Raw genomic sequence first — 461,373 nt, forward strand, 5'->3', positions numbered from 1 at the left:
GGCGCTCATCTGGGCCGAGTAGCCGCGCAGCGCGTGCTGGTAGACGTAGCCGACCGTCGCGCCGTTCGCGCGGGCGTGCGTGGCGGCGACGGACGGCGAGTCGGCGTCCGCGCGGAGGACGACGATGTAGCCGCTGGTCGCGTCAGCGGGGGCTGCGGTGGCGCCCGTCGCTGCGGCGGAGGCGACGACGATGCCGGTGAGCATCGCGACGCCGAGCGTTCTGCGCATGGGGGTTCCTCTCCAGGTGTGGCAGGGGGCGGTTGGCCCACCGGCAGCCTGCACGGGGATGCGCGGCCCCGACCAGAAGGAAGCACCATTCGTTACTATAAATATACAAGTAGGTACAAATGACGCATAATGACGGCCCCGACGTCGTGGACATCGGGTCGCGAACGCTCCTTCCGGGATAGCGGCGGGTGATCCGTCCGCGTTTCACCACGGGCTCCTGGTGTCGAGCGGGCAGGCGGATACCGTCGAGCCAGTGGGACCGAGAGGGGTCCGTGAATGGACGGAGACACCGAATCCCGCACTCGTACGTCAGGCCGCTGAGGGGATCCTGCGGCGATAGCGCGGGTCATGACCCTGATCAGGCCGATCGCGGTGGGCTACAGCCTGGCGCATCCCGGACGCACCCGACCCCACCCCGGGTCCGGAGGTACGTGCTCTCACCGCCGACCTGGCTGCCCACCTGGCCGGGCTGCTGGCCCAGCTGCCGACAACCCACCAGGAAATCCTCGTGCTGCGGCTGGCGGTCGGCATGACGGCCGACGAGGTCGATACGGTCTGGGCATGAGCGCAGCCGCGGTGCGCCTGGCACAGCGCCGTGCGCTCACCCGGCTCCGTACACTCGCCGGCGAAACCCTCGCCGAGGTGATCCCGTGACCTTCGACGGGCCCACTACACCGGACCCCGTCGAGCGGGACGACCGGCTGCTCGACGCGATCAGCCGCGGTGAGCCACTGGGCGACCACCCGGCCGACGACCCGCTCGCCGCGCTGTTAACCGGCTGGCACGCCAACGTGCTGGCGCGATCGCAGGACCTGGAATCGACCCTCGGTCTCGCGCCGGTGGGGCCAGCAGACCAGGACCCACCCGCACCACTACCAACGGCCCCCGCCGCACCCGGTCACGGCGCCGCCCGGCCCGCCCGGTCAGAGCGCACCCCCGGCCTCGCCGCCCTCACCCAGAAACCGAGGTGGCGACCGAGACACAAGGCATAGGCCGGTGCGACGCTGGCCATGGTCGCCATCATCAGCGGTGTCTGGCTAGGCGCCGCCCGCGCCCAACCGGGCAAGCTGAGTGGCCAGTCAGCGGTCAGTACGCCGACGCCCGCTACCACCTGGAGCGCGCCGTAGCCCTGCCGGACGGCATCAACGACCACGAGACCGCCGTGCGGCTGCGAAACGACATCGAGCAACCTAGCCAACAGCTGCCACCCCCCACCCCGGCGGTGCCGAAGAGTCCTTCGGCCCCCGATGCCCACGTCCCGACCGGCCGACCGGCACCCTCCCTCACGGCACCACCCACCGCCGCCCGTCAGCCCTGCATGCCGCCGGCTCCAGGGGTTGCCGCCGTGCAGGTGCTTCCGGCGTAGCGGAAGAGGGAATCGGTGACGTCGTTCCGGATCGACCGGCGCCGGGTCAGTGAGTACGTGCTGACCACCGGTTCCGCGGCCAGCGGGTCCGGTCGGACCGGGCAGGCGTCGAGGCGGTCCAGCAGCCACACCCGTTCGCCGCTCGGGCCGGTGCCGGTGCTGAACGACAGGGTCAGCGCCGTGGTGCCGACGTACCGGGGCGGCGGGGCCGACTCAAGGGTGGGCTGGGTCAGGCAGGCCGGCGTCGTGTCGACCACCCGGGCCGTGATGCCGACGTGCCCGGCCGACTCCTCGGTCACCCGTACCGACGGGGGCTGCGGGGCGACCTCGATGCGCTGCCAGTCGTCCCAGAAGTTTCCGGTCGGGCGGGGTGTCGCCGGTGGCGGGGTGCCGGTCGGCAGGAGTATGTCGCACCGCCGGGCGTTGCGGTGCAGTTCGTTGAGGGCGGTGCTGTAGGCGCCGTCGCGGTGCAGCGCGTCGAGGTACGGCGTGACGTCACTCGGGATCCGCGCGTCCAGCAACGTGAAGAGCCGGTCCAGATAGGAGTCCAGGAGTTCCGGTCCCGGATCGACCTCGTCCGCCGGTATCGACAACAGGTGACGCAGGCCCGTCGGGCAGGTGCTGGCCAGCGACGGGGTGTTCATGACGAGCGCGGCGGCCCGGACGGGATCGTTGCAGACCTCGACGAACGCGGCCCGGTCCCGCGCCTCCTGCTCGGCGTCCAACGACGCGGTCCGGTGGTCGATGTACCAGGTGGCGACCGAGGCGAGCGCGATGAACGCGGCACCGAGCGTGGCGCCGACCGATCGGGGACGGCGTCCACCGTCGCCGCCGCGCCCCGGTTCCGGCTCCGCCGGCTCGGTGGGTTGGTCGCCGCCTGACCGCTCCGCCATGACCGACCCCTTTCTTGATCGTCCAGGCTCCACGGTAGTTAACCGCGACAAGGTCCCCGTCGGCCGACGCGCCCGCCATGTATGTCCGCGCCCGCGTATGTGTCCACCCAGGGTTGGTACGCATCGACTACAAACAAGCAAGCGCGCGTACGGGAAGGAAACATGGGAGACGTTGCCACGGTCGAATCGACGATGCTGGCACCCGGGTCACTGGTCGTAGCGATCGCGGCCTTCCGGGGACAGCGTCGGCGTGCCGATCGCCTGGGCGCTCGCGACCCCGAAGATCGACGAGCGGCAGGTCCTGACCGCCATTCTCGGACATGACCCCGACCTCGTCACCGATCGGCCGGGGCGGACAGGACGGCCCGGTCCGGCCAGGACAGCCGCGGCCGGCACCGGACGTGCCGCCGCAGCACCGCAACTTCATGCCTTGGTGGTGCGTGGCGAGAGCGGGAGGCTATCCCGCCCGGTACCGGGCAATCGCAGCGGCGGCGGCCTCCCCGTCCTCGTAGTAGCGCATGAAGCGCTCGACGGAGCCGCCGGCCTCCAGCACGTTCAGCGCGATGGCCCGGACCTCCCGTGCCATGTCGGGGTCGCCCGATCCGCCTGCGCCGTCCGGAATGTCGAGGATGGCTGCCATCACCGGTGTGACCACTGGACCGTGCTGGCCGGAGACTGCCCGCACCAGGTGGGCACGTTGCGGCCAGGTGTCCAGCGAGGGGTACGCGTCGACCAGAGCCTTGAGCAGCTTTTCTCCGAACGGTTGGCGTAGCTTCTCGATCGCGTCGCGGTCGCCGGCCCGAATCGCCGTCAGCAGGGCGCGCAGCAGACCGGCGTCGCTGATGTCGTACTGCCGGGCTCGGACATCCTCCACCCGGTGCTCCCCGTTCACGACGGTCACCACGGCGGCAAGTTCGAAGTACCACAGGCGGTCGGCGTACATCTCCCGTTCGATCGCCCCGGCGAGGCCGTTCTGCCCATGCTCGCGGAGCCGGTCGACGCTGTAGCGGAGATAGTCGCGGGTGCCGCCGATCACCGTCGTCCCGTACGGGAGACGCCGTCGCGGCAGCGCGTACTCGCCGGCCAGTGCGGTGACCACGAGTAGCCGCTCGCCGTCGTCGTCCGGCATCCGCCACACCGCGTCGAGTTCGTCGGGTTCGGTCGGCTCGCTGTCCGTGCCCCAGAGGCGTACCGCTTCGGGAAACACCTGTTGCACGTAGCTCGTGGCGCACAGCCGGGCGATCATCCGGTCCGCTTCCCACACCGCGCGGCTCGTCGCTTCGTGATTCATCCGGCCTCCAAGCTTCGCCGCCGATCCGGCGTCAGCCCGACAGGTTACCCATGGGAAGGGACCGGCGCCTCGGCGATACATGGGACAGTTTCGTGCACAGACTCGACGCCGCGACGGCGTCCGCACCCACGTCGTCGGGGAGCAGGTCGGCTAGGAAATGGGTGCCACCTCCCGTAGGTGGTTCGTCTCACCCGGAGTAACCAGCAATTCGTCCTGCTTTGTTCGTACGTCGAGGTAGGCGAACGTCTGAGGGCTCTGCGGCTGTCCTACGAGGTGGGTCTTCGACCGTCCACCCTCGAGGGTGGGGCTGAGTCGCCGCGTCGGATGAGGTTGGGCGCGAGATAGTCCCCGTGCCGCCCGATCAGCGGGTAATGGGATGAGCAGGCTCATGCCGAAGAAGCGCACACCTCGCCAACGACGCGTCGCTCAGAAGCAGTCCCGTCTGCAGCAACGGCTGCAGCCGTGCGGCGGCTGCGCCGCTGGCGGTGACACCCAGCGGCATCGATCATCCGGTAGGGTCGCCACGTGAGAAGCGCCTCTCGGTGCCGGCTGCCTTCTGGCTCCGACATCCGAATTCTCCCAGCTCAGAGGTGTGCCGGTGGGTCCATGTGCGACCTGTTGCATCGAGTTCGTGAACGTCGGGGCACGGGGTCGGGGCCTCATGCGCCGAGCGCCGCACCAGGACCCCAACGGAGGATCCGATGACCATGAGGCCTTCGCCTCCGCAGCTTCCTCCGGCTCGCGACCCGATGGCGGCGCAACCGGTGACCGTCCACCGGCGGTGCGCGCTTCCCGAGTCGACAGGGGAAGCGCTGCGGGCGGTCTCCACCCGGCTCGGGGTGTCACCGGTCGCCCTGTTCGTTCAGGCATTCGCGGACGTGCTCGGCCTGTGGAGCACCGAGCCGTGCTTCGTGCTGGACCTGATCGGACCCCTCGGCCCTCATCAGGGCCGGGAGATCCACGTCGACACCGGTTCGACGGCGCCCTTCGAGGTTCGGGTCAAGGGCCTCGACCGGCAGATCCAGGGGGGCCACGGCAGCCACCCGGTGTCCGACGTGGCCACCCGGCCCGGCCCGTCGGGCGGGGAGCCGGGCCTGCGTCGGGTGACGGTGCGCTGCGGGTTCGACGGTGGTGTCGCCGACCGGGCGGGGGACCGCGCACCGTTTCACGGAAGCGAACCGGACCCCGGGCTCGCGTGTGGCGTCCGGGACGACGGTGGAAGCCTGGTCATCGCCTGGGACTGTCTCGATGCGCTGTTCGCCCCGAACCTCGCTGAGGACATGCTCGCGAGCTTCGTCGACCTGCTCACCCGGCTGGCTGGGGTGACCGGCCGGGTTGCCCGGACCGGGGGCCGTGGACTGGGCGCGGAGGTCGCGCTGCCTGAGGGGCAGGCGGCGGTCCGTCGTCGGGTCAACGCCACCGCGAAGCCGATTTCGGACCAACTTCTGCACGACATGTTCTGGGACCAGGCGCGACGAGCACCCGAACGGTTGGCGGTGATCGCCAACGACCGCACCCTCACCTATGGCGCGCTCCAGACGGCGGCGGCCAATCTGGCCGATCGACTCCAGGCGGCCGGTGCCAGGCCGAACGAGCTGGTGGCCATCGTCATGGAGAAGGGTTGGCAACAGCCGGTCGCGGCCTTTGGGATCCTCGAATCCGGCGCGGCCTACGTGCCGATCGAGCCGAACCTGCCCGAAGAACGTTTTCACCATTTGTTGCGACATGCCCGCATCTCCGTCGCGGTCACCCAGGCGGAGCTGGCCACCAGCCTGCCCTGGCCGGCTGACGTTCAGCTGGTGATCGTTGACGAGGCGATGCTGGTCGGGGAGGTCAGGCCGGCGTCACGGCGGGCACAACGCGTAGGTGATCTCGCCTACGTCATCTACACCTCGGGTTCGACGGGCCAGCCCAAGGGCGTGATGATCGACCACCGGGGCGCGGTGAACACGGTGCTGGACGTCAACGACCGGTTCGGAGTGGGGCCGACCGACCGGGTCCTGGCGCTGACACCGCTGAGCTTCGACCTGTCGGTGTATGACCTGTTCGGGCCGCTCGGAGTCGGCGGAGCGCTCGTGATTCCCGACGCGGGATCGGGCCGGGCGCCCTGGCAGTGGGCCGACCTGCTCCAGCGTCATGGTGTGACGGTGTGGAACACCGTTCCCGCGCTGATGGAGATGCTGGTCGGATACCTTGTGGCCAGCCGTGGCCAGCTGTCGGCGTCGGTGCGTCTGGTGATGATGAGCGGCGACTGGATTCCGGTCACCCTGCCCGACCGCATTCGGGCCCTGACGGCGACCCCGGTCGAGCTGGTGAGCCTCGGCGGCGCGACCGAGGCGTCCATCTGGTCGATCTGGCACCCCATCGGCGCGGTGGACGCGTCGCTGCCCAGCATTCCGTACGGGAAGCCGTTGGCGAATCAGTGGTTCGAGGTTCTGGACGGCGCCTTGCGGCAGCGGCCGGACTGGGTGCCGGGCGAGCTCTACGTCGGCGGAACCGGGGTGGCGATGGGGTACTGGCGGGACGAGGAGAAGACACGCCAGGCCTTCGTCGCGCACCCCCGCACCGGGGCGCGGATGTACCGGCTGGGCGACCTCGCCCGATACCTGCCCGACGGCACCCTGGAGTTCCTAGGCCGCGAGGATTTCCAGGTGAAGATCCACGGATATCGGATCGAACTGGGCGAGATCGAAGCGGCGCTGCTCGCGCACAGCGATGTCACCGCGGCCGTCGCCGTTGCCCAGGGCACCACCGGGGGCGGAAAGCGTCTGGTGGCCTACGCGGCGACCGCGGCGCCGGACCGCCTCTCCGACCAGCAGCTCCGGGACCACCTGGCCGGCAAACTGCCGCCGCACATGGTTCCCGCCCACATCGTGGTGCTGGATGCGCTTCCGCTGACCCCGAACGGCAAGGTGGACCGGCGGGCTCTGCCGTCTCCTGATCTGCGCCGGCGGGCCACCACCGCCTGAGCGCGGCGTCGGCCGCCCCTGCCGGCGGTACGCGCAGCCGCCTCAGCGACGGCCCAATTCCGCGACGGCCACCGCGGCGCGGCGGATGTGCTCTCCGCGCAGCACGCCGAAGTGGTCGCTGTCCACCCGGTACGTCCGGGCAGCGGGTCGTAGCCGCGGCGTCCACCCGTCGACCTCAGCGGAGGTGAGTTCGGCGTGGAACAGGACGGCTGCCGTGGACACGACGGCGTCGCTGACATAGGCCGCCCCGGCGCTCGACTGCCTCAGATAGGTGTCCCAGCGACCGAGCAGAGCCTCCGAGGTGACGGCATGGCCTTCCGCGCGGAGGCGGGCGGCGAGCGCGCGCAGCACCCAGGTCACGTCCTGGCCGGACACCCGGGGGATGGCGCCGCCGGCCGGGGCGTCGAGCGACGAACACACCATCGTGGTGAACGCCTCCAACTCGCGGGCGGTGCGGGTGGCGCCCACCGGTTCGCCGGTCGGCGGGGGTGAGTCGAGCAGGAGCAGCGCGGGGGCCGCGTCGCCCCACTGGACGGCGACCTCGTAGCCGACGAGTCCACCGACCGACCACCCGCAGAGCACGTCGGGACGCAGCCCGGCGGCCTCCAGATCCTTCCGGTACCGCCGCGCCATCTCGGGCACGGTGGCGAGCGGCTCTCGCTCCTGCGACCAGGTGACGCGCCAGTCGGACGGCAGCGCGTCGACGAGTTCGCGGAAGTCGTTCGGGGTGCCACCGGCGCCGCCGACCAGGTGCAGGTGGTGACCGCTCCCCTCGGCGACCGTCAGGAGCGTGCTCGACGACCGCTCGCGCTGTTCGGGCTCAGTGCCGACGAGCTGACGGATGATCTGCCCCGGGGTGGGCGTCGCCAACCAGGCCGCGAGGTCGAGGCTCGTGTCGGTTCGTTCGGCGAGCGCGGACACGAAGAGAACGGCGTTGAGCGAGTGACCGCCGCTCGCGAAGAAGTCCGCCTCCATGTCCACCGGGGGATGGTCGAGCAGTTCGGTCCAGACCTCCGACACCAGGGCGGCCGCCCCCGACTGCGACAGCTCGGACGGGAGCTGCCGGTCGGCGTCGACGTCCACACCCGGGCGACACGTCGTTGCTCGGGTGACCAGGCGCAGCGACCCGAGAGCGGCCGGTTCCTCGCCGTCTGCGGCCGACAGCACCGCGTCGAGGTCCGCCAGGAGAGCCGAGACGGTGGACTCGTCGTAGCGCGACGTGCTGTATTCGACCTCGGCGGCGAAAACCCCGGCACCGTCCCAGTAGGTGAGTGCGAGATCGCTGCGACTCGATCGACCGGGGCTCGGGCGCAGGCTCAGGCCGACCGGCCCCAGTCGGAGTTCGGCCACCGGTCCGAGATAGTTGAGTAGAACGGGGGCCGTGCCGCCGAGGTCGGTCTGCAGCGACTCCGGCAACGCCGCGAACACGGCCGGATACGGCGCCGCCTGGTGGCGCAACAACTCCCACAGGCCGTCGCGAGCGCGTCCGACGACCTCGTCGAACGTGTCGTCGGCCGTGACGAGGGCGCGTGCGACGCACATGTTCGCCAGGTAGCCGACGAGCCCCTGATCGCGTCGGCTCATCCGATTGGCGGTCACCACACCCACCACGACGTCCGGACCGGCGCCTCCGCCACGCGCAAGCACCACCTCGAGCGCGGCCAGCATCACCGCGAAGGGGGTGGTGCCGGCACGCCGCGCCGCCGCAGTGATGCCACGAGCCGCCCGGGCGCTGAACTCGTACTGTCTGGTGGCCCCCTCGGCGCCCACGCCGGCGTGCCGGTCGCGGTCCGGCGATACGGTCACCGCGACCGCCCCGTCCAGGGTCTTGCGCCAGTATTCGAGGCTGGCGCTCCACCGCTTCTCGGCCTGCGCCCGGGCCTGGCCCTCGGCGTATTCCCGGAACTGCGGCGCCGGTTCCGGGAACTCGTGGACACCGCCGGCGACGCGGGCGCCGTACGCCCGGGAGAGCTCGTCCAGGAGCACGTTCAGCGCCCATCCGTCCACCGCCGCGTGGTGAGCGACGACGAGCAGCTCGAAGCGGGTGGCGATCCGCACGACGACGAGGCTGACCAGCGGCAGACGGTTCAGCGGGATCGGCTGTGCGTGCACCTCGTCGGCGATCTCCCGGAACAGGGCGTCGGACGGAGCATCGCCGGCGTCATCGACCTCGATCAACCTGACCGCCGCCTCGGCCCGTGGGGCGAACCGGAGCTCCAGTCCGTCGTCGTGCCGGTGGATCGACATGCGCAGCGCGTCGTGCCGGTCGACGAGCTGTTGGTACGCGGCCCGCAGCGCTGCCACGTCAATGGGTCGGTCGGCCGCGAGGCGCCAGGTGAGGTTGTAGACCGACGGCTCCTTGGCGCGCTGCCCGATCCACCACAGGGCCTCCTGAAGGAGGGTCGGGCGTACGGACGGCAGTTCGCGGGTCATTCCGCTGTTCTCCCTTTGAGCAGGCCGGAGATACCGGGTCACAGGTCGGCGGACGCGAACTCGGCCGCCAGCCGGTTGCGGTCGACCTTGCCCACCGGTGTCACGGGGATCGATTCACGATGGCGGATCCGCTGCGGACGCATGTAGCCGGGCAGCGTCGCGAGCAGGGCGGTGAACTCAGTGTCCGGCACCTGCTCGCCGGTGTAGGCGGCGTGCAGCTCGATCTGGCCGTCGACGGCGGTGAGCGCGACGACGACGGCGGTGACGACGTCGGGATGTCGGCGGAGCACCGATTCGATCTCGCCGAGTTCGATGCGATGGCCTCGGATCTTGACCTGGTTGTCGATGCGTCCGAGGTGGACCAGCATGCCGTTCTCGACTCTGCAGCGGTCGCCGGTTCGGTAGAAGTCGGTTGCGGCGAGGGGGCGCGACCCGTCGTGGAGGTGTCCTCGGCGATCAGTGACAGACACGAATCGCCGCGTGTTCTGGCCGGGGTCGAGGTATCCCGGGAAGCGTTGAACGCCGCGTACGCACAGTTCGCCGTCGTCGGCCGACGGATGCAGCTGCTCGTCGAGCAGGATCCAGTCCATGCCGGGAAAGACCTCGCCGATCGGGATCGAACGGTTCGAGGTCTCCGGCCAGTCCGCGGTGTCGACGGGTAGTCGGTAGTCGGCCATGAAGACGGTGAGTTCCGTCGGCCCGTAGCAATTGTGCAGCACCGCGTTCGGCGCCGCCGCCGACCAGGCCGCGGCCTGCTCGACCGTCAGGGTCTCACCGCCGAACACCGACCGCCGCAGCGTCGGCATGCTGCCCGGGGTGAGCCCCCGCAGTTGCCTCGCGAACGAGACGACCGACGGTACCGACATCCAGTGGGTCAGCCGCTTGGCGTTGACATAGCGCACCGGCGTGAAGACCTCCGCCTCGGACGGAACGCACAAGGTGGCACCAGACGCCCAGCTGCCGAAGATCTCCATGATCGAGGCATCAAAGCACATCTCGAACATCTGGCTCACCCGACAGCCCGGCCCGAGGCCGTACCGGTCGACGATGTCGGAGAGGTAAGCGTCGATGCTCTCGTTGGTGATGGGGACACCCTTCGGCTTTCCCGTGGTGCCACTGGTAAAGATGGTGTAGGCGATGTCGTCGCCGCCGCCCGTCACGACCGGGGGCCGCTCGGCAGGGCAGCGAGCCGGGGCGCAGGCGTCGTATCCGCTCACGTCCAGCACCTGGAGATCCGGACTGTTGCGGTAGTCGTCCGCCGCGTCTCCGGAGGTCTCGTCGATGACGGTGAGGTCGATGCCCGCCTCGGCCGCGATGTCGAGATTGCGGCCCGCCGGTGCGAGCGGGTTCTGTGGCACGACGATGGCGCCGAGCCGGAGGGCGGCAAGATAGGAGACATAGCTGGCTGGTCTTCGCGTGGTGAGCAGACCGACCCGCGTCGGTGTGCCGCCCACCGCGCCACGCATGCGTTCGGCCATGTGGGCGGCGGCCCGATCGAGCTGCGCGTAGGTCAGCGCGACGTCGCCGACCTCGAGTGCCAGGTGGTCGGGGAACGAGGCGACGGTGGCCGCGAACCGACCGTAGAGCGTGCGGGCTGTCAAAGCACCTCCCGTGCGGGCAAGCCAGTGGTGACAGAAGGGTGACGACCGGTCACCGGTCGGCCGGTGAGTTGTGCGCTTCGGCGCGGATGGATTCGGCCAGTGCGGCGACGGTCGGGTTGCGGAAGAAGTCCGCGATGTCGACCGACCATCCGAAACGCTGCTCGATCTCCGCGACGGCGGCGAAGACCTTGAGCGAGTGGGCGCCGAGTTCCACCAGGGACGCTTCGGGAGAGACGGTGCTGATCTCCAGGATGTCGGCCCACAGGTCGGCCAGCGCGCGTTCGGTGTCGTCCAGATAGCGGGGGGCGGCGGTCGTCGGCGTGGCGGCCACCGCGGCCGCGATCTGGATGTCGGCCTGGGCGGCGAGGGCGGTCCGGTCGGTCTTGCCGGTCGCCGACGTCGGAACCCGGGCGAGGTCGAAGATCCAGGCGGGGGACATGTACGCGGGAAGCGCGGCCGCTATGTGGGTACGCACCGCAGCGTGGTCCACCTGCCGGTCTTCCTCCGGGCGGACGAACAGCACGAGTTCGAGGTCGCTGCCGGCACGCCGTGCGATCGCCACCGCCTCGCGCACTCCGGCGACCCGGTTCGCCACGGTCTCGATCTCACCGAGCTCGACGCGGTGGCCGCGAATCTTGACCTGGTTGTCGCGGCGCCCGAGGTAGACGAGAAGCCCGTCCTCGTCCCGCGCCACGAGGTCTCCGGTCCGGTACATTCGGGCGCCAGGGTCAGCGCCGAAGCGGTCGGGCAGGAAGGCAGCGGCGGTCCGCTCCGGTGCGTTGAGATAGCCGTCGGCCAGGCACTCGCCGCCCAGAAAGAGTTCACCGGGCACGCCGGGCGGAGCGAGGTGGCCGGCCTGGTCGACCACATATGGCACGACGCCGGGCATCGGTCGGCCGATCGGGACGTGGGCGGGCCACCGCCGTGTATCGCCGGCCAGCTCGTGTGCCGTGACGGCGTTCGTCTCGGTCGGCCCGTAGAGGTTGACCAGTGTGCAGTCCGCCAGCTCGGCGAAGAACCGCCGGATGTTGTCGTCCACCACGAGCTGCTCCCCCGACACGCACACCTGGCGAAGATCAGGAAGAGCGGTGCCCGCGCGCAGGGCGGACACGACGAAGGGGCGCAGCGCCGCTGCCGGCAGGAACAGATGGGTGACCCGGGTCTTCGCCACGCGTCGTACCAGTGCCGGAAAGTCACGTCGGTCGACCGGCTGGCGCGCGACCACGGTTCCCCCGGCCATCAGCGGTGGCAGCATCTCCTGGTAGAAGACGTCGAACGTCAGGGGGGCGTACTGGAAGAAGCGGGTGCGCGCGTCGTGTCGCAGATGCACGATCTGCCAGGCTGCCAGATTCATCAGCGGACGCTGACCCATCAGCACGCCCTTCGGCACTCCGGTCGAACCCGAAGTGAACATCGCATACACGGGGAGCGGCGGGGGACTGCTCGTCGTGGCCGACCCTTCGCCGCCGACCAGTGAACCGGGCGCGACCGTGCGGAGCCCGGGAAGCTCGATCGTCTCGCCGACGGCCAGGCGGCACTCGGCGAGACGGGCCATCGTCGCGAGCCTCTCGACCGGCAACACCGGGTCGAGTGGGACGAACGTGGCGCCACACCGGAGCACGCCCATGATGACGCTGATCGTGTCGCCGAGCTGTTCGGTCGCGACGGCGACGGTGTCGCCGGGGTTGACCCCGAGGCAGACGAGTCCGCCGGCGATGCGTTCCGCCGCCGCCATCAGCTCGCGGTAGGTCAGCTGGCGGTCGTCCTCCTCGACCGCCACCGCATCGGGCGTCCGCCTCGCCGCGGCCTCCACCGAGTCGTAGACGGTGCGGTACCGGAGCGGGTAGGCCGGCTGTGGCGCGACAGGATGGTCGACGAAGAGATCGGCCACCGAGCGGGCCTGGTCCTCCAGGGCGCCGCACAGCGCGGTGCGCAGTGAACCCAGAATTCCGTCGCCCACTGTCGCCGAAATGATCGCCACGTCGTACTCGAGTTCGATGAGCCACGTCCCGCCGGTGCGCGTCGCGCCGAGCCAGAGGTCGAACTTCGCCCCACCGTTCGCGGGTTCCGAGACCCCCGTGACCGTTGCGTCGAACTGGCCGTCGTGGGTGTCCTGCATCGCGAGTACGCACGAGAAGAGCGGATTGCGACTGTCGATCCGGTCGGGCTGGACCACGGCGACGAGCTGGTTGAAGGAGACATCGGCCGAGGCCCGGCAGAAGTCGACGGCGGACCGCACCGACTCGGTCAGATAGCGGTCGACGCGGCTCTCCCACGCGACGTCGACGGTGATCGGCAGGGTGTTGACGAAGAACCCGCACAGGTCGAACGCGCCTACCGTGCGGCGCGCGCCGATCGGACTGCCGACCAGCACCGTGGATACACCGCCGTGTCGGGCGACCACCGCGCCGAATATCCCGGTGAACAGGACGAACGGGGTGATGGCCAGGGCCCGGCAGGTGTCGTCGAGCATGGTGGCCGTGCGGTCGTCGAGCAGCCAGGTGCTCCGGCCCCCTCTCCACCCTGGGGGCGAGGGCGCGTGCGGACGGTGCGCGAGATCCAATGGTGGCACGAGCCTCAGCCGCTCGGCCCACGGCTTGACGCGCTCGGCCACCCGCTCCGGCGCGCCGGCCCGGACCTGAGCCGACAGCTCCCGACCGAACGCCTCCTCTCGTGCCGCTCGCCGTGCGCCGATGTCCACGCCGCTGAGGGCCGCGTCGAGGTCTCGGGCCAACGGCCCGAGAGACATCCCGTCGAAGACGACGTGATGCAGGCACATCACTATTCTCGCGGCCGTGACGCCGTCGGTGGTGCGTACGTGTCCGAAGCGGTACGCCGGCCCGACGGCGAGGTCGATCGGCCGCTCTGCCAGTCGTTGCACGAGCGCTGCCGTCGCGCTCTCGAACTCGGCCGCGGAAACCTCGACCCGTTCGACGTCCAGCGAGGCCGGTGTCGGCGGCTCCGCCAGCCACACCGCCATCTCCGGTGTGAGCCGAAAGACCTGTCGGAGCGCCGGCTGCGCCGTGACCAGCGCCGACAGGGCCCGCTTCGCCTCTTCGTACGACGTCGTGGGAACGACGTCGAGTTGGACCATCTGGTTGTAGACCTCGGGGCGCGGTAGCCACCTGTCCGTGATCAGGAGGCCCTTCTGCGATTCGCTGACCGGTAGCAGAGAACCGTGGATCCCATCGGGCATGACGTCACTCCATGGAGGTGGCGCGTGTTCCGGCTCGGCCGGTGCGGGTGCGTCGGCGGTGATTGTCCGTGGTTGTGCGTCAGGGCAGGTCCTCGTCTGTCGCTGCCTCGGCGAGGTCGCGCAGCCAGAACTTGACGTCTCCGACGGTGCGGAGCGTCACGAGTTGGCTGGCGTCGATTTCGGTGTCGCTGGCGGCGGCTGATTCGACAGCCAGGCGTAGCAGGGCCAGTGAGTCGATGCCGGCCTGCGGTAGCGGGGTGCTGTCATCGAATGAACCGGTTGCGTATCGGGCGATCCTGGCGTCGAAGTCGTGCAGCGTGGATGACATCGCTGGCGCCCTTCAGTCATGTGACGGGAGGAACGCCACGACTGCGATCTGTACCCGAGTCATCAGCCGGATGGCGGACGGCGGTTGTCGACCACCGGGAGCGACGTCGGTCGCGCACGCCACGTGCGAGGCTGGATGAGGGTGCCTACCGCGTGTCCGTCTCCACCAGAGATCCCCCGTCAAGGTTCATAGCCGATCTTGATTTTTACGCGGAGGGCCAGAACAGTCAAGGACCCGGCCTGATCTCGTCGGGCCTGGGGCACGGATCGACGGCGGTGCCCACGGCTCACCGCGGCCGCTGGCCTCGCCGGGGCGTCGCGCAGACGCGATCCATAGTAGAGTTCCGCCTTGATCCGCTGAGCCCCGAGCGCGGCGCGCGCCCCCGTGGGCCCTCCACCCGTAGCCGGAGAACGACCGCTACGACGCGTTCGTGGGCCCGGCCCCGACTCACCGCGGCGACCGCATCGGCCTCTACCACGCGCATGCCCGCGCCCACCTCTGAGCAGAGGAGTTCCCGTGCAGACCACGCATGAGCCGGCAAACCTCAAGGCTGCTTATGGCGAGAGCGGCTGGTACGCCGTGCCCGATCGGCTGCCGGCGGAGGCCGTGGAGAAGCTGCGGCAGGCCGTGGACCGGATCGGCGGGCAGGAGCGCCCCGAGATCGTCTATGAGGCCGAACAGTCGGTGGTCCGTGCCCTGCACGGCTGCCATCGGTTCGACGAGGTCTGCGCGCGGGTCGTGCGGCTGCCGCTCTTCGTCGACCTGGCCGAGACGCTGCTCGGTGGGCCGGTCTACGTCTATCAGTTCAAGGTCAACATGAAGCAGCCCTTTGAGGGCGCGGCCTGGCCGTGGCACCAGGACTTTATCTTCTGGCATCGGGAGGATGGCATGGCGGCTCCGGACGCGGTCAACGTCGCGGTGTTCCTCGACGACGTCTCCGCCGACAATGGACCGCTGAGGGTGATCCCCGGCAGCCATGAGCTGGGGATCATCGACGGGGCGGCCGCGGCCGCCGAACCGAGCCACGACTGGCGCAGACACGTCGCCGCGTCACTGGAATACACGGTCCCCGACGATGTGGCCGAATCCCTGGCAGCCGCCTCCGGGACGGAGTCGCTGACCGGCCCGGCCGGCACGGTTGTCGCCTTCCATCCGAACATCGTCCACTGCTCGTCGAACAACACCTCCGCCCGGCGCAGGGCCGTTCTGTTGATCACCTACAACCTGGTGTCCAACGCGCCGGCCGCACCGACTCGACCTGAGTTCCTGGTCAGCCGGGACAGCACGCCGGTCACCAGGGTCGACAGTAACGCCCTGTAGGGCGTCCGATCGGTTCGCAGGACCCCGCCGGGAGAGGAAAGGCCGAACGATGAGCGTGCCACTGTCCTTCGGGCAGCTGTCCGTCTTTCGGGCGATGCAGGTGATGCCGCTCGATCGTTGGTCGGAGACCTACCTGACCAACGTCATACCACTGCCTTCCGGCTGTACGGCAGGTGATGTCACCGCGGCGCTGGAAGGTCTGGCCCAGCGGCACGAGTCGCTTCGGACCAGCTTCTTCGACACACCCCACGGGCCGCGTCAGACCGTTTCCACCGTCGGGCGTGTCGAGCTGCGCAGCGTTGACCTCCCGGGTTGCGCCGTCGACGAGGTTTGGACGTTGAGCCGGGACTGGTGCCGGCCACGGTTCGACTGGGAGGCGGGGTCCTGCTGGCGGGCCGTCATCGTCACCGACCACGGCACACCCGCGTTCCTGACGTACGTGGGCGATCACATCGTCTCCGACGGGTGGGGGTTGCACCGCCTCGCCGCGGAGGTGCGGGCGATGTTGGGAGCCGGCAGCGAGGCCGACCACGAGTCGCTCGCCGAGGCACCGGTCCGACCACGGGACCTGGCCGTGGATCAACGGTCCGATCTCTGGCAGCCGAGACGGATGACCACCGGGAGATACTGGGAGGGGTTGCTGCGTGACCTCCCCTCGGATGTGTTTCCCTGGCCCGTGCCCGCACCCGATGACGCCGGGCGGATCGGGGCCGTGTTGCGCTCCGGTCGCGGCAGGTGGGCCCTCGGTCGAGCCGCCCATCGAATCGGGGCGTCACCCCACAGCGTTCTGCTCGCCCTCTACGCCGTCGCAGCCCGGCAGGTGCTCGGCGTCGACGACCTGGCATTGACCCTGCAGTCGGGCAACCGGAGGGAACTGCCGTGGCGGAACGTGGTGAGTTCGATGAACCAGTACGCCCCGCTGCCCCTGGTCGGGGCGCCCGTCACCGGTGAGTTCGCCGTCATGGCGAGATGGATGCACCAGGCCAGCCGCACCGCGTACTCGCACGGCATGTACGACGTCGACGTCGCTCGTGACCTGGTCGAGCGCGAACGAGGTGTCGAGCTGACCTTCGACTGCTTCTTCAACTACCTGGCCCGGGACATCCGCCCACAGGACGACGGCGCCGGCCAGCCGGGCGACCTGGCAGCGGCTGTCGTGGAACGGGTTCACCCGAACCGGCAGGTGGGGCCCCGCCTCGACATGATGGTCCGGGGCGGCGCGGCCCTGGAGGTCACCGTCCGGGTCGATCCCACCCTCCTGCCCGGGGAGCAACTCGACCGCCTGATGCTCTGGATCGACGACGAACTTTGGGCGCTGGCGACGTCCGAGCAGTCCAGTCTGGACGCGGTCGCCCAGCGCTGTGTCGAGGTTCAGGCGCAGCGGTGACGCGCCCTTGGACGTGGCCCGGCACCGCCGGTTGAGCGGGTTCGGAAGACCGTGGCGGTCGACTGGCTCATGGTGCCGGCCCGACGGGCTGTGCGCCGACGTCAGGCCCGTGGATTCGCCCGTCGTGGCCGTGCGGCGGATCCGTCCAGGATGCCGCACACCTCGTCCGGTGTGTACCCGCCGCGGAACGGTTCCGGCGGGCCGGAGGGACCCTTGGACAGCCGGGCGATGTAACCCTGCATCGGCACGCCGCCGACGTCGATCAGGTTCCCCCGAGCGACGACGTGCTCGTCGACGACGAGCTCGGTCGGCGCCAGGATCGGCGCCGCGGCGGCATCGGCCGCTTCCATCGCCCGCAGTACCTCGGCGAGCGGCCGGGCGCCCGTCCAGGCGGCGATCGCGGCGTCGACCTCCTCGCGGTTCGCCACCCGGCCGGAGTTCGTCCGGAAGCGCGGGTCGTCGCCGAGCCCGATGAGGTCCATGATCCGCAGCGCGACGCCGTTGCTCGACCCCGATATGGCGACCCACCTGCCGTCGCCGGTGCGCCAGATGCCACGCGGGACCGAGAACGAGGCCCTCGATCCGAACCGTTCGTGGTTCTTGCCGAGCAGCGCCGCGGCCGGGATGGCCGGCCCCATGATGGCCAGCATCGACTGGAGCAGGTCGGCGTCGACGACCTGCCCGCCGCCGCCGCGCAGCGCCAGCAGGGTGGTGGCGAACGCGACGAGCGCGGTCACCTCGTCGGTCACCGCGACCGGTGGGAGCAGCGGCGGGGCGTCCGGCTCGCCATTGAGGTAGGCGAAACCGGACATCGCCTCGGCGAGAGTGGCGAAACCGGGGCGGCCTGCGTAGGGGCCGGTCTGGCCGAACGCACTGATCCTGGTCAGCACCAGTTCCGGCCGCACGGAGAAAAGGACGTCCGGTCCGAGCCCGAGCCGCTCGAGCACACCTGGACGCAGGTTCTCGACGACCACGTCGGCTCGTTCCACCAGTTTGAGGAACTGCTCGCGGCCTTCCGCGGACTTCAGGTCGATGGTGGTGCCGAGTTTGCCCCGGTTGTGGAGTTTGAAGAACAGGGCCAGGTCATCGCGCGGATCGAGTTCTGCCGACTTGCGGAGGTTGTCGAGGCCGTGCGGGTTCTCGATTTTGACGACCGTGGCGCCGAAGTCGGCGAAGTACCGCGCGCAGGCCGGGCCGGCGATGATCGTGGCCAGGTCGAGTACCACGACGTCCGCGAGTGGCCCGCCGCTCCTCTTGTCAGGCGGCGACTGTGACAAGTCCATCGTGGTCCGTTCCTGATGTGGGATCAGCCCTGGGCCGGCAGCGGCCTTGCGGCTTCCGGCCGGCCATTCGAGCCGCCGGACGATCATTACCCGCTGAATGTAACGGGCACCCGGCGCCCGGTGTGACCCTAGACGGCTCGGGCGTAACGCGGTACGTCGATGCCCCTGGCCCGGACGTCGGGGCTGATCTGCGGCAACCACCGCCCGCAGACGGGGCAGCCGACGAGCGCCGCGCCCCCTATTCTGATGAGGACGGTCGGACGCGACCGGTGCCGTCGCGGAGTCGAACTGACGGATCGGTTCGAGGTAGCGGGGGAGCGCAGCATCCACCCAGAGGATGCCCGCCGCCACCCCGTGCCGCCGCCAGAGCTGCGAGACCGGGAGTCGCCGCGAATGCACACCTACCGGGAGTTGTTCCGCGTGCCCGAGTTCGGGCCGCTCTTCTCGTCGGTCTCCCTGGTGACCGCCGCGCGCACCGTCATGGGGCTGGCGCTCGGCACCCTGGTGTACGAGGCCACCGGGTCACCGCTGCTCGCCGCGCTCAGCCTCTTCGGGTCGTACTTCGCCCACGTTTTCGGCGCGGTGACCCTGCTCAGTGTGGCGGACCGGGTGCCACCCCGGGCCGCCATGGTCGCGATCGGCCTGCTCTTCGGGCTGAGCACCCTCGCGTTGGCCGTTCCGGGCATGCCGGTCTGGGGCGTCTTCTGCATAATCGGTTTCCAGGGCCTGCTCGGCTCGGTGGCCGGCGGCGTCCGCTGGGGGCTGCTCGGGGAGATCCTGCCGGGCAGCGGTTATGTTCTCGGCCGGTCGGTCTTCAACATGTCGCTCGGGGTCACCCAGATCGCCGGGTTCGCCCTCGGCGGGCTGCTGGTCGCCCTGACGTCGCCCCGCCAGGTGTTGGTCATCGCCGCCGCGCTCTCGCTGGCCGGCGCCCTCACGTCCGGGCTGGGCCTCTCCAGGCGTCCGCCCCGGTCCGCCGGCCGCCCGTCGGTGCGACAGACCTGGCGGGTGAACGCGCAGCTCTGGTCGATGCCGGCTCGCCGGTACACGTACCTGGCGATGTGGGTGCCGAACGGTCTCGTCGTCGGATGCGAGGCGATCTTCATTCCGTACGCGCCCGGTGCGGCCAGCGTGCTCTTCGTGGCGGGAGCGGCGGGCATGCTCGCCGGCGACGTACTGCTGGGCAGGTTCCTTCCGGTCCGGTGGCGGGCCTGGGCGGTCACGCCCTTGCAGGTGCTGCTCGGGGTGCCGTACCTGCTCTTCGCCCTGTCGCTGCCGCTGCCCGTCGCGGCGGTCGCGGTCGCTGCCGCGTCGTTCGGCTTCGGCGGCGGGCTGCTGCTGCAGGAGCGCCTGATCGAGTTGACCCCGGCGGAGCTGATGGGACAGGCGCTCGGCCTGCACTCGGCCGGCATGCTGACCTTTCAGGCGGTCGCGGCGTCGATCGCCGGCGTCGTCGCGGGGTGGCTGTCTCCCGGCATGGCGATGGCGGTGATGGGTGCGCTGTCGTTGCTGGTGACGCTCTACCTCACGCCCCGGCTCCGCCGTAGGGGCGGCCAGGTTCCCGACGCGGAGTTGGTCGAGGCGGGATCCCAGCCGTAACGGTCAGCCGCCGGCTCTCCGTCGGCTGCTCCTCCCCAGCCATGTCGCGTCACTCATCCGAGGATGTCGCGGGCTCCCTGGCGCAGCAGGGCCGCGGCGACGGAGGTGCCGAGGGTGACCGGGTCGGTGGCCCATTCGTGGACGTCGAGGACGGTTTTGGCGTCCAGGCTGATCACACGGGCGCGCAGGCTGATCCGGCCATCGGGCTCGGTGCGGGCGTAGCCGGCGATGGGGGAGTGGCAGTTGCCCTGCAGGATGTGCAACAACGTGCGTTCGGCCACAGTCTCCCGCCAGGCGGTCGGGTCGCCGATGCTCATGGCGAGGTCACGGGTGGCGGTGTCGTCGTCGCGGCACTGCAGGACCAGGGTGCCAGAGCCGACGGCGGGCACGAAGGCGTCGACGCCGATCGCCTGGGTGATGCGGTCGGTGGCGCCGATGCGTTGCAGGCCGCAGACGGCGAGCAGCAGTGCGTCGTACTCGTCGCCCGCGTCGAGTTTGGCTAGGCGGGAGTTGGCGTTGCCGCGGATCGCCACCGGGCGCAGGTGGGGCCAGTGCAGGGCGAGCTGGGCGATACGGCGCACCGCGGACGTGCCGATGCGGGTGTCGGCCGGCAGTTCGTCGAGGGTGAGGCCGTCGGGATGCACGAGGCAGTCGCGCACGTCGTCGCGGGTGAGGTAGGCGGCCATGACCGTGCCCGCCGGCGCGGGCCGGTCTCCGGGTACGTCCTTGACGCAGTGCACGACCAGGTCGACCCGTCGGTCGAGCAGCGCCTGATCGACCTCCTTGGTGAAGGTGCCCTTACCGCCGAGGGCGGCGAGGGAGCCCTGCCACCGGTCGCCGCTGGTCGACATCGCCACCACCTCCACCGCGATGTCGGGTCGGGCGGCGGCGAGCATGCGTCGGACCCGCTCGACCTGGGCGAGGGCCATCGGGGACGAGCGGGTTCCGATGCGCACGGTGCGCGAGGCTGTCATGTTGCTGAGGGTAGTCGTCAGGTTCGGGCGGCGACGACGAGCCCCGACGCCCAACTCATCACGACCGGTCGAAGCCGCCGCTGGTGCGGGAGGTGGTCGAGGAACGCGTCCACGCGTGCCTGGTGGTCCTCAGGCCAGGTCGGCTGGAGCAGCAGGTCGTCGCCGAGGTAGAGCGCACCCGGATTGAGCAGGTCGATCAGCTGGTCGAGGTGGGTGAACTTGCCCGGACGGCAGTCCACGTAGGCGAGGTCGAAGCCGGGACCGTCGTAGGTGGTGAGCCAGTCGGCCGCGTCTCGCTCCACCAGTTTCAGGCGCGGATCGGCGCCCAGCCGGGCGAGGGCGACGGCCTGCACGGTCGGGTCCAGCTCGACGGAGGTGAGGGTCGCGTCATCGGTCATGCCGTCGAGCAGCCACGCCGTCCCGGCACCGACACCGGTGCCCAGCTCAAGGATGCGACCGCCGGGTTTGCTCGCGGCAAGGACGGCCAGCAGCGCGCCGGTGCGGTTCTCGCAGGACATCTTGAATCGGAGCCGGGCGGCCTCGCCGAGGATCGCGTCGAGCGCCACCGGTCGACGCCACGGGTAGTCGATCAGAACGGCGGGGCTCATGACGCTGCTCCCTGCAGGATCCGGGCGACCTGTTCCGCCGCGTAGGTGAGGACTAGATCGGCACCGGCTCGGACGAGCCCGGCGTGGTACTCCACCAGCCCGTCCCCGCCGAGCGCGGTCAGGGCGGCGTACTCACCGGAGGTCGAGTAGGCGATCACTGGGACCTGGACATGCGCGCGAACCCGCACGAGCAGGTCCACGCAGGTCATGACCGGCTGCATGGTGAGAGAGTCGGCACCTTCGGCGAGCCACCGGTCGGTCTGGCTGATGATGTCGCGCTCGGCGCGGCCGGGTTCGAGTTGGAAGCCGCGGCGGTGCCCGCGGGCGGGGTTGGTGCCCATCAGCCGCTTGAACGGCCCGTACAGGCTGGTGTGGACGGCCAGGTTCGGGCACACGCCGACCTCCGGCCATCCGTCGTCGGTGAGGGCGTCGCGGACCACCCGCACCGAGCCGTCGATCATCGCGGTGGGCGACACCACCTCGGCGCCCTCCCGGGCGTGGGCTACGGCCATGCTGGCCATCAGCGCGTAGGTCGCCTCGAGATCGAGCGCTCCGGCGGCGTTGAGCAGGACGCACTCGCCGTGGTCGGTCCAGGAGCAGCCGCACACCTCGGTCGTGACCACCATCTGCGGTTCGGCCGCCTTGACGGCGGCGATCGCGGCCAGCATCCGATTGCCCGGCCGCAGAGCCGCCGAGGCCTTGGCATCCCGGTGGTCCCCGTAGGCGAAGATCTTCACCGAGCGGATGCCGAGTGCCGCCCACCGCCTGACCGTCTCACCGACGGCGGAGAGCGGGACCGCACCGGGCAGCCCGGCCGCGTCGAGGTTCTCCGGGAGCACCAGCAGCGGCGCGGTCAGGTCCCGCACGTCCAGGCGGGTCCGTTCCATCAGGGCGCGAACCGACGGCCGCGCCCGTGATGGGTTTATCCCGTCGACCGATGTGAGTGGCCGACTGTCTGAGGTGGTCTCGGTTGGAGCTGTCATCGTCCTGCTTCCCCGCGGCTGGCCATCGATCGTCGTGCCAATGATCGTAGGCTATGTGGATCAACTGCGGTGGGGCAGCCGACGCTGGGACGGGCGGCTCGCCGGAAGGCGTCCGCGGTGCGGGGTGACCGGCGCGCCCGCCCTACTCGGCGCCCGCGCCGCGAATCCCGGTGAGCGTCTCCAGCACCGCGCGGTCCCGCTCGATCCAGCCGTTGGCCGCTGCGGCTTCGACAATCGCGTACTCGCCGGAGGTCTGGTATGCGGCCACGGGCACGTTCGCGATCTCCATGACCGCCCGGACGATGTCCAGATACGCCATGGCTGGCTTCACCATGACCATGTCGGCGCCCTCGTCCAGGTTCAGCCTGGCCTCCAGCAGCGCTTCCCGTGCATTGGCCGGATTCTGCTGGTAGGTCTTACGGTCGCCGATGAGCTGTGAGTCGACCGCCGCACGGAACGGTCCATAGTAGGAAAGTTCGGCGGATCTAGACACCTTGAGGCGGAGGTGGTTCTGATTCATCGTCTCGAACCTGTCGGAATTCAGCAGCAGCGATACAACGTTCGCCGGCGGAGAACTACGCTCTGTCGGGCACCGCTTCGCGTCGCCTTCACGCGCCCCCACCGTCTCCAGGCGAGGTCCGCATGACCGCCTCCGGCATTTCCGACTTCTCGCTTGTCGTGTCCGCCGAGGACGGTGCAGGCCCGGACGGCGTCGACGAGTTGGCCGGCATGCTGCGGCTCGCACTGATCGACGCGGGCGCGACTCGGATCGACGAGGCGCCGACCGGTACCGCGCCCGACGGCACCCGTGGGATCGAGCTGCTCGGCGTAATCGCGTTCATCGTCGCCGCTGTGCAGACCGCAGAGGCCCTGACCAAGGTGGTGGAGGCGATCCGCAGCTGCCTCGCCCGCGTCGCCGGCCGCCGACACCGGGTGCGGCTGACCGTAGCCGGGGTCGACGTGGAGGTCGCCGCCGACAGCGACGTCGCGCCGATCGTGGCCGCGCTGCTGGCCCAACCCGGCCGGCCCGTGACCGGGCTGCGGCGGGCGCTCGTGGTCGCGAACGCCCGGTACGACGACCCGGCGCTCGCCGCCCTGCGCGCCCCGACCCACGACGCGGACGCGCTCGCCCGGGTGCTCGGCGACCCGGCGATCGGCGGCTTCGACGTCGAGCTGCTGATGGACGCCGACGAGCGCACAGTCCGGCGGCGCGTCGCGGGATTCTTCGCCGACCGCGACCGCGACGACCTGCTGCTGCTGCATTTCTCCTGCCACGGCGTCAAGGACCCGCACGGCCGGCTCTACCTGGCCGCGCGCGATACCGACATGACGTCGCTGGGCGCCACCGGGGTTGCCGCCGCGTTCGTCAACGATCAGCTGGGGCAGACCCAGTCCAAGCGCGTGATCCTGGTGCTGGACTGCTGCTACAGCGGTGCCTTCAGCCGAGGTGTGGCGGCCCGCGCCGACCGGAGCGTCCACATCGGCGACGAGTTCAACACCGGTACCGGCCGGATCGTGCTCACTGCGTCCAGTGCGACCGAGTACGCGTTCGAGGGCGGCGACCTGACCCGCGCCGAGGCCGGAACGTCGGTTTTCACCACGGCGCTGGTCAACGGGCTGGCCACCGGCGAGGCGGACCTTGGCGGCGACGGCGAGATCTCGGTCGACGAACTCTATGACTACACCTACCGGCAGGTCCGTGAGCGGACGCCGGGTCAGACGCCGATGAAGTGGACGTTCGGTGTCGAGGGCAGCCTGACCGTCGCCCGCAGCGTCCGGCCTGCAGCTCTGCCCGCGGCGGTGCTGGCCGACCTGGCCAGCGAGCGGGTAGCCCTGCGTCTGGAGGCCGTCACCGCGCTGCGTCGGCTTCGCCGCGGACCGAACGCGAACCTCGCCGAGCGTGCCGCGACCGAGCTGCGCCGTCTGCGCGATGAGGACGACAGCGCGCGCGTGCGAGCGGCTGCGACGGGCGCACTGGACGGCACGGCCAAGCCCGCCCCGCCGATCGTCCCGGCCCCCGCCCCCACGGCATCCATCCCCACACCACGACCGGCACCCACGAAGGAGCCCGCGCCGAAGCCAGCGGCAGCCGCGCCGCGCGTACCCGATGAGGCGTCGGCGACGGCGGCCCCGGCGGCTGGGCGGTGGCCCACGACGATGGCGCATCCGACGTTGTTCGCCATTCTCGTGGCCGTCGGGCTGATAGCGATCATTCAAGCCGTCGAGATGGTGATCGTCGGCCACGACGTCCGCAACTTCTCCGGCATCAACGTGCTTGCCGTCGTCCCGGTCGTCGCGGTGATCGCCCTGGTCACGGCGGTGCAGGCGCAGGAGTGGCGCTGGGTGGCGGGGATGGCGGCGGTCCTGGCTCTCACGCTGGGCCAGGCACTTCTCACGCTGTTCAGCGACACCGTCTACGACCACGGTGTGGTGCGCAGCGGCGTCCTGTGGTTCGACGGCAACGCCAGCGCCGAAGGTCCCACCGGATTCCTGCTCCGGCTGGCGGTCAGCGTGCCGCCGTTGCTCTGGTTCGCGCTGTTCGGCCCGGCGCGGCCGCCCCGGCGGCGGGCGTGGCGCGGGCTGCGCCATCCCGGTCTGCTGTCGACCGTCGTCGTCGCCCTCGCCGTGTCGTTGACCGGAGCAGCAATACTCGATCCCGTATCCGACGGCAGCGCAAGCGCATTCGGCCTCATCCGGCCGCAGCACAGCGCTTCCTACGGGCCGACCGCCGTCGTCGGCCTGGGCAACGTGGCATCGACGTACGCCCACGCCGGCCACAACTGGGCGACCGCCCTGTGGTGCGCCGGTTGGCTGGCGCTGATGGTCACCGCGGCACTCACGCTCGTGACGCTGATCCGCGGGCGGCGGACCCGCTGGGCGGTCGTCATCGGCGTCGCGGTCCTCGCCTCAATCGCCGTCGGGCTCGTCGCGGGCGGTCGCTACGGACCCTCGGCGCAGTACCTCCTCGCCCGGTACCTGGCGGTCATGACCGCCAGCGCGGGCGTTGGTGTGCTTGCGTACGCGCTGTTCGGCACCCTGCGGGAACACCCGGCGAACCTCGTCCGCGGGAAGTAGCCCCCGTCACATTCGAAGCAGCTGAGCTGCCTCGTCGCGGTAGTGGGCGGGAATGGCGAAGGGACTCCGGCCCGCGGTCAGCTCCCAGATCAGCGCCCGCCATACCGCCAGGGCCTCACCGTCGTTGTTGTTGACCGCGTGGCGGCTCCACGTCGGCGAGGGCGTTCGGCACCCACAGGTGGGGCACTACCGGAAGAACACTCCGGCCCAGGGCGCCAACGCCCTGGGCCGGAGTGGTGCCGCAGCTGTCGGTCTTGCCGATCAGGTGACGTTGATGTCGCTGCACCACATGTAGGTCTGGTCCATGTGTGACGCCTTCCAGACCACGAACAGGATGTGGTTTCCGGTGCGTCCAGAGACCGAGACGTTGAACGAGATGTTCTGCGCTGGCGCGTAGCGCCCGGTCGTCGTGATCAGGTCGAGGTTGCCCCACCCGAGCTGCTGGGTGGTCGGGTTGAACCCCTGCTTGGTGACGTAGACCCGGAAGTAGTCAGCACCGTGGCTGGCCTGGTCGTACATCTGGACCGTGAAGTTGGGGCTGACCGTGGTCGCCTTCCATGCTCCGGGCTGGTTCACTGTGTCGTTTCTGGAGAGGGCGTTGCTGCACAGTTGTCCGTCCGGGGTGCGGGCTTGGAACTGGCCGGCGAGACCGTCCCGCAGTTGGCTCATCCAGTTCCACATGGTGTCGGGGTTGGCTTGGAACGCCCGCCAGCACATGGGGTCTTGTTGCTGCATGGCTGGGTTCGTGTGTTGGTTGCCCCAGGTCTTCCAACACTGGTAGGCGCGACTCGCCGGGTTGATGACGGTGCCGTGGGCCTGGGCTGCGCCGGTCCAGGGCAGCATAGCGGCCACCATGGCGAGCAGCGGGACGAGCACTCGGAGGGACTGACGGACGGTTGACCGGGATCGTCCGCCGGATTGATCGGACGTGTGTGAACGCACTGTTCATCCTCCGTTCTTTGGTACTAGAGATCAGAATGGGAACGCTCCCAAACCAACTGTTACATCTATGGACCTAAATATCAACCCTGATCTATTTAAAGCCGGATGTGGATCGAGCTGTCCGGGATCGCCGAAGTGCACGGATCGATCACAGCTACCAGAGGGCCCGCTGAAGGAGATGTCCCGCGTCTGGTTCGCAGGTTCGGATCCGGCGGCCGGGTGGGTACGGGTACGACCGCCCCGCCCGGCCGCCGGGCACGGTCAAAGCCCGGCTGCGGCGTCGTACCGGCGGCGCTGGTCGGCCATTTCCGAGTCGGCCAGCGCCTCCTTGAGCGCCAACTCCGCGTACTTGGCCGGGAACATCTCCCGCAGCCGGTCAGTGAACATGACGTCGGCGGTCGCCTCGACCACCTGGATGCCCGGAGGCTCGGTGGACATATCCATGATCACAGGGCCGGCCAGCTTGACTGCCACGTCCCACGGGCGCTTCTGCTCGGCGACCCCGCAGAGGTGGAAGCCGTAGACCGTCCGCACGTCGGCGAGCGCGGTGACCTCGGCCGGCTCGTAGCCGTAGACGCGGACCCCGCAGATCACTGGCGGCTTCTCCTCCTTGGTGGCCACCTGCTGGGCACTGTGTCCGGCGTGGTTGTGCTGCCCCGGGTCCGCCTGTTCGAGCGTGGTACGCATCCGGGCCATGATCTGTGCTTGCAGATCCGCCGGCTCCGCCTCCGGGTCGGCCCGGTTGAGCAGTACGACCGTGCCGGCCGACACCGCCAGCAGGATCACCGCCACCCACACCAGGCGGTTTCGGTACCACCCCGCGAAACTCTCTCGGGAAATCATGATTGCTCTTCACCTCGTCGCCGGTTCTGGTGCGCTGGCAGACCGAATCGGACGCCCCCGGCGTGTCAGGGGTCGAGCGGGTCGGCCGTCGAGGCCACGCACCGGGGGATACGTACGGCGGGCGAGGATGCCTGCCCGGCAAAATGCCCGTCGTCATGGAGGTGGCCCGGCGATGCGGCATGCGAGCGTCTGCCAAAGCGGCGCGCTGCCGGCACTGCGATGCTCCCGTGCTGGCCGTTCTCAGCACGGTTGCCCCCGCGCTGCGGCGATGTGAGCCATTCCAACACGCCCGGATCCGCTCTGGCAACATCGACGAGCCTCAGCGTGGATCCGGCCCGGCCACCCTCTCGGCGCCGGTAGGGGTAGCTCCGCCGAGCGGGACCACGCACCTTGCCGGGCGGTCTGGTCAGTCGGTCGAGGAGGCCGCCGGTCACGCGTCGCGCAGACCACGCGCGGGCCTTGACACGCAAACGCGGCCGCTGCCTCAACGACGAGTCTTCACATCTTGGCAGCGGCGCGCGCCTCCGCTACCGTCCATGGGAACGCTCCCATAAACTTAGAAACATCTATGTGATCAGGAGGCAACACGTCGTGGCTACCCTCTCCTCGCTGCGCCGCAGATCGGCGGCCATCAGCGTGGCGGCCGTCGCGGGCGCCACCGCCGTCGGCGTCTGCCTCGCGGTCGGCAGCGCCTCCGCCGGCACGCTGTCCGGATCGCTCTACCGCGACCCGAGTTCGGCCGTCGTCCGGTGGGTCGCCGCCAACCCCGGCGACTCGCGTACCGCCGTCATCCGCGACAAGATCGCTAGTCAGCCGCAGGCCCGCTGGTTCGCCAACTTCAATCCGTCGACCGTGCAGTCCGAGGTCTCCGGGTTCATCGGCGCCGCCAACGCGGCGCAGCAGATCCCGGTGCTGGCGGTGTACGAGATCACCAACCGGGACTGCGGCGGGGCCAGCGGGGGTGGGGCGCCGGACCTCAACCAGTACCAGACGTGGGTGTCCAACTTCGCCAGAGGGCTGGGCAACCAGACCGTCATCATCATCCTGGAAACCGACGCGCTCGCTCTGCAGACGTGTCTGAGCGGCGCTGAGATCAGCGCGCGCAACGAGGCGATCACGACGGCCACCCGGACCATCAAGTCGGCCAACCCCAACGCCAAGGTGTACCTCGACGGCGGCCACTCCACCTGGAACAGTGCGGGCGAGCAGGCCAACCGACTCCGGGCGGCCGGCGTGCAGTACGCCGACGGCTTCTTCACCAACGTGTCGAACTTCAACTCCACCTCCAGCGAGGTGAACTTCGGCCGGGCGATCATCTCCGCTCTCGCTGGCATGGGCATCCCGGGCAAGCGCCAGGTCATCGACACCAGCCGCAACGGGGGTGCCAGCGGGGACTGGTGCGCCGACGACAACACCGACCGGCGCATCGGGCCGTACCCGACGACCAATACCGGCGACGGCAACATCGACGCGTACCTCTGGGTGAAGCCGCCGGGGGAGGCGGACGGCTGCCGCTACACGGCCGGTTCGTTCCAGCCCGACCTGGCCTACAGCCTGGCCAACGGCGCGCCCAATCCGCCCACCACCGCGCCGCCGACGACCACGCCGCCGACCACCGCGCCCCCGACCACGACCCCGCCGACGACCGCGCCGCCGACCACGGCTCCCCCCACCACCACGCCGCCGACCGGTAACGGCTGCGTCGCGTCGGTGGCGGTCAACCAGTGGTCCGGCGGCTTCACCGCGAGCGTGACGGTCACCGCCGGCTCTGCGGACATCAACGGCTGGACCGTGACCATCACGCTGCCCGGCGGCGCCGCGGTCACCAGCGCCTGGAACGCCCAGGCCAGCGGCACCAGCGGAACCGTCCGGTTCACCAACGTGAGCTACAACGGACACGTCGGCGCCCGGCAGTCGACCAACTTCGGCTTCCAGGGCACCGGCACCGGCCCGGGCGCGACGGCCACCTGCGCGGCCGGCTGACCCCACCCGATGCCGCGGCCCGGCGCGGAGGACCACTCTCCGCGCCGGGCCCGTCCCCGTCCTGCGGTACGGGCCGGACCGGCCGGCCCCGGAATGACCGGGGTGAGGGAGCCTGAGGCGAGTCCGGCGTTGACGAACGCGACGGCGCGGCGTAGGCGCTCCGGATTCATGGTGGTCTCGAAGAGGGTGTAGGTGCTGCTGTTCAGTGCCGGGTAGGACTGTGCGTTGGGTAGCGGGGTGCGGCGCGGGTCGAGGGCTCCGTAGACCACCAGGAAGCCGTCGGCGGCGATGCCCTGCGCGAGCGTCTCGACGCCGGGGCCGGCGATCGGGTCGAAGGCCAGGCGGACGCCTTCGCCGCCGGTGATGTCCATGACCCGGGCAGGGAGGTCCCTGGTGGCCCCTCTGCACTGCCTCGATCACCTGGGGGCACTGATCCTCCTGGTCGCCGCGGCCGCAACTGCCATCGGCGGCGCACAGCGTGCGTTCCCCAAGAACGCCTGATGTCGCAGTACGCCCGCTCGGCAGCCTGCTCCTCAGCGATGGTGTGTACCTCCGCGTCCGTGGTCTGGCCTAAGTGGACCGGGCACGATGGAACACGGAACCCGGCGATCGCCGGCAGTGGCGGCAACCACGAGTACGGTCTCGGTGCGACAGGCACAGGCATCGGCGGCATCTCACCGGGGCGGGAGCGGCCAGCCCGGTGACGCGGACCGTGGGAGGGAGCGAGGGTGGCGCAGCGCAGAGCATTGGTGGTTCGGGGCGGATGGGAGGGGCACCAGCCGGTCAAGGCGACGGAGTTGTTCATTCCCTTCCTCGAAGGTAGCGGCTATGCCGTACGGGTTGAGGAGTCGACGGATATCTACGCCGATGCCGCCGAGATGGCTGACACCGACCTCGTCGTGCAGTGCGTGACGATGTCGCAGATCACCTCGGAGCAGTCGGCCGGCCTCAGCGCGGCGGTCATCGCCGGTACGGGTTTCACCGGCTGGCACGGCGGTATCGTGGACTCGTTCCGTGCGTCATCGGAGTACCTGCATCTGGTGGGTGGCCAGTTCGCGACCCATCCGGGTCGGGAGCCGTGCGAGCGTCGCGGTGGTGCGGAGGACAACTTTCTGCCGCACACGGTACGCATCACCGACCTCGGCCGGGAGCATCCGATCACTGCGGGCATCGAGGACTTCGACCTGGTCACCGAGCAGTATTGGGTGCTGCACGACGACCTGATCGACGTACTGGCCGTCACCACCCACCCAACGCAGGCGTGGCATCCATGGCACCGGCCGGTCACCTCGCCGGCGATCTGGACCCGACTCTGGGGTGCCGGGCGCATTGTCGTGACGACCCCGGGACACAGCCTTGACGTGCTGGAGCAGGCAGGCGTCCGTACCGTCATCGAGAGGGGGATGGTGTGGGCGACCCGCACCGCGTCGGCGTCGTAGGTCTCGGGGTCATCTCCCGCGCGTACCTGGACACACTCGCGAACCACCCTGCGGTGAGCATCGCCGCACTGGCCGACCTCGACACCTCCCGGTCGGCTGCGGTCGCAGCCATGATTCCCGGCGCCGAGGCGATGAGCGTCGAGCGCCTGCTCGCCCGCCCAGACGTGCAGACGGTGCTCAACCTCACGATCCCTGCGGCGCACGCCGATATCTCGCTCGGCGCGATCGACGCGGGCAAGAACGTTTATGTCGAGAAGCCGCTCGCCGTGGCGTTCCCGGACGGCCGCTCGATCATCAAACGGGCCGCATCGGCTGGCGTTTGCGTTGGGTGCGCGCCGGACACCGTCCTGGGTACGGGTACGCAGACGGCGCGGGCGGCGATCGACGGCGGGCTCATCGGACGCCCGATATCCGCGTCGGCCGTCATGGTCACGCCAGGGCACGAGCGCTGGCATCCCAACCCCGACTTCTACTACGCCCCGGGCGGCGGCCCGTTGCTGGACATGGGGCCGTACTACATCTCGGCGCTCATCCACCTGCTCGGGCCGGTTCGCGCGGTGAGCGGAGCCGTCAGCCGCCTGCGCGCCGAGCGCGTCATCGGCTCGGGCCCGCGCATCGGCCAGCGAATCCCGGCGGAGGTGGACACCCACGTGACCGGCGTGCTCGAGCACGCAAACGGTGCTCTCTCCACCATCACAACGAGCTTCGACGGCGTCGCGACGACGGCCGCACCGATCGAGGTCCATGGGGAGACCGGCACGCTCGCCGTACCCGATCCAAACGACTTCGGCGGTGAGGTCCGCCTCTTCGCGCTCGGCGACACCGAATGGCGCGTTCTCGAACCCCGGGCCGGTTACGTCGAGGGTTCCCGAGGCATCGGTCTGATCGACCTTGTCAGGGCCGACGGTCAGCGTCCGCCGCGCGCTGGCGGCGACGTCGCGCTGCACGTACTCGAAACGATGACCACCCTGCTCCACTCGGCAGTCGAAGGCAGGCGGATCGAGCTGGCGACGGTGGTGGAGCGGCCCGCACCAGTTCCGCTCACTCAGGTCGAGGACTGGAAGGCGTACGACGCATACGGACACTGAACGGGGGCCAGGCACGGCCGAGAACAAGCTTTCCTGGAGAGCATTCCAGATCGCCTTCGAAGGCCGGCTCACCCGGGCCAACCATCGACCACCCCAATCACCAAGATCAGCCGTTGACGTGACACTCCCATCCATGGCAAGGCCGTTGCAGAATGAGGCGTACCGCACTGTTCGCCTGACCGACGACTCCGTGTGACGTCTCGGCCAGCTCGATGAACATTCATATATGTCCATGACTGAACATGACCCGCACCACTGCCATCACGACCATGAAACCGGCGACGAGGTGCCGTACGGGCAGGTTGACGTCCCTGCAGGGTTCGGCCGGCGGGCGCTTCTGGCCGGTGCCGGTGGGACGCTGATGCTGGCCGCGCTGCCGACCTCGGCCCGGGCGGCCAACACGACGATGGCCGGCGCCCCGACCGCGGCGACCGGCGCCGGCCGGACATCCCTGATCACCCAGGGCACAATGTTGGTCCACACAGACATGCACAACCACACGGTCATGTCGGACGGCGACGGCAGCGCCGAGGCCGCGTTCGCCTCAATGCGCGAGGCCGGTCTGGATGTTGCCGCGCTGACCGATCATGCCACGCTCTTCTCCGTCGAAGGGCTCAGCTCGTCCGAGTGGCGGACTGCCGGTGACCTGGCCAACGCGGCCAACGACCCGGGTCAGTTCACGGCGATCCGCGGGTTCGAGTGGTCACATCCTCTGCAGGGGCACATCAATGTCTGGAACACGTCCGACTTCGCCGACCTGCTGCGCGCCGGCAGCCCCGGCAGCCTGTACAACTGGCTCACCGGCCGGCCCGGGGGTCTGGCGAGCTTCAATCACCCCGGTCGGGAGGCGGGCCGGTTCAACAACTTCTCCTTCAACGCCTCGGCCCGTGATCAGCTCGTGGGACTGGAGATGTTCAACCGGACTGACGACTACCTCTTCGAGGGCTGGTCATCGGGTGTGACGTCACCGCTGGTGGCCTGCCTGAATGCCGGTTGGCGGCCGGCTCTGACCGGCGTCACCGACGAGCACGGCACCACCTGGGGCTTCCACGAGGGTAAGGGCCGTAGCGGCCTGTGGGTCGCCGAGAATACCCGCGCCGCTGTGTTCGAGGCGATGGCCGCCCGCCGTTCCTTCGCCACGCGCGTCTCGGGACTGCGGGTGGATGCCACGGCCAATGGCGTACGCATGGGTGGCGTACTGAACGTGACCTCCGGCGAGGTCCGGTTCCTGCTGGACCTGGACCGCGGCTCGGTCTGGGACGGCAAGCCCCTGCGGATCCAGGTCCTCCGTCCCGGCACCTCGGCGCCGACCGTCGTCGACGTCATCGACACCGTCAACGGTCAGGTCACCGACTTCACCGTGCCGCTCAACGTCGCCGACGGCGACTGGGTGGTGCTCCGGATCTCGGACCCATCCCTGCCCAACGGCACCCCCGGCCCGGCCGGTCACCCGTGTAACGACTTCGGAGTGGCCTACACCAGCCCCTGGTGGCTCCGGCCCTGACCTCAAGGTGCCGGTCCCGGTACGGCGGGCCAGTCGCAGGCGGCTGTGTCGGTCGTTCCGGGACCGGCATGCGGTTTCGGGAGGTGGTCGCGTCCCGGCGCTGTCGGCGATGATCGGACAGCCGCGCCCATAGCGGCCTCCCCGGCGACCTCAAAGCCGGGCTCGAGGTCAATGATCATCTTGAAGCCCGCGCGAATCGGGTGGTGCCTCCACGACGGTGCTGGTCAACGCCCTGCCCACGAGGCTGGACCGACCGGCCCGACCGCCAGCTCAAGAGGCTCGCGACGGGCAGACGTCTCCAACCACCTGGTGGGGGCCGCATCGATCACGGGAGTTGGAGTTTGGCGCGGACGGTGGCGGCGTCCGGGTGGTTCAGGGCCGTGAAAATGTCCAGCGCTCTGTGCCAGTCGGCCCGGGCGGAGGTGGGGTCGCCGAGGGCGTCGTGGGTGTCGCCGAGCCGGCTGAGCGTGTCCGCCTCGCCCCAGCGGTCGCCGAGATCGCGGGTCAGATCGAGCGTGCGCTCGTAGTACTCCACGGCCTGGCCGTACTGGCCAAGGTGGTGGTGTGCGAAGCCGAGGCTGTCCCAGGTGGCGGCTTCGCCCGCGCGGTCGCCGAGCTGCTGGAGGAGTTCGAGCGCCTGCTCGCAGTACGCCAGGGCCCTGATGTGCTCGCCGAGTTGGGCGTGGCACCAGCCGACCGCGTTGAGTGCGTCGGCCTGGGCCCTGCGGTGGCCGGCGGCCTGGGCCAGGGCGAGGGTCCGCTTCGAGTGGTCGAGGGCCTTCCGTGTCTCGCCCTGCCGGTCCCACAGCGAGGCGAGGTTCTGGTGTGTACGCGCCTCGCCCTCCGTGTCTCCACTGCGGACGTACAGCTCGAGGGCGCGTTCGAGGTGGCCGTGCGCGTCGGCGTATTGGCTGACCACGGTGTGGGCACCGGCGAGGAAGCGGTGTGCGACCGCCTGCGCGACCGGGTCGCCGAGACGCTCGGCGGCGAGCAGGGCCGCCCGGCAGGTCTCGACGCGGTCGTGCCAGTGCCCCTGCCGGTCCAGGAACGTGTCGAGGGCCCGCCCCAGCCGCCACGCGTGTGCGTCGAAGCCGGCGCTGGCGGCCTGGCGGAGCGCGGCGAGCAGGACCGGGTGCTCGGCGGTCAGCCAGGCCATCGCCTCCGCGTGGGTGGTGGGCCGCTCGGGACGCACGCCGGCCGTGGGTGGGGTTAGGAGGTGGTCCGCCGGGTCGCTGTGCGGGCGCAGCAGCTCGTCGGCGGCGTGGGTGGTGTGGGTGTAGTGATCGAGCATCCGGGTCGTGGCGGCGCGGCGGTCCGGCTCGGGATCGGTGCCGGCGCTGAGCTCGGCGGCGTACGCCCGCAGCAGGTCGTGCGCGGTGAACCGGCCAGGCCGGTACTCGGTGAGCAGGTTCGCGCGGGTCAGCTCGGTCAGCAGCCGGTGGACCTCGTCCGCCGGAAGTCCGGCCAGGCTGGCCGCCGCGGGCATCGTGATGTCCGGGCCGGGGTGCAGGCCCAGCAGCCGGAACAGCCCGGCCGTCGTAGCGGTGAGTGCGGTGTACGACCAGGAGAACACCGCCCGCACCTCGCCGACCGCGTCACCGGCGTCCAGGACGCCGAACCGCTGACCGGCCGTCCCCAACTCCGTCGCGAGGGTGGCCAGCGGGAAGCCGGACTGCTGGGCGCGAGCGGCGGCGATGCTCAACGCCAGCGGTAGGCGGGCGCAGGCGGCGACGATCACCTCGGCGGCCTCCGGTTCGGCGGCCACCCGGTCGACACCGAGCCGGTTGGCGAGCAGGCGGCTGGCCGCGTCGCGGGTGAGCAGGCCGAGTGGGAGCGGGTGCGCGCCGTCGAGGCTGACCAGAGACGTGAGCTGGTTGCGGCTCGTCACCAGCACCGCGGCGGCGGATGTGCCGGGGAGCAGCGGACGGACCTGTCCGGCGTCACGGGCGTTGTCCAGCACGACGAGGATCCGCTTGCCTGCCAGCACGCTGCGGTACAGGGCGGCCTGGGCGTCGAGGTCGGCGGGCACCCGCGCGGCCGGCACCCCGAGCGCGTCCAGGAAGCCGCGCAGCGCCTTCGCTGCGCTCAGCGCCTGCCCGCCCGGGTCGAAGCCGCGCAGGTTCACGTAGAGCTGACCGTCGTCGAACCGCTCGGCGACGCGGTGGGCCCAGTGCACGGCCAAGGCGGTCTTGCCCACCCCGGCGGTACCCGAGATCGCGGCGACCACGACGGCGGTGGGCGCGGCGACGAGCTTGTCGAGACCGGCCAGCTCGTCGTCGCGGCCGGCGAAGCTGGCCACGTCGGCGGGCAACTGGCGGGGGACCAGCCGGTCCGGTGCGCGCGGCGCGCGGCGGCGGCTCTCCTCGATCCGGTCCCGGGCGGTGGCCAGCGCACCCTGCTCGGCAGGCGTGGCGCCGAGGAGCCGGACCAGGGCGTCGAGCCGGTCGGTGGGCGGCAGCGTCTTCCCGGTGAGGTATTCCGCGATCGCCGTGTGCGACCAGCCGGTGCGCGCGGCCAGCGCCCGATAGGTCAGCTCACCGCCGCGCTGTTGGCGTGCGTGCCTGCGCCGCAACGCCCGCAACAATCCCGCCAGGTCGTCGGACGTCTGCGCCCCCGCAGCATCCAGCGTCCCGCCCCCCACCGTCGACAATAGACGTTCGTCAGTGTACGGCGGTGTACGGAATTCCGGCCAGAGGCCCCGCCCGATCGGCGATCCTGCTCGCGTGCAAAGCGCACTGATCGAGCCCAGTGGAGGTCATGTGTCCGTACATTTCAAGCGTCTGGTTTTGGTCCTGGCCGTGCTCGCGGCGACGCTCGCCGTCCCGGCGGCGGCCGCGTCGGCGGCGCCCGAAGTGGCCATCTGCGAGCCGAAGGTGGCCTGCGTCGATGGTGACCTGCGCACGGCCTCGTCCGGCAGTTCCGCCCACGCCGTCGGTGCCGTCGGGACCAATGCGGTCCCGGTGCCCCCGCCGGCCGGGTTCCCGCCGGGCACCCCCTGCTATCACGAGGAGGTCTCCGAGGAGGTCTACGAGACCGCCAACTACGCCACCATCTATGAGTTGGGCTTTATGGCGAATGTCTGCCTGTTCCCCAATGAGATCGTGTTGTACGGCCTGGAGACGTCTCTCTCCTTTCCCAACGGCGTGCAGGACCCCCGACTGACCTCGGCGCAGTTCGTCGTCCGCGACAGGATCGTGAACTACCCCAATCCGACCGAGAAGGACGGGTACTCCGAGCTGTGGGTGACCTTCTGCCCCGACCCGGCGCAGCCGAGCACCTGCCAGCGGTACCTGCACCGGCTGGGTCTCATCTTCAACCCCGCCTGGGTCTACCCGTTCTCGGTATTCGAGCGCCTGGGCTGACGAGGCCGGCCCGCGCTGCGGCGTCCCTCTCATGATCAGGGCGTTCCCAAGTAGCTCCAACGACGTGGGGGCGCCCTGATCGCTCCTGTGAGACCATGCCCCAAAAGCCTTCGTTGCGGCAATTCACGGCTAGTACTCCAATAACACTTCGCGATCTAGATGACTGGTAGTCCGAGTCGTCGCTGGTAGTGGGATTGCCGTGCACGGGCTTGGTGGGTGCGGCGCCAGGCAGACCAGTGCAGGGCGTGCCCGACGTCGGACAAGTTCAACGGCGTGCCTTGGCAACCCGAGGGCGGTGTGCCGCGCATTCGCAGCGTCGAGGGCGGCTTGGAGATCGCCGGGTAGAGGATCGGCGGTCCACCCCGCCAGGCAAACGTCGAGCCCAGCCCCGGTGTCCGACACTCACCGCCATGACAGCTTCGACAGCATCGGCTGCGATGCACGGCAGGTGGCGGTCCTGGCGTCGGTGGGCACCGGCCGCAGCGAGCGGATCGGCCTGGTTCTTGATCGTGATGGGCGTCTTCTGGTCCCTCGGCGGCGCCGACTACCCGTTCGGGCTCAACGACCGCACCGGGCCGGACTACTCATCCCTGCTGGCCGGCCTGGAGCGCGGCATGGGTGGCCCGATCATCAGCGTGTTCGGCGTGGTGGTGCTTGCCGTGGCCTGGCAGCTCGACGTACGTCCGCGTCACCGGTTCGAATTCGGCGCTGGTGATTGCCAGCGTCTGCCACGCCCGTCATCGTGTCGTTGCTTCGCGACCGTGCGTCCCGGCTCGATCCGAGCCAGGACGTACGACGCGCGCAGGCTGGGCGCCGGTGGGTTCGGGTTGTTTGCGCCGCTCGGACGGAGGTGTTGAGCTGTAGAGTTCTTCGCTCTTGGTGAGCAGCGGCCCGGCCATCACGGTCGTCACCAGCGCCATGATCACCATCATGGTGAACATGCTGCCGTCCAGGACGCCGAGGCTCACCGCGACGTTGAGGATGATCAGTTCCGTGAGCCCCCGGGTGTTCATCAGCAGGCCGAGCGTGCGCGCCTCCTTCCAGGAGAAGCCGCCCCACCGCGCCGGCAGGGTCGCCCCGGCCAGCTTGCCGGCGCAGGCCACAGCCAGGATCAGCGCCAGTTCGACATAGTTGCGGGCGGTCAGCGCGCCGATGTTCACGCCGAGGCCGGTGACGATGAAGAACACCGGCAGCAACACCAGGGCCAGGTTGTCCATCGGGCGGCGCAGATGCTCGCCCAGGGCGAGGGCGGGCTCCCGCGGCATGACGAATCCGAAGAGGAACGCCCCGAAAATCGCGTGGATGCCAGCCCACGTCGTCACGTACGCGGACAGGAACGCACCGGCCACGACCACCATGATCAGGGCGTTCCAGCGCTCCCGCGCCGCCATCCGGCTGACGATCCGGTCGAGTGCCGGGCGTACCACGTAGAACATGGCCGCCACGTAGACGATGCTGCGGATCCCGACCTGCATCAGATCGCCGTAGTCGCCGTTCGCGGAGACCAGGGCGGACACATACGCGAGCATGCACCAGGCCAGCACGTCGTCGATGGCTGCGGCGGCGAGTGCCAGGGTGCCGACCCGGGTGTCGAGCAGTTTGCGGTCGCTCAGGATCCGGGCTAGAACCGGGAACGCGGTGACCGACATCGCGGCGCCCATGAATGTCGCGAACGCGCTGAACGGAATCTCCTTACCGGCGACCGTCGAATGGTGTGGATAAAGTATGACGGCGGCAGCAACGCCCAGCCCGAAGGCGAGGACGATCGACGATACCGACACGCTGGCAGCCAACCCGACGTGCGGACGGATCAGCTTCTTCTCAAATTCCCAGCCCATGATGAACATGAACAAGATCAGCCCCACCTGCGACACGGCGGAGAGCAATGGTCGTACGTCGGGCGGGAAGAGCCGGTTGGTCAGATCACCCGGCAGGAGGCCGAGCAGGCTCGGACCCAGAGCGATACCGGCAGCGATTTCCCCGATCACCACGGGCTGGCCGAACCGTCGAGCCACACGCCCGAGAAGCATCCCCGCCACCAGCACGATCGCGATTCCGGCGAGCATCGCCGCGATCTTGTTCTCCTGCACGCTTCCCAGACTGTGCATGGCGCTACCTCTCGACTTCCCCCCGTGGACCAAAAAAACGATATGGGTGTCCGAAAGTCAGGGTCAACGGACGTCCATGGATATAGGGGTAGGCAATCAGTCGGTGATAACACCCCTATTTCCCGGATCGCAAGGCTCAAATTGCTTTCATCTCTCGGGTCGGCATGCCGGAGGTAGGGGGAGGGGATCGGCGGGCCGCGCTTGCGGCGAAGCATTCGACGCATCGACTAGTGCGGTGTCCACTAACGTTCAACGGGTGTTCCGGTGGGGTGTTGTGGATCCTCGCCGTGGAGGGCGAGCGACTCCCCACTGGGTGGTGGGGCGGGCCCCCGCGGGCCAACTGATCCTCGCGCCGCCCGTGGGCGGCGGGGGTCACGCCGGGACCGGCCGGCACCGGGAAGGTGCCGTCCGGCTCGACGGTGCGTGAGCACCCCAGGCAGCACAGGAACGGCTGTTGTGGGGGTGGTGGGTCCGCCGCCCGGGGTGCGGGTGGCGATGCTGGCCGCCGCGACGAGATCGCGGTGCCCGGAGAATCGGCAGTGGGGGCAGGACAAGGTGCGCCCACGGGGTTTCGGTACCCGCCGCCGGCAGGCGGGGCAGGTCGAGGAGGTGCCGCGTTCGTCGACGAGCCGCACAGTGATCCCGGCGAGGATGGCCTTGTCAGTGAGGACCTGCAAGAGCCGGCCGATCTGCCACTGCCGCAGCCGCAGGTTGTGCCGCCGCCCCGCCGCAATGTCGAGCACGCCGCGGGGGTCGCCGACGTGCAGCACCCCAACCCGCTGACCCACCGCCCAGGACACGACAGTGCGGGCGGCCTCATGCTGGGCCTGGCGGACCCGCCGTCCATGCCGGCCCTCCACCATACGGGCGCGGCGCCGATACGTGCGCCACCGCCGCAAACCCCGCTGACCCGGCTTCGGCGCCCGCCGGGCGACCGCCCGGCGGCGGGCTTTCGTGTCAGCCAGATGCATGCGGTGCTCCGCCCGGATCGCCCGCCCCGACACCAGCAACCCCGCACCGTCCGGGCCCGCCACCGCATACGGGTGGATGATCCCCAGGTCCACCCCGGCGATCCGGCCCGGGTCCGGTCCAGCGCCGGCCGGATAGGTCGCGACCGGAATCTCGGCACTCACGTCCAAGAACAGCCGGCCGCCCTCACACAGCAGCGTGATCGAGCGGACCTGCTCCACCGGGTACGGCAGATCCCGGGCCAGGCGAAGCCACACCGGTGAGGTGCCTCTCGCGCTGGGGATGCGGACCCGCCACCCGTCAACCGTGAATGTGCCGTGATACCAGCGCACCGGCACCAACCCCCGCCGGCGACGCGGAAACCGCGCCGAGTCGTCACCGGCCTTACGGCGCTTCGCCGCCGCGAACCAGGCATCGGAGAACCGGCGCAACACCGACCGGGCCCCCGTACTGTCCAGCTCACCAAACGTGCCCGGCCCCGACGCCGCCAACACCCGACACAGCTCCTGATAGCCAACCAACGGCGCATCCCCACGGCGACGCCGCCACGCATTGACCTCCAACACACACGCCCACACATCACCACCCGAACGCAGCAACCCGAAACACCGCCGCCGCTGCCCTGGCGTCACCCGCAACCCAACCCGAGCCGTGCGATACACGACCCGCGGCGCAGCGGAATCCCGACGGCGAGGCACAAACCGAACCCAACACCACCGGTACGACAACTTCCCAACCACTCATCAACCCGGCGAACGCTAGTGGCCACCGCACTAGCCTGCGGTGATGCGACCCCGGCGTCGTGCTCGGAAGCGGCGGTGACGGCGGATCGCACCCGTCCGCATCGCCTGCTCCTGCGACGCGGCGCGGTGCCGGGTGACCGCGCTCGTGGAGATCCGATCGTGCCGGTCGGCACGGTGCCGCCACACCTCGACCACCCCGTTGCCGTCGACGGTGTGGCACGTCACCGCTTCCGGACCATCGGAGCGGGGCAGCAGGCGCGGGGCGCGGGGCGCCTTCAATGCGGCCGGATTCATCGCCACCATTCCGTTCGGCGAGTCACCCGGGTGCCCGCAGGAGCCCGGGCCATGGCCGGGAAAGTCGGCGTGGATGTCCTTGCCGAGCCGGTCGGGTTCCGAGGTGAACGTTCGTTCACCGGGTCATCTACATGCCGTCGCCGGAGTTACCGGCGAACCGAATGACGACCCGATCGAGCCGCTCGGCACGCGGGCCGGCGTTCACCGGCTTCACCCTTCGATGTTGCTCTCAGGCCAGCGCGGTCCGCAGCTCATTCAGCACCTCGTCGGAATGGTCGAGCAGAAAGAAGTGGCCTCCGGTGAATGTCCTGACCCGGCCCGGGTCGGTGCCGTACGACAGCCAGCCCTCGGCTTCGTCGGCGGTTACGTGTGGGTCGCTGTCGCCGGTTAGGACCGTCACCGGGCAGCGCAGCACGGCACCCGGTGACATCCGGTAGGTCTCGATCGCCCGGTAGTCGGAGCGCAGCGCGGGAAGGATCATCCGGAGTACGTCCGGGTCCTCTAGCAGCCGGTCGTCGGTGCCGCTCAGCCGGCGCAGCTCGGCCACGATGTCCGCGTCCGGCAATCGGTGCAACCACGGCCCCCGGATCCGATCAGGAGCGCGCCGGCCGGACACCACCAGGTGAGTTGGAGGCCGGTCGTGGACGCGTTCCAGCCGGTGCGCCACTTCGAACGCGACGGCCGCACCCATGCTGTGCCCGAACAGGACCGTGGGGCGCTGTGGTGCGGCGGCCAGTACCGTGGCGATGTCGTCGGCCAGCCGGTGCACCGACGGGACTGCGGGCTCGGACCGGCGCTCCTGCCGCCCCGGATACTGCACCGCGCACACCTCGGCGACCAGTGACAGCGCCCGGGAGACCGGGAAGAAGAAAGACGCCGATCCGCCGGCGTGCGGGAAACAGACCAGCCGTGGCCGGTCTGCGGGGCCCTGGTGGTAGCGCCGGATCCAGGAATCCGGGCGCACTGTCGCTGTGGTCAAGACGTTTCACCGTCCGGCTGCCGAGGGGTGTGTCGCTCGTACGTTAGAACGGCGGAGCGGGTCCGACGTACCCCAAACAACGGTCCGGAGTAGGGGTGCCTACGGGTCGCCCGGACGCCCATGCATTACCGATGATGGATGGAGTGTTCTGCACTCGGAGGCACGCCTGGAGAAGGGGAGAAGATTTTCGATGACCACAATCCCAGAAGGCGATCTTGACAAGACCGTAACGGTCATTCTCGTCGGTGGCCCCACTGAGTTGCCGGAGGCGGCGCGGGTGCAGCGCATGAGCCTCGACCAGTACAAGGTCAAGGTGCCGCACCGCGGCGGGTACGAGCATTTCGAGCTGCCCGACGCCGAGCCTGATGCAACTGCGCCGCTGCGGCTGTACTGGACGACCCGGACGCGCGTGGCGGAATAGACGGGCGCGCGTGACAGCGCTCTGTGCGCGGTCTGCCAGCGCCGCCCGAGATGCTGGGGCGCTGCGGCAACCGACATCAACATCGGGGGAGAGCGGTGATTGCGCGAGGGTTCCTGGTTCCGGCCGGGATGTGTAGTGTCGTTAGTCATGAAGGCCGACACGCTGCGAGGAAACCTGGAAGGCATGCTTCTGTCTGTCCTCGAGTCGGGCAGGCTGCACGGCTACGCGGTCATCGAGGAATTGCGGCGGCGCAGCGGGGATGCCATCAACCTGCCCACCGGCACGATCTATCCCGCCATGCACCGGCTGGAGGCGGCCGGCCTCATCGGCAGCGAGTGGGAGAGGGCCAACGGCCGCAAGCGGCGCAACTACTTCCTCACGGCGGCCGGGCGGCGGGCGTTGGCCGACAAGCGGGAGGATTGGCAGCGGGTCTCATCGGTGATCTCCGTGGTGCTGGGCGCGGGCACCGCGCCGGGTGCCGGGGCTGAGGCGTGATGGAGACCGCGACGCTGCAGCGCTACACCGACCACCTGGCCCGGCATCTGGTCGGGCCGACGTCGCGGCGCACCGAGATTCTCGACGAGGTGATGGACGGCCTCCAGTGCGCCGCCGAGGACAACCTCGATACCTACCCCGACCAGGAGGAAGCGGCCCGACTGGCCGTACTCGCCTGGGGCGCGCCCGGTGAGGTGGCCCGCGCCTACAACGACGCCACCCTGCGCCTGAGTGCCAACCGGCTTTCGCTCCAGACCGTGTGCGTACTGCCGGTGCTGGTGGTGAGCTGGGCCTTCGCGCTGTTGGCCAGCCCGGACGCGCCGTGGCCGCAGCATCCTCCGCTGCTGCTGTTCGGCCTGTCGGTCGCCGGTCTTGGCGGCACCCTGTGCCTGCTCGGCGCGGTCACCGGCCTGCGCCGGGGCACCGGCATGCGAGCCATGCTGAGCCCCGACCCTGACGCCGCGGCCGCCGCCGCGCTGGCCGCGCTCACTGGCCTGATCTGTGTCCTGTCCGCACCGGTGATCCTGCTGCTCAACCGGGGTATCACTCACCCTGAGTCGCTGAACTGGCACCTGGTGCCGTTCCCGGCCGCGCTGACGCTGGTGGTCGGCGCCTACTTCGTTACCTCGCTCAGGCGGTTCCTGTTCGTCGTCCGCGAGGTCGCCCGCCCGGTCTGACCCGGTCGGTTCTCCCGTTCGAGCGCCTGCGGGGCGCGGCAAGTTCCCTGTCGCAGCCCGGCAGGCGATGTGCGTTTGCCATCCGAACTCTTCGTAACCGATCGAGCACGAAATCGTCTTGTGCCCCGGGTGCCCGACTGCTACCTTCATGCAATAGCTTGCGTAACTACACAATAGCGGTGCTACAGGAGGTTTTTCGTGGAGCGGATGACGCGGTGGGTCCTTGCCCACCGGCTGCCGGTCGTCCTTGTCTGGGTGGCCCTCACCCTGGCGGGTGGCGCACTGGCAGGCGGCACGGTCGACAGGCTCACCTACGAGACTCGCCTCCCCGACCGGCCGGGGCAGGAGGCGAACGACGCGATCGCGCAGCGCTTCGCCGGGACCGGTGGGCGGAACGCTCCGCTGCTGCTGGTTGTGACCGTGCCGCCGAGCACCACGGTGGACAACCCGCAGACCCTCCAGGAGTGGGGCACGCTGGTCCAGCGCCTCACCCCGCAGGGCGGCCGCAGTGTCTACTACCGCGGCTCCGGCGACGAGTCGTTGCTGTCCGCCGACAAGCGCACCACCGTCGCGATGCTCTACCCACGCGGCAACCCGTCGAATGCCCCCTACGAGCAGTCACTACCGGCGATCGAGACCGCGGTCAAGTCGGCCACCGTCGCCGGAGCCCCGGTCGAACTCACCGGCCAGCCGGTGCTGTCCGGCCGGAACAGCGGGGCTCAGCCCAGCCCGGTCTACGAGACCGCCCTCGGCGCCCTTGGCGCGCTGATCGTGCTCGCCCTGGTCTTCGGCAGCTTCCTCGCGTTCGTGCCGGTGCTGATGGCCGTCGTCGCCATCCCCACCACGTTCCTGCTGGTTCGCGGGGTCACCGGGGTCACCGATGTCTCCTTCATCGTGCAGTTCCTGGTAGCCCTGATCGGTCTGGGCGTGGCGATCGACTACGCGCTGCTGGTGGTCACCCGCTGGCGCGAGGAACGCACCAAGCCCGGCGGCAGCGGGCCCGACCCCGACGCCCGCCGGACTGCCGTGATGCGGTCGCTGGCCAGTGCCGGCCGGGCGGTCGCGCTCAGCGGTGCCACCGTGGCCATCTCGCTCGCCGCACTGGTCGTGCTCCCTGTGCCCTTCCTGCGCAGCGTCGGCTATGCCGGGCTGCTCATCCCGCTGGTCAGCACGGCCGTCGCGCTCACCCTGCTACCCGTCCTGCTCTACTCGTGGGGCGACAAGCTGGACCGGCCACGGCGCAAGCACAAGGCCGACAGCCCCATGTGGGGTGCCATCGCCCGGATCACCACCCGTCACCCGGCCATTACCGCTCTCCTCAGTGGCGCAGTCCTGGTCGCGCTCGCCGCGCCGGTGCTGTCGCTGCAGCTGGGTCAGCCGGCCACGGCGACCCTCGCGCAGGGCGGCCAGCCCGCCGCGGCGTTCGCGAAACTGCTCGATGCCGGCTTCGGTGAGGGCATCGCCCGCCCGGTCGAGGTGCTCGTCTCGGCCGACTCCGCTGACACGGTCATTACCCAACTGCGTGGCATCGAGGGCGTCTCCGGTGGCATCGCCCCAACTGACTGGAGCCGCGACGGCACCAGGATCGTCGACGTGTGGACCACCGAGGACCCGTCCAGCAACGACGGGCGGGCGGTCGTGTCCGATGTCCTCGATACTGCCCGCCAGACCGACGGCGCCCTCGCCGGCGGAGCCCCGGCTACCGACGTCGACTTCATCGAGGCGGTTTACGGGTCGCTCGAGTGGATCCTCATCTTCGTCGCGCTGTTGACGTTCATCGTGCTGGCCCGGACCCTGCGTTCGGTTGTTCTGCCGATCAAGGCGCTGATCCTCAACCTGTTGTCCACGTGCGCGGCGTACGGCGTCGTGGTGCTGATCTGGCAGGAGGGTTACGGCAGCGAACTGCTGTTCGACACGCCGGCGATCGGCGCGATCACCATCTGGATCCCGATGGCGGTGTTCGCGTTCCTGTTCGGACTGTCCATGGATTATGAGGTGTTCATCCTGCACCGGATCCGGGAGACCCACCTCGACCTGCTCGCCGCGGGCGAACGCGACACCACCATACCGTCGGTGGTGATGGGCATCAGTCGTACCGGCCGCCTGGTCACCTCCGCTGCGCTGATCCTGTTCCTCGCGTTCACCGCCCTGTCGAACGTGCCACTCACCGACGTGCGGGTCTTCGCCACCGCCCTGGCCGCCGGCATCATCATCGACGCCACTGTGGTCCGTGGCCTGCTCACCCCGGCCCTGGTCACGCTGCTCGGCCGGTCTAACTGGTGGTTCCCGAACTCCTTGGGCCGGTTGCTTGCTTCCCCCGGGCAGGCCACCGGTCCAAGGTTAAGCCCGGTCTCCGTGGGGGACAGCCCCGCTGCCGAGCAGGCGAACCCTGCGTCCGTCGACTTCGGCGCCTCGCCGGGGAGGACGCGGCAGTAGCCGGCCGGTGTTCGCCGCACATAAGCCACCGCCCCTCGGGCGGTGGCTTATGTGTATTTTTCCGCCGCTTCATCAAGGTTCGGCAGAGTGGAGACGGGCGTGGAGCGTACGGCACCCGTCCGAGACTCGATGATTGCGGAAGGGAACCCACAGTGACCAAGCGGACATCGACCTACGACGTGGTGATCCTCGGATCGGGCATCGCCGGTTCGACCCTGGGCGCCGTCCTGGCCCGCCAGGGAGTCAAGGTGCTACTCGCCGACGCGGCCAACCATCCGAGGTTCGCGGTGGGGGAGTCGATGATCCCTCAGTTCGTGGCTTGGCTTCAGGTCATCTCCGAACGTTACGACGTGCCGGAGCTCCAAGCACTCACCGACGCCAACACGATCAACCAGGAGATCAGCAACACGTTCGGGCGCAAGCAGCATTTCGGCTTCATGCTGCACCACCCCGGTGCCGAGCCCGACCCCAGCGAGGCGCACCAGTTCGTCATCCCCGACAACCTGGCGTCGGCCAGCCACCTCTATCGACAGGACAGCGACGCCTACCTGTTCCGCACCGCCGTCAAGTACGGCTGTGACACCCGCCAACAATGGCGGGTAGCGACGGTGGACATTGGCGACGATCAGGTCACGCTGACCGGCGCGGACGGCGCCGAGGTCACCGCCCGCTACCTCGTCGACGCCAGTGGATACCGCTCACCGTTGGCTGACCAGCTCGGCCTGCGGCAGCAACCGGCCCGTTTCCGGCACCACTCCCGGTCGCTGTTCACGCACATGATTGGTGTCCCGCCGTACGACGGGATCGTGCACGACGACGACACCACCCGGCCGCCGGTGCCGTGGCATAACGGCACCATGCACCACCTGTTCGAGCGGGGTTGGTTCTGGATCATCCCGTTCGACAACCACGAGATGTCGCGTAACCCGGTGTGCAGCGTCGGCGTCACCCTCGACCCGCGGCTCTACCCCAAGCCCGACGACCTCACCCCGGAGCAGGAGTTCAACCAACTGGCGGCCCGGTTTCCGGCGGTCGCCCGGCAGCTCGACGGCGCCCGCAAGGTGCGCGAATGGGTCTCCACCGGCCGCCTGCAGTACTCGTCCACCAAGACCGTCGGCGCCCGCTGGTGTCTGATGTCGCACGCCGCCGGGTTTCTCGACCCGCTGTATTCCCGCGGGATGTCGAACACCTTCGAGGTCATCGCGTCGCTGGTGCCTCGGCTGCTCACCGCGCTGGCCGAGGACGACTTTTCCGAGGAGCGGTTCAAATTCGTCGAGGAGCTCGAACAGGGCCTGCTGGACTTTAACGACACACTGGTCAACTGCTCGTTCATCGCGTTCGACCACCACCGCCTGTACGACGCCGTGTTCCGGATCTGGGGAAGCGGCACCACACCCGGAACCCTTCGCATCAACAATGCGCTGCGGGCGTTCCGCGAGCAACGAGACCCAGCCGTCTTCGATGACCTGGAGAAGGTGAAGCACAACGGCCTGTGGTGGCCGGACAGTGACGTCTACCGGGAACTCATCGACCGGATGGAGCGGGCGTGCCTGCGCTATGAGGCCGGCGAGATCGACGGCGACGCCGCCGCCGACGAGGTCTTCGCCCTGATCGACGAGTCTGACGTCATCTTCCCGGGCTTCGGCTGGAAGGACCCCACGCACAAGTTTATCTACCCGACCCCGCGGGAGGTCCGTGACCTGCTCGTGTGGGCCACCGACTCCCCGCTGCCCGAGCTGAGCACCCTGGGCAAGGCCGGCTTGGACGCCCTGCGCAAGGCCGGCATGGCACCGACGGCCGCCCGATGACCGCGGCCCCGCGGGTTCCCGCTGCCGTCGCCGGACCGATCCCGGTCGGCGGCGGCAGCGAACCGGAGCGGAACAAGGCACTAGCGCGTCTCTGGTTCGAGGAAGGCTGGAACCGCGGCAATCTCGAGGTGGCCGATCGGATTTTTTCGGCCGACTTCATGATGGGCGGGCGGACGGTCGGCCCGGACGGCCCCCGTGACAGCGTCCGGCGCCGGCACGCCGCATTCGCCGACCTGACCGTCGAGATCGGCGTTCAGGTGGCCGAGGGGCCGTGGGTGGCGACGTGGTTCACCACCAGGGCGCGGCACATCGGGCCGTTTGCCGGAGTGGCGCCCACCGGCCGTACCGTCACCTCCGAGGGCATGCAGCTGTGGCGCGTGCACAACGGCATCGCCGTCGAGGATCACAACGTTTTCGACCTGTGGCGGGTGGTCCATCAGTTGCGGGCATAGACGATGTTCTTCTCGTAGGCGAAGATGACCGCGTGGACCCGGTTCCGCAACCCCAGTTTTTCCATTATTTTCTGTACGTGCGATTTGACCGTGCTCTGGCTGAGATCCAACTCCGCGCAGATCTCTGCATTGCTGTAACCGCGAGTCATCAACCGGAACACGTCGACCTCCCGGTCGGTCAGAAGCCCCAGCGGGGAATCCCCACGGCTGGCCGGCCGGGCGGTCGGCACCAGTAGCGACTGCCCGGTCGCGATGACCCGCACCGCAGCCGCGATCTCCTGCGAATCGCTGTCGCTGGACAGCAGGCCCTTCCCGCCAGCGTCGAGCACCTGCCGCGCGGCCGTCGCCGCGTCGCGGATCAGCACGAGCACCTTCGGCGCCACGAGCGGCGGCTGCGGCCGCGACAGCAGATGCACACTGCGAACCGCCTCACCGGCGTCGCTGTGCGCGGCCACGATGACCACATCCGGCCGTGCCGTGGCGAACCGGGCCCTGGCCACCTCGCAGTCCGCCGCCGCGCCGACCACCTGAAGGTCGGCGTGGTCGTCGAGAATCGTCCGCAAGCCGGCCAGCGAGATGGGGCGGGAATCGACCAGGAAAACGCGTGTGCGGTCCGTGCGGAGCATCACCACCCCCAGCGTGCGTGGGCAATCACCGGCAGTCAAGGATAGAACGACAACGGCCTCTGGTATTCGCCCGGACCCTTATCCCATATTGGGGAAATCGCGCGGGCGCACGTCGGGGGTGTTCCGGTCCCGCCCACCAGCGAAGTCCCGCGTGTGTCACCCGCGCCGCGACACCGCGCCTGGTCGGCACGGTGTCACGCCACGAGCGCCGGGAGTGGCCGGGCGGATCAGACCTTGCGGGCGATGACCGCGGTGCTGGAGGCCGGCAGCGCGAACGTTTGCTCCACGGTGAACCCCGCCTCGGTCAACCACGACTCTGCCTCGGCGGGCGAGAAGCCGGTCGCCTCCGCCGACTGCACCATCATGATCAGGCTGAGGATCAGGTTCTCCGCCCGAGCACGCTGGTCGTCGAGCATCGTGTCGTAGACGATGACCGCGCCGCCGTCGTGCACCGCCGCAAACGCCCTGCGCAGCAGCAGCCGGCGCCGGTCGACCGGCCAGTCGTGCAGCACGCCGCCGAGCACCAGGACGTCGGCGCGGGGAAGGTCGTCGACAAAGAAGTCGCCCCCGACGTAATTCAGCCGGTCCGTCAGGCCCCGTCCGCTGACCAACTCGTCAAAGAACGGGCGGATCCCCGGCTTGTCCAGCACCGTCCCGGTCAGCCCGGGGTAGGCAGCGGCGACGTGAGCGGCGAGGTTCCCGCGCGCGCCGCCGATGTCGCTGAACGTGGCGTAGCGGCCGAAGTCGAAGACCCGGATGAGTTCGGTGGCCACCGCGCTGCTGAAGCTGTCCATGGCGGCGAGGAACTGCCGCAGCCGGCCGGGATCGTGGAAGATCCGGGTGAAGGGCACCTCGCCGGCCGTATTCTGCCCGCGGGCGTGGCCGGTGCGCAGCAGATTGCTGAGCGTGTCCCGGTCGCTGTCGGCCAGCTCGGTGGTCATCCGTAGGAACCCACCGACGAACGTTTCCGTCCCTGGGATCAGGTAGCGGGCCGCAGCGGGACTGTTGCGGTACTGGTCGCCGCAGCGCAGTAGCAGGCCCAGGGCGGCGAGGGCGTCCAGGAAGTCCTGGGCGGCGCGCGGATGCAGGCCCAGTTCAGCCCGCAGTTGCCCGGAGGGCAGGGCACGGTCGCCCAGCGTGGTGAAGACGCCCAGCTCCATGGCGGTGGCCAGCAGTCGGCTGCGCAGGAACGACCAGCCCACGTGCATGACGTCGAAGGGGTCGTCGAGCGGGACGAGCAGCCTGTCCTCGACGGTTTCGGTCATCGGACACCGGCCTTCGGCTGGCGCCCGATGCGTGCCCGCAGCCACAGTTCCACCGGGCGTTCGTACAGCTGGTAGAGCAACGCGCAGAGCCCGGTCGTCGCTACCAGCGCGAACAGCGCCCACCCGGCGTTGGACCAACTCGCCTCCACCGGACGGCGGTAGAACTCCAGCACGGTGTTCTTGTCGTAGACGCGTGATGCGATCTCGAACAGCACGGTGAAGTGGAGGAGATAGAACGCGTACGACCACTCGCCCAGCTTCACCAGTGGACGGCTACCCAGCCACGACCGGTGCCCGGACAGGTCACGGCTGGCGACCGCGATCACGACCAGCGCGTACAGCGGCGCGGTGACCTGCGGTAGTACGTCGAACGGCACGGCGACCCGGAACGTCTCGTCGCGCAGCAGCCACAGCACCGCGAGGCCGGCGGTCAGCACCGCGACCGCTGCCGAGACGGACAGCCGGGGCCTCCAGCCCTTGCGCATCGCTGCGGCGGCCACCACACCGAGCAGGAACTCCCACAGCCGCGCGATCGGCGAGTACACCCCGAGGACCAGACCCTCCATCCCCACCATGTTCGGCCGAGGCGTGGGCGGATAGGCCTCCCAGAGCCACACCCGCAGCCCCCAACCGATCAGGATCAGGACCACCGCTGCCCCGGCGAGCCAGACGAGCGATCGGCGCAGCACCGGCTTGGCCAGGAACGGGAAGAGTGCGTAGAAGAACGCCTCCACCGCCAGCGACCAGGTGACCGGGCTGGCCCCGCCGAGGATGTGGTCGGGCACCCAGGCCTGATAGAGCAGGATGGCCGAGATGGACGCCCACACCATGGTCTCGCGCATTGGCTCGGGCACCTGCGGAAGCTGCAGGGCCAAGGGCACCAGGACGCCGATCGCCAGCAGCGGCCAGATCCGGGCGAACCGGCGCCCGTAGAACGGTCCGGCCCGGTCCCGGGCGGTCCAGGTCCAGGTGAGTACGAACCCGGAGAGCACGAAGAAGAACGTGACCCCGGAACTGCCCAGTGACAGCGCCGAGTCCAGTCCGGATGACGGTAACGGCAGCAGGGTGCTCACATGCGCTAGGAAGACGGCCAGAGCGGCGAACCAGCGCAGCCCGGTCAGCGAGTCCAGCCGTTCGCCCCGCCGGTCCAGATCGGCCTGCGGGGCTGCGGTCAATGTTTCACGGCTTTGTGCGGAAAAGGCCATGACAGGACACCAGCCATTCGACGTGATGGGATTAAGGCCACGCCGGACGATTTCATCAACCGTTCGCAAATCGGCTCTAAATCAGCGATAAAATGGGCCCAGGCGTGGCCCGGCGTGCCATTGCGCGGCTAAATTCACAGGCATGCCGACTTTCCCTTACCACAGCGCGTTGGTCACCGGCGCGTCCAGCGGCATCGGCGAGGCGTTCGCTCGCCGGCTCGCTGAGCGCAATGTCGCGCTTGTACTCGTCGCCCGCCGCAGTGACCTGCTGGAGAAGCTCGCCACCGAGCTCGAGTCGGCGTACCGGGTGACGGTCGAGGTGCTACCGGCGGACCTCACCGACGAGTCCCGGCTGGCCGCGGTCGCCGCGCGGCTGTCCGACCCGGAGCGGCCAGTCGACCTGCTGGTGAACAACGCCGGGTCCAGCGGAACCGGTGAGTTCGCCGCCCTGCCACTGGAAGTCGAGCTGCGGACGGCCGCCCTGAACGTCCTGGTACCGCTGCGTCTCACCCACGCCTGCCTGCCCGGGATGATCAGCCGAGGTGCCGGCGGGGTCGTGAACGTGTCGTCGATGTCGGCGATGCTGCCCAGGCCCGGCTCGGCCACCTACGCCGCCACCAAGGCGTTCCTGTCCGCGCACGGCGAGAGCCTGGGCATGGAGGTCGCCCGGCACGGTGTGCATGTGACCACCGTGCACACCGGACTGACGCGGTCGGGGTTTCACGAGGCGGCGGGCGTGGACACCGCGACCCTGCCCAGGATCGGCTGGCTGAACCCGGAGGAGGTGGCCGATGCTGCCCTGGCCGCCGTAGCGGCGGGGCGGCCGTCGGTGGTGCCGGGGCGTGCCTACCGGGTCCGGATGCCGCTGCTGCGTGTCCTGCCGCGCGCGGCCCTGCGTGCCATCGTCCGCCGCTCCCACCGCCCTTGAGCCCAGACGGGCGGCCGAAGAGCAACTTCGGCGAGGCGGGACCGAGGTACGGCAGGGATACTGAGGATTTGCCGATCGCCGTCGGGAGAGTGCGACATGGCCGTCATCACACCGCGCAACCGCGTCCGCAACCGGATCGTCATCGCCCTGCACCGGATCGGCCTGCCGATCGGCCCGATGGCCCTGCTGACCGTCGCGGGCCGCCGCAGCGGCCGGCCGCGTACCACGCCGGTGGCGCCCGTCGTGATCGCTGGGAGCCGCTACCTGGTCGAGGCATACCCGGGATCGGACTGGGTGCGCAACGCCCGCGCTGCCGGACGAGGGACGCTCACCCGCGGCCGGCAGCGCCAAGAGGTGGACCTCACCGAGGTGCCGTCGGCTGATCGCGGTCCGATCCTGCGCGAGTTCCCGACGCAGAACCCGCGCGGTGCCGGGGCGTTCGTGCGAAACGGCATCGTCGAGTCACCCACGCCGGAGGCGTTCGCGCAGGCCGCCTCGCGTTGCCCGGTATTCCGGGCCACGCCGCGCAGGGCGGACCCGGCCTGACGGCGGATCCACCGGGCGGACGCGACCGGTCGGGCGGGGCGGACGCGTCCTGCCGGTGTCGTATCGGCGCGAAGAAGTGCCGTCCGGGCGGGCCGCCCGTGGTTGTCAGGTCGGCATGACCATCGCGTCGTCGACTGCGGCCGGCAGCGGCCGCCCCCGCACATCGACGCCGGTCGTCAGGTAGCGGAGCTCGTCCGGGCCCTCGTGGCGCAACCAGTGTGCCATCCGGCGCAGATCGGCCGGTTGCGGATAAATGAACCGGCAGCCCGGGTCCCGCAGGCCCAGGTGCTCCAGCACGACCGGCGAGTTCTGCACCGCCGTCATCAGCTCCTTGCCGGCGTCAGCAGCGCTGCGCTCGCCACGGTCGACCGCCTCGCACAGCCGCACCATCTCGACGAACAGCGACTGATAGCCGGGGGAGCCGGGCACCGGCGAGCCGGGATACGCGGCCTGTTCCATGGCACGCAGCACCCCGTCGTCGCCGGACTCGACGTACCGCTCGGTGAACCGGTCGAAACGCAGGTTGATCGGCACCTCGGCGGCGCACCAGACGCGGTACACCGCGTTCCACAGGCTGTGGTCGGAGAACGATACGAACGAACAGTTGACCAGCTCGTCGTTGTACTTGATCAGGCCCTGCTGGAGGTCCTCGACGTACTGGAAGCGGGTGGTGTCGAAGTCGTCCTCGGCCAGCGCCTCCAGCAGCCGCCAGGCCAGCGAGTTGATCACCTCACCGGTGTTGGTGAGGCCACGGGAGTAGAGCGGGTCGATGAAGCCGGCTGCGTGCGACATCAGGCACCAGCGGTATCCCACGGTCCGCTCCGAGGTGTACTGGATGCGGTTGGCCGACACCCATGGCCGGACGGTACGGGCCGGCCGGAACATCCGGTCGACCACCGGGAAACGAGCCGCGAACTGCCGGAACTCCTCCTCGGGGCTGACGTCGTCCGGTTTCGGGTACCGGCGCTCGTCGAACGTCAGACCCACGCTCACCAATGGGTTCCTGGAGTCGGCAGTGTTGTTGAACGGGATCGACCAGAACCAGCCCCGCTCGAAGGTGTGGTGCATGGTGCCCTCGACCCACGGGATCGGCGGGCGGTCCCCGGCATCCACCCGCAGACACTCGTCGGTCGGTAGCACGCCGATCATGTGGGTGAACATCGACCGCGAGTGGTGCTTGAGTGCACTGCCGGGCTTGCGCAGGTTCAGCATCGCGGCGAGTGGGGAGCGGAAGCCGCTGGCGTCGACCAGGTAGCGGCCCTCATACCGGTCGCCGTCGCGGCCGATCAGCGCGACGTGGTCGTCGGCCAGTTCCACGTCCTGCACGGCGAACCCCTGGCGCACGTCGCAGCCGTGGCGGATCGCGGTGTGGAAGAGATAGGCGTCGGTGTCCTGGCGGAACAGGTGACTTGTCTGGAGCACCTTCGACGGCGGGCTGAACTGGTTGAACTCAGCCGGGTCGGGCTCCTTGCCCTCCTCGTGCCGAATGAACCCGAAGTGCCGCTTGGTGCCGCTGGTCGGCCCAATCTGATCCCGGCACCCCGAGTACGAGGTGAGCGGCTCCAGTTCGGGTACCTGGTATCGGCGGGCCAGCAGCCGGAAGACCTTCAGCGTGTACAGCGTGGTGGACTCGCCGACGGCGAACCGCGGATGCACGGCGCCGTCCAACAGCAGCACCGAGACGCCTTGGCGGGCGAGGATCGCGCCCAGGGTCGCGCCGGCGATACCGGAGCCCAGGATGAGTACGTCATGGCGACGGGACATCGGTCCTCCAACCTCGATCGGCGGACGGCCGGGGGCATCCCTGCTCCCGGCCGTCCCTGGTGGTTTAGTCCTGTGAGGCCGGCATGGCGAACTCGTGCTTGCCGCGCGGTACGGTGAAGCCGCGCATGTTGTGCTTGCTGGCGAGTTCCTGCATCTGCTGCCAGTCCGGCTTGCCACCAGCGACCAACTCGGCCAGCCCGATGAAGAAGTTCTCCACCCCACCGGGTGTGGCGATCACCAAGAGCTGGCCGGGCTCGTCGCCGATGTTGAGGAAGCGGTGCGGTACGCCGCGCGGGCCGTAGATCACAGTCCCGGCGGAAATCACCTCGGTGACCCCGCCGACCTCGAACTCGTAGGTGCCCTTGTTGACGAAGAACGCCTCGTCGGAGCTCTCGTGCACGTGCAACGGCGGACCGCTCTTTGGCGCCGTGGTGATCTGGTAGAAGCTGTACAGGCCACCGGTGTCCTCCTTGCGCAGCAGGAAGCGGCCCTCCTCCCCGAACCAGCAGACTGGTTCCACGTCATCGCGGTTGACAACTTTTCGCTCGGGCTTTGACACGGTGTTCCCTTTCTCAACGGGCGAAGGGCCGGGCTGTAGTCAACCGGCCGGCGGTTAGGGGCCGATAAAGGACGGTTCACGCGAACGTGGTTCCGCCGTCGGCAAGGACACACGCACCGGTTAGGTAGGACGAACGCGGCGAGGCCAGGAACGCGATGGTCTCGGCCACGTCCCGTGGGGTGCCGTTGCGGCGCACCGCCGCTCGGGCGGCTACCGCACGGCGCTGCTCCTGCGGAATGAGGTCCGCGAGCTCGGTGAGGATCAGGTTGGGCTCCACCGCGTTGACCCGGACGCCGTGCGGGCCGGCCTCCAGGGCCAGGGTCCGCACCGCGGCCTGTACGCCGGCCTTGGCCACCGCCAGCGGCAGGAATCCGGGCGCCGGACGCCGGGCCAGTGCGGCGCCCACCGCGACCACCGCACCCTCGCGGCGGGCGATCATCGCCGGCAGCACCGCCCGCGTGGTCAGGAACAGGGCCTTTAGCTGCCGGGTTACCACTCGCTCCAGGTCGTCCCAGGTCAGCTCGGTGGCCAACGCCACCCGGGCGTCGTGCGCGCCCAACCCGGCCGCGTTCAGCACCAGCACGTCGACCGCGCCGAGCTCGGAGCCGGTCGCGGTGACCAGGTCGTCCACCTGGTCCGGGTCGGTCACGTCAGCGCGGATGGCGACCGCGTCGCCGCCCCGCTTGCGGATCAGGTCGACCACCTCCTGGGCCCGGTCGGCGTCCTGCCGGTAGTTCACCGCCACCCGGGCGCCCCGGGCGGCCAGCAGTTGGGCGGTGGCTGCGCCGATGCCGGCGCCTGCGCCGGTCACCAGTGCCACCCGGCCCTCGAAGTCCGGCGGCTCTGGGCCGTCCGGGAAGATGTCCACGCTGCCCACTCGAATCTCCTCACCATGTCGTGTCGATCAGACCCAGGCCAGCCAGCAGCCGCCGAGCCCAGCGCCGAAGGCCAGCACCGCCGCCACGGTGCGCCAGCGGTTGGCCCGCGCCCACCGGCCGCGCAGCGCCCGCCACCCGTCCGGGATCTCGCCCGCCTCCGCCCACGCGCCGATTCGCCGGTTCATCCGGACGTTGCGCAGTTCGGAGATCAACGCGACCCCGGCCACCGCGGCCAGCGCCGTGCCGAAGACCACCCGGGCGGCGGCGTTGGGTGCCAGGAAGCACAGCGCCAGCCCGCAGGCCAGCGCCACCTTGTTGACCGTCGGCATCAGCGGGTCGAATCCGGGATCGAGCAGGCGGTGCACCTGCGACCAGGTCTGCCGAGGCAGGCTCAGCAGCATCGGCACCACCGCGCGATCCACCGCCACGAGCGCACCGGCCAGCGTCCCGGTGCACAGCACGAACACCACGGCCAGCGCGGCGGCCACCACCTCGCTCACGTCGGTGGCCGGGCCGCCACCGGCAGCACCGGGCCGCGTTCCAGCCGGTCATCCATCATCAGGGCGTACGACTGCGACCGGGCCACGCTATCGAAGAAGGCGACCATGAACAGGTCGCGCAGCCGGCACAGCACCCTGTTGTGCGCCAACCCCAGGGTGCCGATCCGCCACGAGGTGGTGACCATGTCGGCTGTCCGGGCTCGGCGGGACTCCTCGAAGGCCCGCAGCGTCCTTGGCAGATCGTCGGTGTCCGCGCGCCCGAGCACCGCGGCCAGCGCTACCGCGCTCTCGATCGCCTGCCCGGCGCCCTGGCTGAGGTTCAGCGTCATCGGGTGTGCGGCGTCGCCGATCAGCACCATCCGTCCCCGCGACCAGCCGCCGGCTGGCGGCCGGTCGAAGATGTTCACCGGTAGGACCGCAGCCTCTTCGGTGGACCGGATGATCTGGCCGACCGGTTCCGGCCAGTCCCGGTACGCCTCGGCCAGCGCTGCGGTCCTGTCCCGGTTCACTGTGTCGATGGCGGCCGCGGCCCGGTCACTGGTTATCGCGTCCCAATAGACCTCCTCGGCATTCAGTCGGCAATACAGGAACCGCAGCCCGCCCCGGCCCCACAGGTTGAAGAACGTCCCGGTCGGTACGACGTCCTCGCCGGGCAGCCGGGTGATCGCCTGCCAGGCGGTGTACCCGGCGTAGCGTGGGGGTGTCTCGAACCCGTGCCTCAGCGTGCCGCGGACCACCGAACGCAACCCATCCGCGCCGATCAGCACGTCACCATGCGCTGTGGAGCCGTCCGCGAAGTGCGCGGTCACCCCGTCCGCGTCCTCGGTGTACCCGGTGCAGCGGGCACCGAGCCGGACTCGGTCGGCCCCCACCGCGTCGGTGAGGACCCGATGCAGATGCGAGCGCCGCAATGCGCACGCCGGCGCGCCGATCCGCTCGGTCGGCCCGTCCAGGTGCCAACGGGCGAGTCGCCGGCCGGTGTCCGAGCGGAACTCGTGGTACCGCATGTGCACTGAGCCGGCCGCCACCGCCTCGTCCAGGCCGATCCGGCGCAACGCCAACACGGCGTTGTGCCAGAGCATGAACCCGCCGCCGCTGAGCAGCCGGTCCGGGTTCGGGCGGGCCTCGTACACCTCGGTGTCGATGCCCTGTCGCAGTAGACCGGCTGCGGCGGTCAGACCACCGATCCCAGCACCGATCACCAGGGCCTTGCGCAGCGTGGCCATCGCCGGCTCAGGTGTGCGACGGCACGCTGTCGAGCCGGGCGCGCAGGTCGAAGATCCGCCGCTCGATGCCGCCGCCGCTCCAGTAGGGGAACATTGGCGCCGCCACCTCCCGGTGTGACGGTGCGTCCTCCCAGGCGCGGAACGCCCCTTCGCTCTCCCACTCGGCCAGCAGGATGTACCGGCCGGCCTCCTCGGCGTCGCGCAGCAGCTCGTCCCGGATGTGCCCGGGGGTGCCCCGGACCACCGCGGCGACCTGGCGGTAGGCGTCCTCGAACGCCTCCCGATGCTCGTCGGCGATACGGGCAGACACCATGATGCGTACGGGCATGACATTCACCTCTCGACAGGGGGTTGGGCGGGCACGTGCTCGACGGTCTCGAGCACACGTTTGCGGGCGCCGTCGCGGAACTGCTCCAGACGCGCACTCAGCTCGGCACGTTCCGGGCTGCGCTGGAACGCATCCAGGGCGTCCGGACCGGACCAGTCGGCCATGATCACGTGATCGGCGGGGCGGTCCGGGTCCCGCAGCAGGGTCTGGGCGACGCTGCCGGGCAGCCGGGCCGCCCGCCGTGCGGTCTCCAGCCAGGCTGCCCGGAACGCGTCCTCGGCGCCGGGCCGGACGGTCATCTCCAGCACCGTGCGCAGCATCAGATGCCGCCGTCCACGTCGAGCGTGGCACCGGTGACGTACCGGGCGGCGTCGGAGATCAGGAACAGCACAACGTCGGCGATCTCCTCCGGCCGGCCCAGCCGGTGCAGGGAGATCATTTGTTCGTACCGGGCTCGGCCTTCCGGGGTCACCGCATCCATCTGGTCGGTCTCCACCAGGCCGGAGGCGACGCAGTTGACCCGGATGCCGCGGCCGCCGAATTCCTTGGCGAGCGCCCGGGTCAGTCCCATCACACCGGCCTTGGACGCCACGTAGTGCGCCGCGCCCGGCATCCCGTGGTGGGCGACCGCCGAGCTGATATTGACGACGGAGCCGGTTGCCGCGAAGTGCGGCAGCGCGGCCCGCGTCAGGTGGTACGCCCCGGTCAGGTTGGTGTCCAGGATCCGCCGCCACTCGTCCGGGTCGAGGTCGGCCAGCGGCAGGTGGCTGATCACGCCGGCGTTGTTCACCACCGCATCGATCGGTCCGTGTGCGTCCACCGCGTCCGCGCAGAACCGCTCGGCCTGGTCGTACGCCCGGATGTCGCACCGCAGCAGTGTGCCGGTCGCGCCGCGGGCCTTGAGTTCCCGGCGCAGCGACTCGACCTGCTCGCTCTCGTTGACGTAGCAGGCGGTCACCGCCGCGCCCTGGCCGGCCAGAGCCAACACGGTGGCCCGGCCGATGCCCCGGGATCCGCCGGTGACCAGCACGTGCCGCCCGGCGAGCGCGAAGTTCAGGGCGCTCACCTGGGCACCGCCGCGTCACTGCGGCGGGCCGCGGCCGCCTCCACCCGCTCTTTGATCAGCTTGAGCTGGACAGCCGAGTTGGTGTTGATCCGCTCGGTCATGACGGCGTCGTCCACCGGCGCCTGCGGGCGCATGTGGAACTCCTGCCTCCAGCGCATCTCGATGCCTTCCGGAGTGGGGCGGTACGTCCAGTGGATGTTCATGAACTCGAACGGTCCGGTCTCCACCCGATGTGCCCATACGCTCAGTGCGGCGCGGTCCGCCATCCGCTCGGACACCCAGCTCCACACCGTGCCGTCCGGGTCGGGGTGCATGGTCAGCCGAAACCGCACGGTGTTGCCGGCGCGGTGCAGGATCTCCACGCTCGCGTACTCGCTGAACAGGTCCGGCCAGTTCTCGACGTCGTTGGTCAGCTCCCAGACCAGGTCCAGTGGCGCATCGATCACGATGCTGTTCTCGGTGTGTGCTACCGGCGGACGCAGCCGTTCGTTGATCAGGCCGAGGATCTCCGGCAGGCGGGTCACCCCGTCGGCGTCGAGCCGTATGTCGTACCGGTTCTCCACCTCGGTGATCACGTTGAGCAGGGCCAGCGAGTCCACCCCGAGGTCCTCGAGGGTGATCGCCGGGTCGCCGGTGTCGAGTACCTGCGACGGGACGCCGGTACAACGCTCCACAATGGTCAGAAACTCCGGATAACTCAGTGACGTCGCGGTCATCGGATGTGGGTCCTCTCCTGAAGATGTACTCAACCGGGCCGTCACGCACTGACCGCGCGTACGACGACCGCGGAGTTGAAACCGCCGTAGCCCCGGGCGATCACCAGCGCGGTACGCAGGTCGGCCGCGCGGGGATCGCCGACCAGGTCGATGCGGTGCTCGGGGTCGACGGTGACCGCGCCGCCGGTCGGCGGGATGATCTGGTGACGCAGGGCCAGCAGGGCGGTGACCACGTCCAGCGGTGCGCCGCCGGCGTACAGCCGCCCGTATCCCGCCTTGGGCGCGGTGACCGGAACGCCGTACGGGCCGAACACCTCACTCAGGCACGCCGCCTCGGCGCGGTCGAGCTCCCGTGTGCCGGCCGCGTCCGCGAGGACCACGTCCACGTCGGCCGGGGTCAGGCCCGCGTCGGCCAGCGCCAGTTCGATCGCGCGACGCAGCGGCGACGGTCCGGGAGCGGCCGGGACGCCGGGCGGGGGGTCGAACGTGGCGGCATGACCGGCGATCTCGCCGTACGGCGTGCCAGCGCCACGGTCGGCTGCGCCGTCCGACGACTCCAGCACCAGGATCGCACCGCCCTCGCCGGGGACGTGTCCGGCGGCACCGGCGTCGAACGGCAGGTAGGCCCGGCCTGGGTCGGTGCCGGTGCTCAGCCGGCCGGACGTCAGCTGGCAGGTCAGCGCGTACGGGCTCAGCGGCGCCTCGGTGCCGCCGGTCAGCACCGCCCGGGCGTCGCCGCGCAGCACCGCCGAGCGAGCAAGCCCGATCGCATCCAGGCCACCAGCCTGCTCGGCCACGGCGACTCCGCACGGCCCCTGCATGCCGTGCCGGATAGAAAGCTGCCCGGTCGTGGCGGCATAGAACCAGGCGATCGACTGGTACGGACCGACGTACCGCGGCCCCTTGGACCACAATGCCTGGATCTCACGTTGCCCGAACGCGTTGCCCCCGGACGAGGAGGCGGTGATAACACCCAGGTCGTACGGGTTGAAGTCGGTTGGGTCGAGATTGGCATCCCGCAGCGCCTCGTCGGCCGCTCGCAGCGCGAACTGGCTCCACCGGTCGGTTTGTAGCACGAGCCTGGGATCCACCCCCGGCACCACCTCGGGGCCCTGCACCTCCCCGACCACGGGCACCGGAAAGTCGTCCGCGGCGAACCGGGTGATCGGACCCAGCCCGTTGCGGGCGGCCAGTACGGCCTCCCAGAAATCGTTGGCGCCGGACGCGCTCGGCGCGATGGCGGAGATGCCGGTGACCACCGCGCGCCGGGTGGCCGGCACGTCTCCCGCTGCCGCGGTGCCGGTCGTCGCGGTGTCGCCAGTCATGTTGTCAGTCATCGCGGACCGCCGCTCCCGGCGCGGTCAGCAGCATCGCCGTCTGGAAGCCGCCGAAGCCGCTGCCCACGCTCAGTACCGTGCGGGTCCGGTGTTGGCGTGCGGTCAGCGGCACATAGTCCAAGCCCAGCTCGGGATCGGGATGGTGCAGGTTCGCCGTGGGCGGCACTGTGTCGGTCTCGATGGCCAGTGCGCAGGCGACGAGTTCCAGTGCGCCGATCGCACCCAGCGAGTGCCCCACCATCGACTTGATCGAGCTCACCGGTACGTGGTGTGCGTGCTCCCCGAGCGCCGACCTGAACGCGGCGGTTTCGTGCCTGTCGTTCTGCCGGGTGCCCGACCCGTGCGCGTTGACGTAGTCGACCGCCTCGGCGGGCAGCCCGGCGCGCTCGAGTGACACCCGGATCGCCTCGGCCATCTCCCGCCCGTCCGGGCGCAGGCCGGTCATGTGGAACGCGTTGCTGCGCTGTGCGTACGCCGCGACGCCGCAGTAGATCCGGGCGCCGCGTCGGCGGGCCGCCGACTCCTCCTCCAGCACCAGAACGGCCGCGCCCTCGCCCAGCACGAACCCGTCACGGTCCCGATCGAATGGCCGGGATGCGTGCTCCGGATCGTCGTTGTTGGCGGAGGTCGCCTTGATCGCGTCGAAGCAGGCCACCGAGATGGGCGAGATCGGCGCGTCGGTGGCGCCGGCCAACACCAGGTCGGCCGTACCGTTTTCGATGTACTGCGCGCCCTGGATCACGGAGTCCAGGCCCGAGGTGCACCCGGTGGACACCACCCGCACCGGGCCCTGCGCGCCGGCGGTCCAGGCGACCTCGGCGGCCAGTGCGCTCGGCACCAAGGCGTCGTACAGGTGCGGATACGGGTCGTTGGCGCGGACCACCCACCGGCTGCCGTGGTCGCTGACCCGTACGTACTGCCGCTCCAGGGTGACCGTCGAACCCACCGCGCTGCCGATCGAGACGCCGACCCGGTGCGGCGGCAGGTCGCCGGTCTCCGCGCCGCTGTCCGCGAGTGCCTCCCGGGCGGCCACCACGGCGAACTGTGCGGCGCGGTCCATCCGGCCGATCTCGGCCGGGCTCAGCCCCGAGGCAGCCGGGTCGAAGTCGCACTCGGCGGCGATTCGGGACCGGTATCCCGAGGCGTCGAAATGGCTGATCGCCCGGGTCGCGGTGCGTCCTTCGGTGAGCAGGTTCCAGAAGGCCTTGGCGCCTACCCCACCGGGGGCCACCACGCCGATCCCGGTCACCACAGCCCGGCGCGGCATCATGTCCCCGCCTGATCCGGTAGCTGTTCGGTATCCACGTGACCGAGTTCCGGGCGCGGCGCCAACGGACCCAGCTGAAAGACCAGGAAGGCCTCCGTATCAGCGGTGTTCTCCAGCCGGTGCCGCACGTTGGGTTGCAGGTGCAACGCCTCGCCAGCGGCCAGCGGGACCCGTTCGCCGTCGATCCGGGCGGTGATCGCCCCGGAGACGAGGTAGAGGAACTCTTCCGAGTATGGGTGGTAGTGCTCGGTCACCACCTCACCGGGCGCCAGCGTGAGCACCCCCATGAAACCCGATGTCGTGCCAGCCGTCGCCGGGCTCAGCAAGGTCCGCAGGTCGCCGCCGCGACGTCGGTTCGGCAGCACGTCAGCCGCCGCGATCTTGGTCATTCGGTCGCTGGTCATCCCAGTCCTCCCCTATCCGTCGGGCCGGTCAGCGGTCCGCCCGCCACGTGTAGAACTCCTTCGCCATCGCGTCCTCCGGGCCACGCCAGTTCTCCGGGTCGTACGCCGTGATGTGCGGGCGTAGCTGCTCGCTGACGTTCTGGAACAAATCGCCGTCACGAACTTTCGCGATGGCCGGCCGCGCGTCGGTGCCGGACAGGAAGAAGTGCATGTAGAGGTCGCCGAAGCGGTACAGCCGACGCTCTCGAACACCGATCACATGCGGCAGTTCGCCGGCGTCCGACTCGGCGAAGATTCGCTTGACGTCGGCCTCGGCTCCAGGTTTCATGCGGGCCACGATCAGGGTGCTGCGCATTTGCTCGGTCCTCCCCTTCCGCGATGCCGCTCGGCACGCGGCACACGCAGATTCCCGTGCCGCACTAAAGCGTCGATGAGGGCCGGGAAAAATTTCCGCCGCAGGTCGTGGCCCTGTACGGGACCCTCCAGAATTGCTTTGTCTGGGCGCATTCCCGGGTCCGCAGGATAGTGATCATCGGTCTGACCTGCGGATACTTCATCCCGGACGGCAAAAGTAGGTACGTCCTCCTCCTTTGGTACGTAGGCGGGCCCCGCGTTCGTCGTTACGCTCGCCGCACTTGCCGCGACGCACCGTATTGCCGGTCCGCGTGCGCTTCTCTGGGGGTAAAATGGACATCCTTACCGTTCCGCAATCAGAGGAACCGCCACCCGCTCCGATTAACGGACGGATGCTGCGCGAAGTCTGCGGGCGATTCCTGACCGGAGTCGCGGTGATCACCTGCCGGGGCGACGACAGCGAGCCGATCGGGCTCACCGTCAATTCCTTCACCTCGGTGTCGCTTGAACCGCCGCTGGTGCTGTTCTGCGTGCACCGTGACTCCCGGGCCCTGGCCGCGGTCCGCGCCGCCGGCACCTTCGCAGTCAACATCCTGGCCTCCGACCAGGTGGCGCTCTGCCGGGCCTTCGCCGCACGCGCCACCGCCGGGTTCGGCGGGCTCGCCCATCACCCGGCCTCCACCGGTTCACCGGTCCTCGGCGACTCCCTGGCCTATCTGGACTGCCGCCTGCATGCGGTGTTTTCCGGCGGCGACCACGAGATCGTGGTCGGGCGGGTGGTCGACCTGGGCCTGCTCCGCGAGGAACGCCCGCTCGCGTTCTTCCGCAGCGCCCACCCTCGTTTCGAGGAGGTTCCCGCGTGACCACCCTGCTGACGCTGCCCGCGCCCGGGGAAGCGGTGGACCGGGACAGCCGGCCCGTCGCCCTCCGGCTGCTCGGCCCGCTCGAGATCGTGGTCGACGGCGAGGAAGTGCCACTGCCGCAGCGCAAGCTCCGCCAGTTGCTCGCCGCTCTGCTGATCCGGGCCAACACCACGGCCTCCAACGAACTGCTCATCCGTGAGCTGTGGGGCGACCGGCCACCGCCAACCGCGCTGGCGGCCCTGCGTGTCTACGTCTCCCAGCTGCGCAAGTTCCTGGTCCGACACAGCCTCGAAGGACGCTGCACGCTGGGCACCCGTGCGCCCGGCTATCGGATGCAGGTCGCCGACGGCATCCTTGATGTGGCGCTCTTCGAGCAGCAGTGCGCCCGCGCGCTGGCCTCCGCCGAGGCCGGCCATCTGGAACTCGCCTCGCAGACCTACCACGAGGCGCTCGCCCTGCGTCGCGGTCCGGCCTTGGAGGACCTGCGGGACAGCCCGGTCCTGGCCGGCGCCGCCCTGCAGCACGACGAGGCCTGGGCCACGGCGCTGAAGCGCCGGATTGATCTCGACCTGATGCTCGGCCGGCACCTCGAACTCGTCGGCGAACTGCGTCGGCTGGTTGTCGAGGACCCGCTCAACGAAGTCTTCTGCGCCCGGCTCATGGTAGCCCTGTACCGCAGCGGCCGCAGCGGTGACGCACTTGCCTTCTACCGCCGTACCCGGGCGAAGTTGATTGAGGAACTGGGCATCGAGCCCGGCCTCGATCTCCGCCTCGCTCACCAGGCCGTGCTCACCGACGACGCCGGCTTCCAACTGCGCCCGCGGATCCCGGCATGAGCTGTCGCCGCTGGTGGCGACGGCTGAGGTGGGCCGTCTGGGACGGCATGGTCGCCTACGGCAGATTCACTTTGGGAGTGCCGGAAATCCTTGACGGCCCATCTCCTGGGCACCCGGAACGGTGCTGCCCGGAGCAGCCCCTCACCGACACCGAACGGGCGCTCGCCCGCCAGCTCAGCCGGCGCTACCGGTAGCCGATGCGAGGAGATCCCATGTCGACCGAGGTCCGTAACCCCGAGGTCCCGCCCGCCGCGGGCACGGCCCACCCGGGGCTGGCCCTGCTCGTCCTCGTCACCGCCGAACTCATGGTGGTGCTCGACGCGACCATCGTGAACATCGCGCTGCCCAGCATCCGGACCGACCTCGGCATGTCGGTCGGCGCGTTGTCCTGGATCGTCACCGCGTACGCCCTGGCGTTCGGCGGTCTGATGCTGCTCGGCGGCCGTGCCGGCGATCTCTTCGGCCGCCGCCGCGTGTTCCGCCTCGGCATCGTCGTCTTCGTGCTGGCCTCACTGCTCGGTGGTCTGGCCCCGACCGCGGCGCTGTTGATCGGCGCCCGGATCCTGCAGGGCGTCGGCGCCGCCATCACCGCGCCCACCGCCCTGTCGCTGATCACCACCACGTTCGCGGAGGGCAGGCTCCGCAACCGTGCGATGGGTGCCTGGGCGGCGATGGCCGGCATCGGTTCCACCATCGGCCTGCTCCTCGGCGGTGTCATCACGCAATACCTGGACTGGCGGTGGGTGCTGCTGCTGAACATCCCGATCGGCATCGCGGTGCTGGCCGGAACCGTCGTGCTGCGCGAACCAGACCGGGATCGCGGGGGTCTGGGCCTGCTCGGCGCGCTCACCGGCACCGGTGGCCTGCTGGCCCTGGTCTACGCGATCAGCCGCGGGGGAGAGCCGGCGTGGTACGCCGGCGCCGCGGGGCTGCTCGTCGCGTTCGCGGTGATCCAGGCCCGCAGCCGGAACCCAATGCTGCCGGCACGGGTCTTGCGGGACCGCACCCGGGCCGGGTCGTACGCCACTATGTTCTTCGTCGGCATGGGCATGTTCGCCACGTTCTACTTCCTGACCCTCTATGTGCAGCAGGTGCTGGGCTACAGCGCGATCCGCGCCGGGCTGGCCTACCTGCCGTTCAACGTGGGGGTCGGCATCATGGCGGCGGTCAGTTCCCGGTTGGTGGCCAGGGTGCCGCCCCGCGTGGTCAGCGCGCCCGGCCTGGTCGTCGCAGCCGGGGGAATGGCGTGGCTCAGCACTCTCACGCCGCACTCGTCCTACTGGACCACCCTGATGCCGGCGATGTTCCTGGTCGCCCTCGGGCTCGGAGCCACGTTCGTGCCGATGACGCTGTGCTCTGTCCGCGGGGTGGCCGACAGCGACTCGGGCATCGCGGCCGCCGTCCTCAACACTGCCCAGCAGATCGGCGGAGCCGTCGGGCTGGCCGTGCTTGCGGCGATCTCCCAGGCGTACGCGCACGACCGTCTCGACGGGGCCGAAACCTATCTGAACGGCAATTCCGCGCTGCTGCCACAGGCGCTTGACGCACTGACGTATGGGTACACCCGGGCGTTCGTGGTCGCCGGGGCGGTGTTCCTGGTCGCGCTGGCCATCGTGGCGACCGTGGTGAACGCCGGTCCGCAGGACCGGGGGACGCGTCCCGCAGGCTGATGGTGGACCGCGAGAGGCCCCGGGTGCCGGACCAACGCGTCCGATCGATACCCGGGGCCTGTCGCGCAGTATCGGCTCGCGATCGACGGAGACATGTCGCGACCGACAACTTCGAGGTAGGGCTAACCGCCGTGGGCGCTGTGGTCACCGCTGTGGAACGAGTCGGTGATCCCCGCGTACCCGAGATGAATGGCCATGCCCTGCTCCTGGTGCGGCAGGTTGTGGCAGTGGTTCATCCAGAGCCCCGGGTTGTTGGCCCGGAAACCGATCTCCCACACCTCGCCCGGCCGCACATCGAACGAGTCGAGCCGCAGCGGGCTCCCGGTCGGCACCTCGCCGTCACGGGCCAGCACCACGACGGTGTGGCCGTGTAGGTGCCACGGGTGAATCTCCGCACTGCGGTTGACGATCCGCATCCGAACCAGGTCGCCCTCCTCGACGACCTGGGTGGGCGTCGACGGGTGCGCGCGGCCGTTGATGGTCTGCGCGTAGCGGGGGAGGGAACCGGCAAGCGCGAGGTTCCGTCCAAGCACCATGGTGAAGTCGCGGTTGAACGCGGCGGACCGGTCGATGGGCATCGGCGCGGGCTCGCCATAGGACAGCAGGTCCAGGTCGGGCCAGCGGCGGGTGTCCGCCTCGGGTGTTGCCGCGACCGTGCCGGGCGGGACCAGCCGCACCCCGCGGCCCGGATCGTCGCCCACGACGAGCTGAACCGGGCCGGCCGGCATGGTGAACGACACGTCGTACCGGCCGCCGGCGGGCAGCACCAGGCCGGTGTCCGTGAGCTCGCCAGGCCCGTTCAGGTCCCGGCCGTCCACCGCGGACAGGCGAAAGGGTGTGCCGACCAGGGCGAACCGACGGGGGTCGCTGTCGGTGTTGATCAGCCGCAGGCGCACCGGCCGACCTGATGGCACCGTCTCGTCGTACACGTCGTCGTGGGTGCCCAACGCCGTCACGCCGCCGAACTTGTGCACCGGCAGCGTCAGGTCGGTGGCATCCGGTGGAGTTCCCTTCGGACGGACGATGAGTGTGCCGTAGAGACCCATCCGTACACCGATGTCGGAGACCTGATGGGTGTGGTACCAGTACGTGCCGACCTGCCGTGCGGCGAACCGGTAGACGTACTCCTGGCCCGGCATGACCGCGTCCTGGGTGACACCGGGCGCACCGTCCTCCGCCGCGGGTACGTCGTAACCGTGCCAGTGCACCGTCACACCACGTTCGATGTCCTTGTTGCGGAGCGTCACCTCGATGAGGTCACCCTCCTCGGCGGTGAGGGACGGGCCAGGCACCTGGCCGTTGTACGTCCACGCCGACACGGTGCGGCCCGAGGTGAGGGTGACGTTGCCCTTCTGGGCGGTCAGGGTGGTGCGGCGGACGGTGCCGCCCTGAGCCATGTCCCCGGGTGAGCCGCGAAGGGCTGCTACCGGGGTGCCGTGGGCGGGTGGATAAGCGACCGGACGGCCGGCGCCGATGTCGACCGGGTCCTCTGGCAGCACCGCGAGACCGACCCCGGCCAGCCCGATGGCGAGCGCGGCGGCTGCGGCGATCCGCCGGCTACGCGTTCGAGCCGGCGCGGTCACCTGCCAGGTGATCAACGTGGCTGCGGCCACCAGGGCGACCGTGACGAGGGCCGCCGCCAGGGTCGTTGGGTAACCGATCAGAAAGGTGAGGACCAGACCGGCGGCGGCGGCGTACCCCGCGGTCAGCAGCGGGACCACGACGGCCGGCCGGTCGAGCACGTCGCCCGCCGGGTGCGCGGTCCTCGACGCCTCGGCTGCCGGCTCGGTCGTGCTACCCGTCGCGGGCGTGGCAGTGGGTTCCGAGGGCGTCTGCGGTGCCGGATTGGCCGCAGCCTGACCGGTCAGGGCGGCGCGGGCCGTCCGGACCAGGGGCGGACCCGCCAGCACGGCCGCCGCCAGGGCGGCAACCGTGAGCAGCGGAAGGGCGACGGTGACCTTCTCCTGGGCGAACCACCAGCCCTGGCCGGCGAGGACCAGGGCTGGAACGAACCGAAGGACGGTGAGCAGCACCGCCACGCCGGCAAGGGCCGGCGCCAGCCGGGCTTGCCGGGCCGCGGCCGCCGCGCCGGCACCGAGCCATGCGACGGCGACCAGCGCGGCGGCCACCAGATCCAGAGCGATGAGCTGTGCGGTGGGCATACGGTGCGTCAGACCGCGCCGGACCGCGAGGCCTCAACCGGGGCGGGCGCAGCCAGCGAGCCGCGGGCGCGGCGCATCAGGCCACCGGCCAGCATTATGATCGCCAGACCGTTGATCGCGTGCAGTCCGAAAACCAATACGCTCGCCGTCGTGGTGTCGCCGGCGCTGGTGTTGAACGCTTCGGAGATCACCTGGATCGGGCGCTGAAGAATCACCAGCCCCACCGCGAGCAGCGTCAGGCCTATGGTGCGGCCACCCAGCTTCGCCACCGCGGCGGCGATCGTAGCCAGTACGCCGAGCAGCGGAATGACCATCAGGCCGTTGATCCGGTGGGCGGCGAACGAGTCGTCGTCCTGAGGCTTGTCGAACGCGCCGACCGCGGCCAGATAGAACTGCACGGCGATCGCGATCGCGAACAGTCCGAGGAGTGCCACGTACACCTTCCGCACTGGTGAATCCCTTCGTTATGGGGCGGCGTACCGCCCCTGCTTGCCTGTGGAAATGGTTGGAATGTGGCGCCAGGTCAGGCCGCGCGAAGTGCCTCCACACCGGGCAACGCGACCATCAGTGGCGGGCGGATCCAGTCGAGCGGCCGCAGCGTGACGTCGAGGTGCACCTGGGCGCCGGGCATCACCCGCACGTCGTCCGCGGTGGCTACCAGGAGCCGGTGCCCGGCGGGCTCCCGGTCCACCGGTTCGTCGGCCGGGGTGGCGGCGACCAGAAGGTGCCAAGAGCCGGCGGGTACGGCCGGAAGCCGCCACGCCCCGGGCTCGGTGATCGTGGTCGAGACCACCGGACGGCCCTGCGGGATGTTGGTCTCGAAGACGCCGATGAAGATCGGTGACGCGACGTCACCCGCGGCCTGTACGGTGCCGGAGAGGGCGCCGAGCTGGTGCCCGGCCCTCCACGGTCGGCCGCTCTCGGTTTCGTGCTCCGCCATGCCCCGGGACACCCGTCGGTATGTGGTGGGCGGCAGACCCACGCACTCGGTGAACCGGCGGGTGAAGGTGCCGAGGCTGCCGTACCCGACCTGCACCGAGATCTCCGCGACCGTCATCGAGGTAGCGAACAGCAGGTGTTTTGCCTCGTCAATACGTACTGCGGAGAGGAAGCGGATCGGAGTCACCCCGGTCACGTTGCGGAAAGTCCGAAGAAAATGGAACTTACTCATTGTGGCGGTCCGTGCCAGGTCATCGAGGGACAGTGGCTCCTCGTACCGTTCACGGATCGTGCGGATGGCCTGACGCACCAAACTTTCCAGTAGCCTGTCCCCCATGACTATCCCCCGGTCATCGATGTTTAATTTACGATCTTGGATCCTTCCTCGGTTAATGTAACAACTGGTGATCTAGCTGGCTACCCCTACCAGTTCTGGCGGGTCCCCTAGGAGAGGTATCGCACAAAATCTGCCGCTGTTGCCCCGGCTGAACTGGAAAAATAATGACGCAGCTGGATGTTCGTGGCGCCCTTCGCGATCCGGGAGTGTGCTTGTGTTGCGCTGCATCAAGGCGCTGGACTCGGCGTTTTCGCTCAAGTTGGTGCATGCTGCCCAAGTCTGCCGGGTCGAGATGGGTCGGCTGGGGTGCGGGAAGGAAAGCGTCGTCGCGGCACTGCCGACAATCCGTATACCAAAATGGTGTAAACGGTGAAGCGAATTCTCGGCAACTGGTAGCGCTTCTTGTGCCCAGGGTATCTGCCGGGTCGGGTCGAGTTTGTGGCGCAGAACTCGGCGCCACCTGTCCGTCTGCCGACCGCGTAACCGCCCACCATCTGGTATTTGCTGGCCCGCTCCGGCCGCGCGAGAAGCGGCCGGTCGTTTCCGTGCCAGCGATCCGGGCACATCCGCCGGTGCTCCCGGCCATTGACCATGTCACTCCCCGCAACCGTTGTGCCCGAATCACTGCGTACCGCCGGCGGCACTCGGCGGTCGGGCTTTCGCAGTGTCGCGGCCCTGCCGGAACCATGGTTCCGCGATATCGCCGTGGCGCGGGGGACCACAGGGCGCGGCCGGGCCGAGCCGCTGACCACCTGCGGCACCGCCGCGTTGGCCCTGCGGGGAGTGGGCAGTAGGGCGCCTCGCTGTGGGCCGGCCGGCACTGAGCGGTGCGATCCGGCCGTGGGATGTCCCGTCTGGTGGAACTGTGCCACGGTCACCCAACCTGCTCGTCGTGCTTGTGGAACAGCTTGCCGGGCCACCACATGTACCGGCCGATGTCGAAGTTCAGGGCGGTGACCATGATGGACCGGACGATCAGGGTGTCCAACAGGATGCCGAACGCGACCGCGAAGCCCAGCTCGGCGAACTGGGTGAGGGGCAGGGTGGCCAGCACCGCGAACGTACCGGCCAGGACGAGACCCGCCGAGGTGATCACGCCACCGGTGGCGGCCAGGCCGATGTGCGTGGCCGGGCGTGTGCCGTGCCGTACCGCTTCCTCCCGGATGCGGGTCATCAGGAAGATGTTGTAGTCGACACCGAGAGACACCAGGAAGACGAAGACGAACAGCGGAAACGAGCTGTCGGTCCCCTCGAAGCCGAAGATGTGCCGGAACACCAGGGCGCTGACACCCAGGGCGGCGCCGAACGACAGCACCACCGTGGCGGTCAGGATCAGCGGGGCAACCAGTGAGCGCAGCAGCAGCACGAGGATCAGGAAGACGACCACGAAGACGATCGGCAGGATAAGGTTCCGATCGCTCTGCGCCGCCCGCTGCACGTCCAGTTTGATCGCCGTGTTGCCGCCGACCTTGGCGTCCGCGCCGGGTATGGCGTGCACCGAGGCGCGAATTCGGTCGACCGTGTCGTACGCCGCCTTGCTGTCCGCCGGGGCGATCAGCGTGCCCTCCAGGTAGGCGTGGTCGCCGCGGACCACCGGCTCGGTCACCGACGTCGGGTCAACGCCCTCGGCTGCGGCGAACGCGTCGCGCACCTGAGCCATCTGGCCGGGGTTGCTGATCACCACCGTGGGGCTGCCCGCGCCTGCCGCGAAGTGCCGGCCAAGGACCTGATTCCCGACGATCGAGTCGTGCTGGCCGCGGAACGACTCCTCGCTGGTCAGACCAGTCGGGTCGAGCTGGAAGATCCCCAGCGACAGGACGGCCAGCACCAGCGACGTGAGGACCCAGGTGGACCGGGGCCGGCGGGCGACCAGTCGGCCGATCCGTGCCCAGCTGCTGGACGAGGATTCGTCGGCGGTGCCGAACTTCGGCCGGGACGGCCAGAAGATCCATCGGCCGGCGGTGACCAGCAGGGCCGGGAAAAGGGTGAGCATGACCGCCAGGCCCACCACGATGCCGATGGCGAAGACCGGGCCCAGGCCCTTGGTCGAGTTCATGTCGGCGAGCAGCAGGCAGAGGACGCCCGCGGCCACGGTGCCGGCGCTGGCCAGGAGGGCCGGCGCGGATCGGTGCAGGGCGACCGCCATCGCCTCGTGTCGGTCGGCGTGCCGGCGCAGTTCCTCGCGGTATCGGGCGATGAGGAGCAGCGCGTAGTCGGTGCCGGCGCCGAAGACCAGGATGGTGAGGATGGCGGACCCGTCGGCGGTGACGGTCAGGTCGGCGTAACGGGCCAGCACGTAGATCAGGGCCTGCGCCGCGACCAGGGCGACGCCGGCGGACATGATCGGCAGCAGCCAGAGCGTGGGGCTGCGATAGGTCAGCAGCAGGATGATGATGACGACCACCGCGGTGGCCAGCAGCAGCGTGGTGTCGATGCCGGCGATCGCGCGGCTCTGGTCGGCGGTGGCGCCGGCCGGGCCGGTCACATACGCGGACAGGCCGTTCGAGTTCTGTTCGGTCACCGGGGTGAGGGAGTCGACCGCGTCGGTGGCCTTGGAGAAGCTGTCGGTGCCGAGCGCCAGGGGGACCGTGATCTTCGCGGCCTGCCCGTCGTCGCTGAACACCGGGCCGATGACTTGGCCCTCCAGGTCGGGGCGCTGACCGAACACCTGCGCGTCGGAGGTGACCTTGGCGCGGTCGGCGTCGGTGAGCCCCGAGGCCCGCTCGTAGACGATCACCGCCGGCAGGGTTTCGACCTCGACGAACGAATCCTGCAGCAACAGGACCTGGGTCGACTCCGAGTCAGTCGGCAGGGTCGCCTCGGCTCCAGACTTCTGCACGTCGCCCAGCTTTCCGGCGAACAACGCGGACAGCAGCAGCAGACCGAGCCAGATGGCGATCACGACGTACTTCGTCCGACGGCCGGCGATGAGCGAGGCGATCGGCGTACGGATGTGGTGCTCCTCGTCGCGTTCCACGGACGGCCGGAATGACGACACGGACATGATCGGAACATCCTTACTGAGCGCGGAAGTATGTGCTCCCGATGGCGGCGCACGGCGATAGGACGCTATGCGCCGCCACTGGCAGATCACGCACAAAGCGCTGTCATTGTGAAGCCGCAGGTCAGGGTGCGGTGCTGTACCAGTCGATGATCTGCTGGGTGGTGGCCACCGAACCGCGTTCGATGCCGTGGAACGAGACCCCGTGGTGCCCGGTGGAGATGTTGAAGCGTGCCCCGGCCAGCCCGGTGACGATCACCGAGTAGCGACCGGCGATCGACGGGCCGTCGTACTTCGACACCCGCAGGTACTGCTGGCCGATCTCGGGGATCGGAACGACCTCGCGGATGGTCGGAGACACCACGGTGACGTGCCCGTCTGGGGCGACGATCAGGATGCGGGGAAGTTGGGTGGCGGGCAGGGTGTTCTCCGGCGCCTGGTCCGGGAGGAGCAGGGCGAAGGAGAGCGGCATCGTGCCGGGCGAGTCGAACTGGTAGGAGCGGATGGCGCCCGCCTGCGGCAGAGTGCCGTAATAGCTCAGCGGGTCGTTCCCGTCCACGGACAGGGGCGCCAGCCACGGCACCACGTCGGTCTCGTCCAGCACGATGGAGGTGTGCGCCGAGGCGGGCAGCGCGATCGCGAGCACCGCCGCGAGCGTCGTGCCGGCGACGGTCACGGTCCGGCGAAGCGTGCGGGTCAGGGTTGTCCTCATGATTTTCCTTCGGCTTGTCGGGTCGAGTCCGTGAGAGCATTTCAGCTGTGCCGCAATGAGATCCGCTTACAAATTGCTCTCTTGGACGGGAGTGACCAGGGCCGACCCGGACGCGCCCCGCAGGGGTCTGCGGGGGACGGGCGAAACCTGGCAGAGTGACCCCATGCGCGTGCGAATTCTCGGACCGCTCGAGGTGATGGCACAGGACGGTGCGAGCGTCGAGATCGGCGGAGCGCGACTGCGCACGCTGCTCATCCGCCTTGCCCTGGAGGCCGGCCGGGTTGTCGCGGTGGAGTCTCTGGTGGACGCGCTGTGGCCGGACGGCCCGCCCGCCGATCCGGCGAACGCCCTCCAGTCGTTGATCTCCCGGTTGCGGCGGGCGCTCCCCGACGCCGCGGCACTGCGATCGGCGGCCGATGGTTACTGCCTCGACGTGCCCCGCGAGGCGGTCGACGCGCTGGCGTTCGAGCGGCTCGCCCGCGACGGCCGCCGTCTGCTGCGTGACGGCCGCGGCGCGGAGGCGGCCGGCCGACTGAGCGAGGCGTTGACCCTCTGGCGGGGATCCCAGCTGGCCGGCGCAGGCGACGGAGCGTTCGTGGCGGCGGCCGCCGCTCGGCTCGACGAGCTGCGCCTGACCGCCGTCGAGGACCGCATCGACGCCGCGATTGACGCCGGGTCGGAGCCGTCCTATCTGATCGCCGAGCTGGAGGAGCACATAGCTGTTCACCCGTTCCGGGAACGGCTACGCAGCCTGCTGGTGCGGGCGTTGCACGCGGACGGCCGGCAGGCCGAGGCGCTGACCGCGTTCGACCAGTATCGGCGGTTGCTCGCCGACGAGCTCGGCTCCGATCCGGGTCCGGAGCTGCGGGAGGCGCACCTGGCCGTACTGCGCGCCGCGCCCGACCGGTCGGAACGCGCCGGCCCGGCCCGGCCCGGCAATCTGCGGGTGCCGCTGACCAGCTTCGTGGGCCGGGACGAGGAGCAGCGCCGGATCCACAAGCAGCTCGGCGAGGGACGGCTGGTGACGCTGATCGGGCCTGGCGGTGCCGGCAAGACCCGGCTCGCGTCCACCGTCGCGGAGGCGCTGGCGAAGGATTTCGAGGGCGGCGTCTGGCTGGTCGAACTGGCCTCGGTGACTGATCCGCAAGACGTTCCGTACGCCGTCGTTGGCGCTCTCGGCCTGCGCGCCCGCGGCATGATCGACGCGGCGGCGAGCCCGTCCGGCGTGGTGGACCGGCTGGTCGAGGCACTCTCCGCCGCGCCCACCCTGATCATGCTGGACAACTGTGAGCACCTGCTGGACGCGGCTGCCCGGCTGGCCGACGAGCTGCTCGGCCGCTGCCCGCTGCTGCGCGTACTGGCGACCAGCCGGGAGTCACTCGGCATTGTCGGCGAGGCGCTCTGTCCGGTCGCACCGCTCGGCCTGCCCGCGCCGGGCACCCCGGTTGCGCAGGCGGTCGAATTCGCCTCGATACGCTTGTTTGCCGACCGGGTCGCCGCGGTCCAACCTGGGCTCGCGGTGACCGACGAGACAGTCGCCGCGGTGATCGAGATCTGCCGCCGCCTGGATGGGCTGCCGCTTGCCATCGAGCTGGCCGCGGCCCGCCTGCGGTCGCTGCCGCTGACCGTGCTGGCGACCCGGCTGGACGACCGGTTCCGGCTGCTCACCGGAGGCAGCCGCACCGCCGTGCCGCGGCACCGCACGCTGCATGCGGTGGTCGCCTGGAGCTGGGACATGCTCGAGGGCGAGGAACGCCGGATGGCCGAGTGGCTTGCCGTGTTCCCGGGTTTGATCACGGTGCGCAGCGCCGGTCGCCTGGAGGGGCTGGCTCCGCGGGTGCCGGCCGCGGTGCAGGACACCCTCGCCGCGCTGGCCGACAAGTCGTTGCTGCAGGCCGTGGGCAACGATGACCAGCAGTACCGGATGCTCGAGACGATCCGCGAGTACGGCCTGGAGCGCCTGGCCGAGGACGACCGGCTGACCGCGGTCCGAGCCGAGCACGCTGGGTACTTTCTGCGGCTGGTCGAAGCAGCCGGACCGGAACTGCGGGGCCCGGGGCAGCTCGACTGGCTGGCCCGGCTCACCACGGAGCACGAGAACCTGCTGGCAGCCCTGCACCTGGCCATCGACGCGGGGGACACCGCGACCGCGGTGCGGCTGGCAGCCGGGCTCGGACCGCTCTGGACCGTTCAGGGTAACCACACCGAGGCGACGACCTGGTTGCGGCCGGTGGTCGGACTGCGCGGCCCGGCCCCGATGGAGCCCCGCCGTCAGGCCACGGTGTGGTATCTGCTCAACCGGGTGATGACCGGCGGCTATGCCGGTGCCGACACCGGGGTCGACCCGGCGGCGACCGACACCGGCGAGTCGGGCACCGACCACCTGCACCCGGTGTCGGCCCTGCTCGAACCGGTGGCCGCGCTGATCAGCGACGACGTGGTCGCAGGCCGGGCGGTGATCGGGGACCGGCTGCGGCACCCCGACCCGTGGACCAGGTCGATGCTCCGGTTGCTGCGGGCGTTCCTGGGCGCCAACCACGGTGACATGGCCGCGGTCCGCGACGATCTCGACCGCGCCGCGTCCGGCTTCCGTGCGGTCGGTGACCGGTGGGGTCTGGCGGTCGCGCTGACCTGGCTGGCCAACGCGCAGACCATGCAGGGCGAGTTCGCCAACGTGGTGGCCACGCTGGAGGAGTCGGTGGGGTTGCTGCGCGAGCTCGACCCGTCGGACGGTGCAGTGCTGCAACGCGTGTGGCTCGCCGTGACCAGGGCCAAGCAGGGCGACGCCCAGCAGGCCCGGGCCGAACTGCGCGAGCTCATCGACGACCGGCGGGACGTCTCCGCAGCCCGGTTCGTCATCTTCGCCCGGATTTCGCTCGGCGACCTGTCCCGCCACGAGGGCCGGCTGGCCGAGGCTGAGGGCCACTACCGGGAGGCGGCCGACGACCTGCGCCACGCGCCCACCTTCGCGCCGATCTTCCGGGGGATGCTCAACTGCGCGCTGGGCCACCTGGCCCTGGCCGGTGGTGAGACGGCCTCCGCCCGGCGGTACCTGGCCGAGGCGTTCGCGTTGGCCACCGAGAGCGCCGACATGCCGTTCGTGGCCGACATCGGGGTCGCCGTGGCCTGGCTGTGCATGCGGCGCGGCGACCCTACGGCGGCGGCCGCGATGCTCGGTGCCGCCCACGCGCTGCGCGGCTCGGCGGACGCGCTGAACCCCGATGTGGCGCGGCTGGTGCCGCACCTCACCGGGACTCTCGGCCGGCGAGACTACGAGCGGGCGTACGCGGCGACAGCCGGCCTGGACCGCGCGGACGCCCTCGCCGGCATTGCTGCGGAGCTGCGGCCGGAGAGCGATCCGGCAGCCGGTTAGCCGGACTTGCGGGCCAGCCCTGCTTCGATCGCGTCGGCGCCCACCCGCGCGCCTTCGTACGCCTCGAAGGTCTTCTGCATCCGTGCGGCGTTGGCCCGGATCTCGGCGCTGCCGTCCACGTCACGTACCGCGGCGCGCAGGGTCTCCGCGTCCGGCGCCCGCATCCCGAGGCTGCGGCCCAGGCCGAGCTCCTCGACCCGGCGGCCGTTGGTGTCCTGTTCGGGCTGCTGCGGCGCGCCGACGATGGGCACCCCGAAGCTGAGCGCCTCCATCACCCCGTTCATGCCGGCGTGCGAAACGAAGATGCGGGCGTGCCGCAGCACCGCGAGCTGGGGCACGAAGCGGAACACCTCGAAGTTTTCCGGCGTAGGGCCCACCTCGTCGGGGTCGGTCCGCTCACCGATCGCCATCACCACGTGCCATTCGCTGTCCCCGAACGCCTCTACGCAGGTACGGAAGAAGGCGGCGTTCTCGCTCCAGATGGTGCCCAGCGTGATGAGCATGACCGGCTTGCCGTCCGCCGGCGGGGTCCAGTGCTCATTCTCCAACCGGCGGCCCAGTTGCGGGCCGAGGAACACGAACCGGTCGTCGAAGCTTTCCGCCGCGATCTGCAGCTCCTTGGCCACGAGTACCAGGTTCAGCGTGGCAGCGTCGCCGCCGTACGCCTGTGGGGCCAGGTCCAGCCCGTACTCCGCGGCGAACATGCCGATCTTCTTGCCGTACTCCATCAGCTTGGGGTTGTCCGGTGCGAACGAGTCGTGCTTCATCAGGTCCTGCAGGCCGAACTTCTCGTTGCTGGCCAGGTAGGGGATGAGGGAAACGTCGAGCACCCCCAGCTTGTCGGCGAGCATCCGGCCGGGGAACGTGGTCAGGTCGTAGCAGACCGCCGAGGGAACGTCCTGCTCGAAGTGCGCCAGCATGGGCGGGAACGTCTCCCGGACCTCGCGCAGGAACTTCTCCATCATCGGTACGAGGGCGTCCACCGTGAACTCGTCGCCCGACGGTGGCCTGGCTGGCATTCCGGACAGGTTGAGCGGGATGCCCCGGGCCCCGGCCGCCTCGACGATCGGCAGGAATCGTTCTCCGGTGGCGTACGTGATCCGGTAGCCCCGGCTGACGAGTTCCTCTACCAGCGGCAGGCTCGGGTTGACATGACCGAATGCGGGCATGCTGACGAATGCGATGTGCTTGTCCATGTCTCCTCGCGAGAGTGTCGGCGCGGCCGGTACGAAACCGGACGAGCGGGGTGGTCAGGGGTGCAGGGTCACCGGCAGCCGGGCGAACCCACGCAGGCCCAGGCCGGCCCGGCGCTCCGGGGAGGCGTCCAGGGTGACGGCGCGGGTGCGGGCCAGTAGCCGGTCCAGGAAGACCTGGGCCTCCAGTCGGGTCAGGTGGGCGCCGAGGCAGAAGTGCGCCCCGGCGGCGAAGGACAGGTGGGCGTTGTCGGCCCGGCTGATGTCGAAGCGGTCGGGGTCGGGGAAGCGCTCCGGATCGCGGTTCGCCGCACCGAGCACGGTGGTCACGTTCTGCCCTGCGGCGATCTCCACACCGGCGAGGGTGAGCGGCCGCAGTGCGGTCCGGGCGTCAAGGTGGACCGGGGAGTCGAAGCGCAGCATCTCCTCGACGGCCCGGGGCGCGAGCGCCGGATCGGCCCGCAGCCGATCGAACTCGGTCGGATGCGTCAACAGCGTGTGCAGGCCGTTGCCGAGCAGGTTGGCGGTGGTCTCGATACCTGCACCGAACAGCAGCAGCACGTTGGCCACCACTTCGGCGCTGTCCAGGTCGGCCACGGCCAGTCGGCTCAGTAGGTCCTCGGCCGGATCCCGGCGCTTGGCGTCGAGCAGGTCGGTGAAGTAGGCCGCCAGCGCCTGCTGGGCCGTGGTGGCTCGGGCGAAGACGCCGGCGTCCACGATCGGCTCGGCCATGGCGGCGAACTGGGCGAACAGCGGGGTGACGGTGGCCCGGTCGGACTCCGGAAGGCCCAGCAGATCGGCCATGATGGCCACCGGCAGCGGCCGGGCGACCGTGGTCATGAAGTCCCCGCCCGGCGTCGCGGCCAGCTCGTCCAGCAACTGGTCGACCTGGGCGGCGATGCCCACCCGCAGCAGCTCCACGTGCCGGGTGGCGAACGCCGCCCCGACCTGCTGCCGCACCCGCGTGTGCTCCGGTGGGTTGGCGAACGACATGCTCTTCTGGAGCAGCGCCATCGCCTTGGTGAACTCCTCCTCGGCCACCGGAGTGAGCAGGTAGCCCCGCATGTCGTCGGTCTTGCCCAGGTCTCGGTGCCGTAGTGCGGCGTCGCAGTCCGCGTGCCGGGTCAGCACCAGCGTGCCGTCGGGCGTGCGGAGCACCGGCGCACGTTCCTGCAACTTCCGGTAACCGGTGTACGGGTCGTCGTTCATTGGGTCGGACATGATCCCGAAGAACAGCTGAACCGCCTCGAGATCAGTGCTGGCGTCGGGGGCGGTGTCCACGTCGGGCGGGACCTGGCTCATCGGGGTGCTCCTGTCCATGCTGGTCATGACCGGATGTGGGCTCACGGTAGCCGGGGTGCCCGGCTCGTTGTCCTCTCCGAGATTGCGTTGTCGCCGACGCCTTCTCAGGTGCGACGGCGGTAGGCCCAGACGGCCAGCGGCGCAAACACCGCGAGAATCCCGGCCGACCACAGCACGCAGTACAGTGCCTCCTCGGCCACCGGTCCGCCGAGGAGCAGCCCACGGGAGGCGGCGATCGCGTGGGTCACCGGGTTGACGTCCGCCCACGCCCGCAACCACCCGGGCAGGGTCTCGGCCGGGGTGACCATGGTGGTGCCGAAGGCGGGCGGAAACATCAGTAGCAGCACCACGCTCTGCACCCGGGCGGTCTGTCGCACCACGACGCCGACCAGCACGTAGAGCCAGCTGAGGCAGAATCCGAAGAGGATGATCAGGGCGCAGGCAGCGAGGACCTGGCGTCGGGCGGCAGCAGGGTGGCCAGGATGCGGACCATGGTCGTCTTGCCCGCGCCGTTCGGGCCGAGCAGCCCGAGCACCGTGCCCGGACGGGCCGCCAGGTCCACCCCGGCCAGGGCGGTGACCTCGCCGAAGCGTTTCACCAGCCCTTCGGTGACGAAGGCGTATTCCATTTCGGGAGCCTTGCCAGCGGCGCTGTCAGAACGCGCACAGACCACCGTCATCGCGCTTGCCGCACCGAAGGCCATCGGACAGCGTCGCTGGGTAGGGTCGGTGTCCCGGATCTCTCGAGGAGGCGTCTGATGCCGACCGGCCCGGAACCACCCCCTGTGCTGTTCATCAATGGGCTACACCGCAGCGGTACCACGCTGACCGCGGCCGCGGTCACCGAGGCTACGGGCGGCGTCACCACCACCGCCGGCTACCTCGCCCAGCACATCCCGTCGCTGGCCGACTTCCTCGCCGCGGCTCCGGCCTCCGGCGCGACCCGCGGCGTGGACCGGCTCGCCGTCACACCTGACACCGCCGAGGAGTACGGCTTCCTGCTGCGCCGCTTCACCGGCCACAACTCGCTCTATGCCGACCCGGCCGGCGTCGGCGTGCTCCGCCAGGCGATCCGCGAACTCGGCGCACCGGGCACCACGGTGGTCCTGAAGAACCCGTTCGACCTGGGCCACGAGAAACGGTTGCTGACCGACTTCCCGCAGGCGCGGATCCTGCTCATCCGACGCCGTCTCGGCGACGTGCAGGGGAGCACCCGGCAAGCGCTCGCCCGGATCCTGCGCACGCCGAGCGGTTACACCCAGGCGCTCGGTGCGGACGGCATCCGGCCCGGCCGGCTGGCCCGGATTCTCTCGCCCGGCCCGGTCGGCCGCCTGCTCCGGGCGCTGATCAACGGCTGGATGTACGTCCGCGTTCTCCGGCTCATCCGCGGCGTCCGCGGGCTGCCGCCGGACCGGATCGCGTTGGTCTGCTACGACGAACTGCGCGCCGACGCGACGGCCGGCGCCGCCTGGGCCGCGCACCTCCTCGACCGGGAGGCGCTGGCCGACGCCTTCACCCGGCGGGCCTTCGCCCAGCGGGGACCGGCGTATTCGGGCAGCCGCCTGGCCCGATGGCTGGACCGCCGATGGGAGAGGGCGTGGGCGGCGGCCCGTGACGCCCAGATCCGCGCCGGTGTGCTGCCCGTACCGCCACCGGCCGGAGCCAGTGGCGGTACGGGGATGATCTCCGGCGGGCAGCGGTCGGCCGGGCCGGCGACACCACCGGAGTCCCGGGTCAGCGGGCCGGCACCAGAGCGGTGAGGTCCTCGGCGACCTGCCGTGCGCCAGGCGGCCCGTCAACCGGCGCCGGCGCAGGCAGGTCGCGATCACGCCCGGCCACCTCGGCCAGCCCGGCCGCGATCTCGTCCGGCACCGGGCCGGCCACCCGCACACCCGCCGACGACAGACGCCCGCGTTGGTCATCGAGCATCCGAGGCCCGGGCACCGCGACCACCGGTACGCCGTGGTGCCGGATCTCCTGCACGGTGTTGTATCCGCCCTGACAGACCAGCAGATCGGTGTCGCGGTACAGGCTGTGCCGCGGGTCGACGTAACCGGTCACCGTGACCCGGGCGCCCGGCACCGGCGGCAGGGTGAGCCGGCCGGTGAAGAAAGGTCCGGTCACCACCAGCACCGACGCCGGGCGCGACCCCAGGAACGCCGCGACGCCGGCCACCGCGGCGGTGAGGAACTCCTCGGCGTCCGGGTGCCCGCCACCGCCCGCGGTCACCGCGACGCGTAGTCCGGTGTCCTCCGGACCCCACACCGGCCGGTCGTCCAGCGGGCGGCGAATCACGTCGGCGACCTCCCGAACCCGGACGGAGCCCGCCGGCACCGGCGCACCGATCGCGTACACCGTGCCGATGGCCGGCACCTCGGCCGCCACCCACGCCGCCGGGTCCGGTCGGTCGGTGCGCGGCCGGTGCAGGTACGCCTGGGGGGTTTGGCGTCGGGCCGCCGTGGCGTACAGCGCGCCGTGCACCAGCACGTCGTGTAGCACCAGGTCGGCGTGCCCGGCCGCCTCCTCGACGATCAGCTCGGCCAGGCGGCGCCGGTCTCCGGCCGGCGCGTCCAGCAACGCGGCCGCCCGCAGCCGGACCGACTCGTTCATCTGAGCGCCGGCCAGGCGCTGTCGGGCCTCCGCCGCCGCACTGCCGCTCCACGCCTCGCCGATGACACACTCGCGGTACATCGGGAGCACCAGTTGGGGAAAGCCGTGGTCACGCAGCAGCCGGTGCTCCTGGTCGGCGAAGAACAGCGAGTCCCAGCCGAGCGCCCGCAGCTCGGTGTGCACGGCGGCCAGCCTGGAGGCGTGTCCCAGGGCCTGGTTGCCCCAGGCGAAGCTGACCGCCAGCCGGCCGGTCACGCGGCTCGCCCCGGTGCCGCCGGAGCGAGCCAACCCGCCACGCTGCCGGCCACCTCGGTGAAACGGTCCGCGATGGTGAAGTGGTCGCCGATCAGCGGTTGCACCACCAGCGCATGGTTGACCTCCCGCCACGCCGGCACCGGGTCCGGCCGCTCCGTCTCCTCGGTCGCCACGAACAGCAACACCGGCTGCTCGAGGCGCCCCGGCCGGTACGCCGCCATCAGCCCCAGCTCGTGCTCTTGGAGGTGCTTCAGCCGGGCGTACGTGTCCACGCCGATGTCCTCGGGCAGGAGCCCGTGCGCCACGCAGGCGTCGCGCGCCGCCCGGGTGCGGTCATGCTCCGGCGCGCGACGGATTGCCTCGTTCACCGCCTCGGGTACCGGCCCTCGGGCCAGGCCGATGGGGAATGCCAGGTGCCGCTCCAGATCTCCGGTGGGCAGGTGCAGTTCGCGGATCTCGCTGTCGATCATGAAAACCTGGGAGCGGTGCCCGCGGGCCTCGAGCTGCCGGGCGACCTCGTAGGCGAGCAGACCGCCGCTGGACCAGCCGCCCAGCACGTACGGGCCCTCCGGCTGTAGGCGTTGCATTTCCTCCCGGTAGCTGGCCGCCATGGTTTCCAGGTCGGGCGGAAAGGCGCTCTCGTCCGGGTTGATCAGTGCGCGGCTCTGGAAGGCACGGACCGGTCCCGGCCAGGCGTCGGCCAGCGCGCGGTAACGGTCGATCGACCCGCCGACCACGTGGAACAGGAACAGCGGCCGTCCCGGACTGCCGGACAGCTCGACCGAGCAGTCGCTCAGTGCCTTGCCGTCCTGGATGGACGCGGCGAGCAGCCGTACGGTCGGCATTTCGAACACCCTGCCGACCGGTACGTCCGCGCCGAGCTCCGAGCGCAGCCGGTTGACCATCCGCAGAGCTTGCAGTGAGTTGCCGCCGAGTGCGAAGAAGTCGGCGTCCGGGTCCACGTCGGCGAGCTGGAGCAGATCCGCCCAGAGCGCGCGTAGTCGGCCGGTGAGCGGGCTGTCCGGGACCGGGGCGGCCGGCGGCGGATCGAGGGCGTCCACCGCGGCGACCGCGCGATCGGTGTCCACCTTGCCATTCGCGGTCAGTGGCAGCTCGGCTACCACCCCGATGCGGGCCGGGACCAGGTGGGCCGGGAGCCGGCCGCGCAGGTGTGCCAGCAGCTCCTGTTCGCCCGGTTTCTCACCCGGAACCGGGACGACCAGAGCGAGCAGGCGGGGTGTGCCGCCCGCGCCGGCGCCGATGCAGGACACACAGTCCCGGACGGCGGGGTGGCTGCGGATCGCCGCCTCCACCTCGCCCGGCTCCACTCGGAAGCCCTGAATCTTCACCTGCCGGTCCTCGCGCCCGAGGAACTCGATGGTCCCGTCCGGCCAGTAGCGGCCCAGGTCACCGGTCCGGTACAGCCGCTCACCGGTGTGTGGATGGACGACGAACCGGTCCGCGGTGCGTTCGTCGTCGCGCCAGTAGCCGCGCGCCAGCCCGGCGCCGCCGATGAAGATCCGGCCCACCGCCCACGGCTGCCGGATGTCCAGCCGATGGTCGAGCACCCGCATCGTCTGGTTGGTCAGTGGCCGGCCGTACGGGACGCTGCGCCAGGCGGGGTCGACCTCACCCACCTCGAAGATGTTCGACCAGATCGACGCCTCGGTGGCGCCGCCCATCGCGACGATCCGGGCGCCCGGCCAGGCCGCGCGCAGCCGGTCCGGCAGCGCGGTGGGCACCCAGTCACCGCTGAGCAGGAACGCCCGCACGGGCGCTCGGTCCGCCCCGGGCCGGGACTCGGCCACCTCGAGCAGCATCTCGGCCAGTGCGGGCACCGAGTTCCATACGGTCACCCCGTGCCGGGCGGCGTCCGCGGCCCAGGCGATCGGATCCGGCCGCTCGCTCGCCGCGGGCAGTACCAGTGCGGCGCCTGCGGCCAAGGTGCCGAAGACGTCCCAGACGGACAGGTCGAAACTGAGCGACGAGATGCCGAACACCCGGTCCGCCGGGCCCAGGCCGATCCGCCCGTTGATGTCGAGCACGGTGTTCAGGGCGGCCCGGTGCTCGATCGCGACTCCCTTCGGCCGCCCGGTCGACCCGGAGGTGTAGATGACATACGCCAGATCGTCCGGCCTGCCGTCGTCCGGCCCGGCCGGCCCACTGGTCCCGGCCACCTCGTCCACCGCCAGGGTGGGCAGGCCGGAGGCCACCGGGTGCGTCGACTTCGCGAGCACCACCGTGGCACCGGACTCGTCGAGCAGCATGCTGAGTCGGTGCTCCGGGGTGGTCGCATCGATCGGGCAGTAGGCGGCGCCGGCCCGCAGCACGCCGAGTACCGCGATGACCTGCTCCCAGCCCTTGGTCAGCACCACGGGCACCACGTCGCCGCGACGGACCCCGCGCTGGCGCAGCCATGCGGCCACCCCTCGGGAGCGGGCCGCGACCTCGGCGTAGGTCAGCACCCGGTCGGGGGTGATCACCGCCGGTGCGTCCGGATGCGCGGCGGCCTGGGCCAGGAAACCGTCCTCCAGCCGGCCCTCGGGCAACTCGGCGGCGGTGTCGTTGATCCCGGCGATCAGCTCCCGGTGGGCCGGTGGAACCAGGTCGGGCTCGCCGTCGCTACCGTCCGGTCGACCCAGGGTCTCCAGCAGGTGCCGGTAGGTGCCCACCATCAGGTCGGGCAGACCGGGCGGGAACGCCGCCTCGACGAAGTCCAGCATGGACGACACGCCGCCGTCCGGGGCATCCCGGATCTGGTCGTCGATGAGCACCTGTGGCGTGTGCTGGATCCGGTCGACGAGCCGGAAAGCGGGCCGGCTGACCACCGCCGTGTCCCAGCCGGGACCCTGGTTGCTGGTGAACACGAATGGGAAGGTGGCCCGCTGAGTCCAGCCGTGCCGTGCGGCCAATTCCCGGCCGATTCGGACCGCGGTGACGTCACTGTTCGCCATGTCCCGGAACAGCTGCTTCTGCAGACGCTGCGCCCGGGCCCAGAAGTCGCCCTCTCGGTAGTCGACCTCCAGCGGCAGGGTGGCGCTGCGCTGCCCGACGACCTGCTCGGAACCCGCGTGGCGAGTGGCCATGTTCTGGTGCACCACGTTGAGCACGAAGTGCGGGTTCTCGGCCCAGGCGGCGAGCGTCTCGGCGTAGACGTGCAGCAGGCCGGTCGTGGCGAGTACCCGATGCCGGCGGAAGTTGGCTTTGAAGTTCGCCCACTGCGTGCCGGTCAGGAAGCTGCGCCGGCCGGTGAACGACACCTCGCCGATGCTGCCCGGGCTGCGGGCCAGCGGCAGCCGCGGGGCCTCGCGTAGGGAATCGAGGCGAGACTCCCAGTACTCCCACTGCTTGCGGAACGCATCGGTTTTTTCGTACTCGACCAGAGCGAGCTGCCAGTCCCGGAACGTCGTCTTCACCGGGGGGAGCCGGACGTGCGGGTCCCGGTAGAACTCCAGCCACTCCAGGATGCAGCGGCGCAGACTCGGCCCGTCCAGCAGGATCAGGTTCATCCGCAGGTGCACCCGGCAGCGGTGCGGGCGGATCCGGCTGATCTCTACCTCGAACAGCGGCCACGCGGTCGGGTCCAGGCCGCCGCTCTCGCTCATCCGATCCCGGGTGCGCCGCAGCGACTCGTACCGCTCCTCGTCTCCCACTCCGGTCAGGTCGATCACCGGCACTTTCAGCCGGGGCAGGCCGGCCAGATCCAGGACCTCCTGGGCGCCCTCCTCCAGAATCACCGTGCGCAGGTGCTCCTGCCGGTGCACGACGAGGTTGAGTGCCTCCTCCGCGCGCACCGGATCCAGGCCCACCACATCCAGCTCGACGTAGTAGTTCTGCCGGCCGCCGAGCTCGATCAGCCGGCTCTTGCCGACCAGGTAGGCGACCTGCATGTCGGTGAGCGGAAACCGGTTCGTCATCATCATCTCCTTGGGTCGATGTGGGTCAGCGCATCCATCGGGCCATTCGCTCGGCGAGCAGCACGCAGGTCAGGGCGGGCGGGGCGCTGGGCTGGCTGGGGAAGACCGAGGCGTCGGCCACCCGCAGACCGGCCACCTGGTGCACGCGCCCGCGCCCGTCCACCACCGCCGCCGCGTCATCGGCCGGACCCATCCGGGCGGTACCGGCGGCGTGGAACAGCGGCACGGTCCAGCGGGCCAGCGCGCCGCGCAGCAGCCGGTCCTCGGACACCATCCGGTCGGTCCAGACCAGGACCCGTTTGAGGTTCGCGGCGAACTCCGGCGCCCGCACCACCGACCAGGCCAGCCGGACCGCCCGCATCAGTCGTTCCACGTCGGCGGGCGCGGTCGCCAGGCCGAGGACGATCTCCGGACGGTCGGTCGGGTCGGGCGTGCGGATCAACACCGAGCCGCGCGACTCCGGCCGCAGCAGCACCGACGAGATCATCGCGGCGGTCCGGGTGCCCAGCGCGCCGCCCGCCTCGGGCAGTCCGCCGGTGCTGATGTCCGCGGCCAGGAAGACCGCCAGGTCGGGGTCGCCGCCGTCACTCGCGGCCCGGGCCATCACCTGGTACCACGGGCCGCCATCGCGGCAGGCGGCCGGCAGCGGGTGGGTCCAGATCGGCACCGCCGGATGGTCGGTCAACCCGAGGCCCACCCCAGGCAGGTCCACCCGGGGCCGGACGCCCAGCGCGGCGAGCCGGGCGGCCGGGCCGATGCCGGACCGCTGCAGCACAGCCGGGGTGCCGATCCCGCCGGCCGTGAGGGTGACCCGGTCGGCGGGGACGCGGGTCACGCGGCCGTCGCGGATCACCTGGACACCGTTCGCCCGCTCGCCGGACAGCAGCACCCGGTCCACCATGCACCCGGGCCACACCGTGAGGTTTGGCCGGTCGCGAGCTGGGCCGAGGTGGGTGCGCGTGGTGGCGTACCGGCGCCCGTCGCGGCCGTTGCACGGGATCGGCCCGGCGCCGGTGCCCGTGCCGGCGCCGGAATCCGGCAGGACGGGCAGGCCGAGACCGTGACAGGCCCGTAGGAACGCGCCGGCCAGCACCCCGAGTTCGTCTGGCCCGGCCCGGTGGATCGGCACCGGCCCGCCGTCCGCCTCCAGCGCGGTGTACCACGGCCCGGTCTCGGCCCACGACCACTCCGGGTTGCCGGCCGCGGCCCAGGCGTCGAAATCGGCGGGCAGGCCGCGCAGCGCGATCGCCCCGTTGATGGCCGAGGTGCCGCCGAGCAGCCGGCCGAGCGGATACAGCGCCGTCCGCCCGGTCGGTTCCGGGCCCACGTACGCGCGGTAGTCCCAGTTGTGCCCGGACACCACCGGGATGCCCAGGGTGTCGGCCGGCGCGTCCGGGCCGGCCGGATCCGGGCCGGCCTCGATGAGCAGCACGCGCCGGCCCTGGTCTTCGGACAGGCGGGCGGCCAGCACCGCGCCCGCGGTACCGCCGCCGGCCACCACGTCGTCGAAGCCGGATGTCATCACGGTCAGGCACCCGCCCGTTCGCGTAGCAGCCGGGCCAGTTCTGCGACGGTTGGGCTGTCGAACAGCATCTCCAGTCCCTCGTCGGCGCCACTGTCGACCCCGAACTCGGCGCGCAGCCGATCAAGGATCTTCACCGCGTGCAGCGAGTCGCCGCCCAACTCGAAGAAGTTGTCCTCCACTCCGAAGTCGTCGTGCCCCAACGCGTCGCGCCAGATCGCGACCAGCCGCCGCTCCACGTCGTCGCGGGGCGCGACCCGCTCCTCCACGGCGGCGGACTCCCACGGCGACGGCAGCGCGGAGCGGTCCACCTTGCCGTTGGCGGACAGCGGCAACCGGTCCACGACCATCAGGTGCCGGGGGACCATGTAGTCCGGGAGCACCTCCTCCAGGGACTCGCGCAGCCGAACCGGGTCCACGTCGGCTTGGTCCTCCGGGGCGGCGGCGAGCAGCACGTGCTGCTCGTGCGCGTCCACTGCGGCCGGTCCGTCCGGGACCGCCGCGAAGCGCGCAAACCCGGCTGCCGTGACCTGTTCCGCCCATTCCGGCACGGTGAGCAGCGGCAGCTCCCGCTGGCCCTGATGGCTGCCCAACCCTTCGATGAAGCCCACCGAGATCATCTGGACCAGGGAGTTGGCGGTCCCCTCGACCAGCACCAGCACGCCGCCCGGCGCGAGCACCGACCGCAGGTGTCGGAGGCTTCGCCCGAGGTCGCGGGCGTCGTGCAGCACGTTGGCCGCGATCACCACGTCCACCGAGCCGGGCGAGACGCCCTGCCCGCCGGGCGGCTGATCGATGTCGAATACTCCGTAGTCCACGAACGGGTACGAACGGAAGCGCGGCTTGGCCCGCTCCGTGAAGTACGTCGACACATCGGTGAACCGGTAGTGCACCCGAGTCACCGGCAGCCCCCGCAGCACCTGGGTGGTGGTCGCACCGGTGCCCGCGCCGACTTCCAGGATCCGCACCGCCCGGCCCGCCGGCGCCTTGTCCACCAGGGCGCGAACCACCCGGGCGGTGACCCTGTTCTGCAGGTGCGACACGGGATTGCCGGCGTACAACGCGTCGGTGATCCGCGGGTCGCCGCCGGGCAGAAGCAGTTCCAGCGGGCTGACCTCACCGCGGAGCATCTCCACCTGGTTCGCCACGCAGCTCGTCAGGTAGCCGACCAGGGCCTCCTGCCCGTCCGGGCGCAACCCGGCCAGTCCGTGCCGCACCTCCTCGTCGAGCGCCGCGACGTCGGTCTCGCCGAGCCGACCCCGGTCGGCCAGGACCCGTAGCCACTGCGCGAGCAGGCCCCGATATCCGGGCTTGAGGCCGTGCCGCTCGATGATCTCGCCGGCGTCGGTGCGGCCGGCCGCACCAAGCGCGGCCAGGGTGCGGGCCATCACGGCCGGGGCCAGGCCCTCCACCGCGTGCCACAACTTCCGGTACCCGGTCAGCTCGGCGTCCAGGTCGGCCAGGCCGCGGCGCAGTTCCGAGTCACCGCTGTCCCGGACGTGCCGCCAGACGGCCAGTCGGTCCACCGCGGGGCCGCTCGCCGCGGTGTCGCCGCTCGCGGGTACCACGTGGGCGACGAGCTGACGACGGCCGGTCGCCGGGTTCACGTCCACGTCCACCACGGCCTCGGCCACCCCGGGGTCCCGGCGTAGCGCCGCCGTGATCTCACCCAGCTCGATCCGGTACCCGTTGATCTTCACCTGGGAGTCCTGCCTGCCGAGGAACTCGATGTCCCCGCCGGGCAGGTAGCGGCCCATGTCGCCGGTCCGGTACAAACGCTCGCCGGTCCGTGGGTGGACGAGAAACCGTTCCGCCGTCCGCTCCGGGTCGGCCCAGTAGCCGCGCGCCACGCCGGCACCACCGATGTAGATCTCGCCGACCGTCCACACCGGGCAGGGCTCGAGCGTCGCATCGTGCACGTGCATGGTCTGGTTCGCCAGTGGCTTGCCGTAGGGGATGCGAGTCCAATCCGCCGGCACCTCACCGATCGGATAGACGATCGACCAGATGGAGGCCTCGGTCGCTCCTCCCAGGCTGATCACCTCGATGCCGGGGTGCAGCGCGCGCACCCGGCCGGGCAGGCCGACCGGGATCCAATCGCCGCTCAGCAGCGTCAGCCGCAGCCGCGCGCCCGGCACCGGCCCGTCGCCGTGGTGATCGGCCCAGACCTGTTGGAGGGCCGGCACCGAGTTCCACACGGTCACCCGGTGGCGGACGACCAGATCGGTCCAGTGCGCCGGGTCGTGCACACCGTGTGGGTCCGGCATCACCACCGCACCGCCGGCGGCGAGCAGGCCGAACACGTCGTACACGGAGAGGTCGAAGCTGAGTGCGGCGAGGGCGAGAGTCCGGTCGTCCGGGCCGATCCGGAACCGCTGGTTGATGTCCTGGACGGTGTTCGCGGCGGCCCGATGGTCGATCATCACGCCCTTCGGTTCACCGGTCGAGCCGGAGGTGAAGATGACGTACGCCAGATCGTCCGGTGCGGGCCCGTCGGCGAGGGGTGCCTCCGATGCGCCGGTCACCTCCGGGTCGGCCGGCGTGACCACCCGGACGCCGACCGGCCAGGTCAGCTCGTCGCGCAGCTGCGGGCTGGTGACCACCACGCGGACCGCACCCTGGTCCAGCAACCGGTGCCGCCGCGCCTGCGGCCAGTGGGCATCGATCGGTAGGTAGGCTGCGCCGGACAGGGTCACGCCGAGCACCGCGGGCACCTGGTCCAAGCCCTTGTCCAGCACCACCGCGACCAGGGTGTCGCGTGCCGCGCCCAGCTCGCGCAACCGCCGGGCGAGCCGCCGCGCCCGGGCGACCGTCTCGGCATAGCTGATCTCACCGTCCGAGGTGATCACCGCGACTGCGTCCGGCTGGGCCGCGGCCCGTTCCTCGACCAGGTCCGGCAGGGTCCGTACAGGCAGCGGGGTGGTGGTGCGATTGGCGGCGGCGCGTTCCGCGGCCTGCCCTGCTGGCAACTCGGTCAGGTCGGTGCAGTCCCAGGCGGCCGGGTCGGTGGTCAGCCGGTCCAGCATCGCCCGATACGCCGCGAACATGTCGTCGAGCACCCCGGCGGGGAACAGGGCTTCCACCGCGTCCCAGTTCCAGACCAGCTCCCCGGCCTCCTCGGACACCTGGTGGTCGAGCCACACCTGCGGCGTCTGGGTGATCGCGTAAACCTCGTCGCCGAAGAACCTGATGCCCTGCGCCGGATCAGCGCCGGGAGCGCCGAGCACCAGCGCGCTGGTGAACACCACCGGCATGGCCGCGCCCGGCCCGGCGCCCAGCCGGCGGCTGCGTTCACGCAATACCCGTACCCCGCTGTACGACAGGTGTTCCATGTCGCGCAACAGCCGGCTCTGCACGTCCTGGACCCGCCCGGTGAATCCCTCGTCCATCCGTGCGGGTACGGCCAGCAGCGACACCGAGGTGAAGTCGCCGACCACCGAGTTGATCTCCGGGTGCACCGGTGGCCGGTTGAACAGGGTCAGGTTCAAGGTCAGATCGGTCTGCCCGGACCAGCGGCGCAGCACCTCGGCGAACGCGGTCATCAGCACCGCCGACGGGGTGAGGCCGCGCTGCCGCGCACCCGCGGTGAGCGCGGCCCACCGATCCCGGGACAGCCGGGCCGCCCGCCGGGTGAACTCGGTCCGGGTGAGCTGTGCGGGCTGGACGGCCAGGGGCAGCGCCGGGGCCGGGGGCAGCGAGTCCAGCCGGTCCAGCCAGTAGCGTTCGTCCCGGGCGTATGCCTCGCTGCCGCGCGCGGCCTCCTCGTGCAACACGTAGTCGCGGCAGGACAGGCCGATCGGTGCGGGCTGCCAGTCCGGGTCCTCGTAGAACCGCCGCCACTCGCCGAACAGCAGGTAGAGGCTGAACCCGTCGAGGATGAGCACGTCCAGGCTCACGTGCAACCGGATCCGCCCGCCGCCGAGCAGGGAAGCCCGGATGTCGAACAGCGGCCACCGGTCACTGGGCAGCACCTGGTGGTCCATCTCGGTGCGGAGCCGGGCGAGTTCCTTGTCCCGCATCTCGGCCGGCAGATCGGCGAGGTCGGCGACCGCGATCTCGTATTCCGGCACCTCGGCGAGCACCTGCTGGCGGCCGTCCGGGCGGATCGTCATGCGCAGCATGTCGTGGCGCGCGATCACCTTCCGCAGCGCGGTGGTCAGCCGGTCCGGGTCGAGTCCGGTCCGCTCCAGCTCGAAGTAGTAGTGCGAGGACACCCCGCCCAGTTCCACCGCCGATCCCCGGCCCACCCGATAGGCGTGCTGGAGGTCGGTCAGCGGGAAGGGCTCGAATCGGTCCTCCGGGTGGGCGGTCAGCGTCCGGTCGGGGCCGTCGCCCGCGCCGGCGAGCAGGGCGATCAGGTCGTCGCGGTCGGCGCGTAGCCGGTCCCGCAGCCCGGGGGTGAGCGCACCGGCGGGGGCGATCACCTCCAGGCGCCCGTCGGTCAGTCGCAGCCGGATGTCGAGCCGACGCAGTTCGGCAAGCAGTTCCAGGGCCATCGGTGGTCCTCCACTCAGTCCATCAACGCGGCAATGGTGTCGACCGCGCGTCGGTCGATCAGCAGGGTGTGGTGTGTGCCGGGCAGGATCCGGGTGTGGACCGGGCTGCTGCTCAGCTCGGACCACCCCCAGTCGTCGGCGGCCGAGCACGGGTGCCCGGCGAACTCGGTGACCACCTCGGTCGCTGCGCGCACCACCGTGACCCGGGCATCCAGCCGGGTGCCGCGGTAGGAGTTGCAGGCTCGGACCACTTGCCGGAACGTCGCGTACGGTCCGGTGAGGTCGCCGGAGCGCAGGTCGGAACCAGCCCGCTCAAGCCCGGCAGCCAGCCGCTCGTCGGGTGGCAACTCGGCCAGGTCGCGCAGGTCGGCCGCGGACAGTCCGAGGTCGAGGTCCTCCAGGAACCACAGCGGCAGCGTTCCGTCGTCCACCTGCCGCGGCATCAGCGGGGCCGGTGCGTCGATCACCAGCAACCGTTCCACCCGGTGACCGCGGTGCTCCAACTGCCGGGCGATCTCGGCGGCGATGACCGCGCCGGACGACCAGCCGCCCACCCGGTACGGTCCGTGCGGCTGCGTCTCAGTGATGGCCCGGACGTACATCTCGGCGAGGTTCTCCACCGTCGTCACGGTGTCCGGGGCTTGCAGGGCATGTACCGTCGTGCCGGCCTGGTCGGCGAGGGCGCGGTAGCTGACGACGCTGCCACCCGCCGGGTGTACCAGGAACCAGCCGTCCCCGTCCCGCTTGGCCAGCCGCACCAGCGGCGACCAGGTCCCGGCGCGGGCGGTCAGCCAGGCTGCCAGCCCGGCGACGGTACGGTGCTCGAGCAGCACTCCGAGCGGCACCTGCCGGTCCAGCCGCTCCGCGATCAGCCCGCTCACCCGCAACGCCGCGAACGACTGCCCGCCCAGGTCGAAGAAGTCGTCGTGTACCCCGACCGGCCTGGTGTCCAGCACCGACTCCCAGATGTCGATCAGCGCGGCCTCGGTGTCGTCGCGCGGCCCGGTGTACTCGGCCCGGTCCTCGTTCCCGGCTGACCACAGCCCTTCGAGGGCCCGCCGGTCCGTCTTGCCGTTCGGTGTCAGCGGCAGCATGTCCAGCACCTGCACCTGGTGGGGCACCAGATAACCGGGTAGCCGGCCGGCGAGGTCCACGCGCAACGCGTCCGGGTCGACGCCGGGACCGTCCGGGTCGGCCACTACGAACGCGACCAGTTGACGCCCCGCGCCCGACGTGCGGGCCAGCACGGCCGCTCGAGCGGCGCCGGGAAAGTTGGTGATGGCGTGCTCGATCTCGCCCGGCTCCACCCGGTAGCCCTGGATTTTGATCTGGTAGTCGGTTCGGCCGAGAAACTCGATGTCCCCGTCCGGCAGGTAACGGCCCAGGTCGCCGGTGCGATAGAGCCGTTCCCCGGTACGCGGGTGGGTGACGAACGCGGCGGCCGTGCGCTCCGGGTCGTTCCAGTAGCCCAGCGCCACACCCGCGCCGCCGATGTACAACTGGCCGGGCACCCAGGTGGGCGCGTCGCGGCCGAGGTCGTCGAGAATGTGCCAGGTCTGGCCGGCCAGTGGGCGGCCGTACGGGATGCTCGGCCACGCCGGGTCCACCGCACCGACCGGGTAGCAGATCGACCAGATGGACGCCTCGGTCGCGCCGCCCAGACTGACCACCCGGGCGCCCGGCGCGATCCGCCGGACGAGGTCCGGCAGCGTGACCGGTACCCAGTCGCCGCTGAGCAGCACGACGCGCAGGTCCGGATAGACGCGTCCGGCCGCCTCGGCCGCCTCCGCGAACAACTGCATCAGCGCGGGTACGGAGTTCCACACCGTGACCCGCTCGGCGGCGACAAGGTCCAGCCAGGACGCGGGTTCGGTCTCGTGGTCGCCCGGTAGGACCAGGGTGGCACCGGCGGCGAGGGCGCCGAACACGTCGTACACCGACAGGTCGAAGCAGAGTGAGGAGACCCCGAACAGCACGTCGTCCGAGGTGACGCCGAAGCGTTCGTTGATGTCCGTGACGGTGTTCAGCGGACCGCGGTGGTCGAGCACCGCGCCCTTGGGTCGGCCGGTCGAGCCGGAGGTGAAGATGATGTACGCCGGGTCCTCCGGGCGCCGCGGCACCGGTGCGAACGGCGTGTCGCTGCCTTCCACGTCGGTCAACACCGCGGCGGCGCTGGTGTCGGCCACCAGGAGGTCGATCCGGTCGGCTGGCCACCGCGGGTCGACCGGGACGTACACGCCGCCGGCCAGCAGCACACCAAGCACTGCCACCGGCTGGTCCGCGCCCTTGGGGAGCAGCACCGCCACCCGGTCGCCCGCACGGACTCCCTCGTCCCGCAGCCGGCCGGCCAGGCGACTGGCGCGCCGGTGCAGGTCGGCATAGGTCAGGCGGGAGCCGGAGGCGACCACGGCCAGGTGATCCGGTCGGTCGGCGGCGCGCACCGGGAGGGCGTCGTGCAGCAGCCCGGCCGGCACCGGCCGTGCCGAATGGTTCAGCGTGACGCGCTGCTGCCGCTGATCGTCCGGCAGCAGGTCGAACCCGTGCTGCGACCAGGCATCCGGATCGGTGGCCAGCCGGCGCACCAGCCGGGCGTACGCATCCAGCATCGCGCCCGGCACCCCGTCGGGAAACATCGTGTCGATGACGTCCCAGATGACCAGCAGCCGCCCGTCGCGCAGTTCCCAGAACTCGGTGTCCAGCAACGTCTGCGGCGTCTCCAGCATGGCGAAGAACGGCTGTTCGGCCGGGCCCACGAACAGGGCGCTGCCCACCGCGTAGGGGCAGATAGCGCGCCCCGGCGTCTGGCGCACCTGGTTGAGCTTCTGCAGCACTTTGGCACCGCTGTAGTAGGCGTGCGCGACGTCGTCGAGCACCCGGTTCTGCAACCGCCGTGCCCGGTCCCGAAACGCCTCGTCGTGCCGCCAGTCCACCTCAAGTGGATAGAGCGAGGCGAAGTTGCCGAGTACCTCGGCCATCCGGGGGTGCAGCGGCAGCGGACGGTGGCTGATCATGTTGTTCAGCAGGAAATGCCGGGATCCGCTCCAAGACGCCAGCACCTCGGCGTGCGCGGCGAGCAGCGCGTTGCTCGGGGTGATGCCGGACGCCTCGGCCCGCCGCTTCAGCGCGGACCACACGTCGGCCGGGAGGCTGAGCTCCCGCCGGTTCAGCATCGACCGGCCGCGGTGCTCGCTGCCCGCCACCAGCGGCAGGTCCGGCGCATCCGGCCAGGCGGCCATCCGGTCCGTCCAGTACTTCTCCGCGGCGCGCCCGAGCGGGGATTCCTCCAGCTCGGCCAGCGCGAGCACGCAGTCCCGGAAGCTGACGTCCAGCTCGGGCAGATCCAGGTCGGGGTCGTGGTAGGCGCGGATCGCGTCGGAGATCAGCGCGACCCCGCTGGGCGCGTCGGTGAAGATGTTGTTGTTGTTCCAGTGCAGGCGGGCGCGGCCGCTGCCGTACCGGGTGATTTCCGGCTCCAGCCACGGCCAGCTCTCGTGTCGCGGTTCGCGCCGGCAGGTCTCCGCGCGGACCCGCTCGAGGTGGCGGGTGACCTCCTCGTCCGGTCGCCCGCGCAGGTCGGTCACCCGGACGGTGACCGGCTCCGGGTCGCGGACCGTCTGCATCCGCATGTCCGGGCGGGCCACCACCAGGCTGCGCCGGTGCCGCCGCAGTACCCGGTTGAGCGCCGCCTCGAACCGCTCCGGCTCCAGGTCGTCGAACTCGAACTCCATGTACTGGTGGGGCCGTACGTGGTACTCGAAGCCCTCCCGGCTGCCGATCAGGAACGACTGCTGGAGGTCCGACGGTAGGAACGGCTCGTACAGGGCCTCCAGATCGGGCACGATCAGCGGCAGGTTGGCGGCGTCCGGCAGGTCGCCGCGGGCCCGACGCAGCCAGTCGATCAGCGTCGGCTTCTCCCGGCTCACCGCCTCCCGCAGCTCCTGGGTCAGGCTGCCGCGCGGCGCACGGACCTCGATCTGGTCGTCACCGGCCAGCCTCAGCGTGATGCCGAGCCGGGCCAACTCGTGCAGCAGCGAACCGGTCGGGTAAGTATCGATGTCCGTGGCGAGCACTGCGGATACCTCTCTCTCCGGCCGACGTCAGAACGTCAGCACCTCGGTCTGCTCGGGATCGGCGGGTGTGTCGTCGGCGGCCAGCACGCTGCGCACCGAGAGCTGCCGGCAAATCAGCGCTGCCACGTCGGACGCGGTGCCGCCGCCGAACAGGAAGTCGGCCGAAACATCCGCGGCGTAATCGGCCCGGATCCGGTTGCGCAGCCGCAGGGTCAGGAGCGAATCCAGGCCGAGCAGATTGAGCCGGAGGCTGGCGAAGCCGGGGCGTATCTCGGCCCGGTCGGCCGCGGACAGACCGAGCAGCAGCGCGACCCGCTCGAACAGGTCGTCGAGCACCCGGTCGTGGGCCTGATCCGGGTCCTGGACGGCCAGCTCGGCCAACTCGTCCACCGCTGCGGCGGGAACGGGCGGCGTGGTGGCCGGAAGTACGTCGGTGAGCAGCGTGTACGGCTGCCCGCCATCGGTTGCCGTTTGGAAACGGGCCCAGTCGATCCGGGCCACCCCAACCTGTATGCCGTGCGCCGGAAGTGCGTCCAGGGCCTGCGCCGGGGCCATGGGCTCCACGCCGCCCGCCGCGATCCGGCCGGTCAGACCGGTCCGTGCGGCCAGCCCCACCTCGGCCCACGGCCCCCAGTTGACGCTGAGCGCTGGCAGGCCGTGGTGCTGGCGTAGCCCGGCCAGCGCGTCCAGGAACGCGTTCGCCGCCACGTAGTTTCCCTGACCGGCTGAGCCGATCAACGAAGCCAGCGACGAGTAGAGGACGAAGAAGTCCAGCGGCAGCCCGAGGGTCTCCCGGTGCAGGTGCCAGCTGCTGCGGACCTTGGCGTCCAGCACCGCCCGGTAGCGATCGCCGGTGAGTTCGGTGAGCAGGCCGTCGTCGATGACGCCGGCGGCGTGCACCACTCCGCGCAGCGGCGGCATCCCCTCTCCGACGAAGCGGAACAGTCCCGCGACGTCCGCCGGATCGGCGAGGTCCGCGCGGTGCAACTCGACGCGCACGCCGGCGCCGCGCAGGGCAGCCACCTCCGGAGGCTCCCGGTCGGGCACCGTACGACCGGCCAGCACCAGGGTCCGCGCGCCCCGCTCAGCCAGCCACGCTGCGGTTGCCAGCCCGAGGCCACCGAGCCCGCCGGTGATCAAATAGGTGGCGTCCGCGCGGACCCGTGGGCCGCCGGCCGGGGCGGCCGGCGCCTCGGTGAGCCGCTGTTCGAACCAGCACCCTGCGCGGATCGCCAGGTGACCGGATCCCTGCAGGGCGTCCGCCGCGGCCAGCACCTCGGCGATCGGCGGGACCGGTGCTGCCGGGTCCAGGTCGATCTGCACGCAGCGCAGGTAGGGATACTCGCTGATCACCGCGCGGGCGGCGGCGGTGAACGCGGCCTGGGCCGGGTCAGGTGCGGTGCCAAGCCCGGTGGCGGCGCCGGTCGAGCACAGCACCACCCGGGGCCGTTCGGCCGCGTGGTCCGCGAGGAAGTGCTTGAGCCGCTTGAAGACGTACCGGGTGATGCGATAGGCCGCCTCCACCGGGTCCTCGCCGGGCACCGGGGCGGCGTGCAGGATCAGCCCGCCCACACCCTCGGCCGTCCCGGAGCGCCAGGCGGTGGTCTGCGCGTCGTCGGTGCTCGCCACCTGCCACGTGCCGGTCGGCTCCCCGACCGGCGTCGGGTCGAACGGCTGCCAGACCAGCCCGTAACGGCGCGGCCCGGCCGCTGTCGAGGCGACCGACGTGAGTCGCAGCCCGCGGATGGTCACCAGCCGTTCGCCGGCCATGCCGATCAGGTCGAGGTCGAGCACGGTCGAGGTGTCCCCGCCCGGATCGATGCGGCGGGCGTGCACCCGGAAGCGCTCGGGCAGCCGGCTCGACACCTCGATCCGGTCCACCGACACCGGGATCCACCGGATGTCCGGTGACCCGGCGAACGTGCCCGCGACATGCAGGGCGGTGTCCAGCGCGACGGGGTGCAGCAGGTAGGCGTCGCCGTCGCGGGTGACCGCCTCGCTCACCACCTCCGCCACGGCCTCGGTACCGCTGTGGTGCAACCGGGTGAGGCCGCGGAACGTCGGGCCGTACGCCACACCGGCCCGGCGCGACCGCTCGTACAGCTCGGCGACGTCGCGCTCGGTCAGCCGGGCGGTGATCTCCGACAGGTCGGAATGGGACCCCACGGTCGGGTCGGCCGGCGTCACGGAGTCCACCGTCGCGTGCTCGTGCCAGTCGTCCCCGGACCGGCTGAAGCACCGTACCCGGTAGCCGGCCCCGTGCGGCTCGGCGCCGGCCTGCACGGTGGCCGGCTCGCCGGCGGGCAGCGGCAGGAACTCGGTGAACCGGATCCCGGTCAGCACCCACTCGGTCCGCTCGGCCTGGCCGGCGGCCTCCCGGGCGGCGGCCAGCGCCCACTCGACCAGTGCGGTGGCGGGAAGTACCGGGACGTCCATCAGCCGGTGCTCGTCGGTAAACCAGGGCCGCCGGTCGGTCAGTGTCCGGGTGAACCAGGCGGCGCTCGTACCGGCCAGGTCGATCCGGTCGCCGAGCAGCGGGTGAGCGCCGCAGCGGACCGGGCCGGCGGTGCGTGACGGCGCGTCCATCCAGCACCGGCGACGCTGGAACGGATAGGTGGGCAGCGGCACGATCTGGCCGGGGCGCCCGGTCAGCCGGTCCAGCCCGGCCACCCGGTGCCCGGCCAGATGCACCTCGGACAGCGCGGTGAGTAGCGTGCGGACATCCGGCCGGTCCGGGTGCAGGGTCTGCGCGACCACGATGCCGTCGGGTCGACCGCCGAGGGTCTGTTCGGTCAGGGCGGCGAGCGTCCCGTCCGGCCCGAGTTCCAGGAACGTGGTGGCACCCCGTCGCCGGAGCTCCCGCACGGTGTCCATGAACCGCACCGGCCGGCGGATGTGAGCGGTCCAGTGATCCGGTGAACGAAACTCGTCGTCGGTCACGGGGCGGCCGGTCAGGTGCGAGACGATAGGTATCCGCGGGGCCCGGTAGGTCATTCGGGCGGCCGTGGAGTGGAACTCCTTCAGGATGCCGTCGGTGTGTGGCGAGTGGAAGGCCCGGGTCGCCGCGAGCCGGCGACTGCGGTGCCCGTCCACGGCGAGGCGCTCGGCCAGCGCGAGCAGCACATCCCAGTCGCCGGCCAGTACCGTCGCGGTCGGCGCGTTCACCGCCGCCACATCCACCTGGCCGTCCAGACCGGCGAGGTACGGCCGGAGCGTCGCCTCATCCGCCTGGACGGCCAGCATGATCCCGGTGGCTGGCAGGCTCTGCATCAGCCACGCCCGGGCGGACACCAGTAGCGCCGCGTCCGGCAGGTCGAGCACCCCGGCGATGTGCGCCGCGACCAGTTCCCCGATCGAGTGCCCGGCGACCATGTCTGGTTCCAGGCCCAACGAGCCGAGCAGCCGGGCAAGCGCCACCTCGACCGCGAAGATCGCTGGCTGGGTGTACGCGGTCTGGTGCACCAGACCGGCGTTCTGGTCGCCAGGCTCGGCCTCGAGCACCGCGCGCACTTTCGGGTCCAGATGCCCGAGGACGTCGTCCAACGCCTTGGCGAACACCGGGCTGTGCCGGGCGAGGTCGCGGGCCATCCCGGGGTACTGGCTGCCTTGCCCGGTGAACAGCCATGCCAACGCGCCGGGCGGGCCGGCCACCCCGCGTAGCAGATCCGGCGCCTCGTTGCCGGCAGCCAGCGCGTCCAGGGCGGCGAGCCGCGCGTCCCGGCTGGCGGCGAGCACCACCGCGCCGTGCTCGAACGCGGTCCGGCTGGTCAGCAGGCTGGTCGACACGTCGCGTGCCCGCACCTCGGGCTGGTCCCGAGCCAGGCGGGCCAACCGGTCCGCCTGGGCCCGCAACGCCGCTTCGGAGCGCGCCGACAGCACCCAGGGCACCGGCGTCGCGTCATCCACACCGTCCTCGTCGGACTGTGGTTCGGGTGGGGGTTTGGTGGGTTGGGGTTGTTCGAGGATGAGGTGGGCGTTGGTGCCGCTGATGCCGAAGCTGTTGATGGCGGCGCGGCGGGGTGTGGGTGTGGTGGGCCAGGGTGTGGGGGTGGTGGTGAGGTGGATGGTGTTGTTCCAGGTGGTGTGGGGGGTGGGTTGGTCGATGTGGAGGGTGGGTGGGATGTGGGTGTGGTGGAGGGTGTGGGTGGTTTTGATGAGGGCGGCGATGCCGGCGGCGGCTTGGGTGTGGCCGATGTTGGATTTGATGCTGGTGAGGTGTAGGGGGTTGGTGGGGTTGCGGTGGTGGCCGTAGGTGTGGTGGATGGCGGTGGCTTCGATGGGGTCGCCGAGGGGGGTGCCGGTGCCGTGGGCTTCGAGGGTGTGGATGTCGTGGGTGGTGAGGTGGGCGTTGGTGAGGGCTTGGTGGATGACGTGTTCTTGGGCGGGGCCGTGGGGTGCGGTGAGGCCGTTGCTGGTGCCGTCTTGGTTGGTGGCGGTGCCGCGGATGATGGCGTGGATGTGGTGGTTGTTGGCTTGGGCTTGGGTGAGGGTTTCGAGGAGGACGAGTCCGGCGCCTTCGCTCCAGGTGGCGCCGTTGGCGGCGGCGGCGAAGGGTTTGGTGCGTCCGTCGGGGGCGAGGCCACGCTGCCGACTGAACTCGGTGAAGGTGATCGGCGTGGACATGACGGTGGCCCCGCCGGCCAGCGCCATGGTGCACTCGCCGGAGCGCAGCGCCTGCACGGCCAGGTGCACGGCGACCAGGCTGGATGAGCACGCGGTGTCGATGGTGACGGCCGGCCCGTGCAGACCGAGTGTGTAGGCGACCCGGCCGGAGGCGATTCCACCGGAGCTGCCGCTGGACAGGTGGCCGTCGAACCCGGACGGCGCGTGGTGCAGGCGGGAGCCGTAGTCGGTGTACATCAGGCCCGCGTACACACCGGTCGCGGTGCCGCGCAGCGACGCCGGGTCGATGCCGGCCCGCTCGATCGCCTCCCACGCGCACTCCAGCAGCAGGCGGTGCTGCGGGTCGATCGCCGCGGCCTCGTGCGGGGAGATGCCGAAGAACGCGGCGTCGAACTGGTCGGCGTCGTGCAGGAAGCCGCCCTGCCGGACGTACGAGGTTCCGGACCGGTCCGGGTCGTCGTCGAACAGATTCTCCAGGTCCCAGCCGCGGTTCGTGGGGAACCCGGTGATCGCGTCCACCTCGTTGAGGACCAGATCGAACAATTCCTCCGGGGTGGTCACTCCACCAGGAAACCGGCATGCCATGCCGACGATCGCGATCGGCTCGCTCTGCCGGGCCTCGGCCTCGGACAGGCGGCGTTTGGTCTCGTACAGGTCGGCAGTGACCCGCTTGAGGTAGGCGACCAGCTTCTCTTCACTTTCCATGGGACACCTCGCGGTTGAGCTCACTGTCGATGAGCGCGAACATCTCCTCCGCCGTGGCCCCGGCGATCCGGTCGGCTACCTCGCTGGGCTCCGGCCGGCCGCCGTCGAGCAGGCGACTCAGGTCTCGCAGCCGCGCGGCCACCCGGTCCCGCATCGTCTCGGGGATCGCCCGCAGCGTTGCCTCCAACCGGTCCAGGTCGGCCAGCACCGCCGGCGGTTCGTCTCCGGCCCTGGGGAACCGGGTGAGCAGATGCCGGGCCAGCCGCTCGGGGGTCGGGTGGTCGAACACCACGGTGGGCGGCAGTCGCAGCCCGGTGGCCACGCCGAGCCGGTTGCGCAGCTGCAGCGCGGTCAGCGAGTCGAAGCCCTGGTCGGTGAAACTGCGGTCGGCGCGGACCAGTTCCGGTGCCGGATGCCCGAGCACCCACGCGGCATGCCCGCGCACCAGATCGAGCAGGGTCCGCTGGCGCTCCGTGTCACTGCCGGCACCCAACCGTTGCCTCAGGGCGGCTCCCTGATCTGTGGCGGCGCCTGCGGCCGGTGCGCGGACCAGCCGTCGCAGCACCGGGGGAAGGGTCCGTTCGGCCGCCTGGGCGCGCAGCACCGCCGGGTCAATGCGGGCCGGGACGAGCGTCGCCGGTCCGGTGCCGGTCGCTGCGTCGAACAGAGCCAGCGCCGCCGCAGTGGACAGCGGCGCTACCAGGCTCCCGCGGTCCCGCCGGCCGCCGAGATGCCGGGTCATGCCGCTCTCCAACGCCCAGAAGCCCCAGGCCAGGCTCGTCGCGGCGAGCCCGTTCGCGCGCCGGTGGGCGGCCAGCGCGTCCAGGTAGCTGTTCGCCGCGGCGTAGTTGGCCTGACCGGCGGTACCGAGCACGCCGGCGATCGAGGAGAACAGCACGAACGCGGACAGGCCGAGGTGCCGGGTTAGCTCGTGCAGGTTCCGGGCACCGTCCACCTTGGGGCGCAGCACCCGGTCGAGCTGACCTGCGGTGAGGTCGGTCAGCAGGCTGTCGTCGAGCACCCCGGCGGCGTGCACCACGGCGACGAGCGGATGCCGGTCGGGGATCGCGGCCAGCGTCGCGGCGAGGGCGTCGCGGTCGGCCACGTCGCAGGCCGCCACGGTCACCTCGGCGTCCAGGTCCGGTGCCTCGCCACCGCTGCGGCTGACCAGCAGCAGATGGCGGACGCCGTGGCGGGCCACCAGGTGACCGGCGAGCACCCGGCCGAGCGTGCCGGTGCCGCCGGTGACGAGCACGGTGCCGTTCGGGTCGAACACCGGCGGGTCGCCCGGCCTGGCGGGCACCAGTTGGGGTATGAGGCAGCGCCCGTTCCGCACCGCGACCTGCGGCTCGTCGCCGGCCGGTATGGCGTCGCCGGTGTGGGAGTCGATCAACCGGATCCGGCCGGGATGCTCGGTCTGCGCGCTGCGGACCAGCCCCCACACCGCAGCCCCGGCCGGGTCGGAATCCTCGCCGTCGGTCACCGCGACCGCGCCGTGGGTCACCACGGCGAGGACGGTGCCGGTCAACCGCTCGTCGGCGAGCCAGCGCCGGAGCACGTCGAGGACCCCGGCGGTCAGCGCGGTCACGTCCGGGCCGGCCGGGACGGCAAGCACCGCCAGGTCCGGGGCCGGGCCCGCCCCGGCGAGCACTGTCTCGGCCTCCGGGTACGGGCCGGGGCGCAGGTCGGTGGCGGCCGGGAACCAGCGTGGCTCCAGCAGAGCGTCCGGGGTGGCTCCCAGGCTGTCCGTGGTCACCGGGCGGGTGACCAGTGAGTCGGCGGTGAGCACCGGGACACCCTCCGGATCGGTGGCGTGCAGCCGGATGCCGCCGCCGTCCGCCGGGGACAGCCGGACGCGCAACGCGGTGACGGCCGTGCTGCGATGCCGGGTGACGCCGGTCCAGGCGAACGGCAGCTCGACGCCGCCCGGTCCCGCGAGCAGCGCTAGCGGGTGCAGCGCCGCGTCGAGCAGCGCCGGGTGCAGGGCGTATCCGCCAGTTGGGCCGGGCAGGCGCACCTCGGCGTACGTGTCCCCGCCGTGCCGCCAGACCGCCTCCAGGCCCCGGAACATCGGGCCGTAATGGTGGCCTCGGGCGGCCAGATCGTCGTACCCGCCGGTCAGGTCGACAGGCTCGGCGCCGGGCGGGGGCCAGGCGCTGGGTGAGTCCGCCCAGGCGGGCTCACCAGGGGCCAGGACGCCCTCGGCGTGCCGGGTCCAGGACGGACCGCCCGTCCGTGAGCAGATCGTCACCGCCCGACGTCCGGCCGGGTCCGGCTCACCGGTCGCCACCTGCACGTCCACCCCGCCGGTGGGCAGCACCAGTGGAGTGTGCAGGGTCAGCTCGGCCACCCGTGGGCAGCCGGTCAGTTCGCCGGCGTGCAGGGCGAGGTCGAGCAGGGCGGTGCCGGGTAGCAGCGGGGTGCCGTGCACCGCGTGGTCAGCCGGCCAGGAGTGGGACTGCCGGGAGATCCGGCCGGTAAGCAGCAGGGTGTCGGTGCCACCAGGCTCGACCAGGGTGGGCAGCAGCTCGTGGCCGGAGACGCGCAGCCCGGACGCCGTCGCGTCGCCGTGATCGCGGGTGGTGAGCCAGTACCGCTGGCGCTGGAACGCGTAGGTCGGCAGCGCGGCTAGCGGGTGCGGACCGGCCGGCAGCGCCGCGGTCCAGTCCACCGCCCGGCCCCGGATGTGCAGGTCTGCTGCCGCAGCCAGGAACCGGACCGGGCCGGGTTCGTCACGGCGAAGGGTGAAGACACCGTACGCACCGCTGTCCCCGAAGCATTCCTCTACCGGGGTAGCCAGTACCGGGTGCGGACTGACCTCTAGGAACGACCGGTGCTCGGTGTCCAGCAGGCTCCGGACGGCGTCCGCGAACCGGACCGGCTCGCGCAGGTTGCGGTACCAGTACCCGGCGTCCATGTTGACGGTGTCGACACGGCCCCCGGTGACGGTCGAGAAGACCGCCACCTCGGCGGGCCGTGGTGCGATCCCGGCCAGCTGGTGGTGCAGCAGGTCGCGGACCGGCTCGACGCGTGCCGAGTGGGACGCGTAGTCAACCGGGATGCGCCGCGCTCGGATCTCCCGCTCGGCGCACCGGGCGAGCAGGTTGTCCAGCGCGGCGTTATCGCCGGAGACCACGGTGGCCGTAGGGGAGTTCACCGCGGCGACGGCGAGTCGCCCGTCCAGCAGCGCGTCGACCTCCGGAGCGGGTAGCGCCACCGACACCATGCCAGCGCCCGGCGCCAGGGACCGGACGGCTCGGCTGCGGACGGCCACGATCCGGGCGGCGTCCGGCAGGGTGAGCGCGCCAGCCACGTACGCGGCGGCGATCTCACCCTGGGAATGGCCCACTACCGCGTCCGGGTGCACACCGAAGGAGCGCCACAGCGCGGCGAGCGACACCATCACCGCGAACAGCGCCGGCTGCACCACGTCGACCCGGTCCAGCGGTCCGTGTAGCTCGTCGAGCAGCGTCCACTCCACGTGCGGGGCGAGCGCGTCGGCGCAGGCTTCCAGTTCGGCGCGGTACACCGGGAACCGCTCGATCAGGTCCAGGCCCATCCCGGCCCACTGCGACCCCTGGCCTGGGAATACGAATACGGTGCGGCCGGCGATCCGCTCCGGTGGGTCGGCCGGGTCGTGCAGCCCGCTGAGCAGCCCCTGCCGGTCGGCGGCGAGCACCACGGCACGTTCCTCGAAGGACGCCCGGCCGGCGGCCAGGGTGTACGCGATCGAGGCGAGGCGAGGTTCCGGGTCGGCGGCGATCGTGTCGTGCAGGCGGCGGGCCTGGTCACGCAGAGCCTGCCGGGTGCGCGCCGAGATCACGAACGGCAGCACGCCGGGAAGCGGCGGTTCGGGTGGGGGTTTGGTGGGTTGGGGTTGTTCGAGGATGAGGTGGGCGTTGGTGCCGCTGATGCCGAAGCTGTTGATGGCGGCGCGGCGGGGTGTGGGTGTGGTGGGCCAGGGTGTGGGGGTGGTGGTGAGGTGGATGGTGTTGTTCCAGGTGGTGTGGGGGGTGGGTTGGTCGATGTGGAGGGTGGGTGGGATGTGGGTGTGGTGGAGGGTGTGGGTGGTTTTGATGAGGGCGGCGATGCCGGCGGCGGCTTGGGTGTGGCCGATGTTGGATTTGATGCTGGTGAGGTGTAGGGGGTTGGTGGGGTTGCGGTGGTGGCCGTAGGTGTGGTGGATGGCGGTGGCTTCGATGGGGTCGCCGAGGGGGGTGCCGGTGCCGTGGGCTTCGAGGGTGTGGATGTCGTGGGTGGTGAGGTGGGCGTTGGTGAGGGCTTGGTGGATGACGTGTTCTTGGGCGGGGCCGTGGGGTGCGGTGAGGCCGTTGCTGGTGCCGTCTTGGTTGGTGGCGGTGCCGCGGATGATGGCGTGGATGTGGTGGTTGTTGGCTTGGGCTTGGGTGAGGGTTTCGAGGAGGACGAGTCCGGCGCCTTCGCTCCAGGTGGCGCCGTTGGCGGCGGCGGCGAAGGGTTTGGTGCGTCCGTCGGGGGCGAGGCCACGTTGCCGACTGAACTCGGTGAACATCCGAGGGTGCGCCATCACGGTGGCCCCGCCGGCCAGCGCCATGGTGCACTCGCCGGAGCGCAGGGCCTGGGCCGCCAGGTGCACGGCGACCAGGCTGGATGAGCACGCGGTGTCGATGGTGACCGCGGCTCCGCGCAGACCCAGGGCATAGGCGATTCGGCCGGACGCGACGCTGGTCAGGCCGCCGGTCAGCAGGTAACCCTCGGCGGACTCCCCACCGCGCGAGTTGTACTCGTTGTGGCCGACGCCGGCGAACACGCCGGTCGGCGTCCCACGCAGCGACATCGGGTCGATGCCGGCCCGCTCGATCGCCTCCCACGCGCACTCCAGGAGTAGGCGCTGCTGGGGGTCGGTGGCGAGGGCCTCGCGCGGGCTCATTCCGAAGAACTCCGCGTCGAACAGACCGGCGTCGTGCAGGAAGCCGCCCTGCCGAACGTACGAGGTTCCGGACCGGTCCGGGTCGTCGTCGAACAGATTCTCCAGGTCCCAGCCGCGATCGTCCGGGAAGTCACCGATCGCGTCGACCCCGTTGCGGACCAGGTCGAATAGTCCCTCCGGGCTGGTGACCCCGCCGGGGAACCGGCATGCCATGCCGACGATGGCGATCGGCTCGGGAGGCCCGCTCTCCAATTCGGCCAGCCGCTGCCGGGTACGGGTTAGATCCGTCGTCACCCAGCGCAGGTAGTCGGCGAGCTTCTCCTCGTTCGTCATCGATGTTCCCCCCATGCGTTCGCCCGGCCGAGGTGCTGGTCGATGAAGGCGAAGATCTCGTCCTGTCCGGCCGTCGCCAGATTGGTGTCCGCGCCTGGCGCGGGCCGACTCAGCGTGCGCAGCCGGTTCGCGAGGTCGTCTTGTCCGGCAGCTGCGGCGCGTTCGGCCAGCCGGCCCAGGTCGGCGAGGATGGACGGCGTGTCCTCGCCTGTGGCGGCTGGCTCGGCGCACGCCCGCAGGTGATCAGCGAGAGCGGCCGGGGTCGGATGGTCGAAGATCACCGTGGCCGGCAGGTCCGCCCCGGTCGCCGCGTTCAGCCGGTTGCGCAGCTCCATTGCGGTCAGGGAGTCGAAGCCCTGCTCCCGGAACGGCACCTCGGGGTTCACCGTGCCGGGATCCCGGTGGCCGAGAACCGCGGCGACGTGCGTGCGGACGAGCGCCAGCGGATCCAGGTCGCCGGTGGCGGCCGGGGGCTGGAGCATCCGGTCACCTGCCAGGTCCCGCAGCATCGGCGGCAGCAGCCCGGCTGCGGCCCGCTCGCGCAGGGCGCCCGGGTCGGGTCGGACGGCCAGCAGGGCGGCCGTGCCCGAGTCGAGCGCGGCGTCGAACAGGGCCAGCCCTCGCTCGTTGGAGAGGCCGGCGAAGCCGGTGCGCGCGATCCGGGCGTGGTCGGCATGGTCCAGGTCCCGGGCGATGCCGTCGGCCTCGGTCCACAGTCCCCAGGCGATCGACGTGGCCGGGAGCCCGGCCAGGTGGCGCCGTTCGGCGAGGGCGTCCAGGAACGTGTTGGCGGCCGCATAACTCGCCTGGCCCGGGCTGCCCAGCGCCCCGGCGGACGAGGAGAAGGTCAGGAAGGCCGCGAGATCGAGGCCGGCGGTGAGGTCGTGCAGGTGCCATCCACCGTCCACTTTGGGGGCGAGTACGCGGTCGAGTCGGTCTGGGGTGAGGTTGGTGAGTAGGGCGTCGTCGAGGGTTGCGGCGGCGTGGATGACGGCGGTGAGGGGTCGGTTGGTGGGGATGGTGGTGAGGAGTTTTTGGATGTGGGTGGGGTTGGTGATGTCGCAGGTGGCGATGTGGGCGCCGGGGATGTTGGTGGTGGTTGTTGTGGGGGTGCGGTTGGTGAGGATGAGGTGTTTGATGCCGTGGTGGTTGGCGAGGTGGCGGGCGATGAGGGTGCCGAGGGCGCCGGTGCCGCCGGTGATGAGGACGGTGCCGTTGGGGTTGAGTGGTTGGGGGATGGTTAGTACTACTTTGCCGATGTTGGCGCCTTGGCTGAGGTGTCGCATGGCTTGGGGTGCGTGGCGGATGTCCCAGCAGGTCACTGGTGGTGGGTTGAGGGTGCCGTTGGTTGTTAGTCGTATTACTTCGTGGAGCATTTCCGCGATTCGGTCGGGGCCGGCGTCGAGGAGGTCGAAGGTTTGGTAGTTGATTCCGGTGGGGGAGCGGGGGTCGGTTTTGCCCATTTCGATGAATCGGCCGCCGGGTCGTAGTAGTCGTAGTGAGGCGTCGATGAAGTCGCCGGCGAGTGAGTTGAGTACGACGTCGACGCCGTTGGTGAATTGGTGTTCGAATTCGAGGTTGCGGGAGGATGCGAGGTGGTTGGGGGGCAGGTTGAGGGTGGGGTGTTTGTGGGGGCTGGCGGTGGCGTATATCTCGGCGCCTAGGTGGTGGGCGAGTTGGATGGCTGCGTTGCCGACTCCGCCGGCTGCGGCGTGGATGAGTATGGTTTCGCCGGGCTGTAGTCCGGCCAGGTCGACCAGGGCGTAGTACGCGGTCAGGAACGCCACCGGAACGGCCGCACCGGTGCTGAAGGACCAGCCCTCCGGCAGCCGAGCCAACAGCCGGTGGTCGGTGACCGCGACCGGCCCCATCGCCCCGCCCGGGAACACCCCGAGCACCCGGTCGCCCGGCACCAGGCCGCTCACGTCGGCGGCCACCGCACTCACCACGCCGGCCGCCTCGGCACCGATCAGCGGCGATTCACCGGGGTACATGCCCAACGCGGCGAGCACGTCCCGGAAGTTGAGGCCGGCCGCGCGGACCGCGACCCGGACCTCACCCGGGCCGAGCGGGGTATCCGGCGCCGGCCCGGCGGCGACACCGAGACCGTCGAACGAGCCCGGCCGCAGCACCTCCAGCCGTGCGCCGGGCGGCAGGGCGGGCAGCTCGGGCTCGGCGGCCGGCACCACCCGCGGGAGGTGGGCGTGGCCGTCTCGGATCGCCACCTCGGGCTCGCCGAGCGCGACGGCGGCCGGCACCGCCTCGACTGACGCCGGCCGTCCGTCGTGGTCGACCAGCACCACCCGGCCCGGGTGCTCGGCCCGTACCGACCGGATCAGGCCCCATACCGCGGCCGCGGCCGGGTCCGGCACGTCTCGCCCGGCCCGGACCGCGACGGCGTCACGGGTCACCACGACCAGCGGCGGACCGTCCAGCCGTGTTTGGACCTCGGCCAACATCCGCCGCAACACGTCGTGCGTGCGGGCCGGCAGATTGGGGCCGTCTCCGGTGGGGCAGTGCAGATAGGTGACGTCCTCAGCGCCAGCAGCGGGCAGGTCGGCCGGTATCCACGCGGTCTGGAACAGGTCCCGGCTGGGGCCGCCCTCGGCCAGCGGGCGCAACTCGAGGTCGTCGACGGTCAGCACGGTGGCACCGCGCTCGTCGGCCGCGTGCAGGCGGAAGCGGTCGCCGCCCCGAGGGCTCAGCCGGACCCGCCACGTCGCGGCGGGCCGGTGCACGGTGACGCCGCGCCAGGCGTACGGGACGAGCAGACGGTCGGTGTGCCGGGCCAGCACGTGCAGGGCGGCGTCCAGCGTGGCCGGGTGCACGGTGTGCCCGTCCGGGGCCGGGCCGGTCACCTCGGCCAGCAGGTCAGCACCGGCCCGCCAGGCGCGACGAACACCTTGGAACTCCGGCCCGTAGCGCAGTCCCCGGTCGGCCAGGTCGAGGTAGAGATCGTCGGTCGGCACCGGCTCGGCGTCGGGCGGCGGCCACGGTCCAGGGTCCTCGGCAATGGCGGATACCACCGGTTCGAGCCGCCCGGTGGCGTGCCGCTGCCAGGGCGTACCGGCCCGGTCGGCGCGGGCGTGCACGGTCACCTCGCCGGAGGCGGCCCGCACCTGAATCCGTACGGGGGTGTCCGCGGGCACGACCAGTGGGGTCTCCAGGATCAGTTCGGCCACCCGGCCGCCGGCGCACAGCACAAGGTCGAGCAGGGCAGTGCCGGGTACGACCACCTCGCCGCGTACCCGATGCCCGCTCAGCCAGGCCGGGAAGCCGGCGGCGATCCGGCCGGTCCACACCGTCTCCCCGGTGCCGGCCACCTCGATGACCGCGCCGAGCAGGGGATGCCCGGTCGCGTCACGGTGATCGGTGGCGGGTGGCTCGTCCAGCCACAGTCGCTGTCGCTCGAACGGGTAGGTGGGCAGGTCGGCGTGGCCGTGGGCGGGTGGGTTGACGGCGGGCCAGTCCACCGCCGTCCCGCGGGTGTGCAATTCGCCGAGGGCGCGTAGGAACGTCTCCGGCTCGGGGCGGTCGCGCCGCAGCGTGGCCACGCCGCCGTCCGGGATCAGCGGGGCCAGCGCCGCATCCGGGCCTATCTCCAGGAAGGTCCGGATGCCGTCGCCGGTCAGGTGCCGCACCGCGTCGTGGAAACGGACCGGTTCCCGCATGTGCCGCACCCAGTGGTCCGGGCCGGCCTCATCGCCGGTCATCGGCCGCCCGGTGCGAGTGGAGATGAGCGGCACGACCGGGGCGCCGCCCGTGATCCCGGCCGCCACCGCCCGGAACTCGGCCAGCACCGGATCCAGGTGCGCCGAGTGGAACGCATGGCTGACGGCCAGCGGCCGGACCTGCAAACCGGCCGCCCGGGCTTCGACGGCCAGCCGGTTGATGGCCGTCCGATCGCCGGACGCCACCACGGCCGTCGGACCGTTCACCGCGGCGATCTCGCTGCCGGCGGGCAGTAGTCGGCGGACCTCGTCCTCGGCCGCCGCGACCGCCACCATCGCTCCGTCGGGCCGGGCCCGCTGCATCAGCCGGCCCCGGGCGGTGACCAGCAGCGCCGCGTCGGCTGGGGTGAGCACACCGGCCACCCGGGCCGCGGTCAGTTCGCCGATCGAATGCCCGGCCACCGCGGCAGGCACCACGCCGGCCGATTTCAGCAGACAGGTCAGCGCGACCTGCACCGCGTACACGGCCGGCTGGGCGTACTCGGTGCGGGACAGCAGTTCCGCCGACCCGAGCACCGTACGCAGCGGAACGTCCAGGTGCGGGTCGAGTTCCGTCCCCAGCTCCTCGAGGGCGTCCGCGAACACCGGGAACCGGGCGGCCAGCCCGGCGCCCATGCCTGGCCGCTGTCCGCCCTGACCGCTGAACACGAACGCCAGCCCGCCGGTGACCAGCCGGCCGCTCACGCCGCGGCCCTCGGCGAGGGCGGTGAGCTCCGCCTGCAGCCCGTCCCGATCGGCGCCCACCGCGACCGCGCGCTCGTCGAACGCCGTCCGGCCGGTGGACAGGGTGTGCGCGGCAGCCGCAGGGTCCAGCGCGGGGTCGTTACGCAGGCGCTCGAGCAGCCGGGCCGCGGTCACCCGCAACGCGGCGGGGGTGCGCGCCGACAGCGGCCAGGCGAGCGCTTCCCGCGTGGGCCGGTCCCGGCCGGTCGTCGGCTCGTCGGGCGCCTGTTCGAGGACGAGGTGGGCATTGGTGCCGCTGATCCCGAACGAGGAGACCGCGGCCCGGCGCGGGCGGTCGGCAACAGGCCAGGGCTCGTTGGCGGTGAGTAGCCGGATCTCGCCGCCCGACCAGTCCACCTCGGGAGTGGGCCGGTCCACGTGCAGGGTGCGCGGCAGCACGCCGCGCCGCATCGCCTCGACCATCTTGATCACACCGGCCACTCCGGCCGCGGCCTGGGTGTGCCCGAGGTTGCTCTTGATCGAACCGAGCCGCAGTGGCCGGTCGGCCGGGCGCTGCCCGTACGTGGCGATCAGGGCTTGCGCCTCGATCGGGTCGCCCAACCTGGTGCCGGTGCCGTGCGCCTCCACCGCGTCCACGTCGGCCGGGGTCAGCCGCGCGTCGGCCAACGCGTCGCGGATGACCCGCTCCTGGGCGGGCCCGCTCGGCGCGGTCAGCCGGCTGCTGGCACCGTCCTGGGCGACCGCGCTGCCCCGGATCACGGCCAGCACCGGGTGCCCGTGGCGGCGGGCGTCAGCAAGCCGTTCCAGCAGCAGTAAGCCCGCACCCTCGGACCAGGCGGTGCCGTTCGCGGCGGCGGCGAACGACCGGCACCGGCCGTCCGGCGAGAGTGCGCGCTGCCGGCTGAACTCCACGTACGGTCGGGGGGTGGCCATCACTGTCGCGCCGCCGGCCACGGCGAGCGTGCAGTCGCCATGACGCAGAGCCTGCGCTGCCAGGTGAATCGCGACCAGCGACGACGAGCAGGCGGTGTCCACCGTGACGGCCGGGCCCTCCAGCCCGAAGGTGTACGCCACCCGGCCGGACGCGATACTGCCCGCGCTGCCGCTGAGCGTGAAACCCTCCAGCTCCGGCGGCACCCGCCGCAACCGGCCGCCGTAGTCCGCGTGGATCACGCCGAGATAGACACCGGTGCGGCTGCCGCGCAGGGAATCCGGCATGACTCCGGCGCGTTCGAACAGCTCCCATCCGGTCTCCAGCACCAGCCGCTGCTGCGGGTCGGTGGCCAGCGCCTCGCGGGGGCTCATCTGAAAGAACGCCGGGTCGAAGTCACCCGCGTCGTAGAGGAAGCCTCCGCGTCGGGTGTAGGTGGCGCCGGTCGTCGCCGGGTCCGGGTGGTACGGCGCGGTCGCGTCCCAGCCGCGGTCGTCCGGGAAGTCGCCGGTCGCGTCGGTGCCGTTCTCAACCAGTCGCCACAACTCCTCCGGTGACCGCACCCCTCCGGGGAACCGGCAGCTCATCGCCACCACCGCCACCGGTTCGGCGGCACGGTCCAGTTCGGCAAGGCGGTGGCGCGCGTCACGCAGGTCGTTGACCGTCCGCTTCAGGTAGTCGCGCAGCCGTTCCTCGGTGGTCATCGGGTCCGCAGTCATCGGGACAACCCCAGTTCGTCATCGAGAGCCCGGAACAGTTCCTCGTCTGATGCGGACGCCAGATCGGTCCGGTCCGCGCCAGCGCCGCCCCACTTCCATGCCAGGGCCGCGATCCGGGCGGCCACCGCACCGTGCCGGGGGTGGTCCGCCGGCAGTTCGGTCAGCGCCCGATCCAGCCGGTCGAGGCCAGCCAGCACGGCAGCGGCCGGGTCGCTCGCTGCGGCCTGCAGGCCACCGAGATGGGCAGCGAGGGCGGTGATGCTCGGGTGGTCGAACACCACGGTGCTGGACAACCGCAGCCCGGTCGCGGTGATCAGGCGGTTGCGTAGCTCCACTGCGGTGAGCGAGTCGAGGCCCAGGTCGAGCAGCCCGAGCCCGGCCGGAATGGCGGCCGGATCCGGGTGTGCCAGCACCGCCGCTACCTCCCGGCGCACCACGACGGCCAGATCGGCCGGGGTGGCGGGACCGGCCGGGCTGGCGGGACCGGCGGGGCTGGCGGGACCGGCGGGGCTGGTGACTGCGGATGCCTCCGGCGGTGGGCCCGGTGGCGCGGCGAGCCGGGCCGCGACCAGGACCGCGTTGCTGCCACCCAGGGCGGCGTCGAACAGCGCCAACCCTTCGTCCGCGGTGAGTGCCCCGATGCCGCGCCGGGTCATCCGGGCCAGGGTCGGCGCGTCCAACCGGGCGCCCATGCCGTCGTTCCAGCGTCCCCAGGCGAGTGCGGTCGCGGGTCGGCCGGCGGCGCGCAGCTCCCGGGCGTATGCGTCCAGCATGCTGTTGGCGGCCGCATAGGTCGCCTGTCCCGCCGCGCCGAGCACCCCCGCGATGGACGAGAACAGCACGATCGCGGACAGGTCGAGGTCCCGGGTCAGGTCGGCAAGGTGCCGGGCACCGTCCACTTTGGGGGCGAGTACGCGGTCGAGTCGGTCTGGGGTGAGGTTGGTGAGTAGGGCGTCGTCGAGGGTTGCGGCGGCGTGGATGACGGCGGTGAGGGGTCGGTTGGTGGGGATGGTGGTGAGGAGTTTTTGGATGTGGGTGGGGTTGGTGATGTCGCAGGTGGCGATGTGGGCGCCGGGGATGTTGGTGGTGGTTGTTGTGGGGGTGCGGTTGGTGAGGATGAGGTGTTTGATGCCGTGGTGGTTGGCGAGGTGGCGGGCGATGAGGGTGCCGAGGGCGCCGGTGCCGCCGGTGATGAGGACGGTGCCGTTGGGGTTGAGTGGTTGGGGGATGGTTAGTACTACTTTGCCGATGTTGGCGCCTTGGCTGAGGTGTCGCATGGCTTGGGGTGCGTGGCGGATGTCCCAGCAGGTCACTGGTGGTGGGTTGAGGGTGCCGTTGGTTGTTAGTCGTATTACTTCGTGGAGCATTTCCGCGATTCGGTCGGGGCCGGCGTCGAGGAGGTCGAAGGTTTGGTAGTTGATTCCGGTGGGGGAGCGGGGGTCGGTTTTGCCCATTTCGATGAATCGGCCGCCGGGTCGTAGTAGTCGTAGTGAGGCGTCGATGAAGTCGCCGGCGAGTGAGTTGAGTACGACGTCGACGCCGTTGGTGAATTGGTGTTCGAATTCGAGGTTGCGGGAGGATGCGAGGTGGTTGGGGGGCAGGTTGAGGGTGGGGTGTTTGTGGGGGCTGGCGGTGGCGTATATCTCGGCGCCTAGGTGGTGGGCGAGTTGGATGGCTGCGTTGCCGACTCCGCCGGCTGCGGCGTGGATGAGTATGGTTTCGCCGGGCTGTAGTCCGGCCAGGTCGACCAGGGCGTAGTACGCGGTCAGGAACGCCACCGGTGCCGCGGCCGCCTGTGCGAACGACCAGCCCGACGGGACGGGCGCCAGCGACCGGTGATCGGCCACCGCGACCGGACCGAACGCGCCGGGCAGCAATCCCATGACCCGATCACCGGGCGCGAACCGGGTCACGCCCGGACCCACCTCGCGGACTACACCGGCACCCTCCAGTCCTAGCGGTCCGGGTTCACCCGGGTACATGCCGAGGGTGTTCAGCGCGTCCCGGAAGTTCAGGCCGGCCGCGCGGACGTCGACCCGGACCTCGCCGGCCGTGAGCGGCCGCTCCGCCGCCGGGCAGGGGGCCAGCACGAGGTTGCTGACGGTGCCTCGTTCCGGGATTTCCAGGCGCCAGGCCGCAGCGCCGTCCGGTATCACGAGGTCGCCGGTGGCCGGGCGCAGCCGGGGGAGCAGAACGGTGCCGTCGCGCAGGACGACCTCGTCGGCGGCGGCGGCCAGGGCGGCCGGCAGCGCGGCGGCGGAGCGTCCGTCGGTGACGATCACCCGGAACCGGCCTGGGTGCTCGGCCTGCGCGCTGCGGACCAGCCCACACACACCGGCGCCGGCCAGATCGTCGGCGACCACGAAGGTCAGCACGCCCGGGCGGTCGTCGCGCACCCAGCGCCGGGCCAGTTCCAGGGCGCCGTGCGGATCGGCGCTCACCAACACGAGATCCGCGTCCGTCGGCGCGAACGGATCGGCGACGTGCGGCGCGCTCAGGTGGCCGGCCAGGCCGTGCGGGTCGGGACCGGCCACCACGACCGACGGCACCGGAGCATCGGCGACCGGCGTGACCGGCGCGAGGTCCGGCAGGTGCAGCAGATCACCGTCGGCCCGCGGTTCCCGTACCACCAGCCGGTGCACGGACCCCACGGGCGTGCCGGCCGGGCCGGCCAGGATCATCTCGACCGCGTCCGGGCCGAGTGGCCGCAACCGCACCCGCAGCGCGGTCGGTCCGGCGGTGTGCACCGCGACGCCGGTCCAGGTGAATGGCATCCGGGCGCGGCCGCCGTGCGCGAGTGGCAGGTAGACCACCGCCTGCACCGCCGCGTCCAGCAGGGCCGGGTGCAGCACGAACCGGCCGGCCGCTGCCTCGTCCGCCGCGGGCAGCGCGATCTCGGCGTACACGTCGTCGCCGTCCCGCCAGGCGGCGCGCAGGCCGCGGAACGTCGCGCCGTATTCGAGGCCCTGCGCGGCCAGCCGGTCGTACCGGTCGGCCACCTCGATCGGCTGCGCCCCGGCCGGCGGCCACGTGGTCAGCGGCTCGCCCGCGGACGCGGACGCGGACGCGGCGAGCCTACCGTCGGCGTGCCGCCGCCACGGGCCCTCGCCGGTGCGGGAGTGGAGGGTCAGCGACCGGTTGCCGTCCCCATCGGCCTGGGCGACCCGCAGTTGCAGCTCGACCCGGTCGTGCACCGGCAGTTCCAGGGGATGGGTCAGAGTCAGTTCGGCCACCTGCGCGCAGCCCAGGTCCCGGGCCGCGCGCAGGGCCAGGTCGAGGAACGCGGTGCCGGGCAGCAGAGTGCGGCCGGCCACGGTGTGCCCGGCCAGCCAGGGCTCGGTGCGCCGGCTCAGTACACCGGTGATCAGGTGGCCGCCGTCGGCGAGGGGCACGGGCCGGCCGAGCGGTGCGGTGGTGCGCTCCGGCTGCTCCAGCCAGTACCGGCGTCGCTGGAAGGGGTAGGTCGGCAGATCCACGGCACGAGCCCCTCGCCCGGCGTAGACCGCGGGCCAGTCCACGGGCACCCCGGCGCTCCACAGTCGGGCGAGCGCGGTGAGCGTCAGTTCCGCGCCGCCGCCGGCCCGCGAGAGCGCGGCGACCAGCAGAATGGCGTCCGGCGTCTCGAGACAGTCGTGTGCGAGCGCGCCCAGGACGCCGTCCCCGAGATCTAGTCCGGCGGTGACACCGAGCCGCTCCAGCGTGCGGACACCATCGGCGAACCGCACCGTCTCGCGGACCTGCCGCACCCAGTAGCCGGGGTCGCACACCTGCGCCGGGTCGGCGATCCGACCGGTGACGCCGGAGATCAGCGAGATCGACGGGGGGTGGTAGGTCAGTCCCTCGGCGACCCGGCCGAACTCGGCCAGCATCGGCTCCATCCGGGCGGAGTGGAAGGCGTGGCTGACCCGCAACCGCCGGGTCCGTGCCCCGCGCGCCTCGGCAGCGGCGGCCACGGCGGCCACCGTGTCGTCGTCCCCGGAGACCACCGTCGCCCGCGGCCCGTTGACCGCGGCGACCGCCGCGCCCTGCAGGAGTAGCGGCCGGACCTCGTCCTCGGGCAGACCCACCGCCACCATCGCTCCACCGGCCGGCAGCGCCTGCATCAGCCGGGCCCGGGCGGTGACCAGCGTGCAGGCGTCGGCGAGCGTGAACACTCCGGCCACGTGCGCCGCGGCCAGCTCACCGATTGAGTGCCCGATCAGGTGGTCCGGGCGGACACCCCACGATTCGGTCAGCCGGGCCAGTGCCACCTCCACCGCGAACAACGCGGGCTGGGCCACCCCGGTCGGGTCGAGCACGTCCCCAGCGGCCGGAGTGAGCAGACCGGCGCGTACCTCGTCGCCGAAGTGATCGAGGACGTCGTCCAGGGCGGACCGGAACACCGGGAAGGACCGGTACGCGGCCGCCGCCATCCCGGCACGCTGGGCACCCTGACCGGGGAAGAGCAGCGCGACCCGGCCCGAGTTGGCGGCGCGCGTGTACTCGCTCCCGCCGCTCAGCACCGCCCGGTGCTCCAGCGCGGCCCGGGTGGTGGCCAGGGAGAACGCCAGGTCCAGCGGACGGTGCCTAGCGCCGACGGCGCGGACTGCGGCGATCTGGGCCGCGAGCGCCGCCTCGGTGCGGGCGGACACGATCAGTGGTGGCTCGGGACCGTCGTCCACCACGGCGCGCGGTGGGTCCTCGACCGGCGCCTCCTCCAGTACGACGTGGGCGTTGGTGCCGCTGGACCCAAACGACGACACCCCGGCCCGGCGCGGTCGGCCGGTGTCTGGCCATGGGCGGGCCTCGGTGAGCAGGGCGACCCCGCCGGTTGACCAGTCGACGTGGGGGGTGGGCTGGTCCACGTGCAGGGTGCGGGGGAGCATGCCGTGCCGTAGCGCCATGACTGTCTTGATGACGCTGGTGACCCCGGCTGCGGCCTGTGGATGGCCGAGGTTGGATTTGACCGATCCGAGCCAGAGGGGGCGGTCGGCGGGGCGGTCTCGGCCGTAGGTGTCGAGCAGTGCCTGGGCTTCGATCGGGTCGCCGAGGGTGGTGCCGGTGCCGTGTGCCTCGACGGCGTCGACGTCGGTGGTGGTGAGCCCGGCGGCGGCCAGGGCCTGGCGGATCACCCGCTGCTGGGCCGGGCCGCTGGGTGCCGTCAGTCCGTTGCTGGCACCGTCCTGGTTCACCGCGCTGCCCCGAACCACCGCGAGCACCTTGTGCCCGTGGCGTTGCGCGTCGGACAGCCGCTCAACCAGCAGCATCGCGGCACCCTCGGCGAAACCGGTGCCGTCCGCGCCGGCCGCGAACGCCTTGACCCGGCCGTTCGGGGCCAGCCCGCGTAGCCGGCTGAAGTCGAGGAACAGGTCCGGTGTGGCCAGTACGGTGGCACCGCCGACCAGAGCCATCGTGCAGTCGCCCTGCCGCAGCGCCTGAACCGCGAGGTGGAGCGCGACCAGCGAGGACGAGCACTCGGTGTCCACCGTCAGGGCCGGGCCCTCCAGGCCGAGCGCGTAGGCGACCCGGCCGGACGCGATGCCGCCCGCGCTGCCGTTGATCAGATAGCCCTCGAAGCCGTCGGGTGCCTCGGCGAACCGGCTGCCGTAGTCGTGGTAAATCACGCTGGCGTAGACCCCGGTGCGGGTGCCGCGCAGCGACGTCGGGTCGATCCGGGCCCGCTCCACGGCCTCCCACGCCGTCTCGAGCAGCAGTCGTTGTTGCGGGTCGGTGGCGAGCGCCTCACGCGGCGAGATCCGGAACAGGTCAGCGTCGAAACCCGCGGCGTCGTCCAGGAACCCGCCGTACGCGCTGGTGCTCGTGCCCGGATGGTCCGGATCGGGGTGGAACAGATCGTCCAGCGGCCAACCCCGGTCGGACGGGAACGACGTGATCGCGTCCCGCTCCTCGGTGAGCAGCCTCCACAGCAGCTCTGGAGTGTGCGTACCGCCGGGCAGGCGGCATGCCATGCCGATGACCGCGATCGGTTCCGTGGTCAGCGAACGGATCCGGCGGCGGGCGTCCTGCAGGTCGGCGGTCGCCCGGCGCAGGTAGGTGCGTAGTTTGTCGTCGTCTACCACGGGTTGTCACCACCGTCGATCAAGTTGAAGAGTTCGTCGTCGCTGGCCTTGCCCAGGTCCCCGGCCGGGTCCGCGGGCGGATCGAACATGGACACCAGCTCCCGCAGCAGGGACCGGACTTCGGGCTGGGCCGCCGGGTCGAGGCCGGGTAGTGCGTCGCGGATCCGGGCGAGATCGGCCCGCAACGCGGCCAGCGGGTCTGCTGGCGGCGGTCGCAGTGCGATGCTCAGGTGCCCGGCCAGCGCCGACGGGCTGGGATGGTCGAAGACCACGGTGGCCGGCAGCCGCAGGCCGATCTCGGTGGTAAGGCGGTTGCGCAGTTCCACCGCGGTCAGCGAGTCGAACCCGAGGTCGGTGAAGGCGTGGTCGGGGGTGACCGCCTCCACGGAAGAGTGGCCGAGCACCCCGGCGGCGTGCGCGCGGACCAGGTCGAGCAGCCACGCCTCCAGCTCGGCCGGGGGGAGCGCCCGCAACTGCGGCTCGGCGTCGGCCGTAGTGGCCGGGCGGACGGCGCGGGGCAGTTGCCTGGCGCGCAGCAGGCCGCGCAGCAGAGGTGGCACGTCGTCCCGGCGCCGGGCGCCCAGGCGCAGCGGAAGCAGGACCGGCTCGGCCGACTCCCGGGCCGCGTCGAACAGGGCCAGTGCCTGTTCGGTGCGCAGCTCGGCAATGCCCGCCCGAGCCAGCCGGGACCGGTCGACGTCGTCCAGGTGCCCCGACATTGCGCTGCGGGCGGCCCACAGTCCCCACGCGAGCGCGGTCGCCGGACGGCCGCTGCCGCGCAGACGCCGGGCGTACGCGTCGAGGAAGGTGTTGGCCGCCGCGTAATGCGCCTGTCCCGCCGTGCCGAACGTGCCGGCGCCACCGGAGAACAGCACGAACTCGGCCAGGTCCAGGTCCCGGGTCAGCTGGTCCAGGTGCACTGCCGCGTCCACCTTGGGGCGCAGGACGGCGGCCACCCGCTCCGGGGTCAGGGCCGGCACCGTACCGTCGTCGATCACCCCGGCGGCATGGTGGACTGCGGTCAGCGGATGTTCCGCCGGGACCGCGGCGAGCAGTGCGGCGAGGTCTTTCGGGTTGGCAGCGTCGCAGGCGGCCACGGTGACCCGGGCACCCAGCGCCTCCAGCTCGGCGGTCAGGTCGCGGGCGCCCGGCGCGTCCGGCCCGGACCGTCCGGCCAGCAGCAGGTGGCGCACCCCGTGCCGGGTGACCAGGTGCCGGGCGAGCAGGCTGCCGATCGTCCCGGTGCCGCCGGTGATCAGCACCGTCCCGTCCGGGTCGCGGTCACGGGGAACGGTGAGCACCACCTTGCCGACGTGCCGGGCCTGGCTGATGTGTCGGAACGCGTCCCGGACGCCGCGAATGTCCCAGGCGGTCACCGGCAGCGGGCGCAGCGCGTCCCGGGCGAACAGGCCGAGCAGGTCGGTGAGCATCTCCTGGATCCGGTCCGGTCCGGCTTCGGCCAGCTCGAACGACCGGTACCGCACGCCTGGGAAGTCACGGCCGACCGTCTCCGGATCCCGCAGGTCGGTCCGGCCCATCTCGATGAACCGGCCGCCAGGCCGCAGCAGCCGCAGCGACGTGTCGACGAAATCGCCGGACAGCGAGTTCACCACCACGTCCATCCCGCCGGGGAACCGGTGCGCGAACTCCAGATCGCGGGACGACGCGATCCGGTCCGGTTGCAGACCGAGCGACAGCAGCGCTGGCCACTTGCCGGGCGAGGCGGTGGCGTACACGTCGGCGCCCAGGTGCCGCGCCAGTTGCACGCATGCCATGCCGACTCCGCCCGCGCCGGCGTGCACCAGCACGGTGTCGCCCGGTCCGGTGCCGGCCAGGTCGCGTAGGGCGTACCAGGCCGTGAGGAAGGCGACCGGGGTAGCTGCGGCGCGCGGGAACGACCAGCCCTCGGGGACCGGCGCCAGCAGGCGGTGGTCCACAACGGTCACCGGCCCGAACGCGTCCGCTGCCATGCCCAGCACCCGGTCACCCCGGCGCAGTCCGGTGACGTCCGGGGCAACCTCGGTGATCACGCCGGCGATCTCACTGCCCAGCGCCGCCCGGCCCGGGTACATGTCGAGCGCCACCAGCACGTCCCGGAAGTTCACGCCCGCCGCCCGCACCGCGACCCGGACCTGTCCGGCGGTGAGCGGGGCCAACACGTCGGGCCGGGCGGTGGCGACCAGGCCGTCCAGGGTGCCCGAGCCGGTCACGCGGACCGACCAGGGTCCGTCCGGTGGGATGAGCGCGGCGTCGGGGGCGGACCGGGCCAGCCGCGGAGCGTACGCCACACCACCCCGCACCGCGAGCTGCGGTTCGCTGCCGTTGGTGACCACATCAACCAGCCCGTCCACGTCGAGCAGCAGGAGCCGGCCCGGATGCTCGGTCTGCGCCGACCGCACCAGGCCCCACAGCGCTGCCTGCACCGGGTCCGGCGCCGGATCGTCACCGGGCACCGTCACCGCGCCCCGGGTGACGAACACCAGGGCGGAGGCTGCTGTTCGCGGCTCGGCCAGCCAGTCCTGGATCAGCGCGAGCGCGCGCTGCACCGCTGCGTGCGTGGCAGCCGCGAGATCGGGTCCAGCCGGCCCGGACCAACAGGTCAGGACCAACGGGGGTACGTCCGGCACCTGCTTGAGCAGTGCGGCCAGGTCCGGGTAGTGGTCGCCGTCGCCTAGGCCGACCGGGTCCCCGCCGAGCAGGACCGGCCGGTCCGTGGCCGGTGTGCCCGGCACGGTCTCCCAGTCCATGGTGTACAGAGCCGCGTCGCCCGTGTCGGTGGCCGCGTCCACCTGCCGGTCGCTGATCGGACGCAGCGTCAGGGCATCGATCGAGAGGACCGGCCGTCCGGCTGGATCCGCGACGAGTACCGCCACGGTGTCCGGCCCGGCCGGGGACAGGTGTACCCGGACCCGTTCGGCGCCGGACGCGTGGAGGGTGACACCGGTGAACGAGAACGGCATCCGCCGCCGGCCGCCGCCGGTGAGGAAGCTCGGGTGCAGGGCCGCGTCCAGCAGGGCCGGGTGCACTCCGTACGAGTCGGCCGGCGCACCGTCGAGACGCGCCTCGGCGAACACGTGGTCCCCGCGCCTCCAGAGTGCGGTAACGCCCCGGAACACCGGACCGAAGGTGTGGCCGGCGGCGGTCATCGCGTCGTACAGGTCGGTCACGGGCACCGGCTCGGCACCCGGCGGGGGCCAGGCGGTCAGGTTCGCCGGTGCTGGGCCGGCCATGCCCAGGACGCCGTGCGCGTGTCGAGTCCAGGGCTGGTCGTCGCTGGCGCCGTCGGGCCGGGACCGCAGCGTCACCGTGCGGACCCCGACGTCGTCCGGACCAGAGACCGTCAGGTGTAGCCGCACCGCGTTGTCCAGGGGCAGCGGCAGGGGCGCCTCCAGCACGAGTTCGTCGAGGCGGGTGCGGCCCACCTCGGCGCCGGCTCGCAGCGCCATCTCGGCGAACGCGGTACCCGGCAGCAGCGGCCGGCCGGACAGCGCGTGGTCGGCCAGCCAGGGCTGGGTCCGCAGCGACATTCGGCCGGTGAGCAGGAGGCCATCGGTGTCGGGCAGTGGCAGGGCGTACCCGAGCAGAGGGTGCCCGGTCGAGGCGACCCCGGTGTCACCAGCCCCCGCTGCGGCAGGCGTGGCGTCCAGCCAGTAGCGCTCGTGCCGGAACGGATAGGTGGGCAGGTCCATCAGCGGGCCGGGCGGGAACAGCGGCGCCCAGGACACTGGCCCGCCGTGCGCCCACAGCTCGCCCAGGGAGGTACGGAACCGGCCCGTGTCGCCCTCGCCCCGGCGCAGTGTGCCGACCACCACCGCGTCCCGCCCGGCGTCCTCGGCGGACTCCTGAAGGCCAACGGTCAGCACCGGGTGCGGGCTGACCTCCACGAAGAACCGGTGGCCGTGCGCCAGCAGCCGCTCGGTCACCGCAGCGAACCGGACCGTGTCGCGTAGGTTTCGGAACCAGTAGCCGGCGTCCAGGTCCGCGGTGTCCAGCAGGTCACCCGTGACGGTGGAGTGGAACGGGATCTCGCCGGTGTGGGGACGGATCGGCGCGAGCAGGTCGAGCAGCCGCTCGCGGACCGGTTCCACGTGTGCCGAGTGCGAGGCGTAGTCGACCGGTACCCGCCTGGCCCGCAGCCCGGCCACGGCGCACTCGGCGAGCAACTCGTCCAGCGCGTCGTCGTCACCGGAGACAACGGTCGAGCGCGGCCCGTTGACCGTGGCCAGGCCGATCCGCCCGGACCAGCGGGCGATCCGCTTCCCGGCCTCGGCCGCGCCCACCGGCAGCGACACCATCCCACCGCCGGGCGGCAGTGTGGCGAGAACCCGGCTGCGCAGCGCCACCACCCGGGCGGCGTCATCCAGGGTCAGTGCACCGGCCACGTACGCCGCCGCGATCTCACCCTGCGAGTGGCCGACCACCGCGTCCGGGACGACACCGTTTGCTCGCCACAGCGCCGCCAGCGACACCATTACCGCGAACAGCGCGGGTTGCACCACGTCGACTCGATCGAGCGGGCCGTCCAGCTCGTCGAGCAACGGCCGGTCCAGGTACGGGTCCAGTGCAGCCGCACACGCCCGCATGGTCTCGGCGAACACCGGTTCGTCGTCGATCAGCGCGCGGGCCATGCCGGTCCATTGGGCGCCCTGGCCGGGGAAGACGAACACCACCGGCCCGGCCTTTGCCACCCCCCGGGCGCCGGTACCGGCGGACAGCGCGGCCAGACCAGCCCGGAACCCGTCAGCGTCTGCGGCGACCACCACGCCGCGGTGTTCGAATGCCGACCGGCCCGCGAGGGCGCGGCCAACCGCCCCGGCCGGCCCTGAGGCGAATGGGATGAGGGCCTCCGCACGGTCCCGCAACGCGTCCGCGGTACGGGCCGACAGCAGCCACGGCACCGGTCCCGGGCTCGGCGTGGCGGTGGCATCGGGCTCGGCGGGCGCCTGCTCTAAGACTGCGTGCACATTGGTGCCGCTGATTCCGAACGCGGAGATGCCGGCCCGGCGCGGTCGGCCGGTGTCTGGCCATGGGCGGGCCTCGGTGAGCAGGGCGACCCCGCCGGTTGACCAGTCGACGTGGGGGGTGGGCTGGTCCACGTGCAGGGTGCGGGGGAGCATGCCGTGCCGTAGCGCCATGACTGTCTTGATGACGCTGGTGACCCCGGCTGCGGCCTGTGGATGGCCGAGGTTGGATTTGACCGATCCGAGCCAGAGGGGGCGGTCGGCGGGGCGGTCTCGGCCGTAGGTGTCGAGCAGTGCCTGGGCTTCGATCGGGTCGCCGAGGGTGGTGCCGGTGCCGTGTGCCTCGACGGCGTCGACGTCGGTGGTGGTGAGCCCGGCGGCGGCCAGGGCCTGCCGGATCACCCGCTGCTGGGCCGGCCCGTTGGGAGCGCTGAGGCCGTTGCTGGCACCGTCCTGGTTCATCGCCGAGCCGCTGACGATGGCCAGAACCGGGTGGCCGTGGCGTCGGGCGTCGGACAGCCGTTCCAGCACCACCATGCCGACGCCCTCACTCCATGCCGTCCCGTCCGCGGCCGCCGCGAACGCCTTGATCCGGCCGTCCGGGGCCAGCCCGCGCTGCCGGCTGAACTCGGCGAAGATGCCCGGCCCGGCCATCACGGTCACCCCGCCGGCCAGGGCCAGCGAGCATTCGTCGCGACGCAGGGCGGCGGCCGCCAGGTGCACCGTGGCCAGCGACGATGAGCATGCGGTATCGACGGTGATGGCCGGGCCGGACAGACCGAGCACATACGAGATCCGGCCGGAGCCGACGCTCAGCGATCGCCCGGTCAGTAGGTACCCCTCGAGGTCCGCGGGTGCCTGCTCCGGTCGCGGGCCGTATTCCTGCACGGTCATGCCGGCGTAGACCGCGGTGCGGCTGCCACGTAGCGTCAGCGGGTCCACCCCGGCCCGTTCCAGGGCCTCCCACGCCGTCTCCAGGAGCAGGCGTTGTTGGGGATCCATCGCCTGGGCCTCGCGCGGGCTGATCCCGAAGAACGCCGCGTCGAAGCCGGCCGCGTCGACGAGGAAACCACCGCGCCGGGTGTACGACGTGCGCGGCCGGGACAGTGTGGGGTCGTACAGATCGTCGATCCGCCAGCCGCGGTCGGTTGGCATGTCGCCGATCACGTCCCGTTCCGCCACCAGCAGGTCCCACAACTGCTCCGGCGTGCTGATCCCGCCGGGCAGGCGGCACGCCATGCCGACCACGGCGATCGGTTCGTCCATCTGAGACGCGGTCGCCGCTGGCATGGCGGGCGCGGGGGTACCGGTGAGCTCGGCCCGCAGACAGTCGGCCAGCGCGGCGCAGCTCGGATGGTCGAAAACGACGCCGGTGGGCAGGCGCAGGCCGGTGGCGGTGTTGAGCCGGTTGCGCAGTTCCACCGCGGTCAGCGAGTCGAAGCCCAACTGCTTGAACGCGCGGCCGGGGTCGAGCGCGGCGGGGTCGGCCGCACCGAGGACCGCGGCGGCGTGCTCGCGGACCAGGTCGAGCAGGTTCGCCGGAGTCGGAGCCGGAGACGGCTTCGTCGGGCCGCCAGACGCCGCCTCGCGCACCAGATTGGTCAGTAGCGGCGAGGGGGCGACTCGGGCCCAGTCCACGTCGGCGATCACCGGAACGACCTCACCTGCGGCCAGCGCCTCGCCGAGAGCCGCCAGTGCGGCCTCCGGCTCCATGTGCCCGATACCGTGCCGGCGCAGACGCTCGCCGACCTGGCCGCCGCCCATCCCGCCGCCGGCCCAGTGCCCCCAGACCACTGCGGTGGCCGGGCGGCCGGCGGCGTGTCGGTTGCGGGCCAGCGCGGTGAGGTAGGTGTTGCCAGGGGCATAGTTGCCCAGCCCGGCGCCCCCCAGCAGCCCGGTGATTGAGGAGAACAGCACGAACGCGTCCAGATCGCGGTCGCGCGTCAGGTCGTCGAGGTTGCGCGCGGCGGCCGCCTTGGCGCGCAGGGTGGCCTGCAGCCGGTCGGGGGTCAGGTCGGCGAGCAGGCCGTCGTCGAGCAGCCCGGCGGTGTGGAAGACCGCGGTCACCGGCTCCTCAGCGAGCAGCCGTGCGACGGTGTCCCGGTCGGCGGCGTCCCCGGCCACCACGGTCACCCGTGCTCCCAGGTCCTCGAGGGAGGCGCGCAGCCGGTCGGCGCCCGGGGCGTCCGGGCCCCGCCGGCTGAGCAGCAGCAGGTGCTCGGCGCCGTGGCGGGCCAGCCAGGCGGCCAGATGGCCGCCGATGGCGCCGGTGCCGCCGGTGATCAGCACGGTGCCCCGCCAGCGCGGCGGTTCCACCGGGAGGGCTGGCGGCGTCGGTTCGAGACGCGGGGCGAGCACACGGCCGGACCGCAGGGCGGCCTGGTCCTCGGTGCCGGCGAGTAGGCCTGGAAGCGAGGCGAGGTCATCGGTGCCCAGGTCGATGAGGCCGCCCCAGCGCTCCGGGTGCTCTCGAGCGGCGACCAGACCGAGGCCCCACACGAGGCTCTGTGCCGGGTGCGGAACGGTGTCGGCGTCGTCGGCCGCGACGGCGCCCGTGGTCAGGCACCAGAGTCGCGCCGGGTGGCCGTCGAGGGCCCGGATCAGCGCGAGGGTGTCGACGGCGCCGGTCGGGACCGCGTCCAGGCCGGGCATCGCCCGCTCGTCCAGGGCGAGCAGCGAGACCACCCCGGTGGCGTCGCCGACCGTGGCGCCCGCCGGCACTCGGTCCACATCGGCGCCGGCCCGGGCGAGCACCTCGGCGACCGCCCCGGTAACCGCTTCGTGCCCGGCCGGGGCGACCAGCACCCAACGGCCGTGCAACCGAGCCGGCGCGGGGTCGACCAGCGCCCACCTGGTCCGGTAGCGCCACGGGTGTGCGGCGGCCGCTGCGGGGCCGGTGTGCCAGAACCGCTGCCGCTGGAACGGATAGGTAGGCAGGTCGGTGCGGCCGGCCGGGGCGGCACCGGCGAGGATGGTCCGGTCCACCGGGACACCGCGGGTGTACGCCTCGGCGAGCGAGGTGCGAAATCGGACCCGCCCGTCCTCGTCGCGGCGCAGCGTCCCGGTCACCACGACGTCGATGCCGGCCTCCTCGGCAGTCTCCTGCATCGCGGCGGTGAGCAGCGGGTGCGGCCCCACCTCGATCAGCGTCCGGTGACCGTGGTCGAGGAGGGCGCGGGTGGCGTCCGCGAACCGGACGGGCTGCCGCAGGTTGCGATACCAGTACCCGGCGTCGAGCTGCCGGGTGTCCAGTGGCCCGCCAGTAACCGTGGAGAAGAACGGGATCGTGGCGGGCCGGGCGGTGACCGTGCCGAGCGCGTCCCGGAGGGTCTCGCGGACCGCCTCCACGTGCGGCGAGTGTGAGGCGTAGTCCACCGGTACCCGCCGGGCACGGATGTCCGCCTCGACGCATCGTGCGGCGAGTGCGTCCAGAGCGTCGGCGGCACCGGCCACCACCACCGCGCGGGGGCCGTTGACCGCGGCGAGGCTGAGCTCGCCCGCCCAGGGCCGTAGCAGGTCGGTGGCCTCCGCGGCGCTCACCGGGAGCGACATCATGCCGCCCTGCCTGGCCAGGGCGGCGAGTGCGCGGCTGCGGACCGCCACCACCCGGGCGGCGTCCGTCAGCGACAGTGCCCCAGCCACGTACCCGGCGGCGATCTCGCCCTGCGAGTGTCCGGCCACCGCAGCCGGCCGGACGCCCGCCGCCCGCCACAGCTCGGCCAGCGCCACCATCACCGCGAAGAGGGCTGGCTGTACCACGTCGACCCGGTCGAGCGGCCCGCGCAACTCGTCGCGCAGGGACCAGTCCACGTGCGGAGCGAGGGCGGCGGCGGCGTCGTCCAAGGCCGTGGCGAACTCCGGGTAACGGTCAATCAGGTCGACGGCCATCCCGGCCCACTGACCGCCCTGGCCGGGGAAGACGAAGGCGGCCGTGCCCGGGTCGCCGGCGACGCCGCGGACCAGGCCGGGTGCCTGGCGGCCGGTGGCGAGCGCGTCCAGGCCCGCGCGGAAATCCGCCAGATCCCTGGCGATCAGCACCGCGCGGTGGTCGAGCTGAGCCCGGCCGGTGGCCAGCGTGCGGGCGACGGCGTCCGGTCGGGAGTTTGCGGTCACGCGGCCGCCGAGCCGGCCGGCCAGGGCGCGCAATGCCGGCTCACTGTGCGCGGAAATCGGCCAGGCGAGCACCGCAGGCACCGGCCCGGTGGCCGGCGGCGCCGGCTCCACCGGTGGCTCCTCCACGATCAGGTGTGCATTGGTGCCGCTGATGCCGAACGACGACACACCGGCCCGGCGCGGTCGTTCTCCGCGCGGCCAGGCCACGTTCGCGGCGAGCGGAATGACCGGGCTGCCGGTCCAGTTCACGTGTGGGGTCGGGCGGTCCAGGTGCAGCAGCCGGGGCAGGCAGCCGTGGCGCAGCGCCAGCACCATCTTGATCACGCCCGCCACACCTGCGGCCGCCTGGGTGTGCCCGATGTTCGCCTTGACCGAGCCCAGATGCAGCGGTCGGTCGGCGGGGCGGTCTCGGCCGTACGTGGCGATGATTGCCTCCGCCTCGATCGGGTCACCTAGCCGGGTCCCGGTGCCGTGCGCCTCAACCGCGTCCACGTCGGCCGGGGTGAGCGCGGCGTCGGCCAGTGCCCGCCGGATGACCCGCTGCTGCGCCCTGCCGTTCGGGGCGGTCAACCCGTTGCTGGCGCCGTCGGAGACGATCGCGCTGCCGCGGATCAGGGCGAGGACGGGGTGCCCGTTCCGGCGGGCGTCTGCCAGTCGTTCCACCAGCAGCAGTCCGGCGCCCTCGCTCCAGCTCGTGCCGTCCGCGGCGGCCGCAAACGGTTTACAGCGGCCGTCCACCGCCAGGCCCTGCTGGGTGGCGAACTCGGCGAACATGCCGGGAGTGGCCATCACGGTGGCGCCGCCGGCCAGCGCCAGGTCGCACTCGCCGCGGCGCAGCGACTGGGCGGCCAGGTGCAGCGCCACCAGCGACGAGGAGCAGGCGGTGTCGACGGTCAGCGTCGGGCCCTCCCAACCCAGGACGTACGCGATCCGCCCGGACGCGACGCTCGGGGTGGTTCCGGTGAGCAGGTACCCGGCGCTGTCACCGGCCGGTTCGTGCAGGCGCGGCCCATAGTCCTGCGCGGTCACGCCGACGAACACCCCGGCCGTGCCTCCGCGCAGCGTGTCCGGGTCGATGTCGGCCCGCTCCAGCGCCTCCCACGCACACTCCAGCAGGAGCCGCTGCTGCGGGTCCATAGCGGTCGCCTCGCGCGGCGAGACGCCGAAAAATTCGTTGTCGAACCGGTCGGCGTCGTCGAGGAAGCCGCCGGCGCGGGGTGTGCCGGGGGCCAGCCGGGTGGTGTCCCAGCCGCGGTTGGCGGGAAACGCCGAGATCGGGTCTGCCTCCTCGGCCAGCAGCTCCCAGAATCGTTCGGGCGTGTCGGCGTCGCCGGGGAAGCGGCAGGCCATGGCGACGATCGCGATCGGCTCACTGGCGTCCGGCGCCACCGCGAGCCGGTCCGGAGCCGGATCGCCATCTTGCAGGTGCGCGATCAGCGCGGCCGGGGTGGGATGGTCGAAGGTCAACGAGGCGGGCAGCTCCCGGCCGAGAGCGGCCGCCAGCCGGTCGCGGACCTCCACGGCACCGAGCGAGTCGAGGCCGAGCTCCCGGAAGGTGCGTCGAAGGTCCAGAGCTGTCGGTTCCCGGTGGCCCAGTACTGCGGCCACACTCGCCCGGACAGCGGCGGCGGGGTCGCCCGCCGTGACCACCTCCGGTACCTCCGGCCGGTCCAGCCAGTGCGGTACGCGCGCGAAGCCGTATCCGGGAAGCTCGATGGCCCGGCCGGTAGTGGCCGGTAGTGGCCAACGCACCGGGGCTCCGCCCGCGTGCACGGCCGCTACCCCAGCGGTGAACGAGCGCACCTCGGGCCGGCCGGCGCGCAGCACCGGTGTGGCCACCACGTCGCCGGGCAGGCAGTCGCGGACCAGGGCGCTGAGTGCGGTGTCCGGTCCGAGTTCCAGGAACAGCCGGACACCCCGGTCGTGCAGCTCGCGGACGCCGTCGTGAAAGCGCACCGCCTGCCGGGCGTGTAGGGCCCAGTACCCGGGATCCGCGAGGTCCGCCGCGGTCAGTGGTCGGCCGGTCACGTTGGACACCACCGGCAGTAGCGGCGCCGCTACGGAAAGCCCGGCCGCCACCTGGCGCAGTCCGTCCAGCACGGGCTCGAGGTGCGCAGAGTGGAACGCGTGACCGACCCGCAGCCGCCGGGCGCGGCGCCCGGAGGCCTGGTGCCGGGCGGCCAGGTCGAGCACGGCGTCCCGGTCACCGGAGATCACCACCGCCCGCGGTCCGTTCACGGCGGCGATGCCGACCCGCTCGGCCGACCCGGCGATCAGCTCACCGATCTCGTCCTCGGTGCCCTCCAATGCCGCCATCGCGCCGGCCTCGGGCACCGACTGCATCAGCCTCCCTCGCGCGGCGACCAGGGCGGCCGCGTCGGCCAGGCTCAGCGCGCCAGCGGCGTGCACCGCGGTGATCTCGCCTACCGAGTGCCCGAGCAGATGGTCCGGGGTCAGCCCCCAGGACCGGGCAAGCCGGTACAGAGCGGTCTCCACGGCGAACAGCGCGGGCTGGGCGTAGGCAGTGTCCGCCAGCAGGTCGCTGGCCGGTCCGAGCACCACGTCGCGCAGCGGCCGGTCCAGGTGCGGGTCCAGGGCGGCGCAGGCGGCGTCGAAGGCGTCGGCGAACACGCCGCCCGTCCGGTACAGCTCGCCGCCCATGCCGGCGCGCTGGCTGCCCTGACCGCTGAACAGGAACGCCAGGCCGGCCGGTTCACGGGCGACGCCCTCGGCGACGTCAGCGGTTCCCACGCCGTTCACCAGTCCGGTCAGCGCGCTGACCGCTTCGGACCGGTCGGCGGCCAGGATCACCGCGCGGTGGGCGAATGTTGACCGGGTGGTGGCGAGAGAGCGGGCCACCTCGGCCGGTGTCGGCCCCTCGTCCGCGTCCAGGACTTTGCGCAGCCGGCCAGCCTGGGTGCGCAACGCGGCGCGGCTGCGGGCGGAGACGACGAGCGGGACGATCGGCCAGGTGCCGGCCTCGACCTCCGTTTCGGTTCGAGGCCCCGCCAGCGGCCCCGGTACGGGCGGTTCCTCCACGACCAGGTGGCAGTTCGTGCCGCCCATGCCGAAGGAACTGACGCCGGCAAGGCGCGGCCGGTCGCCGACGGGCCAGCCGGCGGGCTCGGCGATCACTCGCAGGCGCAGCGCGTCAAGGTCGATGGCCGGGTTCGGGGTGTGGAAGTGCAGGCTCGGTGGGATCGCGCCGTGCCGCACCACGAGTGCCGCCTTGACCAGGCCGACGATGCCCGCCGCACCCTCCAGGTGGCCGAGGTTGGTCTTGACCGAGCCGACCGGCAGCGGGTTGCCAGCCGGTCGTCCCGCGCCGAGGACGGCACCGAGGGCGGCTGCCTCGATCGGGTCACCGACCCGGGTGCCGGTGCCGTGTAGTTCGACGTAACCGACGTCTGCCGGGCGCACGCCCGCGTCGCGATAGGCCCGCTGCAGCACCTCCTCCTGCGCGCGGCGGCTAGGCACGGTGAGTGCCGCTCCGCCGCCGTCGTTGTTTACCGCGCCGCCGCGGATCACGCAGTGGATCCGGTCGCCATCGGACACCGCCCGGTCCAGCGGTTTGAGCAGGACCACGGCACCGCCCTCGCCGCGGACGTACCCGTCCGCGGCGGCGTCGAAGGTGGCGCAGCGGGCGTGCGGGGAGAGCGCGCCGAACGCGTCCGACGCCGCGCTGCTCTCCGGCGTGATGAGGAGGTTGACGCCACCGGCGAGCGCCAGCTCGGCGTCGCCGCGCCGGAGCCGCTCGACGGCCAGGTGGGTTGCGACCAGGGACGAGGACTGTCCGGCGTCGACCGTGAGGCTGGCGCCGCGCAGCCCGAAGGTGTACGAGACTCGGTTCGCCAGCATGCTGCGGTGCGCACCGGCCATCGCGTACCGGCCCGACTCCGGCGCGGTCGGGTTCAACAGGAGCCGGGCGTAGTCGTCCCAGATCGCTGCCGCGAACACGTCGGTCCGGGTGCCCCGAAGCCGGTCGAGCGGGATCCCGGCGTCGTCCGCCGCCTCCCAGCACAGTTCCAGCATGAGTCGCTGCTGCGGATCCATGGCGTTGGCCTCGCGGGGACCGACACCGAACGACTCGGCGTCGAACAGGTCGATCCGGTCCAGGAAGCCGCCGCGCCGCAGATGGGCAGGGGTGTCGGGGCCGGCCGGAGCCCACCGACCCGGCCGGACCTCCCGGACCGCGTCCCGACCGTCGCAGAGCAGCCGCCAAAAGGCGTCCGGCGTGGACGCGTCTGGCAACCGACAGGCGATGCCGACGACGGCGATCGCCGGTCCGGCAGCACTCAGCGCCTGCTCGGCCATCCTTACCTCACATCCCCGTGGTGGTGTCCGCCGGATCTGCGCGGAACAGCATTGCCGGAACGTCGTCCGGCCACGTCGTCGGCGGGCTTGCGCGCTGGTCGCGGTGCCCCGACGTGACCCCACGGGCCGCGCCGCACCGCCCGAGATCGGCGCCGTCCACTTAGCGTCGTCGGTGCTTTACCAACTGTCTTCGCGCAAATTGCGGTCTTGCGGGTCAAGAAGGGGAGGTGCGCGGCCGGCGGACTCTACTCATCACCGCCGATGGCGCAACCCCTAGTGGGTAAGGGGTTGCCACGTCATTTCGGCCTGCGGTTGGCTGGCGCCGCGGCCGGGGGCCGTGTGTGACCCTCTCGAGAAAGGTCCGGCCATGACCCAGAACATCAGGTCCATTGTGGATGATCTCTACAGCGGCCTGCGACGGATGGACGCTCCTGCGGTTGTCAGCCTGTTCCACCCGGAGGTGGAGATCCGTACACCGCCGTCGCTGCCCTGGTCTACCGGGCACTACACCGGTCTGGACGGGGCTGTCGCCTACTTCACCAGCGCGCTCGACCTGCTCGACGAGAACCTCTTTGACGTGGAGGAGGTCCGGGTGTCCGGCGACGACTGGGTGGCCGCGATCGGGCAGTGGTCCGGCAAGTTCAAGAATGGCGGCGTGTTCGACGTGCGTTTCGTCCACTTCTGGGCGATCCGAGACGGGAAGGTATACCGTGGCGAGGGCATCTCCGACACGGACGGCATCGTCCGGGCGTACGAGAGCGGAAACGTGGCCTGACCAAAGAACCGCCAGCCGCCGGGTGGACGTCCGCCCGGCGGTTCTTTGTTTCCTGAAAGGCCCAATTCTGTTTCCGGTCGGTAACGGGATTCGTGTTGCCGGGGTGATGTCAACTCCATTTGCGAAACGTGGAATGAAATTGCTCCGAGTGGATCGTGTAATCGGCGGTTCGGACCCGTTCGCCCGGCGATTCAGGGGCGCAAAAGCGAGGCTGAGGCTGGTGTTGGTGCTGGTGCCCGTTTTGGGGTCACAGATAAAACATATCCTAATAAATCGCCCCGCCGGAGAGCTGCGGTTGCGTATTGTCGGCCCCCGGTGACGGTCAGCAATTTGGGAGTGGCCATCGTCCAGTGGTCCTGGCAGAGTCCTGTCCGAATGGCGATATACCTGCACCCGTATCGGTTTCGAAGGCAGACCGGGAACGACTTCTCGGAACAGGCGGCGCGGTTACTCCGGAGCAACAACACCGGTTCCATTCGTCGCAGCCGAAACCATGACGGGCCTGGTTGCGCCGGCCGTCCGACCACGGGGGAGGCAAGAAGTGCCGGAGGTGGAGCAAAGGTTCAGGCTGTCGGTTCTGGGGCCCATGCGGGCCTGGCGCCAGGGCCGCGAGATTCCCGTCGGCCCGCCCAAGCAGCGCGCGGTCCTGGGCCTGCTGGCCAGCAGAGTCAACGACGTGGTGGGCTTCGAGGAGATCATCGACGCGGTCTGGGGCAGCTCGGTCCCACCCACCGCGGCCAACGGCGTGCACACCTACATTGCTCGTCTGCGCCGGCTACTGGAGCCCGGCCGAACCCGCCGGGAGGCCGGTGAGGTGCTCGTCTCCACCGGCGGCGGATACGCCCTGTTCATGGAGTCGGATGACCTGGACGTGGCCCGGTTCGACCGGCTGGTGCGGGAGGCCCGGGTCCTGCGCGGTCGCAGTGAGTTCCGGGCCGCCGAGGAGACCCTGGGCAACGCGCTCCGGCTCTGGCGCGGCGAGGCCTACCAGGGTCTGCCGGGCACCTTCGCTGAGGTGGAGCGGGCCCGGCTCAACGAGTCGCGGCTCACCGCGACCGAGGGCCGCGCCCAGTTGCTGCTCGACCTGGGACAACCGGCCGAGGCAGCGGCGGTGTTGTCGGACGCGGTCGCCACGGAACCACTCCGGGAAAGACTGCGCGGGCTGCTCATGCGGGCGCTCTACCGTTCCGGGCGGCAGGCTGACGCACTGTGCCTATACCGGCAGACGCGCAAGATCCTTCGCGACGAGCTGGGCATCGAGCCACACGAGGAGCTGCGACATCTGCAGCACCAGATTCTTTCCGGAAGCGCCGACGCGCCGGCGCCGGCCAGGGCGTCCGCACCGGTCGTCTGGGCTGATGTTCCCCGGCCCGCGCAGCTCCCGCCACGCACCCGCGCGTTCACCGGCCGTCGCGCCGAGCTGGCCCAGCTGCGCAAGCTGATGGGCCACGCGGGCAGCGGGCCCACCGTGATCGCGGTCGTCGAGGGCACCGCTGGCGTCGGCAAGACCGCCCTGGTCGTCGACCTGGCCCACGAGATGCTGCCGCGTTTCCCGGACGGTCAGATCTTCCTCGACATGCGCGGCTCACATCCGGACCGACCGCCCCTGACCGCCGGCGAGGCACTCGGGCTGCTGCTCGGGGGCTTGGGGGTGGACCGCGACCGAATCCCGGCCGATCTGGCCGGCCGGATCGCGCTCTACCGGAGCATGCTGCACGGCCGCCGGATTCTCATCGTGCTCGACGATGGCGCTGACGCCGATCAGCTGCGGCCGCTGATCCCCGCCGGGCCGGCCGGGGTGCTGATTACCTCTCGCCGCAGGCAGAGCGGCCTGGCCGCCCGCGACGGCGCATACCGCATCGCCCTGCGTCCCCTCGACCCGGCCGACTCGGTGCTGCTGCTCTGCCGGCTCGCCGGGCACGACCGCTTCACCGGCCAGCAGCACGACGCCGTCCGGTTGACCGATCTGTGCGGGCACCTGCCGCTCGCGCTGCGCATCGCCGCCGAGTCGCTGGTGGCCGAGCCCGGCCTGCCTGTCGGCGAACTGACCCGCCGGTACGGCCTGCCCGGCCAGCGGCTGAACCGGCTGTCCCTGGCCGGCGACGCCTCGACCGACCTGCGCGCCGGGCTGGCCGCCTCGTACCGCGCCCTGCCGGACGACACCGCGCGCATGTTCCGGCTGCTCGCTCACCATCCGGGCAGCACCATCGACGTCGCCGTCGCGGCCGCCCTCGCCGGCGTCCCGGACAGCTATGCCCTGCGCCAGCTCGACGAGTTGGTCGCACACCACCTGCTGGACGAGTTGGAGGGGCGGCGGTACCGATTCTTCGGGCTGCTCCGCCTGTACGCCTCGGAGCTGTCCGTTGATCCGGATCCCGGGCGCACCGCCTCCGGCGCCTGCCGTACCAACTAAGCCCACCCCCGCGAGGAGAATCTGTGACCAGGATCGGAACTCACGCCGTCGTGATCGGCGGCTCGATCGGTGGCCTGGCGGCCGCCAGCGCCCTTGCCGGCCGGTTCGACCGTGTGACCGTGGTCGACCGCGACACGCTGCCGGTCGACGCCGCTCGCAACCGACGTGCGGTTCCGCAGGGCATGCACGCGCACGCGCTGCTGATCAGCGGCCGGCTCGGCCTCGAGGAACTGTTCCCGGGGCTCACCGACGAGCTGATCGCTGGTGGTGCGGTGCCGTTCGACCCCGGTCAGGACCTGCTCTTCCACATGGGCGGCGCGCTGCGCGTGCGGTTCCCCAGCGGGATGCTCGGGATCAGCCAGAGCCGGCCGTTCCTCGAGTTCACGGTCCGCAAACGGGTCCGCGCACTGCCAACCGTGGAGATCCGCGACCAGGTTTCGGTGAACGGCCTGCTCGGCGACGCCGACGGGGTGACCGGGGTGGAACTGGACGAGGGTGAGACGCTGCACGCCGATCTGGTGGTGGACGCCACCGGGCGTGCGGGCGGCCGTACCGACCGGTGGCTGGAGGCCCTCGGCTTCCCGGCGCCGGAGACCGCCACTGTGCGGATCGACGTGGGATACACCAGCCGGCTGCTCGCCCGCCGACCGGGGGATCTGCCGGATGGTGGGCTGCTGTCACTGATGGCCGCGGTGCCGCCGCACCACAAGCGCGCTGCTGCGGCGTTTCCGATCGAGGGTGACCGGTGGGTGGTCACCGCGGGCGGCTGGCACCGTGAGCACGCGCCCGCCGATCCGGAGGGCTTCGCCGACTTCGCCGCCGGTCTGCCCGCGCCGCACGTGCTGGACCTGGTCAAGAACTGCGAGCCGGTGTCCGACCTGGAGACTCGGCAGTTCCCGGCCAGCCGGCGCCGCTACTTCGAGAAGCTGCGGCGGGTCCCCGCTGGCTTCCTCGCCCTCGGCGACACCATCTGCAGTTTCAATCCGCTCTACGGGCAGGGGATGACCGCCGCGATCCTGGAGTCGCTGGCGCTGGGCCGCATCCTGGACCGGTTCGGCTCGGCCTCGCCGGCGATGGTGACGGCCTACTACCGGGAGGTGAGCGCCATCATCCAGACCCCCTGGATGATGGCCACCGGCGGCGACTTCGCCTATCCGGAGACCAAGGGTCCCAAACCGCCGGGTACGGACATCATCAACTGGTTCGCCAAGCACGCCATGATGGCGGCGCACGTCGACCCGAAGGTGCACCAGGTCCTCATCGACCTGCAGCACTGGCTTGCGCCGCCCTCCGCACTGATGCGACCGGCCACCCTGGTGCGGGCGTTCCGTGGCGCCCGGCGCTCGCCGGCCTGGCCCGGTCGGTAGCCGTGCGCCACACCGCAGGAGTGGCCGCGATGGTGGCCAGTCTGCTGCTGATCGGGTTGGACACGACGATGGCCTACCTGGCGCTGCCGTCGCTGATGGTCGAGCTGCCGATAGGCGACATGGCGGTCCGCCTCGTCCTGATCGCCTACTTCGCGACCTTCGGCGTGCTGTTGCTGCCGCTGAGCGCACTCGGCGATCGGATCGGCCAGCACCGCCTGCTGCTGGCCGGGCTGGTGCTGTTCGGTGCCGGCGCGGCGGTGACCGCGTTCGCCACCACGTCGGTGCCGCTGGTGCTCGCTCGGGTGGTGATGGGCGCGGGCGCCGCCGTGGTGATGCCCACCGCGCTGGCGTTGCTGCCCGGCCTGGTCGATCCGTCGGCTCGGCCGAAGGTGCTGGCCGGGGCGTCGGCGGCGGTGATCCTGGGCGTCTGCCTGGGCCCCCTGCTCGGCGGCTGGTTGCTCGAGCACTTCTGGTGGGGTTCGGTCTTTCTGGTACACGTGCCGGTGGTGCTGCTCGCCCTGGTCACGGTCGCACTGCTGCCGCCGGGCGGCGCCGGCGCGACTCGGGCGGCCCCGGCGCGCGGGTCGTGGACCGGCTGGCCCATCCCGGTGCTCGGCCTCGTCTACGCCCTGCTGATGGGCGTGTTGTTCGTGGTCACGCCCTACTTGCGGGGGGTCGGTGACTCCTCCGGGCTCGGCCTGGGGTTGCGCCTGCTCCCGCTGGTCGCCGGTCTGCTCCTTGGCGTGGCAGTGGGAGAGCGGCTGGGCAGGCGGGTGGGACCGCGCCCGGTGGTGGTGGCCGGCATGGTGGTGCTCGGGGGAGGGCTGCTGGCGCTCACGACGGTAGACGCGGGCACCGGAATCTCTCAGGTCGCCGCGATCCTCGCTGCGGCCGGCGTCGGATCCGGCCTGAGCCTGGCTGCGGGGTTACGGGCGGCCAGCGCCGCAGCACCCGACGACTTCTTTGGCGTTATGCGCCGCACCACCGCCGCCCGCCAGGTCGGGGCCGGCGTGGGTGTCGCGATCCTCGGCATCACCCTGGTCCTGCGCTACCGCGACCGGCTGGACCAGGCGGTGCCGGCCGCGCCCGAAGCGGCCCGGGACCATCTTGGCGGCGCGCTGGCGACTGGAGAACCCGCGCTTCAACTGGCTGCCCGTCTCGCATACGTGGACGGGCTGCACGCCGCCGCCGTGGCGGGCGTCGTGCTGGCGGCGCTGGCCGCCGCTCTTCCGTTCCTGCTCAACGATCGTTCCGCCGAAATACCCACCGCCGTCCCCGCTCCGGAGCAGCCCGCCAGCCGGGGCCGGTGGCGGCGGACGGGCAGCGCCGCCGTCGGCTCTCGCCCCGCCGGTGGGCATTGACCCGCGCGCTGCCGGTGCTCGTGGAGGTCCGCCCGGCCGCGACGTCCAGACGTCGTACAGATCCTTCCTAGACGGATATCGCAAACTTCAAGTCGTACCCACGATCCGCCTCGGCAAACCGAGCGGTGGAGCGGATTCCGGACATCGGTGAACCTGCCCGATGTCGCCAACTGATCCAAGCCTCAGGCCAAGGAGATCCGAATGTCGTCCAACCTGAACGGCGCGACCGGCGAATACGACGTCATCGTCATCGGTGGCGGGCCGGCCGGCGCAACCCTCTCCGCCCTGTTGAGCCAGCGGGGCCGCCGGGTCCTGGTGCTGGAACGGGAGCGGTTCCCCCGTTACCACATCGGCGAGTCCCTCATCCCCGGCTTCATGCGCCCCATGGAGGAACTCGGCCTCGTCGAGACGCTCGAGCGACGCGGCTTCGAGAAGAAGCAGGGCGGCACGCTGCACTGGGGTGCCCAGCGCATCCCGTGGGGCTTCTCGTTCATTGAGGGCGGCCCGTACAGCTACTCGTACCACGTCCGCCGCGCCGACCTGGACTCGATCATCCTGGACCGCGCACGCGAGCTCGGCGTACACGTCGTCGAGGAGGCCACGGTCAAGGAGACCATCGAGGAGGACGGTCGGATCGTCGGCGTGAAGTACGCGATTCGTGGCTCCGAGGTGGACGTGCAGGAGGCTCGCGGCACGATGGTGGTCGACGCCTCGGGTCAGGCTCGGGTCATCGGCCGCAAGATGACCAACGTCAACTGGCACGACGACATGCGCAACGTCGCAGTCTGGACCTACTTCGACAACACCGAGCGGCTCCCCGGCGACGAGGCGTCCAACATCCTCATCGAGGGTCTGCCTGGCGGCTGGTTCTGGGGCATCCCGATCGACACCAAGACGATGAGCGTCGGGTACGTCACGGCCACCGCCGCCGCCTCGGCGTCCGGTGAGTCGCTGGAGGAGTTGTTCCACCGCCAGCTCGGCAACTCCACGCAGCTCAAGGACCTGCTCAAGGACGCGCGTCAGTCGGCCGGCTTCCGGTCTGCCCGCGACTGGTCGTACGAGTGCGACAAGTTCTACGGCCCTGGCTGGGTGCTGGTCGGCGACGCCGCCGCGTTCGTCGATCCCCTGTTCTCCACCGGCGTCGCGCTGGCCACCCTGGCTGGCAGCGCGCTCTCCAAGATCCTCGACGCGGTGCTGGAGCACCCAGAGATCGAGGAGGCCGCCCTGACCCGGTACGCGGACGCCTACCGCTCCTTCTTCGACGAGATCCGTACCTTCGTCGGCAAGTTCTACGACCGCACCAAGGTCAAGGAATTCTACTGGGACCAGGCCCAGACGATCGTCGACCCAAGCCGCCAGAACGACCCGCGCAAGGACTTCGTGACGCTGGTCTCCGGCCTCGGCGGCAAGCACCCGCTGTTCAACATCAAGACCGACGACCTGATCGCAGGGACGGCAGAACCGGCCCTGCTGAACGCCGCTTCCTGACCCGCCCGGGCGGCAGCCGCCCGGCTGCCGCCCGGATCGGTGCCGTACACCCAGCAGAGGGCAGGGAAGATGAACTTTGTCGAACGGGAGCAGGAACTCGCCGAGCTGTCCGAGGTTTTGGTGGCCGGCGCCGCGGGGCGTGGTAACGCCGTGGTGGTCGGTGGCGGCATCGGCTGCGGCAAAACCGAACTGATCGACGCCGTGAAGGAACGCGCGGCCGCGACCGGGTTCCTGGTCCTCGGCGCGGTGGGCTGCTGGGCCGAGCGGGCATCCGACGCGGGGGTGCTCGGCCAACTCCTGCACTATGCCGAGGATCCACTGCGACCGGCACGGATTCGGGAGCTGCTCACCGAACTCGGCCGCGGGGTGCCTGCGGAGGCTGACCCCGATGGTGGCCGCCGGACGCTGAGTCCGGCGACGACCGACGCGCTGCATCAGCTCTGCGCCGAGGTACTACAGGCCAGCGAGAAGACGCCGATCCTGCTGTGCGTCGACGACGTGCAATTCGTCGACACTCTCTCCCAGCACTGGCTGATCCAGCTGCTCGGCCGGATCCGGTCGGCGCGGGTCGTGGTGTTGCTCGCTGAATCCACGCTCTCCCGCTCGGCCAGCCCGCAGCTGCGGGCCGCCCTGCTCCGACTGCCTACCTATCGCCGTATCACACTCAACCTCCTGTCCAGTCGCGGCGTGGAGCAACTGCTCGCAGCGCACCTCGGCGCGGCGGCCGCACGGGCGCTCGCACCGGAATGCGAGCAGATCACCGCAGGCAACCCGCTGCTGGTGCGGGCACTCATCGAGGACCACAGGGACGCGGCTCCGGACACCGTACGACTGACCGTCGGCGATGCCTACGGCGACGCCGTCGTGAGCTGTGCCCTGCGCGGCCGTCCGGTGCTGCTGCGGCTGGCGCAGATCCTCGCCGTGCTCGACGACGAGGGGGATGCTGCCGACCTGCTCGACCGCCTGCTCGACGCCGAGGAATCGGCAACCGTCCAACGCGGACTGCACGCGCTGCAGGTTGCCGGCCTGCTACAAGGGGCGCGATTCCGGCACCCGGTGGCCCGCGCCGCGGTGCTGGCCAGCCTGCCGCCGCAGCGCCGGGCCGCGTTGCACCGCCGGGCGGCTGAACTACTCGACGGCAGCGCGGCGCCGGCCACCCGGGTAGCCCGCTATCTGATCGCCACCGACCAGGCTCCGCCGGCCTGGGCGCTCGGCGTGCTGCGGTCGGCGGCCGAGCAGCACCTGGTCGACAACCGGGCTGCCGAGGCCTACGCGTGCGCCGACGCAGCCCTGCGCCTGTGCACCGACGAGACAGATCAGATGCACCTGCGGGTCCTGCTCGCCGGAGCGGCCTGGCTGCTCAATCCGTCGATCACCGCCCGGCACCTGGGCGAGCTCGCGGTCGCGTTGCGCGACGGCCGGCTCCCCGCCCAGCACGCGGTGCTGCTGGCCAAGTGCCTGCTGTGGTACGGCCGGTACGAGGAGGCCGCCGATGCCATCGACCGGGTCGTCACCCGGGCCGACGGCGCCGAACCGGTGACGGCGGCCGAGAACCGGGCGACCCTGGAAGTGCTGTCCTCGTCGTACCCGTCGCTGGTGCCCGGCCGGAAGCCCGGCCGGCCGGGGCCCGGCGCGGCCCGCGACCCCCGGGTGCGCAGCGCCGCCGCTCTGTCCCATGTACTCGCCCACGGTGCCGACGATGCCGCGGTGGCAGAGGCGGAGGCCGCCATGCGGGCCATGCGCCTTGGCAAGCGTACCCAGGAGGCTCTGCTCTGCGGTGTCGCCGCGCTGCAGTTCGCCGATCGGCTGCCGACCGCTGCAGGCTGGTGCGACCACTGGCTGGAGCAGGCCCGGGCGCGCCGGGTGCCACTGTGGGAGGCCGAGTTCGCCTCCCTGCGGGCTGGCATCGCGTTGCGCCAAGGCAACCCGGTGCTCGCCCGGCAGTTGGCCGAGAACGCCCTCAAACTCGTGCCCGCGGACAGTTGGGGCGTGTGCATCGGCGGCCCGCTGACACACCTGGTGCAGGCTGCGGTGGAGACCGGCGACCACGCCGCGGCCAGCGCATATCTCGATATCCCGGTGCATCCCGGCATGTTCCGCAGCCGGTTCGGACTGCACTACACCCATGCCCGCGGCTGGCATCATCTGGCCGAGGGCCGGCCGCTGGCCGCGCTGGATGACTTCACCGCCTGCGGCACCATGATGGCCGAGTGGGGATTCGACCGGCCCGAGCTGGTGCCGTGGCGCAGCGAGGCGGCCCGTGCTCATCTGGCCCTCGGTGACGTCCCCAAGGCCCGCGCCCTCGCCCAGGAACAGCTCGCCCTGGTGCGCCCGGGCCCGTCCCGGACCCGGGGGCTGTCGCTGCGGGTGCTCGCCGCAGCCGCTCCGGTGCGGGAACGCGCAGTCCTGCTGACAGACGCGATCGAGGTGCTACGTGCGTGCGGCGATCGGTTGCAACTGGCCGGCGCGCTCGCCGATCTGGGCCGGTTCTACCACCGCGCCGGGCGGCCCGCCCGGGCACGGCCGGTGATCGAGGCGGCTGCCCGGCTGGCCCGGGCGTGCGGCGCGACACCGCTGCTGCGCGGGCTGCCGGAGGCCTACACCATCGCGGGCCGGCCGGCCGCCGGCGCCGAGCGCTCGGCCGCGTTGCAGCGGCTCAGCCGGGCCGAGCGCCGGGTCGCCGAGCTGGCCGCGCGCGGTTACACCAACCGAGAGATCGCCAAGCGCCTCTGCGTCACGGTCAGCACGGTCGAGCAGCATCTCACCCGCACATTCCGCAAGCTCGGTGTGAAGGCTCGGCAAGACCTGCCCGAGGAGATGGTGCTGGACGTGATGCGCGGATGAACAACCATCAGTCGGAGGAAGGCTCATGAGCGCGAACAACGAGTATGACGTGGCGATTCTCGGCAGCGGGATCGCGGGCGGGATGCTGGGCGCGGTACTGGCCCGCAACGGCGTCAAGACGCTGCTGCTGGACGCCGGCAGTCATCCGCGTTTCGCCATTGGCGAGTCCACCATCCCGTTCACCTCCGGCATGACCCGGATCATCGCGGACCGGTACGACGTGCCCGAGATCAAGCCGCTGTCCAGCTTCCGCGGGGTGCAGAAGCACGTGTCGCGCAACTGCGGGCGCAAGCAGAACTTCGGGTTCATCTTTCACCGCGAGGGTGAGCGGCAGAACCCGCAGCAGGTCAACCAGTTGGTGGTGCCGGCCATGCTGCGCACCGAGTCGCACCTGTTCCGGCAGGACGTCGACACGTACCTGTTTCAGACCGCGGTGAAGTACGGTGCGGACACCCGGCTGAACACCCGCATCGTCGACGTGGACATCGATCCGGACGCGGGCGTGCTGCTGCGCTCCGACCGCGGTGACGAGTTCCGGGCCAGTTACGTGGTGGACGCCGGGGGCTTCCGGTCGCCGATCGCCGACAAATTCGAGCTGCGTGAGGTGCCGACCAGGGCGCGGACGCACTCGCGCAGCATCTTCACCCATCTCCTCGGGGTGCGCCCCTTCGACAAGTCTCCGGTGGCCGCCGCGCACGGCCAGCCGAACCCCTGGCACAACGGCACCCTGCACCATGTCTTCGACGGCGGCTGGATGTGGGTGATCCCGTTCGACAACCACCCCGACTCGCTCAACCCGCTGGTCAGCGTCGGGCTCACCCTCGATTCCCGGGTGCACCCGAAGACCGACATGCCGCCGGAGGCGGAGTTTCGCCGCTTCCTGCAGCGCTTTCCGGACATCGCCTGGCAGTTCGAGGAGGCCAGGCCGGTGCGGCCCTGGGTGGCAACCGGCCGGCTGCAGTACTCCGCGAAGCAGATCGTCGGCGACCGGTTCTGCCTCACCTCGCACGCCGCCGGTTTCATCGACCCGCTCTACTCCCGAGGCATGACGAACACGCTCGAACTGATCAACATGATGGCGTGGAGGCTGATCGCTGCCGCCCGGGACGGCAATTGGTCAACAGAGCGTTTCGAATACCTGGAAACCGTGCAGCAGGGCCTGTTTGACTTCCACGACGACATCGTCTACAGCTCGTTCGTGGCATTTCGCGACTATGATCTGTGGAACGCGGTCAATCGCACCTGGCAGCTCGGTACCATGCTTGGCAACGTGGTCATCGAGGACGCCTATTACCGCTACTCGAAAAGCGGCGAGGACAAAGTGTTCCTGGATCTGGAACAGAGCCGGTACCCCGGTTCGCCGTTCCCGGTCAGCGACCGGTTCAACGAGCTCGGCACCTTCACCCGGCAGCAGTGCCAGGCGGTGGAGGCGGGCACCACCACGCCAGCGGACGCCGCCTCCCGGATCTTCGGCAAGATCGGCGAGGCCGATTACCTGCCGCCGTCGTTCGGCTTCGCGGACCCGGCCAACCGGTGCTTCAGCGCCTCACCGGACAAGATGGCGCGCAACGCGGTGTGGAGCCGGCGGTCGGCCCCGCCGGAAATCGGCGGCATGATGACCCGGGCGACCAAGGGTCTGGTCCGGATGCGTCTGCGGCCCTGACCGCGATACCCGGATAAATGCGCGCGGGCCGGAGAGCTGATGCTTTCCGGCCCGCGCGCCGTCTCGCCGGATTAGGGGTGTCTCGGGGTTGGTCCGGGTGGTTCGGGGTTCCTTGGAATTCGCCTCGGCCGTAGGTTGGATTGAGCGCCAGGAAACGTTTGATGGCTCCCAACGAGAAGGCAGCGAATGGACTCGAAAGCGCAACACGATCCCGCACACCAGGTTGCCGTCGTCGGCATGGCCGGCCGTTTTCCCGGTGCCGGTGACGCGGCCGAGTTGTGGTCGCTGATGATCAACCGCGGCGACGCCGTCCGCCCGGTGCCGGTCGACCGGTGGGACGCGTCCGCGCCGCTGGACCCGGAACGCGACATCCAGGCGGTCGGTGGCTTCCTCGACGACGTGGACCGCTTCGACGCAGGGTTCTTCGGCATCTCACCGCGCGAGGCCGAGGACATCGATCCGCAGCAGCGTCTGCTGCTGGAGGTCGGCTGGCGGGCGCTGGAGGATGCTGGGATTCCCGCGAGCCGGCTGGCCGGCAGCCGCACCGGCGTGTACGTGGGCGCGTCCTGGCACGACTACGAGACGTTGCGCCGGGAACGTGGGGCGACAGCCAGCCAGCACAGCCTGGTCGGCAACGCGCTCGACGTGATCGCGGCCCGGTTGTCGTACACCTGGAAGTTGCGCGGTCCGAGCCTGACGGTCGAGAGCGGATGCTCGTCGTCGCTGGTCGCCCTGCACCTGGCCGGGCAGGCGCTGCGCGCCGGCGAGATCGACGCCGCGATCGTTGGCGGCGTCAACCTGATTCTCACCCCGGACGTGACCATCGGCCTGACTCACTTTGGGGGCCTGTCCCCGGACGGGCGCTGCGCCGCCTTCGCCCGCGACGCCAACGGTTTCGTTCGCGGCGAGGGGGTGGTCGCACTCGTCGTCAAGCGCCTCGACCGGGCACTGCGCGACGGTGACCGGATCCATGGCGTGATCGCCCGGACCGTCGTGAACAACGACGGTGGCGGTGACAGCCTGGTCACCCCGAGCGCGGCCGGCCAGGTGGAACTGCTGCGTATGGCGTACGGCGACGGCGGCTTCGCCCCGGACGACATCGGTTACATCGAGGCACACGGCACCGGCACGGGTCGCGGTGACCCGGTGGAGGCTGCCGCTATCGGCGAGGTGCTCGGCCGGCACCGGACGAACGGGCCGTTGCCGGTCGGCTCGGTGAAGACCAACATCGGCCACCTGGAAGCCACCGCCGGCCTGGCCGGGCTGTTCAAGGTGCTGCTCGCGCTGCGCCACGGCACGGTGCCGCCGAGCCTGCACTCCGCTGAGTTGAATCCGGAGATCCCGTTCGGCGATCTGAACGTGACGGTTGTCCGCGAGGCGCTGCCGCTGCCCACCGACCGCCAGTTCTACCTCGGCGTGAACTCCTTCGGCTGGGGCGGCACCAACGCACACGTGGTGGTCGCCCCAGCGCCCGCCAACGCGGCCCCGGCCCCGGCCCCGGCCGGACCGGCGACCGGCCTGCCGCACCTGGTGCCGCTGTCCGCCAAGAGCCGGGGCGCGCTGGCTCTGGCAGCCGGCCTGCTGCGCGCCCGTGTGTCGGACATTGAACCGGTGGCCGCCGTGGCCAACACCCTCGCCCACCACCGCGACCACTTCCCGGTACGTGCCGCAGTGCTGGCGGACGACCCGCAGGCCCTGGGTACCGCCCTGAAGGCCCTGGCCGAGCACCGGGACGAGGCGACCAACCTGCCCGACGTGGAAACCGGTCGCGCCGTGCCGCGTGGGCGCACCGCGTTCATCTTCCCCGGACAGGGCTCCCAGTGGCGGGCCATGGGCAAGGCGCTGCACCGGGAGAGCCCGCTGTTCGCCGCCGTGATCGCGCGCTGCGCCGCCGCCCTCGCCCCGCACGTCGACTGGGACCTGACCGCGATCGTCAAGGACGAGGCGGGCGAGGAGTGGATGTCGCGGATAGACATGCTCCAGCCAACCCTCTGGGCGATGTCGCTGGGCCTGGCCGAGTTGTGGCGGGCGGCCGGTGTCGAACCCGACGTCGTCCTCGGCCACAGCCAGGGCGAGATCACGGCGGCCACCCTGGCCGGCATCCTCACCTACGAGGACGCCGCCATGGTCATGGCCCGGCGCAGCACGATTGCCCGCCGCACGTCCGGCCGCGGCCTGATGCTCGCCGTCGACCTGGACGCCGACGGTGCCCGGCGGGCCCTGGAGGGCTTCGAGGATACGGTCACCCTGGCCGTACACAACGGGCCCCGGTCGTGCGTGCTCTCCGGTGACCGCGAGGACGTCCTCACCCTTAAGGAACTGCTGGACGCCGAGGGAACGTTCTGCCGCCTCGTCAACGTCGACTACGCCTCGCACAGCCCACAGATGGACGCTCTGCGCTCTGACCTGGTGACCGCGCTCGCCCCGGCGGCACCCCGCAGCGGCGACATCCGGCTGATGTCCACGGTCCGGGTCGAGCTGCTGGACGGCACCGACATGGATGCCGCCTACTGGGCCGAGAACCTGTGCCGCCCGGTGCTGTTCGCCGACGCCATGCGGCGCCTGTTCGACGATGGCGTCACGCACGTGGTGGAGATCAGCCCACATCCCGTCCTGGTGCCCGCGATCGAGCAGCTCGTCGCCGAGCACACCGGACCGGTCGCCGTGCTGTCCACCCTACGTCGGGACGCCGGCACCCGAAGGGACCTGGGCCTTGCGCTCGCCCGCGGATACGTCGCCGGCCTCGAGCCCTTCGCCGCCACCGCCCCGCAGCCGCCGATCGATCTGCCCGGGCACCCGCTGGAGTCGGAGGCGTACTGGCCCGCGGCACGGGCACCGCGCGGCACCGTCCGGCGCGGCTTCGAGGTCATCCTCGCACCGGCGCCCGGAGTCGCCGACACGTTGCACGGCGCGGTGGAACTCGCTTTGGACGAGCAGACCTGGCTCGCCGACCACCGGGTGCACGACGCGGTGGTGCTGCCCGGCGCCGCTATGCTGGCCCTGGCCGTCCGCACCGCCCAGGCCCGTACCGGGCGCCCGCCCCGCGTCCTGGAGCAGGTCTCCTTCGACCGCGAGGTCACGCTAACCGACGACCCGGCCCGGCTGACCGTCGAGTGGCGCGATGACGTCGCGGACGGAGGCAGCTTCCGCCTGCTGTCGCTGCCGACCGGCGGCACCGCCTGGACCGTCAACGCCCGTGCCCGGGTCGCGTTCCGGGACGCCGACCACCCCGCGATCCCCTTCCCGGACCTGCCAGCACCCGCCGACGTGGCCAGCTTCTACCGTTCCTGCGCGACCCGCGGCCTGCCGTACGGCCCGGGATTCCAGGTGATCCAGTCACTGCACGTCGGGGACGGCGAGGCGGTCGGCGAGGTGGTGCTGGGCGACCGCCTGCGGGCGGCCGGGGACGTCCTGCACCCGGTGCTGTGGGACGGCGCGTTGCAGGTGTCTCTGGCGGTGTTCCCCTCCGCCGAGACCGTGGTGCCGGTCGCCGTCGAGCGCATTCACCTGTTCGGGGATGCGGCCAGACCGGTAACGGCGGTCTGGTCGCACGCGGTGCGCCGTGACGACCTGCGGGTGGACGTCACCGTCTTCACCACCGACCGACGCCCGTTGCTGCGCCTGACCGGCCTGCTGCTGCGCCGCCTGGACATCGGCAGGGACGCCACCGAAGATGCCGAGCGACTGCACCGGCTGCACTGGCTGCCGGCCCGAGACCCAGCCGCGCCCCGGGCCGGCCGCCGTCTGATCTGCGGCCCGGGCGCGTCTGTCGGCCCGCTCGCCGCCGTCCTCGACGACGCCGTCCAGGACGGCCACGACCGCCTGGCGCTGGACCCGGCCGTCGAGGCTGCCGAGGTGGTCTTCGCCGCGCCCGGGCCGGACGTTGGCCTGGCCGGCCAGCGGGCCGGGCTGCTGCGGCTGACCGAGGTGGTCCGGGCCGCCCTGCGCCGCGGGGTACCGCCCGTACTCACCGTGGTCACCGAGAACGCCCAGGCAGTGCTGCCTGATGACCGGCCCGACCCCGGTGGGGCGCTCTACTGGGGATACCTGCGCGTGCTGCGCCGCGAGCACGGGGAACTGTCCCCGCGGCTCATTGACCTCGGATCGGCCAGTGACGCCGCCGCCTGCGCCGCGGAGATCCGTACCGGCGAGGACGACCAGGTGGCACTGCGCGACGGTGCCCGGTTCGCCGGCCGCCTGCTGCGCGGCCCGGCCGGTGACGCCGCAGGCCTACCCGCCCGCCGTACCGCCAACCAGCCCTTCCGGGTTGCCGCGCTGCGCCCCGGGCTCTGGGAGGGCGTGGAGAACATCCCGCTCAGCCGTCGAGAGCCCGGCCCGGGGGAGATCGAGGTCGAGGTGAGCGCGGCCGCCCTGAACTTCATCGACGTACTCAAGGCGGTTGGTGGGTATCCCGACAACTCGGCCGACGCGGACCTGCTCGGCGGCGAGTGTGCAGGCCGGGTCACTGCGGTCGGGCCGGGCGTCACGTCACCGCAGCCCGGCGACCGGGTGGTGGCCTGCGCCTTCGGGTCGCTGGCCAGCCACGTCACCGTCCGCGCCGACCACACCCGTCCGATCCCTGGCGAGCTCTCCGACGTGCAGGCGGCCGGGCTGCCGCTGGTGCTCACCACCGCCTGGTACGCGCTGGCCGACCTCGCCCGCCTGGAACCGGGGGAGACGGTCCTGGTGCACTCCGCGGCCGGTGGCGTGGGTCTGGCCGCCGTGCAGGTGGTCCAGGCCCTGGGCGGCACGGTGATCGCCACTGCCGGAAGCCAGGCGAAACGCGACCATCTGCGCGCACTCGGCGTTGTCGATGTGTTCGACTCCCGCGACTTGTCGTGGGCCGACGGGGTCCGGGCCGCGACCGGCGGCCGTGGCGTCGACGTGGTGCTCAACTCGCTGGCAGGTGCGGCCATCCAGCTCGGCTTGGACTTGCTCGCCGAGGACGGTCGGTTCATCGAGATCGGCAAGAAAGACATCTACGCCGGACGTCCGATCGGGCTGGACGCCTTCCGCAAGGGCATCACCCTCAGCGCGGTCGACCTGGCCGGCATGATGGACCGCCGGCCCGACCGGTTCGCCCGGGTGTTCGCCGCCGCGTGGCGGCTCGTCACCGACGGCACGGTCCGCCAACTGCCGGTCCGCACCCACCCGTTCGCAGCGGCAGGCGAGGCGCTGCGGCAGATGTCGCACGGCGACCACATCGGCAAGTTCGTGGTGCTCGACCCCACCACCACTGACCGGATCGCGCCGGTCCCGATGCCCGGTGGCTCCTTCCGCGCCGATGGCACCTACCTCATCAGCGGCGGCCTGGGCGCTCTCGGCCTCTCCCTGGCCGAGTTCCTCGCCGCCCGGGGCGCCGGGGCGCTGCTGCTGCTGGGCCGCTCCGCGCCCGGCCCGGCCGCGGAGGCCCGGATCGCCGCGCTGCGTGCCGCCGGCACCACCGTGACGGCGCTGTCCTGCGACGTCGCGGACGCGGTCGCGGTCCGCCGCGTGGTCACCGGTGCTCGCACCCACCTGCCGCCGATCCGGGGGGTGGTACATGCCGCTGGCCTGCTGGACGACGCCACCGTCGACACCCTCACCGCCGGGCAGCTTGAGCGGGTCCTGGCACCAAAGGTGAACGGAGCCCGCAACCTGGAGGCGGTCACCGCGGACGACCCCCTCGACCTGTTCGTGCTGTTCTCCTCGGCCGCCGCGCTGGTCGGCAACACCGGTCAAGCCGCGTACGCTGCGGCGAACGCCTACCTGGACACCTTCGCGGAGGCCCGCCGCAGGTCGGGTCTGCCCGCGCTGAGTGTGCAGTGGGGCCCGTTCCGGGACGTCGGACTGGCCGCCGAGGACGAACAGCGGGGTTCCCGGCTCGCCGAGCGGGGGATGGTCGGATTCGACGTGGGCGAGGCATGGCCCGCCCTGGTCCGGATGCTCGACCGCGACGTGCCGGTCACCGGATATGTGCCACTCGACCTACGCCGCTGGTTCGACGCCTACCCGGACACCGCCAGCCTGCCGAGCTGGCAGCTGCTGCACGCGGCCGCCCGCGATGGCGGCGTGGTCGCGGCGAACGGCGGCGAGTTCCTGGACCGGCTCCGGCAGGCGCGTCCGGAGCAACAACGGGAACTCGCCGAGGCCCAGGTTCGCGAGTTGTCCGGCCGGGTACTGCGCCTCGACTCCGACCGGGTCGATCCTGACACCCCGTTCAAGGAACTCGGTCTGGACTCGTTGATGGGCCTGGAGCTGCGCAACCGGCTTGAGGCGGCGTTCGGCATCAAGCTGTCACCGACGCTGCTCTGGACGTACGGCAATGCCCGCGCGTTGGCCGGCGCCCTGTGCGAGCGGCTCGTTCCGGCGGAGGCCCGCAGATGAGCGACTCCCAGCTGGCCCGGGCCATGGCGACCATCCGGTCGCTGCGCAAGCGCCTCGACGAACAACAGGGCAGTCAACCGATCGCGGTCGTCGGCATCGGCCTGCGCCTGCCCGGTGGCATCTCCACCACCGACGACTACTGGAGCGCACTGGCCGGCGGCCGGGATCTGGTGGCGCCGATGCCACCGGCCCGCTTCGGCCCGTACGCCGCCGAATGGGCAAGTCTGCCCCGGCGCGGCGGCTTCCTGGACGACGTGCTCGGCTTCGACGCGGAGTTCTTCGGGATCAGCCCGCGCGAGGCCCGCGCCCTGGACCCCCAGCACCGCCTGCTACTCGAGGTCACCTGGGAGGCGTTGGAGAACGCTGCCCTGCCCGCCGACACGCTGCCGGCCCGCAACGCCGGGTTCTTCGTCGGGGTCACCGGCCAGGACTACCGGGACTGGCTGCCCGGTGAGCCGGACGCGTACTGGGCGACCGGCAACGGCCACTGCTTCGCGGCCGGACGTGTGGCGTACACACTCGGTCTGACCGGTCCGGCGGTGGCGATCGACACCGCATGCTCCTCGTCGCTGGTCGCCGTGCACCTGGCCGGTCAGGCCCTGCGCCGCGGAGAGTGCGACGTGGCGGTGGCCGGTGGGGTGAACCTGATCCTGTCGCCCCGGTCCACCCGGCTGGTGCAGCAGACCGGATCGCTCGCCCCGGACGGGTTGTGCAAGGCGTTCGACGCGCGGGCCAACGGCTTTACCCGCGGCGAGGGCTGCGGAGTGCTGGTGCTCAAGCGCCTTGACTACGCGATCCGCGACGGTGACCGGATCCACGCGGTGATCCGCGGCTCGGCGACCAACCAGGACGGCCGGTCCACCGGGTTCACCGCTCCCAACGTGCTGTCCCAGGTGTCGCTGATCGAGACCGTACTGGCCGGCGCGGGCGTCGAGCCTCGGGACGTCGGGTACGTCGAGGCGCACGGCACCGGCACCGCCCTCGGCGACCCGATCGAGATGGAGGCGCTGGCCACAGCCCTCGGCAGGCGCAACGGCGGCGCCCCGCTGTGGGTGGGCTCGGTGAAGTCGAATCTGGGCCACCTGGAGTCCGCCGCGGGGGTGGCCGGTCTGATCAAGGCGGCGCTCACGATCCGGCACCGGCAGATACCGCCGGTAGTTCACTTCCGCACGCTCAATCCGCGCATCGACCTGTCCGGAACCGCCGTCGAGATACCCGACCGTTTGCTCGACTGGGAGAACAGCGCCGGACGGATGGCCGGGGTCAGTTCGTTTGGTATGAGCGGCACCAACGCCCACATCCTGCTGGAGGCACCGGACGTCGGGACGCCGCAGGTGTCCGCCGAGCCGGTCACCGGGTTCCCGGTGTCCGCCCGCACCGGCGCTGCGCTGCGCGAGCTGGCCTCGTCGTATGCCGACCGGTTGGCCGCACTGCCGCTGGAGGACTTCACCGCTTTCGCCGCGACCGCTGCCACCGGCCGGGTCCGGCACCCGGAGAGCGCCTGGATCGCCGCCACGAATCCCGCCGAGGGCGTGACCGCGCTGCGTGCGCTGGCCGCAGGGGCGCCCGCAGTTCCGGTCACCGCCGAACCCGGCCCGCGCGGGCGGGTCGTCGACCTGCCCGCCTACGCGTGGCAGCGCCGACGGTATGCACCGGAGCCAGCGACCGTACCGGAGCCAGCGACCGTACGGGAGCCAGCGACCGCACCCGGCGACCTGTTCACCCTGGACTGGACGCCGCTGCCCGCCCCGACCGCCGGCGGACTGCCGCTGGTGTTTGCCGGCCCCGACGGGTCCGTTTTCGCTGGCGCGGCCGCCGGGCACCTCGGCCGGGCGGACGAACCGCACACCCTGGTGCTGGCCTTCGCCGAGGCCGACGCCGCGTCCTGCGCCACCGTCGTTCAGGCGCTGACCGACGGTCACCGAGTCGCGGTGGTCACTCGGGGCACCCGCCGGGTCCGGCCGGACGACCGGGTGCCCGGCACTGCGGCCGGGCTGCTGCACGGCCTGGCGCCGGTTCTCGGCCTGGAGTTCGGCTCCTTGTTCGCTGGCATCCTGGATCTGCCCGCCGAGCCGGGCCCGGCCGACCTCACGTCCGCGGTGGCGTTCCTGTCTGCCCCCTCTGGTGCGGTGTTGGAGGACCTGGCCGCGGTCCGGGACGGCACCTTGTTCGGTGCCCGGCTCGTCGAGACCCCGGCCGGGCCCGCCGAGCTGCTGGTCCGCGCGGACGCCACCTACCTTGTGACCGGCGGGCTGGGCGCGGTCGGACGCGAACTGGTCGCCGAGCTGGCCGGCCGCGGTGCGCGTACCCTGCTGCTGATCGGGCGCCGCCCGGAGGACGCCCTCGACCCGGCCGCCACTACCTTCCTGGCCGGGCTGCGCGCTGACGGTGTCACGGTGACCTACCTTGACGGCGGTTGCGACCGGCCGGAGACGCGGCAGCGGGCTGCCGCGGTGCTCACCGGGCTGCCACCGCTGCGTGGTGTGCTGCACGCCGCCGGCACGATCGGCCGTGCAGCGGCGTCCACCCTGGACGTCGCGGCGATCGAAGCCGCTCTGCGGGGCAAGGTGGACGGCGCGTTCTGGCTGCATGAGTTGACCCGCGACCTCGACCTGGACTTCTTCACGCTGGTCTCGTCGGTTTCCGCGCTGTGGGGCACCGAGGGATACGCGGCGTACGCCGCCGCCAACGGAGCCCTGGACGCGCTGGCCGCGCACCGGGCGGGATCGGGCCTGCCAGCGGTGAGCGTCGCGTACGGCCCGTGGGCGATCGACGGCATGGCCGATGCCGCTTCCCGTGACCGGTTTGCCCGAATGGGGGTCGGCGCCCTGCACGCCAGCCGGGGCCGGTTCGCGTTCATCGGCGCGGCACCTGGCCCGGACGGCTATCTGGTTGCCTGCCCGCTCGACCGCGACCGGGTCGCGGCGTTCTTCGCCGGCCTGCGCCCGCGCGGCCTGTTTGGCACCGCGCCAGTCACGACACCTCCCGGAACGCCACCTGCGCCGGCCGCACCGGCGCCCGGACCAGCCGGAGCGGGGGCCCGCCCCTCGGTGCTCGGCGACCTTGCCGCGCTCCCGGCGGCGGACCGGCCGGCCGCCGCACGCGCGTACGTCGCCCGCCTGGTCGCCGCGCACCTCGGGCACGACGATCCGTCCGCGGTCCGTGAGCGGACCGGTTTCTTCGACCTGGGACTCGACTCCATCATGGCGGTCGACCTGGCCCGTGACCTCGGGTACGCCTTCGAGACCCCGGTGCAGGTCGCCGACGTCTTCGACTATCCGAACGTGACCGCGCTCGCCGAGCATCTGCTGGATCGGCCCGCCCTCGCGCCGCCTTCGACACCGGCGGCTGCCGCGTCCGCCGAGCCGGCGGAGACCCCCGACCCGGGCGCGATCGCGGTGGTCGGCATGGCCGGCCGGTTCCCCGGCGCGGACTCCGTCGAGGAATTCTGGGACCTGCTCGTCTCCGGACGCGACGCGGTCACGGGGGTGCCGGCCGGCCGATGGGACCACGGACCGTTGCACGACCGGATCACCACCGATCAGGGCGGCTGGCTGAGCGACATCGACCGCTTCGACGCTGGCTTCTTCGGTATCCCGGCCCGGGAGGCGGAGAACCTCGACCCGCAGCAGCGGCTGCTGCTGGAGAGCACCTGGCACGCCCTCGAGGATGCGGCCATCGACCCGCATTCCCTGCGTGATACGCGGACCGCCGTCTACGTCGGGATCAGCAACGGCGACTACGCGCGGGTGCTCGCCGGCGGCGGTGCGGACGCCGTGGACGCGTACTACGGCACCGGCACCGCGCTGAACGCCGCGGCCGGGCGCCCGGCGTTCGTGCTCGGCCTGGCCGGTCCCGCCGTCGCGGTGGACACCGCCTGCTCGTCGTCGCTGGTCGCGGTACATCTGGCGGTGCGCGCCCTGCGTTCCGGTGAAGCCGACGCCGCGCTGGCTGGCGGGGTGAATGTGATCGCCGATCCGCTCGCTTCGGTAGCGGTCAGCCGCGCCCACATGCTGTCGCCGGACGGCCGCTGCCGTACCTTCGCGGCCGGCGCCAACGGGTTCGTCCGGGCCGAGGGCTGCGGGGTGCTGGTGCTCAAGCGGCTGGCCGACGCGCGACGCGACGGCGACGACGTGCTCGCCGTCATCCGCGGCACCGCGGTGAACCAGGACGGCGGATCGTCCGGCCTGACCGCGCCCAGCGGGCGCGCTCAGCAGGCCGTGATCGCTGACGCGCTGGCCGACGCGGGCGTGGACGGCGCTTCAGTCGGCTTCCTCGAGGCGCACGGCACCGGCACAGCGCTGGGCGACCCGATCGAGATCGGCGCCGCCTGGCGGGCTTTCGGCCCCGGCCGCGACGCCCAGCGGCCGCTACATGTCGGCTCGGTGAAGACCGTCATCGGGCACAGCGAGTCGGCTGCCGGCATGGCGTCGCTGATCAAGACCATCCTGGTGCTGCGGCATGGGCGGATCCCCGGCAACCTGCACTTCGACACGCCCAACCCGCACATCGCCTGGTCCGACATGAACCTGCGGGTGGTCGGCGAAACCGTCGACTGGCCGGCCGGCCCCCGGGTGGCCGGCGTTTCAGGCTTCGGCTTCACCGGCACCAACGCGCACATCGTGCTCGCCGCGGCACCTGACCGCCCGACGGGTGCCCGTCCCGGCGGGCTCGTGCTCCCAGTGTCCGCGCCGGACCCAGACGGCCTGGAACGGCTCACAGCTGCCTGGCGGCGGCGGCACGACGCCACCCCGGAGGAGCTGCGACCCGCGCTTGCCGCGGTGGCCGGTGCCGGCCGGGCGCACTTCCCGCACCGCCGGGTACTGACCGCCCGCGAGGACGGCCCGGCCACGTCCGCCGTCCGGCCGCCCCGGGTCGCGTTCCTCTTCTCGGGCCAGGGCAGCCAGTTCTTCGGCATGGGCCGGGAACTCTACGAGACCGAGCCGGTGTTCCGGGAGACCTTCGACGCCTGCGACCGGGTGCTCGCCCCGGCACTCGGTACCTCCCTGACCGACCTGGTGTTCTCCGGCGCCGACGAGAAGGCGATCCACGAGACGCGAGTGACCCAGCCCGCCCTGGTGAGTCTGGAGATCGCGCTGGCTGAGCTGTGGCGGTCCTGGGGTGTCACACCGGCCGTGGTGATGGGCCACAGCGTCGGCGAGATCGCCGCCGCGGTGGTGGCCGGTGCCCTGGACCGGGACGCCGGTCTGGGTCTGATCGCGTCCCGGGCCCGGCTCATGCAGGCCACCCAGCCCGGGGCGATGCTTGCCGTGGTGGCCGCCGAGGACCGGGTCGCCGAGTGGATCACCGGTGCTGGCCTGGACCTCGCCGCGGTCAACGGCCCCGAGGCGACCGTGGTGTCCGGTCTGCCCGCCGAGGTGGACGCGTTCGCCGCCCGGCTGCGGGCGGACGGCGTCCGGCACCGCGCCCTCACCGTCTCGCACGCCTTCCACTCTCGACTGCTGGACCCGATGGAGGCGGAGTTCACCGCAGCCATCGCGGGTCTGGAGCAGCGTGCTCCGGTCGTACCGGTGATCTCGAACCTCACCGGGGCGCCGATTGACGGGTACGACGCCGACTACTGGTGGCGCCACGCCCGCAACCCGGTGCGGTTCCACGCTGGTGCCTCCCACCTGGCCGCTCTCGACGTCGACATGTGCCTGGAGATCGGGCCGGACCGCACCCTGGTCAACCTGGTCCGCGCCGCAGGGCTCACTCCGGCCGGGGGTGGCGTGGCGTCGTTGCGCCGCGGTGCGGGGGACCGGGACACACTGCTCGCCGCGGTCGCCTCGCTCTACCGGGCCGGGCAGGACCTCGCATGGTCGCGGATCCAACCCCGGTCTGGGCGGGTTCCCGCGCCCCGATACCCGTTCGCCGATACCCGCTACTGGGCACCGGCCCGATCGTCCCCAGCGACGACGGCGGACCGGGGACCCGCCTGGGGCGTTCCGCTCCGTTCGCCGGCGCTGCGGGGCCGGGTGTTCCGCACCGAACGCAGTGCCACCTTCCCGCCGCATCTGACCGACCATCGGCTGTACGGCACGGTGTCGGTGCCTGGTGCCTCGCAGACCGCCACGGTTCTGTCCGCGCTGGCCGTCGACGGCGTAACGCCGGTGCTGGAGGACCTGTGGTTCCCGCGCGCCCTGGTTCTGCACGACGGCGAGCACTACGAGGTGCAGGTCACCGTGGGGGAGGACCGGACGGTCACCGTGCAGAGTCTGGTCGATCCGGAACGGGGCCGGTGGCAGGAGCACCTCTCCGCCCGGGTCGCTGCCGCCGCGCCGCCCGCCCACCCCGCCCCGCCCGATTGGGTGCTGCCCGACCCCGGCCGGTTCCGGGCCGTCGCTGACCGGCACCTGGCCGGCGACGACTTCTACCGGCACTTCTATGGGATGGGCTACCACCTGGGACCGTCGTTCCGCTGGATCCGGGACGTCTGGCTGCGCGGCGACGAGGCCCTGGTCCGCTACGTACGGCCGGACGCGATGAACGAGGACCCGTCCGGGTACGCCGTCCACCCCGGGCTGCTGGACTCCTGCCTGCAGGGCATCGTCACCTTCGACGTCGACCCGACTGCTGTTGGCGCCCCCGCCGAGCAGGACGCACTGGCCATCCCATTCGCCGCGGCCCGGTTGGAGCTGCGCCGCCGCCCCGACCCCGCGGAGGAACTCTGGGGCCACGTGCGGCTGCGGCAGGACGACGTGGCCGACATCCGGATGTTCGACGGCACCGGTGCCCCGGTGCTCCTGGTGGACGCGTTCCGGATCCGCCGGGCCCCGCGCGACCTGCTGGAGCGATCGCTGCGCGAGGCCGGCGCGCACACCTACACGCTGGACTGGGTGCCGGCCCTGAACGTACCGGCGGCCGCGCCCCCGGTTGACCCGGTGATCGACAGCCGGTACGCGGCAACTGCCCCGGACGTGTCCGCAGAGGCGGTACTGGCCGCGGTCGTGGACGTCGCCGCCCGCCTGCGTGCCACGCCGGAGTCCCGCCCGTACGTCGTGGTCTGCGCCGACGGTCCGGCCGCCGCCCCGCTCCGCGAAGCCCTCTGGGGCCTGCTCGCCGCGGTGGAGGCGGAACAACCGGCGCGGCGGGTGATCCGGGTGACCGCCGACCGTGCGGTGGTCCCGGCCGACCTCACGACCGCGGAGAACCGGATTCGGCTCACCGCCGGTGGTGTCGAGGTGGCGCGACTGATCCCGGTCGGGACGCCACCGGAGCCGCTGAGCGGCCCGCCCGGTGCAGTCCTGATCACCGGAGGGCTCGGCGCGCTCGGGCTCAGCCTGGCTACCCACCTGGCCCGGCAGGGAGCTCCGGCGATCACCCTGATGGCCCGCTCCGCACCGGATCCGGCCACTCTCGCTCTGCTGGACGAGCTAAGCGCGGGCGATGCGACCATCCGGGTGGTCACCGGCGACGTCGCTGACCCCGACCACTGCCGCCGGGCTGTCGCGGAGGCCGGTGCGGACGCCCCGCTGAGCACCGTCTGGCACCTTGCCGGGACGACCGCAGACGGTGCTTTCGAGCACCTGACCGACGACGCGTACCGGTCGGTGTTCAGCGGCAAGGCGCATGGCGCGGAGGTGCTGGCCGATGCCGTGCGCGACCTTCCGCTGACTGCGTTCGTGTTGTTCTCCTCGGTGTCCGCGGTGCTCGGCTCGGCCGGGCAGGCCAACTACGCGGCGGCGAACGGCTACCTCGCCGGCCTGGCCGCCCACCTGCGCGCCGCCGGGATGCCGGCGGTCGCGGTCCACTGGGGGCCGTGGACGCCCGCGCTGAAGGGCGGCCTGGCCGACACCGGCGCGGCCCGCGCGGCGAGCGCCCGGCAAGGGGTGCGGGCACTCACCGACGAGGAGGCCGCGCCGATCCTCCGGCACGCCGGGTCGGGCGCCGCCGAGCGGCTGGTCGCGGTGGTGCTCGACGCCGAGCGGTACGCCCCCGGCACACCGCGCGCCGCGCTGGTCGACCGGCTGGTCCAGACCACGAGTACGGCGACTGGCCCGGAGCGAGAGCCGGGCTGGCTCCGGGACCTGCTCGACGGGCTGGTGCCGGAGGCCCGCGCCGACCGGCTGCCGGAGATCGTCGCGGAGCTCACCGCCGAGATCCTCGGTGAGCCCGGCGCGGTGGTCCACGGCACCGGCTTCGCCGAGCTGGGACTGGACTCGATCATGGTGATCGACCTGCGGACCCGGCTCGCACACGCAATCGGCGTCGACCTGCCAGCCACGGTCGCCCTCGACCATCCCACGGTCTCGCAGGTCTCCGCGCACGTCCTGGAGCTGATCTTCCCGGCTGAAACCGCGCCGGGCGGGCCGAACGGGGCCGACGGGCCGGAGAACGACTTCACCGCACTGTCGCTCGAGGAACTCGTCCAGGCCGCGCGAGCGGACCTGGCCGCCGAGGAATGAGGGATCAGACGATGGATGTGCAGCAGCTGCGGCAGGTGATCGAGGAGCAGCTCCAGTTGTCCCGCCGGCAACAGGCGCGGATCCGTGAACTGGAAACGGCGGCGCGTCCACCGCTCGCGGTGGTCGGCATGGGTCTGCGTCTCCCCGGCGATCTGCGTACCCCGGAACGCTACTGGACGTTCCTGCGGGAGGGCGGTAGGGCGTTGAGCCCAATCCCGCAGGACCGGCCCGGGCTGCGCGACGTGCACCGGCCCGGCCCGGTTACCCCCGGCCACTCCTACGTCGACCACGCCGCGTTCCTGAACGGGATCGCCGACTTCGATGCGGACTTCTTCGGGATCTCGCAGCGCGAGGCGGAGTTGCTAGACCCGCAGCAGCGGATGTTGCTGGAGACCGCATGGGAGGCGCTGGAACGGGCCGGCATCGCGGTTCGCCGCTCCGACCGCCTCGACGTTGGCGTCTACCTCGGCATGATGGCCTCCGAGTATGGCGAGCGCCTGGCCGTCCGGACCGACAAGACGCCACTCGACCCGTATTACGCGACCGGCGGCGGTCTCTGCTTCGGTGCCGGTCGGATCAGCTACGTGATGGGTTTCTCCGGACCGGTGGTCAGCGTGGACACCGCCTGCTCGTCCTCGCTCGTGGCGTTCCACCTCGCGGTCCGGGCGCTGCGTGCCGGAGACTGCCGGTACGCCCTGGTCTGCGGCTCCAACCTGCTGCTCTCGGCGAACCTGATGGTGTCGCTCTGTCAAAGTCGGGCGCTGGCACCGGACGGCCGGTCGAAGTCGTTCCTGGCGACCGCCGACGGGTACGGCCGGGGCGAGGGTGTCGGTGTCCTGGTGCTGATGCGGCTTGACCAGGCCGAGCGGGAGGGCCGCCCGATCCACGCGGTGGTCCGCGGCTCGGCGGTCAACCACGATGGTGCCGCTTCCGGCCTGACCGTGCCGAACGGCCCGGCCCAGGAGGAGGTGGTCCGGGCCGCGCTGGCCGACGCCGGGGTCTCCGCCGCCGACCTGGGTTGGGTGGAGGCGCACGGCACCGGCACCCTGCTCGGCGACCCGATCGAGATCGGCGCCCTGGACGCCGCGCTCGGCGCCGCCGTCCGCGAGCGCGGCATCCCGCTGGCCGTGGGCAGCGTCAAGTCCCGGATTGGCCACCTGGAGGCCGCCTCCGGTATCGCGAGCCTGATGAAGACGGTGCTGATGCTGGAGCATGGCGAGATTCCGGCGGCCACCGGCGACGAGGAACTCAACACACACATCCCGTGGGACCGGATCTCGTTCACCGTGCCCCGGGCCAACCAGCCGTGGCCAGTCGGCCTGTCGCGCCGAGTGGCCGGGGTCAATTCGTTCGGCATGAGCGGCACGAACGCCCACGTGGTGCTTGAGGCCTACGCTGCCGAACCGCAGCCGCCCGTCCCGATCGGTCCGGAGCTGCTCACCCTGTCCGCCAGGGATCCCGAGGCCCTCCGGACGCTGGCCACCACCGTAGCGGCCCGCCTGCTCCGGGGTGGCCCCGAGCGGTTCGCGTCGATCTGTCACACCCTCCGCACCGGGCGGGCCCCGTTTGCGTATCGCCTGGCCGTCACGGGCGACGACCCGGCGGAACTCGCCGAGCACCTGCTTGCTGCCGAGGGCGCCGCGAACGCGGTAGTGCGGCGGGTGACGCTGTTCACCGGCCCGGACGACGCGGCGGCACTCGCGGCGCTCGCGCAGATCTGGCCGGTACCGGCCGCCGGCGGGTTCGCCGCCGTGCTCGAGCGGTTCGGGGTGGCGGTCCGAGCCGGCGGGTACGCGCCCGCGGCCCGGCTGGAGTGGGGCGACGGCCGACGCGCGTTTCCGCTGACCGGTGCCGAACCGGCCGGTCTGCTGCTCACCGCGCTGGCCGCCCTCTTCACCGACGGTGCCGACCTGCGGCTGGAAGCATTGCGCCGGCCAGGCGTCACGGTGGCGTCCGACCTGCCGACCTACCCGTTCCGACGGCGGCGGTTCTGGGTGGACGAACCGAAGTCCGCCGGGTCCAGCACCCCGACCGGGCGCCCGGCCATTGCCCGACCCACTGACCGGGATGGGATCGAGGACTACCTGATGGCCGAGCTGCGGGAGGTTCTGCACGCCACGGAGGACCTCGACCCGAATCGCTCGTTCCTGGAAACCGGCGGAGACTCGTTCGTCTCCACCCTCTACATGAGCCGCATCGAGGAGCAGTTCGACGTCGGACTGGCCCCCGAGGACCTGCCCATCGACCGCCCGCTGTCCGACCTGCTCACGACACTGGCCGACCACATCACCGACCGCCTGGTCGTCGCCGCTGACGGGGAGTCGTTGTGAACCCCGCCTTCCTGCGGCCCGCTCCGGTGGCCGACCCGGTGGCCCGGCTGGTGGTCTTCCCACACGCCGGCGGTTCGGGCAGCGCGTACTACCCGCTGGTGCACAAGGTGCCGGCCGACTGGGAGCTTCTGCTGCTCGACCTGCCCGGCCGCGGCCGCCAGCACCGGCTGGCCCCGCTCACCGACATGGCCGCGGTCGTCAAGCGGGCCACCGCGGACGTGCTCGACCACGCCGATGTACCGCTGGCGCTGTTCGGGCACAGCTTCGGTGCGGTGGTGGCAGTGGAGACCGCCCGGGAGTTGCAGGCCCGGGGCGCCCGGGTCGGCTGGGTCGGCGTCTCCGGGCGACCCGCTCCCGGCCACCGGGGCGGGCGGGTGCTGGACCACGACGTGGCCGACATCGACCTGCTGCGGCAGCTGCGCGCGCTGGGTGGCATGCCGGACCAGATCCACCGGGTGCCCGGCTTCCGCGACCAGGTGCTCCGGTTGATCCGCGGCGATCTGCGGGTGCTCGACACGTACGTGCCACCGCGCGGGCGCGCCGGCCTGTCGGCGCCGCTGACCGCGTTCGGCGGCGTCGACGACCCGTGGGCGCCGCCCATCTCGCTGGCTGGCTGGGCCGCCGAGACGAGTGCGGAGTTCCGGCAGCGGCTGTTCCCTGGTGGCCACTTCCACTTTCTGGGCACCGGGTTCCCCGACTTCGCCGGCGCCGTGCTGTCTGAGGCCGTCCACGCGTTCCACCCGAACCTCACCAGGAGGCTGTGATGACCGCGTCGAACGAGCTCGCCCGGATGGACATGCGCCGGCTGATGGCCAGTTTTCCGTCCGGGGTGGTGATCACCACCGCGCTGCACGCGGACGGCAAACCCCGGGGTATGACGTGTACCTCGCTGACCAGCGTGTCGCTCGACCCGCCGGTGCTGCTGGTGTGCCTGCGCTGCGGAAGTCCCACCCTGGAGGCCATCTCGTCCAGTGGCGCGTTCGCGGTGAACCTGCTGCACGACCGGGCCCGGGGCGCCGCCGAACTCTTCGGCTCGGGCGCCCGCGACCGCTTCGACCGGGTGCGCTGGCACACTGACGCCCCAGCCCTCGGCCCGCACCTGATGGACGCCGCCCACACCGTCGCCGACTGCGTCGTGCAGGACATGAGCGTGGTCGGCGACCATGCGGTGGTACTCGGTCGGGTGCAGGCGATCGCCCGGCTGCGTCCGGTGCGTCCCCTGCTCTACGGCCTGCGCCAGTACAGCACCTGGTCGGACGCGGTGGAGGGCGCCTACCTGTCGTCCGACGCCCAAGCCTTCGACTGGTCCTGAACCGCGCTCAGAGCGGGATGTCGCCATGCCTCCCGCGCACCGGCCGGGCGGCCAGCAGCGCCTCGGCCAGTTGCCGGCGGGTCCGCGCGGGCTCGATCACGGCGTCGATCACGCCCAGCGCCAGAGCGCCGCGCACCCCGCCGGACTCCGCCTCGTGGTCGGCGATCAGCCGTTCGCGCACCGCCTCCCGGTCCGCCGCAGGGGTGACGGCCAGCATCTTGCGGTGGATCAGGTCCACCGCCGCAGCCGACCGGCGCTGGACACATCGTGGACGGCGGGCAGCGATTCGATGGTTCAGGCAGCGGGGATGAGTTCGGCGAGGAGCTTCTCCACCCGCTTGCGGATGTCGTCGCGGATGGGACGGACGGAATCGACGCCCTTGCCGGCGGGGTCGTCGAGCTTCCAGTCCTCGTAGCGCTTCCCGGGGAAGACCGGGCAGGCGTCACCGCAGCCCATGGTCACGATGACGTCCGATGACTCCGCGGTGGCGTACTCGAGGAGCTTCGGCGTCTGATCGGTGATGTCGATTCCCACCTCGCGCATGGCCTCGACGGCAGCCGGGTTGACGGTTTCTGCGGGGGCGGAGCCGGCGGAGCGGACCTCGACGGTGTCGCCGGCGAGGTGGCGCAGCCAGCCGGCGGCCATCTGGGAGCGGCCGGCGTTGTGCACGCAGACGAACAGGACGCTGGGCTTGTCGGACATCAGGAGCCTTCCTTGCAGTACGGGGTCGTGGGGCCGGTTGAGCGGCGCCTGGTCAGGAAACCCGGATAGGTGCCGGCGGGGTCGCTGTTGCGGTCGAGTAGCTGGTAGCGGCCGGCGGGATTGGGTGGATTGACCAGGCCCCGGTGTGCTCTGTCGTTCTGCGGCACGGTGTTCACGCGCGAGGGTCGAGCGCCGGATCGCGCTCACCGATCGGGACGACAACCTGGTCGGCGGCCTTCCCGGCGTCGGGATAGAGAGCGATCAGGAGGCAGATGCCGACGGCGAGGCCGACGAGCTGGGCCATGACGAAGCCGGGAACGGAGGCGGGGGCGATGCCAGCGAAGGTGTCGGTGAACGCCCGCCCGATCGTCACGGCCGGGTTCGCGAACGACGTGGACGAGGTGAACCAGTACGCCGCGCCGATGTAGGCGCCGACGGCGGCCGGGGCGACCGACGCGCGACCGGAGCGGGCGAGGGCGAAGATCAGCAGGATCAGTCCGGTGGTCGCGACGACCTCACCGAGCCACAGGTGTCCGGCCGCGCGGTCCTTCCCTGCGAAGTCGACGGCGGTCAGGTCGAACATGAGGTTGGCGAGGATCGACCCGCCGATCGCCCCGAGGATCTGAGCGGCGATGTAACCGGCGAGGTCACGGCTGGTGAGGCCGGTGCCGGCGCGGCGGCCGAGGAACCAGTCCGCGGTGGAGACGACCGGGTTGAAGTGCGCCCCGGAGACCGGCCCGAAGATCAGGATCAGGGCGCCCAGGGCGAACGCGGTGGCGACCGAGTTCTCCAGCAACTGGAGCCCGACATCGTCGGGGGAGAGGGTGGTGGCCATGATGCCGGAGCCGACCACGGCGGTGACCAGCAGAGCGGTGCCGGTGAACTCGGCCAGCAGGCGCCGCCGGAGTGCGATGGTCATCAGTCTGTTCTCTCCCGTTGCGGTGACGTCCCGGCGCCGGGTGTCGGGCCGGGGACGTTCAGGTCGTCGAGCAGGCGGCGGACGCGGCGTTCTATCTCGTCGCGGATCGACCGGACGTCGGCCAGGTCGAGGCCGGCCGGGTCGTCGAGATCCCAGTTTTCGTACCGGGTGCCGGGGAAGACGGGGCAGGCGTCGCCACAGCCCATGGTGACCACCACGTCGGCGGCGCGGACGACCTCGTCGGTCCAGGGCTTGGGAAACTCGTCGGAGATGTCGATGCCGCGCTCGGCCATCGCGGCGACCGCCGCCGGGTTGACCTCGATCCCTGGTTCGCTACCACCGGACCAGGCGACGGCGTTGGCGCCAGCGAGATGGGTGAAGAAGCCGAGCGCCATCTGAGAGCGACCGGCGTTGTGGGTGCACAGGAACAGCGCCACCGGGAGGCCGTCGTGGTGGTGCCCCTCGACGCGGGCAAGAGCCTGCAGGCGTTGGCGGGCGAAGCGCTCGGCCAGCAGGGGCAGGTAGTTGGGGACACTCCCGACGGTGGCGAACTGGTCGTAGCTGGCGTGCAGAAACCGCTCCACAGTTTCGGTGCTGTAGGTGCCGTCGAACTCGGCGGCGAGGCGGGCGGCGGCGGTGCGCAGAGCGAGTTGCTGGTCGATGGAGAGGTCGTCGCGCAGGTACGCGCTGGTGTCAGTCATGGCGGTCTCCCGAACTCATGGCGGGGGTGATGACGGGGGCGACGCGGTCGATGCGGGCGGCGAGGTCGGCGAACGCGGCCTCGAACGCGGCGTCGGTGTCGACGCGGACGGGATCGGGCACCGACCAGTGCAGCCGGGGCCGGACCGGGCCGCTGAGTTCCTCGTGGGCGTTGTCGCAGACGGCGATCAGCAGGTCGTCATCGCGCACAATGTCCGCGACGTGCGCCGTGCCGGTCACGTCCAACTGCAGCCCATGGCGGTGAGCCACGGCGACAGCGCGCGGATGAACCCGCTCTGCGGGCTTCGTTCCGGCGGACGCCGCCGAGGTGTGGGTGCGGTCGGACCAGAGGGCGGCGGCGAGCTGCGAGCGGGCCGAGTTGTGGGTGCAGACGAAGACCACCCGACCCACGCCGGTCAGTGGCGCTGGCGTCAGCGTGGCCAGGGCCTCGGGTCGCAGGCGCAGGTACGTGCGACGGCGGTCTCCCTCGGACCGGCCGCGGACGACCAGGCCGGCTTCGCTGAGGACCTTGACGTGGTGGGCGACCAGGTTCGTCGGCATCCCGAGGTCGTGGGCGATCTCGCCGGGAGAGGCGTCGCCCAGGGTGAGCGCGTCGACGACCGCCAGGCGCGCAGGATCGCCGAGCGCGGCGTGGATCCGGGCGCGCGCTTGCAGGGAAGCAAACTCAGTAGCCATTGACTCAACTATCACTGAGCAATCGCGATGTTGTCAAGTGGCGACGAGTCAGCGGTCGGTGTGGAGCGCTACGGGTGCGCGCGGCTGGCGGAGGTTGGGCCGAGAGGCTGCTTCTCCTGGGCCTGAAGTGGCTGTCAGCAGCAGGTCATGAGGTACGACTGCAGCTCGGCCAGCGCCGCGACGGCCCCGTCGCGGTCGGCGCGGTAGTACACCGTCTTCCCCGCGCGCCGTGAGGTCACGATCCGCCCCCGGCGCAGCAGGGTCAGCTGCTGCGACGCCGTCGCCTGGCTGATGCCGGTGCGCTCGGCGACTTCCCCGACGGACAGCTCGGCGCCTTGCGAGAACAGCATCATGATCCGCTGTCGCGTCGGGCTGCCCAGCGCTTTGAGGAACTCCTGCGTGTCCGGCGCCAGCCCGGTCGGTCCGACGCCGGGCGCGACCGCTGCGGGCTCTGGCTTGTCATCTGGGCGGACGGCACGGACGAGGCGGTCGACGCGGTGCTCTTCGCGACCGGCTACCGCCCGAACCTCGACTACCTCGCCCCGCTCGGAGCGCTGGACAACGGCATGCCCCGCCACGTTGCAGGTGTCTCCACCGCCCACCGGGGACTGGTCTACCTCGGTTTGGAGTTTCAGCGGTCGTTCTCGTCGAACAGTCTGCGCGGCGTTGGCCGCGACGCGACCCACGTCGTCACCGCCCTCGCCCACGCCCTGCTGCGGGGGCTGCCGCGCCGGCCGCGGCCTACGCGGCGGGGGTCGGTTCGACCGTGAGCAGCGCGGCGAGTTGGCGCAGGATGGCCGGGCGGGCGCGGTAGTAGACCCAGGTCCCGCGTCGCTCGGCGTCGACGAGGCCGGCCTCGCGCAGCGTCTTGAGGTGATGGGAGATGGTCGGCCCGGTGAGGTCGAAGGCGGGAGTGAGGTCGCAGACGCACACCTCCCCGGCCTCGGCGGAGGCGATCATCGACATCAGTTGCAGCCGCACCGGATCGCCCAGGGCCTTGAGTGCCGGAGCAAGCGCTGCGGCGGTCTCGGCCGGCACCCGACGCTGGGCCAGGGGAGGGCAGCATGGCGTGTCGGCGGTCAGGTCCACGAGGGCGAGAGGTGCCGCTTGCTTCGACATGTCTCTAGGTTGACATCCTTCTAATCAACGTGCAACTCTCTGCTTAGACGGACGTCAAGACAGGCGTCGTGGGAAGGGGCCTGTCATGTTCTCCAGAGGCCGACACTCAGCGGTGGATCGAGCGGGAGTGCGGTTTTGTGACTCCTGCGCCAAGGTCACCACTGCTGCCCAGCGGGCCCAGCGTCGCTACGACCGCATCCGCACAAGCTCCTACACCCTGATCAGCCCCCGGTATACACTTCCATCGCCGATCGGCGATAAACGATGAAGGGGGTGGTGTGGTGGCCGAGCTGCTCGACCGGACCACCGCGCAGACGTACGCATCCTGGTTCCGGGCCCTGGCCGACCCGACCCGAGTGCAGATCGTCGAATACCTCGCCCGGCACACCCAGCCGATGAGCGTGGGAGAAATCGTCGCTGCCATCGGCCTGGCGCAGTCCACCGTCTCGCAGCACCTGAAGATCCTCACCGAGGTGCGGTTCGTCCTCGTCGAGCGGGTCGGCACCGCCCGGCACTACCGGATCAACGACGCCTGCGTCGACTGCTTCCCCTCCGCCGCAGACGTCGTCATGGGTCGACCCGCCCCCCATCCGAACGGAGCCTGCTGATGGCCGACATCACGGTGCGTCCCCTGCGGGACGACGACGCCGAGCGGGTCCTGGCCATCTACCAGTCCGGACTCGACGCCGGCAACGCCAGCTTCGAGACGACCGCACCCACCTGGTCGGCGTTCGACGCGGCAAAGCTGCCCGCGCACCGCTTCGTGGCGGTCGACGGGAATGACACGGTGGTCGGTTGGATCGCGGTCGCACCCACCTCGGGCCGTGCGGTCTATGCCGGCGTGGTCGAGCACTCGGTCTACGTCGACCGCGCCGCGCAGGGCCGCGGCGTCGCCCGGCTGTTGCTGAATACGCTGATCACCTCCACCGAATCGGCCGGCATCTGGACCATCCAATCCGGAGTGTTCCCCGAGAACACCGCGAGCCTGCTCCTGCACGAGCGGGCCGGGTTCCGGGTCATCGGCGTGCGCGAGCGGGTCGGTCGTCACCACGGCCGCTGGCGTGACGTCGTGCTGCTCGAGCGGCGCAGTCCCGTCGTCACCTGACCAACCCTGGCCCCCTACAAAGCGGGGCCCGTCTACCTCTTTGATTCGACAGTTATCAACACAGAGGAGTTTGTGATGAGCACCCTGAACGAGCTGCCCGTCGTGGTCATCGGCGCCGGCCCGGTAGGCCTGGCCGCCGCCGCGCACCTGCACGAGCGGGGCATCGCCTTCACCGTCCTCGAAGCCGGCGACACCCCGGGTGCCGCCGTGCGGCAGTGGGGGCACGTGCGGGTCTTCTCGCCGTGGCGGTACAACATCGACCCGGCCGCCCGCCGGATCCTGGACGAGGCGGGATGGGTCGCCCCTGCCCTGGAGGCCCTGCCCACCGGAGCGGAGCTGGTCGGCGACTACCTCCAGCCCCTCGCGGAGCTGCCGCAGCTCAAGCCGCACCTGCGCTACGGCGCCCGGGTCGAGGCGATCAGCCGCCTGGGTCTCGACCGGCTGCGCACCGCCGGCCGTGAGTCCGCGCCGTTCCTGCTCCGCCTCGCTGACGGCGAGGAGCTCCTCGCCCGTGCGGTGATCGACGCGTCCGGCACGTGGGGCACCCCGAACGTCCTCGGCGCGTCCGGCCTCCCCGCCCGAGGCGAGTCCACTGCCGCTTCGTTCCTGGAGCACGCGTTGCCCGATGTTCTCGGCGCGGCCCGGGACCGCTTCGCCGGTCGGCACACGCTCGTCGTTGGGGCCGGCCACTCCGCCGCGAACACGCTGCTGGCCCTGGCCGAGCTGGCCGAATCGACGCCGGGCACCGAGGTGACCTGGGCGATCCGGACCGCCTCACCGGCGCGTACGTACGGCGGTGGGGAGGCCGACGCGCTGCCCGCCCGCGGTGCCCTGGGCTCACGGCTGCGCGCGCACGTCGACGCCGGCCGGATCCGGCTGCTCACCGGCTTCTCCGTGCACGCCCTCACCCCGACAGACGGCCGGGTGAATGTGGTGGTGCGGCACGCCGACGGCAGCGAGGAGTCGGTCACCGTGGACCGGATCGTCGCCGCCACCGGCTTCCGCCCCGACCACTCGATCGCCGCCGAGCTGCGTCTGGACCTCGACCCGGTGATGGGTGCCACCCGCGCCCTCGCGCCGCTGATCGACCCCAACGAGCACTCCTGCGGCACCGTGCCCCCGCACGGCGTGAACGAACTCGCCCACCCGGAAACCGGCTACTACGCCGTCGGTATGAAGTCCTACGGTCGGGCGCCGACGTTCCTCATGGCCACCGGCTACGAGCAGGTCCGCTCCGTCGTCGCCGCCCTCGCCGGCGACTGGGCCGCAGCCCGCGACGTCCAGCTCGACCTGCCCGAAACTGGCGTCTGCAACAGCAACCCCGCGGATTCCGCCACCGGCGACAGCTGCTGCGGGCCGGCGCCCACGACCGAGCCAGCAGCGCGTGGACTCGCCACCGGCATCTCCGGGGGACTGCTGTCCGCACCCCTGAACCTGGTCACCCTCGACGCCGCTCCCGCCGGCAGCCAGGCCGGCGGCTGCTGCGGCAGCTGATGCCCACGACCACGACGGTGGTGGCGGGAGGGTGTCGCGGCGCGGGAGTGGCCGTTCCACTGGTGGTCGATGCGCTAATAGGCTTCGGCCATGAGTGGTGTGCTGAGCGGTGCCCGAAACGCGGTGAATCCTCTTCGCCAGCTCACGATCGACCAACTCCGTCAACGGACGAGCCTCAAGTGGCGGGAGTACCCGGACGACGTGCTGCCGCTCTGGGTGGCGGAGATGGACGTGCCGCTGGCCGAGCCGGTCGCGCGGGCGATCACCGACGCCGTCGCGCGCGGCGACACCGGCTACACCGCCGGTACGGCGTACCCGCAGGCGCTGGCGGAGTTCGCCCGGCGTCGGTGGGGTTGGGATGGGCTGGCCGTGGAGCGCACCGCGCTGGTGCCCGACGTGATGCACGGCGTCGTCGAGGCGCTGCGGGTGATCACCGAGCCGGGGGACGCGGTGGTCGTCAACTGCCCGGTCTACCCGCCGTTCTACGAGTTCGTGGCGCACGCCGGTCGCCGGATCGTGGAGGCGCCGCTCGGCGAGGACCTGCGGATTGACCTCGGCGCACTGGAGGACGCGTTCCGGCAGGCTCGGGCCGGTGGGCGGCGCGCGGCGTACCTGCTGTGCAGCCCGCACAACCCGACCGGCGTCATGCACACCGCGGACGAGTTGACCACCGTCGCCAGCCTGGCCGAGCGGCACGGGGTGCGGGTGGTCGCCGACGAGATCCACGCTCCGCTGGTGGTTGGGGGAGCGCGCTTCGTGCCGTACCTCTCGGTGCCCGGCGCGGAGAACGGCCTGTCGCTGATGTCTGCCTCCAAGGGGTGGAACCTGGCCGGCCTGCGCGGTGCACTCCTCATCGCCGGCCCGGCCGCGGCCGGAGACCTCGCCCGCGTTCCGTTCGAGGCCAGCGTCAGCACCAGCCACCTCGGCGTGATCGCCCACACCGCCGCCTTCCGCGACGGCGGCGAGTGGCTCGACGCCGTGTTGACCGGCCTGGATGACAACCGTCGGCTCCTCGCCGCGCTGCTCGCCGAGCACCTGCCGGCCATCCGTTACCACCCCGGTCAGGCCACCTATCTCGCCTGGCTCGACTGCCGCGCCCTGGGCCTCAACGACGACCCGGCCACCGTGTTCCTCGACCGTGGCCGGGTGGCGCTCAACTCCGGTACGGCCTTCGGCACCGGCGGCGGCGGCCACGTCCGGCTGAATCTGGCCACCGCACCGGAGTTGATCACCGAGGCGGTATGCCGGATGGCCACCGCCGTCGCCTGAGAAGCCACTGACCGCGGCGGTGCGCGGCAACGATGGCGACGGGTGAGCCTGGCGGCGACGGCGTTCGGATCGTCGAGCGGTGCAGCCCGTGCACCGAGCGCAGGTCGCCCAGCCACTCGTCGAGCATCTGCGACCGACCGGGGCCGCTGACGATGACGGCTCGTCTGGGCGCGATGGCCGCACCGTGAACGGTCACGGCGGCCGGTTTCCCCTGGACGGAGTCCGGATATGCCGTCCTTAGAGGTTCATTGGCTGGTCGGGGCCGATTCATCTCTGATTCGGTCAAGATCATTAGCGTGGGCTCGATCCCCGGACCGAGCGGGGGCGTAGCGCGGCCTCGTCGCCCGCTGTCTTTTGAGTTGAGGATCCACGTGAGATCAAGAACCTTGAACGTAAGGCGGGTAACGCCGCTGGTCGGAGTGCTCGCCGCGGCCGTCACGCTGGTGGCGTTTCCGGCCATGGCAAGCGCCGATCCGGGCCAGCCGGACGCACCCGTCACCGGCGGACTTCAACTGATCAACACGAATGAGAAGATCGGTCCGGGAATCGGTCTTCAGCACGTGAAGGCGTTGGACCAGAGCGGTTGGTACGACGCGCAGTATCTGACGGTGGACCTGTCGAACAGCGCGGTCAGCACCGACCTGCTGACCTCCGGCCCGGTCGCGTCCGGCGGTCCGCTCAGCGTCTCGGCCAACAAGGCCGGCGCCGTGGCCGGCGTCAACGGCGAGTTCTTCGACATCGGCAACAGCAACGCCGCGCTCGGCGGTGAGATTCAGAACGGCCAACTGGTCAAGACGGCGGACATCGGCGGGCGGCAGCACGTCGGGGTCAGCAAGGACGGCATCGCCCAGCTTGTCGACCTCGCGGTCGACTCGAACGCGAACTTCGCCGGCGCGGACCACAAGGTGTTGTCGATCAACGCTGCGAACGGCGGCGGAGTACCCGCCAACGGCATGGTCGCCTACACCGCGGCGTGGGGAACCTACAGCCGTAACCGCGGTTTCACCGGCGTCGACGCCAGCCAGATCGCCGAGGTCCTCGTCTCGGGTGACAAGGTCGTCTCCGTCGCTCCGACCGGGCCGGCCGGCTCGGGCGCGATCCCGGACGACAGCTTCGTGCTCGTCGGCCGCGACGCCGCGGCGACCGCGCTACGCGCGCTGCAGCCGGGCGACCCGGTCACGCTGAAGTACTCGCTGTCCAACGACGTCGCCAAGACGATGAAGTTCGCGCTCGGCGAGGGCGGAACGATCGTGTCCGGCGGCAAGGTCGTCGGCGGCCTGGACACCTCGATCGCGCCGCGCACCGCCCTCGGCTTCAAGGACGGCGGCCGCACCCTCGTACTCGCCACCTGGGACGGCCCGGGCGGCACCGGCAAGGGCGGCGTCGGCATCGACAAGGAAGCACGCGACCTCGCGGCCCTGGGTGTGGAGACGGCGGTCAACCTCGACGGCGGTGGCTCCACCACGATGGTTGCCCGCGCGCTGGGTGGGACCGACGCGACCGTGCGCAACACGCCGTCCGACGGCCACGAGCGCAACGACCCGAACGGCGTCGGCGTGTTCGTCACCCCGGGCGACGGCAAGCTCCACCAGCTCCTGATCAACCCGGCCCCGGGCGGCGCGTCCAGCGACGCAGGCGTCAAGGTCTTCCCAGGGCTGCACCGCGCACTGCTCGCCCAAGGCGTCGACAACCACGAGACGCCCGTCGCGGTGAAACCACAGTCGATTCGCTGGGACGCCGATGGCGCGTCGGTGAAGTCCGGCCTGCTGCAGGCCTCGTCGCGAGACCACGGCACGGTCAAGGTCACCGCCACCGTCGGCCGCGAGCGTGCCACGACCAAGGTCGACGTGCTCGGCAAGCTCGACAGCGTGCAGCTGTCTGCCGGCCGCCTGTCCATCGCCGACGCGACGCCCGACGGCACGGCCACGGTGAGCGTCACCGGCCGCGACGACCAGGGCTACACCGCCCCGATCGACCCGACCGACCTCAAGCTGGACTACGACCACAGCGTCGTCGACGTCCAGCCCGCCGCCGGCAAACTGCAGATCATCCCGCTGAAGGCCGCCGGCACGATCCTGACCATCTCCGTCGGGGGCAAGTCGGTGCAGCTGCCGATCACGATCGGCGCGCAGAACGTGTCGGTGTACGACTTCAACGACGACGTGCTCGCCCGGTGGCGCAACAACAGCACCGCGGCGACCACGTTCGCGAAGGACCCTGACGGCCTGCGGATCGACTTCGCCGCGATGCGCAACGTCGGCATCGCCTCGACCTCCACCGCCAACCGGGTAACGGTGCCGGGTCAGCCGCTGCGCGTACGGGTGCGGATCAAGTCGAGCATCGCGGTGCCGAGCGGGCTGACGTACCTCGGCTACACCGACGCCAGCGGCAAGGGCACGGGCGTCTACGGAACCGCGCTGGTGGCCAGCGACGACTGGCAGTACGCCACGTTCACCCTGCCGGCCAACACCGTGTTCCCCATCGCGATCTCCGGCTTCCAGGGGATCAACACCAGCGTGCCCCAGCAGCGCGCGGGCACGTTCATCCTCAACCGCATCGAGGCCGACATTCCGACCTCGATCGACCTGCCGGCGCAGGCGGACCTGCAGCCCGACCGGCTCGTGTCGACCGACGGCTCGTCGCTGCACGGCGCGGGCACCTGGACCTTCGCCTCGCTGTCGGACGTGCAGTTCACCGCGGACAACCCGGACCTGGCCCAGGTCGCGACGGCCGCCCTGCAGCGGATTCGTCAGACCAAGCCGGACCTGGTGCTCCTCAACGGCGACATCACCGACCGCGGCCTGCCGCAGGATCTCGCGTTGGCCCGGCAGGTCCTGACCGACGCGGGATGCGACCTGATCCCGGTCGGCCAGGAGCCGGCCGAGAACAGCACGCCGAACCCGAACACCGGCAAGGTGCCCTGCTACTACGTACCGGGCAACCACGAGTCCTACGGCCTCAACAACACCCAGTCGGACCTGTCCAACTTCAAGGCCGAGTTCGGGCAGCCGTACCGGACGTTCGACCACAAGGGCACCCGGTTCATTCTGCTGGCCAGCTCGCTGGGCACGCTGCGCGGCACCGCCTGGGAGCAGCTGCCGATGATGCAGCAGGCGCTCAACGACGCCAAGCGTGACCCGTCGGTACACAACGTTGTCGTGTCCGCCCACCACCCGGTGGACGATCCGGCCGAGACGAAGTCCAGCCAGCTCGGCGATCGCGACGAGGTGGCGCTCATCGAGAAGCTGCTCACGGACTTCCGCGACGAGAGCGGCAAGGGCGTGACCATGTTCGGCTCGCACGCCCAGATCGCCAACGTCCACCGCGTCGAAGGTGTCCCGTACGTCGTGCTGCCCTCGTCGGGCAAGGACCCGTACGGCACGCCGGACCGGGGCGGCTTCAACGGCTGGGTGAACTGGTCGGTGGACAGCCGCCGCGACGCGAGCCAGCAGTGGTTGCAGGCGGACGTGCGGGCCTTCGCGCAGTCGATCACGCTGGACGCGCCGGAGACGCTCGACCTGAACCAGACGGCGCAGCTCGGCGGCAGCATCATCCAGCCTCAGGGGGTGTCCACCGGCTCTCGCGTCGTGCCGCTGCGATACCCGATGTCCGTGCACTGGAGCGGATCGTCGAGCCTCGCGATCGGCAGCGGTACCGAGGCCATCGCCGATGCCCGCCACGACGGTAAGGTCGCGATCCTCGACCCGCAGACGCGGACGCTGACGGCACTGCGCCGTGGTTCGGTCACGGTCTCGGTGACGAACGACTCGATGCGGCAGTACACCGACGCCGCCTCGCTCGCGCCGATCAGCACCTCGAAAACCATCCAGGTCGGACCGCCGGCACCGGCTGGCCCGGCGTTCTCCGCCGAGGCCCCGGTGTTCACCACACAGCCGGTGGGCACGATCGGTCAGGTGCAGAAGGTCACCGTCACCAACACCGGCGACCAGGCGTTGCGGATCTCCTCGACCGACGTTGAGAGCACCAGCCTGGAAGCGCGAGACGCTGTGCGGGTCGACCGTGACCGGGACGTGTTCCGGGTCGACCGTGACCAGTGCTCGGGCCGCACGATCGCCCCGGGCGGCACCTGCGTCGTGTCGGTGCGCTTCACACCGGTGCGGCCGACCGTGACCTCGACGGCGTCGCTGGTCTTCCGGACGAACACCGCCGAGCGCCGCGACACGGTCAAGCTGACCGCAACGAGCACCACGCTCCACTGGAGCTGGGGTGCTGGAGACGGTCCGGCGCAGTACCCGAACCAGACTGGCTTGGTCTGGGCCGAGTAGTCCCATCGCAGGCCATGAGAAGGTCTGCGAGCCGGCATCGGGGTTGGGGTGGGCGCCAGGCGCCCACCCCAACCCCGATGAGCATCTGCTGGCGGCCACTGCGGTAACGGTTACGCGTTGGACCACCGAGGGGCCGGCCCTGCAACTCGGCTTGAGCGCACTGGCCGCGGTCGTCCGATGCGCACTCGCGGCACAGCCCTCTGGGAGTGCACGCCCAGCGGGTCCAGCGGCGTGACCCTCGTCACCCGCGCGCCTGTTCGTCTCCGAACTACGCCTGCCCAAAAGCGGCTGCGCCGGCCTGACTCTTTACAAGGTCATCCGCGAGCTGCAACGGCTCCTCGCGACTTGGGCCAGCGCCTGTCTCGGCTGCCATCAACCCGTGAAACCGTTACGCCGCAACAACTTCACCGAACCTCACAAAGCACTACGGGGAGGCGTCGGCGTGTCGGCGACGTCAGGCCTCGACGCTCTCCGCGGCTGGGTGCTCGATATCGGTGCCCTGTCCACCTACGCGCAGGATGATCCATTTGTTCTCGCGGTTGTGACCGCATGCTGCGGACGGGGGTCAAACGGTCCTGATCCGCGATACGAGTTTCGTCGCCGCGATGAACGCCTCTCCGCGCGAGCAGAGACGGCTGCGGATCCTGCGAGCCCATCCGGGGCTCCGCCTCGAAGGTCAACGAGTTGACCTTCGAGGGGGTCATGGCGGAGTCGATGGGCCTCCTCGCCCCCGTGTTCGCGGCAGGTCGGCGGGGTGGGCGCCGCCCAGTCCCCGACACCGAGGGAATCAGGCGCTTTTTTGCCGAACCATATTTCTGGAATGAGCGAATCATCCAGAGGGCGTGCCGTATGGCGGCCCGGCGTCGGTTCTGACCCAACGACCCGCACGTGAAGATCTGGCTCTGCACAGAAAGGGCCTCACCTTCAGCAACATTGGAATGCAAATGCTGCCTGGATCGCGGCAATGGTCATCTGGGTTAATGGGGCGCTCGGTGACGGAAAACATGCTCTCATCGATGCGCTGAGCCGTCCGTTTCCCGAGCACATCTTCTTCGATCCCGAGCGTGTCGGATTCATTCCGCGCGACCTGGTGTGGCAACCGGAAATCGGCGACGTTCAGGATCTGCCGGCTCCGTCAGCGGAGCGCGCGCCGAACGTCGATCAGCTGCGGACGGTCTGGTGGACGACGTTCCACCAGTGGTGACCGCTGTCACCTGATGTTTCCTAACGGCAACGTCGTACACCAAAAGTTTGCTTTTCAAATTGCTTGATTGGACCCGCCGCGACCGTATGCTCCCCCCGGCCATCGGTTGGTGCGCACGGTGCGGTGCGGACGGAAACATCGACCGCGAACCATAGGGTTGTTGGCTGGGAAGGCGGTTTGGTGATCGTGGTTTCGTGCGTCGGTAGGGCGCAAGAGTCTACTCTGGTCGGTGCTGATGGCACGTGGTCGGTCGCCAACTCGGCGGCCGTGCGGATGCGGGCACTGCACGCCGACCATGCCGAACCGCTCTACCGATTTCTGCTGCGGCTGACCTGGGGCGAGCGGCATGTGGCCGAGGACCTGTTACAGGACACCATGCTGCAGGCGTGGCGTCACGTGGACCGGCTGCCGGACGAGGGCGAGGCGCTGCGGCGCTGGTTGTTCACAGTGGCCCGGAGGATCGCCATCGACGCGGCCCGGGCCCGGAAGGCCCGGCCGACCGAGGTCGGTATGACCGACATGGCGCTGCTCGCGGAGAGCGTCGACGTCACCGACGGTGTGGTCGCCGTGCAGACTGTCCGGCGTGCCCTGCCCAAGCTGACCGCCGCCCATCGAGCCGTGCTGATCGAGCTGTATTTCCTTGGCAGCTCGACCGACGAGGCCGCCGCCCGGCTCGGCATCCCCGAGGGAACGGTCAAGTCGCGGGCACACTACGCGTTACGGGCATTGCGTGCGGCCATCGGGCCGATCGACGCCGTCTGACGCCCGGGCCGCGAAGTCGGTCCGGCCGGATAGTGAACTGTACCCAGGTCCGATGCGTCTTACGGTTGATGCATGTTGCCAGGCCCACTACTGAGCGGACACGATCGTTGGACAGGTCATGCCATCTAGTAGATCTGTCGCGCCGATGAGTGACGACAGCGACGACACCCACGATCGCTGCGCGGACAGCGCACCGTACCTCCTGGGTGCCCTCAAACCTGACGCGGTGTACGCCTTCGAACGACATCTGGCGGGTTGCTCCAGATGCCAGGACGCATGTGACGACCTCGGCCCGGCCGCCAGCGCGTTGGGTGGGTTCTCCCGAGGCGACGTACGCGAGTTGCTCCACGAGCGGGTTCGCGACGACGGCGACCGGCGCGACCCGCTGACGGAACCACCCCCGCCGGCCGCCGGGCTCCTGCCGCGCGGGTCCGGGTCCCGGCAGCCGGTCGGCGCGAACCGGTCCGGTCCGCCCGGCTACGACCGCCCATCGACCCGTTCGACCGTGCCCGGTCACCCACCCATCAGTGGCTCGGGTGAGAGGTCGCCACACCCATGCCTACTGGTTCGGTCCTGGGCCCGGTTGCGTAGGCGGCGACACCGGGCACGACGTGCCTGTGCCCGCCACCACCGCTGGCGTCGGCCCGGATGCGACTGACCGTCTGTCGGCGGTGACCCGGGACGGCCGGGTGCACCCGCTGGCTGAGTGGCCGGGTGGTCCGGCTTCCGCGTGGTCGAACGCGCGCTGCCGGTAACGGCGGATTCGCTGGTCCGCGTGGCGGTCACCGGCACCGAGGGCGCGGCGGTGGAGGTGGCCTGGATGGCGCACGCAGCGGCATCGGCCGAGACTCCGGCCGCCGGCTGCGTCTGACCTGGGACGCGGTAGGCCCACCGCACCGCGCAGCTCGGCCGTACGTGAGGATGGCGTGGTGCGCAACCGGACCGATCAACCGCGGGTTCACGGGTACGACCGGGTCACCCTCATCGGCCGGGGCAACGCGATGCCACCCGAACTCGCGCCCGCCCGCCTGCCCCGTGAGAGGGATCGGCACACGGTCATCGTGGCAGCCGACCCCCCACTGGACCTGCCGACCCTGACCGCGCTGCTCAGTCACCACCTGCCGGTACGGTGCGCGTCGATTCGGCTCGTGCTCTCCGAGGCCGGGCGGGTAGGCATCGCCCAGGTGATCGCCGACGAATTGCGCATCGAGGTGCTCGCCCCGGCCGGACCGGTGATGCTGCTGCCCAGCGGGATGCTGTTCGTCACCGAGGGACAGTGGTGGCGGTTCCGGCCGGGTGAGGCGGGGGAGCGGCAGGGGGCCCGGCAACCGGCACCGGACTGGGAACGGCTGCTTCCGCTGCACCCGCGGGTTCTGCCGCCCGAGGTGCGGGTGACCGCCGTACCGGCCGGGCTGTGGCTGCACGATGCCGAACCACCCGTACCGCCGCTGACCGCGGCGCTGCTGTCCCTGCCCGTGGATCCGGAGCGGCCGACCGTGGTGATCGGCCGCCCGGCGGGTGCGCCGCTACCGCCCGAGCCCGTCTACGCCATGCTGGAGGCGCTGCCCCGGGCGCTGCGGCGCCGGATGGTCCTGGTGCCGTACGGGGCCGAGGGCGGTACCGCCGACACGGTGGGGGAGTGGCTGGCCGCCCGTACCGGAGGCACCATCGACGTGGTCGGTGGGGTGAGCGAGGTCGGTGGCGGTGTCGACGGCGGGTCCCTGCCAGTCGACTCTGACGACCGGCGACGGTGGCGCCCGTTCGCGCAGCGGGTGGTCTACCGTGCTGGGGCTACGCCGCAGGTGACGCAGTGGCGCGACCCGCTGCCGGGCCCACCCGGCACGGCCGGGGTGCAGCGGGTCGATGCGGACTGGGCGGTCGAGGTGATCCGCGCCGGGCTGTGGCTGCGGTCGGCGGACGACGATTCCGAGCAGGATGTGATCCGGCGGCTGCCGATCGACGACCGCCATCCGCTGCTGGTGCTCGGCGCGGCGGCGGTCGCGCGGCCGCACCGGGCGTTGGCGGTACTCGACACCGTGGTGGACCGGTTGCCGGTGGACACCATCACTGTGCTGCGACTGGCGGTGACGCGTCCGCCGGCCGAGGCCGATGTCGCGCTCTGGGGGCCACTGGTCGACCGGTACGGGCCGCTGCTGGCCGTGGTCGGCCCCGGCCACCTGGTCGAGCTACCCAGCCGACCTCTCGCCGAGCCGGAGCCGGAGCCGGAGCCGGAGCCCGAGCCGAAGCTGGAGCCGATCCCGGCACCCGTGGTGAACCCGCTGCCCGGTGCCGAACCTGTGCCCCCGCCCGCATATGCGCCGGGCCCCGAGCTGCCGTCGGGGCTGATACCGGCGCCCGAACCGGCAACTGAGCCTCCATCGAGCTCCGAGGCCGAGCGGCCGGATGATGTGCCTGCCCGGCCCGGCGTCGATGGGGGACGGTACACGGGCGCTGTGTTCGCCGACTGGCGTTTCGAACCGCTGCCGCACTGGGGGCCGGGACAGGAACTGCACCTACCCGAGGCGCTGACCGGCACCACCGCGCCGCGTCCGCCCGAGCGATCGGAGCCCGATGGGCGGGCACCGGCCGGCCCGGTGCTGGTCATCTGGTCGGTCACCGGCCAGCGGGTGACCGACACGGGGGAACAGGTGCGGTTCGCGCCCGGCAGCCGGGTGCGGGTGGTCGAGGTCGATCATCTTGGCCATGACGAGCCGGTGTTGGTTCTGCTGCGCGACACCACACCGGACCCGGCGTACGACGAACCGGAGCCCGGTCACGACGCGGTGCTGGACCGGCGGGTCCGCTCGACGTTGAGGCGGGCGGTCGACGCGGTCCGACGGACGCCCGCGACCAGCGCCTGGCCGTTCAGTCCTGGTCGCGGATACCGAGTGAGTCGATGATCGAGCTGCACGCCATCAGCCAGGCCCGCCGGGTCGGTACGGCCAGTTGGTCGTACTCGATCCGGCCGCCGGACCGGATGAGGCGGTCGTACGGGATGACCACCACGTCCCGAACCACCTGACGGTAGCGTTCGACGATGTCGTCGAGGAGCGCCGTGTCCGGCTTCGGGTCGGCGCAGGAGACGACCGCGACCGCGTTCTCGGCCAGGTCGGCGCGGCCGGTGCGGATCAGGTGGTCGAGCATCCAGAGCCCACTGTCGGCCACGTCCCGCTGCACCGTGGTCGGTACCACCAGACAGTCGGCGACCGCGGTCGCCGACTGCCAGTTCGCCGCGCGGATGTTGTTCCCAGTGTCGATCACGATGAGCCGGTAGAAGCGGCACAGCGCGGTCCAGAGCTTGCGGAACGCCTCGGCGTCGATGATGTCCATGCTGCCCGCCGCGTCGTCCGACGCGAGCACGTCGAACCGGGCGCTCTGCGGGCGCAGGTACGCGGAAAGCTGCCCCACGCTGCCGCTGGTGGCGAGGAAGTCGTCGATCTGGTGCAGCAGGTCGACCACCGTCTGCTGGTGGGTGGACGCCTCCGCGCGCATCCCGAGGGTGCCGCGCGTCTCGTTGTTGTCCCAGGCCAGCGTGTATCCGCCACGGTGGAAGCCGAGCGTCGCCGCGGCGATCAACGCGGTCGGGGTCTTCGCGGCACCGCCTTTCGGGTTCGCCACCACGACCGACATGGTTCGGGTGAACGAGCGCAGCAGCCGTCGCCGCGCCGCCCGGTGGACCAGCTCCTCCCGGGTGGCGGTGAGAGTCAGCGTCCCGCCGGTGAGCCGGTTGGCCCGCCCACGCCAGCCCCACTCCGCGGCCTTCTGCCCCGGGCTGCCCACCGGCTCGTCCGCACCGGGCGGACCGGGCGGTGCCGTCACCGTCGCGCCGTCGCCCCTCGGGCTCGCCGGCTGGCTGGGGAGCTGCCACGCCGAGCCGGCCGAGGGCAGCACGACCGGACCGGGTACGGCCGGCCCGCCGTTGCCGGGTTCCTGCTCTGACGGGGTGGCGGAGGTGCGGGCGGTGGGGGCCGCCGGGTCGGCCTGTTTCTCGGGGTGCGCGGTCATGATGACGGTCTACTCCTGTCGACGAGAGGCTGCCGCCGAGGGGGCCGGGTTTGCAGGGGCGCCGCGTTCGGGTTCACCGGTGCCACTTCTGGTTGGCGGTACCGCCGCAGTCCCACAGTTGCAACCGCGTCCCGCTGCTGGTCTGCTGGTCCACCGCGTCGACGCACTTGTCCGCCCGCCGGTTGACCAGGTCGTGCGCGTTGTTCAGGTTGAACAGCTGGGAGGAGCTGCCTGAGCAGGTGCTCAGGACGATCTTCGCGCTGTTCGCGGTCGATCCGCCCGCCACGGTCATGCACCTGCCGAACGCCCGGACCGTGCCGTCGTTGTAGATCGTCCACTGCTGGTTGGGTCCGCCGTTGCAGGTCCAGATCTGCAACTGCGGGTTGCTCTGGTAGGCGCCGTCGGTCACGTCGATGCAGCGGCTGCTGCCGTACCCGATGATCGGCCCGGCCGCGCCGACCGGCTGCGGCTGCGGGCTCGCCGGCGGTGCCGCGTTGGTCCGACTCGGGGTTGGCGCCGGTGGCGGGGCCGGCTGTCCACCGGGGGCCGGCTGTCCACCGGGTGCGGGTTGTCCGGCGGCCGGCGGTGCCGCGGGCTGGCCGGTGCCGGTACCCGGGCTGGCCGGGCCACCGGGCGATGCGCTGCCGGACGGGGTCGACGGCGAGCGTGGCGTACCGCTGGGGCCAACGGCGGCCAACGGGGTGCCACCCAGACGCGGGTCGTGTTCATACCTGCCGGTATAGCCCTGCACCAGGACGATGAAGTTCCGCATCGCCGACGCGTCCGGCACGCCGCCGGCCCGCTGCACCGCCTCCGGTCCCCACTGGAAGGCGGCGAGCGCCGCCGGGTACGGGTCGCCCTGCCCGTCCCGACCTCGCTCCTCGACCAGCGTGCACATCACGACGCCCAATGCGGCGATCGCCTGCTGCGGGTCCCACGGTGAAGAGGTGCCGGCGTCCGGTGCGTACCGGGCCCAGACCATCGGGTTGAACTGGGCGATGCCCTGGGCGCCGTTCCTGCCGAACAGGTTCGGGTTGAACGCCGAAGACGCCATCAGCTGTGCGGCGATCCGGGCCGGCGGCACCGCCGGGCAGGTCTTTCCGGCAGCCAGGATGGCCGCCAGGTAGTCGGCGGGTACCGGCGCGGCCGGGGTACCTGGGTTCGGTTCCATCCCGCCGACGGGCCCGGGTGACGCGCTCGGGCCGGTGCTGACGAACTCCGGCCGGCGGGCGTACCAGGCCGCGTAGCCAACCACGGTGGAGACGTACCGGTCGGCGTGTGCCGGTACCCGGCCGGCGTCCCGTACGGCGGGCAACCCGGAGTGGTATGCGGCCAATGTCAGCCGCCACTGGTCACCGCCCACTCCGGCCTGCCGTACCTGGCCGGACAGGTCGCACATGTGACGGGCGAGCGCGGCGATGTTGGCCGCCGGGTCGCTGCGCTTCGCGGCCGGGGCCGGCTTCCAGGCGTTCCACACGCTCTCGGTCAGGCCGGCGACGCCCTCGCCGCCGCCCTCCGTCCGGGCGGCCGGGTTGAACCCGGACGCGGTCATCAGCTGTCCGGCGAGCCGGGCCGGGGAGAGGACCGGGCAGGAGAGCGCGGCGGCGGCGATCGTCTGCACCTGGCTGGCCGGGACCGGCAGGCCGGCGCGGACCGCGTCGTCGGCAGTTGCGGTGCCGAATCCGGATGCCGCCACCACACCGGTCGCCGCGATCAGAACCAGCATGACGCCGGCCGCGACCGCCCGCCGCAGTGGGCTGTCGAGCCGGTCCAACCCGCTACGCAGCAACTGCGCGACCCGGCGCAGCAGGGTTGACCTGCGCTGGGCTCGGGCGGACATGTCGACGAGCAGCGCGCGCAGCTTCGACAGACCACCGGTGCCGGACGTGGCTCGCATCCTGGTTGCTCTCCCTCGGGTACGTCTTCGAAGTAGCACGACGGCGCTGGCTGGCCGCCGGTTCACCGCGACGACCGCTTTGTTTGCCCGGTGTGCTTCGTGGCACCGATCGGGCTCGCCGGTTCGCCGGTCGGAAGCCGTCCCGCACACTTCCTCCGCGCCAGTGTCCAGCCAGCCATCTACGCGGTATGTCGGCCCGGCTACGGTCTGGGCCGTGCGGAGAACGAAGGATGGTGCGGCTATGGATGGCTCGGGCAGAGTAACCCCGGGGCGCGGCGAATCCAGCCTCGTGATGCGGAGTGGCGGGGTCGCCTCTCGTGCGTGGCTGCTCGGGGCGGTGCCGCTGCTGATGGTGGCCGTACTCGCGCTGGCGGGGACGCCAGCGCGGGCGGTGCCGCTCGCCGCGCCGAGCCCCAGTACGACCCCCGGCCCCGGAGTGATGCCGAGTTCGACCCCGGGCGGGTCGGGGACTGCGCGGTACTACGTGGTCGGGTCGGGCCGGGAGGGTGAGCGCGAGTACCTCTACCGCATCGCGGTGCAGACGCTCGGGGACGGCAACCGCTTCCGGGAGATTTTCGAGCTGAACCGGGGGCGCATCCAGCCCGATGGCGGTCAGCTGACGGACCCGTTGGCGCTACAGCCGGGGTGGATTCTGGAACTGCCGCGGGATGCGCGTGGCCCGGGGGTGCAGGTCGGGCCACCGCCGTTCCCGTCGCCGTCGTCGTCGGGGGGCGTTGCCGCCGAGCCCGACGATACGAGCGGTACCTCGCCGTACCTGATGTGGGCCGCCGGTCTCGGGGCGATGGCGCTGCTGCTCGCTGTGGCGCTGCGTCTGCTGCGACCCCGGCGCGAACCGCGCCCGTCCGCCTCTGCACCGGCGCTGGCCGGCGCACCCGCCGACATCGAGGACGCGGTCCCGGCTGCGGCCCCGGTCCCCACTCCGGACCTGGCTCAGGGTCCGCGTTCGGCTGCGGAGGCGGGTGCTGGGACAGCGAGGGCTGCGGAGGCGGGTGCTGGGGCAGCGGAGGCTGCGGAGGCGGGTGCTGGGACAGCGGAGGCTGCGGAGGCGGATGCTCGGACAGCGGCAGCAGTCGAGCCGGCGTCGGAACCGCCGGCGCCGGAACCGCCGGCGTTGCCGCGGCGCGGGTGGGTGGTCGTGGCGCTGTCCGCACTGGGCACCGAGCCGGACCACCTCGATGTCCGCCTGCTGGCGCGGGACGCTGGCGGCGCCGACGTCCCGTACGGCTGGCTCGGCGATGGGCCGACGCCGGCCGGGCTGATGCCGGTCGTGCTCGGCCGGCAGGACCGTTGGCGCTTCCATCTCGACCTCGCCGCCACACCGGACCTCTTCACCGTCACCGGCTCGTCCCCGGCGGTCCGGCGAGAGGCGTTGAGCATCGCCCGGCAACTGCTGGCTGTCGGAGTGACCGTGACGGTCGTCGGGAACGCCCTCGGCCCGGACCTGCCGCCCGGCTGCCGCCGGGTCGATGCCTTTCCGACGCTGGAGAGTTTCGGTCCGGCGAGCGGACCTGAGGTGGTCATCAGCGGTCCACCGCATGGGGCCGAGCTGACCGCAGCCCGTAACCTGGCCGCCCGGACCGCGTCCCGGGTGGTGCCGGTGCTGGTCGGCGAGGTGTTGCGGGCCCGCTGGTCGGTCCTGGTGACCGCTGCCGAGGCGGACCCGGCGGCCAGCAACGACCCAGGGCGGTGACGGCGACCCGTCGGCGCCCGCGCCGCGCGGGCGGGTCTCCGATCCCGGGGTAGATCCCGGCGCGGGTCGTCGGTCCCGAATTCACCGTGGGTTTGTCGGACCTGAATTGAACCGGCAGGGGCCGAGGAGCGTCGTCGGAGTGGGCGGGCAGGTCGGTTCCGGCCGGGGCACGCGCGAGCAGTAGCGAGGCGAAGGAGACTGCCGGTGACGGCGAAGGTGCGGGTCTGGTCGAGCCTGTCAGGGGTGGCCCTGTTGGCGGCACTGACCCTGATGAGTGGCGTGGGGCAGGCGTCGGGCGCGTCCGGGCCGGCTCTGGCGACTGCCACACCCTCCGCACCGTCGACGTCGGTCTTCGGCGAGGAGTTCGTCAAGTACTACACGGTTACCCAGACCGATCAGGGTCGGCCGGAGAGCCTGACCGAGATCTCGGGCCGGCTGTTGGGCGCGACCGGTCGGGCAAAGGAGATCTATCACCTCAACACCGGCCGGCAGCAGCCCGACGGCGGGAGGCTGACCGACTCCATGCTGCTGCGGGCCGGCTGGTTCCTGGTGCTCCCGTGGGACGCGGTCGGCGACGGGGTCCGGTACGGGCTGCTTCCGACCGAGGCCGCCGCTGCGTCGTCGACCTCCGCGCAGCCGTCGCAGGTCCCGCCGCCGCCGTCGACCGGGGCACCCGCGCACCCGGTCACCCCGGCATCGCCGGCCAGCTCTGGTCCGGCGGTACCGGCGAAACCCGGTACCGGTCGGCCGCCAGCGGACGCCCCGGTCAATCCGAAGCCTCCGGCGGCCGGCCAGACATCCCCCGCGATCGGTGGCCAGACACCGCCCGCCGTCGGCAACCAGCCGGGCAAGGGCACAAAGCCAGCGGGGCCGGGATCGTGCACCTCGTCGGGGCCGCCCCGGTCGGACTCCCACTGGGCGTACGACCGTATGGCGACTGACCAGGCGTGGGGGCGTACCCAGGGCGAAGGGGTGCTGGTCGCGGTCATCGACTCGGGGGTCGACGCCGCTACGCCGGAGCTGAACGGACGGGTCGCCATCGGTGCCGACATTCCCGCCGGCACCGAGCGTGGGAACACCGACTGCCTCGGCTCGGGTACGGCGATGGCCGGCATCGTGGCCGCCGCGGCGGGCGCACCGGCGGCGGACGGGGACAGCCAGATGAGCGGGCTTGCCCCGGCCGCGACGATCCTGCCGCTGCGGGTGGTGAACGAGACTCTGCGGACCAAGCCGGCCGATGCGGCCACGGCGATCGAGGTGGCAGCCTCCGCGGGCGCCCGTGTGGTGACCCTCGGGGCCTACGTGGACCTCACCGATCCGGCGGTGCTGGGCGCGCTGAAGTCGGCGCTCGCACACGACGTGGTGGTGGTCGCCCCGGCGCCGACCGCACCGGCGGGGGACGCGAACGGGGCGCCTACGCCGAAGCTGGAAGGTCTGCTCCTGGTCGGCGGCGTCGGCCCCGACGGGCAGCCGGCGGCGAACCATCGCCCGGACACTGTCGACGTGATCGCGCCCGGCATCGACGTGGCGAGCCTCGGGGCCAGTGGGTCGGGGATCCGGGCCAGCAGCGGCTCGCAGTACGCGGCCGCCTTCGTGGCCGGTGCGGTGACGCTGGTCCGCTCCGCCTATCCCAACCTGAACGCCGCCCAGGTGGTGAACCGGATCAAGGCCACCGCCGAGCGTGCCGGACAGGACGGCCCGGACGCGATGGTCGGCTGGGGCATGATCAACCCGAATGCGGCGGTGACCATGCAGCTTGCCGCGGAGACACAGGTGATCCGCGCCGGCGGTGGAGGCACCAGCCCAATGTGGGCACTCACCATTGGCCTCGTGGTGGTGACCGGGCTGGCCGCCGTCGCGGTTCTGGCCCGGCGCTCGCCCTCCCGGGTGGCGGAGGCGGCGGCCGGCATATCGGCGACGGCCAAGAACAGGACCAAGCCGGGCAGTGGCGCGGAATCGGCCGGTGCCGCCGCCGGTGGCGTCCCGGGCGTCGGATCGTCGGGGCCGGCTGCCGGACCGATCGGCGCGGTACCGACCAGCTCCGTCACCGGAGACCCCGCGTCGGCCCCCAGCCTGAACGCCGCCGTGCCGGGGGCGCGGCTCGTGGATCCGGACGGCCAGCCAGGCTCGGCCGATCCGCCGGACGCTGGGTCTTCGCCGACCGGTTCCACCACACCGGTACGTCGGTGAGCCGTTCCGCGCTCTCGCCCCGGCGTCGCCTCGGCGGAGCGCGTCGGTTGGCGGGCGCGGGTGCGGCGTTGGCGCTGGCCGCGCTCGCCACGGCGGCGCCGGTCGAGCCGGCCCAGGCCGGGCCGACTGTGCCCGGCTCGGTGTCGGGGGAGCGGCTGGCGCCGGCCCGCTACGCCCCCGCGTTGAGTGCTGAGCCGCCGCCGCTGCCCCAGGTCAAGGACGGCTGTGTCGGCGAGTCGCCGGCGGTGGCCGTCGGTCCGCCATGGCCGGTGCGACGTACCGCGCCGCAGGCGGTGTGGTCGCTGACCCGGGGCGAGGGGGTGCTGGTCGCCGTCGTGGACACCGGAGTGAGCGCCGCGGCCAGTGGCCTGTCCGGTGCGGTGCGGCGCGGTGCCGACGTGGTGAGGCAGGGGCCGGCCGATCAGGACTGCGTCGGCCGGGGCACCGCGCTCGCCGGGATCGTGGCGGCCCGGCCGGTGACCGGCAGCGGGTTCGTCGGGGTGGCGCCGGCCGCCCAGGTGTTACCGGTGCGGATCGTGGACGGCAAGGGCCAGCTGGGCCCGGGGGCGCTGGCGGACGGCATCCGAGCGGCCACCGAGGCGGGCGCGGACGTGATCCTGGTCGGCGTCGGCACCGCCGAGCCCGACGCGGCGCTCCGGGCAGCGGTGACGGCCGCGCTCAAGCGAGACATCGTGCTGGTCGCGTCGGTTTCCGACGCCAAGCCCTCAAGCTCCGGGCAGCGCGCCGCGCCGTGGTACCCGGCCAGCGACGACAACGTGCTCGCGGTCGGTGGCGTCGGGTCGGACGGGGCGCCGACCGAGGCCTCGCCGGCGGAAGCCGGGGTGGACCTGCTCGCGCCCTCCTCCGGCGCGGTGAGCGTCGCGCCGCGCGGCAACGGCCACTACTCGGTGGGGGGACCGGCGGTGGCGGCGGCGTACGTGGCCGGGGCGGCGGCACTGGTCCGCGCGTACCACCCCGAGCTGAGCCAGGCCGAGGTCCGGCACCGGCTGGAGTTGACGGCGGAACATCCGATCGGCGGGCAGCCACAGCCCGGCGTGGGATACGGCACCCTCGACCTGTACGAGGCGGTCGCCGCGTTGGAGATGGGTGAGGAGCGCTTTCCAGCTGGCGGGCCCGCGATGATCACGCTGCCGGAGCCTCCGCCGGCGGACCCGGCGAAGGCGGTCGCCGCGGCGGTCGCTGCCGGCATGGTGGCGACCGCGGCGGCGGCGTACGTGTCGGCGCAGATAGTCAAGCGGGGCCGGCGTCGCCGCTGGCGTCCGTGACCCACCGCGCCGTAAAGATCATCTAGCCAGCCACAGTTTCCCTGCCGGCGATGTCCCGTCTATCGGTTCTGTGCCGCCAGTTGCGACAGTCGAACGCGGAATTGCGGGCCCGGCGTGGTGGCGTGCCGCCACCACGGCCCAAGCCCGGTGGGATCCAGGCCCAGACCCCTGCCGCCAGTCAAGGCTGAACCCGCCGCCCTGGCCGCACGCGGCCGACTTCTGAGGATGGCCTGGAACACTGAACCACGACAAGAGGATCACCGATCAATATGAGCCACCCCGAAGCCTCACACTCCACGATGTCCGGTCTGAGCCGGCGAAGCCTGCTGGCGCTGGGAGGGCTCGGAACAGCTGCCGCAGTTGTTGGCGGTGCGGTCACCAAACCTGTGCGGGCAGCAGCCGGGCCACCCTTTTTCGACCACCCGTTCAGCCTGGGCGTGGCGTCCGGCGATCCCCTGCCCGATGGTGTGGTTCTCTGGACCCGGCTCGCCCCCGACCCACTCGCTCTGGACGGCAGCGGCGGTATGCCTCCGGAGACGTTCGGGGTTCGCTACGAGGTAGCCGAGGACGAGAGGTTCGCCCGGATCGTTCGCCGCGGCGCGGTTGAGGCCACACCGGAGTTCGGTCACTCGGTACACGTCGAGCTTTCCGGGCTGGAACCGGCACGGGAGTACTTCTACCGGTTCCGCTTCGGCCCGACGATCAGCCCAGTGGGCCGGACGAAGACCGCGCCCGCCTTCGACGCGTCCGTCTCGCGGCTGCGGCTTGCCGTGACAAGCTGCCAGAACTACCCGGCCGGTTACTTCATCGGCTACCGCGACATCGCCAGCCAGGACCTGGACCTGGTCGTACACCTGGGCGACTACATCTACCAAGGGCCCTCCGCCGGCAATCCCGCGATCAACCGCCCCCATGTGCCCGACGTCGAGATCATGACCTTGGCCGAGTACCGGATCCGGCACGCGCAGTACAAGACCGACCCGAACCTGCAGGCTGCCCACAGCTCGGTGCCCTTCATAGTCATTCCCGATGACCACGAGGTGACCAACAACTACGCCGACGACGCGGGCGGCGGCGCCGAAGGCGACGTGTTCCTCGCTCGCCGCGCGGCTGCCTACCAGGCGTACTACGAGAACATGCCGCTGCGGCGGTCGTCCCTGCCGAACGGCCCGGACATGCAGCTCTACCGGCGTGTCCGCTTCGGTGACCTTGCCCAGTTCCACCTGCTCGACACCAGGCAGTACCGGTCCCGTCAGGCCAAGTGGAGCGCCGCCCAGGCCGTCAAGGGTTATTCCCCGGCCGCCCTCGACCCGAATCGGACGATCCTGGGCGATGCCCAGGAACAATGGCTCCAGGAAGGTCTGGCGGCTTCGACCAGCCGGTGGAATGTCATCGGAAACCAGACCAAGTTCGCACCGTTCGACCACAAAGCCGGTTCGGGCGTGACCTTCGACTCGGTGGACAGCTGGGGTGAGGGATACGTCGCCGACCGCGACCAACTGCTCCAGTTCATCTCCAGCCATCGACCGTCGAACCCGATCGTCATCACCGGCGACGCGCACCGCAACTGGGTGTTCGACCTCAAGGCCGACTTCAGTGACCCGACCTCGGAGACGCTGGCCACCGAATACCTCGGGACCTCGATCAGCAGCGGAGGGGACGGGCCGATCTCGACCCTCTACGGCCCTACCGCAGACAACCCGCACCTGGTGTTCTCCAACAACCAGCGCGGCTACATGCAGGTCGACGTGACGCCGGAACAGTGGCGGGTCGACTTCCGGGTCTCCGACACCGTGTTGAACCCCGACGCACCGATGTACACCCTCACCACGCTCGTCACCGACGACGGCAAGCCGGGTGCCCGGCGGGTGTGACACCTGCGCGTACGCCCGCGTCGTGGGCCCGGCCATTCCGGCACGGGTCCATGACGCGGGCGGAACACCGGCCTCGTTCTTACGCCGCGAACGCGCCCGCATCCGCAGCGAACGCCAACGACGCTGGGGCCAACCTGCCACCCGCGCAGGCTGACCCCAACACCGTGACAGGGCACTAGTGGCCCGCGTCGGGCACCTCCTCCGGCGGGCTCCACGGGGTCTGGATCAGGCGGGCGCCGCGCCGGGTGCACAGCAGCGCACGCCCGGGCGGCAGATGGCGCGCCTTGGTGTTGCCGAGCAGCGGACCCTCGTTGGGCGGGCAGGAGAGCGCCAGATCCGGGCTGTTCGTCTCCTGTAGCCGCCGGATCAGCGGGTCCATCGACATCCGCATCACGTTCGCCGCACCCCGGGTCAACACCAGGTGGAAGCCGATGTCCGCGCCCTGGGCAAGGTACGGCACCAGCGGCATCAGCGGGCTGTCGTGCCCGGCGAGCAGGTCGTAGTCGTCGACCAGCACGAACAGGCGTGGTCCCGTCCACCAGTCCCGGCGGCGGAGCTGCTCAGGAGTGATGTCGCTGCCCGGTACCCGGGGTCGTAGCCCGAGCACCGCGTCGGCCACCGTCGCCTTGGTGGAGTCGACGGAGACGGAGTAGCCCAGCCGGTAGGCCTCGGGTACCGCGTCGAAGAGTTGCCGGCGGTAGTCGACGATCAGGATCCGGGCCTCGGAAGGGCTGTAGCGGGATGTCACCGACCGGGCCAGGTGACGCAGCAGGTTGGTCTTCCCGCTCTGGCTGTCGCCGAGCGAGGTCAGGTGCGGCAGCTCGGCGAAGTCGTGCCAGACCGGCTGCATCCCTGCCTCGTCCAGGCCCAGCGTGACCCGGAGGTCACCATGCGGCTCGGGCAGCGACGCGACCGGCAACACGTCCGGCAGGGTACGCACCGGCGGGGCGACGTCACCCGCCCAGAACTCGCCCACCATGGACACCAACGCCCGCACCCCATCGGTCAGGCTGTCCTGGTCGGCGGTGCCGTCGATTCGCGGCAGCGCGGCCAGGAAGTGCAGTTTGTCCGCGGTGAGGCCACGCCCGGGAAGCTGTGGCACGGTGGCCGCCATGCGGAGGTCGACGGTCGAGTCGACCGGGTCACCGAGGCGCAGCTCCAGTCTGTTGCCGATCTGGTCCCGCATCGCGTGGTGCACCTCGGACCAGCGGGACGCCGTCAGCAGCAGGTGGACCCCGAAGTTGAGTCCCTGCGCGGCGATCTGCCGGATCGCCGCCTCCAGCGACTCGAACTCCTGTCGCAGGGTGAACCAGCCGTCCACGACGAGGAACACGTCACCCAACGGGTCGTCGGTGATCCGGCCATCCGCCCGCATCTGCCGATAGGTCGCCATGCTGTCGACGCCGAGGCTTGAGAAGCGTCGCTCCCGCTGGATGATCAGGCTGGTCACCTCGGCGACCGTGCGGCCCACCCGGTCGGTGTCGAGCCGGCCGGCGACGCTGCCCACGTGTGGCAGGTCGGCGATGGCGCTGAGCGTGCCGCCGCCGAAGTCGAGGCAGTAGAACTGCACCTCGCGGGGGCTGTGGGTGAGCGCCAGGCTGGTTATTAGCGTACGCAGCAGGGTGCTCTTACCGCTGCGCGGTCCGCCGGCGATGCCGACGTGCCCGCCGACGCCGGACAGGTCCACGATCAACAGGTCGCGCAGCTGCTCGAACGGCTTGTCGATGAAGCCGACCGGTGTGATCAGCCGACCGTTGCCGGGCCAGTCGAGTGCGGTGAGCCCGAGTTCCGGGTCGGGCACCAGCGTCGGCAGGAGCTGATCCAGCGTCGGTGACGCGCCCAGTGGGGGCAGCCAGACCTGGTGTGCCGGCGGCCCGTGGTCGACCAACTGATTCACCACGGTGGCGAGCACCGTGCGTTCCAGCGGCTTCTCCACGGACATCCCGCCGTGGTCCGCCCTTCCGGCGGCGCCGTTGGCCGCCCCCACCACACCGTTCGCGTCGCTCTCCGCCGCGGCGGCCGGTGCCTCGCCGGCCGGCAGCGGTGCCGGTTCCGGAGGCGCCACCGGCTCCAGCCGGTACGGCACCACCTGCTGCTGCACGATTTCCTGCCGGACACGGTTGGTGGTGTCCCGGTACGCCCCGGAGACGTACCCCGCCTTGAACCGGATCAGCGTCGACACGTCGGTCCGCAGGTAGCCGTTGCCGGGCGACGGGGGTAGCTCGTAGGCGTCCGGTACACCGATCACCGACCGGGACTCCATGGCGGAGAAGGTACGCAGGCCGATGCGGTACGACAGGTGCGACTCGAGCTGCCCGATCCGGCCGTCGTCGACCCGCTGGCTGGCCAGCAGGAGGTGCACCGCGAGCGACCGGCCGAGTCGACCGATCATCACGAAGAGGTCCATGAAGTCCCGGTGCGTGGCCAGCAGTTCGCTGAACTCGTCCACCACGACGAACAGCGTGGGCAGCGGGTCCAGTGGAGCGCCCTGCGCACGGGCCCGTTCGTAGTCGAGTGCCGAGCTGAAACCGCCCGCCTGGCGCAGCAACTCCTGCCGCCGGACCAGTTCGCCGTGCAGCGCGTCCTGCATCCGGCCGACCAGCGCGGCCTCGTCGGCCAGGTTGGTGATCACCGCCGAGGTGTGCGGGAGCTGGTCCAGGCCGAGGAAGGTGGCGCCGCCCTTGAAGTCGACCAGGACGAAGTTGAGTGTCTCGGAGGAGTGAGTGGTGGCCAGCGCCAGCACCAGGGTACGCAGCAGCTCGCTCTTGCCCGAGCCCGTCGCGCCGATCAGCATCCCGTGCGGGCCCATGCCGCCCAGTGCCGACTCCTTGATGTCCAGCTCGACCGGGTTGCCGCCAGCGTCGATGCCGATCGGCACACGGAGCCGTTCCCCGACCGATCGCGGCCCCCACAGCTTCGTCAGGTCCAGCCGCCGCACATCCGGGATGTTCAGCATCGTGCCCAGGTCGAAGTCGGACGCCAGGGTGTCCGCCGCGGTTTCGGTGACGATACCCAGCCGGTACGGTGACAGGATCTGGGCCAACGCCGTCGCCCGGGCCACGCCCAGCCGGTCCGGCCGGGCCAGCCGGGTACGTACGTCACTGCCGACCCGGTCCCGTCGCACCATCAGCAGGTCGTCGCCGTCAACCTCGAGACAGAGCGTCCCCTTGCCGATCGACGGGGTCGAGTCGTCGAGGTCGATCAGTACCGTGTTGCGGTAGCCGGTACTGGACATCCGGCTGCCATGGCCCACCCGGCCACCGTCGCGGATCACCACCACGAACGGCTCGTCGCGGCTCGGGGCCGCGCCGGACTCCCACCGGGGCCGCGCGCTGAACGCCTCGCCGAAGTGCCGCTCCACCGCCTCGATGGTGTCGCCGACCAACCGGACCGCACCCGCGGCGTCCTGCTCGCTGTGGTGTTGCAGGTGCGGCAGCCACTTCGCCCACTCCCAGGCGGCCACCCCGTCGCCGTCCACGCAGAGCGCCAGCCGGACCTCTTCCGGTGCGTGGAACGTGATCAGTTGGCTGACCAGCGCACGGACCACCGCGCGGCTGTCCTCTTTGTCCCCGGTCACCCGTACCTGGCCGAAGCCGCGCAGGAACAGCGCGATGGGCTGGTCGGCGATGGTGGTGTAGGCCCGGATGAACCGGCGCAGCGACTTCGCCGACAGCGGCTCCAGGTCCTCGATCGGCTTGGTCTGCAGCGGCGTGATCCGCACCGCCATCCGCTGATCGCCGGTACCGACCCGCAGTTCGAGGAAGTCGGGGTGGGTGGGGCGGCGCTCCCAGCGCCGCGAGGTCATCACCAACGACCAGAGCGAGTGCGGATTCGGATGTTGCCAGCCGCTGGCGTCCCGTTGGCGGGCCACGTCCTTCCGAATCCGTTTCCGGTTCTGGGCCAGGTAGCGAAGGTAGTCGCGGCGGTCGCCACCCAGGCGCTTCTTGCGGTCCATCCCGCCGAACGCGACCTGGCCGACCACCATGGCGCCCATGGCCACCACCATCAAGCCCAGCATCACGAAGGTGAGCGGCCCCCGGGACGAGTTCATGAACATGAGCATCATCACGCCGGACATCAGCGCCATCGGCAGTACCACCATCGCCTGGCGCATGCCGTTGTTCTGCGTGTCGGGTAGCTCCGGCGGCTCCTGAATATTGATCTCGCCGGCTGGCATCTCCGGGGCGTTGCGTCGGGCGGGGCGTCGGAACAACACCGTGCTCAAAAGGGGTACCTTCCGGCTCTGCGGGACAGCACGTGTCCGGGGTCGGGGCCGAGCGGTCGCCGTTGGCCCGACCTCTACAACGGATGCCGACCGCGATCGGGTCAACGCCGTCGTGCGTCAGCCCGGAACGTGAGCAAGTTAAACCATAATTATTTGAACTCCACGGCACATGGCTGCGTCGTCAGGGTCATGAGTGTCGCCGCTGCGGAGATGTGCCGCCTCGTGGTCCATGGGCCGGGGCGGCAGTTGCAGGTCGCCGTGCCAGCCGATGTGCCGGTCGCCGACCTCCTGCCGGTGTTGCTCCACCATCTCGGGGACAACCTTGCCGATGCGGGGTTGGCCCACGGCGGCTGGGTGCTGCAACGGCTGGGTGCGCCGCCGCTGGACGAGGAGAGCAGCGTCGCGGCCCTGGGCCTGCACGACGGAGACCACGTCTACCTGCGTCCCCGCTCGGACCAGATTCCGCCGGTGCACTTCGACGACCTCGCCGACGGCATCGCCACCGGCGTGGGCAACCGGTCCGGGCTGTGGCGACCGGAGATGAGTCGCTGGTCCGCGTTGGGTGTGCTGGTGGCTCTGCTCGCCGTCGGGTTCGTCACCCTGACGATGTCCGGGCCGGCGCTGCCCCGCACGGTCGCCGCCGGGACGGTCGCGCTGATCTGCCTGGCCGGGGCGTTCGGCTTCAGCCGGGCCGCCGCCGACCGCGGGTTCGGCCTGGTCGCCGCGTCGGGCGGGATCGGGTACGCCGGCCTGGCCGGCATGACGGCACCGGACGTCACCGGCGACGGCGTGGCAGGCGTGGCACTGGTGACCGGTGCGCCGCAGTTGTTTGCCGGCATGGTGGCCGTGGCGGTGACCGCGCTGCTCGCCGGAGTGCTCCTCGGCTGGGCCGGCCCGCTCGTCGCCGCCGGGTTCAGTGTGGCTCTGTACGGCGCTCTCGGCGCGGGGCTGTCCGCGTTCCTGACGCTGCCGACCGGTGAGGCGGCGGCGGTGGTCGCGGTGTCCGCGACGGTGCTGACCGTGCTGGTCCCGATGACCGCCTTCCGGCTTGCCCGGATCCGCCTGGCCCCGTTGCCCACCGAGCCGGAGCACCTGCAGGAGGACATCGACCCGGAGCCGAGCGATGCACTGCTGGCCCAGACCGCACAGGCGGACCGGTACATGACCGGCCTGTACGCCGGGAACGGGATCGCCACCGCGGTCGCGTTGGTCCTGCTGGTGCTGAGCGGCGGGTGGGCCGCCTGGTCGCTGGTCGGACTGGTCGCCGTGGTCCGGTCGCTGGCGCTGCGCCCGATGACCAGCGCCTGGCATCGGCTGGCGCTGGCCGCACCGGCTCTGCTCGGGTTGGTGCTGATGGCCACGCGCGCGCTCGCCGACGCGGCGCCGCTGCTGCGGCTGGGCCTGGTCACCGTCGTCCTGCCGGTTGCCGGGCTGCTGCTGTTCACGCTCGGGCGCAAGCTGCCGCACCGGCGGATCATGCCGTACTGGGGGCGGATCGGAGACGTGACGCAACTGATCACCACCGTCGCCATGCTGCCGATCCTGCTCGCCGTGCTGGACGTGTACGGCGCCGCCCGGTCGTTGGGGGGCTGAACCGTGCAGTCCCGCCGCGATCAGGTCCAGGCCCAGTCGTACGTACTCGGCCGGTTGACCGGCGCCCTGGTCTCAGCCGAGCCGGACGGGCTGGAGAACCCGCACCGACGGATGACCGTCGGGACGATCTGCGGCCTGCTGGTTGCGGCCCTGGTCGTCGCCGGGTTCACCATCTACGGCTTCATCGTCCCTGGCGGGGCGAGCAAGTGGCAGGCCCCGGGGGTGCTGGTGCTGGAGAAGGAGACCGGCACCCGCTACGTCTACGCGGGCGGAACGCTGCGTCCGGTGCTCAACTACGCGTCGGCCCGGCTGCTCTTCGAGAACGCGCCGAAGGTCGTCTCGGTCTCCCGCCGTTCGCTGAAGGACGTGCCGCACGGCCAGCCGGTCGGCATTGTCGGTGCGCCGGACGCGCTGCCGGCCGTGGGTACGGTGGCCAGCCAGGTGTGGACCGTCTGCGCGTTGGCCGCGCGGGACCAGGCCGGCACGCTGTCGACCGCGACCACGCTCACCGTCGAGAAGGCCGGCGCCAGGCGCCGGGACCGCCCGCTGGGCCCGACCCAGGCGATCGTGGCGACCGCCGGTGGCGAGAGTTTCCTGATCTGGCGGGGCCGGCGGTTGCGGCTGGCCGAGCCGTGGTTGGCCCGGGTGCTCGGCTACGACCGGAGCGCCATGCCGGTCGAGGCTGGCTGGCTGGAGTCGGTGCCGCCGGGACCGGATCTGTCGCCGGTGCCGGTGTCCGGGAGGGGCTCTGGCGGGCCGACGGTCGACGGTCAGCGGTCCCGGGTCGGCGAACTGTTCGTGGCCCGGAACGCCGGGGGGCAGGAGCAGCGGTACCTGTTGCTGGCCGACGGGTTGGCGGAGCTCAACCCGGTCGCGTACACGATCGTCGCGGCCGACCCGGAGACCACGAAACTGTACGGAGGCCGCGCGGTGACGCCTGTGGAGTTGAGTCCGGCCGCGCTGGCCCAGTTGCCGGTCTCGCGGCGATCGGTGCTGCCGACCGGGGTGCCGGAGTCCCTGCCCCGGCTCGTGCAGCCCCCGGCCGGTGGGGCCTGGTGCGTCCGGCACACGATGGCCGACGGCGGGGTCGAGGTGACCGCCGACCTGCCGGTGCTCGCCTCGGCGACGGTACGCGACGGGGTCGGGTTGACCCGCACCTCGCGCACGGCCGCCCGGATCGCGGTGGAGCCGGAGGTCGGCGGCCTGGTGTTGGTCGGCCGGCTGGACCAGGCCGCCGGCTCCGGGTTCTACCTGGTCACCGACGCCGGAGTGAAGTATCCGCTGGCCTCGGCCAAGGTGGCCGAGCAACTCGGGTACCCGCCGGCCAGCGCGCGACCGGTGCCGCGCCGGCTGCTGGAGATGGTGCCGACCGGGCCGCTCCTCGAGTCGGCCCTGGCGGGGAGGTGATCGACGCTCGACGGCGGCCGGCGCGGGAAGGCCCGACTTGCCCGCCATCCGACGACGCGAGCGGTCGGTAGCCAAGAGGTTGGACGACTCCACCGGGAGTCGTCCTGGAATGCAAGTAGGAGAGAGGAAGCGGAATCGTGCCTAGTGGTCTGATTAAAGCCGACAGTGGCAGCTCAGCTGGTCTTCTTGCCGCCTTCACCGAGATGGATGGTGATCTGACGTCGGCCGAGGGTGTGCTGAAGGAGGCCTACACCGAGCTCGAGGTGATCCACAAGGGCAGCTCGGGCACCGTGTACCGGCAGGGGCTGGACGAGATCCAGCAAGGGCTGACGAAGGTCCGTAACGCACTCGGCATCCTCCAGGGCGGTGTGCACGGGACCGGCCAGATCAACGACGGGACCGAGGAATTGAACCGCGCCAGCGCTGGGAACGTCGGGCTGACGGCCGCGCCCGTCGCCAGCTGGACCTGATCGGACCAGGGCTCCCCGGCGAGGACAGCGCTTCCCAATTTCGGCCGTACCGGCCAACTGACCGGAAAGGAAATATGCGATGACCGATTTTGACGTCGTACCCAGCGGTATGGATGGGGTGGCGGACCGACTGGCTGGACTTCCCGGTCAGATCAGTAGCGCCATCAGTGACCTGATGGGGAAGGTCAACCAGTACGCAGACCTCAACAACGGTCAGGCGATCGAGACCTACCAGCGCGCCCAGTTGGAGTGGAACCAGGGGCTGGAACTGGTCAATGACGGCGTTGGGAAGTCCGCCCCCATTCTGAGGTCGATTGCCGACGAGTTCATGCAGGGCGACCGCAGGGCAGCCCAGCAGTACCCCACCGCCTGAGCCGACGCGAGACCGGTACACGGGGGCGGGTGGCGCGGGAAGCATTTTCCGCGCCGCCCGCCCCGAGCCACAGCCGGCCAGCATCCGTCCGGCTCGACTGTTGTTCATAGCCCGACCCGTTCGAAGTTGTTGACAAGACCGATTCGCTCGGAAAGGAGTCCGACATGCCGCCCCGGATTACCCACAATGACACGAGAGTCGCGGACGCGACGGCAAAGATTAACGAGCTCCGCGCTCAGAACGCCTCCGCCCGGGCGGGGATCAACGCCGGCGACACGGGGCACCCGCACGGCCTCCCGTGGGCCAACCTGACGGTCTCGGCAGGCGGTGAGAACTTCGCCAGTGGCGCGTATCTCAAGAAACGGCTCGCTGAGATCGGCACCATGGTGGACAAGGTGCTGGGGAGCTACGAAACCCGGTTGGCCACTACCTCCCGCGCGCTGACCGACACCAGGAATGGGGCGACGGATACCGAGCGGAACAACACTTCGACCGCCAACAACCTGACCATCCCGCCAGCAGCGACCTGGACCAACTGACCACCATTCAACGTCCTGCTTGACCGGGAGAACTCGATGACACAGCCGACGCCGCCGCCGGCCACGGGCCTAGATGGTCTCAGGTGGGAGGACGGGATGACGGAGGTGCTGAAGGCACCGACCACGGATCGCAGCCTGTTCTACAACCCATCCTGGGTCAGTCTGATCGAAACTCATCCGGTCGATCGGGAAAACTTGTTCGCGGACGATGTCAATCCCTCAAACAACGAGTTCTCGTTCACCCAGTACATGGGCCCGAGCCCAGAAGATCACTGGTTGAGGGTCAAAGGTCGGATCGACTGGTACGTCGGCGAGAAGGGTTCGACCCCGCACGAGCGTTTCTGGAACGAGTTCTGGAACCATACCCGGGACACTCTGGAAAAGCCTCCGAGCCCGCTGCCGCTCGATCCGAAGACATTCCATGTCGTGGCGGAGTCGATGTACAACCTGGCGATGTGGTTGGAGGACGCCACAGCGGAGTTGCAGCGGGAGATGAACAGTCTCGACAGTGGCGGGGGCTTCGCGGGTGCGGCGGCACAGGCCTATCGCGAGTCGTTGGAGACTATGCGCAAGGAAATGCTGGTCCTGCGGGACGACCTGGAGTCGAGCAAGAACTGGCCGCAGATGCTTCACGATAATGGGGATGCGGCGGACAAGTTCTGGCGGGAGGTGCGGCGGGCCTGGTCTGAGTGGTCGAACTACGTGACCAATCAGCCGAGCGAGATGATCCGCCGGGTGATGGAACAGATCAAGGCCCAGATGGACGCCAACGTGTCCGGCGGGACGCTCAACCTGGATTTCGGAAACGGGACGAAGACGTATGACTTCCGAAACGCAGGGGCGCTGGCCGAGCTGAACAAGGACATGCACGACTATTTCTTGACCAGGGTGAATGTGCTGGATCAGGAAATGCGTACCCAGTACGGCAGCCTGCGTAACAGTTTCGATGATACCGCCACGAACTTGTTGGATCCACGAAACGCCCCGCCTCCCACGGTGGGCGGCGGCCCGGGCACGGGGGGGAACACCAATATCCCCAACATTGGCGACGGCCCGGGCACGGGGGGGAACACGAATATCCCCAACATCGGCGGCGGCGGTGGCGGCGGTGGTTCGTTCGATACCGACGACCTGGGCGGTGGTGGTGACGGCACGGGCGGCGGCACCGGTGGCGGCGGTGGTTCGTTCGACATCAGCGACCTGGGCGGTGGCGGTGGTGGCGGCACCGGCGGGTCGGGTGGCCCACTCCCCGGTGGTTCGTTCGAGTTCGGCGGGGCCGATGGCGGCGGTACTGGCGGGTCGGGTGGCCCACTCCCCGGTGGCAGTTTCAGCGGCGGCGGTCTGCCCGGCGCCGGCCTCGGTGGATTGGACGGATCGCCTGGTGGATCGGGCGCTCTCCCCGGAGGTGGGTTTGTCGGTGGTCCGGGTCTCGGCGGCCTGCCCTCGGTGGGCGGTGGACGTCCACCGGGCCGGGACGAGCCCGGTCCTGGTTCGGGCGGGATAGGCAGCGGCAACGGCGATTTCGAGGAGGGCCCGAGCACGATCGATCCGGACGATCTGCCGGGTGGGAGTGGTTCGTTCCCGAGCCTGCCCGGTGGCAGCGGCGCTGGGTCTGGTGGATCTCTGCCAGGGCTGGGCGGCTCGTCGGGTTCGGACAGCGGTGGTTCCCTCCCGGGCCTGGGCGGTGGTTCGTCGAACGTCGGTGGTCTGCCGGGCAACCCCGGAGGCGGTTCCGGTGGTGACTACTTCGGTGGCGCGTCGGGCAGCGACGGTATCGGCGATGGTTGGTCCGGCGTCGACTGGCAGTCCGGCTCGAACTCCGGAGTGCCGGGGGGCTCGATGCAGATCGGTCCGCTGGGTCCGGCGCCGTTGGCGACCGATGGGTTCGCCGCCGCCGCCAGCGGTGGTTCGGGCCTGCCCGGGTTGGGGCCAACCGCTGCGGCGGGTGCCGCCGGTGGTGGGTTGGCCGGGGGCACGGCAGGTTCGGCGGCGATGGGTGGAATGGGCCCGATGATGCCGCCCATGGGCGGCGCGGGAGCGGGCGGCCAGCAGCAGGAAAAGGACCGGGAGCGGAAGACGTGGCTGGCTGAGGAAGAGGAGGTCTGGGGTACGGATCCGGACGTGGCGCCGTCGGTGATCGGTCGGGACGACGTTCCGGACGCTCCCGGTGTGGAGCGGACTCGGCCGACCGCGCCGCAGAACCCGGCTTCGCCGTACCCGCCGGCGCGCGGTACCGGTCGGCAGAGCAGTCGTGGTTACTGAGTGAGGAGCATGATCGTGTCCAGTCCCTTGCAGAACAGGTTTGAGCAGGCGTTCGCCGAGTTCGAAGAACAGAAGACCGCCATCTCCGAATTCGAGCGGAACCTCGCGGAAGCCTCGACGACCGTGACCGCGAAGAACCGGGCGGTCAGTGTGATCGTCAATGGTCAGGGCGACCTCATGGAGCTCAAGTTCCCGACCAACGCGTACCGGACCATGGCCCCTGCCGAACTGAGCAGCCTGCTGGTGGAGACCATCAGGACGGCTCGGGAGCAGGCACGTGAGAGGACGAGCGAGCTGTTGCAGACGTTCCTGCCGGGTGGTGTCTCGTCCTACGACATGCTCAACAACCCGATCGACTTCGAGGAGATCATGGGTGAGGCGTTGCGTACGGCCGACCGGATGTTCTCTGGCATGCCGTCCAAGGCGGACCGGACGGAGGAAACGCGATGAGAATCGCCGCAGACCTTGAAGTGATCAACAGTGGGCCGCTGAAGTACTACCAGGAGAAGGTCGAGAAGGCTCAGCGGCTTCTGGAAGCGGCCCTGGCGGAGAACTGGCCGCCCGGGCATTCCCGGAGCAGCGTCGACGACGAGGTCATGAAGCAGATGGAGAAGCCGATCCAGGTGCTCGTCAACCTGGTCGACGCGTATGGTGCGCTGTCGACTCAGGACGGTCGCAGCGTCGATGCGCTGGGCAAGGTGTTGGCGGATACCTCCGACCTCACCGCGGACCTGGCCAAGCAGATCAACGTGGATAACGTTCCAAACCGGACCTGAGTTGGCAAATCGTTACAGGTAATAAGGGAGGGCTACACCGTCCTGACGGTGTAGCCCTCCCTTGATGGGGGTGTTGGTGTCGTGCCGCTTGAGGTTCCGGATTCTCTTGCTGGGTTTTTTAAGTGGTTTTATGGTGAGGAGTTTCCGGGCCTTTTGCCGGAGAAGTTTAATCAGTTCGGGCAGCAGTTGTATGGTGTTGCGGATGTTTTGGATGATGCGGAGAAGTCGTTTGCGTCGGGGGTGGAGACGATCCGTGGTGGGGTGCGGGGTCAGTCTGAGAAGGCTTTTGTTGCGGCGGCGGATCGTGTTGCGGGGTTGTTGAAGGCGGGGCCGGAGTTTGTGCGGACTCTGGGTCAGGCGATGGTGCAGTTCGCGGCGTTGTTCTTTTATGTTCAGGTTACTATTTTGGCGATCACGGCGTTGTTGTTGATCGAGTTGTTGATCGCGTTGAAGTTGTTGTGGGTCAATCCTGCCGCGTTTTTGGAGTGGGTGGCGAAGGCGCCGGTGGTGCGGCAGGCGTTTTATCAGACGTTTGTGCGGGTGGTGGGTAAGGCGGGGATGGGCGCGGCGTTCAACATGATTTACGAGTTGTTGGTGGACGTGGCGGCGCAGTTGGCGGGGCGGGGTCGGGGTTATCAGCGGGGGTGGAACCGGAACTCGACGAACGACGCGGCCGCGGGGGGCGCGTTGGAGGCTTTGGTCGGTGGGGTGTTCGGGGCGGGTAAGGGCGCGGCCCGTCGGTTGGGTGGTAAGGGCCTGGGTGGGGCTGTGGGTGGTGGGGGTAAGGGTGGTGGTTCGGCGGGGCGTGGTGTGGCCGGTGGTGCGGCGTCGTCGGGGGGCAGGGCTGCGGAGGACGCGGTTGAGGAGCTGACGACGGAGGTGGTGTCGGGGTTGGTGTTGAACGGTGGGGTGGTGGATACGGGGATTCTGGCGCCGACGGCGGTGTCCAGTGTGTTGAACAGTTTCACGATGGACGTCGCGGGGTCGGTGGGGGACGCGGTCGGGGGTGGGAAGGGCGACTCGGCGTCGGGTGGTGGTGTGTCGGGTGATGCGGATCCGGACACGATCGCGGATCGGGATCCGGTCCCGACGTATGTGCCGACGGATCCGAACCCGCCGCCGGGATACTCCGGTCCTCCCACGGATTCGGCCGTCGGGTCGCAGGATGATCCAGGATCCCCACCGCCGTATACGCCGACCCCACCGGGAGCTCCTGGCTCAGGCTCCGGTTCCGGGTCGGGTTCCGGTTCCGGCTCGGGGTCGGGGTCGGGTTCGTCGACGGGCGGCGGGGCCGGGTCCCCGGTGGATGGGGACGACGAGGTGGGCCCGCCTGGTGTGCCGCCGGCTGGTGAGGTGACCGGACCGGACGTGATCATCGAGCCGGACGTGATCACCGGGCCGGACCAGGATGTGCCGTCGCCGTCGCTGGACACGCCTCCCGTGCTGGTACCGGCCGGCCCACCGCAACCACCCGCGTCCGTCGACCCCGTACCGGGCCTCCCGGACATGGATACCCCGGCAGCGGGCAGCAGCGGCATCCCGCCGACCACCAGCACGTCCGGGCTGGTGGGACCGCAGCCGGTCACGAACCCGGCGTTGTCACCGACCGGCCCACCGACTCCACAAACGACCCCCCAAACCATTCCGCAGACAGGCCCCCAGACAGGGCCGGCGTCGAACCCGCAGACGGGTTCGCAGACGGGCCTGTCGGGGACGCCGGCGGACACGAGCGGGCCGGTAACCATCTCCGGCATGCCGGCAGCGGCCGGTGCCACCCCGGTGAACCCGAACAGCCCGGTGGTTCCGGACGGATCAACCAGGCCCACCGCCTCGACCGGGTCGACCCCGACGTCGACGCCGCCAGCAGTTGTCTCCACCCCGGGCACCTCGGGCACCCCGGCCAGACTGGCCCCGCCGGGGGTATCCACTTCTGGGGTGCCTACTCCGAGCTCCGTGACCATGCCAGGGTCGGCGGGGTCGGCAAGCTCGGCTGTGGACAGTGGCGCAGATCAGCCGCTGGTGGTGGAGCAGCCGGCGGTGCAGGCGGGGCCCGCTGATCAGCGGGTGAGGGCTCCGCACTCCCTGGACGACACGGGCACGACTGCTGATTCGGCGGCTACCGAAGGTGCGCCGATTCCGACTTCGGAGGCGACTTCGGAGGGGCCGGGCCCGATGGTCATACCGGTGGTCGCGGGGGGTGGGAGACGGCGTTCGGCGGTGCCTCGAGCGGGCCACCGGAACGTGGAGGAGAGCGACGAGGCGGTGTTTGGGGACCTTCCGCTGGAAGGGGTGGACCGGCCCGAGTCGGCGCTACTGATGGGGGTCGGGCCGCAGAGTGTGCCGGACCTCGGGTCGACGATCCGCGACGAGCGGGAGTTGGCGAAGACGGTCCTGCGGGCCGAAGGCGTCGAGGCGCCGTCGTCCAGTGCCGACTCGACGCGGGTGCGGGACAACCCGGCCGACATGCGGCAGGTAAACCAGCAGGTGGCCGGTGCCGACGTACGGGCGGACCTCATGCCGGAACCTCCGGTGCTTCCACCTCCGCCCGCTGATGATGCGGAGTCGGTGACCGACTGGTACCTCAGCGGCGCCGGGCCGGCCGGTGAGTTCACTCGACTGATTCCGTCTCACCTTGACGACAGCACCGTGCACGAGGTCTATCCCTGGCTGCGGTCGGTCAACCCCGACCGCTCTGAGACGAACTGTGTTCTCACTGCCATCACCACCGAGATGAATCTGCAACCGGGCGAGACCATGACCTGGTCCGCCCCCGGTACCGCGGCGGACAGGGGCAACGGCGATGCGGACCTGCTACCCACCCTGGATCTGGTCAACTACCAACGCGACCAACTCCACCTGACCGGCCCCGAGTCCCGGCTGTTCCGCACCGACCTGGAATCGGTGCGCACCACCATGTCCAGGGCCCCGATCAACTCCCGAGCTGTCCTGCTCGTCCGCGGCGCCGGAGCCCAGGTCTCGCACGCCTTCAACGTCGTTCACGACGGCAACGGTGTGGTCTTCCTCGACGGACAGACCGGCGGACTGGCCAGGACTCCCGAGACCGTCGAGGAGTGGATCCTCATCCCCCTCACCGACGGCATCACCCCACCCCCCGGCGCGACCCCCGTTGACCCGAACGACCTCACCGGCCACCACACCGGCATGAACGGCGACGACACAACCCCCGCGAACCGCCAGCAGCTTGGGTCGGAGGCCGGCAGCTCGACCGACCCGGGTACCCGAACCGGCGACGGGCTCCGCGTTAGCCGTACCGAAGCCGACAGCGACGACCTCGACGACATCTACGTGACGGACTCGGAAGCGGAACCGGATCAGTCCGGGTCATCCGCCGGGGTGAGCCAGTTGGTCGGGCGGTTCGACGGCGGTCGACAGGCTGGAGACATTTCCGCGCAGGTTTTGGCGGAGCTGGAGGCGGTCGCCGCCGAGGGTGTGGCCGAGACGAATCGGCGTCTGGTGGACGGTTTCGATGTCGTTGACCGGGCCAACGAGATGCTTGCCGGTCTTGGCGCGGAAACCGTCACAGGTCGGGCTTATGTCGTACTTCCTGACGGGGAGGCGGGGCTGGCGGAGGTTGGTGGGCTCGAGTTGCTGCGAGCGGAATCCCGTGCTCCGGAGTCGGTGCCGGCGGGTCACTCGCTGTTGGTATTCGATACCTACCGAGCCGTGCGGCACGGCGATCAGATGGTCGCGTTCGTTTCGCCAGAGACGGACGGTGTCGCGATGCGGATCGCTGGCCCCACCGCTTTGTCGCCAGATATCCCTGGTATCGCTGCCGGCCAGCCGGAGAATGAAATCGGGGTGGTCGCCGCCGAGGACCTGGCCGAGACCAACCGGCGCCTGGTGGACGACTACGAATTCATCGACCGCATCAACGAGTTACTTGCCGGCCCTAACGCGGAGACCGTTGCGGGTCGGGCATATGCCGTACTCCCTGACGGGGATGCGGATCTTGCCGTGGTCGGTGGGTTCGAATTGCTCCGGGTGGATACCCGTGCCCCTGAGTCGGTGCCAGCGGGTCAGTCGCTGCTGGTATTCGATAATTATCGGGCCGTGCAGCACGGCGATCAGACGGTGGCGTTCGTTTCACCGCAGTCAGACGGTGTGGCAATGCGGATCGCCGGCCACACCTCCTTGTCGCCAGATATTCTCGGCATGGCTGCCGACCAGCCGGAGACTGAGATTGACGTCGTCGCTGCCGAGGGTGTGGCCGAGACCAACCGGCGTCTGGTAGGCGACTATTTCGACTTCGTTGACCGCATCAACGAGTTACTTGCCCGCCCTGACACGGAGACCGTTGCGGGTCGGGCATATGCCATACTCCCCGACGGGGACGCGGACCTTGCTGCGGTCGGTGGGTTCGAATTGCTCCGAGCAGAAACCCGTGCTCCCGATTCGGTGCCAGCGGGTCACTCGCTGTTGGTGTTCGACACCTATCGGACCGTGCGGCGCGGCAATCAAGAGCTGGTATTTGTCTCGCCAGAGACCGACGGTGTGGCAATGCGTATCACCGGCCCCATCACGGCTACCAGCAACCCGAACGAACAAACGGGCATGGATGGCAACGACACAACCATGCGGAGTGGATCCACCAGCTCCGGCCTGGTAACCACCTCACCGGATTCTGGCGGTGTGCGGTCGCGGCTGCCTCGGTTGTCGCTTTCGTTGTCTCCGGCCGAAGGCGGGTCTACGGGGCAGCGGTTGTCTGCGGGGCAGGTGTTGTCGCCGCGGTCGCTGCTGGGTGGATCGGCGTCGCGGCCGTTGTCGCTGGGGGGTCTGACACCGCATCGGCTCAGCGTGCAGTCGCCGTTGAGTGCTCGGGGATCGGCTCCTCTGACTCCGCGTGATTCGGCGCGGTTGTTGTCACCGATCGGAGTGAATGACTTCCGGTGGCAGTTCGCCGGTCAGATGCTGGATGAGCTTGCTCGTGTGAGGTCAGGTGACCGGCAGCCGAGTGGGCGGTTGGTGACTGAGGCTGTTCGCTGGTGGCGGGGTCGGGCGGCGGGTGGGCCGCTCGACGGGTTGTTCACCGAGGTCCGCCGGGTGGAGGCGGCGCTCGCGGATGCGGAAGCGGGTGACGGCCGTCCGATCCTTTCGATGACGGCGGCGGCGAACATTCTTGTCGGTATGCATGCGGTGATGAGCGATGACCGGTCGGTTTCGCGTCAGCAGCTTATTGACACGGCCCTTAGCGAGATCACCGAGCTACGTGAGCGGCTTGAGTCACTTCAGCAGCAAACGTTGCCACAAATAGCAGTCAGCCGGGCCGAGGCGCTGCGGCACGTCGACGTACTTCAGTCACGTCTTACCCAGGACAGGCTTGTGGACTGGGCCCAAGCGGCGCCGCGGGGTGGTCGTTCCACCCGCCGCCTGGCGGACCGGGTGTGGTTGATTCCGCCGACGACAGAATCGGAATCGGACGATGTTCAGCCGGATCTGACGGAGCACCTCGCCTCGGTAACGGCGCTCGCTGTCCCGAACGAGGCGCTCGTGGTGACTGGTGAATTCGTGAATATGGGGTTGGCGTCCGATCCTCAGCCGCAGTTGGCGGTGTCGGGTGAGGTGAACCCCTACCTGCCGGTCTCCGGACTTCTCGACCTGTTCTTCAGCAGCCCGGTCAACAGCCAGACCGACGGCGGCGCTGGTGAGAGCGGGCCGTCGGTCTTGGTGCTGGTGCCGAACGGCACCAATGAGGAGCTCGACCTGTTCGCCCGGGAGGTGGCGGAGGTTGTCGAAACCCGGCAGGTGATGGGCCTGCCGGCCCCTCGGGCGGTGGTGACCGGCTCACGCCAACCCGATGGGTCGTTTGTCTGGCGTAGCTATCCGCGACAGCGAACTGATTACGTCACGTTGGCGTCGGCGGTGCAGGGCGCCGCTCAGTCGGCCGTTCCGCGGGACTTGGAGACCGAAATCCGTGGCCGGCTGGATGAGGGCCACTCCTGGTTCAGCGACTACAACCTGGCGCTGTTGGTGGTCAACCGGAGGATGGAGCAGGAGCGGCAGGAGCAGGACGGGCCGCCGGCGTACCGGGCTCTGCTCAGCCCGACGGGACCGTCCGCGCCGATGGAGAGTCAGCGACTTGTCGCGGTGCCGCTTGGCGCGGGCATTCCAGGTACGGGCGCTGTCGCCGTTGATGCGGCACGGGCGTTCCTGCGGGTCCGGGCTGTCCTCCCGGTCGCGCCGCCGGGTTCGTCGGCGACGCCGGTGCGGCTGGGCGAGAACGTCACTCCGTACCGTCTTCGGCTGCCCAGTGCCGGGGACGAACCGGGACGTGAGGTGTTCACGCTCTGGGCCGATGCCGACGAGGTTTGGGTCAACCGGTACCGCACCGGTCTGGTCGCGGTCATGGTGCCCAACCACGGAGTGTTCACCGGGCTCGTCGAGGACCTGCATGACAGCATCGGGTTCAACGCGCTGGAGCAGGTGGTGGTGGAACCGGGCCGCTTCAACCGGGAGGGAGACCTGCCCGGGGTCGAGCCTTACAGCAGGTTGCGTAGCCCGGTTGACGGTCGGTGGCTGACCGCCCAGGAGTATCGACGGGAGTTGGTTCCAACCCCGCCGGGAGGTCTGCGGCCGGTGGTCCTTCTCGTCGATCCGTTGAGCGACAGGGAACAGATTGCCTCCCCGTTCGTCCAGGACCTGGTGCGGCACGTCACGGTCGTGTCGACGGAGCACGCCCGGCTGCACGACACGGAAGACGGGTGGGACGAGCCGGCCGTGGCCTGGCGGGCATATCTCTGGAGCGAGCGCGACCAGCGGGCCAGGCGTACTCCGGCCAACGCGGATCTCTCGGCGATAGTGACCCGTGCTACCAGGCAGCCGGCGCCGATGTCGCGGTACAACGCGGTGATGCGTCTCGCGGCGGCGTCGACCGGCGAGGTCGGCTACGCGAATCCGGCGGCGGTTGCGGGACGCTGGGCTTTCCAGACCACTCCGGAACTGGGGATCGACGACCCAATAGCCGTTGAACTTCCAGTGCGCGACCGGGCGGACTACCTGCTCTGGCTGGAGCAGCCGGCCGGCATCGCGGCGGTCCCATGGGCGGATGCGGAGACGGGCGGCTACACGCACGCTATCCCCCCGCAATTCCTCCGAAGGATCGAGGTCGGGTCCGATCAGTATTACCTTGTGGATACCGCCGGGTTGGCGGCCTGGGAACGGGAAAGGTCCGCATCCCAACGAAGTGGGGCCGAGCTCGGTGAGTCGGCTGACCAGGACGATTCTGAGGACCCGAGCTCGGCCTCGCTGCCGCAGTACAGCTCACCGATCCAGCCGGGCGGGCGAGCATCCACGGCCTTCCGAGCGACACGGCCTCCGGACGATCAGCCACCCGGTTACGGTTTGAGCGGTGCCGGTCCGGCCGGTGAGTTCACTCGACTGATTCCGTCTCGCCTCGATGACAGCACCGTGCACGAGGTCTATCCCTGGCTGCGGTCGGTCAACCCCGACCGCTCTGAGACGAACTGTGTTCTCACTGCCATCACCACCGAGATGAATCTGCGACCCGGTGAGACCATGACCTGGTCCGCCCCCGGTACCGCGGCGGACAGGGGCAACGGCGATGCGGACCTGCTACCCACCCTGGATCTGGTCAACTACCAACGCGACCAACTCCACCTGACCGGCCCCGAGTCCCGGCTGTTCCGCACCGACCTGGAATCGGTGCGCACCACCATGTCCAGGGCCCCGATCAACTCCCGAGCTGTCCTGCTCGTCCGCGGCGCCGGAACCCAGATCTCGCACGCCTTCAACGTCGTTCACGACGGCAACGGTGTGGTCTTCCTCGACGGACAGACCGGCGGACTGGCCAGGACTCCCGAGACCGTCGAGGAGTGGATCCTCATCCCCCTCACCGACGGCATCACCCCACCCCCCGGCGCGACCCCCGTTGACCCGAACGACCTCACCGGCCACCACACCGGCATGAACGGCGACGACACAACCCCCGCGAACCGCCAGCAGCTTGGGTCGGAGGCCGGCAGCTCGACCGGCCCCGGTACCCGAACCGGCGACGAACTCCGCGCGGGCCGTACCGCAGCCGACACCGACCCTGAGTCGGATCGACTGGTCCAAGGTGGACCGGCGTATTCGCCGGACCAGCCCGAGTCATCCAATGGACCGAGCCAGCTGACCGGGCGGTCCGACGGCAGTCCGCAGGCCGACATTGAGGTAGTCGCCGCCGAGGATCTGGCCGAGACCAACAGGCGCCTGGTAGGTGACTACGACTTCATTGACCGCATCAACGACATACTCTCTGACCCCGACACGGAGACCATCGTGGGCCGGGCATACGTCATACTCCCCGACGGGGAAGCGGACATTGCTGTGGTCGGCGGACTCGAATTGCTTCGCGTGGAAACCCACGCGCCCGACTCGGTGCCAGCGGGTCATTCGCTGCTGGTGTTCGGTGCCTACCGGGCGGTCCGGCAGGGCAATCAGGCGGTCGCGTTTGTCTCACCAGAGACAGACGGCGTGGCAAGGCGCATCGCCGGCCCCACCGCCTTGTCGCCGGACATCCTCGGCATAGCTTCCGACCAGTCGGAGACTGAATTTGAGGCAATCGCCGCCGAGGATCCGGCGGAGACCAACCGGCGCCTGGTAGACGACTACCAGTTCAGCGAGCGTATCAACGAGATGCTCTCTGACCCCGACACGGAGACCATCGAGGGTCGGGCATACGCCGTACTCCCTGATCATGACGCGAGTCTTGCCGAGGTTGGTGGACTCGAATTGCTTCGCGTGGAAACCCACGCGCCCGACTCGGTGCCAGCGGATCATTCGCTGCTGGTGTTCGGTGCCTACCGGGCGGTCCGGCAGGGCAATCAGGCGGTCGCGTTTGTCTCACCAGAGACAGACGGCGTGGCAAGGCGCGTCACTGGCCCCACCGCCTTGTCGCCGGACATCCTCGGCACCACCGATGAAAGCGACGAACGGTCCGGGGCCGCGTCGCCACAGTGGGGCCTGTCGGATGACGAGGATGACGAGTTCGGCCTGACAGGTGCGGAGGAAGACGAAACGCTTGGGCCGGTGACCGTCGATGACGGGGTCGTTCAGCTGCGGGTCGACGGGCTGAGGGAGGTCCTTGTGACGCGGGGGGCGGATTCGGATGGTTCCCGGGGAACGTCGGCCGCTGTCCAGATTTCTAGGTGGGCCGGGTCGGAGGCGGTGCGGACGACCAGTGATGACCGGATGGCCGAGATCGGGGTGAGCGGGCGGCAGCTTCTGGTTTTCGAGATGTTGGTCGGTCTGCCGGGCCAGGTGGCGGGGGAGTCCGCAGCGGTGGGGCGGGCGCTGGATGACGACGTCGCGTCGTGGGCCGCGGGAGTGGCCGGGCGTCAGCTGAATCTGGGCGTGACTCGCTGGGCTGAGCGTCAGGGGCTGAGCCCGGCGCCACGGGTTCAGGTCGACGCGCGGGTCGTTGCTGACGGGTCGTTACCGGAAGGTGTGGTCCGGTTGCGGTATGTGCGGACGCGGCCGGTGCCGGCCACGCCGGAGCCGGACCTTCGGGGACAGCGCGAAGCGATTCTTGATCGCCGGGCGATCGTGGTGGACCGGGACCGGAAAACTCTGCGGTTGACCCCGCAGGCCACGGCCCAGGTCGTGGCGTTGGCCAGTGAGGTGGGGCAGCGCGCCGCAGAGCACTATCTCGCGGGGCACCCCGGGCCGGAAGTTCTGGTCATCGGCCAGTACGACCAGGCTCGCAGCGATAGCGACGACGCAGCGAACGGGATCGACGAGGCGCTGGTCCCATTCGAGCAGGCCCTGGCCGAGGCGGTACACCACCGGCTCACACAGGAGGGTGACGAGGAGCCCTCGGCGGCGGAGGTGGCTCGGGTCGTGGACACGATACGAATTCACTCCGCGTACCGGCCGGTGGCGAACACCAACCCGGCTCGCGCCTTCTCGATGCCGATCGAGTTCCACGTCACCGACCCGCTGCCGCCGCTGAACGGTGAGGGGATCCGCAGCAGCGGGTGGCGAAGCCCGGAGTCGTCCCCGCAGATGAACAACCCGGTGCCGGCGGCGGTGGTGGACCGGGTCGCCGCCCACCTACCAACGCGGGCGTTCCGCACCATCAATCTGCAGAACGGTGAGGTGCGTGAGCCGGTCGGTACCCCTGGGAGGTCACTGGCCCAGTCCACCCGCAATGCCCCCTATGACGTGGCCCGGGTCCAGATCGAACAGGAGGGTTCCGGGCGCGGGCCGGCGACGCCGCAGTGGGTAAGGATCTTCCGAATCCGGATACACATCGACGGCCGCGGCGAGGACGAACGAATCGTCGAGCAGTACCAGGACGACGTGAATACCGCTATCCAGGAGCAAATCAACCAACGGTTCCAGCTCCCCAACGGCGACCAACTCCACCTGTTGGTCGAGTTCGTGGACCGGGACCACGCCCAGAAAGTGATCGTTGTCGCCCCGACAGCCTCGGGTAGCAAGGCGAACGCCGGGCGCTGGCCAGCAGAACTGATGCAGGAAGACGAGGCCTTCCGCAGAATCATCCTGCTACACGAGACCATGCACCTGTTCGGCCTGGGCGATGAAGCCGAGGCACCTCAAGCGAGGCCCGGTACGAACCGGCCGATCTTCCGTAGCCCCGCACCCGGGTCACAGGGACAACGGCTACCACGCCCGTACGACCTACCGCCGGCCCTCATGGGCGGCGGACGGTACGGCACACCCGGCGAGATCTTCCCCGCCCGCTACCTTCAACAGCTCGACTTCTACCAACGCAGCTACGCCAACGCCCCCGAAACATCGGTCCGCCACCGCGGAAACAACGTTGAGATCATTCCCGCCGGACCACCAAGCGAGCCGACGGCCCCGGTTTCCGGGTCGAACATCGCGGAGGCGTCGCACCCGGATACCACGACGGTCCAACACGTCCCGAGCCTGCCCGAGGCGACCCTGCCGGCACTGGATGACGACCAGACCTCCACGTTTGACGCCGACGACATGGACGACATTTATGTGACGGACTCAGAGCCGGAAGACGGACCTACCCCGGCCAATCCCAGCACCTCTACCAGCCACACCCCATGGGCTAACGCGCAGCCACCCACAACACCAACCGAACCCAACCAGCCCACCAACACCATCGACGCCGCGCCAACCATGCGGACTGGACCTACCGGCCCTGACCACGCAACCACTCCGCCGGGTCTGGGTACTGGTCCGCGCCATGCTCGCCGGGCGGGAGAGCAGGTTCTCGAGGAAACTTCCTCGACCCTGGACTCGAACGACGCGGGCACCAGCCGTTCCGGCAGTCGGGTTCCCACTCGTACCCATTCCGACACTCTGCGGTTGCAGTTGCCTCGGCTGTCGCTCTCGTCGCCCCTGGCCGAAGGTGGGTCTGCCAGGCAGCGATTGTCTCCGCGTCAGGTGATGTCACCACGGTCGCCTCTGACCAGGTCGGCGCTGCGGTCGCCGCTGGGTGGGCCAGTGTGGCGGCCGTCTCCGTTGAGCGGCTCGACACCGCGCTGGCTCACCGTGGGGTCGCCGTTGGAGTCCGCTCGGGGATCGGCCTATTCGCCTCGACGTGAACAGGCACGGCTGTCACCAATCGGGGCGAGTGACTTCCGGTGGGAGTTCACCGGCCAGATGCTGGATGAGCTTGCTGGTCGTGAGACATCAGACGACCAACAGCCGAGTGGGCGGTTGGTGACTGAGGCTGTCCGGTGGTGGCGGGGTCGAGCAACGGTTGGGCCGCTCGACGGGTTGTTTACCGAGGCCCGACGGATCGAGGCGGCCAGCCGGGCAGCGGGCGAGTTCCGTCCGATCCTTTCGATGGCGTCGGCGGCGGAGATTCTCGTCGGCGTGTATGTCGTGATGAACAGCGACCGGTCGGCCTCGCGTCAGCAGTTCATTGACACGGCCCTCAACGGGATCATCCAACTACGTGAGCGGCTTGAGCCATTCCTGCAACTGGCACTGCCGGAAATAACAGTCAGCCGCGCCGAGGCGCTGCGGCACGCCGACGTGCTCCAGAGCCGCCTCACCCTGGACAGGCTCGTGGACTGGGCGCATGCCGCGGCGCGGGGCGGCCGGTCCGCTCGGCATTTGGCGGACCGGGTGTGGCTGATTCCGCCGAGCCAATCGGAATCGGGCGACGTCCAGCCGCAGCTGACCGCGCACCTCGCCTCGGTAACGGCGCTCACCGTCCCCACCGAGGCGGTGGTGGTGACTGGCGAATTCGTCAACCTGGGATTGGAAGCCGACCCTCGGCCGCAACTGGCGGCCTCTGGTGAGCCGGGCGGCCCCTACCTGCCTATAACCGAACTTCTCGACCTGTTCTTCAGCACTCCGGTCAACAGCCAGACCAACGGCAGCGCGGGCGGGAACGAGCCGTCGGTGCTGGTGTTGGTGCCGGCCGGCACCGATGAGGAGCTTCGCCTGTTCGCGCGGGAGGTGGCGGAGGTTGTCGAAGCCCGGCAGGTGATGGGGTTGCCCGCCCCCCGGGCAGTGGTCGTGGGCTCAGCGCAACCCAACGGATCGTTCACTTGGCGTCTCTATCCGCGCCAGGAGCCTGATTTCTACGCCACCCTGGCGTCGGCGGTGCAGGACGCCAGCCGGTCGGCCGTGCCGCGAGACCTGGCGACCGAGATCCGCAGCTGGCTGGACCAGGGCCACTCCTGGTTCGACGACTACAACCTGGCACTGCTGGTGGTCACCCGGAGGATCGAGCAGGAGCGGCAGGAGCAGGACGGGCCGCCGGCGTACCGGACTCCCATCAGCCCGGCGGCACCATCCGCGGACATGGAAAGTCAGCGACTTGTCGCGGTGCCGCTCGGCGCGGGCGTTAGAGGTACGGGCGCTGTCGCCCTCGACGCGGCCCGTGAGTTCCTGCGGGTCCGGACTGTCCTTCCGGTCGCGCCGCCGGGCTCGTCGGCGACGCCGGTGCGGCTGGGCGAGAACGTCACTCCGTACCGTCTTCGGCTGCCCAGCGTCGGCGACGAACCGTCGCGTGAGGTGTTCACCCTCTGGGCGGACGCCGACGAGATCTGGGTCAACCGATACCGCGCTGGTCTGGTCGCCGTCATGGTGCCCAACCACGGGGTGCTCACCGGGTTCGTCGAGGACCTGCATGACAGCATCGGGTTCAACGCGTTGGAGCAGGTGGTGGTGGAACCGGGCCGCTTCAACCGGGCGGCAGACCTCCCCGGGGTCGAGTCCTACAGCAGGTTGCGTAGCCCGGTGGACGGCCAGTGGCTGACCGCGCAGGAGTATCTACGGGACCTGGTCCCCACCCCGCCGGGAGGTCTGCGGCCGGTGGTCCTTCTCGCCGATCCGCTGAGCGACAGGGAACAGCGTGCCTCCAGGTTCATCCAGCACCTGGTGCGGCACGTCACGGTCGTGTCGACGCAGCGCATCCGGCTGGCCAGCGCGGAAGGGGAGCCGAGCATAGAGACCGTGGCCTGGCGGGTGCACCTCTGGAGCGAGAGCAACCAGCGGGCCAGACGCACGGAGCTCACCGCGGATCTCTGGGAGACACTGGCCAACGCCACCGGGCAGCCGACCGCGATGCCGCTGCACGACGCGGTGACGCGTCTCGCAGCGGCGCCGGCCGACGAGGTCAGCTATGCGGATCCTGCGGCGGCCGCAGCACGCTGGGCTTTCCAGACCACCCCGGAACTGGAGTACGACGGGCCATTGGCCGTTCAACTTCCGGTACGCGACCGAGCTGGGTACCTGCGCTGGCTGGAGCAGCCGGCCGGCATCGCGGCGGTCCAGTGGGCGGATGTGAATATGGGGGGGTACACGCCCGAAATTCCACTGCAGTTCCTCCGAGGAGTGGGGTTCGGCTCCGATCAGTACTACCTTGTGGACACCGCCGGATTGGCGGCCTGGGAACGGGAAGGGTCCGGGCCCCAACTAGGCGGGGCCGAGTTCACCGAGTCGCCTGACCGGGACGATTCCGAGGACAACGACTCGGCCACGCCGCCGCAGTACAACTCACCGATCCAGCCGGACGGGCGAGCATCGGCGCTCTTCGGTGCGACGCGGTCTCCGGCCGACGAGCCACCCGATTACGGTTTGAGCGGCGCCGGTCCGGCCGGTGAGTTCACCCGACTGATCGAGTCGCCGCTCGACGACACCACCGTTCATCAGCAATATCCCTGGCTGCGGTCGGTCAACCCCGACCGTTCCGAGACGAACTGTGTTCTCACTGCCATCACCACCGAGATGAATCTGCGACCCGGTGAGACCATGACCTGGTCCGCCCCCGGTACCGCGGCGGACAGGGGCAACGGCGATGCGGACCTGCTACCCACCCTGGATCTGGTCAACTACCAACGCGACCAACTCCACCTGACCGGCCCCGAGTCCCGGCTGTTCCGCACCGACCTGGAATCGGTGCGCACCACCATGTCCAGGGCCCCGATCAACTCCCGAGCTGTCCTGCTCGTCCGCGGCGCCGGAACCCAGATCTCGCACGCTTTCAACGTCGTCCACGACGACAACGGTGTGGTCTTCCTCGACGGACAGACCGGCGGACTGGCCAGGACTCCCGAGACCGTCGAGGAGTGGATCCTCATCCCCCTCACCGACGGCATCAACCCACCCCCCGGCGCGACCCCCGTTGACCCGAACGACCTCACCGGCCACCACACCGGCATGAACGACGACAACACGACCCCCGCAACCGCTGGAAACCGCCAGCACGACCGGGTGCAGGTCCCCGCCGTGGCCCCGCCCCCGGTGAACGGCACGATGACGGAGGAGCAGAGCCTTCGGGCCCGGGCCGCTCTGCCGGACGGCTCCGCCTGGGACCATCGTTTGCTCACCGCCGCACCCCCCGGGTACCTCGTCTACTCGCCCTACCCGTCCGACCAGCGGCAGCACCCTGGCCTGATCTATGTGGAACAGTCGGGCTGGCAGGTGCCGGTGGCGGCGGGCCGGATCCAGCCGCTGCCGGGTGTCGCCACCATCGTGGTGGCGGTGTCACCGGATCTCCCGTCCAACGCCGTCGCCAACGCGCTCGCCGATGTGGTCACCCGGGTGTACGGCGACGATCCGGTGCCGCCGCTGCGGGTCCTCGTGTCGGGTGTCGAGGGAGAAAACCACGTCATTCTCGATCTCGCCGATCGGCTGCCCGGCCAGGTCGAGGTGATCGGGCCGCTGGGCGAGTGGGCGGTCGGCACCGACGGCACGCTGCTCGATCCGACCGAAACAGCGCCCGGCTGGGGCCGCTTCCGCACCGATCAGGATCCCCAGGTGGAGCACGGCCTGGCGGTCCAGGTACGCGGAACGGACGCCGCCGCGCGCCCCGCGCCGTACGGCGACACCGGAGAGCGGCTCGCCGGTTGGGTGTCCCTGGTTCTCCAGATCTCCGGCAGCCAACTGATGGACCGGGTCACCGGGCTGCACCGCGCGTTCTACGGCGACGCGGTCGAGGCCAACAGCCTGGTCGACTTCGCGCACGCCACCAACACCCGCTGGACCAGTGCCCGTTTCGGCGGCGTTGTCTGGGATGTCATCCGGCACGGGCCGGGAAGCAGCGCTTTGGTGGAGCTGCGAGTCGGCTCCGGACAGCTGGCACTGGTCGCCGTGATCCGCAACGAGGAGCGCGGCATCTTCTTGATCAACCTGTTCACCGGCGCGGTGACACCATTGTTCACCGCCCCGATCTTCACCGGGACGGCACGCGTCATCCTGCGTGACCCGCTCGGAGAACCGCAATCGCCGTCGGCCCCCGACCACCTGCCGGCCTGGTGGCAGCGGATCGGGCCCAACCAGGCGCTCGACGTTCGCACGAATGGGGACCTGGCGGTGCACTGGGCCGACTCTGGTCTCGTCATCTCGCCCGCGCAGGCCGCGCCGGTCGATCCCCGCCCCGCTGACGTACTGTCCGACTGGTTGACGATCAACGTGGCGGTGGCCCCCGAGACCCGGGCCCGGCCCCTCGCCCGAGTGATCGCACCGCTGCTGCGCGGCCTCTATCCTGCCGGCCCGCCACCGATACGGGTCCTGACCGACGGTGTTGACGGCCGCAACCGGTTCGCCGAGCACCTCTCGGGTCTACTCCCGCAGGGCACGTCCATCGCGGCACCGGGTGGCACCAGGGTGCACTCGAACGACGGCAGCATCCAGGTCGAAGGGGTCGGCACCGACCTGCACTGGGTACGCTACGTCGCCGGCTCGTTCCCGCAGCCGGGCGTCCAGCAGCCGATCGCCGATCGCATCCAGTCGTACTACCCGAACCCGGAGATGGTGCCGGGCGAGGACCTCTACCGGGAGACCGACGACGAGGGCGACGAGGACGAGGGACTCGACGGCAACCCGGTCCTGGCCAGCCGTGAGCCGTCGTCGGCGGTCGTGCTCGTCGACGACGAGGGCGAGCAATACGGGCTGACCCCGTATGCCGTCCGCCGATGGGCCGAGGACAACGGCGTGGACCTGCCTGATTCGCAGCTGTTCGAGGAGCAGCTCGTCGAGGTGCTCTATCCGGCGGAGGAGACGACGCCGCGGGAGTACCGCGTCGACGAGGCGGCGCTCTTCGTCCAGCAGATCCAGGCCCGGGCCTTCGACCAGCTCGCGGCGGACCAGGAGACGGTACTCGAAGCCGTCGAGCTGGCCGGCCAGTGGATCCTGCGTCAGTTTCCACCGGACCAGTTCGTCTACGTCGGGCTGGGCCGCAGCCCGGCCGCGATCATCGCCGCCCTGCCGCGCCTCGACCACCGGGTACGGTCGGCGAACCTACCCCTGTCGGCGTTCAGGCCCGGCCCGGCCGAGCCGAACTCCATCCTGGCTACCACCCTCGATCAACCACCGGCCGATCCCGACCAGTTGGCGATGCTGCACCAGCACTTCGACGAGTTCCTGGGCGACCTGCCGGCGGACCGACCGCTCGTGGTCATCGACATCGCCGACACCGGTCGCTCGCTGATCTCGGTGCAGCACCATCTAGAGCGGCACCTCGATGCGATCGGGCGTCAGCAGGTGGTGCACGCGTTGGGCGTGGACTACTCACTCGACGTCCCCTCGGCGGAGATCACGGCGATCGCTACCCCGGTCCCCGGGGAGCCGGCGGCCACGGTCGAGGCACGGCGCCAATGGGCGTCCCGATTCCGGGTACTCCGGCTGGGCACCAACAGTCCACTCGCCCCGCCGTACAACCGGGTGTTGGCCGAGGCGCTGGGGCAGGAGGCGTTTGACGGGCTCGCCGAGTACGGCTCCTACCAGCTACTCAGTCAGCCGGCACGGTACTTCGAGCAGGACCGTCCGCGCCGCGGCGCGAACGCACAGCAGGGTTACGGCGTGCTCCAGGATGCGCTGGACGAGCGTTCCGGCCGCACTCCCCGGGAGGGCGAGGCGCAACGGATGTCGGTCGACGAGATCCCGACGGTGCCGGTGGGTGCCGGGTTGGGTGTGGACGGGTCGGTGGAGGTCGGGCCGTCCGGGCGAGGGCAGCTGGCGTGGGTGCCGGGTGGGCAGGCCTGGCAGCTCGGGGGTTTGCCGTTTCCGGTTGCGGCAGCGGCGTCGTCGGCGCAGGGAGTGGATGTCTCTGGGCCGGTGGGTGTGGGGGCCGGGTTGGCGGCGGCGGTAGCGACGTTGCCGGCGTCGGAGCAGGGGGAGACGGATCGTGTCTCGCGGGTGAGTGTGGTGTTGGACCGGCTGGGCGTGGGGTCGGTGCCACAAGATGGTGCGGACTCGCCGGCGTGGTTGGCGGCTCGGTTGGGCGGTCGCTTCGCTCCGATTCAGCGGGTGGACCTGGCCGGATTGGGATTCGGCACGTCCACGCTGGTGTGGGTGGCTCGACCGGATGACCAGCGGCATGTGGTGATTGCCCATCGCGGTCTGGATGGGCGCGTGTGGTGGGTGGAGACCCGGACTGAGCAGGGATCGAGCGCGTATACCCGGGTCAGGTTTGCCGGGGTGGACGATATGGCTGCCGGGAACGTGGTGTCCGAGTCGGATCGGTGGGCGGCGGCGCCGTTGTGGGCCGTGGTGAACGACCGCGGTGGTCTGGTGGAGATTGGTGGTTCTGGGCCGGTTGCCGGGTCGGATGCGATGGTGACCGGAAGCAACGTGTAGGCGCCAGGTCGGCTGCCGGAGCGACCCCGCACTCTCTGTATTCGATGCAGCTGCGCTCCGCGACACCGCCGATGCGAACCGGCCATAGTTGGGTCGCGCACCGCCGAATTGAACCGGACGGTCGCCGCAGCCGTCGTCAGGATGTCCGACCCAACGGCGCGGCCGAGCGTCGAGCCGACATGTTGCGCATGGAAAGGACGACGCCATGACCACGGTGGTAGGAGTGCCCAGCGACCAGTCCGCCGCGTTCCACCAGTTGCTGCTGCGGATGTCCGGCCGGCTGCCGGACGAGCTGATCACCGTGTCCCGTCGTTGGCTCAGCGAGGGCGAGTTCGCGGATATCGCCCAAGCGGTGGTCTTCGCGGCGCTCGCCGGCCGGCTGGCGATGACGGAGGCCGACGCGGTCCTGCTCTCCGACACCCTCGCCGAGGCTGGGGAAGACACCGAGGCGCTCGCCGAGGTCGAACGCGCGGCCACCGACCCGCTGCCGCCCTACGGGCTGGCCCCGGTCAGCCCGGAAGAGCTGGCCGAACACGGCGACGCGGTGCCGTACAGCATCGACCTGACGGTGCCGTACGACGGGCCCGGCGCCGCGGACGGGATCGACCAGGTGGCGGTCACGGCGGTAGCGGCGCAATTCGGCGACGGTGTGGCGGTGACCGCCCTGTGGCGCGTCTGGCGGTTCCCGGCCATCGACACACAGTGGCCGCCGCCGCGTCGGATCTACCTGCTCCAGGGCGGTGACGAGGCGGCTCTGCCCGCGCTCGCCGCCCGTACCCAGGATGCTCTGGAACTCGCCGGCGAGACGGATCCGCAGGTCGAGGCGTTCCTCAACCCGGACGACCTGCCGGCGTACCAGCGCACCGCGCTCGGGTTCTCGGCCTTGCTCTGGACCGCCGCCCCGCCGGCCGTGCCGCTCGTCGCCCAGGTGTACGACACGTTCGACCCGGAGCGTGGGCCCGGCTTCGCGCCCGACCACCCTCGGCTCGACGGGGAGGAACGCGACCGGGTGTTGAGCTACCTGGCCGAGGGAGCGCCGCTGTTGATCACTGCGACGCGCAGTCCGGACGTGGTGGATGCGGGCGCCGGCGAGGTGGTACCGGCCGGGTTCTTCACCGACGGTCACTGGATCTGGACCGACGCCGCCGCCTACTACCTGCGGACATACGGGCTGGCTCCGGACCCCGACCTGCTGGACGCGATCCGGGCCAACCACTACCTGCCGCCCGAGGTCGACGTAGTGGCGGTACACCGGGCACTGTCCATTCTCTACGCTCCGGTCGTCGACCAGGCCGACTCCGTCGCCCCCGTCGCCGTCGCCCCCGTCGATCCCGACTAGGACGGCAAACCGGAGGTCAGCGCGGGCGGGGAGGAATCCGGCGGCGGGGACGCGGCGACGCACCCCGCAAATGGCTTGCCTGTTCGTTGAACCAGCCATGCCCGTGAGCCGTCGTGTAACCGGACCCGGCAGCTGAGGGAGATTGAACTGTGGCTTTCACGCCCGGCGGTGGTGTCTACCGACGGTTTCGACACCGGCTCGCGGCCTCCGACCGTACGCGACGGATCTGGGATCTGCCCCGGCGCGGGCTGGACCGGCTGAGCTCCCCGTTGCGGCGCTGGGTCGCCGTCGGAGTCCTGATCGTGGTGCTCGGCGGGACCGGCGTCGTGGCCAGCGCCGGGTTCGGTACCGCCACCGCGGAGGACGCCCAACTCGCCGGTCGACCGGTACCGGCCGGCCAGATCGAGGCGATCGCGGCGGCGGCACACGCCTGTCCCGTCCTCACCCCGGCCCGGCTCGCCGGCCAGCTGATGGCCGCCTCCGGCTTCGATGGGAACGCGAAGGCCGCCAACGGCGGCACGGAGGTCGCGGGTCTCACCGACGCGGCGTGGGACACGTGGAAGCCCGCCCCGACATCCCAGCGCAGCGATCCGGCCGCGAACATCACTGCGCTCGCCCATCTCACCTGTGACCTGGTCGGCCAGGTACGGCAGGCTGGAATCGGCGGTGACCTGTGGCGGCTGGCGCTGGGCGCGTACCACTCCGGCGTGGAGTCGGTACGTGCTGCCAAGGGAGTCCCGCAGGCAGCCACCGGATACGTCACGCAGGTCTCCGGCTACGCGGCCTGGTACGCCCGTCGCCCCGGAACCGGGACCAGCTCGGGTGGGCCGAGCGGCCCGATCGGGGTGGTACCCAGCTCGGGGACCGATGCCAAGCCGGTGCCGGACATCTACCTGGCTGCGGTACTCGCGGCTGGCCGATCGTGCCCGGCGCTCTCCCCGGCCCGGGTCGCGGCGCAGCTGATGGCCTCCTCCGGCTTCAACCCGAACCTGCTCGGTGCGCACTCCGCGCAGGGGATCGCCCAGTTCAATCCGCAGGTCTGGGCCCGGTACGCCCCGTCGTCCAGCACCACCTCGCCCTGGGACCCGAGCGTGGCCATCCCGAGCCTCGGCCTGACGATGTGCGCCCTCGTGGGCGAACTGTCCGGGATGGAGAAGGACCCGTTCCCGTTGGCGCTGGCCGCGTTCCGCGTCGGCCCGGACGCGGTGCGGCGGGCCGGCGGGGTACCCGACGACGCGGGACTCCGTGACTACATCAGCCTGGTGACCGGGTACGTCGGCCACTACCAGCAGGAACCGAGGCTGGGCGGCAAGCCGGCCGGCGCGCCGAGCCCTACCGCGACGCCGCGTCCCGGAGTGAAACCGTCCACCCCCGCAGCGCAGCCTGGCGCAGGGAACACCCCCGGAGGGAGCACCCCCGGTGGAAACACCCCTGGTGGCACCTCGCCGTCCCGGCCACCGCAGACCCGCCCCACCACGTCCCCACCCAAGCCGGACTGGCAGACCCTGGTCGTGCAGGGCACCTCGGTGCTGCAACTCAACCAGTCCTGGCGTACCAACCGGCTCAATTTCGTGCTGGCCGACGACGGTAACGTGCTCCTTTACGACCAGGGCAGGTTGGTCTGGCAGACCCGTACCGGCGGCAGGGGCGGAGATCACCTGGTCTTCCAGAGCGACGGTCACCTGGTGCTCTACACCAAATCCAACGCGACGATCTGGAGCTCCGGCACGGCCGGTAACAACGGGGCGATCCTGGTGCTGCAGGCCGACGGCAACGTGACCATCTCGATCGGCGGCAGAGGGCTCTGGCACACCGGCACGGCGAAGGGCTGACCACTGTTCACCCGACGCGCGCGTTCCTGATCGCCCGCGGCAAGGAGGTCCGCGCAATGTCCCGCACGGGAGGCGATCAGCCGGTTCCGGCCGTCATCGTGGAGTCTGTCGGCAACACGCTGGCGTTGCGAACCGGGGTGGACCCGCGTACGCCGATGCTCGCGCTGGCCGCCGCCCTGCCCAGCGAGGCGGGGCGGCGGGCGGTGTTGATCGCCCCGTCGGTCACCTCCCGGCCGGATCTGTTCGAGCTGCTGCCGGAGGTGTTGGCCGAACACCTGGGCGGGGTTGCGGCCGGGGTCCGGCTGGTACCGCTCGGGTCGTACGACCGGTCCATCGAACCCGGCACCGAGGTGCGACAACTGGCCGAGTGGATCGGTCAGGAGGTTACGTTCCCGCTGACCGAGCTGGCGGTTCCGGAGGGCGTCGTGCTTCGTCCCGCGCTGTGGGCGGTGTCGGCCCCGGACGCCCCGGTCCGGACCGAGCCCCTGTGGCCGTTCCCTCCTCCGCCTCCTCCTCGTCCATCACCGCCACCGGTGCAGGCGCCGGTCTCTCCTCCGCCACCGGTGCAGGCGTCGGTCCCGCCGTTGCCGGCGGTCAAGGTAGCGGCCGCTACCGGCTGGCGGTCCGTGGTCTCCCGCCCGAACGGCGGGTTTGTCGGCCTGCCGGCGCGGCGTCCGTCCCGCGTCTGGCTGCCGGTCCGCCCGGCGTCCCGCCCTAGTCGCGAGACACCGGCGGATCCGCCGGCGCCCGCCGGCATCCCCGACTCGGTGCCGGGCGTACGCACCGCCGCAGGCTGGTCGTTCGCCAACGAACCGGTGGTGGGTGACGGTCGGGTCCTGGCCGGCTTCGTGGTCGAGATCATGGTGGACGTGACAGGGTTCCGGGTGGACGGTGGGCCGGTGGCACCCCGCACCCTGGCGACACTGATCGATCTCTGCCGGGCGGGCGACCCGCGACCGGTGGTGCTTGCCACGTACGGCGCACCGATGCGCAGGAGCGCCGCCGACCTGCTCTTCGGCGGCCTCGTGAACGCGCTCGGGGCACCCGTGTACGTGGCCGATGGCGAGATCAGCCGCACCTCCACCGGGCTGCTCCAGGCCACCGGTACGTTCCGCCGCTGGAGCCCGCCGGCACCGGGTAGACCACGTGCGGCGCGTCGGTGGCAGGTCCTCGGGCCCGTGTTGCCACCCCGACCGTCGGCGGCCGCCCGCTGGGGAGCCCCGAGCAGACCTCGCCCCGCCTCGCCCGCCGCCGCAGGACCGGCCGGACCGGTTCAGCCGGTCGCTGCGGTGGATCGGTCCGCCGCACTGGACCAGCCGACCACCGCACCAGGTCCAGCGGAGCCGGCACTGCTTCCCACGCCGCTCGATCCGGAGATCGTCGCGCTGCTCGCGCCCGAACGCTGGACGACTGCGGCGCGGCTCGCCCCGATCGGCGGGCCGTCACCGGTATCCGCCGTCCCGTCGCCGCCCGGCGGGCGACCGGCCACCGGCCCGGCGGGGCCTGGTGCCGCGCCGGCCAGCGGGCCCGCCGCCATCGCGGGTATGGCCACGGACGTGGCGGGGCAGCAGCCGCCCTCAGTTCAGGAAACCGCCCCGACCGCTCCGAGTGCCCCGACCGGTCCGGCTGACTCCGTCGACGCCGGAAACCTCGACGAATCGGTGGCGCTGGGGCTCGGCCGACCCGAGGAGTTGCCACTCGCCACTCCTGGCTGGCGGCCAGAGGGGTCGGGCCACGCCGCCACGGCTGTCGGGATGGCTGCCGTACTCGCCGTGCCACCGCCGGCCCCTGTCGTCGCCCCGCCCCCGGTGAGCCACCCGGAAGCCCCGGCTACCGGCGTGACCACGGCGGACCGAAACCCGGAACCAGCGACCTCGCCCGGGCCGGCGCCTCGCTGGCTGGCCGAGGCCGACATCGACCGGGCAGTTGCCGACCGGACGGCGTTGCGCCAGGCGCTCAGCGGCCGTTACGACGCGCATGCCCGGGTGGTGGCCCGGACCCTGGCACAGTCACCCGGACTGCGGGCCGTGGCCGGCGCCTCCGGCGAACTCACCGCCGGGCTGGTCGCTCTCCGGGCGTACCGCGACCACGAACGTGACCTGGTGAACCAGGTCCTGCGCGGCGGCGGCCCGGATTCCGAGGTTGACCGGCTGGCGCTGGTGGCCCGCTGCGCCGCGTACGGGCTGCGCCGGTTGCCATCGGTACTGGGCCCGGTCTTCCGGGCAGGGCCTGCCGACCGGCGGCTGGCCGCCGGGTACCGGCCCGGTGATGTGCTGGTCGAGCCCGCCTTCGTGGACGTCGATCTGGCCGCCGGGACGGGCGCCGAGGAGACCGGCGTGCGGTTCGCCATCTGGTCGGTGAGCGCACGCCGGCTGGACGACCTGGGCAGCGATGGCCGAGCTGCAGCGATCTTCCCGCCGGTCAGCCGGTTCCAGGTGCTCGCGGTCGACGACGGGACCCCCGACCAGGCGGTACGGGTCCTGCTGCGCGATCTTGCCGCCTCGCACCGGGGCGGGCGCGACAGTGCCGAGCGAATCCTGGACCGGTTGCGCGCCGCTGGCCAGGGCGGCACAACGGCTGGCGGCGCTTCCGTGCCGCTCGCATTCGCGCCCGGCCTGGATGACGCGGGCCGGCCCTTTCCCGTGCCGGCGGCTGCCGGCGCTGTCGCGGCGATTGAGGATGGACGAGCTTGAGTAACAGGATGCTTCTGGTGTCCCAGACCGAGCCGGGGTGCCTGCCGAGCATCGCGGCGGCGTTGGCGGCCGCCGGTCCCGGCGCCGTGATCGCCGTGCAGCCGGGCACCTACCGGGAGCAGTTGCGGCTGTCCGGGGACGTGACGGTGACCGCCGAGGAAGGTCCGGGCACCGTGACCATCGACGGCGGTGACGGGGTGGCCGTCTTCGTCGGCGGCGGCAACGTGACGCTGCGCGGGCTGAGCGTGCGCGGCGGCGCCTCCGACCTGCCCGCGGTGCAGATCGGGCGAGGCACCCTGCACGCCATCGGGTGCACGGTCACCGGACGGGGGATTGTCGCGGTCCACGTGCCCGGCGGCCGGGTGGAGATGCGCGACTGTCAGGTCAGCAACCCGGACGGCGCCGGCTTCCTGTTTGAGCGGGACGCCGGCGGCACGGTCAGCGCCACCACGGTCCGGGACACGGGCAGCGCCGGCGCGGTTATCGTCGGCGGCGCCGATCCGGTCCTACGGGGCTGTACGTTCACCGACATTCGGGGCACCGGGGTGCTGTCCAGCCGGGGTGGACGAGGAACCATCGAGGACTGTGAGATCACCGCGGTCGACGGCTCAGGGGTGACGGTCGAGGAGGACGGCGCGCTCCGCGTGGTCCGTTGCCGACTGCATGACCTGCCGGGGTCCGGCGTGGTGGTCACGGGCGGCCGGCCGACCCTGGAGGAGTGCGAGATCCGTACGGTCGGGGGCCACGGGGTCGTCCTGTCCGGCAGCGCCGAACCGGTGCTGCGGGGCTGCCGGGTACAGGGTGCCACGGGCCACGGGCTGCTCGTGCTCGAGCGGGCCGCTGGCGCGTTCATCGATGGAACCATCGACGGTACCGAGGCCGCGGCGATCGCGGTCACCGGGTCGGCCGCGCCGCTGGTCGAGGGTGGCCGGGTGACTGGCGGACCGGGCGGTGGGCTGTTGTTCCAGGCCGAGGCGACGGGCACGATACGCGGGTTGACGGTGCACGGTGGGCCGACCGGACTCGTGGTCGGCGGGTCGGCTGCGCCGGTGGTCGAGGACTGCGTGATCGAGGACATCCGGGAATTCGGGGTACGGCTGCTCGGCCAGGCTCGGCCGGTGGTTCGGCAGGTGCGGATCGAACGGTGCGCGGCCGGTGGGTTCCTGGTCGAGTCCGAGGCGACGCTCACCGCCGACCAGGCGGTTGTTCACGGCTGCGGGGTCGGGCTGCACATCGACGGTACGGCGACGGTCACCGGATCGGATGTCAGCGGCGCCCGCAAGGTCGGGGTTCTGGTGCAGTCGGAGGGGAACCTCACCTTGACCCGTACTCGGGTGCGCGGCAGCGGCGGCCCGGGGGTGCGGTTCGCCGCCGGTTCGTCCGGTCGGGTGAGCGGGTGCGAGCTGCTTGAGAACGTGGGTGAGGGCCTGGTCCGGGAGACGGTCAAGCCGGTCCAGGTGGAGACGACCATGATGGGCGGCAACGGCGGTAACGCCGTCCGCCCGAGCGGCCCGGCCAGCAGCCGGCCAGCCGGCCCCACACCGGCCGCTCCTCCCGTCGGCAGCGGTTCCACCCCGTTCGCCGGAGAGCCGGCTCTACCGTTCGCGGCGATGGTCCCGGCCGGCGGCGGGCCGGGATCCCCGGGCGGCGGGCCGCCGGCCGACCCCGCCACCCCGCTGCTGGCCGAGTTGGACGCGTTGGTCGGTCTCGCCGGAGTCAAGCACGAGGTAGCGACACTGGTCGGCCTGCACCGGGTCAGCCAGCGGCGAGCCGCCGCCGGCCTGCCGGCGCCGCCGATGTCCCGGCACATGGTCTTCGCCGGCGCCCCGGGCACCGGCAAGACCACGGTCGCCCGGCTGTACGGGCGCATCCTTGCCGCGCTCGGTGTGCTGAACACCGGTCAGATGGTCGAGGTGGCCCGGGCCGACCTGGTCGCCGAACACATCGGCGGTACGGCGGTGAAGACCACGGAGAAGTTCAACGAGGCGCGTGGCGGGGTCCTCTTCCTCGACGAGGCGTACACCCTGTCTCCTGTGGACGGTGGTGGTGGTGGGCACGACTTCGGCCGGGAGGCGATCGACACCCTGGTCAAGCTGATGGAGGACCACCGCGACGAGATCGTGGTGATTGTCGCCGGGTACTCGGTGCAGATGCGCCAGTTCCTGGACTCCAACCCGGGACTCGCCTCCCGGTTCTCCAAGTCGGTGGAGTTCGAGAGCTACTCCAGCGAGGAACTGGTCACCATCGTCGAGCGGATGTGCAGCACCCACCACTACTCCCTGGAGTACGACACGCGGCTGGCGCTGACCCGGCTGTTCGACGGGATGGCCCGGGACGCGAACTTCGGCAACGCCCGGGTGGCCCGCAAGGTGTTCGAGGAGATGATCGGACGGCAGGCGTTCCGGCTCTCGCAGGCGGTCTCGTCGGACGGGGTGGAGTTGGCTCAGCTGCTGCCCCAGGACCTCGGCGCCTCGGCGGCGGGCGGGGGGCAGGCCGGTGAGGCCCAGGCGGACGAGGTCGACAAGCTGCTCGGCCGGCTGCATGCCATGATCGGTCTGAGTGGGGTGAAGCGGGAGGTCTCCGACCTCATCGACCTGTTGGCCACGATCCGGGCCCGGGTGAGCGCGGGACTCCCGGCACCGGCGATCTCCCGGCACGTGGTCTTCTCCGGGCCACCCGGAACCGGCAAGACCACCGTCGCCCGGCTGTACGGCGAGTTGCTGACCGCCCTCGGCGTGCTCGCCGGCGGTCAGCTGGTCGAGGTGGCGCGGGCCGACCTGGTCGGCGAGTACATCGGACAAACCGCCCAGCGCACCCGGGAGGCGTTCGAGCGGGCCCGGGGCGGGGTGCTGTTCATTGACGAGGCGTACACCCTGGCACCGCCGGACGCCCGGCAGGACTTCGGCCGGGAGGCGATCGACACGCTCGTCAAGCTGATGGAGGACCACCGCGACGAGGTGGTGGTCATCGCGGCCGGGTACGAGGAGGAAATCGAGGCGTTCCTGGCCGCGAACGCCGGTCTGGCGTCGCGCTTCTCGCGCCGAATCCACTTCGTCCATTACAGCGCCGACGAACTGGTGGCGATCTTCCAGGGACTTGCCTCGGCCAGCGGATATGAGTGCCCAGGCACCACACTCATTGCGTTGCGGGAGCATTTCGAGCGCGTTCCACGAGGACGCACTTTCGGCAATGGGCGGTACGCGCGGCAACTGTTGGAGGACTCCATCACACGCCAGGCGGGCCGGCTGCGCACGCTCGGTAAGCCGACCGTCGAGCAAATGCGGACCCTTCTCATCGAGGATGTCACGCCAGCGGAAACCGCCAAGGTTTGATCGAGTGACGGCGGTGTCGCCCCAACCGCACCTTGTCTTCCCACTTGCTCGACCCACCCGCGGCAACCGTCTGCTGCATCAAGTCGCTCATAAAGGCCGGGCGCCGTACCCGGGAATCATTCCCGGTTGCTCCACCCGCTGGCCGGTTCGCAGGTCGGGGCACGCCTCAGTGCGTTGAGGCGCCCATGGCTACGAAGACTGGCCAGCGGGTCCCGGTCCTGCGGCTGCGCCACACAGGGGCGAAGGACCTGTTCCTTAACCTTCTGTTGTGATGTCGTTCACTGTTGGACGGGTAGCCGTTCCTGGGCACCGCTCAGCATGTCTGCCATGCCCGCTGTCGATAGCCCCTTCCGCCCGACCTCTGCCACCCGGTGAAGCGGGTGTCCTTTAGCGACGGTGCTCTTGGCCTCTTGCGCCGGGTCGCTCGTGGGCAACGTCGTCGAGTCTTTCCGGCCGGGCTCAGCGGGGGGTGTTGGTGTCGTGCCGCTTGAGGTTCCGGATTCTCTTGCTGGGTTTTTTAAGTGGTTTTATGGTGAGGAGTTTCCGGGCCTTTTGCCGGAGAAGTTTAATCAGTTCGGGCAGCAGTTGTATGGTGTTGCGGATGTTTTGGATGATGCGGAGAAGTCGTTTGCGTCGGGGGTGGAGACGATCCGTGGTGGGGTGCGGGGTCAGTCTGAGAAGGCTTTTGTTGCGGCGGCGGATCGTGTTGCGGGGTTGTTGAAGGCGGGGCCGGAGTTTGTGCGGACTCTGGGTCAGGCGATGGTGCAGTTCGCGGCGTTGTTCTTTTATGTTCAGGTTACTATTTTGGCGATCACGGCGTTGTTGTTGATCGAGTTGTTGATCGCGTTGAAGTTGTTGTGGGTCAATCCTGCCGCGTTTTTGGAGTGGGTGGCGAAGGCGCCGGTGGTGCGGCAGGCGTTTTATCAGACGTTTGTGCGGGTGGTGGGTAAGGCGGGGATGGGCGCGGCGTTCAACATGATTTACGAGTTGTTGGTGGACGTGGCGGCGCAGTTGGCGGGGCGGGGTCGGGGTTATCAGCGGGGGTGGAACCGGAACTCGACGAACGACGCGGCCGCGGGGGGCGCGTTGGAGGCTTTGGTCGGTGGGGTGTTCGGGGCGGGTAAGGGCGCGGCCCGTCGGTTGGGTGGTAAGGGCCTGGGTGGGGCTGTGGGTGGTGGGGGTAAGGGTGGTGGTTCGGCGGGGCGTGGTGTGGCCGGTGGTGCGGCGTCGTCGGGGGGTCGGGCTGCGGAGGACGCGGTTGAGGAGCTGACGACGGAGGTGGTGTCGGGGTTGGTGTTGAACGGTGGGGTGGTGGATACGGGGATTCTGGCGCCGACGGCGGTGTCCAGTGTGTTGAACAGTTTCACGATGGACGTCGCGGGGTCGGTGGGGGACGCGGTCGGGGGTGGGAAGGGCGACTCGGCGTCGGGTGGTGGTGTGTCGGGTGATGCGGATCCGGACACGATCGCGGATCGGGATCCGGTCCCGACGTATGTGCCGACGGATCCGAACCCGCCGCCGGGATACTCCGGTCCTCCCACGGATTCGGCCGTCGGGTCGCAGGATGATCCAGGATCCCCACCGCCGTATACGCCGACCCCTCCGGGAGCTCCTGGCTCAGGCTCCGGCTCCGGGTCGAGCTCGGGTTCGGGTTCGGGTTCGGGTTCGTCGACGGGAGGCGGAGGCGGGGGCCGGGGCGGGTCGTCCCCGGTGGATGGGGACGACGAGGTCCCGCCTGGTGTGCCGCCAGGTGGTGAGGTGACCGGACCGGAGGTGATCATCGGGCCGGACCAGGAAGCGTCACCGCCGTCGCTGGACACGCCTCCCGTGCTGGTACCGCCCGGTCCATTGGAACCACCCGCGTCCGTCGAGCCCCTCCCGGGCGTGGATGCCCCGGCACCGGACAGCACCGTCATCCCGCCGACCACCAGCACGTCCGGGCTGGGCGGCGAGCAGGACCACGAGTCCTCGCCGGGGCCGGGCACCCCGGGTACCTCCGCCACCCCGGACATACCCGCGATGCCGTCCACTCCCCGGACGGTGACGGCCTCGGAGCTGACCGGACCGGCACCCGTACCGTCCAGCACACCCGGTCCGACCGGTATCGGTCCGGTGACATCGGCCTCCCCGCCGACCACATCGGTTTCCGCGCCGTCCCACACGCCGGCAGCCACGTCCGGGCCAGCGCCGCTCTCCGGCCCGACACCGATCAGCTCGGTGCCGGGAACCGGTCCGGTCACCACGCCACCGGGCGCCTCGGTCGAATCGTCGTCGCGCACGACGGACAGCCCCGCGCCCGCGCGGTCAACCGGCCCGTCCCATGCGGTCACCGAGGCTGCGGTCCGTGGCCCATCCAGCCCGTCCAGCCCGTCCACCCCGCTGTCCAGCGAATCCCCCGGCGTGGTCCGGGACGGCGCCGGCGGACCGACGTCGAAGGCCGGCACCGAACCCGGCCCGGTACGCCGGGACGCGCCGGTCGTACCGGATCGGCAGCCCCGGCCGGAGCCGGTGAACGCCCTGCCCGGCCCCAACCACTCCAACGGCCAGCGCGCGGACGCCGGACCGGAGCAGATGCGTCGGGATCCCACGCCGCAGCACGCACGAGTGCTACCGCAGGACTCCGAGGTGCTGCGAAAGGTGGCGGCGGACCTCGGGCGGCGGGACGTGTCGGCACCCCGGAACGCGCGCGAGGTCAGCGACGGCCTGGCACGGCTGCTCGCCGATCCCACTCGACCAGCCTGGGACGGGGAGCCGGACTGCTATCCCGGCCTGCTCGCCTCGTACCTGGCCAAGCACCGCCGGCTCGCCCGGCGCACGGTGGACGAGACGTTGTTGGGTCGGGGGGACCCCCGGGAGTTCGCGCACGCCGTCGACGGCTCATGGGAGCAGTTCGGGGGCGATGCCGACGCGCTTCGGGCCCTGTTGACCGATGCCGACGGCGCGCGGCGGGACGGCTGGAGCGCGTACGTCTGGGTGCGCCCGCCGGGCGGCGACGCGCACATGTTCGAGCTGCACGCCGACGCGACCGTACCGGTCGGGCAGCCGGGCGGGCTGAAGTGGGTGGACCTCCAGCGTCCTGCGGGCTGGCTGGACGCGACGTCTGACCAGGGACTGGCGGAGAACCTGCCATTGGCCCGGGTCATGCTGACCGATGCCGCCGGGCGCTGGGTGCCGCTGGCCGAGGCGGCCGGACCCCACGACCGGCCGGTCAGGTCGTCCCTCGTCGAGGCGTTGGTGGACTCGCCGCGCAACCCCGGGCCCGGCATGCTTCGCCGGTCCGCCCTGGCGTCGAGTTCCCGGGCCAAGGACGACCGGTCGAAAGGGGCGCCCACGCCGAACGTGCCGACGCCGAGCGGCTCGCTCTACCAGGATCAGCCCGATCTGCTGTACGAGGTGGACGGCGCCGCCGACCTCGACAAGCTGGTCGATGACCTGCGGTCCGATGTCGAGGAACGGGTACGTGCCCGGATCCGGCCGATCGTGCACCGGTTCACCCGGGGCGGCCGGCAGGCGATCAGCGTCGACTTCCGCGGCATCGAGAACGCACTCCGCGAGGACCTGCAGTCGTTCTTCACCAGTGGTGGGCGTACGTTCGACGTCCGTGACGGCACCGGCCGCTGGCACAGCGTCACCGTCTCCACGACCCGCCTGACCGACCAGCAGGAACGGCTGGACCAGAGTCACGACAAGGCCAAGTACGACACGAGGAACGACTTCAGCACGGCGCTGAAGGAGACCGAGAGTTCCGGCGACAGCCTTGCCGTCGGCGCCGGCTTCATGATCGGCGGCCGGTTCGGACCGGGTGGCGGGGCGTCCGGCGAGATGGCCCTGGCCCAGGCGGCGGTGACCAGCGAGAGCGGCGCCACCCTCTTCGATTCGCACAATATTCGCAGTGGCGGGCCGTCCCACCTGGTGCTGGCGCCGGTCCGGTTCACCGTGCAGGTGGGCAAACCGGGGTCGCCGCTGTCCACCCCACCCCCGGCGCACCAGACGACGGCAGGCAATGCGGGGGCGGCACCGAACGTGGTCACCGCCCAGGTTGGCTTCCGCACGCTGGACGACATCGCCAAGGCGACCCCGCGTACCGACGGTGTGCACCGGGGCAGGTTCGACGTGTCGACGCTGGTCCAGAACCTGAACGTGGTCCGGATCCTGGACGCCCGGGCGGTGACCGTCGCCCAGCCAGGCACCTTTGCCTCGAACGACGGAGCCGTGGGCGCCCTGACCACGGTCGAGGACGACGACACCACGGGTTCGCGGACCTGGAACGAGGTGGTCGAGGACATTCTGCGCTGGTTCCAGCCGACCGGCGTTGCGGACCAGGGGAGCCTCAGCCGGGAGCAGCTCCGGACGCTGTTGAGTGAGCCCAGCGTGCTGGGGCAACTGCTGCCGGCGTTGGAGAGCGACGTGAACTCGCCGTTGATCCTCAGCCCGTCCCGCCGCCAGGCGGTGGCCCTTCAGCTCAACGCGGAGGTCACCGGGATGCAGTTGGTCGCGGACGTCAAGAAGTCCTCGTTCCGGTGGCAGCCCGGGTACTCGGTCAACGGTCGGGAGCAGCACATCAGTTCGGTCGGCGGCGGCGGTAGCGCGGTGCCGATCCGCTGGGGGTTCGGGTGGGCATACGTGCAACTGCGACTCAGCCTGGGTTTCCGGCGTAACACCACCACCAGTACCCGGCAGGGCAGCACCACCCGGACCGGCACCGAGTTCAAGGACATCGAAAACGTTCTGGCCAAGGTGAACGTACGGCTCACCATCAACACCGCTACCCGGGTCAACGCCTTCCAGAAACCGTTCCGCTCCGGTGTACGCCCGATCGTGCTGGATCTGAGCGTGCTGTCGCGCCTTCCGAAGGCCAAGGCCGAGGAGATGGTCCGGGACGTGCGACCGCCCGTGCTGAAGAGGACCGGCACGGCGCCCGGGAGGACTAGCGTCGGGTCGGCCAGGGAATACGGCAGAACCAGCTCCGACTCCGTCGTACCGCCCTCCAGAGACCAGCACAGAACCAGCGGCACGTCGCCGGAACCGCCCAGGGACCAGCGCAGAACCAGCGCCACGGTGCCGGAACGGCCGAGGGCGTACCGCAGAACCAGCACGGTGTCCATCGAGGGCGACCAGCGCGACCCTCAGCAGGAAAGGGAGTATCGCAGGACGAGCACTGTGTCGATCGATCCGAACACCAAGGGCGATCCGAACACCAAGGGCAAAATCCGTGAGATCGACCCGGAACAGGGGCCGGGTAAGCATCCGCCGCCGTTCGCCGAGAAGGGCGGGCATGCGATGCCGTACGACATGAGCCAGTTCGCCGATCTGCATCAGCAGACCGCGCGGCTGGTCCGGCGTTTCGGCGGTGGTTTCCTGCCCCGGTTCCGCCGCGAGGGTGTGGCCCAGCGGATGGGCTTTGCCAGCTCCGCGAGCGAACGCCAGCGCAATCAGGCGGAGCTGGACCGGGCGCTGTCGGTGCCGGCGCTGCGGCAGAACTACACCACCCTGCTCAACGGCGGGATTGCGGTCCGGCTGACGCGGACCAAGTGGTTCTCCAGCCGCCAGGTGGTGGTCCACGTGACCGCCCGGCATCCGCAGGAGCTGGTGCACACCGGTGTGGAGCGCAACGTCGCCGTACGTAACTTCCAGAGCCGAAGTGAGCAGGACAGTGCTGCCGGCGGCGCTCAGTGGCGGGCTGCGGCGGCGGTCGAGGGCGGGCTCATCTTCCGGTCCAGCGACGGTGCGGTGAACACGGGTTTCAGCCCGGCGGCCTCGGTGGAGTTGCAGGGGCGCCGGGCGCAGCAGGGCGGTGTGGACGTGACCGGGCAGGACACCGCGCTGCAGGGCGGCACGCCGAGTTCGGAGCGTTACCACGGCGACCTGGAGCTGGTCGTGCGGGTCTACCCGTACAAGGTCGGGCTCGGCCGGGACCGGGGCTCCCGGATCGGGTTGGGTACCCGGGTCAGGAGCATCCGGCACGCGGACGGCACGACGTTCACGCGTAGGGACAACGCGGTGCAGGTCGGTGGGAAGGATCTGCCCCGATACAGCCTGCGCCGGAGGCACCCGGTCGACGTCCTCTACTCGGGCAGCGCCGCGCCGAAGGAGCGGGTCACCCTCCCGGTGAAGGTCACCAAGGGGCCGCGGGAGCCACTGGCCCGGCGTACCAGAACCGACCTCAACACCCTGCGCAATTTTGTCGACGACACCTCGAGCCAGCCGGCACACCCCGGTTCCGCCTCCACGCCCTCTGGTTCCGCCTCCACGTCCTCCGGTTCGGCCACGACGCCGCAGAGGGGAGGCAAGGGGGAGGTCAAGGAGTGGCAGTTCGTCGAGTCGATACCGGGCAGTGCCGAGCTGCTCAAACTCACCCGGGACACGATCCAGGAGACACAGAAGTACGAGGACCGCGCGTCCCGGCGTCATCTTGGCGGCCTGCGCGGTGAGACGAGCCTGAAGCAGGGAATGCCGCTCTGGACCGACATCACCGACAGTCTCACCGCCGCTCAGCAGGCCACCAACCTCGGCACCATGACCGAGAAGCAGTGGGATCTCGACCCGCTCACCACGGACATCGACGGTGGCCGGCTCGACGTCTCGATCGCCGGCAGGCTGGTCAACCCGCGCCTGGTACCGGTCCAAGCGGAGATCACCACCGAGCACGCGCCGAGCGGCGGGGTGCAGGTGTGGAGCAGCCGTACCCGCGAGACCCAGCTCCTGGCCCGGGGACAGTTCGGTGCCTCGCTGCGGGAGGCGGTGCGCCCCGGGGACAAGTACGGCGGTGGTGGTACCGGCACCGCCGGCTACCAGCGGACGTTGTTGTACCGGATGACCCGAAAGCGGAGCAAGGTCAGCGGCGGCATCGAGCGCAACGTCAACAACCGTAAGGGCAAGAAGCGGACGTACCTGGTGGTGGCCGACCTGCGGGCGACGGTGGCCGCCGAGGTGACGAACTCCGCCGACTTCCCCAAGGCGCTCGTACCCAGACCGTTCCAACCGGACAGCTGGGAGCACCACAAGTCGGTGCGTCACAGCGCGGTCATCGAGAATGCCGTCTACCTGCGGGTCAGCGAGGAACAGGCGGTGGCGATGGGCCTGTTCGGTAGGGTGAAGCCGCCGGTGACGGCTACCCTCAGCGGCAATCCGGTCACCGACGAGGCGCGCAACGCCAAGCTGACCCTGCGGCCGGGCGGGTCGCCCGGGCTGGGGCTGCAGACCTTCCATGACGTTCCCTCGCTGGTGGACCCGGCGATCGCGGCGCTGAGGGAGGCGGTGGGCGAACCGAATCCGCAGCCGCTGGCCCGGCCGATCCTCGACGCGTTGACCGGGCACGGGCTGGCGGATCCGATGCTCAACCGGCGCCGGATGCTGCATGCGCTGTCCCGCCTCGGCGTACGGCGGAACTGGGCGGCGCTGTTCGACGGTGGTGTTTCCCTGATTCACGCCGACACCGGGATCTTCAGCCAACGGCTCTACGACGTACGCCTCGAGGCGGTCCTCGACAAGGGGGTCACGTTCGACCAGTTCGTCGCCAACCACGACGACATCGACGTGCGTACCGTTGGCGCGCAGGGCCAGACCGACCTGCTCCGGACCGCCCACGGCGGGGGCTTCTACGCCAACATCGCCGCGTCGGCGGTGCTCAACCCACAGGGTCAGCCGGCCGCGATCGGTGGTGGCTACCAGTACAACACCACCAGCCTGACCTCGACCTCGACCACGACCGAGTCGGAGCAGCGCACCACCGACATCAGCTCCGGTCGAGGGGTGAAGGCGCGGGTCACGCTCGAGCCCCAGTTCCAGATCCGGATCTACCACCGGGGTAGGGCCGTGCCGAATGGCACGATCACCTTCCGCGCACCGGTGACCGTCGACCGGTGGGCCGGTGATCTCCGGCTCCCACCGCCACGTCAGGGCGCCGTGAACGCGCCGAAACCGTACCGACCCGAGCCGACACCCGGCCCGGAACCGGGCTGGCGGCTGCGTAACGGCCTGCTGTTGCCGCCCCGGTACGCGCCGGAGGACTTCAATGGTGCGGTTCACCTCCAGGAGGCGGCCCAGGCGTTGCTGACCGGCGCCGCGGATCGTCTGCATGTCTCCGGTTACGTCGGGGCGCACCAGGTGCATCAGGGTTTCACTCCGGAGTTGTTGCTGCCGAACGTCGGGCGGGCCTTCGACACGGACGGGCTGGAACTGCCGCCGGTACCGAGCGCCACCGTGTCGATGCAGGAGGCACTGATCAAGCTTGGGCTGAAACCGGTGGCGGCCAGGCTGGGTGGCGTCGACTCCGCCGTCTACCGGGAGCACGTCGCCCAGCAGACGGCCAACATCAGCAGCGGGTCGAACCGGCTCACCCAGTCGCTGCACGCTCCCCGGTTGCTGCTCGGCCGGGGCTACCTGGGCGACCCGTACCAGGCGTTGGAGAACAGCAACAGTGGTCCGATCAGCGGCGAGACGGTCGCGTTGGCGGCCGGCACAGAGGACTCGTCGACAAGCTTCGGCAACGTCAAGCCGGAGGGCCGGTCGGTCCTGGTCGAGTACGTCTGCGAGCCGACCGTCTCGGTGACGCTGCCCCGGGCGGTGCAGGCCGACAGGCATCACCGCGATGACCAGATCCCGCCGGTGGTCGTGGCGGTGCGGATGGGGTTGGACGACGCGCGGCGGGTGCTCGGCATCAACAGCGGCGCCCCGGACAACGTACGCCGCGAGTTCGAGGCGATCGTGACGCACGAACAGAAGCTGGCCCGCCTCGGCGACGAGTTCGTTGCGGCGGGGGAGGCGGAGGCGGCTGCGAAGTACGCGGCTCTGGGCAGCCAGATAACCAACCCGTCTGAGCCCGGGCCAGCGGGGCCCCCCGCCAGAAGGCCGATGGACCCGGCTCTGCGCGAGCATTGGCGGAAGGCAATCGAGAAGCGGGAGTCGGCCGAGGCCGCGTGGTGGACGTCGATGCGGGACCACTACCAGCAGCTCGACGAGTTCAGCGCCAAGTACGAGGCCAGGCCGGACGCGCCGGTCAACCCGCCGCTGCTCACGGTGCCCGAGGACAGTGTGCTTCCGGAGAACGAGCCGCCACCGGTGCAGAAGCTGGCGCCGATGCGGAAGCCGGCACCGGTCGGGGAGTTGATCCTGACCGAGGAGCCGCCACCGGTGCAGAAGTTGGCGCCGATCAGGGAGTCGCCGGCGGTCGAGTCGCATCTGCGACGGATCACCGAGGAGGCCGAGCACGGGGAGACTGACGTCAGGAGGGCCCGTGAGGCCGTGACGACGGTGATGCCGCCGCTGCCGTCGCGACGCGAGTGGGATCTGCCGGTGGTGGACCACGATGTGGTGGAGGAGGAGCTGGCCGGTCGTACGGCGCCCGAGCGGAGGCGGATTCAGCGGTACGCGGACGCGCTCCAACGCTCGTCCCCGGTCCGGCTGCCGGCCCCCACCAACGAGGTGATCGACACGCGTTCCCGGACGACCGCGGCACTGCTCGGTGGTGCCACCCCGTACGCCCTGGCGACGCGCTCTGCCGGGGGCCGGCCGGCGGGCCCGCGCGAGGTGACCATTCCGGCGGAGGAGCCGGTCGTCCCGCGCCAGGTCGAGGAGCCGACGAGGGAGCGGAGCGGGACTGGCGGGTGGGGGGTGACGCCCGGCATCGACCTGGACCACGAGTACGGCGTGGTCGTCAAGGCCAAACGGGTGAAGCCGGGAGAGCTGGCAGACGGCCGGGTACGGCTGAACCCGGTGTGGTACCGGCTTGCCGACTTCCCGCCCGCCTTCCTGGAACGCAAGGATGCGCGCTGGCATTACACGGTCGACCCCGACGGTGAGATTCGCATCGGCACCGAGGAGATCCGTACCGTCCTCGACGACGAGGAGTGGCAGCAGTTGTGGACCGGCATGCGGCGGCTTGACGGGCAACTGACCCTGGAGGGTCTGAAGGCGTCGTTGGATGGTCAGGGCCACCCCACCATCGCGGCCGGCTTCGTCGGCCCCGGTGTCACCGAGGAGCGGCCGGCCCGGGTCAGCGGGGAGTTCGGCTGGAATGCCGTGACCGGTCGCTGGGAGGCGAACGACAAGTCCGGGCGGTACATGAGCGAGAAGGTCCGGAGTGATCTGAACCCGGACAACCTGATGCGCTGGGTGAGCAACGTGGCCGGGCGGATGAGCGCCCGGCTCGGGGTCGAGGTCACACCGGTGCTGCTCAAGCACGCCGAGCCGGTTCCGGCCGTACCGGTACCCACCCCGTCGGTCCCGCGACAGCACGCTGCCCCGCCGGTCCCACCGGCACCGGTGGTGGGACCGGCATGGTCGGTGCCCCCGGTGGCCGGGGCCGCGTCGACAAGTGGCACCCAGTCGGCGCAGGCCAACATGTTCCTGGTCGCCGAGGCTCTGGTCCGCCCGTACCGGGTGTTGCCGGTCCAGCCTTCGGATCCGGGGATCGACCAGCTGTGGCGGGTCGCGATCGAAGGGCTGTCCGGCGGTGCCGACCAGGCGGAGGTTGCCCGGCGGGTGGCGGCGTCGGCGGCGTCGCTCGGCCGCACCGCCACACCCCACCAGCCAGACCTGCCTCGCTGACCGAAGGCCGGGCGCGAGCCGACGCGGGATCGCCGTCAGTCACCGTTGTCGGCGGTCACCGGATAAGCGGGATGACCACACGAAGCAGCCCCTGTCATGGTCTCGACCCGAGACAGGCATGTCGGCATTCGTTTTCGGTCGCGCCGGCGAAACTAGTTGGCGGGCTTGCCGAACCAGCGGGAGAGGTGGTCGTCCAGGTCCTGCTGATCGTCGCCGATCCAGGCGACGTGGCCGTCGGGGCGTAGCAGGACGCACGGAACATCCAGTACCGCAGTGGGATCGGCGAGGTGATCGACCCGGTCCGACCAGCCACCGACGGCCAGGCGTTCGGTGCGGTCCAGCAGCAGGCCACGGCCGCGGTGCAGCAGACCGTAGAGGTGGCCCTGTTTCACATCGATGTCGGGCAGACGGCGGCCGAGCAGGTCGGGGCCTGCGCCGAAGTCGTAGCGGATGCCGATCGCGGTGATCTTCTCGATCAGGTGGCGGTTCACCTCGTCGAAGTCCATCAGTTCGGTGAGCAGCCTGCGCACGGCCTGCGGGCCCGGTTCGGTGGACAGCAGTTCCATCTGGGCGCGGGTGTTGTCCAGCACGTCCTCGGCGACCGGATGACGTTCGGTCTGGTAGGTGTCCAGCAGTGTTTCCGGCGCCCAGCCGCGGATCTGTGCGGCCAGTTTCCAGCCGAGGTTGAATGCGTCCTGAACGCCCAGGTTGAGGCCCTGTCCGCCGATGGGCGGATGGATGTGTGCCGCATCGCCGGCCAGTAGCACCCGCCCGACCCGATAACGTTCGGCCAGTCGTGTGGCATCACCGAAGCGGGACAACCAGCGCGGGGAGTGCACGCCGAAATCGGTTCCGGCGATCGCGCGCAACTGATGTTTGAAATCGTCGAGAGTGGGCGGTTCCGCGCGGTCGCTGACTCCGGCGGCGGGGACGACGACGCTGTAGACCCCAACGCCTGCGGGCCGAAGCCAGAACGGATGATGGGCCTCGCGGACTTCGGCCACCTTGGCGGCGATCTGCTCCTGCGACACGCCCACTTCCATCTCGCCCATCAGCGTCTCGGTCCGCGCGGGCTCGCCGGGGAAGCCGACGCCGAGCAGTTTGCGCACCGTACTGCGTCCGCCGTCACAGCCGACGAGATAGCGTGCACGCACCTGTTCCCCGTCGGCCAGCTCGACGGTCACACCGTCGTCGTCCTGCTCGAAATCGGCGACCGCGCAACCGCGCCGGACCTGCGCACCCAGCTCGATCGCATGGTCTTCGAGCAGATGTTCGATGACCGGCTGCGGGATCCCCAGCAGATAGGCGTACGCGGAATTCAGGTCGGGCGCGGGTTTGTTGATGGCCGCGAAGAAACCGCCGGCCGGACGCTGTCTTCCCTGCTGGAGAATGCGATCCAGCAGGCCGCGCATCGCCATCAACTCGAGACTGCGAATATGCAGACCGACGATGCGGACGAACGACGCGGGCTCGGTTCTCTTCTCCAGGACGAGCACCCGCACATCGTGCAGACGCAGTTCAGCGGCCAGCATCGCACCGGTCGGCCCGCACCCGGCAATGATCACGTCGAACATGAGGGGAGCACGATCGGTACCGGAGACCGGCGCTGGGAGTCCGGGGACGTCGCCCACGGTGAGGCTGCGCTCGACCGCATCGTTCGACGACGGCTCGGCGGTGAAGTGCGGAGAATGCATAGGTGTTTCCTCTCGGGAGTGCCCTGTTGGCGAGGCGCTCCCGGCGACACCTACGTCAGTCGCCCGACCGTGACGGAGAGGGGGAGCACCCACATCGATACAGCGTTCATGGGTCTCACCTCCTCGGGCGGTGTCACGGTCAACGGCAAGCTACAGGCCCGAACATCATCCCGTCCAGCCCTTTCCCCGCCACGTGATCGCGACTGCATACGGACCGGTGCGGCGGCGATGCTGATCAGGGTCTGCCACGCTCAGAGCGAGAGGTGGCGTTCGTGGCCCGCTTCGGACGAGGCCGGGTAGCGAGCGCATAGCCGGTGGTGGTGACGCCGAGCGACACTCCCCAGCCGAGGAACACCAGCAGTGTGGCGGCCACCGCCCACTCCTCCCACACGTCTGACCATTGCAGGTCGCCGGTGAGCAACTGCCGCACGAAAACCGTGACGCTCAAGGCGCCGTAGGTGAGCAGCGCGAGCGCCACCACCCCGGCTGGAATCACCGCCAGGAGCCGGGGAACCGGTCGACCGTGCAGTCCCGGCACCCAGCGCGGGAACTGCTGGCCCCATCGCTGTACCAATCCGAGAACGAGCAGGCCGGCGAGCGGCGGGACGAGAGTGATGGCCACGCCCGTCGGCGTCGAGAGGCCCTGGTGGATGTCATCCAGTTGTCGGGGGGAGATGCCGACCGGTACGCCGAGCACCCAGAGCCCATGCGGCAGCGCCCAGCCGATCACCGGCAGAGCGACGGACACGTACGCCCAATGACGGGTCCACCGCGGCACCGGTTGGTAGCCGGCAGCCACCGGTCCGCGCCGCGGACCGCACGCGTTCGCCAGCCCGGTGAACAGGACGGCCCCGGCCACCAGCGCGAGCCGGGCGCCGAGGTCACGCCAGTCGGAGGGACGCCCCGCCAACGCCGCCGGGACCTCGAAGAGCAGATGCAGCGGAAACGCGACGAGCAGGAGCAGGGCCGCCGCCACCCAGCTACCGGCGGCGGCGGAGCGGCCAGGGAACCGGACCGCGCACACGACCAGCATCGCGAGGGCGACACCGACTCCCACCGCTGCCCATCCCGACCAGAACGGCAGGGCCTCGACCTGGTCCGCGCCGCATCCATCCGCCGGGTCGACCAGATCAGTGCGGTCGCAGGCGGTGTAAGCCCACCGGCCACCCGCGATCCAGTACGCACGCAGGGCCACCTCACCGACGACGAACAGGATGCACGCCACCGCCCACGGCCAGACCCGGGCAAACGCTCGGGGAGAACGCGCGGGACGATCCGACAGATCGGCCCGCTGCGCGCAGTGTCCCGACGGCATACCCGACCCGTAGCCGTACCGGTCCGGCACCCGCACGCGGCCATGCCGTTCCCTCGCCATCACCGCGTGTCCCCGGCGGATGGAGCGATGGTCGCCAGTAACCGGGGCACCGGCGTCCGGCTGGATCGATCGACAACCCGGTCATCCGGGCCGGAGTCTGGTAACCACACACCCACCGTCATCACCCCATGGTCTGCGGCGATGGACAACCTCTCCTCCCCGTCGGAGGGGAACGCACTCCCTCTGTTGCGGGGTCGGCCGTTCGGCAGGTCTCATACGAGAGATCGTTTGCGCCTGGTGCCCTCCCATCGGATGGACCTGCCGGCCCCGCTATATGGCAGGGCGGGGCCGACGGTCTCTTCCGGCCGGTCAGAAGATGCGCGGGATGCTGGAAGTCGTCCAACGACTTCCCACCGTGGCCTTGTCCCTGGTGTAGAGCTTGAAGTCCGCTCCGGCGCAGCCGAGGCCGATTGAGGCGTGAACCATGGGAGAACCAGCGAACACGACGGCAAGCGGCTGCGGTCTCGGCGAGGATTCGTGGATCGTCGGGCCGGTCCGGGCCGTTCGGCGACGCCCCGTGCCAACTGCCGCCGCCGCTGCTGCACGCGGCGCTCGACTGGTTGCACGCCGAGCGCGGAGCTGCGGATGAGCTGAGCGCGGTCGTGCTCGGCCGGCGGGCTTCCCTCACCGCCGAGGCTGCCGACCCGGCCACCGTCGCCGTACTGTTGACCGTCGGGGACGCCGAGCAGTGGCTGCCCGATCACCCCGACGCCCTCGCGGTTCTCGCCCGGGGTCGGGAGCTGCTCGCCGGCGGTCTGGCCGACGAGGCGCAGGCGTGGCGGATGACGGCCGACCGGATCTGCAATGCCACGCCCTCCGCCGACTGTTGACCGCACCGGGTCGGCCGGTCGGCGTACCAGGGGCGCCGCGACGGCGACGCTGGGCTCGGCGCGGCCCCGCCCGTCGCGGGCCAGCGCGGTCGTGGCTACTCGGTCGAGAACCGCCTTGTGCCGTACGGGATTGCGCACACCCCCAGGTGGATCAGCCAGTTGATGCTTCTTCCGACCCCCCGAACCGGGGTGCACCCATTGGCAGGCATCATGTCGGCGTGAATCCGACCGTCGCCGCTCTGCTCGGCTCCGCGATCACCGCCTTCGCATCGCTGTTCGTGGTCATGGTGCAGGGTCGACTGAGGCGGCGACACCGCGAGCGGGCTGACCTTCAGCGCGCGTACATCCTCATGCTGTCTGGCGCCCTGCGCCTCGCGCACAAGGCCGAGGCGCTGCGACAGACCAGGTACTGGCGCTCGGGCCTGCGCGAGGTGGGCGACCAGCTGCTTGGAGGGCACAAGCCACTGGATCCGATGGTGCTCCACGACTGGCTGGCCAAGGACATGGTTACCGTGGAGGCCGCCTGGTCGGAGATCTGGACCAGCGGTGACCAAGACGGCATCGCCCTGGCCAACGGCCTCATGACCGCGTTCACCGGGGTGATGGACGCGGCCATGACGTCCAGCGGCAAGGAGCCGTTCGACGCCGCCGACGAGATGCTGGTCGCCAGCCGCCGCCTCGGTGAAGCACGCGGGCAGCTCGCCCTGCACGCCCGCCGTGTCGCCAAGCTGGGACCCCGTGACGTGGACCTGTTCACCGACCGCGAATACAACCTGACGCAGGCGAGGGTGTCACACAGCGCCCCGTGACCACGACGGTGCGCACCTGTCAGCGACAGCGACTCCACCAAGGACCGGACCGGTCCGTCGGCGCACAACACCGCGTCGGCCAGCTCGAAGGGCATCCGTCCGCGAGGGCAGACAGACGTGGAGCTTCCGCCGGAACCTCGCCAACTCCGTGCACGCCAGCCGGATGAGGATCATGCGCACTGATCACGGGACAGCCCTCGGCCATTGATCTTCTTGTCTCGGCAAGAAGAAGAACAACCAAGGGCTGCCACCATGAATCAGTCGGGGTCACCGACAGTCACCATAGGTCAGAGATCAATTCAGATAAGATCTACACATCGACCCGTCCGTCGAAACGGGTCAAGCCCACCGAGCATCCGCGGTGACGAACTCTCACTCGGACTGGTTGTCCCCGGCCGGCAGGGTCCTGCTGATCTGATCGACCCGCTGCAGGCGTCCGTCTGCGGCGAGCTGACCGAACAGGTGGATCTCCGTCACGACGGTGTTGCCGCCCTTGCGCATGACAGCACCCAGTGTGTAGCGGGCGGCGACCCGGCTGCCCTGGATCACCGTGTCGTGGACGTCCACGTAGATGCTGGACGCGCGCTTTCGCGCGGGCCGCACATGGGCGAGCAGCTTCTCCCGGTCGAGAGGTAGCCCGTCGTTGTAGAGGACGAAGTCCGGGGTGTGGTAACGGTCGAAGACAACCTCGGCGGGATCGTCGCCGAAACTGACCTCCTGGGGATAGTTGGTCAAATAGCCCTGAAGATCGTCTCCGGGCAGGAACTGCCTGTCGTTACCCACGTCGCCGCCTACCTTTCGCCCCGGACAGCCGGGGGCCTAGCTGGAGAATGAACAAATCCGTCAAGCCTGCCCTCGTCGGGCCTGACCCGCAGCACACCGATGCCCGCGTCATGGCGCCGGCATCGCTTCGTCGGCCTTGTGGAACAGTCGGCTCGGCCACCACATGCACCGTCCAATATCGAGGCTCAGCGCGGTGACCAGCACGGACCGGACGATGAGCGTGTCCAGCAGGATGCCGAAGGCGACAGCGAATCCGATTTGGACGAGCTGCACCAGGGGCAGGCTGGTGAGCACCGCGCTGCCGGGTAGCGTGGCGACGATGTCGTCGGTCTGCAGGTCGCCGAGCCGGCCCGCGAAGCCCGCGGCGACGAGCCAGAGCGCGAGCACCAGGAACTTCGAGCGGCGACCGGCGATCCAGCCGCCCATCCGCCGGCCCGGGGCGCGCCGGTGCCCTCGGGCTCTGGCGAGTCGACTGGCTGGCGGGGCGTTATCGACCTTGTCATGCCGCTCCTTTGTGCCGTTCTTCGGTGAGGCGGTGACTCGCGTGGGAGCTGCCGCGGGTGTGCGGAAGAGGAAATCGCCCTGGAGGCTAGGCGGGGTCGCTGGCAGATGACCCACACATCGCTGTCAGGCCAGGACAGCCTGTCTGCGGGGCGAGACGCGAGGATCCGCTGTGCCGGCGAGCGGCACGGCGGTCCGTACAGGAGGGTGCGTGGGACGACACCGGCCGGCAGGCCGGTTCAGCGGCGGGTTACGGGGCGCTGTACCACTGCTGGATCTGGCCCAGGGTGGCCGCCTCGGCGTCCTCGATGCCCGCCCAGTCCACGCCGTGGTGGCCGTGGGAGATCTGGAAACGGGAGGCATCATCGGCAGCGATGATCACCGAGTAGGTGCCCGGGACAGACGGCCCGGTGTAATGGGCGATCTGCAAGTCGTTGTGGCCGAGCGCCGGCACCGGCACGGCCGTGCGCTCGGTCGCCTTGATCGTGATCACCTTGTAGTCCGGCCCGACTGGAACGCCACGCCGGGTTCGACCTGCTGCACCTTTTCGTCTCTGGCCGCCGCGCGCCCAGCCGTGTGCGCGCGGAGAACCTGCACGAGCTGGGGGACGACGCGATCCTGGCCGAGCTGCGCCGGCACAGGGCCACCGACGACCGGTTGTTGGCCGACCGGGACCTGCTGCGCATGATCCTTCCCGTGTTGCGCGGAGACTACCGGGCGATCGAGACCTACCGGGAGCGTCCGGGTAGCCGGGTGCGCTGCCCGCTGTCCGTCCTGGTCGGCGACGTGGACCCGCTCGTCCCTCCGGACGAGGCGGAGGCGTGGCGGGCGTACACCCACGGGCCCGACAAACGTCCGCTACCTCCCGGGCGGCCATTTCTCCCTCAACGACCGGCCCGACGAGGTGCTCGCCATGGTCACGGACGTGCTGGGGGTCGGCGTCGGCTGACCGCCACACCCTGAACGGATCAGAGCGGTATGTTGCCGTGCCGCCCGCGCCGAGGCCGGGTGGCGGCGACCACCTCGGCGAGCCGACGCCGAGTGTCCGACGGGTCGATGATCTCGTCGATCACACCGAGTGCGAGAGCCCGCCGTACCCCGCCGGACTCGCGCCGGTGCTCGTCCACCAGTCGGGCCCGCAGCTCATCCACGGTGCCGGCAGGGGCGGCCTCCAGCTCCTTGCGGTGCAGTACGCCGACCGCGGCCTCCGCGCCCATCACCGCGACTTCCGCCTGCGGCCAGGCGAAAACCGCGGTGGCGCCGAGGGCCCGGGAGTTCATTGCGATGTACGCCCCGCCGTACGACTTACGGGTGATCAGGGTGACCCGGGGCACCTCGGCCTCGGCGAAGGCGTGCAGCAGTTTGGCCCCGCGCCGGACCACGCCGTCCCACTCCTGCCCGACTCCCGGCAGGTAACCGGGCACGTCGACCAGGACCAGCAGGGGTACGCCGAAGGCGTCGCACATCCGCACGAACCGCGCCGCCTTCTCCGCGCTCTGCGACTCGAGGCAGCCACCCTTACGCAGCGGGTTGTTCGCCAGCAACCCGACCGTCCGCCCGGCGAGCCGGCCGAGCCCGACCACCATGTTCCGCGCCCATCCCGGCTGCAACTCCTCGAAGAGCGTCGCATCGCCGTCCCGGTCGAGCAGCTGGTGGACCAGGGGTCGCACGTCGTACGCCCGGCGGCTCGACTCCGGCAGCAGCGTCCGCAGGTCGTGCCGGTCGGCCACGCTGCCGAGATCGACGTGCCCGGGACGGGCGAGCAGCTCGGTGATCCGGCGAGCCCGGACGAACGCCTCGGCCTCCGAGTCCGTCGCCACGTGTGCCACCCCGGAGCGGCGGGCATGCACGAGCGGGCCGCCGAGCATGTCCATGTCGACCTGTTCACCGGTGACACTCTGAACGACGCTCGGGCCGGTCACGAAGACCCGCGCCGCGTCCGACATGATCACCAGGTCGGTCAGGGCCGGACCGTACGCGGCGGCTCCGGCGGCCGGACCGAGGACGACCGAGATCTGCGGGATTCGCCCGGAAGCCTTCGTCATCATGGCGAACATCCGGCCCACGCCGTCCATCGACTCGACACCGTCGGCCAGCTTCGCCCCGCCGGAGTGCCACAGCCCGACCACCGGCCAGTGCTTCCAAAGGGCCAGGCGGATGGCGTCGACGATGTGCCCCGCGCCAGCCGCACCGAGGGCGCCGCCCATCCGGCTGGCGTCCGTGCAGTACGCGACGACCGGGAAGCCGTTGATCAGGCCGCGCACCGCGTAGACACCGCTGTCGTCGGCCGGGTGCAGCGGTTGGAGGCTGCCCTGGTCCAGGAGCTTGCCCAGTCGGGTGGCCGGCAGCCGCGCCGTGCGGACGCCATCGTCAGCGCGGGGTGCCGTCAGTGCGACCGTCATGGTGATCCTCCATTGGGGCGGGCTGAAGTGGCACTGTGGCTCACGGTAACGACGGGTCTGAGGCCGCTGAACCCCTAGCGCACCCCGGATCCGGGCCGTGCAGATCGGACGGATCGCGCCGAGTTAGGGGTTGTTGAAATCCGGCGTACGCGATTCGCTGTCTGCGGTGCCCGCCTGCGCAGGCGGAGTTTCCTGCCGGGGCGATGCCGGCAGAGAGCCCGACCCGGGGTGGAGGACCGCCGTGACCGTGCCAACGACGAGCATCAAGCAGATCCGTCAACTTGACCGGGTGGTCATCCGGTTCGCCGGTGACTCCGGCGACGGCATGCAGTTGACCGGTGACCGGTTCACCTCGGAGACGGCGCAGTTGGGTAATGACATTTCCACGTTGCCGAATTTCCCCGCTGAGATTCGGGCTCCTGCTGGGACTTTGCCGGGTGTGTCGAGTTTCCAGGTGCATTTCGCCGATTACGACATCCTCACCCCGGGTGACGCGCCGAATGTGTTGGTGGCGATGAACCCGGCGGCGTTGAAGGCGAACCTGGCTGATCTGCCGCGTGGTGCGGACATCATCGTGAACACTGATGAGTTCACCAGGCGCAACCTGGCGAAGGTCGGTTACCAGTCCAACCCGCTGGATGATGACTCGCTGGCCGGGTATGTGGTGCATCCGGTGGCGTTGACGTCGATGACGGTGGGTGCGCTCGCCGCGTTCGAGGTGTCGAAGAAGGACGCTGAGCGGTCGAAGAACATGTTCGCCCTGGGTCTGTTGTCGTGGATGTATTCGCGGCCGTTCGAGTCGACGTTGCGGTTTTTGGAGCGGAAGTTCGCGGCTCGTCCGGAGTTGGTCGCGGCGAACGTGGCCGCGTTCCGGGCCGGGTGGAACTTCGGTGAGACGACCGAGGACTTCGCGGTGCGTTATGAGGTGAAGCCGGCGAAGATGACGCCGGGCACCTACCGCAACATCACCGGTAACGCGGCGTTGTCGTTGGGGTTGGTCGCCGCGGGGGTTCGTTCCGGGTTGCCGGTGTTCCTCGGCGCGTACCCGATCACGCCGGCGTCGGACATCCTGCACGAGTTGAGTAAGCACAAGCGTTTCGGTGTGCTCACGGTGCAGGCCGAGGATGAGATCGCCGCCGTCGGCGCCGCCCTGGGCGCCTCGTACGGCGGATCGTTGGGGGTGACGACCACCAGCGGTCCGGGTGTGGCCCTCAAGAGTGAGACGATCTCGTTGGCGGTGGCGTTGGAGTTGCCGCTGGTGATCGTGGACGTGCAGCGTGCCGGTCCGTCGACGGGTATGCCGACGAAGACGGAGCAGGCCGATCTCAACATGGCGCTCTACGGTCGCCACGGTGAGGCGCCGGTCGCGGTGATCGCCCCCCGCTCGCCGTCGGACTGTTTCTTCGCGGCGTTGGAGGCGGCCCGGATCGCGTTGACCTACCGCACCCCGGTGATCCTGTTGTCCGACAACTACGTCGCCAACGGCTCCGAGCCGTGGCTGCTGCCGGACGTGGAGTCGCTGCCCGATCTGCGGGTCGAGTTCGCCACCGCACCCAACGGGGAGGACGGCACCACGTTCCTGCCCTACCTGCGGGACCCGCAGACCCTGGCCCGACCGTGGGCGATCCCCGGCACCGCCGGCCTGGAGCACCGCATCGGTGGGTTGGAGAAGGCCGACAAAACCGGCGACATCTCCTACGACCCGGCCAACCACGACTTCATGGTCCGCACCCGCGCGGCCCGGATCGAGACGATCCCGGTGCCGGACATCGAGGTGGAGGACCCCGACGGCGACGCCCGGGTGCTGGTGCTGGGTTGGGGCTCGACGTACGGGCCGATCGGCGCGGCGTGCCGCGGGCTACGCCAGCGGGGCCTGTCCGTCGCCCAGGCGCACCTGCGGCACCTGGCCCCGATGCCAGCCAACCTCGGCGAGGTGCTGCGCTCCTACGACAAGGTCGTCATCCCGGAGATGAACCTGGGCCAACTCGCCCACGTCATCCGGGCCCGCTACCTCGTCGACGCGATCAGCTACAACCAGGTCCGCGGCCTCCCGTTCACGGCCACCGAGCTGGAGACGACGCTGGAAGAGGTCCTGAAGAATGTCTGAGCCCGTCACCCTCAAGCTCACCGCGAAGGACTTCAAGTCCGACCAAGAGGTCCGCTGGTGCCCCGGCTGCGGTGACTACGCGATCCTGGCGGCCATCCAACAGTTCATGCCGGAGCTGAACATCCCCCGCGAACGCACCGTCTTCGTCTCCGGGATCGGCTGCTCGTCGCGTTTCCCGTACTACATGAACACCTACGGAATGCACTCGATCCACGGCCGCGCCCCAGCGATCGCGACCGGCCTGTCAGTGTCCCGCCCCGACCTGTCGGTCTGGGTCGTCACCGGCGACGGCGACGCCCTCTCCATCGGCGGCAACCACCTCATCCACGCCCTACGCCGCAACGTCAACCTCAAGATCCTGCTGTTCAACAACCGGATCTACGGCCTGACCAAAGGCCAGTACTCGCCCACCTCCGAAGTCGGCAAGATCACCAAGTCGACCCCGGCCGGCTCGGCCGACGCCCCGTTCAACCCACTCTCACTCGCCCTCGGCGCCGAAGCCAGCTTCGTCGGCCGCACCATCGACTCCGACCGCAAACACCTCCAGTCAGTGCTGCGAGCCGCCGCCGAACACGAAGGCTCAGCGTTCGTCGAGATCTACCAAAACTGCAACATCTTCAACGACGGCGCATTCGACCAACTCAAAGACCCCACCACCCGCGACGACTACCTCATCCGCCTGGAACACGGACAACCGATCACCTTCGGCGCCGACGGGCAGTTCTGCGTCGTACACCCCCCGGGCGGCTTCGGCCTGGAAGTCCGCGACACCAACTCGGTCCGCCCCGACGAGATCGTCGTACACGACGCCACGGTAACCGACCCGGCATACGCCTTCGCACTGTCCCGGCTACCCGGCCTCGACCTGCGCAACACCCCCATCGGAGTGTTCCGCTCAGTCGACCGACCGTCCTACGACAGCGTCGTACAGAGCCAACTCACGGCCGCCAAAGCGGCCGTCACCGAAACCCCCGAACAGCAACTCGCCGGCCTACTGAACAGCGGCGACACCTGGACCATCCTCTGACTGAGTGAGGCGTGACGAGGTGCCCGTCGGGCATCCGCAGCCCGCGTCCGGGCCTGGCCGTGAAGGTCAGTCGCTGTGGCGGCTGGTGGAGCGGAGTGACCGGTGGCCGCCCTCCCGATCCGGCTCGTTGTCCGCCACCGGTTTGCCCAGCCGGCTCACCCAGTCGACGATCTCCGCGTCCTGGCTCGGCAGCGGCTCGCCGTCCGCCGGGGTGCCCGCGCTGTCCCCGGCGGTCCGGGACTTGTTGCGCCGGAACAGGCCCAGCCGGCCGCTGGCCCGTTCCGCCTTGACGACGGATGCGGGGTCGGCCGGCGTGGGGACTGCGGCGACCGGACCGGGCCCGGTGGGGCCGGCCGGCGCGGCGCCGGTCGTGGGCGGGGTACCGGCGCGCTGAGCAGCCGCGAGGGCGTCCCAGTTCGCGGCCTGGTTCAGGTTGGGCAGGGGCGGCCGGTGCCGAGGTGGGAGAGTCGGTTCGGGCCTTTCTTGCGTGCCGGCCGAGTGGGTCGCCTCGGCTCCCGGAGCGGGCTCGGTCGAGGGCGGTACCCGCCGCGCCGGAACGACCGGCCGGGCCATCTGAACCCGCGTCCGGTCGGTCTTCGGCGGCTGGTACATCCGGCGGGTCCCCGGGGCGACGAGTGCCTCGTCGGGTGGCATCCCGCCGGGTTCGGTGTTGTCCGCCTCCGCCGTTCCGTAGCCGTTCCCGGCGGGTCCCGCGGGAAGGTGGGCCACCATGGCGGGGACCGGTTCCGACGTCTCCGGGGTGTCGGCGAGGTCGGCCGGTGTGGCGAGGTCGGCGCGTGCGGCGGTCCGCGTCGCGGAGTCGGCCGGTACAGCGTTGGCGTCCCGGGCGCCAGCCGGCGCTCCGAAGCCCAGCGGTTCGGCTGCGGCCGTGAGGTTCGCTGCGGTCGCGCCGACGAACGGCCTCGTACCGGCCAGGTCGACGGGATACGGCTCGTCGGTCGCACCAACGGCCGGCGTCATGGCCTGCGGCACGGCGGCGTCGGCGGCCAGCGGATGGAGGCTGTCGGTCGGCTCGACGACCCGCGCTTCGGCGGTGCGCGGCAGGAACGGCCAGCGCAGCAACGCGGCAGCGGCCGAACCGAGCACACCGGCGGCGACGGCGAGCAGCGCGCCGTAGTACGGCGTGATCTGGTACCGGTCGACGGCGTCGCCGGGACCGGCGCTCAGATAGGCGAACGCGATCAGCACCGCGCCGGTCGCGCCGGTCGCGCCGTTGACCAGCGGCGGATGTCCGCGCCAACGGGCCAGCCCGCCGGTCACCGCGCCGATGAGCAGGGCCACCGCTGGCAGCATCAGGAGTGCCTGCCGGTGTGCCGCGTCGGCGTCGAGTCCTGCCTGCTCCAGCACACCGATCCGTACGGCGGGCAACGGCCCGGCGGTCGCGAGCGCCGGGACAACCGAGACGAGCGCCAGCAGCCAGACCACGCCGCCCACTGCCGCCAGGTTCCAGCCCAGCGGCGGCTTTACCAGTACGGCGATCGCGGCACCCGCGCCGACCAGCGCGCCGAGGGTCGCGCAGATGCCGACGGCCCCGATCGGGTCCACAGAGAAGCGCTCGGCGGCCTGGGCCGGCCGGACGCAGAGCGGCGCCACGACGGTGGCGCCCAGCGCGGCGGCGGCGGCGATGGCCACCAATCTGCCCGTGCTCTCCAGCCCTCCGTATCGGCGGGCCAGGCGTGCGGTGAGGACGGTGCCGGCTACGGCGGCGTGGGCCGCGAACCAGCCCACCCAGGCGAGCTGGGCAGGCCACTGGTTGACGGTGGCGCCGGTGGAGACGCCGGTGAGCTGGACGATGCCGAAGCTGAACGCGATGCCGAGCTGACCGGCGCCGGCGAGTACGCCCACCCCGAGAGCTGTGACCAATAGGTTACGCCAGGTGCGAGAGACCATGTCCGGCACGTTACGCAGCTTGTGCGCCGATTTTCACCAAAATGCCCGTATTCCACGTCGGATGGCCGCTCCAGCGGTCACCTCAGTTCGACCATGCGCGCGACGTACGTGGTGCCGCCCCACATTGGTGAGCAAGTGGACGGTTACCGGAGTCGCGATAGTCGGCGCACCGGCCGCAGGCCCGACTATCGGGCCACCGCCGCGCTGGCGGCGACGTGAGAACGGCCGCCGTCGGCGCGGCCCGGCGTCAGAGCCGCGAGGTCAGGGTGGCCCTGAGCCGAATTCTCGCACCAGCCCGCCATTGACGCTCAGCGGCGGGTCTACTTCCTGTCCCGACTGGAACTGGGCACGCCCGGGGCGGGATCAGCCAGGACGAGGAAGAGGTTCGGATGACCATGAGCAACGACGGCGCCACGGGGCGGCGCCGGATCGGCACAGCTTCGGGCTGCGAGGGCTGGCCGAGCAGCTGGCCGAGGCCGGCGGGACGCTGCGCCATCACCTCGACGGCGACGTGTTCCGCCTCGACGTGCGGGCACGGACCCGCCCGTGATCAGGGTGTTGCTCGCTGACGAAGAGTGTCCACTCACACCTCGGGAGCTGGACGTGCTCCGGCTGGCCGAGTACGACACCCCGGTACCCGAGGTGGCCCGACGTATCCACCTCTCCACCGGCACGGTCCGTGACCACCTGTCGACGGCGGTGAACAAGCTCGGGGTGGCGAACCGGGCGGAGGCGTTCCGGGCCGCCCGGGACAACGGCTGGCTCTGATCCCGTGGCAGCGCTCCAGAGCTCAGTTCGGCACCGGAACCGTCACTGCGGTGAGGACGAAGCCGTCCGCGATCCGGAAGCGGCCGGTGAAGGCCGTCAGGGGGGTGTCCGCGCCGGCCAGCACCGGTCCGGGCACCAGTAGCCGGGCGTGAAACGTCCCCGCCGGGTCGAAGCGGAGGTCCGCCTCGGAGAAGTCCAGCCACCGCTCGGCCAGCGGAAACCAGGCTTTGTAGACGGACTCCTTGGCGCTGAACAGCAACCGGTCCCAGGCCACCCGCGGCGAGCCGGCGGTGAGGGCCGCCAGGTGGTCGCGCTCCGCCGGCAGGGAGACCGCGTCCAGCACCCCCTCGGGCAGCGGGGCGTGCGGCTCGGCGTCCACCCCGATCGCGGCGAGCACGTCGGCGTGGGCGAGGGCTGCCGCCCGGTAGCCCTCGCAGTGGGTCATGCTCCCCACCACGCCGTCCGGCCAGATCGGCCTTCCCCGCGCACCGGTCAGCACGGCGACCGGCGGGTAACCGAGCTGGGCCAGCGCCGTCCGGGCGCAGTGCCGTACGGTTGCGAACTCGCGGCGGCGCTTCTCGACCGCCCCTGCGACCAGCGCGGCCTCGCCGGGGAACAGAGCCACCTCGGGGTCGTCGTGGGTCTCCACGACCGCCACCTCAGGTGGCAGGATCTCTTCCAGCACGACCGGATGGTAGGCCGGGTGGGCCAGCGGGTTTCTGCTGCCCTCCGTCGACGCCGGTGGTTCCTCACTGCGGCGAAGCTACGTTTGTGGGCGGAAGTAGTGCCGGACCGCGTAGCGGTAGACCTCCTCGCCGAGTTTCGCCCCCTCGACGTCAGCGGTGCGGAAGTGGACGCCGCCCCAGACGCGCGCGCCGATGAGCTCGTTGAGCGCTTGGGAGAAGCTGGTGAACTGCCTGGTCGTGCCGGAGTCGACGCTGGATCCGCTGAACGCGATGTCGTCTCGGCCGAAGAAGTATCGGTACAGCGACATCCGCGCACCGGTGCCGCAGGCGTGGCCCGAGGGGTACTCGGGGAAGGGGGGTGTGACGAGCAGCGGCTGCCAGCCCGGGTCGGCGGCCGTCCTCGGGTTACCGTCCGTGTCTGCCAGTTGGATCGCCGTGACCGGACGCCAGTAGCTCCAGACGTCCTTCTGCCTGAAGCACGCCACTCCGGAGTCGGCCACGATGAGGTCGGTCATCGCGAAGAAGCGCGCGGTCTGCAGGGCGTCCAGCCGTTGGGTGGTGGCGAGCTGTCGCTTGATCTCCCAGGACGCGGAACGCCGGTCGTGCCACCAGATCGCGGCCTCCGTCTGGTCCCGGGTGCGTACCGTGCTCGTCGCCGAGCCGATCTCCTTCACCTCGTTGAGGTCGCGGGTGTACGCGCTGCTGGTCAATCGTGGCGGCTCGGGTGCGCGGAACGTCGACGCACGGGGGATGAGGAACGGCCGCATGTATCCGGTCCATGCGCCCTGGGACAGGTTCAGCGGCGGGGTGGGTCGCCACTGGCCGGGTGTTGTTCCGTTTCTCCACTGCTGGTCCCCGAACGCGCCGTCGTCCTGCCGTGCGGTGACCATCGCGGCCGCGGCTCGTGCCCCGATCGTCAGGCCGCCCTGCTTGGACCGCCCGTCGGGAATCGCGGCGAGAGCCGCGTCGTACTGTGCCCGGAGCCGCTCCTGCTGGCCGGGGAAGAGGGCGGCGAGTACGCCGTGGGCGGCGGCGGCGACGGCAGCGTCCGTCGACTCGGTCCCGCTCGACGGCGGTGCGGCGAGGTACGGCTGGTACGGGGTGCCGGCGATCGCGTTCAACGCGTCGTAGACGGCTCCGCTCACCATCGCGAAGCTGCGCACCTGCTCGTTCGGTTGCTGAGCCGCGACGTCCCAGATCGCCGTCTGGGCGTTGAGGTCCCAGGTGACCACCGGATTGGCGTGGCCGGTGCCGGAGATAGCGGCTGCGGCACTGGGCGCGGGCCCGGTCATCGTGGACGCGACCAGCGAGGCGAGCGCGATGGTTGCGGGAATGGTGCGGGACCAGATCGCACGGCGTGTCTGGTTGCGGCTCGTCATGATCTCCCCGTCGATAGGGTCTCGATGCTGGCTGTCGAAAGCACGCGACGTACGAAGTCGAATCGATGACGACCGAAACATAGCATTGCCCAGCTTCGATGGTTGGCCGTTCGGTCGCCTGTTGGGCCATCGTGGCGGTGGGGAAGACGACAGGCCCGCGGCCCGGCAGCCACATCGGGGCTGTCGATCACTGGGATCTTGTCGTATTACTCTTCGCCGCATGGCCTTGCGACCGGACGAGTTCTATGACCACGCAGTTGCCGTCGCGGACGGCGAGCGTCGGCTCCCGTTGGCACGCATGACGGGATGGGAGATCAGTCCGTTCGATCCGGACGGACTGCGCGTGGCGCCGTTGCGACCGCCGGTGCTCCCGGAGCCCCCGCGGCACGGCGAGGATCCATCGGACTGCAACGCCTGCCGCGACCGGGACGAAGGGATCTGGTTCAACGATCACTGGCGGCTGGTCCGGATTCCCGGCGTGGGCGTTCCACTGGTGCTCATGCTGCATCCGCGCGATCACTACGACATGGCGGATCTACCTGACGAAATGGCCGCCGAACTGGGGCTGTTGAGCACTCGCATCGTCCGCCACATGCAGGCACTGCCGCACATCTCGCGGGCCCACGTCTACCGCATCGGAGATGGTGGCGCCCACCTGCACGTCTGGTTCTTCGCCCGGCCTGAGGGACAGGCCCAGTTGTACGGGTCGTGGCTGGTCGTCTGGGACGATCTGTTGCCGGAGTACCCGGCGGACGTCGCGGAAGCTGACGCTGGAATCGTGGCGGACGCGTTGGTCGCGTCCCACGGAGGCCACCGGTCGCCCACCAGCGAACCGGCCGCTTGACTGGGACCGACGACACAGCGACCTCCGGCTGTCCGTCAAGCCGGCTTCGCTCCACACTCGCGCCAGGGTGCCGTGCGAGCGGTCGTCAGGCCCGGCAGGATCAGCCGGCTGCGCCGCTGGCTGTGGGTGCTGAGCTGGACGGTGGGGCCGGTGGAGGTCATGAGCATCCTTTCCGTCTGTCGGCATTCCCGGTGCCGTATCAGGCGTGGCTGGGCCGGATGTTGTGGTTGAGGTGGAAGACGTTCTGCGGATCCCAGACGGCCTTGAGGGCGGTCAGCCTGGCCAGCTTGGCGGCCGGGTATGCACGGCGTACCCCGCGTTGCCCTTCGTCGGCGGCGAGCGAGTTGACGTAGACGCCGTCGGCGTACGGGTCGAGCGCGGCTCCGGCCCTGCGAGTCGCTGCCATCCGGTTGTCGTCTTCGGATGGCTCGGTCCAGCGGGAGCCGGCGCCGAACTCGAACGTGGTGCCGCGGTGACTGAACGCGGCGTCGGCGTCCGCGACGTCGGCGATCGCGCCACCGTACGCCTGCAGGCCGACGCCGGGCAGTTGGGTTCCGGCGTGTAGGTCTGCCGCGCCGCGCAGCACGAAGGCCTCGATCGCGGCGGTGGGGAACCGCCGCAGATAGTGCGAGCTGGAGTACCGGCGGTAGGCGTGGCCGCCGGTGGCGTCGTCGCGTTGCTGGAGTTCGAGGTATGACGGGGTGGTGACCCGCTCGGCGACCGGACGCCCGAGCGCGCGCATCGCCGGCAGTAACCGGTGACCCCGGGCAGGGTCGCCGACCCATACGAAGCCGACGGTGGCGATAGGCCCGCTGGCCGTGCTGTGGACATCGGCGGTGAAGGTCGCCTGCCGCGGCGCGACGGCGTTGAGGTCCCGCCAGCCTTCGAGCACCGGCACGGCGTCCTCGGCGCGGAAGTCGAACTCGGCGACCAGGGTCTGCGTTCCGGTGTGGTGCAGTTGGAAGTCGAAGTCGGTGACGATGCCGAAGTTGCCGCCCCCGCCGCGCAGGCCCCAGTAGAGGTCGGGGTTCTCGGTTGGGCTCGCGGTCACAAGCTCCCCGTTGGCGGTGACCATCCTGTAGGAGACGACGTTGTCGCACGCCAGACCGTGTTGGCGGGCGAGCCAGCCCATGCCGCCGCCGAGGGTCAGGCCGCCGACCCCGGTGTGTGAGACGTTGCCCGCGGTCGTGGCGAGGCCGTATGGCTGCGACGCCCGGTCGAGTGCGCCGAGCAGCGCGCCGCCCTGGACCCGGGCGCGCCGCCGGATCGGGTCGACCCGAACGCCGTTCAACGGGGTCAGGTCGATCATCAGGCCGTTCGCGGGGACAGCGAGGCCGGCCACGTTGTGGCCGCCGCAGCGTACCCCGATCTCCAGGTCGAGTTCGCGGGCCAGGCGCACCGCGGTCACCACGTCGGTGACGCTCGCGGCCTGCACGATCATCTGCGGGCGGCGGTCAATCATGGCGTTCCAGACGGTGCGGGCCGCGTCGTAACCCGGGTCGCCCGGGGTGAGGAGGCGGCCGTCGAAGCGAGGGCTGGTCGCTGTCGTCATACGTCTGAGCCTGCCGGAAATCGGTACACCCGGTAAGGTCCGATTACATGGGCCGAGCCAGGACCAATTCGAGCACGGCGGAGGACCTGCTCATCGATGTCGACCGGACCGCGGCCGAACCGCTGCACCGGCAGATCGCCGCCTCGATCCGGGGCAGCATCCGGGCCGGCCGGTTGCGTCTCGGGACGTCCCTGCCACCCACCCGCACCATCGCAGCCGATCTGGGAGTGTCACGCGGCGTCGTGGTCGAGGCCTACCAGCAACTCGTCGCCGAGGGCTACCTCACCAGTCGGGCGGGCGGCTACACCCAGGTTGCGGTCGAGTCGGTTCCGACGCCAGTGGATCGCCGCGCCGGGGACCGGCCGGCGGCCCGGATCGACTTCGGGTACGGCCGCACCGACGTGTCGTCGTTCCCCCGGGCCGCCTGGCTGCGTTCGGTGCGCACGATCCTCACCACCACGCCGAATGAACACTTCGCCTACCTCGACGGGCGTGGCGTGCCCGAACTGCACGCAGCCCTGACCGACTACCTCAACCGCGTCCGCGGCACGTCGGCCCGCCCGGAGAACGTCGTGATCTGCAGTGGCTACGGCCAGGGCGTCGCGCTGCTGATCCAGGTACTCGCGGCGCGCGGCGCCCGCCGGCTGGCCGTCGAGGACCCGTCCCCGGACGACGACGCCCGCCCCGTCGCGGCCGCCGCCGGCCTGGACGTGATCGGCATCCCGGTCGGGCCGGACGGCATTCTCGTCGAGGAACTGGAACATGCCGACGCGGACGCCGTCGTGCTGACGCCCTCGCACCAGTGGCCCACCGGCGGGGTCCTGTCGGCCTCCGCGCGGGCCCGGGTGATCGACTGGGCGCAGCGTCGACGCGCCGTGGTGATCGAGGACGACTACGACGCGGAGTACCGCTACGACCGCTCGCCCATCGGCGCCATGCAGGGGCTGTCGCCCGACACCGTCGTGTACTGCGGCACAGCGAGCAAGACCCTGGCGCCAGGGCTGCGCCTCGGCTGGCTGCTGGCACCGTCACACCTGGTCGACGACATCACAGCGGCCAAGGTGCTGGCCGACCGCGGTTCTCCCGTCATCGACCAACTGACCTTCGCCGACTTCCTCACCCGCGGCGAATTCGACCGGCACCTGCGTCGCATGCGCCCGGTCTACCGCCGCCGCCGCGACGCACTCCTGGCCGCACTGCGCACACGGCTGCCCGAACTGAATCCGGTCGGTGTCGCGGCGGGCCAACACGTCGTAACCTGGCTCCCGCACGACCTTGACGAGGCTGCGGTCGTGGCCGCCGCCGCCCGGCACGGACTGGTCGTGCAAGGCGTCTCCCAGTACCGACTGAGCCCCGCCGCAACCGGCGGGCTGATCTTCGGCTACGCCACCCTCACCGAACGCGCCATCACAGACGGAGTGGAAGCCCTTGCCGACGCGGTCGCAGAGGTCCGTGCGCACATCTGCCGTTGACCACGCGCTCCTCCCGATGAGCGGGCGCCTGTGTGGCGTCTGGCACCATGGCCCCGTGCGGCACTATCCGACCGAGTCACCGGCCCGCACGCTGGCGGGCACCGACGTGGCGCTCGTGGGCCTGTTCGCGGCGACGGATAGAGAATTCGGCGCAAAACTTGATGTGCTGGCGGCTCTGGTAAGGGCGTATGGCGGGCGGGTAGTGAGCCGGCACGTCCAGCGGCGGGGTGTCTCTCACGGCGGTGCGGCCAAGATGGTGTTGCCGTTCTCGCGGCGGACACTGCTCAGCCCGGGCAAAGCGCGCGAAGTCGCGCAAGCGTGCCGGGCCGCAGGGGTCGGTGCCGCCGTGTTCGTCAACCCGCTCACGGAACACCAACGAGCAGTCCTCGGTGAGATGTTCGGGTGCGTCATGATCAGCAGCGAAGACCTCTCTATCCCCGGGCCATGACCGCCCGCAGGTGTTGCCGGTGGCCGCGACGGTGACACACCGTCTATGTTCGCTGGCATGACTGGCCAGATCACGGCAGGGCAGTTCCACGAGGCCGACGGCGTCGAGGACTGGCGATCTCTATACCATGTGGTATCGGCCTACTTCGAGACCGGCTCGCTTGCCAAAGGCATCGCGCTCATCGATGCAATCGGCCGGCTCGCCGACGAAACTGAACAGCGCTATCTCAACGTCGACCTGCGCGACGCCGGTGTCACCGTATCCCTCGGGCTGCGCGACACATCGTTGGCCCGACGTATCTCGGCCGCCGCCAGGAATCTGGACATCCCGGCTGACCCGGCTGCCGTGCAGCTCATCAACGTCACCCTCGACGCACTCGTCGGCACGGAGGTGCTGCCGTTCTGGCGCGCGGTGCTGGGCTACCAGCAGATCGGCGAGGATTACCTGTTCGACCCGTCGCGCCGTGGCCCGGGCTTCGGGTTGCAGCGAATGGATACTGCGCGTCCACAACGCAACCGCATGCATCTCGATGTCGCCGTCCCGCACGATCAGGCGCAGGCCCGCGTAGCCGCCGCTCTGGCCGCGGGCGGCCGACTGGTCTCCGATGCGCACGCGCCGATGTGGTGGGTTCTGGCCGACGCCGAGGGCAATGAGGCGTGCGTCGCCACCTGGCTTGGACGCGGATAACACCCTGGGACGTGTCCGTGGACTCGACCACTACCCGCGCCCCTGAGCACGCAACATCCCATCATGTGTACGGACTGCGAGGCTGAACGTCCTGGAGCCAGGCTGGACGGACCCCCGACGAGTCCGACGACGAACTGGCCCATTCGCACGCCGGGCCCACCAGATGATCGATCTCCAGGGGCGAGCTGTCCGGATCAGCCCCGAACAGCTTCAGATCCTTGGCGTAGCGGACGAGCAGCTGCGTCCAGGACGGCGCCAGCACGTCCCATGAGGCGCATTCGACATCAACCCGAACCACCTGTCCGGGCGTTCCCCCCGGTGCCGGGTCGAAGTCGAGCAGCCACCGCACGTCGCCGTTCATGTCGCCCACGACCACGGCGCCCGGCGAACCGATGACCGGTCGCACCGGCCCGTTCAGGAAGAGCATCTCCGTGTCGACCAGGTATGCCCAGACCTGAGGGTCGTCCCAGTCCGGCTCCGGATCATGGTTGTCGCGCCACATCCGGGTCATCTCGACGATCTTGGTGGTGTCGCAGAGGTACGTCAGCGGTACCGGGCTGGGATCACGGGGCGGCAGCGTCGGGCCGGGGTTGGTTCCGTTGTGAATGCGGAGACTGGCGCGGAAGTCCTGCGGCAGTCGTACGGCCAAGGCGGCCTCCACCGCATCGACAACCTGTACCGGAGCCGGCCCGTTGAGCTGCCGTAGAGAAGCCGGCAGGACGTGGCTCAGGCCAGCCTCGACCTGCGCCCACGCCTCGGCGACGCGCCTGTCGACGTCCGCTCCGATATCAGTCACGACGCAGACTCTAGACATCGCCACCGCAGGCGCCGATGTGTGCGTCTCGCCGTAGGAGTCGGCGTCAGCGCGCGTCGGAGATCGGAAACATGTCGGCGTACGGATCTGGCTCGCCGGTCAACGGGTCCAGTCCCGCGACAAGCCGTCGGCGCTGCTCCCGCCAACTCACGAATGGGGCGGACCGCCCCCACAGCGACGTGTCGCCGAGCGGGCACTTATCGAACTGCGCGAGCATCATCCGGGTGAGGAATGTGACCATGCCGCACTCGAACAGGGCCCAGGGCGACCTTCCCCAGCTGATCTGGCGACGCCACACCACCACCGGCCACCTGTCGGGATCCGGATCCGTCATCAGCCAGGCCATCTCGTTGGCGTTGCACCCGGATCCCCAGGGAAGAACAGCGTTGGCACCGGCGGAAACACCCGGCACGCCACCGTCTTGCTTCCAGAGCATGCGCAGCTGGGGGCTCATGGAGTCGATGTGCACGGATTCCATGGTGGGGACATCGACCGGAATCGGCGGCAGGATGACCAACTCCCCGATGTCACCCACGCCGTAGGTGTCCAGCAGTGACATGTAGTCACTCGGCAGCTTGGTGCCCAACGCCGATTCGGCTGACGCCCAGTCAATCTGCTCCAAGCCTCGATGATCTACCGGAACAAGCCTGAGCAGAGCCTCCACATCAGGGTGAACACCCATGACCGAAGCCTCCTTGGGATCGACGGGCGCCCACTCTACTGGTCATCCGACACGACTGCGGATCCGCACCGCATGACCAGTCCACCGCAGCCGGTCCTCAAGCGCACCCACAACGACTCCTACGATCGACTGATGGCGTCGGTCAAGCAGTTCCAAGTCACCTTTGACTGGTGGGTGAGGAGCGCCTGGCCGCACTTGAGGCCGAATACGCACGACTGGTCGCGCTCGGCGCGGTACGCGGGCGACTACTGCTTGCCGATGGCGACAACGAGTCGTGCCTCGTGATGCAGGACATCGAGGGCAACGAGTTCTGTCTCGACTGAGCGGCCGTCCGTACCCGACGCCTGCGATGAGGGCGGCCATGGCGGGGGTGTGATCCTCGAACCGCCCTCTGACAGTTGCTGCTGGAGGCCGGGCCCGCGCCTAAGGGAGACTGGCGGGCATGGCTGACTTAGACGATGCGAAGGCGGCGCTACGCCACTACCTCCAGGCGGCTCGCGAAGACCTGATCTGGAAGCTCGACGGGCTCAGCGAACGCGACGCCAGACTGCCTCGCACCGCGACCGGCAACAACCTGCTGGGGCTCCTCAAGCACTGCCTCAATGTCGAAGCCGGTTACTTCGGGCCCACCTTCGGGCGCGAGTTTCCGACGCCTGAGGAACTGGTCCCCATGCAGGCGTTCGACGAGGACCCGCAGGCAGATTGGTACGCGGGAGAGGACGAGACGAAGGATGGGCTGATCGACCTGTATCGCCGTGTCGGGGTGTTCGCGGACCAGACGATCGACCAACTACCGCTCGACGCGCCGGGGCAGGTGCCGTGGTGGCGGCCAGGCGCACAGGCCGTGACGCTGCACAGGATCATCATCCACGTGACCTGCGACCTCGCCCGTCACGCCGGTCACGCCGACATCATGCGCGAGCAGCACGACACGGCGATCGGCCTGCGGCGGGAGAACACCAACATCCCCGACGACTACGACTGGCCGGCGTACGTCGCCAAACTGACGAAGCTGGCTGACAGCTTCGGATAACCGCCCGGTCCCGTCCTTGGAGCAGCGGGACGCATCGGGCACCCGAGTCAGGCAGGTGGCGGCGGATCAGGGAGGCGCGCGGCGAGTTCCGGCAGAGTTCGGCCGCACGCACTCCCGGCCGTCGGCCGACCACGCTCGCGCCGAACTCGTCCGCCTCCTCCGCGACGACTCGCGTCCCCCTCCGGTCGGTGGACTGTGGTTCCGAGTCTTGCCACGATGAACCTCGGCGGCGCCGGACCAGCCAATCGGGTAGCCCTTCAGAGGGCCGTGCCGGCTAGCCGCGGGAGTGCGCTCCGGAATCCGCGATACGCAGCACTGGCTTGATGACCTCCCCGCTCGCCGCCGCGGCGAAGGCGGCCTCGATGTCGTCGAAGTCGTAGAACCGGACCAGTCGCTCGATCGGGAAGCGGCCGGACCGGTAGAACTCGGCGAGCCGGGGGATCAGCACCTGCGGGATCGCGTCGCCCTGGACGATGCCGGTGACGGTCTTGCCGAAGGCGAGCTTCGCGGCAGGCACGGTGTTGTCCGTTCCGCCGGCAACGAGACCGACGCGGCCCAGCGGCCGCAGCGCGGTGACCGCGTGGTCGAGCATGTCGCCGCGTCCGGTCGTGTCGAGCACGTAGCCGACGCCGCCGCGGGTGATCTCCTGGATCGCCTCCGCCACGTCGACCTGCGTCGCGTCGACCGTGTGGGTGGCGCCCAGCTCCCTGGCCAGAGCCAGGCGCTGCGCGTTCACGTCGACCGCGATGATCGTTGCGGCGCCCGCGAGTCGTGCCGCCATCAGCGCGCCGAACCCGACGGCGCCGACACCGAAGATCGCGACCGTTTCCCCCGCGGGTACGGCGAAGGAGTTGAGCACCGCCCCGGCGCCGGTCTGTAGGCCGCAGCCGAGCGGGCCGAGCAACTCCAGCGGCAGGTCCTGGTCGACCTTGACGGTGTTGCGTTGCGTCGTCAGGGCGTGGGTGGCGAACGATGACTGCCCGAAGAAGTGCCCGGAGACCTGCCCGGCCTCGTCGCTCGTTCGGCGGAGGCCGCGGGTGCCGTCAAGGCGCGTGCCGGAGAAGTTCGCGGGCAGGGCCTTGGCGCAGTACGCCGGGTGCCCGGACAGGCATTGCGGGCATTGGCCGCAGGCCTGGTAGGACAGCACGACGTGGTCGCCGGGGCGCAGCTCGGTGACGGCGGAGCCGACCCGCTCGACGATGCCGGCACCTTCGTGGCCCAGCACCATCGGCAGCGGCGCCGGAGTGTGCCCGTTGCGGACGTGGGCGTCGGTCTGGCAGATGCCGGTCGCGACGATCCGCACCAGCACCTCATCGTCGCGGGGCTCGTCGAGTTCGAGGTCCTCGATGGCGAACGGCTGCCCGGGCCCCGTGGCCACGGCTGCTCGGATCTTCATGACATGTCCTTCTCTCCGACGAACGTCCCGAACAGCAGCTCGTGACCGTAATCGGGCTCGCCCGTCTCGTCAGTTCTGCGGTAGTCGAACCTCACGTAGTCTAAGCCGCAAAACTTTTGCCTGGCAACCAGTTGGTCGATCAACCTAGTCACGCCAGGCGTGCTGGCCCGACGCGCAGAGACGCAGGTCACCACCGAGGCCACTGGACGCGTTGCCCAGCAGATGTATTGTTCGACAAACGATAGGCCGAGCAACGTTCTTCGGGATCATCGGCGGCGCCGGGTGACCCAGCAGACATCTGTGGACCTGCTCATGCAACCGCAGGTCAACGGCTCGATCTGTCGCCGGACGGTGCACACGCATCGCCCAATGCCCGGCAAGCCCGCGGCAGGCAAGGCCGCGTGCACAACCAAAGGAAGGCAAGACATGGCGAGCAAGTACGGCGACTTCTACCCGAGCAAGTGGGGCTTCCCGAAGGCCGTGGTCGAGGGGAACGCTCCGTCGCCGAACCAGTTCATGCCCGACTACCTCAACGACCCGTCCTTCTACGAGAAGGGCTGGCACGCCGAGAACGTCGGCGACGGCGGCAACTTCTTCTGGGTAACCAGCCCGGCAGGGTACGACGCCGGCTTCGTGGTGACGGGCGACGGCGTGATCGTGATCGACGCCCCGCCGGGACTGGGCGAGAACCTGCAGGCGGCGGTGCGGTCAGTGACCAAGGAGCCCATCACGCACCTGGTCTACAGCCACTGGCACTCCGACCACATCGGCTCGGCGTCCCAGTTCGGCCCCAAGGTGAAGATCATCGCGCACGACATCACCCGCGAGTTGTTGGCCCGTTTCCCGGACAAGTACCGTCCGCTGCCGACCGAGACGTTTAGCAAGGACGCGACCCTTGAGGTGGGCGGCACCAAGCTGGAGCTGTCCTACAAGGGTGCCGACCACTGCCCGGGCAACATCTACATCTACGGGCCCGCGCAGAAGGTCCTCACGAAGATCGACATCGTGAGCCCCGGATCGGTGACGTTCGCGCACGCGGACGTGTCGGAGAACATCAGCGGGTTCTACCAGGCCCACGACGACATTCTGTCGTACGACTTCAAGGCCCTGATTGGTGGTCACATCTCCCGTTGGGGCACCCGCGAGGACGTGGAGGTCGTGCGTGAGTACTGGCACGACCTGCTGACCTTCTCCGAGGAGGCGCTGTGGGAGCTGAGCAACGCGGAGGCGTTGCAGGGGTTCGTCGTGGGTCTCGGCCGGGAGAACCAGATGGTTGGCGCCGAGAACTGGATCAACTCGATCGCCAACTACGCCACCGAGAAGACCCTCACCAAGACCACCTCCAACGGCCAGACCTGGCCTGAGCGCCTGGCCGGCGCCACGGTGTGGACCAAGTACCACGCCTGGACCGTCGCGGAGACCACCCGCACCGAGCGGACTCACCACGGCTACCAGGCGGAGGGCAACGACGGCCCGGCGTACATCGCCTGATCCGACCCTCTCCGGAAGGACTGCGGCGCTCGCCGGCCATTGAGCAGGCATGCCGCGGATCCTCCCAGCGGGCCGGTGCCGCACGGCACCGGCCCGCTGGGTTCCACCCGCTCACCCCGATTGGCCGCACCATGCCACGCCTCGCCCCCCGTATCCCGAACCCGCGCGTCATCCTGGCGGTGGTCCTGCTCGCCGTCTTCTCGTTCGCGCTGCTCCAGTCGCTGATCAACCCGGTGCTGCCGGCACTGCAGGAAGAGTTGGACACCACACCGACGCTGATCACCTGGGTCATGACCGCGTTCCTGCTGTCGGCGTCGGTCTTCACGCCGGTGGTCGGCCGGCTCGGCGACCGCTACGGCAAGGACCGCCTGCTCGTCGTCTCCCTCGCGGCGCTGGCTGTGGGCTCGATGCTCTCAGCGCTGGCGCCCGGCATCGGACTCATGCTCGCGGGGCGTGTGGTGCAGGGCGTCGGTGGCGGTGTGCTGCCGCTGGCCTTCGGCATCATCCACGACGAGATCCCGAAGGAGAAGGCTCCGAACGTCATCGGGGTCGCGGCCGCCCTCGCGGCGGTCGGCGGCGGCGTGGGTGTCCTCCTGGCTGGACCGCTGACCGACGCTTTCGGCCTGCGGTCGCTGTTCTGGATCCCGGCGGTGTTGACCGTGGCCGCCGCGGCGGCGGCACGGGTCGTCGTGCCGGCCTCGCGCTCGCGCAACCCCAAGCCCATCAGCTGGCTGGCCACCGTGCTCCTGGCCGGTTGGCTGGTCGCGCTGTTGGTCCCGCTCAGCCAGGCCACTCGCTGGGGCTGGGGCTCGCCCGTCGTGATCGGGCTGCTCGCGGCGGCGGTGCTGCTCGCGATCGGCTGGTTCACTGTCGAGAAGCGCTCGGACCGGCCGCTGGTCGACATGCGGATGATGCGCCTGCCCGCCGTGTGGACCACCAACCTCGTCTCGCTGTTGTTCGGCATCGGCCTGTTCGCTGTCATGACCTTCCTGCCGGTCCTCGTGCAGACGCCGCCCGAGGCCGGGTACGGCTTCGGGGCCAGCGTCACCCAGGCCGGCCTCATGCTGCTGCCGATGACGGTGACCATGTTCGTGGCCGGGCTCGCCTCGGCACCGCTCGTCCGCCACTTCGGCGCCCGACTGGTGCTCGTCGCCGCGTCGGCGCTGAACGCCGCCGCGATCACCCTGCTCGCCTTCGGACACGACAGCCGCTGGTTGGTGCCGTTCGCGCTCGCGCTGCTGGGGGTGTCGCTCGGGATCGGGTTCTCCACGATGTCGAACGTCATCGTGGCCGCGGTCCGTCCCGACCAGACGGGCGTGGCCAACGGCGTCACCGCCAACGTGCGCACCATCGGCGGGTCGCTCGGCGTGGCGCTGATGACAGCGATCGTCAGCGCGCACACCCCCGGCGCCGGACCGCCCGCGGAGGCGGGTTACACGTACGGCTTCGCGGTCCTCGGTATTGCTGGTATAGCCGCGCTCGCGGTCGCCACACTGCTGCCCCGGCCGGGCGGCGCACAGTCGACGGCGCCAGCCAGCAGCTGAGGTGGCGAACGATCAGGTCGCCGGGGCCGCCTCGTCGAGAACGCTCTTCACGGCGATGCACGGGTCGGTGCCCGGCGCCATGCTGACGATCGCCTCGGCGGCGCGCTCGGCCGTGTCGCGGAATGCGGCACGCTGCTTTGGCGGCAGCCCACCGAGCACGTGGTCCTCGGCGTGGGTGACCCGCTCCTCGGCCTCGGCGAGCGCCTGTCGGCCGCGATCGGTGGCCACGATGCGGCGGGCGCGGCGGTCGCGGGGGTCGAGCTGCCGTTCGATCAGCCCGGCCGCCTCAAGGTCGTCGATCACGTACGTCAGCACGCTGCGGTCGATCACCAACCGGGTGGCCAGCGCGCCCTGCGTCGGCACGTCCTCATGCACGACCACGGCCAGGATGTGGTAGCCGCGGCTGCCGTGCGGCAGGTCCTTGAGGGCCTCCTCGACGGACTCCTGCCAGCGGCGCAGCACCATGCCCAGCGACCACCCGAAGTTCACACCTCGCTTGCGGTCACCGGTTCGCGGCGAAACATCTCTAGCGGCCGACATGGCCTCCAGCCTACCAGGCGGTGTGTTGGTCACAACATAGGTTGACGAGCAAACGTTTTGTCGCTCATATTTAATGATGACCAACCAAAACTGGTGGCAACCGGAAGGGGCACTGCCGTGCGAACGATCGACAAGGTCTACATCGACGGAAGGTTCGTGACACCTCACGGGGCCGAGCTCGCGCCCCTCTACAACCCGGCGACCGAGCAGCTCATCGGGCAGGTGCGTCTGGCCGACGAGACCGACGCCCATGCGGCGGTCGCCGCGGCCAAGCGCGCCTTCACCACCTTCTCGCACACCACCCGGGAGGAGCGGCTGGCCATCCTGCGCCGCCTGAGCGCCGCGTTCACCGCACGCCTCGACGACCTCACCAACGCCATGATCGAGGAGTACGGCGCCACGCGTACCCTCGTCGAGGCCGGCATGCCCAAGGCGGCCGCCGTGTTCGACGAGGCCGCCGAGGTCGTCGAAAGCTACGAGTTCACCCGGCTCCAGGGGCCCACCACCGTCACGCTCGCGCCGATCGGCGTCGCCGCGGTGATCACACCCTGGAACTACAGCATCGTCTTCGTGGCCCAGAAGGTCGCCAGCGCTATCGCGGCCGGCTGCACCATCGTCGTCAAGCCCAGCGAACTCAGCGCCATCCAGACCCAGGTGATGACCGAGTGTTTCGACGCCGCCGATGTTCCGCCTGGCGTGATCAACATCGTCACCGGCCGTGGCGACGTCGTCGGCGAGGTGCTGACGACCCACCCGGACGTCGCCAAGGTCGGCTTCACCGGCTCCACCGCGGTCGGGCAGCAGATCATGCGCAACGCCGCCGCGACGATGAAGCGGCTGACGCTCGAGCTCGGCGGCAAGAGCCCGAGCATCCTGCTCGACGACGCCGACATCCCTGCCTCCGTCGCCACCGCGCTGACCGCAGGGTTCATGAACAACGGTCAGGCATGCTTCGCCGGAACCCGCATCCTCGCGCCGGAGAGCAGGCTCGACGAGGTCTTCGACGCGATCAAGGCCAACGTCGCCGAGCTGAAGGTCGGCGACCCGGACGACCCGTCCACCGCCGTCGGGCCGCTGGTCAGCCAGAAGCAGTTCGATCGTGTGACCAGCTACATCCGGCTCGGCCAGGAGGAAGGCGCGAAGCTGCTGACCGGTGGCGAGGGTAGGCCCGACGACCTGCGGACCGGCTGGTACGTCAAGCCGACCGTCTTTACCGGTGTGACCAACCAGATGCGCATCGCCCGCGAGGAGATCTTCGGGCCCGTGCTGGTCGTCATCCCCTACGCCGACGAGCGGGAGGCAATCGAGATCGCCAACGACACGCCGTACGGGCTGCAGGCCTACGTCTTCTCGACCGACGCCGAGCGGGCACACCGGGTCGCCGGACAGATCGAGGCGGGCACGGTCCTGATCAACCGGGTCTTCGGCGACCCCGACGCGCCCTTCGGCGGTGTGAAGCAGTCCGGCATCGGCCGTGAGCATGGCGCGTACGGGCTGGAGGGCTTCCTTGAGCCGCGCGCCGTTACCGCCTGAGCGGGTAGGAGGCACCGATGACGGCCTCCCGACGACGGGACCGTGACGTCCGAGGGACTGCGCGACGTATCGCCGCCTCCGGCCCGATCCGGTGCCCGCTCGTTCGTGGTGGGCCGACGACGGACGGTCGCCGGCCCACCATGCCTGCCGACTACCGAACCCGCAGCCGCTGATGGACTGATGCGGTGGGAGCGTAGGTCGGGTCACCGGAGTAGGCGACGTGGACCGGGTACACCCCTGCCGCAAGTTCGGTGGTCGGCAGGTCGATGACGGCCGCGCCGCCGGTCAGCGGAACCACCTGCGTGGTGCCGCCGAAGGTCACCGCGATCTCACCGGTCACCTTCGGTGTCTTCCTGTGCTGGGACTGTGCCCGCACATCGACGGTCAGCTCGAACGTGCCACCACGGACGATCGACGCGGGTGCGGCTTTCGCCTTCACGTCGGCCTGTGCCGTGCCCGGGGGCGTCAGGGTGACCTGGGCTGAGCTTGCCTTGGTCGGGTCGACCACCGACGTCGCCACGACGGTGAGCGACGACGCGGTCTCGGCAGCGGCGACCGAGAGCAGGCCCTCCGGGGAGATGGTCGTGCCCGCCGACGTCGCCCCGTTGACCGACCACGTCACCGCCGGGCTCACACCTTCGTTGGTCGCCACCTGAGCGCTGAACTGCCTGACCCAGTTCCAGCCCTTCGTCAGGTTCACAGCCGCGGGCGACACCGACACGGAGTCGACTCCGGACCACAGGTGGTCCCTGGCGAAGATGGTGAACAGCTGGCTCGCCGTCATCCCGTCGTGCGCGCCGGGGACCTGGGTCGTCTCGGCGGTGAACCCTTGAGCCCGGAAGTTGTTCGCGATGGCGTTCTGGGCGTTGAGGTTGCCCTCGAAGACACCATTGCCGAGGAACACGAGGAGGTCATCGTCCCCGATCGCGTTCGCGATGGTGTCGTAGTCCTGCGCGGTGAGGGACGGATTGCCGGAGAAGTGTCCATAGAACGCGAACGTGGTCGGATAGTTCCTGATGACGACGCCGCCCGTCATCCCGCCGTACGAGAACCCGGCGTAGGCGCGCCCCGCACGCTCGGTCGAGACGTTGTAGTTCGCTTCGATGAGGGGAAGGATCGTCTGGACCAGGTTGTTGGCGGCGTTGGTCTGGTTGTAGGAGGCGAAGCCGAGGCTGGTGCCGGTGAAGTGATTCCCCATGGTGACAACCACCGTGGGCTCGATCTCGCCTCGAGCCGTCATGTTGTCCAGGATGTTGGGGACATTCGCGGGGACCATGAAGTCGGTCTCGTCACCGAAGATGCCGTGGGCGAGATACGCGACCTTGTACGGCTCGGCGCGGTTGGCGTCGTAGTTCGCCGGCAGGTAGACGCCGAGGTAATGGCCGCTGTCGCCCAGGATCGTGGTGTAGGGGACGTACTGGACGGTGCCCCGCTGCGAGCGGTCCGCCATCGGCAACTCGTATTCCGCACGTTCCTTCAGCACCGGGTCGTTCTGCTTCGTGGCGTACGGCACGTACACGGCATCGAGAACGTCGTTGTTCCTGACCCGGAACGAGGACTCGCCCGGGGGGCGAGGGTTCGTCGAGGCGGGATCCCAGATGCGCTTGTTCACCCAACCCTGAGTCGGGTCCCAGACCCGGTACCAGTAGCTGAGGCTGCCGGCGTGCAGCGGAAGCGAAACCGACCAGTAGCCCTTCGAACCCTTGGTCATGTCCCTGAGGAACTCGGTACCTCCAGCGTGGTACCGCCCGGGCTGCCACGCTTCCGGCTGATACCGCGTGGTGCCGGTACCGATGTCGAGCAGAGTCAGGTCCCCGGCAAGGCGGACCTGGGTGGCAGTGGGATTGTGGTAAACGAACGTGACGGTGTATCCGGTCGGTGAATGGCGATCCGTCGTGACGGTCGCGCCCTCCACAACTGCGGGCTTGGCTGCGGCGGCAGCTGGCGCGGACGCGATGGCGCCTGCACCGAGCGACATGATCGCGAGCAACGAGATCGCACGCCTGAGCCTGCGTCTTCCGATCGCCTTTCTCATCCGAGCACACTCCTCTGTGGTCGTTACGTGGCTTGATGTGGCGTCTGGGGAATGACCGGTGCGAGATGCACGCCTGGCCGAGCGCATGCTTCCGTCGGCGCTGCCGGAGGCAGCCGGGAGATGTCTGCGGGACGAGACGCGGTGGGTGGATGGGCTCAGCTAAATCGAATTAGCATGTGGAGTGTGGTCGGGCGCGGCTTCCGATGTCAAGGGCGGTCAGGGCTGCTGCGATCGGGTCGTTCCTGGTCGCGGCATCGATGAGGTCGTGCGGCCGGCGGATCGCGCGTCGGGCGGCTCGGGGCGTTGCTGGCTGGGCGGTGACCCGGCGCGTGAACGCGGGAAGTCGATGGATCCCGACGCGCAGGCGAGTCGGATCTGCCCTGCGGGCTTGACCTTGACGCTACGTCAACCCTCCATGCTGGCGCCATGACGATCCCCATCGATCAGGCCGATCATCCTGCGATACAGGTGCAAGGCTTGGAGAAGTCGTACAAGCAGCTGAAGGTGCTGCGCGGCGTGGACATCGACGTGGCGAGGGGCAGCATCTTCGCCCTGCTCGGCTCAAACGGGGCGGGCAAGACCACGATGGTGAAGATCCTGTCCACGCTGCTCAAGGCCGACACAGGGACTGCCCGGATCAACGGCTTCGACGTCGCGACCCAGGCCGCCGACGTACGTCAGTCCATCAGTCTCACCGGGCAGTTCGCGGCGGTCGACGAAATCCTCAGTGGTCGGGAGAATCTCGTCCTGGTCGCCCGACTGAGGCACCTCAAGGATCCGGGTGTGATCGCGGATGACCTCCTGAGGCGGTTCTCGTTGACCGAGGCGGGCAGCCGGCGGGTGTCGACGTACTCCGGCGGCATGCGTCGTCGTCTGGACATCGCGATGAGTCTCATCGGGAACCCGCCGGTCATCTTCCTCGACGAGCCGACGACCGGGCTCGACCCGGAGGGGCGCATAGAGGTGTGGGAAGCCGTCAGAGAGCTCGCCCAGGGCGGCACCACCGTGCTGCTCACGACTCAGTACCTCGACGAGGCAGAGCAGCTCGCCGACCGGATCGCGATCCTCCACGAGGGCCGGATCATCGTGAACGGCACCCTGAGTGAGCTGAAGCAGCTCCTCCCGCCCGCAGAGGTCGAGTACGTCGAGAAGCAGCCGACCCTCGAGGACGTCTTCCTCACCCTCGTCGGCGCGAAAGCGAAGAAGGAGCAAGGATGAACAGGCACTTCGTCGGCGACACCGCCGTCCTCCTGGGACGATCGCTGCGGCACATCTCCCGCAGCCCCGACACCATCATCACGACCGCGATCATGCCGATCGTCTTCATGCTGCTCTTCGTCTACGTCTTCGGTGGCGCGATCGAGACCGGGGCCGACTCGTATGTGAACTACCTGTTGCCCGGCATCCTGCTCATCACGGTCGCCTCGGGCATCGCCTACACCGCCTTCCGGCTCTTCCTGGACATGCAGGGCGGCATCTTCGAACGGTTCCAGTCCATGCCGATCGCACGATCCTCCGTGCTGTGGGCGCACGTTCTGACCTCGCTGGTCGCCAACCTGATCTCGCTCGTGGTCGTCGTCCTCGTCGCCCTCCTGATGGGCTTCCGCACGGGCGCGAGCGTGCTGGGGTGGCTCGCGGTCGCCGGCATTCTGGTCCTGTTCACCCTGGCGCTGACCTGGATCGCCGTGATCCCCGGCCTCACCGCGAAGTCCGTGGACGGCGCGAGCGCGTTCTCCTACCCGCTCATCTTCCTGCCGTTCGTCAGCTCGGCCTTCGTGCCCACCGAGTCCATGCCCGGCCCGGTACGCGCCTTCGCCGAGCACCAGCCGGTGACCGCCATCGTCAACTCGATCCGAGACCTGTTCACTCAGCAGCCGGTCGGTGCCGACATCTGGAGCGCTCTCGCCTGGTGTATCGGCATCCTCGTCCTCGCCTACTCCTTCGCCACGTTCACCTACCGTCGCCGGATCTCCTGATCGGGCGTCGACCGGTCCGGGCGAGTTGAGGGCAGGATCAGAGCATGCTGACGATCGGTCAACTGGCGGCGTATGCCGGCGTGACGGCGCGGGCGGTGCGGCACTACCACCAGGTCGGCCTCCTGCCCGAGCCACAGCGTGACGCATCGGGTTACCGGCGGTACGGCGCAACGGCAGTCGTGTCCCTCATCAAGATCCGCGCCCTTGCCAACGCCGGCGTGCCGCTGTCTCAGATCGGTCAGATGCTCGAAGCCGACGCGTCGACCTTCGCCGAAGCGGTCCAGAGGATCGACAGCGACCTGCGCGACGAGATCGCACGGCTCCAGACCAGCCGTAAACAGATCGCGCAGCTCGCTGCCGGGGACAGCCTGGCGCTCCCACCGGAGGTGATCGCTTATCTCGATCGGCTTCGGGAGATCGGGGCGTCCGAGCGGCTGGTGAAGGGTGAGCGGGACGGGTGGATCCTGGTCACGGCTCGCTGGCGGGATGTCGTCCCCGAGATCATGACCGCGAAACTCGCGCAGCTCGACGACCCGCAACTCGTTCGGCTGTATGAGGTTTTGTCGGAGATCTTCGACAGCGACGCGGGCGAGGACGCGCGCCTGGAGGAGGCCGCGGACATCGTGGCCGGCCTGGCCGAGCAGGCATATCGGTTCGGCCAGCTCGACCTCGGCGAGGTGGCCTCCGATGACCTGCCGTTCGACCTCCTGGACGCGCTTGCCGTCGAGGCCGACCCGCGAGTGCAACGGCTGCTGGACCTGCTGCGCGAGCGTGGCTGGAACGGGTTGGCCCGGCTGGAACGGCTGGCGGAGCCGCCAGGCGCCGTCTCACCGCCGGGCATCGACGACTCGTGTCGGCAGGGCGCTCCTGATGAGCGCACGTGATCGTGCACGCCAGCCCGGCTCCGTCAGCCTGACCCGGGGCGGGCGCCCGCCGAGCGGCGTGAGTTACGCGTCCGCCGCCTTGGCGGCGAGCACCGTACGCAGCCACGCTTCGGAGGTGTTGACGTGCATCAGCGCGCTGGCCTGGGCGAGCAGTTGATCACGTGAGCGTAGCGCGAGGTAGATGGCCCGGTGCTCGTCGATCGTCGTGTGTGCCGCGTTGCCCTCTATCAGGCCGCGCCACACGCGGGCTCGCACCGTACGGCTGGACAGCCCGTCGAGCAGCGACGTGAGGGTCTCGTTGCCGGTGGTCGCGATGACGGTGTGGTGGAAGGCGGTGTCGAACTGGATCAGTTTCTCGGCGTCGTCGGCAGCCGCCCGCATGTCCTCGAGGATCTGGCCGAGCTCGTCGAGCTGCGTGTCGGTCATCCGCAACGCCGCGACACCGGTCGCTACCGGTTCCAGCATCCGGCGCACCTCCATGACCTCCAGCAACGTGTCGTCGCGCAGCAGTTCCACCGCGACGCCCAGGCCCTCCAACAGCAGTCGGGGCGCGAGGCTGGTGACGTACGTGCCGTCGCCGCGCCGTACGTCGAGAACACGGGCCGACTCGAGCACCTTCACCGCCTCCCGGACCCCGCTGCGCGACAGTCCGATCTGCGCGGCCAGTTGCGGCTCCGGTGGTAGCCGCGCACCCGGCGGCAGCTCACCGCTCTGGATCATGCCCCGGATCTTCGCGATCGCGTCGTCGGTCAGTGCCATCCCCGCCCCCTTCGGACCAGCCCGCCGCATGCCATCGGTACGAAACGGCCTCCGGCGGGCACCGGCAACCTTCGTCACTATAAAGACATCGGACGTTTGTACCTGTCGAGACTCCCTCGCCGTCCTGCTCCGTCCACTCGTGAAGGACAATTCCACCCGCACCACCCGATCCGTGTCCCGGACGGCATGCGATCTGGTGCATTATCGCCCTCTCGACGAAGCCGGGTGACCGTGTCGATGCTCGGATACGGCTCGCCGAACCTGGATGGTGCCTGACGTCAGATGTGCGCCGCTTCGGGTCCGCCCCGGTGCCGCACCCGACCGTCCGTCAGCGCAGGTCCGGGGCGTGGGGCAATTGCCTGTTGAAACGGTGCGTGTGAGGACGGGTTGTCTCATCGACGGACTGGAGGTAACCTCCACGAAATCATCAGATGTATGGGTCGGCGAGGGGGCTCACCGTGCGGCTGTCTGGCACTACCGCGGTACCCCACGCCAGCCCCGGTGACCGTCCGCCCAGTCCGCTCCGGCCACTCGACGTGCCCGGCGGGGGATATCGCGCCGATCACCTGCGGCGGCTGCTGACAACGGTGATCGACGAGACGGATGTCCCGGCGCAGGCGACGGCCGTCGACCGTGAGGACCGGGTGGGGGAGACCACCGCGTGGCCCCAGCCCGTGTCGCCACCGACCGACGACCCGTCGGAGAGGGTCGACCTGCCGTCCGGAAACCTCTCGTCCGACCAGGCGACGGCGCTGCTCGTCGGCTGGGTCGGAGCGGCACGCGTTCGACACGAGGCCGACGCCGTCGAACGTCTCGTGCGGTTGTGCGAATACCTGCCCCTGACGGTGAGCCTCGCCGCCGCCCTGTTGCGGGCCGACACCACCCGCGCCGTCGCAGATCTCGCCTGCGACCTCGGTCGTACCCGGGACCGCCTTCCTGGCCAGGACGCGAGCGCGCTCGCGGTGGCCGCCACCTTCGAGGTGTCCTACCGCGACCTCTCAGCCGGCAGGCAGCGGCTGCTCAGGTACCTCGGACTGCATCCGGGCCCGGACTTCGACGTGTACGCCGCCGGTGCCCTGGGCAACCTCACCCTCGTGCATGCCCGACAGGGCTTGGCGGACCTGCGGGACCGGCGGTTGCTCACCGCCACCGCCACCACCGGCCGCTACCGCCTCCCGGCGCCGATCGCGGACCATGTCGGGCAGCTCGCGAGCACAGAACCCGCAGTCAGCCGTAACGCCGCCCTCGACCGGCTTCGCGACTGCGGGCAGGAGGCCGCACGAGTTCGTCGTCTGCCCGCCGACCCGAGTGTGGCGCGACGTCGGACGAGCTGACCGAGCCCGCCGGCACGACCCCCGCCCGTCACGGCGGGCGACATCTGATGTATGCGAATGTGGGCGCACGTCCTGGTGCGTTCTTGGGGTGCGCGTCCCGTCTGCATGCCTGTCGAAAACCGTTTACTGGCAGGCAGAGTGAGCCAGAAATGGGCAAGCAATCGATCATTGCCTATTTGGTGGATGCGGTGTAACCTTCGCGAAACACATCAGACGTCTGACTGTCTCAGGACCTGCCGTCGGCCTGCTGAGCGAGGTCGCGGTGCGTGCCACCAAGCGGATCCCAATGTCGGTTTTCATAGTTGTCACGCTTCGGGGTGGCCGGGCTGGTCACCGTTTGGAGGATCGATGTCAGACCTGACCCGACGGCAGGCCCTCAAGGTCGGCGTAGCCGGCGCGGGCGGTGCCCTACTGCCGCTGCCCTGGAGCGCCGTGGCCCGAGGAGACTCGGTGGCGCCGCCGCAGGTGCTGGCCGCCGGGGACCTCGCGCTGTGGTACGACGAGGCTGCCGGCACGGACTGGCTCCGGGCGCTGCCGATCGGCAACGGCCGACTCGGCGCGATGGTCTTCGGCAACGTCGACACCGAACGACTTCAGCTCAATGAGGACACCGTCTGGGCCGGCGGCCCTCACGATCCCAGCAACCCCCGAGGTTTGGGGGCGCTGCCGGAGATCCGGCGGCTGGTCAACGCGAACCAGTGGACCCAGGCCCAGGATTTGATCAACCAGAACATGATGGGCAACCCGGGCGGTCAGCTGGCCTACCAGACCGTCGGCAACCTCCGGCTGGCCTTCGGATCCGCCAGCGGAGCGTCCCAGTACGACCGGACGCTCGACCTCACCACCGCCACCGTCACGACGACGTACGTGCTGAACGGCGTTCGGTACCAGCGTGAGGTGTTTGCCAGCGCGCCGGACCAGGTCATCGCGATGCGACTGACCGCCGACCGGAGCGGCTCGATCAGCTTCACCGCGACCTTCGACAGCCCGCAGCGCACGACGGTGTCCAGCCCGGACGGCACCACGATCGGCCTCGACGGTGTCTCCGGTAATCAGGAGGGCATCACTGGCGCGGTTCGCTTCCTCGCCTTGGCCAACGCCACCGTCAGTGGCGGCACCGTGTCCAGCTCCGGCGGCACCCTGCGGGTCACCAACGCCAACAGCGTGATCCTGTTGATCTCCATCGGTTCCAGCTACGTCAACTACCGCAACGTGGGCGGCGACTACCAGGGCATCGCACGACAGCGCCTCACCGCCGCGCGGGCCAGCGGCTACGACCAGCTGCGCAGCCGGCACGTGACCGACTACCAGGCGCTGTTCAACCGGGTCACCCTGGACCTGGGCCGCACCTCCGCCGCCGACCAGACGACCGACGTCCGGATAGCCCAGCACAACAGCGTCAACGACCCGCAGTTCTCGGCGCTGTTGTTCCAGTTCGGCCGGTACCTGCTGATCTCGTCCTCGCGTCCCGGCACCCAGCCGGCCAACCTGCAGGGCATCTGGAACGACTCGCTGACCCCCTCCTGGGACTCGAAGTACACGATCAACGCCAACCTGCCGATGAACTACTGGCCGGCCAACACGACCAACCTGGCCGAGTGCCACAACCCGGTGTTCGACATGGTCCGGGACCTGTCGGTCGCTGGCGTCCGCACCGCACAGCTTCAGTACGGCGCCGGCGGCTGGGTCACCCACCACAACACCGACGCGTGGCGGGCCACCTCCGTGGTGGACGGCGCGTTCTGGGGCATGTGGCAGACCGGCGGCGCCTGGCTGGCCACGCTGATCTGGGACCACTACCTGTTCAACGGGGACGTCGAGTTCCTGCGGGCGAACTACCCAGCCATGAAGGGCGCGGCGCAGTTCTTCCTGGACACCCTGGTGACCGAGCCGACGCTCGGGTACCTGGTGACCAACCCGTCGAACTCACCGGAGCTCAGCCACCACGCGAACGCCAGCGTGTGCGCCGGCCCCACCATGGACAACCAGATCCTGCGGGACCTCTTCGACGGGTGTGCCCGAGCGAGCGAGATCCTCAACGTGGACAGCACCTTCCGGGCCCAGGTCCGGGCCACCCGGGACCGGCTCGCGCCGATGAAGATCGGCTCGCGCGGCAACATCATGGAGTGGCTCTACGACTGGGTGGAGACCGAGCCCAACCACCGGCACATCTCGCACCTGTACGGGCTGGCCCCGAGCAACCAGATCACCAAGCGCGGCACGCCGCAGCTCTTCGAGGCGGCCCGTCGGACACTGGCGCTGCGCGGCGACGACGGAACGGGCTGGTCGCTGGCCTGGAAAATCAACTTCTGGGCTCGGATGGAGGAAGGCAAGCGGGCCCACGACCTGATCCGCTACCTCGCCACACCCGCCCGACTCGCGCCCAACATGTTCGACCTGCACCCGCCGTTCCAGATCGACGGCAACTTCGGCGCCACCGCAGGCATCGCCGAGATGCTGCTCCAGAGCCACGCCGGGGAACTGCACATCCTGCCCGCACTGCCGCCGGCCTGGCCGAGCGGGCGGGTGGCCGGCCTGCGGGGTCGGGGCGGACACACGGTCGGCATCACGTGGAGCAGCGGTCAGGCCACCGAGGTGCTCATCCGACCGGACCGCGCCGGCGCCGTCCGCCTGCGCGCCCGAATCCTCACCGGCACCGTCACCGTGGTCGACACCGCCGACGGTACGGCGGCACGGACCACCCGGATCGAGACCGACCTCATCGAGGTCACCGTGCAGGCCGGACGCACCTACCGGGTCACCAGCTCGGGCACCACCACACCGACGCTGGAGCAGAGCTTCACCAACGCCGGCATCACCAACGACACCAACACCGGCGTCGGAAACTTCGACGGCAACGGGGCCAGCCTCTCCGCGCAGGCCCTGGCGCAGGCCGGAGTCACCCCGGGCAGCACGGTGAGCCGCAACGGGGTCACCTTCCGCTGGCCCAACGTCAGCCCCGGCGTCGCCGACAACGCCATCGCCTCGGGGCAGTCCATCAGCGTGACCGGCACCGGACGTACGCTCGGCTTCCTCGCCACCGGCACCTACGGCGCCGTGTCGGGAACCGCCACGGTGGTCTACGCCGACGGCACCCGCCAGGCGTTCACGCTCAGCACTCCCGACTGGTACGGCGGACCACATGCCGGTGGAACCGCCGCCATCGTGACCGCCTACCAGAACCGGCCGGGCAACCAGCGCCAGGCCACTGCCGCTTGCATCTACTACGTGGGCGTCGCGTTGCAGAACAAGGCGGTGGCCCGGGTCGAGTTGCCCAACATCAGCGCACGGCCCGCGTCCGGCGTGCCGACCATGCACATCTTCGCCATCGCGATCGGCACCTGACCGCACCGGGGCCTGGGCGTACCTCGTGAACCAGGCCGCCCGCGCGCGTTCCGACCGGATTCGCGCGGGTGGCCTGGTCCGTCGCCAATCTGACCACGGGTCGCGACAGCCAAGGCCGCTACACGACTGCGATCGCCGCGATGGCGGCATGCGGTCGATGGTTGCCGTCGCTGGGCCGTTGTAGGCGTTCGACCTCCTGGAAACCGGCCCGGACGAGTCGCTCGGAGATCTCGTCGACAGGCCAGCGGTAGGCGGTCACGACCTTGTGGTCGAAGGCGCCGACCTCGTCGGCGTCGAAGAGACCCAGCACCAACCCTCCGCCGCGAACCATTGCTCGCCGGAACTCAGCGAGCACGCGGTCGAGGTCCTGCGGCGGTAGATGGATCAACGAATACCAGGCCAGGATGCCGTCGACGGAGCCGTTGGCGACGCCGAGACGTTCGATCGACCCGAGTTGGAACTCAACGCCCGGGTGGGCTGCCCGCGCATGGGCGATGAAGTCGGGAACCATGTCGATTCCCGCTGCGTCCACGCCCAGGGAGCAGAGGTAACCGGTGAGATGGCCGGGTCCGCACCCCAGATCGAGCACCGTGCCGGGCCGGCCCGCCAGATGTCGCCCAATGAAGGCGAGGTCGTCGGCGTCCACCTGCTGAACTGTGCCGAACAAACTGATATAGAGCTCTGCGACCGACGTGTACGCCTGTCGTACCTTCTCGGTGTCCACCTCGGGAACTCTACGAGCTCTCGAATTGAGGTGACCCGAGGACCGGGCCTCTGGTCCGCAGAGCCAGTCCCGCCGAAAAGTAGTGCGCTCGGCCCGGGCTAGCTGACCCGGCGCTGGACGCGCCACCGGCCGACCGCCGCGAGCAGCACGCTGAGACCGAGATACAGCGCCAGTTCGATCCATTGGAAGGGCCAGAATCGCCGGTTGGACTGGTAGACCACGTCCACGTGCAGGTCGAGCTTGCCGAGACATACCGCGGTGTCACCGAACGTCCCGGTGGCGCCGGTCGTCGGGGCGTTGCCGAGACACTCGTTGAAGGCGGCGTCGGACAATTGCCGCCCGTCGGGTGTCAAGAGTTTGCTGGTATCCGTGATCCAGGCGTCCGGTACCTCCAGCCCCCCGATAACTGGCCCACCGGTGATGCTGCCCAGCGACCGGGCCTGGTTGATGGCGTCGGCATTCATCGCTATGGTGACCCGCTCGGCGGGCAGGTAGTGCGGTCGCAGCAGGTTCGGCACGGCGAACTGCACCGCGATCACGGCGAGGAACACCACCGCCATCGCTGGCAGGGTGCGGCGGACCAGCAGCCCGGTGACGGCGCCGAGAACGAAGCCGAAGACGGCGTACCCGATGGGCGCGATACCGCGCGCGCCGAACAGGATCGCGCTGAAGCGGTCGCCGGCCACCTGGTCGACCGGGGCAGCCGCCCACGTCACCAGCGCGCTGAGTGTGCCGGCGACGGCCATGCTGGCAAGGCCGAGCACCGTCAGCTTGACCGCGAGCCAGCGGCGGCGGGGAACGCTCTGGTTCCACACCAGTCGATGGGTGCCGGTCTCCAGCTCCCGGGCGACGAGCGGCGCGCCCCAGAACGCACCGATGAGCGCGGGTACCAGGCCGAAACCGGCGGCGAGGAACAGCATCGTCTGCGTGTACTGGCTCGGAAGCTGAGACGTGTCGCGGACGGCACGGATGTCCCCGCCGAGGCGCAACAGGTAGACGGCGGCCAGGACCAACAGGATCGCTCCGACGAGCGCCTGGACGCGGAACTGCCGCAGGCTCATCCTGATCATCGGGACACCACCGCACTCGCGCGGGGCGCGGTACCCGTGTCGGCGGCCCGCGACATGTAGGCGAGGACCAGTTCCTCCAGCGTGACCGGCTTGGCGTCCCTGGCCCGTACCGTTGCCTCGCCCCGGACCAGGGCGCCGCCGTGCTCCGCCCAGATGACCTCGACCCCGGCGGGTATCTTCGCCGGATCGCCGGCGATCCGGCGGTGCGAGGCGAGCAGGTCCCGGACCGGACCGGCGATCTGGATGCGCGAGGCGCAGAGTACGACGAGGTAGTCACAGACCTGCTCGACGTCGCTCAACAGGTGCGAGGAGAGCACGGCACTGGCGCCGAGCTCGCCCACGAACTCCACGAGACTGTGCATGAACCCCTTACGCGCCAGGGGATCCAGCGCGGCAGCGGGCTCGTCGAAGATGAGCAGCTCGGGTCGCTTCGCGGCGGCGATGGCCATCGCGAGCTGCGCGCGCTGGCCGCCGGAGAGCCGACCCGCCTTCTGTGCGAGGTCCAGGCCGACCTCCGCGATCCGTCGCTCGGCCAACGCCGGGTCCCAGGACGGGTTCAGCCACGCACCCATCTTCAGGTGGTCGGCGACGGTGAACGAGGCGTACACCGGGGTGTCCTGGGCAACGAAGCCGACCCGGGCCAGGTGCGCCGCGTTGGCTGCCGGCCTGGCCCCGAGGACGGACAACGTACCTGAGGTCGGTCCGATCAGGCCGCAGGCCAGTTGGAGGAGTGTGGACTTGCCGGCTCCGTTCGGACCGACCAGCCCGACGACATGTCCGCGCGGGATCCTCAGGTCGCAGTCGGTCAATGCGGTGCGGCGGCCGTACCGTTTGGTCAGCTGCTCGGCGTGCAGGACGAGTGGTGTTTGCATGGGCTTATCCTGCGAACGGCGGGCAGGCCGGGCATCGGTCCAAAGCAGGGGCGGGTACGCCGACGACCCTACTTTTGACCGGTTCGCGTGGGGTGGCGATCTCCTAGCGTCATCGGCATGAACACGACACACCGAACGGCGATGAACGCCATGCTGGAGTGAACAGGATGAGCATCTGGGACCGGCTGTTCCGGGCCGCGGCGACGGCGGGACTCGCCGTTGTCTTCCTCGCCGTGATCGGCATCGAGGCCACGGCGATCGCCCAGACCTGGGGCGCCCGGTACTGGCTGGCGGGCGGTGCGGCCGCCGTCGTGGTCTGCGTGCTGGCGCTGGTACGGCAGCGGCAGCGGGCGTGGGCGGCGATCGCCGGTCTCGGGATCGCTGGACTGGCCATCGCGGCGGCCCGGGTGTTCCACCTCCCGACCGAGCCGGGACCGGCCATGGCGCTGGCGCTCGCCGTGCTCGTCGGGTCGGCGGTGCGCGCTCTGCCTCCCGTACCAGGTGGTGTGCTTGCCGTCGGAGGGCTCGCGGTGGTCGGCAGCGCCTATCTCGCCGCCCGGCCGCATGCCTCGGGCGCCTCGGGGGTCGTGGCGATGAACGCTGCGGCCTGGTTCGGCGCGGTCACGGTCGGGCTGGCGTTGCGGCTGCTCGACGAACGGGCTGCGGCCACCGCCGAGAAAGTACGCCGGGACGAGCGGCTGGAGTTGGCCCGGGAACTGCACGACGTGGTGGCCCACCACATCACCGGCATGCTGATCCAGGCGCAGGCCGCCCACGTCGTCGTGCGGAAGAACCCGGGGCAGGTGACCGAGTCGCTGACCGGGATCGAGGCCGCGGGCGCCGAGGCGCTGCGCGCGATGCGCCGCGTGGTCGGGCTGCTACGCGATGCCGAGGACGCGCCACCTGCCTCGGCCGGGCCGGAACAGCTTGGCGTACTCGTCGAGCGCTTCAACCGGCAGGGCCCGCCGGTGCGCCTGCGGATGCCCGAGCAGAGGACGGCATGGCCACCGGAGGTGACCAGCACCGTGTACCGGATCGTCCGGGAGGCGCTGACGAACGTGGCCCGCCACGCACCGCACGCCCACGGCGTCATCGTCACCGTCGACCAGAACCCCTCCGGCGTCACGGTCGAGGTGGTCGACGACGCACCACCGGGCCCTGTCCGCGCTGCCCATCGGGGCGGGTACGGCCTCGTCGGCATGCGCGAACGCGTTGAAACCCTCGGCGGTTCGCTCCACGCCGGTCCCCGCTCCGACGCCGGCTGGTCGGTCCTGGCCACCCTGCCTGTTGCCGGTGGACGGTCGCGATGACGATCCGTGTACTGCTCGCCGACGACCAGGCGATGATCCGCAGTGGCCTGAAGCTCATTCTCGAAGACCAGCCGGACATCAGCGTCATCGCCGAGGCGTCAGACGGTGTCGACGCGATCGCCCAGGCCCGCCAGTTGCGCCCGGACGTCTGCCTGGTGGACATCCGGATGCCCCGGCTCGACGGCATCGAGGTGACCCGCGCGCTGGCCGGGCCCCGCGTACCCAACCCGATGCGGGTCATCGTCGTCACCACATTCGACCTCGACGAATACGTGTACGGGGCACTGCGCGGCGGCGCGGCCGGCTTCATCCTCAAAGACGCCGGTCCGGCCCTGCTCGTCGAGGCCGTACGCGCCGCCCACAACGGCGATGCGCTGGTCTCCCCGTCGGTCACCGTACGGCTGCTACGCCACCTCACCACGGCGAAACCAGAGCCCGACAAGTCACTGCCGTCGTTGTCGGAGCGCGAGATCGAGGTGGTACGGGAGATCGCGCGCGGCCGCACCAACCTGGAGATCGGGGCCGAGCTGTTCATCTCCCTGAGTACGGTCAAAAGCCACGTCTCGACCATCCAGACGAAGCTCGGCCTACGCAACCGCACCGAGATCGCCGTTTGGGCCTGGGAAAACCGGATCGTCGAAACCGCCTGAACGGCAGCCACAGCAGCGGTACCGCACAGAGTTGTCCGATCGTGTGCCGCGCCGCCCGCATTCCGCGTTCCCCACCCGGTGGCCTCTTCGGGCCACCGACCGCCGTTGCGCCTGACCAGCACGACGGGGGCATGCCCGGGGCCGGTAGGTTCCGACGGCGAGGCCTTCCATCAGCGGCTGGGCGATTCCCGCCGCCTGCCACCCGCCGAATGGCAGAGTGATTCCATGGACAGGAAGCACGTGGCCGATTGGCTTGCCGCCTACGAGCGGGTGTGGCGCACGCCGGGCACGGACGAGTTGGTCACGATCTTCACCGAGGACGCGAGCTACCAACAGGGGCCGTACTGGACGCCCGTGGTCGGCCTGCCAGCCATCGCCCGGATGTGGGAGAAGCAGCGCAAGGGTCCGGACGAGGTGTTCCAGATGACCAGTGAGATCGTCGCGGTCGACGGCGACACCGCCGTGACGCGCCAGGAGGTCCGCTACGGCGACCCGGTCGACCAGGAGTACCGCGATCTGTGGATCATGCGGTTCGCCGACGACGGACGGTGCCGGGCGTTCGAGGAGTGGCCGTTCTGGCCGGGACAGCAGCCGGCCAACCCTCCCGACGGATCGTGACTCGATGATCGCGCCTGGACGTCGTGGCGAGGAGCCGACCGCGATGACGGCGGGTTGCCGGCGCTACGGCGACCGGCGCTGATCTGGCTCCCCGCCGACCTTCGGCTCTGGCTCCCCGCCGACCTTCGGCGTTGACGCAACCTGACGGTGGTCCGGACCCGTCGAGCTTGCGGAGGAGGGAGCCTCAATGGTGGATACCGAGCGTGAGTTCGTGGAGTACGCCTCTGCGCGACTGCCGAGCCTGCATCGGACCGCGTACCTGATGTGCGGCGACGCCCACTTGGCCGACGACGTGGTGCAGCAGACGATAACGGCGCTGTACGTGAACTGGCGCCGGGTCAGCCGGGCCGACAACGTCGACGCGTACGTGCACCGGATGCTGGTCCACAAGCTCGTCGACGAGAAGAGGTTGAGCTGGGCGAAGGTCTGGTTGCTGGGGTGGACACCAGAGCCAGAGCGCACGCCGGTCACGCCGCACGAAGCGCTGGCCGAGCGGGACAGCCTGGTCGCCGCGCTCGCCCATCTTCCTCGCGGCCAGCGCACCGTCCTGGTCCTGCGGTTCCTGTGTGACCTGTCGCTGTCCGACACCGCCGCCGCGATGGGCTGCTCCGAAGGCAACGTGAAGTCGCAGACGGCTCGGGCACTGGTGGCGGTCCGTCAGGTGCTCGACGTTACCGAGATGTCCGGGAGGAGTCCGAGATGACCACGTTGGACGAGGAGCGAATCGCCGCACTGCTGCAGTCGGCGTCGGTTCCCGAGCCGAGGGTCGACGTGGGCCGCGCGGTCCGCGACGGTCGGCGTCGACGCCAGCGCCGCCGCATCGGCGGGATCACCGCGGTCACCGTGGTGGCCGGGCTCGCCGTCGTGGGCGCCGTCCAGCTCGACGGGACCACCAGCCGTCCGGCCCCGGCGGTGCCGGTCCTCGCGCCATCACCGGCCGGGACCGCGCCGACTGCCCCGGTCGCGCCGATCAACTGCGAGGCGTCGTGGTTGTCGCGGCCGGTCGGCGGTTCGGTCGCGGTGGCGAACCGCGTCGACCCCACCGGGCGGTACATCGTCGGCGACATCGGCACCGGGCAGGAGGACGGGCGGGTCGTGCGGTGGGCCGACGGCCAGGCATCCGTCCTGCCGGCCGGCGCGCGACACGCGGCCGCGGTCAACGCGGGTGGCGACGTGGTCGGCACCAACGGTGACGGCACCGGCTGGGTCTACCGGGACGGGAAACTGCGCTTCCTGGCCACCCCGCCCGGCTACCAGGCCGTCCTCGTGCACGCGGTCAACGGCCGGGGCGACATCGCCGGCACCGCCAGTGGAGCCGGCGATTCACGCCAGGCCGTCCTGTGGTCGGCGGACCGCCCGCAGGAGTTCCGGCTGGTCGGTCAGCCAGGATCCGCCGCGACCGGGATCACCGAGGACGGCACGGTTGTCGGCGCGATGGGCGAACTGCCCTACCGGTGGACGCCGCAGGGCACCGGGGCGGCGCTGGCGGTGCCTGACGGCTACCCGCGCGCCTCGGTCGACTCGGCGCGCGGTGAATGGGCGATCGGCATGGTTCCCGGAGCCCAGCGGGGCGGTGGCGTGCAGATGCTGCCGGTACGGTGGAATCTCACGACCGGGGCGGTGAGTCTGCTGCCGTTTCCGGGGGCGAGTGGGATCGCCGGCAACGGCGACCTGCTGGTCGGCGACGGCGCGCCGCTGGTCGTCGCCCCGGACGGCACGTCCCGCCGGTTGCCGGGCCGGCCCGAGGTCCGGGCGACCGGGGCCGGCACGTACATGGCCAACGGGATCAGCGACGACGGTCTGACCGTGGTCGGTGCCGTCTACGAGAACCAGGCGTACCGGCCGCTGGTGTGGCGCTGCCACCGCTGAAGGTTGCGGGCAGGGCCGGCCTCCCGGTTATTCTTGATCATCTCGCGCCGACCGGCGGTAGCCTCGGCCCTTATGAGCTGGCTGCCGAACGATTTCGTCCACCCTGTCCACGTGCCCGTGCCCGGCACCGCGCTTCATCTGCGGCCGATCCGGGAGGCGGACACCGCGCTCGACTACCCCGCGGTGATGGGCTCGCGAGAACGCCTGTGGGAGATCTTCGGCCCGGCCTGGGCGTGGCCCCCGGAGACGATGACCTATGAAGAGGACCGCGTCGACCTGCTGCGGCACGAGAAGGAGATAGCCGCGCACCAGTCGTTCAACTACGCGCTGCTGGACGAGGAGGAGACGGCGATCCTCGGCTGCGTCTACGTCGACCCGCCCGAGCGCGTCGGCTCCGACGGTGAGGTTTCCTGGTGGGTGGTGGACGACCTTGTCGGCGGCGAGGCGGAGCGCGCGCTCGACGCGCTGGTGCCGCAGTGGATCGCCGCGGACTGGCCCTTTCGGCAGCCTCGCTGTCTGGGCCGCGACATCACCTGGCAGGACTGGCTCGCCCTGCCGCGCACCTCGTGACGTCCGACGCGGTGCCTGAATAGAGCCGCAGGGCGTCGGCCGAACCTGGCGGCGCGGATGCGGTGGGGGCAGGCGGATCGCCTGCCCCCACCGGTCGACCTGGCTCGATCAGCCCAGGTACTTCTCCCACGGGCCGGTGATGGCCAGGGTGAGGCCCGGGTCCTGCATGTTGACGAAGAGCACCTTGCCGTCGGCGCTGAAGACCGGCCCGCAGAACTCCGAGTCGTTGAGCTGGTTGCGGGCGATCGCGTAGGTCGGGCCGCCCGGGATCGCGCTGAGCACGTGGGAGGTGCCCTTGCCGTCCTCGGCGAGCACGAGGCTTCCCCACGGGGTGACGGCCACGTTGTCCGGGCCGTCGAAGGTGAGGTCGTTGTACTTGACCGGCGACCCCTCCTCGGAGGCGGTCTGGTGCGGGAAGTACGTCACCAGCTCGATGGTCTGGGCCTTGTAGTTGTAGAACCACACCATGCCGTCGTGCGGCGCCGCGTCCGCCGGCAGGTCACCCTCGTCCCAGGCGTAGGAGTTGACCACGTAGACGCCCTCGTCGGTGCCCCACACACCCTCGAACTTGCGCCCGCGGGTGACCTGGCCATCGGTGAACTGCTCGCGCACGGACTTGGTGCGCGCGTCGCGGTCCGGCACCTCGATCCACCGTACGGGGAAGGGGCGGCCCAGCTGGGCGGAGGTCAGGTAGGCGACGTCCGGCAGCACCGAGCCGTCGTCCATGATGATCTGCATCGCGGCGAGGACGCCGGCGTTCGGTGCGAGGCGGGTGAGCACACCGGGGCCCACCTTGACGCCGCGCGGCGCCGTCCAGCGGTAGAAGAGACCGTTGGGCTCGTCGGCGTCCTCCGAGAGGTAGATGCTGGTGCGGTCCTTGTCGATCGCCAGGGCCTCGTGGGAGTAGCGGCCCAGGCACTTGATCGGCCTCGGGTCGGCGCTGCCGTCGGCCCAGACCTCGAAGACGTAGCCGTGATCCTTCTGGTAGACGCCGGACCGGTCGCCCTCTTCCCACTCGTCGCCGGCGCGGTCCTCGGTCTCCTCGCAGGTGAGCCAGGTCCCCCACGGAGTCGGCCCGCCGGCGCAGTTGGAGATGGTGCCGGAGAGAGCGACGAACTCACCCAGGTTGCGGCCCGCACGGTCAGTCTTGATCACGGTGCAACCGCCGGCGTCGACGGCGCCCGCGTCGTAGACCGTTCCCTTGACGTGCGGCACGCCGAACTCGGCGCCCGGGTCGATCTCGTGGTTCTGGATGAGGGTGTAACGACCGTTGCCGGCGTCGTAGACGGCCATGCCGTCGTGGTCGGCGGGGGTCATGCCCTGGCCACGGTCGAGCCGGGTGACGCCGGTCCGGGTGACGACGGTGTAGCTGAAGCCCTCGGGCAGGGCAAGGATTCCCTTGGGGTCGTCCACGAGCGGCGGGAAGGGCACGTGACCGGCCTTGACCGGCGGGTGAGGCCGGCCCGGGCTGGCCTGGGCCAGGGACGGCAAGCCCCCGGCGACAGCAAGGCCTACACCGGCAGCGGCGCTGCCAGCGAGGAACGTACGACGAGAGGAAGGCACGTGAAATCAGCTCCTGGTCAGGCAAGTGCGACGCTGGCCAGCCAACCCGTGCGGACAGACACCGACGCGTCACCTGTGGGATGTGTTGGTGACATCGGAGTAAAGAATCGGGGCCGCGCACGCGTCGCGTCACGCGGCAACCCGGCCCCGTGTACTCGGCGACAAAGTCCGGGTGACGCCCGTGTAAGGATGTTGTGGTGAGGTGTGAGTCGACAAATATGCCGCCGCTCGATCCGACCGACTCTCCTCTCGTGCTGACGGGGGAGGGGGTGGTGCTGCGAGAATGGGCCGACGCGGATACGCCGTACATGCCACGGCTGTTCGACGCGGCGGACATGGCCGCGAACACCGACATCCCCGCTCCGTTCGACGCGGACGCGTTTCTCATCCGAATCCGACGGCGTCAGGCACAGCGCATTGTCGACCTGGCCGTCACGCGCGACGGTGGGGAGCCATGTGGGCTCGTCGCCCTCCATGTGGCGAGCGGGGTCATCGGGTACGCCATCGGTCCGGCGCACCGCGGCCGGGGCCTGGCCTCGCGGTCCCTGCGGCTCATCACGGAGTTCTGCCACGTGAGACTGGGCTTCTCCCGGCTGCGGCTCGGTATCGTGCAGGGCAACGTGCCCTCGCAGCGGGTAGCCCGGTCCGCCGGGTACGTCCGTGGCGACGACGCCCTCGTCGAGCGGGTGAATGGACTGGGGGAGCCGAAGTTGCTCGAGACGTGGTATTGGACCGTCCCCCCGGCTGCCCCCGGCCGGTAACATCGTGAGATTCAGGGACCAACCTGAATCTTCGGCTTTACCAATCGATCAGCCGTCATGTCAGGTGCCGTCCGGGCTCGCTGATGGCAGAGGTGTGTAGCCGAGCTCGTACGAGATCTGGTTCGCGGTCTCCAGGAGGAGCGGGAGATTGCTCTTCAGTTGGTCGAGGTTCGCGATGACCTCGATCGCCGTAATCGAGGCGGCGGCGATGACCAGCCCTCGTGAATCCCTGATCGGGGCGGCGACACACATCACGTAGGCGTCGTGCTCACCGTTGTCCATTGCCCAGCCACGTTCGCGGATGCGGGCGAGTTCGGCTTCGAGGGAGGCGTGGTCGGTGAGGGTGGTGTCGGTGAACCTCTCGAAGACGACGTGGGAGAGAAGGCGATCGCGTTCCTCCAGGGGTAGGTACGCCAGGATCGTCTTGCCGACGGCGCTCGCGTAGATCGACACGGCGCGCCCCACGCGGGACGGCAGCTTGACGGCGTCGAACGCCGGGCTGTCAACCTTGTCGATGTAAATGATCTCGTCGCCGGTCAGCTGCGCCAGGTGCACGGTATGACTGGTCTCGCGTTGCAGCGCGCGGAGGTGTGCGGCGGCGGGCTGGCGCAGGTCCATCGAGCCGAGCGCGAGCTCGGACAGCTCGATCAGGCCGCTGCCGAGCACGTAGGTGCCCGCACCGGTCCGGCGCACGAAACGCGCGGACTCCAGCGTCTGCAGGATCCGCAGGGCCGTGGACTTGTGCACGCCGAGCACGTCCGCCGCCTCCGTGAGAGACAGCGGGTGCTCCGCCGACCGGCGGATGAGGTCGATCGCGCGGCGAATCGATTGCGCCAAGGCCAGTTCTCCCCTCCCGTGACGGCATCACGGCCGCCGTTGTTGCATTATGTGCAATGTAGTCGACGCGATGCGCAATCGCCACTTGACACCGTTGCACATGGCGCTACGATCGTTGCAAATTAATCCGGATGACTCTGATTCGTAACACTGGAGTAACGATGGGTAATCAGCGCGCTCGTTTCGGCATCGCCAGGGCGACATGTGCCCTCGGCGTGGTCGCCGCTCTATTGACCGGTTGCGGCTCTGGCGGCGATTCCGGTGATGGCGTCACCAAACTGACCTTCGCCGCCTCGACCTTCGGCGACCCGGGCCGCGGGCCCCTGTTGACGAAGTGGCTCGATGAGTTCAATCAGAGCCAGACCAAGGTCCAGGTCTCCGCCGCCGCGGTGCCGTACCCGACCTTCGGCCAGACCGTGCTCACGCAGATGGGCAGCGGCAAGGGCCCCGACCTGGTCCGCTTCGACATGCCCGAGTTCGAGGCCGCCTCGGACGCCGGCCTCGTCGCGCCGCTGGACAAGGTGATCGACGCCAGCAAGTACGACCTGATCAAGCAGCCCGACCAGTTCATGGTCCACGACGGTGTCCGGCACGGCGTCATCTTCGAGGCGTCGAACTACGCGATGTTCTACAACGCGGACCTGATCCCGACGCCGCCGACCACCTACGAGCAGTTCACCTCCACTGCGAAGTCGCTGACCAAGGGCGACGTCTTCGGCCTGGCGTTCCGCCAGACGGAAGCCGAGGAGGCCGGTGTCTGGCAGGACATCTTCAACTACGTCTACGGCTTCGGCGGCGCGTGGTCCGACGGCAAGAACCTGACGATCAACTCGCCCGAGAACCTCAAGGGCCTGCAGGCATACAAGGACCTGTACGACGCGAACGTGATCCCGCGCGGAGCGGACGCGGCGACGTTCCGGCGGATGTTCGCCGAGGGCAAGGTCGGGATGGAGCTCAACAACGGCGGCTACGTGACCGCCACGCGCGGCCAGAACGCGAAGCTGAACTTCAACGTCGCGCCCATCCCGTTCCCGGTCCGCAAGCAGGGCGCGATCCTCGCACCAATCGTGATCAACGAGGCGAGCGAGGGCAAGGACGAGGCCGGCACCTTCATCAAGTGGGCGCTGGAGCCGCAGAACCAGGTCAAGCTGCAGGAGATCCTCGGCGCGAGCAGCGTCGCCACCACCACGCAGCGCAGCGCGGAGGCGCTCAAGGCGACCCCGTTCCTCCCCGTCTTCGACGGGCTCACCGAGACCAGCCTGCCGCAGATCGTCCTGGGGTTCGAGGCCAAGACGCCGGACATCCGCAAGGTGGTCGTGCAGAACGTGGTCGCGGCACTGCAGGGCAAGGCCGACCTCAAGTCGGCACTGGATCGCGCCCAGCAGCAGGCGACCGAACTGGTCCGCTGATCGCTCGACACGGCGACGCTGCCGGCGCAACGATCCGTGCGCCGGCAGCGTCCTTTCCCCCGAAGGATCGAACCCGATGACTGTGGTCGAGCAGACCGGAGCACCGAAGACAACACCCCCAGGCCGGCCCCGGCGTCGGTCCAGCCCGCTGGGTAGCAAGTGGACGCCGTACCTGTTCCTGGCACCCGCAGCCCTGTTCATCCTGGTCTTCCAGGCGGTACCCCTCGTCCAGGAGGTCTACCTCAGCTTCACCAGGACGAGGCTGCTCAACCCCACCCGCAGCGAGTGGGTCGGGCTCGACAACTTCAACCGGATCTTCGGCGACCCCGAATTCCACCGCACCCTGCTGATCACCTTCGTCTACGTGATCACCTGCGTCGTTGTCGCGATCGGTGCCGGGCTCGGCGTCGCGCTCCTGCTCAACAAGAAGTTTCGGGGCCGTGGCGTGGCGCGGGCCCTCGTGACCGTCCCCTGGGCCGCTCCTGGCATCGCGGTCGCGCTCATCGCCACCTGGATGCTCAACGCGCAGTACGGCATCGTGAACCGGTTCCTCGACGCGGTGGGACTCGGTGTGCCCGGCGGCGCCATCCTGGACAGCCCGCGCTACGCGCTCCCGGCGGTGCTCGCGACGACCATCTGGCAACTGTTCCCGTTCACCTCCGTGGTGCTGCTCTCCGCCCTGCAGTCCGTTCCGCAGGACCTCAACGAGGCCGCGACGGTGGACGGCGCCGGACGATGGGCCACCTTCCGCGCCGTTACGTGGCAGGTCATCAAGCCGACCGTGGGTTTGCTGGCCCTGCTGATGACGATCTGGTCGCTGCGGCGGTTCGAGCTGATCTGGCTGATGACCAAGGGCGGGCCCGTCGGCGCCACCGAGACACTCGTCATCGACCTCTACTCGCAGGCGTTCGACTCGAAGGAACTCGGATCGGCGGCGGCCATCGGAATGGTCGGCGTCGTCATCTCGCTCATCGTCATCATCGGCAGCCGACTGGTCGCCCGTGCCGTGGAGAAGGGGGACGTCCGATGAGGCGCTTCCGTTTCGGTGTCACCGCACGGATCGTCGCCGTGCTCGTCGTGCTGGGTGTCGCGGTGTTCCCGCTGTACTGGATGTTCGTCACGGCGCTGTCGAGCAACAGCGACCTCTTCGCCGATCAGCCCCGGCTCACGCCGGACGTCGGCCAGTTCGGGGTCTTCGTCGACGCGCTGGCCGAGGGCAAGGCGGCCGGATGGCTGTTGAACAGCCTGATCATCGCCGTCGGCACGATGGTCCTCTCCGTCGGCCTGGGTATCCCGCTCGGCTACGCGTTGTCCCGGTTCTCGTTCTGGGGCAAGGCCGTGCTGACCGTCGTGCTGCTGTTCACGCAGATGCTTCCCGAGGCGCTCATGGTCGTGCCGTTGTTCGCGCTGTTCCGCCGGTTCGAGCTGCTCGACTCGCTGACCGGCCTCGTCCTCGTGAACTCCGCCTTCGTCCTGCCGATCGTCGCGCTGATCCTCAAGGGCGCGATCGACGGCATCCCGAAGGAGTTGGAGGAAGCCGCGCGTGCCGACGGCGCGCGGCCCTTCACCACCCTGACCCGCATCAACGTGCCACTCATCGCTCCGTCGATCGCGGCCACCGCGGTCATCGCCTTCTTCCACGCCTGGAACGAGTACGTGTTCGCGGTGACGTTCATCTTCAATCCGGACCTGCAGCCGGCCTCCGTCGGCATCGCGAACTTCATCGGCGAGTTGGGCACACCGATCCAGACGGTGATGGCCGTCGCCTTCCTGTTCACGCTGCCCGCCGTCGCCTTCTATCTCCTGGTGCAGAAGTACGTGGTGTCCGGCATGACCGCTGGCGCAGTGAAGGGTTGAGCCGACACATGAAGATCGTCTCCGTCGACACACTGGTCGTCGACTTCTACCGCACGAACCTCGTCATCGTGCGCGTACACACCGACGAGGGGATCGTCGGGCTCGGTGAGGCCACCCTGGAGGGCAAGGAACGGGCCGTCCAGGGTGCCATCGCCGAGCTGGCCGAGGCGGTGGTGGGCCTGGATCCCACCAGCATCTCGAAGATCCTCTACGAGACCGCGCGGGACTGGTACTGGCGCGGCGGCCCGGTCATCATGACCGCGTTGAGTTCGCTGGAGATGGCCCTGTGGGACATCTCGGCGCGCGACCTGGGCGTACCGGTCTCCCGGCTTCTCGGCGGTGCGACCCGCGACCGGGTCCGGGCGTACGCGAATGGCTGGTTCTCCGGCGCCGTCACTCCGGAGGACTACGCGGCCGCCGCGCGCCGGACGGTGGAGTCCGGTTTCCGGGGCCTCAAGTGGGATCCGTTCGAGAACTACGACCTCACCATCACCACCGCGCAGTTGGACCGGGTGCTCGCCCAGATCGACGCCGTCCGAGGGGCGGTGGGCCGCGAGGTGGAGCTGTTCGTCGAGGGCCACGGCCGCTTCGACGTCCGGCATGCCATCAAGGTCGCGAAGGAGATCGCGCAGTTCGACCCGGTGTGGTTCGAGGAGCCGTGCCCGCCGGACAACCTCGACGCACTCGTCGACGTCCGTCGCGCGTCGCCGGTGCCGATCGCCGCGGGGGAGCGGTGGTACGGCCGGCAGGGCTTCGCGCCGGCGCTCGCCCGCCAGGCGGTGGACTTCGTCCAGCCCGATGTGACGCACGCCGGCGGGATCGCCGAGCTGGCCTTCATCTCCACGCTCGCCGCGACCAGCTACGTGGGGTTCGCGCCGCACAACCCGAGCGGTCCGCTGAGTACCGCAGCGACCCTGCAACTAGGGGCCACGCTGCCCAACTTCCGGTACCTGGAGATCATGGCGACCGACGTGCCCTGGCGTCCCGAGATCACCAACGAGCGGCTGATGCTGACCGACGACGGCGACATCCTCATCCCGACCGGGGTCGGACTAGGTATCGAGCTGGATCTCACCGCGATCGAACAGCATCCGTTCACACCGCACCCGCTCCGGATGTTCCAGGACGCCGTCTACGACATCCGCCCCCGGGACGAGCGGTCCTTCTTCAACCTGGAGAGCGGCTCATGACGGTCCCACGGCCCCGAGGGACGGCCGTCGGTGCGGACTGGGTCGGGACCGCCGCCGAGGCGTTGCCGGACGATGTCGACGACAGTGTCCTGATCGGCCGGATCTGGGACCCGTCCGTCGACGGCCCCTCGCCCGTGGCCGTCCGGAACGGCGAGGTCATCGACCTCAGCCACCGGTTCCCGACTGTCCGGGACATCTGCGAGCTGCCCGATCCCGCAGCGACGGTGGCCGGGCTCGACGGGCCGCGGATGGGCACCTTCGAGGAGATGCTGGCCAACACCGGTGCCGCGACCCGCGACCGTACCCGGCCCTGGTTGCTCGCTCCGGTCGACCTCCAGGCGCTCAAGGCCGCCGGAGTGACATTCCCCGTCTCGATGATCGAACGTGTCATCGAGGAACGGGCACGGGGGGACCTGGCCCTCGCGGCGGACATCCGTCAACGGATGCTCGCCGACGTCGGTGTCGACCTGCACAGCCTGACTCCGGGCTCGGTGGAGGCGGATCGGCTCAAGAATCTGCTGGTCGCCGAGGGCATGTGGAGTCAGTACCTGGAGGTGGGGATCGGCCCGGACGCCGAGATCTTCACCAAGGGGCAGATCCTCTCCGCCGTCGGCACCGCCGTTCCGGTCGGCGTGCTCGCCGCGTCGACCTGGAACAACCCGGAACCCGAGGTCGTGCTCATCGTCCAGTCCAGCGGCCGGATCGTCGGCGCCACCCTCGGCAACGACGTGAACCTGCGCGATGTCGAGGGCCGCTCGGCGCTCCTGCTTCCCCTGGCCAAGGACAACAACGCCTCCTGCGCCCTCGGCCCCCTGATCCGGCTCTTCGACGACCGGTTCGGCATGGAACGGGTGCGCGAGCTGGAGGTGAGCCTGGAGGTTCGCGGTGTGGACGGCTTCCTGCTGGAGGCGGTCTCGGAGATGACCCAGATGTCGCGTGATCCGGAGGTGCTGGTGCGGCAGCTGATCGGCCCGCACCACCACTATCCCGACGGCGCGGCCCTGATGCTCGGCACCATGTTCGCGCCCATCCAGGACCGCGACCGCCCGGGTGAGGGCTTCACCCACAAGGTCGACGACGTGGTGCGGATCAGCTGCCCGGCGCTCGGCACTCTGGTCAATCGGGTGTGGCACGCCGAGGAGTGCGAGCCCTGGCGGTTCGGCGTCCGCGATCTCATGGGCAATCTGACGAAGAGAGGACTGCTGTGAACCTGGTCATCACGGTCGATCCGCGCGACGGCCACCGTCGCGCGACGGAGCTCACCGAGACGGACGATTCCCGGCTGGAGGCGATCGCCGGCCAGTCGTCCCGGGCGGCGCGGTGGCTGTCCGGCCTGGGGAGGCTCGGCAGAGCGGACATGCTGGACACGATCGCCGCGTCCCTGGAGTCCCGTCGAGCGGACCTGGTCGCGGCCGCGGTGGCGGAGACCGGGCTGAGCCACGCGCGCCTGGACCAGGAACTCACGCGGGCGGCGCTGCAGTTCCGGATGTTCGGCGACGTGCTGCGCGACGGAGCGTACGTTGAGGCGGCCATCGACCACGCCGCCGACACACCACTCGGACGCGGCCCGGACCTGCGGCGGATGCTCGTACCCCTCGGCCCGGTCGCCGTCTTCGGCGCCAGCAACTTCCCGTTCGCCTTCTCAGTCGCCGGGGGCGACACCGCCTCCGCACTCGCCGCGGGTTGCCCCACGGTCCTGAAGGCCCACCCGTCCCACCCGCTGACATCACACGCCTCCGCCGAGGCGATCGCGTCGGCCGTCCGTGAGGTAGGCGGGCCCGAGGGTGTGATCGCGATCGTGTACGGGGAACAGGCCGGACGTTCGCTGGTGCGTCACCCCGCGATCCGCGCGGCCGCCTTGACGGGCTCCGTCGGCGCCGCCCGCGCCATCCAGGCGGCGATCGACGGACGACCTGATCCCATCCCCCTGTACGCCGAACTGAGCAGCGTGAACCCGATCGTCGTCCTGCCCGGCGCGGCCGCCGACCACGGAGACCAGATCGCCGAAGGGCTGTTCGCCTCCTTCACGGCTTCGGGTGGTCAGCTGTGCACCAAGCCCGGGCTGGCGTTCATCCCGTCGGATCCGGGCGGTGACCACCTGGTCGACGTGCTGCGGGCGAGAGTCGCCTCCTCCGGCGGTGCGGTCCTGCTGAACGAGCGCATCCGTGACGCGTACGAAAGGCAGGCGACGGCGTTCGAGCGGGCCGGCGCTCGTGTCTCGGCGCGGCCCCAGGTCGACTCCGGTGCGGGTTTCACCGTCGCGCCGACGCTCCTGGAGGTCGGTCTGTCGGGCCTGACCGCCGAGATCACCGACGAGTGCTTCGGCCCGCTCCTGGTCGTGGTGCGGTATCGCGACGTCGCCGAGCTCGATGCCGCGCTGGCGACGGTGCCACCGTCGCTGACCGGCTCGGTCCATCGCGCGACGGGCGACGACCACGACGTCGTACGCCGGCTGGTCGACGTGCTCGCCGCCCGCTCGGGTCGCGTCATCTTCGACGGCTATCCCACCGGTGTCCGCGTGTCGTGGGCCCAGCACCACGGCGGGCCCTGGCCGTCGACCAATGCCGTGCACACCTCGGTTGGCGCCACGTCGATCCGGCGGTTCCTTCGCCCTCTGGCGTGGCAGGACGCCCCGGTTTGGATCCTCCCCGAGGAACTGCGAGACGAGTACACCGCCATTCCCCGACGAGTCGATGGGAGGTTGGAGTCAGGGATGTAAACCGCCGCGCCGGCAGGTCGCTCCCGTACGTGCTTCCTGGTCGCGACCTGTCGGCACGCGATCGCTCGACGAATTGACCCGAGATGGATTCGCGCGCCAATCGTGCTGGCGCCGCTGAAACCTGCCCTAATTGTTTTTCCTCTCGATTGGTCAAAACGATTTCCCGTTCCCGCCTTGACCCATCAATGCAATTCATGGTTCTATTTTGACAAGGAGCGATGTTAACGCTCACACGGGGTTATCGCTCGCCCCTGGTATCCGTTCACCTCACCAATCGAATGGTCGGTCGGCCGCTGGCTGCGGTGTGACCGCATGCCGAAGAGGGAGCAGGAACATGCCCGTTGCACCTCCCCGTCCCCTGACGCCGGCGCCGGGGCGCCGGCTGATGTTCGCACTGCTCACCGCCATCACCGTCGCGGCCGGAACGGTCGCCGCCCCCGCGGCGTCGGCCGCGCCGCCCGCGCCGCTGGGCCCGACCGTCACCCGCACCGACAAGCCTCCGACCGGGTACGCGGTCACCTTCAGGTACCGGGCGCCCGAGGGCGTCCAGCAGGTCCACGTCTACGGCGACTGGTTCTACTCCCGACCGGAGAACATCCCGTGCCAGGACTGCGGTGACGCCCGGCCACCCGCTGCGTGGCAGCCCGGCGACGTCGCGGCGACCCCATGGCACATCCAGCCCATGCAGAAGGGCCCCGACGGGGTGTGGACGTTCACCACGCCGCTGCCCGCCGGCACCTTCCGCTACGCGTTCACCCACGACTGCACCAACGAGCTCGCCACCGGCTGCACCCTGCACGACGATCCCGCGAACCCGTGGCAGCTCCAACCGCAGTACCCGGGAGCGCCCGGCGCCGTACGCAGCACGATCTACGTACCGACCAGCAAGAAGTTCCCGACGTACGACACCGGTTACCAGGCGCCGGTCGCCAGGACCGGCCGGTTGGAGTCCCGGCGGTACACCTCACCGCTGTCGACGAACCCGCCGGGAGTGCACGACATCGTCGTCTACCTGCCGCACGGCTATGACCCCCACCGGGCGACGCCGTACCCGACCCTCTACCTGAGCCACGGCAGCGGTGACCACTCGACCGCCTGGACGATGCAGGGCGTGGCGCACCTCATCCTGGAGAACGCGATCAAGGACCGCGCCGCGGAGCCGATGGTGATCGTGTCCACCGACTTCAACGGCCTTCCGGGCGGCAACGAGGGCTACGTCAACGAACTGCGGAACAACATCTTCCCGTTCGTCGAGCGGAACTACCACGTCTCCGCCCGCCCGCAGGACCGCGCGTTCGCTGGCTTCTCCGCTGGTGGTAGCCGGGCGTACACCATCATGTACAACCACACCGACCTGTTCGGCTACCACGCCGCCTGGAGCGCGGGTGGGCCGGCGGCCAGCCAGGCGCAGATCGACCGTATGAAGGCGGTGGCCGGCGGCATCATGATCGGCACCGGCCTCCAGGACCGCCTGGGCAACATCGCCGAGAACTCACAGCGCAACGCCGCCGCCCTGCTGGCCGCCGGCGTCGAGTTGGACGAGTTCAACGTGCCCGGCGTGCACACCTGGCACGTCTGGCGCCCGCTGCTGAACCACTATCTGCGGACCCTGACGTTCCGCGCCACCACGACCGGCCTCGACGTCACGACGGCACCCGCCGGTGCCTCGCACCAGACCAAGGTCACCGCTACCGCGACCGTGGGTGCCGTCAGCACCAGCTCCTCCGCCCCCTCCGGCACGGTCGACTTCTACGCAGGCGACACGCACCTCGGGTCGGTCCCGGTGCACAACGGGGTCGCCCGGCTGACGAAGACCGTCCATGGCGAGCTGGACGCTCCGGCGGTCGCCCACTACCAGGGCGACAAGCTCTTCAACGGTTCCCAGAGCGCGCCGGTCGCCCGGTAGCGCCAGGCCCGATACCTTCCTCGGTGCGGTGGGGAAGCCCGGCCGCTCGCCCCTGGCAGACAGCCAGGAGTGAGCGGCCGGGGCGCGTCCGACGGTTCGTCAGTCGTTCACGGGGTCGCCTCCGTGGCCGTCAGCCGCAGCATGGTCCAGGACGCGGGCGGAAGCGTCAGCCGGACCCCGGCGCCGACGCGATGCGCCGTTGCGTTGGGGCGCGGCGCGGCGTGGTCCGGGCCGTCGGGCGTGTTCCTGGCGTCCAGGTCGGTGCCGCCGACGGTGACGCACTCGATGATCCCGGTCGCCTGGGCGCCGCTGAGGTCGACGGTCACGTCTGCCGGGGTGGCGGTGACGCGGTTGACGAGGAACACGGTCATCTCGCCGGTGCCGTCGTCCCAGGTGGAGGCCGCGTCGACCGCGTCGACCTCACCGTAGCGGTCGGTGGTCGTCGTGCTGCTGTCGCGGAGCACGTCGAGCACGGTTCCCCGGGCGTGCCGGGCGGTGCGGGCGAAGGGGTGGAAGATGGTCTGGCGCCAGGCCGAGCCGCCCGGTTCGGTCATGATCGGTGCGATGACGTTGACCAGTTGGGCCTGGCAGGCCGCGGTCACCCGGTCACTGTGCCGGAGCAGGCTGATGAGCAGGCCGCCGACGACGACGGCGTCGGCCACGCTGTAGTGATCCTCCAGCAGCGGCGGCGCGACCGGCCAGTCCTCGCCGCTGGGCGGTGTGGACGGGGCGGCGGACTGGTACCAGACGTTCCACTCGTCGAACGCGATCATGATCTTCTTGGTCGACCTGCGGATCGCCCCGACCGAGTCGGCGATGGCGGTGACGGCGTCGATGTACCTGTCCATGTCCTCGGCGGAGGCGAGGAAGCTGGGCAGGTCGTCGTCGACGGGCTGGTAGTAGGCGTGTAGCGAGATCAGGTCGACGTCGTCGTACGCCTCGGTGAGCACGTCGCGTTCCCAACTGCCGAACGTCGGCATGCCGAGGTGTGACGAGCCGCAGGCGACGAGTTCGAGAGTGGGATCGAAGCGACGCATGGCCTTCGCGGTCTGCGCGGCGAGACGCCCGTACTCGGGTGCGGTCCGTGCACCCACCTGCCACGGGCCGTCCATCTCGTTGCCGAGGCACCACAGCTTGATCCCGTACGGGTCCGCGGCGCCGTTGTCGCGCCGCTGGTCGGCGAGGTGACTCCCGCCGCGGTGATTGGCGTATTCGAGCAGGTCGACGGCCTCGGCGGTGCCGCGGGTGCCGAGGTTGACCGCCATGATCGGGTCGACGCCCGCCTTGCCGACCCAGCGCATGAACTCGTCGAGCCCGAACGCGTTGGTCTCCAGGCTGTGCCAGGCGAGGTCGAGCCTGGCCGGTCGTTGGTCTACCGGGCCGACACCGTCCTCCCACCGGTAGGAGGAGACGAAGTTGCCGCCCGGATAGCGGACCGTGGTGACGCCCAGCTCCCGCACGAGCGCGAGGACGTCGCCCCGGAAGCCGTCCGCGTCGGCCGTCGGGTGCCCCGGCTCGTAGATGCCGGTGTAGACACAGCGGCCCAGGTGCTCCACGAACGAGCCGAAGAGCCGGCGCGGCACCGGCGCGACGCGCCGGCGTGGATCCAGGAGCAGGCGTGCGGTGTTCACGACGCCTCCTCGCTGGTCGTCGACACGGTCGCGGCCCGCCGCTCGCGCCAGGACCGGGCCGGCAGCCGGTAGCGGTGGGGGAGTCGACTCTCGGTGCTGGCCAGGTGGTCCGGCACTCGGTCGAGGTGGGTTTTCAGGGCTGGCTCCCTTCGTGCGAGGTCCCGACACCGAGATCTCTGCTACGGCGCCGGACCGAGGGGTGGTGGGGGTGTGTGCGAGCTCTGGACATCGCGATGGGCGTCGATTACGTTCACGATCTATGTAAACGTTACCGATTACGTTTACGGTAGGGAACACGATGCCCGTGATCAATCTTCGCTGCCGGGCGGCCCGCGCTGTGCCGTCCACACGCGATCGGGCGTCTCCCTCCCAGGCGCGCCTCACCGGCACCGCCTCCCTGCCGCCGTCCGCGCCGCACGCGGACAGGAGCGGGTTCGTCGTGACGGTGAGGCCGGAAGAGCAGGTTGTGGCCGTGATTGGGGTGACCGGGTGACCACTGTTAAGCCCGAGACTGGGGCGACCTACGTCGATGTGACCGCTCCTGTCGAGGAACGGGTGTCGGATCTGTTGGCACGGATGACCCGGGAGGAGAAGCTCGCCCAACTGGGAAGCACCTGGGCGTTCGCGGTGCTGGAGGGCGGACGGTTCTCGGTCGAGCGGGCCCGGCCGATCCTTGGACACGGCCTGGGGCACGTGACCCGCGTCGCGGGGGCGACCAGCCTGAAGGCGGCGCAGGTGGCGCGGGCCGCCAACGCGATCCAGCGGTTCCTGGTGACCGAGACCCGGCTGGGGATCCCGGCGATCGTGCACGAGGAGGTGTGCTCGGGAGTGATGGCGCGGGAGGCGACCATCTTCCCGCAGGCGATCGGGGTCGCGAGCACCTGGGCGCCGGAACTCAACGGACAACTGGCGGACGCCGTACGCGCCCAGATGCGCGCCATGGGAAGTCACCAGGGGCTCTCCCCGGTGCTGGACGTGGTGCGTGACCCTCGATGGGGCCGGACGGAGGAGACCTACGGCGAGGATCCGTATCTGGTTGCCCGGATGGGGGTGGCGTTCGTCCGGGGCCTCCAGGGTGCCGACCTGACCGACGGCGTCATCGCGACGGCCAAGCACTTCGTCGGCTACGGGGCGTCCGAGGGTGGGTTGAACTGGGCGCCGGCCCATCTGCCACCGCGTCTCCTGCGCGAGGTGTACCTGTATCCGTTCGAGGCGGCGGTCCGCGAAGGCGGGCTCCAGTCGGTGATGGCCGGCTACCACGAGCTTGACGGGATCCCGTGCCACGCCAACCGGGAACTCCTCGCCGACATCCTCCGCCGGCAGTGGGGCTTCGCGGGAAGCGTGGTGTCCGACTATTTCGCCGTCAACGACCTTCACTCGTACCACCACTTCGCGCCGGACAAGCAGCAGGCGGCGACGGTGGGCCTCACCGCGGGTGTCGACGTCGAGCTTCCGGCGACGGACGCCTACGCGGACGCCCTCAGGCGCGCACTGGACGCCGGGGAGGTCAGCGAGGCTCGGCTCGACGAAGCGGTCTCGCGGGTCCTTCGGCACAAGTTCGAACTCGGACTCTTCGAGAACCCGTACGTCGACGAGGGCACGGTCGTGACGACGGTGAACGCCGAGCGGCACCGGGACGTGGCGCTCGAGATCGCTCGCCGCAGCCTCGTCCTACTCAGGAACGACGGCGTCCTGCCGCTTCTTGCGGGAGCCGGAACGGTCGCTCTCATCGGTCCGAACGCGGACGACGCCCGACATCTGCTCGGTGACTACTCGTTCGCGGCCCACATCGAGGCGTTGACGGAGGCCCGTAAACGGCGGGGTCTGCTCGGCGAGATGATGACGATTCCGGATGATCTGGAGATCGACGAGAGTACCGACGGTGTGCCCACGGTGCGTGACGCGCTCGCTGCTCGGCTGGGTGACCGGCTGCTGTACGCGCCGGGCTGCGATGTGGTCGATCCGTCGACGGATGGGTTCGGCGAGGCCGTCGCGGCCGCCGCGGCGGCCGATGTCGCGGTGCTGGTTCTGGGAGACCGCTCGGGGCTGACGCCCAGGGCGACCACGGGCGAGTCGCGGGACCGGTCCAGCCTGGACCTGCCCGGCGTGCAGGAGGACCTGGTCCGGGCCATCGTCGCCACGGGCACTCCCGTCGTCGCGGTTCTCGTGGCTGGTCGACCCGTCGGCAGCGACTTCCTGCACGAGAGGTGCGCCGCGGTCCTGATGGCCTGGTTGCCTGGCGAGACCGGGGCGCAGGCGATCGCCGAGGTGCTCCTCGGCGAGGTGAACCCGAGTGGGAAGCTGCCGATCTCGTATCCCCGCACCGTCGGGCAGATACCCGTCTTCTACGGCCACAAGGTGTCCGGCGGTCGGTCGCACTGGCACGGCGACTACGTGGATTCGCCGGTCAGCCCGCGATACGTCTTCGGCCACGGCCTGGGATACGCGTCGTTCACGATCGACGAGGCCACGGTGGAAAGCGCGGAGGTCCGCCCCGGGGACAGCGTCGGTGTCGAGGTCACGGTCACCAACACCGGGCACCGAGCGGGCGAGGAGGTCGTCCAGCTCTATGTCCGTGACCCGCAGGCAACGGTTACCCGACCGGTCCTCGAGTTGAAGAGCTTCGCCCGCGTCTCGGCCGCCGCGGGTCAGCGGGTGGCGGTGCGGTTCGACCTGCCCACCGGTCAGCTCGGTTTCTACGACCGGAACATGAACTACACCGTGGAACCCGGACAGATCGAGGTGTACGTCGGCTTCTCGTCCCACGATCGCACCCTTGCCGGCAGCTTTGTCATCAGTGCGGACCCGGACGGGTCGGCGACGCCGAAGGTCTTCACGGGTACCACCGAAGTCCGGGATCTGACCGGCGTGACGGTCCTGCCGACACAGGGCTGAGACGACGGCGCGGGGGCGGGTCGGGTGGGCCCGGTATGCGACCGGTGGCGGGGCGCACAGAACCCGTTATCGCGCTACCGCATTCCACTTTCCTCGCCCCATCGCTGTGCGGAATGGGCCCCTGACGGACGGTGTGGCCCTCCGTTGTCGATGGGCTGAACCGCCGCGGGGAAGAGCCGTCCACATCGGCCGTCAACGGCGACGACTGTTCACGTGTCCACGACGGCGACTGATGATGAGCGGTTCCCTCACAGGGATCCTGGTAGGACGGCCTTCTCTGGCTCGCGTGAGGGTGAAAAGGTCTTGTCTTTGTAATCGTTATCGGTTACGTTGGCAACACCCTGGAAACGTAACCGATAACGATTGCAGACCAGAGGGAGCGGCATGACTGGTGTCAATGCGCCGGTAACAATGAGTGATGTCGCCCGAGTCGCCGGCGTTTCCACCGCCACCGTCTCGCGCGTGGTCAACGGGCAATACGGCGTAAGTGCCCGCACTATCGCCCAGGTTCGTTCCGCCATCGAGCAGCTCGGTTACGAGTCGAGTCTGGTGGCCACGAGCCTGCGGCGCAGCCGCACCAACGTTCTGGGCCTCGTGACGCACAGCTTTCAGTCGTACACGGCGGAGGTGCTCAAGGGGGTGATGAAGGCTCTGAGCCGCTCGGGCTTCGACCTGATCATCTACGCCAACAGTGACCTCTACGGGTCGTTCTCCGAGGGCTGGGAGCAGCGGCATCTGACCCGCCTGTCGGGCACTCTCACCGACGGGTGCATCGTCGTCACGCCCTGGGGCGAGGTCCAGAGCCGGACACCGGTCGTGGCCATCGACCCGGCCAGGGACTCGACGGCGCCCTCGGTGACGGCCGACAACTTCGCGGGCGCCACCACCGCGGTCGAGCACCTGCTCGGCCTGGGCCACCGGCGCATCGGGTTCATCGCGGGCCGTTCCAGCCTGGTGGCGGCGTGGTCCCGAGAGGAGGGATACCGGGCGGCGCTCACCGACGCCGGCATCCCGATCGACCCGACGTTGATCGGCAGAGGGGATTTCAACCCCGAGTCGGCAGTTCCGTTGGCGCGTGCCCTCCTGCAACGGGCGGACCCGCCGTCGGCGATCTTCGCGGCGAGCGACGGGATGGCCCTCAAGGTCCTGGAGGTCGCCAGGGAGTTGGGGTTCTCCGTCCCCGCGGACCTGTCGGTCGTCGGGTTCGACAACATCCCGGAGTCGGCGTTGACCGAGCCAGGGCTGACCACTGTGGACCAGTCGATGTACCAGCTCGGATACGAAGCCGCGCGGATGCTGAAGTCGCTGGTCACCGACGAGTGGGAGGGGCCGCGCCAGATAGTGCTTCCGACGAGCCTCGTGGTCCGCAGTTCGACCGCGCCACCGAAGAGCACGGCACGACCGTGACACACACCTGCCGACGTGACCGGCCGCTCACGTCGGAGACTGCGCACCGATCGATCAGGTCAGGTGCGCCCGTGGCAAGACCGTGAAGGAGGTGTCGACACAAATCCACGGCGAGATCCACCGATGAGTTGAGCCGGTCAGCGGGTCGCATCCGCTTCCGGCACATGAAAGGAGTGGAGCGTGGCAACTGAACCGTACCATGGGCGCTTACGCCGTCTGGGCGTACGCCGGCTCTCGGCGGCGTTCACCGCCGGAGTCATCGCCGTCGCGGCGATCCTGCTCGCACCGCAACCGGCAGCGGCGGACACGCCGTGGCTGACCGTCTCCCAAGACCGTTACGCGTCGTTCAGCGTTCCGGCCGCGTACATCCAGGAGCAGGTGGGCCCGGTGTCGCAGGTTGTCGTCGAGGGGAACTTCGGTCCCTCGGCCACCTGGGCGGAATTTGGCCTGACCCGTCGTGGAGACGTGTGGTCAGGCGTTCTCGGCTCGCTCAATCCTGGGCTGTACCACTACCAGGTCACCGCCGACGACACCAAGAGCCTCAAAGATCCGACGAACAGCACCAGTGTGGCGTCCAGCCCGCTGTGGAGCACCTTCTTCGTGGCGGGTGACTCGGCACGTTGGCTGGCGGACGCACCGCCGGGAGCCGGCGGCACGGTGCAGACGTTGACCTACCCGACCAGGAGCGGGCAACGGTCGGCTCTGGTGTGGACACCGCCGGGGTACGCGACCAAGGGTCCCCACGGGTACCCGGTGCTCTACCTGCGGTCCGGCGACGGTGTGGCCGCCACCGACTGGCTCGACCTCGGCCGAGCCAAGCAGATCCTCGACAACCTCTCGGCCGAGGGCGCCATGAAGCCGATGGTGGTCGTGATCAGCGACGACACCGGTTCGGACGACAAGCAGCTGAAGGGCCTCCGCAAGGCGGTCGCCGACAACTACCGGGTCCTGCGTGACCCGGCGCACCAGGCGATCGCGGGGGTGTCCGACGGTGGCACGCAGGCGTTGACGGCGGCGCTCGCCACGCCGGGTCAGTTCGCCTACGCCGGCTGGTTCTCGGGCCACTCGGCCCCGGTCGTCGACCGGAAGGACGCCAGGGCGATCAACGGCAGCGTCAAGCTGCTGCGGCTGTACACGGGCAACGTGACCGATCCCGCGCACAACGCCACCTATCGGCTGATGAAGGCGTTGGACCGCGCCGATGTCAGGTTCGAGTTCGACGGGGTCAACCCGGACGGCGGCGCGAACTGGAACACCTGGCAGGAGAACCTCGTCGACTTCGTGCCGCGGCTGTTCCGTCACGCGTCGGACCACGGGCCGAGCCCCGGTCACCGGCAGCTGACGGGGGAGTTCGCACCGCCGCCGGCCGGCAGCACCCCGACGCCCTTCGTCACCGAGGACGGGTTCGTCACCTTCGAGACGACCACCGACTTCAAGGACGCCCAGCACGTCACGGTGTGGGCGAACGTGGCGCCGGGCGGCAGCTGGCTGCGCGTGCCACTGACGCGCGACGGCGACCGGTGGCGGGCGACCGTGGGGCCGTTGAAGCCCTGGTTCTACTACTACCGGCTGATCGTGGACCGGGTCCCGTTCAAGGACGTCTCGAACCCGACGAAGGTGACCACCGAACCGATGTGGAGCACCTTCTTCATCCCGGGAGAGGGCGCCCGACTGCTGTCGGACGTGCCGGCCGGCCAGGGCGGGAAGGTCGAGAGCATGACCTATTCCAGCACGGTGGCGGGCCAGGACCGAACCGCGCTGGTGTGGACTCCACCGGGGTACGACCCGGGCCGGGCGCAGCCGTACCCCGTCCTCTATCTCCAGCACGGCAGCGGTCAGAGCTACACGGACTGGGTCGAGATGGGACGCGCCAAGCAGATTCTCGACCATCAGTTCCTCGACGGCGACCTCACGCCCATGGTCGTCGTGATGGGCAACGGCAACTCGTCCAACTTCAACAGGGAACTGCGCGAGAACATCGTTCCGACGGCACGCGCCCGCTACCACATCTCCAGCGACCCGTCCCAGCAGGCCCTCGCCGGCCTGTCGATGGGCGGCGGGCAGGCGTTCGGGGTGCTGCGCGCCTACCCGGGCGAATTCGGCTACGTGGCGGCGTTCTCGGCCGGGTTCGGCAGCGGCACCGGCGTCGACGTGGCGGCGATCAACAACGGGACCAGGATGCTGCGCCTGTACGTCGGTGACCAGACCGACTTCGTGTACCCGAGCTTCATGGCATCACTGACCACGCTGAACACCCTCGGTATCCGCTACGAGTTCGACGGGGTCACCCCCGGGCCGCACGGCTGGGACGTGTGGCAGAAGAACCTCATCGACCTGGCGCCGCGCCTGTTCAAGCGCTAGGTGGTCCTCCAGGCGACGCCGCCGGGAGCAGGGGATTCCTGCCCCGGCGGCGGCCGCCAGCGCATGGGTCCTGTGCACCGCCATCCCCGAAGGGAACCATCTCAATGAAGAGAAGACGAATACTTGCCACGGTAGCCATGCTCGCGGCCGGTAGCGCCCTCGTCGCCTGCTCCTCCGACGAGGGCGGAAGCGACGCGAGCAACTGCACGAACACCATCACGAAGCAGAATCTGCCGGTCGTGACGATGTGGGGCTGGTACCCCAACACCCAGCTCGTTGTCGACAACTTCAACAAGCAGAACAACGAGGTGCAGGTCTGCTGGACCAACGTCGGGCAGGGCAGCGACGAGTACGACAAGTTCCAGACGGCCATCTCGGCGGGCACCGGCGCACCTGACGTGATCATGGTCGAGGCGGACCGGATCCCGACCTTCCAGATCCAGGGCGCGCTCGTCGACATCAAGCAGTACGGCTTCGACGCGGTCAAGGCCAACTACGGCGAGGGCGCCTGGAAGGACGTGTCGGTCGGTGACGCGGTCTACGGCGTCCCGGTCGACGGCGGCCCGGTGGCGATGATCTACCGGAAGGACATCTTCGACAAGTACAAGATCACCCCGCCGAAGACCTGGGCCGAGTACGAGCAGGCCGCGCAGAAGGTGAAGGACGCCGGCGGCCCGCTGTTCGGGGACCTCGGCGCGAATGTCTCGGCGCTCACCATGGCGCTGCAGATCCAGAAGGGCGCCGCGCCCTTCACCTACGACCCGGCGCAGCCGAAGGCGATCGGCGTGAAGCTCAACGACCAGGCGTCCAAGGACGTGCTGGACTACTGGGGCGGCCTCGCCAAGAAGGGTCTGGTCGGTACGCAGGACCAGTTCACCCCCGAGTACATCTCGGGCGTGATCAACGGCAACTACGCGACGTACATCTCGGCGGCGTGGGCGCCCGGCTACCTCACCGGCGCGGGCGTCGGCAAGGGTCAGGACACCGGCAAGTTCGCGGTGGCGCCGCTGCCGCAGTGGGATCCGGCCAACCCGGTGCAGGTGAACTGGGGTGGGTCGGCCTTCTCGGTGACCAAGCAGGCGAAGAAGCCGGAGCTGGCGGCGAAGGTCGCCTACGGGCTCTACGCCGACAAGGAGTCGCTCACCGACGGCTGGACCAACCAGATCATCTTCCCGCTGAACCTCACGGCGCTCAAGGACCCCGCGTTCGTCGACCTGAAGGTGACGTTCTTCAACGGTCAGCAGGCGAACAAGGAGGTCTACCTTCCCGCCGCCGAGGCCTACAAGGGCGTCGCGTACGCCCCCTTTGGTCAGTACTACCTCGACGCCATGACGAAACAGGTCAGCGAGATCATCAAGGGCTCCGTCACCGGTTCGCAGGCTGCCGACCGGCTCCAGGAGGACGTGGCGAAGTACGCCAAGGAACAAGGTTTCACCGTTCAGTGACCGGATGGGTGGGCCGCGCCGGCACTGGGCGGCCGGCCCACCCGCCACCCTCAGCGTCCACGTCCCGGAGACCAAGATGACATCCCTGACCGAGAAGCGCGCACCGCGTACTCAGCCTGAGACGCGCAAGATCCGTGGCAAGGTGCACCTCCGCGAACACCTGATGGGGTGGCTCTTCGTCGGGCCGTTCGGGGTCGTGTTCCTGGCGTTCCTCATCGCGCCGCTGGCGTACGCGTTGTACCTCAGTCTCTTTCAGAAGAAGCTGATCGGCGGCACCAGCTTCGTCCTCTTCGACAACTACCTGAAGGCGTTCACCGACCCGAGCTTCCTGTCCGGGGCGTGGTTCGTCATCCGTTTCTCGCTGGTCTCGATCCCGCTGCAGATCATCATCGCGCTCGCGTTGGCGCTCATTCTGGACTCGGTGACCACCCTGTTCGCTCGCTTCTCCCGACTGATGATCTTTCTTCCCTACGCGATTCCCACCGTCATCGGGGCCGTGATGTGGGGGTTCCTCTACAGCAAGGGCTTCGGCCCGCTCACCGACATCTTCGGGCTGTTCGGCGCCACCGCACCCGACTTCCTGGGCAGCAACCTGATCTTTTACGGCCTGGTCAACGTCGTCACCTGGCAGTGGGCCGGCTACTACATGATCATCCTGTACGCGGCGTTGCAGGGAGTCGACCCGTCGCTCTATGAGGCCGCCCGGATGGACGGCGCCGGACGGTGGCAGATCGCGACGCGCATCAAGATCCCGCTGATCGCACCCGCGCTGATCCTGATCCTGGTCTTCTCGCTCATCGGCACCCTGCAGTTCTTCAACGAACCGCAGATCCTGCGATACCTCGCCGCGGGCACGATCGGGGCGGACTTCACCCCCAACATGTACGCGTACCAGCAGGCGTTCTCGCTCGCCAACTTCAACTACGGATCGGCGATCTCGTTCGCTCTCAGTGGAGTCGTGTTCATCTGCGTGTACGCATTCCTGTTCTTCACCCGCAAGCGGAGGAGCTTCCTCTGATGGCCGACCACACCAGCGTCCGCGCAGGCTCCCGCCGCCCGCAACGCTATCTCCCTCTGCAGATTCTCCTCGGTTTCCTGGTGATCTATTTCCTCGTGCCGTTCTGGTGGGTCATCGTCAACAGCTCCAAGGACGCGCCGGGCCTGTTCGGCGGCGGAAACACCCTCTGGTTCACCGACCAGATCGACTACCTCGGCAACCTCAAGCAGCTCTTCACCTACGACGGTGGCATCTACCTCAGGTGGATCCTCAACTCCACGCTGTACGCCATCGTCGGCGGGATCGGCGCCACAGTGCTGGCGGTCATGGCCGGCTACGGATTCGCCAAGTACCGGTTCGCCGCGCGGCGCTTCAGCTTCGCCGTCGTGCTCGGCGCGCTGATGGTGCCCGCCACCGCTCTGGTCATTCCGACCTTCATCATGTTCTCCCGGCTCGGGCTGACGAACACGGTCTGGGCGGTGATCCTCCCGTCGCTGCTCAACCCGTTCGGCGTCTACCTGATGCACGTGTACGCGCGCGACGCGGTGCCCGACGAACTCCTGGACGCGGCGCGGGTCGACGGCGCGGGAGAGGTGCGGACGTTCCTCCAGATCGCTCTTCCGCTGATGCGCCCCGCGGTGGTCACCGTGCTGCTTCTGTCGGCCGTGGCGTCCTGGAACAACTACTTCCTGCCCCTGGCCATGCTCTCCGACAACCGGCTCTTCCCCGTGACCGTCGGCCTCGGCCTCTGGCAGGGGATCGCTTCCGCGAACAACTCGGGAGGCACCTCGCTGTGGAGCCTCATCATCCTGGGCTCGCTCGTGTCCGTGATCCCACTGGTCATCGCGTTCTTCAGCCTGCAACGGCACTGGCGCGGCGGGCTGTCCGTCGGAGGTCTCCGGTAGGTCGCGCTCGTGCGTGAGCCAATCCACCACACGCCATTGATCGCCGCGTACCCCGTGGCCGGGCGGATGAACAGAGAGGTGTGCTGATGTCGACGACGGGTCGTCTGCTGCGCAGCGGGCAGTGGTTCGGTGCGGAGGGCCGCAACGGGTTCATCCATCGGTCCTGGATGCGCAACCAGGGGTTCGCGGACGACGTCTTCGACGGCCGCCCGGTGATCGGCATCGCCACCACCTGGTCGGAGCTGACACCCTGCAACGCCCATCTGCGGGACCTGGCCGAATCGGTGAAGCGGGGCGTGTGGGAGAGCGGCGGCCTGCCGCTGGAGTTCCCCGCGATGAGCCTGGGCGAGCCCCTCATGCGACCCACGACCATGCTCTACCGCAATCTGCTGGCGATGGAGTTGGAGGAGTCGGTCCGAGCCAACCCGCTCGACGGGGTAATCCTGCTCTCCGGCTGTGACAAGACCACTCCCGGCCTGCTGATGGGGGCCGCGAGCGTCGACCTACCGACTCTGATGATCACCGGCGGTCCGATGCTCAACGGTAAGTTCCGGGGGCAGGACATCGGATCGGGCACCGTCGTCTGGCGCTTCACCGAGGAGATGCGGGCCGGGCGGATGACCGCGGCCGACTGCGCGGAGGCGGAGGTCGGCATGTCCCGCAGCCGGGGGCACTGCATGACCATGGGTACCGCCTCGACGATGGCCTGCGTGACCGAGGCGCTGGGCGTGCAACTGCCGGGGGCCGCCGCCGTGCCGGCCGTCGACTCGCGCAGGTACGCGCTCGCGCACGCCGCCGGCCGTCGGATCGTCGCCATGGTCGAACAGGACCAGCGGCTGTCCACCGTGCTCACTCGGCACGCGTTCGAGAACGCCATCCGGGTCAACGCCGCGATCGGTGGTTCCACCAATGCCGTCGTACACCTGCTCGCGATTGCCGGGCGCCTCGGCGTTCCCCTGTCACTGGAGGACTTCGACACACTCACCGCCGACGTGCCCATGCTTGTCAACCTGATGCCGTCCGGGGCGTACCTCATGGAGGACTTCGCCTACGCGGGCGGGGTTCCGGCGGTGATGGCGGAGATCGCCCCGCTGCTGCACCTGGACCACGTCACCGTCAGCGGGAAGAGCGTGGCCGACAACATCAGCGGTGTCCAGTGCTGGAACCGGGAGGTCATCGGCACCCTGGCGGAGCCGTTCCAGCCCGCCGGGTCGGGCACCGTGGTGCTGCACGGGTCGCTCGCGCCGTCCGGGGCCGTGCTGAAGGTCTCCGCCGCCTCCGCCCACCTGCTCACGCACACCGGGCCGGCGCTCGTGTTCGACCGGATCGAGGACTACGTCGTCGCGGCCGACGATCCGGACCTCGATGTCACCCCCGACACGGTGATCGTGGTACGGAACGCCGGACCACGGGGCTACCCCGGCTTTCCGGAAGTGGGTAACGTGCCGATGCCACGGCGACTGCTCGCCGACGGCATCACGGACATGGTGCGGATCTCCGACGCGCGCATGAGCGGCACCGGGTATGGCACCTGCATCCTGCATGTGGCCCCGGAGGCGTCGGTGGGTGGCCCTCTCGCGCTGGTGCGCACCGGCGACCTGGTCCGCGTCGACGTCCCGACGCGGCGCCTGGACCTCCTGGTCGACGACGCGGAACTCGCACAGCGTCGTACGGCCTGGCAGCCACCACCGCCGGTGGCCGACCGGGGATGGGTACGGCTGTACAGCGAGCACGTCCTGCAGGCCGACAGGGGCGCGGACCTCGACTTCCTCGTCGGCGGCAGCGGCAGTGCCGTGCCCCGTCACTCACACTGACCGCTGGGAACGCACCAGGGAGCGCCGGTGCGGCGGCCGAGGCGTCGGCGTCAGGTCGGCTCGCACGCCCACGGGAACGCGTCGGAGAACTGGCCGACGGTCCACGCCAGACGCACGCCCCCGTATGCCACGGCCCAGCCCTATCGCGAGGTCACTGGGCGGACTGCTCGGTCTGGGGAAGGACGCTCGACACCGCGGCGCACGGGTCCGTTCCGGGCGCTGCGGTGTGGATCGCCTCGGCGGCGCGGGCGGCGAGGTCGCGGAAGTGGTGGCGCTGTTTTTCGGGTAGCCCGCCCAGCACGTGGTCCTCGGCCTGGGTGACACGACGCTCGGCCTCGGCGAGGGCCTGACGCCCTCGATCGGTGGCCACGATCCGACGGGCGCGCCGGTCGCGGGGATCGAGCTGCCGCCTGATGAGACCGGCGTTCTCCAGGTCGTCGATCACGTACGTCAGGACGCTGCGGTCGATGACCAGGCGGGCAGCCAAGGCACCCTGTGTGGGCACCTCCTCGTGCACGACGACGGCCAGGAGGTGGTAGCCCCGGCTCCCGTGCGGCAGATCCTTCAGCGTCTCTTCGATGATCTCCTGCCAGCGGCGCAGCACGAGGCCCAGGGACCAGCCGAAGGTCGAACCGCGTGTGCGGTCAGCCGACAGTTCGCAGGGGTCGATGCCGGCCATGTACCGGACGCTATCAGGCGATGTATTGGTCAAAGCGAAGTTTGTCCACGGGAAGAGCCGTGGGTCCGGTGCACGCGTCGAGGAATGAGCCGGCGGGCAGGTATGTTGTGATGCACAAGATTTGCTGATCAGATAATAGCCTGACCATATGACCACGGGGATGGTGGAGCAATGCCTGACTACGGTCACGAACTCCTGTTCGGGACGTTCCTGACTCCCAGTGCTCAGGACCCGGATCGCGTAGTGGCGCTGGCTGAGCTGACCGAAGCGGCGGGACTGGATCTCGCCACCTTCCAGGACCACCCGTACAACCCCGAGTTCCTCGACACCTGGACCCTGCTGAGCTGGGTCGCGGCCCGCACGGAACGGCTACGGGTCTCGGCGAACGTCCTCAACCTTCCGCTGCGCCCGCCGGCCGTGCTGGCCCGGGCCGCGGCGAGCCTGGACCGGCTGTCCCACGGCCGCTTCGACATGGGCCTCGGTGCCGGTGCGTTCTGGGACGGGATCGAAGGGATGGGCGGTCGCCGGCTGACGGCGGGGCAGGGCGTCGCGGCACTGCGGGAAGCGATCGAGATTATGCGCGGGGTCTGGGACGACACCGCGTCCGGGCCACTGCGGAGCGATGGGAAGTACTACCCGATCCCAGGAATGCAGCGCGGCCCCGCACCGGCGCACGACATCGGCATCTGGCTGGGCGCCTACCAGCCGAAGATGCTCGCGTTGACCGGCCAGAAAGCCGACGGCTGGCTGCCCACGCTGGAGTATCTGCGCTCACCCGACCGGGCGACCGGCAACCGGCTCATCGACGAGGCGGCGGTCGAGGCGGGACGGGACCCGCGGGAGATCCGGCGGCTGCTCAACCTGTTCACCGTGGACGTCTCATCCAGCGGTCGTGGTTTCCTCCAGGGGCCACCCGCACAGTGGGTCGATCAGCTCCTCCCGCTGGTTCTCGAAGAGGGGTTCAGCGCCTTCCTGATCGGCCGTGACGACCCCCGACTGATCCAGGCCTTCGGGCAGGAGATCGTCCCCGCGCTACGCGAGGCGGTCGCCAAGGAGCGTACGGAGAACCAGCCTGGCGCCGGACGGGTCCGCACGGCCGCCGCTCTGGCCGAGCGTCGGCCGGGCCTCGACTACGACGCGCTGCCCGGGTCGTTGGCCGACGGGTCCGTCGAGCCCGGCGACCCGGAGTACGAGCGTGTCCGCCACAGCTACATCTGGCAGGGAGCACCGGCCCTGGTGGTCCGCCCGCGTACCGCCGCCGAGGTGATCGACGCCGTGTCGTACGCGCGGACACAGGACGTCCCGCTGTCCGTGCGCAGTGGGGGACACGGAATCAGCGGCCGGTCGACGAACGACGGCGGAATCATCATCGACATGTCGAGGATGAACAAGGTCGAGGTGCTCGACCGGGCGAGCCGTCGGATCCGGCTGGAGCCGGGCGCCCGCTGGGGCCACGTAGCCCGGGCGCTCGCCCCGCACGGCCTGGCGATGAGCTCGGGAGACTACGGTGACGTGGGCGTCGGTGGCCTCGCCACCACGGGCGGTGTCGGTTACCTGGCGCGCAAGTACGGCCTGACCATCGACCACATCGTCGCCGCCGAGATCGTCACCGCGGACGGCCGCCTGCTCCGTGTCGACGACGAGCAGCACCCCGACCTGTTCTGGGCCATCCGTGGCGCCGGTGGCAACTTCGGCGTCATCACCGCCCTGGAGTTGGAGGCGTACGAGGTCGACAACGTCGTCTACGCCCAGCTCGTGGCGGACGCGACCGACACCGCCCAGGTGCTCCGCCGTTGGGGCCAACTCGTCGAGGACGCGCCGCGGGAGCTGTCGAGTTTCCTCTCCCTCTTTCCCGGCCGCCGTGGCGACCCACCGACGGCCCAGGTCACCCTCGTCTACGCGGGTGACGACATCGAGGCGGCGCAGTCCGCACTGAGCCCGTTCCTGGAGATCGGACCGATTCTCGACCAGCACGCGCAGGTCGCGCCGTATCCGGCGATCGTCGCGCCGCCCGGCAACCAGCACCGGGGCCAGGGGTTGAAGGACACCCGCAGTGGCCTGTTGCACCACATCACTCCGCAGGCGGCGGACCTCATGGCAGGCATGATCCATTCCGGTGACGTAATGATCATGCAGTTCCGCTCCGTCGGCGCGGCGGTCAACGACGTCGCCCGTGACGCGACCGCCTACCCGCATCGGGAGCAGAACTTCTCGGTGCTCGCCGCCACGGTCCCGGACCGCCGAGCCAAACTCGACAATCTGTGGACCAGGCTGTACTCGCATCTCGACGGCATGTACCTCAGCTTCGAGACCGACACCGACCCGGATCGACTGCTGGACGCCTGGCCCGAGCCCACCCTCGGTCGACTGCGGGCAATCAAGGCCACGTACGACCCGGACAATGTCTTCAACCGAAACTTCCCGATCCCACCAGCACCCAGGGGTGAGCGGGCGGTCAACTAGACCGCGCCGGACAGGTAGTCCCGACGTCGCTGCGGATCGAACTTCTCGATCGCGTACCGCAGCGTGACCCGTGGCATGACCCGGTAGCGGCGGGCGAGGAACTCCTCCTCCGCCGCTCTGTCGCGGTTGCCTACCTCGCGCAGCATCCAGCCCACCGCCTTGCGAACAAGGTCGTGCGGGTCGCGCAGGAGCCGTTCACTGAGTCGGAAGGTCCAATGGAAGTCACCCGCTTTGACGAAGGCGAACGTTGCCATGATGGCCATGCGCCGGTCCCACACCAGGCTCGACTCGGCCAACCGATCCAGGATGCTCCGGTCCTTGTCGAACAGCCAGGGGCCGACGATGTACGGCGCCGACGAGTCCACCAGATCCCAGTTGTTGATGCGGCTCGTGTTGGCCAGGACGACGTCGAAGATCTCGCCCCGTTCCTGCTCGTCTCCCTTGGCGAACTTCCGGACCAGGATGAACAGCGACGTCAGCCGCTCCTCATGGACGTCGCTGGTCAGCAACGTGGTCGTCTCCGCGAGGGACAGGTCGCGCCAGTGCCGGGCGGCCACCCTCCGCTGTTCCGGCACGGAGACACCGATGGCCCGGTCGCCCTCGCCGTATCCGCCGGGAGTCATCTGCAGAACCCGGCTCAATCCCTCGGCGCGACGTGGGTCGGCGAGGCTGGCGAGATCGTGACGGACGTCCGCGGTCGTGGCCATGCCGTGCAAGCTACCGCGACGCGTCGGGCGTAGCGCGACGGACACCGGCCGGGCGGATGCGTCCGTGCCCCTCGGTGCGATCGCGCCGAGGGGCACCGCCGGGAACGGCAGGCGGATCAGGCGCTGGCGAAGTGCTCGCGGTGATCGCGGGCGAACTCGGCGAAACTCCGCGGCTGCCGGCCGACGATCCGGGCGACATGATCATTGGTGAAGTCGCCCCACCCGGAGCCGTAGGCGACCCGGTACTCGGCGAGGACCTCGGCCGACCACGGGTCGAGGCCCGCCTGGAGCAGGCTGTCGCGAGCCGCTTGCGGGCTCTGCGGTACGTACCGCACCGGCTGCCCGAGCGTACGGGCGATCTCGTCGGCCGCCTGGTCGAGAGTGATGCTCTCCGGACCGGTTGGCGTGTAGATCATGCCCTCGTGCGGCTGCGGCGCGGAGAGGATCCGGGCCGCTGCCGCGGCGATGTCCCGTACGTCGATGACGCCGACCCGAGCCTCACCGAAGAGCCCGTAGAGGTGTGGTCCGATTTTGGATCCGAGCAGGTTCTGCATGAAGTGACTCGGTCGCAGGATCGTCCAGGGGATGCCCGAGTTCTGCAGTTCGGCGTCGGAGAGCGCGTGTAGCCGACCGTTGCGGGTCGGCGCGTCGTGCGCAGCCCCGATCGCGGAGAGCCTGACGATGTGCCGCACGCCGGCCTGCCGGGCGGCCCACACCGCGTTCATGCTCTGGCTCGGTGCCAGCGGGCCCATCGGCATCAGCAGCCACAGCGTCGTCACGCCCTCGAATGCCGGGGTCAGCGTCAAGGGACGGTCCAGGTCGCCGACGACGTAGTCGACGCCGTCGAACTCGGGCGCGCGGGACCGGTCCCGCACGAGGGCGCGTACCGGCTGGTTGCCGGCGAGTTCACGCAGCACCTCCCTCGACACGGTGCCGTTTGCTCCGGTTATCAGAATGGTCATGGTTGTCCTCCGGGTCGGATGGACGGTGGTCGGGCCACCGGTCGCCGCCAGCGACGATATAGTCCAATAGTTGTACCGTCCAATGATTGGACCAAATTATGAAGCGCAGCACACTCAAGGAGCAGGACCCCGACCTCGGGATCCTGGCCGTGCAGCTCTCCGCGCGCGTCCAGCGTGAGATCTTCCGGCGCTCCATGGAGCACGGGTTCGACGACGTCAGGCCCCGCCACGGCGCGGTACTCGCGTACCTGGACGCGGAGGGCACCCGCCCCGGCGAACTGGCCCGGCTGGCCGGACGCAACAAGCAGACGATGGGCGCGATCCTCGACGAGTTGGAGCGGCTGGGCTACGTCCGCCGCGCGCCCGACCCTGCCGACCGCCGAGCGAAGCTCATCATGCCGACGGACCGGGGCCTCCGATTCATGGAGGTCTCCGACGGCATCGTGAACCAGATCGAGCAGAAACTCTCCGACACGCTCGGTCCCGACCTCTACCAGGATTTCAGAACCGCGCTGGGGCGTGGCGTCGCGAGCCTCCCGGCAACCGGGGACGACACCGAGGGCTGAGACAGCGTCGGCCCGCGGTCGCCGGCGATCTTGCATGGGACGGCGAACACCGGGTACGCGAGCGCGGCCCTGCCGCCAGCAGAGCCTCCGGGTCCCACCGTCGCCAGCGCACCCGAGGAGCACCGACATGCCGATCGCGGGAAGGGCCCGACTCTCACCAGGGGTCTCCCTGGTGCTGCTGGCGTCGATCCTCGTGTCGTTCCTGGCCGCGTCGGCTGCGCCGACCCCGCTCTACGGGCTCTACCAGGAGCGCTGGCACTTCTCGCCGGTCACGACCACCGTGGTGTTCGCCGTATACGCCCTCGCGGTGCTGGCGTCGCTGCTCACGTTCGGCAAGTTGTCCGACCATGTCGGTCGCCGCCCGGTCCTGGCCGTCGCGATCGCGGTGCAGATGCTCTCGCTGGTCGTCTTCATCTTCGCCAACGGCGTACCCGCGCTGCTGGTCGCCCGCCTCATCCAGGGACTCGCTGCCGGCGCGGCCACGGGCGCCGTCGGTGCCGCCATGCTCGACATCGACCGCGCCCGCGGCACGCTCGCGAACTCGATCGCCCCTGGTATCGGCACCGGAAGCGGTGCCCTGCTGTCGGCGCTGCTCATCCACTTCCTGCCCGCGCCGACGCGGCTGGTGTACGTCGTTCTTCTGGTGATCCTTCTGCTCCAGGCCGTCGGGGTGGCGCTGATGCCCGAGACGGTCACGCCGACGGGGGGAGCGCGACGCAGTCTGCGGCCGGATATCAGCCTGCCCCGCACCGTACGCGAGCCGGTACTGGTCGTCGTTCCGGTGCTGTTCGCGGTCTGGGCACTGGCCGGATTCTTCGGCGCGCTCGGCCCGGCGCTCGTGCGCACCCTCATGGACACGTCGATCGTGGTCGGCGGTCTGGTCCTCTTCGTCTTCGCCGTCTTCGGGTCGATCGCCGTTCTGTTGCTGCGCAACACCGCCGCGCGCACGGTGATCCTGACCGGGATCGTCGCTCTCATCCTGGGCATGATCGTCACGTTGGTGTCGGTCATGGCCCAGTCCGTCCCCGGATTCTTCGTCGGCCTCGCGCTCGGGGGCGTCGGCTTCGGTGGCGGCTTCCAGGGCAGCCTCAAGACGATCATGCCGCTGGTTCAGGCGCACGAACGCGCCAGTGTGCTCTCCCTGCTCTACGTCGTCTGCTACGTCGGCTTCGGCCTTCCCACGGTGATCGCCGGCTTCCTCGTGGTCTACGCCGGCGGGCTGCCTCGGACCGCCGACGAATACTCCATCGCCGTCATTCTCCTTGCCCTGGTTGCCCTGTTCGGGGTGCGCAGGGCCGCGAGGATGTCGCCTGGCTGATGCCCCGAAGGCCGCACCCGGCAAGGACGCAGCCAGTAGCGTGCTGAGGGGGATGAGGGCGGCGTCGGAGGCGGCTCGCGGCCGTGGCGGCACGCCGGCCGGAGATCCCCCGAGTACGCCGGGCAGGTGCACGAGCCGCACGCGAACCAGGGAGGCCCCGATGAGCCCGAAGGATGCGCAGGGCGACGCGAGTGCCATGCCGCGTATCGAGAGCCTCGACACGAAGCTCGAGGTGATCGTCATCCCGGTGTCGGATGTCGACCGCGCCAAGGCGTTCTACGTACGCCTCGGTTGGCGGCTCGACCAGACGCCGCCCGGCATCATCCAGCTCACCCCGCACGGCTCCGGGTGCTCCGTGCAGTTCGGCTCGGGGCTTACGTCGGCGGCGCCCGGTTCGGCGGTGGCCTACCTGGTCGTGTCCGACCTCGAGGCGGCCCGGAACACCCTGGTCTCCGCCGGTGTCGATGTCGGTGGCATCTCCCACGTCACCCCGAACGGGCTGGTCGACGGGCTGGACCCCGAGCGGCGCAGCTACTTCTCGCGCGCCACGCTCCGCGACCCGGACGGCAACACCTGGCTGATGCAGGAGATCACGACCAGACTTCCCGGGCGCATCGAGGGTGGGCTGACGTCGTTCGGCTCGGCGAGCGACCTGGCGAGCGCGCTCCGGCGCGCGGCCGCCGCCCATGGCGAGCACGAGGAGCGCACCGGCGAGCGGGACGAGAACTGGCCCGACTGGTACGCGGCCTACATGGTGAGCGAGCAGTCGGGGGCCAAGCCGCCCGAGTGAGCCGAGCGATCCTCGACCCGACGGCCCGGTCGGTCCGTGGCGGGCCGGGTGGCGTGGCGTCGCGGTCAGCGCAGCCCACGGACCAGGTTGTCGACCAGGGTGCGGGCGAAGTCCTCGGTGAGCGGCAGGTCGGGGACGAGGAGCCGGTGGTAGCAGGCTCCCCAGAGCTGGTCGACGACGGATTCGGGGTCGATGTTGGTGCGTAGCTGCCCACGGGCCATGGCTCTGGTGAGGGCTTCCACGGCGAGGGCCCGGCGAGGGCCGGAGTAGCGCTGCCGATAGGCCGCGGCCAACTCGGGGTCGGTCTGCGCCTGGGCGATGAGTTGGCTGATGACCCGCCCGGCGGAGGTGTCCCGCATCAGGTGGACGAAGGCGACGAGCTGGTTGGTCAGATCGGCGACGATGTCGGCGGTGTCGGTGAAGGCCAGCGTGGGTGCGACGACGGTGAAGTAGCCGTCCAGGGCGAGTGCCCCCTTGGAGGGCCACCACTTGTAGATCGTCATCCGGCTGGCCCCGGCCTGGGCCGCGACCTTCTCGATGGTGAAGCCGGCCATGCCCTCCGCCAGCAGGAGATTGCCGGCGGCGGTGAGGATCTCGGCCCGTACCTGGTCGGCGGGGCGGCGGCCACGACCCCGGCGGGGTGGGGTGTTGGCGTCCGGCGTGAGCTGGGCCACTGGCCCTCCCGTTTATATGGACAGAGTGTCTTCGTGCTGTTTATATGGACACAGCGTACACAGCACTGCCCCGTGCGGTACGCCCCACGATCAACCGCAGCGACGACCGAAGGAGACGAGCGACATGACGGGTCTACGACGGCGACAGTTGGGTGCCTCCGGGCCGGAGGTGTCGATGATCGGGCTCGGCGCGATGGGCATGTCGGACCTGTACGGGCCGGCGGACGAGGCCGAGAGCGTCGCGACGCTGCACGCGGCCCTCGACGCCGGTGTGAACCTGGTCGACACCGCGGACTTCTACGGGTCGGGTCACAACGAGATGCTGATCGGTCGGGTGCTGCGGGAGCGTCGTCGGGAGGAGGTGGTGGTCAGCGTGAAGTTCGGGTCGCGCCGAACGCCGGACGGCGGGTTCCAGGCGGCACCGTACGACGTGTCGGCGGTGGCGGTGAAGGACCGGCTGGCGTACTCGCTGCGGCGGTTGGGCACCGACTACATCGACATCTACCGGCCATCGCGGCTGAACCCGCAGGTGCCGGTGGAGGAGACCGTGGGCGCGCTGCTCGAGATGCGGCAGGCCGGCTACATCCGGCACATCGGGCTCTCCGAGGTGAGCGCGGGCACCATCCGCAGGGCGGCGGCGGTGGCGCCGATCAGTGACGTCCAGATCGAGTACTCGCTGCTGTCCCGTGGCCCGGAGGCCACGATTCTGCCGGCGTTGCGGGAACTGGGCATCGGGTTGACCGCCTACGGGGTGCTGTCGCGGGGCCTGCTGAGCGGGCACTGGTCGGCGGAGCGTGAGCTGACCGGAGCGGACTTCCGGGCGAACAGCCCCCGGTTCCAGGGCGAGCACCTGACCGCGAACCTGCGCCTCGTGGACGCGCTCGGCCGGGTCGCGCAGCGACTGGGGGCGACCACGAGTCAGGTGGCGATCGCCTGGGTGGCGGCGCAGGGCGAGCAGATCGTGCCGCTGGTCGGCGCGCGCCGGCGCGATCGGCTGGCCGAGTCGCTGGCCGCGGTCGATCTGGTGCTGGACCGTCCGGCCCTGGACGAGATCGAACGTGCCGTACCGGCCGGTGCCGCCTCGGGCCAGCGGTACGCGACGGCGATGATGGCCACCCTCGACAGCGAGCGGTGATCCCCGGCGGTCGTCACCCGCTGGTGGCCCTGTGGCGGTCCCAGGCCCGCACCAACTGCATCCGGTTGTGGATCCCCAGCTTCTGATAGATCGATCGGAGCTGGGTGTCCACGGTGTGGAAGGACACGAAGAGGCTCCCCGCCGCCTCCTTCTTCGTGGCGCCGGCGGCGAGCATCTCGGCCACCCGCTCCTCGGCGGGGGTGAGCGCGTCGATGCCCGTGCGGAGCGGCTCGCCGATCGAGGGCCGGTGGTGTGAGGTGGCGGCGAGTTCGACGCATCGCCGGTCGGCCAGCGCCTGGTCGCCGGGGGCGCCGATCCGGGCGTAGAGGGCAGCCGCCTCGTGCGCGGCATCCCCCGCCTCCGTGGGCGCCAGCCGAGAGCTGTTCGCGAGGTCGAGCAACGCGTCGGCCAGAGCCGGCCAGGCGGCGGTGGTGCGCAGCCCGTCGACCGCCGACCGAAGTGCGTCCGGGTCGCGATCGAGCAGGCCCCTGGTCTGGTCGGCCAGTGCGCGCCACAGCGGGACCGGGGTGCGCGTGGCCACCAGCTCGACCAGTTCGGTGACGCGGCGGGCGGCCCGGGTGTCGCCAGCGGCCACCGCCGCGCGTACCAGTCGAGGGCCGAACTGCGGCACGGGCAGGAGTGGTCGGACCGACCGGTGCAGGTCAGCGACGATTCTGTTGAGCAGGCTCGCCGGCTCGCTGAGGGCGGGGTCGCGAACAGCGACACAGAGGGCGGGATCGCGAACAGCGACACAGAGGGCGGGCGTCCACATCGCACTGTCCGGCCATCGTCGTTCCGCGAGGCACGGGCCGAGGACGGCACGAGCGGCGTCGTGCTCGCCGCGGCGGTAGCGGACCTCGGCGATCACCGCGACCAGCAGGGCACGCACCTCCTGGCCGATGTCCACCGAGCCCGAGTCGAGCGTCGTGACAGCCAGCGCGGCCGCCTCGGGCAGGTCCCCCACCGCGACCATGCGGAGGCAGTCCAGGGCGGTCAGTTGACTGCTCACCGGCGTACCGGGCGACGCCGTGTCGTCAGACGCCTGGCGCGTCGCGGACCGGGCGTCCTGGTGCCGGCCCAGGCCGAGGTGCACCAGGATTCGTTCGGCCCGGATCGACGTGGCGTCCCGTCGTGCCGGCCAGGCATCGGCATCCAGGGCTGCCAGCACGGCGTGGGCGCCCGGGAGATCCCCGTGCGACAGCGAGCGAGCGGCCCGGCCGAGCGCGAGGTGGCGAGCGGATGAATGGTCACCCGACGCGGCGTGCGCGGTGCCCGCCTCGCGGAGCAGGGCATCGGAGTCCGGATGTCCGGTGCGGGCGGCGACCGCGGCGACGATGGCGAGCAGCGTGCTTCGGCTCCGGGCGTCCACTCGTTGCTCCAGCGCCTCCCGCAGGCCGGCGAGGGCGACCGACGGCTGCTCCAGTGCCGCGATCTGCGCCACGCGGCCGAGCAGGTGTGCACGGTGGCGGTCGCCGCTCCGGTTCGTAGCGATCTCCGCAGCCAGGTTCCGCAGCGCCTCCGTCGGGCGCCCGGCGATCCGGAGCTGATCCGCCGTCGCGATCAGCCGACTCTGTCGCTGCTCGGCGTCGTCGGCCTTGTCGTCAGCCGGGAATGTTCCGGTGGTGAAGGGTGATTCGGACAATGGCGTTCTCCCCGGTGGTTACCCGGCGCGTCGACATGCCGTCCTGCGACCGAGCCTAACCATGGCGGCAGGGGCAAGCGACCGGATCGACGAACCGGCGGGCTGCGGCCCAGGCGACGTGGCTACCTGCCTGCCGTCGTTTGCGGTGAATGGCCCACGCCGTCCTGGAAGTGACGGGCCGCAATGGCGCGATCACGGGATGCGACGCCAGCACCTCGCCCCCGATCATCGAATGCATGGCCCACCCGACCTCGTCATCGCTCGACCGTTGGCCGCCGAACCACGTGACACGCCGCTCGGACGACTGCTCAGCGGCCAACGATTCACGGCGCCCGCACCGGAGCAACCTTCCCGGTGTACGACGGCTCCGGGCCGCACTGCTGGTGTTCGTCCTGTTCGCCAGCACCGGCGCGGGTGGGCACGCGCCGCCGTGGACCCGCGTGGTGCTCGCGGTGACCGCGGTGGCGATTCCCGCCGCCATCGCGGTCCAGTACGGCTGGCCCGCGGTGCGCACCCTGCTGGGGTTGCCGTCCCGGCTACGCCTGCGAGGTGGATCTGTTCCCGCGCCCCATCCGACCCAACCGGAGTAAGGAGACAGCGACCATGGCGAACAGCGATCCCCAGCCGCGACGCGGCGACCAGGGCGGCCCGCCCTTCGCGGGCCGTAACGTCGAGCTTGAGCGGCAGAACCCCGACCTGTTGGTGCCGCCAACGACCGACAGTCGGCTGGTGCCCAACCTCAAGTTCTCGTTCTCGCAGGCGCACACCCGGGTGGAGAAGGGCGGCTGGACCCGCGAGGTCACCAGCCGAGACCTGCCGATCGCCAGCCAGTTGTCCGGTGTCCAGTTCGGTCTGGAGCCGGGCGCGTACCGGGAGATCCACTGGCATCAACAGTCGGAGTGGGCGTACATGCTCAGCGGCAGTTGCCGGATCAGCGCCGTCGACCACGAGGGACGCAACTTCATCGAGGACGTGAAGGCGGGCGATCTGTGGTTCTTTCCGCAGGGCGTGCCGCACAACATCCAGGCGCTGGAGGACGGCGCGCAGTTCCTGTTGGTCTTCGACGACGGCGCGTTCTCGGAGAACAACACGTTCCTGCTCAGTGACTTCTTCGCGCACACCCCTCGGCACGTCCTGGCCAAGAACTTCGGCTGGACGTTGGAACAGATGGAGAACCTGCCCGAGCGGGAGAAGTACATCTTCCAGGGCGACGTCCCACCGCCCCTGCAACAGGACCGGGTGGTCAGCCCCACCGGCGACATCCCGCGAAGCTTCAAGCACCGGATGCTCGCGCAGACCCCGCAGCGCTTCCGTGGTGGAACGGTCCGGATCACCGACTCGACCAACTTCGCCGCGTCCGTGACCACCGCCGCCGCGCTCGTCGAGGTCGAGCCCGGGGGAATGCGCGAGTTGCACTGGCATCCCACCACCGACGAGTGGCAGTACTACATCTCCGGCACCGGACGGATGGGTGTCTTCGCGGCTCAGGCCGCCGCCCGGACGTTCGACTTCCAGGCCGGCGACGTGGGCTACGTTCCCTTCGCGTACGGCCACTACATCGAGAACACCGGCGACGAACCGCTGGTGTTCCTGGAGATGTTCCGGCATCCCCGGTTCGAGGACATCTCGGTGATGCAGTGGATGGCCAACACGCCCCACGAGATCATCGCGGACACCATCAACGTGCAGAAGTCGATCGTCGACGAATTGCCGACCACCAAACAGACCGTGGTCTGACCCCGACGACGGGAAGTATGGATAGCCATGCGTGCTGTGGTTCTGCGGGAGTTCGACGCGCCGCTGAGCGTGGAGGAGATCGACCAACCCACCCCTGGGGCCGGGCAGGTGCTCGTGCGGGTCATCGCCAGCGGTGTCAACCCGCTCGACACGAAGATCCAGGCGGGAAAGGCCCCGCACGCCCGCGTCCAGCCGCCCGCGGTGCTCGGCCTGGACCTCGCCGGCGTCGTCGTGTCGGTCGGCCCGGAGGTGACCACCTTCGAGCCGGGGGACGAGGTGTACGGGCTCTGCGGGGGTGTCGGCGACCTGCAGGGCTCGCTTGCCGAGTACGCGGCCGTCGATGCTCGACTGCTGGCTCGCAAGCCGCGGACGCTCTCGATGCGTGAGGCCGCCGCGCTGCCGCTGGCGGCGATCACCTCGTGGGAGGGGCTGGTCGATCGGGCCGGGGTCCGCGCCGGGCAGAAGGTGCTGGTGCACGGCGGTTCCGGCGGCGTCGGTTACGTGGGCGTGCAACTTGCCCAGGCGCGAGGCGCTGAGGCGTACGCGACGGGCGGTCCGGCGAGCATGCGCGTGATCGAGAGTCTCGGTGCGGTGCCGATCGACTACACCTCGACCAGCGTCGAGGAGTACGTGCAGCGGTACACCGGGGGCGAGGGATTCGACATCATCGCCGACAACGTGGGCGGCCCGACACTCGACGCGTCGTTCGCGGCGGTGCGCACGTATCACGGGCACGTCGTCAGCGCACTGGGCTGGGGCTCACACTCGCTCGCCCCACTGTCCTTCCGCGGGGCGACCTATTCCGGTGTGTTCACCCTGCTGCCGATGTTGACCGGCCGAGGCCGCGAACACCAGGGCGACATTCTGCGCGAGATCGCGGCGCTGGCCGAGGCCGGCGCGTTGCGCCCACGACTCGATCCGCGTCCGTTCACGCTCGACACGATCATGGACGCCCACCGCCTGGTGGCCGGCGGCGCCACCGGCGGCAAGGTCATCGTGGACGTCGCGGGCTGAGCCACCCACACCAACCTGCTGGGTACGGTGCACGGCGATCGACCGGCCCTCGGCCGGTGGTGACGGCCGGATCGACCGGTTAGGGTTCCGGTGTGTTCCGCGCCGTCGTGTTGATCGCTGCTGTGGTGCTCGTCTCGGACCAGCTCACGAAATACTGGGCGGAATCCGCGCTGTCCGACGGGCACACCGTTTCCATCGTCGGCGATCTGCTGCAACTGCGGCTCCTATACAACCCGGGCGCCGCCTTCTCGATCGGGTCCGAGTACACCTGGATCTTCGCGGTCTTCGCGGCGGCGGCGGTGGTCGCGGTGACGGTCGTGGCGCGGCGGGTCACGTCGCGTCCCTGGGCGCTGGCGTTGGGGTTGGTGCTCGGCGGTGCGGCCACGCATCTGCTGGACCGCCTCTTCCGCGAACCGGGGTTCGCTCGCGGCCACGTGGTGGACTTCATCGACTACGCCGGGTTCTTCGTCGGCAACGTCGCCGACATCGCACTGGTCGTCGGCGTTGGTGTCGTCATGCTGCTCAACGCGCGGGGCATTCCACTCCGAGGGCCGGCCGCAGCGGGCGAGGCTCGCACTGCGGAGCAGGTGTCGCCAAGCTCCTGAGGTGCCCGCCAGCCCGTTAGGGGACGACTGCGTCGTCGAGACCCACCAGGACGACGTCCAGCCTGCGGGGGCCGTGCACCCCCTCGACCCGGTTGAGTTCGATGTCGCTGGTCGCGGACGGGCCCGAGATCCAGGTCTGTGGCGCGCGTGGGTCCAGCCGGGTCAGCGCCTCCGGCAGCAGTCCGACGACCTGATCGGTGCGTACCACGCAGATGTGCCGGTCGGGCACCAGGGTGAGCGCCCGCCGCCCCTGGGCCGGGCCGGCGTCGAGGATGATGGTGCCGGTGTCGGCGACCGCCACGGCGCAGCCGGTGAGGACCGCGTCCATGCCGTCGAGGTCGGCCGGTGACAGCGGGGGAGCGTCGGGATGCACCCGCCCGCCGTATCCGGCCAGCCAGTCGGCGGGGACGTCGGTGGGAACGGCGAGCCGACCGACCTCGGCCAACAGGCCGGGCAGGGCGTCGATGCCCCGGTGGACGACCGCCCGGTAGTCCTCCAACCGGTCGATCAGAACGTCGACCCGGTCGGAGCGGTCGTCGACCCGGCGATACCCGCGGGGGACCTGCACCGGCGGCGGGTTGTCGGCCAGGGCCGTCCGGAGCCGCGCCAGGATCTCGTCGCGTGCGGTCACTGCTTTCCCCACCATTCCCGGAAGGTCTGCGGCGCGGGCAACGGTAGGTCCCGCGACCTGGTCCACGCCGAGGCGGGCCAGGGCAGCCTGCGCAGGGTGCGAGCGCCGGTGCGCCGTTCGCGGTACGCCCCGAGCGGAGCCGCGCCGCCCCGGGCCAGGCGCAGGGCGGCGGCCCATCGCTGCGGGCTGCGCATGACCCACGACAGGACGCGCATGGCGGCCCGCTCGGCCGGCGGGTGCGGTGCCTGCTGGCGGAGGTGGACCAGGATCTCCGGAATGTTGATCTTCACTGGGCACACGTCGTAGCAGGCGCCGCAGAGCGTCGACGCGTACGGCAGGGAAGCGTTGTCGGCCACGCCGGTCAGCTGGGGCGACAGGATCGCGCCGATCGGCCCCGGATACACCGAGCCGTACGCGTGCCCGCCGGCCCGTTCGTACACCGGGCAGACATTGAGACACGCGGAGCAGCGGATGCAGGACAGTGCCGGCCGCCCGACCGGATCGGCGAGCACGGCGGACCGTCCGTTGTCGACCAGCACGACGTGCACGGACTGCGGGCCGTCGCCGGGGGTGACGCCGGTCCACACCGAGGTGTACGGGTTCATCCGCTCGCCGGTCGAGGATCGCGGCAGCAGTTGTAGGAAGACCTCCAGGTCGCTGAAGGTCGGCAGCAGCTTCTCGACGCCGACGACGCTGATCAGCGTCTCCGGGAGGGTCAGGCACATCCGCCCGTTGCCTTCGGACTCCACGACCACCAGCGTGCCGGTGTCGGCGATGGCGAAGTTGGCGCCGGAGACGGCGACCCGGGCCGAGAGGAAACGTCGTCGCAGGTGGGCGCGTGCCGCCTCGGCCAGGTCGGCCGGCTCGTCGCTCAGGTCGGCCGGCGCGTCGGGCATCCGGCGCTGGAAGATCTCCCGGATCTGTGCCCGGTTGTAGTGGATCGCCGGCACCAGGATGTGCGACGGGGTGTCCTCGCCGAGCTGCACGATCAGCTCCGCGAGGTCGGTCTCGTACGCGGCGATCCCGGCCGCTTCGAGGGCCTCGTTGAGCTCGATCTCCTGGGTAGCCATCGACTTGACCTTCACGACCTCGTCCGCCCCGGCGGCCCGGGTCAACTCGACCACGATCCGGCAGGCCTCGGCCGCGTCGCGGGCCCAGTGCACGGTCGCGCCGGCAGCGGTGGCGGACGCCTCGAACTGCTCCAGCAGCTCGGGCAACCGGCGTTGGACGTCGGCCTTGATCGCGGCGCCGGCGTCCCGCAACGCCTCCCAGTCGGGCACCTCGTCGACGACCCGGGCGCGCTTGCCGCGGATGGTTCTGGTGGCCCGGTGCAGGTTGGCCCGTAGTTGCGTGTCGGCGACGGCCGGCTTGGCTGCGGTGGGAAAGGGCAGCGGCGTGCGGATCCGTCCGCCTCCGGTGGCGGGCGCGACCGGATGGTTCATGAGGCGGCACCCGTCGAGGCGAGGATCTCGGCGTAGTGCACGGCCCGCACGCCGGACCGGTGGCGGTCGAGGCCGCCGCCGATGTGCGCCAGGCAGGAGTTGTCGGCGGCGGCGAGCACCCGCGCTCCGGTCTCGCGGACCCGGGCGCACTTGTCGGTGAGCATCGCGGTGGAGACGTCCGGGTTCTTCAGTGCGAACGTGCCGCCGAAGCCGCAGCACTCCTCGGCGTCGCCGAGCTCGACCAGCCGGATCCCGCGTACCTGACGCAGCAGGCTCAGCGGGCGGTCGCCCAGTCGCAGCATCCGTAGGCCGTGGCAGGTGGGGTGGTAGGTGACCGTTTCCGGGAACTCGGCACCGACGTCGGTGACGCCGAGGACGTCGACGAGCAACTCGGACAGTTCGTAGGTGCGGGCGGCCACCGACGCGGCAGGTGGGTGCAGGCGCGGGTACTGGTCGCGGATCATCGCCGTGCACGACCCGGACGGCGCGACGATGGCGTCGTAGTCGTCGAAGACGTCGACGTAGTTGCGGACCATCGGCATCGCCTCGGCCCGGTAACCGGTGTTGGCGTGCATCTGCCCGCAACAGGTCTGGTCGGCAGGGAAGTCGACGGTGTGGCCGAGCCGCCGCAGGACGCGGGTGACGGCGATGCCGGTGGCCGGGTATGCGAGGTCGTTGACGCAGGTGATGAAGAGGGCGATGCGCATGGCGGCTCCTCGGATGTGTCGGGGGCGGGTCACACCGAGTCGGGCGGTGCTCCGGGGGTGGGGAGCCGGTCGAAGGCGGGCAGGTGGCGTTCCCGGGCGGCGGTCAGGTGGGCCCGCATCGCGTCGGTGGCCGCGGTGGAGTCTCCGGCGGCGATCGCGGCGGCGATGCGCTGGTGCTCGGTGTTGGTGTCCGGGGCGCCGGTGACCGGGAAGTACAGGCGGTGCAGGTGCAGGTGCGAGTGCAGCCGGGTGATGGTGTCCCGCAGCAGTGGGCTGCCGGCGACTTCGGCGATGAGGTCGTGGAATTTCGCGTCCAGCGCGGTGAAGGCGGCGTGTCGGCGGTATCCGTCGCCGGCCTCCACGTCGATGCTCGCCGCCGCCTCGGCGCTGATCCTTTGCCGTGCCTCGGTGGAGGCGTGGGTGGCGGCCCGGCCGGCGGTGGCGCCCTCCAGCAGCAGGCGGACGTCGAACAGGTCGTCGAACTCGGCACGGCTGAGCAGCGGCGTGGTGGTGTAGCCGGAGAGCGGACGTTTACGGACCAGACCGTCGGCCTCCAGCCGGGCCAGGGCCTCGCGTACCGGTGTGGGGGAGACGTCGAGCTCCCGGGCGAGAGCGTCTATGTTGACCCGTTCGCCGGGGGGAAGGATGTGGTCCATGACCAGCGTCTTTATCGACTCGTAGACGTCCTCGGTGAGGGTGAGTCGTCGGGCGGGACGGAGTCGGCCCTCGCGAGCTTCCTGCTGGGCCATCTCGTCTCCTCAACAACCCCTTGACTGTGCCGGTGTGAGCGAGTACACACTAGCAAAGCAACATCCTATAGGAAATAGGTTCCGCCGCCTCGCCTCACCACCACCCCCGAGGAGTCGTTCATGCCGCGCAGCACGCTGTCCCGGATCGGCTCGGGCCTCGCCGTCCTGGCCCTCGCCACGACCACCGTGGCCTGCACGAAGAAGAGCGCCGCCACCGACACCGAAGCCGGCGGTCGGGAACCGGCGCAGGTCAAGATCGCGCTCGTGCCCGGCGGCTCACACCCGTACTTCCAGCCCTGGAAGGACGCCGGGACCAAGGCGAAGTCGGAGCTCGCCCTCGGCGACGTCACCTTCAACGAGACCGCAGGCTGGGACCAGACCAAACAGAACGACGTGCTCAAGTCCCTGGCCGCACAGGGCTACAACGCCTTCGGGGTCTTCGGCGTCTCGCCGGACAACATCAACTCCACCTTCGAGGACCTCAAGCGGCAGGGCTTCCCCGTCGCCTCCCTGGCCTCCTGCCCGGCTGGGGACAACAAGGCCGACTTCTGCCTCTCCACCGACGTGGAGGTCGCCGCGTACAAGGGCGCCAAGGCCGCCATCGACGCGATGGGCGGTCAGGGCAACCTGGTACACCTGACCGGAAACAAGGTCGACTCCAACACCCAGCGCCGGATCAAGGGCGTGGAGAAGGCGGTCGCCGAGACCGGCGGCAAGGTGGTGCTGATCCAGAGCGTCACCGACATCGACAAGGACCTGCAGAGCGCACAGAAGGCCGTGGCCGACCTGCTGGCCGCCAAGGGCCGTCAGATCCAGGCGATCGTGAACACCGCCTACAACCCGGCGGTCGCCTCCGCCGAGGGCGTACGCCAGTCGAAGCTCCCGATCAAGGTCATCGCCATCGATGACGACCCTGCGGTCCTCGACGGAATCCGTGCCGGTTCGGTGGCCGCGACCGTCCTGCAGAACCCGGTCGGTCAGGCCCGTGTCGGCTCGTACGCCCTGACGAAGCTCGCTGGCGGCTGCACGATGACCGAACCCGGCGTGACGATCGACTCCGGTTCGTTCGTGGTGACCAAGGACAACCTGGAGGGCTACGAGGCCGACCGTACCGCGACCACCGACGAGCTGAAGAAGAAGTTCGACGGCGGCCTCCTCGCGTGCAACTGATGTCGACGATCACGAAGGCTGAGGCGTACCTCGTCGACATTCCCGTTGAGACCGTCCGCACCGACGCGGTGCAGGCGTTCCTCAAGCAGGAGACGGTCTTCGTCGAGGTGTGGACGGTCGACGGTGGGCACGGCACGGGGTACTCGTACACGATCGGGACCGGGGGCACCGCGGTGCTCGCGCTGCTGCGCGACTACCTGCTGCCACACCTGGTGGGCCGCGACGCCACCCGGGTGGAGGCGATCTGGCGGGACCTGCACGCCGCCACCCGCGCCACCACGGTCGGTGCCATCACCTCGCTCGCTCTCGCCGCGGTCGACACGGCACTGTGGGATCTGCGCGCCCACGCCGCCGGCCTGCCCCTGTGGGTGCTCGCGGGTGGCGCGAAGGAGCGGATCCCGCTGTACGACACGGAGGGCGGCTGGCTGCACCTCAGTGAGGACGAGCTGGTCGCCGGGGCGAAGGCGTCCCAGGCGGCCGGCTGGCCCGGCGTCAAGCTCAAGGTGGGCAAGCCGAACCCGGCCGAGGACGCCGCACGGATCGGCGCGGTCCGGGCGGCCCTCGGCGACGGCTTCGACGTGATGGTCGACGCCAACCAGTCACTGACCGCCGCCGAGGCGATCAGCCGAGCCCGGCTGCTCGAACCGCACCAGCTCGCCTGGTTCGAGGAGCCGTTGCCGGCCGACGACATCACCGGGCACGAGCTGCTCGCCCGCGCGACCAGCATCCCGGTCGCCGTGGGGGAGTCGATGTACTCGATCGGCCAGTTCGCCGAGTACCTGCGCCGCCAGGCCGCCGGCATCGTCCAGGTCGACGTCGCGCGGATCGGCGGCATCACCCCGTGGCTCAAGGTCGCCCACCTGGCCGAGGCCTGCAACGTGGTGGTCTGCCCGCACTTCCTCATGGAACTGCACGTGAGCCTCTGCGCGGCCGTACCGAACAGCCGCTACGTCGAACACATCCCGCAACTGCGCGCGATCACCCGAACCGAGATCGCGATCGTCGACGGTCATGCGCTCGCCCCGGGCGAGCCTGGCCTCGGCATCGACTGGGATCGCGACGCGATCGAGGACAGGAGGGTGGCGTGAAGACGGAAACCGCGCCGGAGGCGCCTCCGGCCGCCGACCCCAGACCCCCGGTCAGGACCCTGCCGGTCTGGGCGAACCCCCGACTCGGCCTGCTCATCGTCATCGCCGTGCTGGTCGTTCTCTTCTCGTCCCTGACCCCCGCGTTCCTCGACACCCGTCTGACGCTCGCGCCGCTCCAGGCTGACATCAGCGTGTACGTCGTGGTCGGTCTGGCCCAGCTCGCGGTGCTCTCGCTCGGGCACATGAACATGGCCGTCGGCCGGATGGCGGCGCTGTCCACCTTCGCGATGGGCCTGGCCTACGACCGGCTCGGCGTACCCCTGCTGGTCGGGCTGCTCGTGGGTCTCGCCGTCGGGGCGGGCATCGGTGCGCTCGCCGGCCTGCTCATCGCCAAGACCGGCGTGAACTCCTTCGTGGTGACCCTCGCGCTCGACTTCGGGCTGCTGGGTCTGGTCACGATCCTCTACACGTGGGCGACCGGTGGGGTGTCGTTCGCGGGGCAGCCGGCCGGGCTGTCCGCCCTGCGCTTCGACACCTTCGCCGACTACTGCATGGGGGAGGTCTGTGGCCCCCGGATCCCGTTGGTCGTGCCGATCGCCGCGGCCGCGGCACTCGGCGTCGGTCTGCTGTTCCGGCATGCCCGGCTGGGCCGGGAGATCCTGATGACCGGTTCCAACACGGTCGCCGCCAAGCTTTCCGGCATCCCCACGCACCGCCGGGTCATTGCCGCGCACGCGTTGAGCGGGCTGCTCGCCGCGCTGGCCGGTTTCCTGCTCGCCGCCAACAACGGCGCATTCTCCGCCACCATCGGTGAGTCGTTCCTGCTGCCGTCGTTCCTGGCCCCGGTGCTCGGCGGCACACTGCTCGCCGGCGGCGCGGTCAGCGTTCTCGGCACCGCACTCGGCGCAACCCTCACCCAGGTCATCTACAAGGGCCTCAACCTGCTGCAGTTCTCCCTGGAGGAGCTGAAGCTTTACATCGGACTGGTCCTGCTCGCGGCGCTGTCGCTGGACCGGCTCCGGGCTGTGATCGCCGAGCGGAGGGCGGTGTCGACGTCATGAGGAGCGTGATCCGGACCAACGAGTTCACCCTCGCGGTGATCGCGGCCCTCGGGTTCGCGGCGCTCGCGGTCGCCACCGACTTCAACCTGCTCACCGCCGGCACCCTGGACGCGTTCCTGCGCTTCCTCGCCCTGCCGATCGTCATCGGTCTGGCCCAGATGGTGGTGCTCGCCGTCGGTCAGATGAACCTGTCGGTGGGCGTGCTCACCGGGTTCTGCGCGGTGGCCTCGGGCTGGCTGATGATCGACGCTGGGCTGCCCGCCCCGGTCGCGGTGCTCGCCGCGCTGGCCCTCGGCGCCGTCGTCGGACTGGTCAACGGTCTGCTGGTGATCTTCACCCGAATAAACGGGTTCATCGTCACCCTCGCCACCATGACGATTCTGGAAGGGCTGCGGTACGGGGTGAACGGCACCGGCACCTACCAGGGTTACTCGCCGGGCCTGCGGGAGCTGGGGCAGGCGTCCCTGGCCGGCGTGCCCGTGGTGTTCCTGCTCGCGGTCGCGATCGCGGTCGCGACGGCACTCTTCTTCCGTCGTACCGTGCCCGGGCGGCACCTGCTCGCCTCCGGCGGCAACCCGTTCGCCGCGCGGCTGTCGGGCATCTCCAACGACCGGGCACTCGTGCTGGCCCACACCCTGTCCGGACTGCTGGCCGGGTTCGCCGCCGTGATCGTCGTGGCCGCCTTCGGCTCGGTGAACGCCTCGATCGGTGACGACCTGCTGCTGCCCAGCTTCGCCGCGCCGATCATCGGTGGGGTCGCCCTGGCCGGCGGCATGATCAGCGTGACCGGCACGGTGCTCGCGGCATTCCTGGTGCGGCTGGTCGACGTGAGCCAGTCGCAGTTCGACATCAACCGGCGGTGGGTGGACCTCATCATCGGCGCGGTCGTCCTCGGCGCGGTACTGCTCGGTCAGTTCCGCGACAAGCTCTCCGGAGGTACGCGATGAGCGTCGTGCTGTCCGCGGAGAGACTGGTCAAGACGTTCCCCGGGGTGCGTGCCCTGGACGAGGCGACGCTGACCCTGACCGCCGGCAGCGTGCACGCGCTGCTCGGGGAGAACGGCGCGGGCAAGAGCACCCTGATCAAGATCCTCACCGGCGTCTGCCGGCCGGACGGTGGGCAACTGCGGCTGCCCGGGCCGGACGGCCAGCCACGCACGGTGCAGCTCGGCAACCCGCAGGACGCCCAGCGGGCCGGCATCGGTGTGGTGCACCAGGAGCGCAACCTGATCCCGGCGTTCACCGTCGCGGAGAACATCTGCCTGCAACACCTGCCCCGGCGCGCCGGCCTGCTCGACCGCGCGGCGCTGCGCGTCGAGGCACGTCGTTGCCTCGACCTGCTCGACCTCGACCTGGACCCCGACCTGCCGGTGTCGCGGCTGTCGGTGGCCCAGATGCAGCTGGTCGAGATCGCCAAGGCGCTGTCGGCCGACTCGACCGTGCTGTTGCTCGACGAGCCGACCGCGTCGCTGACCAACGACGAGGCCGACCGGCTCTACGGGATCGTGCGTCGACTGTCGGAGCGGGGTCACGCCACCGTGCTGGTCAGTCACAAGCTGGAAGAGGTCTTCGCGGTCGCGGACACGGTGACCGTGCTGCGTGACGGGCGCAGTGTCGCCGAGGGGGAGTCCCTCGCCGACCACAGCCGCGAGCAGATCGTCGACCTGATGGTCGGGCGGGCGTACCAGCAGGTGCACCTCGCCGCGCGCACCGTCGCCGGGGACACCGAACCGGCGTTGGCGCTCGATCGCGTCGCGACCACCGCAGGCCACCACGATGTCAGCCTCGCCGTCCGTCCCGGTGAGATCGTCGGCCTGTACGGGCTGGTCGGCGCCGGCCGCAGTGAACTGGCCAAGGCGCTGCTCGGCCTCGACCGGATCACCGCCGGTGAGGTGCGGGTGCACGGGCGCCCGGCCCGGATCCGGGACGTGGGCGACGCCCTGCACCGGTACCGGATCGGGTACGTCACCGAGAACCGCAAGGAGGAGGGCCTCTTCCTCGACCAGAACGTCGCCCGCAACACCGCGGTGACGGTGTGGCGCCGGCTCGCCCGACTGGGGCTGGTCCGAGACCGGGCGGAGCGGGCGCTGGTCGACGAGTACACCGAACGGCTGGGCATCCGACTCGCCTCACCCGACCAGCTCGCCGGTCAGCTCTCCGGCGGCAACCAGCAGAAGGTCAGCCTGGCCAAGTGGCTGGCCGCCGACTGCGACGTCCTGATCATCGACGAACCCACCGTCGGCATCGACGTCCGCACCAAGGCGGCCTTCCACGAGCTGATCGCCGGCCTCGCCGCGCGGGGCATGGCCATCCTGCTGATCTCGTCGGACCTGCCGGAGATGGTCACCCTCGCCGACCGGATCGCGGTGATGCGGGAGTTCGCCATCGTCGGCGAACTGGACAACGACCACGACTATGACCGGATGAGCCAGTCGGTGATCCGGTTCATCCACGACGGGCAGGGGGTTGTCGCGTGAAGGCCACCGACCAGGTGACCCTGGGGCGTACCGACGTGGCGGTGACCCGGCTCGGGCTCGGGCTCGCCCCGATCGGTGGAATGTTCGACGCCGTCGGTGACGAGGTCGCCCACGCCACCGTCGAGGCGGGCTGGGATCTGGGACTGCGTTACTTCGACACCGCCCCCCTCTATGGCTGCGGCCTCTCCGAGCGGCGGGCCGGGGCGGTGCTCGCCGGCAAGCCGCGCGACGCGTTCACCCTGTCCACCAAGGTGGGTCGGCTGCTCGTCCCCGGCGGTGGTGACCGGCAGGAGTTCTGGGCCGAGCCGACCGATCTCGCGCCGCGGTTCGACTTCTCCGCCGCCGGGGTGCGGCGTTCCCACACAGAGAGCCTGGTCCGGTTGGGGTTGGACCGGATCGACATCGCCCATATCCACGACCCGGACGATCACCTCGCCGAGGCGGTCACCGGGGCGTACCCGGCGTTGGCGCAGCTGCGGGAGGCCGGCGAGATCGGCGCGGTCGGCGCCGGGATGAACCAGGCCCCGGCGCTTGTCGAGTTGGCCCACGCCGGCGACTTCGACTGCTTCATGCTCGCCGGCCGATACACCCTGCTCGACCAGTCCGGCCTCGACGAACTGCTGCCGCTGTGCCAGCAGAAGGGGATCTCGGTCCTCGCTGCCGGGGTCTACAACTCGGGCCTGCTGGCCGACCCGACGCCGGGTGCCCCCTACGACTACGCCCCGGCCGGCCGGGACCTGCTCGAACGGGCCGCGGCGATCCGCGCGGTGTGTGAGCGGCACGGCGTGCCGCTGCGGGCCGCGGCGATCCAGTTCCCACTCGGCCACCCGGCGGTCGCCAGCGTGGTCATCGGCGCCCGCGACCCGGAACAGATCGCCGACAACGTGGCGATGTTCGAGTGGGACGTTCCCGGTGCGCTGTGGGCCGACCTCAAGGCCGAGGGCCTGTTACCGAGGGAGGTGCCGACGCCATGATCATCGATGCGCACCACCACCTGTGGGCCGCTGACTACCCCTGGCTCGCCGCACCCGGCCTGGAGCCGATCCGGCGCGACTACACCATCGCGGATCTCGTACCCCGGCTCGACGAGGCCGGGGTGACGGCGACCGTGCTGGTCGAGGCGGGCCGCTGCGACGCCGAGGAGACCGGGGAGTTCCTGGCCCACGCCGCCACCACGCCCCGGATCGCCGGCGTGGTCGGCTGGGCGTCGCTCACCGACCCGGCCATCTCCGCCACCCTCGCCGGCTACCGCGACCTGCCGGGCGCGACGAAGCTGGTCGGCATCCGCGACCAGGTGCAGTCCGTCACCGACCCCGGGCATCTGGCCCGCCCCGAGGTGCGTGCCGCCCTCGCGGCGATCGGGGCCGCCGGCCTCACCTTCGACCTGGTCGTCCATGTCGGACAGCTGGTCAGTTGTGCCGAGGCGGCACGGGCCACGCCGGGCACCACCTTCGTCCTCGACCATCTGGGCAAGCCGCGGATCGCCGCCGACGGCCTCGTCGAGTGGCGCACGGCGGTACGCGACCTGGCCGGCTGCGACAACGTCGTCGCGAAGCTCTCCGGGCTGCTCACCGAAGCTGGCCCCGGGTGGCGGGTGGCCGACATTCGGCCGTACGTCGACACCGCGCTGGAGTTGTTCGGCCCGCACCGGCTGATGGCCGGCTCGGACTGGCCCGTCTGCGACCTCGTCGCCTCGTACGCCGAGGCGTGGACGGCACTCGACGCCTGCCTGGGCGAGCTGTCGCCCACCGAACGAGCAGCAGTCCTGGCCGGCACCGCAATTCGCACCTATGCACTGGAGGTTGGTTCGTGAGATTCATGCGCGTCGGGCCCGTGGGGCAGGAACGTCCCGTGCTGTACGTCGACGGACGGCACTTCGACCTCTCGTCGCTCACCGCCGACATCGACGGGGAGTTCCTCACCGGCGACGGCATCCAGCGGGCCCGCGAAGCCACCGACCTGCCCGAGATCGACGTCACCGGTCAGCGGGTCGGCGCGCCGATCGCCCGCCCCGGGGTGGTCCTCTGCGTCGGGCAGAACTACGCCGCGCACGCCACCGAGTCCGGCGCCGAGCCACCGACCGAGCCGATCATCTTCTACAAGGCGCCCAACACCGTCGTCGGCCCCTACGACGACGTCCTGATCCCGCGCGGATCGACGAAGACCGACTGGGAGGTGGAGCTGGCGGTGGTGATCGGCCGGCAGGCCCGCTACCTCGCCTCACCGGCCGACGCCCTCGGGCACATCGCCGGGTACGTGCTGTCCAACGACGTCTCCGAGCGAGACTTCCAACTCGCCGTCTCCGGCGGCCAGTGGTCGAAGGGCAAGTCCTGCGAGACGTTCCAACCACTCGGCCCGTGGCTGGTCACCGCCGACGAGGTCGGCGACGCCCAGGCGCTACGGCTGCGGTCCTGGGTCAACGGCGAGCGCCGGCAGGACTCCAGCACGAAGGACATGATCTTCGACGTGGCGTACCTGGTCTGGCACCTGTCGCAGTACACCGTCCTGGACCCGGGGGACGTCATCAACACCGGCACCCCGCAGGGGGTGGCGCTCTCCGGTCGGTTCCCGTACCTGGGCGTCGGCGACGTGATGGAGGTCGAGATCGACGGCCTCGGGCGGCAGCGCAACACGCTCAGGAGCGCCTGATGGCCGTGGTCACCTCCGTCGACACGTACGACGTTCGATTTCCCACCTCGCGTCACCTCGACGGTTCCGACGCGATGAATCCCGACCCGGACTACTCCGCCGCGTACCTGGTGCTGCGAACCGACGACGGCCCGGACGGGCACGGTTTCACCTTCACCATCGGCCGGGGCAACGACGTCTGCCGGGCCGCGATCGAAGCGCTCGTGCCGTACGTGGTCGGCCTCGACCCGGACGCCGTCGACCTCGGTGCGTTCGCCCGCTCGCTCACCCACGACTCACAGCTGCGCTGGCTCGGCCCCGAGAAGGGCGTGATGCACCTGGCCGCCGCAGCGGTGATCAACGCGATGTGGGACCTGGTCGCCAAGAGAGCGGGCAAACCGGTCTGGCGGTACCTGGCCGACCTCAGCCCCGAGCAGATCGTCGATCTGGTCGACTGGCGGTACCTCACCGACGCCCTCACCCCCGACGAAGCGCTGGAGATCCTGCGCGCGGCCGAGCCGGGTCGGGTCGACCGCATCGCCCGGCTGACCGAGCGGGGCTACCCCGCGTACACCACGTCGCCCGGCTGGCTCGGCTACCCCGACGACACGGTGGTGCGGCTGGCCAAGCAGGCGGTGGCCGACGGGTTCACCCAGATCAAGCTGAAGGTGGGTGCAGAGGCCGCCGACGACGTGCGCCGCATGAAGATCGCCCGCGCGGCGGTCGGCCCGGACATCCGGATCGCGGTCGACGCCAACCAACGCTGGGACGTCGCCGAGGCGGTCGCCCGGATGCGGGAGCTGGCGCCGTACGACCCGTGGTGGATCGAGGAGCCGACCAGCCCCGACGACGTGCTCGCCCACGCGGCGATCCGTTCCGCCCTCGCGACCAGCGCACCCGACGGCGGGCCGATCCGGGTCGCCACCGGCGAGCACGTGGCGAACCGGGTGGTGTTCAAACAGTTGTTGCAGGCTGGCGCGGTCGACGTCGTGCAGATCGACGCGTGCCGGGTGGGCGGCGTGAACGAGAACGTCGCCATCCTGCTGCTCGCCGCGAAGTACGGCGTGCCGGTCTGCCCGCACGCCGGGGGAGTCGGCCTCTGCGAACTGGTCCAGCACCTGTCCATGTTCGATGTCGTGGCGGTGTCCGGCTCCACGCGGAACCGGGTCGTCGAATATGTCGACCACCTGCACGAGCACTTCGTCGATCCGGTGGTGATCCGGGACGGGCACTACGTCGCGCCCACCGCTCCCGGGTTCTCCGCCGAGATGCGTCCCGAGAGCCTCGCCACGTACGCGTACCCCGACGGGCCGGCATGGGGCTGACCGGCCTGGACGCGCTCGACCGCACGGCCGTCCCGACGGCGGTGCGTCACCTACTCGGAAAGGGAGAGAAGCATGCGGTGTGACGGCCTCGTGGCGGTGGTGACCGGGGGCGGCTCGGGAATCGGCGACGCCTGCGTACGGGCGTTCGTGGCCGCCGGTGCCCGGGTGGGCGTGCTGGACCTGGATGTGTCGGGCCTGCCCGGAGATCCTCACGTGCACGGGGTCCGGGCCGACGTGGCCGACCGGTCCTCCCTCAGCAGGGCCGTCGCCTCGGTCGCGGAGGCGTTCGGCGGGATCGACATCCTGGTCAACAACGCCGGCATCTCCGCCGTCGGCACGGTCGAGGACAACGACGACGAGCAGTGGAGCAGGGTGCTCGACGTCAACGTGACCGGCGTGGCCCGAACGAGCGCCGTCGCCCTGCCGTACCTGCGCCGGTCGTCGTCCGCGGCGATCGTCAATGTCTCCTCGATCGCGGCGGGCGTCGGCCTGCCTCGACGCGCCCTGTACTCGGCGTCGAAGGGGGCCGTGCACGCCCTCACCCTCGCCATGGCCGCCGACCTGGTGGGGGAGGGGATCCGGGTCAACTGTGTCGCCCCCGGTACGGTGGACACGCCCTGGGTGGCCCGCCTGCTCGCCGGCGCGACCGATCCGGTGGCGGAGAAACGGCAGCTCGCCGCCCGCCAGCCCACCGGGCGTCTGGTGACCGCCGACGAGGTGGCCGCCGCCGTCGTCTACCTCGCGTCGCCCACGACCAGTTCGGTGACCGGGTCGTCTCTCGCAGTGGATGGCGGCATGTCCGGCCTGCGACTGCCCGCCCAGCGCTGATCCGCCGACAGCGGTGGCGCGGCACCGTGGCGACTCCGCACGACTTCGAACCTGATTGGTGCGACGACTCCATTGACACCACGGCCTCAGGTGCGGTGGTATCCGGACATCGAAGTTTGTAAACTTTGTTATCTGTTGGAGGTGGCATGTTCACGCACCGAACAGGCAGAAGGGCTCTCGCGGCTCTCGCGGCGGGGCTGCTCGTCACGGCCGTGGTCTACGCCGGGCCGGCGACCGCCGCACCCGTGCGTTACGAGGCCGAGACCGCAAGGATCGTGCAGGGCGTGGTGGAGTCGAACCACGCCAACTTCTCCGGCACCGGCTTCGTGAACACCGACCCCGTCGTCGGCAGCTACGTCGAGTGGACCGTGAACTCCGCGACCGCCGGTACGGCCACGGTCGGCATCCGCTTCGCGAACGGATTGGCCGCCGGTCGCCCCGCGGATGTCGCGGTGAACGGATCCGTCGTCGCCCCGGCGCTCGTGTTCGAAAGCACGGGCGCCTGGGCCACCTGGGCCACCAAGAACGTGACGGCAACGGTCAACGCGGGCAGCAACACGATCCGGGTCACCGGCACCACGAGCGGGGGCGGCCCCAACCTGGACTACGTCGACTTCGAGTCGCCGCAGGCCTTCACCGACTACCAGGCCGAGAACGCGGTCGTCTCGCAGGGTGTGGTCGAGTCGAACTGGGCCGGCTTCACCGGCACGGGCTTCGTGAACGGTGACAACGTCGTGGGTTCCTCCGTCGAGTTCACCGTGCAGGCCAGTACGACCGGCCTGCACACGGTCACCTTCCGTCATGCGCACGGGTCGGGCGTCAACCGTCCGATGGACATCTCCGTCAACGGCACCGTGGTCGCTCCGGCGGTTGCCTTCCCAGCGACTCCCACCTGGGACACCTGGGCCGACGTGAGCCTCACGCTCAGCCTCACCGCCGGGGCCAACACCATCCGGGCGACGGCGACGACCGCCAACGGCGGGCCGAACCTCGATCGACTGCGCGTAACCCGTCCCAGCGACATCGAACCGCCCACCCCGCCGAGCAATCTGCGCGTCGTCGGCCAGGTACGCCCCTACGCCGTGGATCTCGCCTGGAACGCGTCGACGGACAACGTCGGCGTTGCGCAGTACAAGGTGTACAACGGGGGCAACGTCATCAAGACCGCCGGCGGCAACATCACCGCGGTCACGGTCGACCTGCAGCCCAACACCGCGTACGTGCTGAGCGTGCTCGCGTACGACGCCAGCGGCAACCCGTCGCAGGGCAGCAACAACCTCACCATCACCACCCCGCCCAGCGACGACCTCCAGGCGCCGACCACACCGGCCAACCTGCGCGCCGCCAGCGTCAGCGGCACGAGCGTGAGCCTGGCCTGGAACGCCAGCACCGACAACATCGGTGTGACCGGCTACAACGTGTACCGCGACGGCGTCAAGTTCGCCACGGTGCCGGACCTGACCGCCACCGCCGACGCCCTGACACCGAACACGACCTACCTCTTCACCGTCGAGGCCTTCGACGCCAACAACAACATCTCGCCGCGTAGTCCGGGCCTCTCGGTGCGGACCACCAGCACGGCGACCGGTGGCGATCCGATCTTCGACCGGAACGTCAACACTCAACTGGACCTTCCGTGGGGGGTCACGTTCCTGCCCGACAACACGGCCCTGGTGGCCGAGCGGGACCGGTTCGAGATCGTTCGCGTGACGTTGAGTGGGCAGAAGACCGTGGTCGGGAAGATCACCGAGGCGGTCACCACCAGCGGTGAGGGTGGCCTGTTGGGGCTGGCCGCTTCGCCGAACTTCGCGACCGACCACTACGTGTACGCCATGCACACCGCGGCTTCCGACAACCGGGTGGTGCGGTTCAAGTTCGAGAACGGCACGATCGGCCCCCGGGAACCGCTGGTCACCGGCATCGCCAAGAACACCTTCCACAACGGCGGCAGGATCAAGTTCGGGCCTGACGGGTTCCTCTACATCGCCACGGGCGACGGGCAGGACGCCAACCGGGCGCAGAACCTGAGCTCGCTCAACGGCAAGATCCTCCGTGTCACGGCAACCGGCGCGGCGGCCCCCGGCAACCCCTTCGGCACGCGCGTCTACAGCTACGGCCACCGCAACCCCCAGGGTCTGGCGTGGGACTCGCAGGGGCGCCTCTGGTCGTCGGAGTTCGGCAACAACGTCTGGGACGAGCTGAACCTCATTCAGCCAGGCCAGAACTACGGCTGGCCGACCTGTGAGGGCTCCTGCAGCGTCTCCGGCATGACCAACCCGGTCCGCCAGTGGGACACCGCGTCGGCGTCTCCCAGCGGCCTGGAGATCGTGAACGACTGGATCTACATGGCGGCTGTGCGCGGCGGTCGGCTGTGGGTCATGAAGATCACGGGAAGTACCACCGACGCGCCGCGTGCCTTCTTCAACGGCACCTGGGGACGTCTGCGTACCGTCGTCAAATCCCCCGACGGCGGGCTCTGGCTCACCTCCACGAACAACGACAGGTCCGGCGGAACGCCGAACGTGCTCGACAACACCATCGTCCGGCTCAGGTTCGCCGCCCCACCGCCCCGCTGACCGCCCCCGTACCCCGGCAGCGCGCCGCCCAGCACGATCGGTGTTGCGGCGGCCCGCTGCCGGGGCAGCGGGTTGGCGGGAGATCGCCGAGATGACGTACGGCGCGGTCAGGCTCGCGTTGCCCACCTGGGCGCGTGACATGATTGCGCCCATGGGGAAACAGCAGGACGTCGGCGTGCCCGACCGTCACAGCGGGTCCGACACCACCGCCCACCGTCCGATCGGTGGCAGCGCTGACGCACGGCTCGCCCTCGCACAGGACCCCGCAACGCCACAGATGACCCTTATCGACCTGGCGTCCGATCCGTCGGCCGTGGTCCGCAAGGCGGTCGCGGCCCGGGCCGACGCACCCGCGCAGGCACTGCGACCGCTGACCCGCGACCATGATCGTCAGGTCCGGGAGGCCGTGGCGAGAAACCCCTCGACCTCGATCGCCAACCTGCTGCGTCTCGTCAAGGACGCCGACCGGTGGATCCGCTGGGCGGTCGCCGGCAACCCCGCCTGTGACGAGTCGATCCGCCGGGTGATGGCAGAGGCATCGGACAAGGAGCTTCGCGGTCTCCTCGCGGAGAGCCGGGAGCTGGAGCCCGAGCTGGCCGCCAAGCTGACCGACGACGTCTCACCCGAGGTACGGGAACGACTCGCCACCCACACCCACGACCCCGACGTGATCACCGCCCTGTTGGCCGATCGCACCGCACGCGTACGCAAGGGGGTCGCCCGTAACCCGCGGACCACCGCCGAGCAGCGCAGTGCGCTCGCCGCGGACCCGGTGGTCGACGTCCGTGCCGCGCTGGTCCGTGCCGTCGAGCTGGACGAGGCGGATCTGGAGCGCCTGGTCGACGACCGTTCGGTGCAGGTCCGACTGGCGATGGCGACATCCGAGGTCATTCCGCCGCACATCCGGCAGGCACTCGCTCGCGACTCCGACGAGATGGTGGCCGCTGCCGCCCGGGACTTCCGGCCGGGGTCTGGCAGCTCCTCGGCGGTGCGGGCTCCCCGCATCGCCCACCGGCCCTCCGCTGCCAGCACAGGTCGACCGGGCGGCACCTCGCGGTAGAGCGGAACGCCACGGTGCTGGACCGGCATCACCAGGGGATCGGGCCGTTGCGGTCGAAGTAGCCCCCGGTCGGGCCGTCCGGGCCGATCTTCGCCATCCGGACGATGATCTCGGCGCCCTGCTCGACGGTCTGCGCGCCGGTGTTGCCGTTCAGGTCGGTCTTGGTGAACCCCGGCTCCACGGAGTTGACCCGGAAGTTTGGGAACGCCTTCGCGTACTGCACGGTGATCATGTTGACCGCCAGCTTCGACGCCGGGTAGTCCAGACCCGGGAATAGGTACGCCGGCTGGCTCGGGTCCGTTATGTGGTGCAGCGACGCCAAGCCGCTGCTGACGTTGACGATGACCGGAGTGGCGGATTTCTGGAGCAGTGGCAGGAACGCGTGGGTGACGCGCACCACGCCGAAGACGTTCGTCTCGAACACCTTCCGCATCCCCTCGGCGGTGAGCTCCGCAGTCGTCACCACGCTGTTGTCCGGCTTACGCATCTCGATTCCGGCGTTGTTGATCAGCACGTCCAGACCTCCAGCGGCCGCGACAGACTCCGCGGCTGCGGCCACCGAGGCATCATCGGTGACATCGATGGGTACGAAGCGCGCGCCCAGTTGGTCAGCTGCCTGGCGACCGCGTACGGCGTCGCGTGCGCCGGCGTAGACCGTGTCACCGGCTGCCAGGAGCCGACGGGTGGTCTCGTACCCAAGGCCCTTGTTGGCACCGGTGATCAGAACTGTCGCCATGGAGTCGTCCCTACCGTGAGTCGCGTCGTGCCGTTTGAGGCTAGTGCGGCAGGAAATGTGGTGGTCCCAATTCAGACGATGAATAGCTTCGCAGCCGATATATTGCGGGGGTGGACACGCCGTTGCGGGAACCGACCTTCCTGATCCTGGCCGCGCTCGCCGCCGAGCCGATGCATGGCTACGGCCTCATCCGTGAGGTCGCCGTCCTGTCCGAGGGCCGTCTGTCGCTGCGTCCGGGCACGCTCTACGGCGCACTGGACCGGTTGGTCGACGCCGGGCTGGTCCAGGTCGACCGGGAAGAGACGGTCGACGGGAGGCTGCGCCGCTACTACCGGCTCTCGCCGGCCGGCGACACCGCGCTACAGGTGGAGACCGAGCGGCTCCGTCACAACGTCGAGGTCGCGACCGCTCGCCTACGCAGGCGGGCCCGCGCCGCCCAACCCGCCGTCCGACCTGCCATGGGAGGGCTGGCATGAGCGATCTCGAAGGCCGCTACCGACTGCTGTTGCGCCTGTACCCCAACGACTACCGGCGCGTGCGGGGGGAGGAAATCGTTGGCACGTACCTCGATCTGACCGCACCCGGCCGCCGCTGGCCCTCGGCTGCGGACGCTGCCGACCTGGCCATGGGCGCGGTGCGTGAGCGGCTGCGGGCCGCCGGGGCCAGCGGTCTCCTCCCAGGAGTACGGCTGGCTGCGATCCTTGCGTTCATCACCGCGACTGCGCTGGCCGGCTTGTGGACCGGGGCGGAGCAGATCATCGATCGGGCCGACCGGAGTGTGTCGACCTTCGGGCCGTTCGTCAGCATCGGCATCGTCGTCTGGGTCGCATGGCTGCTGGTCGCCGCTCTCGATGCCCTCGCCCCCGTCCGGTGGACACGGCTGGCCATCATGCTGGCTCTCGTGCTGACCACCGCCGTGGTGCCGGTCGCCGACCTGGCTGGCATGCCGCGACCACCGTTGTTCTACCTGGTGCCACAAGCGACGTTGGGCCTGCTCGCACTGGCGCTCCCCGCCAGCCGGTCGCGGTGGCACCGCATTGTTCCGCTGACCACGGCGCTCGGGGCGGGCCTGGTGGCCGGGCCGGCGCTGAGCCGTCGCGGCACCTGGTCCTACCGTTTCGACGATGGGGGCGTCCTTCTCACCTACGCTGGGATGGCGTTGCTGATGACAGCCGTGTTGGTCGCGGTGGCGCTCTCGCTGCGCGGTGACACTCGAGGGCTGTGGGCCACCCTGGTCCTGTTCACTCCGGTGGGACTCCTCGGCCTCTACGTCTTGAGCGCGATGGCAAGCGACCTCGTCGGGTCCGGCAACTCCACGTTCCTGGTCATCGCCGGGACCGCTGCCGCGGTAGTCGTGGGGGCGACGGGGAGTCTGGGAGCCGCCGTGGCGACATGTCGACGGGCACCCACCAGCGTTTCAACCTCCGAACCTGTCCGCACTGTCGCCCGGCGCTGCCCGACCTGCGGTCGATGACACCGCTGGTCACGAGCTGAGCGAAACCGAGATGACAACTCGGGTACCCGGGATGGTCTCGAAGCATTCACATGTGTCGTCCCGCTCCTCTTTACGCTGCGACTGCCCGGCTCATGGGCGTCTGTCGGCAAGGGAGGATCGGCGATGCGTATCAGGAGATCCAGGTCCAGGTTCGTTGCGGTGGCGGTGGCGACGGTGGCCGCCATGGCGGGGGGAGCGCTCACCGGCGGTACGGCGAACGCCGCCGAGCCCTCCCAGTTCGCGGTCGTGGATGGTGCGATCCGTACGGCGACCGGCACCCCGGTGCCCGCCTCCGGCACGCACGCCTCGCTCTGGGGCAACTCCAGTTACGCCACCACCAGCATCAGCGGTTCCGGGCGGGTGCTGATCGGGGCCATCGGTGACAACTGCCAGGGCTGGCCGACCGTTCGGGTGACGGTCGACGGTGTCAGCGTCGGCCAGACCACCATCGTCAGCGCCACCAGCTACGGCACGTACCCGGTCGGCTCGGCGGTCGGCGCCGGGCAGCACACCGTGAAGATCCAGTTCGTCAACGACTTCCGGGCCGACCCCTGCGACCGCAACGTCCACATCGCGTACGCGCGGATGGAGACCGCGGGCGCCACCGACACGAAGTTCAGCTTCGCCGTGCTGCCGGACACCCAGCAGGAGGTGCTCAACAGCGGCGACACCCGGTTCCGCAACCGCACCAACTGGCTGGTGCAGAACCGCTCGGCGCTGGACCTGCGCTACGTGACGCACTCCGGTGACGTGGTCAACTGGGACACCCCCGACCACTCCCAGTACGTCATCGCCCGCGACGCGATGCGCCCGATCGAGACCGCGGGCCTGCCATACTCGCTGGCGATCGGCAACCACGACACCCAGGCGACCGGCGAGGGCGGTTCCGCCCGGGACCCCGCCCACACCCGGGAACTCGTCCGCGATACCACCGTTTTCAACCAGTACTTCACCGCCAGCCAGTATGGCGCCGTCAAGGGACAGTTCGAGGCCGGCAAGGTCGACAACTCGTACTCGACCTTCGAGGCCGGCGGTGTGCAGTGGATGGTGCTGACCCTGGAGCTCTGGCCCCGGGTCGAGGCCGTGAACTGGGCCAAGAACGTCGTCGCGGCCAACCCCCGGCACAACGTCATCGTCGTCACCCACGACTACATCGACGGCAGCGGCAACATCGAGCAGAGCGCCTCGTACGGCGCGACCAGCCCGCAGTATCTCTTCGACAACCTGGTCAAGCAGTACGCCAACATCCGGTTCGTCTTCTCCGGCCACGTCGGCGTCGCCGCCAACCGGGTCGACACCGGGGTCAACGGAAACAAGATCTACTCGTTCCTCCAGACGTTCCACTCCAACACCACCAACCCGGTACGCCTGGTCGAGGTCGACACCGCCGCCAACTCGCTACGGACCTGGATCTACGCGCCGTACAACAACCAGTCGTTCACCGAGTACGACAGGTCCTTCACCGGCCTCGGCGTGGTCCGCTGACGCGTACTTCCTAGGTGTGGGTTTCGAGTCCCTGGCAGCCCACGTTGATCATGGCTCTGATCTGGCCTTTGGGTCAGATCAGAGCCCTTTCGCGCCTACCGTGGATGGCTGTGTGATCGACGTGCGACGGGTGCGAGGACCTCGCGGTCAGCGCACCGTCGGAACGGGAATGGAGCATTCCGTACGAGGGTAGCCTCGTCATGCTGCTAGGCGGCGGTCCCGGTGGGGTCACCACCACCGGGTTGACCTACTTTCGGGGTAGGGGCGACGCGGACGGGGTGGCCGAGCCGTCCGGGCTGGCGGCCGACGTGGGCGACGGACCCGGGACGACCGGATCCTGTCCCGGGATCGGCGAACAGGGGGCCAGGGCGAGGAGCACCGGAGCGGTGAGCAACCAACTGACGAAGTGAACTCTGTTCACCATGGTCACCGTCCCCCACAGAACATCTCGATCCATGGAATCCGGATGATGCCGACGTCGTCGGGCGACGGTCGCCGGGCAACGTCCCGGGAACGGGAGGAACGCCGCCAGGAACGGGACCGGCCGGGCCACCCCGAAGGGCGGCCCGGCCGGCGTGGGGAAGGCCGTGAACGACCTCAGCGGCGGATCGGCAACTGGTAGACGCCACCGGCGGCGGTGCCGGCGTACAGCCAGTGACCGTCGGGGCTGACCGCCAGCGAGCGCACCGAGGGGTCCGGCAGCCCGAAGGCGATGTTGCTCCAGGTCCGTCCACCGTCGGTGCTGCGCAGTACGCCGCGCCCACCGATGTTCAGCCCCGCCGCGGTGAAGTCCCGCAGCCCGGCGTACAGCACCCCGCCTGATTCGACGATCTGGCTGACCCGCATCGGCAGCACGTACTTTCCGCCGCCGGCGCTCCGGGCCTCGGTGAAGGTACGCCCACCGTCGGTGCTGACCCGGATCGTGGCGCCGCCGACGACGATCCGCTTGTTGTCGACGTACACCGCCGTCACCGGACCGTCCAGCACCTTCACCCGGGTCACCCCGTTGTCGTCGGATCGCCACAGGCCGCTCTCGCCACCGAGCCAGAGCCGGTCCGGGTCACGCTGATCGCCCGTCATCGCCTCGTACATGGCGCCGTGCTCGATCCTCCGCCAGGAGGCGCCGCCGTCCTGGCTGGCCAGCAGGCCGCCCCCGCTCACGGTTTTGTACGCGATGTACATCCGACGCGGATCGGCCGGATGCACCAGGATCCCCAGCGGGAACGCCGGATCGGTGAAGACGTCGGAGTACGTAGCCCCGCCGTCCTGGCTGCGCTGCAAGCGCATGCTTCCGAAGCCGGTACCGATGACCTTCCAGACGGTACGCGGGGAGCCGGGCTGGGCGGCGAGCCCTTCGACCGCCACGCCGACCATCCCCTCGCCCTCGGAGCGGCCCCAGTCCAGCCGGCCGGGTTCGAGCGGCAGATGGGTACGGTACGTGTCGATGGGTGTTCCGACCAGCAGCTGACCGCCCGCGACCACCATCTCGTTGGCGGTCGCACCCGGCGTGCCGATCCGGGTGTACTTTTTCCCGTCCGTGGTGCTGAACACACCCACGCTTTCCATCCCGACCAGCAGCGTCTGGTCGTCGCCCGGCCACCTCGCCACGCTGTCGACCACCGCCTCGCCGACCTTGGACGTGGACGTCCAGGTCCGTCCCTCGTCGGTGCTGAGCAGGTTCTCCTGGTGCGCGTCGACGAGCAGGGTCCGGCCGGTGCTGGTGAAGCTGAGCAGGTCCTGCGTGGCGAGCAGTTGTCGCCAGCTTCCGCCCCGGTCGGTCGTACCCCAGATGGCGCCGTCCCACTGTGCGACCGCCACCGTGTCGCCGGCGACCGTGACCGCCTTCGGCGCGGTGGAGAGCTCAGCGGCCGGGCGGACCAGGGTGGGCTCCCCGGCCAGTCCGGACCAGCGCCAGACACCGTCGTCGCCGCCCACGTACAGGTCGGTGCCGGCGAGCGCGAAGCCGCTCATCAGCCCGGACCAGAAGGCCGGCGTCGACACCCAGGTGTCCCCACCGTCCCGGCTGACCTCGATCGTCGAGTCGGTCGCCGCCGCCAGCACGCCGCCGTCCGCGGAGACGGCCAACGCGGCGATCCGGACGTCCGGGAACGGCAGAGTCCGCCAGGTGCGGCCGCCGTCGTCCGAGCGGAGCATCCGACCCTGGTACGTCGGGTCGACGCGGCTGCTGACCGCCGCCCACATCCGGTTCGGCCGCGTCGGGTCGATCTGGACGTTCACCCGGCCGCTCGGTACGGCGGTGAGCTTCTCGTACCGCCAGGTCTTCGCCCGGTCGGTGGTGATCCAGAGCCCGGCGCTGTTCTCCGAGCTGACCACCAGCCGGTTCGGGTCGGCCGGGGTGGTGGCGAGCAGCCCGCCGGTCCCGTACGGCCCGACCAGGTCCCACTTGGTCGTATCCGCCTCCGCGGCGACCTCGAAGTAGCTCGTACCAACGATGGTCGGGCCGTCGTCGGTGCGGACCGAGGCGGTGACGGTGTAGATCCCGGGCCGGTCACCGGTGACCGGGGCCTGCCACCAAACGCCGTCGTACGGCTCCGCCGTGGTCTCGGTACGCCGACCGTCCGGTCCGGTTACCACAATCCTCGGCGGGGTCGAGACCGGGTCCACGGTGTTGACGTACACGCCGGTGTGCCCGTCGCTGGGGTCAGGGGTGGCGAACACCCACGGCGTACGGACGGCGAGCAGGTACGGCACCCGCAGGTCGGTACCGCCCTTCGGCACGTCGACGGTCAACCAGCCGGAGACGTCGGCGACGCCCTGCTCCGGCGCCGTCGTGTCGATCCGTACCGCGACGGTCTTCTGCCCACCGGCCGGCACGGTTACCCGGTCCGGGGTGACCCGGGCGGTGCCGGGGCTGCCCTTCGCCGGGGTGACACCCAACCGGACGGTGCTGGCCCGACTCCCGGCGTTGCGCAGGGTCACCGTTCCGTTGGCCCCTACCCGGTCGCCGGAGAGGTCGGCGAGTCCGAGCGAGACGACGGCCGGGCCGGCGGTGAGCTCGGCGTCCAGCGCCGCCGGCAGATCCAGGCGTCCCGCCCCGGCCGAGGTCGGCGCGGCGTCGATCTTCGCCGCCGAGCCGGTCAGCGCGGCGGTCAGCCGCTCCGGCGACGCGTCCGGCCGGAACTGCCGCAACAGCGCGGCGGCCCCGGCCACGTGCGGGGCGGCCATGCTGGTGCCGCTGTACCGCTGCACGCCGGGCGCCCAGAGGGCCGCCGGCACCGACGAACGGATCTCCACGCCGGGGGCGGCGAGCTGCGGCTTCATGCCCCAGTGCGGGTCCGGTCCCCGGGACGAGAAGCTGGCGATCTGGTCGGTGACGTCGGTGCCGGAGATGGCGACCCGTACCCGCCCGGCGTCGAGCAGTCGCCGGAGCTGACCGTACTGGCCGGCATCGTCGATGCCGAGCACCACGAGGCGGTTGAACCGCAGCTCGTCACGCGGGTCGGGGCTCTTGGTCACGGTCGCGTTGAACCCGTCCGACGCGGTAGGTCCCCCAGGCGCACCTGGGCCGGGGTGTACCGGGCCGCCGAGACCGACGGCGGTGGGGCCCGGGCCTACCGTTGACAGGGTGTAGCCGATCGCGGCCAGCGCGCCGCGCCGTTCGGCCTCGGCGAACCGGCTGACGTCGTCCGCGCTGGCGTTGCTGGAGGGAGCACCGCTGACCAGCACGACCTTTCCGCGTACGTCGCCGACCCGGGCCCAGTCGGCGGCCGTGCCCTCCCCGACGTCGACGAGGTCACCGGTGGTCGTGCGCTCCGGCGGGTTCGCCGAGACCCCGGCCCGGTACGTGATGATCGGCTCCTTGCGCGGGCTGGTCAGCTCGGCGACCGGCAGCCGTACGCCGGTGGTGGAGGCGGCGACCGCGAGAACCCCGTCGGCCAGGGCCGGGCTGCCCATCGTCCGCTCGCCCGGACCCTCGTTACCGGCGGCGGCGACCACTGTCACGCCAGCCTTGACCGCGGCGGACGCGGCCCGGCCGACCGGGTCGTGCCCGTCGCCAGACCCGCCGAGGCTCATGTTGATCAAGTCGGCCCGGTACGGATTGGCCGGGTCGACGGCCGCCTCCAGCGCGGCGATGATGTCGTCGTCGTAGCCGGAGCCGCTCGCGTCGAGCACCTTGTACGCGGTCAGCGTGGCGTCCGGGGCGACCCCGGTGACCCCCATCGCTCCGCCCGCACCGGTGCCGGCGATGATGCCGGCCACGTGTGTGCCGTGGCTCTGGTCGTCCATCGGGTCGGCGTCGTCGTTGACGAAGTCGTACCCGCCGACGACCTTGTGGCCCGGGCCGAAACCGCCACCGAGACTGGGGTGGGTGTAGTCGATCCCGGTGTCGATGACCGCGACGTTGACCCCGCCGCCCCGCAGTGGCCGGCCGTTGCGGTCCGTCCGCCGCCACGCCGCCGGCGCACCGATCTGTGACAGGTTCGGCTCGACCGAACCGCCCGAGCCGGGCTTGGTGGGCGCGGCGGCAGGGTCGGCGGGCGCGGTCCGGACGGACGCCGCCGCTGCGGTGACGCCGGTGGCGTCGAGGGCGGTGGTGGGGGCGGCTCCCTGCACCTGGAACCGGGTCACCTCGTGCACCGCCCTGACCCCGGGCAGCCGGCGCAGCGCCTCGACCTGCCCCTCGGGTACGCGTACCGCCATACCGGGCAGGAGCACCTGGAAAGAGTGGCGCCGGTCGAGCCGGATCCGGGCCCGCCCGGCCGCCTCGGTCACCTGCTGCTCGACCGCGGCCACCGCCGCCTGTGCCTGCCGCAGCCGGTCGCCCGCCTGCGCGTCGAAGGTACCCGGTGCCGGCACGGCGGCGATCGTCGGCGCCGCGTCGAACTCGATTATCACCGTATGGTCCGGGCCGGTGGCCGGTCCGGCCACCGCCGTACCCGGCTGGAGGACCCCAGCGGCGAGTAGCACGACGGTCGTCGCCGCCACGCCCCGCCACCGGGGGGAAGGTGCACTGATCATGGCTGTAAGGGGAGCCCGAGACCGGGGTCGTCGGCAATGGTTGGCAACGTCATGTTGGTGCCGATGGCACCTTCCGGCCATAATCTGCCGTGCTCCTCCCCGAACAGAACTCCCTGGCCGGTGCCGGGATCTCCACCGTCGACGAGGCGGTGCTCCGGGTCCTGCTCGGTCGCGGCCACGCCACCGCGGCGGAACTCGCGGCGGCGACCGGCCTGACCGTCGAACGGGTTTCCGCCGGCCTCGACCACCTCCGCTGGCAAGGGCTGGTGGCCCGGCTCGCCGTCGAACCGAACCGGTACGCCGCCGCCGACCCCCGGGTCGCGTTCGACGCCCTGCTCCATCCGGCCGAGCAGGCGTTGCGTCGGGCCCGGGACGCCGCCGCCGAACTCGCCGTGATCTTCGAGAGCGCCCGGCCCGAGGCGGCCACCACCGGCCCGGTCGAGGTGGTCACCGGCGAGGAGATCAGTCGCGCCTTCCTCCGCCTCCAACAGAGCGCGGTACGCGAGGTACGCGCCTTCGACCGTCCGCCGTACGTGCATGCGGCCGGCAACCCGGTCGAACCGGCCGTGCTGGCCCGGAACGTACGGTGGCGGGCGATCTACCACCCGGACGCGCTGGAGCAGCCCGGCGCCCTCGCCGAGATCCGGGGGCTCGTCGCCCTCGGCGAACAGGCCCGGGTGCTGGTCGACGTACCGTTCAAGATGCACCTGGTCGACGACCGGGTCGCCCTGGTACCGCTGGAACCCGGCCCGGACGGCGCCTGCGGCCTGCTGGTGTACGCGTCGGTGCTGCTTGACGCCCTGAAGTTCGTCTTCGACGTCTGCTGGGGCCGGGCGGTGCCACTGGACTCCGCTGCCGGGGCCGACGAACTGTCCGCAGAGGATCGCCAGCTCCTGACGCTGCTCGCGGCCGGGGTGAAGGACGAGACGATCGGCCGGCAGCTCGGGCTCTCGGTCCGCACCATGCGCCGCCGGGTACGACGGCTGCTGGACCTGCTCGGCGCGCAGACCCGGTTCCAGGCCGGCATGGAGGCGATCCGGCGTGGCTGGATCCCGCCGGAGGTTGGCTAACGGGAGCGGCGCCGATCCCCGGTGCCGTACGGCGGTCAGGTGATGCTGCCGCTGTCGGCAGCCGGCCGGCTGATGCGTCTTGTAGTCCTTCGACGCGCCCCGGCCGGGTGCGAAACCAGCGCCGTTGCCTGGTCGGTGTGTGTGTGATCCATGCGTGATCGACGGTTCCGGTACGTTCTGGGTTCGAGTCCCCAGGCGCCCACCGACCGCACCATTGTGCGAACCGGTGAGTTCTCCGTGGCAACAGCGGGTGGTCTGTCGGCATGCGCGACGCAATCGGGGGTGCGTCATCACCGCCGGTCAGCCAGCATGACGGTGTGCCTGACCTTGTGTGGGACGACGTCATTGGCCCGACCTAAGGTCACGGTCAGGGCGAATGAGGGCCGGCCGGCGAGTGTGCTGGCTTGGCCGTCGGTGGTTGACCGCGCTATGGCCGAGGCACTTCACCTCTTTGGTGGCGACCCCGAGCTGTAGGGGAGAGGGCTCATCTGTGACCTCCAAGCAGGCTGGAGCGCAGGCATCAACACGCCATGCCTGCGTTCACACCGAAGAGGCTGGCGGCCAACACGTAGTAGCACCGACGTTGACGCTGGGCTGAGCCCGCACTGCGGGCTCCGTCGCTCCTGTTTCATGGACGCTGGCTTCTTTCACCCTCTTGGCAGTTGCACTCGAAAGAGGGCCGAACTGACAGAGGGACCTTGGGGATTCTGAAGCTGCTGCTGTCCGCAGCTCCCGTCTTGGGGCTTCTCGGCGAAACTCAGCAGCGGCGGGCTGAGCCCAGCGATCGCACACAACAAGCTGACGCGCGCGTCGGCGAGCTGATGGGTTACCAGCGTGCGGTGCCGTGGGTACGGTGGGCACGACTGCGGCCGGCGATCCGTGGTGCACCTCGCGCGATGGGAGGGGGTTCGGGATGGACTCCATGCCAGAGCTGACCTTTGGACAGCGCCTGAAGCTCTACCGTGAGCGGTCGGGCAAGACCCGGGCTGTGGTCGGTGGGCTGGTCGGTCGGAGCGCCGAGTGGGTCAAGGCCGTGGAGACGGATCGCATCCTGCCGCCGCGTGTCCACATGCTGGATCGGATCGCCCGTGCGCTCAAGGTCGACGTGTCCGCGTTGGTGGGGGAGCTGAGCGATCGGTCGGCAGTGGTGAACGGGCCAGAGCATCCCGCGCTCGCCTCGGTGCGCGACGCCGTCAACCACTTCTCACTCTCCAGCGCGGTGCCTCCGCAGCCGGTGGTGGCGATCAGGGAACGCCTCGCCGCAGCGTGGCGGGCACGCCATCAGGCGTCGGACCACCGAACGGTCCTTGGTGCCCTGTTGCCGGATCTGGTGCGCGACGCTCAGCAGGCAGCGTTGACGTACGAAGGTGACGAGCGTCGCCGAGCGCATGCTCTGTTGGCAGAGGTTCTTGGACTGGCTCAGATGTTCCTGGCCTACCAGCCCGCTGCGGAGCTGCTGTGGCGGGTCGCGGACCGGGCGATGGTGGCGGCGCAGGAATCGGGTGATCCCGAAGCATTGGCGTGCGCGGGATGGTTCCTGTGCCAGGTTCACCGGGACGCCGGCGACTGGGACACCGCCATGACGGTGACCTTGGATGTGGGCTCGGCGCTGGAGACGCGGATCGACGACGGAAACGCCAATCTGCTCGCGTTGTGGGGCGCGCTCAATTTCGAATCCGCCTACACCGCCGCCCGCGCCGGCGAGGAAGGCCGCGCGTGGCATTACTGGGATCGTGCGGACCGGGTGGCGCAGCGATTGCCGCAGGGCTTCTACCAGCCACAGACGTCGTTCTCGCGGGTCATCATGGGAGCTCACGCCGTGACCGTCGCCGTCGAGTTGCAGAAGTCTGGTGAGGCGGTGCGACAGGCCAACCGCCTCGACCCGGCTGCCATCCCGTCGAGGCCACGACGCGCCCGGCATCTGATCGAGGTGGCCCGCGGCCACTACGGAAAGGGCGACAACGAAGCCACCGTGGCGACCCTTCGACAGGCGTACGACTCCGCGCCGGAGACGATCCGCTTCAACGGGTACGCCCGCCAGATCACACTGGATCTGATCGATGCACGTTCTGTGCGCGCTGACGCCCACGACCTCGCGCTGAAGGTTGGTCTGGTCTCCTGATCTACGGGTAGAGACCGTACCTGTTCCGTCGCGCGACGCTACGTAGGTTCTCCCGCACGGGATGCGGCGAGCGGTGCCAAGTCGCCTGGTCGCCGCGTCCCCCTTCACATGGAGGGCGGATCAGAACGCCCTCGTGACTGACGAGGGAGATCCGGTGCCGCGCGTCTCGTACGAGGAGTACCTGCTCGCCGTGGCCCTCACTCTCGCCCGCCGCCATCGCCTGGTCTGGTCCTGGCGAAAATGGCGGCGGATCTGCCGTTGCGGAGCTGACCTGCCCTGCCATGTCCGGCATCGCATCCCGATCAACCGGGGCCACTGGCCGAGCGAGGAGGCGCAGTGAACGACGCCCAGGAGCAGGAGATCCTGGCCATACCCGTGCCAGGAGTCGACGGCAGGTGCGTCGGCTGCCGAGCCTGGTGGTCGCGTCTTGCCCCGTACCCGCGCTCGCCGGTGGATGGGGCGACCAGCCGGAAGGCCCGGCGAATCACGACCCGCTTCCTCGGATGTGTGCGGTGACCACCCACGGCCCGGTGATGCCGATCTGGAGCTGCGGCGGTTGCAACCTGCCCTGGCCCTGTCTCACTCGGAAGCAGGAACTGCGGGCGGAGTATGCCGGTGCTCCGGTGTCGCTGGCCCTCTATCTCGGCGCTTACCTCGTCCAGGCCGCCGAAGACATGCCCCGGACGCCGGCCGGCGCCTTGCACCACCGCTTCCTCGGCTGGACTCGGACTCGATGAGCATCCTGAGGCCTGGCGACGGGAAGTTCCACTACAGCGACTGCTCCCACAACTGTCAGCGTCGGGTGTGATCCACTCGGATTTACGGATGTCGCGGTGTCCGGGGCGCTCCGACACCGCGACTTCCCGGAAAGCGAGTCGATCATGGGGGCGTCGGTCAGCGGGTGGTCGGCGCGCGGTGTGCGCCCCGGTCGGGCATGCCGATCTGCTCCCACAGCGACTTCATCTCGTCGAACGCCTGCTCCATCAGCTGCACCATCGTCTGCCGGGCGCGTTCGCCGTCGTGCCGCTGGATCGCCTGGGCGATGTCCGCGTGCATCTGGAGCGCCTGCTGATGCGGGTGGTGTGGCATGAGGTGGTGCTTGTGCCGGCCGGTGAGCACCTCCGCGACCAACTCCTGGAGCCGGACGAACATCTCGTTGCCGGAGGCGAGCAGAATGCGCCGATGGAACTCGATGTCGAGGTGCAGGAAGCGCTCCTCGTCACCGGCCTCGCCGGCCGCCCACATCTTCGCCGCCAGCCCGACGAGATCGCTCGCTTCGTCGTGGCCGATCCGATTGGCGGCCAGTAGGGCCGCGTGCGGCTCGACGGCGGTGCGTAGTTCGGTGATCGACCGGAGCTGGGCCATCCGGCCAGCCGAAGCGAGACGCCAGCGGATCACCTGCGGGTCGAAGACGTTCCACGCGCTCGCCGGCCGGATCATCACCCCCACCCGACGGCGTGCTTCGATGAAGCCGATCGATGCCAGGACCCGCAGCACCTCGCGGATGACCGAGCGGGAGACGGCGTACCGGTCGACCAGTTCGTCGATGTTGAGGACCGATCCGGCTGGAAGCTCGCCGCCGCAGATGGCGGTGCCGAGGTGTTCGAGGACGCGGGCGTGCAGCCCGACCTCGGCGGGGGCGGTCCGAGCGGCTGCAACCTCTGATGAGGACGGTTCCACTCAAAGATCATATCAGTTAGATCAACCTATTGAAATAATCAGGTTTATCGGCCTAGCATCCGGTTGTTAAGCGGATGTAACGCCGAGGTAGCGGCTTCCCGGGGCGGCGACCACGACAGAAGGAGAGACAAGCGTGCGACGTCGATCGATATTCGGCACTTCTCTGGCCGTGGTCGCTGCCATGGGCCTGGCCGCCTGTGGCGGTGACGAAGGTGGCGAAGGTTCCACGACCCTTCGCGTGACACTGGTGAACCACGTCTGGACGGAGAACATCAAGAAGGCCCTGCCGGACTTCGAGAAGCAGTCCGGCCTCAAGGTCGAAGTCACCCAGCTCGGCGAGGACCAGCTCTCCGACCAGTACAACGTCAAGCTGAACGCCGGGTCCAGCGACATCGACGTGATGATGTACCGGCCGCTGCAGGAGGGGAAGCTGTTCGGCAAGAACAAGTACCTCGCCGACCTGAGCGAGAAGGCCAAGTCGGACAGCGCCTTCGAATTCAGTGACTTCCAGGCCGGGCCGGTGCAGGCGACGACCTACGAGGACAAGGTCGTCGGGGTGCCGATCATCACCGAGCAGGAGGTCCTCTACTACCGCAAGGACCTGCTGCAGAAGTCCGGCTTCACCGCGCCGCCCAAGACCCTCGACGAGCTCAAGGTCCAGGCCGCGAAGGTCGAGGCCGACAACCCCGGTGTCGCCGGCTTCGTCGCCCGTACCGGCAAGGCCGCCGCCGTCACGCAGTTCTCCAGCTTCCTCTACAGCTTCGGTGGCGACTTCGTGGACGCCAGCGGAAAGGCCACGGTCAACACCGAGCAGGCCAAGCAGGCGTACGCCTACTACGGCGGGCTGCTCAGGGACCACGGCCCGGAGAACATCAGCACCGACATGAGCTGGTCGGAGGCGATGGCGATCTTCACGCAGGGCAAGGCTGCCTTCTACACGGAGGCCAACTCGCTCTACAAGAACGCTACCGACCCGACCAAGTCCAAGGTCGTCGACACCGTTGGGTTCGCGGCCTTCCCGGCCGGCCCGGCCGGCTCGAAGCCGTACAACATCCCCTCCTGGGCGCTCGGCGTGAACGACAACTCGGAGAACAAGGACAACGCCTGGAAGTTCATCCAGTGGGCGGCCGGCAAGGAGCAGGCGCTGGCGCAGCAGACGGCAGGCGTACCCGGTGCCCGCACCTCGGTCTGGGCGAACCCGGCGAGCACCTCGACCCTGCCGAAGGACCTCGCCGAGGCCAACACGGTCAGCACCGCCAACGGCGTCGGGCACGACCGGCCGCTGGTGGTCAAGGTGGCTGAGGCGCGGGAGATCGTCGGTCAGCCGATCGTCGACGCGATCACCGGCAAGGACGCCGCCAGCTCGGCGGACGCGGCCAACACGGCGTTCCAGAAGTTCCTCGACGACGAGGCGAAGTAACCCCAGCGCTGGGCGGCGGAGCCGACGGGCTCCGCCGCCTCGCCGGGACCTGGCCCCCGAACCCGGAGATCTCAATGTCAGCCGTCACCACACCTCGCACCGATTCGCCCGAGGCCCCTCCGGCGTCCCCGGAGACGTCGGCCTGGTCACGTTGGGCCAACGAACACCGCAAGTGGCTTTTCGCGGCACCCGCCATGGCGTTCGTCGCCGTGCTGATCGTCTTCCCGGTGGCGTGGACCGGGTATCTGAGCCTGACTGACGCCGAGGGTTCGGTACGCGCCGAATCCGAGTTCATCGGATTCCAGAACTACCTCGACGTGCTCACCGACACCGACCGGTTCTGGCCGGCCGTCGGGCGTACGGTCCTCTTCACCGGCGTCGTGCTGTTCTTCGAGGTCGTTCTCGGCATGGCGATAGCCCTGCTGCTGTGGCGGCCCTTCCGCGGTGAGAAATGGGTCCGCGTCGCGATCCTCCTGCCGCTGGTGGCCACTCCGGTCGCGGTCGGCATGATGTGGCGCCTGATCTTCGACCCCAACATCGGGATGGCGAACCAGCTCCTCGGGTGGATCGGGATCGGCCCCCAGCCCTGGCTGGCTGGCCAGAGTTCGGCCCTGCCGACGACGATGTTCATCGACATCTGGCAGTGGACCCCGATGGTCGTGCTGATCCTGCTCGCCGGGCTCACCTCACTCTCCGAGGAGCCCCAGGAGGCGGCCCGCATCGACGGCGCCAGCAGTTGGCAGCGGTTCCGGCACGTCACCCTGCCGCTGCTGATGCCGACGGTGATCGTCGCCATCCTGCTGCGTGGCATCGACGCGCTCAAGACGTTCGACATCCTCTATGCCACCAAGGGCCGCGGCGGCGGGTCCTTCCACGAGGTCGAGACCCTCAACGTGTACGCCTACGGCCTCAGCTTCGACTACAACGACTACGGCGTCTCGTCGACCGTTCTCATCATCTTCTTCCTGATCATCATCGGGGTGATGTGGGCCCTCACCTATCGCAAGAAGGGGCTGGACCGATGAAGCCGAGCAAGCCGTACCAGGTGTTCCGTACGTCGGCCCTCGTCGTCGTGGTGTTCGCGCTGATGGCGCCGCTGCTCTGGATGATCACCGCGTCGTTCAAGACCAACGTGGACATCTACGACACCGCGAAGGCGTTCGTCTTCTCGCCCAGCCTGAAGAACTACGACACCGTGCTCCAGCAGGCGGACTATCTCCAGTTCATCGGCAACAGCCTCTGGGTGGCGTTCGCGGCCACCGTGCTCTCGCTTCTCCTCGGGGTCCCCGCCGCGTACTCGATGAGCCGTTTCACCATGAAGAAGTCCGCGCTCGTCGTGCTCATGGCCCGGGTCATCCCCGGCGTCTCGCTCCTGGTGCCCTGGTACTACGTCTTCTCGAACCTGAAGCTGGTCGGCGGGTTCACCGTGCTGATCCTGAGCCACATGTTCGTGTCGCTGCCGCTGATCGTCTATATCATGATGGGCTACTTCGACGGCCTGCCGACCGAGCTGGAAGAGGCCGCGCTGGTCGACGGGCTGACCCACATCGGCGCGTTCCGGCGGATCACCCTGCCGCTGTCGGTGCCCGGCGTCGCGACGGCCGGCATCCTCTCCTTCATCTTCTCCTGGAACAACTTCATGTTCGCCCTGGTGCTGTCCGGCTCCGACACGAAGACGCTCCCCGTCGCGATCTTCGACTTCGTCGGCTACGCCAGCATCGACTGGGGTGGCCTGATGGCCGCGGCGACCGTGGTCACCCTGCCGATCATGCTGATCGCCCTGTTCGTGCAGAAGTACGTCGTCTCCGGCCTCACCGCCGGTGCCACGAAGGGCTGACCGCTCCATGACGAAGATCGCAAAGGTGGAGACCTTCCTGGTCGCGCCGCGCTGGCTGTTCGTCCGGATCGAGACGGAGTCCGGCATCGTCGGCTGGGGCGAGGCGACCTGCGAGGGCCGGTCCGAGACCGTGCGCACGGGCGTCCATCAGCTCAGCGAGGTGCTGGTCGGTCGGGACGCGCTGCGCATCGAGGACCACTGGCAGGTCATGACCAAGGGCTCCTTCTACCGGGGTGGCCCGATCCTGGCCAGCGCGGTGTCCGGTCTGGACCAGGCGCTCTGGGACATCGCCGGCAAGCACTTCGGCGCCCCCGTGCACCAACTGCTCGGCGGGCCGGTCCGGGACCGGATCCGGGTCTACGGCTGGGTCGGTGGCGACGAGCCCGCCGAGGTCCGCGACCAGATCAGCGCCCGGATCGAGGCGGGCCTGACCGCGGTGAAGATGAACGCCTCCGGGCCGATGAGCTCGCTCGCCTCGGTTGCCGAACTCGACGCGGTGGTGCAGCGGGTGGCCGCCGCGCGCGAGGTCCTCGGGGGCGACCGGGACGTCGCGGTCGACTTCCACGGGCGGTTCACCCTGGCCAACGTTCGGCGGGTCGCTCCGCTTCTGGAGCCGTACCGGCCGTTCTTCCTGGAGGAACCGGTGGTGCCGGAGAACTCGCACCTGATCGGTGAGGTCGTCCGCTGCACGACCACCCCGGTCTCGACCGGGGAACGGCTCTACAGCCGGCAGGAGTTCCTGCCCGTGTTGCAGGCCGGCATCGCCGTGGCCCAACCGGACCTCGCGCACGCCGGTGGCATCACCGAGGTTCGCAAGATCGCCACCTTGGCCGAGGTGTACGACGTGCAGCTCGCCCCGCACTGCCCGCTCGGGCCGATCGCCCTCGCCGCCTGCCTCCAGGTCGGTTTCGCCACACCCAACTTCCTGATCCAGGAACAGAGCATCGGCATCCACTACAACCAGGGCGCCGAGGTGCTCGACTACTGCCTCGACAAGACCCCGCTGACCTTCGTCGACGGGTACGTGCAGCGGCTGACCGCGCCCGGTCTCGGCATCGAGATCGACGAACACGCGGTGCGGACGGCGGACAAGCGGGGACACGCCTGGCGCAGCCCGACGTGGCGGCACCCCGACGGCTCGTACGCCGAATGGTGAAACACGCGCCCCTCGACTGGAAAGAACGAAAGGCACCCCGTGAAGATCGTCGCAGCAGACATCATCGTGTCCAGCCCCGACCGGAACTTCGTCACCCTGAAGATCACCACCGATGAGGGCATCACCGGCCTGGGCGACGCCACGCTCAACGGCCGTGAGCTGTCCGTCGCCTCGTACCTGCGTGACCACGTCGCCGCGCTGCTGATCGGGCGGGATCCGCACCGTATCGAGGACACCTGGCAGTTCCTGTACCGGTCGGCGTACTGGCGGCGCGGCCCGGTCACCATGGCGGCCATCGCCGCGGTGGACGTCGCACTGTGGGACATCAAGGCCAAGGCTGCCGGCATGCCGCTGTACCAACTGCTGGGCGGTGCGTCCCGCACCGGCATCATGGCGTACGGGCACGCGTCCGGGCGGGACATCCCTGAGCTGTTCGACTCGATCCGCCGCCACCTCGACGAGGGCTTCCGCTCGATCCGGGTACAGACCTCGGTGCCGGGGATCAACGCGGTCTACGGCGTGGCCGCACAGCCCAGCGCCACCGGCCAGCGGTACGACTACGAACCTGCCCAGCGCACCCCCCTGCCCGCCGAGGAGGACTGGGACACCCGCGCGTACCTGCGCCACCTACCCGAGGTCTTCGAGGCGGTCCGCAGCGAGTTCGGCCCGGAGCTGCCGCTGCTGCACGACGGTCACCACCGGATGACCCCGATCCAGGCCGCCAAGCTCGGCAAGGCCCTCGAACCGTACGACCTGTTCTGGCTTGAGGACTGCACCCCGGCCGAGAACCAGGAGGCGCTGCGGCTGGTCCGCCAGCACACCACCACCCCGCTGGCCATCGGCGAGGTCTTCAACACGGTCTGGGACTACCAGACCCTGATCCGGGAGCAGCTGATCGACTACGTCCGGTCCGCGGTCACCCACACCGGCGGCATCACCGCCATGCGCAAGCTGCTCGACTTCGCCGCCCAGTACCAGATCAAGTCCGGCATCCACGGCCCCACCGACATCTCCCCGGTGGGTATGGCCGCGGCGCTCCACCTGGACCTGGCCATCCACAACTTCGGGATTCAGGAGTACATGAAGCACACCCCGCTGGCCAACGAGGTGTTCCGGCAGTCGTTCACCTTCACGGACGGCTACCTGCACCCGGGTGACCAGCCGGGACTCGGGGTGGAGCTCGACGAGGAGGCGGCGGCCCGGTTCCCGTACGAGCCGGCCTACCTGCCGTTCAACCGGCTCAAGGACGGCACGGTTCATGACTGGTGAGCGGCGCGGCGTTCAGCCCACCCGGCACGTCGTGGTGATGGGCGTTTCCGGGGCCGGCAAGACCACGGTGGCGCGAGGGATCAGCGCGGCGACCGGGCTGGCGTTCGCCGAGGCGGACGAGTTCCACTCCCCGGCGAACGTGGCGCGGATGCGCTCCGGCGTACCGCTGGACGACGCCAGCCGCTGGCCCTGGCTGCGGGACATCGCCGCCTGGATAGCCGATCGCGGCGCGGAGGGCCGGTCGACGGTGCTGGCCTGCTCGGCGCTGAAGCGGTCATATCGGGACGTGCTTCGCCAGGGCCCGCTCCGGGTGGACTTCGTGCACCTTGACGGGCCGGCGGAGGTCATCCGGGCCCGAATGGCGCGGCGCGAGGGGCACTACATGCCAGCGAGCCTGCTCGAATCACAGCTCGCCACGCTGGAACCGGCCGAGCCGGACGAGTCGGTGCTCGTGCTCGATGTCTCGCTCGCCCCGGAGGACCTGGTCGCGGCGGCCGTCAACGGCCTCGGCCTGCCCGTCGCGGTCCCGGCGGGGGAGCGGTAGCCGCGGTCGTTCCGGAACTGTCGGCGCCGGCCGCTGCCGTGGAGGCATCGCGGCCGGCGCCGTCGTCCGGACCCTTGTCGGGACGACGGTCCGGCGGGCACGGCACCGTGCCCTCCCGCGAGCATGTTAGGTTAGCCTGCCCTCAGTAGCGGAGTCTGCCTCTATGCCCTCATCGACCAGGTCCGGACGAGCATGACAGTCACCGAGATCAGCGGCGGGGTGGTGCTGCGCCGCGCCCTGCGCCGACAGCGCGGTCGTGTGGCTCTCGGTATCGCACTGCTCTGCACCCACCAGGCCACGGAAGCCCTCATCCCGGTCGCCATCGGAGTGGTCATCGACCGTGCGGTCGCCACCGGGGACGTCCGCGCGCTGCTGCTCTCGCTCGCCGGGCTTGCCGCCCTGTTCACCGTCCTCGCCTTCGCCTATCGGGCCGGTGCCCGACAGGCATACGCCGCCGTGGAACACGAGGCGCACGCCATCCGGGTCGAGATGACCCGCAGCGCCCTCGACCCGCGCGGTCGCCGCTCGGGCATGCGCGACGGAGAGTTGTTGTCCGTCACGGCCTCCGACGCCGAGCTGTCCGCGCTCGTCGTGCGGGTCGCAGGGCTGACCGCGGCAGCGTTCACCGCCATCGTGGTCGCGGCCGTCGCACTGCTCGTCGTCGACATTCCTCTCGGGCTCGGGGTGCTCATCGGCGTACCTCTGCTGGTCGTAGGCCTACAGCGGATGGCGCCGTTGCTCACCCGGCGCAGCACGTCGCAGCAGGAGGCCCTCGCGGCCACGACCGCACTCGCCGTCGACCTCGTCACCGGCCTGCGCGTGCTGCGCGGCATCGGCGCACAGGACCACGCCGCACGCCGGTACGCGGGCGCCAGCCGCCACGCCCTCGACGTCACCCTGCGTGCCGCCACCACCAAGGGCCTGCACCTCGGGCTCACCACCATGGTCAACGGCCTCTTCCTCGCAACTGTCGCCGGCGTCGCGGGCTGGCTCGCGCTACAGGGCCGACTCACCATCGGCGAGCTCGTCGCCGTCGTCGGGCTGGCCCAGTTCATCGCCGAGCCGGTGCAGACGCTCGGGTACTGCGTACAGCTGTTCGCCATGGCCCGGGCATCCGCGGGCCGGGTCGCCCGGGTTCTCGGCGCCGAGCCGGTCATCCCGTCGGGTAGTGCTGGGCCGCCCGCCCCGAGCCCGTCGCGGCTGACTCTCGACTCGATCCGCCACGCCGGTCTCGACGACGTCAGCCTGCACGTCCGCGCCGGTGAGATCCTGGGTGTGCTGGCCTACGATCCGAGCGACGCCGAGGCGCTGGTCGCGCTGCTGTCCGGCCGGGTACCCGGACAGGACTACCGGGGAACGCTGCACATCGACGGCGTACCCGCCGAAGAGCTGCACATCGACACCGTACGCGCCACGGTCCTGGTCGAGCAGCATGACGTGGCGCTGTTCGAAGGAACCCTGCGCGCCAATCTCGGCGCCGGCGCCCACCTCGACGACACGGTCCTGCGCGCCGCGGTGCGGGCTGCCGCAGCCGAGGACGTGCTCGCCGCGCACCCGCACGGACTCGACCGCCAGCTCACCGAGCGGGGGGCGAACCTGTCCGGCGGGCAGCGGCAACGGATCGGGCTGGCCAGGGCGCTCGTCGCCGACCCGCCGGTGCTGGTGCTGCACAACCCCACCACGGCGGTCGACGCGGTGACCGAGGGGCTGCTCGCCGAAGGTCTGGCCTCGGCTCGCGGTGCGGCGACCCGCGGCACGCTGCTGATCACCACCAGTCCGGCCCTGCTGCGGGTCACCCACCGGGTGGCCGTGATCGACGGTGGGCGGGTCGTCGCCGAGGGCCCGCACGAGCGGTTGCTGGCCAGCGACGCCCGCTACCGGGAGGAGGTCCTGCGATGAGCGATCAGACAATCCCGACCGGCGTCGAGCCCCGCCAACTGCTGCCGACGGCCACCGGCCGGCAGACCTGGGCCGCCCTCCGTACCGAGTTGACCCGTCTGCCCGGGCTCAGCGCCGTCGCCGGCACGCTGCTGGTCGCCGCGGCCGCTGCCGGACTCGTCGCCCCGTGGGTGCTCGGCCGCCTCGTCGATGACGTCATCGCCGGGTCCGACACACCACGGATCGTGGCCTGGGCGGGTGTGATCGCGGGCGCCGCCGTACTCGCCGGGCTCCTCACCGCGGTCGGAGCGGCAGTCGCCGCACGACTCGGCGAGACCGTGCTGGCCCGGCTCCGGGAGCGGGTCCTCGACCGCGCTCTGCACCTGCCATCGGCCACCCTGGAGCGAGCCGGGACCGGGGATCTGGTGGCCCGTGCCGGCGACGACGTCGCCGTGGTGACGAATGTGATCGCCACCAGCGGCCCCGCCTTCCTCGGCGCGCTGCTGTCCGTCGTGTTGACCGCGGCAGGGCTCTTCGCCCTCGACTGGCGGCTCGGCATCGCCGGGCTGGCCGCCGCCCCGGCGTACGCGGTGGCGCTGCACTGGTACCTGAAGCGGTCGGTTCCGTACTACGCGCGCGAGCGGGTGGCGACGGGTGAGCGCGCACAGGCGACGGCCGAGGCGCTCCGCGGCGCGGCGACCGTTCGCGCGTACCGGATGGAGGACGCCCACGTCGCACGGATCGCGGATCGCTCCGGCGTCGCCCGCGACCTGTCGCTGGAGATCTTCGGTCTGTTCACGCGGTTCGGGCTGCGCATCAACCGGTCCGAGTTCGTGGGGCTCGCCGCCGTGCTGCTCGCCGGTTTCCTGCTGGTACGCGACGACCTCGCCACCGTGGGAGCCGCCACCACCGCCGCGCTCTACTTTCACCGCCTCTTCAACCCCATCGGGCTGCTGCTGTTCGAATCGGACTCCGTGCTGCAGGCCGGGGCGAGCCTCGCCCGCCTCGTCGGCATCACCGCGCTGCCGGACACCCCGTCCCCCGCCGGCCCCAGACCCACTCCGCGAGAGCGGCCCGAGCCCGCAGCGCTGGAGGTGGTCGTCGCGCAGCACCGCTACGACGACGGCCCCGTCGTGCTGCGGGACGTCACCCTCCGTCTCGCACCCGGGGAGCGCGTCGCCCTCGTCGGCGCGAGCGGAGCGGGCAAGAGCACGCTCGCCGGCATCATCGCCGGGATCATCGCACCCACCGACGGCTCGGTGAGCCTGCGCGGCGTGCCGCTGGCGCAGCTCGGCGAGCACCGCCTCCGACGCGAGATCGCCCTGATCAGCCAGGAGGTGCACGTCTTCGCCGGGCCACTCGCCGACGACCTGCGCCTGGCCGACCCGGACGCCACCGAGGCCGAGATCGCCGCCGCCCTCGACCTCGTCGGTGCCACCGACTGGCTCCGTACCCTGCCGGAGGGGCTCGCCACCTCTGTCGGGGAGGGTGGATGGCAGCTCACCTCGGCTCAGGCCCAGCAGCTCGCGCTGGCTCGCCTCGTCCTCGCCGACCCCGCCGTCGCGGTCCTCGACGAGGCCACCGCGGAGGCGGGCAGCGCGGGCGCGCGCGACCTCGACCGCGCCGCCGTCTCGGCAACCGAGGGCCGTACCACCCTGATCGTCGCCCACCGCCTCAGCCAGGCGGCCACCGCGGACCGCATCGTCGTCCTGGACCACGGGCGAATCGCCGAGCACGGCACGCACGCCGAGTTGCTGGAGGCCGGGGACGGGTACAGCCAGCTGTGGCGTTCGTGGAGCATGCCCGATCTCGTGGTTCCGAGAAGACCCGGGAGCGCCGAGCAGATCCAGGAGCAGCCGGTCCCGGGCTGAGCTGCCGGGCGTCACCCGGCCATGGCCCTGGCCTGGCGTTTCCGCCAGGCCCCGGCGGCAAGGTCGAGGGCGAGGAAGGCCAGCAGCGTCACCCCGAACACCGGCAGTGCCCAAGCGACGGCGACGACGACGGGTACGCCGAGGACGAGACCCCAGCCGGGCACCAGCCGCCAGGCTCCGCGCTCGGGTGCGGTGCCGACAAGGGCGCGCCGGTCGGCGCGGGTGGGGCGGCGTTGCCACCACATCCGGTAACCCCACACGATGACGCAGAGCAGCCCGAGGGCCAGGGCGGCGAGCAGGATCTGGTTGATCGGCCCGAACAGCACCCCCATGTGAGCCTGGATGCCGAGGCCACTCAGTTGTGCCAGTAGCGGCCAGGACGCGAAGTCGCTGCGCGCGGTCACCGTGCCCGCGGCGGGGTCGACGGCCACCCGGTCCTTGCGGACCGGCCAGGTGTTGTCCACCTGCGTGACGGTCCACGCCGAGTGGACGTCGGCTGCGGGCGTGATCTCGACCGGGCCGTCCAGTCCCGCGCCGCGGGCGATTGCGAGGACACGATCGGTCGCCGCAGGGTCGATCGCGGTGGCCTGCCCGCTGTGTCCGCCGTGGTGGCCGGCACCGTCGGCCGGTGCGGCCACACCCGGCAGGGCGGTGGACACCTCGGGGGTACGGGCATTGAGGGCGTCCAGCCCTGCGTCGAAGGACTCCCCGGCGTGGCGGGACCAGGTCAGGCCGGTGGCGGACAGGAACAACAGCCCGACGGCCAGCCACAGCCCGGTTGACGCGTGCCAGCCACGGGTACGCCGTACGCCCCGACGGGCCGCGAGGTCGGGACCGAACAGCCGCCGCAGCCGCCCCGCGCCGGAGCGCTGCCGACGCCACCACAGGACGATTCCGCCGAGAACGATGACCCACAGCCAACTCGCGGCGAACTCCGAGTAGTACCGCCCCACGGCGCCGAGGTGCAGGTTGCGGTGCAGGTCGTCCAGCCAGGTGGTGACCGGTGTCGACCCGAACCAGGTCGTCAGCGTCCCGCGTACGTCGGCGGTGTACGGGTCGACGTAGACGGTGTGCTGCCGGTCGCCGAGATCGGCGACGTCGAACACCACCCGGGTCGTCGCGTCCCCCGCACCGGGCGTGACGGAGGCAAGCGTGCCGCCCGGGTGGGCGGCGCGGGCTGCGGCGATCTGCTGGGCGAGCGGACGTGCGTCGACACCGACCTTGTCGACCGTGAGCTGCTCGCCGTGCACGATCCGATCCAGTTGCGGCGAGACCGTGTACGCGAGGCCGGTCAGCGCGGCCACGACGAGGAACGGGGCGACCAGGATCCCAGCGTAGAAGTGGATACGCAGCAGCAACCCGCCCCAGGCCGTGCGGGCACCCGCCGTCGGCGCCGGAGCCGGCGGGGGAGTGGACTCGGGCGTCTCAACGGTGGACGTCATGCGGTATCCGATCGGCTCGATGCGCGGGGCGGTCGGATCGGTGGTCGGATGGCCGACGGCGCTGGTTCCCGCCGGGTCGAACATCCGGAAGATCCGCCCAACGTGCGGACACCGGGAACTTTTCCGGACCGGCCTGCGACAACCAGAGTGCGCGGCCGACCGGCGGTGCACCGACGACGAATCTCGGCATGAAGGAGCCCCGTGGCACCCAGGACGGTGGTCTGTGCGGAACGGCGTCGCTGACGACGACCAGGTGACCCGGTGGGCGCGGGAGGCAGGCCAGGGTGACCGGCAGGCCGCCACGGCGTTCATCCGGGCACTTCAGGACCAGGTCTGGCGGTTCCTGTCGCACCTGGCCGGGCCGGGTGAGGCCGACGACCTGACCCAGGAGACGTTCCTACGGGCATTTCGCAACCTGCCCGGCTTCGCCGGTCGTTCGTCGGCCCGCACGTGGGTGTTCACGATCGCCCGGCGCGTTGCCGTGGATCACGTCCGGGCGGCGGTGGCCCGGCCGAGGATGGCATCGGTGCCGGACTGGCAGGCGGCCGCCGAGGCCGCCGGTGCGATCACGACCGGCACCGATGAGGGTGTGACCCTGCACCAGCTGATCGGCGGTCTGACCCGGGAGCGTCGCGAGGCGTTCGTCGCCACCCAGGTGCTCGGCCTGTCCTACGCCGAGGCCGCGGACGTCTGCCAGTGCCCCGTCGGCACGATCCGCTCCCGTGTCGCACGGGCGCGCGAGGATCTCGTCGCGGCCTGGCAGGCCGACACCGACCCGAGCCACGAGCGACGACTCGGCTGAGGTGAACCTGACCGTCGCCCGCACCCGGATGACGCCCGCCGTCAAGGCGTTCGTCATGGTCGGCGTCGGCATCGTCACGGCCATCGTCCGGCTCACCATCGCCGTCGCACTGAACGCAGTGGTCAGCTAGACGTAGCAGCACGTCACCCCTCCCGTACGGTCAGCACCACCGGTCGACGACCGGTGGTGCTGACGTTGTGCGGGCCTGCCGGCCGCTCTAACCCAGGCGGGCCTCGATGGCCTCGATGATGCGCGGACGCAGTTCGGCGGCGCGGATGACGGCGTCCACCGAGCCGACCTCGACGGCGCGCTGGATGTTGTGCACCCGGTCGAACTCCGTCGCCACCTCGCCGAGCTTCTCCGCGCGCACCGACGAGCGCAGCTCGTCGAGTTCCGCGGTCAGCGCGGCGCGTTCGGTGCCGGTGGCGGCAGCGGCACGGGCCTCCAGGTCCCGTACCCGGGGGTCGGCGGCCGTGCGGGCGTTGACGTCGGCGGAGAACACCACCGCGGCGGCGGGGGCACCACCGAGCACGGAGGCGAACGAGCCCTCCAGCGCGAGCACGGTCATGTTCGGGTTCAGCGCCTTCGAGAACACCACGAACGCGCCGCCGTGGTACCGGGAGATCACACAGAAGACGATGGGCCCCCGGAAGTTCACGATCGCCCGGCCGATCTCGGCGCCGTACTCCAACTGCAGCTTGCGCATCGACTCCGGTGAGCCGTCGAAGCCGGACAGGTTCGCCAGTACGACGAGAGGCCGGTTGCCACTGGCCGCGTTGATCGCCCGCGCGGCCTTCTTCGACGAGCGGGGGAACAGCGTGCCCGCCGTGTAGGTGTCCGGGCCGTCGGTGGGCGGGAAGCCGTGTCGCGGCACCGACCGGGACTCGATGCCGAGCAGGCAGACCGGGATGCCACCGAGGTGGACGTCCTGCACGACCGCCGTGTCCGCGTCGGCCATGCCCGCCCAGCGCTCCAGCACCGGGTGGTCCTGGTCGGCGAGGGCCCGCATCACCGTACGGATGTCGAACGGCTTCTTGCGGTCCGGGTTCGCCTCGACGGAGAAGATCTCCCCGACGGTGCGGAAGGCGCTGCCTGCCACGTCGTGCGGGAATTCGGAGATGTCGCGGTCCGCGGGGTCGGTGGTGGTCGCCCGCCGTGGCGCGTCCTCGCCGGGCGCGACGTACGTGTGGTCGTAGTGCGACATCACCACGTCCCGCGCGGCCGTGAGGTTCGGCGCCCAGTACTGCGCCTGCCCGTTCGGCCCCATCACCCGGTCGTAGCCGCCGATGCCGAAGTTGTCCTCGGCGGACACACCACCGGAGAAGTCGAGCGACTGCTTGCCGGTGAGCACCATCGCCGAGTCGGGTGTCATCACCAGGATGCCCTTGGTGTGCATGAGCATCGTCGCCTCGGCGTTCCAGTACGGCTGCGCGCCGACGTTGATGCCCGCGACGACGATGTTGATCTCACCGCCGGCCTGGGTGAACTCGACGATCCGCTTGAGCGCCGCGGCCACCCAGTCCATGTTCTCGGTGCCCGAGGTCATCGAGATCCGCGCCCCGGCGGACAGCGCCCACCACTCCAGCGGCACCTGCATCCGTTCCGCCAGGTCCAGGGCGGCGATCACCCGCCGGCACTCCGGCTCGGACAGGGCGCCCAGCGACTTCGTCGGGTCGCCGAGCAGCACCACTCGGGTGACGCCCTGCGGGTACCGCTCGGTCGGCGTCGTGACCACCCCGGCGACGATCGCGGCGCTGTTGCGCCCCTTCGGCCGGTCCACCGGTACTAGCGACGGAGCGCAGCCGGAGCCGGTGTTGGGCGGAGACGAGCACCGTCCATCCTGCCCGGCGTGGTCGCCGTCGAGGTCGTGCTCGACGAAGTCGCCGAGGCGGCCGGTCAGCTCGTACGGGTACACGGTGTTGCGGCTGCTCGCGCGCAGCACCTTCAGTCGGTACTCGTCGAGCGGCTCGATCGGCTCGACCGGCGGCTCACCGACGGCCAGTTCGGCGCCGCCCGCGGCGTCGAACGAGATCCGTACGGCGATCTTGGTCAGCTCGCCGGTCCGGCGGTCGCGCTGCCGCGCGATGAAGAGGATCTCCTCCAGTCCGGCCCCCACCGTCGTCGGGCGTACGCGCCCGGCGATCATCTCCATCTCCTCGCGGGTCAGCTCGCTTGGCGGCCAGACGTAGACCACGATCCGGTTGGTGTTGAAACGCGTCTTCGACGGACGCCGCGACTGGGCGCGGCGGATCGAGTCGAGGCAGGCGGCGATGGCGTCCTCGGTCGTCGGCAGCGCGACCAGGCGGCCATCCTGCTCGCGAAGCTCGGTCAGGTCACGTACCTGCGCGAACGCCACGAGGCGCTCGTCCGCCCGGTTTTCCCGTGCCACGCACTGGAAGAGGTAGACCTCCTCGTCCGACGACGGCAGCCGGGTCAGGTCGAACCTGTGCAGCCGCTCCAGCTGCATCCGCTGCGCGATGTACGGGTGCAGACCGCGGATCAGCCGATCCTCGCTCATCCCGGCACCGGACGGACGGAAGGTGAAGTGGTGGTGCATCACCGCTCCGCCGCGACCCGCGACCGTGGTGGTGACCCGACGGACCTGGGGCGGCAGCGGGTGCGCCGCGACAACCTCGGCCAGCGCCGCCGCCATCGCGTCGAAGTCCTCCGGCTGGTTCTCCCAGCCGAGGTAGATGTCGGCGTCGACGGAGTCCTCGCCGCCGGCCAGCTCGGCCAGCCCACGCAGGGCGCTGCCGAGCGCGTCGAAGCTCACCGCGGCGGAGACCACGCTCGAGTCGGCGCGTTCGGCGACCACGAACGTGCATCCCGCGACCTCGCGGGTGCGCACGCTGGTGAGCGCCTTGTTGCCGTAGTACCGCCGGGTCAGCACCTCCAGCATGACCGCGTTGTCGAGGTGGTCACGGACGAGCCGCTGGCCGAGCAGCCGGACCAGTGGCTCGGTGCTGCGTACCATCTCGGCGATGCGCTCGGCGCGGTCCGCCGCGTCCGGGTGGGCGTCCAGGTGCCGCAGGTGCCCACGCACCTCGGCGTAGACGCGGGCGCGGTTGCGACGCAGCAGCGGCTGGGCGAACCAGGCGAACACCACACCACGGGCGAGGTCGGCGACCGCGGGGAAGCGGACCTGCGTCGCGGCGATCAGCCGCTCCAACGCGAGGCCGGCCGGCTCGCGCAGCGTCTCGTCCGGCGGGGTTTCCCGCAGCCAGGCGCGCAGCAGCGTCGCGACGACCGTCGCGTCGGCGGACGCGCGTTGCTGGGCGAGGAAGATCCGGAAGACGGCGGCTTCGAGGGCGGGGGAGCGCTCGAGGTCGCTGACGCCGTACTGGGCGAGTGCCTTGGCGAGCTTGGCCTGGAAGGCATCCGGCAGCCCGGCCCGCTCGACGTCGAGGCTCTGCAGGTAGGTGTGGAAGAACTCCCGGGCGCTGTGGACGTGGGCGGCGCCGCCGTCCTCGCCCGTCGGCCGGTTGCGACTCAGCTCGGCGAGGTCGGCGAACACCTCGATGAGGTCGAGCTCAGCGGCCAGCGGCCGCTGGCCGGCCTCGGTGGCGGCCCGCCGTGCGGTGAGGTAGCCGTCGAGCACCCGACGGTCGTCGTGCGGGTCGACGTCGAAGCCGAGCAGCAGACCTCGCAGGTCCTCCTGGCCGCGCCTGCTGCGCTCGTACGCCGGAATGTCCTCGGCGGCGGTGGGCAGGTCCAGTTCGACGGTCTCGGTGGTCGGGTCGTCGGTGGTCTCGTCGGCCTCGTCGGCGAGTGGCTCCAGCCGCAGCAGCGGCGCACCCGCCTCCACCTGACTGCCCACGGAGACGGCGCACTCTTTCAGCCGCGCCTTGAACGGCGCGCGTAGCACCGTCTCCATCTTCATCGCTTCCAGCACCAGCACGGGTGCGCCCGCCTCGACCTCGGCGCCGACCTCCAGCGGCGTGGCCACGACCAGCGCGGGCATCGGGGAGCGGAGGACGCCGCCCTCGTCACGGCTGACCCGGTGTGTCACGCCGTCCACCTCGACCAGGTGGGTCGGCCCGTACGTGCCGGTGAGCAGGCGGTACCGGATGCCGTTGACGACGATCTGCCCGGTGTGCCGATCGAAGCGGTCGAGCTCGACGTCGGCGGTGCGTACGGCGGCACCTGCCTCGATGACGACGCGGAAGCGCTGTGCGCCGACCCGTGCCACCCGGGTGCGGTAGCCGATGCCCCGCAACTTGAGGTCCAACGGTCGGCCGCTGGAGTGCTGCACCTGCGGGCGTCCGCCGGACGCCGTCGACAGCAGCCGCTGCCGTTCGACGCGCTCGTCCTCCTCGTACGCCTCGATGGCGGCGGCGGCAAGCGCGACCGCGGAGTGGCGGTGCGTGACGAGCCTGCCCTCGCCGCGGACGCGGTCGATCCAGCCGGTGTCCGCGCTGGCGTCGATAACCTCGGGCTGGTCGAGCAGGTCGAGCACGAAGCTCTTGTTGGTCGCCCCACCTTCGATGATCACCGTGGTGTTCGCCATCGCCCGGCGCAGCTTGCCGAGCGCCTCGTCGCGGTCGCGGCCGTACGCGATGATCTTCGCGATCATCGAGTCGAAGTCGGCCGGGATGGTGTCGCCCTCGCTGACGCCGGTGTCCACCCGGATGCCGGGGCCGCTGGGCAGGTCCAGCCGGGCGATGCGGCCGGGTGACGGCGCGAAGTCACGGTCGGGGTCCTCGGCGTTGAGCCGCGCCTCGATGGCGTGCCCACGCTCGGCCGGCGGCGCACCTTCGAGTCGCCCGCCGGAGGCGACGTGCAGCTGCGCCTTGACCAGGTCGAACCCGGTGGTCAGCTCGGTGATCGGGTGCTCGACCTGGAGGCGGGTGTTGACCTCGAGGAACGCGAACAACCGGTCGCCGGGGTGGTAGAGGAACTCGACGGTCGCCGCGCCGCGGTAACCGACCGCCACGGCCAGCCGCTCGGCCGACGTCTTCAGCTCGGCCGCCTGCGCCGGGTCGAGCACCGGTGACGCCGACTCCTCGATGACCTTCTGGTTGCGTCGCTGCACGGAGCAGTCGCGCACGCCGAGCGCCCACGCGGTGCCCTGCCCGTCGGCGATCACCTGGACCTCGACGTGCCGGGCCCCGGTGACCAGGCGCTCCAGGAACACGACGCCGCTGCCGAACGCCCGCGCCGCCTCCTGGCTGGTGCGCTCGTACGCGTCGACCAGCTCGGCCTCGTTCCTGATCACGCGGATGCCGCGTCCGCCGCCACCCGCGGTCGCCTTGAGCATCAGCGGGTAGCCGATCTTGGCTGCCGAGGCTCGGGCGGCCGCCAGGGTTTCGACGGCGCCTCGGCTCCACGGCGCGACCGGCACGCCGACCTTCTCGGCGATCAGCTTCGAGCCGATCTTGTCGCCGAGCTGGCGCATGGCGTCGGCGCTGGGCCCGACGAACGTGACGCCGATCTTCTCGCACAGCTCCGCGAACGCCGGATCCTCGGCGACGAAACCCCAGCCGACCCACGCGGCGTCGGCGCCGGTCTCGGTCAGGGCGCGCTCCAGCACGGCCAGATTGAGGTACGGGCGGGCAGAAGCCGGACCGAGATCGTAGGCGATGTCCGCTTCGCGCACGAACGTGGCGGTGCGGTCGACGTCGGTGTAGAGAGCGACGGTTTCGATCTGGATGCCGGTCTCCGCGGCCAACTCGCGGACCGCGTGGATGAGCCGCATGGCGGCTTCACCACGGTTGACGATGGCGACACGGTTGAACACCCGATTGACCCCTTTAACTAGACCTCGACCTGCGTGCTGCGAGACGACGGCTCCCAGCAGTGATCACCTTTCCGCCTCGCGGCTGGCAGCGCTATGGCGCAACCACCGAACCAACCGTCCTTCAGTTGTAGGAAGTGCACAAAAGTTTTTGGCCGCCGCTCGACGTGACCCGGTAGTTGATCAAGAAGGTGCGGGTGGTTCACCTCGACCGTCTCCCGTGTTCATCCCTGCGTGATCGGCTGGCCCGACGATCGTCGCCGGTCGGCCGACCGGCGGCCCGGCTCGAAACACCTCCCGGCGCGGGCCGGGAATCGCACCGAGAAAGGAGCGGCAATGAGGCCGATGAACCTCGTACGCCCGAGTCTGGCGCTGCTGCTCGCCGTGGGGCTGAGCACGCTCGTGACGCCGACCCCCGCCGCCCACGCCGCGACCGCCACGATATCCGGGGCGGACACCCCGATCACCTTCACCTCGACCGAACAGCTCGCCCCGGGCGTCACCTACGGCTCGTTCCAGGTGGCCACCCCCCGCGGCGTCACCGTCGGCTACCTGCTCACGGCCGACCTGCGCGGGAACAAGGTCTCCCTGGACCTGCTGCACCCCGACGCCGTCGCGCAGCGCAAGGTCGTCTCGGCGATGACGAACGACCAGGGTGCCATCGCCGGCGTGAACGGCGACTTCTTCAACAACAGTGAGACCCACGCCGGTGTCACCCCGACCTACTCGTCGTCCGGTCCGGAGATCGCCGACGGCGAGGAGTTGAAGTTCGCGGTGCCGAACGCGCAGCGCTTCGGCCCCGGTCTCGCCCCCGGCACCTCCACCCGGGACGTGTTCGGCGTGGGCGTGAACGGCAAGGCGCGCGTCGACACCCTGAGCCTGGACGGCGAGGTGCGCAGCGAGAAGGGCACCATCGCTCTCAGCGGCCTCAACCAGTACGCGCTCCCGGTCGACGGCGTCGGCCTGTTCACCTCCGCGTGGGGTGCCGCCTCCCGGGTCCGGTCGACCTGCGGCAGCGACACGAGCCGTAGTGACCCGTGCACCACCCACACGTACGAGGTGACCGTGCACGACGGTGTGGTCACCGCAGCGGGCCAGACGCCCGGCGCGGGCGCGATCCCCGCCGACACGCAGGTGCTGGTCGGCCGGGAGGGCGGCGCGGACGCACTCGATGACCTCACCGTGGGCGACCGGGTGCAGGTGCACGAGAAGCTCGTCTCCGACGGCAAGCCGAAGCTGACGTTCGCGGTCGGTGGCGCGCCGGTCCTGCGCGACGGTGAGCCGATCGCCGGCCTGGACACCAAGACCGCCGCGGTGCGCAGCTCGGCCGGCGTCAGCCCCGACGGTAGGACCGTCTACCTCGTCGCCCTGGCTGGCCGCGCCCCGGCCAGCGCCGGCTTCACGATCGCCGAACTGGCCGACCTGATGCGCTCGCTCGGCGCCGACGACGCGGTGAACCTGGACGGCGGCGGGTCGAGCACGGTCGCCGTACGGGAGCCGGGCCAGGCGGCGGCCACCGCCCGCAACAACCCGTCCGACGGTACGGAGCGCGCCGTCGCCAACGGTATCGGCATCTTCGTGGGCCGCCACTGATCGGCCGATCGAACACCGATTCGCCCCGCCTGGTCCACACCGGGCGGGGCGAATCCATGTCCGGTGCCTGCTGCCAGAGCGGCTGCACGCCGGTCGCGTCGGCTGAAGTGTCACCCCGTGCCGGACAATGAGAGCGACCGGAAGGGACCCGATGACCATTCTCGACACCCGGGCGCTCAACCGCGCGACACTCGCCCGGCAGTTGCTGCTCGACCGCGCCGACCTGCCGGTCCTCGACGCCGTGGCGCATCTCGGCGGCCTACAGGCACAGGAACCGCAGGAGCCGTTCGTCGGCCTCTGGTCGCGGCTGTCCGCGTTCGACCCGGCGGTGCTGTCGAGCCTGCTGACCGAGCGACACCTGGTGCGTACCCACCTCATGCGCCGCACCGTCCACCTGCTCGCCGCCGCCGACGCGATGGCCTGGCGGGCCCGTCACGACGTCATGCTGCGTCAACGGGTGCTCGGGGCCTACCGCGCCGAGCTCGACGGAGTCGATCTCGACGAACTCGCGGCGGCAGGGCGGGCGCTGCTGGCCGACGGTGAGCCCCGCTCGATGGCCGAGATCGGGCGGGCGCTCGCCGAGCGCTGGCCGGCGGCGGGGCCGCGCGCACTGGGCGAGATGGCGATCGCCCTCCTTCCGATGACGCAACTGCCGCCGCGCGGGGTGTGGCGTACGAAGGCGGGCGTGCGCAACGTCCTGCTCTCCGCCTGGCTGGGCCGGGGTTGCGACCCGTCGCCACCGGAGAATTCCGATCCCGTCGGTCAGGTGCTCGTCCGGCGCTATCTGGCCGCGTTCGGGCCGGCGGCCACGGCCGATCTGCGCGCCTGGTGCGGCCTCGCCGGACTGCCGGCCGCCGTGGCGGCGATACGCGATGAGCTGGTCGCCTTCCGTGACGAGCGCGGGCGGACGCTGCTCGACCTGCCCGACGCGCCGCGCCCTGACCCCGAGACTCCCGCCCCGGTGCGGTTCCTGCCGGCGTTCGACAACGCGATCCTCGGCTACGACGACCGCAGCCGGATCATCGACGATGCTCATCGCGGCCTGTCGGTGGCCGGCGAGCGCGTGGTGCTGGTCGACGGTCGGGTCGCCGCGACCTGGAGCGTCGAGTCGGGCACGGTGACGGTCAATCCACTGTGCGGCCTCTCCCGCGCTGACCGCACCGCCGTCGCCGAGCAGGGGGAGGCACTGGCGTCGTTCCTCTCCGACGACGAGAGCGACCGGGTGCGGGTCGCTCCGTCTCCCCGGTGAGGGACCAGGGGGTCCGACACCGGGGGAGACGGAGACAACCACCGCGTGCCGGTCAGTCGATGGTCGGCGGTGCCGTTCTCGCCGCCTCGGCGAGCGCCGCCGCCGCCCCGGCGTACGGGTTGTAGCTGTAGGTGCGGGCAAGGCCGGCCGGAACGGTGAAGTACTCGGCCGACAGTTTCGCCGGGTCGCTGGCGATCTCCCCACGCGCGGGTGCGTCGTTGCCGTCGTCCCAGCCCCAGGGTGCGTTGGCCGAGTTGGTCGAACAGCTCCAGGTGCCGGCGCCGCAGTCACCGGAGGTGTCGCCGGCGAACGTGCCCAGGCCGGCGAACAGGCTCGCGTTGGCTCGCTGCGCCCACAGACCGCCGGAGGCGAAGATGTCGATGAGCTGATACCGCACGTCGCGGTCGTTGCCACTGCTCGGCGTCTCGGCGACTGTCGACGGGTAGTAGACGACGCCGTCGCCGTTGATGTTGTACTGCGGGTACGCCTTCAGGCCGTGGCCCTGGGCCTCCTGCGCCGTCACCGGGTGCTGGAACGTGTCGTGCGGTGACGCCTGGAACTGAAGGGTGCCGTCGACGCTCTCCGGACCGCTGGTCCAGGTGCTGCCGGCCGGCGTGTACGAGAAGAAGTCGCTGTGCGCGACGGTGACGGCCGAGCGCAGCACCCCGTACGGGGAGCCGTCGCGCTCGATCGCGAACAGGGCGCCCTCGCCGTCGTTCTCGTGCTCGGTCTCGAAGAACGGGTGGTCCGTCCAGTCCCGGGGATGGAAGAAGAGGTAGGTGATGTACCAGTGGGTGCTCGTCTCGACGACGGAGTAGTACGCGTGCGCGGCGAGTGAGGTGCCGGCCTGGCCGGCTCGGTCCCAGTTGTTGCGTCCGTCCAGGTCGCCGTCAAAATCGACCCTGGTGAGGTAGTCCGACTGACCGCCCAGGGCGTGGGTGCCGGTGGCGTCGACGTCCTGGTAGTGGATGGGCGCCCAGCGGAGGGCGAGTTCGGCCCGGCTGACGGCGGCGCCAGCGGGCGTCGGTGCGACGAGTTGGGCAGCCGCCAGCACTGTCGCAGCGCCTGCCGCGAGCAGTGCCGTCGCCACCCGGGGTCGCCGAGTTGTGCTGCTTCTGTCGAGCATGGTGTGCTCCCGCGTCCGAGGTGATAGACCGTGATGGATCATTCTCGGCCCGGACGCCCGCCGCGTGTCCGTTTGGCGAAGAGAAGACGGACGATGTTCGACCGGACAGCGTCGGTCTTGTATTGATGTTCGTCGACTGCGATGCTGTGGATCGGTCGCGCTCGGGAGCCAGCGCGACACTCCTTTCCGGACCCGGGGACGCGCGCGGTGGTCACGCCACCCGTGCCGGGCAGTCCTCGCCAGCGGCCGCATGCCGATCGCCGTCGAGTGGCCCCTGCGCATCGTCCGGACCGTACGGTCGGCCGCCCATCGTCGGCCGCGACGGCGACGGTTTCGCGGAGGTACCGATGTTTCGCTTGTTCCTGGCTGTCACCACCATCGCCCTGGCCGGCTGGGCCGGGACGACCGGCGCCGCCGAGGCGACGCCGGCACCGTCGCCATCAGTCACGCCGGTGTGCCCGCCGGCGCTGCCGATCCACGGTCAGGTGTCCGCCGCCACCACCACGAGCCTGACCATCACCTACTCGATGCTGCTCAGCCCACCCTGCGGCTACGACCCGCCGATCACGGTCAGCCTCTTCACCAGCCGCGAGGACGCCGAGCGCTGGCAGGCGCCGGTGGCCGAAACCGTCTCCGGTCCGGAACGCTACGGGACCGTGTCCATCGGCCGGCTGACCCCCGACACCGCGTACTGGTTCCGGTTCAGCGACGCCGAGGGTCGGCGAGATCCGTACGTGATCGGCGGGCCGGCCCGGACCCTGCCGCTGGTCTCCTGCCGCGCGACGGCGACCATCGACGCCCGCTGGGGCAACGGCTTCGTCGTCACGGCCACGGTACGCAACACCGGGATGGAGCCGCTGGACAGTTGGCGCGTCTCCTGGCAGTGGTCCGGCGACGAGCGCGTCCAGGCGGTCTGGGGCGGGGTGGCCGAGACGGTCGGTGCGGACGTGACCATCCGCAACGCCTCGTACAACGGGACGCTCGCGCCGGACGGTGTGACGACGTTCGGTCTGCTCGTGGCGGCCAGCGTGGTCCCCGATGCGATGACCCTGGCGTGCGACCGGTGACCGGCGGCACGCCAGGGGCTCGCGTCGGTCAGGGCTTGCGGGCCACCGCTCCGTAGGCGTCGATCCCGGTGGCGTCGGCGTCGTCCGGTCGCCACAGGGGGATCGGCACGAGGCCCGGCTCCACCATCGTCAACCCCGAGAAGCAACTGGCGAGCTCCTCCGGGCTGCGCAGAATGTACGGAACACCGCCGCTCTGCGCCAGCCGGTCGGCACCGGACACCACCGCCGGGCTGGTGTTGGTGCCGTCCCACAGCACCAGGTGACTGCCGGACGGCATCGCGTCCATCGTCCGCCCGACGATCGAGCGCACCACGGCCAGGTCGGGCTCGTAACCCATCACGCCCATGTACATCACGGCGATGGGCTGGTCGAAGTCGAGCGTCTGCGCGGCCTCGGCGAGGATCTTCTCCGGGTCGTGGTAGTCGGCGGGTACGTAGGTGGTGACGCCCTCCGAGGTCGTACTGGCCAGCAGCGCCCGCGCGTGCACCAGCACCATCGGGTCGTTGTCCACGTAGACGATCCGCGCGTCGGGCGCGATCCCCTGGGCGACCGCGTGCGTGTTCTGCATGGTGGGCAGGCCGGTGCCGATGTCCAGGAACTGCCGGATGCCCGCCTCGGCGGCGAGGTGACGCACGGCCCGCACCAGGAACAGGCGCGACTGCTGCGCCATGAGGACGATCTCCGGGTAGACCTCGGCGACGGCGTCGCCGGCCGCCCGGTCGGACTGGAAGTTGTCCTTGCCGCCCATCCAGTAGTTCCAGATCCGTGCCGCGTGCGGCACGTCGGGCTGAAGCTTCGCGGCGAGTTCGGCGTCCGGACCGGCCATGCCAGGCTCCTATCGAGGGGGTCGACGGCGGGAGGTCACCACCGCGGTACGACCGGGATGGTACTCCGGAGGCGTCCACTGTCGACGTTGGGTGTGCGGGCGTTCGTCGATCCCGCCGGGCGCGGCCCTGTTCGGGTTTGTTCGGGACTGTTCGGGGTGCTTTCGGCGGGCCGGGCCGTCGATCAGGCTGAAGCGGGAGCCGGGCGCTCCACCATACGGTCGACGACACCCCTCGGGGTCCTCTCTGGGCCGGCGCGGGGGATTGCCCGGATGTGTCGACGTGCCCGGTGGGGTGACGATCACCTGACCGATCGAATCGTTCGACGGAGGTTTCCGACATGGCCGACGCCCGGGTGCACCCCGCGCAGGATCGTCCGCCCCGGTTGGCGCCAACCGGGCTCGTCGTCGTCCGGGCGCTGTTGTTCGTCCTGGTGGCCGAGCACGCGTTCTCGCTGTTCACACCGCCGTACGGGATCGGTGTGCCACAGGCGTTCCACCTCAGCTTCGGGCTGCTCTACGCGTGGCTGGCGGTCAAGCTCCTTGACGGCCGCCCCTGGACGCGGGTCCTCGTCACCGTGCTCCTCGCGGTGCAGTTCGTCGGACGGATCGTCGTCTTCGCGCTCATCGACAACCCGTGGATCCGACTCCTGCTGATCGTCGGGGCTGTCCTGACCATCGCCGTGGTGTGGCTACTGTGGATTGTCCGTCCGGTCCGGGTGTTCTTCCGGTGAGCTGGAGCGGCTCGATCAGGGTGGCTCGCCTGGCCGCCGAGGCCGGTCAGTAGCCCCGGTTTGGCCAGTGCGGGTCGTCCCATCGGGCCGGGCCGTTGATGCCGAGCAGCCTGATCCGGTGCAGCAGCTCCGGGTCGGTGTCGACCATCCGCAGCCGGGCGGGGGCGTGCTGGAGCAGCCATGCGGTGAGCTCCGCGCGGAGGACTTCCTCCTCGTCGTCGGTCAACTCCCAGGTTCTCCACGGCGGATCGTCGCGGAGTAGGTCGTACTCCCACTCTCCGAACGCCTCGGCGAGCCGCCGGTTCGCCACGGGACTGGTCGCCGTTGCCCAGGCGCCAAGCCAACGGTCGAGCGCGCCAGAGGCCTCCACGAGCATGGCCAGCACCGCGTACGCCGGCACTTCGGCGTCTGGGTCGCTGAGCGTGACGACCCACCAGGCGTCCAGGAACTCGCGGATCGTCGTCGACTGCTCGGCGGGCCACTGCTGCCAGCGGCCGAGCGCGAACGCCCGTCCCGCATAGTCCATGCTGCCCAGACGCTCCACCTCGCCGCTGACCAGGGCCGTGGCGAGTTGGGGCAGGATCCGGCGCAGCATGGCGGCGGGAAAGTGCCAGTCGCCGGCCCAGTAGGTACGGCGCAGCAGGTCCGGGTCCAACTCGACGTTCGGGGTCTTGAGCAGGGCAAGTTCCTCGGCGCTGCCCCAGTGGCACTCGCAGTTGCTGTCATCGGGGTGGGCGGTCATGCCACGGAAGGTGGTGGCGAGATGGGCCAGGGCGGCGTCGAGTCGACGCCGGGCCGGCGTGGATTGCGTCATGGAGATACGCCTTCGGTGACTCCGGCAGCGGCCGAAGAGCGCCACGCTACTGGTTGAGCCAGCCGTACGCCACGGTGATGTGGTCTACGTCGCGATCGTGGCGGCGTCCCCGGCTGGGCTGAGCGCCGTCAGGAACTGGTCAGGATCACGAGTTGCTGGGTCGCCCGGGTCATCGCGACGTAGCGGTCGACCGCCCCTTCGATGCCCGTGCCGAACGCCTCCGGGCCGATGAGGACGACCAGGTCGAACTCGAGCCCCTTGGCCTGCTCCGGGCTCAGCGACCGGACGCGGGACGTCGGCGGGAACGTCGGGTCGCCGATCACGCAGGCGATGCCGTCGGGATGCGCGGCGAGCCAGGTGTCGAGGATCGAGCCCAGATCGGTGGCCGATCCGTGTACGACGGGGAGCCCGTTGCTGCGGATGGAGGTTGGCACGTTGGCGTCCGGGAGCACGGCCCGGATGACCGGCTCGGCTTCCACCATGACCTCCTCCGGCGTCCGGTAGTTGATGCTCAGGGACGCCAGCGTGATTCGGTCGAACCCGACCCGCTTGAGGCGTTCCTGCCACGACTCCGTGAACCCGTGCCGGGCCTGGGCGCGGTCACCGACGATGGTGAAGCTCCGGGACGGGCAGCGCGCCAGCAACATCTGCCACTCGGCGTCGGTCAGCTCCTGCGCCTCGTCCACGACGATGTGCGCGAACGGGCCGGCGAGCAGGTCCGGGGCAGCGCCCGGCAGTGCGGACTCGTCGACCAGGACGTCCCGCAGGTCCTGTTGGCGCAGCATCGTCAGCAGGCCCTCACCGTCGTCGTAGGTGTCGGCCGCGAGCAGTTCGTCGACGACCCGGGCCATGTGCTCACGTTCGACGGCGGCGGTGGGGTCGTGCCGACGTGTACGCCCCGACCCCTCCGGGTCGCCGAGCCGCTGTCGCGCCGCGTCCAGCAGCGGCAGATCGGACACGGTCCAGGCCTGGGCGTCGTCGCGCTGCAGCATCCGGACCTCGTCCGGGCTGAGCCAGGGAGCACATTTGCGCAGGTACGCGGGCACCGACCACAGGTCTCCGACGAGATCGGCCGCGTCGAGCAACGGCCAGGCGTGGTTGACCGTCGCCCGCAGTTCCCGGTTACGCAGCAGCGAGTTGCGGAGCACGTCGTCCGGCTCGTCGCCGTCGTACCTCTCGATGAGGATGGTGAGCAGCTCCTCCCAGATCTCCTCGCGCGCCTCGTTGTGCGGGGTGCCCGGACCCGGCGCCTGGAACGCGTCGGCCCAGTCGTCGGCGCTCAGGCGGATGTCGGCGTCGCCCACCGTGATCGTCATTGGGGCGACCGGCGGGTCCTCGTAGAACCGGACGGCCGCGTCGATCGCCCGGACCAGTTCGGCCGAGGACTTCAGCCGGACCACCTCCGGGTCGGTGTCGTCGGTTGCCGCGGCCCCCTCGGGGACGAGGTCGCGCAGGGTGCAGGTCTGCACGTCCTCCTCTCCGAGGCTGGGCAGGACGTCGGCGACGTAGGCCAGATAGGGCTGGTGCGGCCCGACGAAGAGCACGCCACCGCGGCGCTGGCCGAGGCGCGGGTCGGAGTAGAGGAGATAGGCGGTGCGGTGCAGGGCGACGACGGTCTTCCCCGTGCCCGGACCGCCGTCGACGACGAGCGCGCCGGCCGATCCGGCGCGGATGATGGCGTCCTGGTCCGCCTGGATCGTGCTGAGCACGTCACGCATCCGGCTCGACCGGGCGCTGCCCAGACTGGCGATGAAGGCGGACTGGTCGTCGAGCGCGACGGCGTGCCCCACGAACCCGTCCGGGGTGAACACCTCGTCCCAGTAGTCGCTGATCCGCCCGCGGGTCCAGCGATACCGGCGGCGGCTCGCCAGGCCCATCGGGTTGGCGTGGGTCGCGCCGAAGAACGGCTCGGCGGCGGGTGAGCGCCAGTCGAGCAGCAGCCGTCGACCCGTGCTGTCCGTGAGGCCACGACGTCCGATGTACACGGGCTCGGGGTTGTCCGCCGTGACGACGTGGCCGAGGCACAGGTCCAGACCGTAGCGACTGAGTGCGCGCAGGCGGGCGGTCAGCCGGCGGACCTCCTCGTCCCGGTCGACGGCCTGCCGGCCCTTGCCGCCGGGCGCCCGGCGCGCGGTGTCCAGGCGGTCGGACAGTTCGGCATGCGACTGCTCCAGGCTCTCCGCCATGGCCGCGAAGTGCTGCTCGTCGCGGCTGATCAGCGCCGGGTCGGCCTTGGGTGAGAGGTGGTCGGGGAGATCGAACACGGAGTGCGGCAAGGAATGCAATTCGCGACTTCCATTTCGGCAGATTCTGGCCTCGGCCGACGATTTTGCGGCACGACCAGGGTCTTGCCGCAAGCCCCCCAGTGCGCTATACGTTAGGAGTGGAAGGGGTGACGTGTCCCCGTTCCCTTGATCGTCCGAGCGCTCCCGCGACCTCCCGCCGCAACGCCGACGCCTCCTCGTCGCCGTCGCAGAGCAGCAGCACCGTGAACGGGACGACCCCGCCGAGCGGGCTCGTCCAGTGCTCAACGGCCTGCTGAAGGATCTGAAACAGGATGCGTCGATCCTCCGCGCTGCCCGACAACAGCCAGGGCATGTTCTCGAGAATGATCAGATACCCGTCCGCGGGCAACCAGTGCAGATCGCGGAGACAGTCGGACAACGCGTTCCAGTTCCAGCCGAAGCGGGTGGCCGCACAGGCCCGTTCCGGCGCGGGTCATGGTGCGTCGACGACCTCGCGGCCGAGGGGCCAGAACGCGGCCGGAACGAGCTTGAAGTTGGCGATGCCGAACGGGATCCCAATGATCGTGACGCAGAGGGCGATGCCGGCGATGACGTGGGACAGCGCGAGCCACCAGCCCGCCAGCACCACCCAGAGGACGTTCGCGAACCCGGAGGCGACGCCCGCGCCGGGCTTCGGCACCAGGGTGCGGCCGAAGGGCCACAGTGAGTAGACGGCGAGCCGAAGCGACGCGACGCCGAACGGGATGGTGACGACCAGGACGAAACAGATCAGCGCGGCGACGCCGTAGCCGACCGCCAGCACGATGCCGCCGCCGAAGATGAGCCACAGCACATTCAGTACGAAACGAATCACCACTCCAGCATGGGCGATGCTCGCCACCGGACCGCGCGGGCCTCGCAGAGGTCGACCAGCATCACCGAGCGGTGAGCCCGCTCACGCCGGACCGATGAACCTGATTCGGGGTCACCTCGATGATCGGTCCTTGTTAGACTCCGCCGTTAATGATCATGGGGGCGCGACGGGCCGCGACGACCACCGAAGCTGGCGGTGATTCTGATGAACGACGGGTTCGCGGTCGACGCGGATGAGATCCGTGCCCACGCCCGCAACATCGAGGCGTTGGCGGGGCGCTTCGCGGCGGTGAAGGCCGCCAGTGGGCACATCGCACAGGACGACTCGGCGTACGGGTTGCTGTGTGGCTGGATCTCCGGGGTCCTGGAGAGCAAGCACGTTCGGCAGGACGAGTTGTTCGCGGCGGTCGAGGAGAACCTGACGCTTGCCGCCATCGGCCTGCGCCAGACGGCGGACGACTACGACACGGTCGACGGTGACAACGCCACGCTGATGAGCGGCGTGGGAAACCAGTTGACCCCGTGAGCGTGACGCGATGACCGACATGTCACTGGTCGCCGATGTCACGTCGACCCGCGAGGTCTGGACGGGCGCGTCCCTGGCCGACAGCGTCGAGGGCCTGGTCGACGCGATCCGGAGCGAGGGCTGGGTCGACGACCTGCTCGCGGGTGCCGCGTTCGGGCTCGATGCCGTGGTGACCGTACTGGACCCGTTCAGCGCGCTGCTGTCCAACGGTCTGGGCTGGGCGATGGAATACTTCGAGCCGCTGCGGGAGATGCTCGACAAGCTCACCGGCATGCCCGACGTGGTCGCCTCGCACGCCGCCACCTGGAACAACATGGCCACCGAGTTGCACAGCATGGCCAACGACCTGCGGTCACACCTCGACGGGGACGTGCCCGAGTGGTATGGCCCGGCCGCGCAGGCGTACCACGGCTTGATGGACCACAACGTCGAGGCCCTCGGCGGGCTCGGCGCGGTCTCCGCCGCGATGGCGGCGGCCACCGAGGGCGCCGGAAACCTGGTGGCCTTCACCCGCGACATCGTCCGCGACCTCATCACCGACCTCGTGGCGCGTGTGATCGTCTGGGCGGTCGAGGCGATCTTCGTCGTCACGATCCCGGTGATCGCCGCGCAGATCACGGCCGCCGTCGTCAAGTGGGCCGGGCGCATCCTCATGTACGTCGGTGCGCTGATCACGAGCCTGACCAACCTCACCCGCATCCTGAACGGATAAGGCGTCCATGGCGAAGCCCGGAAAGCCCGGCGACGGCAGTGGTGGCACGGATGGAGGTGGCGGCACCGGCAACCCCTCGAAGAGCTACGGTGGCATCAACGCGGGCAACGGCATCTCCAGTGCCCAGCAGGCCACCGGCCGGGCGGCGACGCAGGGGCACCCGCCCGGGGTCGCTGGCCCGGGGTCCGGCAGTTCCAGGCCCGCGAGGCCCACCCGGCCTCCCGCGCCGACCCAGCCGCCGGCGCCGGACGGCATCCACCACAGCCCGGTGTCGGAGAAACACATCCTCGAGGGCGATGGCGGCCGGCAGGGCGGCCACCTCGCGGGCACCGGGCTCTCCGACAAGACGGAGTTCCCGCAGAGTTGGGACAGGGAGAAGATCCTCGACGCCGCGCGCCAGGTGACGCAGCAGGGACCGCCGGTCAAGGGACCGTCCCCGGCCAAGGACGCGGACGGCAATCCGGTGTGGGTCTACGACTACGAAGGCGTGGTCGACGGCATCACGGTCAAGACGACGGTGCTCGCCGACGGTGAGATCCGCACCTCCTACCCGCCGGACGAGAGCGAGCCCGGCGTCATCAAGAACGACAAGGCGCCGACTCCTGCGCCGGCCGGAATCCCGATGAGTGTCCCGCCCCGTTACAGTAACCCCGCTATCGGTGGCGACGGCAGTTGGACCTGGGAGGGTCCGAAGGGCAACCGGATCATCAGGGTGATCCAGGACGCCCAGGGGAACGTCACAAGAACCGATCTCGGTCCCTACAAGAAATGACCACTATGGATGCGATGACCCACGCGGCGGTCGCCGATCTGTGCCGGAGGCTCGTGGGCCGGCTGGCCGACGACAACCTCGGCACCGTGCGGGAGCACTACGCGGCAGGTGACCTCGACCTGGCCGACGCCACCCTCCTGCTCAGCCTGGCGTACTACAACGTCGGCATCACCAGCGAGGAACGGGCCCTGCTGCGCACCTTCGTCGGTGAACCCGACGGCCCCGACCTGGCCGACGTGCCGGCCATCGCCGAGGTGCCGCCACTGTCGTACCGGTTCAGCCCCAACGGGCCCGCGGACGCCCCCGACCCGACACCGGCCGACACCCTCCTGTCCGCCGACGCCCCGCGCCGCCACGGCCGCAGCCTGCACCGCGCCTGGCGGACGCCCCTCGACGGCGCACCCGACGCGGCGGCGTGGTCGTACGTGTTGCAGGTGGCCGAGGGCACGGATGAGCTTTCCGCGTACTCGGGTGTGATGGCGCAGTTGTGGACGAAGCTGAAGCTGAAGTGGCCGGTGGAGGTCGTCGCCGAGGGCTCACCGCGGACGCCCTACCAGGAAGCCGCGCTGGCTGCCGCGCAGCCGGTCTGGCGCGCCTGAGAGTGTCGTGTCGCGGGCCGACCACGTGAGTGGGCTCAGCGAGGAACCGCCCCGGCCACGTCGACCGAAATCTTTTCCGCGCCGATCCGCCGGATGCGTTCGGTGCCCCATCTCCCGAGGTCTGCCAGCGCGGCGTTGAGGGATACGCCGTGCTCTGTCAGGGAGTACTCCACCTTCGGCGGCACCTCGCGGTACACCTCCCGATGCACGAGCCCGTCTTCTTCCATCTCCCGCAGATGTTGGATCAGCATCTTCTCGCTGACGCCCGGCAGACCGCGCCGGAGCTCGGCGAACCGGCGGGTTCCGTAGTGGTGCAACTCCCAGAGGATCAGCGACTTCCACTTGCCGGCCACCACGTCCATGGCGGCGTCGATGCCGCAGAAGTAGGGACCACGTCGTGCTGATGCTGCCATTCGCCCTCTCCAAGACCTACTTACCCGTAGGTGGGTACCTCACTAATTAGTCCGTACTGGTCAACTTTATCGGCTGCGGAGAGGATTTCCCCGAACGACGAACACGAGGGGAACCCCACACATGACAACCAACAACAGTCTTCGGGTGAGCATGCTCGGGCTGGGCGCGATGGGTAGCGCTCTCGGAGCCGCCCTGGTGCGGGCCGGACACCCGACAACAGTCTGGAACCGCTCAGCGGGGAAGGCGGACGACCTCGTCGCGCAGGGCGCGCAGGCCGCCGCAACGGCAGGCGACGCGGTCCGGGCCAGCCGGCTGGTGATCGTCTGCCTGCTGGACCACGCGTCGGTGCACGACGTGCTCGATCCGCTCACCGACGAGTTGGCCGGACGTACGTTGATCAACGTGACCACGACGTCACCGGAGCAGTCTCGCGAGTTGGCCGCCTGGGCTGCCGATGCCGGGGTCGCGTACCTGGACGGCGGCATCATGGCCATCCCACCCATGATCGGCCAGCCCGGGTCCTCGATTCTCTACAGTGGATCAGCGGACGTTTTCGACCAGTACAAGCCGCTGCTCGACCTGTGGGGCGACAGTACCTACTTCGGTGCGGACGCCGGGCTGGCGTCCCTGTACGACCTCGCCCTGCTCGCGGGCATGTACGTCATGTTCGTCGGATTCGTGCACGGCGCCGCCATGGTCGCGCCGGCCGGCATGACGGCGGGCGAGTTCGCCGCCATGGCCGCACCCTGGCAGAGCGCCATGACCGGTGCGTTCCAAGGGCTCGCCGCGGTCATCGACGGCGGGGACTACACCGTCGACGGGCAACAGAGCCTGGAGTTCTCCGACGTCGCCCTGGGCGGCATCCTGGACGCCAGTGCCGACCAGGGCGTCAGCACCGAAGTGCTCGCCATGGTCCAGCGCCTCATGCGACGCCAGATCGACGCCGGCCATGGAAAAGAAGGCTTCGCGCGAATCGTCGAGAGCATCAGGCAACCGCGCTGAGCGGCGTGCGTCGCAGCCGCCTCGTCACCGCGATCGGCTCACACCGGCCCTGGGACGGGTCGCGGTAATGTACCGCCTGAGCCGTGCCGAGGCGCTCCGGAGCCCAGTGGGATCAGATGTGGGCGTTGCTGCGGCGTACGCATTTCGGGCTCGTCGAGGCGAGCAACCAGTGGAAGCTCGCGTTCGGCCGCGCCGAGGCGACCGCTGATCCGCTGGAGCGAGAGCAACGTGCCTATGCGGCGACGGAGGCGTTGCTCATGAAGATCGAAGGCATTCGAAGTGCCGAGACGGAGAAGTTCTTCGGCTCGCTGGCCTTTCCGGATGAGTCCGCGCTGGCCGGCAAGCCGTTTCGCCCCTGATCGCGTCCTGCCCCGCGGTGCGACCGCCCTCCCGGATCAGGGTTGTTCAGTGGAAGACCTGAGACGGAATCCAGGGGCCGGGCAAGGGACGTTCCCGGAGGCTGGACGGGCGCTGGCGGCCAGATGATGGCTGGCATGAAACGCGCTGCCCTTTATGTCATCGCCGGGCCGGTCGGTATCGCGGCCTACGGTCTCGTGCGCCTGTGGGGAAGATCCGACGGCGTGTACGGCCCGGGGCTTGACTGGCAGGCCGCGCACCTGGTCGGCCTTGCCGGCATGGTGTTCTTCGTCCCGGCCGTCCTCGCGCTGTCCCGCCTGCTACCACGCAGCCCATGGCGTAACGGGGTGGTGGCCCTCACGCTGGTGGGGCTCGCCGCGACGATGGTGCAGTTCGGCGCCGACATCGTGGAAGGGCTGCTGGCCGCGGACCGGGCGGAGATGTCGGCGCTCGGCGCGGACTTCAAGGACATTCCCGGCGTCGAGGTGGTTTTCTACGACGTCGTGCCCCAGCTCTTCTTCCTCGGCCTGGTCGTTCTCGCGGGCATGCTCGCCGCCAGACGGCGACTGCCCTGGTGGGGCGTTCCGCTACTGCTCACCGGCACCCTCCTGCCGGTGGTCACCCTCGACCTGCTGCCGATCGGCGGCCTGTGCATGCTGGTGGCGCTCGCGCCTGCGCTGCCAGCCCTGCGCCGCCAGGGTGAGCGGGTCGAGCCGCCCGTGGCCGTTCAGTGAGGACGGGCTGGTCCCCGCCGTCAGGGCGACGACGGGGACCAGCCTGCGCTGTGGTTACTTCAGCGCGAGGGTGCGGGCGTCGGCGGCGATGACGCTGGCGACCTCGGCCGGGACGAGCTTGCCGGCCTGCCGGTCGGCGTAGGTGGCCAGCTCGGCGTACTGGGCGTGGACCAGCTTGGAGGTCATGGCGGTGACGGCGCCCGGGTCGGCGCCGGAGGTGAGGATCAGGTAGCCGAGGCCGGCCTGGTTCACCGTCACGGTGAAGGTGCTGGTGGCGGTGGCGGTGCCCTCGGGCCCGGTCACCTCTGCGGAGATGGTGTGGCGCCCGGCGGTCAGCTTGGCCAGGTCGAGCTTGCGCCCGGCGGCTGACTTCCTGCCATCCAGCGTGACGGTGACGGTGTCCGCGTTGGTCGCGGCGACCGCGATCACCGGGGACTGCGCCCGGTCGAGCCGAGCCCCGTCGGCCGGCGAGGTGATCTCCACGGTCGGGTCGGCGGAGGGTCGCTGCAGGAATGCCGAGTTCCAGCCGACCAGCTCGGCGGCACGGTTGGTGATGATCGCGTCGGTGCCGATCCGCTCCAACCGCTGCCACAGGCCGGCGGAATCCATCGTCCAGGCCATCACGGCGACCCCGGCGGCGTGCAGCGGGGCGACGACCTCCGGCTTGGCCAGCAGCGCGTTGCCGTCCGGGTTGTACGCGGTCAGGTGCAGCTCCCTGGCGATCGCCACCGGGTCGGCGTCGAGACTGCTGCGGAGCAGGCCGAGCGGCAGCTGCGGGGCGAGTTCGTAGGTGTACCTCAGAGCGTCGACCTCGAAGCTCTGGATGAAGACCCGGCCCATCATCTGCTCGTCCCGGATCACCTGGATGATCGTGGCGACCTCGTCCCGAGTGTGCCTGCCCTTGATCTCCACGAGCAGGTTGCCGCCCCGGGTTCGCAGGTCGGCGAGCTGCTCGGCCAGGGTGGGAACCCGCTCGCCGACGTACTGCGGGCCGAACCAGGAGCCGGCGTCGAGTGCCTTGATCTGCGCGGCGGTCAGGTCCCGGATGTTGCCGGTGCCATCGGTGGTCCGGTCGACGGTGCCGTCGTGCAGGATGAACGGGACGCCGTCCTTGCTCGGCTGGACGTCGTTCTCGATCCAGTCGGCACCGCCCTTACGCGCGATCTCCTGGGCGACGAGAGTGTTCTCGGGTGCGGCGGCGGACGCCCCCCGGTGGGCGATCACGGTGAACGGGCTGCCCTCGGGGCGGAGGTAGCCGTTCGGCGCCAGCTCGGTGACGGTGACGTCGTCGTACGACACGGTGGAGCCGTTGACGAAGAGCCCCTGGACGCCGTTGGCGGAGCGCTGGAGGCTGGTCGTGCGCATCGCCTCGCGCCCGTCGAAGATCCAGCGCGCCTGGTTGCCGTGCACCTCGACGGCGACGCGGACGTCACGACCGGTTCCGGCGGCGTACGGGGCGGAGGCGGTGTTGGTCACGACCCAGGCGTTGGCCGTGGTCCGCTGGGCGAACTCAAGACCGTTGGCGGCGGTGGTGCCGCTGCGCATGGTGGCGATCCACCACGGAGTGGCGCCGTCGGCGGGCACGTCGATGCCGAGCGAGGCCCAGCGGGTCGCGGCGGAGACCGTCTCGAAGCGCATGGTCGCCTCGAGGCGGAAGTCGTTCAGGTGCCGGCCGAAGGTGATCTTGTTGTTCTCGCCGGAGCTGGCGGAGGTTCCGTACAGTCGGCCGTTCTCGACCTTCCAGGTGCCGTCGACCGCGTTCCAACCGGCGGGCAGCGACCCGGACGAGAAGTTCTCCGACACGACGACGCTGCCCGGCTCGGCGGTGGCGGGCGACGAGGTGGCGACGGCCACCGCGACGGCAGCGCCGGTGACGGCGAGGGCGGCGACGGTGGCGGCGGCCCGGGTGCGCAGGGCGGCGCGGCTCGTCCCGACGCGGCCTCGCGACGATGATGCGGGTAGGACAGTCATGGTCGCGACGGTACGAAGCACACCCGAAATGATGATCAATTACGTATGGCTACCGCCGGAACGCTGGGTGTACCGCACGTCATCGACACCTATGGCCCGGTCGGTCAGTCCGGCAGGCCGGTGCAGGCGGTGCCGTCGATGGTGCACGCCTTCGGAGTCGAACCGACCGTCGACCCGTTGACCCGGAACGTCACCCGGACGGAAGCGTTGCCGGGTACCTGACCGGCTCCCTCAACTGGCACGAACGTCCACACCGCACCGTCCTGACTGACCTGTGCGCCCTCCACCGAGCTGACCCGCAGCGACTCTCGGGGCAGGGTGACGGCCAGCTTCCACTGCGGCACCGGCACCGGCCCGGGATTGCTGATCGTCACGGCCGCGCCGTAACTGAGCAGGGCGTTGTCAGCGATGGCGAAGTCGGCGCGCAGGGCCGTCAGTGTGGGTGAGGCCGTCGTGGGGGTCGGTGAGGGCGTGGTCGAGGGCTCGGGAGTCGGCGTGGCTGGCGTGGCTGGCGTGGCTGCGGGGGGAGCGGACGCCGCCGGGCTGGTGGCCGCCGGTCGCGCCTGCGCCCGGGGGGTGCCGACCGGCGCTGTGTCAACCTGCTCGGCGGAGGGTGGCGGGTCGAGGGTCACCGGTGTCAGCTTCTCTGGCGTGTGCAGCACCCCGATGACGGAGACGACCGTCGCGATCAGCACCCCGAGCGCCGCGGTCGCGGCCACCCAGGTGGCCCGCGAGACGTCGTCCCGGCCGGTGAGCACCCGCCGTACGGCCGTGACGAGGGCCACGATCCGGTCCAGCAGAATGATCGCCACGGTACGGCGTGGCTGGGGTGGTGTTGCCGGCACTGCCTGTCTCTCCTTCAATTCGTCGTCGGACGCGCGCCCGCGATTCGTTCGGGTCGCGGATCGCACCGGCCCTGTCACAGGGCGCGAAGTCCGACGAGTATCGCCTCGAGCAGATCCTCGGTCGGCAGCTCCGACAGCATCGGCGGATTGTGCGTCTCGATCAGCCCGGCCGTGAGCAGGTCGCCGAGCAGCACCCGGACGGTCCCCAACGGAAGGTCCAACTCGGCGCCGACCTCCGCCACCGACACTGGATGGTGACACAGCTCGACGATCCGCGCCTGTTCGGGGAAGAGCGGTACCGAAGGCGTGACCGCCTGCCGGGCGACGATCAGCGAGATCAGATCGAATTGACCGCGCGCGGGCGCGGTGCGCCCGCCCGTCATCGTGTAAGGCCGGGCGACGGGGCCCGCGTCCTCGTCGTACCAGGCCTCGTCAGCGGTCCCGTTGGTGTACACCAGCATCCCCGATCTTCGCCGAGGAGGCCGGTCCCAGCCTGATCGGCAGATGCCGCTCGGCCTGCCCCACGAAGAGCGCCACCTCGTACGCCATGTCGCCGACCTCGACGTCGTCACCGGCGATCCGCACGGTGAGGATGGTGCCGTTCGGGATGGTGGCGATGAACAGGAACGCTCGCGACATCTGCACCACGACCTGCCGCAGACCACCCGCATCGCAGGTCCGGGTGGCGGCCAGCCCCAACGCGATCAGTCCGGCGACCACGCCGGAGATCTGCTCGGCCAGCTTCGGCTCCACCCGCCGGGAACCGCCGAGGGGCAGCCCGTCGGGGGAGAGCACCACGGCGAACTCCGCGCCGCGGACCCGGCCGACCAGGCGGTCCAGGGCGCCGGTCAGGCCGTCGTCGGTGACCACTGCAGACGTCATTGGTGTCTCCTCGTTGCTCTCGCGACCGGCAACTCGACCGTGTCGACGCCGGTGCTGCGGTGTTCGGGGCCGGTCGGCCCGATTGGACGGACCCGCATCGGCAACTCGCCCTCGCCGCTCGGGTCGGGCAGGTCGGCGCCGTTCCGGGCCTGCGGGAACGTGTCGCCGACGGGTGCTGCGGACGGTCCACGGCCGGTGTCGGTCATCGTCACCAGGCGGTCGGGGAGGAGCACGATCGCGGCCGTCCCCCCACGCCGGCTGGGACGCAGCGAGACGTGGGCGCCGCAGCGCTCGGCCAGCACGGCCACCGTGTAGAAACCTGCGAGGCCGGTGGGCGGACCGTCCGGCGGCGGGTTGCCGAGCAGGTGGTTCGCCTCGGCCAGCGCGGAGGCGTCCAGGCCGGGCCCGTCGTCGACGACCACGACGGCGCACCCCTGCGGTCGGTGCTCGCCGGTGACCCGGACGGTGGTCTCCGCCGGGGAGAAGGCGAGGGCGTTCTCGATCAGCTCCGCCAGCAGGTGGATGACGTCCGTGACGGCGGGACCCGCGAGCGACCACGGCCAGTGCGGCGCGATCAGGACCCGGTGGTAGTCCGGCACCTCGGCGACCGCGCCGCGCGCGACGTCGAGCAGTGGCACCGGGCGCCGCCAGCGGCGAGCGGGCGTCGCGCCGGTGAGGGCGATCAGCTTCTCCACGTTGCGTCGGATCCGGGTGGTGAGGTGGTCGAGCTGGAACAGCTCACCGGTCTCCTCGGCGGACCGCTCCCGGCGCTGCATCCCGTCGAGCAGGCTGAGCTGATCGCGCAGCAGGACCTGGTTGCGTCGGGTGAGTCGCAGGAACAGCTCCTGGTGGGCGTCGTCCGGCGCTGCCGTGGCATCCGGTCCCGGGGCCGGGGAGTCGACGTCCCGCCTGGTCAGCTCGTCGGTCAGGCGCCGGACCGTGCCGGCCCAGCTCAACAGGAGCACGAGTACGACGATGAGGCCGAGCCCCACCACCGTGCCGGTACGCGCGACGATCACGGCGGCACCCGGCGCGGCCCGCTCGACGCTGCTCCGGGCGGTCGTCGTCACCAGCGTCTGTAGCGCGCCGAGGGCGGCGTCGGCCGCGGCCCGCCAGGCCGGCATGGTGATCCCCGTCGGGGCGTTGGCGGTGTCGGTCCGGAGCAGCCTGTCCTCCAGAGCGAGCAGGCCCGCGAACTCGGGGCCCGTCGCGAGTCGCTGGTGCTCGCCCCGGCCGTCGACGGGCAGCCCGGCCACCGCATCGGTACGCGCGTACCGCTGGTTGCTGACGAGTTCGGTCAGTCGGCGCCGCTCGTCGACGCCGAGCCGTCCACCGGTCAGGGCTGCGCTGACCAGCGTGTCCTCCCGGGCGAGCAACTCGCGGGCGCGGGCCAGCGCGATCACCGCCCGGGTGTCGGCGGCCAACGTGCTCTCGTACGCGCCCCACTCCGGGCCGTACACCCGGAAGGCGACGTCGATGACCTGGTCGTACCCGCCGACCGCCTCGGCCTGGTCGATACGCCCGGTGTCCACCTGGGACCGGATCGTGCCCAGGCCGTCGAGCCGTCGCACCAGTTCGCCGGCCCGGTCGCGGACCTCACCGGCGCTGAGCAGCCGAAGGTCGAAGCCCTCGGTGAACCCGCGAACCTCGGCGGCGGCCCGGTCGGTGATCTCGCGTGCCCCGACCAGCGGGGCCGCCGTCGATCCGGCCCCGGCGATCGTCTCGGCGGTGACCCGCCGTTCGCTCTGCAGGCTCAGGATCAGGCGGTCGATGGGCTGGCCGAGGGTGTCCGCCAGGGCCCGTACCCGCAACAGGTCGGCGGCGTCCTGACCGGCCACGTACGCCCCGTACGACCAGAGCGTGATCAGTACGGCGGCCAGCACGGCCAGCCTGGTCCGGATCAGCCGGCCCTCGCTGGGCGTCACGTCCCGCTCCGCTCGGTGCGGTGGCGTCCGTGCCACGGGTGCCTCATCGCGTCGCCCGCTGCGGCCACGGCTGTCCGGCCGTGTCGCTGGCCCGGTCGGCGACCATGGTCCGCAGCAGAGCCAGCAACTCCGCGCGGTTGGCGCAGTTCAGCCGGTTGCGCATCCGTGCCACGTGGTGTTCCACGGTCTTGGCCGAGATGAAGAGTCGGTCGCCGATCTCCCGATAGGTCAACCCGGCCAGCACCAGCTCGGCAACCTCGTACTCGCGGTCGCTGAGCCCCTGCTGGGTGGGGCCGGCGACCCGTGTCGTGCTCTCCCCGGTCGTCGGTGTCTGCCCGCCGTTCCCGGCGAGCGGGCGCCCCTGCAATGCTCGGGCGCACTCCAGCAGGGTGGTCATCGCCCGCCGGTCCGCCGTACGGATCGCGGCCTGGCCGGCGAGGCGCGCAGCGTCCCAGCACAGCCCCGTGTCGTGCAGCCCTCGGGCGGCGGCCTCCACCCGGGTCGGGTCGACGACGCCCCGGAGGACCTCGACCCAGCTCTCCGCCGCCGCGGCGACAACGGCGGCGTACCGGCTGTGGCCGGCGGCGGCGAGGAGCGCGGTGACGTGCTCGTCGGCGACCGCGGGCGTTCCGGTCAGGATCGCGGCGTGCAGCCCGCTCCAGTGCAGCGGAACACTCCACAGTGGTGGATCGCCGAGTCGGCCGAGCAACGAACGCCCCTCCCGCAGGTACGGCTCCAGTCTGGCCACATCTCCCAGCCGTGCGCCCGCGATCGCCAACTCACTCAGCGGCAGCAGGGTGAACAGGTCGACGGGGTGCCGAACGACCGCCTCCAGCGCCTGCCCCCAGCCACGCTTGAGCGCCCCGAGGTCGCTGTTGCGCCGGCTGATGCCCATGCGGATCGCGGCGGCGAAGAGCAGGTCGCGTGACTCCAACTGCCGTCCGTCGAGCGTCACCGTGGCGAGGCGCTCGGTCGCGGCGTGCGTCTCGCCACGGACCATCAGGATCCAGGCCTGCAACAGTCGGTGACGGCGAGCCATCAGCGGGCCACCGACACCGGCGCCGAGCGCCCGGTGCAGCACCCGCTCGGCGATCTCCAGCTCACCGGAGTGCACCGCCGTCAACGCGGCCAGCGCCGCTGGGCTGTCCGGTAGCAGCGCCGCCCGTCCGTCCGGCTCCAACAGCGCGGCGGCCTGCACGAGCGCGGAGAGCGCGGCGGTCGGCGGGCCGGTCACGCTCTCGCGTACCCCGTTGGCCATCAGTCGGGCGGCGCTGGCGTGCAAGGTTGGTGGATCGCCCGCGGGGTCACCCGCCGGCTGGTCCGCGGTGGCGCTCAGGTCGCCGGTGGCGAGCCTGCCGACGATGGCGAACGACACCGCCGAGGCGGTGCCCGCCCACCGGTACAGCTCCACGCTCCGACCGACGTGACCGCGGTGGGCCAGGGCGGTCGCGGCCACGACGGCCGCCTCGGAGCGGTCGGGCGGCGCGGCCGTCGCCAGCAGTCGGTCCGCCAGCCGCAGGGCGTCGTCGAGGTTGCCGGCGAGGGCGGCGGCGAGCGCCTGTTGGGCGCTGGCCGGCTGGCCGGCTGCCGTGGCTGCGGCGAACAGCTCGGCGGCGAACGCCGGCTCATCGACCAGGGCCTCACTCGCCGCGGCCGCGAGGGTCGAGGCCGGGCAGTCGCCGAGTGCGCCGACCGCGAGCAGGGAGCGGACCAGCGGCAGCACCGCGCCGCCCCGAGCGAGCTGTAATTCGGTGAGCTGGCGCCAGACCGTGGTCCGGTCGGTGGTCGGGCTGAGCGTCGTCACGGCCCGCCGGACGATCGGCGCGAGCCGGCCGTCGGCGCCGAGCAGCCCGGCGGCCCTGGTCGTGGAGATCAGGTCCTCCACCTCCGCCGGCTCGCGGCCCAGGAGTGCGCCGAGCATGCTCACCGGCAGCGGCCCGGCCGCCGCGACGGCGAGCAGCAGTCGTCGTACGGCGGCGGGCTGAACGTCCAGGTCCGGTCCGAAGTCGAGGATGGCGGAGCGGGGCGGGCTGACCACGGCGCCGGTCGGCGTCTCCGCGCCGGCCAGGCCGCGGACCAGGCGTTCGACATCCCGGGGTACGCCGAGGGTCTGGGTGTGCACGAAGTCGACCAGGTCGTCGCGGCGGCCCAGCCCGGGTGTGGCGGCGAGGTGGGCGGCGGTCTGCTCCCGGGTGAACGGCGTGAGCAGCACGGCCTGCCCGTCCCGCCGCAGAGCGTCGACCAGGTCGCTGAGGGCCGCCGACCGGGGCCACGGGCGATAGGCGACCACCAGTCGGTGCCGACGGGCGGCCACCAGACGCAGCAGCACCTCGATCCGTGCGTCGTCGAGCAGGTGCGCGTCGTCGACCAGCACCAGCGTGTCGGGGTCGACCGGTTCGCCCGGTTCCGGGGTGGCCGTGCGTACGGTGCCTCCGGCCCGCTGGTGCATCCGCGCCAGCTCGGCGAGCAACGCGGTCTTTCCGTGACCGCCAGCGCCCGCGACGCCGACGGTCAGTGGGCCGGTCGGGTCCCGCACGACCGTGTCCAGCAGGGCCTGCGCCCCCTTGTCCAGCGTCAGCCCTGATTCGGCGACGTCATTCATGATCATTGAGGTCATCCTTCGCGTCCCCGGCCACGGGCCAGCGCCAGGCGGGACGGTTTCGGCAGGTCCAGTGGGAGGACCCGGACCGGGGGTCGCGGTGGCGGATCGCCCGGGACGGTGGTGTCGTGGTGCGGGCGGCGCGGTGCCGGAATGGTGGCCCGCCCGGCTCCGCTGACCGGGGCCGGGTCGCGTACCGGTGCCGGGTCGGGAGGGCGCGGTGACACCACCTGGCAGGCGGCCATCGCCGCCCCGGTGGCGGCGGTCAGTTGGGAGTCCGGCTCCACCTCGACGGGAACCGGGAGGGCCGCGCTGATCAGCTCGGTGACGAGCGGGACGCGGGTGGAGCCGCCCGCCAGCAGGACGCCATCGAGCTGCGCCGGCGTCAGGTTGGCACTCTGCACGGCCCGAAGCAGGAGGTCCACGGTGGCCTGCACCGTCGGGCGGATCATGTCCTCGAATTGCGCCCGGGTCACCGGTATCCGTGCCGGACCGCCCGGCAGGGCCAGCACCACGTCGGCCGTCAGATCGACGGTCAGCACCCGCTTGACCCGGTCACACTCCGCGCGGAGCCCGCGCAGCGCGGCCATGGCGCCCCGCCGTGCGGTGGCGGCCAGCTCCCGGGCCAGCATGGTACGGGCATGCTCGGCCAGGGCCTCGTCGAAGTCGGCGCCACCAATCGAGTCGAGACCCTGCGGCGTGCCGAACGTCTCGTACGTGCCGCGTGACGTGCGGCGCACCAGGGCCGCCTCGAAGCTGTTGCCGCCCAGGGCGTAGACGACGGCCGTGGTGCCCGCGAACCCGCGCGCCGCGTGGCTCTCGGCGACGGTGACCGTGCGGGGCAACAACGTCACGTGGTGCAGGCCAAGGTCCGACAGTGCCCGGCGCAGCGTCTCGCGCCGGTAGGGGCGCCACCCCGCCGGGTGGCTGAGCACGATCGCCTCGGCCGCGCCACCCTCCAGGGCGTGGGTCCGCTCCACCACCCACGCCGCGAGTTCGGCGGTCAACGTCTGCGGGGCGCACGCTTCGCCGCCGAGCAGCAGGGGAACGTCGTCGCCGATCCGGTGGACGAAGTCGCGGGTGGTGCGGCTGCCGTCGTCGGTCGCGGGCTCGCCGACGTGCAGTGAGCCGTCCTCCGACAGGCACAGCACGGACGGTACGAGAGCTGAGTCGGCGGTCAGCGGGACGGCCTCGGGGCGCGTCCAGGTCGTGCCGTGCCGCCGTGCGACGGCGGCGGCCGTGTTGGTGCTTCCGATGTCTATCCCCAGGACGTACGGCATCGTCTCTTCTCTCCCCGTGTGTGTTGGCCGGTCGGTGGCGATGGCGTCGGTGCTGCTCCGACGACCCACCCCCGGCGAACCCCGCGGGCTCCTACGTTCGTACCAGAGATCAGTCCCTGGTCGGGACCCTAATCTCGCCGGGACGGTTTCCCCCTGTCCCCCTAACGTACGAGGTGGCGGAGCCCCTAGTTCAACCGGCCCGGATGCGGGTTGAGCCCCGATGCCCGGGGGCGCGCCCGGCAATAGCGTCTCTGTCGACGCAAGACATTCGTCGATGCCACTTCCGAGGAGAACCGGCACATGGACTCGCACCAGACCCTCCACGACTTCGTGCTCGACCTGCTGACGAACCCCGACGCGCGGTCGGCCTTCGACCTCGACCCCGAGGGTGCGTTGCGGTCGGCCGGGCTCACCGACATCACCGCGGCCGACGTGCAGGACGTCGTACCGTTGGTCGTCGACTACGCGCCGGGGCAGGGTCTCGCGCCGTTGGCCCCGGCCGTCGGGCAGCTCGGGCTGGACCCGCTGGTGACCGACACCACCGATGTGGTCGGCCAGCTGCAGAGCGTCGCGCAGCAGATCAGCGTCACGAGCTCGCCCACCGGCCTGGACGTCAAGGCCGGCGTGCTCGGCGCCATCGCGGTCGACCCGTCGGCCGCCGCCGCCGGCGTCACCGTGCTGCCGGGGATCGGTCTGGGCGTCGGTCCGAGCGGCCTCGACACCGACCTGGCCGGTGTCTCCGACGTGGCGTACACCCTCGACGCCGACGTGGTGCAGCCGGTGGACGCCATCACGGACCCGGTGCTCGGGGACGTCACCGGCACGGTCGGCGACCCGACCGGTCTGCTCGGCGCCACCGACCCGGGTCTGCTCGGCGGCGACCTGACCGGTGGTGTCCTCTCCGGCACCACCGGTCAGGTCGACGGTGTCGTCGGCTCCCTCGGTGTCGGGGACACCCTGGGCGGGCTCGGCCTGGGGCACGGCGGCGGCGTTGTCGGCGGCGTGGTCCCGCCGCTCGACGTGCCGTCCGCGGTGGGCGGTGTGACGCACCAGGTGGACAGTCTGCTCCCCGGTGTCACCGGCACGGTCGGTGACGTGACCGGCGGGGTCACCGACGGTGTGTTGGGCGACTCGCACGACGATGGGCACACCTCGTCCGACCAGGGGCTGCTGGGCATCACCGGCGGTCTGCTCTGACGGGGATTTCCGGTCGGAACGGAGGGCCGGATCGCTTCAGGCGATCCGGCCCTCTCCGGTTCCACATCCGGTCCCTCTTGATAATTGAGCCGAAATCCGCACACTTGGTGCGGTGATGGCCGGGATCTGGTTGGACGTACTGGACGAGATCGCTCGCACGTGCAGTGCACACGGTCGTGGTGACCTACTCCAGACGGTGCGGCAGAAGCGTGCCCAACTGCTGGACCCGACGCTCCGCGTCCTGGTCATCGGCGAGCCGAACCAGGGTAAGAGCCAGTTGATCAACGCGATCATCAACGCTCCGGCCTGCCCGGTCGGCGACGGTCGTACGACCGTCCTGCCGACCGTGGTGCGGCACGCCGAGGCTCCCTCCGCCGCCGTGGCCCAGGCACCGCCACCAGCCCCGGGCCGTCCCGCCGGCACCGCCGTCGCGGTGACCGTCGAGCGCACCCCGATGGCGCTCAACCAGGTCGCGGCGGGCGTGGCCGGCCTGGTCGGGCGGCGGCCCGGTGGCGGTCCGGCGTACGTCGAGATCGGGGTGCCCCGCGCCCTGCTCGGCGCCGGGCTGGTGCTGGTGGACACTCCCGGCACCGACGAGATAGCCGCCATCGGCGGCGCCGCCTCGGTCGCCGCTCCCGCCCGGGCGGACACCGTGCTGCTGGTCTCGGACTCCACTCGGGAACTGTCGGTCTCCGAGCTGAACATGCTGCTGCACGTCATGCGCTCGCATCCGAACGTGGTCGTGGTGCAGAGCAAGACCGATCTGGCGGCGGACTGGCGCGCGGTCGCCGAGCGCAACCGGCAGCACCTGGCCGAAGCCGGCGTCGCGGTGACGCTGATCCCGGTCTCGGCGACGCTGCGACTACGCGCCGCCGCGGTCGACGACCGTGGCCTCAACGCGGAGTCCGGCTTTCCCGCGCTGATCGCCCGGCTTCAGCGGGACCTGGCCGGCAAGGCCGACCAACTGGCCAGGGTGTCGGTGCAGACGGTGGCCCGGACGGTGGTGGAGCAGTTGGCCGCGCCACTGCGCGCCGAACTGGCGACCCAGGAGGCCGAGGAGCAGTCCGGGCCGATCTCCCGGCTGCACGCGGCGCAGCGCGAGGTCGACGAGCTGCGCCGGTGCTCCACCCGCTGGCAGAACACACTCAACGACGAGATTGCCGACCTGCTCTCCGACATCGAGTACGACCTTCGCGACCGGACCCGGCAGATCCTGCGTACGGTGGACGAGGCGTTCGACACGGCCGATCCGTTGGTCGCCTGGGACACCTTCCAGGACTGGCTGGAGCGGAGCCTGGTGGAGGCGGCGGAGGCCAACCACGAGTGGCTGATCCAGCGCTGCGACTGGATCGCCCGCCGGGTGGCCGCCAACTTCAACCGGTACGGCTACGACGTGCTGCCACCCTGGTCGATGACGATGCCCGACGACATCGGTGAGCGACTGCCAGATCTGGAACGGCCGACGATCGACCGGTTCACCACGGGCCAGAAGCTGTTCACCGGCATGAAGGGTTCCTACGGCGGCATGCTGATGTTCGGTCTGGCGACCACGCTGGCCGGGATGCCGATGATCAACCCGGTCTCGGTCGGCATCGGCGCGCTCTTCGGCGGCAAGAGCATCCGGGACGAGAGCAAGCAGTTGCTCCGCCGCCGGCAGGCGGTCGTCAAGACGGCCATCCAGCGGCATGTCGACGACTTCTTCGTCCGGATGGTCCGAGACTGCCGGGACACCGCCCGGCAGGTGCAGCGGATGCTGCGGGACCACTTCACGGGCCTGACCGAGGAGCTCCAGGAGGCCATCGTCCAGTCGTTCCGCAGCGCGAAGCAGGAGGCCGACACCGATGCCTCCCTGCGCGAGCAGCGACAGCGCGAGATCCGGCTGAAGATGACCCGGTTGGCCGCGCTCTACGAGCAGGCTCAGCAGTTGACCGGCTCCCGTCCCGCGCCGTTGCTGCTGGAACCGCAAGCATGACCGTGGGACTGCGCCTGGACGAGGCGGCATGGGGGTTGCTGCACCAGGCCATCGACCTCTACCAGGACAATCCCCGCGCCGTCGCGCAGTTGCGGCGCCAGGTGGCCCGGTTGGAGCAACCGCTGCGGATCGCGGTCGCCGGCCCGTGGCGGTCCGGCAAGTCGACCGTCCTCAACGCGCTGATGGGTGAGGAGGTCGCGCCGGTCGAGAGGGCGGACGGTGTCTTCACCTGGTATGAGGACGGTGCCGCGCCGCGCGCCACGGCCTATCCGGACGGTCAGCCTCCACAGGACCTGGCGGTGGTCAAGTCGGCCACCGGGCTGCGGGTGGATCTCGGCTGGGGGGCGGGGGACGTGCGCGACATCGTGGTGCAGTGGCCGACGCGGGCGCTGCGGCAGGTCACGCTGATCGACACCCCGGCGGTCACCGGCAACGTCGAGCAGGGCCGCGTACCGGTGTTGGAACGGGTGCTGCGGGAGTCGGACGCGGTGTTGTATCTGACCCGCGATGGTCGCGACAGTGATCTGCGGGTGCTGGAGTCCGGCCGGGACAGCGCGGTCGGGCAGGCTGCCCCGGTCAATGTGATCATGGTGCTGTCCAGGGCGGACGAGATCGGTGGAGGCCGGATCGACGGGCTGCTCACCGCCCGGCAGCTCGCTCGGCGGCACTACCGCGATCCGCGGGTCAGCGCGCTCAGCGTGAACGTGGTGGCGTGCAGTGGAATGATCGGACTGGCGGGCAGGATGCTCGGCGAGTCGGACTTCGCCGCGCTCGCGACCCTCGCCCAGGTGCCCCGCGCGGAGCTGGAGACCCACCTGATCTCCGCCGACCGCTTCCTCCGTGGCGAGCTGCCGGTACGGCTGGAAACCGAGGTGCGCGCCGCGTTGCTGGATCGGTTCGGGGTCTTCGGTGTCCGGCTGGCGACCACATTGGTGCGCAGTGGCTTCGACAGCCGGGTGAAGCTCTCTGCCGAACTCATTCGGCGCAGCGGTCTCACCGAGCTGCGCGAGTCGGTGACACGCTGTTTCATCGATCGCCGCGACACCCTCAAGGCCCGCTCCGCGCTGGCCGCGGTGGAGGCGCTGCTGCGGGCCGAGCCCACCCGGGGTTCCGCCGAGCTGGCCGGCGCGGTCGAGCAGATCCTCGCCGGCGCGCACGAGTTCCGGGAACTGCGCCTGCTGGTGGCGCTGCGGAACACCCGGCTCGGGTTCGATGCCGAGCTGGCCGCCGAGGCGCAGCGGCTGATCGGGGGGAGCGGGGTGGGCCTGGCCGCCCGGCTCGGTGTCGAGCACGAGGCGACCGTGCAGCGGCTCTGGGAGGTCGCCGCCGACGCGCAGTGGCGATGGCGGGACCGGGCGGAGGACCCGCTGCTTCCGCTCGCGCAGCGGCGCGGGGCCCAGGTCGTCGTCCGCAGCTGCGAAGGGATGATCGCCGAGCTGGTCGCGGGCGGTCGCTGAGACCTGACGGCGTCCGCGTGGCCGTTCTTCGAGGTCCTGGTACCCCCGCGTTGGCAAAACCGGCGACGTTGGTTAGCCTAACCTAACTTTCGAGCCGGGTGGCTCGGGTCTTTCGACAGATCGGGAACTTCACCATGCACTCATGGCGTCCGGTTCTGGCCGTGGCGGCGCTGAGCGCCGTGCTCGGCGGGCTCACCGGCTGTGGCAACGACACTGGTACCGGTGACTCCGCCGCCGCCAACGCCTCCGGCCCCTGGTCGTTCGAGGACGGGTCGGGTCAGGTGGTCAAGGCGGACAGGACACCGACGCGGATCATCGCGCACGCCGGCGAGGCCGCGGCGCTCATGTCCTTCGGTATCAAGCCGGTCGGCGTCTACGCAGACGAGCCGGTCAAGACCGACCCCAACCTGAGGAACCTCGACCTCACCGGTATCGAGATCCTCGGCGAGGAGTGGGGCAAGATCGACGTGGAGAAGGCCGCGGCCCTGCGTCCGGACCTGATCGTCGGCGACTGGTGGCCGGCCGAGAAGGCGCACAGCGGCATGGAGGAAGGCGTCGACGAGAAGAGCAAGAAGCTCGCCGAGTTGGCCCCCGTCGTCGGGGTCGCGCAGGGCAAGTCGATCGTCGCGCTGGCCGAGGGGTACGAGGATCTCGCCGAGAGCCTCGGCGCCGATGTGAACAGCCCCCAGATCGCGGCGAACAAGAAGCGCTTCGAGGAGGCGGTGGCCACGTTCAAGGCGGCTGCCTCGGGCAAGCCGGGCCTGACGGTGGCGGCGATGTCGCCCGCGACCGAGAAGGTCTACGTCGCGAACCCCGAGTACGCACCCGAACTGCTGGACCTGCAGACCTGGGGCCTGAAGGTGATCAACCCGGCCAGCCCGGACCCGGCCTTCCCGTACTGGGAGAACCTGAGCTGGGAGAACGCGGACAAGTACCAGCCGGACCTCATCCTGTGGGACGGCCGGTCCTTCACGCCGACCGCCAACGCCGAGTGGGGCAAGAAGCAGCCGACCTGGTTCAAGATCAAGGCGGCCAAGGCTGGCGCCACCGTCTCGTGGCCGGCGTTCTGGCTGCACACGTACGGTGACTTCGCCACCGAGCTGGACAAGCTGACCGTGGCGGTCAAGTCCGCGGATCCGAATGTCGGCAACTAGCCAGCTCGGAGCGCGCACCTCGACCAGAGGCGTGCGGCGAGCCTCTGCCCTCGGGCCGGGGCTCGTCGTCCTCTGCGTGGTCCTCGCTCTCGTCAGCTTCCTCAGTGTGACCATGGGCTCGCGTTCGATCGGGTTGTCGGAGGTGCTGCACGCCCTGTTCAGCCTCGACAGCGACGGGCCGATCAGCAGCACCGTCACGCTGGAGATGCGGGTACCCCGCACTCTGCTCGGCATCCTGGTCGGCGCCGCGCTCGGCGTGGCCGGGGCGATTCTGCAGGGCGTCACCCGCAACCCCCTGGCGGACGCGGGAATCCTGGGCATCAACTCTGGCGCCGCCGCGTTCGTGGTCTTCGCCATCACCGTGCTCGGCGTACGCGGCGTCGGTGTCTACGTCTGGTTCGCCTTCGCCGGCGCGATCGCGGCGCTCGCGCTGGTGTACGCGATCGCGTCGCTCGGCCGGGAGGGTGCCACCCCGGTCAAGCTGGCCCTGGCGGGCGCGGCTGTCACCGCCGGCCTGACCTCGGTGACCAGCGGGATCGTGATGACGAACGTGGACGCCCTCAACGAGCTGCGGTTCTGGCAGGTGGGGTCACTCGCCGGCCGGTACGGCCCGATCCTGACCGGGGTCGCGCCGTTCCTGCTCCTCGGCCTCGCCGCGTCCCTGGGTTTCGGGCGTGCCATCAACGGCCTCGCGCTCGGCGAGGACGTCGCGCGTGGCCTCGGCCAGCAGGTGACCCGCACCCGGGCGGCCGCCTTCGCCGTGGTCGCGGTTCTCGCCGGCGCGGCGACCGCCGCCTGCGGGCCGATCGTCTTCGTCGGGCTCGTCGTGCCGCACCTGGCACGGTTCATCTGCGGCCCCGACTACCGGTGGATCCTGCCGTACTCGATGCTGCTGGCCCCCATCGTCCTGTTGCTCGCCGACGTGCTCGGCCGCGTGGCGGCCGCCCCCGACGAGCTCCAGGTCGGGGTGGTCCTCGGGCTGATCGGTGCGCCCGCGTTCATCGCGATCGTGCGCTACGGCCGGCTGTCGGAGGTGTGAGCAGATGACGACAACGACGACGGCCCCGAGCGACCTCGGCACCGCCGCATCCGGCACGGCGGCTGCGCTGCGCGCCAACCGGAGGCGTCGAGCCGGCCGGTCCATCGTGGTGACCTGCGCCCTGACCGTGGCGGTCTGCGCCCTCTTCGTGCTCACCATGATGGTGGGCAGCTTCCGCATCGGTGCCGGAGAGGTCATCGCGTCGGTGCTGCACCTGTCCGACAATCCCAGCGTCGACTTCGTCGTCCGTGGCCTGCGGTTGCCGACCGCGGCCGCCGCCCTGACGGTCGGGCTCGCACTCGGCGCCTCGGGGACGATCTTCCAACAGTTGCTGCGCAACCCCCTCGCGTCCCCGGACTTCGTCGGCATCACCTCGGGAGCGGGGCTGGCGGCCGTCACCGGGATCGTGCTTCTCCAGGCCAGCGGGCTCGTCGTCAGTGGGCTCGCACTCGGCGGCGCGATCGTCGCCGCCCTGGCGATGTACCTGCTGGCCTGGCGCGACGGCGTCAGTGGCTACCGCTTCATCCTCATCGGGATCGGAGTGGCGGTCTTCTTCGAGGGCCTGATCGGCTACGTGCTCAGCCGGGCACAGCTCTTCGAGGCCCGCCAGGCCATGCACTGGCTGATCGGCTCGGTAGGGCAGGCCAGCACCACCGAGTTGCGCCTGCTCACCGTTGCTCTGGTCGTCCTGCTGCCGGTCGCCGTACTGCTCCAACGGCCACTGAGCGCCCTCGAACTCGGCGACGACGCCGCCCGCATGCTGGGCACCCGGGCCGAACTCAGTCGCGCCGGGCTGCTCGGCACCGCCGTCGTGCTGGTCGCCCTGGCGGTGTCCGTGGCGGGGCCGATCGCCTTCGTCGCTCTCGTGGCCGGGCCGATCGCCAACCGGCTCCTCGGCCCAGCCGCCCGGGGTGTCCTCCCGGCCGCACTGGTCGGCGCCGCGCTGCTGCTCACCGCCGACCTCATCGCTGTGCACCTGCTGCCCACACCCCTGCCCACCGGCGTGGTGACCGGTGCGGTCGGTGCTCCCTACCTGCTGTGGCTTCTGGCCACCACCAACCGGCAAGGAGCGGGCGGATGACCCGACTACGCGCCGAGGGCCTCACCCTCGGCTACGACGACCGGACCATCGTCGACGACCTCGACGTCACCGTGCTCGACGGCAAGGTCACCGCGATCGTCGGCGCCAACGCCTGCGGCAAGTCCACCCTGCTCCGTGGCCTGGCCCGACTGCTCGCGCCGCGCGCCGGCACCGTCCTGCTCGACGGCAGGTCCCTCGCCGACCTGCGGAACATCGACGTGGCCAAGGTGCTCGGGCTGCTCCCGCAGACTCCCGTCGCGCCCGACGGCATCACCGTCGCCGACCTCGTCGCCCGCGGTCGCTACCCCCACCAGGGCTGGTTCCGACGATGGAGCGACCACGACCACGAGGCCGTCGCCCGGGCACTCGACGCCACCGGCACCGCGGACCTGATCGACCGTCCGATCCGGGAACTGTCCGGCGGTCAACGCCAGCGCGTCTGGGTGGCCATGGCCCTGGCTCAGGACACCGACCTGCTGCTCCTCGACGAACCCACCACCTACCTGGACATCAACCACCAGGTCGAGTTGCTGCGGCTGCTGCGGAAACTGAACGCGGAGTCGGGCAAGACCATCGTCATCGTCATGCACGATCTCAACCTCGCCTGCCGTTACTGCGACCACCTCATCGCGATGTCCGGCGGTTCGATCGTCGCCGAGGGAGCGCCGGTCGACGTGGTCACCGGCGACCTCGTCGAGCAGGTCTTCGGTCTCAGCTGCCTCGTCGTACCCGACCCGATCGCCGGAACACCGATGGTCGTCCCCGCGTAGCCGGCCTCTAACGCGGATGAGGGACGGCCGTGGCGGCCGTCCCTCATCCGCGTCGCGCCGGGATCAGCGCGGCTCGTACGTCTGACAGTCCGCGATGTCCTGACCCGGACCCACCCGGGTGGACAGCGCGTGGCACTCCAGCCGATGGTGATGGCGAACGCGTGGCAGCCGTCGTGGTTGTAGCCGCAGTCGGTGACAGTGCACCCGTGTACCCGCGGCATCTCCAGCATGTCGGTCCTGGCGATCTCGCTTCCGTCGGTGGTGCCGGGTCACCTTCATACCCGGCCTCGACGGGACAACTCCCTATCAACCGTCCCTTTTAGGAGTATTTCGCGTAGGCCGGCTTGCCTAACCGCCGACGAGGGCGGCGATCGTCAGCGGGCGTGTCGGGCGCGGCAGCCGCGCGCGTGCCGAAGTAGCTCCTCGATCTGCGTGCCGAGTTCGTCCGGATGCCTCAGTGGCGCCCGGAAGTTCAGCCGGACGTCCAGGTCACCCTTGCTCAGCTCCAACCGGAGTACGACACCGTGGCGGTCCAGGCGTACCGGCCGGACCTGGCGAACACCCTGAAGGTGGCGGGCGGGTATCAGCCGGCTCAGTGCCTCGACGGTGTGTGGGTGGTGGTGGTCGAGGTGGCACAACAGATCGGCCTCGACGGCGGCCAGCGGGTCGGGTTGGGCGGCCGCGAACTCGTCCGCGTCGACGCACGTCGTGTGACCGTCGACGGTCAGCTCGGCGGTGGCGAGGTCGAGGACCGTCACCAGCTCCTGATCGATCCCGGTCGCGGCGGCCTCGGTCACCAACCAGCCGGTGAACGTGGCGCGCCCGCGCACCCGGTCGCGTACCGGGGTGGGCGCCAGGTCGGTCACCTCGACCATCGCGACGGTCTCCCGCTGGTGTGCGAGGTGGTCGGCCAGGTGGCAGCCGGCCGGTAGGTCGACCCGCAGCCGACCGTCGCTCGTCACGGCGTGCCGTCCGACGACGTACGCCTCGACGCCCGGGATGTGCAGGGTGAGGGAATCGGCGGCGACGAGCATCGATCGGATTCGGACACCCGCGTCGTCCGTGGAATCCGCCGTGCTGGTCGAGGGCTTGCTCAAGGCGATCATCTCCTAATAAGGTTAGCCTTACCTTACTTGAGAGGTGAAGGATGAATCAGACCCGTCCCAAGGTCAAGCGCTCCCGTGCCCTGGGCATCGCGCTGACCCCGAAGTGCGTGCGCTACTTCGAACGCCGCCCGTTCCCGCCGGGGCAGCACGGTCGGGCACGACGCACCACCAGCGACTACAAGGTCCGGCTGCTGGAGAAGCAGCGACTCAAGGCGCAGTACGACCTGCACGAGGGGCAGCTCCGGCGCGCGTTCGACCGGGCCGTGCGTCGGCCCGGCAAGACCGGTGAGGAGCTGATCGTCGAGCTGGAGAGTCGGCTGGACGCGCTGGTGCTGCGAGCCGGGTTCGCCCGCACCATCTACCAGGCCCGCCAGATCGTCACCCATCAGCACGTCACGGTGAACGGCCGTCGCCTGGACCGGCCGTCCGCGCGGCTGCAACCCGGTGACGTCATCGAGGTGGCGGAGCGCAGTCGGGGCAAGGCGCCGTTCGTCGTCGCGGCGGCCGGGGCGCATGCCCCGGAACGTCTCGCCCCCTACCTTGAGGTCAACCTGCCCGGCCTGACCGCTCGGCTGACCCGGCTCCCGCTCCGCTCGGAGGTCCCGGTGGTCTGCGACGAGCAACTCGTCGTCGAGTACTACTCACGCTGACCGACGGTTGGAAGGGCCCCGAGTGCAGGCACCTGCACCGGGGCCCTCCGCGTGTGGATCGTGGCCCGAAAACCGTTATTCGATCTTACTTCGCACGGTCGCCCCTGACCTGCGGAGATAACGCTCTCACGGATGGCGGGAGAGTGCTTGACGCACCCGCGATCGGGACGCAACGATGCATTCGCATGTCTCGCACCACCACCCCCAGGCGTGATCGGCGCACGCCGTCCTCGCACCGCGAAAGGACCTACCGTGCGCAGATCCCTGAGATCGTGGCTCGGCGTCGCGCTGAGCGCGATCCTCGTGGCGGGCGGCATCGTCGCCGCGCCACCCACGGCCAGCGCCGCACCGTTCACCGTGCTGGTGTTCAGCAAGACCGCCGGATTCCGGCACGGCTCCATCGGCCCCGGCATCGCCGCCATCCAGCAACTCGGCGCCGCCAACGGCTTCACCGTCGAGACCACCGAGGACTCCGCACAGTTCACCGACGCCAACCTGGACCGGTTCGCCGCGGTGATCTGGCTGTCCACCACCGGAGACGTGCTCAACGCCTCCCAGCAGGCCGCGTTCGAACGCTACATCCAGGGCGGCGGCGGGTACGTGGGCGTGCACGCCGCCTCCGACACCGAGTACGACTGGCCCTGGTACGGCGGGCTGGTCGGGGCGTACTTCGCCTCGCACCCGGCCGAGCAGACCGCCACCGTCAAGGTCGCCGACCAGGTGCACCCGTCCACCGCGACTCTGCCGCAGCGGTGGAGCCGGTTCGACGAGTGGTACAACTACCGCACCAACCCCCGGGGCAACGTGCACGTGCTGGCCACCCTGGACGAGAGCACCTACAGCGGCGGGAGCATGGGGGCCGACCACCCGATCTCGTGGTGCCACAACTACTCCGGCGGCCGATCCTGGTACACGGGCCTGGGCCACACCGATGCGTCGTACACCGAGGCGAACTTCCGTCAGCACCTGCTCGGCGGCATCATGACCGCGGCCGGCGCGGCCGAGGCCGACTGCGGCCCCACCGTCACCAGCAACTTCCAGCAGGTGGAGCTGGCCAAGGGCGCGGCTGAGACCGGCGAGCCGATGAGCCTCACCGTCCTGCCGGACCGGGGCGTGCTGCACACCTCCCGCAACGGCGTGATCCGGCACACCGACGCCGCCGGCAACACCAAGGTCGCCGCCACCCTGCCGGTCTACACCGGGGACGAGGAGGGCCTCCAGGGCATCAAGGCCGACCCGAACTTCGCCACCAACCGCTGGGTGTACGCGTTCTACGCGCCACCACTGAGCACCCCCGGCGGCGGTGCCCCGGCCACCGGCACCCCGGCCGACTTCGCCGTCTGGGATGGCGTCAACCGACTGGCCCGGTTCACCGTGAACGCGGACAACACCATCAACCTCGCCAGCGAGACGCTGATCCTGAACGTGCCGACCAGCCGCGGCATGTGCTGCCACGTGGGCGGCGACATGGACTTCGACGCGGCGGGCAACCTCTACCTGTCCACCGGTGACGACACCAACCCGTTCGACTCGGCCGGCTTCAGCCCGATCGACGAGCGGGCCGGGCGCAACCCGGCCTTCGACGCGCAGCGCACCTCGGCGAACAGCAACGACCTGCGCGGCAAGGTGCTCCGGATCAAGCCGAGCGCGGCGGGTGGTTACACCATTCCGGCCGGCAACATGTTCGCCCCGGGCACCGCGCGGACCCGCCCGGAGATCTACGCGATGGGCTTCCGCAACCCGTTTCGGATGAGCGTGGACAAGGCCACCGGCATCGTCTACCTCGGTGACTACGGCCCCGACGCGGGAACGGCCGACCCGAACCGGGGGCCGGCGGGCAACGTCGAGTTCGCCCGGATCGACCGGCCCGGCTTCTACGGGTGGCCGTACTGCACCGCCCGCAACGACGCGTACAACGACTACACCTTCCCGTCCGGCCCGTCCGGGCCGAAGTTCGACTGCGCGGGAGGGCCGGTCAACAACTCGCCCAACAACACCGGCATCACCCAGCTTCCGCCGGCCATCCCGGCGTGGCTGCCGTACGGCGGTTCCGGCTCGCCGCCGGAGTTCACCGGCGGTGGTCTCTCCCCGATGGGCGGCCCGGTCTACCGGTACAACCCGAACAGCACCTCCGCCGTGGCGTTCCCCGAGTACTACGACGGGACCTACTTCGCCGGTGAGTTCGGCCGCCGCTGGATCAAGAACGTCAAGCTCGACTCGGCCGGCCAACCGTTGAAGATCAACCCGTTCCCGTGGACCGGCACCCAGGTCATGGACATGGAGTTCGGGCCGGACGGCGCGCTCTACGTGCTCGACTACGGCACCGGCTGGTTCAACGGCGACGCCAACTCTGCGCTGTACCGCATCGAGTACGCCCGTGAGGGCAGGGCGCCGGTCGCGGTGGTGTCAGCCACCCCGACCAGCGGCACGGCACCGCTGACCGTCGCCTTCTCCTCGGCCGGCACGCTCGATCCGGACGGTGACCCGTTCACCTACGCCTGGGACTTCGACAACAACGGCACCACCGACTCGACCGCGGCGAACCCGAGCTTCACGTACACCACCAACGGGACCCGCAGCCCGACGCTGACGGTCCGGGACACCACCGGCAAGACGGCGACCGCGAGCGTGGTCGTCACGGTCGGCAACAGCGCCCCGGTGGTCACCGTGAACACCCCGTTGAACGGGCAGACCTTCAATTTCGGGGACGCGGTGCCGTTCACCGTCACCGTCACCGACGCCCAGGACGGCGCGATCAACTGTGCCCGGGTCAAGGTGAACTACGTCCTCGGGCATGACTCGCACGGTCACCAGCTCGGCAGCGTGCAGGGCTGCACCGGGGTCATCCAGACCTCGGCCGACGGTGAGCACGACACCGCGGCGAACATCTTCGGCATCATCGACGCCGAGTACACCGACCTGGGCGGGGGTGGCCAGCCGCCGCTGACCACGCACACCCAGGCCGTCCTGCAGCCACGGGTACGTCAGGCCGAGCACTTCGGTGACTCGTCCGGCATCCAGGTGGTCGCCGGGGCGGCCGGGCACGGCGGCGCAGCGGTCGGATACGTCGACAACAACGACTGGATCTCGTTCCGCCCCTACAACCTGACCGGCATCCAGTCGTTCAGCGCCCGGGTCGGCGCCCCGGCCGGCGGCGGAGGCACCCTGGAACTGCGGGTGGATTCGCCCACCGGGCCGCTGGTCGGTTCCGCCACGGTCGTGCCCACCGGCGGGTACGCCACCTTCGCCACGGTCACCGGTGGGGTCACCGCCCCGACCGGCACCCGGACCCTGTTCCTGGTCTTCAAGGGCACCGGGCCGTACTTCGACATCGACGAGTTCACCCTCTCCACCAGCCCCGGCGGGCCCGGGCCGGACCCGGACCCGGATCCCGAGCCGGGCGCCAACCTGGCCCGGGGCAAGCCGGCACGTGCGTCCAGCTTCGAGGGCGCGTTCGTCGCGGCCAACGCGTTCGACGGCGTGGCCGGCAGCCGTTGGGGCAGCGCGTTCGGTGACCCGCAGTGGATCGATGTGGACCTCGGCGCCACGCGCTCCATCAACCGGGTCAAGTTGACCTGGGAGGCGGCGTACGGCAGTGGTTACCAGATCCAGACCTCGCCGGACGGGGTCAACTTCACCACGATCCGTACGGTGACCGGCGGCGACGGCGGGGTGGACGACCTGACCGGGCTCACCGGCTCCGGCCGGTACGTCCGGCTCCTCGGCACCACCCGGGGCACCGCCTGGGGCTACTCACTGTTCGAGTTCGAGGTGTACGGCGGCACCGGCGGCCCGACCGGTCCGGGCCCCAACCTGCTGTCGAGCAAGCCGACGTTGACGTCCAGCAACGAGGGGGCCGACGTGACCGGTGCCCAGGCGGTGGACGGCAGCCTCACCACCCGCTGGTCGAGCACGTTCTCCGACCCGCAGTGGATCAGGGTCGACCTCGGCAGCCCCACCGCGATCGGTCGGGTCAAGCTGAGCTGGGAGGCGGCGTACAGCAGCGCGTACCAGATCCAGACCTCGAACGACGGCACCACCTGGACCACCGTGAAGACGGTGACCGGTGCCGACGGCGGCGTGGACGAGCACACCGCACTCGGCGCCAACGGCCGCTACCTGCGGATCTACGGCACCGCCCGGGGCACCGGATACGGGCACTCGCTCTGGGAACTGGAGGCGTACAGCAGCTGACCCACCACCAGGTCCGCCCCCACCGCCTCGACTGGACGGTGGGGGCGGACTCGCCTCGACCACGTGATGCCGAGTAGCCAGCGGAGTTAGTCGTCGGCGACGGCCACCGGCTCCGAGCCGATGCAGCGCACCTTCAACTCGTACTCCCGGGCCGACCCCTGGAACGTGACCTCGACGTCGTCGTCCGGGCCCCGGTCCACGTCCCGGACCCGGTAGCCCTGCGCGGGCGCCCAGGAGACGAGCCGTACGCCACCGGCACCGCACTCGGCCACGGCCGTGCCGCCGTCGGTGGCGAACCCCCGGCGGACCCCGGAGCTGGCGGTCGGTGCGGCGCTCGCCGTGCCCGGCCCGGCGGAGCCGGTGCCCGTCGTGCCCGTGGGCACCGGCTCCGGCGAGGCGAGCGCCCGCTCGATCTCCGCCTCGCTGCGGACCCCGCCCGGGGTGCCGGTGATGCTCTCGCCCACCAGCCGGATCGCGCCCAACCCGATCAGGGTCGCCACGGCGGCGGTGGCCACCCAGCCGGTGGCGACGAGGATCGAACGACGAGCCATCCCCCGACTATCCCCGATCCATCGTTGTCGTCGGCACATCCGCACGCAAGGCACGGTTAACGTGCGCCGCCCCGCCGGCCGCAGCGGTTAGCCTGCCAGCTGTGGCCCGCCTGCTGCTCATCGAGGACGACCTGACCATCCGTACCCCGCTGATCCGGGCGTTGCGGGAACGCGGTCACGCGGTGGCCGCCGCCTCGACCGCGATGGCGGGGCTCCGTGACGCGCTGGAGGACCGGCCGGACCTCGTCGTGCTCGACCTCGGCCTGCCGGACCTGGACGGCCGTGAGCTACTGCGGATGCTGCGCGCGGTCAGCATGGTGCCGGTCATCGTGGCCACCGCACGCGACGACGAGGCCGAGATCGTACGGGTGCTCGACGCGGGCGCCGACGACTACGTGGTCAAACCGTTCACCGCGGCGCAGCTCGACGCCCGCGCCCGGGCGGTGCTGCGGCGAGGTCCCGCCGGCGCCGACGCGCCGGACCCGGCGCTCGTCGTCGGCGGGCTCCGCGTCGACCCCCGGGCCCGACAGGTCACCTTGGACGGGGTGGCGGTCGAGCTGACACCCCGCGAGTTCGACCTGCTGCACCACCTCGCCGGGCGGCCGGGCCAGGTGATCACCAAACGTGAGCTGCTCACCGAGGTCTGGCAGATTCCCTACGGCGGCGCCGACAAGACCGTCGACGTGCACCTGTCCTGGTTACGCCGCAAGCTGGGGGAGAATGCCCAGCAGCCTCGCTACCTGCACACCGTGCGCGGTGTCGGGGTCCGCCTCGAAGCGCCGGCGGCGCAGCCGTGAGAGCACGACTCGCGCTGCTGGTCGCCGCGGTCAGCGTGCTCACCCTGATCGCGTTCCTGGTCCCGTTGGCGCTGCTGGTCCGAACGGTCGCCGAGGACCGGGCCACCGTTCGGGCCACCGCCGACGCGCAGAGCCTGGTGCCGGTCGTCGGCACCGCCGACGCGGCGACCATCCGGCTCACCGTCGAACAACTCGCCGCGGAGTCCGGACGACCGGTGAGCGTCTTCCTGCCCGACGGGACGGTGCTCGGCGCCCAGACACCCCGTACGCCCGCAGTGGCCCTGGCCGCGCGCGGGCAGAGCCTCACCGGGGAGTCGGCGGCCGGCCGGGAGGTGGTGATCGCCGTCCAGGGTCGGGCGGACGGCACCGGGGTGATCCGGATCGTGGTGCCACGGCACGAGCTGACCGCCGGGGTCAGCCGGGCCTGGTTGGTGCTGGCCCTGCTCGGCGTGATCCTCGTGCTGATCGGGCTGCTGGTCGCCGACCGACTGGCGCGCACCCTGGTCCGGCCGATCAGCGACCTCTCCGCCGTCTCCCACCGGCTGGCGAATGCCGAGCTGGACGCCCGGGTCACCCCGGCCGGCCCGGCGGAGCTGCGCGAGGTGGCTGGCGCGCTCAACCACCTCGCCACCCGGATCCAGGTGCTTCTCGTCCAGGAGCGCGAGCAGGTCGCCGACCTGTCACACCAGCTGCGTACGCCGCTCACGGCGCTGCGGCTGGAGGCGGAGTCGCTGCGCGACCCGGACGACGCCGCCCGGATCACCGCCGCCGCCGACGGGCTCGAACGGGCGGTCACCGGGCTGATCCGGCAGGCCAGGTGGCGCCACTCACCGACGGCAGGTCCGGTCGCCTCGGACGCGGCGGAGATCGTCGCCGACCGGGTCGCGTTCTGGTCGGTGCTGGCCGAGGACACCGGCCGGGCCGTCACTCTCGACCTGGCTCCTGGGCCCCTCCCGGTCGGTGTGCCCGCCGACGACCTGACGGCAGCCGTGGACGCCCTGCTCGGCAACGTCTTCGCGCACACCCCCGACGGCACGCCGTTCACCGTCCGGCTCGCGCGGGACGCGGGGGAGGTGCTCCTCACCGTCGCCGACGAGGGTCCGGGCATGCCCGCCGGAGCGGTCCGGCGGGGCGCCAGCGCGGCCGGGTCGACCGGCCTCGGGCTGGACATCGCCCGGCGCGCCGCGCAGGCCGGCGGTGGCCGTCTGGAGTTGCGGACCGGCCCGGGAGGCGGGGCGCAGGTGCTGCTCCGGCTCGGGCCACCGAGGCCGCGGCGGGAGGCATAGGCGCTGTGGCCCCGGGTAGCTGCGAGCTATGGCGCGGTATACGAAACCCGAGCTCAGAGAGCAGATCAAGGAAGAGATCAAGGCTTCCGACAAGGGCGGCAGGCCGGGGCAGTGGTCGGCGCGCAAGTCGCAGCTACTCACCCAGGAGTACAAGAAACGCGGCGGGGGATTCCTGGGCGAAAAGGACGAGCGGCAGAAGTCCCTCCAGCGATGGGGCAACGAGAAGTGGCAGACGAAAGAGGGCGACACCCGTGCACGCCACGGCGGCACGACGAGTCGTTACCTGCCCAAGCGGGCCTGGGAGCAGCTCTCGGACAACCAGAAGCGCGCGACCGACACCAAGAAGCGCGAAGCGTCCCGATCCGGCAAGCAGTACGTCGCCAACACCGGGCCGGCCAAACGGGCGCGTCGCGATGCCACCACGGCGGGCCGGATGTCGGAGATGTCCGTCGCCGAGGCGGCCAAGCTGGTCCGTGGCCTCGACACGCGACAGCTCAGGACCGCGCTACGTAACGAGCGCGCCAGCAAGGACCGCAAGACGCTCGTCCAGCGGCTCGAGGCGGAACTCAACCGTCGCTGAACGGCGGCTACACCCTGCGGCCGGCTTAACCCCGCCTTAGCGTCCGGACAGCGCGGTGCTATCCCGATCCGACCGATCCTCAGAGTCGACAACCGAGGAAAGGTGGACACCACGATGAAGCGCACCAATCTGCTCCTGGCGACGGTCGGCGGGTCGGCGGTACTGGCGGCGGCCGGGGTCGCGCTCGGCGTCACCGCCGCGAACGACGCGCGGTCCGGCGGCACGACGCTCGCCGCGGCAACCGCCGCTCCGACGGCCACGGACGCGCCGGACGACAGCGCCACCACCCCCGCGCCCGGAACCAGCGGTACGCCATCGAGCGGCACGCCATCGGGTACGCCGTCGGCCGGCACCCCGTCGGCCGGCAGCGCCGTCGACGAGAAGCGTGCCGGCGAGATCGCGCTCGGCAGGGCCGGTGGAGGCCGGATCGTGGAGGTCGAGGCCGAGCAGGAGAACGGTCGACCGGTGTGGAGCGTCGAGATCGTCGCGGGCGACACCGAGCACGAGGTGGACGTCGACCGGGACAACGGTTCGGTGGTCAAGGCTGAGCAGGAGCCGGTCGACGACGATGACGACGACGACCGGTCCAACGACGACGGGTCCGACGACGACCGGTCCGACGACGACGGGTCCGATGACGACGATGACGACCGGTCCGACGACGACTGACCGTGCGATGCCGCCGCCCGCCACGGGGATCACCGGGACGGGCGGCGACACCGGGTCCACGCCGGCGCCAGGTACGAGACGTCCCTCAGATGGCGACGCGTTGCTCCTGGACCGTCGGCTGCTCCTGGTTGAACTGGGTGCGGTACAACTCCTGGTACCGGCCGCCAGCGGCGAGCAGGTCACCGTGTCGCCCGCGTTCGACGATGCGTCCGTCCTCGACGACGAGGATCTGATCGGCTGCCCGGATGGTGGACAGCCGGTGCGCGATGACCACGCTCGTCCGACCCGTCAGGGCTTCGGCGAGGGCGTCCTGAACCGCTGCCTCCGATGTGGAGTCCAGATGCGCGGTGGCTTCGTCGAGGATGACCACGCGCGGCCGGGCCAGCAGGAGCCGCGCGATGGTGAGCCGTTGCCGCTCCCCGCCCGACAGGCGGTATCCGCGTTCACCGACGACGGTGTCGAGCCCATCCGGCAGTGAGCGGATCAGGGCGTCGAGTCGGGCCCGCCGGAGCACATCCCACATCTCGTCCTCGGTCGCGTCCGGTTGGGCGAACGCGAGGTTGGCGCGGATGCTCTCGTGGAAGAGGTGCCCGTCCTGGGTCACCACGCCCAGCGCCGCCCGGATCGACTCGGCCGACAGATCACGTACGTCGACGTCGGCGAGTTTCACCGCGCCGTCCTCGACGTCGTACAGGCGCGGCACGAGCTGCGCGATCGTCGACTTGCCCGCTCCCGAGGAGCCGACGAGGGCGACCATCTGCCCGGCTTCGGCGCGGAACGACACGCCGTGCAGCACCTCCTCGCCGCCGCGCGTATCGAGCTTCGCCACATCCTCGAGAGACGCGAGCGACACCTTGTCGGCCGACGGGTAGCCGAACCGTACCGCGTCGAACTCCACCGCGACCGGCCCGTCGGGAAGGGGGCGGGCATCGGACCTGTCGAGGATCAGCGGCTTGAGGTCGAGGATCTCGAACACCCGCTCGAAGCTCACCAGCGCGCTCATCACCTCGACCCGGGCGCTGGCCAGCGATGTCAACGGCGCGTAGAGACGCGACAGCAGCAGCGCGAGCGCGACCACGGTCCCGGCGTCGAGGCTGCCCCGTAGGGCGTAGAGACCGCCCAGCCCGTAGACCAGGGCCAGCGCCAGCGAGCCGACGACGGTGAGCGCGGTGATGAAGACCCACTGGAGCATGGCGGTACGGATGCCGATGTCGCGTACACGTCGTGCCCGCGCCGCGAACTCGGCCGACTCCTCGGCCGGACGTCCGTACAGCTTGACCAGTGTCGCGCCAGGTGCCGAGAAGCGTTCGGTCATCCGGGTACTCATGGCCGCGTTGTGTTCGGCCGCCTCGCGCTGCAAACGGGCGAGCCGCGAACCCATCCGCCGGGCCGGGAGGACGAAGATGGGCAGCAGTACGAGCGCCAGCAGCGTGATCTGCCACGAGAAGCTGAGCATGACCGCCAGCGTCAGGGCCAGTGTGACGGCGTTGCCGACCACACTCGACAGGGTGTCGCTAAAGGCCCGCTGCGCGCCGATCACATCGTTGTTCAGGCGGCTCACCAGCGCACCGGTACGGGTCCGGGTGAAGAACGCCACCGGCATGCGCTGGACGTGGTCGAAGACGGCTGTCCGTAGCTGGACGATCAGTCCTTCACCGATGCTCGCGGACAGGAACCGCGTCACCAGACCCAGGCCGGCCTCGGCGAGGGCGATCAGGGCGATCAGCACCGCCAGCCGGATCACGACGCCACTGTCGGCGCCGTCGACGATCGCGTCCACAACCCGACCGGCGAGCACCGGTGCCGCCACCGTGAGGACCGCCGTCACCACGCTCAGCAGCAGGAACCTGATGATCAAGGGACGGTGCGGCCGGGCGAACCGCGCGATGCGCTTCAGGGTGGCCCGGGACAGTGGTCTTTCGTCCTGCGCGTTCATCGCGTGGTGCAGGGACATCCACGCGGTAACTTCCATGCTCATTCAGTACCTCCGCCGAGCAGGCTAGAACCTCGTGTGAGCTTGAGGTCAAGCGACGCGCGGAGGCACGGGCGTCACTGGCCCAGCATGAACCAGCCCAACAGGTGGGCCTGACCGTCACAGACCGGCGTGCGTGGTCAGGGTCTGCCGCAGGTACGTTTTCGGTCTGGAGCCGACGATCGAACCAACTACCTCGCCTCGGCGGAACACCAGCAGCGTCGGCAGGGACATGACGCTGTAGCGCCGGGTGGCCTGCGGGTTGTCGTCGGAGTTGAGCTTGGCAACGACCATCCGGTCGCCGAACTCCCCGGCCAGCTCGGCCAGGCTCTTTTCGATCGCCTTGCAGGGCGGGCACCAGTCGGCCCAGAAGTCGACCACCACGGGCCGATCGCTGGCGAGCACCAGCTCGGCGAACGTGTCGTCGGTGACGGTGACTAGTGAGCCGACTGCCGTTTCCTGGGGCATGGTTCCTCCCGGTGTGCGATGGCGTGGGTGAGCTGGGTGTGGAGCTGCCGGCGTACCGCTCCGAGCCGGTCGAGGTAGGCGTCGACCTCGGAGAGCTTGCGTCGCAGCACCGTCACCGAGTCCGGGCAGACGTCGCCGGACGTGTTGCCGGCCCGGAGGCAGGCGACGAACGGACGGACGTCGTCGAGGCCGAAGCCGACCTCGAGTAGCGCCCGGATCTCCCGTACGACCCGGAGTTCGGCCTCGTCGTAGACGCGGTAGCCATTGGCGGAGCGCTGCGGGCGTACCAGCCCGTGGGACTCGTAGTAGCGCAGCGTCCGGGTGCTCGTGCCCGCCCGCTCAGCCAGCTCCCCGATCAGCATCCAACCCCCTCCGCCAGCCCGTCGCGACCACGCTAAACCTTGTCGCTGGCGTCAAGGCAAGGGCGCCCAGGGCGAGCTCTCCTGTGGGCCCGGCGTCTCCACTGAGCCGGTTCGAGATGCTCGGGTGCCTTCAACAGGTGGGCACCCACCGCCGGCCCGGGCCACTGCTGGTGGAGTCCTTGGACACCGCCGCTCTCCGAGCGCTCGGGATCGGCGAGACCATCCACCGGCGGATGATCGCCTGTGTCGCGGTAATGAACTATTTTGGCGAGCGCACCGGAGACTCAGTGCGCGACCCGGAGTCAGATCGAGGCCGAGGTCCGCCGACTCGCGGTGTCCCGGATTCGGCGGCGGCGACGGGTACCTCGATGAGCGTGATGCCTGTGAGTCATTTTGATGACTCACAGGCATCACGCTCATTGGGACGAGCCCCGCTGCCCGTCGGCAGGTCGTCGACCGGGGTGATCCTTGGTCGGAACGGCGCCGAGTCGTCAACACACCGCAGAGGTATCGGGCGCATCTCGACTTGGTCCATCTGCCGTTGCAGTCACTAGCCGATGCGGTACTGGTCCCCGTAGACGGCGAACACCAGCGGCGTGTTCAGGTTGAAGTTGCCGTTGTTGAGGAACACCCGTTGGGCCGTGTCGACGCGGGAGGTGTCCGAGTGGGCCTCCTCCTTCTTCATCTCGATGACCCGCTCGTCGAGGAACGCGTTGAGCCAGGTCCGCTCGTCACCGCCCTGAGCCGGGGGCTTCGCCCGAGCGAGGGCGCGGTTGCGAATCTGGCGCATGCCCTCGTACCCGTGCATCACCGCCGCGTCGTAGTAGGCGAACTGACCGAGCGCCCGGACCTGGTCGCTCTTGCCGTCGCGTACCGACGGGTTGAAGTAGACCCGGTCCCGCTCGGCCTCCTGGGCGGCCCGGAACACCGAGTCGTTGGCGGCGGCCCGCCAGTCACGCGGGTAGTTGGGGTCGAGACCGGCGTGCGAGGGGGTGCCGTTGACGGCGCGCAGCGCCGGCAGGTACGCGGCCAGCACGTTGCCCGGCTTGGTGCGGGTGTACGCCTCGACCAGTTCGAGCATGTCGCCGGTGCCGGAGCAGAAGCCGATGATGCCGGCGGTGTAGCCGCGCCCGTCGCCGATGTCCTCGATGTAGGAGAACTGCGCGCGCCAGTCGAGCGAGGAGTTCTCCGCGGCCGAGACGAGCTGCATGGCGACGTCCTTCTTCGCCGGGTCGTCGAGGTTGGTCCCGGCCGGGGTGGTGGGTGTGGGTGTGGGTGTGCCGCCGCCGGGCAGGGTCCACCGCTGGTTGGCGGTGCCGCCGCAGCTCCAGATCTGCAACCGGGTGCCGTTCGCGGTGCTGTGGTCGGTGACGTCCAGGCACTTGCCCGATCCGGTGTTGACGAGCGCACCGTTGCTGGCGGTCCATTTCTGGGCACCGGTGTTGTTGCAGTCGTACAGCTGCACCTTGGCGCCGTTGGTGGTCGACGCGGCGGTGACGTCGAGGCACTTGCCGAGGGCTCGGACCGAGGCGTCGGCGTTGCCGACCGTCCACGTCTGGGCCGCGCTGCCGTTGCAGTCGTAGAGCTGGACCGGCGTGCCGTTGGCCGGGTTGGCACCGGCGACGTCGATGCACTTGCCGCCGAGGCCGGTGATCGGGCCGGCGGTCGCGGCGCTCGCCGACGGCAGACCGTAGCCGACCGCCGCGACGCCGATCAGCAGGGTGCCCGCGACATAGGCGGCTGTTCTCTTGCGAGCCATGGCGTTCCTCGGGGAAGGGGCGGCGTGCCGCCGGCTGGTCGGTGGCCCGGCGCGGCGATCGGCCCCGGCGGGCACCGCGAGCATCAGGAAACTGTATTAACAGATAGCAGTACGTCGATCAACTGTCAATCGGTGGTGGTGGAGGATCACGACGTACGTGCCGGTGGCTATCGTCGGGGCGTAACGGATCACCGGGCCGGTCCATCGGAACCAGCGCCGCCCGACGGACAGAAAGTGGTCATGGAGTCGAGTCTGCGTGCTCGGGTGCGAGCCGGTGATCCCGGCGCGTTTGCCGAGCTCTTCGACCAGTACGCGCGCTCGGTGTACAACCACGCGTTCCGGCTCACCGCCGACTGGGCCACGGCGGAGGACGTCATGGCCGCCACCTACCTACAGGCCTGGCGCTCCCGGGAGCGGGTCACCGAGGACGGCGGATCGCTGCGTCCCTGGCTGCTCGGTATCGCCACGAACGAGGCTCGCAACCACATCCGCAGCAACCGCCGCTACCGCAGGGTGGCGGCCGCGCTGCTCGCCTCCGAATTCGCCCTGCCCGATCACGCCGACGAGGTCGCCGGCCGGCTCGACGACAGCCGCCGCATCGCCGCCGCGATCGACGCGCTGGCTCGCCTGCGTCGGCCCGAGCGCGAGGTGCTGACGTTGTGCCTGTGGGAGGGTCTGGACTACGAGTCCGCGGCGCAGGCGCTGGGTGTCCCGGTCGGCACGGTCCGGTCGCGGCTGTCGCGGGCCCGCGCCCGGCTGCGTACCCTCGTCGACGCCCCGCCTCCCGCCTCTCGGCCGCCGGTCGTCGACAGCGCGGCCTCGCTCGTCCGGGAGGTCAGCCCGTGAGCGCGCCGGACCGGTCCGAGTGGGCGGAACTCGCCCCGCATCCCGGCGATCACGAGCTGCCGGCGGGCCGGCACGAGCTGCATCGGACCCGCCTGCTGACGGCGATCGCGCAGGAGACGCGTACCCCGGGGCCGGCCCGAGGGTTGGTGCGGCCCGCCCTCGTGGTGGCCGCGTTGGTCCTGGTGGTCGGGGTCGGTGCCGGGCTCGCCGTCCGGCCCGGCGACGAACCCCCGGCGGCGCTCCCGACACCCGGGGCGACCAGCCCGGCCGCCCGGCCCGCGCCGCCCGGCGCGGTTGCCAAGACCCGCGCGTACGGCACGGTGCGGCAACTCACCGACACGGCTGACCTGGTGGTCCGTGGCGAGGTGGTGTCGGTGGCGGACGGTCGGTCGGTCTACCGGGTGTCCGAGGTGCTCTACCGCACGCCGGCTGCTCCGGTGTCGGCCGAGATCACGCTGCTGACGCCGGAGACGCCCGGGGTGTCGGGCCAGTCGAGCGTCCTCTACCTGGCCCTCAGCGACCCGGGGGAGTCGGGCTACACCACGCTCGGCGGCGACTTCGGGATCTTCGACCTCTCCGGCGACACGGTGACCAGCCGATCGCCGGCCAGGTCGGTGACCGGGCTGCGCACCGAGGACGCCAGCACGGCCGGTCGCGCCTTCGTCACCACGTTGGCCGAGCTTCGCCAGCTCGCCCGGGAGCGGGGCTGAACCCGCGGAAGAAACATGGAACTCGGTGCCCGGACCGCACAGATAGATGGCGTAAGCAGTGCCGCGTCCCGGGCGAGACGACCCGGGACGGCACCGAGACGCGAGGAGCGTTCCATGGCAGTCGACCTCCGCCGTACCCGGCCTCGGTGGGCCACGGCCGCCGCCGTGCTCGCCGTAGCGGCGCTGTCCGCCTGCGGTAGCAGCGCCGGCGCCGCCGACCCGGTCGCCGCCCCCGCCACGAGCAGCGCGGCCACGCCGACCGATGCCCCGCCCCCGCCGAGCAAGGGCAAGCTGCGCGGGTACGGCACCGTGCGGCAGCTCAGCGAAACCGCGGACCTGGTCGTCCGCGGCGAGGTCGAGGCGGCCGGGTTCCGGGTCGACGAGGTGCTGCGCGCCGGAGCCGGGTCGTACGTGCGGGCCGGTGGCCGGATCACGCTCGCGAGTCTGGACGCCGGTGTGGCCGACATGGCCCACATGTCCAGGCTCGAGGCGGGCCAGGTCGTGGTGCTCTACCTGGCCCAGGACCCGGCGGCCCCGACGTTCCGGACGCTCAGCGGCGACTTCGGCGTGTTCGACGTGACCGGGTCCGGTGACGACGCCGTCGCGGCGACCCGCTCGCAGGCCATGGCCGTCAGCGGCCTGCTCGCCGAGGACCCGGCCGCGTCCGGCCACGGTTTCCGCACCACCCTCGGCCAGTTGCGCGCCGTCGCCGCTCAGGTCGGGTAGGACGGCTGGAACGCGGACGGCACCCGACCCGCCGGGTGCCGTCGCGCGTGTCAGTCCTCCCGGTAGGTGGCCAGGTCGAAGTCGGCGTAGACGCCGTCGCCGCCGAGGTCCTGCACCCACAGGCCGAGGAACGCCCCGGTGAAGCCCCACGCCGCCGGCTCGCCGTCGACGATCAGCGCGGCGTGCTCGTCGGACAGGATGGTCGCGTCCAGGTCGACCGGTAGCCGCTGCCAACCGTCGCCCAGGTCGTGATCGAAGCGCACCACCGGCCCGTCGAACACGGCCCGCAGGCCGACCCGGGTGACGCCGCTGGCGTCGACGGTCACGTCGGGGTACGGGATGAGTCGCCCGTTGTCGGAGGTGAGCACCTCCAGCACCCGCCGCCCGTCGTCGGCTCGGGTCAGGAAGAGGTGGTGCCAGTTGAGCGTGTTGTAGTAGGCGGTGATCCCGGCGAGCTGACGGTGGTCGACCGGGTCGAACTCCACCACGGTCTCCAGGGAGCAGTGCGTCGCGCCGACACGTCGCGCGACCAGGCTGGGGGCCTGCCGGCCCACCGGTGACTGCCCGCCGTGAACCCGCAGGTGCGATGGACGGGTGTGCAGGTCGACCCAGTCCGTGGTGGCCGGCCGGCGCAGTGTCGACCAGCACAACCCCAGCTCGGGCGCGTCGAAGTGGTCGGTGTCGGGCTCCGCCGGCCACGGGTGCGCGGGCAGGTCGGGCGCGACGACCTCCTCTGCCGGCACCCCGCCGGGGATCCGGGGCCAGCCACCCGACGGCCACTCGACCCGCTGGATCGCGGTTTCCCGGCCCAGCACGCAACTGCCCAGTGGCGAGTAGGGGCGGGCCACCAGGTGCGCCAGGTACCACCCGCCGTCGCGAGTGTGAACCAGACTGCCGTGACCAGCCTTCTGCAACCGCAGGTCCGGCCGGCCCACCGAGCTGAGCAGCGGCCCGTCCGGGTCCACCTCGTACGGCCCGAACAGCTCCCGGGACCGCGCCACGGTGACCTGGTGCTCCCAGCTGGTGCCGCCCTCGGCGGTGATCAGCCAGTACCAGCCGTCGTGGCGGTACAGGTGCGGACCCTCGGTGACTCCGACCGGGGTGCCGGTGAACAGGATGCGGGGCTGGCCGACCAGCCGGCGTGCGGCCCGGTCGTACTGTTGGATCTCGATGCCGCCGAAGCGGTCCCGGCCGGGTCGCCAGTCCGCGCTCATGCTCAACAGCCACGTGGTGTCGTCGTCGTGGAACAGCGCGGCGTCGAAACCGCGCCCGTGCAGTTTCACCGGATCGGACCAGGGGCCGGCGATGTCAGGGGCCGTGACGAGGAAGTTCAGCGGGTCCCAGTAGCCGCTGGCGAAGCTGGCCACGTCGCTGTAGACGAGGTGGAACTGACCGTCGTGGTACGTCAGGTCGGGCGCCCACACCCCGTTGGAGTCACCGCACCCGCGTAGGTCGAGTAGGCGGCGATCGGTGATGATCCCGCCGAGGGGGCGCCAGTTCACGAGATCACGCGAATGGTGCACGCGCACGCCCGGATACCACTCGAAGGTCGAGGTGGCCAGGTAGTAGTCATCGCCGACGCGCAGGATCGACGGATCCGGGTGGAACCCGGCGAGGACGGGATTGCGGATCGACCGGGCAGCGGTCGCCACGTCAGCGATGTCGGTCGACACGGGGGCTCCTCTGGGAATCTGTCTGGAACTTCCGGAAATTGCGGTCCAGGATCGCTGGAATTCCTGCCTACGCTAGCCGGTCTTATCGCGATAGGACAGAGGCCTTGACCGTCGCGACGACAGCTCGTAGCGTGCCGGCCATCGATCGGTAATACCGACGAAGCATTGAAAGTTCCGGAGATCCATGTTCGCGCCCTGCCGGCTTTGACCGGTGTCCGAGCACCCCGTGAGTCCCCGAAGGGATGGATCATGACGACGCACCTTTCCCGCCGAACGCTGCTCGGTCTCGCCGGCGCTGGCGCTGGCGCCTATCTGCTCAGTGCCTGCAGCGACGGAGAGTCCGGCGACCCGAACGCACCGCAGACCATCAACTGGTGGCACATCCAGAACACCGAACCGATGCTTCCCGTCTGGGCGGCAATGGCCAACGAGTACAAGACCGCACACAGCAACGTCACGTTCACCATCCAGCCGCTGGAGAACGAGGCCTTCAAGGCCAAGCTCACCACCGCCACCCAGGCCGGCGACCCGCCCGACCTCTTCCAGTCCTGGGGTGGCGGCGTGCTCAAGCAACAGGTCGACGCGGGCCTGGTCAAGGACCTCACCGACGACGTGCAATCGTTGGTCGGCGGCATCCTGCCCGCCGCCATGGAGCCGTACACGATCGACGGCAAGATCTACGGCATCCCGTTCGACATCGGCATGGTCGGCTTCTGGTACAACAAGGACCTCTTCGCCCGCGCCGGCATCACCGCCATCCCCACCACCTGGACGGGCGTCCTCGACGCGGTGCGCAAGCTCAAGGCCGCCGGCATCACCCCGGTCGCCCTGGCCGGTAAGGACAAGTGGCCGGCCCACTTCTACTGGTCCTACCTCGTGATGCGCATTGGCGGGGTGGACGCGCTACAGAAGGCCGTCACGGACAAGAACTTCGACACTCCCGACCTGGTCGCCGCCGGCGAGCGGCTCAAGGAACTCGTCGACCTGCAGCCCTTCCAGAAGGGTTTCCTTGGCGCCGAGTACGGCTCCCCCGACGGGCAGGCCGCCACCATGGGCAACGGCGGGGCGGCCATGGAGTTGATGGGGCAGTGGGCGCCGGCGGTGCAGGCGTCGAGTTCCACCAGCAAGAAGGGGATCGGGAACAAACTCGGCTTCTTCCCGTTCCCCGCCGTCGACGGCGGCAAGGGCTCCGCCACGGAGGTGTTCGGCGGTGGCAACGGTTTCGCGGTCGGCAAGGACGCGCCGGCGGCCACCATCGACTTCCTGAAGTTCCTGCTGAGCGCCGACAACCAGCGTCGATCCGCCCAGACCGGCGCGGTGCTGCCCACGGTGAAGGACGCCACCTCGGCCATCGCCGACGCCAACAACAAGGTCGTCGCGGAGACCCTGGCCAAGAACACCGGCTTCCAGCTCTACCTCGACCAGGCGTACGCGCCGGCACTCGGGCAGCAGATCAACGACAGCGTCGCCGAACTCATCGCCGGCAACAAGCAGCCCGCCGCGATTCTCAAGGACATCACACAGGTGGCAAAGACCGTCTGACCGTGACTCCACCCCCATCCGTAGCCGGCCGTAGAACCCGAGTGGAGCAGGCATGACCAGGCCATCGACCGTGTCGGACACGAGGCGCGGCGACACGGCGACCGATCCGCCGGCACCGGGGTCGGGCACCGCGCGTCAGCGCGGCCGCCAGCCCCGGCCGGGCCGGGCCGGCGTCCTTGCCGTCTTCCTGACGCCTGCCCTGGCGCTGTTCCTGCTGCTGGTCGTGGCCCCCATCGTGGTGGCCAGCTACGCCAGTCTCTACAAGTGGAACGGCTTCGGTCTCCCGGAGAACTTCGTCGGGCTGGACAACTACACCCGTGCCTTCGGCGACCCGACCTTCCGCGGCGACCTGTGGCGCGGCCTGGTGCTGGTGGTGCTGTCCCTGGCCGTTCAGCTACCCGCCGCGCTGGCCCTGGCCATGCTCCTCAACCAGCCGCTGCGCGGTCGCGCCGCGTACCGGCTGATCTTCTTCGCCCCGTACGTGCTCTCCGAGGTCACCACGGCCGTCCTGTTCACCCTGGTGTTCTCACCCAACCGGGGCCTGGGCGAGACGGTCTCCCGGTGGTTGGGCGCCGACGCCGGAGCGGTCTTCGCCGACCCCGACACCGTGCTGATCGCCGTTTTCCTGGTGGTGTCCTGGAAGTACTTCGGCCTCTACATGATGCTCTTCCTGGCTGCCCGGCAGGGCATTCCGAAGGAGCTGTCCGAGGCCGCGGTCACCGACGGCGCCACGGCCTGGCAGGCGTTCCGGCACGTCACGCTGCCTCTGCTCGGGCCGACGATCCGCATCAGCGTGTTCCTGTCGGTCATCGGCACCATCCAACTGTTCGACATGGTCTGGGTGCTCACCGGCGGCGGCCCGATCCACTCCTCGGAGACCATGGCCGTGACGATGTACCAGTACGGTTTCCGCCGCTTCGAGGTCGGCTACGCCAGCGCGATCAGCATCATCATGTTCCTGCTGAGCCTCGTCTTCGCACTGTTCTACCAGCGCATCGTCCTGCGCCGTGACACCGCGGGCGCGATCACCAACCAGGGAGGTCAGCGATGAGCGGCACGGTGAACCGCGCCCAGCGGACCCGCAGCGTCGTCCTGCACCTCGTCTGCGTCGCCGTCGGCGCGCTGATCGTCGTACCGGTCTGGTTCGGGGTGCTCGGCGGCTTCAAGGACAACGGACAGCTGTCCACCAATCCGCTGGGCTGGCCCGACCCCTGGGTGCCGAACTACCTCGACATCCTGAGCACCGGGGTGTTCTGGCGGCAGCTCGGCAACAGCCTGCTCATCGCCGTGAGCAGCACCCTGATCGTCGTCGGCGCGGCGGCGATGGCCGCGTTCGTCTTCGCGCGCTACGCCTTCCGGGGCCGCGAGTTCCTGGTCACCCTGTTCGCGATCGGCCTGATGTTCCCGTTCGCGGTGGCCATCCTGCCGTTGTTCGTCCTGCTGCGCGGCATGGGTCTACTGGACAACCCGCTCGGCGTCATCCTGCCGCAGGCGGCCTTCGGGTTGCCGATCACCATCATCATCCTGCGCCAGTTCTTCCGTACCATCCCGGCCGAGGTCGAGGAGGCCGCCGTTCTCGACGGCTGCGGATCCTTCGGGTTCTTCTGGCGGGTCCTGCTGCCGATGGCCCGTCCCGCGCTGGCCACCGTCTCGGTGCTCGCCGTCGTGACCAGCTGGAACAACTTCATGCTCCCGCTGGTCGTGTTCACCGACCAGAGTTGGTGGACCCTCCCCGTCGGGGTCCAGGCGTTCCAGGGCCAGTACGCCGACGACACCGCACGGGTGCTCGCCTACGTCGTGCTGTCCATGCTCCCGGCCCTGGGCTTCTACGCCGTGGCCGAACGCCAACTCATCGGCGGCCTGACCGGCAGCGTCAAGGGATGACACCGCACCACCGCGAGCAGATCTGAGGCTTCCAGCCAGACGAAGGGGCTTACCGTGAGCTCGGAGAACGGCCGTAACGTCACCATCGCCATGATCGCGCGGCTGGCCGGTGTCTCCGTGCCCACGGTCTCCCGGGTCGTCAACGGCCGCTCCGACGTCGCCCCCGACACCAGGGAACGCGTCGAGGCGTTGCTCAACCGGCACGGCTACCGCCGCCGGTCACCGGCCCGGCGTACCGACGCGGCCCTCATCGACCTGGTCTTCAACGACCTGGACAGCCCCTGGGCCGTGGAGATCATCCGGGGGGTGGAGGACGTCGGCCAGGCCAGCGGGGTGGGCACCGTCGTCTCAGCCATCCACTGGCGCATCTCCTCGGCCAAGCAGTGGCTCGACAACATGCGTACCCGCTCCACCGAGGGCATCATCTTCGTGACCTCGATGGTGAACCCGCCGTTGCAGGCCGAGCTGCGCCGACTCCACCTGCCGGTGGTCATCATCGATCCCGCCGGGGTCGACCCGCAGGAATCGCCCACCATCGGCGCCACCAACTGGGCGGGCAGCCTCAGCGCCAACCAGTACCTGATCGGCCTCGGCCACCGCCGCATCGGCTTCATCGCCGGACCACCGCACCTGATGTGCAGCCGGGCCCGGACGGACGGCTATCGGGCCGCCCTCGGCGCCGCCGACATCCCCGTCGACGACGCCCTCATCCGCCCCGGCAACTTCTACCACGAGGCCGGCTACACCGCTGGTACGCAGCTGCTGAGCCTGCCCGACCCGCCCACCGCCATCTTCGCCTCCAGCGACCAGATGGCACTCGGCGTCTACGAGGCGGTCCGCAAGCGCGGCCTGCGGGTGCCCGACGACATCAGCGTGGTCGGCTTCGACGACCTGCCGGAGGTCCGGTGGTGCTCCCCGCCGCTGACCACCGTCCGTCAACCCCTCGCCGAGATGGGCATGCTGGCGGCGCGGACCGTCCTGCGGCTCGCCGGGGGAGAGAAGGTCGAGAGCCCACGCATCGAACTCGCCACCGAACTCGTCGAACGCGACAGCGCGGCACCACCCCGGTCGTGACCCTGGTCAGCCGTCGCGCAGCGCGTCGTCGACGCCGGTCTCCCGACGGCCGAGGTGGGTGGGATCCCGGCCGGACAGCAACTCGACCGCCGCCTTCAGGCAGGCACCGTACTCCCGGGACGAGCTGAACCACCACGTCTGGGCGTACCGCTTCGCGCTGTCGTCACCCACGCCGTTGGCGTCGATGCCGAGCCGCCGGCACAGCGCCACGGCGCGCGGAAGGTGGAAGGACTGGGTCACCACCGTCGCCCGCCGTACCCCGAAGATCCGCTCCGCCCGTGCACACGAGTCGTACGTGTCGAAGCCGGCGTGGTCCAGCACCACCTTGCGCGCCGGCACGCCCCTCTCGACCAGCCAGCTCCGCATCGCCGCAGGCTCGTTGTAGTCGGGGTTCATGTTGTCGCCCGACACCAGGATCGCCTGTACCTTGCCCGCGTCGAACAACCGCCGCGCGATCTCCAGGCGAGCCGCGAGAACGTCCGACGGCGTGCCGTCCGCGTCCACTTTGGTGCCCAGGACGAGCGCGACCGGCGCGTCCGGAACGTCGGTCTCGCCGTAGAGGTGGCCGTCGGCCGTATCGCGGATCCACGTCACGCTGGCCACCGTGCCTCCGGCCAGCAGCACCGCGCCCACCACGAGCGCGAGGAGCGCACGGCGGACGAGACGCCGCTGCCCTCCGTACCACCGTCTGGCCGCGATCAATCGTCCCCGCATGCTCGCGAGACTATTCGGGCCGCGCTCACGACGACCGGCCCGGGGCCGATCATCGGGCCACCCGCGGGCCGTGACCCGTCAGCTTCCGGGTGGCGGTGGACGGCCATTGCGGCGAAGGTGAGCGCGACGAGCAGCAGGGTCAGGGCGCAGAGCGTGACGGCGTGCCCGGCGAGCACCTGCGCCCGCCGACGACGGCACACCGACCGGCGGTGGCGCCCCGGCTTGAGCTGGCCGAGGCCGTCGTGACATTCTTGACCGTCGATGACGTTCCGCGCGCGCGGGGGTGACGACCGTCCGAAGGGCAGCCGGGGTCCATCAGGGATCACCGGACGGACGGGCGACTCACTGTTCGTTCTCCGCGAAGGAACCAGCCCATGCGTAAACCGAAAACCCGCGCGACGCTGCTGGCGAGCCTGCTGCTCGCCGCGACCGCGCTCTCCGGCGTCAATCCCCCGACCGCCAGCGCGGCACCCGACCCGGCCACCGTCGCCGTCACCGTCAACGCCCGTGCGGGAATGGCGACGGTGCCCGACACCGCGCTCGGCGTCAACCACGCCATCTGGGACCAGCACCTGGGCACCACCGAGACGTCGGATCTGCTGCGCGACGCCGGTGTGCAGATGATGCGCTACCCCGGCGGTTCGTACGCCGACATCTATCACTGGAAGGACCACACCGCGCCCGGCGGGTACGTCGCGCCGGGAACCGACTTCGACACCTTCATGGCGGCGGTCCAGCGGGTCGGCGCGCAGCCGATGATCATCGCGAACTACGGCACCGGCACACCCGCCGAGGCCGCCGACTGGGTGCGGTACGCCAACGTGACGAAGGGCTACGGCGCGCGGTACTGGACGGTCGGCAACGAGAACTACGGCAACGGTCACTATGGCTCGGCGTGGGAGGCGGACGACCACCCGGACAAGAGCGCCAGCCAGTACGCGCGACTGGTCGTCGAGTACGCCGACGCGATGAAGGCGGTCGACCCGAGCGTCAGGGTCGGCGCGGTGCTGACGATGCCGGGCAACTGGCCGGACGGGATCACCGCCGGCAGCGACCCGGGTCCGTGGAACCAGACCGTGCTCAGCCTCGCCGGACCGAAGATCGATTTCGTGGACGTGCACTGGTACCCAGGTGGCACCGCCGCGGAGTCACTGAACCGCACCAACCACATCCCCGAGGCGACCTTCCTGCTGCGGCAGCAGATCAACAGGTACGCCGGCCCGAACGCCGACCGCATCGGGATCAGCTTCACCGAGCTGAACGTCGACGCCGGACGGAACACGCAGCCGGCGGCGCTCTTCCTGGCCGACGTCTACAGCGGCCTCCTGGAGAACGGCGTCTTCACCGCCCACTGGTGGAACGTGCACAACGGGATCGGCACGGTGTCGCAGGTGGCGGGGGAGACCGACTACAACGACTTCGGCATGCTCTCCAGCGGCACGTGCACCGAGGACGGCTCGGTCTGCGAACCGCCACTGAACACGCCGTTCGCGCCGTACCACGGGCTGACCATGATGAAGCTCTTCGCCAGGGCCGGCGACCAGTTCGTCCGCGCCGGCACCGACGAGCCGCTGGTCACCGCGCACGCCGTCCGGCGGGCCAACGGCGACCTCGCGGTGCTGCTGGTGAACAAGGACCCGGACAACGCGCACCCGGTCACCATCGACTACGCCGGGTTCACCCCGTCGGCCGCCGCGCCGACGGTGTCCACCCTCACCAACGGCGCCACCGGCATCGCCACCAGCCAGTCCGGCTCCGCGACCAGCCGGACGCTGCCGGCGTACTCGTTGACCACCCTCGTGCTGCGCCCGGCCGGCGCGACCGCCGGGCGACCCTCGGCGCCCGATCAGCCCACCGCCAGCGGCGTCACCGACCGCGCCGCGACGATCTCCTGGCCGGCGGCCACCCCGGGCGGCAGCCCCATCGCCAAGTACGAGGTGTACCGGCAGAACGGCGCGGTCGGCGAGCAACTGGGCGAGACGGCCAGCACCTCGTTCACGGTCGGCAACCTGGTGCCGGGAAGCAGGTACACGGTCAACGTGGTGGCTCGCGACACCGCCGGTCGGGTGTCCTGGTCCTCACCGCCGCTGACGTTCGTCACCGGCAGCCCGGCCGAGAGCGCCTGCATCGTCCGCTTCACCACCGACAACGACTGGGGCAACGGCTACATCGGCGGCGTCGAGATCGTCAACAACGGGACGAGCCCGCTCATCGGCTGGACACTCACCTGGACCTGGCCGACCGGCTGGCAGCAGGTGAGCAGTGGCTGGAGCGCCACCTGGGAGCAGGTCGGCACGGCCGTGCGGGTCACCCCGACCGACGACAATCGGCAGATCCCCGCCGGCGCCAGCGTGAGCGCCGGCTTCGTCGGCGCGTACAGCGGCCCGAACGTGCTCCCCACCGCGTTCACCCTGAACGGCGTTCTCTGCACCACCCGGTGAGCCCGCCACCGTCCACCCGGGGCGTCAGGTGACCCGCCAACACCCATGAAACGCCGCCAGCGGACCCGCCAGGGTTCCGCTGGCGGCCGGCGGCTGGCGGCCCGACGACACCACCGTCCCTTCCTGAACGCGGCGAGAAGAGATCTTGACAGGTCTCCGGTGAGGGGCGAACATCCTTCGTGGATTGAGACAACGTTGTCACAACTGTGGGCGGCTCCGGCATGGAGAGAGCGTGACGGGTGATCCCGTCGGGCGTCACGCACACGGTCGTTAATCGAAGGGCAAGTACTGTGTCAAACCCAAGGGCGCGTGCGGCGCACACCGCGAGACGCCGAACCCTCGCCGCTGTCACGGCCGCGGCCGTGGCCGCGCTGGCAGCGGTCTCCGCGGGCACACCCGCCTCGGCCGCCTCCGCTGCGCGGCTGGTCACCGACCCGGCCGCGTACGTCAACCCGCTGATCGGCTCCACGAACCTCGGCAACACCTACCCCGGGGCGGTGCGCCCCTTCGGCATGCTGGCCTGGAGCCCGCAGACCACCAGGGGCAGTCAGGTCTCGACGCCCGCGCCCGGTGGCTACGAGTACGGTGCGACCCGGGTCCGTGGCTTCAGCCTCACCCACCTCAACGGGGTTGGCTGCAACGGAGGCGCCGGCGACATCCCGATCATGCCGTACGTGGGTGACGTCAACTCCTCACCGACCGCCGACACCGCCGACGCGACCTACGCGAGCAACTTCTCCCACGAGAACGAGACGGCGCGCGCCGGGTACTACCGGGTGGGCCTCGACAGCGGTGCGTCGGCTGAGCTGACCACCACCGCCCGCACCGGATCGGGCCGGTTCGGGTTCCCGACCAACCAACCCGCCAGCATGCTGTTCCGTACCTCCAACTCGGAGACCGGCAGCACCGACGCCACCGTGCGGGTGGACGCCGCAGCGCGGACCGTCACCGGTTCGGTCACCGCGGGCAACTTCTGCGGCCCGCACAGCGAGAACAACCGCAAGTCCCTGTACACGCTCCACTTCACCGCCCACTTCGACCAGCCGTTCGCCCGGTTCGGCACGTGGCAGGACAGCGCCCTGACGCCGAACGCCTCGACGGCCTCGGGCGGCACCGGCCTCGACAACGGCAGCCCGGTGCCGGGCAAGGGATCCGGCGCCTACGTCACCTTCGCCAACGGCACCACGACGGTCGGCGTCAAGGTCGCCATCTCCTACATCAGCCTGGACAACGCCGAGGCCAACCTGCGGGCGGAGAACCCGCAGAAGAAGACCTTCGACGCGGTCCGCTCGGAGGCCACGGCGGACTGGCAGCGCGAGCTGAGCAAGATCAAGGTCGGTGGCGGCACCGCCGACCATCTCAGCACCTTCTACACGGCGCTCTACCACTCCATGCTCGAGCCCACGCTCACCAGCGACGTGGACGGCCGCTACCTCGGCGCCGACGGCAAGCCCCACCCGCTGGCCAAGGGCCAGAAGGCGCAGTACGGCACCTTCTCCGGCTGGGACCAGTACCGCGCCCAGGTGCAGCTGATGACGCTGATCAACCCGAAGGCGGGCAGCGACTATGCGCAGTCGCTGTTCAACTACGCCACCCAGCGTGGCGGCGAATGGGACCGCTGGCTGCTGCAGCACGGCAAGACGAGCGTCATGTCCGGTGACCCGTCGGCCCCGGCGGTCGCCGGCATCCACGCCTTCGGCGGACGGGACTTCGACGTCAAGGGCGCTCTTCGTTCGCTGATCACCGCTGCGACGGTGCCGAACGCGAACGACTCCGACAGCGCCGGCTGCAACGTGGCGTGCGTCGGTCAGCGTCCCGCCCTCGACAAGTACCTGAAGCTGGGCTACGTACCGGCCGACGGCTGCTCCTGCTGGGGCGGCGCGGCTGAGACGATGGAGGACGCGGTCGCCGACTTCGCGCTCGCCGAGCTCGCTGGGCAGGTCGGCGACCGGGCGAACGAGCGGACCTTCCTCCAGCGGTCCGGCAACTGGAGCAACGTCTTCGACGTGACCGCGACCCCGCAGGGCGGCTACATGCGCTCCCGCAAGGCCGACGGCACGTGGGCGGACCGCACCTTCCACCCGGCCACCGAGAGCGGGTTCGTCGAGGGCAGCAGCGCCCGCTACACCTGGATGGTCTACTCGGACGTCGCCGGTCTGGCCCGCGCCATGGGCGGTAACAAGACGACGGAGCAGCGGCTGGACGCCTTCTTCCGCGCGCCGGACGGCACCTTCGACTTCTCGGCCCGTGACCTCACCCGGTACGACCCCACCAACGAGCCGGACATGAACGCGCCGTACCTCTACAACTACGTCGGCGTGCCCTACAAGACCCAGGAGACGGTCCGGGCGGTCCTGGACCAGCTCTGGAGCAACACGCCCGGCGGCATCCCGGGCAACGACGACGCCGGCACCATGTCGTCGTGGTACGTCTTCTCCGCGCTGGGCATGTACCCGCAGAACCCGAGCCGGGCCGACCTGGTGCTCTCCGCACCGATCTTCCCGCGCGCGGTGATCGAGGCCGGACCCGACCGCACGATCACGGTCAACGCCCCGGAGGCCTCGGCCCACAACAAGTACATCCAGTCGGTCAAGGTGAACGGCAAGAAGTCGAACCGGAGCTGGGTCCCCGACTCCCTCGTCAACAAGGGCGGCACCGTCGACTTCGTGCTCGGTGGCAAGCCGAACACGTCGTGGGGCAGCGCTCCCTCCGACGCCCCGCCCTCGTACGGCGACGGTCGGCAGCCGTACCTGACCGGTGCGAGCCCGCAGACGCTGAAGGTGGAGCCGGGCAGTGCCTCGGGTACGACGTACAGGGTCCAGGCCCTCACCGACACTCCCACCGCCGTGCGCTGGGAGGTCAGCGCGCCCGCCGGGCTGACCGTCACCCCCGCTCAGGGTGAGTACAAGCTGACCGGTGACGGAACGGGCAGCAGGGAGCTCACCGTTTCGGCGTCGACCGACCTCAAGCCCGGTGCGTACACCGTGACGGTGACCGCCACCACCTCCTCCGGCGCTGCGCTGCCTCCGGTCACGCTTCCGGTGACGGTCGCCGTCCGCGACAGCGTGCTGTGGAACCTGAACAACAACGGCATCTCGGCCGACGACACCAACCCGCAGGCCAACTTCGACACCGGTGGCTGGAGCTACTCCGCCACGGCGCTCGAAGCCGCCGGGGCGACGCCAGGGTCCACCGTGTCGGCCAACGGGTTCGACTTCACCTGGCCGAACGTGGCTCCCGGCGACCCGGACAACATCCTGGTCGGCGGCGGCGGTCAGGTGCTCAGCGTCCAGGCAGCCGAGGGCGACACCAAGCTGAGCCTGCTGGGCAGCGCCGCGTTCGGCCCCACGAGCGGCACGGTGACGCTGACGTACACCGACGGCACCACCCAGCAGGCGGTGGTCGGTTTCAGCGACTGGACGTTGGGTGGCGGGGGCGATCAGCCGTCGTTCGGCAACGTGACGGCCGTGCACACCGCATACCGCGACAAGATGGGCAGCGGCATCGAGCCGGTGGCCACGTACGTCTTCGCGACCGCCCCGATCGACCTGCAGCCGGGCAAGCAGCTCGCGAGCCTGACGCTGCCGGCCACCGCCCAGGGTGGGGTCATGCACCTCTTCGGTGTGGCGACGGCCTGACCTTGGGCCAGGCTGTCCCTCGGATGGCCACTGATCGGCGTCGCGCAAGCGGTGACGGATGACGTGAGGGCCTGCTCTGCCGCGAGGCGGATCAGGCCCTCACGCGTGGCTTCGGTCGGCCACGGACATCGAACGGGTGAGGCGCTCGCGTTCGCGTGTCGCACGGGGATCGGTGGCCCGTAGCGTGCGGACGTGAACGGATCGCGTCTGCCCCGTCGGCTGCTGCTCACGGGGGCCAGCTCGGCCGCCGTGGCCGCGCTCACCGCCTGCCAGACCGCTCGATCCAACGTGCCCACGCCGCAGCCGACGCGCCCCGCGACGAGCGGTACGCCGGACCAGGCAGCGCTCCGGCGGAAGATCGCGAGCCTGCTCGTGGTGGGTTTCCGTGGCGACCGGGTGAACCGCAACGACTGGATCGTCAGGGCGATCAGAGACGGTCTTGGCGGGGTGATCCTCTTCGACCGCGACCTGGAGACCGACGCCGCTCGTAACGTCCGCTCACCGCAGCAGGTCACCGCGCTGATCCGGGACCTGAAGAACGTCGCGCCGGGCCGGCTGATCGTGTCGATCGACCAGGAGGGCGGACGGACCGCGCGGCTCAACCCGAGCAACGGGTTCCCCGCCACCAGGTCAGAGGCCGAGATCGGTGCCGAGAACTCTCCGCCCGCGACGCGCGAGTGGGCACGGGGACTGGTCGAGAGTCTCACCCGGGTCGGCGTCAACCTCAACTACGCGCCGGTCGTCGACCTGAACATCAATCCGGCGAGCCGGGCGATCGGGGCACTGGACCGTAGCTTCTCCGCGAATCCCGACGTGGTCGTCAGCAATGCCACCGAGGAGATCCACGCCCACCGGGCTGCCGGCGTCAAAACCTCGATCAAGCACTTCCCGGGCATCGGAAGCGCCGCGGGCAACACCGACTTCGAGGTCGTCGACGTCAGCTCCACCTGGCGGCCCATCGAGTTGGAACCGTTCCGACGGCTGATCCGGGCCGGCCTGGCGGATTCGGTGTTGGCGGCGCACGTGCTCAACAAACAACTGGATCCGAACCGGCCCGCCTCGCTGTCGCCGAAGGTCATCACGGATCTGCTCCGCGGTGAGCTCGGCTGGCAGGGTCCGGTGGTCAGCGACGACATGCAGGCGGTTGCCATCACCCGCCAGTACGGCTCCGCCGAGGCCGTTCACCTGGCGCTGCAGGCCGGTGTCGACCTGCTCGTCTTCGCCAACCAGCAGGTGTACGAGCCGGACATCTTCGATAAGACGCTGGACGTGGTGGTCGGGCTGGTCCGAAACGGGAAGCTGAGCCAGGCGCGCATCGACCAGTCCGTCGCCCGGGTCGACACCCTCCGCCCGAAGCGCTGACCGGGCACGCTCGCGGCGGGCGGCACCCGGTGCCTCTGCCGAAGCGCGGGTGGGCTGCGGCAACGGGTCGCACTGTGTGTCACGCGCGAAAGCGCCCGTCCCCGACGCGGGGACGGGCGCTCCGCCGTGCCGGATCTGTCAGCCCACCACCGACCGCAGTGGCACCTTGGCGTCGCGCAGCGCGCGCACCAGATCACCAGCGAACGGGTGTTCGTCCACCTGGAGTCCCTGCGGGTTCGGGATCACCACGTACGCCGAGCTGTCCTTCGCGGACGTCCGGGCGTCGGTGGTGAAGCGTTCGACGACCGCCCGGGTGCGCGGCAGGTCGCCCGCCGCCACCTCGATGGTGATCGGCCGCCACCCGCCACCCTGGTCGGCCACCACCGGCGCGGCGGCGGCGTCGGCGCGCGCCGGGTCGATGCCCGGCGTGCGCCGGGCGTCCGGCGCGGTGGGCGCGCCCGCCGGGTAGAGCAGCGCGTTGGCCACCAGGTGCAGACCATTCTCGTTGTACGCCCGGAAGAGCGGGTTGAACGCGAACAGCACCGCCCGACCCGCGCCGGTCGGCTCGTCGACCAGTGCCGCCGTTCCCTTCAGCGTGTCCTCGCCGACCGTGTAGCCGTTGGCCCAGAACGTGTCGCCCGCCGGGTAGGTGAGCACGTTCGTGCCGGTGGTGCTCGGGGTGAGGACCGGGTCGCTGTTGTTGAACTCGAAGTCCTCCGCCGGGCGGCCCAGAGCGACCGGGCTGGCGGTGTCGACATCGACCCGCAGGTGCGAGCCGATCACCAGGTAGTCGGCCGGCTTGGTCTTCTCGGTGGTCGAGGTGAGCCCGGCCGAGCGTGCCAACCGGGTGCCCTCGTTGCGCAGACCCACGTAGGTGTGGCCCCGGGCGATCCAGTCACGAAGGTTGGCCTGCCCGGCCGCGGTCAGGCCGCCGGTCGCGCTGCTGCCGTCCGGTACCAGCAGCACCGTACGCCCGGTGAACGCCTCGGTGTTGTCGTTGATGTCGGCCGTGGTGACCGGCGTGAGGTCCAGACCCCACCGCTTGCCGAGCACGTACCGGGCCTCACCGTGGGAGCCGGACGTGGTGGAGATGCCGGTGCCCTGGAAGAGCCCCACGTCGGGCAGGGCGAGTGGGGTACCGCTGGGTCGTCCACCCGGGGTGAGGGTCACCCCGAGTGATTCGGCCAGCTCGTCGACCGTACGGCTCAGCTTGGTCGCCGGGACGGCGACCCTGCTGGTGTTCAGGTCACGCACGAGCGGGACGCCCCGGCCGAGCAGGGTGAACGTGAACTCCGCGGCAGCCGCCGAGTCCAGCGGGTACGTGTACGAGCCCCACGGCCACGCCGGAGCCGTCCGGCCGCCGGAGATCGTGCGGACCAACTGGGCCTTCGGCCGGACGTCGTCACCGGTGTAGATGGTGGACACGCCCATCAGCAGCGGGTTGCTCCAGGACGACACATCGTAGAAGTAGGGGAACGGGGTGTACGGGTCCTCGCCCATGACGGCCTGGATCCAGTGCTTCTGCGGCTGGTCCATCGGAATCCAGTACGCGCCCTTGGGCACTGTCACGTTGGTGGCCGTCCGCCCGCCGAAGACCCGCGCGGTGGGCACCCGGGTCGGCTTCTGCACCTCGTACACCTCGACGTCCATCCGGCGCAGCCGCTCGACGAGCTGGCGGACGTCGGCGAGTTGCCGGTCCGGTAACAGGAAGTACGAGCGGATCGTGATGTCGGGCACCGGGAACTGGACCTCGTTGGTGGGCTGCACCACCTCGTTCGGCTCCAACGTGCCCGCCCTGCCCTGAGCCAGCGCGTCGGTCCAGATGTCGAAGTAACCGCTGAGCACCTCGTGCCTGTTCGCGGCGGCCCAGCCGAGCGTCGCCCACTGTGTGTTGAACTGCTGCTGGACGCGGTCGGCCACCGCCGACGCACTGCCCTTCTCGTACGTCATCCCGGCCGCACCGAAGCCGGTGGTCGGCACCGTGTCGCCGTAGCCCATGAAGAACATGTCGTACGTGTCGTAGTTGAAGTAGCACTCGGTGGTGACGGTGTCGTCACAGGCGCCGTTGAATCCGAAGCCGGCCTTGTTGGCCTCGCCGATCCGGTTGATCCAGTCCACCGCCTCACCGGCGATCTCGTGATGGATCGGGTCGGCGTTGGGCGGGAAGAAGTACTGCCGGCCACCCATCTCGTGGGCGTCGACGAAGACCTGCGGCGGGTACCGGCGCAGCAGTTCGAGCTTGCCGTCGGTCTCCTGCTGGGTGCGGGCGAACCAGTCCCGGTTCATGTCGAAGCCGAACTCGTTCTGCCGCCGGGTCGCGTCGCGGCCGTCCGGGTTCTGGGTCGGAACGATGATGGTGACCAGGTTGTCGTTGCGTCGCTCGACGTCGCAGGACAGCCCGGCCGCCAACTCGTACAGCGTCTTGAGCGCCGCGTCGGTGCCGCTCTTCTCGCCGCCGTGCACGTTCGCGGTGACCCAGACGATGGCCGGGCTGTCCCGCGCCGTCCGGGCAGCCGTCCGCGCGCTGGTTCGGCGTGGGTCACGCAGGTCCCGTACGTCGTCCGCGATCTTGCGTAGGGCGGCCGGCCGCACGTTGCGCTCGTTGGACACCACCGCGTACGGCAGGGGCTGGCCGAGCACGCTGGTGGCCATCACACCGGTGACGACCCGGTCCGAGGCGCTGTCCACGGCCCCGAGGTACGTCCGGACCTCGCCGTTGGTGACGACCCGCTCCTGCCCCACGCCGAGGGGGAAGCCGAGCACCGCCTCCGGGGTGGGCACGCTGCTCAACCGCGCCGTCGGATCGGTGCGGCAGGGGGAGGGCCGGGCGGCGCTCGCCGCCGATGTGCCGGTGAACAGGGGAGTCATGCCGAGTAGGAGCGCGATCGTGGCGGCACTCGCCAGCCGCTTCGGGGGGACCGTCCAGAACGGACGCGACGACGGGGGCATGTCTCGGATTCCCTTCTCGGGAACAGCCTTGTAATGGCCGGAGCCTATGAACCGTCGATACCCCGGTCAAGGTCTGATCGACTTTGATGAGTGCGTGGGGTGCCGGGGTCGGCGTCGGCTGGCAGGATGACGCTGTAGTCGTTGCTCGGGAGGAGGAGGCGTGCCGGAGACGATCACGCTCTCGGTCCATCCGGATCTTCCGTCCGCCGACGCTCGGCGTTCTCTGGCGTCGTGGCTGCGCGCGGAGGACCGGCTGCGCGAAAAGGTGACCGCGACGCCACCTGACGAGGTGTCGGCCGACGGTACGGACGTGCTGCGGCTGGCGGTCGACGACGCTGCCGCCGTCATGGTGCTGGTCCAGGCGATCGCCGGTTGGTTGACCCACCGCCGCGAGGACGTGACGGTGCACCTCACCCTTCCCGGCGGATCGTCGGCCGAGTTGGACGTGCGCCGGGCACGGGACATGGACGAGGTCACCGCACTCATCGAGGCCGCCGTACGCGCTGTCATCCCCGAGGATAGGTAGGCCCGCCGCCGACCGGGGAATCGGTCGGCGACGGGCCGGGAACCGCCGAGGTACGGCTACCAGGTGGTGAGCCCGAGGCCGATCGTCTTCGTCAGCGTGGCGTTGTCGTCGTCGCCGTCCAGCGACCAGATCATCGCGCCACCCAGGCCGGCCCGCCGGATGTAGAGCATCTTCTGCAACACGACCGCCGGATCGTCGTACGTCCAGAGCGTCGTACCGTCGAACAGCCAGGCATGCCCGGCGCGCAGGTCGCGGTGCACGGTGAAGCCGCTGCCGGCCAGGGTCTTGAGCTTCTTGTAGTCCTCGTACCCGGCTTCGAAGGTGGCCGGCGCGGGCCCGGTCGCCGGTTGGAACAGGCCATTGCCGCCGCCGGTGATGCCGGTCCAGCCGCGCCCGTAGTACGGGATGCCGAGGACCAGCTTGTCGCGCGGCGCGCCACGGGCGATCCAGCCGTCGATGGCCACCTCGACGGAGAAGTCCGGGTTGTCCGGCGAACCCGCCGGCACGCGCAGCGCCGACTGCTGGTTGGCCACCGCGTCCCAACCACCGTGGAAGTCGTACCCCTGCACGGTGGCGAAGTCCAGGTACTTGAAGATCTTGCGGCCCTCGTAGCCGGCGTCCATGGTGGCCGGGTTGGCCGGCAGGAACGCGGTCAGCGGGTGGTGCTCGCGGGTCGTGCGCCCGTACGCGTCGAGTTGCCGGCGGAATTCCGCGAGCAGCTTGGTGAAGTTCTCCCGATCCTGGGGTCGGATGACGTTGCCCGGCTCACCGTCCCAGTTCGGCCACTCCCAGTCGAGGTCGATGCCGTCGAAGACCCCGGCTGCGGCACCCGGGCCGCCTGCGGCGCCGTCCCCGCCGGGCAGGTTCCCCTTGAGATAGAGGTCGATGCAGGAGGCGACGAACGCCTTGCGGGACGCGTCGGTGAGGGCGGCGTTCGAGAAGTACGTCGACCAGCTCCACCCGCCCAGCGAGATCAGCACCTTCAGGTCGGGGTGCTTGGCCTTGAGCTTGGCGAGCTGGCCGAAGTTGCCGCTGAGCGCCTGCCCCGGAGCGTCCGCGACGCCGTCGACGCTCTCCTCCGCGGGGACGGGGCGCTGGTAGTCGGCCCAGGCGTCGCCCTCGCCCGGCCCACCGTCGACGTAACAGCGTCCGTCCTCGCTGACGTTGCCGAAGGCGTAGTTGACATGGGTGAGCCGGCTCGCCGCTCCGGAGGTGTCGAGCTTCTTGACCGGGAAGGCCCGGCCGTAGATGCCCCACTGGGTGAAGTAGCCGACCCGGTGGTAGCCGGCCCGGCGGTCCGGCTTGTCGCTCGCGCTCGCGGCGGTGGGCGGGGCGGCGGTGATCAGCATGGTCGCCAGGGCGACGACGGCGGTGAGACGGCGGTGGCGGAATGGTCGCATCGGCACACTCCCACGAGGCATCAAGCAGAATTAGTTAAGAGACTTATCTGATTGATGAAGTTAAGCCGATCACGGTCGGGGGTCAAGAGCCGCCAGACACATGGAGGATTGTGAGGTCGTTACCAGGTGGTAACGATGTTGTGCCATGGACTCAGCCTTGACTCTGATCGGACTGCCCATCGCCCTCGGCATCATCATGCTCGGTCTGGGTCTCGGACTGACCATCGCGGACTTCCGCCGGGTGGCGCAGCATCCACGAGCCGCCGTCATCGCGCTGGTGTGCCAGGTGCTGCTGCTGCCGGCGCTCTGCTTCTGCCTCGTCCTCGCGTTCGACCTGGCGCCGGAGTTGGCCGTCGGCATGATGCTGCTGGCCGCCTCCCCGGGCGGTACGACCGCCAACCTCTACAGCCACCTGTTCGGCGGGCACGTGGCCCTGAACATCACCCTGACCGCCATCAACTCGGTGCTCGCCGTGTTCACCCTGCCGATCCTGGTCAACCTGTCGGCGGCGTACTTCCTGCCCGACGGGAGGAGCATCGGCCTGCAGTTCGACAAGGTGTTGCAGGTCTTCGCCATCGTGCTCGTCCCGGTCGCGATCGGCATGCTGATCCGCGCCCGGGTGCCACACGTCGCCGAGCGGCTGAACCGCCCGGTCCGGATCCTCTCCGTCGTCGTGCTCGTCGCGGTGATCGCTGGCGCGGTGCTGGGCGAGCGGGAGAACATCGCCGACTACTTCGTCTCGGTCGGCCTGGCCGTGCTCGCGTTCAACCTCCTGAGCCTCGCGATCGGGTACGGGGTGCCCCGGCTCGCCGGGGTCGACCGGAGCGCCGCGACGGCCGCCGGGTTCGAGATCGGCATCCACAACAGCACCCTGGCCATCACGATCGCGCTCAGCCCGGCGCTGCTCGACAGCACCCAGATGGCGATCCCCGGGGCGGTCTACGGCATCGTCATGTTCTTCACCGCAGCGGCCTTCGGCTACCTGGTGACCCGCGTCGGCACCCGGTCCGCCGCCACGCTGACGCCCTAACGGCGTGGTGCTGGAGTTATCCGGAGTGGTGTGCTCCGGATAACGTGTCCGACCGAGCCAGCGGGCCGGGCTGCCGTCCGGGTCGCGTGTTGCGGGCCGTCAGGAGGGGGTGCCGGGCCATTGGACGCCGGTGATTTCCTCGGAGCGTGCCCAGAGCCGACGTCCGAGGGTGGGATCCTGCGCCTCGCGCGACAGCGTCGCGAGGTGCGGGTATCCGGACCGCCCGCCCTTGCCGTCCGGGCCGATGTAGGCCCCCGAGGCCAACCCTGTTTCGGTTGCCGCGAAGAGCTGGGGGAGTGCCCCCATCTCCACGCCTTGCGCGAAGAGCCTGCCGGAGACGCGCATGGCGACGCCCATCAGTCCGGTTCCCTTCTTCTGCATGGGGGTGTTGCTGTAGCCGGGGTGGGCGAGGATGCTCTTGATCGGCCTCGGCGACCCCTTCTCGCGTCGAGCGAGTTCTACGCCGAAGACGGCGTTCGCCAGCTTGGACGCCGAGTAGGCGGCCAGCGGCGCGTACTTCCGCCGCAGCCACGCGAGGTCGTCCAGATCCAGTTCGCCCTTCTGGTGCATGTACGACGTCACGGTGACGACAGTGGGCGAGGGCGAGCGACGCAACGCCGGTTCCAGCAACGCCGTCAGCGCGAAATGGCCGAGATGGTTGGCCATCAGGTGGAGTTCTGCGCCCTGTGGCGTGACGGAGTGCCCGACCGCCGATATCCCCGCGTTGTTGATCAGAACGTCGACGGCTGCCTCCTGCCCGATCTGCTCGGCAGCCCGACGGATCGAATTCATGTTCAGAAGGTCGACCTGGCGCACCTCGACCTGCGCGTCGGGATGCGAGCGGCGCAGCGACGACGCGACCGTCTCCCCACGGGCAACGTCGCGCACTGCCAGCAGCACCCGCCCCCCGTGTGCGGCCAACTCTCGTGCGGTGACCAGGCCGAGACCGCTGGTAGCCCCGGTGACCACGAAGGTGCGCCCCTTCTGGCTGGTCATCTGGTCGGCGGTCCATCCGGGCGCGGCAGACGTACTGCGGTTCATCGTGGGACCTCTCATATGTCGTCGTCACCCTCGTGCTCGTCGTGACGTGTGACCGGCCTGAGCTGGCCGGCAGCGAACTGGCAAACCGTAAACCTTGCCATTAATGTCAGGGTCAAGCCGAGACGGCTCCGTCGTCCCGGATCACAACAGGGCAGGAGGCGTCGGTGAAGATCGGAGACCTGGCGGCGAGGACGGGAGTCGCACCCCGGCTGCTGCGCTACTACGAACAGGTCGGCATCCTGCACCCGAACCGGTCGAGCAACGGGTACCGGGCGTACGGGGAACCGGCCATCGATCGCGTGTTGCAGATCCGCGAGCTTCTCGAAGCCGGCCTGACGACGGAGATGATCCGCGAGGTTCTGCCGTGCCTGGCAGCCGAGGCGGAACGCCCGGATCCGCGCCAGTGTCCGGTCCCCAAGGACCTGGACGGGCTGCGACGTCAACTCGTCAGCATTGAGCGGCGCATCGACGTGCTGGAGCGCAACCGTCGGGCGATCAAGGACTACCTGCGCGCGTGGGCGGAGGTTGGGGCCACGACGTGACGACGACCCGGATCGAACGCGGCCGGGGGGCGGTTCTGAGTCGCGTACAGCCGCTTACGGAGCTGCTGCAGCGTCGGTGAAGTCGGCAGGGTGAGGGTCAGTACGTCCGTGACCAGCCGATCCTCGGCCTGCATCGCGCAGAGCCGCTCCAGGTAACTCCGGAAGCCCTGCCACGCGTCCTCGTGCCGCAGGGCTTCGTTCGCGGCGTCGAGATACCGCTGGGCGCGTTCGAGGAACACGGCCTCGACCAACTCGGTGCGATCGGGGAAGCGCCGGTACAGCGTCCCCATGCCCACGCCCGCCCGCTTCGCGATCTCCTCCACCGGAGCGTGTACGCCCTGCTCCGCGAAGACCTCGCGGGCCGCGTCGATGATCCGCTGCCGGTTTCGTTCGGCGTCCTTGCGCAGGGGAGTGCCGGCGGAGAGCGAGGCGGGCTGGGCGGGGCGGGAGGCGGCCATCGCCGTCGCCTACCTAAGCGGAACCCGGAGTTCCGCTGATCGATCCGCGTCAGCCGACCTGGCTGTTGTCCTTGAGTGAGCCCCAGCCGTGCCAGCGGTCGATCTCGATCAGGGCACTGACCCGAGCGCGCTCCCGTCGTGGGTACGCGTTCCCGGTGTAGTGCTGGGACAGCCGGTCGATGTCCGCGAGGTCCTCGTCCGCGCGCAGTTCCGCGACGTGCCCGATGACGCTGACGTGCGTGTACCAGCCGGCCTCGTCGAGCACGGTGAGGGACACTCGGGGGTCGTTTCGAACGTGCTCCAACCGGCGGCGGCTCGCGTCCATGTTCACCAGGATCCGACCGTCGTCCCACAGGTACCACGTAGCGGCGGACACCGGCTGACCACCGTTGCGAAGTGTGGTCATGACGGCGGGGTTCGGCTTCTGCAACATGGCGACCGCGGCCTCGGGAAGCGGTGGCTTGGACATGAAGTCTCCTCTTCGCATCAGGGTTACCCCTGCACGTTACGCATGTGCCGGCCCGATCGCCGCGGGATGAGGATCGTGGCGGGGCAGGTGTACGGTCCGTCGTTTCGCCTCAGGGGTGGGGGTGGTCGAGGGGTCGCCGCGCCTCGCAGTCCACCGAAGACCATCATCGTGAGCATGATCATGGGGGCGAGAGGCTGCTGGTCGGCAGGAGTCGTAGCGGTGCTCGCGGAGCAGCCGCCGTTCGGTCTCGGGATCGGGACTCTTACCGCCCCAGCCCTGGTGATTCGCCCGATGGGGGTGAGGCAGGGTCACCCCCTGTCTCAGGAGGCTGTCGAGGTACCAGTTCGCTCGGCACCCGAGAGGTGAGATGTGCGATCGCGGCGCATTGAGGTCGGGGACTTGTGACTGGCGATTCGACGGCAATCGGGCCGGAGAGGAGAATCAGGTGGAATACCAGGATTTCATCGATGCAGTGGCCACGCGGGCGAAGGTGCCGACCGATCAGGCGGTGACACTCACCCGCGCCACGTTGCAGACATTGGCAGATCGGATCAGCGCCGGCCAGGCCGAGAACCTTGCCTACCAGCTTCCCGATGGGCTTGACGATCACCTGCGCAAACCGCCACCGCATAGAAGGCAGGAACATGCCCAGTCGTTCGGGCTCGAAGAGTTCGTGCGGCGGGTGGCGGACCGCCCGGCCGTTGACCGTGCGCTCGCCGCTGCCGGGGTCGGCGCGGTGCTCACCACGCTCCGTGAGGCTGTTTCCCGTGACCAGTTCGAGGACGCGGTTGCCCAGCTTCCGAAGGAGTTCCGGCAGGTGATCGAACCGGTGGGTGCCGGTGGCGGGCAGCGCCCCGGGTAGCACGCGCAACTGCAGGAGAGAGAACAAGGCGGTGAGTCCCGAAGACCTCGGTGGGCCGTGGCGTCGGGGCCTGAACCGAGGCATGTCCTGGCCCGATCCGGGAACGGTGCGCGGGTGGAGGTTGGATTCGCCCCGCCCGTCTCCGGCTCATGGGCCACACCGGCAAGCATGGTCCATGTCGCCCGCCGCGCCGAGCAGCTCGGATACCACTCGCTCTGGACGTTCCAGCGGCTCCTGGTTCCCGCCGACCTCGGTTGGAGCGAGACGTACCACAGCGTCCAGGACCCGCTGACCACGCTGGCGTTCCTGGCGGCCCACACCACGCGGATCCGGCTCGGCGTCGCGGTGCTCAACATGCCGTTCATCTCTCCGGTGCTGCTGGCCAAGCAGACCGCGACCCTCGACATCCTCGCCGGCGGACGACTCGACGTGGGACTCGGCCTCGGCTGGGCGGATGAGGAGTATCAGGCGACGGGGGTGAGCAAGCATCGGCGGGGTCAGCGCGCCGAGGAGTTCCTCGCCGTTCTCCGTGCCCTCTGGCAGGACGACGTCGCCGAGCATCGCGGGGAGTTCTACCAGGTTCCGCCGACGCGTCTGGAGCCGAAACCCGTGCAGCGGCCACACCCGCCGATTCTGCTCGGCGGCCAGGCGCCCGCCGCGCTGCGCCGGGCCGGCCGGCTCGCCGACGGCTGGGTCAGTGGCAGCCAGGCGGACCTGACGGGCATCGGCGAGGCGGTCGCGACCGTCAAGGCCGCCGCTGCGGAGGCCGGCCGCGATCCTCGCTCACTGCGATTCGTCTGCCGCGGCGCGGTCCGCGTACGGCCGACGGGCCCGCCCGAGCGTGAGCCGCTCACCGGCACGCTTGAGCAGATCCGGTCGGATCTCGGCAGACTTGCCGAAGCCGGCATCACGGAATTGTTCGTCGACCTCAACTTCGATCCGGAGATCGGCTCACCCCGCGCCGACGCGCAGGCGTCGCTGCGGCGGGCTGACGAGGTGCTCGACGCCCTCGCTCCGACCCGCTGACACTCTGACCGGCGCTCACCCGGCCGGGTCGGCTGCCGCGTCCGCCGCAGTCCACGCCGACCAGCCGGTCACCCGGATCGCGACCACCGGCCCGGCTGGTGGCCGCTGGACGTACTGCGGGTACTTGTCGGCCAGCGCCGCGCGGGCCGCCGTCTCCTCCGCGCGGTCCTGCACCAGCCGGCCGTGCCCGTCCAGGCGGACCCACCACAGCCGCGACCAGTCCTCGTCGTACTCGTCGACCAGCAGGCAGGCGTGCCTCGTCGCCTGGATGTTCTCCAGCCGGCGCAGCCGTCGGTGGCGTTTGGGCTTCTCGTCCACCGCGTGGTAGATCACGTCGTCGAGCAGCACGAAGCACACGGGCACCAGGTGGGGACGCCCATCCGCTCCGACGGTGGCCAGCCGGGCCACCCTGGCCGACCGGACCCGATGCCGGATTTCGTCGGCGGGCACAGGCCCGACGGTAACAGCTGACACCGGCCATGGTGACTCGTTGTGGCCGGACGTCGTCGAGCTGGTCGGTGTGCCGGCGGCGCACGCGGGTACGCCCTGCCGATGGGACCCGGGGAGGCGTGATGGCGAGCGAGGCGCCCGACTATTTCCAGCCGGAGGCTGGGCTGGTGCTCACGCACCTGCTGATCGTGCGGGATGTGGACCGATCCCGGGAGTTCTACCAGCGGGTGCTGGGGGCGACGGTCGTGCGGGAACGCCAGCCGGCGATCCTGCGGTTCCACAACAGCTACATCGTGATCAACGACGAGGGTGGCCCGACCGACGACAAGCCGGGTGTGCAGGCACAGGCGCCGCCGGATTCGCGGACGCTCAGCAGCGCGATGAACGTCCGGGTCACCGACGTCCGGGCGGTCTATCAGCAGTGGCGGTCACGGGGTGGGGAGTTCCTGACCGAGCCGAAGGACCATGGCGTCGAGATCCGGTGCTACCTGCGTGATCCGGACGGCTACCTGATCGAGCTCGGCCAGGGCACCGGGATCCTCGCCGAGATGGGTCGAGCAACCTCCTGAGTCGACCCCGCTCACCGCCGCGGCGAGCAGCTCGGCGTCGATGTACGTCAGGCCGCAGTTGTCGGGGTGGCCGCCGCGCCCAATCCGGTCCAGGTGCGCCTGGCAGGCCGCGAGGTCGTTGAGCCAGATCCGTAGCCGGTTGCGCCCGGCCAAGGGCGCGTGAATGTGGCGTCCTGGAATCCTGGCAGCACCATGCCGCTCGGTCGGCGGGTAGCAGAACCAGTGCAGCGATCGAGGTGTCGGCCGACGCTTCGGTCGCGCTTGGGGGAACATGGTGGCCATGGTGTTACCCAGACGGTTGGCGAGGTTCAACCGGGTCGTCACCAACCGCGTAACCGGTCCGCTGGCCGGGCGGCTGCCCGCTTTCGGCGTCATCATCCATCGGGGCCGCCGCTCTGGTCGCGAGTACCGGACGCCGATCAATATCTTCCGGACGTATGACGGTTACGTCGCCGCGCTGACCTACGGGGTCACTGACTGGGCGAGAAACGTACTGGCGGCCAGCGGCTGTGAGCTGGAGGTCCGCGGCCGGCGAGTGCCCCTCACCCGTCCCCGCCTCGTGCACGACCCCACCCGCCGGGACATGCCGCCGGTCGTCCGTCAGCTCGTCGGGGTGATCGGCGTGACCGACTTCCTCTATCTCGACACCGTGCCCGATGCAGACCACGTCCACTAGGCAGACTTCCGCCGGGCTTCCTACCGATGGCTCGACGTTGGCAGCGAGTCGGCGAGTTCGGCGATAACCTCGGCGTGGCAGCGCTCCGGCACGCACCAGCAGCGGAGCTGGCGTCCGCGCAGGTCGGGGCGGTACGGCGAGACGTACGTCGAGTGGCCCGGATCAGACCTGCGTGATGACGTTCTTGCCGTACGAGGAGAGGGTCTTCTCCTTGTCGTCATGCATGAGGTAGAGGGCGAAGTTGTGCACCCCGATCTCCTTGAGCTCCTGCAGCCGGTCGACATGGGCTGACTCGGGGCCGACGAGGCAGAACCGGTCGACGATCTCATCGGGTACGAAGTCGGTGGACGGATTGCCGGCGCGGCCGTGGTGTGCATAGTCGTAGCCCTCGCGCCCCCTGATGTAGTCGGTGAGCGCCTTCGGTACGACCCCGGAATCACCGTAGCGGGCGACCAGATCGGCGACGTGGTTGCCGACCATGCCGCCGAACCAGCGCAGCTGATCCCGTTGGTGCGCGAGGTTGGTGCCCACGTAAGCCGGCGCGGCCACGCACATCGTGATCGAGTCGGGATCTCGACCTGCTGCGGTGGCCGCATCGCGTACCGAGCCGATCGTCCAGCGGGCGATGTCGGGATCGGCCGTCTGCAGGATGAAGCCGTCGGCCTGCTCGCCGACCAGCCGCAGCGCTTTCGGGCCGTAGGCGGCCATCCAGATCTCCAGCCTGCCGTCACGCACCCACGGGATGCGCACCGGCGTGCCGTGGTGTTCGACCTCGTTGCCTTCGGCCAGCTCTTTGATCACATGCATCGCTTCTTTCAGCGTGGCCAGGCTCGCCGGCGGCTGGCCGATGACCCGCCGGGCCGAGTCGCCACGGCCGATCCCGCACACCGTGCGGTTGCCGAACATGTCGTTGAGCGTGGCGAAGAGCGACGCGGTGACCGACCAGTCGCGGGTGCTCGGGTTGGTCACCATCGGCCCGACGGTCAGGTGCTTGGTTGCGGCGAGGACCTGCGAGTAGATGACGAACGGCTCCTGCCACAGTACGCAGGAGTCGAACGTCCACCCGTAGCGAAACCCGTTGTCCTCGGCGGCGGTGAGGCCGGCCACGACGTCGCGCGCTGGCGGATCGGTCTGGAGTACGACACCGAAGTCCACGGCTTCTCCTTTCAAATCAGGTACTGACTGAGATCGCGCGTGAGGAACCTGCCGTGCCCGGCCGCGCCGTGGAAGGCGTTGTCGTCGACCACGACTCGACCACGGGACAGCACGGTGGAGACCTTTCCGGTCAGTTCCATGCCCTCGTACGCGGAGTAGTCCACGTTCATGTGGTGCGTGCTGGCCGAGATGGTCTGCTGGGCCGTCGGGTCGTACACCGTGATGTCCGCGTCGGCGCCCGGCGCGATGACGCCCTTACGCGGGTAGAGCCCGAACATCCTGGCGGGCGTGGTCGAGCTGATCTCCACCCAGCGCGGCAGGGTGATCTCGCCTTTCACGACGCCCTGATAGAGCAGGTCCATCCGGTGCTCGACGCCGGGCATCCCGTTCGGGATCTTGGAGAAGTCTCCCCGGCCCAGTTCCTTCTGGTCTTTGAAGCAGAAGGGGCAGTGGTCGGTGGACACCAGCGACAGGTCGTTGGTGCGCAGGCCCCGCCACAGTTCCGCCTGGTGCTCCTTGGGGCGCAGCGGGGGAGAGGCGACGTACTTCGCGCCCTCGAAGTCGGGCTTGGCCAGATCCTCCAGCGACAGGAACAGGTACTGCGGGCAGGTCTCGGCGAACACGTTCTGCCCGGTGTCACGGGCCTGGGTGACCGCGTCCAGGGCGTGCGCGGCGGAGAGGTGCACGATGTACAGCGGCGCGCCGGTGACCTTGGCCAGCGCGATCGCCCGCGAGGTCGCCTCGCCTTCCAGCTCGGGCGGCCGGGTCAGGCCGTGCTGCACCGGGTCCGTCTGACCGTTGGCCAGCGCCTGGAGGATGAGCTGGTCGATGGCGATGCCGTTCTCGGCGTGCATCATGATCATTGACCCGGTGTCCCGGGCCTTCTGCATTGCCCGCAGGATCTCCCCGTCGGTGGCGTAGAAGACCCCCGGATAGGCCATGAACATCTTGAACGTGTTGACGCCCGCGTCGATGCAGGCGTCCATCTCCTTCAGAGACGTGTCGTTGACGTCTGAGATGACCATGTGGAACCCGTAGTCGATCGCGCAGTTGCCGTCGGCCTTGCTGTGCCACTTGTCCAGCGCGGACAGCACGGACGTGCCCTTGCCCTGTACGGCGAAATCGACGATGGTCGTCGTGCCGCCCCAGGCTGCCGCGATTGTCCCGGTCTCGAAATTGTCCGCCGAGAACGTGCCGCCGAACGGCATCTCCATGTGGGTGTGGCCGTCGATGCCGCCGGGCACCACGTACTTCCCGGTGGCGTCGATCACGCGTTCGGCACCGGACGCCCACTGCTCGGTCAGACCCGAGTCGGGCGCGGCGAGCGCCGCTATCCGCTCGCCCTCGACCAGCACGTCCGCCGGGTACGCCCCGGTGGCGTTGACGATTGTTCCGTTGCGGATGACGACGCTCACGGCGTCACCAGCGATTCGTACGTGTCGGGACGGCGGTCGCGGTAGAAGGCCCACAGGTCACGGACCTCGGCCAGCTTGTCCATGTCCAGGTCGCGGACGACGACCTCCTCTTCGGTGTCCGACGCCGCGTCGCCGACCAGTTGCCCGCGCGGGTCCACAAAGTACGACTGGCCGTAGAAGTCGTTGTCGCCCAACGGTTCCACGCCGACCCGGTTGATCGCGCCGACGTAGTACTCGTTGGCGACGGCGGCCGCGGGCTGCTCCAGCCGCCACAGGTACTGCGACAGGCCGCGGCTGGTCGCCGACGGGTTGAAAACGATCTTCGCACCGGCTAGGCCGAGCGCCCGCCAGCCCTCGGGGAAGTGCCGCTCGTAGCAGATGTAGACGCCGATGCGCCCCACGGCGGTGTCGAACACCGGATAGCCGAGGTTCCCCGGCCGGAAGTAGAACTTCTCCCAGAACCCCTTCACCTGCGGAATGTGGTTCTTCCGGTGCTTGCCGAGGTACGTGCCGTCGGCGTCGATCACCGCGGCGGTGTTGTAGTAGACACCGGGTTGCTCCTGCTCGTACATCGGCACGATCAGCACCACGCCGTGCTGCTCGGCGACCTCGCGCATCAGCGCGGTCGTCGGCCCGTCCGGGATGGCCTCCGTGTACGAGTAGTAGTCCGCGTCCTGGATCTGGCAGAAGTACGGGCCGTAGAACAACTCCTGCAGGCAGACCACCTGTGCGCCCTGGGAGGCGGCGGTGCGGATGGCCTCGACCGCGTTGGCGATCATCGACTCCTTGTCGCCGGTCCACTTCTGCTGCACCAGCCCGGCTCGGATGATGTTGCTCATTTTGCCCCCTTCGCGTGCGCGGTGCGCGGCATCGACAGCGCCAGGTAGACGAGGAACCCGCCGATCAGACCGACCACCCAGCTGTAGTCGTAGAACGGCTTGAGCAACGGGATGAGCCCGTCGGACGGGAACGGCCCCTTGCCGGGTGCGGAGTAGGCGCCACCCACTGCGAGGACCGCGCCGACGACGGTGGCGACGATGGCGGCCCAGTTCCACCCGCCGGAGAACCAGTATCTGCCCTCGGGGCGGTAGAGGGCCGGCAGTTGGAGGCTGGTGCGGTGGCGGATCCAGTACCCGGCGATGAGTACGCCGGCGACCGCGCCGAGCAGGCCGCCGTAGAACCCGAGCCAGACGAAGATGTAGATGTTGGGGTCCTGCACCAGGCGCCACGGCTGGATGAGGATGCCGAGCACGCCGGTGATCAGGCCCCCGGTCCGGAAGCTCACCAGTCGGGGTGCGGCGTTGGAGAAGTCGTATGCCGGGCTGACCGTGTTCGCCGCGACGTTCACCGACAGCGTGGCGACCACGACGGTGAACAGGCCGAGTGCGACGACCAGCGGGTTCTCGAACTTGGCCGCGAGCTGGATGGGGTCCCAGATCGCCTCACCGTAGATCACGGCCGTGCCCGAGGTGATCATGATCGACAGGATGGCGAAGAACGACATCGTGGTCGGCAGGCCGAGGATCTGGCCGTACGCCTGCTGCCGCTGACTGCCGCCGAACCGGGTGAAGTCGGGGATGTTCAGCGACAGCGTCGCCCAGAAGGCGATCATCCCCATCAGTGACGGCGCGAACAGTTTCCAGAAGTCGGCGCCCCAGCCCAGCTTCGACGGCTCGGACAGGATCGGGCCGAGCCCGCCCGCCTCGACCAGCACCCAGATCAGCAGGGCGACGGCGACCACGATGACGAACGGTGCGGCCCAGTTCTCGAAGCGCCGCAGGGTGTCCATGCCCCGCCAGATGATTGCCATCTCGATCGCCCAGAACAGGAAGAACGAGGCCCACAGGGTCCACGGGTAGTCCATCACCGTCGCCGCGTCGACCCACCAGGAGCCGAGCAGCTTGCCGGCGATCGCGTAGATCGCCTCGCCGCCGATCCAGGTCTGGATGCCGAACCAGCCGCACGCGATGAAGGCGCGGAGCAGGGCCGGGAGGTTCGCGCCGCGGACTCCGTAGAACGCGCGGGCGAAGACCGGGAACGGGATCCCGTACTTCGTGCCCGCGTGGCTGTTCAACAGCATCGGGATCAGGACGAGCAGATTGCCCAGCGTGATCGTGAGGAACGCCTGCACCCAGTTCATGCCGAGCTGGATGAGCCCGGCGGCGAGCAGGTAGGTGGGGATGTTGTGCGCCATGCCGATCCACAGCGCCGCGAAGTTGTACGTGGTCCAGGTGCGCTTCTCGATGGGTACCGGGGCGAGCTCTTCGTTGAAGTACGGGCTGTCGGCGATCGTGGAGAAATCACGCAGCTCGACTCGGCCATCCGGATGGGTGATCTGTGTGCCCGGCTCGACCGCGGTGGTCTCGGCGGGGGGCAGGGGTTCAACGGCCATCGGTCACCTCCCTGTCACGCTGCCGCAACAGTGGCCGTTCAACCGGCGCGTGCTGCGGGTGGGGGCGGATCAGCACGATCTTTATCTCGGAATGGTGGGTGTCCCGGACCCGCCACGGGCAGCGGCAAAGTGTCCACGCTTGCCATGATCGGGGCACACTCTGTCCACGGGCATGCCCGCACGGAGCTGTCAATCGCCTCGGTGGATGGATTCGGGCCTTCTGCCGGACCCTTGACCCGTCACGCGTCGTCGAGTTCGTGCACCAGCAGCGCCACGTATAACGACAACATCGACTCCGGGTCCTCCAGCGACACCCCGAGCACCTGCGCGATCCGCGACAGCTGCTGGTAGTAGGCCGTACGTGACAGGTGCGCGGCGCCGGCCGCCGCCGACTTGTTCCCGCCCTGCTCGCAGAAGCAGCGCAGCAGCTCCACGAGCCGGCTGCCCTGGCTGTCATCGCGGGCCAACAGGGGCCCGAGCTCCCGGTGAGCGAAGGCCCGGACGCGCTCGTCCTCGCGCAGCAGGTGCAGCAGGCCACGCAGTCGCACGTCGTCCAGCCGGTGGTAGACCTGGGCGCCGGGGGAGCGGAGCGCGGCACCGGCGACGTGTGCGGCCTCGCCAAGACTGCGCCGCACATCGGACACCTGCGACACCGTCGTGCCGACCGCCACCACCACGGCACTGGCCACCGAGCGGTGGACTTCTCTGGCCAACCGCCGCAGGATCGCATCGACCTCCGCCTGCGCCGGCAACGACAACAACGCGCGCACGCTGGTGTCGTCCACGACGCCCACCAACGCCGGCACACTCACCCGTCGCGCGGCCAACGCGGTGGCCTCCGCGAGGTCCCGCAACACCTCCTGCCAGGCCAGTGCGGGGGCGCGCGGCGTGATGCTCCCCGGTCGGATCGCCACCCCGACCAGCTTCCGCCGCTCCAGCGCAACGCCCAACGCGGCCGCCCGGGTGGTCAGATCAGGGGGAGGCAGGGCCTGGCCGAGCAGTTGCGCGAGCAGCATCCGGTGCGTCTGCCGCTCCAGGCTCTCCCGATCCCGCGCCACGAGCCGGTGCACCGCCAGTGCCGACGCGGCCCGCTCCGCGACCACCACGTGCCTGTGCGGGGGAGGGGCTGGCGAGAGCAGAACCAGCCGTCCCCAGTCGGCGCCCTGCGCGCCGACCGCGGTGATCAGCCAGCCGGCTTCCTCGTCGTAGGCGGTCCGTTGGGACACCGCCACAGACCGGGATCGCTGCCCCCAGTCGGTCAGCAGCTCGATCGGGTCCTGCCCGGCCGCGTCGTACGCGAGCACGTCGTGCCCCAGCGTCTCCAGGACGACCGGCAGCCTGGAAATCCTCGCGACCTCGCGCAACACCTCGGCTGGCTCCGCCCCGGCGACCGTGAGCGCGGTGAACGTCTCGTGCACCTGCTCAGCCGCCCGCAGCTCGGCGAGCTGCGCGTCCACGATCAACGCCACGACCGCCTCCGTGACCGACACGAACTGGGTCTCGCGGGCCAGCGTGATCAATGGAAGCCTGTGTTGTTCCGCAGCCGCCACCAGCGCGTCCGGCACGTGGTCGCTCCAGCGCCGGACCAACTCCACCACGAGCCCCGCCGCGCCGACCGCGGCCAGGTCGTCCACGTACGCCGTCAGTGCCGTTTCCTCGTCCGGCAGCGCGATGCCGGTGGTCAGCACGAGCTCGCCGCCGCGCAGCAGATGAGCGATGTCGGCGACCTCCGCCGCATGAACCCAGCGGACGGGCCGCTGCATGCCGGCGGACCCCGCGACGACGCGTGGCCGACCGCGCCGGATCACGGGCAGCGCCACCGCTTCTGCGACCGTCGGGTACATGCCGCCTCCCCTGCGCGGTTGCACACAACGTAGCGCCATCGATGCCGACCCGTACAGGTTGTCGGTGGCGGCGAGCACCGAAGTCTCGGGACACTCGGCTGAGGTACGAGATACGGAGGACGCGATGGCGCATCGGGAGTTGCTGCATCGACACCGGTCCGTGCTGCCGAAGTGGCTGGCCCTCTACTACGAGGAGCCGATTGAGATCGCTAGCGCGCACGGTCGCCGGGTGACCGATCGCGAGGGCCACACGTACCTCGACTTCTTCGGCGGCATTCTCACCAACTCGATCGGCTACGACGTGGCCGAGATCAGCGACGCGGTCCGCTCGCAGCTCGACACCGGCGTGCTGCACTCCTCGACGCTGTACCTGATCGAGTCGCAGGTCGAGCTCGCCGAGAAGATAGCGCACCTGTCCGGGATCCCGGACGCGAAGGTGTTCTTCACGAACTCGGGTACGGAGGCCAACGAGACCGCGTTGATGCTCGCCACGCAGTACCGCCGCAGCGGGCAGGTGCTCGCGCTGCGCAACTCGTACCACGGGCGCGCGTTCGCCACCGTCGCGATCACCGGCATCCGCGGCTGGTCGGCCAGTGCGCTCAGCCCGATCAAGGTGAGCTGGGTTCACGGTGGCTACCGGTACCGCAGCCCGTTCAAGGACCTGTCGGACGCCGATTACGTCAAGGCGTGCGTCGCCGACCTGCGCGAGGTGATCGAGACCGGGACCGCCGGCGACGTGGCGTGCATGATCGTCGAGCCGATCCAGGGCGTGGGCGGTTTCGCCTCCCCGCCCGACGGCCTGTTCCGCGAGTTCAAAAAGGTGCT

At 70.4% G+C, this 461,373-nt stretch carries 312 protein-coding genes and 11 pseudogenes (2 of these 323 only partly in view); 186 read left to right on the plus strand and 137 right to left on the minus strand.

All coding sequences use genetic code 11. The features are described 5' to 3' along the window. Nucleotides 1–228, minus strand: partial view of a S8 family peptidase gene (locus ACQEUX_RS03060; protein ID WP_433040730.1) — the 5' end (the start) only. Its footprint begins 987 nt before the window's first position; only the first 228 of its 1,215 coding nucleotides appear in the window; its start codon is at nucleotides 226–228; its stop codon lies off the left edge, out of view. A gap of 650 nt (nucleotides 229–878) precedes the next feature. On the opposite strand from ACQEUX_RS03060, the gene ACQEUX_RS03065 reads away from it, so the two are divergent. Next, nucleotides 879–1,220: an anti-sigma-D factor RsdA gene (locus ACQEUX_RS03065; RefSeq protein ID WP_433040733.1), complete on the plus strand. Its 342-nt coding sequence runs from the start codon at nucleotides 879–881 to the stop codon at nucleotides 1,218–1,220. Nucleotides 1,221–1,536: 316 nt separating this feature from the next. Here ACQEUX_RS03065 and ACQEUX_RS03070 read toward each other — a convergent pair whose 3' ends face one another. Beyond that, nucleotides 1,537–2,487 carry a hypothetical protein gene (locus ACQEUX_RS03070; protein WP_433040736.1) on the minus strand — a complete coding sequence of 317 codons (951 nt, stop codon included), beginning with the start codon at nucleotides 2,485–2,487 and terminating at the stop codon, nucleotides 1,537–1,539. A gap of 247 nt (nucleotides 2,488–2,734) precedes the next feature. Between ACQEUX_RS03070 and ACQEUX_RS03075 the strand changes: the two are divergent. Next, nucleotides 2,735–2,839 (plus strand): annotated as a pseudogene (locus ACQEUX_RS03075) (IS982 family transposase); the annotation flags it as partial. Nucleotides 2,840–2,944: 105 nt separating this feature from the next. Here ACQEUX_RS03075 and ACQEUX_RS03080 read toward each other — a convergent pair. Continuing rightward, complete coding sequence (locus ACQEUX_RS03080) at nucleotides 2,945–3,778, minus strand: hypothetical protein (protein ID WP_433040739.1); 834 nt, start codon at nucleotides 3,776–3,778, stop codon at nucleotides 2,945–2,947. Nucleotides 3,779–4,479: 701 nt separating this feature from the next. Between ACQEUX_RS03080 and ACQEUX_RS03085 the strand changes: the two genes are divergently transcribed. Further along, nucleotides 4,480–6,747: an amino acid adenylation domain-containing protein gene (locus ACQEUX_RS03085; protein WP_433040742.1), complete on the plus strand. Its 2,268-nt coding sequence runs from the start codon at nucleotides 4,480–4,482 to the stop codon at nucleotides 6,745–6,747. A 42-nt stretch (nucleotides 6,748–6,789) separates the two neighbouring features. On the opposite strand, the gene ACQEUX_RS03090 is transcribed toward ACQEUX_RS03085, so the two are convergent. From ACQEUX_RS03090 to ACQEUX_RS03105, 4 genes are all read right to left on the minus strand, one after another. Continuing rightward, nucleotides 6,790–9,180 carry a condensation domain-containing protein gene (locus ACQEUX_RS03090; protein ID WP_433040745.1) on the minus strand — a complete coding sequence of 797 codons (2,391 nt, stop codon included), beginning with the start codon at nucleotides 9,178–9,180 and terminating at the stop codon, nucleotides 6,790–6,792. Between the two features lie 38 nt (nucleotides 9,181–9,218). Continuing rightward, the gene (locus ACQEUX_RS03095; protein WP_433040748.1) at nucleotides 9,219–10,781 is read right to left on the minus strand and encodes an AMP-binding protein; all 1,563 of its coding nucleotides are present in this window, start codon (nucleotides 10,779–10,781) and stop codon (nucleotides 9,219–9,221) included. A 49-nt stretch (nucleotides 10,782–10,830) separates the two neighbouring features. Continuing rightward, nucleotides 10,831–13,977: a non-ribosomal peptide synthetase gene (locus ACQEUX_RS03100; RefSeq protein WP_433040751.1), complete on the minus strand. Its 3,147-nt coding sequence runs from the start codon at nucleotides 13,975–13,977 to the stop codon at nucleotides 10,831–10,833. A 79-nt stretch (nucleotides 13,978–14,056) separates the two neighbouring features. Next, on the minus strand, nucleotides 14,057–14,305 hold the full coding sequence (locus ACQEUX_RS03105; RefSeq protein ID WP_433040754.1) for an acyl carrier protein: 249 nt from the start codon (nucleotides 14,303–14,305) through the stop codon (nucleotides 14,057–14,059). 516 nt (nucleotides 14,306–14,821) lie between these two features. On the opposite strand from ACQEUX_RS03105, the gene ACQEUX_RS03110 reads away from it, so the two are divergent. Together ACQEUX_RS03110 and ACQEUX_RS03115 are read left to right on the plus strand one after the other, a co-directional pair. Beyond that, nucleotides 14,822–15,625 carry a phytanoyl-CoA dioxygenase family protein gene (locus tag ACQEUX_RS03110; RefSeq protein ID WP_433040757.1) on the plus strand — a complete coding sequence of 268 codons (804 nt, stop codon included), beginning with the start codon at nucleotides 14,822–14,824 and terminating at the stop codon, nucleotides 15,623–15,625. 49 nt (nucleotides 15,626–15,674) lie between these two features. Then, a complete protein-coding gene (locus ACQEUX_RS03115) occupies nucleotides 15,675–17,012 on the plus strand; it encodes a condensation domain-containing protein (protein ID WP_433040760.1) in 1,338 nt (445 codons plus the stop codon). A 101-nt stretch (nucleotides 17,013–17,113) separates the two neighbouring features. On the opposite strand, the gene ACQEUX_RS03120 is transcribed toward ACQEUX_RS03115, so the two are convergent. After that, entirely contained in the window at nucleotides 17,114–18,295 is a 1,182-nt protein-coding gene (locus ACQEUX_RS03120; protein ID WP_433040763.1) for a CaiB/BaiF CoA transferase family protein, read from the minus strand. Nucleotides 18,296–18,688: 393 nt separating this feature from the next. Between ACQEUX_RS03120 and ACQEUX_RS03125 the strand changes: the two genes are divergently transcribed. Next, complete coding sequence (locus ACQEUX_RS03125) at nucleotides 18,689–19,894, plus strand: MFS transporter (RefSeq protein WP_433040766.1); 1,206 nt, start codon at nucleotides 18,689–18,691, stop codon at nucleotides 19,892–19,894. A 53-nt stretch (nucleotides 19,895–19,947) separates the two neighbouring features. On the opposite strand, the gene hemC is transcribed toward ACQEUX_RS03125, so the two are convergent. The 4 genes and pseudogenes from hemC to ACQEUX_RS03145 all read right to left on the minus strand — a co-directional run. After that, nucleotides 19,948–20,868, minus strand: coding sequence for a hydroxymethylbilane synthase (hemC, locus tag ACQEUX_RS03130; RefSeq protein WP_433040769.1), 921 nt, complete (start codon nucleotides 20,866–20,868; stop codon nucleotides 19,948–19,950). A gap of 17 nt (nucleotides 20,869–20,885) precedes the next feature. Next, a complete protein-coding gene (locus ACQEUX_RS03135; RefSeq protein ID WP_433040773.1) occupies nucleotides 20,886–21,476 on the minus strand; it encodes an O-methyltransferase in 591 nt (196 codons plus the stop codon). After that, complete coding sequence (locus ACQEUX_RS03140) at nucleotides 21,473–22,459, minus strand: hypothetical protein (RefSeq protein WP_433040776.1); 987 nt, start codon at nucleotides 22,457–22,459, stop codon at nucleotides 21,473–21,475. Before ACQEUX_RS03140 ends, ACQEUX_RS03135 begins: the two co-directional genes overlap by 4 nt. Nucleotides 22,460–22,601: 142 nt before the next feature. Beyond that, nucleotides 22,602–22,931 (minus strand): annotated as a pseudogene (locus ACQEUX_RS03145) (porphobilinogen synthase); the annotation flags it as partial. A gap of 170 nt (nucleotides 22,932–23,101) precedes the next feature. Between ACQEUX_RS03145 and ACQEUX_RS03150 the strand changes: the two are divergent. Then, complete coding sequence (locus ACQEUX_RS03150) at nucleotides 23,102–25,534, plus strand: caspase family protein (protein WP_433040779.1); 2,433 nt, start codon at nucleotides 23,102–23,104, stop codon at nucleotides 25,532–25,534. A gap of 261 nt (nucleotides 25,535–25,795) precedes the next feature. Here the strand turns inward: ACQEUX_RS03150 and ACQEUX_RS03155 are convergent, their stop codons facing one another. Continuing rightward, complete coding sequence (locus tag ACQEUX_RS03155; RefSeq protein ID WP_433049566.1) at nucleotides 25,796–26,389, minus strand: lytic polysaccharide monooxygenase auxiliary activity family 9 protein; 594 nt, start codon at nucleotides 26,387–26,389, stop codon at nucleotides 25,796–25,798. A 348-nt stretch (nucleotides 26,390–26,737) separates the two neighbouring features. Continuing rightward, nucleotides 26,738–27,319: a hypothetical protein gene (locus tag ACQEUX_RS03160; RefSeq protein WP_433040782.1), complete on the minus strand. Its 582-nt coding sequence runs from the start codon at nucleotides 27,317–27,319 to the stop codon at nucleotides 26,738–26,740. A 591-nt stretch (nucleotides 27,320–27,910) separates the two neighbouring features. On the opposite strand from ACQEUX_RS03160, the gene ACQEUX_RS03165 reads away from it, so the two are divergent. Next, complete coding sequence (locus ACQEUX_RS03165) at nucleotides 27,911–29,302, plus strand: glycoside hydrolase family 6 protein (RefSeq protein ID WP_433040785.1); 1,392 nt, start codon at nucleotides 27,911–27,913, stop codon at nucleotides 29,300–29,302. Here the strand turns inward: ACQEUX_RS03165 and ACQEUX_RS03170 are convergent. After that, a complete protein-coding gene (locus tag ACQEUX_RS03170; protein WP_433040788.1) occupies nucleotides 29,206–29,673 on the minus strand; it encodes a hypothetical protein in 468 nt (155 codons plus the stop codon). The genes ACQEUX_RS03165 and ACQEUX_RS03170 overlap by 97 nt on opposite strands. 357 nt (nucleotides 29,674–30,030) lie before the next feature. Here ACQEUX_RS03170 and ACQEUX_RS03175 point away from each other — a divergent pair, with 357 nt between their 5' ends. From ACQEUX_RS03175 to ACQEUX_RS03185, 3 genes are all read left to right on the plus strand, one after another. Beyond that, nucleotides 30,031–30,741, plus strand: a complete 711-nt coding sequence (locus tag ACQEUX_RS03175; protein WP_433040791.1) for a ThuA domain-containing protein — start codon at nucleotides 30,031–30,033, stop codon at nucleotides 30,739–30,741. Continuing rightward, a complete protein-coding gene (locus tag ACQEUX_RS03180) occupies nucleotides 30,711–31,829 on the plus strand; it encodes a Gfo/Idh/MocA family protein (RefSeq protein WP_433040794.1) in 1,119 nt (372 codons plus the stop codon). The genes ACQEUX_RS03175 and ACQEUX_RS03180 overlap by 31 nt, the downstream gene beginning before the upstream one ends. Before the next feature lie 232 nt (nucleotides 31,830–32,061). Beyond that, nucleotides 32,062–33,333 carry a CehA/McbA family metallohydrolase gene (locus tag ACQEUX_RS03185; protein WP_433040797.1) on the plus strand — a complete coding sequence of 424 codons (1,272 nt, stop codon included), beginning with the start codon at nucleotides 32,062–32,064 and terminating at the stop codon, nucleotides 33,331–33,333. Between the two features lie 325 nt (nucleotides 33,334–33,658). Here the strand turns inward: ACQEUX_RS03185 and ACQEUX_RS03190 are convergent, their stop codons facing one another. Then, nucleotides 33,659–35,974, minus strand: a complete 2,316-nt coding sequence (locus tag ACQEUX_RS03190; RefSeq protein WP_433040800.1) for an ATP-binding protein — start codon at nucleotides 35,972–35,974, stop codon at nucleotides 33,659–33,661. Between the two features lie 118 nt (nucleotides 35,975–36,092). Here ACQEUX_RS03190 and ACQEUX_RS03195 point away from each other — a divergent pair, with 118 nt between their 5' ends. Continuing rightward, nucleotides 36,093–36,695 (plus strand): hypothetical protein, encoded by a 603-nt coding sequence (locus tag ACQEUX_RS03195; protein WP_433040803.1) that lies wholly within the window; start codon nucleotides 36,093–36,095, stop codon nucleotides 36,693–36,695. 737 nt (nucleotides 36,696–37,432) lie between these two features. Here ACQEUX_RS03195 and ACQEUX_RS03200 read toward each other — a convergent pair. The 4 genes and pseudogenes from ACQEUX_RS03200 to ACQEUX_RS03215 form a co-directional block, all read right to left on the minus strand. Continuing rightward, nucleotides 37,433–38,803 carry a cation:proton antiporter gene (locus ACQEUX_RS03200; RefSeq protein ID WP_433040806.1) on the minus strand — a complete coding sequence of 457 codons (1,371 nt, stop codon included), beginning with the start codon at nucleotides 38,801–38,803 and terminating at the stop codon, nucleotides 37,433–37,435. 242 nt (nucleotides 38,804–39,045) lie between these two features. After that, nucleotides 39,046–40,512 carry an RNA-guided endonuclease InsQ/TnpB family protein gene (locus ACQEUX_RS03205; RefSeq protein WP_433040809.1) on the minus strand — a complete coding sequence of 489 codons (1,467 nt, stop codon included), beginning with the start codon at nucleotides 40,510–40,512 and terminating at the stop codon, nucleotides 39,046–39,048. A 246-nt stretch (nucleotides 40,513–40,758) separates the two neighbouring features. Then, a pseudogene (locus tag ACQEUX_RS03210) lies at nucleotides 40,759–41,014 on the minus strand (2-oxoacid:acceptor oxidoreductase subunit alpha); the annotation flags it as partial. 24 nt (nucleotides 41,015–41,038) lie between these two features. Continuing rightward, a complete protein-coding gene (locus ACQEUX_RS03215; RefSeq protein ID WP_433040812.1) occupies nucleotides 41,039–41,788 on the minus strand; it encodes a thioesterase II family protein in 750 nt (249 codons plus the stop codon). A gap of 190 nt (nucleotides 41,789–41,978) precedes the next feature. Between ACQEUX_RS03215 and ACQEUX_RS03220 the strand changes: the two genes are divergently transcribed. From ACQEUX_RS03220 to ACQEUX_RS03245, 6 genes are all read left to right on the plus strand, one after another. Further along, entirely contained in the window at nucleotides 41,979–42,209 is a 231-nt protein-coding gene (locus ACQEUX_RS03220; RefSeq protein ID WP_433040815.1) for a DUF5988 family protein, read from the plus strand. 183 nt (nucleotides 42,210–42,392) lie between these two features. Beyond that, entirely contained in the window at nucleotides 42,393–42,704 is a 312-nt protein-coding gene (locus ACQEUX_RS03225) for a helix-turn-helix transcriptional regulator (RefSeq protein ID WP_433040818.1), read from the plus strand. Then, a complete protein-coding gene (locus ACQEUX_RS03230) occupies nucleotides 42,704–43,381 on the plus strand; it encodes a hypothetical protein (protein WP_433040821.1) in 678 nt (225 codons plus the stop codon). Before ACQEUX_RS03225 ends, ACQEUX_RS03230 begins: the two co-directional genes overlap by 1 nt. 207 nt (nucleotides 43,382–43,588) lie before the next feature. Next, nucleotides 43,589–45,817, plus strand: a complete 2,229-nt coding sequence (locus ACQEUX_RS03235; protein WP_433040824.1) for an MMPL family transporter — start codon at nucleotides 43,589–43,591, stop codon at nucleotides 45,815–45,817. Nucleotides 45,818–45,969: 152 nt separating this feature from the next. Then, on the plus strand, nucleotides 45,970–47,625 hold the full coding sequence (locus ACQEUX_RS03240; RefSeq protein ID WP_433040827.1) for an NAD(P)/FAD-dependent oxidoreductase: 1,656 nt from the start codon (nucleotides 45,970–45,972) through the stop codon (nucleotides 47,623–47,625). Beyond that, the gene (locus ACQEUX_RS03245) at nucleotides 47,622–48,077 is read left to right on the plus strand and encodes an ester cyclase (protein WP_433040830.1); all 456 of its coding nucleotides are present in this window, start codon (nucleotides 47,622–47,624) and stop codon (nucleotides 48,075–48,077) included. The genes ACQEUX_RS03240 and ACQEUX_RS03245 overlap by 4 nt, the downstream gene beginning before the upstream one ends. Here the strand turns inward: ACQEUX_RS03245 and ACQEUX_RS03250 are convergent. From ACQEUX_RS03250 to ACQEUX_RS03260, 3 genes are all read right to left on the minus strand, one after another. Further along, complete coding sequence (locus ACQEUX_RS03250) at nucleotides 48,062–48,703, minus strand: response regulator transcription factor (RefSeq protein WP_433049569.1); 642 nt, start codon at nucleotides 48,701–48,703, stop codon at nucleotides 48,062–48,064. The two genes, ACQEUX_RS03245 and ACQEUX_RS03250, sit on opposite strands and share 16 nt — an antisense overlap. Before the next feature lie 227 nt (nucleotides 48,704–48,930). After that, nucleotides 48,931–49,968 carry a methyltransferase gene (locus ACQEUX_RS03255; protein WP_433040834.1) on the minus strand — a complete coding sequence of 346 codons (1,038 nt, stop codon included), beginning with the start codon at nucleotides 49,966–49,968 and terminating at the stop codon, nucleotides 48,931–48,933. Further along, on the minus strand, nucleotides 49,965–51,143 hold the full coding sequence (locus ACQEUX_RS03260) for an acyltransferase family protein (RefSeq protein ID WP_433040837.1): 1,179 nt from the start codon (nucleotides 51,141–51,143) through the stop codon (nucleotides 49,965–49,967). Before ACQEUX_RS03260 ends, ACQEUX_RS03255 begins: the two co-directional genes overlap by 4 nt. A 172-nt stretch (nucleotides 51,144–51,315) precedes the next feature. On the opposite strand from ACQEUX_RS03260, the gene ACQEUX_RS03265 reads away from it, so the two are divergent. After that, nucleotides 51,316–52,101 carry an SDR family NAD(P)-dependent oxidoreductase gene (locus tag ACQEUX_RS03265; protein ID WP_433040840.1) on the plus strand — a complete coding sequence of 262 codons (786 nt, stop codon included), beginning with the start codon at nucleotides 51,316–51,318 and terminating at the stop codon, nucleotides 52,099–52,101. Between the two features lie 96 nt (nucleotides 52,102–52,197). After that, complete coding sequence (locus tag ACQEUX_RS03270) at nucleotides 52,198–52,647, plus strand: nitroreductase family deazaflavin-dependent oxidoreductase (RefSeq protein WP_433040843.1); 450 nt, start codon at nucleotides 52,198–52,200, stop codon at nucleotides 52,645–52,647. Between the two features lie 105 nt (nucleotides 52,648–52,752). On the opposite strand, the gene ACQEUX_RS03275 is transcribed toward ACQEUX_RS03270, so the two are convergent. The 13 genes from ACQEUX_RS03275 to ACQEUX_RS03335 all read right to left on the minus strand — a co-directional run bounded on the left by ACQEUX_RS03275 (nucleotide 52,753) and on the right by ACQEUX_RS03335 (nucleotide 63,047). Continuing rightward, on the minus strand, nucleotides 52,753–54,411 hold the full coding sequence (locus ACQEUX_RS03275) for an NAD(P)/FAD-dependent oxidoreductase (protein ID WP_433040846.1): 1,659 nt from the start codon (nucleotides 54,409–54,411) through the stop codon (nucleotides 52,753–52,755). A gap of 64 nt (nucleotides 54,412–54,475) precedes the next feature. Then, nucleotides 54,476–54,931, minus strand: coding sequence for a cupin domain-containing protein (locus ACQEUX_RS03280; protein WP_433040849.1), 456 nt, complete (start codon nucleotides 54,929–54,931; stop codon nucleotides 54,476–54,478). A 115-nt stretch (nucleotides 54,932–55,046) separates the two neighbouring features. Next, a complete protein-coding gene (locus ACQEUX_RS03285; RefSeq protein ID WP_433040852.1) occupies nucleotides 55,047–55,847 on the minus strand; it encodes an SDR family NAD(P)-dependent oxidoreductase in 801 nt (266 codons plus the stop codon). 27 nt (nucleotides 55,848–55,874) lie between these two features. Continuing rightward, nucleotides 55,875–56,348, minus strand: coding sequence for an anthrone oxygenase family protein (locus ACQEUX_RS03290; protein WP_433040855.1), 474 nt, complete (start codon nucleotides 56,346–56,348; stop codon nucleotides 55,875–55,877). Continuing rightward, nucleotides 56,345–57,574 (minus strand): FAD-dependent monooxygenase, encoded by a 1,230-nt coding sequence (locus ACQEUX_RS03295; protein ID WP_433040858.1) that lies wholly within the window; start codon nucleotides 57,572–57,574, stop codon nucleotides 56,345–56,347. Before ACQEUX_RS03295 ends, ACQEUX_RS03290 begins: the two co-directional genes overlap by 4 nt. 7 nt (nucleotides 57,575–57,581) lie before the next feature. Continuing rightward, complete coding sequence (locus ACQEUX_RS03300) at nucleotides 57,582–57,902, minus strand: antibiotic biosynthesis monooxygenase family protein (protein WP_433040861.1); 321 nt, start codon at nucleotides 57,900–57,902, stop codon at nucleotides 57,582–57,584. A 5-nt stretch (nucleotides 57,903–57,907) separates the two neighbouring features. Continuing rightward, nucleotides 57,908–58,222 carry an antibiotic biosynthesis monooxygenase family protein gene (locus tag ACQEUX_RS03305; RefSeq protein WP_433040864.1) on the minus strand — a complete coding sequence of 105 codons (315 nt, stop codon included), beginning with the start codon at nucleotides 58,220–58,222 and terminating at the stop codon, nucleotides 57,908–57,910. Beyond that, a complete protein-coding gene (locus ACQEUX_RS03310; RefSeq protein WP_433040867.1) occupies nucleotides 58,222–58,968 on the minus strand; it encodes an SDR family oxidoreductase in 747 nt (248 codons plus the stop codon). The genes ACQEUX_RS03305 and ACQEUX_RS03310 overlap by 1 nt, the downstream gene beginning before the upstream one ends. Further along, nucleotides 58,965–59,684, minus strand: coding sequence for an SRPBCC family protein (locus ACQEUX_RS03315; RefSeq protein ID WP_433040870.1), 720 nt, complete (start codon nucleotides 59,682–59,684; stop codon nucleotides 58,965–58,967). Before ACQEUX_RS03315 ends, ACQEUX_RS03310 begins: the two co-directional genes overlap by 4 nt. 41 nt (nucleotides 59,685–59,725) lie before the next feature. Then, entirely contained in the window at nucleotides 59,726–61,009 is a 1,284-nt protein-coding gene (locus ACQEUX_RS03320) for a ketosynthase chain-length factor (protein WP_433040873.1), read from the minus strand. Between the two features lie 4 nt (nucleotides 61,010–61,013). After that, nucleotides 61,014–62,288: a beta-ketoacyl-[acyl-carrier-protein] synthase family protein gene (locus tag ACQEUX_RS03325; RefSeq protein ID WP_433049572.1), complete on the minus strand. Its 1,275-nt coding sequence runs from the start codon at nucleotides 62,286–62,288 to the stop codon at nucleotides 61,014–61,016. Continuing rightward, nucleotides 62,288–62,692 (minus strand): cupin domain-containing protein, encoded by a 405-nt coding sequence (locus ACQEUX_RS03330; RefSeq protein WP_433040876.1) that lies wholly within the window; start codon nucleotides 62,690–62,692, stop codon nucleotides 62,288–62,290. Before ACQEUX_RS03330 ends, ACQEUX_RS03325 begins: the two co-directional genes overlap by 1 nt. Before the next feature lie 28 nt (nucleotides 62,693–62,720). Next, complete coding sequence (locus ACQEUX_RS03335) at nucleotides 62,721–63,047, minus strand: TcmI family type II polyketide cyclase (RefSeq protein WP_433040879.1); 327 nt, start codon at nucleotides 63,045–63,047, stop codon at nucleotides 62,721–62,723. Nucleotides 63,048–63,327: 280 nt separating this feature from the next. On the opposite strand from ACQEUX_RS03335, the gene ACQEUX_RS03340 reads away from it, so the two are divergent. Genes ACQEUX_RS03340 through ACQEUX_RS03355 form a run of 4 tightly spaced genes read left to right on the plus strand, consistent with a single transcriptional unit; the run spans nucleotide 63,328 to nucleotide 66,415 of the window. After that, entirely contained in the window at nucleotides 63,328–63,909 is a 582-nt protein-coding gene (locus ACQEUX_RS03340; protein WP_433040882.1) for a flavin reductase family protein, read from the plus strand. Beyond that, a complete protein-coding gene (locus ACQEUX_RS03345; protein ID WP_433040885.1) occupies nucleotides 63,906–64,745 on the plus strand; it encodes an AfsR/SARP family transcriptional regulator in 840 nt (279 codons plus the stop codon). Before ACQEUX_RS03340 ends, ACQEUX_RS03345 begins: the two co-directional genes overlap by 4 nt. Further along, the gene (locus ACQEUX_RS03350) at nucleotides 64,742–64,939 is read left to right on the plus strand and encodes a DUF6059 family protein (protein ID WP_433040888.1); all 198 of its coding nucleotides are present in this window, start codon (nucleotides 64,742–64,744) and stop codon (nucleotides 64,937–64,939) included. The genes ACQEUX_RS03345 and ACQEUX_RS03350 overlap by 4 nt, the downstream gene beginning before the upstream one ends. Before the next feature lie 18 nt (nucleotides 64,940–64,957). Continuing rightward, a complete protein-coding gene (locus tag ACQEUX_RS03355) occupies nucleotides 64,958–66,415 on the plus strand; it encodes an MFS transporter (RefSeq protein ID WP_433040891.1) in 1,458 nt (485 codons plus the stop codon). Nucleotides 66,416–66,537: 122 nt separating this feature from the next. Here ACQEUX_RS03355 and ACQEUX_RS03360 read toward each other — a convergent pair whose 3' ends face one another. The 5 genes from ACQEUX_RS03360 to ACQEUX_RS03380 form a co-directional block, all read right to left on the minus strand. Continuing rightward, nucleotides 66,538–68,577: a multicopper oxidase domain-containing protein gene (locus ACQEUX_RS03360; protein ID WP_433040894.1), complete on the minus strand. Its 2,040-nt coding sequence runs from the start codon at nucleotides 68,575–68,577 to the stop codon at nucleotides 66,538–66,540. An 8-nt stretch (nucleotides 68,578–68,585) separates the two neighbouring features. Continuing rightward, nucleotides 68,586–69,026: a DUF6220 domain-containing protein gene (locus tag ACQEUX_RS03365; RefSeq protein ID WP_433040897.1), complete on the minus strand. Its 441-nt coding sequence runs from the start codon at nucleotides 69,024–69,026 to the stop codon at nucleotides 68,586–68,588. Nucleotides 69,027–69,100: 74 nt separating this feature from the next. After that, complete coding sequence (locus ACQEUX_RS03370) at nucleotides 69,101–69,853, minus strand: helix-turn-helix domain-containing protein (protein WP_433040900.1); 753 nt, start codon at nucleotides 69,851–69,853, stop codon at nucleotides 69,101–69,103. Nucleotides 69,854–70,727: 874 nt separating this feature from the next. Continuing rightward, complete coding sequence (locus tag ACQEUX_RS03375) at nucleotides 70,728–72,857, minus strand: MMPL family transporter (RefSeq protein ID WP_433040903.1); 2,130 nt, start codon at nucleotides 72,855–72,857, stop codon at nucleotides 70,728–70,730. A 121-nt stretch (nucleotides 72,858–72,978) separates the two neighbouring features. Then, complete coding sequence (locus tag ACQEUX_RS03380; RefSeq protein ID WP_433040906.1) at nucleotides 72,979–73,566, minus strand: hypothetical protein; 588 nt, start codon at nucleotides 73,564–73,566, stop codon at nucleotides 72,979–72,981. A gap of 163 nt (nucleotides 73,567–73,729) precedes the next feature. Between ACQEUX_RS03380 and ACQEUX_RS03385 the strand changes: the two genes are divergently transcribed. Then, nucleotides 73,730–76,939 (plus strand): BTAD domain-containing putative transcriptional regulator, encoded by a 3,210-nt coding sequence (locus tag ACQEUX_RS03385; protein WP_433040909.1) that lies wholly within the window; start codon nucleotides 73,730–73,732, stop codon nucleotides 76,937–76,939. On the opposite strand, the gene ACQEUX_RS03390 is transcribed toward ACQEUX_RS03385, so the two are convergent. From ACQEUX_RS03390 to ACQEUX_RS03405, 4 genes and pseudogenes are all read right to left on the minus strand, one after another. Further along, nucleotides 76,936–78,135 (minus strand): macrolide family glycosyltransferase, encoded by a 1,200-nt coding sequence (locus tag ACQEUX_RS03390; RefSeq protein ID WP_433040911.1) that lies wholly within the window; start codon nucleotides 78,133–78,135, stop codon nucleotides 76,936–76,938. The two genes, ACQEUX_RS03385 and ACQEUX_RS03390, sit on opposite strands and share 4 nt — an antisense overlap. Before the next feature lie 54 nt (nucleotides 78,136–78,189). Next, nucleotides 78,190–79,434, minus strand: a complete 1,245-nt coding sequence (locus ACQEUX_RS03395) for a cytochrome P450 (protein ID WP_433040914.1) — start codon at nucleotides 79,432–79,434, stop codon at nucleotides 78,190–78,192. Nucleotides 79,435–79,538: 104 nt separating this feature from the next. Continuing rightward, complete coding sequence (locus ACQEUX_RS03400) at nucleotides 79,539–79,829, minus strand: ABC transporter permease (protein WP_433040917.1); 291 nt, start codon at nucleotides 79,827–79,829, stop codon at nucleotides 79,539–79,541. A gap of 59 nt (nucleotides 79,830–79,888) precedes the next feature. Then, nucleotides 79,889–80,062: pseudogene (locus tag ACQEUX_RS03405) on the minus strand (ATP-binding cassette domain-containing protein); the annotation flags it as partial. 129 nt (nucleotides 80,063–80,191) lie between these two features. Between ACQEUX_RS03405 and ACQEUX_RS03410 the strand changes: the two are divergent. Continuing rightward, on the plus strand, nucleotides 80,192–81,193 hold the full coding sequence (locus ACQEUX_RS03410; RefSeq protein WP_433040920.1) for a sulfotransferase: 1,002 nt from the start codon (nucleotides 80,192–80,194) through the stop codon (nucleotides 81,191–81,193). On the opposite strand, the gene ACQEUX_RS03415 is transcribed toward ACQEUX_RS03410, so the two are convergent. The 10 genes and pseudogenes from ACQEUX_RS03415 to ACQEUX_RS03460 form a co-directional block, all read right to left on the minus strand. After that, entirely contained in the window at nucleotides 81,168–82,298 is a 1,131-nt protein-coding gene (locus ACQEUX_RS03415; protein ID WP_433040923.1) for a glycosyltransferase, read from the minus strand. The two genes, ACQEUX_RS03410 and ACQEUX_RS03415, sit on opposite strands and share 26 nt — an antisense overlap. Next, nucleotides 82,295–86,215, minus strand: a complete 3,921-nt coding sequence (locus ACQEUX_RS03420; RefSeq protein ID WP_433040926.1) for a non-ribosomal peptide synthetase — start codon at nucleotides 86,213–86,215, stop codon at nucleotides 82,295–82,297. Before ACQEUX_RS03420 ends, ACQEUX_RS03415 begins: the two co-directional genes overlap by 4 nt. A 25-nt stretch (nucleotides 86,216–86,240) precedes the next feature. Then, on the minus strand, nucleotides 86,241–87,737 hold the full coding sequence (locus ACQEUX_RS03425) for a GMC family oxidoreductase (protein ID WP_433049575.1): 1,497 nt from the start codon (nucleotides 87,735–87,737) through the stop codon (nucleotides 86,241–86,243). 5 nt (nucleotides 87,738–87,742) lie between these two features. Beyond that, a complete protein-coding gene (locus ACQEUX_RS03430; protein ID WP_433040929.1) occupies nucleotides 87,743–92,233 on the minus strand; it encodes an amino acid adenylation domain-containing protein in 4,491 nt (1,496 codons plus the stop codon). Nucleotides 92,234–92,247: 14 nt separating this feature from the next. Then, nucleotides 92,248–96,303: an amino acid adenylation domain-containing protein gene (locus tag ACQEUX_RS03435; RefSeq protein WP_433040932.1), complete on the minus strand. Its 4,056-nt coding sequence runs from the start codon at nucleotides 96,301–96,303 to the stop codon at nucleotides 92,248–92,250. A gap of 27 nt (nucleotides 96,304–96,330) precedes the next feature. After that, on the minus strand, nucleotides 96,331–101,631 hold the full coding sequence (locus ACQEUX_RS03440; RefSeq protein WP_433040934.1) for an SDR family NAD(P)-dependent oxidoreductase: 5,301 nt from the start codon (nucleotides 101,629–101,631) through the stop codon (nucleotides 96,331–96,333). Then, nucleotides 101,621–106,873: pseudogene (locus ACQEUX_RS03445) on the minus strand (SDR family NAD(P)-dependent oxidoreductase); the annotation flags it as partial. The gene ACQEUX_RS03440 and the pseudogene ACQEUX_RS03445, both read right to left, overlap by 11 nt. A gap of 233 nt (nucleotides 106,874–107,106) precedes the next feature. Beyond that, nucleotides 107,107–112,914 (minus strand): annotated as a pseudogene (locus ACQEUX_RS03450) (SDR family NAD(P)-dependent oxidoreductase); the annotation flags it as partial. Nucleotides 112,915–112,934: 20 nt separating this feature from the next. Beyond that, nucleotides 112,935–118,997 carry an SDR family NAD(P)-dependent oxidoreductase gene (locus ACQEUX_RS03455; protein ID WP_433040937.1) on the minus strand — a complete coding sequence of 2,021 codons (6,063 nt, stop codon included), beginning with the start codon at nucleotides 118,995–118,997 and terminating at the stop codon, nucleotides 112,935–112,937. After that, nucleotides 118,991–132,385 (minus strand): SDR family NAD(P)-dependent oxidoreductase, encoded by a 13,395-nt coding sequence (locus ACQEUX_RS03460; protein WP_433040940.1) that lies wholly within the window; start codon nucleotides 132,383–132,385, stop codon nucleotides 118,991–118,993. Before ACQEUX_RS03460 ends, ACQEUX_RS03455 begins: the two co-directional genes overlap by 7 nt. Before the next feature lie 367 nt (nucleotides 132,386–132,752). On the opposite strand from ACQEUX_RS03460, the gene ACQEUX_RS03465 reads away from it, so the two are divergent. From ACQEUX_RS03465 to ACQEUX_RS03520, 12 genes are all read left to right on the plus strand, one after another. Next, complete coding sequence (locus ACQEUX_RS03465; RefSeq protein ID WP_433040943.1) at nucleotides 132,753–133,160, plus strand: nuclear transport factor 2 family protein; 408 nt, start codon at nucleotides 132,753–132,755, stop codon at nucleotides 133,158–133,160. Nucleotides 133,161–133,746: 586 nt separating this feature from the next. Then, nucleotides 133,747–135,573, plus strand: a complete 1,827-nt coding sequence (locus ACQEUX_RS03470; RefSeq protein WP_433040946.1) for a BTAD domain-containing putative transcriptional regulator — start codon at nucleotides 133,747–133,749, stop codon at nucleotides 135,571–135,573. Between the two features lie 23 nt (nucleotides 135,574–135,596). After that, nucleotides 135,597–136,940, plus strand: a complete 1,344-nt coding sequence (locus ACQEUX_RS03475) for an FAD-dependent oxidoreductase (protein WP_433040949.1) — start codon at nucleotides 135,597–135,599, stop codon at nucleotides 136,938–136,940. Between the two features lie 29 nt (nucleotides 136,941–136,969). Continuing rightward, a complete protein-coding gene (locus tag ACQEUX_RS03480) occupies nucleotides 136,970–138,301 on the plus strand; it encodes an MFS transporter (RefSeq protein ID WP_433040952.1) in 1,332 nt (443 codons plus the stop codon). 201 nt (nucleotides 138,302–138,502) lie between these two features. Then, nucleotides 138,503–139,789, plus strand: a complete 1,287-nt coding sequence (locus tag ACQEUX_RS03485; protein ID WP_433040955.1) for an NAD(P)/FAD-dependent oxidoreductase — start codon at nucleotides 138,503–138,505, stop codon at nucleotides 139,787–139,789. 69 nt (nucleotides 139,790–139,858) lie between these two features. Beyond that, complete coding sequence (locus ACQEUX_RS03490; protein ID WP_433040958.1) at nucleotides 139,859–142,633, plus strand: AAA family ATPase; 2,775 nt, start codon at nucleotides 139,859–139,861, stop codon at nucleotides 142,631–142,633. A gap of 25 nt (nucleotides 142,634–142,658) precedes the next feature. Beyond that, nucleotides 142,659–144,296, plus strand: a complete 1,638-nt coding sequence (locus tag ACQEUX_RS03495) for an NAD(P)/FAD-dependent oxidoreductase (protein ID WP_433040961.1) — start codon at nucleotides 142,659–142,661, stop codon at nucleotides 144,294–144,296. Nucleotides 144,297–144,482: 186 nt separating this feature from the next. Next, nucleotides 144,483–150,662, plus strand: a complete 6,180-nt coding sequence (locus ACQEUX_RS03500) for a type I polyketide synthase (RefSeq protein WP_433040964.1) — start codon at nucleotides 144,483–144,485, stop codon at nucleotides 150,660–150,662. Continuing rightward, nucleotides 150,659–159,070: an SDR family NAD(P)-dependent oxidoreductase gene (locus tag ACQEUX_RS03505; RefSeq protein WP_433040967.1), complete on the plus strand. Its 8,412-nt coding sequence runs from the start codon at nucleotides 150,659–150,661 to the stop codon at nucleotides 159,068–159,070. Before ACQEUX_RS03500 ends, ACQEUX_RS03505 begins: the two co-directional genes overlap by 4 nt. Before the next feature lie 11 nt (nucleotides 159,071–159,081). Further along, nucleotides 159,082–161,400: a beta-ketoacyl synthase N-terminal-like domain-containing protein gene (locus ACQEUX_RS03510; protein WP_433040970.1), complete on the plus strand. Its 2,319-nt coding sequence runs from the start codon at nucleotides 159,082–159,084 to the stop codon at nucleotides 161,398–161,400. After that, nucleotides 161,397–162,164, plus strand: coding sequence for a thioesterase II family protein (locus ACQEUX_RS03515; RefSeq protein ID WP_433040973.1), 768 nt, complete (start codon nucleotides 161,397–161,399; stop codon nucleotides 162,162–162,164). The genes ACQEUX_RS03510 and ACQEUX_RS03515 overlap by 4 nt, the downstream gene beginning before the upstream one ends. Beyond that, a complete protein-coding gene (locus ACQEUX_RS03520) occupies nucleotides 162,164–162,712 on the plus strand; it encodes a flavin reductase family protein (protein ID WP_433040976.1) in 549 nt (182 codons plus the stop codon). Before ACQEUX_RS03515 ends, ACQEUX_RS03520 begins: the two co-directional genes overlap by 1 nt. 7 nt (nucleotides 162,713–162,719) lie before the next feature. On the opposite strand, the gene ACQEUX_RS03525 is transcribed toward ACQEUX_RS03520, so the two are convergent. The 7 genes and pseudogenes from ACQEUX_RS03525 to ACQEUX_RS03555 form a co-directional block, all read right to left on the minus strand. Continuing rightward, the gene (locus ACQEUX_RS03525; protein WP_433040979.1) at nucleotides 162,720–162,950 is read right to left on the minus strand and encodes a hypothetical protein; all 231 of its coding nucleotides are present in this window, start codon (nucleotides 162,948–162,950) and stop codon (nucleotides 162,720–162,722) included. A gap of 56 nt (nucleotides 162,951–163,006) precedes the next feature. Continuing rightward, complete coding sequence (locus ACQEUX_RS03530; RefSeq protein ID WP_433049578.1) at nucleotides 163,007–163,414, minus strand: arsenate reductase ArsC; 408 nt, start codon at nucleotides 163,412–163,414, stop codon at nucleotides 163,007–163,009. Between the two features lie 90 nt (nucleotides 163,415–163,504). Continuing rightward, nucleotides 163,505–164,333: pseudogene (locus tag ACQEUX_RS03535) on the minus strand (aquaporin); the annotation flags it as partial. Beyond that, nucleotides 164,333–165,034: an arsenate reductase ArsC gene (locus ACQEUX_RS03540; RefSeq protein ID WP_433040982.1), complete on the minus strand. Its 702-nt coding sequence runs from the start codon at nucleotides 165,032–165,034 to the stop codon at nucleotides 164,333–164,335. The gene ACQEUX_RS03540 and the pseudogene ACQEUX_RS03535, both read right to left, overlap by 1 nt. Next, complete coding sequence (locus tag ACQEUX_RS03545; RefSeq protein WP_433040985.1) at nucleotides 165,027–165,728, minus strand: helix-turn-helix domain-containing protein; 702 nt, start codon at nucleotides 165,726–165,728, stop codon at nucleotides 165,027–165,029. Before ACQEUX_RS03545 ends, ACQEUX_RS03540 begins: the two co-directional genes overlap by 8 nt. Before the next feature lie 134 nt (nucleotides 165,729–165,862). After that, nucleotides 165,863–166,414 carry an ArsR/SmtB family transcription factor gene (locus ACQEUX_RS03550; protein ID WP_433040988.1) on the minus strand — a complete coding sequence of 184 codons (552 nt, stop codon included), beginning with the start codon at nucleotides 166,412–166,414 and terminating at the stop codon, nucleotides 165,863–165,865. A gap of 55 nt (nucleotides 166,415–166,469) precedes the next feature. Beyond that, the gene (locus tag ACQEUX_RS03555; protein ID WP_433040991.1) at nucleotides 166,470–166,847 is read right to left on the minus strand and encodes an ArsR/SmtB family transcription factor; all 378 of its coding nucleotides are present in this window, start codon (nucleotides 166,845–166,847) and stop codon (nucleotides 166,470–166,472) included. Between the two features lie 278 nt (nucleotides 166,848–167,125). Between ACQEUX_RS03555 and ACQEUX_RS03560 the strand changes: the two genes are divergently transcribed. From ACQEUX_RS03560 to ACQEUX_RS03600, 9 genes are all read left to right on the plus strand, one after another. Next, nucleotides 167,126–167,455, plus strand: coding sequence for an ArsR/SmtB family transcription factor (locus ACQEUX_RS03560; protein WP_433040994.1), 330 nt, complete (start codon nucleotides 167,126–167,128; stop codon nucleotides 167,453–167,455). Beyond that, nucleotides 167,455–167,952: an N-acetyltransferase family protein gene (locus ACQEUX_RS03565; RefSeq protein WP_433040997.1), complete on the plus strand. Its 498-nt coding sequence runs from the start codon at nucleotides 167,455–167,457 to the stop codon at nucleotides 167,950–167,952. The genes ACQEUX_RS03560 and ACQEUX_RS03565 overlap by 1 nt, the downstream gene beginning before the upstream one ends. A gap of 75 nt (nucleotides 167,953–168,027) precedes the next feature. Next, nucleotides 168,028–169,446, plus strand: a complete 1,419-nt coding sequence (locus ACQEUX_RS03570; RefSeq protein ID WP_433041000.1) for an FAD-dependent oxidoreductase — start codon at nucleotides 168,028–168,030, stop codon at nucleotides 169,444–169,446. Nucleotides 169,447–169,536: 90 nt separating this feature from the next. Continuing rightward, nucleotides 169,537–170,715 carry a MalY/PatB family protein gene (locus tag ACQEUX_RS03575; RefSeq protein ID WP_433041003.1) on the plus strand — a complete coding sequence of 393 codons (1,179 nt, stop codon included), beginning with the start codon at nucleotides 169,537–169,539 and terminating at the stop codon, nucleotides 170,713–170,715. Nucleotides 170,716–171,011: 296 nt separating this feature from the next. Next, nucleotides 171,012–175,001, plus strand: a complete 3,990-nt coding sequence (locus ACQEUX_RS03580) for a phosphodiester glycosidase family protein (RefSeq protein ID WP_433041006.1) — start codon at nucleotides 171,012–171,014, stop codon at nucleotides 174,999–175,001. A gap of 964 nt (nucleotides 175,002–175,965) precedes the next feature. Further along, complete coding sequence (locus ACQEUX_RS03585) at nucleotides 175,966–176,205, plus strand: hypothetical protein (RefSeq protein ID WP_433041009.1); 240 nt, start codon at nucleotides 175,966–175,968, stop codon at nucleotides 176,203–176,205. Nucleotides 176,206–176,385: 180 nt separating this feature from the next. Beyond that, the gene (locus ACQEUX_RS03590; RefSeq protein WP_433041012.1) at nucleotides 176,386–176,967 is read left to right on the plus strand and encodes a sigma-70 family RNA polymerase sigma factor; all 582 of its coding nucleotides are present in this window, start codon (nucleotides 176,386–176,388) and stop codon (nucleotides 176,965–176,967) included. 706 nt (nucleotides 176,968–177,673) lie between these two features. Beyond that, entirely contained in the window at nucleotides 177,674–177,838 is a 165-nt protein-coding gene (locus ACQEUX_RS03595) for a hypothetical protein (protein WP_433041015.1), read from the plus strand. Between the two features lie 58 nt (nucleotides 177,839–177,896). Then, the gene (locus ACQEUX_RS03600) at nucleotides 177,897–179,867 is read left to right on the plus strand and encodes a hypothetical protein (protein WP_433041018.1); all 1,971 of its coding nucleotides are present in this window, start codon (nucleotides 177,897–177,899) and stop codon (nucleotides 179,865–179,867) included. Here ACQEUX_RS03600 and ACQEUX_RS03605 read toward each other — a convergent pair. Together ACQEUX_RS03605 and ACQEUX_RS03610 are read right to left on the minus strand one after the other, a co-directional pair. Beyond that, nucleotides 179,833–180,972 carry a cobalamin biosynthesis protein CobQ gene (locus ACQEUX_RS03605; protein ID WP_433041021.1) on the minus strand — a complete coding sequence of 380 codons (1,140 nt, stop codon included), beginning with the start codon at nucleotides 180,970–180,972 and terminating at the stop codon, nucleotides 179,833–179,835. The genes ACQEUX_RS03600 and ACQEUX_RS03605 overlap by 35 nt on opposite strands. A 73-nt stretch (nucleotides 180,973–181,045) precedes the next feature. After that, nucleotides 181,046–182,869 carry a ricin-type beta-trefoil lectin domain protein gene (locus tag ACQEUX_RS03610; protein WP_433041024.1) on the minus strand — a complete coding sequence of 608 codons (1,824 nt, stop codon included), beginning with the start codon at nucleotides 182,867–182,869 and terminating at the stop codon, nucleotides 181,046–181,048. A 292-nt stretch (nucleotides 182,870–183,161) separates the two neighbouring features. On the opposite strand from ACQEUX_RS03610, the gene ACQEUX_RS03615 reads away from it, so the two are divergent. The 4 genes from ACQEUX_RS03615 (at nucleotide 183,162) to ACQEUX_RS03630 (ending at nucleotide 189,930) form a co-directional block, all read left to right on the plus strand. Further along, complete coding sequence (locus tag ACQEUX_RS03615; protein WP_433041027.1) at nucleotides 183,162–184,580, plus strand: LysM peptidoglycan-binding domain-containing protein; 1,419 nt, start codon at nucleotides 183,162–183,164, stop codon at nucleotides 184,578–184,580. A gap of 204 nt (nucleotides 184,581–184,784) precedes the next feature. After that, a complete protein-coding gene (locus tag ACQEUX_RS03620; protein ID WP_433041030.1) occupies nucleotides 184,785–186,770 on the plus strand; it encodes a S8 family serine peptidase in 1,986 nt (661 codons plus the stop codon). Next, nucleotides 186,767–188,056, plus strand: a complete 1,290-nt coding sequence (locus ACQEUX_RS03625; RefSeq protein ID WP_433041033.1) for a S8 family serine peptidase — start codon at nucleotides 186,767–186,769, stop codon at nucleotides 188,054–188,056. Before ACQEUX_RS03620 ends, ACQEUX_RS03625 begins: the two co-directional genes overlap by 4 nt. A gap of 299 nt (nucleotides 188,057–188,355) precedes the next feature. After that, complete coding sequence (locus ACQEUX_RS03630; protein WP_433041036.1) at nucleotides 188,356–189,930, plus strand: alkaline phosphatase D family protein; 1,575 nt, start codon at nucleotides 188,356–188,358, stop codon at nucleotides 189,928–189,930. Nucleotides 189,931–190,105: 175 nt separating this feature from the next. Here the strand turns inward: ACQEUX_RS03630 and eccCa are convergent, their stop codons facing one another. After that, the gene (gene eccCa / locus ACQEUX_RS03635) at nucleotides 190,106–194,107 is read right to left on the minus strand and encodes a type VII secretion protein EccCa (RefSeq protein ID WP_433049581.1); all 4,002 of its coding nucleotides are present in this window, start codon (nucleotides 194,105–194,107) and stop codon (nucleotides 190,106–190,108) included. Between the two features lie 237 nt (nucleotides 194,108–194,344). Between eccCa and eccD the strand changes: the two genes are divergently transcribed. The 14 genes from eccD (at nucleotide 194,345) to ACQEUX_RS03705 (ending at nucleotide 239,373) form a co-directional block, all read left to right on the plus strand. Continuing rightward, nucleotides 194,345–195,748 carry a type VII secretion integral membrane protein EccD gene (gene eccD / locus ACQEUX_RS03640; protein ID WP_433041039.1) on the plus strand — a complete coding sequence of 468 codons (1,404 nt, stop codon included), beginning with the start codon at nucleotides 194,345–194,347 and terminating at the stop codon, nucleotides 195,746–195,748. Nucleotides 195,749–195,751: 3 nt separating this feature from the next. Next, entirely contained in the window at nucleotides 195,752–197,155 is a 1,404-nt protein-coding gene (gene eccB / locus ACQEUX_RS03645) for a type VII secretion protein EccB (RefSeq protein ID WP_433041042.1), read from the plus strand. Nucleotides 197,156–197,292: 137 nt separating this feature from the next. Beyond that, a complete protein-coding gene (locus ACQEUX_RS03650; protein WP_433041045.1) occupies nucleotides 197,293–197,625 on the plus strand; it encodes a hypothetical protein in 333 nt (110 codons plus the stop codon). Between the two features lie 79 nt (nucleotides 197,626–197,704). After that, the gene (locus tag ACQEUX_RS03655) at nucleotides 197,705–197,998 is read left to right on the plus strand and encodes a WXG100 family type VII secretion target (protein ID WP_433041048.1); all 294 of its coding nucleotides are present in this window, start codon (nucleotides 197,705–197,707) and stop codon (nucleotides 197,996–197,998) included. 164 nt (nucleotides 197,999–198,162) lie between these two features. After that, the gene (locus ACQEUX_RS03660; protein WP_433041051.1) at nucleotides 198,163–198,537 is read left to right on the plus strand and encodes a hypothetical protein; all 375 of its coding nucleotides are present in this window, start codon (nucleotides 198,163–198,165) and stop codon (nucleotides 198,535–198,537) included. A gap of 96 nt (nucleotides 198,538–198,633) precedes the next feature. After that, the gene (locus ACQEUX_RS03665) at nucleotides 198,634–200,799 is read left to right on the plus strand and encodes a hypothetical protein (RefSeq protein ID WP_433041055.1); all 2,166 of its coding nucleotides are present in this window, start codon (nucleotides 198,634–198,636) and stop codon (nucleotides 200,797–200,799) included. Nucleotides 200,800–200,814: 15 nt separating this feature from the next. After that, nucleotides 200,815–201,249 carry a YbaB/EbfC family nucleoid-associated protein gene (locus tag ACQEUX_RS03670; RefSeq protein ID WP_433041058.1) on the plus strand — a complete coding sequence of 145 codons (435 nt, stop codon included), beginning with the start codon at nucleotides 200,815–200,817 and terminating at the stop codon, nucleotides 201,247–201,249. Beyond that, a complete protein-coding gene (locus ACQEUX_RS03675) occupies nucleotides 201,246–201,575 on the plus strand; it encodes a hypothetical protein (protein WP_433041061.1) in 330 nt (109 codons plus the stop codon). The genes ACQEUX_RS03670 and ACQEUX_RS03675 overlap by 4 nt, the downstream gene beginning before the upstream one ends. Before the next feature lie 81 nt (nucleotides 201,576–201,656). Next, on the plus strand, nucleotides 201,657–219,629 hold the full coding sequence (locus tag ACQEUX_RS03680; RefSeq protein ID WP_433041064.1) for a toxin glutamine deamidase domain-containing protein: 17,973 nt from the start codon (nucleotides 201,657–201,659) through the stop codon (nucleotides 219,627–219,629). A 205-nt stretch (nucleotides 219,630–219,834) separates the two neighbouring features. Next, nucleotides 219,835–220,968: a hypothetical protein gene (locus tag ACQEUX_RS03685; protein WP_433041067.1), complete on the plus strand. Its 1,134-nt coding sequence runs from the start codon at nucleotides 219,835–219,837 to the stop codon at nucleotides 220,966–220,968. 149 nt (nucleotides 220,969–221,117) lie between these two features. Further along, nucleotides 221,118–222,800, plus strand: coding sequence for a ricin-type beta-trefoil lectin domain protein (locus tag ACQEUX_RS03690; RefSeq protein ID WP_433041069.1), 1,683 nt, complete (start codon nucleotides 221,118–221,120; stop codon nucleotides 222,798–222,800). 56 nt (nucleotides 222,801–222,856) lie between these two features. Beyond that, nucleotides 222,857–225,493, plus strand: coding sequence for a hypothetical protein (locus tag ACQEUX_RS03695; RefSeq protein WP_433041072.1), 2,637 nt, complete (start codon nucleotides 222,857–222,859; stop codon nucleotides 225,491–225,493). A gap of 17 nt (nucleotides 225,494–225,510) precedes the next feature. After that, nucleotides 225,511–228,825, plus strand: coding sequence for a right-handed parallel beta-helix repeat-containing protein (locus ACQEUX_RS03700; RefSeq protein ID WP_433041075.1), 3,315 nt, complete (start codon nucleotides 225,511–225,513; stop codon nucleotides 228,823–228,825). A gap of 1,758 nt (nucleotides 228,826–230,583) precedes the next feature. Then, nucleotides 230,584–239,373 carry a hypothetical protein gene (locus tag ACQEUX_RS03705; RefSeq protein WP_433041078.1) on the plus strand — a complete coding sequence of 2,930 codons (8,790 nt, stop codon included), beginning with the start codon at nucleotides 230,584–230,586 and terminating at the stop codon, nucleotides 239,371–239,373. A gap of 152 nt (nucleotides 239,374–239,525) precedes the next feature. Here the strand turns inward: ACQEUX_RS03705 and rox are convergent, their stop codons facing one another. Together rox and ACQEUX_RS03715 are read right to left on the minus strand one after the other, a co-directional pair. Continuing rightward, on the minus strand, nucleotides 239,526–240,947 hold the full coding sequence (gene rox / locus ACQEUX_RS03710) for a rifampin monooxygenase (protein ID WP_433049584.1): 1,422 nt from the start codon (nucleotides 240,945–240,947) through the stop codon (nucleotides 239,526–239,528). 355 nt (nucleotides 240,948–241,302) lie between these two features. Then, entirely contained in the window at nucleotides 241,303–242,418 is a 1,116-nt protein-coding gene (locus ACQEUX_RS03715) for a hypothetical protein (protein ID WP_433041081.1), read from the minus strand. A 434-nt stretch (nucleotides 242,419–242,852) separates the two neighbouring features. Here ACQEUX_RS03715 and ACQEUX_RS03720 point away from each other — a divergent pair, with 434 nt between their 5' ends. Both ACQEUX_RS03720 and ACQEUX_RS03725 read left to right on the plus strand, forming a co-directional pair. After that, nucleotides 242,853–243,272: a hypothetical protein gene (locus tag ACQEUX_RS03720; RefSeq protein WP_433041083.1), complete on the plus strand. Its 420-nt coding sequence runs from the start codon at nucleotides 242,853–242,855 to the stop codon at nucleotides 243,270–243,272. A 218-nt stretch (nucleotides 243,273–243,490) separates the two neighbouring features. Beyond that, nucleotides 243,491–244,081: a hypothetical protein gene (locus ACQEUX_RS03725; protein ID WP_433049996.1), complete on the plus strand. Its 591-nt coding sequence runs from the start codon at nucleotides 243,491–243,493 to the stop codon at nucleotides 244,079–244,081. Here the strand turns inward: ACQEUX_RS03725 and ACQEUX_RS03730 are convergent. The 4 genes and pseudogenes from ACQEUX_RS03730 to ACQEUX_RS03745 form a co-directional block, all read right to left on the minus strand. After that, nucleotides 244,042–244,286 (minus strand): annotated as a pseudogene (locus tag ACQEUX_RS03730) (NF041680 family putative transposase); the annotation flags it as partial. The gene ACQEUX_RS03725 and the pseudogene ACQEUX_RS03730 overlap by 40 nt on opposite strands. Before the next feature lie 167 nt (nucleotides 244,287–244,453). Beyond that, nucleotides 244,454–244,864, minus strand: coding sequence for a nuclear transport factor 2 family protein (locus ACQEUX_RS03735; RefSeq protein WP_433041085.1), 411 nt, complete (start codon nucleotides 244,862–244,864; stop codon nucleotides 244,454–244,456). Nucleotides 244,865–244,972: 108 nt separating this feature from the next. Beyond that, entirely contained in the window at nucleotides 244,973–245,290 is a 318-nt protein-coding gene (locus ACQEUX_RS03740) for an MMPL family transporter (RefSeq protein WP_433041088.1), read from the minus strand. Between the two features lie 325 nt (nucleotides 245,291–245,615). After that, complete coding sequence (locus ACQEUX_RS03745) at nucleotides 245,616–245,858, minus strand: hypothetical protein (protein ID WP_433041090.1); 243 nt, start codon at nucleotides 245,856–245,858, stop codon at nucleotides 245,616–245,618. Nucleotides 245,859–245,875: 17 nt separating this feature from the next. Here ACQEUX_RS03745 and ACQEUX_RS03750 point away from each other — a divergent pair, with 17 nt between their 5' ends. Then, nucleotides 245,876–246,328 (plus strand): thioesterase II family protein, encoded by a 453-nt coding sequence (locus tag ACQEUX_RS03750; protein ID WP_433049587.1) that lies wholly within the window; start codon nucleotides 245,876–245,878, stop codon nucleotides 246,326–246,328. Between the two features lie 5 nt (nucleotides 246,329–246,333). Here the strand turns inward: ACQEUX_RS03750 and ACQEUX_RS03755 are convergent, their stop codons facing one another. Continuing rightward, a complete protein-coding gene (locus ACQEUX_RS03755) occupies nucleotides 246,334–247,767 on the minus strand; it encodes an acyl-CoA carboxylase subunit beta (protein ID WP_433041093.1) in 1,434 nt (477 codons plus the stop codon). Between the two features lie 247 nt (nucleotides 247,768–248,014). On the opposite strand from ACQEUX_RS03755, the gene ACQEUX_RS03760 reads away from it, so the two are divergent. Continuing rightward, on the plus strand, nucleotides 248,015–249,874 hold the full coding sequence (locus ACQEUX_RS03760) for a 2-oxoacid:acceptor oxidoreductase subunit alpha (protein ID WP_433049590.1): 1,860 nt from the start codon (nucleotides 248,015–248,017) through the stop codon (nucleotides 249,872–249,874). After that, on the plus strand, nucleotides 249,867–250,901 hold the full coding sequence (locus ACQEUX_RS03765) for a 2-oxoacid:ferredoxin oxidoreductase subunit beta (RefSeq protein ID WP_433041096.1): 1,035 nt from the start codon (nucleotides 249,867–249,869) through the stop codon (nucleotides 250,899–250,901). The genes ACQEUX_RS03760 and ACQEUX_RS03765 overlap by 8 nt, the downstream gene beginning before the upstream one ends. 66 nt (nucleotides 250,902–250,967) lie before the next feature. On the opposite strand, the gene ACQEUX_RS03770 is transcribed toward ACQEUX_RS03765, so the two are convergent. Beyond that, nucleotides 250,968–252,812 carry a hypothetical protein gene (locus ACQEUX_RS03770; protein ID WP_433041099.1) on the minus strand — a complete coding sequence of 615 codons (1,845 nt, stop codon included), beginning with the start codon at nucleotides 252,810–252,812 and terminating at the stop codon, nucleotides 250,968–250,970. 546 nt (nucleotides 252,813–253,358) lie between these two features. On the opposite strand from ACQEUX_RS03770, the gene ACQEUX_RS03775 reads away from it, so the two are divergent. After that, the gene (locus tag ACQEUX_RS03775) at nucleotides 253,359–253,580 is read left to right on the plus strand and encodes a response regulator transcription factor (protein WP_433041101.1); all 222 of its coding nucleotides are present in this window, start codon (nucleotides 253,359–253,361) and stop codon (nucleotides 253,578–253,580) included. Between the two features lie 22 nt (nucleotides 253,581–253,602). Here the strand turns inward: ACQEUX_RS03775 and ACQEUX_RS03780 are convergent, their stop codons facing one another. Continuing rightward, nucleotides 253,603–254,265, minus strand: a complete 663-nt coding sequence (locus ACQEUX_RS03780) for a 4'-phosphopantetheinyl transferase family protein (protein WP_433041104.1) — start codon at nucleotides 254,263–254,265, stop codon at nucleotides 253,603–253,605. A gap of 78 nt (nucleotides 254,266–254,343) precedes the next feature. Then, nucleotides 254,344–255,645 (minus strand): vanadium-dependent haloperoxidase, encoded by a 1,302-nt coding sequence (locus tag ACQEUX_RS03785; RefSeq protein WP_433041107.1) that lies wholly within the window; start codon nucleotides 255,643–255,645, stop codon nucleotides 254,344–254,346. Nucleotides 255,646–255,865: 220 nt separating this feature from the next. Between ACQEUX_RS03785 and ACQEUX_RS03790 the strand changes: the two genes are divergently transcribed. Further along, a complete protein-coding gene (locus ACQEUX_RS03790) occupies nucleotides 255,866–256,489 on the plus strand; it encodes a hypothetical protein (RefSeq protein WP_433041110.1) in 624 nt (207 codons plus the stop codon). 35 nt (nucleotides 256,490–256,524) lie between these two features. Here ACQEUX_RS03790 and ACQEUX_RS03795 read toward each other — a convergent pair whose 3' ends face one another. Together ACQEUX_RS03795 and ACQEUX_RS03800 are read right to left on the minus strand one after the other, a co-directional pair. Beyond that, nucleotides 256,525–256,650 (minus strand): hypothetical protein, encoded by a 126-nt coding sequence (locus tag ACQEUX_RS03795; protein WP_433041113.1) that lies wholly within the window; start codon nucleotides 256,648–256,650, stop codon nucleotides 256,525–256,527. Between the two features lie 38 nt (nucleotides 256,651–256,688). Beyond that, nucleotides 256,689–258,041, minus strand: a complete 1,353-nt coding sequence (locus tag ACQEUX_RS03800) for an FAD-binding oxidoreductase (protein ID WP_433041115.1) — start codon at nucleotides 258,039–258,041, stop codon at nucleotides 256,689–256,691. A 47-nt stretch (nucleotides 258,042–258,088) separates the two neighbouring features. On the opposite strand from ACQEUX_RS03800, the gene ACQEUX_RS03805 reads away from it, so the two are divergent. Genes ACQEUX_RS03805 through ACQEUX_RS03815 form a run of 3 tightly spaced genes read left to right on the plus strand, consistent with a single transcriptional unit; the run spans nucleotide 258,089 to nucleotide 260,648 of the window. Further along, on the plus strand, nucleotides 258,089–259,513 hold the full coding sequence (locus ACQEUX_RS03805) for a PLP-dependent aminotransferase family protein (RefSeq protein WP_433041118.1): 1,425 nt from the start codon (nucleotides 258,089–258,091) through the stop codon (nucleotides 259,511–259,513). A 55-nt stretch (nucleotides 259,514–259,568) separates the two neighbouring features. Further along, nucleotides 259,569–259,961 carry a hypothetical protein gene (locus ACQEUX_RS03810; RefSeq protein ID WP_433041121.1) on the plus strand — a complete coding sequence of 131 codons (393 nt, stop codon included), beginning with the start codon at nucleotides 259,569–259,571 and terminating at the stop codon, nucleotides 259,959–259,961. Nucleotides 259,962–260,018: 57 nt separating this feature from the next. Next, nucleotides 260,019–260,648: a VOC family protein gene (locus ACQEUX_RS03815; protein ID WP_433041124.1), complete on the plus strand. Its 630-nt coding sequence runs from the start codon at nucleotides 260,019–260,021 to the stop codon at nucleotides 260,646–260,648. A gap of 61 nt (nucleotides 260,649–260,709) precedes the next feature. Here ACQEUX_RS03815 and ACQEUX_RS03820 read toward each other — a convergent pair whose 3' ends face one another. Beyond that, nucleotides 260,710–261,444 (minus strand): SMI1/KNR4 family protein, encoded by a 735-nt coding sequence (locus ACQEUX_RS03820; RefSeq protein ID WP_433041127.1) that lies wholly within the window; start codon nucleotides 261,442–261,444, stop codon nucleotides 260,710–260,712. Between the two features lie 64 nt (nucleotides 261,445–261,508). Next, on the minus strand, nucleotides 261,509–262,144 hold the full coding sequence (locus tag ACQEUX_RS03825; protein WP_433041130.1) for a hypothetical protein: 636 nt from the start codon (nucleotides 262,142–262,144) through the stop codon (nucleotides 261,509–261,511). Between the two features lie 167 nt (nucleotides 262,145–262,311). On the opposite strand from ACQEUX_RS03825, the pseudogene ACQEUX_RS03830 reads away from it, so the two are divergent. Then, a pseudogene (locus tag ACQEUX_RS03830) lies at nucleotides 262,312–262,467 on the plus strand (VOC family protein); the annotation flags it as partial. A 119-nt stretch (nucleotides 262,468–262,586) separates the two neighbouring features. Beyond that, entirely contained in the window at nucleotides 262,587–263,177 is a 591-nt protein-coding gene (locus tag ACQEUX_RS03835; RefSeq protein WP_433041133.1) for a DinB family protein, read from the plus strand. 274 nt (nucleotides 263,178–263,451) lie between these two features. Here the strand turns inward: ACQEUX_RS03835 and ACQEUX_RS03840 are convergent, their stop codons facing one another. Next, nucleotides 263,452–264,573, minus strand: a complete 1,122-nt coding sequence (locus tag ACQEUX_RS03840; RefSeq protein ID WP_433041136.1) for an NAD(P)-dependent alcohol dehydrogenase — start codon at nucleotides 264,571–264,573, stop codon at nucleotides 263,452–263,454. A 426-nt stretch (nucleotides 264,574–264,999) separates the two neighbouring features. Between ACQEUX_RS03840 and ACQEUX_RS03845 the strand changes: the two genes are divergently transcribed. Together ACQEUX_RS03845 and ACQEUX_RS03850 are read left to right on the plus strand one after the other, a co-directional pair. Then, a complete protein-coding gene (locus ACQEUX_RS03845; RefSeq protein ID WP_433041139.1) occupies nucleotides 265,000–266,064 on the plus strand; it encodes an MBL fold metallo-hydrolase in 1,065 nt (354 codons plus the stop codon). 131 nt (nucleotides 266,065–266,195) lie between these two features. After that, nucleotides 266,196–267,608, plus strand: coding sequence for an MFS transporter (locus ACQEUX_RS03850; protein ID WP_433041142.1), 1,413 nt, complete (start codon nucleotides 266,196–266,198; stop codon nucleotides 267,606–267,608). Between the two features lie 12 nt (nucleotides 267,609–267,620). Here the strand turns inward: ACQEUX_RS03850 and ACQEUX_RS03855 are convergent, their stop codons facing one another. Then, nucleotides 267,621–268,148 carry a MarR family winged helix-turn-helix transcriptional regulator gene (locus ACQEUX_RS03855; RefSeq protein ID WP_433041145.1) on the minus strand — a complete coding sequence of 176 codons (528 nt, stop codon included), beginning with the start codon at nucleotides 268,146–268,148 and terminating at the stop codon, nucleotides 267,621–267,623. A gap of 117 nt (nucleotides 268,149–268,265) precedes the next feature. Between ACQEUX_RS03855 and ACQEUX_RS03860 the strand changes: the two genes are divergently transcribed. Further along, nucleotides 268,266–269,681 (plus strand): aldehyde dehydrogenase family protein, encoded by a 1,416-nt coding sequence (locus ACQEUX_RS03860; protein WP_433041148.1) that lies wholly within the window; start codon nucleotides 268,266–268,268, stop codon nucleotides 269,679–269,681. Nucleotides 269,682–269,832: 151 nt separating this feature from the next. Here the strand turns inward: ACQEUX_RS03860 and ACQEUX_RS03865 are convergent, their stop codons facing one another. After that, nucleotides 269,833–271,392 carry an alpha/beta hydrolase-fold protein gene (locus ACQEUX_RS03865; RefSeq protein ID WP_433041151.1) on the minus strand — a complete coding sequence of 520 codons (1,560 nt, stop codon included), beginning with the start codon at nucleotides 271,390–271,392 and terminating at the stop codon, nucleotides 269,833–269,835. A gap of 750 nt (nucleotides 271,393–272,142) precedes the next feature. On the opposite strand from ACQEUX_RS03865, the gene ACQEUX_RS03870 reads away from it, so the two are divergent. The 3 genes from ACQEUX_RS03870 to ACQEUX_RS03880 are packed head-to-tail and all read left to right on the plus strand — an operon-like array spanning nucleotide 272,143 to nucleotide 274,576. Next, complete coding sequence (locus tag ACQEUX_RS03870; protein ID WP_433041154.1) at nucleotides 272,143–272,934, plus strand: ABC transporter ATP-binding protein; 792 nt, start codon at nucleotides 272,143–272,145, stop codon at nucleotides 272,932–272,934. Further along, nucleotides 272,931–273,692 (plus strand): ABC transporter permease, encoded by a 762-nt coding sequence (locus ACQEUX_RS03875; RefSeq protein WP_433041158.1) that lies wholly within the window; start codon nucleotides 272,931–272,933, stop codon nucleotides 273,690–273,692. The genes ACQEUX_RS03870 and ACQEUX_RS03875 overlap by 4 nt, the downstream gene beginning before the upstream one ends. 44 nt (nucleotides 273,693–273,736) lie before the next feature. Beyond that, on the plus strand, nucleotides 273,737–274,576 hold the full coding sequence (locus ACQEUX_RS03880) for a MerR family transcriptional regulator (RefSeq protein WP_433041161.1): 840 nt from the start codon (nucleotides 273,737–273,739) through the stop codon (nucleotides 274,574–274,576). Between the two features lie 63 nt (nucleotides 274,577–274,639). On the opposite strand, the gene ACQEUX_RS03885 is transcribed toward ACQEUX_RS03880, so the two are convergent. After that, a complete protein-coding gene (locus tag ACQEUX_RS03885; RefSeq protein ID WP_433041164.1) occupies nucleotides 274,640–275,335 on the minus strand; it encodes a FadR/GntR family transcriptional regulator in 696 nt (231 codons plus the stop codon). Between the two features lie 587 nt (nucleotides 275,336–275,922). Between ACQEUX_RS03885 and ACQEUX_RS03890 the strand changes: the two genes are divergently transcribed. Both ACQEUX_RS03890 and ACQEUX_RS03895 read left to right on the plus strand, forming a co-directional pair. Next, nucleotides 275,923–276,669 carry a hypothetical protein gene (locus tag ACQEUX_RS03890; protein WP_433041167.1) on the plus strand — a complete coding sequence of 249 codons (747 nt, stop codon included), beginning with the start codon at nucleotides 275,923–275,925 and terminating at the stop codon, nucleotides 276,667–276,669. A 348-nt stretch (nucleotides 276,670–277,017) separates the two neighbouring features. Then, nucleotides 277,018–280,014, plus strand: a complete 2,997-nt coding sequence (locus tag ACQEUX_RS03895) for a glycoside hydrolase family 95 protein (RefSeq protein ID WP_433041170.1) — start codon at nucleotides 277,018–277,020, stop codon at nucleotides 280,012–280,014. Nucleotides 280,015–280,132: 118 nt separating this feature from the next. On the opposite strand, the gene ACQEUX_RS03900 is transcribed toward ACQEUX_RS03895, so the two are convergent. The 3 genes from ACQEUX_RS03900 to ACQEUX_RS03910 form a co-directional block, all read right to left on the minus strand. Beyond that, nucleotides 280,133–280,738: a class I SAM-dependent methyltransferase gene (locus ACQEUX_RS03900; protein ID WP_433041173.1), complete on the minus strand. Its 606-nt coding sequence runs from the start codon at nucleotides 280,736–280,738 to the stop codon at nucleotides 280,133–280,135. Between the two features lie 98 nt (nucleotides 280,739–280,836). Further along, on the minus strand, nucleotides 280,837–281,808 hold the full coding sequence (locus ACQEUX_RS03905; protein ID WP_433041175.1) for an ABC transporter permease subunit: 972 nt from the start codon (nucleotides 281,806–281,808) through the stop codon (nucleotides 280,837–280,839). After that, nucleotides 281,805–282,680: an ABC transporter ATP-binding protein gene (locus ACQEUX_RS03910; protein WP_433041178.1), complete on the minus strand. Its 876-nt coding sequence runs from the start codon at nucleotides 282,678–282,680 to the stop codon at nucleotides 281,805–281,807. Before ACQEUX_RS03910 ends, ACQEUX_RS03905 begins: the two co-directional genes overlap by 4 nt. 167 nt (nucleotides 282,681–282,847) lie before the next feature. Between ACQEUX_RS03910 and ACQEUX_RS03915 the strand changes: the two genes are divergently transcribed. The 6 genes from ACQEUX_RS03915 (at nucleotide 282,848) to ACQEUX_RS03940 (ending at nucleotide 287,697) form a co-directional block, all read left to right on the plus strand. Continuing rightward, nucleotides 282,848–283,990 carry a sensor histidine kinase gene (locus ACQEUX_RS03915; protein WP_433041181.1) on the plus strand — a complete coding sequence of 381 codons (1,143 nt, stop codon included), beginning with the start codon at nucleotides 282,848–282,850 and terminating at the stop codon, nucleotides 283,988–283,990. Beyond that, complete coding sequence (locus tag ACQEUX_RS03920) at nucleotides 283,987–284,640, plus strand: response regulator (protein ID WP_433041184.1); 654 nt, start codon at nucleotides 283,987–283,989, stop codon at nucleotides 284,638–284,640. Before ACQEUX_RS03915 ends, ACQEUX_RS03920 begins: the two co-directional genes overlap by 4 nt. A gap of 225 nt (nucleotides 284,641–284,865) precedes the next feature. Next, the gene (locus tag ACQEUX_RS03925) at nucleotides 284,866–285,258 is read left to right on the plus strand and encodes a nuclear transport factor 2 family protein (protein WP_433041187.1); all 393 of its coding nucleotides are present in this window, start codon (nucleotides 284,866–284,868) and stop codon (nucleotides 285,256–285,258) included. 187 nt (nucleotides 285,259–285,445) lie between these two features. Beyond that, complete coding sequence (locus tag ACQEUX_RS03930) at nucleotides 285,446–285,961, plus strand: SigE family RNA polymerase sigma factor (RefSeq protein ID WP_433041190.1); 516 nt, start codon at nucleotides 285,446–285,448, stop codon at nucleotides 285,959–285,961. Next, complete coding sequence (locus tag ACQEUX_RS03935; protein ID WP_433041193.1) at nucleotides 285,958–287,127, plus strand: hypothetical protein; 1,170 nt, start codon at nucleotides 285,958–285,960, stop codon at nucleotides 287,125–287,127. Before ACQEUX_RS03930 ends, ACQEUX_RS03935 begins: the two co-directional genes overlap by 4 nt. Nucleotides 287,128–287,199: 72 nt before the next feature. Further along, nucleotides 287,200–287,697 (plus strand): GNAT family N-acetyltransferase, encoded by a 498-nt coding sequence (locus ACQEUX_RS03940; RefSeq protein WP_433041196.1) that lies wholly within the window; start codon nucleotides 287,200–287,202, stop codon nucleotides 287,695–287,697. Between the two features lie 108 nt (nucleotides 287,698–287,805). On the opposite strand, the gene ACQEUX_RS03945 is transcribed toward ACQEUX_RS03940, so the two are convergent. Continuing rightward, nucleotides 287,806–289,260 carry an alkaline phosphatase PhoX gene (locus ACQEUX_RS03945; RefSeq protein WP_433041199.1) on the minus strand — a complete coding sequence of 485 codons (1,455 nt, stop codon included), beginning with the start codon at nucleotides 289,258–289,260 and terminating at the stop codon, nucleotides 287,806–287,808. A gap of 251 nt (nucleotides 289,261–289,511) precedes the next feature. On the opposite strand from ACQEUX_RS03945, the gene ACQEUX_RS03950 reads away from it, so the two are divergent. After that, on the plus strand, nucleotides 289,512–290,021 hold the full coding sequence (locus tag ACQEUX_RS03950; protein ID WP_433041202.1) for a GNAT family N-acetyltransferase: 510 nt from the start codon (nucleotides 289,512–289,514) through the stop codon (nucleotides 290,019–290,021). Between the two features lie 60 nt (nucleotides 290,022–290,081). Here ACQEUX_RS03950 and ACQEUX_RS03955 read toward each other — a convergent pair whose 3' ends face one another. Then, nucleotides 290,082–290,858, minus strand: a complete 777-nt coding sequence (locus tag ACQEUX_RS03955) for an IclR family transcriptional regulator (protein WP_433041204.1) — start codon at nucleotides 290,856–290,858, stop codon at nucleotides 290,082–290,084. A gap of 161 nt (nucleotides 290,859–291,019) precedes the next feature. On the opposite strand from ACQEUX_RS03955, the gene ACQEUX_RS03960 reads away from it, so the two are divergent. The 7 genes from ACQEUX_RS03960 (at nucleotide 291,020) to ACQEUX_RS03990 (ending at nucleotide 299,939) form a co-directional block, all read left to right on the plus strand. Next, a complete protein-coding gene (locus ACQEUX_RS03960) occupies nucleotides 291,020–292,267 on the plus strand; it encodes an ABC transporter substrate-binding protein (protein WP_433041206.1) in 1,248 nt (415 codons plus the stop codon). A gap of 76 nt (nucleotides 292,268–292,343) precedes the next feature. Then, nucleotides 292,344–293,297 carry a carbohydrate ABC transporter permease gene (locus tag ACQEUX_RS03965; RefSeq protein ID WP_433041209.1) on the plus strand — a complete coding sequence of 318 codons (954 nt, stop codon included), beginning with the start codon at nucleotides 292,344–292,346 and terminating at the stop codon, nucleotides 293,295–293,297. Continuing rightward, nucleotides 293,294–294,124 carry a carbohydrate ABC transporter permease gene (locus tag ACQEUX_RS03970; protein ID WP_433041211.1) on the plus strand — a complete coding sequence of 277 codons (831 nt, stop codon included), beginning with the start codon at nucleotides 293,294–293,296 and terminating at the stop codon, nucleotides 294,122–294,124. The genes ACQEUX_RS03965 and ACQEUX_RS03970 overlap by 4 nt, the downstream gene beginning before the upstream one ends. A gap of 8 nt (nucleotides 294,125–294,132) precedes the next feature. After that, entirely contained in the window at nucleotides 294,133–295,314 is a 1,182-nt protein-coding gene (locus ACQEUX_RS03975; RefSeq protein WP_433041213.1) for a mandelate racemase/muconate lactonizing enzyme family protein, read from the plus strand. Next, nucleotides 295,311–296,522, plus strand: coding sequence for a fumarylacetoacetate hydrolase family protein (locus ACQEUX_RS03980; protein WP_433041216.1), 1,212 nt, complete (start codon nucleotides 295,311–295,313; stop codon nucleotides 296,520–296,522). The genes ACQEUX_RS03975 and ACQEUX_RS03980 overlap by 4 nt, the downstream gene beginning before the upstream one ends. Beyond that, nucleotides 296,519–298,033, plus strand: a complete 1,515-nt coding sequence (locus ACQEUX_RS03985; RefSeq protein WP_433041219.1) for an aldehyde dehydrogenase (NADP(+)) — start codon at nucleotides 296,519–296,521, stop codon at nucleotides 298,031–298,033. Before ACQEUX_RS03980 ends, ACQEUX_RS03985 begins: the two co-directional genes overlap by 4 nt. Before the next feature lie 334 nt (nucleotides 298,034–298,367). Next, nucleotides 298,368–299,939, plus strand: a complete 1,572-nt coding sequence (locus ACQEUX_RS03990; RefSeq protein ID WP_433041222.1) for an alpha/beta hydrolase-fold protein — start codon at nucleotides 298,368–298,370, stop codon at nucleotides 299,937–299,939. A gap of 107 nt (nucleotides 299,940–300,046) precedes the next feature. Here ACQEUX_RS03990 and ACQEUX_RS03995 read toward each other — a convergent pair whose 3' ends face one another. After that, entirely contained in the window at nucleotides 300,047–301,570 is a 1,524-nt protein-coding gene (locus ACQEUX_RS03995; RefSeq protein ID WP_433041225.1) for an alpha-N-arabinofuranosidase, read from the minus strand. A gap of 489 nt (nucleotides 301,571–302,059) precedes the next feature. On the opposite strand from ACQEUX_RS03995, the gene ACQEUX_RS04000 reads away from it, so the two are divergent. The 7 genes from ACQEUX_RS04000 (at nucleotide 302,060) to ACQEUX_RS04030 (ending at nucleotide 313,394) form a co-directional block, all read left to right on the plus strand. Next, nucleotides 302,060–304,465 carry a glycoside hydrolase family 3 N-terminal domain-containing protein gene (locus tag ACQEUX_RS04000; protein ID WP_433041228.1) on the plus strand — a complete coding sequence of 802 codons (2,406 nt, stop codon included), beginning with the start codon at nucleotides 302,060–302,062 and terminating at the stop codon, nucleotides 304,463–304,465. Between the two features lie 384 nt (nucleotides 304,466–304,849). Next, nucleotides 304,850–305,872, plus strand: a complete 1,023-nt coding sequence (locus tag ACQEUX_RS04005) for a LacI family DNA-binding transcriptional regulator (protein WP_433041231.1) — start codon at nucleotides 304,850–304,852, stop codon at nucleotides 305,870–305,872. A gap of 180 nt (nucleotides 305,873–306,052) precedes the next feature. Next, the gene (locus ACQEUX_RS04010; protein WP_433041234.1) at nucleotides 306,053–308,233 is read left to right on the plus strand and encodes an alpha/beta hydrolase; all 2,181 of its coding nucleotides are present in this window, start codon (nucleotides 306,053–306,055) and stop codon (nucleotides 308,231–308,233) included. A 104-nt stretch (nucleotides 308,234–308,337) separates the two neighbouring features. Continuing rightward, the gene (locus ACQEUX_RS04015) at nucleotides 308,338–309,678 is read left to right on the plus strand and encodes an ABC transporter substrate-binding protein (RefSeq protein WP_433041237.1); all 1,341 of its coding nucleotides are present in this window, start codon (nucleotides 308,338–308,340) and stop codon (nucleotides 309,676–309,678) included. Between the two features lie 4 nt (nucleotides 309,679–309,682). Then, entirely contained in the window at nucleotides 309,683–310,696 is a 1,014-nt protein-coding gene (locus ACQEUX_RS04020; protein ID WP_433041240.1) for a carbohydrate ABC transporter permease, read from the plus strand. Further along, a complete protein-coding gene (locus tag ACQEUX_RS04025; protein WP_433041243.1) occupies nucleotides 310,696–311,580 on the plus strand; it encodes a carbohydrate ABC transporter permease in 885 nt (294 codons plus the stop codon). The genes ACQEUX_RS04020 and ACQEUX_RS04025 overlap by 1 nt, the downstream gene beginning before the upstream one ends. A gap of 86 nt (nucleotides 311,581–311,666) precedes the next feature. After that, entirely contained in the window at nucleotides 311,667–313,394 is a 1,728-nt protein-coding gene (locus tag ACQEUX_RS04030; protein ID WP_433041246.1) for an IlvD/Edd family dehydratase, read from the plus strand. A gap of 151 nt (nucleotides 313,395–313,545) precedes the next feature. Here the strand turns inward: ACQEUX_RS04030 and ACQEUX_RS04035 are convergent, their stop codons facing one another. After that, nucleotides 313,546–314,073, minus strand: coding sequence for a MarR family winged helix-turn-helix transcriptional regulator (locus ACQEUX_RS04035; protein WP_433041249.1), 528 nt, complete (start codon nucleotides 314,071–314,073; stop codon nucleotides 313,546–313,548). Nucleotides 314,074–314,244: 171 nt separating this feature from the next. Here ACQEUX_RS04035 and ACQEUX_RS04040 point away from each other — a divergent pair, with 171 nt between their 5' ends. Then, nucleotides 314,245–316,536 (plus strand): LLM class flavin-dependent oxidoreductase, encoded by a 2,292-nt coding sequence (locus ACQEUX_RS04040; RefSeq protein ID WP_433041252.1) that lies wholly within the window; start codon nucleotides 314,245–314,247, stop codon nucleotides 316,534–316,536. On the opposite strand, the gene ACQEUX_RS04045 is transcribed toward ACQEUX_RS04040, so the two are convergent. Both ACQEUX_RS04045 and ACQEUX_RS04050 read right to left on the minus strand, forming a co-directional pair. Next, nucleotides 316,533–317,243, minus strand: coding sequence for a DNA alkylation repair protein (locus ACQEUX_RS04045; RefSeq protein WP_433041255.1), 711 nt, complete (start codon nucleotides 317,241–317,243; stop codon nucleotides 316,533–316,535). The genes ACQEUX_RS04040 and ACQEUX_RS04045 overlap by 4 nt on opposite strands. A 116-nt stretch (nucleotides 317,244–317,359) precedes the next feature. Then, a complete protein-coding gene (locus ACQEUX_RS04050) occupies nucleotides 317,360–318,205 on the minus strand; it encodes an SDR family oxidoreductase (RefSeq protein ID WP_433041258.1) in 846 nt (281 codons plus the stop codon). A gap of 86 nt (nucleotides 318,206–318,291) precedes the next feature. Between ACQEUX_RS04050 and ACQEUX_RS04055 the strand changes: the two genes are divergently transcribed. The 3 genes from ACQEUX_RS04055 (at nucleotide 318,292) to ACQEUX_RS04065 (ending at nucleotide 320,879) form a co-directional block, all read left to right on the plus strand. After that, the gene (locus ACQEUX_RS04055; protein ID WP_433041261.1) at nucleotides 318,292–318,771 is read left to right on the plus strand and encodes a MarR family winged helix-turn-helix transcriptional regulator; all 480 of its coding nucleotides are present in this window, start codon (nucleotides 318,292–318,294) and stop codon (nucleotides 318,769–318,771) included. 127 nt (nucleotides 318,772–318,898) lie between these two features. Continuing rightward, nucleotides 318,899–320,089, plus strand: coding sequence for an MFS transporter (locus ACQEUX_RS04060; RefSeq protein WP_433041264.1), 1,191 nt, complete (start codon nucleotides 318,899–318,901; stop codon nucleotides 320,087–320,089). A 160-nt stretch (nucleotides 320,090–320,249) separates the two neighbouring features. Continuing rightward, on the plus strand, nucleotides 320,250–320,879 hold the full coding sequence (locus ACQEUX_RS04065) for a VOC family protein (RefSeq protein WP_433041267.1): 630 nt from the start codon (nucleotides 320,250–320,252) through the stop codon (nucleotides 320,877–320,879). Nucleotides 320,880–320,944: 65 nt separating this feature from the next. Here ACQEUX_RS04065 and ACQEUX_RS04070 read toward each other — a convergent pair whose 3' ends face one another. Continuing rightward, nucleotides 320,945–321,553, minus strand: a complete 609-nt coding sequence (locus ACQEUX_RS04070) for a TetR/AcrR family transcriptional regulator (RefSeq protein WP_433041270.1) — start codon at nucleotides 321,551–321,553, stop codon at nucleotides 320,945–320,947. A gap of 124 nt (nucleotides 321,554–321,677) precedes the next feature. Between ACQEUX_RS04070 and ACQEUX_RS04075 the strand changes: the two genes are divergently transcribed. Beyond that, nucleotides 321,678–322,688 carry an aldo/keto reductase gene (locus tag ACQEUX_RS04075; protein WP_433041273.1) on the plus strand — a complete coding sequence of 337 codons (1,011 nt, stop codon included), beginning with the start codon at nucleotides 321,678–321,680 and terminating at the stop codon, nucleotides 322,686–322,688. A gap of 13 nt (nucleotides 322,689–322,701) precedes the next feature. Here the strand turns inward: ACQEUX_RS04075 and ACQEUX_RS04080 are convergent, their stop codons facing one another. Further along, a complete protein-coding gene (locus ACQEUX_RS04080) occupies nucleotides 322,702–324,330 on the minus strand; it encodes a response regulator transcription factor (RefSeq protein WP_433041276.1) in 1,629 nt (542 codons plus the stop codon). Nucleotides 324,331–324,566: 236 nt separating this feature from the next. Here ACQEUX_RS04080 and ACQEUX_RS04085 point away from each other — a divergent pair, with 236 nt between their 5' ends. From ACQEUX_RS04085 to ACQEUX_RS04100, 4 genes are all read left to right on the plus strand, one after another. Continuing rightward, entirely contained in the window at nucleotides 324,567–324,920 is a 354-nt protein-coding gene (locus tag ACQEUX_RS04085) for a hypothetical protein (protein ID WP_433041279.1), read from the plus strand. Between the two features lie 13 nt (nucleotides 324,921–324,933). Continuing rightward, a complete protein-coding gene (locus tag ACQEUX_RS04090; protein WP_433041282.1) occupies nucleotides 324,934–326,067 on the plus strand; it encodes a cupin domain-containing protein in 1,134 nt (377 codons plus the stop codon). Nucleotides 326,068–326,094: 27 nt separating this feature from the next. Beyond that, complete coding sequence (locus tag ACQEUX_RS04095) at nucleotides 326,095–327,081, plus strand: zinc-dependent alcohol dehydrogenase family protein (RefSeq protein ID WP_433041285.1); 987 nt, start codon at nucleotides 326,095–326,097, stop codon at nucleotides 327,079–327,081. 92 nt (nucleotides 327,082–327,173) lie between these two features. After that, nucleotides 327,174–327,686 (plus strand): signal peptidase II, encoded by a 513-nt coding sequence (locus ACQEUX_RS04100; RefSeq protein ID WP_433041288.1) that lies wholly within the window; start codon nucleotides 327,174–327,176, stop codon nucleotides 327,684–327,686. 16 nt (nucleotides 327,687–327,702) lie between these two features. Here the strand turns inward: ACQEUX_RS04100 and ACQEUX_RS04105 are convergent, their stop codons facing one another. From ACQEUX_RS04105 to ACQEUX_RS04120, 4 genes are read right to left on the minus strand one after another with little or no spacing between them, the layout of a single operon-like run. Further along, nucleotides 327,703–328,317: a LutC/YkgG family protein gene (locus tag ACQEUX_RS04105; RefSeq protein ID WP_433041291.1), complete on the minus strand. Its 615-nt coding sequence runs from the start codon at nucleotides 328,315–328,317 to the stop codon at nucleotides 327,703–327,705. Then, on the minus strand, nucleotides 328,314–329,759 hold the full coding sequence (locus ACQEUX_RS04110) for a LutB/LldF family L-lactate oxidation iron-sulfur protein (protein WP_433041293.1): 1,446 nt from the start codon (nucleotides 329,757–329,759) through the stop codon (nucleotides 328,314–328,316). Before ACQEUX_RS04110 ends, ACQEUX_RS04105 begins: the two co-directional genes overlap by 4 nt. Then, complete coding sequence (locus ACQEUX_RS04115) at nucleotides 329,756–330,466, minus strand: (Fe-S)-binding protein (RefSeq protein WP_433041296.1); 711 nt, start codon at nucleotides 330,464–330,466, stop codon at nucleotides 329,756–329,758. The genes ACQEUX_RS04110 and ACQEUX_RS04115 overlap by 4 nt, the downstream gene beginning before the upstream one ends. A gap of 29 nt (nucleotides 330,467–330,495) precedes the next feature. Further along, nucleotides 330,496–331,215 carry a GntR family transcriptional regulator gene (locus tag ACQEUX_RS04120; protein ID WP_433041299.1) on the minus strand — a complete coding sequence of 240 codons (720 nt, stop codon included), beginning with the start codon at nucleotides 331,213–331,215 and terminating at the stop codon, nucleotides 330,496–330,498. Between the two features lie 120 nt (nucleotides 331,216–331,335). Here ACQEUX_RS04120 and ACQEUX_RS04125 point away from each other — a divergent pair, with 120 nt between their 5' ends. From ACQEUX_RS04125 to ACQEUX_RS04180, 12 genes are all read left to right on the plus strand, one after another. Continuing rightward, nucleotides 331,336–332,385: a sugar ABC transporter substrate-binding protein gene (locus ACQEUX_RS04125; RefSeq protein ID WP_433041302.1), complete on the plus strand. Its 1,050-nt coding sequence runs from the start codon at nucleotides 331,336–331,338 to the stop codon at nucleotides 332,383–332,385. Then, nucleotides 332,385–333,473, plus strand: a complete 1,089-nt coding sequence (locus ACQEUX_RS04130; protein ID WP_433041305.1) for a mandelate racemase/muconate lactonizing enzyme family protein — start codon at nucleotides 332,385–332,387, stop codon at nucleotides 333,471–333,473. The genes ACQEUX_RS04125 and ACQEUX_RS04130 overlap by 1 nt, the downstream gene beginning before the upstream one ends. Beyond that, nucleotides 333,470–334,534, plus strand: a complete 1,065-nt coding sequence (locus ACQEUX_RS04135) for an ABC transporter permease (protein WP_433041308.1) — start codon at nucleotides 333,470–333,472, stop codon at nucleotides 334,532–334,534. The genes ACQEUX_RS04130 and ACQEUX_RS04135 overlap by 4 nt, the downstream gene beginning before the upstream one ends. After that, nucleotides 334,531–335,481, plus strand: coding sequence for an ABC transporter permease (locus tag ACQEUX_RS04140; protein ID WP_433041311.1), 951 nt, complete (start codon nucleotides 334,531–334,533; stop codon nucleotides 335,479–335,481). The genes ACQEUX_RS04135 and ACQEUX_RS04140 overlap by 4 nt, the downstream gene beginning before the upstream one ends. Further along, on the plus strand, nucleotides 335,478–337,010 hold the full coding sequence (locus ACQEUX_RS04145; RefSeq protein WP_433041314.1) for a sugar ABC transporter ATP-binding protein: 1,533 nt from the start codon (nucleotides 335,478–335,480) through the stop codon (nucleotides 337,008–337,010). The genes ACQEUX_RS04140 and ACQEUX_RS04145 overlap by 4 nt, the downstream gene beginning before the upstream one ends. Continuing rightward, complete coding sequence (locus tag ACQEUX_RS04150) at nucleotides 337,007–337,984, plus strand: aldo/keto reductase (RefSeq protein WP_433041317.1); 978 nt, start codon at nucleotides 337,007–337,009, stop codon at nucleotides 337,982–337,984. The genes ACQEUX_RS04145 and ACQEUX_RS04150 overlap by 4 nt, the downstream gene beginning before the upstream one ends. After that, on the plus strand, nucleotides 337,981–338,823 hold the full coding sequence (locus ACQEUX_RS04155) for an amidohydrolase family protein (protein ID WP_433041320.1): 843 nt from the start codon (nucleotides 337,981–337,983) through the stop codon (nucleotides 338,821–338,823). Before ACQEUX_RS04150 ends, ACQEUX_RS04155 begins: the two co-directional genes overlap by 4 nt. Then, on the plus strand, nucleotides 338,820–339,659 hold the full coding sequence (locus ACQEUX_RS04160; protein ID WP_433041323.1) for a fumarylacetoacetate hydrolase family protein: 840 nt from the start codon (nucleotides 338,820–338,822) through the stop codon (nucleotides 339,657–339,659). The genes ACQEUX_RS04155 and ACQEUX_RS04160 overlap by 4 nt, the downstream gene beginning before the upstream one ends. Then, a complete protein-coding gene (locus ACQEUX_RS04165) occupies nucleotides 339,659–340,963 on the plus strand; it encodes an enolase C-terminal domain-like protein (RefSeq protein ID WP_433041326.1) in 1,305 nt (434 codons plus the stop codon). The genes ACQEUX_RS04160 and ACQEUX_RS04165 overlap by 1 nt, the downstream gene beginning before the upstream one ends. Nucleotides 340,964–341,035: 72 nt before the next feature. After that, nucleotides 341,036–341,791 (plus strand): SDR family NAD(P)-dependent oxidoreductase, encoded by a 756-nt coding sequence (locus ACQEUX_RS04170; RefSeq protein WP_433041329.1) that lies wholly within the window; start codon nucleotides 341,036–341,038, stop codon nucleotides 341,789–341,791. A gap of 146 nt (nucleotides 341,792–341,937) precedes the next feature. Then, a complete protein-coding gene (locus ACQEUX_RS04175) occupies nucleotides 341,938–344,367 on the plus strand; it encodes a PQQ-dependent sugar dehydrogenase (protein ID WP_433041332.1) in 2,430 nt (809 codons plus the stop codon). Between the two features lie 151 nt (nucleotides 344,368–344,518). After that, nucleotides 344,519–345,427, plus strand: a complete 909-nt coding sequence (locus ACQEUX_RS04180) for a hypothetical protein (RefSeq protein WP_433041335.1) — start codon at nucleotides 344,519–344,521, stop codon at nucleotides 345,425–345,427. Nucleotides 345,428–345,455: 28 nt separating this feature from the next. On the opposite strand, the gene ACQEUX_RS04185 is transcribed toward ACQEUX_RS04180, so the two are convergent. Next, entirely contained in the window at nucleotides 345,456–346,163 is a 708-nt protein-coding gene (locus tag ACQEUX_RS04185; RefSeq protein WP_433041338.1) for an SDR family NAD(P)-dependent oxidoreductase, read from the minus strand. A 110-nt stretch (nucleotides 346,164–346,273) separates the two neighbouring features. Here ACQEUX_RS04185 and ACQEUX_RS04190 point away from each other — a divergent pair, with 110 nt between their 5' ends. The 3 genes from ACQEUX_RS04190 to ACQEUX_RS04200 all read left to right on the plus strand — a co-directional run bounded on the left by ACQEUX_RS04190 (nucleotide 346,274) and on the right by ACQEUX_RS04200 (nucleotide 349,143). Then, nucleotides 346,274–346,639, plus strand: a complete 366-nt coding sequence (locus tag ACQEUX_RS04190) for a PadR family transcriptional regulator (RefSeq protein WP_433041341.1) — start codon at nucleotides 346,274–346,276, stop codon at nucleotides 346,637–346,639. Then, nucleotides 346,636–347,637 carry a hypothetical protein gene (locus ACQEUX_RS04195; protein ID WP_433041344.1) on the plus strand — a complete coding sequence of 334 codons (1,002 nt, stop codon included), beginning with the start codon at nucleotides 346,636–346,638 and terminating at the stop codon, nucleotides 347,635–347,637. Before ACQEUX_RS04190 ends, ACQEUX_RS04195 begins: the two co-directional genes overlap by 4 nt. Nucleotides 347,638–347,781: 144 nt before the next feature. Next, nucleotides 347,782–349,143: a carbohydrate-binding domain-containing protein gene (locus tag ACQEUX_RS04200; protein WP_433041347.1), complete on the plus strand. Its 1,362-nt coding sequence runs from the start codon at nucleotides 347,782–347,784 to the stop codon at nucleotides 349,141–349,143. 597 nt (nucleotides 349,144–349,740) lie between these two features. Here ACQEUX_RS04200 and ACQEUX_RS04205 read toward each other — a convergent pair. Further along, nucleotides 349,741–354,123 carry a S8 family serine peptidase gene (locus ACQEUX_RS04205; protein ID WP_433041350.1) on the minus strand — a complete coding sequence of 1,461 codons (4,383 nt, stop codon included), beginning with the start codon at nucleotides 354,121–354,123 and terminating at the stop codon, nucleotides 349,741–349,743. Nucleotides 354,124–354,212: 89 nt separating this feature from the next. Here ACQEUX_RS04205 and ACQEUX_RS04210 point away from each other — a divergent pair, with 89 nt between their 5' ends. From ACQEUX_RS04210 to ACQEUX_RS04225, 4 genes and pseudogenes are all read left to right on the plus strand, one after another. Continuing rightward, a complete protein-coding gene (locus ACQEUX_RS04210) occupies nucleotides 354,213–355,193 on the plus strand; it encodes a TrmB family transcriptional regulator (protein WP_433041353.1) in 981 nt (326 codons plus the stop codon). A 913-nt stretch (nucleotides 355,194–356,106) separates the two neighbouring features. After that, nucleotides 356,107–357,315 (plus strand): helix-turn-helix domain-containing protein, encoded by a 1,209-nt coding sequence (locus ACQEUX_RS04215; protein ID WP_433041356.1) that lies wholly within the window; start codon nucleotides 356,107–356,109, stop codon nucleotides 357,313–357,315. 133 nt (nucleotides 357,316–357,448) lie between these two features. Beyond that, nucleotides 357,449–357,655 carry a hypothetical protein gene (locus ACQEUX_RS04220; protein WP_433041359.1) on the plus strand — a complete coding sequence of 69 codons (207 nt, stop codon included), beginning with the start codon at nucleotides 357,449–357,451 and terminating at the stop codon, nucleotides 357,653–357,655. A gap of 172 nt (nucleotides 357,656–357,827) precedes the next feature. Then, nucleotides 357,828–358,043, plus strand: a pseudogene (locus ACQEUX_RS04225) (hypothetical protein); the annotation flags it as partial. Nucleotides 358,044–358,209: 166 nt separating this feature from the next. On the opposite strand, the gene ACQEUX_RS04230 reads toward ACQEUX_RS04225, so the two are convergent. Next, entirely contained in the window at nucleotides 358,210–358,995 is a 786-nt protein-coding gene (locus ACQEUX_RS04230; protein ID WP_433041362.1) for a FadR/GntR family transcriptional regulator, read from the minus strand. Between the two features lie 238 nt (nucleotides 358,996–359,233). On the opposite strand from ACQEUX_RS04230, the gene ACQEUX_RS04235 reads away from it, so the two are divergent. The 8 genes from ACQEUX_RS04235 to ACQEUX_RS04270 all read left to right on the plus strand — a co-directional run bounded on the left by ACQEUX_RS04235 (nucleotide 359,234) and on the right by ACQEUX_RS04270 (nucleotide 368,970). After that, nucleotides 359,234–360,415 (plus strand): ABC transporter substrate-binding protein, encoded by a 1,182-nt coding sequence (locus ACQEUX_RS04235; RefSeq protein WP_433041365.1) that lies wholly within the window; start codon nucleotides 359,234–359,236, stop codon nucleotides 360,413–360,415. Nucleotides 360,416–360,489: 74 nt separating this feature from the next. Further along, the gene (locus ACQEUX_RS04240; protein WP_433041368.1) at nucleotides 360,490–361,440 is read left to right on the plus strand and encodes a carbohydrate ABC transporter permease; all 951 of its coding nucleotides are present in this window, start codon (nucleotides 360,490–360,492) and stop codon (nucleotides 361,438–361,440) included. Further along, nucleotides 361,437–362,252: a carbohydrate ABC transporter permease gene (locus ACQEUX_RS04245; RefSeq protein ID WP_433041371.1), complete on the plus strand. Its 816-nt coding sequence runs from the start codon at nucleotides 361,437–361,439 to the stop codon at nucleotides 362,250–362,252. The genes ACQEUX_RS04240 and ACQEUX_RS04245 overlap by 4 nt, the downstream gene beginning before the upstream one ends. A 7-nt stretch (nucleotides 362,253–362,259) precedes the next feature. Next, complete coding sequence (gene dgoD / locus ACQEUX_RS04250) at nucleotides 362,260–363,408, plus strand: galactonate dehydratase (RefSeq protein ID WP_433041374.1); 1,149 nt, start codon at nucleotides 362,260–362,262, stop codon at nucleotides 363,406–363,408. A gap of 39 nt (nucleotides 363,409–363,447) precedes the next feature. After that, nucleotides 363,448–364,677 carry a D-mannonate dehydratase ManD gene (manD, locus tag ACQEUX_RS04255; RefSeq protein ID WP_433041377.1) on the plus strand — a complete coding sequence of 410 codons (1,230 nt, stop codon included), beginning with the start codon at nucleotides 363,448–363,450 and terminating at the stop codon, nucleotides 364,675–364,677. Continuing rightward, nucleotides 364,667–365,221, plus strand: coding sequence for a gluconokinase (locus ACQEUX_RS04260; RefSeq protein WP_433041380.1), 555 nt, complete (start codon nucleotides 364,667–364,669; stop codon nucleotides 365,219–365,221). The genes manD and ACQEUX_RS04260 overlap by 11 nt, the downstream gene beginning before the upstream one ends. A gap of 192 nt (nucleotides 365,222–365,413) precedes the next feature. Continuing rightward, nucleotides 365,414–367,120, plus strand: coding sequence for an ABC transporter transmembrane domain-containing protein (locus tag ACQEUX_RS04265; protein ID WP_433041383.1), 1,707 nt, complete (start codon nucleotides 365,414–365,416; stop codon nucleotides 367,118–367,120). After that, nucleotides 367,117–368,970, plus strand: a complete 1,854-nt coding sequence (locus ACQEUX_RS04270; protein ID WP_433041386.1) for an ABC transporter ATP-binding protein — start codon at nucleotides 367,117–367,119, stop codon at nucleotides 368,968–368,970. Before ACQEUX_RS04265 ends, ACQEUX_RS04270 begins: the two co-directional genes overlap by 4 nt. An 11-nt stretch (nucleotides 368,971–368,981) precedes the next feature. Here ACQEUX_RS04270 and ACQEUX_RS04275 read toward each other — a convergent pair whose 3' ends face one another. After that, nucleotides 368,982–370,412, minus strand: a complete 1,431-nt coding sequence (locus ACQEUX_RS04275) for a PepSY-associated TM helix domain-containing protein (RefSeq protein ID WP_433041389.1) — start codon at nucleotides 370,410–370,412, stop codon at nucleotides 368,982–368,984. 223 nt (nucleotides 370,413–370,635) lie between these two features. Between ACQEUX_RS04275 and ACQEUX_RS04280 the strand changes: the two genes are divergently transcribed. Both ACQEUX_RS04280 and ACQEUX_RS04285 read left to right on the plus strand, forming a co-directional pair. Further along, nucleotides 370,636–371,214, plus strand: a complete 579-nt coding sequence (locus ACQEUX_RS04280) for a sigma-70 family RNA polymerase sigma factor (protein ID WP_433041392.1) — start codon at nucleotides 370,636–370,638, stop codon at nucleotides 371,212–371,214. A 1-nt stretch (nucleotide 371,215) separates the two neighbouring features. After that, on the plus strand, nucleotides 371,216–371,344 hold the full coding sequence (locus ACQEUX_RS04285; RefSeq protein ID WP_433041395.1) for a hypothetical protein: 129 nt from the start codon (nucleotides 371,216–371,218) through the stop codon (nucleotides 371,342–371,344). Nucleotides 371,345–371,431: 87 nt separating this feature from the next. Here the strand turns inward: ACQEUX_RS04285 and ACQEUX_RS04290 are convergent, their stop codons facing one another. Continuing rightward, nucleotides 371,432–376,951, minus strand: a complete 5,520-nt coding sequence (locus tag ACQEUX_RS04290) for a carboxyl transferase domain-containing protein (protein ID WP_433041398.1) — start codon at nucleotides 376,949–376,951, stop codon at nucleotides 371,432–371,434. 333 nt (nucleotides 376,952–377,284) lie between these two features. On the opposite strand from ACQEUX_RS04290, the gene ACQEUX_RS04295 reads away from it, so the two are divergent. Together ACQEUX_RS04295 and ACQEUX_RS04300 are read left to right on the plus strand one after the other, a co-directional pair. Next, complete coding sequence (locus ACQEUX_RS04295; protein ID WP_433041401.1) at nucleotides 377,285–378,541, plus strand: phosphodiester glycosidase family protein; 1,257 nt, start codon at nucleotides 377,285–377,287, stop codon at nucleotides 378,539–378,541. A gap of 151 nt (nucleotides 378,542–378,692) precedes the next feature. Beyond that, entirely contained in the window at nucleotides 378,693–379,790 is a 1,098-nt protein-coding gene (locus ACQEUX_RS04300; RefSeq protein ID WP_433041404.1) for a winged helix DNA-binding domain-containing protein, read from the plus strand. A 52-nt stretch (nucleotides 379,791–379,842) separates the two neighbouring features. Here ACQEUX_RS04300 and ACQEUX_RS04305 read toward each other — a convergent pair whose 3' ends face one another. Continuing rightward, nucleotides 379,843–380,916 (minus strand): hypothetical protein, encoded by a 1,074-nt coding sequence (locus ACQEUX_RS04305; protein WP_433041407.1) that lies wholly within the window; start codon nucleotides 380,914–380,916, stop codon nucleotides 379,843–379,845. A gap of 347 nt (nucleotides 380,917–381,263) precedes the next feature. On the opposite strand from ACQEUX_RS04305, the gene ACQEUX_RS04310 reads away from it, so the two are divergent. After that, nucleotides 381,264–381,983, plus strand: a complete 720-nt coding sequence (locus ACQEUX_RS04310; protein ID WP_433041410.1) for a cellulose binding domain-containing protein — start codon at nucleotides 381,264–381,266, stop codon at nucleotides 381,981–381,983. Between the two features lie 28 nt (nucleotides 381,984–382,011). On the opposite strand, the gene ACQEUX_RS04315 is transcribed toward ACQEUX_RS04310, so the two are convergent. Next, nucleotides 382,012–382,809, minus strand: a complete 798-nt coding sequence (locus tag ACQEUX_RS04315) for an SAM-dependent methyltransferase (protein ID WP_433041413.1) — start codon at nucleotides 382,807–382,809, stop codon at nucleotides 382,012–382,014. 338 nt (nucleotides 382,810–383,147) lie between these two features. Here ACQEUX_RS04315 and ACQEUX_RS04320 point away from each other — a divergent pair, with 338 nt between their 5' ends. Next, a complete protein-coding gene (locus tag ACQEUX_RS04320) occupies nucleotides 383,148–383,540 on the plus strand; it encodes a hypothetical protein (RefSeq protein ID WP_433041416.1) in 393 nt (130 codons plus the stop codon). A 46-nt stretch (nucleotides 383,541–383,586) separates the two neighbouring features. Here ACQEUX_RS04320 and ACQEUX_RS04325 read toward each other — a convergent pair whose 3' ends face one another. From ACQEUX_RS04325 to ACQEUX_RS04340, 4 genes and pseudogenes are all read right to left on the minus strand, one after another. Further along, complete coding sequence (locus tag ACQEUX_RS04325) at nucleotides 383,587–384,354, minus strand: hypothetical protein (RefSeq protein WP_433041419.1); 768 nt, start codon at nucleotides 384,352–384,354, stop codon at nucleotides 383,587–383,589. A 128-nt stretch (nucleotides 384,355–384,482) separates the two neighbouring features. Further along, on the minus strand, nucleotides 384,483–386,618 hold the full coding sequence (helR, locus tag ACQEUX_RS04330) for an RNA polymerase recycling motor ATPase HelR (protein WP_433041422.1): 2,136 nt from the start codon (nucleotides 386,616–386,618) through the stop codon (nucleotides 384,483–384,485). A gap of 106 nt (nucleotides 386,619–386,724) precedes the next feature. Next, nucleotides 386,725–387,030, minus strand: a pseudogene (locus ACQEUX_RS04335) (barstar family protein); the annotation flags it as partial. 42 nt (nucleotides 387,031–387,072) lie between these two features. Continuing rightward, the gene (locus tag ACQEUX_RS04340; protein ID WP_433041425.1) at nucleotides 387,073–387,453 is read right to left on the minus strand and encodes a YccF domain-containing protein; all 381 of its coding nucleotides are present in this window, start codon (nucleotides 387,451–387,453) and stop codon (nucleotides 387,073–387,075) included. Between the two features lie 204 nt (nucleotides 387,454–387,657). Here ACQEUX_RS04340 and ACQEUX_RS04345 point away from each other — a divergent pair, with 204 nt between their 5' ends. From ACQEUX_RS04345 to ACQEUX_RS04360, 4 genes are read left to right on the plus strand one after another with little or no spacing between them, the layout of a single operon-like run. Further along, a complete protein-coding gene (locus tag ACQEUX_RS04345) occupies nucleotides 387,658–387,978 on the plus strand; it encodes a type VII secretion target (protein ID WP_433041428.1) in 321 nt (106 codons plus the stop codon). Between the two features lie 10 nt (nucleotides 387,979–387,988). Next, nucleotides 387,989–388,690: a WXG100 family type VII secretion target gene (locus tag ACQEUX_RS04350; RefSeq protein ID WP_433041431.1), complete on the plus strand. Its 702-nt coding sequence runs from the start codon at nucleotides 387,989–387,991 to the stop codon at nucleotides 388,688–388,690. A gap of 7 nt (nucleotides 388,691–388,697) precedes the next feature. Continuing rightward, the gene (locus ACQEUX_RS04355; protein WP_433041434.1) at nucleotides 388,698–389,462 is read left to right on the plus strand and encodes an EndoU domain-containing protein; all 765 of its coding nucleotides are present in this window, start codon (nucleotides 388,698–388,700) and stop codon (nucleotides 389,460–389,462) included. A 14-nt stretch (nucleotides 389,463–389,476) separates the two neighbouring features. Then, entirely contained in the window at nucleotides 389,477–390,061 is a 585-nt protein-coding gene (locus tag ACQEUX_RS04360; RefSeq protein ID WP_433041437.1) for a hypothetical protein, read from the plus strand. 35 nt (nucleotides 390,062–390,096) lie between these two features. On the opposite strand, the gene ACQEUX_RS04365 is transcribed toward ACQEUX_RS04360, so the two are convergent. Beyond that, entirely contained in the window at nucleotides 390,097–390,474 is a 378-nt protein-coding gene (locus tag ACQEUX_RS04365; protein ID WP_433041439.1) for a winged helix-turn-helix transcriptional regulator, read from the minus strand. Nucleotides 390,475–390,595: 121 nt separating this feature from the next. Between ACQEUX_RS04365 and ACQEUX_RS04370 the strand changes: the two genes are divergently transcribed. From ACQEUX_RS04370 to ACQEUX_RS04380, 3 genes are all read left to right on the plus strand, one after another. Next, complete coding sequence (locus tag ACQEUX_RS04370) at nucleotides 390,596–391,477, plus strand: NAD(P)-dependent oxidoreductase (protein ID WP_433041442.1); 882 nt, start codon at nucleotides 390,596–390,598, stop codon at nucleotides 391,475–391,477. Nucleotides 391,478–391,593: 116 nt separating this feature from the next. Further along, nucleotides 391,594–391,836: a hypothetical protein gene (locus tag ACQEUX_RS04375; protein ID WP_433041445.1), complete on the plus strand. Its 243-nt coding sequence runs from the start codon at nucleotides 391,594–391,596 to the stop codon at nucleotides 391,834–391,836. A gap of 135 nt (nucleotides 391,837–391,971) precedes the next feature. Beyond that, nucleotides 391,972–392,568, plus strand: a complete 597-nt coding sequence (locus ACQEUX_RS04380) for a hypothetical protein (protein WP_433041448.1) — start codon at nucleotides 391,972–391,974, stop codon at nucleotides 392,566–392,568. A 54-nt stretch (nucleotides 392,569–392,622) separates the two neighbouring features. Here the strand turns inward: ACQEUX_RS04380 and ACQEUX_RS04385 are convergent, their stop codons facing one another. The 7 genes from ACQEUX_RS04385 to ACQEUX_RS04415 form a co-directional block, all read right to left on the minus strand. Continuing rightward, nucleotides 392,623–394,539 (minus strand): glycerophosphodiester phosphodiesterase family protein, encoded by a 1,917-nt coding sequence (locus ACQEUX_RS04385; RefSeq protein ID WP_433041451.1) that lies wholly within the window; start codon nucleotides 394,537–394,539, stop codon nucleotides 392,623–392,625. Between the two features lie 104 nt (nucleotides 394,540–394,643). Beyond that, the gene (locus ACQEUX_RS04390; RefSeq protein ID WP_433041454.1) at nucleotides 394,644–395,384 is read right to left on the minus strand and encodes a cellulose binding domain-containing protein; all 741 of its coding nucleotides are present in this window, start codon (nucleotides 395,382–395,384) and stop codon (nucleotides 394,644–394,646) included. 74 nt (nucleotides 395,385–395,458) lie between these two features. Next, complete coding sequence (locus tag ACQEUX_RS04395; protein WP_433041457.1) at nucleotides 395,459–395,845, minus strand: DUF742 domain-containing protein; 387 nt, start codon at nucleotides 395,843–395,845, stop codon at nucleotides 395,459–395,461. Next, nucleotides 395,817–396,266, minus strand: coding sequence for a roadblock/LC7 domain-containing protein (locus ACQEUX_RS04400; protein ID WP_433041460.1), 450 nt, complete (start codon nucleotides 396,264–396,266; stop codon nucleotides 395,817–395,819). Before ACQEUX_RS04400 ends, ACQEUX_RS04395 begins: the two co-directional genes overlap by 29 nt. Further along, nucleotides 396,263–398,191 carry a nitrate- and nitrite sensing domain-containing protein gene (locus ACQEUX_RS04405; RefSeq protein WP_433041463.1) on the minus strand — a complete coding sequence of 643 codons (1,929 nt, stop codon included), beginning with the start codon at nucleotides 398,189–398,191 and terminating at the stop codon, nucleotides 396,263–396,265. Before ACQEUX_RS04405 ends, ACQEUX_RS04400 begins: the two co-directional genes overlap by 4 nt. Before the next feature lie 43 nt (nucleotides 398,192–398,234). Then, nucleotides 398,235–400,799, minus strand: a complete 2,565-nt coding sequence (locus ACQEUX_RS04410; protein ID WP_433041466.1) for a LuxR C-terminal-related transcriptional regulator — start codon at nucleotides 400,797–400,799, stop codon at nucleotides 398,235–398,237. 5 nt (nucleotides 400,800–400,804) lie between these two features. Next, nucleotides 400,805–402,070, minus strand: coding sequence for an Hsp70 family protein (locus tag ACQEUX_RS04415; protein ID WP_433041469.1), 1,266 nt, complete (start codon nucleotides 402,068–402,070; stop codon nucleotides 400,805–400,807). 300 nt (nucleotides 402,071–402,370) lie between these two features. On the opposite strand from ACQEUX_RS04415, the gene ACQEUX_RS04420 reads away from it, so the two are divergent. The 7 genes from ACQEUX_RS04420 (at nucleotide 402,371) to ACQEUX_RS04450 (ending at nucleotide 410,740) form a co-directional block, all read left to right on the plus strand. Then, on the plus strand, nucleotides 402,371–403,267 hold the full coding sequence (locus tag ACQEUX_RS04420) for an IniB N-terminal domain-containing protein (RefSeq protein ID WP_433041472.1): 897 nt from the start codon (nucleotides 402,371–402,373) through the stop codon (nucleotides 403,265–403,267). A 115-nt stretch (nucleotides 403,268–403,382) separates the two neighbouring features. Beyond that, nucleotides 403,383–405,239 carry a dynamin family protein gene (locus tag ACQEUX_RS04425; RefSeq protein WP_433049593.1) on the plus strand — a complete coding sequence of 619 codons (1,857 nt, stop codon included), beginning with the start codon at nucleotides 403,383–403,385 and terminating at the stop codon, nucleotides 405,237–405,239. Continuing rightward, complete coding sequence (locus tag ACQEUX_RS04430) at nucleotides 405,236–406,696, plus strand: dynamin family protein (protein WP_433041475.1); 1,461 nt, start codon at nucleotides 405,236–405,238, stop codon at nucleotides 406,694–406,696. Before ACQEUX_RS04425 ends, ACQEUX_RS04430 begins: the two co-directional genes overlap by 4 nt. Before the next feature lie 134 nt (nucleotides 406,697–406,830). Further along, nucleotides 406,831–407,850 carry an ABC transporter substrate-binding protein gene (locus ACQEUX_RS04435; protein ID WP_433041478.1) on the plus strand — a complete coding sequence of 340 codons (1,020 nt, stop codon included), beginning with the start codon at nucleotides 406,831–406,833 and terminating at the stop codon, nucleotides 407,848–407,850. Between the two features lie 31 nt (nucleotides 407,851–407,881). Then, on the plus strand, nucleotides 407,882–408,889 hold the full coding sequence (locus tag ACQEUX_RS04440) for a FecCD family ABC transporter permease (protein ID WP_433041481.1): 1,008 nt from the start codon (nucleotides 407,882–407,884) through the stop codon (nucleotides 408,887–408,889). 4 nt (nucleotides 408,890–408,893) lie between these two features. Beyond that, entirely contained in the window at nucleotides 408,894–409,970 is a 1,077-nt protein-coding gene (locus ACQEUX_RS04445) for a FecCD family ABC transporter permease (RefSeq protein WP_433041484.1), read from the plus strand. Beyond that, nucleotides 409,967–410,740 (plus strand): ABC transporter ATP-binding protein, encoded by a 774-nt coding sequence (locus tag ACQEUX_RS04450; RefSeq protein ID WP_433041487.1) that lies wholly within the window; start codon nucleotides 409,967–409,969, stop codon nucleotides 410,738–410,740. The genes ACQEUX_RS04445 and ACQEUX_RS04450 overlap by 4 nt, the downstream gene beginning before the upstream one ends. 374 nt (nucleotides 410,741–411,114) lie before the next feature. Here the strand turns inward: ACQEUX_RS04450 and ACQEUX_RS04455 are convergent, their stop codons facing one another. Then, nucleotides 411,115–411,774, minus strand: coding sequence for a DUF2470 domain-containing protein (locus ACQEUX_RS04455; RefSeq protein WP_433049596.1), 660 nt, complete (start codon nucleotides 411,772–411,774; stop codon nucleotides 411,115–411,117). 113 nt (nucleotides 411,775–411,887) lie between these two features. Here ACQEUX_RS04455 and rpsD point away from each other — a divergent pair, with 113 nt between their 5' ends. Together rpsD and ACQEUX_RS04465 are read left to right on the plus strand one after the other, a co-directional pair. Next, nucleotides 411,888–412,496, plus strand: coding sequence for a 30S ribosomal protein S4 (gene rpsD / locus ACQEUX_RS04460; RefSeq protein WP_433041490.1), 609 nt, complete (start codon nucleotides 411,888–411,890; stop codon nucleotides 412,494–412,496). A 252-nt stretch (nucleotides 412,497–412,748) separates the two neighbouring features. Further along, nucleotides 412,749–416,690 (plus strand): ThuA domain-containing protein, encoded by a 3,942-nt coding sequence (locus tag ACQEUX_RS04465; protein WP_433041493.1) that lies wholly within the window; start codon nucleotides 412,749–412,751, stop codon nucleotides 416,688–416,690. Between the two features lie 86 nt (nucleotides 416,691–416,776). On the opposite strand, the gene ACQEUX_RS04470 is transcribed toward ACQEUX_RS04465, so the two are convergent. Further along, entirely contained in the window at nucleotides 416,777–417,241 is a 465-nt protein-coding gene (locus ACQEUX_RS04470) for a septum formation initiator (RefSeq protein ID WP_433041496.1), read from the minus strand. Nucleotides 417,242–417,342: 101 nt separating this feature from the next. Between ACQEUX_RS04470 and ACQEUX_RS04475 the strand changes: the two genes are divergently transcribed. From ACQEUX_RS04475 to ACQEUX_RS04490, 4 genes are all read left to right on the plus strand, one after another. After that, on the plus strand, nucleotides 417,343–418,038 hold the full coding sequence (locus ACQEUX_RS04475; protein WP_433041499.1) for a response regulator transcription factor: 696 nt from the start codon (nucleotides 417,343–417,345) through the stop codon (nucleotides 418,036–418,038). Then, on the plus strand, nucleotides 418,035–419,324 hold the full coding sequence (locus ACQEUX_RS04480; RefSeq protein WP_433041502.1) for an ATP-binding protein: 1,290 nt from the start codon (nucleotides 418,035–418,037) through the stop codon (nucleotides 419,322–419,324). The genes ACQEUX_RS04475 and ACQEUX_RS04480 overlap by 4 nt, the downstream gene beginning before the upstream one ends. 28 nt (nucleotides 419,325–419,352) lie before the next feature. Further along, nucleotides 419,353–419,904 carry a DUF5872 domain-containing protein gene (locus ACQEUX_RS04485; RefSeq protein WP_433041505.1) on the plus strand — a complete coding sequence of 184 codons (552 nt, stop codon included), beginning with the start codon at nucleotides 419,353–419,355 and terminating at the stop codon, nucleotides 419,902–419,904. A gap of 114 nt (nucleotides 419,905–420,018) precedes the next feature. Then, nucleotides 420,019–420,573, plus strand: coding sequence for a PepSY domain-containing protein (locus ACQEUX_RS04490; RefSeq protein ID WP_433041508.1), 555 nt, complete (start codon nucleotides 420,019–420,021; stop codon nucleotides 420,571–420,573). Nucleotides 420,574–420,658: 85 nt separating this feature from the next. On the opposite strand, the gene ACQEUX_RS04495 is transcribed toward ACQEUX_RS04490, so the two are convergent. From ACQEUX_RS04495 to ACQEUX_RS04510, 4 genes are all read right to left on the minus strand, one after another. Next, entirely contained in the window at nucleotides 420,659–422,551 is a 1,893-nt protein-coding gene (locus tag ACQEUX_RS04495) for an ABC transporter ATP-binding protein (protein WP_433041511.1), read from the minus strand. A gap of 114 nt (nucleotides 422,552–422,665) precedes the next feature. Continuing rightward, the gene (gene trxA, locus ACQEUX_RS04500; protein WP_433041514.1) at nucleotides 422,666–423,013 is read right to left on the minus strand and encodes a thioredoxin; all 348 of its coding nucleotides are present in this window, start codon (nucleotides 423,011–423,013) and stop codon (nucleotides 422,666–422,668) included. Beyond that, nucleotides 422,983–423,375, minus strand: coding sequence for a MerR family transcriptional regulator (locus ACQEUX_RS04505; RefSeq protein ID WP_433041517.1), 393 nt, complete (start codon nucleotides 423,373–423,375; stop codon nucleotides 422,983–422,985). The genes trxA and ACQEUX_RS04505 overlap by 31 nt, the downstream gene beginning before the upstream one ends. A 550-nt stretch (nucleotides 423,376–423,925) precedes the next feature. Beyond that, complete coding sequence (locus tag ACQEUX_RS04510; protein ID WP_433041520.1) at nucleotides 423,926–425,218, minus strand: chitosanase; 1,293 nt, start codon at nucleotides 425,216–425,218, stop codon at nucleotides 423,926–423,928. A gap of 156 nt (nucleotides 425,219–425,374) precedes the next feature. Between ACQEUX_RS04510 and ACQEUX_RS04515 the strand changes: the two genes are divergently transcribed. From ACQEUX_RS04515 to ACQEUX_RS04525, 3 genes are all read left to right on the plus strand, one after another. Then, on the plus strand, nucleotides 425,375–425,980 hold the full coding sequence (locus ACQEUX_RS04515) for an RNA polymerase sigma factor (RefSeq protein ID WP_433041523.1): 606 nt from the start codon (nucleotides 425,375–425,377) through the stop codon (nucleotides 425,978–425,980). Beyond that, the gene (locus tag ACQEUX_RS04520; protein ID WP_433041526.1) at nucleotides 425,977–426,690 is read left to right on the plus strand and encodes a hypothetical protein; all 714 of its coding nucleotides are present in this window, start codon (nucleotides 425,977–425,979) and stop codon (nucleotides 426,688–426,690) included. Before ACQEUX_RS04515 ends, ACQEUX_RS04520 begins: the two co-directional genes overlap by 4 nt. A 114-nt stretch (nucleotides 426,691–426,804) precedes the next feature. Then, the gene (locus ACQEUX_RS04525; protein ID WP_433041529.1) at nucleotides 426,805–427,416 is read left to right on the plus strand and encodes a hypothetical protein; all 612 of its coding nucleotides are present in this window, start codon (nucleotides 426,805–426,807) and stop codon (nucleotides 427,414–427,416) included. A 50-nt stretch (nucleotides 427,417–427,466) separates the two neighbouring features. Here the strand turns inward: ACQEUX_RS04525 and ACQEUX_RS04530 are convergent, their stop codons facing one another. After that, nucleotides 427,467–429,089: a glycoside hydrolase family 43 protein gene (locus ACQEUX_RS04530; protein WP_433041532.1), complete on the minus strand. Its 1,623-nt coding sequence runs from the start codon at nucleotides 429,087–429,089 to the stop codon at nucleotides 427,467–427,469. Nucleotides 429,090–429,338: 249 nt separating this feature from the next. Between ACQEUX_RS04530 and ACQEUX_RS04535 the strand changes: the two genes are divergently transcribed. The 4 genes from ACQEUX_RS04535 to ACQEUX_RS04550 are packed head-to-tail and all read left to right on the plus strand — an operon-like array spanning nucleotide 429,339 to nucleotide 433,589. Then, complete coding sequence (locus ACQEUX_RS04535) at nucleotides 429,339–430,631, plus strand: extracellular solute-binding protein (RefSeq protein WP_433041535.1); 1,293 nt, start codon at nucleotides 429,339–429,341, stop codon at nucleotides 430,629–430,631. Between the two features lie 52 nt (nucleotides 430,632–430,683). After that, nucleotides 430,684–431,682 carry a carbohydrate ABC transporter permease gene (locus ACQEUX_RS04540; protein WP_433041538.1) on the plus strand — a complete coding sequence of 333 codons (999 nt, stop codon included), beginning with the start codon at nucleotides 430,684–430,686 and terminating at the stop codon, nucleotides 431,680–431,682. Beyond that, the gene (locus tag ACQEUX_RS04545) at nucleotides 431,679–432,515 is read left to right on the plus strand and encodes a carbohydrate ABC transporter permease (RefSeq protein WP_433041541.1); all 837 of its coding nucleotides are present in this window, start codon (nucleotides 431,679–431,681) and stop codon (nucleotides 432,513–432,515) included. The genes ACQEUX_RS04540 and ACQEUX_RS04545 overlap by 4 nt, the downstream gene beginning before the upstream one ends. A 54-nt stretch (nucleotides 432,516–432,569) precedes the next feature. Continuing rightward, complete coding sequence (locus tag ACQEUX_RS04550; RefSeq protein ID WP_433041544.1) at nucleotides 432,570–433,589, plus strand: LacI family DNA-binding transcriptional regulator; 1,020 nt, start codon at nucleotides 432,570–432,572, stop codon at nucleotides 433,587–433,589. Nucleotides 433,590–433,595: 6 nt separating this feature from the next. Here the strand turns inward: ACQEUX_RS04550 and ACQEUX_RS04555 are convergent, their stop codons facing one another. Continuing rightward, a complete protein-coding gene (locus ACQEUX_RS04555; protein ID WP_433041547.1) occupies nucleotides 433,596–434,303 on the minus strand; it encodes a SanA/YdcF family protein in 708 nt (235 codons plus the stop codon). 374 nt (nucleotides 434,304–434,677) lie between these two features. Between ACQEUX_RS04555 and ACQEUX_RS04560 the strand changes: the two genes are divergently transcribed. From ACQEUX_RS04560 to ACQEUX_RS04570, 3 genes are all read left to right on the plus strand, one after another. Continuing rightward, on the plus strand, nucleotides 434,678–436,744 hold the full coding sequence (locus ACQEUX_RS04560; RefSeq protein WP_433041550.1) for a cellulose binding domain-containing protein: 2,067 nt from the start codon (nucleotides 434,678–434,680) through the stop codon (nucleotides 436,742–436,744). 362 nt (nucleotides 436,745–437,106) lie between these two features. Next, entirely contained in the window at nucleotides 437,107–440,382 is a 3,276-nt protein-coding gene (locus tag ACQEUX_RS04565) for a GH92 family glycosyl hydrolase (RefSeq protein ID WP_433041553.1), read from the plus strand. A gap of 192 nt (nucleotides 440,383–440,574) precedes the next feature. Beyond that, entirely contained in the window at nucleotides 440,575–441,744 is a 1,170-nt protein-coding gene (locus ACQEUX_RS04570; protein WP_433041556.1) for a glycoside hydrolase family 3 N-terminal domain-containing protein, read from the plus strand. 138 nt (nucleotides 441,745–441,882) lie between these two features. Here the strand turns inward: ACQEUX_RS04570 and ACQEUX_RS04575 are convergent, their stop codons facing one another. Then, nucleotides 441,883–444,693: a M14 family zinc carboxypeptidase gene (locus ACQEUX_RS04575; protein WP_433041559.1), complete on the minus strand. Its 2,811-nt coding sequence runs from the start codon at nucleotides 444,691–444,693 to the stop codon at nucleotides 441,883–441,885. 160 nt (nucleotides 444,694–444,853) lie between these two features. Here ACQEUX_RS04575 and ACQEUX_RS04580 point away from each other — a divergent pair, with 160 nt between their 5' ends. After that, entirely contained in the window at nucleotides 444,854–445,219 is a 366-nt protein-coding gene (locus tag ACQEUX_RS04580; RefSeq protein WP_433041562.1) for an effector-associated constant component EACC1, read from the plus strand. Between the two features lie 56 nt (nucleotides 445,220–445,275). On the opposite strand, the gene ACQEUX_RS04585 is transcribed toward ACQEUX_RS04580, so the two are convergent. After that, nucleotides 445,276–446,619, minus strand: coding sequence for a glycoside hydrolase family 18 protein (locus tag ACQEUX_RS04585; RefSeq protein WP_433041565.1), 1,344 nt, complete (start codon nucleotides 446,617–446,619; stop codon nucleotides 445,276–445,278). 145 nt (nucleotides 446,620–446,764) lie between these two features. Between ACQEUX_RS04585 and ACQEUX_RS04590 the strand changes: the two genes are divergently transcribed. Beyond that, nucleotides 446,765–447,649: a bile acid:sodium symporter family protein gene (locus ACQEUX_RS04590; protein ID WP_433041568.1), complete on the plus strand. Its 885-nt coding sequence runs from the start codon at nucleotides 446,765–446,767 to the stop codon at nucleotides 447,647–447,649. Nucleotides 447,650–447,748: 99 nt separating this feature from the next. On the opposite strand, the gene ACQEUX_RS04595 is transcribed toward ACQEUX_RS04590, so the two are convergent. Next, nucleotides 447,749–448,705 carry an oxidoreductase gene (locus ACQEUX_RS04595; RefSeq protein ID WP_433041571.1) on the minus strand — a complete coding sequence of 319 codons (957 nt, stop codon included), beginning with the start codon at nucleotides 448,703–448,705 and terminating at the stop codon, nucleotides 447,749–447,751. A 149-nt stretch (nucleotides 448,706–448,854) separates the two neighbouring features. Here ACQEUX_RS04595 and ACQEUX_RS04600 point away from each other — a divergent pair, with 149 nt between their 5' ends. After that, nucleotides 448,855–449,232, plus strand: a complete 378-nt coding sequence (locus ACQEUX_RS04600; protein WP_433041585.1) for a MerR family transcriptional regulator — start codon at nucleotides 448,855–448,857, stop codon at nucleotides 449,230–449,232. Here ACQEUX_RS04600 and ACQEUX_RS04605 read toward each other — a convergent pair. Together ACQEUX_RS04605 and ACQEUX_RS04610 are read right to left on the minus strand one after the other, a co-directional pair. After that, complete coding sequence (locus tag ACQEUX_RS04605; RefSeq protein ID WP_433041588.1) at nucleotides 449,193–449,690, minus strand: TetR/AcrR family transcriptional regulator; 498 nt, start codon at nucleotides 449,688–449,690, stop codon at nucleotides 449,193–449,195. The two genes, ACQEUX_RS04600 and ACQEUX_RS04605, sit on opposite strands and share 40 nt — an antisense overlap. Before the next feature lie 49 nt (nucleotides 449,691–449,739). Beyond that, entirely contained in the window at nucleotides 449,740–450,159 is a 420-nt protein-coding gene (locus tag ACQEUX_RS04610) for a PPOX class F420-dependent oxidoreductase (RefSeq protein WP_433041591.1), read from the minus strand. Between the two features lie 445 nt (nucleotides 450,160–450,604). Here ACQEUX_RS04610 and ACQEUX_RS04615 point away from each other — a divergent pair, with 445 nt between their 5' ends. Together ACQEUX_RS04615 and ACQEUX_RS04620 are read left to right on the plus strand one after the other, a co-directional pair. After that, a complete protein-coding gene (locus ACQEUX_RS04615) occupies nucleotides 450,605–451,021 on the plus strand; it encodes a DUF2267 domain-containing protein (protein WP_433041594.1) in 417 nt (138 codons plus the stop codon). A 114-nt stretch (nucleotides 451,022–451,135) separates the two neighbouring features. Continuing rightward, nucleotides 451,136–452,047: a TIGR03619 family F420-dependent LLM class oxidoreductase gene (locus ACQEUX_RS04620; RefSeq protein WP_433041597.1), complete on the plus strand. Its 912-nt coding sequence runs from the start codon at nucleotides 451,136–451,138 to the stop codon at nucleotides 452,045–452,047. Between the two features lie 15 nt (nucleotides 452,048–452,062). On the opposite strand, the gene ACQEUX_RS04625 is transcribed toward ACQEUX_RS04620, so the two are convergent. Then, nucleotides 452,063–452,497, minus strand: coding sequence for a TIGR03668 family PPOX class F420-dependent oxidoreductase (locus ACQEUX_RS04625; protein ID WP_433041600.1), 435 nt, complete (start codon nucleotides 452,495–452,497; stop codon nucleotides 452,063–452,065). A gap of 122 nt (nucleotides 452,498–452,619) precedes the next feature. On the opposite strand from ACQEUX_RS04625, the gene ACQEUX_RS04630 reads away from it, so the two are divergent. Then, the gene (locus ACQEUX_RS04630) at nucleotides 452,620–453,066 is read left to right on the plus strand and encodes a VOC family protein (RefSeq protein ID WP_433041603.1); all 447 of its coding nucleotides are present in this window, start codon (nucleotides 452,620–452,622) and stop codon (nucleotides 453,064–453,066) included. Between the two features lie 280 nt (nucleotides 453,067–453,346). Next, a complete protein-coding gene (locus tag ACQEUX_RS04635) occupies nucleotides 453,347–453,742 on the plus strand; it encodes a hypothetical protein (protein WP_433041606.1) in 396 nt (131 codons plus the stop codon). A gap of 20 nt (nucleotides 453,743–453,762) precedes the next feature. Here ACQEUX_RS04635 and ACQEUX_RS04640 read toward each other — a convergent pair whose 3' ends face one another. The 6 genes from ACQEUX_RS04640 to ACQEUX_RS04665 form a co-directional block, all read right to left on the minus strand. Next, the gene (locus ACQEUX_RS04640) at nucleotides 453,763–453,963 is read right to left on the minus strand and encodes a DUF4326 domain-containing protein (RefSeq protein WP_433041609.1); all 201 of its coding nucleotides are present in this window, start codon (nucleotides 453,961–453,963) and stop codon (nucleotides 453,763–453,765) included. After that, on the minus strand, nucleotides 453,905–454,897 hold the full coding sequence (locus tag ACQEUX_RS04645) for a TIGR03842 family LLM class F420-dependent oxidoreductase (RefSeq protein WP_433041612.1): 993 nt from the start codon (nucleotides 454,895–454,897) through the stop codon (nucleotides 453,905–453,907). Before ACQEUX_RS04645 ends, ACQEUX_RS04640 begins: the two co-directional genes overlap by 59 nt. An 11-nt stretch (nucleotides 454,898–454,908) precedes the next feature. After that, nucleotides 454,909–456,312, minus strand: coding sequence for a dihydropyrimidinase (gene hydA / locus ACQEUX_RS04650; protein ID WP_433041615.1), 1,404 nt, complete (start codon nucleotides 456,310–456,312; stop codon nucleotides 454,909–454,911). Then, a complete protein-coding gene (locus tag ACQEUX_RS04655) occupies nucleotides 456,309–457,151 on the minus strand; it encodes a nitrilase-related carbon-nitrogen hydrolase (protein ID WP_433041618.1) in 843 nt (280 codons plus the stop codon). Before ACQEUX_RS04655 ends, hydA begins: the two co-directional genes overlap by 4 nt. Beyond that, nucleotides 457,148–458,704 carry an NCS1 family nucleobase:cation symporter-1 gene (locus ACQEUX_RS04660; RefSeq protein ID WP_433041621.1) on the minus strand — a complete coding sequence of 519 codons (1,557 nt, stop codon included), beginning with the start codon at nucleotides 458,702–458,704 and terminating at the stop codon, nucleotides 457,148–457,150. Before ACQEUX_RS04660 ends, ACQEUX_RS04655 begins: the two co-directional genes overlap by 4 nt. Nucleotides 458,705–458,943: 239 nt before the next feature. Then, on the minus strand, nucleotides 458,944–460,548 hold the full coding sequence (locus ACQEUX_RS04665) for a PucR family transcriptional regulator (protein ID WP_433041624.1): 1,605 nt from the start codon (nucleotides 460,546–460,548) through the stop codon (nucleotides 458,944–458,946). A 124-nt stretch (nucleotides 460,549–460,672) separates the two neighbouring features. Between ACQEUX_RS04665 and ACQEUX_RS04670 the strand changes: the two genes are divergently transcribed. Next, nucleotides 460,673–461,373: the 5' portion of an aspartate aminotransferase family protein gene (locus tag ACQEUX_RS04670; protein WP_433041626.1), read on the plus strand. It continues 589 nt past the right edge of the window; the window shows 701 of its 1,290 coding nt (coding positions 1–701); the start codon lies at nucleotides 460,673–460,675; its stop codon lies off the right edge, out of view.

It is taken from the genome of Micromonospora sp. CA-259024 (assembly GCF_050936255.1).
In the GTDB taxonomy this organism is placed as follows: Bacteria; Actinomycetota; Actinomycetes; order Mycobacteriales; family Micromonosporaceae; genus Micromonospora.

What these genes read in the sequence shown, in the direction of transcription:
- ACQEUX_RS04410 (WP_433041466.1), bottom strand. Translation starts at nt 400,799, where the DNA reads ATGATCATGAATGACGTCGCCGAATCAGGGCTGACGCTGGACAAGGGG.
- ACQEUX_RS03765 (WP_433041096.1), top strand. Translation starts at nt 249,867, where the DNA reads ATGTCTGAGCCCGTCACCCTCAAGCTCACCGCGAAGGACTTCAAGTCC.
- ACQEUX_RS04375 (WP_433041445.1), top strand. Translation starts at nt 391,594, where the DNA reads ATGTGGGCGTTGCTGCGGCGTACGCATTTCGGGCTCGTCGAGGCGAGC.
- ACQEUX_RS03845 (WP_433041139.1), top strand. Translation starts at nt 265,000, where the DNA reads ATGGCGAGCAAGTACGGCGACTTCTACCCGAGCAAGTGGGGCTTCCCG.
- ACQEUX_RS03615 (WP_433041027.1), top strand. Translation starts at nt 183,162, where the DNA reads ATGCGGAGTGGCGGGGTCGCCTCTCGTGCGTGGCTGCTCGGGGCGGTG.
- ACQEUX_RS03520 (WP_433040976.1), top strand. Translation starts at nt 162,164, where the DNA reads ATGACCGCGTCGAACGAGCTCGCCCGGATGGACATGCGCCGGCTGATG.
- ACQEUX_RS04060 (WP_433041264.1), top strand. Translation starts at nt 318,899, where the DNA reads ATGCCGATCGCGGGAAGGGCCCGACTCTCACCAGGGGTCTCCCTGGTG.
- ACQEUX_RS03295 (WP_433040858.1), bottom strand. Translation starts at nt 57,574, where the DNA reads ATGGCCACGCTGCGCAAGGCCCTGGTGATCGGTGCTGGGATCGGTGGT.
- ACQEUX_RS03200 (WP_433040806.1), bottom strand. Translation starts at nt 38,803, where the DNA reads ATGCACAGTCTGGGAAGCGTGCAGGAGAACAAGATCGCGGCGATGCTC.
- eccD (WP_433041039.1), top strand. Translation starts at nt 194,345, where the DNA reads ATGAGTGTCGCCGCTGCGGAGATGTGCCGCCTCGTGGTCCATGGGCCG.
- ACQEUX_RS03530 (WP_433049578.1), bottom strand. Translation starts at nt 163,414, where the DNA reads ATGTCCGACAAGCCCAGCGTCCTGTTCGTCTGCGTGCACAACGCCGGC.
- ACQEUX_RS03085 (WP_433040742.1), top strand. Translation starts at nt 4,480, where the DNA reads ATGACCATGAGGCCTTCGCCTCCGCAGCTTCCTCCGGCTCGCGACCCG.
- ACQEUX_RS04265 (WP_433041383.1), top strand. Translation starts at nt 365,414, where the DNA reads ATGACAGTCACCGAGATCAGCGGCGGGGTGGTGCTGCGCCGCGCCCTG.
- ACQEUX_RS04660 (WP_433041621.1), bottom strand. Translation starts at nt 458,704, where the DNA reads ATGGCCGTTGAACCCCTGCCCCCCGCCGAGACCACCGCGGTCGAGCCG.
- ACQEUX_RS04320 (WP_433041416.1), top strand. Translation starts at nt 383,148, where the DNA reads ATGGCCGACGCCCGGGTGCACCCCGCGCAGGATCGTCCGCCCCGGTTG.
- ACQEUX_RS03795 (WP_433041113.1), bottom strand. Translation starts at nt 256,650, where the DNA reads ATGACCTCCACCGGCCCCACCGTCCAGCTCAGCACCCACAGCCAGCGG.
- eccCa (WP_433049581.1), bottom strand. Translation starts at nt 194,107, where the DNA reads ATGCCAGCCGGCGAGATCAATATTCAGGAGCCGCCGGAGCTACCCGAC.
- ACQEUX_RS04455 (WP_433049596.1), bottom strand. Translation starts at nt 411,774, where the DNA reads ATGCTCGTCGCCGCCGATTCCCTCACCCTGCACATCCCGGGCGTCGAG.
- ACQEUX_RS03380 (WP_433040906.1), bottom strand. Translation starts at nt 73,566, where the DNA reads ATGAGGACAACCCTGACCCGCACGCTTCGCCGGACCGTGACCGTCGCC.
- ACQEUX_RS03375 (WP_433040903.1), bottom strand. Translation starts at nt 72,857, where the DNA reads ATGTCCGTGTCGTCATTCCGGCCGTCCGTGGAACGCGACGAGGAGCAC.
- ACQEUX_RS04215 (WP_433041356.1), top strand. Translation starts at nt 356,107, where the DNA reads ATGGACTCCATGCCAGAGCTGACCTTTGGACAGCGCCTGAAGCTCTAC.
- ACQEUX_RS04090 (WP_433041282.1), top strand. Translation starts at nt 324,934, where the DNA reads ATGGCGAACAGCGATCCCCAGCCGCGACGCGGCGACCAGGGCGGCCCG.
- ACQEUX_RS04260 (WP_433041380.1), top strand. Translation starts at nt 364,667, where the DNA reads ATGACTGGTGAGCGGCGCGGCGTTCAGCCCACCCGGCACGTCGTGGTG.
- ACQEUX_RS03320 (WP_433040873.1), bottom strand. Translation starts at nt 61,009, where the DNA reads ATGACTGGCGACACCGCGACGACCGGCACCGCGGCAGCGGGAGACGTG.
- ACQEUX_RS03430 (WP_433040929.1), bottom strand. Translation starts at nt 92,233, where the DNA reads ATGGCCCTGGAACTGCTTGCCGAACTGCGTCGGCTCGACATCCGGCTG.
- ACQEUX_RS03790 (WP_433041110.1), top strand. Translation starts at nt 255,866, where the DNA reads ATGGCCTTGCGACCGGACGAGTTCTATGACCACGCAGTTGCCGTCGCG.
- ACQEUX_RS04310 (WP_433041410.1), top strand. Translation starts at nt 381,264, where the DNA reads ATGTTTCGCTTGTTCCTGGCTGTCACCACCATCGCCCTGGCCGGCTGG.
- ACQEUX_RS04020 (WP_433041240.1), top strand. Translation starts at nt 309,683, where the DNA reads ATGGGTGGGCCGCGCCGGCACTGGGCGGCCGGCCCACCCGCCACCCTC.
- ACQEUX_RS03350 (WP_433040888.1), top strand. Translation starts at nt 64,742, where the DNA reads ATGAGCTGTCGCCGCTGGTGGCGACGGCTGAGGTGGGCCGTCTGGGAC.
- ACQEUX_RS04560 (WP_433041550.1), top strand. Translation starts at nt 434,678, where the DNA reads ATGCGTAAACCGAAAACCCGCGCGACGCTGCTGGCGAGCCTGCTGCTC.
- ACQEUX_RS04575 (WP_433041559.1), bottom strand. Translation starts at nt 444,693, where the DNA reads ATGCCCCCGTCGTCGCGTCCGTTCTGGACGGTCCCCCCGAAGCGGCTG.
- ACQEUX_RS03965 (WP_433041209.1), top strand. Translation starts at nt 292,344, where the DNA reads ATGACTGTGGTCGAGCAGACCGGAGCACCGAAGACAACACCCCCAGGC.
- hemC (WP_433040769.1), bottom strand. Translation starts at nt 20,868, where the DNA reads ATGACAGCCTCGCGCACCGTGCGCATCGGAACCCGCTCGTCCCCGATG.
- ACQEUX_RS04075 (WP_433041273.1), top strand. Translation starts at nt 321,678, where the DNA reads ATGACGGGTCTACGACGGCGACAGTTGGGTGCCTCCGGGCCGGAGGTG.
- ACQEUX_RS04045 (WP_433041255.1), bottom strand. Translation starts at nt 317,243, where the DNA reads ATGGCCACGACCGCGGACGTCCGTCACGATCTCGCCAGCCTCGCCGAC.
- ACQEUX_RS04155 (WP_433041320.1), top strand. Translation starts at nt 337,981, where the DNA reads ATGATCATCGATGCGCACCACCACCTGTGGGCCGCTGACTACCCCTGG.
- ACQEUX_RS04040 (WP_433041252.1), top strand. Translation starts at nt 314,245, where the DNA reads ATGCCTGACTACGGTCACGAACTCCTGTTCGGGACGTTCCTGACTCCC.
- ACQEUX_RS04555 (WP_433041547.1), bottom strand. Translation starts at nt 434,303, where the DNA reads ATGCGGGGACGATTGATCGCGGCCAGACGGTGGTACGGAGGGCAGCGG.
- ACQEUX_RS03070 (WP_433040736.1), bottom strand. Translation starts at nt 2,487, where the DNA reads ATGGCGGAGCGGTCAGGCGGCGACCAACCCACCGAGCCGGCGGAGCCG.
- ACQEUX_RS04185 (WP_433041338.1), bottom strand. Translation starts at nt 346,163, where the DNA reads ATGGCGACAGTTCTGATCACCGGTGCCAACAAGGGCCTTGGGTACGAG.
- ACQEUX_RS04635 (WP_433041606.1), top strand. Translation starts at nt 453,347, where the DNA reads ATGGTGTTACCCAGACGGTTGGCGAGGTTCAACCGGGTCGTCACCAAC.
- ACQEUX_RS03265 (WP_433040840.1), top strand. Translation starts at nt 51,316, where the DNA reads ATGCCGACTTTCCCTTACCACAGCGCGTTGGTCACCGGCGCGTCCAGC.
- ACQEUX_RS04370 (WP_433041442.1), top strand. Translation starts at nt 390,596, where the DNA reads ATGACAACCAACAACAGTCTTCGGGTGAGCATGCTCGGGCTGGGCGCG.
- ACQEUX_RS04300 (WP_433041404.1), top strand. Translation starts at nt 378,693, where the DNA reads ATGACCATTCTCGACACCCGGGCGCTCAACCGCGCGACACTCGCCCGG.
- ACQEUX_RS04485 (WP_433041505.1), top strand. Translation starts at nt 419,353, where the DNA reads ATGGCGCGGTATACGAAACCCGAGCTCAGAGAGCAGATCAAGGAAGAG.
- ACQEUX_RS03225 (WP_433040818.1), top strand. Translation starts at nt 42,393, where the DNA reads ATGCTTCTGTCTGTCCTCGAGTCGGGCAGGCTGCACGGCTACGCGGTC.
- ACQEUX_RS03855 (WP_433041145.1), bottom strand. Translation starts at nt 268,148, where the DNA reads ATGTCGGCCGCTAGAGATGTTTCGCCGCGAACCGGTGACCGCAAGCGA.
- ACQEUX_RS03335 (WP_433040879.1), bottom strand. Translation starts at nt 63,047, where the DNA reads ATGCGCAGCACCCTGATCGTGGCCCGCATGAAACCTGGAGCCGAGGCC.
- ACQEUX_RS03170 (WP_433040788.1), bottom strand. Translation starts at nt 29,673, where the DNA reads ATGGACATCACCGGCGGCGAAGGCGTCCGCCTGGCCTTCGACCCGATC.
- ACQEUX_RS04110 (WP_433041293.1), bottom strand. Translation starts at nt 329,759, where the DNA reads ATGAACCATCCGGTCGCGCCCGCCACCGGAGGCGGACGGATCCGCACG.
- ACQEUX_RS03930 (WP_433041190.1), top strand. Translation starts at nt 285,446, where the DNA reads ATGGTGGATACCGAGCGTGAGTTCGTGGAGTACGCCTCTGCGCGACTG.
- ACQEUX_RS04590 (WP_433041568.1), top strand. Translation starts at nt 446,765, where the DNA reads ATGGACTCAGCCTTGACTCTGATCGGACTGCCCATCGCCCTCGGCATC.
- ACQEUX_RS03105 (WP_433040754.1), bottom strand. Translation starts at nt 14,305, where the DNA reads ATGTCATCCACGCTGCACGACTTCGACGCCAGGATCGCCCGATACGCA.
- ACQEUX_RS03805 (WP_433041118.1), top strand. Translation starts at nt 258,089, where the DNA reads ATGGGCCGAGCCAGGACCAATTCGAGCACGGCGGAGGACCTGCTCATC.
- ACQEUX_RS04595 (WP_433041571.1), bottom strand. Translation starts at nt 448,705, where the DNA reads ATGAGAGGTCCCACGATGAACCGCAGTACGTCTGCCGCGCCCGGATGG.
- ACQEUX_RS03605 (WP_433041021.1), bottom strand. Translation starts at nt 180,972, where the DNA reads ATGACCGCGCACCCCGAGAAACAGGCCGACCCGGCGGCCCCCACCGCC.
- ACQEUX_RS03990 (WP_433041222.1), top strand. Translation starts at nt 298,368, where the DNA reads ATGCCCGTTGCACCTCCCCGTCCCCTGACGCCGGCGCCGGGGCGCCGG.
- ACQEUX_RS04180 (WP_433041335.1), top strand. Translation starts at nt 344,519, where the DNA reads ATGGGGAAACAGCAGGACGTCGGCGTGCCCGACCGTCACAGCGGGTCC.
- ACQEUX_RS03655 (WP_433041048.1), top strand. Translation starts at nt 197,705, where the DNA reads ATGACCGATTTTGACGTCGTACCCAGCGGTATGGATGGGGTGGCGGAC.
- ACQEUX_RS03395 (WP_433040914.1), bottom strand. Translation starts at nt 79,434, where the DNA reads ATGAGCCAGGTCCCGCCCGACGTGGACACCGCCCCCGACGCCAGCACT.
- ACQEUX_RS04305 (WP_433041407.1), bottom strand. Translation starts at nt 380,916, where the DNA reads ATGCTCGACAGAAGCAGCACAACTCGGCGACCCCGGGTGGCGACGGCA.
- ACQEUX_RS04245 (WP_433041371.1), top strand. Translation starts at nt 361,437, where the DNA reads ATGAAGCCGAGCAAGCCGTACCAGGTGTTCCGTACGTCGGCCCTCGTC.
- ACQEUX_RS04195 (WP_433041344.1), top strand. Translation starts at nt 346,636, where the DNA reads ATGAGCGATCTCGAAGGCCGCTACCGACTGCTGTTGCGCCTGTACCCC.
- ACQEUX_RS03970 (WP_433041211.1), top strand. Translation starts at nt 293,294, where the DNA reads ATGAGGCGCTTCCGTTTCGGTGTCACCGCACGGATCGTCGCCGTGCTC.
- ACQEUX_RS04415 (WP_433041469.1), bottom strand. Translation starts at nt 402,070, where the DNA reads ATGCCGTACGTCCTGGGGATAGACATCGGAAGCACCAACACGGCCGCC.
- ACQEUX_RS03385 (WP_433040909.1), top strand. Translation starts at nt 73,730, where the DNA reads ATGCGCGTGCGAATTCTCGGACCGCTCGAGGTGATGGCACAGGACGGT.
- ACQEUX_RS04295 (WP_433041401.1), top strand. Translation starts at nt 377,285, where the DNA reads ATGAGGCCGATGAACCTCGTACGCCCGAGTCTGGCGCTGCTGCTCGCC.
- ACQEUX_RS03960 (WP_433041206.1), top strand. Translation starts at nt 291,020, where the DNA reads ATGGGTAATCAGCGCGCTCGTTTCGGCATCGCCAGGGCGACATGTGCC.
- ACQEUX_RS03125 (WP_433040766.1), top strand. Translation starts at nt 18,689, where the DNA reads ATGCACACCTACCGGGAGTTGTTCCGCGTGCCCGAGTTCGGGCCGCTC.
- rpsD (WP_433041490.1), top strand. Translation starts at nt 411,888, where the DNA reads ATGAATCAGACCCGTCCCAAGGTCAAGCGCTCCCGTGCCCTGGGCATC.
- ACQEUX_RS04125 (WP_433041302.1), top strand. Translation starts at nt 331,336, where the DNA reads ATGCCGCGCAGCACGCTGTCCCGGATCGGCTCGGGCCTCGCCGTCCTG.
- ACQEUX_RS03510 (WP_433040970.1), top strand. Translation starts at nt 159,082, where the DNA reads ATGGATGTGCAGCAGCTGCGGCAGGTGATCGAGGAGCAGCTCCAGTTG.
- ACQEUX_RS04540 (WP_433041538.1), top strand. Translation starts at nt 430,684, where the DNA reads ATGACCAGGCCATCGACCGTGTCGGACACGAGGCGCGGCGACACGGCG.
- ACQEUX_RS03230 (WP_433040821.1), top strand. Translation starts at nt 42,704, where the DNA reads ATGGAGACCGCGACGCTGCAGCGCTACACCGACCACCTGGCCCGGCAT.
- ACQEUX_RS04450 (WP_433041487.1), top strand. Translation starts at nt 409,967, where the DNA reads ATGACCCGACTACGCGCCGAGGGCCTCACCCTCGGCTACGACGACCGG.
- ACQEUX_RS04425 (WP_433049593.1), top strand. Translation starts at nt 403,383, where the DNA reads ATGGCCGGGATCTGGTTGGACGTACTGGACGAGATCGCTCGCACGTGC.
- ACQEUX_RS03865 (WP_433041151.1), bottom strand. Translation starts at nt 271,392, where the DNA reads ATGACCAAGGGTTCGAAGGGCTACTGGTCGGTTTCGCTTCCGCTGCAC.
- ACQEUX_RS04355 (WP_433041434.1), top strand. Translation starts at nt 388,698, where the DNA reads ATGGCGAAGCCCGGAAAGCCCGGCGACGGCAGTGGTGGCACGGATGGA.
- ACQEUX_RS03895 (WP_433041170.1), top strand. Translation starts at nt 277,018, where the DNA reads ATGTCAGACCTGACCCGACGGCAGGCCCTCAAGGTCGGCGTAGCCGGC.
- ACQEUX_RS04200 (WP_433041347.1), top strand. Translation starts at nt 347,782, where the DNA reads ATGCGTATCAGGAGATCCAGGTCCAGGTTCGTTGCGGTGGCGGTGGCG.
- ACQEUX_RS03570 (WP_433041000.1), top strand. Translation starts at nt 168,028, where the DNA reads ATGAGCACCCTGAACGAGCTGCCCGTCGTGGTCATCGGCGCCGGCCCG.
- ACQEUX_RS04350 (WP_433041431.1), top strand. Translation starts at nt 387,989, where the DNA reads ATGACCGACATGTCACTGGTCGCCGATGTCACGTCGACCCGCGAGGTC.
- ACQEUX_RS04145 (WP_433041314.1), top strand. Translation starts at nt 335,478, where the DNA reads ATGAGCGTCGTGCTGTCCGCGGAGAGACTGGTCAAGACGTTCCCCGGG.
- ACQEUX_RS04535 (WP_433041535.1), top strand. Translation starts at nt 429,339, where the DNA reads ATGACGACGCACCTTTCCCGCCGAACGCTGCTCGGTCTCGCCGGCGCT.
- ACQEUX_RS03565 (WP_433040997.1), top strand. Translation starts at nt 167,455, where the DNA reads ATGGCCGACATCACGGTGCGTCCCCTGCGGGACGACGACGCCGAGCGG.
- ACQEUX_RS04630 (WP_433041603.1), top strand. Translation starts at nt 452,620, where the DNA reads ATGGCGAGCGAGGCGCCCGACTATTTCCAGCCGGAGGCTGGGCTGGTG.
- ACQEUX_RS03980 (WP_433041216.1), top strand. Translation starts at nt 295,311, where the DNA reads ATGACGGTCCCACGGCCCCGAGGGACGGCCGTCGGTGCGGACTGGGTC.
- ACQEUX_RS03630 (WP_433041036.1), top strand. Translation starts at nt 188,356, where the DNA reads ATGTCCGGTCTGAGCCGGCGAAGCCTGCTGGCGCTGGGAGGGCTCGGA.
- ACQEUX_RS04315 (WP_433041413.1), bottom strand. Translation starts at nt 382,809, where the DNA reads ATGGCCGGTCCGGACGCCGAACTCGCCGCGAAGCTTCAGCCCGACGTG.
- ACQEUX_RS03440 (WP_433040934.1), bottom strand. Translation starts at nt 101,631, where the DNA reads ATGGAAAGTGAAGAGAAGCTGGTCGCCTACCTCAAGCGGGTCACTGCC.
- ACQEUX_RS03080 (WP_433040739.1), bottom strand. Translation starts at nt 3,778, where the DNA reads ATGAATCACGAAGCGACGAGCCGCGCGGTGTGGGAAGCGGACCGGATG.
- ACQEUX_RS03685 (WP_433041067.1), top strand. Translation starts at nt 219,835, where the DNA reads ATGACCACGGTGGTAGGAGTGCCCAGCGACCAGTCCGCCGCGTTCCAC.
- ACQEUX_RS03420 (WP_433040926.1), bottom strand. Translation starts at nt 86,215, where the DNA reads ATGACGAACCGGTTTCCGCTCACCGACATGCAGGTCGCCTACCTGGTC.
- ACQEUX_RS03490 (WP_433040958.1), top strand. Translation starts at nt 139,859, where the DNA reads ATGAACTTTGTCGAACGGGAGCAGGAACTCGCCGAGCTGTCCGAGGTT.
- ACQEUX_RS04435 (WP_433041478.1), top strand. Translation starts at nt 406,831, where the DNA reads ATGCACTCATGGCGTCCGGTTCTGGCCGTGGCGGCGCTGAGCGCCGTG.
- ACQEUX_RS03770 (WP_433041099.1), bottom strand. Translation starts at nt 252,812, where the DNA reads ATGGTCTCTCGCACCTGGCGTAACCTATTGGTCACAGCTCTCGGGGTG.
- ACQEUX_RS04050 (WP_433041258.1), bottom strand. Translation starts at nt 318,205, where the DNA reads ATGACCATTCTGATAACCGGAGCAAACGGCACCGTGTCGAGGGAGGTG.
- ACQEUX_RS03330 (WP_433040876.1), bottom strand. Translation starts at nt 62,692, where the DNA reads ATGACCAGCGACCGAATGACCAAGATCGCGGCGGCTGACGTGCTGCCG.
- ACQEUX_RS04400 (WP_433041460.1), bottom strand. Translation starts at nt 396,266, where the DNA reads ATGACGTCTGCAGTGGTCACCGACGACGGCCTGACCGGCGCCCTGGAC.
- ACQEUX_RS04085 (WP_433041279.1), top strand. Translation starts at nt 324,567, where the DNA reads ATGGCCCACCCGACCTCGTCATCGCTCGACCGTTGGCCGCCGAACCAC.
- ACQEUX_RS03835 (WP_433041133.1), top strand. Translation starts at nt 262,587, where the DNA reads ATGGCTGACTTAGACGATGCGAAGGCGGCGCTACGCCACTACCTCCAG.
- ACQEUX_RS04470 (WP_433041496.1), bottom strand. Translation starts at nt 417,241, where the DNA reads ATGGCTCGTCGTTCGATCCTCGTCGCCACCGGCTGGGTGGCCACCGCC.
- ACQEUX_RS03150 (WP_433040779.1), top strand. Translation starts at nt 23,102, where the DNA reads ATGACCGCCTCCGGCATTTCCGACTTCTCGCTTGTCGTGTCCGCCGAG.
- ACQEUX_RS03300 (WP_433040861.1), bottom strand. Translation starts at nt 57,902, where the DNA reads ATGCCCGTACGCATCATGGTGTCTGCCCGTATCGCCGACGAGCATCGG.
- ACQEUX_RS04365 (WP_433041439.1), bottom strand. Translation starts at nt 390,474, where the DNA reads ATGGCAGCATCAGCACGACGTGGTCCCTACTTCTGCGGCATCGACGCC.
- ACQEUX_RS04325 (WP_433041419.1), bottom strand. Translation starts at nt 384,354, where the DNA reads ATGACGCAATCCACGCCGGCCCGGCGTCGACTCGACGCCGCCCTGGCC.
- ACQEUX_RS04025 (WP_433041243.1), top strand. Translation starts at nt 310,696, where the DNA reads ATGGCCGACCACACCAGCGTCCGCGCAGGCTCCCGCCGCCCGCAACGC.
- ACQEUX_RS03910 (WP_433041178.1), bottom strand. Translation starts at nt 282,680, where the DNA reads ATGCAAACACCACTCGTCCTGCACGCCGAGCAGCTGACCAAACGGTAC.
- ACQEUX_RS03975 (WP_433041213.1), top strand. Translation starts at nt 294,133, where the DNA reads ATGAAGATCGTCTCCGTCGACACACTGGTCGTCGACTTCTACCGCACG.
- ACQEUX_RS03270 (WP_433040843.1), top strand. Translation starts at nt 52,198, where the DNA reads ATGGCCGTCATCACACCGCGCAACCGCGTCCGCAACCGGATCGTCATC.
- ACQEUX_RS04420 (WP_433041472.1), top strand. Translation starts at nt 402,371, where the DNA reads ATGGACTCGCACCAGACCCTCCACGACTTCGTGCTCGACCTGCTGACG.
- ACQEUX_RS04525 (WP_433041529.1), top strand. Translation starts at nt 426,805, where the DNA reads ATGGCAGTCGACCTCCGCCGTACCCGGCCTCGGTGGGCCACGGCCGCC.
- ACQEUX_RS03940 (WP_433041196.1), top strand. Translation starts at nt 287,200, where the DNA reads ATGAGCTGGCTGCCGAACGATTTCGTCCACCCTGTCCACGTGCCCGTG.
- ACQEUX_RS04395 (WP_433041457.1), bottom strand. Translation starts at nt 395,845, where the DNA reads ATGCTGGTGTACACCAACGGGACCGCTGACGAGGCCTGGTACGACGAG.
- ACQEUX_RS03850 (WP_433041142.1), top strand. Translation starts at nt 266,196, where the DNA reads ATGCCACGCCTCGCCCCCCGTATCCCGAACCCGCGCGTCATCCTGGCG.
- ACQEUX_RS04655 (WP_433041618.1), bottom strand. Translation starts at nt 457,151, where the DNA reads ATGAGCAACATCATCCGAGCCGGGCTGGTGCAGCAGAAGTGGACCGGC.
- ACQEUX_RS04385 (WP_433041451.1), bottom strand. Translation starts at nt 394,539, where the DNA reads ATGACTGTCCTACCCGCATCATCGTCGCGAGGCCGCGTCGGGACGAGC.
- trxA (WP_433041514.1), bottom strand. Translation starts at nt 423,013, where the DNA reads ATGCCCCAGGAAACGGCAGTCGGCTCACTAGTCACCGTCACCGACGAC.
- ACQEUX_RS03755 (WP_433041093.1), bottom strand. Translation starts at nt 247,767, where the DNA reads ATGACGGTCGCACTGACGGCACCCCGCGCTGACGATGGCGTCCGCACG.
- ACQEUX_RS03410 (WP_433040920.1), top strand. Translation starts at nt 80,192, where the DNA reads ATGCCGACCGGCCCGGAACCACCCCCTGTGCTGTTCATCAATGGGCTA.
- ACQEUX_RS03660 (WP_433041051.1), top strand. Translation starts at nt 198,163, where the DNA reads ATGCCGCCCCGGATTACCCACAATGACACGAGAGTCGCGGACGCGACG.
- ACQEUX_RS03840 (WP_433041136.1), bottom strand. Translation starts at nt 264,573, where the DNA reads ATGAAGATCCGAGCAGCCGTGGCCACGGGGCCCGGGCAGCCGTTCGCC.
- ACQEUX_RS03355 (WP_433040891.1), top strand. Translation starts at nt 64,958, where the DNA reads ATGTCGACCGAGGTCCGTAACCCCGAGGTCCCGCCCGCCGCGGGCACG.
- ACQEUX_RS04430 (WP_433041475.1), top strand. Translation starts at nt 405,236, where the DNA reads ATGACCGTGGGACTGCGCCTGGACGAGGCGGCATGGGGGTTGCTGCAC.
- rox (WP_433049584.1), bottom strand. Translation starts at nt 240,947, where the DNA reads ATGTTCGACGTGATCATTGCCGGGTGCGGGCCGACCGGTGCGATGCTG.
- ACQEUX_RS03465 (WP_433040943.1), top strand. Translation starts at nt 132,753, where the DNA reads ATGACCCAGAACATCAGGTCCATTGTGGATGATCTCTACAGCGGCCTG.
- ACQEUX_RS03275 (WP_433040846.1), bottom strand. Translation starts at nt 54,411, where the DNA reads ATGTCCCGTCGCCATGACGTACTCATCCTGGGCTCCGGTATCGCCGGC.
- ACQEUX_RS03585 (WP_433041009.1), top strand. Translation starts at nt 175,966, where the DNA reads ATGGTCATCTGGGTTAATGGGGCGCTCGGTGACGGAAAACATGCTCTC.
- ACQEUX_RS03235 (WP_433040824.1), top strand. Translation starts at nt 43,589, where the DNA reads ATGACGCGGTGGGTCCTTGCCCACCGGCTGCCGGTCGTCCTTGTCTGG.
- ACQEUX_RS03185 (WP_433040797.1), top strand. Translation starts at nt 32,062, where the DNA reads ATGACTGAACATGACCCGCACCACTGCCATCACGACCATGAAACCGGC.
- ACQEUX_RS04120 (WP_433041299.1), bottom strand. Translation starts at nt 331,215, where the DNA reads ATGGCCCAGCAGGAAGCTCGCGAGGGCCGACTCCGTCCCGCCCGACGA.
- ACQEUX_RS03250 (WP_433049569.1), bottom strand. Translation starts at nt 48,703, where the DNA reads ATGCTCCGCACGGACCGCACACGCGTTTTCCTGGTCGATTCCCGCCCC.
- ACQEUX_RS04490 (WP_433041508.1), top strand. Translation starts at nt 420,019, where the DNA reads ATGAAGCGCACCAATCTGCTCCTGGCGACGGTCGGCGGGTCGGCGGTA.
- ACQEUX_RS04585 (WP_433041565.1), bottom strand. Translation starts at nt 446,619, where the DNA reads ATGCGACCATTCCGCCACCGCCGTCTCACCGCCGTCGTCGCCCTGGCG.
- ACQEUX_RS03120 (WP_433040763.1), bottom strand. Translation starts at nt 18,295, where the DNA reads ATGGACTTGTCACAGTCGCCGCCTGACAAGAGGAGCGGCGGGCCACTC.
- ACQEUX_RS03540 (WP_433040982.1), bottom strand. Translation starts at nt 165,034, where the DNA reads ATGACTGACACCAGCGCGTACCTGCGCGACGACCTCTCCATCGACCAG.
- ACQEUX_RS03470 (WP_433040946.1), top strand. Translation starts at nt 133,747, where the DNA reads ATGCGGGCCTGGCGCCAGGGCCGCGAGATTCCCGTCGGCCCGCCCAAG.
- ACQEUX_RS03460 (WP_433040940.1), bottom strand. Translation starts at nt 132,385, where the DNA reads ATGGCCGAGCAGGCGCTGAGTGCTGCCGGACCGGCGATCGCCGTCGTC.
- ACQEUX_RS03935 (WP_433041193.1), top strand. Translation starts at nt 285,958, where the DNA reads ATGACCACGTTGGACGAGGAGCGAATCGCCGCACTGCTGCAGTCGGCG.
- ACQEUX_RS03485 (WP_433040955.1), top strand. Translation starts at nt 138,503, where the DNA reads ATGTCGTCCAACCTGAACGGCGCGACCGGCGAATACGACGTCATCGTC.
- ACQEUX_RS03785 (WP_433041107.1), bottom strand. Translation starts at nt 255,645, where the DNA reads ATGACGAGCCGCAACCAGACACGCCGTGCGATCTGGTCCCGCACCATT.
- ACQEUX_RS03575 (WP_433041003.1), top strand. Translation starts at nt 169,537, where the DNA reads ATGAGTGGTGTGCTGAGCGGTGCCCGAAACGCGGTGAATCCTCTTCGC.
- ACQEUX_RS04510 (WP_433041520.1), bottom strand. Translation starts at nt 425,218, where the DNA reads ATGCTCGCGGTGCCCGCCGGGGCCGATCGCCGCGCCGGGCCACCGACC.
- ACQEUX_RS04065 (WP_433041267.1), top strand. Translation starts at nt 320,250, where the DNA reads ATGAGCCCGAAGGATGCGCAGGGCGACGCGAGTGCCATGCCGCGTATC.
- ACQEUX_RS04640 (WP_433041609.1), bottom strand. Translation starts at nt 453,963, where the DNA reads ATGACGACAAGGAGAAGACCCTCTCCTCGTACGGCAAGAACGTCATCA.
- ACQEUX_RS03555 (WP_433040991.1), bottom strand. Translation starts at nt 166,847, where the DNA reads ATGTCGAAGCAAGCGGCACCTCTCGCCCTCGTGGACCTGACCGCCGAC.
- ACQEUX_RS03505 (WP_433040967.1), top strand. Translation starts at nt 150,659, where the DNA reads ATGAGCGACTCCCAGCTGGCCCGGGCCATGGCGACCATCCGGTCGCTG.
- ACQEUX_RS04445 (WP_433041484.1), top strand. Translation starts at nt 408,894, where the DNA reads ATGACGACAACGACGACGGCCCCGAGCGACCTCGGCACCGCCGCATCC.
- ACQEUX_RS04275 (WP_433041389.1), bottom strand. Translation starts at nt 370,412, where the DNA reads ATGACGTCCACCGTTGAGACGCCCGAGTCCACTCCCCCGCCGGCTCCG.
- ACQEUX_RS03090 (WP_433040745.1), bottom strand. Translation starts at nt 9,180, where the DNA reads ATGACCCGCGAACTGCCGTCCGTACGCCCGACCCTCCTTCAGGAGGCC.
- ACQEUX_RS04610 (WP_433041591.1), bottom strand. Translation starts at nt 450,159, where the DNA reads ATGTCCAAGCCACCGCTTCCCGAGGCCGCGGTCGCCATGTTGCAGAAG.
- ACQEUX_RS03825 (WP_433041130.1), bottom strand. Translation starts at nt 262,144, where the DNA reads ATGGGTGTTCACCCTGATGTGGAGGCTCTGCTCAGGCTTGTTCCGGTA.
- ACQEUX_RS03220 (WP_433040815.1), top strand. Translation starts at nt 41,979, where the DNA reads ATGACCACAATCCCAGAAGGCGATCTTGACAAGACCGTAACGGTCATT.
- ACQEUX_RS03255 (WP_433040834.1), bottom strand. Translation starts at nt 49,968, where the DNA reads ATGACCGAAACCGTCGAGGACAGGCTGCTCGTCCCGCTCGACGACCCC.
- ACQEUX_RS04345 (WP_433041428.1), top strand. Translation starts at nt 387,658, where the DNA reads ATGAACGACGGGTTCGCGGTCGACGCGGATGAGATCCGTGCCCACGCC.
- ACQEUX_RS03915 (WP_433041181.1), top strand. Translation starts at nt 282,848, where the DNA reads ATGAGCATCTGGGACCGGCTGTTCCGGGCCGCGGCGACGGCGGGACTC.
- ACQEUX_RS04495 (WP_433041511.1), bottom strand. Translation starts at nt 422,551, where the DNA reads ATGAGCATGGAAGTTACCGCGTGGATGTCCCTGCACCACGCGATGAAC.
- ACQEUX_RS03305 (WP_433040864.1), bottom strand. Translation starts at nt 58,222, where the DNA reads ATGCTGCGCACGGTGCTGGAGATGACCGTCCGGCCCGGCGCCGAGGAC.
- ACQEUX_RS03425 (WP_433049575.1), bottom strand. Translation starts at nt 87,737, where the DNA reads ATGACATCCGGCTTCGACGACGTGGTGGCCGGCGGCGGTACCGCGGGC.
- ACQEUX_RS04505 (WP_433041517.1), bottom strand. Translation starts at nt 423,375, where the DNA reads ATGCTGATCGGGGAGCTGGCTGAGCGGGCGGGCACGAGCACCCGGACG.
- ACQEUX_RS03315 (WP_433040870.1), bottom strand. Translation starts at nt 59,684, where the DNA reads ATGACCGCGACGTCACTGAGTTATCCGGAGTTTCTGACCATTGTGGAG.
- ACQEUX_RS04205 (WP_433041350.1), bottom strand. Translation starts at nt 354,123, where the DNA reads ATGATCAGTGCACCTTCCCCCCGGTGGCGGGGCGTGGCGGCGACGACC.
- ACQEUX_RS03695 (WP_433041072.1), top strand. Translation starts at nt 222,857, where the DNA reads ATGTCCCGCACGGGAGGCGATCAGCCGGTTCCGGCCGTCATCGTGGAG.
- ACQEUX_RS03135 (WP_433040773.1), bottom strand. Translation starts at nt 21,476, where the DNA reads ATGAGCCCCGCCGTTCTGATCGACTACCCGTGGCGTCGACCGGTGGCG.
- ACQEUX_RS04515 (WP_433041523.1), top strand. Translation starts at nt 425,375, where the DNA reads ATGGAGTCGAGTCTGCGTGCTCGGGTGCGAGCCGGTGATCCCGGCGCG.
- ACQEUX_RS04035 (WP_433041249.1), bottom strand. Translation starts at nt 314,073, where the DNA reads ATGGCCGGCATCGACCCCTGCGAACTGTCGGCTGACCGCACACGCGGT.
- ACQEUX_RS03800 (WP_433041115.1), bottom strand. Translation starts at nt 258,041, where the DNA reads ATGACGACAGCGACCAGCCCTCGCTTCGACGGCCGCCTCCTCACCCCG.
- ACQEUX_RS03880 (WP_433041161.1), top strand. Translation starts at nt 273,737, where the DNA reads ATGCTGACGATCGGTCAACTGGCGGCGTATGCCGGCGTGACGGCGCGG.
- ACQEUX_RS03155 (WP_433049566.1), bottom strand. Translation starts at nt 26,389, where the DNA reads ATGGTGGCCGCTATGCTGCCCTGGACCGGCGCAGCCCAGGCCCACGGC.
- ACQEUX_RS04270 (WP_433041386.1), top strand. Translation starts at nt 367,117, where the DNA reads ATGAGCGATCAGACAATCCCGACCGGCGTCGAGCCCCGCCAACTGCTG.
- ACQEUX_RS04165 (WP_433041326.1), top strand. Translation starts at nt 339,659, where the DNA reads ATGGCCGTGGTCACCTCCGTCGACACGTACGACGTTCGATTTCCCACC.
- ACQEUX_RS03740 (WP_433041088.1), bottom strand. Translation starts at nt 245,290, where the DNA reads ATGGGCGGCTGGATCGCCGGTCGCCGCTCGAAGTTCCTGGTGCTCGCG.
- ACQEUX_RS03610 (WP_433041024.1), bottom strand. Translation starts at nt 182,869, where the DNA reads ATGCGAGCCACGTCCGGCACCGGTGGTCTGTCGAAGCTGCGCGCGCTG.
- ACQEUX_RS04140 (WP_433041311.1), top strand. Translation starts at nt 334,531, where the DNA reads ATGAGGAGCGTGATCCGGACCAACGAGTTCACCCTCGCGGTGATCGCG.
- ACQEUX_RS04665 (WP_433041624.1), bottom strand. Translation starts at nt 460,548, where the DNA reads ATGTACCCGACGGTCGCAGAAGCGGTGGCGCTGCCCGTGATCCGGCGC.
- ACQEUX_RS04005 (WP_433041231.1), top strand. Translation starts at nt 304,850, where the DNA reads ATGACTGGTGTCAATGCGCCGGTAACAATGAGTGATGTCGCCCGAGTC.
- ACQEUX_RS03925 (WP_433041187.1), top strand. Translation starts at nt 284,866, where the DNA reads ATGGACAGGAAGCACGTGGCCGATTGGCTTGCCGCCTACGAGCGGGTG.
- ACQEUX_RS04605 (WP_433041588.1), bottom strand. Translation starts at nt 449,690, where the DNA reads ATGGCCGCCTCCCGCCCCGCCCAGCCCGCCTCGCTCTCCGCCGGCACT.
- ACQEUX_RS03370 (WP_433040900.1), bottom strand. Translation starts at nt 69,853, where the DNA reads ATGGGGGACAGGCTACTGGAAAGTTTGGTGCGTCAGGCCATCCGCACG.
- ACQEUX_RS04545 (WP_433041541.1), top strand. Translation starts at nt 431,679, where the DNA reads ATGAGCGGCACGGTGAACCGCGCCCAGCGGACCCGCAGCGTCGTCCTG.
- ACQEUX_RS03875 (WP_433041158.1), top strand. Translation starts at nt 272,931, where the DNA reads ATGAACAGGCACTTCGTCGGCGACACCGCCGTCCTCCTGGGACGATCG.
- ACQEUX_RS03245 (WP_433040830.1), top strand. Translation starts at nt 47,622, where the DNA reads ATGACCGCGGCCCCGCGGGTTCCCGCTGCCGTCGCCGGACCGATCCCG.
- ACQEUX_RS04130 (WP_433041305.1), top strand. Translation starts at nt 332,385, where the DNA reads ATGTCGACGATCACGAAGGCTGAGGCGTACCTCGTCGACATTCCCGTT.
- ACQEUX_RS03100 (WP_433040751.1), bottom strand. Translation starts at nt 13,977, where the DNA reads ATGCCCGATGGGATCCACGGTTCTCTGCTACCGGTCAGCGAATCGCAG.
- ACQEUX_RS03905 (WP_433041175.1), bottom strand. Translation starts at nt 281,808, where the DNA reads ATGATCAGGATGAGCCTGCGGCAGTTCCGCGTCCAGGCGCTCGTCGGA.
- ACQEUX_RS04380 (WP_433041448.1), top strand. Translation starts at nt 391,972, where the DNA reads ATGAAACGCGCTGCCCTTTATGTCATCGCCGGGCCGGTCGGTATCGCG.
- ACQEUX_RS03480 (WP_433040952.1), top strand. Translation starts at nt 136,970, where the DNA reads ATGGTGGCCAGTCTGCTGCTGATCGGGTTGGACACGACGATGGCCTAC.
- ACQEUX_RS04240 (WP_433041368.1), top strand. Translation starts at nt 360,490, where the DNA reads ATGTCAGCCGTCACCACACCTCGCACCGATTCGCCCGAGGCCCCTCCG.
- ACQEUX_RS04095 (WP_433041285.1), top strand. Translation starts at nt 326,095, where the DNA reads ATGCGTGCTGTGGTTCTGCGGGAGTTCGACGCGCCGCTGAGCGTGGAG.
- ACQEUX_RS04170 (WP_433041329.1), top strand. Translation starts at nt 341,036, where the DNA reads ATGCGGTGTGACGGCCTCGTGGCGGTGGTGACCGGGGGCGGCTCGGGA.
- ACQEUX_RS03390 (WP_433040911.1), bottom strand. Translation starts at nt 78,135, where the DNA reads ATGGACAAGCACATCGCATTCGTCAGCATGCCCGCATTCGGTCATGTC.
- ACQEUX_RS03675 (WP_433041061.1), top strand. Translation starts at nt 201,246, where the DNA reads ATGAGAATCGCCGCAGACCTTGAAGTGATCAACAGTGGGCCGCTGAAG.
- ACQEUX_RS03360 (WP_433040894.1), bottom strand. Translation starts at nt 68,577, where the DNA reads ATGCCCACCGCACAGCTCATCGCTCTGGATCTGGTGGCCGCCGCGCTG.
- ACQEUX_RS04030 (WP_433041246.1), top strand. Translation starts at nt 311,667, where the DNA reads ATGTCGACGACGGGTCGTCTGCTGCGCAGCGGGCAGTGGTTCGGTGCG.
- ACQEUX_RS04115 (WP_433041296.1), bottom strand. Translation starts at nt 330,466, where the DNA reads ATGCGCATCGCCCTCTTCATCACCTGCGTCAACGACCTCGCATACCCG.
- ACQEUX_RS03870 (WP_433041154.1), top strand. Translation starts at nt 272,143, where the DNA reads ATGACGATCCCCATCGATCAGGCCGATCATCCTGCGATACAGGTGCAA.
- ACQEUX_RS03665 (WP_433041055.1), top strand. Translation starts at nt 198,634, where the DNA reads ATGACGGAGGTGCTGAAGGCACCGACCACGGATCGCAGCCTGTTCTAC.
- ACQEUX_RS03325 (WP_433049572.1), bottom strand. Translation starts at nt 62,288, where the DNA reads ATGCCGCGCCGGGCTGTGGTGACCGGGATCGGCGTGGTGGCCCCCGGT.
- dgoD (WP_433041374.1), top strand. Translation starts at nt 362,260, where the DNA reads ATGACGAAGATCGCAAAGGTGGAGACCTTCCTGGTCGCGCCGCGCTGG.
- ACQEUX_RS04175 (WP_433041332.1), top strand. Translation starts at nt 341,938, where the DNA reads ATGTTCACGCACCGAACAGGCAGAAGGGCTCTCGCGGCTCTCGCGGCG.
- ACQEUX_RS03115 (WP_433040760.1), top strand. Translation starts at nt 15,675, where the DNA reads ATGAGCGTGCCACTGTCCTTCGGGCAGCTGTCCGTCTTTCGGGCGATG.
- ACQEUX_RS03160 (WP_433040782.1), bottom strand. Translation starts at nt 27,319, where the DNA reads ATGATTTCCCGAGAGAGTTTCGCGGGGTGGTACCGAAACCGCCTGGTG.
- ACQEUX_RS03885 (WP_433041164.1), bottom strand. Translation starts at nt 275,335, where the DNA reads ATGGCACTGACCGACGACGCGATCGCGAAGATCCGGGGCATGATCCAG.
- ACQEUX_RS03920 (WP_433041184.1), top strand. Translation starts at nt 283,987, where the DNA reads ATGACGATCCGTGTACTGCTCGCCGACGACCAGGCGATGATCCGCAGT.
- ACQEUX_RS03495 (WP_433040961.1), top strand. Translation starts at nt 142,659, where the DNA reads ATGAGCGCGAACAACGAGTATGACGTGGCGATTCTCGGCAGCGGGATC.
- ACQEUX_RS03545 (WP_433040985.1), bottom strand. Translation starts at nt 165,728, where the DNA reads ATGGCTACTGAGTTTGCTTCCCTGCAAGCGCGCGCCCGGATCCACGCC.
- ACQEUX_RS03815 (WP_433041124.1), top strand. Translation starts at nt 260,019, where the DNA reads ATGACTGGCCAGATCACGGCAGGGCAGTTCCACGAGGCCGACGGCGTC.
- ACQEUX_RS03140 (WP_433040776.1), bottom strand. Translation starts at nt 22,459, where the DNA reads ATGACAGCTCCAACCGAGACCACCTCAGACAGTCGGCCACTCACATCG.
- ACQEUX_RS04360 (WP_433041437.1), top strand. Translation starts at nt 389,477, where the DNA reads ATGACCCACGCGGCGGTCGCCGATCTGTGCCGGAGGCTCGTGGGCCGG.
- ACQEUX_RS03500 (WP_433040964.1), top strand. Translation starts at nt 144,483, where the DNA reads ATGGACTCGAAAGCGCAACACGATCCCGCACACCAGGTTGCCGTCGTC.
- ACQEUX_RS04015 (WP_433041237.1), top strand. Translation starts at nt 308,338, where the DNA reads ATGAAGAGAAGACGAATACTTGCCACGGTAGCCATGCTCGCGGCCGGT.